This is a genomic window from Clostridium sp. AWRP (assembly GCF_004006395.2).
Classification (GTDB): Bacteria; Bacillota; Clostridia; order Clostridiales; family Clostridiaceae; genus Clostridium_B.
This window is the reverse complement of record NZ_CP029758.2, coordinates 1,268,770-1,730,142: the sequence shown is the minus strand read 5'-3', so window position 1 is coordinate 1,730,142 and position 461,373 is coordinate 1,268,770. Positions and strand designations below refer to the sequence as shown.

Genomic DNA, 461,373 nt, shown 5'->3' with positions numbered 1-461,373 from the left:
CGGTGTAAATAACATTTTAGTTCCATCTTTTGAAGTAGATGTATTTACTTCAGGTTTGTCTAATTTTAAATCCGAATTGCTAAGCAAAGGCAGTTTTGAAAGCGCATCTTTTGAATTTACCTCTGACTGCCACTCTTTTAATTCTTCTGTATCTTGAATAATCTTATCAATTTGGCTTTTAGATAATGACTTTGTGTCTATATTTTCTTTATCTTGTACAGCAGCTTTTTGTGCTTTCAGTGTAACTATAGATTTATGAGTATTATTTATTAAGTACTTCTGAATCATATCTTCAAAATATCTTCCATTAAGCTCTTTCTTTAAAATATTTACATATTTATCTGCATCAAGATAAATTGTAGGATCACCATCAAATAACCAGGACTGCATGATTTCATCATTTAAATGAATGCCATGTGCTGTATTTAAAGATTCACTATTTTTTTGGGATTCATAAGAAGAAATTAAAGCTTTTATATCTTTCTTATAGATGCCATTTGTTACAATATCTTTTAAAGTATCATCAATAATTTTTTGAAATTTTGCCTTTTGATCCTCAGAAGCATTATCACATTCAATAGTCAAAACTGGCTGAAGAAATGGACAAGGCATAACATCTATCTCATTAAGTCCATTATTGCTTGCAGCTTTATTAAGTTTGGATTGAAGAATATCATATAATACATAAAAAGAATTTACTGCTTCCGTATTTGTAATTTTATCAATTACATAATTCTCCGAAAAATAAGTACTATTTTTATCAGTGTTACTCTTCGCATTATAGTAATATGTTTTGTCTACACCTTTTACAAAAGGTTTTTGAAAACTAATTTTGCTATCAACTTGTTCATTGTCAAATTTGCTAAGGTAATTATTATCTATATATTTAAGCGTTTCATCAATATTTAAATTTCCATAAAGATAAATATAGCTATTTGATGGCTTATAGAATTTTTTATAAGTCTTTACTACATTCTCATATGTAACATTAGGAATATCCCCTAGATTACCACCTGAATTCCATTTATATATAGTATCAGGAAGTACAGATTCAGGAGACTTATAGTTCATCATTTCAGATGGATTTTCACGAGACATTTGTTCGCTATATACCACGCCAGTATATTTTGCTTTTGACTTGTCTGCACTAATTTCATAATGTCCCCCTTCCTGAAGAAATATATTGCGATTAGTAAGTAAATTTGGATAAAATACTGAATCCAAAAGTAATCCTGTAAAGTTCATGAAGTCCTTATCATTGGAACTTGTTACATAGTATTGCGTACTCTCCTCACCAGTATGTCCATTTTCAACCTTACATAAGGATTGATTATTCATTGTAAGTCCAGCATTATTTACAGGATATTTTTTTGACCCATCTAATAAGCAATGCTCAATTATGTGATTTACGCCAGTATTATCAGAAGGCGGCGTGCGAAAATTTATACAAAAGGTTTTGTTTGGATCATCATTTTTTAAATATATTAATTTTGCACCACTTTTAACATGGACATACTGCATTACAGTTGTTTTCAAACTACTAATGTAAGTTTGTTTTATTAGTTTAAATCCATTATTATTATTATTTTCTGCTGCAGCAAAAACCGAGCTTAAATCGACACTTTGAAATATAAATACAAATGTTAATAAAAAGATTAATTTATTTTTTAATAATCTCATTAAAAATCCCTCCAATTTTAATTTTCCTATTATATAAGACACATCTTATACAAAAAAGGTTCAATTAAAAATGTTATAATTAACTTAAAACTTGATTTTTATCATCCTATTAAAAAATATTATAAGCATAATACTGAGCTACTTCAGTATTATGCTTATTCTTATAAAACTCTGTTTATTTAATGGAATCTGCAATTTTTATTAATTCAGTTTTTCCAAATGCTCCTCTGCCTGATAAACTATAAAGTACCCCATTATTCTCCCAATCCATGTTTTTGTTATCAGACAATATTGCGTCTTTTCCATTAACTTTTACTTTTTCCATTTTTCCATCTGTCCCATCTTCATATTTAGTTTCTTTGCTAGCAAATCTTTGCTGCATTTGAATATACTTTCCTGTTTTTGCATTAGTAAAATATAAATCAATATATTTACTACTTACGCTTCCATCGTTATCTTTATAAAATTCTGCCCTATCAAATTTATAACCTTCTGGCAAATAGGAAGGCAGCTTAACATTAAAACAAGTATATTTATTTAAACTGCTAGCATTTTTAACTATTAGCATATTCTTCTCAATTTTTTCATCTTCAGCTTTTTCCTCAGTTACTGTTACTATCTTTCCATTTAAAATTGTAGCAATTTCTTCACCTGATTTTGTATATAATTTCCCTGTATTTTTCGTAACTACTGTTACAGGATTTTTATTTTTATCAAAGATTTTGCCTTTTAAATCGGTTGGAATTACCACTTGCGAAGGTTCTTGTATTTGTTCCGCTGTTATATGACCAAGAGATATTCTATTTATTACTTTTTCTGCTAAACCTTTAGCAAAAGAAGTCTGGGTAAATACGCCACCTACTACTAAAAATACTGCTGCTGCAGCAACTGTCTTTTTTATTCTATTTGATTTTTTCATAATATTATCTCCTTTATGCTCATTTATATTTTTTAATGTTTTATTAAAAACAGCTTCTTTATTACTATTTTCACTGAAATCTTTATTTGCTAAAGTTTTGCCGATTTCTAAAAGTTCATTGAATTCTTCACTGTTTGATTCATCAACATTCTGTATTCCATTAAGATAAGCATCCATATTCACAGAAAATTTATCCTCAATATTTTTTTTGTTCATATCTATACCTCTCTTTCCAATTCTTTTTTTAACTTTTTCATTGTCCTATAGAGTATTACCCCCACATTGCTTTCTGTAATACCAACAATTTCTGCAATTTCTTTGTTTTTTAAACTTGCTCCAAATTTAAATGCTATAATATTTCGTTCTTTTGTATTTAAAATATTTAGTGCTTTTAAAAGTTCATCATTAGTCTCTGATTTTACAAATACATCTTCCGGATTCTTTTCCGTGGATATTACCTTTTGCAATTTATCCATAGAAAACACCTTATGCTTTTTTAATCCTCTAAAATAATCATTTATTACGTTTCTTGCTATAGCGAAAAGCCATACTTCAAAAGGAGATTTATCTTCACTATACATGTTGATTTTAATCATTGCTTTTTCAAATACTTCACTCGTCAAATCTTCTGCTTCTTCATTACAATTAATCCGGTAATATATATAGTTATAAATTCTCTTATAGTAGGTTTCAAAAATATAAGTAAAATCTTTATCTCTAGATTTTTTTTCATCTAAAACATTAATTAATGTAGTTTGTTCCATATATTTTAAAACCACCCCTTTCTCTGATTTTTTTACCTAGCTAAGTAATTCATCATATGTTAATACGTATAATCCCTAATTTCATTACACACATTTGAAAAATTCTCTAAAATATCTTTCAGTATATAAGTTATTTCTCTTTCGCAGTTTTAAAATAACATGCAGTAATTAATTCACAATGCATGATGCACAATGCACAATTAAAGACGATTTTCTGTTGTCACAGAAAATCTAAAAATTTAATGTTCATACCACTTAGTTTTTGATTTTTCATAGCATTAGCGGAGAAAAATCTACCGAAATTGTACATTGTGACCTGTGAATTGTGAATTAATTTAGATCCCATTATTCTTATATTAAGTTAATTTCTTATATGCGAAAGTTGAGTAAGTTATTGTCTACGTAAAAAAAGTAAGCTCTTTCGAACTTACTTCTTTTATATATGATATATTTCAACTACTTTTGTGGATTTTCAACTTTTCCCATAAATACTATTGCTCCTGTTTTACAATCTCTTATTGCAAAAACAAAAGGTCTGTCAATAGTAAAATCAACATTCTTGTATTCTGGAGGCATACATGCTGTAGTACCCATTTCTACAGCAGTTACCGCAGCAGCTGCTGTTCCCTCTTCATCTACGTTGATAGAAGTTTTATGTGTAATTTTACTTATATACAGCGGCATTTGCTGTGAAATTCCACTAAAATCAGCTTTATTTTTATCAAAAGCTGTAGTTATGCCCAACTTCTTAAGTATATCAACCATGTTGTCTTCTTCATATTCCAGCTTGAATTTAGGTATTTTCATGGTGACTCTTGCATCATAAAAGTCCTTCATCCATTTGTCCATATTGCTTTTACTAAAGCTTGATACAAAATTGTTTATATCTACTCCCTTATCCGGCAAAAACAAATCCATTTCTAACCCATCATAGTATGGAATTTTCACAGCTGAAAAATTGTTTTCTTTTAAATAACTATTTACACGTATATCTTCCATATTGTCCGTTTTTATTTTTTGACCGTTTGATAAATTAAATTCTTCTGATTTTGTATTTGCTTTAGGAAATTCATCTAACCAGGTTCCTTTAAAGTTTACAGCGTTGATTAAAATTGCCGCATCTTCTGTATTAATATTATCTATTATCTTTTTTACTTGTCCATCTGTACTTTTATCTACCCATTTATTGACGACATCTACTGAATTATTATCTTTGAAATCTAACGTGCTTACTTCTGAATTATAATATTTTTGTGAAGTATCAATAAATTGCTGATCTAAATTCGTACTTTTATCAACCCATATGGAATCCGCTGTTTTTAGCTTTGTTGATTTTAAATTATTGTAATAATCTAATAAACTGTAGTATTGTTCATTTATTGTTTTATCGTCTGCATCACTTAACCCTATAGACTTTAATATCTCATTTTTTGTATCTCCCACCGCTCCATTTTGTGTCTCAGCTAATATGGTTCCTATGCTTAAGGGTGATATTATTATATTTTTATCCTTGTCCTTAATTGTCAATTGCCTCATTAAGTCAAATGCAAACTTATTATTTGATACACTTACTAAACTATCCTTATTTATATCTATTGTTTTAATGCCATTAACCGTAAATTTCATAGTAATTGGCTGCTTAAGATTACTTGTAGATGAACCTGTTTTACTATAAAGTTTTAAATCTTTAGAAACATTCAAATAATAGGTTTCTCCTGCTTTATATCCATCCTTTGGAGGATATATTAAAATACTGTTACCATAGTTTGCCTCATCCATTCTCACATTAATTATCTTACCCGTTGAATCTGTTATAGTAATAGCCTTGTCCAAAGACGGCCAATCAACTAACAACCCCTGCTTAAAAGTTAATTTCCACACTTTTTCTGTACTAACATCCTTTTGTTCTGTCCACTGTTTTATATTTTCCGCTGCATCACTAGCTTTTACCTTTTGCATATAATATCCAGAACCTGCGGATGCAAGTATAATTGAAATTAAAACAGGTATAAACGCTTTTGATTTAAACACATAAATTCCCCCCCAATTAAAAACCAGTTCAAGTTATCAATCTTATATAAATAATATTAAATTACACCTACTATTATATCACTTCTAACATACTGTCATCCAATTATATGATCCTTTTAGTTATAGCATAAATTCTTTATACTTTGAAATAATGCTTTATTTGAATTTATTATATTTTCATTTCCGCTTACACACAGATTATTTTGCTTCATGATGGCGTCCATCATAGGTGCATAATTTCGTATATCATCTGCTGTAGTTGAAAGAATTTCATCTCTATACTTTTGAACATCTTCCTGTGTTATACCCATAATATACATATTATCAGCTTCAGAAGCTTTACCTTCAGGATCCCTCAGCGTATCTATATACTTTAATGATGCTAAAATATATTTATTCATCTCATTTTTATCTGGATTGAAATTTTTTAAATAATCTGGTACCGTGTTAAATGTATCTATTGTGTTTTTTAGATTAGGGTCACTTGTAGAATAAAACGAAAAATCGGAATTATTTCTTTCTACACCTACACTATAAGCACCACCTTTTCTTCTAAGCTTTTGTGTTAAATAGCTTTGTACTATTGTCCCAAATACCACCATTTTTCCACTAGGTTTATATCCTAATTTTTTGTAGTTTCCTGACTTTACTATACATTGCACTTGTGCTGGAGTTATAAATGCTTCATTCTTCGATGAATAATCAAATGTATATTTTTGACTGTTTCCATTTGATCCATTTATTTTATTGAAAAAGGTATCAAAGCATTTAACAAAGTTACCATAATCCGAGTCATCTCCAGTATAACTTACAATTAAATTATTCTTATTAAATGTTAAATTTTTTACATAATTAAGATTTTTTATAACTTCATCAGATTGCTTATCAAAATTCTTATCCAAATCGCAAATAAAATTATAAAAAGGTAAGCTATATATATTATAGTATTTGCCACTATCAGAGCTGTAAGACAGTGCTTCAGGAGCAACAAAAATATAAGGGTCATTGTTTATATCATTTTGCATATCTGATTTCACTTTTTTAATCAAGCTCTTTAAACCATCCTTATCTGAAAAATTACTACTGTTAGTTATCTCCTGCAGAATGTTAAAGGAATTTTGTAAATTATTATTTAGTGTGAGCATAGAAACTTTTAATTTAGGATAATACTTATCAGAATCTTTATCACACATTGGACATTCTAAACTTGGATTATCAGGATAAAATGTAATTCCACCAGTATTAGTACCTACTGCATTTGATAACTTATCATAAGTATAATTTTGCGTACCAACATTTCCTAATATTTTTGTCAATAAAACTAAATACATTAATTTATCTTGAGGAATTTTACTTGTATCAAAATAAAGATTAATATATTGAAGTCCGGCTGTATAAATAGGATGTTTTAATATCTTCACTCCATTATAATCGCTTACTTCTGAAGGTATTTCTTCAGATTTTTTATTTACAGTATTTAAATCTACAGAATTATTTTTAGAAGTTTGCTTTGAATAATCATCCTGCCAGGATTTAAATGCTTTATTTTGATTTATTAATTCGTTTATCTGATTTAAAGATAAACTTGCTTTATATTTTGCTAGAGAATCCTTTAACTTACTTTCATTTTCATCATCCAATCCAGGCTTAGGCTTCATAACGACAAGTGATGAATGAGTGTTATTTAATATATATTTTTGGATTAAATTTTCAAAGTATCTATTGTCTTTTTTATATTTTTCTTTAATATTTTCAATTTTAGAGATGGATAATAAACTTTGTTCTATACTTTCATTTTCACACCATGCCTCAATAATATCCTTAACGTATATTTTTTCCCTGAGAGCCGATGAAGACTCCTTACGCTGGTCCATTTCATACTCGTTAAATTTAGAATTAACTAGCTCCTTATCAAAACCATTCTTAACTATGTTTTGTAAAGTACTATTAACTACAGTTTGAAATTTTTCCTTCTGAGATTCATTTGCTCCTTCAGCTGTTATGCTAAAAGGATTGTCACCTACCCAAATAGGATGTCCTAAATTATTGTCAGAAAATGCTTTTTCTAAAGGTGATGAAAGAATATTCTCAAGCATACCAAGAGTTTCTTTATTTAGATCATTTCCAAGTGCATAATTTAATGACAAGTATGTTTTATTTGTAACGCTGCTTCCTTTAGGTAGAGAATAGTATCCTTCAGAAAAAGCCATTTTGTCATTAACTTTTTCATATTTCGTACTGGTATCAATTGAAGCTGTTTTATTAAATTTACTAAAATAATTATTATTTATGGATTCTAATATTTTTGTAATATCTAAATTCCCATAAAGACAAATAAGACTATTTGAAGGAGTATAGTTCTTTTTATAAGTTTCTAAAAGTTCTTTATAAGTAAGTTTAGGTATATCTTCGGGGTTTCCTCCTGAATCAAATTGAGCTGAATTTGGAAATAAAGATGCTTCTATTTTATCTTGAAGAACTTCATAAGGTGACTTTCTACCTTTTTCTTCGTTATATACAATACCATTTACTTTAAGTTCATCACTAGGAGAAGATATATCATATCTCCATCCCTCTTGTTTCATTAAATTTTCATTAATATTTGGGAAGAATACTGAATTTAATGTACCCTTCATAGCAGTTTCAAATTTTTCTTCATTCAAATCAGCTCCATGATAATATGTGAATTTCGCATCAGTATTACTATTTCCTTGTGAAAACATGCCATTATTATGTCTTTGTTCCTCAGCGATTACATGTTCAATAATATGATTTACACCAGTGCTGTCCTTTGGTAAAGTTTTGAAAGCAACTGAAAATACTTTATAATTATCATTGTTTTTCATGTAACAAACTTTCCCTCCTGTCTTTTCATGTTCAAGCTCATAGACTGTTGAATCAATATCTTTTATATATGTCTTTGATAACACCTTAAATCCAAAGTAACTATTTCCAACAGTTAAATCAATAAAGGTATTCTCATTGGAATTTGCCGCTGCAAATACTGTATCAAAACTAGAGCATTGGAACATAAATACAAATGCTAGTAGTAAAACAATTTTCATTTTTAAAGTTCTCATTTTTAATCCCCCTTTCATTTTTTAGAACTCTATTATTTAAGAGACATCATATACAAAAAAGGTTCAAAATTTTTGCTGTTCCCTAGATTCATCGAGAATACTAATTACATTTGCAATAAATTTCCCTTTATCATATTTTCCCCATACAGATATTTTTGTACAGCATCCTTCAACATATAAGACACATGCTGTGCCCAAAAGGTTCAATTTACAAATTTTTTAGTTAAACTAAATACTGAATTCAAAAAGAGCTGTCGCATTAGCATAATTTTTTATGCTAATGCGACAGCCCCTTTTGAACCATGTTTATCTATGCAATTTTAATTTAATTTTCTCAACTTTATAGCAATCCTGTTTCCTTAATACCATTTATATAATTTAATACATACTTTCCAACATCTTCAATAATATTTTTAACATCATTGCTATATAATCCGTAGTGCATTTCAAGCCCTACCTTTTCACTCTTAACTAAACCTGCATCTTTTAAAATTCTTAAATGCTGAGACAAATTTGCCTGACTATATTCAAACTTTTCATTTAGTTTGCACACACATTTAGGTCCATCACATAAAAACTTCATTATTTTAAATCTTACAGGATGACCCAATGCCTTAAACACTTTTACTGCTAAATCGTCTTGATTCAAAATTTCTCCTCCTTATCCACCTAACATCTTCTATTGATATTTATCTTTTTTCACACTAAACTATAAAGAATAATTCCTTTTAATTAAATACTAATATACTTTATATAGTATAGGTTATTTTTATTAAAATTTCAATGTTAACTGTAAAAGCTCCTATGGAAGATCTCATTCTTTAGTTAATGAGGTCCTCTATAGGGGCTATCCTTTAAAAATATTATTTTAGTATAGACTCTTATTCTCATGTTTCGCTGCTATGCAAACTCCAATAAATCACTTAGACTTTTTAGTTTTTCTTTATATTGTTCTTCTTCTAGAAAAGCACACTGGTTTAGTGTTTTTACTCCTGTTAATAACTTTGATGCAAAAGCAATACAAGTAGTTTCTCCACATTTTTTACAATTTTTTTTAGGTAAATATGAATAAATCTTAAAAGCCGATGGTTTTTTTCTCATTTCATAATTTGGTTCTATACTATTCTTATTATCATATGTTTCATTTATTAAATCTTTTACAAAATCCATTATAGAATATGCATCGGTTTCATTAATTGCTTTTGCAACAGTCATATCATTGGCGTAAATATTTATTAGTCTACTATCTTTCTTAAATGTAAAGCTAGGCATATTACTATTGTAACTCCCACTTTTCACAACTGAATTTAGATATGGCATTATGTTGGAAACATCTGATGAAAACTCTGCTTTAAATCTTATTTTTTTACTTTCAGCTACGCAAGGTTGTATAAATAAAAGTTTTATATTATTTAGATACACATCATCACTACCCTTTTCATTTTATTTTAATCATATCCAATAAGTTATGTATAATTTGACAAACTACATATACTTATTTTGTATTTTATTTAAAGCTTCTACAAGAGTATCTATGTGTTCCTTTTCATTAAAATATCCTATGCCAATTCTAACAGTTCCGATATTTTCTGTACCCATAATTTTATGTGCTGTGGGTGCACAATGTAATCCAGATCTAACCATAATATCATACTGTTTATCAAGTTCATATGATATTTCTTCAGCCTTTACATTCTTTATATTAAATGACACTACACCTACTATTTTATCTGACTTCTTAGGTCCATATATCTCTATTTTCTTAACACTTTTAAGTCTTTCAATTGCATATTCAATAATCTCTTCTTCTTTTTTTCTTATATTTTTAATTCCAACGGAATATATGAAGTTTAATGCCTCCCCTAATCCAACAATTCCAACTACATTTGGAGTACCAGCTTCATATCTATTTGGAAAATAATCAGGCTGGTATGGATATTTAGAATCTCCACCTGTTCCACCAGATTTTAGAGGATTTATATCAATGTCACAATTCACTATAAATCCACCTGTTCCTGTTGGACCAAGAAGACCTTTATGACCTGTAAAGGCTAAAATATCTATGTTATCCTTTTCAACATCAATAGGATAGACCCCTGCAGTCTGAGCTGAATCTACTAGAAATTTTACCTTATGTTTTTTTGCTATTCTACCAATTTCTCTTATTGGTTGAATTGCTCCTAATACATTAGACGCATGAGTAAAAATTATAAGTTTTGTATTAGATTTTATAAGTTTTTCTACATCATTGTAATCAGTAATTCCTTCATCAGTACAACAAACTGTTGATATTTCTATATTTTTGTCTCTCTCTAAAGTTTTTAATGGTCTCCACACGGCATTATGCTCTAAGCTGCTTGTTATTACATGATCCCCTTCTTTTAAAAAGCCATTAATCACCACATTAAGCGCTTCTGTAATATTAGAAGTAAATATAACTTTTGCTGGATCACTACCATTAAATAGCTTACATATCATTTTTCTACAGTTATAAATAAGTCTATCTGCCTCAATAGCAGTTTTATAAGCACCTCTCCCAGATGTTGCTCCAATATTTTGCATGTATTCCATCATCTTTTTCATTACTGCATATGGTTTTGGGAAAGATGTAGCTGCATTATCTAAATATATACCCAATATAAACACTACCTCTCCTATAGTACTTATAAGTACCTCTATTTGACAAGTCGAACAATTTACAATAGCGTTTAAAAATAACTATTTTTCATTAAATAGCTTATAACTATTTTATAATTTAATTATATAGTTTACCGTATTTTTATGTCAATATATTTAATAATATTTATTTTCTTAAAATTTGATACATTCTACTTTTTTTATAAACTTTCAGGATTCTTATAGATTTTTCTAATTTCATTATTTCAAGTTTTATTGGATGTCCAATCATCTTAAATATTTTTATCATTAAATTATCCTGATTAAAATTTCAATGTTGACTACAAAAATTTATAGTAGTATTATAATTATATAACTATTTAATTAAATTATTATTATATGTAATAAGGAAGCCTAGAAATAAACCAATATTAGGGAGGATTTTATTATGGAAGAAAAGCAATTACCAGGTTTTATTATGTGTGTATGCACTGGAAAGTGCCCAGGCTTTAAGGCAATGGATATCTGGGATTTTATTAATCAAGTTAGAATAGAATTACCTGTAGAATATGGATTTATCCATCCACAACTTTGTGAAGAAGATGGTGATAGATTTCTTGCTGATTTTTTAAAATCTCATAGGAAATTAATAATTGGTGCCTGTGCTCCAAATATGCAAAGAAAAATGTTTAAACAAGCTTTTAAAGATGCAGGCCTTGATATTGAAAAGGATGCAGTTATGCTGGACATAAGAGACATGACTAATGAAAAAGCCTTTGGAATAGTTGAAAAGGCTTTAAAAGAATTAGGCATTGAGGAGGAATAAGTTATGAGTGAATCAACTTTTATGGGAGTTCCAAGGGAAAAAATAGATTGGAGTCCTAGAATAGATTATGATAAATGCAATTACTGCATGGAATGTGTAAAATTTTGTCCTCACAACGTTTATGAAGTTATAGAAAATAATGATAAAAAACTTATTGTAAAAAATCCTAATAACTGCGTTGTCTTCTGTCGTGCTTGTGGTAAAACCTGTGGTGTTGATGCACTAACTTTTCCTAATAAAGGGAAAACGACAAAAAAGATAAAAGAAATACGAAAGGAGATGGAAGGTGATGAGTAAATCTTATGCCATTCTCCCTTGTAATGGTCTTGATAAATGTGCTGGATGTATTGCAAAAGAGTTAGCTGTAAAACTTACGGAAACTACAGATAGCCAAATTATATGTCCTGTTTTATACAGGGTGGCTGATGCAAGATATAATAAGGTAGCTGAAGAAAAACCTCTTCTTGTAATTGATGGCTGCGGTACAAGGTGTGCCAGTAAACTTGCCTCCGAAAAAGGCTTAAAAATTGCTAAAAAAATTAATATAAGTGATGAAGCAAACTCAAATAACATTACTATTGCAAACAATTTAAGACTTGGAAAAGATGAACTTAAGCTTGTAGACATTATTACTGATAAACTTACAAAAGAAGAAGAAAAAGTTGAAGAAGTAAGTTCTACTGTGTTTCCTGAAATATTTGAGTATGAAATTTACAAAAAAGATAAGTTCACATTCAAGGTTCCAAAAGAAGGTTTCTTGTTTAACGAAAATGATTGTTGGGTATATGTTTTAGGTAACAAAGCAAGAATAGGTGTTGCTGATTATGTCCAGCATAGTCTATCAGACATATTATTCTTTGAACCTCCTGAAGTAGGAAGTAAACTAGAACAATTTGACGAAGCAGGTACCATAGAATCAGGAAAAGCCGTTTTTGAAATAGTATGCCCTGTATCTGGTACAATTACAGCAGTAAATAAAAAATTAATAGATGAACCTGAACTTATAAATGAAGACCCTTATGGGAAAGGCTGGATTGCAGAAATAGAATTAAATGATTTTGAAAGTGATAAAGAACTTCTTTATTATTTTGATAAATATTTTGAAATATTAAAAAGAAAGGTGGATGAATTCCATGTCTAAAGTAAAAATTATAGCATGCAGTGGTATAGGTAAAGTATTTGGCCTTATGGCAAGGGAAACAGCCCTAGAAATTACAAATGAGTTAAAGCCTAATGAAACTGAAACAGTTTGTCTTGGTCATATAGTAACAGGCGATGCTGATGCAAAACAAAAAATAGAAGGATATTCCTGCATAACCATAGATGGCTGTCCAAAACACTGTGCTTATAAAAATGCTACTCTTGCTGGCGGCATAGTAAAAGCTCGATATAAAACTGTAGATCAAATGAAAACTCACAAAGGTGTAGATGCTGGTACTGCCACAACACTCACAGACGATGGATGGAAACTAATTGATGAGTTATCCAAAAAAATTTGCACAAAAGTTGATGAAATAGTAAAGGAGGATGAATAGTATGGCTGAAACAAAAATTGGAGTATTATCCTGTAGTGGTGAAGAATGTCTGGGAGGTACAATTGCAAGATTAGCTACTAGGAAAATGCTAGAAAAACTCCGTAAGGATAAAACTGTTACTCTGTGCCTGCCTTTGTATCTTGCTGGTGGAGAAGAAGAAAGATCTTTTGCAAAGGCTTATCCTGTAATTACTGTAGATGGATGCAGCAAATGCTGTGCTAAAAGAGCAACAGAAAAGTACAGCGGAAAAGTAAGTAATACTGTAATTGTTTCTGATGTATTAGGAGAAGATGCTGCTTTAAGTAAAATTGTTTCTTCTAAAGATTTAAAAAAAGAACACTACCAAATGGTGGACAAGGTTGCAGATGAGATATGTCAGAAGTTTGATAAAATAACGCCGGAGATTGAAAAATGATTTACAGATTAAGATTTATGGACAAAGAAGGAGAATTTCAATTTAAAGATTTTCAAACCAAACAAGAAATGGATCTTTTTATTGAAAAAAATAATTTAAAAAACCTCTGGCACCAATCTGAACAACTATCCATGATTCCTTCAAAAAATGAAAGTGATTTCAACAAAGGTAACAATGTTCTTTAATTTTTAAATCTAAGACTCGTCATTATTTTAATATATTTATCGTTAAATTTGCCGTATCAACTAATCTCTTATATCAAGTTTAACGATATCTTTTTTTAATAACTTGATTTCTAATTATTATATTTTTTCATAATAATAATACCTTATTTTCATCTTTGAAAAACTTGAATGGAGGCACTCCAAACAAGCTTATCGTTGAGTCAACAAATATGACTATGTTAATTTTCTTAGTAAATGATACATATTTTTGTGGTATTGGTCTTGAGCCTAACCATGATTACAAACAAGCATTAGTCGATTTAGAGGCTTTGAGAAAAGCAATAAGATTACAATTTTAGAATAATAATTCTAATGACTAATTACAAAACAAAATAAGCTAACCAAAATAAACGACAAATTAGTTTATTTTGGTTAGCTTTTTAGTGAATTAAATCTTATTGGTCATTATCTTATATATCCCTTATTAATAAAAAACTCAAGATAAGTGTTGCCAATAGGCCCAATCCATATATTATAAATAAATTATTTAATGAGTAGGATGCTATGATTTTTCCACCAATAGCAGTTCCAATTCCTCCTCCACCCATAAAACAAAATGCCACTAACGACATTGCCGCGCCTCTTGCTTTCTGTGCAAATTCTGTGGCCCTCGTAAGTAAAGTTGAATGAGTAAAAATAAAACCTAACCCTAAAAGTGCTACTCCTAAAACCAGCAAGTAAATACTATTACCAAAAGAAAATATAATAATATCCGCAATTGCAGCAGATAAAAGGCCTGTACTTAAAACTTTCCTCTTACCTAATTTGTTCGCAAGTTTTCCACTTAATCTTCCTCCAATAACGGACATAATGCCAAAAGCAGTAAGTATCAAACCGATACTCAAATAATTATAATGATAGGTACTTGCAATATATGAGCCTGCATATGAGAAACTACCCAGTATAAATATTCCTTCAAGTATTACTATAAAATAAGTAAATAAACTTTTTGAGTTAGATATAAGTCTAAAATATGGTTTTAATATTTGACTTTTGGAATTCTTTTCATAAGGTAAACTTTTATAATTTGATATTAAAAGTATAGTTGGTATCAAAGAAAGAACAGTATATACTATAAATACACCTCTCCAATTTAGGAAGTATGCTATTGTTCCTCCTACTGCCATACTTAATCCCTGACCTAAAAATGATATTCCCATAAACATTCCTATGGCCTGCTGCCTTTCCTGAATTGGAAATATATCGCCAATTAGGGCAAGTGAAATAGGCATTACTGAAGCTGCAAAGATACCAGTTAATCCACGATATATTGCCAAATTAGTTAACGAAGAACCTAAAGCACATATCCCAGTTGCAAATGTAAACATAACCATAGAAAATGTTATTACTTTCTTTTTGCCATATCTATCTGCCAGTGGTCCAAATATTATTTGGAATATTCCAAAAGGTATCATATATGCAGTAATTAACAGCCCTGCTTTAGATATATTAATGTTTAAATTTTGTGCAATAGCAGGCAGTATAGGTGATATTACCCAGTTATCTGCCATTACAATAAATCCTGCTAACCCTAATAGCTTAACAATATTATTTTTATTTAAATTTTTATCTTTCATTTATAAAACCTTCCTTTCATCCGCAATATAAATCATGCTATTATATAATTAAACATATACCCTGTAAATATTATTCCAAGTCCAACAATTGTTATAAATACTGCAAGAAGTTTAGGTTTTAATACTCTTCTTAAAAGAATCATTTCTGGTACACTTAATGCAGTAACTGCCATCATAAACGAAAGTGATGTACCCATAGCAACACCTGCCCTCGTAAGTTCACTAACAAGTGGAATTACTCCTGCAGCATTTGAATAAAGAGGTATTCCTATTGCTACTGCAATAAATACTGCAAATGGATTATCCTTTCCAGCATATTTTGCTAATGCTCCTGCTGGAACCCATCCATGAATTACTCCTCCTATGGCAATACCTATTATTACATATATCCATATTTTCTTAATTAAATCCTTTGTAAAATTCCAAGAATCTATTAATCTTTCTTTCATTGTTGGATCTGGTAAATCTATATCAGTATTAACATTCATTTCATAAACATAGCCTTCAACATACTTCTCAAGTTTCAATTTACCAATGATCATTCCACTTATTATTGCTATAATTTCACCAGATACTACATATATGAGGGCTATTTTCCATCCAAATAATCCATATAATAATCCTAGTGCAACTTCATTTACCATTGGAGCTGCAATTAAATATGAAAAAGTTACTCCAAGTGGCACTCCTGCTTCCACAAATCCTATGAAAAGTGGAACTGCTGAACAAGAACAAAATGGTGTTACAATTCCAAGTAGTGCTGCAAGAATATGTCCTATGAAAGCACTTCCTTTATTTTTAGCAAGTATTTTTCTTGTTTTTTCAGGTGGAAAGAAACTTCTTATAAAGGTTATTGCATAAATTATTAATAAAAGAAGTATAAATATTTTTATAGTATCAAACACAAAAAAATTTAAAGAGCTGCCAAGTTTACTATCTTTAGCAATTCCAAATATATTATAAATTAACCAATCAGCAAACATTTGCACTGGTGTAAACATAAAATCACTCCCTTTTAAATCACTTATTTAATTTAGTATTGAAAATATATGTAACTTTATTCAAGTAACATAATTATATTATTAATTACTAATATATTGTATAAAAGAAATAGGACCTAACCTATTTCTCGCCCTGAATAAATTTTACTATTTCATCTGCTGATGAAACTTTTCCATACATTTTAACTTTTTCATTTATTACAATTGCTGGAGTTCTCATAACACCGTAATCCATAATATCTTTAATGTCTTGAACTTTTACTATTTCTGCATCCACTCCAATTTTTTTCACTGCTTCCTTTGCATTTGCTTCAAGCTTTTTACAATTTGAACATCCTGAACCTAAAATTTTAATTACCATAGTTATCCTCCTAATTTTTGTATTGATTCTTTATTATTATTTTATATTATTCAAATAATAATCCATAAATTTTTCCGCCGATTTTATAATATCCTTAACACAATCATTGGATATACTATATTCTATATTTAATCCAGACTTTTCGCATTTAAGTATTCCAACGTCTTTTAATATCTTTAAATGCTGAGAAAGATTTGATTGACTGAATTCTATATCTTCATTTAGCTTGCAAACACATTTTGGACCATCCATTAAATACTTTACTATCTTATATCGTACCGGGTGACCTAATGCTTTGAAAACTTTAGGGATGAACTTATTACTATACATTTATATTACCTCCTCCTTATGATTAATTATTTAACTATTTAATTATATTATAATTTAATAATATAATTATGTCAATGAAATATTTTTCTTCAAAGTGTACACCATAAATAGCTAAAAGTATGTATTAATACTCAATCCAAAAGGGCTAGTTTAATATGTATTAAACTAGCCCTTTTAAACACTAATGTATTAAATGACGTTGATAAATCTATGCTTGAAATTTGAATTCCATATTGAGAAATAATATTAACTAATTTCCAACCTTCTTTTTCATATTCTAAAATTTTACTTTTCCTGTTTTAAACCAAAGTATTTTCTTCCCCACAATAAAGCTACATTGACAAGTCCGATCATAACAGGTACTTCAATTAGTGGTCCTATAACAGCAGTAAAAGCTTCCTGAGATTGAATGCCAAAAACTGCTACTGCTACTGCAATTGCCAGTTCAAAATTATTACTTGCAGCTGTAAATGACAAACTAACTGTTTTATGATAATCTATTTTTGATTTATAACTTATAAAGAAAGACACAGAGAACATAATTATGAAGTATATAATCAAAGGAGCAGCAATTCTTACAACATCCATTGGAAGCTCAATAATGTATTTTCCTTTAAACATGAACATTATAACTATAGTAAATAATAATGCAATTAAAGCTAAGGGACTTATTTTAGGTACAAAAGTTTTAGTGTACCATTCTGTCCCTTTCTTAGGTTCCAAAAGTAGCCTTGTAAGCATACCTCCAATAAAGGGAATACCTAAATAAATTGCCACAGAAGAGGCCACCTCACCCATAGAAACATGAACCTGCATACCTTGTAATCCTATTGCCTTTGGCAGCACAGTAATAAATATATAAGCAAATATAGAATAAAATACTACCTGGAATATAGAGTTAAATGCAACTAGCGCTGCTGCATATTCGCTGTCGCCATCTGCAAGACTATTCCATACAATTACCATCGCAATACATCTTGCAAGTCCTATGAGAATTAACCCTACCATGAAATGCGGATAATTTCTAAGAAATATAACTGCTAAGGCAAACATTAATAAAGGTCCTATAACCCAATTTTGAACTAATGAAAGAGTTAATACCCTAGGATTACGAAAAACCTTTCCAAGTTCCTTATAGTTAACTTTGGCAAGTGGTGGATACATCATAACTATAAGACCTATAGCTATAGGAATAGATGTTGTTCCAACTGATAAATTTGACAGTGTATTAGACAAACCAGGCAAAGCCCATCCTAAAAATATTCCCAGGGCCATTGCTATAAAAATCCACAATGTTAAATAACGATCAAGCAATGATAATTTTGATGATTGATTACTCATAATAATACCTCCTAAATTTTCCTAATCATTAATACCATTTAGTACCTCATTGAGAATGTATATCTTTTTATCAAACTTAGTCTTTATTTAATCAGATCTAATAACTTATCACCTTTTACTTCTTCTGGTTTCCACTCGATAACTGCAAAATTTCCTTTAGAAATTTTACTTACTTTATTTATCCAAGTTATCTCGTTATTTGCTTTTACCTTGAGGATATTGTTAGTAGTATTAGCTGCAAACAGACTTAAATTTATTTACTCATTTAATATCGCTCCCTATAATTTAATTTCATTATTTTTAATTCTTCTAGCTAAATTCTTAACTTTTTCTTCAATGGTTTTTGCTGTCTTTATAAACTCTTCATCACTTTTACCTGTAGGGTCTTCAAGCCCCCAATCTTCTGTATGCTTTGCAGGAAGAAAAGGACAAACTACATTACAGCCCATTTTTACTACAACATCCATCTCAGGTAAATCCTTTAGCAGCTTTGATTTTTGAGTTTCATTCATATTAATGCTGTACAAATCTTTTATAATTCTAACTGCATCCTGATTTATATTATCTCTAAGTTCCGTACCAGCAGAATAGGATTCAAAGGCATCACTTGCAAATAACTTTCCCAATGCTTCTGCCATTTGTGATCTGCAGGAATTGTGTACACATATAAATGCCACTTTTGGTTTCATAATTTATCTCCCTTCTAATTAAAGTAATATTTTATTGTTATTTGCAGCAATTAGGTTTACTTTTTCCTTTACAAATACAATCATCTGTATCAGTAATGATATTCATTAAAAATAACATTAATCTGTTTGCATTATTGTTATTCAAACGGTAATGACTCCATAAACCTTCTTTTCTAGATTCTACAAGTCCGCATTCCATCAAAACTTTCATATGGTGAGATAAAGTAGGCTGTGTAAACTCAAAATATTCTAGTATGTCACAAGCACATTCTTCACCACAGGATAATATATCAAGAATTTTTAATCTGCTGGGATCTGATAATGCCTTAAATATTTTCGCATTAGTTTCATAATTTTTATCCATAGTATCACCTCATGTATAGACATCCATATATATATAATATAAGTCATAATCTATGTATAGTCAATAAAATATAGCTTTATCGATTAAAATTAGTATCTATATATAAATGATAATCTATACATGCATTTTATGTATTTAATTTTAAAGTATGCCTATCAATTTTCTAAATATGTTTCTATTTATTGTAATATATAAAAATACTCTTATATCATTTGTTTATACAAAAGTATCCTTTTATTAATATAAATAATAATTATTGCAAGAAAAATTTATTTAATTTAATATATGATTAGGGGGATTTATATCAAACGCTTAAAATTATATTACAGTTTTAATGCTATAAGGATGTTATAGGAGGAACTTACATTGAATAAAATCATTGACTTACATAAAATAAAAACTACAGCAGAAAATTATTACCGCAATGGGGATTTTTATTGTTCTGAATCAATAGTAAAAACAATTAAGGATGAATTTAACCTGCCGGTATCCGATGACATTATAAAAATGGCTTCGGGTTTCCCAGTAGGTATAGGTGGATCTGGATGTACCTGCGGTGCAGTAACCGGAGGTATTATGGCAATAGGTTTATTTTTTGGCAGGTGCGAACCCAAAGATGAAAGGGTTAATAAAGCTATGGCTTTATCTAAAGAACTGCATGATATTTTTAAAGATAAACATAAATGCTTATGCTGCAGAGTTTTAACAAAAGATATGACCCTTGGTTCTGAAGAACATATGAAACAATGCATTTACTTTACAGGAGAGGTTGCAGAAGAATCAGCGAAAATAATAGCCAGAGAGTTAAATTTAGAAGTGAAGTAATTAACCTTTTTAGCATAAGGCCTCCCATTACGGGAGGTTTTAACTTATAAAATATATAATTTTCCTACATCATAGTTTCCACTATATTGATCGCATCTTTAATATACTTAGGACACTTTTCTTTAAATAACCCTTTTTCTCTTGCCACCATTCTATTTTCTTTATGAGCAAAATCAACTCCCATCAGCTCTCTACATATTATGGAACCATTAATTTCTTTAAATTTCTCACAAAAATCTCTTGTAACATCATACGTTTTTTCTTTTGCCGCCTTATCATCTGCTTTAATATTTCCGTATTTAAGGCCTAAAGCCATTACAGCACCAGTTACAGCACCGCAAGTCTCACCAAAGCACATTCCTCCTCCAAAACATGAGGAAATCTTTAATGCTAACTCTTTGTCAATTCCTAATTCCTCACTGAAAGCTTCTAGGACACATTGAGAGCAGTGAAATCCTTCTTTAAAATTAACAGCAGCATTTTGTAATTTATTCACATTATAACCCCCTTATTATTTATAATAGATCTCACAAAACAGCTAATCTATTCCTACAGTATCACTTCTTCGTTCCATTAAAACTACGTCATACCATTTCTTATTGCACATCTTTCCCAGTTTCTCTCTTACACCTACTTCTCTAAAACCGCATTTTTTATGCAGTGCTATGCTTGGTAAATTTTCTTTTATAATTCCAGATTGTAAAGTCCAAAGTCCACTTTTTTCAGATAATTTAACTAGATTATCTAAAAGGGAGGTTCCTATACCTTTTCCCCTATATTCTTCTCCTATATATATACTGACTTCTGCAACACCTGCATAAACACATCTGCTTGATGTTGGACTTAAAGCTGCCCACCCCAACACTGCATTTCCTAATCTAGCTACTAACCTGCAAGATTTAAGGTGGCTGCTGTCCCAATCCTTCCATGTAGGTACCTGTGTCTGAAATGTAGCCTTTTTTGTATTAATACCTTCTAAATATATTTTCGATACTTCTTCCCAATCTTCTTTCTTCATATCTTCAATTTTATAGTCCATCTTTCTCTACCCCCCCACTTATTTATAATGTATTTTTTAAAGTTTATATGCTTTTACATGTGCTCCTGCAAAAGCACCGTCAACAAGTTCTGCATCTATTTTGCTATATACATCACCTAAATTTTTCTGCTTTGCAATGTCTTCTATAACCTCTTTGGTATATATATTTACCGGCGTTATTTCAATGTTCTTAAATCCGACTCTTTCTAATATTTCTTTGTATTTCCTAATTGGCAATGCACCTGCAATACAGCCAACCCACATTTCCACACTTTGCTTCATTTCTAATGGTATATCCTTAAGCACTACAACATCTGCTATTGCTAACCTGCCGCCATTTTTAAGCACTCTATAGGCCTCTTTTAATGCTGCTTCTTTACTTTCACACAAGTTTATTACACAATTTGATGTAATGACATCTATGGTTTCATTTTTAAGGGGAATATCTTCTATATATCCCTTTAGAAATTCTACATTCCTAACTCCCATTTTTTCTTTATTCTTATTTGCTAACTCAAGCATTTCATCAGTCATATCAAGTCCGTAGACTTTTCCACTGTCTCCAACATATTTAGATGAAATAAATACATCTATTCCTCCACCACTTCCTAAATCCAAAACAATTTCACCCTTTTGAGGATTTGCAAGTACAACAGGATTAGCACATCCAAGAGATGCATTGACAGCTTCCTCTGGCAGTCCCTCTATAAATTCTTTTGTATATAAATTTGAATTACCTGCAGCATCACCACAGCAAGATGTACCGCAACCACAGCTAGTTTCAGATTTAGCACTTACTTTTTTAGCTATACCTCCATAATATGCCTTAACTTGACCCTTAATATTTTTTCCCATAATTGATCCTCCTAACAACATTTATTTTTATTTACAGCTTCAGTTAGCAATTTCAAACTTTCAAGTACCTGTTCTCTTTTATTGTCTGGAATAGATTGAAATATGTTTTTGTAATATTCTTTCATTCTGGATTCAATATTTTTGAATGTATCCATTCCCCCATCAGTAAGTTTTATAGTTACATATCGTCTGTCTTCTGGATGCATCTCTCTAATTACCAATCCACTTTTTACAAGATTATTTATTGTTCTGCTCATTGTGCTTTTGTCTAAATTCAGTGTCTTAGCAAGTTCATTTAAGGAAATTTCTTCTGATCTTCCAATTTCTACAATAGCATGGCATTGAGAAATTGTTACACCACAGCAGCTTGTATCTGATTTTTCTAATATACCTAAATCTCTCACCAATATTCTTATTAATTCACGCAAATAGCTACTTCCTTGTTTTTTCATTTGATCACCTCAAATTAATTGTAACATAAAACTGTTGTAATATGCAACTGATTGTTTAAATTTATCCTTCTATTTTTAAGCTTAAACCGTATTGCATCTGCATTCTTTTCTCATACTTCTAACCAAATATAACTTTGATTAAAAGTATGGGAAACTTATATAACCTCTCCTATTAAACTTTTGCCAATATACCTATTATGCTTTTATTTTTTATATTCATATGGATATCTCCTAACTCCATAAAATAAACAAAGACACTACTCCTTTAACACAACTCCAAGTAGACTAATAAGTGAAACAGCCTGAGTATATGAGATTATTGCACCGCGAATATCTTCCACACCTGCAGCAATACCATCAATTCTACAGCTTGAAAAATCCATTCCTTTTAGTTTAGTATTGCAGAACTGCCCCTGCGTAATATCAGTATCTTTAAGCTCCAATTTAGAAAATTTACTCTCGTAAAAATCAACATATGGAAGCTGACAATTACTGAAGATTGTCTGCTTTAAATCTGTAAATCTAAAACATGTATATTGTCCACTACACTGATCAAACATAACATTTCTAAAAACTGCTTCCGTAAAATTACTTCCTGTGAGTTTACAGTTTATAAACTCTACTTTATGTATTGAGGATTCATTCAAATTAACATTAGATAAGTCGCAGTTTTCAAATCTTACATCTAAAAATTCTGCCTGCTCAAACGATATATTTATAAACTTTACATTTCTGAATATTACTTCATTAAAGCATACTCTTCTTGCCTTAAAATTTTCCACCAAGCATTCATTCACCAATATAGATGAAATAGAATCATAATCAGATATTCCTCCTTGTACTAAATCAAACTCTGGTAGATTGTCTTGAATCTTTGGCTTTAGTACTTTAGTAACATTCCTATTTTGAACCATTTTGTTTTTATCTCCCCCCTATATTTCTGAAATAACACACCATTTAATAAATAATTTTTTCACATCGATAATTATAAATTATGTGGATCTTTATATTAATTATAAAGCATAATTCCAAATAAGCATTCAGTTTATAACTTATTAATTATACTAGCATTATACGCCACACCAAATCCATTATCTATATTTACTACAGTCACACCACTAGCACAACTATTTAACATCGATAATAGAGGTGAGATTCCTCTAAAACTTCGATGACTTTTAACAAAGTCGCTTTAATTAAATAAAAGTGTAAATGTTCACCATCAATAATTTGATAATTAACATTTACACCTTTTATAGTACTACCACAGTTTGCCTAGAAGTATAATAATAAATCTAATAAGTGATAGTACTGTCTATATAAATTTATAATAACTTTATTAATAAATTTGTTTAAATAAAAATATCGCAATAATACTTCCAGCTATTGGTGCTACCACAGGAATCCAAGCATATGACCATTGAGAGTTCCCTTTATTTTTAAGAGGAAATAATGAATGTACTATTCGAGGTCCTAAATCTCTGGCAGGATTTAATCCAGGACCAGTTGGACCGCCTAAGGATGTAACTAAAGTACATACAAGAAAACCAAGACCAAGATAGCCTATTCCAATGGTTTGTTTTAAGTCTGTGGAATTAAGCATGAATTCTGCACCAAGAACTAATAAAAATGTACCAAAAAATTCCGTAATAAATCCATTTATATAACTTCCAGAAGCTGATATGGTAGAGCATGTACCAAGAATGCTTTCAGTATTCTCTGTTTTTTTATAAAATGGAAGATAAACAAAGTAAAGAATAACCTGACCAATTATAGCACCAATAAGTTGAGCTACTACATATGGAAAGACTTCTGACCAAGAAAAAAGTCCATTTATTGCTAAACCTATAGTCATAGCTGGATTTATATGGCTGCCACTGATTGACCCAAACATTAAAGCTGGAATCATTACACCAATTCCATAACCAACGGCAATAATAATCCAGCCATTGTGGTAGCCTTTTGTTCCTTTTAATTCTACATTGGCAACAGCTCCATTACCAAATAGCACTAAAATCGCTGTGCCAAGCATTTCACAAATCAGTTTTACAATTAAACTATAATGCATTATTTAAGACAACTCCTTTTTTATGTTACCAATCTCTATTTGACAATAACAGAAAGTCCATCTGGGATAACTGTTACTTTAGCGTTTTCTCCTTCTATTCCATAAGCACGCTTTAGTGCCTGATCAAATGTTGTGGCAAGTTCCATATGCATGTCTTTAATAAGCTTTGGCTCAACAAGATCAGAAACCATTATGACATGATGCTTTGAGAGAATACGCGCCAATATTTGAGAAGTCCACTGGTCCGGAATAGTTTTCTGACGTTCTGTATGGATAGCTTTTTCTAAGAATTCTTCAGGTGTTTTTGAATTGGCAAGACTTTTATAAAATCCTTCACCACCATGTCCATCAACACAGCCGGCAACCATTATAATAACACCATTTTCTTTATTTGTAGCTTCTGCTGCTGTCATTCCTTTTACTGCCTGATAAATATTTTGATCAAGAGGATAACCGCCATTTGTTGATACCGCAATATCACAAGGTATCTTTTTAACTTGTGCCAGATCCTTTACAAAATTGCAGCCAGTTTCATGAGCTTTTTCAAGGTCTCCAGCAAAAGATCCTATTATTTGTTTTTTACCATCAAGAACCACATTTAAGATAAACTTAAGGCCAGCTGTTTTAGCTGCATATACCATATCTTCATGAATAGGGTTACCTTTTATATTACCAGTACGTGCCTTATTTGAATCTATAAATTCACCACAATGATTTGCCATAATTGTTTTATAAGATGCTATTCCAGGTAATACAGATTTACGCCCTCCAGAAAAGCCAGCAAAAAAATGTGACTCAATAAAGCCTTCAGCAATTAATAAATCAGCTTCAGCAGCAACTTTGTTAATAATGCATGGTCCACCTGACGGAAGAGTACCTATTTTTACCATAGTAGAATCATCGGTTGAAACGTGCATTACAATATTTTCATTTTCGACAATTTCCTTACCATATTTATTTACAAGTTCTTCGTGAGTGGATGGACGATGAAAACCTGTAGCAACAAGTATTTTAATGTCTGCATTAGGTTCAACACTTCGAATACGACGAAGAAGTATAGGTGTAATAATTTTTGAAGGAACTGGACGTGTATGGTCTGAGCTTATCAAAACAATATTTTTCTTTCCTTTTACTAGTTCCTCTAATTTAGGTGAACCAATAGGGTTATCAAGGGATTTTTCAACAACTTCTTTTTCAGATAAGTTATTTTTGTAATTTTCTGATTTAGAAATTAAAATACCAGCTAAGTTTTTTTTATTTACTTTTGCAATAATTTGCTTTTTATCATAAGGCAAATTTATATTAACATACTCCATAATTAATATCATCCTCTCTTTATACTTTACAAAGCATCCTTTTAAAAAGCTTCTTCTTTTGTATGTCGAAATTAGTATAATTCAAGAAAGTATGCTTGTATAGCCAAATAAAAAGATAGCTGACATAAGAAAAATTTATAACAAAATTAGTCTTATATCAGCTATAATAGAAATAATAAATATTAGTTATTATTTTTATTTAATTTGACCACATAATCAATAAACAGCTTTATTGCACGGTATTTTGGATTTTCTTTTTTATATAATAGGAAGGCTTTCATAGTATATGATGGGTCAATATTACAGTATCCATACTTATAGCTATCACCCAGCGTATTAAGAAGACGCTCTGCAATAAGTGCTCCGGCAGTATTTTTCTTGCAATATTGAATTATAGCATAGGGAGATGGCAATTGTGCTGCCACAACCGGTACTTTACCAGCAATGTTAAAATACTGATCAATCATTTTGTTCATAAAATTATCTGGTGGATATTTTACTAAAGGAAAATTTAAAATAGCTTGTATACTGATTGTATTACATATTTCTGTAATATTAGGTGCATAATACACCATCTTATCCCTTCGAAATAGGACTTTTTCAAAGTTTTCCAGAGTTTCATCATCGGAAAGAAAACTAGATGCAATATCAATTTTACCACTATTTAAAGAGCGTATAAGTTCATTTTTCTCCATACTGTAAACAGTAATCAGTATATTCTTATTTTTTTGAAAATAAGTGACATACTGATTCATGAGTATATCACCAAGTGATGTAAGTACGCCTACTTTTAGTTCTATTGCTTTTTCACTACTTTTTTGTTGAAATTCATAGATTGTTTGAACTAATTCTGGCAATATTCCACATATTTTTTTATAAAAAATTTTACCTTCAGGTGTTAAACAACTGCCTCGATTAGAACGTAAAATAAGTTTTACTCCCAAAGTTTCTTCAAGTTTTTTCATTTGAAAGCTAAATGCAGATTGGGTTATATTTGCTTGATTAGCGGCAAGTGTAAAATTTTGCACTCTTTCGTAAATTATAAAATTCTTTAACTCTTCAATGCTAGGCAATTCTTTTATTTAAAACATCTCCTTATCTTTTGTAATATATCATATCTGCTTTTTAATTTCAAGAATAGAAGAAAATTGAATAAATATATTCTATTTATCCAATTTTCTTCTATTTATTTTTTAATTTCTACAAAAGTATCATAATAAGCTACCTGCTTACCCATATCGGCAATTTGATTTTCCGTTAGAAAATTTGGATTTGAACTCTTTTCCCACCAACCCACATTCATATGAACAAGGTTATCTGGTACTTTATCAGTTATATTTATCTTTACAGGTATTTCTCCACTAGAAGATCTTAATTTAACAATATCACCATTATGTATATCCTGCTTTTCTGCTGTATTTTCACTTATATTAGCTGCAGCCATGGTGTCTACATCTTTAAAACTTTGAGACATAAGTGATTTTTTAGGATGGGTAGTTAAAAGTCTCAATTTATCACCTTTTTCGTCATTAACATAAACTGGTATTGGATTCAATCCATCTTTCTCAGCATCTTTAGAATATATTTCTATTTTTTTTGATGGTGTTTTAAATTTTAAGTCACTCCAGGCAATAGAATTTTCTTGTATGGTTACATATCCATTTTTTATCTTTTCAAGAGTTATTCCCTTCTTTTCTAAAGGTTTTATTACTTGGGTTAAGTATTCCCTTTTAGATACATAAGGGTACTCTTTCATGCCCATGTTTTTTGCAAGTTCCATAAAAAAGTAGTATTCATCCATTAATTCATGCCTTGGTTCCACACACTTTTCATTATATATTATGTAGGGATTACTCATAGAAGAATATAACAGGTCTTCGCTTTCCAGGGTATTAGTACATGGAATAATCAAATCACAGTGTTTAGCCGTATCGGTCATAAACATATCTATGCATACCTTAAACTCTATATTTTCAAAAGCCTTTATAAAATTATTTAAATCAGGCCATTGGTTTAATGGATTAGCCTTACTTACAAATATAGCCTTAATATCTTTTGAGCATTTAAGTAATTTATCAAAATTCCAGTTTCTATCCTTTAATGCATATTTATAACTGCCATAGGGGTCCAAATTTAATACTTTAGGATACACTTTATTTGAATAATTTACTCCACCACCTTTTTTCCCTATACTTCCTGTTATAGCAGCAAGAGCATCTATGCTCCTTACAGAATTTCCCCCATTTTTATACCTTTGAAGTCCATATCCCATACATATAGTACTGTACTTTTCTTCAGCATAAATATGAGAAATTTCTCTTATAGTGTCTATGTTAATGCCGCATTCTCTAGACAGATACTCTATACTAAGAGTATCTAAATAAGTTTTATATTCCTTAAATCCTACTACATTTTTCTTTATAAATTCTGCATCCTGCAGATTTTCTTCTATTATTACCTTTGCCATAGCCATGGCCATAGCAGCATCCGATGCTGGATTTATCTTTATATGAATATCACAAAAACTTGTGCTGTCAGTAGAAATAGGATCTATAACTATTATTTTTGCCCCGTTTTGCCTTGCCCTTTTCAAAAATGGCATCAATTGAATATGAGAATTTGCTGGATTTTTGCTCCACAGTATTATATTTTTTGCATTCAATATGTCTTTTATGGAGTTTGATTTATTATCTCCAAAATCATATTTTTGTGCCTTATTACCTGCACTCCAGCATATTTGATTTTCTATTTTAGTTATGCCTCCATAAAAATTAAAAAATATATCTTCTATGCCTTTTAATACAGTTCCTGTTCCAGATGAACCATAATGAATTACAGAACTTGGAGAATATTTTTTCTTGTAATATCTCAATTTATCTGAAATTATATTTATGGCTTCTTCAAAAGTTATATTTACCCATTTACCATTTTGTTTTTTCATAGGCAAATGCAATCTATCCCTAGCATTTAACCTCTTCAAATGATTTTTTGCTTTTTCACATACTATACCCTTTGTATAAGGATGTTTTTTATCTCCCTCTATTTTAACTACTTTATTATCTTCCACATATACATTTAATTTACAGCACCCAAAGCAGTCCAGGGGACATCCATGACTTTTCATAATCTATACGCCTCACTTAAAACATCTAATTTTACACCAATTATTTTAAAATTTTCTCCATTATATCTTTTTAATTCATTAAGTACAAGCCTCAATATTTTAAAACTATATTGCTTTCTTAAAAAAATAGGATTACAATTGTAATTGACTTTTAAAATTAATTTTACTTATGATATGGAGGCGTTAAAGCATGAAAAGTAAACCTAAAAAAATTTTAATAACTATAAGCATATTTATTATCATAGTTTCTATAACACTCAATGTGCTTTTGCTATCAAAATTGCACAATCAGCCATGGAATATTCATTTTACAAATGCAAATTCAAGAGATAATTATTTTACAATACACAATGTAAAACAAGCTCAGAGCATAAGCAAAGGAAAGGGAATTAAAGTAGGCATTTTAGATCACTGTTTCGGATATGAATATCATAAAGATTTATATGCTGGTGCTGTTGATTTTATGAATAGTCCTTATGCTTTAAATAAATCAAATGAACATGGTTACTGGATGGCGAGCACTTTAAAAGAAATTGCTCCAGAATGTCAGGTATATGCATTAAATACTGCAGCAAGCATGAATGAAGATAAAAGAGTTACTGCTATGATAAAGGCAATAGATTGGGCGATAAAAAATCACATAGATATTTTAACTTATTCCCAAGCACCTGTATCAGATAAAAATCGTAAAAGATTTGATGCTGCTGTAAATAAGGCAGTAAAAAATAATATTGTAACTACTTTTATACATTATGATAATCCTAATAATATTTGGCCAGAAGTAATGTCTGATCCTAAATTTACAGAGAAAGGTCAGCGAAAACCAGATTTTAGTATATTTCCTTATGACTATGGTGATCTCCTAATAGATACTTACACTGCATATCAGAAATTAAAAAATAATGTTTCTAATGCTTCTGGAAATGATATTCCATATTATTCGGTTTCATCAACTTCACCAGTTACAGCAGGCTTTATAGCTATACTAAAAAGTATAAATAATAAACTTACTCCGGATCAATATAGGCAAATTTTGAAAAAAACAAGTTATAAAACTACTTTTAAAGATCCTTTTAGATTAAAAACTTTCGAGTGTTCTAATGTTATAGATATAGGAAAAGCTGCTGCATATATTAAAAAGAATTACTAATTTTTTATATATTGAAATTTAAAAAACATAAATTATTTTTCTATTTATACTATTGTTCTAATTTATATCAAATATAAATTAAGACATGGAAAAGCCGCTATAAGTATTAATCATAGCGGCTTAAATTGCTATTATTTTTTCATTCCAGTATAAACTAAAACTGCATCTCTTAAAAATTCTGCTGTTCCTGGTTGCTTTTTGTCATAATACGCTTTAAATCTTTCATCCTCTACATACATTTTAGCAAGACCTGCGTGAGCTTCTTTATTGTAATTTCCCCAATAAAGACTTATCCACTTTGCATGGAGGGAAGCAGCCCTTTGAGCCAGTTCACCTGCAGGATTACCTGTTTTATAGGCTTTACTTAGTGTTTCAAGTATTTCATTTTCAAGTCCAGCTACCTCCTCATATTCCTCAGGTGTCATGTTTTTAAGATTGCTATTTGTTTTATCTACAATTTCATCTCCGTATTTTTTCCTAATTTCTTCTCCATATTTTCTTTCATTGTCATCAATAAGTTTTTTCTTGAATCCTTCAAATTTTTCTGTATCACTCATTACAATTCTCCCTTCCATGGATTTAATTGTATTTTCAACATTAGAAATCAATAAATCCAGTTCCATTCTTTTTTCAAGAAGCTTTTTGCGATGTTCTCTCAGTGCTTTAACCCTGTCAAAATCAGGAGAGGTTATGATCTCTCTGATATTTTCAAGCTTTATGCCAAACTCCCTATAAAAGAGTATTAGCTGAAGCCGATCTACTTCATTTTGGCCATAAATGCGATATCCTGATGAATTGATTTTTGCCGGCTTTAAAATTCCAATTTCATCATAATATCTGAGTGTCCGTGCACTGACACCTGCTATATCAGCTAACTCATGCACTGTATATTCCATGCTCTTACCTCCTGACAATTTAACTATAAACTTATACGCTGCGTCAATGTCAATAAATAATCTCTGTAAAATACAGAGATTTTTTATTATAATCCACATCAAGATCAGCTATAAATCTTCCTTCCCCAACATTCATGCTCCTTATTTCAGAAAAGTTACTGGTAGTTCTGGTTACTGCAATATTTTGTGAATGTTCTTTTAATTAAATATTCACATATAGGTTAGATACTATTTAGAAAGACTTTTAGCTAATAAATCAGATAATAAGCAGAAACTTTCCACCATAGTCCTTCTTTGCTCTTTAGACATATTGCTGAGAGCTTCTACCTCCGATGCTTTTAACTGTTCTAATATTCCTTTTGCATATTTACTTCCCTGTTCTGTAAAGTTTACTACTTTATTTCTCCGGTCTTCAGAATCTAATTTTCTAGAAATATACCCTTTTTTCTCAAGGCGGGATAATATTAAAGAAACTGTCTGTTTGGGCAAGCATAATTTATCACAAATTTCATTTTGACTGCAGCAAGGAGAACCTTCTATTACATATAAAATAAACAAAACCGTATCCTGAATACCATGTTTTTTTGACCAGATACGATAAATTTCATTAATTTTAAACCAGGATTCATAATAAGTACTTAATAGCTCATTAACTTCATTTTTTTCATTCATATTTCATACACTCTTTTCTAATAGTAACAAAATTAGTGACTAACACCGCTAAGATTTAATCCTACAACTCCTAATATAATAAAAAATATAGACAAAACTTTTAAAATGCTTATATTTTCTTTAAAAATAAAAATTCCTATTACTGATATAATAGTAGTTCCCGCAGCTGCCCATATAGCATATGCCACACTCACAGGTATCTTTTTTAATGATATTGAAAAAAGTACAAAGCACAAGCCATACGTCAAAATTGTCCCTAAAGCTGGCAGTAATTTTGTAAATCCATCAGACATCTTCATACAAGTTGTTCCTATCGTTTCAAGTATAATAGCTCCAATTAGGTAGATCCATTCCAACAATAAAACCTTCTTTCACTGTTTATAATAATATTAGTCTATTTATGGACTAATATTATTATAAGCTAAAAGCTATTTTTGTTCAATTACAAATAATTTTACTGGAAACAAAACGAAACTATACAATAATGATCCTATGGATACATTTTGTAAAATAGCCTGTGATACAGGACATCCTATAACTGTTGGGGGTCTTCTACTCCTATGCTCTTTTCACCAAAACAAGCAGATTTTTCCCTTTTCTCAACAGCACCTATAGCATCCTTAAACATATTTAAAATATCTGAAGCCCCCTCCTGATCTGGTCACTAATCCCCTTCTTATTTAGCTACTATAACTTCAACATTATTTTCCCTATACTGCTTTAATAATTCAAATTGTCTATCCGTGAATTCTTCCATACCATCAACAATAATTTTGTTCATATCTTTATAATCACATACCTTTAATAAAGAAACATTATTAAGTTTGCTATGATCAACTAATACTATTACTTCTTTACTAACAGCCATAGCTGCTTTTTTCGTTTCTATTTCAAATATATTTATATCTGTCAATCCATATTCAAAGGACAACGCCTTAGCAGATATAAAACACTTTTTAATATTAAACTTCTTGAAACCTTTTACAGTATCTGTGCCTACTAAGGATAATGATTCATTTCTAAGTATTCCCGATACTACAATTACAGTTACATTCTGATAATTAGCAAGAGCTGTTACTACACTAATAGAATTAGTAACCACAATAATTTTTTTATTTCTTATATATTTGCATAATGCCAAAGCTGTTGTACTGGCATCTATCATAATAACATCCTCATTATCCACAAGTTCATTTGCATATTTAGCTATTATACATTTTTCTTCTCTGTTTTTCATCATTCTAGCTTTCAATGCATCATCTAAATTATTATCATTTATAGAGACTACTGGAACAGCCCCTTTATATGTTCTCAGAAGTTTACCAGAGCCTTCTAATTTTTTTAAATCTCTTCTAATAGTCATTTCCGAAACATCTAGTGCTTTACTTAATTCCAAAATGCTGACTTCTTTATTTTTTTCTATTTCTTTTAATATTACCTTTTTTCTAATAGCAGGCTTTAACTTCATATTTACCACCTATCTATTCATTGATAATGACTTTCTCAATTAAATATGCTTTACATTACCCCAACCTTTTTCTTTTTTCACTCTATTTAATTTTTCTATTTGTTCCTTGTTTAAAGTTCTCACATTTCCAATAATTTTTGTATACAATGTTATTTTTGATACCATTTCCAAATTTTCCATTTTATAATAGGCATCCATAACATCTTTTCCTACAGTTAGGGCTCCGTGATTTGCTAAAAGAAGGGCATCACTGTAAGGTATCTCCTTTTCTACTGATTGTGACACTTCGCAAGTAGAAGGAGTCCCATAATCACAATACCCTACCTTTCCCAAACTAAAAATTGCTTCAGGAAGAATTGTAGGTTCATCTAATTTTTCACCAGAAACTGCAAAAGCTGTAGCTGCTGGTGGATGCGCATGTACAACGGCTTTTATATCATTCCTCATTTTATATACAATCAAATGCATTTTTATTTCTGAAGTTACTTTCATATGACCTTCAATTACATTTCCATCTAAATCCACTTTCACAATTTGATCTGAACAAACTTCTCCTTTATTCACTCCAGTTGGCGTTATAAGTATTATATTATCTTCTAATTTCACACTGATATTACCATCATTTGATGCTACAAAAAATCTCTGCTGCAGCCTTTTTCCTGTTTCCACTATTTGTGCTCTTAAATAGGTTTCTCTGTCCATTCTCTCACCTTTCTTTACTAGTTTTTGTTTTTAAAATCAAAGTGGTTTCCCCATAAACAATTCCCTCCTACATCTATTTTCTATACTTTAAAATTTTATTTAAATTTTCTTCATAAGGAGGATAAACTACTCCCTTTTCCGTTACTATAGCTGTTATATTTTCATGTGGAGTTACATCAAAGCTAGGGTTGTAAACTTTTACACCTTTAGGTGCAGTCCAAACTCCAAATCTGCACGTAACTTCTTTAGAATCTCTTTCTTCAATAGGTATTTCCTTACCTGTTTTAGTATTTAAATCAATGCTTGGAGTAGGTGCTGCAATGTACATTGGTATTTTAAAATATTTTGCCAAAATAGATACTCCCATAGTGCCTATCTTATTGGCAGTATCTCCGTTAGCTGCAATTCTGTCACAGCCTACTATTACTGCATCTATTTTACCTTGAGACATAACTACAGCCGCCATATTATCTGTTATTGTAGTTACATCTATTCCTGCTTCATATAATTCCAATGCTGTAAGAGTTGACCCTTGAAGTCTTGGCCTTGTTTCATCAGAATATATCTTCAAATGCCACCCTTTTTCCTTGGCAAGATACATTGGGGAAGTTGCTGTACCATATTTAGAAGTAGCCAACTGACCTGCATTACAATGAGTTAGTATTCCCATACCATCCTTTAAGAAAGTAATTAAGTTTTCTCCTATCTTTCTACATATGGCTATATCCTCTTCATGTATTCTCTTTGCTTCTTCCCTTAATATATTTTTTATAACCTTTATAGGCTTATCCTTATTTTCTTCCGCTTTTTTCTCCATAACTTTTAATGCCCAGGATAAGTTAACTGCGGTAGGTCTACTGGTATTTAAATAATTGCTTTGTTCTTTCATAACTCTTTGAAAATTGGGGAAATTATCTTCAGACACATTCTTAATCCCAAAATACAATCCATATGCTGCCGTAACGCCTATAGCTGGAGCCCCCCTCACTATCATGTCATGTATTGCATTCCAAACTCCACGAACAGTATCATATTCTATATACTCTATTTCATTAGGTAATTTAGTTTGATCTAAAAGTACAAGTTTATCTCTTGAATCATCCCACTTAATTGCAAGTAATCCTTTCATTTTATTCACTCCCTATTTGTTATTTATCTGTTTTATAAGATTTGTTAAACCTTTTATATTATCAATTTCATTTCTCTTTAAAATCATTTTCTCTCCTACAGCCAAACCCAATCTCTGTGCCTTTGCTCTTTCCTTTAGGTCCCTTATAGAGTCAAGATCAGGAACATGAGCCATACCCAAAATTCTTCTCATTATTTCACAAGAAGCAAAACCAATAGTTTCGTGTAATAAATTATTTATATAATACTCCTTATATCCTGGGACTTTAGTACTTATCTCCTCAGAGTCCTTATCCCAAATTTCTTTGAAATTCTTTTGAAATTCTACCCATATTTCCTCAATAGAATCCAATAAATACTTTCTATAATCCTCTATTTCCAGTTTAGTTTTATCACCTCTTCCTTCCCAGGACACATAGTTTAATATAAAGTTTGCAAAAAGAAGTCCAATATCATATCCATAAGGTCCATAAAAAGCAAATTCCGTATCAAATATTCTCATGCTTTTTTCTGTTATAAAAATAGAACCTGTATGCAAATCTCCATGTAAAAGTGCTTCTGCCTTAGTCATAAAAATATTTTTTAATTTTGTAGTTTCTAACGCTATATCCTTTCTCTTCCATATTTTTTTTGCATCTTTCATTATATATGGATTTATATCATTTGATCTGGCATCCATATATGGATCTGTAAGTACTAACCTTTCTGTTATATCACATAATTCTGGACTAATAAATTTTGACAATTGCTCCTTCTTTTTTATTGGTCCCATTCCAAAATCTGAAGTATAAAATAAGTTTTTAGCTAAAAATTCACCAACTTGTTTAGGAAATTCAATATACCTTTTCATATTCATAAGACCTTCTCTAAACATGTCCATATCTCCTAAATCTTCTATTATGGATAATGCATAAGTATCATCATGATAATATACCTTTGGTACAGAATTAGGACACGCTTTATTCTGCTCAATCATAGCTTCCGCTTCTATTCTATTTCTATCTAAAGTTAGCTTCCACCCTTCTCCTGCTACTCTTAAATAAGGAAGAGCTTGTTTCATAATTACGGATTTTCCGCTAATACTGTCTTTTACTCTAAACACTAAGTTTAAATTTCCGTCTCCTATTTCCTTAGCTGTTAAATGAGCATCTTTGTCAAAAATCCCTAAATCTAATTTTTTTACATATGCTGCTGCAGTTTCATTAGTCATTGCTTTATATTTTGACATATGAACACACCTCCACAAACATGTCATAGCTTTAAAATTGTTAAATAATCACTTTACTTTTATGTAAGTATTTGTATGATATTTTCAATATAAATATTCCACTTGTGTAACATTTTTAATACATTTTTGTTATTAAATAACATTTTTTACATGTAAAGTTGTTTAAAATAACAAACTTGAAATATAAAATTTTCCAGGTAACACACATCTTGCTGAACTAAAACTAAATGTTACAAATTATTAATAATAATTTTCAATTATTGATATTGAAACTAATATAATAATGTGTATAATAGTTAGTATGGTTAATTATTAACTATACTAACTATTATTTATGTTAACTATTACTTATGCTAACTATTAGTATATTAAGTTAATAGTGTTAGCAGAATAATATAAAAAACTATTTTAGGAGTGTTGTTTATGAACAAAAAAGATACTGATTTGATTAAGATTAATCCAATGGAATTAACTTTTGAGGTAGCTAATGAGATAGTTAAAGTATCAGAAATAATAGATAGATTTAGTGAAGAATGTTATAAAAGATTTAAACTAACACAAGTACAATTCAAAGTTCTATATTACCTATATTTATGCGGTGATGAAGGAACTACTTCCTCTACTCTTAGTAAAAAATTAGGAGTAAAAAAGCCTAGTGTAACAACTTTAATTGATAGAATGACATCAAAAGGAATTGTTATGCGTCAGGAAAATAAAAATGATAGGAGGTATACAAAAGTAGTTATAACAGAGGAAGGTAAAGATATTTTAGTTGATATATTACCAGATAAAGAAAGTTTTATAGCTTCTTTATTTGGTGTTTTACCAGAAGAACAAATGCAAATTCTATACGAATCACTTGTAAAAATCAGACAGCGTTTAACATCTTATAAGTAAACATATTATTTGATTTAGGAGGATTCCCATGAAAAGGAGAAAAATCGCATTATTATTAGCTCTAACAATTACAACAGGTTTGTTTGCAGGTTGTACTAAGAATGTTGCTTTAACAGGAGATAAAATAGTAAAACAACAAAGCGACCACTTAATTGTTCAAGGAGACATAGAAACTAAAGAAATAAATATAAATTCTAAAGCTGCAGGAAAAATAACAGCTATAAAAGTAGCTGAGGGTGACACCATAAAAAATGGACAAGTTTTAATAACTATAGACAATAGTTCGCTAGTTGCAAAGGAAGCTCAATCAAAAGCTCAAATCGATGCAGCTACTGAACAAATGAAAGCAGCACAAGCAGCAAAATCATCAGCACAAGCACAGCTTCAGAAGGCTCAAAATGGAGCAAGACCGGAGGAAATTGATGAAGCTAAATCTCAATATGATTTAGCAAAATCTACATACGATAGGATAAATGCATTATATAGTAAAGGCTATGCAGCTAAAGAAGATTTAGATAAGGCTCAAACATCTATGGATGTAGCACAAAATCAATATAATGTTGTCAAAGATGGAGCAAGACCTGAAGATATAGCAGCATTACAGGCACAAGTAAATCAAGCAGATGCAACAATACAGGGATATCAAGCTCAAATTAAACAAGCTGAAGGTGGGCAAGATGAAGTACAAAGTTACATAGCTGATACAACAATAACAGCACCATCAGATGGAATTGTAAATCAATTAAATGTAGAGGTTGGTGAACTAGTATCTACAGGAATGCCTCTTCTAGTAATGACAAATACAACTGCACCCTGGGTTGAATGTAATATAAAAGAAACAGATCTTTCAAAAGTGAAATTAAATGAAGAAGTGCCTGTGAAAATTTCTGCTTATCCTAATCAAAAATTTAAAGGTAAAATAGTTAGAATTAATAAGGATGCTGATTTTGCAGTTAAAAGGGCAACAAATGATAACGGGGAGTTTGATATATTATCCTATGGAGTTAAAGTTGAATTAATTGATATGAATAAACCACTTCATGCTGGAATGACAACCTTTGTTGATTTTGGAAAGAAGTGATGATTATTATGAAAGAAAAAATATCAAGATTTAAGTATGTGATAACTCCTATCTTAATGCTTTTTATAATTGGCATTGGAGGGGCCATTGTTTTAGCACTTGAATTTAGTGCTCATTCGCTTAGCCAAATTCCAACTATTATTGTAAATCATGATAACTCTTTATCATCCCAATCTTTTGTTAGGGAAATACGGACAAATTCAACATTTAATATAGTTGCATATAGTCAGATTGATAATGATGTTAAAGATTTAATAGACAAACAAGACGTAGCTGTAGGATTTATTATTCCTAAAAATTTTTCAAAGGATCTAACTGACGGGAAGAATCCCAAAATTATGGTTGTTTATGATGGGACACAAATGGCCATGACTTCTTCTAGTAAAACAAAAATTGCACAAATTCTAGGCACCATTAAATCGTCATATTTAATAAATGTAGCAGAGGGAAAGCTTGGATTAATGCCAAAAGCAGCTGCAAATTATATCAATCCAATAAGTTTCAATTATAGGCTTATAGGAAATCCTACTCAAAATATGTTCAATTTTTTTATTTCAGGATTTTCAATCAATACTATTCAGGTTGGAATGATTATAGTTGTAATTTTATTAATAAACAAAGGTAATAGCTATAAAAAGATGTGGCTTAAAGGTATTATGGTTGGACTTCTAGCATCAATTTCAATTTTTATTATTCTAGAAATTTTTTGCAAATATTTTGGCTTACCTTATAGGGGTTCTGTTGAAGCAGGCGTTATGTTAACTATTCTATTTTGTATTGGAATGACATTTGTGGGAGTACTACTAAGTATCTTGTTTAATGGAAACAAGATAAATGCAGTAGGTTTAGCAGGTCCAATAGCTATAAGTTTATTTTTAGTTGGATACACATTTCCAACTGTAGCTATGCCTGATATTGCTCCTATAATAGCTAAATATATTCCATTTTACTACTATGCCATACCTCTAAGAGATTTATCACTTATAGGCATAAGTTTTCAAGATAACTTATCTAATATATTCTGGCTTACTAAATTTATGATTTTTATGTGGATGGTTACTTTCCTTTTATATAAAATAAAAGAAGCTAAAAGGCTTAGAAATATTAGAATAAATGAGAAAAATAGTATCATTAATAGTCAAAATGAAGAGGTGATAACATAATGAAGAGTCTTTTTAAAATATTAAAGGAAGAAAGAAGCTCTCTACTTAAGACTATTATACTTACTATTATAGCAACACTTATTTTTGGCTATGCCATGTCTAATCCTTATATAGAGCATCTTCCCTTCGGTGTAGTTGATAGAGACAATTCACATTTGTCAAGAACTATTGTACAACAGCTTAAAATTAGCCCAGGTTTAAATGTTAATTATTATGCAAATTCGGATACTGAACTTGAAAAAGCAATAAAAGATCGTAGGGTAAATGGAGGTATAATAATACCTAAGCATTTTGAAAAAGATGTAAGTTTAGCAAAATCACCTAATGCCTTATTGATAATAGATGGAACTGATCTTCCCATACTAGCAAATATTTTATCATATGCTAGTCAGGTTTTAGGTACGATAAATGCTGGTGCTCAAATAAACATTCTTCAAGGAAATGGTATGGTTCCATACCTATCTAAGCAAACTGCTTTAAACTTTTCTTATGTTGAACGCGTACTGTATGAGCCCCAAAGTAGTTATCTTAGATATTTAATTTATACTTTGATACCTTTAGTTAATCAAGGTTTTTTTGTACCAGTACTTTTAGTACCTGCTTTAATGAAGAAGAAAGAGCAATTTGCAAATATTAAAATGCGTTCAAAAGAAGGTGTAAAAGCTGTACTTGGTCTTACAGGAAGACTATTTCTATATTCTACTATATGTATTATAGTAATTTTCACTTGCTTATGTATTGTTGATAAATTATTCTGTGTACCTCTTCGTGGTGATATATTAATATATATTGTTTTAATGTCTCTATTCTTTATTAACCTTACAGCTATGGGATTAGTTTTAACATCATTTATGGATAACCTTGGCCATTTTGTACTATTTTTTAATTTGATAAATATAGTCATATTTCTAACCTGTGGTATTATAATGCCAGATTATCTACTGCCAAGTGGAATGCCAGAGATTCTTAATAGCCTATGGCCATTCAGACATATGACTGTAGCATTAAAAATGTTAAATCTAAAAGGATTAGGCTGGGATCTTATGCTTCCTTATTTGGGAAATGAGCTTAGGTTTGGTGCATTTTGGTTACCAGTAGGACTTGCTCTATACTCTTTCAAAATTGGTTTTATGAAATATAAAAACAGTAAACTACTACAAAAAGCTTAGAAATCATTACCCATGACGTAGCTGCTCTTTACTGCCACTTGGAGAAGTGGAAATATTAGAGCAGATAGTCATCGGATAAAATTTAAAACTAAATCCATAATTGTCCAAAGTTGCTTATACAAGTCTCGATTCAATTTATAACTTTAGCATTTAAATCAAGTTGCAATTTGGATAAATTTAATTGTAGAGTTAACTATCTATACAAGATTTCTAATTGAAATTTAAACTTATACATAAAATATAATGACAAAATTGAAATCAAATTTAAAAACTTTTCCATAAGTCTTAGCGAGGTATTTTAGAAAATCTTAGGAGCTTAGATATGTCTGAGGTACGAGTTTAGCTAAGCTTCTTAGATTTTCAAAATACCGAGCTTTAGACTTATTAAAAGTTTTTATAGTGATGAAATTTGTCATTATATGCTATTGTATATGTTAACTTTCAATTTAGAAACTCTATGTTATTTTACAAATTTAATAACTCCATCTTTTCTCTCATGTGCTTTTGATACGCTTTCAGGATATCCAATTGACGCCATTCCCCAAACAATATGATTTTCAGGTATTCCAAAACTACTCAGTACTTCCCTTACTTCTTTTTCATCACAAATAGTTCTTAATTGATTGATCCAGCAGGAACCTATCCCTAGTGAATTTGCCATTAAAAATATATTTTCAAGAGCACAAGCACAATCAGCAAGTCCATTTACATTTTCCTTCTCATTGGACAGCATAATTAAAGTTGGAGGTGCATAAAAATTATATACAGCGTCTATACCTAATGCTTTTTTAACTACTTTTGCAAGCAGCTCCATTTTCTCTCTACTTTGAACAACTGTAAACTGCCAAGTTTGTTTGTTCATACCGCTTGGTGCATACACTCCAGCTTTTAAAATCAATTCTAATTCTTCGTCTTTTATTTGTTCTTCTTTGAACTTTCTTATACTTCTTCTTGTTAAAATATTTTGTAAAACTTCATTCATAATGATATCTTCCTTTCACATATATTATAAGTTAATTTCCTATGAGAAAATCTAAAATATTCCATCCAGATGAAGACTGTGCCTTGTACAATTCTGTATACCCACATTTTTTACAGCTAATAGTAATAAATTTCTTATTCTGTACATCAAATATCTTTGAGAAATTTCCTCCTGTTGCCTGAAATTGATCTGATTCATATTCTGTGCTGCCACATTTGGGGCAGACATATTGTTTCTTTTCCATTTAAACCCTCCTCTTAACCTATATATGATTGTAAAATAATTATACTCTTTTTAATAAGTAAATTTCCACTTGCTTGAAAAAACTTTTTTCATATATTATACTGGTTATAATTTTAAAAAATATTGCTAGAGCTTGGTCCTTCTTTTTCCTAAAGAAGAAAGGAGTTCAATATATGAGGAGAAAATATATAAATTATACTTCAAATATACCTGTTTCAATAAATTTAGCAAATATAATGAATTATCCTCTCCACTGGCATAATTCAATAGAAATACTTTATGTCTTAAAGGGCACTCTTTACATCACTATAGAATCTGACAAATATGAACTCATAGAAAAAGACATAGAAATAGTAAATATAGATGAAACTCACAGTATTGTAAGCAGTGATGCACATAATAGAGTCTTAGTATTTCATATAGATCCTTATTTTTTTGAAAAGTACTACAGTGATATTGAAAACATGTTTTTCTTTACCAATACCACAGATGACAGGGCTCAAGAAAGTGAAGAATATGATATTTTAAGAACCTTTTTAGCTAAAATAGCCTGTGAATTAATTCAAAAACAGGATAACTACGATGAAGAAATAGAAACCATTCTTATAGATCTTCTCTATCATCTCATAAACAATTTTCATTATTTAATGTATGAAAATGAAGATTTAAAGGAAAAAGAAGAACAGCTTGAAAGATATCATAGAATTTCCAAATACATACTTAATAATTATAATGATAATATAACACTACAGGATATTGCAAAAAAAGAATTTTTAAGTACTGACTACTTATCCCATGGCATAAAGGATGTCACAGGATACAGCTTTACAGATTTATTGAATTCAAATAGAGTTGAAGAAGCCCTAAAGCTTCTTTTGGATACAGATAAAACTATATCTGAGATTTCAGAAGAAGTAGGATTTTCTCATACCAGGTACTTTAACAAACATTTTAAAATTCAATATAACTACACTCCCCTTCAATATAGGAAAAAATTTAAAATGAGTGATGAGACTTTTGAGGAACAAAAAATTATTGAATTTTTTAATCTAGGAGAAAGCCTTCAGTACCTAATACATTATTTGGAAGACTATGACAGATTCAATTATGAGGATAAAATAACAAAGATAAATATAAATATGGGAGATGACCTTGGAAAGTTCAGTAAAAATTTTAAAGATATATTAAATATAGGAGATGCCTTTGAACTTCTTCTGGAAGATAACAAAGATATATTAGAAGTTCTTCAGGAAGAAATAGGTTTTACCTATGCCAGACTTTTAAATATTTTCAGCGAAGATATGTGTATATTTCCAGAGTCTAAGTTCTATAATTGGAATAGAGCTCGGGATGTACTTGAATTTTTAGATACACTTAATATAAAACCTATTATAGTCTTAAATGATACGGGCTTTTCTACTTCAAGCTTTTTATTAGCTATAAAGTCTTTCTTAAACTATTTTAATGACTTAGGTAGTTTAAACTTAGATTCCTTTAAATTTCAATTTGACTCTACTCTAAAACCTGCTGTTGTAAATAAAGTAACAGAACTTTTATCTACAGAATATAAACTTGAAATAATTAAAGATGTATTTTTTGCAAAAGACAGCATAGATTTTATCTACGATACCACATATATGCTGCCCTATATTATACATAATGTAGTAAACAATACAAATTCCCTAAACTTTTTAAGAGCCTTTGATGTGTTAGATAAACAGATTAACTTAACTAATGAAGTGTTTTTTGGATACCCAGGACTTATAAACGACAAGGGAATAAAAAAGCCTTCTTATTATGCCTATTACTTGCTGAATAAACTTGGAGACACTTTAGTTGCTAAAGACAAAGGATATATAGTTACAAAATCCAATAATGAGTATCAAATTTTGCTCTACAACCACCATGACAATATAAATAAACTGATTCCTTTTGAGAATTTTTCAAAACTTAGGGCTGCCAAAAATGCTGCTGTACAAAAGCTTTCAATAAATATAGTAAACATACCTTCATCTATAAAAATGATTACTTATGAAATAAACGAAAAATCCGGTTCCTCATATAACTACTGGCTTGATATGGGGAAGCCCAAAAGACTAAGCAAAGAGGAAAAACAGATTCTTCACAAAGCCTCTTTTCCAAGTATACATTTTAAAAGCTTTAAAAAAAGTACTGTATTTAACATACGAACTAAACTTAATGGTTATGGTGCTCTATTGATTCTAATAAAAGAGGTCTAATAATACCTTAAAACAGGTGTTATTATGCTATTTCAATAATGTGACTATTTTTGCAGCATAACGACATAGTACTCTTTTATAAACCTTTAAGTGAATGTAAATTTTGCCAAAAAGCATTATAATTTAACTATAGAAAAAAGTTAAGCCTACTTTTTAATAGCTTAACTTATTGAGGTGAAATTTATGGAAATTGAAAATAATACTCTTAAACAAGGTAAAATAAGAAAATTACTTTTAAAATTTGCCATACCTTCTGTGTTCGCACTTTTGGTATCTGAGCTTTACAATATTGTAGACACGGTATATGTGGGGCACTACATAGGAGTTACTACACTAGCAGCTATTACTATAGCATTTCCAATTCAAAAATTATTAGTAGCCCTTGGGCTTTTGATAGCTGTAGGAGCTTCCACTTATGCCGCTAGAAGTTTAGGTGAAAAGAATTATTCAGAATTTAAAAAAATAGTATTTACTTCTTTTAGTTTGGTTCTAATATCACTTACAATAGTTTCATTAATTATTTTTATATTTAGAAGGCCAATCTTTTATGTATTAGGTGCAGACAATCTAACTTATCCTCTAGTTAACAAATATGTATCTATACTGCTTTTAGGAGGTGTTTTCCAGTCATTATCAGTAGTTGCCTGTTATATTATGATTTCTCTAAAAAGGACAAAAGCCCTCCTATATACTAATTTAATAGGTGTTACTTTAAATATTTTAATCAACTATATATTAATAGTTAAATTGCACTTTAAAATAGAAGGTGCTGCTATAGCTACTGTATTGTCTCAAATAACTGCCTTTACCTTTGCATTTTACAAGTTTAAAAATATCATAAAGGAATTTCATATGGAATTTTCAATAAGTTCCATTCACAATTCAGTTACAAAAGAAATTATATGGGGCATAATGACCGTTGGATTCTCCACCTTCATAATAGAAATTGAAGATGCCTTAGTTACTGTAGTTCTAAACAACCTTCTTTATACTGAGGGCGGAGAATCTGCCATTGTCATGGTAGGAGTAATAACTAAAATTTCTATGTTTCTATTTGTAACCATAATAGGCATAAGTTCTGCAATGCAGCCTATAGTTGCTTATAATTTTGGTGCTGAAAACTATGATAAAGTCAAAAAGGTTTTAAATACTTCAATTAAAGTAGTTCTAATAACCTCTTTTGCACTTTGGTCAATCTTTATGTTATTTCCAAATTATATCATAGGCTTTTTCTTAAACGATACTGCCCTTTTAAATAAAACAGTTAAAGCATTCAGATTATGCATATCTCTAATTCCTTTAACAGGAATATATTATGTAGTAATAAACTATTATCAGGCAATTGGTGAAGCTAAAAAAAGTTTCTTACTTTCAATATATAGAGAGATCATAGTGTTTATCCCTTTAGCCATACTACTTGTTCAGCTTTTTGGTATAAAAGGTGCCTGGGCTGCCTATCCTATAACTGATGCCTCCGCTGTTTTAACCTCTTTTTACTTTTTAAATAAGGCATTAAAGGAAGATTTTGATCAAGTTGGAGTGAGTGAAAAATTTTAATGGCTTACTTTACAGCCACATATATATCCACTTCGGAATTTTCACTCCCATCATATCTCTCATCATAAATCTCAAAATCTCCTGTATATGTTCTTTCAATATCAGCATTCCATATATATCCCCAGGCTTCTCCAATGCTTTCCGGCATTTTCCCCTTTGCTGTTACCACATAATATTTAGATGCCGGAATTACTTTATATGTCATACCATCAGGTATGTTACTTGGATCTTTTACTTGAAGTCCAACCATATAAGAATAATGTCCAAATTCTTTATTTTCATAATCACTATATAATCCTAGGATTTCACCATTCTTAAGCTTATTGGGTATTTTATCTTCAAGCTTTTGCTGGCTAAATTCTGTCCAAAGTTTTTCAATTACAGCCTTGCATTTGCCATTTTCATTAGTAGTCCTTATTTCTTTTCCAACCAATATAATTTGATCCTTTTTAACTGTTTTACAAGTTATTTTGCTCTTTCTCCACCTTTTCAAATTAGGAAGACAGTTTGCCATAAGGCCCCTTGCTTCACTTTCCTTCATTCCCTTTTGAACCATAAAAGGTACAGAAGCCTCAATCATCTGTTCCATAGTTAAATCCGGTTGTTTAAAATCTCCATTTTCATAACAGTAAATACAATATTCCTGATTTTTTTTATTATTCTTTTCAGTACCATAAAGTTCCTCACTCATTGGCATTCCACAACTTTGACAATATTTTTGTTTCATATAATATTCTCCTCCCTATAGGTTAATTGATAATTTTATTATACAGGGAAGCTTTGACAGCATTATGTCAGGTTTAATTTTGTTTTTGATAAATAGCATTCATTTTTTTGCACCTATTTTTTATAATCTCTCTTACATGAAGAGGTTTTATTACTTCCACATATTCCCCATAGCCAAGTATCATGGAATAGATCCATTCATCCTCCAAAAATTTAGTATTTACTATGATACTTCCATCTTCTTGAAATATGATTTCATCCTTATCAAAAGAATCTTCTACCCTATATCTAACTTTTTCTGAAAATTTAAGAGTAAGTTCTGTAGGAAGTTTCTCAACTTTATTCATGCTTAAATATTTTTCATAGGGAATTCTACCTTTATGAATATCTTCATTTAAAACACTCAAAGTATCCATTCTAGAGAGTTTAAATATCCTGTAGTCCTGTCTTATATTGCAAAAAGAAAATAAATACCACCCAAAACCTTTAAAAACAAGAGTTATAGGTTCTACCTTCCTCAAAATATACTCACTTTTTGCATTTCTATAGTTAAAAGTCATACACTTCTTGTTCTCTAAAGCCTCATATATCATATTATATTTTTTATTTTCTTCACTAGATTTTTTAAAGCCCCAGGGCAAAGTATCTATAAATATTTGTTTAAAATGCAAATTGAAATCACTCTTTTTTTCATCCGGCACTATATTTTTTACTTTTTCAATAGCTAAATCCACGTTTTTATCATTTAAAACTTCATTTATGTTTCTCAAAGCTTCTACTATGGAAATCATGTCATCCAATGTTAAAAACTGATGGTTGATTTTATAATTATCCACAATATAAAAGCCCCCATTATTTCCGGACTGAGATGCTATTGGAATCCCAGACATGTTAATTGCTTCAATATCCCTGTAGATGGTTCTTACAGAGACCTCAAATTTTTCAGCCAACTCTCCTGCAGATATTTTCTTTCTATTTAAAAGCATGACAACAATTGCAATAAGCCTATTTATTTTCAAAACTAAAATCCTCCATACATTTTAATTACAGTTCTTCTTCCGCATCAATATCCATAATTGTCTTTTCTATGACTTTTATTCTTTCTTCTTTTAGTTCTAGTAAAAAATCAATGTAATACTTCTGCCATTCATATTCCAAAGTATCATTATATAAAAGCAGCCTTTCTGTAGAGATACTAAAAGAATTACACCTCAAATCATCATAAAATACATTTTTACCAAGTACAGCAAGAGACATATCATCCAGTGATTGAAACGCCTCTTTATATTCATCACCAAATAAACACTCCAAATTCAAAATATCCATGTAATCTTCAAGAGAATGTACATTTTCACTTATAATTTCAAGCTTGTCTTTAACATTTTCGCATTTTGTAATCTCATCCACAACACAACTAAATGCATAGTTATCCATTTTCCTGCCTTTTTTAAAGGCAACATAATTTTCTTCATTATCTTCTTTATCTATAACAACCATATTATAAAGATTACCGCTACTGCAGGAAATCAAAAACCTAGTTTTAAATGAATTCTCATACTTTTTTATATAGACTATAAGTTTCAAGTTCTTAATATTAAACTTAGAAATAATTTTACTAAAAGCTCTGTTTACAATTAAAGATATCTCCTCTTTGCTTTTTCCTAAAAGCCTTTCACTTATTCTTTTAAATTCATCCATTGATATTGTAAGTTTTTCTTTACTACTTTCTGATAAAACTACAAAAACAGACTGATTAATAAGTATTTCAAAGACATTTATTGGGGCTTTTATAATATTTATTTTATACTTTTTACCATAATCTCTAAGTAATTTTCTAATATCTTTCTGCATAAAAAAATTACAAAATTCAGTTTCAATCTTCAATTTTTCAAGATATTGTTTTATATAATAAATGCCTTTTATATTCATATTATCAAATACAAGGGGATAATCCATAGTACATGTTACATCCTGTGCTGCAAAAATTATATCATAGCTTTCAAAGAAGCAAGTCAACGCAGTATCTATCGTATAGTTATATATTTCATTTGGAATATGAAGTTTGTTTTCTTTTACTTCTCCATAAAGTTCTTTGCACTCTAACACAGATTTTTTAAGGATTTCAAGTCCACTTTCATACATTTTAACTATATCATCTTGAACCATCAAAGAAAATCCTTTACTGGAATTTGTCGAACCTTTAATGTAGGCATTTATTGCATAGTAAATTGAATTCAAAATACGAACTGCTGTATCCTCTTTTATGGAACCGCTTTTACCTTTTGTGTATCTTACTATTAGATTTTGGAAAATATATAGTGCATCTGTGTTTCTACTTTTAATAAATTCTTTCACTATTCATTGCCCTCCTCTTTCTTTATGTCATCAATATCTTTACCATTTCTAAAATTATCTACAATTTTAGAAATACCTTTGCCTTTTATAAGTTCCATTGAACCCCCATAAACTGTATTGTAAAAAAACATTATAGTTTTTAATATTTCATCATCACATAAAAAATCTGACGTAGAATTTTTCACATAATGAAATACTTCATACATATCACTAATCGTTTCAACTAAATTGTCCTGATTTACATAAGAAGATTTTCCAAGCTCCTTTATAATAGATTTCATCACATCTAAATTTAACTCAATCCTTCCTTGAGCTTTTAATACACTTTTTCTGGTCTTTATTATATCTTTTGCATCTTTAGCACTAAGAGCAAGATTGTGTGTTTTAAGGTCATCATTTAATTTAGAAATTTCATTTATACTGTTTGATTCCTGTAACTTACTAAGTGAATTAAATATTTCAGGTAAATTCATCATTTTCCCTCCTAGAAATAGAAATAAAGTGCTTGACATAAAATTCATTTTATGATATAGTAATATTGGATATTTTTATTTTACTAGTCAATGATTATTATAACATATTACTATTTATTTTCAAATAAGTAATTTATACTTTATAAATTTTTATATACAGACATATTACACTATATCTTTTTCATCCTGTGCTTTTCCTGACTGCTTTATCATAAAGGTAACTATAAAAGCACTAATTGCCAAAAGCCACATACTAGCATTATAAGATTGTGTCGCTCCTTTAATATATCCTACCGCATATGGTTCAAAAATTCAGCAAAAATATCCTAGGGATAACACCAAGACGTCACGGTCACCTAATGCCTGTAAAAAAGTATATCGTTTTGTTTCCTCTTTCTTAAGCTTTTCTTCTGTTGTAACTTTTATTAGCCACTGCCATCCAGAAAGACCATGCCTAAAGCAAATCGTACTATATAAAATTGTACAGGTGTTTTAACAAAAATCATCAAGGAAGAAACAATTCCCCAGGAAAGCATTATTCTACAAATCCACCTTCTAGCACCAACCTAAGTACTTATCAATATAAATTTTAAAAATTTATAGATTTTTTTGAAAATTTATTCTAAACAGAAAACTCAAATGTGAAAATTGGGAATAAATTAAGACAGCTTCTTATTAGCTGCCTTTAAATTATATAAATATCGATTTTACTCTCTCCAATACCTATCATACAAATTCTTCATATGATTATTCATTCTCTTCATAGCTTCTTTGGCATTATGATCTCTAATCGACTCTATAATAGATTTATGCTCATTAAAATTAGCATCTCTATATTCAGGACGATTAAACGTTTTATCTTGAATAAATTTCCACAAACCCTGCTGCTGTTTTGAAACACTTATATCCATCATAAATTTTATAAATAGATCATTATGAGAAGCTCTTGCTATGTCATTATGCAATTCATCATCTGTTTCTGACAAAAATATGCCTTCAGCTGTTTCCTTTTCCATTTTACCTAAAGTCAGATCTATCTTTTTAATATCTTCATCTGTAGCTCTCATAGCAGCATATTTTGCAACAAACGGCTCTATAGACATTCTTGCTTCTACAATGTCTTCAGGTGATGCAGCTTCCACTAATGCCTTCGATTTAGAATCATCATTTAATAATTGAATACTTTTAACATAAACTCCCTCTCCCTGACGGGAATATATAATTCCATTTAATTCCAATGCACTAAGTGCTTGTCTAATAGGCGCGCGACTCACTTGGAACTGTGCACATAATTCTCTTTCAGTTGGTAATTTATCGCCCACTTTAAACGAACCTGATTGAATTTCTGAAAGAATTTGATTATAAATTTGTAAATATAGTTTTTTACTAGATACAGGTCTAAAAGAAATATCAATCACCTCCAAATAATAATTAATTATATCTCCATATCATTTATTTAACTTCATGAAATTTTTATATTTAAATATATCATAGAAGTAATTATATACTTTTATGAATTAACTTGCAATATATTTACTTTTTACTACAAATAAATCCAAATCTACCAGCAAATCTAGTATAATTTTATTCATCAACTCCTATTATATTTTGCAAGTAAATTACTATTTCCTTCAGAAGTGTATAAGTAAAGTTCGTTAAATATTTTGATTAGTCTTATCAAAATATTTAACGAGCTGAAGATTATAAAAAACATACACAATATAAATTTACTCTTTGTTTAAAAATTATGACAGTTCAAAGGCTCCTGTATACAACTGATAATATTTCCCTCTTTGCTCAATCAAATCATGGTGACTTCCTCTTTCAATGATTCTGCCTTGTTCCAGCACCATAATTACATCTGAGTTTTTAACCGTTGAAAGCCTGTGAGCAATTACAAATACCGTCCTTCCTTTCATAAGCTTATCCATTCCCTCTTGAACAATAGCTTCTGTTCTTGTATCAATGCTGGATGTAGCTTCATCAAGTATTAAAACCGGTGGATCTGCAATAGCAGCTCTAGCAATAGTTAATAGCTGCCTTTGTCCTTGTGACAGGTTTCCACCATCTCCAGTAATAACAGTATCATATCCATTTGGTAAATGTTTTATAAATCCATCTGCATTTGCAAGCTTTGATGCTGCAATTACTTCTTCCTGTGATGCATCTAATTTTCCATACCTAATGTTATCTGCAACTGTTCCTGTAAACAGATGAGGATCCTGCAGTACAATTCCAAGAGATCTTCTTAAATCATCCTTCTTGATTTTGTTAATATTAATGCCATCATATCTAATTTTCCCATCCTGAATATCATAGAAACGGTTAATTAAATTAGTAATAGTAGTCTTTCCTGCACCCGTAGCACCTACAAAGGCTACTTTTTGTCCCGGTTTTGCATAAAGCTTTATATTATGCAGTATAACTTTCTCATCAGTATATCCAAAATCCACATCATCAAATACTACCTCTCCAAGAAGTTTCGTATAAGTAAGCGTGCCGTCATGATGGGGATGTTTCCATGCCCAAATTCCTGTATGTTTTTCAGTTTCTACTAATTCTCCTTTTTCATTTTCTTTTGCATTAACCAAGGATACATAGCCTTCATCCGCTTCTGGCTTTTCATCAAGAAGTCTGAATATACGTTCAGCTCCTGCTAGTGCCATTATAACAAAATTAAACTGCTGAGACATTTGATTAATTGTAGCACTAAATGTTCTCGTCAATTGTAAAAACGCTGCAATTCCTCCAAGAGTAAATCCGCCAAATCCACTAATAGCTAAAATAGAACCAAAAATAGCAACAAATACATAATTGATATAACCAATGTTACCCATAATAGGCATTAAAATATTGGCATACTTATTTGCATTATTTGAACTGTGATAAAGCTCGTTATTCAACTTATCAAAATCAATTTTTGCATCTTCTTCATGACAAAAGACTTTAACAACCTTCTGGCCATTTATCATTTCTTCTATATATCCATTTACCATACCTAAATCTTTTTGTTGAAGTCCGAAATACTTTCCACTTTTTCCCCCAATATTTTTGATAACATAAATCATTAAAATTACAATTAAAATTTCAACTATAGCCAGTGGAAAACTTAAATATACCATTGAGATAAAAGTACTGACAACAGTAATAATTGCTGCTAATATCTGTGGAATACTCTGACTAATCATCTGCCTTAAAGTATCTGTATCGTTTGTATAAATACTCATCAAATTTCCATGAGAATGTGTATCAAAGAAACTAATAGATAGGCTTTCCATATGAGAAAATATGTCATCTCTTATTCTTTTAAGAGATCCTTCGGAAATTATAATCATCACACGACTGTATACATATGTTGACACAACTCCAACATAATAAATTACTGCCATAGTAGTTATCATTTTTAAAAGCGGTCCAAAATTAGGATTTGATCTTTGTAAAAGAGGTGTTATATAATCGTCAATTAAGTTTCTCAAAAATAATGTACCAACAACATTAGCAAGAGAACTTATGGTAATACCTACTAATACAATAAGGAATAAAAACTTATATTCCTTAATAACATAAGCTAATAATCTTTTTAATGTTTTTAAAGAATTTTTGCTAGGCTTTACATATCCACGATGTCTGCCCATTTGCCTGGGTTTAATATTATTATTTTGACCCATTGTCATCATCGTCCCCTTTCACTTGAGATTCATAAACTTCATGGTATATCTCATTTGTCTTTAGTAACTCCTCATGAGTTCCAAAGCCATCTATTTTTCCATCATTTAATACAATAATTCTATCTGCATCCTGAACTGAAGAGACACGCTGTGCAATAATAATTTTTGTAGTATCTGGTATTGCTTCTACAAATGCTTTTCTAATAAGAGCATCAGTTTTAGTATCTACTGCACTAGTAGAATCATCTAAAATTAATATTTTTGGTTTTTTTAGCAGAGCCCTTGCAATGCATAATCTTTGTTTTTGCCCACCTGATACATTCGAACCACCCTCTTCAATAAAAGTATCATACTTATCAGGAAACTTTTCTATAAATTCATCAGCTTGAGCTTGTCTACATGCAGCAACTATTTCTTCATCAGAAGCATTTTTATTTCCCCATTTCAAATTTTGATTTATTGTCCCGGAAAACAGTACATTCTTTTGCAGCACCATTGAAACTTCATCCCTAAGAGTCTCTATGTCATATTTTCTAACATCAACTCCACCAACTTCAACAGTTCCACATGTAGTATCATATAGTCTTGGAATAAGTTGAACTAAAGTAGATTTTCCACTTCCTGTTCCTCCTATAATACCTATTGTTTCACCCGAATTAATTTTCAAGTTTACATTTTCCAAAACTAGATTGTCCATATTTTTATTATAACTAAAACCAACTTTGTTAAAGAATATTGAGCCATCTTTTACTTTAAAAATTGGTTCCTCTGGATCTGCTAAATCACTTTTTTCGTTCAAAACCTCAACAATTCTTTCAGCAGATGACTTGGCCATAATTACCATTACAAATACCATTGAAATAATCATAAGACTCATTAATATATTAACAGTATAAGTAAATAGGCTCATAAGTTCTCCCGTTGTCATGGATTTTGAAACAATCATTTTTGCTCCAAGCCACGACAAAAGCAAAATACACGTATACACTGCAAACTGCATTGCAGGAGCATTAATTATTATTAATTTCTCAGCCCTTATAAAGTACTTATACAAAGTTTCAGACGCTTTATAAAACTTGCTTTTTTCATGCTCTTCTCTTACATAAGCTTTTACAGTCCTTATGGCAGTTAAATTTTCTTGTACACCAGCATTCAAATCATCGTATTTTTTAAAAACTTCCACAAAATATGGATGTACTCTAGTCATTATAATATACAATATAATTCCCAAAAAAATTATGGCACCCAAGAATACAAGTGCTAACTTTGCATTTATATAAAAACTCATTGCCATAGCAAAAATTAGCATAAACGGTGCTCTAACAAGCATTCTTATTATCATTTGAAATGCATTTTGAACGTTTGTTATGTCTGTAGTCAATCTAGTTATAAGACCAGCTGTAGAATATTTATCTATATTAGAAAAAGAAAAGTTCTGAATATTATAGTACATTGCTCTTCGCAGGTTTCTAGCAAAACCAGTAGATGCTTTAGCCGCATATTTTCCTGATAATGCACCACAGGTAAGTGACACAAATGACACCATAAGCATTATAGTCCCAACAATACATACATATTTTATATCTCCTTTTCCCACACCATTATCAATTATCAATGCCATCAACATTGGAATAATCGTCTCCATTATGGCTTCTAAAGCAACAAATATAGGTGTTATAATAGAATCTCTTTTAAATTCACCTATATAACTTGATATCTTTCTTATCATACCCTTGTTCCTCCCCTTGTTAGGTTTCTAACTACTATCAGGAATCTATATTCCATCCCCAATTTTTTCAGACAATCTGTCAAGTAAATCCACTAATATGTCTGTCTCCTCATCACTTAATTCATCCTTTAAAGATTCTTCCATTTCAAGAATGAAATCATATACCTTTTTTTGAATTTCCAAACCTTTTTCTGTTATTATTATCTTCTTAAGTCTTGCATCTTCAGAAACACTTACCCTTCTAATGTATCCGTTTTTTTCCATTAGCTGGAGTACACTGGTTACTGAGGAACGTCTAATATCAAGTTCTTCTTCTATATCCCTTTGAAATATATCTTTTTTATTGGAATTACAATATATAAAACCGAGTATTCTAGCTTGAACAGCAGTTATACCATACTGTGATGCCTCTTTATCTATTCTTCTATGAATTCTCCTAGAAAGTATACTAATCTTTCTTCCAATGTACATTTCTGTTTTATTCTTCATTTTCATACCTCCGCTATTTGTTAGATTTCTAATTGTAAGGTTTCTAACTATTATAATTTTAATTATACATTATGTCAATAATTTTTCGCAAAATATAAAAACTATGAAGTTTAGATTAAAAATCTTTCTTCATAGTCCCTATATTACTTTATAAGTTCTTTTATCCACTTTTTTATTCTGTAAGGTTCATTAGTCCAATATTCGGCAATCTGAGGTAAAATTTCATATTGAATAATACTTTTATATTCCTCTTTGCTTAATGTATTCTTCGGCGTACAAAAATAGCTGTGCCCTATACGAAAATCCCCACCTAAGGAAGGATCATTTTCAATATCTTCATTAAGTTTTATAAACTTTTCAATAATACTGTCTGCCAATTCTTCATTCTTATTTTCTATATATCTTCTAAAATTTAAATTACTAAATGCAGGTTCAATTTCAATAAAAGCAAAACGTCTTCTAAGACCACAATCAAACACTCTGCTGCTGCCTTTACGTGCACTCATAGTGCCTATAATATAAACATTTCTTGGTATATAAAATAAGTTTTCAATATAAGGTAGAGATATAGCATAATTTTCTCCCCTCTTATCAGCCTCAACAAGCATGATAGCTTCCCCAAAAATCTTACTCAGATTTCCCCTGTCTATTTCATCAATTATAAAGTAATAGGGCCGTCTGGAATCATTTTGGGCTTGCTTGCAAAAACGATAAAATATGCCGTATTTAAGACTAAACCCATTCTTTTCTGGTCTATAACCTATGACAAAATTTTCGTAAGAATATCCCTCATGAAACTGAATCATCTTAACCCTTGCATCATCTCTTTGTTCCATTATAGAATAAACAAATTTTTGGGCTATAAAAGTTTTACCAACACCAGATGGACCTTTTAGAATTATGTTCTTTTTATGCCTTAAAAGATTATATATAACATCATACTGACCTTCTTCCATAAATATTTCATTTAAGAAATCCTCTTTAGAATACGTAGATTTTGAACAAGCAGGTATTTCTAAATCTTCTTCATTAATAACATCCCTATTTGGCACAATTTCAGTATACTTGGACTTATCTATTTTCATTCTCTCTATGCTTAGTAATTTCATATCCAATACTTTGTAATTTCTAAACAGACACTCTTCATCCCTAAACTCTCTAATTTTCCTAGTATTTTCAACATAATTTGTAAGTTCTTTTGGATCTGTAAAAATTATACCTTTTTCTTCAAGCAAAACGTAATCTTCAATTGTATCCGTATTAATTATAGGGAAAATGTAAGGCTTCAAGCAATGAAGAATAACTGAAGCTTCCACTGCTTGCATACCTTTTATACTAGTTTTAAAGGTTTCCTCAGCCATATGAAGGATTTCATTTTCATCATATGATTTATGTATTTTTATACACAAAGATATAAATCTTCTAGCGCTCTCTTCATCTGATTTTGAAGTGAATGTGTAAAATCCAGTGCTAAACATTCCTACAGACCAGTCACCTACAACATTTTCATATTCATGTTTTCTAGCTCTCTCCATTACAGAATTAAATATTTTTGTTAGCCTTTTCTTTTCTTCTATAGGCAAATGACTATTTTTTATTTTTTGGATTTTATATTTTACCTTAACTTTCCAGGTACCCACAGTCATAAAATATAGCATATCCAAATCACTTACATCTATAACATCTATTGGTGTTCTTGAAAAGGACTCTACTGTTTCCCTGACAAGCTCATAGGACCCATCGTATTTATCCGGATCTATATCAGGCATATCCATTATTTCCTGAAGAAGTTTGTTTTCTTTAAACTCCTCATATAATTTCAATGAATTAAAAAGATTTTTTGAAGTTATATTTTCATCATCCTCTTTTTCAGTATAAGAAAGTTTAGAAAAAATAGACTCACACTTATCCCTTACATAAGAATCATCTAGATCTCCATAAGATTCTTCTATTATAATACAATTTGAAATTTGAGCATTACAAGTCATATCATCCAATTTTTTTATTATTTTTAGCCATTTATAAAATACGCTTTTTTTCATAGGAATTCCCCTTTTTAGTTTATAATAAACAGAGTTCTTGACATCAGATAGAGTTTTAACTCCATCTGATGCTTATTAACAGGATTCTAAGTGCTTCAGCACTTAGAAGGCGTTATCCTTTAGGAAAAATCGTTATCCAGGGACGTAACCGCTCTTTACCCTCACTTGAAAAAGTGGGAGTATTAGTGCGGGTAGTCATCGGATAAAAAGCAGCTTTATAATTTATTCTTCCATTTTAATCAAAATTATATTACATTAAATTAAATTTATATAATTTAGCCTTCTAATACCATGGAATATTTTACATTATACTTTAATATGAAATGTGTTATAATCTTATTTGTGACTTTAACCATACATAAGCAATAACTCGTATACACTCGGTAATATGGTCCGAAAGTTTCTACCTGCTAACCTTAAATAAGCAGACTACGAGGTTATTTGAAATTTTACACATTTTTCAAATATACCTCATTTTTTATGGGGTATTTTTTATATTCTTAACTTTCGCAGTTTAAAAAAATTGCGAAGCAATTAATTCACAATGCACGATGCACAGTTCACAATTAAGGATGATTTTCTTTCGTTAAAACTTTAGAAAATCTAAAATATAGCACCATTGAAGCAAAGCTTCAATAAGCTTCAAATTTAAAATTTTTCGCAGCACAGCGGAGAAAAATCTACCGAAATTGTGCATTGTGAACTGTGAATTGTGAATTCATTTAGGCCGCAAAGTTTTTAATGTGTGAAAGTTGAGTTATGTACTTAAAACTTTATATTTTCAAAAAGGAGTCTATCATGGAAGCTAAAAGACAAGAAGAACAAGCATCTGAAATAGGATTAATTTATGGAGTTTATGATAAACCTAAATTATTATCTCAAATTTTATTAGGATTTCAGCACATTTTTGCTGCTTTTGGTGGAATTATTGTAGTCCCAATAATCATTTCATCTTCACTAAAACTCGACTCCCATGCATCTACGGCACTAATAAGTGCTGCAATTCTAGTAGCTGGAATAGCTACCTTCATACAATCTAGGGGTATTGGCCCAGTTGGAGCAAGAGTAGCTTGTATTATGGGAACAGACATCACTTTTGTAGCCCCGGCTGTAGCCGTTGGAAAAAGATTTGGACTTTCCGGCGTATTTGGAGCCACTATATTAGGAGCACTTATTGTAATTATTTTAAGCTTTTCTATTAAATACATAATGAAGCTTTTCCCACCAATTGTAACTGGAATAGTTGTATGCCTAATAGGACTTACACTTCTGCCAGTTTCAATAGATTGGGCGGCAGGAGGTTCTGGAGTTCAAAATTATGGGAGTTTAAAAAATATAGGCATTGCGTTAACTGTAACCTTAATTACTTTACTTTTAAATCATTATGGCAAAGGGCTTTTAAGCAGTGCCTCAATTTTAATTGGGATGGCAGCAGGTTACATAATTTGTATTGCTCTTGGTATGGTAGATTTTTCATCTATTTCAAAAGCAAGTATAGTAACACTTCCAAAAATATTTCAACATGGTATCACCTTTAATTCAAGTGTTCTACTTCCCTTTATTCCGGCATATTTAGTTTCTGTCATAAGTACTGTAGGAAATTTAAGAGCAATAAACGAAATATCAGGTATTAAAGAAGATGATATCAGTATTTCACATGGTGTACTTTCTGATGGAATTGGAAGTGCAATTGCTGGAATATTTGGTGCTATGCCAAACACTTCTTTTAGTCAAAACGTGGGATTGATTCCCCTTACTAAAGTTGCAAGTAAATTTGTCACAATGACTGCAGGAATAATACTTATTATACTTGGATTATTTCCTAAATTTGCTGCAATAATAAACGCAATGCCTCAAGTTGTACTTGGTGGTGTTGGAATAGTAATGTTTGGAACAGTTGCTGCTGCTGGAATTCAAACCTTAAGTAAGGTAAAATTAAATAATAGGAACCTTCTCATAATAGCAACTTCTATAGGTTTGGGTCTTGGAGTTACCTTTAGGCCTGAAATTTTATCAAACCTTCCAGAAAGTTTAAAGATGATTTTTTCATCTGGTATCTCTACAGGAACTATTGCAGCACTTATATTAAATCTTATTTTGAAAGAAGAAAAATAAAAAATCGCGAGGTGTTAATTTATGAAGGAATTACGAAAAAAAATCTTAGAGGAAGGACATGCCTTAAGTGAATCAATATTAAAAGTAGATTCATTTTTAAATCATAAAGTTGATCCAAAACTCATGTATTCCATAGGAAAAAGTTTTACAGAACATTTTAAAGATATGGGAATCACAAAGATATTTACTATTGAAAGTTCAGGAATAGCCCCAGCTGTTATGACTGCTCTTCAGATGGATTTACCTATGGTAATATTAAAAAAGAAAGAATCCAAAATATTAAGTGAAGATGTATATCAAACTACAGTTCACTCATTTACCAAGGACTCTAATTATGAACTTACTTTATCAAAAAAATACATATGCCATGAGGATAATATTCTTATAATTGATGACTTTTTAGCTAATGGAGAAGCTTCAAAAGGTACTATACGCCTGGTTGAACAGTGTGGTGCAAAGGTAGCGGGAATTGGAATTGTTATTGAAAAGTCCTTTCAACCCGGCCGTAAACTCCTTGATAAACAAGGATATCATGTATATTCTCTTGCTAGAATAAAAAGGCTTGCAAAAGATACTATTGAATTTATGGATTAATTAAATTTGTTTGAGTTTCTATTGTAACCTGGATGGAAAATAGATGAAAACTTTCATTTATTTTTCATCTTTCTTTTATATCCAGATAAAAATCAACTTATTACTAGATTCCTTCCAAATTTATTATCTGACAGGAATTAAAGTTATCTACAGCTCAGAAAACATCTTAATGTATTCTTCAGAAAAAGGTGGCATATTACTAAGTAAGCTATTCACTATTTCATCAACATTCTCATCTGTAATTTTTATTCCTTCCATATCATCTTCATCTTTTTTAATAAAATTTTCGCTTTTAAATTTTTTTGCGTCTTCTTCATTGTCCTTATCTTCTAATTGCTTCACAAATTTATTATATTGGTTTTCATAAATCGACCTATAACTATCATGTTCTAATACTTCTGAATTGCTTATACATTTATTTGATAAATAAATATTATCTTCCGTAAACATAAGGTTTCCATATACATAAGCTCTCATACAAGGTTCCCCTCCACTTGTAGGTAAATTTATCTTTTTGTTTTCTTTTTGATGTATATTAAACCTATAATCAGATTCATGCCTTTGTAAATAACACTTAGAGTCCAGCTTTTCTAACTCTTTCATAACAAATTCAGATACATCTGGCTTTAATTTTTTTATTACATTTTTAACTGTAATGCCCATACTATCTCTCCTTATTCATATCTTTTTTTGGTGGTTAGTTATTAAGTACTTTTAGAATATTTAATTTAAATTAAATACTCTTATCTTCTATTATACTATTTATATTGATAATCTCAAAATTTCTAATTATTTACAATATAATTTACTATCATTATATTCAAGAGTATGACAATAAAAAACATCAAACTGTTTTTAAATATGTAAAAACTTCAGCTAATCATATAAAGAATTATGGAGAAGTACCACACAAATAGATTATCTAATCATGTTTAAATAAAGCGGATAGCTTTAACACTATCCGCCTTTTTAAAGAATTTGCTTTCTTCCTAACAAACTCTATCTACATCATATCCTTCATCATTTAATGCCTTAACTATAGATTCTATATGCTCATACCCATTTGTTTCTACTGTAACTTCTAAAACCACATGTTTCAATCTGTCAACAGCCTTGAACTGATTGTGATCCAATTTTATTACATTAGCTCCTTTTTCTGCTAATATCTGAGATATTTTAAGAAGTTGTCCTGGAGTGTCCTTAAGTTTAACTGAGAAACAGAATATCCTTCCTCTTGAAAATAACCCATTATTTAAAAGAGATGCCATTGTTACTACATCTATATTTCCTCCACTTATTAGGGAAACTACCTTTTTTCCTTTAAAGTTTAATCTTTTTAGCGCTGCTAAGGACATTACTCCTGTTGCCTCTGCTACAAGCTTATGTTTTTCTAAAACAACAAACACAGCTTCCATAAGTTCTTTATCACTTACTGTAACAATTTCATCTACATACTCCTTTATCACTTCAAAAGTAAGATCTCCAGGCTGCTTTACTGCTGCACCATCAGCGATAGTATCAACTTTCTCTGCATAAGTGAGTTTACCTGTATCAAAAGAAACTTTCATAGGATTTGCACCTTCAGCTTGAACTCCTATTACTTTTATATTAGGATTAATAGATTTAGCAGCTACTGCTATTCCACTTATTAATCCACCTCCACCTATTGGTACTAATATAGCATCTACATCCTTTAGTTCTTCTATTATCTCAAGTGCTATAGTTCCCTGGCCTGCCATTACATCTACATCATTAAAAGGATGAACAAAAGTATACCCATTTTCTTTCTCTAGTCTTTTAGCTTCTTCATAAGCCTCATCATAAACTTTTCCTTTAAGTACTACATCAGCACCATAGTTTTTAGTAGCTTGGACCTTTATAAGTGGAGTAGTTTCAGGCATAACAATTGTTGCCTTAATTCCAAGTTTTTGTGCAGAGTATGCTACACCTTGAGCATGATTTCCTGCAGAAGAAGCTATAAGTCCCTTTGCTTTTTGCTCATCACTTAGTTTAACAATTTTGTTTGATGCACCTCTTAACTTAAATGCTCCAGTAATTTGAAGGTTTTCTGGTTTTATATATACCTCATTACCACTTTCTCTGCTAAATTCCGAACTATATATTAATTTAGTTTTTACACATATTCCTTCTATTCTTTTACTAGCCTCTAATACATCCTTTAACGTTAAATTTACTTTCATAATCTTCAAATCTCCTCTCTTATACTCGATATAATAATATTATTGCTGTACTTCAACTTTGCCCCAATTCTAAAAATTTTCTAATATAAAGTAAAAGCCCCCTATTCACTCACCTTTCAAATTATTATTTTGTAATATAATAAAAAAATCTTTCGTTCTTATAAACATACTTTTAAATATGCTTATAAGGACGAAAGATTAACTTTCCGCGGTACCACCTCAATTGCAATTAGATACACTAATTACCACTCCACTCAGGTCAACTTAAATAAAACATCTATTCATCGTGAACCCTAACCATATATCGCTGGTACACGTCCTCATTTACTTGGCAAAAGCCTTTCTACTTGGAAGCTCCGGAGTGATAGTTACATATTTATGTTAACGCCAACTTACACCAACGCTGGCTCTCTTCAGTTAAACATTAAATATTTCTTTCTCCATCAAAGCTTGTATTTATTACTAACTTGTTGTTAAGTATATTATTTTTTTGCGGCATTGTCAATCCATTTTTTTAATTTTTTTCTAAAAATATTTGAATATTTAAAACTTACAGTTTACAATTTTCTCTTATTATTGCATAATAATTTGAAATACCTTTGATTCGTAGTTGTTCTGCTATGTTCAGTAGCCTTAGTAACAGCATGTGTGTCATAAAGTGCAAAGTTCCATCTTAAGCTGAATGTATTTTTATTGTCTTTTAAATGATAACATTGTAACAATTTCACAAATTCTAAATACTATATTTATTAGACAAAAGTTTATGTTTATAATAATTGAATAGGTACAACCCCATTAGCTGTTAATAATACCATTAACCTTGCAATTATCCCAAAATTAGCAACAGGTGAAATTGTAACGTTAACGAGTTATAAATCATTAAGAACTGAAATAGTTCAGTCATAATATGTAGATGGCCAAAGCATGAAAATGTTATTCTACACCTATTATATCATTTTAAATTGGAGGTGATATCTTTGGATACATTTACGATTCAAGCAAGTAAAAGTCTCACATTAACTGATAAAATCCCAAATGGGAATATTCAAGACTACAAGATGATCGTAGGATGTGATGACGAATTTGAGTATCATAGTTTACTTTATTTCAATATTTCTTCATTACCAAATAATATTATAGTAACCAACGCTGAATTAACACTATTTAAATGTGATAATTTTCATAATGATAAAAGTGTTGAGTTTATAATATATCCAATATATGACCATTTTAGCATATACACTACTTATTCTAGAATTCCATTAGCGGATAAATTTAGCGGAACTAGGTTTTATCCAATGACATCAAAATCAACAGTTGCTATAAATATAACTCATATAGTTTCTTCATGGATTAAAAATCCTTCATCAAACAAGGGTATAATGATTTCTAATATATGGAACAACGCTATAGCAAGTTTTGGATCGGTATTAGCAAAAAAACAACAGATAGTTCCTTTTATAAGCATCACTTATAAACACAATGATACTACACACACTAAAAATAACAAATTAAATTGCAATCATGATTTTCATCTATCAGTACAAATAATTAATAGTTGTAATCCTATTATTCCTCCAGTTCCTCCAAATCCTAGTCTAATCGAAGTCATAGCAACCGGAACAATTGAAGAAGATTCCATATTTGTAGTAATAATAGAATTAGTTGTAAGAAGAAGTAATGGTACCATTGATAAATATTATGTTTCAGATGAATATATCAATTCGACTGATAAACCAATGAATATTAATAAGACGTATACAATCCCTGTAGTACCCGCACTTAATGCAGGTGATTTAGTAACAGGTGCTAATATTTACGGTGCTTATAGAGATGTCGCCCCATAGAACCATCAAGCTAAGAGAATCCTAAAAAAATAAAGCCCCCCATTTGTAAAAATATTATCATTTAAAAGATAATAAAAATACATTGTTGGGGGAGCTTATAAATGATGGTAATTATTCCTTTTAACTTCACATTATGCTCATAATTAGAATATTTTTCAAAATACGATTCACCATCAAAGATCCAATTTATCAAAACTGTGAGCTGGTCTTTTATAAGCCAACAAGGTTATTGCTGTATATAGGATAACACCCGGAAGAAGTACCAGGGATCTGATTTTCGGTGCTTACACTGTCACAATAATCTCGCATATAAGGAATGATACGAAGCATGCCCTCTGCTACCACAATATAAACAACCATCATAGTGGTTGACTACACAAAAGGCACTCCGATTTTATACCCGTTCTTATAATATTGTGTAAGTAAAATAAAATTGAACAAACCAAGCATGATAAATGACAAGCCGATGAATGCAACATTTGCTTCAATCCCAACCTGATTATTCATCGGAATGAATTTATCCCGGATAAAAGCAAATGGAATGCAGACAATGACCTGTACCAGTTCAATGCAAACAACTAGATAAAATCTCGCCTTTACGATATCCCTTTTCCGAATTGGCAAGACCATCATATAATATACATCACAATTTTCACGGTTTCCTTGGAATATTTGAAGAAATGCTTCAGATGGATGCTTCTCTTCATCCTTGGTTTGGTGGAGAAAAAAGTCAGCTTCATATAGCTGTAGATGATACCTCAGGTGCTATTGCTAGTGCTAATAATTAAAACTTTTTGGGACATTTTCAAAATTAGTTGACATCTATTTTTCTAATTTTTTTCTAAAAATATTTGAATATTTAAAACTTATAGTTTACAATTTTCTCTTATTATTGCATAATAATTTGAGAAACAAGTTAACTTAAAATAAAAAAGAAAGGCAGGAAACACATTGATTAAAGTTCAATCATTAACTAAAATATTCAAAAAGATTTCAGCTGTAGATAATATTAGTTTTGAAGTTAATAACGGAGAAATAGTAGGACTTCTTGGTGAAAATGGAGCAGGTAAAACAACTACACTTAGAATGCTTGCAACTATGCTGAAACCTACATCAGGAACAGCTTTAATAAACAATTATGATGTAAATAAATATCCAGAAAAAGTAAGAGGAGAAATAGGAATACTTTTTGGTGGAGAAGTTGGTCTTTATGATAGATTAACTGGAAAAGAAAATATAAGATACTTTGCAGAACTCAACGGAATGTCAAGGGACGAAACCGAAAAGAGCATAAAATATTTAGCAAAAAACCTTGAAATGGAAGACTATTTGGATAGAAAAGTAGGTAAATTCTCAAGAGGAATGAAGCAAAAAGTTTCTATAGCTAGGTCTATCGTACATAATCCATCAGTAGTATTATTTGATGAACCAACATCAGGCCTTGATGTCAGTTCATCTAGAATAGTACATGATTTTATAAGAAAGTGTAAAATTGACAATAAAGCTGTCATATTTTCAAGTCACAGTATGGCTGAAGTAGAAAAGCTTTGTGATAGAATTATAATAATTCACAAAGGAAAAATTATAGAAACAGGAACAATCGAAAATTTAAAGTCTAAGTACAATAATGATGACATGGAAGAAATATTCATGCAGTTAGTAGGTGATGTAATTGAAAACTAATGTTGTATTAATAGTATTAAAAAAAGAACTTTTAGATATGTTTAGAGATAGAAAGACAATCCTCATGAGTATATTAATTCCCATGCTGCTTCTTCCTATACTTTCATTTGTTATAGGGAAAGCTACCAGTACCAGTCATAAAAATGTAGAAAACAATTTAAAAATATCTGTGGTTGATAAAAGAAATAGTACTTTAGGAGTATTTTTAAAATCACAAAAAAATGTAAAAATAATTAAGTCCAATAATATAAAACAAGATGTAAAAGATGGTAAAATCTTAGCAGGAATAACTATACCAGAAGATTTTGATGAAAATATAAGTAAAGATATGAATGAAAAAATCACATTAACTTATGACAATTCCAGTAATGACAGTATGGAGGCCTTTGACATATTAAATTCTTACATAGATAAATATTCAAAAAATATAGTTTCTAAAAGATTGGAAAAAAGAAATATAGATTCTAAAATATTAACTCCAATAAATATTGCCCAGGATACTATAGAAAAAAAGGAAAGTGGTATTGGAAAATTAATGCTTAACATAATGGTACCACTTTTATTGATCCTCGGGAGTGTTGGTAATACAGTAGCACCCTCCTTGGACTTAGGTGTTGGCGAAAAAGAACGAGGTACTCTAGAACCACTTTTAACCACAAAAGCAAGTAGAATGTCCTTGCTTTGGGGGAAATTTCTTGCAATTACCATAATGGGAATTATAGTATCACTGGCAAACCTTGCAGGATTATTTATTTCAATGAATCAGACAAATGGAATGTTTCAAGGTGCAAATGACATCAATATAGGACTAGAAACCATTACCTTGATAATGATTTTGCCTATACTTCTAACTATGGTTTTTGGTGCCTTAGGGCTGTCCATAAGTATTTATGCAAAATCATCAAAAGAAGCTCAAACATATTTAAGCCCTTTTACAATAATAGCTGTCATATTGGTTTATGCCACAATGATGAAGGATGGTAAAAGTATAGAAACTTATTTTTTTAGTATACCTATAGCCAATGCTTCTTGCCTTACAAAAGAGTTCTTAGTTGGAATACACAATACAGCACATATAGCTATAACCTTTGGCTGGATGATAGTGTATATAGTTGCTGCAATCTCATTTGCAAGATATATGTTCAATAAAGAAAGTGTTATTTTTAGATCATAATTTTCTAAGCAAAATTGACTCTTACTATATTATAATCATAAAATAGCTATAGAGACTAAACTATATTTTACACTTGGAGGATTAAAATTATGTGTTATGATAAAAATACTATTTTAAATATTCTAAAAACTATTCTTTCTATACCAAGTCCTACAGGATATTCTGAGTTAGTAATGCAGTATATAAAGGATGAACTTAACAAAATAAATATACCTTATAAAACTACAAATAAAGGTGCTCTTATTGTATCTTTTACTGGAATAAATGACGATTATCAAAGGACCTTTACATCCCATGTTGATACATTAGGTGCAATGGTTAAAGGCATAAAAGAAAATGGCACTCTTTCCATGGTTCCTATTGGCGGATATATGATGTCAACACTTGAAGGTGAAAATTGTACTATAAAAACTTTAGATGGCATAAGTTATTCTGGTACTATTCAAACTACAAAACCTTCTGTCCATATAAGTGGTGATGAAGCCAATCGTCTTAAGAGGATTCCTGAAAACATGGAGGTAATACTAGATGAAAAAGTATTTTCTAAAAATGATGTTGCAGCTCTTGGTATTGATGTAGGAGACTATATATGCATAGATACAAGGACAACTATCACTGAAAAACAATTTATTAAAAGTAGATATCTAGATGATAAGGCTAGTGCTTCTCTTCTTATGTATGTAATTAAATACCTTCATGAAAATAATATAAAACTTCCTTACACAACTAATTTCTATATAAGCAATTATGAAGAAGTTGGTCATGGTTCTAGTGCTGCTTTACCTGAAAAAACTAAAGAGTTCATAGCTGTTGACATGGGAGCCCCTGGCTGCGATCAAAATTCATCAGAATATAGCGTATGTATTTGTGCTAAAGATTCCTCTGGTCCTTATGATTATGATCTTAGGAAAAAATTAGTTCATACCTGCAAGGAAAATAATATTTCATATAAGCTAGACATATATCCTCACTATGGTTCAGATGCTTCTGCCGCACTACGTGCTGGTTGGGATGTTAGAACAGCCCTTATAGGTCCTGGTGTTTTTGCATCTCACGCCTATGAAAGAACACATGTAGATGCATTGTTAGCTACAGTTGACCTTATTATAAAATATATTACTGAAGCATAATCAATCTTATAAGCCGAGATCTTAACTTCCCGGCTTATAACTTATTTTAATTCATACTTAGGTGGCAAAGTACTTTTGTGTTTATTGTATTCATGCTTTAATTCAATTTCCCTGTCTATTCTTAAGCTGTCAGATATATCCTTCTGCTTAAAAACTTTCATACAATCTATTTCTTATTTCTTTTAACGAATAATCTTTTATCAATTTTCCATCCTTAAACACAACTTGTAATAAATTATCCTTACATTTTGCCTGCTCTTCTATTGTCAATTCATCCTTGTATAAAATGTCTTGTCCATTTTTATACACATAGCACATTCCCTTTTGTGATTTTTTAAAATTATCCTTATCTGTTTTAGGGTCTTTAAAAATGAACTTTTCTTTACCATCTATTACTGCATAAGTAGCCTTTAACGCAAATCCAAAAGTATCTCTGGTATTGTATTGATAAGTATATGACCCTATACCAAAGGTGCAATTATTTACTGCAAATCCTTTTTCCTCTAGTTCCTTACAAATCTGTTCACATCTTTGAACAGTTATACTATCACCATAAATCGTACCTATTTTACTGTTTAAAACTTTATAACCTTTTGAATTTACCTCACCACCAAATATATCCCATAATAATTCAACAGTTCCCTTATATTCATTACTGCCAACTAAAGCATCCTTATCTCCACAAATTATTTTTACTGGATCTCCGCTGTCTCCTCTGATAACAATCTTTCCATCTCTATTTATAATGTCATCCCTTAACTTTGGAAGTATATTTGTTATAACATTCCAGTAATCATAAGTGTCTGATACTATACTCAAAATTCCACTTGGAAATGCTTCAGTTATAAGCCTTTTATATGCTGTAAGTTCATCTTCTCCATAGCTGCACATTACACTGTGTTCTGTAGAAGGTGTTCCAATTCCAACTAATTCTTCTTCTACATTGCAATTATAATATTTCTCTAAAAAACTAATAGCAGGTATCGTTGCCGTTCCTATAAATGAGAGTAAATGTGCTGCCCCACTAACCTCTGCACTTTCTACAGAACTAAAACCTCTCATACTAAAATCTCCACAGGCATTTCTCACCTCTCCATTATCCACAGTCAGATTAAAATACTTTTCAACTATTTCTCTATATCTATAAGCAATAGTAGCACTAGTCATTGCCTGCCATATATTACAGCTCATAAGTGTTTCTAAATAGTTTACAAGCCATGCAAAGTCATCGTGAGTATTGCTAATTTCAATCATTGGAGTTTTAATATTTACCCTTATCCCTTCTTCTACAGCTTTAATTTGTATTGGCAAATACCCTAAATCATGAAGAGCTTCAATATGCTTTGTGTCAGCCGCCATATTTCCCATGGTTCTAGAAATAATTCTTTTATATTCTGAAATCACAGCTTCTTTATCCTTATTAAAGAAATTTTCATTAAAATACTCGATTAAATACTTCTTTATAAAAGGCTGAAGTCCAAACATAACAACCTTATTCATATCTTCTTTTCTAGACTTTCTTGGAGTCCAGTAACTCACTAATTTAGTCATTCCCTTTGCATAACACCTGTGATGAATTGTTTTATAAAAATCTGTTAACAAAAATGGATTTATCATTATAAATTACCCTCTCTCTTAAATTTCATATACCTTAATTTTTTCATGTTCTTTACTTAAAATACTGTTGGTTGTATATATAGCTTTTATTAAATCATTTTTTAATAATTCACCTTGAAAAACTGTATCTTCAAGATGGGTAACTACCAGGTATATTTCATCTGCTCCCATTTTCTTTAATTTAGAAGCTGTTAATACAAATGTACCTCCCTTTGAACATAAATCATCTACTATAATAGCTTTAAAATTTTTACTTTTCACACTACCGTTAATCTCTAACTTCTTTATAAATCCTGTTTTAAAATCTCGTTCTTTGTTTGCAGTTAGAATCTTTGCATAATTTATATCTTTTCCATACCTCTTTGCCGCACCTGCATCGGGATAAACTAAATATATTTCTTCCTCTTCGCTGCTCAATTCTTTTAACAAACCTTCAACTAAAATTTTTGACATATTCACTACCTTAACCCTGTCTAATAATGCAGTAGCTACATCTGAATGTGGCTCATAAATTGTAACACTTTCAAAGTTTAAACTATTGATTAGCTTGCACAAATGCTTTAAAGTAAAGATCATTATTCCTTCAGTTCTATCCATTCTACTGTAAGGCATGTATGGAAGCATTAAGTTGCATTTTGCCTTTAGCTCATCTAAGTGGCTTTTTAAAAATATTAAATGAGTTATATCTTCATCATTTTCAAATTTTACTTTAATTTCATTTATACCTGTTCTTAAATTCAAATTTTCACTATGTACCATAGACTCACCATTGGGAAATTTTTTAAATTCTACTTTGTCTCCATTAAAATAAATCATTTTCATTACCTCTTTTTCATAATTTATATAATTACTTTTCCTCGAAATTTTATACTTTTTAAATAAAACTATTTCAGCCAAATTGATATTATCATTTAATTAATATCAATTTGTTAATATGATATTACAACTTATTTCTTTATATGTCAATAGATATTTTAAATTTAGCGGAATAAAATATGCACCATATAAATTTTAATATTTATATGGTGCAAGATTTTATTCCTTATGATATTGATTTTTTATTTCTTTTTGAATCTTTTTTAAAGCCTTTTTAGATCCCCTTGTAATATCTCTTTCTAACTTTCTATCTTTATAACTTACAAATAGAGTATTTAGATCATAATCTTTAGGATACAAGTCTTCTGCTTTTAATTCTAGCCTAATTCTCTTTTCATTAATTTCTATAAAATTTTCTTTATACAATACAGTAACATTGTTAAACCTATCCTTTTCTTTGTATACAATAGCAAAATCTTCATAGTCCATAAGAAATACCCTATCTCCTATTTTATAGTAGTAATTGTTTTTGTGTTCATCAAATTCTTCCTCAACTTTTCTATTTCTAATTTTGCTCTCTTTAACTAATTTAAAGTTATAATCTTTATTTTTTATATAACTTTCTGCTTTCTCAAGTACAGAATTTTTTATACCCATTTTTTTAGATATCCAAAGTGCATTGCTCTCTCCAGATTTACCTATAACTAATTTATACAATGGTTCTAATGTTTCACTTTCAAACTGCATAGCCGCATTTTGAAAATCTTCGTGAACTTCTGAAAAATTCTTTATTTCACCATAATGAGTAGTGGCTACTGTAATACATCCTTTATGATAAAATTCCTCTAATATGGCTATAGCAAGTCCTGCTCCTTCATTAGGTTCTGTTCCACTTCCTATTTCATCGCACAATATAAGTGTAGATTTATTGCTATTGTTAATTATATCTGCTAAATTTTTTATATGAGAGGAAAAAGTACTTAGTGCATTTTCTATACTTTGGTCGTCTCCAATATCAACAAATATTTTTTCAAATACAGATATTTCTGTTCCTTCTTCCGATGAAATATGAAATCCTGATTGAACTGCTAAAGTTAAAATTCCCACTGTTTTTAATACTACTGTTTTTCCACCTGCATTAGGTCCTGTTATTATTAAAGTTCTATAATCATCACCCACCTTAAAATCTAAAGGTACTACATTACCTTTTAACAAAGGATGTTTTCCCTTTATGATATTTATATATCCATAATCATTAATTTGGGGCTTCATTCCATCAATAGCTTTACTGTATTTCGCCTTAGCAAAAATCATATCATATTCTTCAATAACTTCCATATTAAGTTTAATTTCTCTTAAATTATCAAATACTAATGCTGTTAAAGTAGATAGTATTTTATATTCTTCTATTGATTCTTCAGCTTTTAATGCTGTTAATTCTTCTGTACTTTTACTTATATTATTTGGCTCTATGAATATAGTGGAACCTTTAGAAGAAATTTCTACTATATTGCCTGGAACTTGATTCTTATATGCAACTTTTATAGGTATAGTATATCTTCCATTTCTTTTGCTTATAAAAAATTCCTGTATATAGTTTTTATTACTACTATTCTTTAAAAACTTTTCTAATTTATCTTGTATCTTACTTTCCGTATTTTCTATAAGTCTTCTTATTTTTCTTAATTCTTTGCTAGCATTAGAATCCACCAAGCTTCCCCTTATAGAAAGCTCAATCTCTTCTTCTATAAACGCAAATTCTGTAATTGAATTACCATATGAACTTAATGTTGGAGCATAAAATTCTTTATCTTTCATAAAATTCTTAATTTTTCTGCATCCTCTTAAAAAATTGCAGAGAGTAGTTAAATTTTCAGGTTCCAGTACTATACCTTTTTCAACATTATCTATAATATTATCTATATTGAATATTCCCTCTAAAGGTATATAACTGCAACTATCTAATAAGGCTCTTCCTTCACTGGTTTCATTAAGTCTTTTATCTATAACCTTTAAATTTGTACTTGGCTTAAGCTTATCTATTAACTTCTTTCCTAATCCACTTACACAATAAGATTTTACTATTTCCTTTAAGTCATTATATTGCAATTTATCAAAAGTGTTTGTATTCATTTCCTTTTCTCCTTACATAGAATTTAATATTCTATGAAGATACAAATATCTTGGATAGATTTCACTTTTGACACATCATACTTATTAAATATCATTTTCACGAAAAAAAGCTGTGGACATTTCCACAGCTTAAAATACATACCATTAAGATAGCCCTAAATAACTATCCTGTAAATATAACAACGGTATTTTATAGCTTTGTATCTCCATAGATTGCTTTAAATAAATCTATAACAAACAAAGGTATAAAACTACCTCTTTTTTCAAAGATCTATTTAAATATAAAATTTAATCTATTTAGATACTACCACGCTCATAAAATACCTCTCTATTTTTATTTTAATGAAATCTATCTTTATTGATTATATTATATGTATGTGTATATTGTCAACTAATTTATTTTTTACATATTTCTTTTTATGATTGAATTGTGATAATGTCTTAGTATACCGCATTTGATTATGTCCCAAATAAATAAGTTTATAGTATAATAAAACCTCATGACTAAGAAGTGAGGTGGACAAAATCAGAAAGGTAGTTTTAACAATGAATGAGAATGCAAAATATAACATAATCAAGAAATTAGTAGAGAGCAATGGTAACAAGCAAAGAGCTGCTGTACAGATTAACTGTACTGTTAGGCACATTAACAGAATGATTAAAGGGTATAAAGAGCAGGGAAAAGCCTTTTTTATACATGGAAATCGTGGTAAAAAACCTGTCCATGCTTTAGATAATTCTACAAAACAGACTATTGTTGACTTATATCGAACAAAATATGAAGGCACCAATTTAACTCATTTTTCAGAACTCTTAAAAGAATTTGAAGGAATCAAAGTTTCATCAAACACTATACGTTCCATCCTTTTGCAGGAATTCATCCTGTCTCCTAAGGCAAAACGTTCTTCTAAGAAGGCTCTATACACTAAACTTAAAGATATGCAAAAATCTACAAAGTCAAAAAAGCAGGCTAGTGTTATTCAAAGTTCTATTCTTGCTATCGAAGATGCTCATCCTAGGCGTCCGAGATGTGCCTACTTTGGAGAAATGCTTCAGATGGATGCTTCTCTTCATCCTTGGTTTGGTGGAGAAAAAAGTCAGCTTCATATAGCTGTAGATGATGCCACAGGTGCTATTGTAGGTGCTTATTTCGATGTTCAAGAAACGCTAAATGGATATTACCATGTACTTGAGCAAATATTGAAAACCTATGGTATTCCTTATATGTTTTACACCGATAGGCGTACAGTTTTTGAGTATAAACAAAAGAAATCCCCTTCTATCGAAGAGGACACTTTTACCCAATTCGGTTATGCCTGCAAGCAGTTAGGAATTGAGATTAAAACCAGCAGCATTCCACAAGCCAAGGGGCGTGTGGAACGAATGTTTCAAACACTGCAATCACGACTTCCTATCGAATTGCGTTTAGCTGGTATAAGCACGATTGAGCAGGCAAATGAATTTTTAAACTCCTACATAAAAAAATTCAATGCTCGATTTGCTTTACCTGTTGATAATATCAAATCTGTATTCGAAACGCAACCTGATATTGAGAAAATCAATTTAATTCTTGGTGTACTTGCTAGTAGGAAAGTAGACAATGGGAGTTGTGTAAAATACAATAAAGGATATTATCTTCCAGTAGATGCTAATGGTCACCCAGTATATTACCATAAAGGTACCTGCGGTATAGTAATAAAGGCATTTAACAATGATCTATATTTTTGTGCAAACGAAAAAGTTTATGCACTTGAATTGCTTCCGGATCATGTTCCTTCATCAAAAAATTTTGATCTTGCGAAGACCTCAAAAACTCCAAAGAAACACTATATACCGCCGATGAGTCACCCATGGAAGCAGGCTTCATTTGAACATTATTGCAATAAGCAGGCTCATAGACAAAAAGAAAACATAGCTTAAAGAACTAAAAAGCCCTTTTACTTAAAAAACTTTAAGTTGATGGATGTGTTTGCTATACCTAAAAATAATGTTATAAGCGTAACAAAGCACCAGCTATTGCTGGTGCTAATAATTAAAACTTTTTGGGACATTTTCAAAATTAGTTGACACTAATTTATTTTTTACATATTTCTTTTCCAACCTGAATTATATCTAAATAATTTTGAAGGTCTATGCCCAGCATCCTTTGTAAACTGATTCGTTTCAATAACCATATTTGCAACTTTTCTTCTAAATGCAGCTGCTAAAAGTTCTTTTCCTTGTATAACCTCATAAACCTGCTGAAGTTCAGTTAACGTAAATAATTCTGGCATAAGATTAAAGGCTAAACTTGTATATTCAATTTTATTTCTTAACCTGCTAATAGCATATTCAATAAACTTACCATGATCAAAAGCAATACCTGTAGATTCCATAATTTCTCTACTTACTTTACCGTCTGGATTTTCTATAATTTTTATCTTGGCAGACAATTCCTCATTTTCATTCCAAAGTTTTATTTGTACTATCTGTTCGTAAATATACCCTTTTTCCACTGCTTCCTTTTTCTCCTGAAGCAAATTGTAACTGACATTAAACCATGCTGCATCTTCTTCATCACTGCCAGCTTTAATGCTTAATGAACTGCTGTCCACAAGTGCCATATAAGAAGAACTTATTACCCTAGTTCTAGGATCTCTATCAACTTCTCCCCAGGTATATAACTGTTCCATATAAATATCATCAATATTAGTTTCTGCTCTTAATACACGTAAAGCTGCTTCATCTAAGCTTTCATTAATACCTACAAATCCACCAGGAAGTGCCCATTTCCCAATGCATGGATGATCTCCTCTCTTTACTAAAAGAATCTTTAAAGATTTTTCTGGAAGCTTCCTGTAATTTTCTTTTTTTTCGTTCATTACTGTAAAAATCAACATATCTACAGTAAGAGATGGTTTTTCATATATACTATCATCATATTGCTTTAAAAACTCTTCTTCAGTTAATCCTTGTTTATTTTTAATATCCACATATTTCATATTATCACTCCGAGTTTACTTTTAATTTTTATGATATTATCACCTTATTATTAACATAATATACTTAAAATTTTTTATTGTCAACGATATGCTTGACACATTTTATCAAACATGTTATTATTTCGATATCGTATTAATTCTATGACGTAATATTTCGAAAGGAAATGATTGAATTATGGATAAGATAAGTGAAGAACAATATCAAAAATTTGATACTATTATGCACAAAATATATAAACGTTTGGTACAATTACATGGCGATATAGATACAATGTTTCCTAATGGTATAACAAGCAGTGAACTAAGTGTATTAAAAGTAGCTAATAAATATCCCGATGCTGTTTTAAAAGAAATTAGTAAGTATCTAGATTTACCCGGAAGTACTCTTACTAGTATAGTTGACAGACTTGAAAAACGTAACTTAGTTAAACGAGTTATAAGCAAAAAAAATAGACGCTCTTATGTACTAGAATTAACAAAGGAAGGCATTAAAATAAGTGATCTGCACGAAACTTGTGAACAAGAATTATGGAAAAGGGTACTTGGTTCCTTAAGTGAAAATAGTGAAAGAGATACTCTAATTAATTTATTAGATAAAATCTATAAGGGAATAGAATGATTGGAGAGATGTATATGAAAAAAGCTATCGTCATAGGTGCTACATCTGGAATGGGAAAAGAAATTGCCAAAGAGCTAGCTGAAAATGGCTATATAGTTGGACTAGCCGGAAGAAGAGAAGAACGCCTTATAGAACTTCAAAAATCCATACCAACTAAAACATTTATAAAACGAATAGACGTTTGTAAAACTGATAACGCCACTGAACTTTTAAAAGAACTCATCAAGGAAATGGAAGGTTTGGATTTAATTATTATCTCATCAGGTGTTGTGAGGCCAAATTATGAACTTAATTGGGACAAGGAAAAAGAAACTATAGACACAAATATATTAGGCTTTACATCCATGGTCAATGTAGCTGCTCAATGCTTTATTCATCAAAATCATGGACATATAGTTGGTATTTCTTCTACCTCAGCACTTATATATAGTGACAGAACTAATGCATATTGTGCATCAAAAGCTTTTGTTTCAAGTTATTTAAGAGGACTAAGAATATTGTTTACTAAATCAAATAAAAATATATATGTAACAGAAGTACTGCCAGGATGGGTTTATACAGAAATGACTAAAAATGCTGATAAATCAAAAGTTTTCTGGGCAATTACTGCTGATAAAGCAGCCAATCAAATATATGATGCTATAGTAAACAAGAAGGAAAAAATATATGTTTCTAAAAGGTGGCGTATTTTAGCTTGGCTTATTAATATACTTCCTGAAAGATTTAAAGTAAAATGATATCATATTCCAGCCAGCACTGCGTTCTAGCTGGGATGTGAAATCAGCTTCTATTTTTCAATTCCTATTTGTTTTACTAATTTTAAAACCTTTTCTGATAATTGTACCTCAAATAACAGTTCACTATTATTAAAGTCAATATTCGTTAACTCTATAATACGTTTAATTCTATATTTTAAAGTATTATAATGAATGTGAAGAGCTTTTGAAGTTAAAGTAACATCCTGATTATGTTTTAAATAAGCACACAATGTTTTAAAAAAATCGCTGTTCTTTTCCTCATCAATATGAATTAGAAGTTTTACAATTGGGTGAACAAGGATTTTAAGGTGTGCTTTATCTCCAAAACTTAAAATCATATGCGTTACTATAAAGTCATTATAATTTAAAATTCGCTCAGGACTATGTATTTGATTTCCAATTGATAAACTAGTAATAGTTTGCTTATAATATTCTGCTAAATCATATAAATTATGAAAAACCTTACTGATACCAGCCCTACAATTGTGTTTCTCTAGTAATTTGCCAAATAAGTTCAGTTCATTTTCATTAAATATATTTTCTCCTTTAACATCCAGTAAAACCACAATATATTTATCATAAATGATTACTGTATCTCTGTTAAAATAATTTTGCATTTTTCTTTTCAAATAATAGATTTTATCATCATTTCTATTTATATCATTTAATTCAATGGCAATAACATATAAATTATCATAAAGTTTTAAATTGAATGCTCTTGCACGTTCACTAATGGCATCATGGTCATATAATTTTTGATTAAGCAGTGCCGTAATAAATGAATCCACTAAAGGATTAGTGGATGAAAAACTTTCATTAAATCCCTTAATCGTTAAAGAAAGAAATCTACAAAGAGTAATTAACATTTGTTCATCATATTTTGTAATTGGCTTATTGTATTCTAACATTTTCAAATATGCTAAAGGTTGTTTATTTTTTAAGACTCTTCCTACCAATTGTCTATGATTTAGTAATCCGGATTCCCATAAAATTAAATCTGGATTTTCATTGTGCTCACTTTCTATATCTCTATCAACTTTATTTTCCATAATTGAATTAACATACGCTTCAGTTACATAGCCTTTTGAAAGTGTCCATTCCCACAGTGGTTCATTTTTTATAGTATTTCCTCCAGCATGGGCCATAAAGCAAAGAGAAATATCCACTAATAATAAAGGGTTGCCTAAAGTTTCATACCCAACGTCCAAAAGCTGCTGGATAGTTGTACCCTCTTGGCAAAGTTCTAACAATTTATTTGTGAAATTAACCATTCTAATCTCCATATCAAATAAGTTCTGCAAGATGTCTATGATAAAGGTAATGTCGCTCTTGTTAGAAACTAAAATGATATTAGAAGTACTTTCTTGCTTGTATAAAGAAGATAATGGGATATCTTCATATAACATATAGTTTGCTCTAGTAGAAGAAGGCATTTCTGCCAGGTTGGACACTTTCCCTATATACAAATAATCAGAAAGATATACTGAAACATCTTTATTTAAATATCGAAATCCTATCAATTCACAATTTTCTTTAAGATGGACTTTTATGCTGAATTTATCAAGTAATCCAGTAATTGTAGAAAATTGTACAGACATAATTATCCCTTCTTTGTTGAAATATTAACTATCTTACTAATCTAATCATAGCAGAAATTAACATAGTAAACAATTGCATAAGCAATAATATCCAATTCATACTTGTAAAAAATCACAAATCATATAATTCAAATTCTCAAACCTCGACGAAGATATTGAAAATATACAGTGTTATAATTTTCTTAAGGTTGATAAAAAAATAACAATAATTGCTTGGAGGGATAAACATGATAAGAAGATATGGTCAGCTATGTACAGTCGCTTACGGCGCTGGTGCAATTAATTCAACGGGAGAAATTGCAAAAGAATTAGGGTTTACAAAAGTAATGATTGTAACAGATAAACAAGTCGAAGCTTTAGGACATTCTCAAAAATCAATAGATAGCTTAAAAAAAGCAAATATAGAAACTGTCATATTTAATGGTGTAGAGATGGATGCGCCTGATTACACAGTAGAAGCTGGTGGTAATATGGCAAAGAAAGAACACGTAGATGGTATTATCGGTGTAGGTGGAGGAAGTGTGCTGGACACAGCAAAAGGAATAGCTTGTTTTGCTGCAAACGAAATCACAGTTAGTGATATGATACATCATGCACCTATGAAAAATCCACCAGTAAAATTTATTTTAATACCAACCACACCAGGCACTGGCTCAGAATGTACCTTTGTAGCTGTCATTACAGATACTAAAAATCACGAAAAAGTTGGATGCTTTTCTGTACCATCTTTTTCAATTTTAGATCCAGAACTTACTCTCAGCTTGCCAAAGGACATAACAGTTTATACAGGCATGGATGCTTTTTCACACTGTACTGAATCCTTAACAAGCATGCAGCCAAATCCACATTCTGATTTACTTGCTTATGATGCAATTGAAAGAATTGTAAATTGGCTTCCTGTTGCATATAAAGAACCAGGTAATTATGAAGCTAGAGATAATTTGGCTTTAGCAAGCAATTTTGCAGGTAAATCCTTCAATGATTCTACAGTTCATGTTGGACATGCTATTGCACATTCCTTTGGAGCTAATTTTCACATTCCACATGGCATAGGTTGTGCATTAGTAACACCTACTGTAATAGAATTAACAGCTCCAAAATTTCCTAAAAAAATTAAAAAAGTAGGTAAAATCATGGGGATTATAGTTGAGAGTGAAGATGGTGTTGCAATTGGAAAAGCAGTTGCAGATGGTATTCGTAAATTTATGAAATCACTAAAAGTTCCTTCTTGTAAAGAGCTGGGACTTACAAAAGAAGATGTTTTAAATTGTACAGATTATGTACTTAGTGAGCCTTTACGTAATTTTGCTGGCGTTCCTGTAACAGATGAAATGGTTCCAAAGTTGCTTGAAAAAATCTATGACACATATCAATAAAAAAAATATGGGAGGATTTACTTATGAGTTATGAAAATTTATTATCTCCAATAAATATTGGAAGTTTAAAAATACGAAACCGTGTTGTAATGGGAGCCATGGGATCAGCAACTGCAAATGAAAATGCAACAATTTCTGAATGTGAATGTGCATACTACGCTGAACGAGCTAAGGGTGGAGTAGGACTTATTATCAATGAAGTCACTCGAGTAAACAACGATACTGGAATTATGATGCCCCGCCAATCTTCTGCAGCTACTGATGAATGTATTCCAGGCCTTAGAAAACTTGCAAATGCAGTACATTATTATGATGGTGCTATCTTCATTCAATTACATCATCCAGGACGTCAAACTGTATGTGAAGTAATTGGCGGAAAACCAACAATTTCTCCAAGCGGAATTAAAAGTATGCTAACTCAGGCACCTTGTCGTGAAATGACAAATGCAGAAGTAAAGAGTCTTGTACAAGATTTTATAAATGCAGCAGAAAGATGTTACAAAGCTGGTATTGATGGTGTTGAACTTCATGCAGCACATGGATATATGCTAAATCAATTTCTTTCTCCATTTACAAACAAACGAACTGATGAATACGGCGGAAGTACCGAAAATAGATCCCGTATTATTAAAGAAATTATACAGGGAATTCGCCAGCGAGTTGGCCGTGAATATCCAGTAATTATGAGAATCTCTGCAGATGAATTTTTAAGAGACTCTGTATTTCCAATTAAGGAAGATGGATTATTGTTAGACGAAGCTGTTGAAATCTGTAAATATCTTGTACCTTTTGGATTGGATGCCATAAACGTATCTGCTGGAATTTATGAAACAATGAATAAAGCTTGGGAACCTACTTCTTATCCAGAAGGATGGAAAATATATTTAGCAGAAGCTGTTAAAAAAGCAGTTGATGTACCTGTATTTGGAGTAGGTACCATCCGTAATCCTGATTTCGCTGAAAAAATTATTTCAGAAGGAAAAGTAGATTGCGTAACAATTGCCAGAGGCTTACTTGCTGATCCCGATTGGGTAAAGAAAACTGCCGAAGGCAGAGTAGATGAAATTCGAAGATGTATTTCATGTTTAAATTGCATGGATTCCATGGCAGTTAACGGTATGAAAGGTGAGCCATTTTCTTGTGCAATTAATGCAAGAGCTGCTCGTGAATGGTTTTATAATAGTTCCAGACAAGACGGAAATGGACGTATGGTAGTTGTTATAGGTGGAGGTCCATCCGGAATGGAAGCAGCACGTGTTCTAGCAGAACGTAAATTCAAAGTAATATTGTTTGAAAAAAATTCAGAACTTGGCGGACAATTATGTTTAGCAAACAAGCCACCTCACAAAGAAAAAATTAATTGGCTTATTAAATATTTTGAAATTCAATTAAAGAAATTAGGTGTTGAAGTTCATTTAAATACACCAGCAACAATAGAATCTATTAAAAAATTGAATCCATATGCAGTGTTTATAGGCACAGGCTCCACGTCTATAGTGCCTAAATCTATTCCTGGTGTACAAGGTAAAAATGTTTGTACAAGTTCTGATATTTTATCAGGAAAAGTTAAAATTTCAAATAAAAAAGTAGCAGTTATAGGTTCTGGTATGACTGGACTTGAAACAGCTGAATTATTAGGCACAATGAACAATAAAGTATACGTTATAGAAATGATGGATAAAATTGGTCCTGATGCTAGCTGGCAAAACTTAACTGATATACAAGGCAGATTAGAAAAAATGAACACCTCTTTCATGCCATCTCACAAATTAGTAGATATTACAGACGAGTCAGTTATATTAGAAGAAAAAGATGGAGAAAAAGAGAAGCTTCCAGTCGAATATGTAGTACTTTCTTTAGGAGTACATGCTGATCAAACTTTAGCAGAGAAATTAAATGCAAATTTCCACAATGTAATTAAAATTGGTGACACTGCACAAGTTGGCAGGATTGCAAATGCAGTATCTACAGCATTTGCAGAAGCTTATAAATTAAACTAATAAATGTATTAGAATTGCTACTAAATCAAGTGATTCTTAGGTTCAGATGGAGTTTGCTTATAAGGATAACTTTCTCCAGCTGAACCTTAGAAGAACTTATCCAGGTGCGTAGCAGTGCTTATCCCCCACTTTGATAGCAGATGGGAGTGTTAGCAATGGTAGCGATCGGATAAATACTATGGGACTGCTGCACTAAGTAATTTACACACAATATGTTGTAGAATTTGCTCTTAGTGCAGCACACTCTTTTTAAAATTTTAACCTAAATACTGTTTTATATTTCTTACATTTTTCAAGAGTCAAAGTTCCTCCATGCTTTTGTACTATTTTATTTGCAATAGAAAGTCCAAGTCCCGTACCACCTTTTGTATACCTTGACTTGTCTCCTCTTACAAAAGGTTCAAATATATATTTTTTTAGATTTTCATCAATACCAACTCCATCATCTGCAATTATAAGTTGTATTTTTGAATTGCCATAAGTTAACTCTATTTTTGCCTTTGTCCCAGCTTCATTATACTTTAATATATTAGATATAATATTTGAGATAGCCCTTTCCATCTCTATTTTATCAAATTCATATATAATTTCATTGTCTGGTAAATTTATTTCAAGTTCAAAATTTTTTTCTTCAAATTCATTATAGTATTCAGATACTATTTCTCGTACAAACTCACAAAAGTCGTATTTTCCCTTGCTTATTAAAAACTTGCTATTATCAAGTTTTGTAAACTCATGAAGATTTTCAATTAGAGAAACTGTTCTCTTTGATTTATTGTATATTATGTTTAAATACTGTTTAATCTTTTTATCATTTTCTACCACACCGTCATTAAGTGCCTTAGAATACCCCATAATAGAAGTTAATGGCGTTTTTAAATCATGGGATATATCTGATAAAAGCTGTTGTTTCAAATTTTCCATCCTGCTTCTTTCAAATATTGAAGCTTCAATTTTTTCAGCCATAAAATTAAAAGCATCTCTTATTTCTCCAAATTCATTTTCTGCATTAAAATTAATCCTTGTTGAATAATCTTCTTCAGTCATTCTCTTTATACCCTGCAATATTTTTTTTAATGGCATAACTACTTTTTTAGTAGTTAAATAAGCATATAAAAATACGGATACTATTAAAAACACTATAATTATAAATATGCCTACCAATATATAAATTGCAGCTTTCTTAATATACTTGTCCGGGGAAGGTGCTATGTCCACATTTAATGTCACTATTCCAGGAGGCACTTTCACAATGCAATAAAGATCTTGACCATTACTATTAAAAGCTGTAACAGAATAAAAATAAGAAGTGCCACTTTTTAAGTTATTATAGGATAGATCCATAAAATTTAAAAGTTCATTTTCAGTATAACTTGTTACCTTATCTTTTTTAGTTCCTATAACATAGATAACCTTTTTATTTGAATTAAGTATCTCAACCCAACCTTTTGATGCAACAATTTTTGATGCATCAATTTTTTTATAATCACTTTTTACTATTTTCGATGCCATAAAAAATTTCTGAGTATCTTTTACGTAGTCTTCTGATGAAACCATCTTTCCTATGCTAAAAATCATAAAACCTATAGTTCCTGATAAAACAAGCAGCATTAAAAATACAAATATAATATAATTTTTAAACATAGTAATATATAATCTCTTAAATCTTTTTCTTAGGTTTTTTAATGTTTCAAAAAACATATATGATACACTCCATACCCTGATTACTTTTTACTTTCAAATTTATATCCAAGTCCCCTTATAGTTTTTAAATACACTGGGTTTTTGGAATCTTCTTCAATTTTATCTCGCAATTTGCTAATGTGAACCATTATTGTATTGTCATCACCATAAAAGGGTTCATTCCATACAGACTCAAAGATCTGCTTTTTAGTAAAAACTTTTTTAGGATTGCCCATTAAAAGTAACAAGAGCTTGTACTCTGTGGATGTAATTGATATAGGTTTATCACCTTTATAAATGACACAAGAATTAGTATCGAGTTTTAACTCTCCAACTACTATAGTTTCCGTATGCTTTTCTTCATTACAATTAAATTCAGAGCATCTTCTAAGCTGTGCCTTTACCCTTGCCATTACTTCCAGTGGATCACAAGGTTTAGTTATATAATCATCTGCCCCAAGTTCAAGTCCTAATATCTTATCGCTTATTTCACTTTTAGCTGACATAACAATTACAGGGATTTTATATTTTTCTCTTATTTTTTTTATAAGCTGATATCCGTCCATATTTGGCATCATTATATCAATTATTGCAATATCAATTGCTCCTTCTTTTAAAATATCCAGTGCTGAAAATCCATCATAAGCTCCAAATACTTCGTAATTTTCCCTTTCAATATATAATGTCAGCAGTTCTATTATTTCTTGCTCATCATCAGCAATTAAAATTTTTTTCATATATACAAGCTTTCCTTTCCTTTAAAATGCTTTTCTACATTTTCTATAATTTCTATAAGAATATAAAACATATATAATAAATAATATAATACCTGCAATCATAAAGCTAGAATTAACATTTAATAAATTATTTCCGCTTCCACTGCTTTTCAAACCATTTATAAACGTAATAAAATTATTACACATATGTAGTATAATTGAAGGGACCAGCGACTTATACTTATATACAAGAAGAGCACAGCTTATTCCAAAAAGTAAAAGCATAGGGTTGATATTTAAATGCATAATGAAAAAAATAACTGAAGAAAACAATATTGATTTACCCATTCCATATTTATTGTACAGCCTACCCATAAGTACTCCTCTAAAAATAAATTCTTCTACTATAGGTACTATAATAACTGTTGACATGAAACTAATTCCTATAATAAAATTTGTATTTATTTTAGGAGATTTATTTACCAAATTTGACTGAACACTGCTTAACATAGTTGGGTTTATATAACTTACTAAAACCAACATTATCAAAATAAATCCTATGCCTCCCATATAAGTTATTATTAAATTCACTGGAAGCTCTAATAAAAATCCTTTTTTAGAAGGTTTCTTTACAAAATCATAGACATTTATATTATTACTTTTCATAAACTTTAAAGTAATCAGAAACCATAATACTGTTATTATAAGTGCACAAATTTCTATATAACTATCTGTCAAATGTACTTTAAAAATTTTCCCAAGTACTACAAGTATTCCTATACCTAACGCAAGTATGCAAAGCATTTTTAAAAATAAATATCTTGTCCTAGTCCCTTTAAGTAATTCAAAATCCATAAACATTCTCCTTTTATGCTGTAATTTCTTTATTCCAATTTGTCTTAACAAAATAAATACTCAAAGCTGTTCCTATAACAAAGCAAGCAATTCCAAGCGCAAGCAACAATGAATTAAAACTGTTTAAAGTAATGCTCTGTTTAGCTGTATTATTATCAATAAAAAATGATACAATTTGCAAAACAGAAACTATGAAATTATTTATAACATGGATTGATATAGTAACAAATATATTTTTTGTTTTCAAATATATAAGTGACATGCATATACCAAAAACAACTGCAGATATCATTCCCACTTCATAATGAATAGCTCCAAATAAAATGGAAGACAGTATCACTGCTTTTATAACTCCAATTTTTGTTCTTAGTCTGTTGAGTATAACCCCTCTAAATATAAGTTCTTCTACTACAGGTGCTATAAATGATGCTGCAATACCATTAATAATGATGCTGTATAAGGAACTTGTGTCAGTTTTATTTAGTTCTCCAAGCATTTCCTTCGTCATTGAAGGTGACAAACTAATTAAAGAATAAATTATAATTATAAAAAGTCCGATAGTTGTAGTAATATTTATTATAATACTAAGTGTTATATCTTTGATATTTAAATCTCTTTTCAAATCAAATATTTTATTTTTAACATCGCAGCACACTTTTCTCAATTCTAACACAAACCATACTAAAACCCCTAAATTACATAATAGTAAAAATAAATTTTCATCTAATATTCCAGTTGATTTTACAAAACTCAGCTCGGAAATTATACAGAAAAAAATTACTACAGCAGCATAAATCAGTACCACTTTTCTTATTTTCATAGTTTTAAAAAAATTATCCATATACATCCTACCTTTAAATTTAATTTTTACATATTTAAGTTTAAAGACGTATACTTTCATATCCCTTAACGAAACCTTAAAGTTCCCTTAATTTTAAAATGAAAAGATGGGGCGTTAAATAACACTTCATCTTTTCATCACCTTATTAAAAAAGAAACCATCACACTAATTCCTTAGTGTGATGGTTTCTTTTAGGATTACCTGGCAGCGACCTATTCTCCCACAGGGCCTCCCCTGCAGTACCATCGGCACTCTGAAGCTTAACCTTCCTGTTCGGTATGGAAAGGGGTGTTACCTTCACGTCATTACCACCAGATACCGATTTGTCAAAATCTTTGATTTTGGTATAAATCGGTACTCATCAGCTTTAGCTGATTGAGTCTCATTAAATTATCAAAAATTGCTATAAGCTTCTCATATTTTCGTCAAGGTCTTCCCTGCGGTGCTCATTTACACAAGTAAACTCTGCTCCTCGCTCAAACCTTTCCTCAATCTGCTCGCTTCTACCAATTTTCTTATATATTAACTTTTAAGAGTTCAAATTGCTCTGTCCTCTCAAAATTGCACAGTAAACTTTTTTCTTTCGCTTTTCATTTGGTCAAGCCCTCGACCTATTAGTATCAGTCAGCTTAACAGGTTACCCTGCTTACACCTCTGACCTATCTCCTCGTGTTCTTCGAGGGGTCTTACTAGCTTACGCTATGGGAAATCTTATCTTGAGGTGGGCTTCACACTTAGATGCTTTCAGCGTTTATCCCTTCCCAACTTGGCTACCCAGCTATGCTCCTGGCGGAACAACTGGTTCACCAGCGGTCGGTCCATCCCGGTCCTCTCGTACTAAGGACAGCTCCTCTCAAATTTCCTGCGCCCGCGACGGATAGGGACCGAACTGTCTCACGACGTTCTGAACCCAGCTCGCGTGCCGCTTTAATGGGCGAACAGCCCAACCCTTGGGACCTACTTCAGCCCCAGGATGCGACGAGCCGACATCGAGGTGCCAAACCTCCCCGTCGATGTGAACTCTTGGGGGAGATCAGCCTGTTATCCCCGAGGTAGCTTTTATCCGTTGAGCGATGGCCCTCCCACGAGGTACCACCGGATCACTAAGCCCGACTTTCGTCCCTGCTCCACTTGTTTGTGTCGCAGTCAAGCTCCCTTCTGCCTTTGCACTCTTCGAAGAATTTCTAACCCTTCTGAGGGAACCTTTGTACGCCTCCGTTACTTTTTAGGAGGCGACCGCCCCAGTCAAACTGCCCGCCTAACATTGTCCCGTCTCCAGTTTCATGGAGCCCGGTTAGAATCCCAGTACTGTCAGGGTGGTATCCCAACATCGACTCTGTAATGGCTGGCGCCACTACTTCCTAGTCTCCCACCTATCCTGTACAGACAATACCGAAATTCAGTGCTAAACTGCAGTAAAGCTCTACGGGGTCTTTCCGTCCAATCGCGGGTAGCAAGCATCTTCACTTGCACTTCAATTTCGCCGGATTTGTTGTCGAGACAGTGCTCAAATCATTACGCCATTCGTGCGGGTCGGAACTTACCCGACAAGGAATTTCGCTACCTTAGGACCGTTATAGTTACGGCCGCCGTTTACTGGGGCTTAAGTTCTGACCTTCGCTTACGCTTAGTCTTCCCCTTAACCTTCCAGCACCGGGCAGGCGTCAGCTCCTATACTTCAGCTTTCGCTTTAGCAGAAACCTGTGTTTTTGATAAACAGTTGCTTGAGTCTTTTCTCTGCGGCCACTTGCGTGGCTCCCCTTCTCCCTAAGTTACGGGGTTAATTTGCCTAGTTCCTTAACAACAATTCTTCCGATGGTCTTAGGATTCTCTCCTCACCTACCTGTGTCGGTTTGCGGTACGGGCACATAAAAACTCCATAGAGACTTTTCTTGGCAGCGTGAAATCAGGTACTTCCCCTTACGGGTTCCCCATAACACCTCATCATTGATATACCGGATTTTCCTGGTATACCTGACTCGGTGCTTAGACATACATCCAATTGTATGCACACCTTATCCTCCTGCGTCATCCCTTTTGTCAAACGCTTTTATGCGGTATCGGAATTTCAACCGATTGTCCATCACCTACGCCTTTCGGCCTCGGCTTAGGTCCCGACTTACCCTGGGCGGACGAACCTTCCCCAGGAAACCTTAGGTTTTCGACCAATAAGATTCTCACTTATTTCTCGCTACTTATGCCAGCATTCTCTCTCCTGTACAATCCACCGTTCCTTCCGGTACGACTTCTACTCATACAGGATGCTCCTCTACCACTCTTTCGAGTCCACAGCTTCGGTGGTAAGTTTTAGCCCCGGACATTTTCGGCGCATGATCTCTTGACTAGTGAGCTATTACGCACTCTTTAAATGAGTGGCTGCTTCTGAGCCAACATCCTAGTTGTCTTAGAAATCACACATCCTTTCCCACTTAACTTACACTTTGGGACCTTAGCTGGTGGTCTGGGCTGTTTCCCTTTTGACCACGGATCTTATCATTCGCAGTCTGACTGCCGGAATTCAAGTATATGGCATTCGGAGTTTGATAAGGTTCAGTAACTGTTGTCAGCCCCTACCCCATTCAGTGCTCTACCTCCATTACTCATTTCCGACGCTAGCCCTAAAGCTATTTCGAGGAGAACCAGCTATCTCCGAGTTCGATTGGAATTTCTCCGCTATCCACAGCTCATCCCATGGTTTTTCAACACCAACGTGGTTCGGTCCTCCACGGAATTTTACTTCCGCTTCAACCTGGCCATGGATAGGTCACTCGGTTTCGGGTCTACAACATACAACTTCGCGCCCTTTTCAGACTCGGTTTCCCTCCGGCTCCGTACCTTAAGTACTTAACCTTGCTGCACATCGTAACTCGCTGGCTCGTTCTACAAAAAGCACGCCGTCGTACTTTACGTACTTCGACTGTTTGTGGACACACGGTTTCAGGTTCTATTTCACTCCCCTCCCGGGGTTCTTTTCACCTTTCCCTCACGGTACTCCTTCTCTATCGGTCACCAGGTAGTATTTAGCCTTGGGAGGTGGTCCTCCCTGTTTCCCACAAGGTTTCTCGTGTCTCGTGGTACTCTGGATTAGATCTGACTGTTCTTTGCTTTCATTTACAGGGCTTTTACCTTCTCCGGCAGAGCCTTCCAGCTCTCTTCAATTAGCACTTCACAGTATTTATAATCTATCCGCAACCCCAGGAACAAGTTCCTGGTTTGGGCTCTTTCCCTTTCGCTCGCCGCTACTTAGAAAATCGATGTTTCTTTCTCTTCCTCCGGGTACTTAGATGTTTCAGTTCCCCGGGTTTGCCTCTACAAACCTATGTATTCAGTCTGCAGTACCTAGTGTTATCTAGGTGGGTTTCCCCATTCGGATATCTCTGGTTCTCTGGCTATTTGCGCCTACCCAGAGCTTTTCGCAGCTTATCGCGTCCTTCTTAGGCTCCTGGTGCCAAGGCATCCTCCATGCGCCCTTTGTAGCTTGACCTTTCATTATCGAAAATCGTCATTAACTTCGTCCAGCTTCGTCAAATACCTCATTCCGGTGCTCATTTACATAAGTAAACTCCGCTCCTCATTCGGTCTTTTCCTTGCTGTACTCGTTACTGCCAATTTTCTTTGTATCATCTACAAAGGTTATATTATAACCTTAGCTTTACTTTATTTCTTATTTACTGTGCAATTTTCAAAGGACAATTTTTCAATTTACATTGTAAATTGAAAGAAGAATCTATGATCCTTCAAAATTAAACAGAGTAGATTTTCTAACTTACTTAAACCATCAATTTATAAGATAGATTATACTCTATCTTTCGACTCCCTAGAAAGGAGGTGATCCAGCCGCAGGTTCTCCTACGGCTACCTTGTTACGACTTCACCCCAATTACTAACCCCACCTTCGGCCGCGTCCTCCTAAGTTAGACTACGGACTTCGGGTGTTGCCAGCTCTCATGGTGTGACGGGCGGTGTGTACAAGGCCCGGGAACGTATTCACCGCGACATTCTGATTCGCGATTACTAGCAACTCCAACTTCATGCAGGCGAGTTTCAGCCTGCAATCCGAACTGGGGGCAGTTTTTGAGGTTTGCTCCACCTTGCGGTCTTGCTTCTCTCTGTACTGCCCATTGTAGCACGTGTGTTGCCCTGGACATAAGGGGCATGATGATTTGACGTCATCCCCACCTTCCTCCGCGTTAACCGCGGCAGTCTTGCTAGAGTGCTCAACTAAATGTTAGCAACTAACAACAGGGGTTGCGCTCGTTGCAGGACTTAACCTAACATCTCACGACACGAGCTGACGACAACCATGCACCACCTGTATCCCTGCCCCGAAGGGCTTCTCTTATCTCTAAGATATTCAGGGTATGTCAAGTCCAGGTAAGGTTCTTCGCGTTGCTTCGAATTAAACCACATGCTCCGCTGCTTGTGCGGGCCCCCGTCAATTCCTTTGAGTTTTAATCTTGCGATCGTACTTCCCAGGCGGAGTACTTATTGTGTTTACTGCGGCACAGAAGGGGTCGATACCTCCTACACCTAGTACTCATCGTTTACGGCGTGGACTACCAGGGTATCTAATCCTGTTTGCTACCCACGCTTTCGTGCCTCAGCGTCAGTTACGGTCCAGAGAATCGCCTTCGCCACTGGTGTTCTTCCTAATCTCTACGCATTTCACCGCTACACTAGGAATTCCATTCTCCTCTCCCGCACTCCAGATACCCAGTTTGAAATGCAGTGCCCGGGTTAAGCCCGGGTATTTCACATCTCACTTAAATATCCGCCTACGCACTCTTTACGCCCAGTAATTCCGGACAACGCTCGCCACCTACGTATTACCGCGGCTGCTGGCACGTAGTTAGCCGTGGCTTCCTCCTTGGGTACCGTCATTATCGTCCCCAAAGACAGAGCTTTACAATCCGAAAACCTTCTTCACTCACGCGGCGTTGCTGCATCAGGCTTTCGCCCATTGTGCAATATTCCCCACTGCTGCCTCCCGTAGGAGTCTGGACCGTCTCTCAGTTCCAATGTGGCCGATCACCCTCTCAGGTCGGCTACGCATCGTCGCCTTGGTAGGCCGTTATCCTACCAACTAGCTAATGCGCCGCGGGTCCATCTCAAAGCGGATTACTCCTTTAAATCAGTTTCCATGTGAAAATTGATTATTATGCGGTATTAATCTCCCTTTCGGGAGGCTATCCCCCTCTTTGAGGTAGGTTACCCACGTGTTACTCACCCGTCCGCCGCTAATCCACTCCCGAAGGAGCTTCATCGCTCGACTTGCATGTGTTAAGCACGCCGCCAGCGTTCGTCCTGAGCCAGGATCAAACTCTTAATTTAAAAGTTTATATGGCTCTATAGAAAATTGATATTAACTTCGCCCAGCTTCGTCAAATACTTCACTCCGGTGCTCAATTACGTTAGTAAGTTCCGCTCCTCGTTCAGCATTTTCCTCGCTGTACTCGTTACTATCAATTTTAGTATATTACTAAATGTAATACACTAAATTACGAAATTACTTTTTTAGCTGCTCTCGCAGCTCAAAAGAATTGCTGGTTTATTCTAAATAAGTTGTACTTATATCTTCCTCTGTTTAATTTTCAAGGATCATTTTGCCGCCTCACTTCGACAGCTTTTATAGTATATCATCTTTATTTCAACCTGTCAATTAGTAACTTATTTCCAGGTTGTTCATTACATTATATATTCTTTTAGTAATATAATTAATAGCTTTTATATAGTACTATGCAAACTGAATTGCTGTAATACTCTTGGTTGCGGGAGCAGGACTTGAACCTACGACCTTTGGGTTATGAGCCCAACGAGCTACCAACTGCTCCACCCCGCGTCATTATACATTTATATTAACAACCATCCTTGGTTGTACTGGCCGCTTCTCGAAGCGACAAGTGATATCTTATCATATATGCAGATATAAGCAATTAGCAATATTCGGTGTTTACCATACAATATTGTAGAAATACCTCATTATACTTCTATATACCCAATAATTGATATAGTGACACGCCTGACATAGTTTGCTGAAAATAAGTATTACCTCTCAATTAATATTAATCAAATCTTCGGCCTACTAGTATCAGTCGTATCATTATGAAGAAGAAATTAGCAATTAACTGCTAACCCCTTTTTATAACTTTATGTTGCTAACCATACCACTTAATACACTTTTTCTAAGTACATACTGCTCCTTATATATATTTGAATTGTTGGCATTTGGACTATATTTATTGATAATTTTTAGATTGCTGACAAGTGCCTCCTTTAAGTCCCCTATATCACCTGCTGCATATGCACCAATAATACAATCTGTAAGTACAGCACCTCCCGAGACTTCTAGTGTAATTGTTTCACTTTGCATAATATCTGCTTTAATTTGATTCCATAAATCATCTCTACTTCCACCCTCGGTAATGGTAATTCTGTCTATTTTGATACCAGCATTTCTATAATCATTTGTAATTTCCATATAATCATAAGCAATGGCCTCCAAAACAGACCTCCATAAAACAAATTGATCTGTATCCAAGGTCATGTTCAAAAAACAACCTTTTATCTTTGAAAATTGACCATATCCACCAGTTAAATATGGTAAGAAAATCACACCATTACATCCTGGCACAACCTTTTCTGCTCCTCTGCTAAGCAGTTTATAATAGCTATCATCATCAGATTTTCGACAAATGTTATCCTTAAACCAACGCAGTGCCAAGCCTCCAGTTCTAACAAATCCCCAGTAAAAATATGTATTTTCTAAAGTGCCGCTGTTAAAAATCAATTCACTTCCCCTTTGACTAAGCTCTGGAATAATCCCATTTGTAGAGACACAAAACATGGCACAAGTTCCTGAAACATCTACAGCCTTATTTGCTTCAAGAATTCCGCTTCCCAACATGGACTGCATTGTATCACCTGCACCAGCACAAATTGGTATGCCATGAGGACATCCCGTTTCCTTTGCCGCACTTTCCGATAACGTACCAATAATATCCCAGGGCTTTACAATCTTAGGCATATAGCTTTTAGCTATCCCTAATATATCAAGCTGTTTATCAGACCATTTCTTTTCATATACACAATATCCAAGGCCCCATCCTGACATAGTTCCCCAATCAACAAAAGCATCCTTACTTTCTAAACCTGCAAGATTCATCAGGATATAAGGAGCATTATGGACAAACTTTTTGCCTCTTTTTTGAAATTCTTTACTATTTGCTAAGATCCACCTTGCATGCAGCGCTGGAAACATACAGCTTGGATCAGCATTTCCCGTTTCCTTTCCCCAAACATCAAGGTTCAATTTCTTAAGAGTTTCAGCATCTCTCTGTGTTCTTGAATCCAAATAGTTTATATAAGGCGTAATTGCCTTTCCACTTTCGTCTATACCCACAATTCCACAAATAATTCCATCCCCCATAATTGCTTTAATTAAGCTAGGATCAATTTCTTGTTTTTTTAACTGTTCTACGCACTGTTTCATACCAAGCTTTGTAAGTAAAAGATATTCATCTGCATCCATATCAACCCATCCTGGATGAGGATATTTCAAAGTTGTTCTATTTGACGATTTTGCTACACATTTCATATTTTTATCATATACAGCAACCTTTACGCTTTGAGTTCCTGCATCAAAAGCAAGATAATAATGTTCCATTTTATATATTTAGTGAGAGGTACATAAAAATTGCAATCTCCCCCTAAAATTCACCTCTTTTCTTTATCATACTATCTAACGTTTAATTTTAAGCAAAATAACCCCTAGGTTCTCCTAGGGGATTGTAAACATAATAAACATATACATCTTGTTTATCCACCTTCTTTCATCCAGACTATACTGTCGGCTTCGGAATCTAACCGAATCTGCCATATGGCTTGCGGGCTGTACCGCCGATAGGGAATTTCACCCAACCCCGAAGGATATTCTATATAACTTTATCATTAATATATCATTGTGCTTTTTCTCTGTCAATGTTCATATAACTTTCTTCATTAAAACTTTTTAGTAAATCGTTTATACCAAATCCTATATTACCTTTTACTCCATTTTCAATATCAAGCAGCATCTTAGTGTCATTTTCTCTATACTTTTTATAGTCCTCATTAAGTACAACTAGATATTTTTCAAACTTTCCTTGAATCGGCTTAATTATCTTACAATACTTTTTTGTAAGTTCAATACATCTAATAAAGCTGCACTTTACTTTCTCATCCTCCTTTAAAGATTTTACAAATTCAATTTGATTATTTACTGTAGTATTTTTAACACTATCGTCATAGTTCAATATCTTTTTTGCTTGACTACTCATGATTCTCTTTAGTTCATCTAAATTATCACCATCTACCTTATCTAATTCTTCTAATGGATAGTTACTCTCATCTACTTCCTCAGCAGAATCTAAAAATTCCACAAGCTTTAACCATACTTTCTTCTTTTCATCATTATCAATTGTAACTTCTAAAAATGGCTCATACATAACGGCAAACATTTTTCCAAAATTCCCCGGAAATATTCTAAGCAAACTATTTGATATAAGTTCTTTTTTATCATCTCTAGACAGTTCCAGCGTTTCCCGCAGCTTTTTAATTTGTTCTCCTGAATACTTATAATCATCTGGATTCTTTTCCATAAGACTTGATATGATCAACTTACTTTTTTCTAGATAACTTATGTTCTCATCTATTTTTTCTAAAGCATCCATTAAAGCTTCTTGCAGTCCTTTTTTACCTGCAATTACATCGTTTATGCCCTTTATTGGTATATCTAAAGTTCTAAGTGCTCCTATTAAATTTAATCTAATAATATCCTCATCTGAATATTCCCTATAATTGTTTTCAACATTTTTTAAAGGATTAATCAAACCTTCACTTTCGTAGTATTTAATAGCCTTCTTAGTAAGTCCAGTCTTCTCTGCTGCAATTTTTATATTCATATATATTTTCCTCCCACCAATATCAATAAATCTTGCTTTTATATTAATGGTATCCCTAAGGTACATGTCAATATATTTTTAGGTAAAAAAAGAATAAAGTACATCTTCTCAAATAATTAGTACTTTACTCCCTAAAATTTATCCGATTTCAAGAACTCTGTTCATATTACTCTACAAGTGCAATCATTTTCTTTCCAAATAACATATTAGTTAAGGCAATAGCACGTCCAACACCGATAACTGCCACTAAAGTTCCAATGCCAATTCCAACAACTTTTCCAGCACACACCAAACCAATAACTACAGTAATTATAACGCTTGATATATCTGTTATATTTTTTGCCAGTCCAAGTCCTTTCTTAGTTCGCTCTGCTAGTGCCTGTGTAAAACCATCTGCAGCATTTGGAACAATCTTCATTTGAACTGTAATATATGCTCCAATTCCAGTGAGCATAATTGCTACTGCAAGCAAAAGCAAATTCATTATTAAGTTATCACAATTTATGACTATCATATCATTAAAAATATTAATTATACGGCTAAATACAATACTCATGGGAACCTGTAGTAAGTCAAATGGACGAAATTCCTTTCCACGCAGGGCTGCTTGTCCAGCTACACACAGTATGTAAATACACATAGTTGCATTTCCCAAGTTTATATTCCAAATTTTTGAGATAGAATATGGTATAGAAATTATAGGTGATACTCCGAGACCTGTTTTTGTATTCAAAATAATTCCTAATGCAAGTATCACAAGTCCGATACAATACATCATTCCGCGATAAAATTTCTTCATATGCATTCCTCGATTCTTAGTTTTGTTATAAGTTTGCATTTTTAAATTTAATTACTCTATTTAGTAAAAATTATAAATTTTAGCTACTGTTTATTTACTCTTTTTACTTCCTTCGTATATTGTATATAAATAGTAACAATACTATTATATAAACTTTATAAATTAAAAATCAACTTATATCAAACACACTTTTGCAATAATTAAGTTTATCTAAATATTTTGTACATAAGTCTTATTCTTTTTCTTTAGCATATTTCCAATATTCAAACAGTATAATGTACTTTGCAAAGGACAATATATAATTTGAGACACCTCACAAATTGTACACAATTCGTGAGGTGTCTCTCTAAACAATTGGAGGACAAAATTTATGGTAAAGACAAGTAATAATATCAACAGTGCAACTCTTCAAATTAAAAAAGAACAGCTTGATATATCAAAAAAGTGTTAACAATAAAAAATGAATTAGACTACCTTTTCAATAAATATCTTTACAAGTTCTGGATCGAATTGAATACCTGCATTCTTAATAAGCTCTTTTACGGCTATCTCTTTTGATAAAGCACTTCTATAAGCCCTCTCACTTATCATAGCATCAAAAGCATCAGCTATTGCAATTATTCTTGATTTTAATGGAATTTGCTCTCCTTTAAGTCCTTTAGGATAACCCTTTCCATCCCATCTTTCATGATGTGCTAAGACATACTCTGACATTTCCGCCATATCATTAACAGAACTTAAAATGCGATAGCCTATTTCTGGATGACGTTTAATTTCTTCCCACTCTTCATCGATAAGCTTACCTGGTTTATTTAAAATATTCTCATCTATGGCAACCTTTCCTATATCATGTAACAACCCTACAGTTTTTAGTTCTTGTATTTCACCATCTGGTAGATTCATAGCCTTTCCTAAAAGATTACAATATTCAGATACTCTATGAGAATGTTGTTCCTCTCTTTTATTTTTTTCATGCAGTGTATTTATAATAGCACCAATTGTTTTTCCTCTCATGCTTGGACTCTCAAAAAGCTTCTTTTTATACATGAAATCTTCTGCTTTTTTCAGTACTTCAAATACATCCTCCTCTTCATGGTACTTTGCTGCAAATCCAAAAGAAATTGAGGGATTTATTGACTCTACCTTCTCCTTTGAAGCTAATTCAGAAATACGCTTAAGCATTTTGCCTGCTTCAAGTTCATTTGTCTTTGGAAGCAGTATTACAAACTCATCTCCTCCTACACGTGATATTATACCTTTATCACCACAGACATTAAGCATTACCGACGAAACCTTTTTCAGCAATTCGTCACCAGCAGCATGTCCAAAAGAATCATTTATTAACTTTAATCCATTAACATCAGCCATAACAATAGTAAGAGGAAAATTTTCTTTGTTATTTAATCTTTCAATCTCTTCTTCAAAAAACCTCCTATTGTATAGTCCTGTAAGTTGATCGTTGTAGCTTAGAAATTCAATTTTCTTTTGATTTTTTCTTTCATCTGTAATATCTCTGCTTATTGCAATAACCTCATTTTCTCTACATTTAACTATCCGAAGTTCATAATATTTCTTACCTGCTGATGTATCAATTTCGTATTGAAAACTTTCCAAAGAATTATTTTTAAGAGCTGCCTTAATTTTCTCAAAACAAGTTTCAGCTATTTTAGGTGGAATTACATGCCAAAGAGTTTTTCCTATGAACTCATTTTTAGGCATTATTAACATAGAAGTATCTTTTATTTGACAGTCTTTGAAAACAGCATTTTCATCTACAACAAAGATAATGTCTGGAATAGCAGTTACTATTGCTCTATTTCGTTCTTCACTTTTCTTTAAATCTTCTTCACTTTTCATTAGCCTATAATATTGACTTCGAAGTTCTTCCTCTATTGCAGCCAATTCATTATAAGAATCCTCTATTTCTTCATTTGACACCAGTAACTCCTGTTTACTCTTATTCAAAGCATCATTTGTTTCTAATAGTTCCTTGGTACGTACAGTAACTCTTTTTTTAAGAGTTATATTCCATAATAGTAATAGAAGTATACTTGCCACTGATGCAATTATTAATCCTCTATACTCTATTACTGTCTGATAGAAGTTTTTTTCTTCATAAACCCCCAACCACTTATTATTTATCTCATCATATTTTCCTGTAGCCCTAAGTACTTGCAATCCACCATTAAGAGCAAATAGTAAATCATCATTTCCCTTTTTTACAGCAATACAGTAATCATCAGGATTAATAACTAATCCATTACCTTTTATGTTTGAAATCTTATCCTTTTTCATAAAATAATGTCCTATTATAGTTGAAACTACTGCATAGTCATATTTGTTCATAGCTATAAGTTTAAGTGCTTCCTCAGATGAATGAACTTTAACAAAATTAATACCAAGATTCTGCTTTTTAAGATATTCTCCTGATATCTCATCTGCTTCGACTACTACTGTCTTCCCTCTTAACTGACTTATATTATTTATACTTTCTCCCTTTCTTGTAAATACATCAGCACCAGTTACTGCAGTTTTTGTTGTAAAAGAATAGAGTTTTTCCCTATCCTTAGAATAGAACATCCCTGCTGCGACATCTATTTTACCCCTTTCAAGTTCATCCATAGTTTCACTCCAGGTACCTAGTTTAATCTTTACCTTAAATCCCATGGCCTCTGCTGCAGCTTTAGCAAGTTCTATATCAAAGCCAGTTGGATTACCATTTTCATCTATAAAACTATATGGTGGATAATCTTTATCATCACCTATTATTATTGTTCTGTCTTCTTTTTTTTCATCATTACCTAGCACCTTATAAATAGTTTCTTTATTAGGATTCACACTTTCCTTGTTATCAGCAAACACTGCTTTTCCATAATTATTACTCAATAAGCAAGTTAATATTGCAATAAATACTATAATAAAAGCTTTACGTTTTATTCCAATCATGCCCCCTTTCCTTTACAGCCATTTACATTCTGCTGTTGCATTGAAAAGTATGTATTATTTTTTATAAGTATATCAGATTTATTAAGCTTCTACACTAATAATTTTTACCATATAAAATAAAAATTACTACAGGAACTTAATACTATAATAATTTTCATTTTATCCTATCTATTCTATTTTACATAAATCTATGGATGTTCCCTAGCTGTGATAAAAATCATTAGAAATACTATTTAAACACACACTGAAATCACTGCACATCTTTCTATCTAACAAGGTATTGGTGTCAAAATTTCAACTTGCGGAATTTGAAGCACATCATCTGCTGTTTCTATTTTGGGAACTTCTTGTATTTTATTTTGCTCTGCAGTATTACTTTGAGAAACTGCATTTTTCGAATTTGCTAATACATCTGATCTGCCTTTAGAAGATGTATTTGACTTATTGTATTTTATAAATTTCCCATTTTCCCAAATTCCTTCTTTAACATTTCCATTTTTATATGTATATTTACCTTTGCCATCTATATTATTATTTTTCCATTCTCCTACATAAGTGTCACCATTTTTAAATGTATAAGTTCCATTACCACTCATTTTATCATTGTCCCATTTTCCAGTATAACTATCTCCATTGCTCCATTTAAAACTGCCTTGGCCTTGTTTTTTATTATTTACAAAATCACCTTCATAATAATCCTTAGAAGCATATGTAATTTCACCTTGTCCATAAATTTTGTCGTCCTTCCATTGACCTTTATACGTATTTCCATTATTCCAAACAAACTGGCCCTCCCCTTGCCTCTTGCCATTTACTATATCTCCAGTATAATTACCAGTTTTAAACTTAACTTTCTGTTTCTTTGCTCCTTCTTTATTATTTTGTTTTGATGCAATCTTCTTATCATTGTTAGCTTTATCTTGGTTGCTAGATGATTGAGTGCTTTGTTCACAACCTGCTAATGCCAATACTAACATTAAAATTAGAAGTATTTTACTCATTCTTGCCATTTTATGCCTCCTATAATAAGCCGCCCTTCCAATATCATGATTTAATTTGTCCATAAACCTCTTCATATATGCTAACATTATAAAATAAATACTACAAATTGACAATAAAGTTTATATAAGGAGTAATATTAATTGTTGACAATATCAAAAGATTTACGCTAATGCTAAATCAACATAAAAATTATATTCTGTCCTTTAGTAATGCTTCTATTTCAGATAATTCTTTGCTTTCTCTTTCAGAACATCCCGAAAAGATAATTATCATTGAAAGCAGTATTGAAACGCCTACCCATTTTTTCAATATATTTTCTCCCTTCTCATATACATTTTTTATACTATTAGTATGTATTGTCTATCATAATAACAAACATTATTTTATGTTATAATTTTATTACACTTTATTTTTAGGAGAAAGTACTTATGTTTAGAAATATTATGGATTTTGCCATAACCCTATATAAATATTTGGGGAAAAAACTTATTTTAAATATTTTACTTATAACTCTTCAAAGCTTGCTAAATGGAACCGGAATCGTGCTTCTTATTCCTCTTCTTTCAGTGGCCGGTATCATGGGATCAATAAATAGTTCAAACTTTCTTCTAAAAGATATTCAAAAGTTTTTTATGTCTCTGCCAAATAGCATAAGCCTTATAATAATTCTTATGTTATTTGTACTTATTATAAGCTTTACAGCATTATTAACCAGACAAACTTCAATATTAAACACAAAAATAACGGAAGAATTTTCAAGCCACCTGAGGAAAGAACTTTTTAAAAATGTAGTTCATTCAAAATGGGACTGCATATCTAATAAAAGATTTTCCGATTTAACTAATACATTTACCATGGAAGTTTCAAGGATTTCATCAGCAACAGTTCAGCTTCTAAAAATAATTTCTCAAGTTATAACTGCTTTAGTTCAAATTATAGTTTCTTTTGCCATATCCGCTCCTATAACTATTTTTGCTTTAATAAATGGATTTATTATTTTTATCCTTACAAGTTCTTCCCTTAGAAACGCAAAAAAGCTTGGAACTTCCCTTCTTTTTATGAATAAAGAACTACAACTTCAAATTACAGAACAATTAAATGGAATTAAAGAGGTAAAAAGCTACTGTATTCAAGATTCCCAAATAAAAAAATTCTCAGATTTAGTTAAAAAAATTCAATGTAACTCTATAAACTTTTCTAAAATACAGTCAACACCAGACACTATCTATAAAATAATATCCGCTATAATAATAAGTTTATTTTTTTATAGCTCAATAATTATATTCAAAGTGGCACCCTCAAACTTGCTAATTGTATTATTTATATTTGGAAGACTATGGCCACTATTTTCATCTTTTCAAAACAGTCTTCAAAATTTATTTATTATGATACCCTCTTTTAATAATCTCATGGAAATTAATAAAGAATTTAAAGATAATTCAGAGGTAATTAATTTAATCAATGATAGAGTTTCCTTTTCCCTAAATGATTACTTAGAGTTAAGAAATATTAGTTTTAAATATTCAGGCAAAAATAATTTCTCAATAAAAAATATTTCTCTAAAAATTCCCTCTAGGAGTTTTACTGCTTTTATAGGTAAATCTGGATCTGGCAAAACCACCCTTGCAAATATAATAATGGGATTGTTAATACCTCAAAACGGCTGCATTTTATCTGACTATAAAGAAATTACTGAGGAAAATGTTTTATCCTGGCGAAAAAATTTAGCTTATGTGCCGCAAGATCCTTTTATTTTTAATGACACTATTAAAGAAAATCTAATAAAATTTTCTCCTGATGCAACAGAAAAAGAACTGTCTAACGCCCTTAAACTTGCCTGTGCAGATGAATTTATATCAAAGTTACCTAAAGGTATTGATACTATAATGGGAGATAGAGGCATCAAACTTTCTGGAGGTGAAAGACAGAGAATCGTACTTGCAAGAGCTTTACTTAGAAACCCAAATATTTTAATACTTGATGAGGCAACCAGCTCATTGGATATAGAAAATGAACTCAAAATACAGCAGGCAATTGAAGGACTTCAAGGTAAATTAACATTAATAGTAATAGCCCATAGACTTTCTACAATAAAAGCTGCAGACAATATTTTTGTTATTGAAGACGGCATTCTTAAAGATCAGGGGAATTACGAATATGTTATAAATAAAATAATACCTCAGTAAAAAGAGTCCATAAGCCTGTACTCTGCCAATGAACTCTTTTTTTAATACTTTAATTATGGTGATAATTTTTTAAAATTGTCTTATTTACAGTATTCATAACTAACTTGACACATTCATCCACTGAAAACTTCATTGTGTCTAATATCAATTCAGGATTTTGTGGAATTTCATAGGGATCTGAAATTCCTGTATAACCATCTATCTTGCCTTCCTTTGCTTTTTTGTAAAATCCTTTGGGATCTCTTCTCATGCACTCCTCTATATCTGCTTTTACATACACTTCTATAAAATTTTCACTGCCTATTTTTTCTCTGGCAAAATTTCTCATAAAAGCATAGGGTGATATAGCAGCTACCAGCGTTATCAATGCCGCATCTTTAAATAGAAATGCAACTTCTGCAATTCTTCTTATATTTTCATTTCTATCAGTCTCAGTAAAACTTAGATCACTATTTAATCCATGTCTTACATTGTCTCCATCCAGCCTATATACTGCTTTATTTCTCTTTATAAGTTCCTTTTCAACTTCCGCAGCTATTGTAGATTTTCCAGCCCCAGAAAGTCCTGTAAACCAAACTACTATTCCAGGTTGATTTAAAGTTCTGCATCTATCTTCATATGAAATATTTCCATTTTGCCACACTATATTAGTATCAGCATATTTAAAATTATATTTTTTAATAAAAGGCTTTTCTTTTATTAAATCCCAGTTTTTACCTGGGGATTTAATAATAATCCCTCCTCCTGATATTTCATAATCATCTACTATAATAAACCTGCTGGTAGATAAATTTTCACTGCATAAATCAAAAGCTATATTTCGATTTGATTCAATCTCACATTCTGCCACATCATAAGTTCCTATTTTATCCTTTTTTACTTTTTTCAAATCAGATGTATCCAATACATTTAACACATTACTTAATTTAACTCTTACTTTTGATGTTCCTATTTTTAAATAATAATCCTTGCTTTTTTCCATAGGATTTTTGCCAAGCCAAAAAATATTGGCAATTATTCTTGAAGAAACTATCGGTTTAGGATCTGAGGCTTTAACCGCAATTTCTCCTCTTTTTACATATATTTGCTCTCTTAAAGTAAAACCTATTGCCTCTTTTGCAAATACACTCTCTTTAGGCTCAGCATTAAAAACTTCTATACTATCAACTACACTTCTTTTACAAGAAGGATAAAACACTACTTCATCTCCAACACTTAACTTTCCCGTTTCCACAGTCCCAGCTATAATTCTTCTCGTGTCTCCTCTTTCAGTAAATTTATAAACATCCTGTACATGCATTCTAAATGGTTTATTTTCCGGTAAATTCTCCTTTATAAAGCCATCTAAAACCTGAATTACAGTATTTCTATTATACCATTTCATATTATTAGATAAATTTATAAGATTATCTCCACATCTTCCACTTACAGGTATAAATATAAAATTTTCAATTCCAATTTGTTTTAAAAATTCACTATAATCTTTCACAAGATTTTTATAAACTATTTCATCATAATTTATAAGGTCCATTTTATTTATAAGTACAGCTATCTGCTTTATGCCAAGCATCGAAAGCATATAGCCATGCCTTTTTGAATTTTCTCTAATACCTTCAAAAGCATCAATTACAAGGAGAGCAGCCTCTGCTCTTGAAGCTCCTGTTATCATATTTTTCAAAAATTCAATGTGTCCTGGTGCATCAATGATCATATAATTCCGTTTTTTCGTTTTAAAAAAACATCTGGCAGAATCAATGGTAATTCCCTGACTTTGTTCATCCTTTAAGGCATCAAGTAGGAATGCATATTCAAAGGGCTTTGAATTTCTCTTACATTTTTCCTTTATACTCTCTAATTTCCCTTTTGGCAGCGAATTTGTATCTGAAAGCAGCCTTCCTATTATTGTACTTTTCCCATGATCCACATGACCTACAACTACTATATTCATATCTTCTTTAATATCTTTCGCCATAACATTCACCTACATATATCCTTCTTTTCTAAGTTCTTCAAGACCTCCGCCATCTTCTTTGTCCTGTGCCCTTCCTGATCTTTCAGCAATATCTGCAAACTTTCCCGTTTTTAACTCCTCTATTATTTCATCTACATTAGATGCATTTGACTCCACTGGATTTGTACAAGGCCAACAGCCAAGTGACCTATATCTTTTCCCTTCCCCTTGATTGAAATATAAAGATACCATAGATATGTTTTCCCTTTTTATATATTCCCATATATCAAGTTCAGTCCAATCAAGCAGTGGGTGTATCCTCACATGGGTACCATATTTAAAATCTGTTTTATACTGATTCCAAAATTCAGGAGGCTGGTTTGCCACATTCCAAATATTGTTTTTATCTCTTGCAGAAAAATACCTTTCCTTTGAGCGACTGCCTTCTTCATCAGCCCTTAATCCAACTATTACACCAGTAAAAGGTTCTGGATTTTTTTCAATTTCATATTCTCCTGTTTCATGATTCATTCTATATCTAGGCCAACTGCCATTTAATGTATTAGTTAATGCTTCCGTTTTAAGATTCCGACAACACTGAAGCCTTGTAACTTTTCCATCTGGAAATGTTTTTTTCATTTTTAAAGCCTCAGCATTTTCACCGTATATCATATCCAGTTTCCATTCTCTTGATACTTTATCCCTATATTCAATCATTTCCTCTATTTTATAATGGGTGTCAATATGAATTAAAGGAATAGGTACATGCCCAAAAAAAGCTTTTCTTACAAGCCAAAGCATAACCGTACTATCTTTTCCTATAGACCAAAGCATACATAGATTTTTAAATTCACTATAGGCTTCTCTTAAAATATGAATACTTCTATTTTCCAACATATCTAAATGATCCATACAAAAACCTCCTTTTGATTCTTTTAAGCAGCAAAATCTACAATATTTGCTCTAAAATGCTGCTAGCTATTTCTTTTTCCAAATGCATTCCCTCTGGTCTCTTTATTCTATAAACTAAAACTTCATTAGCAATTTTTGTACACTGTTTAAAATGCCATTCTTTAATATCAAAACCTCTTGTCATAAATCTTCTATAAGTATTTTTTATAACAACATTCAGTCTTTCAATGCCCTTAACTTCCTCAATAATAATGTCTCTTACTGTATCTGGAATAATTTCATATATTATTTTTAATGTTGTAGGTTTCCTATAAAAAAATTCGTTATTAGGTACTGAATATTTATTTAAATCATTAGAAATTCTATTTAAAGATTTTCCTTGAACTTTTTCATCCATTCTCTCTATTGCATCTTCCCAAAGCTTTTGACTTGGATAACTTGGATATACAATAGGCTCATTTAAATCATTTAAAGTTATTGCCGCCACATCATCTGTTACCATTTTACAACCCTGGCTTAATAATGCCCTCCCTATAGTTGACTTACCTGCTCCAGAAATACCTGTTAATAATATCCCTTTCCCTCCAATATTTATACAGCTTCCATGTAAAGGTAAAATCTCTCTTTGGTACAAAAGTGCCCCCATACATGATCCTAACAAATAAACCTTAATTTCCTCAAAGAATGCATCTTTATAAGGTTCAACTATAATCTCATTTCCACTTTTTACAAAGTATTTCGCAATTCCTGCATTATCTAATCTAAAATTATTTTTCCCAATTAACCTGCTTTTTGTATTTATTATTACATTTTCAAAAGTATCTGGTACCTTTCCAAACTTTATGTTTAAGTCTGTATCCCAAGAGTTATCCTCTAAAAGTTCTAACATTTCTATATCTGAACATATTTTAAGACCAAAAGCCTTGTACTTATACGTATGCAAACCCGAATATATATTCATTTAATGATCTTTCCTCCTAATATACAAGCTTTCCACTCCCATCTATATAACCAAATCTAATCATAACTTCTCTATGATCCTCAATTAGCTTCTTAATCTGCTTCTCTGTAAGATGATTTTTCCAATCTCCAATCTCACCTCTACGAAAAAAGGATTTTACCTTAGAAGGCTTTTCCTTAAAACCATTTTTTTCTTCATCTTCTTTTAATTTTTTAAAATTCGATTTTAAAATAGCTTCATTTATTTGTTTTTCATTATAATCAAGACCAATAAATTTTACAGCTTCCTTAAATATTTTTATTGGCTCTAATTTCATATCCTCATACTTCACAATATGAACTGGAATTTGATGAGCTTTTTCAAAGCTTTCTACATGCATACTCCAGGTCAAAAGTTTTTGTTTCAATTGATTGCCTAATTTATTCCTATTGTCACAAAATGCAAAATTCTTATCCCCCATATTTCTTATCACAGTATCTAAATCCTTTGTTGAATGATTCGCAAAAGAAACAGCTACATCTAATGGATTTCTCATAATATATATTACTTTGCTGTTTATAGTTCCAATCAACGGTGTTCCATCTTCTAAATACGTATAAGCATCATGCACCTTTATATACAAATTTCTTTTTAGATTTTCTGATAAATGTTTATATACAACCGGTCTTAATCTATCTATTTCGTTAAATGTTAAATTTGAAGATTCCACCCCTATCATATTATCCAGTACTTCTCTTGAACTAAAAATTCCATCTGTTTTCAATTGATTAATAGTTACTATCTCTTCTTTTTTACTTAATAAATTGGAAATAAAAGTTCTAAACCAAGTATTTCCTGACTTTGGATAGGAAGCAAGCCATATAATATTATTCATGAACTTTCAGCTCCTTTAAAATAAAATCTGTAATCTTATCAATTTCATAAGGATAATCATTAAACATAATTTCAAACATACAAGAATTTCTACCAATGATTAGATGCTTATTAAAGATATCATGTTTTCCCAACATAAGTTCTTCTAAATCAAATCTATAGGTAGCTTTCATAAGTTTACCAAATTTTTCTACACCTTTAACCTTTTTAATTACTAATCCATCTTTATTGTGTCTTTTCAATAGGACTATATCAGATATTTCTATAGGACTTTCATAATATTTATCTTTAATATTAAATGCATATTTATTAATTTCTTTTCTTATAGGGGTATATACATTAATATTTTTTTTCTCTTTTACCAAGGTATCCTGCCAAACATTTAATTGAGGTATTCCTCCAAAGATCATAGCTTTACCATTCTCTATTTTTATTGGACAAATTTCATCACAAATTAAACCATAACCTTTATCATAAAGAGATAAGGCAATTGCTGTTTTGCCACTATTTGAAATACCTGAAAATATTACAGCTTTTCCATCCACAACTGCTGCTGAAGCATGTAAAACTAAAAATCCTCTTTGCTGTAGAACTACTGCAAAAACTGAATTTAAAAGAAATACCCTTATATCTTCTTCACAGGAATTTTCATTAGGTTCAATTATGATGTTTTTTCCTTCTTTTACGTAATACTTTGCAATACCGTCGACCTTAAGTAAATACTCATTTAAAGAAGCTTCATAGAAAATACTTTTTATTTTTGAATCTTTAATACATTCTGAAACTTGTGCAATTTTAATATTTATATCCACCGTTGTATCTACATTTTGTGCTTCTAATTGGATAAGTTCTGGCAATTTTATATCAGATTTAATTACAAGTCCAAATGCAATATATATTTTTTCCTCTTTATTCAAATACATCAACTCGTTTCACTATTTGGTAAATACACCAGTGACAGTATATTTATTTTCATTACCACCAGTAACATATATGTCACCACATCTAAGCCACGCATGAGCTATTAATCCGTCTTTTCCTTTTGCAACACCAAAGTACATAGTTGAAGGTATTTTCCTTTTACTAAGTATTTTCTGTGCTGTAATTGCCTTTGCAAGGCAATTGCTGTTCCAGGGAGTAAATTTTGAAGCAGTATTTATGGCCCATTTAACCAATTTTATAGTATTTTCATCTTCACACGAATCATAAGAAGTTTCCTCTCCATGAGTTCCAAATCTTTTAGCCAAATTTTTAAAAGGTACATTTAAAACCAATGCTCTACTTATCCCAAGAATAATAAAAGCTTGTATAAATAATACTTTTCTATTACTATCAAGTTTTATAAATTTATAAACCATTTGTATCATTATGAAAATTTCCTTCCAAATTATTTTGTAAAAAATCTATGAGCATTAATTAAAAGTACTTAAAAAATATAACAAATATATTCCCTTTGGTACCATATGCATTGCTGCAAAATCATTAGGAGTATTACAGCGATTAGTCAGCATTGTATGTTGAAGCATCTTCTCTATCTTTTCAGTGTCAACAATTTCATTTATTAAATCATTCCTTTTAACAGATGAAAGTATTTCTTTTGCTTTTTCCCTTTGATTATTGTACCTTATATTAAAATCTGGTGAAAAAGGCTCCTTTGTAGTACGAAATCTCATTTTATCTGGAAGGAATCCCTTCATTCCTGCACGAATCATATATCTCTTATAACCATTTCTAACCTTCATATCGCCTGGTATAGCAAGGCAAAATTCAATTATTCTTTTATCTGCAAAAGGATATACAGACTGAACATTCTCGTATCCTACAAATCCATTTCCAGGTTTTGGGCGTCTAATGTTGCAAGCCTGAAACTGGTTTTTTCTGTGATTTGGATAAATGGTTGCAAATTTTTTATAGTTATCTTTGTATAAATTTAGCTCTTCTCCAAGCTCTTTTTCTATAAAATCTTTTTTAATAACCGAAAGTTTTTCATTTTGTTCAACATCAAATCTTGGTTTCAAAATTGTCTGTAAATAATTTGGTATCAAAGGTTTAATAACATATCCTTTTAAAAGTTTTAACAGATCTATATTTTCAATATCTCTTTTAAGAGATAACTCTCTCCTCAATTTTAACCATTTTCCTGTTAAAAATAATTCTGCATAATATCCATCTCCATGAAAACTTGGACCCATTTCACCAAAACATCCATCAAGCATAACTCTTGCTCCAAGCTTATTTGCAGCTTCTGCAAAAGCCGTATATAAATAATGACGTGAAGTATATGTAGGTACTTCTCCTGAAAATATAAGCTTATCTAAATTGTCAAAAGGCCCTCCTAAAGGATCTGCTATATACTGAATATCTATACCAGCTCTGCCTTTTAACATATCAATATATTCTCTTTCATCTACAAGCATTTCTCTATACTCTTCTGGTAATACAGCTGAAAAAGCAGTTACTTGTTTTTCTTCTTTGCTTAACAAATATCCTGCCGCTGCAGTAACTGCTGAAGAATCCAATCCACCACTATATAAGCTTGCAACCTTAAAAGCACTTCTAGTTCTAGCTTTTACTGCTTTAAAAAATATATCTTGAAAAGCTTCTATATATTCATCTTCATCTTTAAGTTTAATTCTTTTAGATATATCAAAAGTCCAGTATCTGTAATTGTCCATGCCCTTTGAATTTATTATCATAACTTCCGCTGCTGGCATAATAAATATATTTTCAAAAAATGTATTTCTAAAATCATTTATTATTAATCCTAAATTAGACATAGCAGCAAGCTTTTTTAAATTAGGTTTTCTCTCAATTCCCGCTGCATGTATACCTTTAATTTCAGAAGAAAAAACAAATTTTTCATAGTCTTTATAATAAAAAATTGTCCTCATACCCATTGGATCTGTGGCACAAAATAACTCTTTTTTTCTACTATTCCAAATAACAAACACAAAGTCTCCTAATAAATAATTTATACATTTTCTCTCCCACTTTTCATATGCTTTTAAGATTAAAATACTATCTGGCATATTTTTTTGTAAATCCTCAGGTATTTGAAGTTTCCTAAAAAGTTCTTCACGATTATCAATGCGTGCATTAGAGGTTATGACACATTTAGAAGTATTATCATAGTAAGGTAATTCTTCCTCAAGGGATTCTGGTGTAATACACAGCATTTGGTGTCCAAAAGCTACTTTTCCTTCCTGCCATCTCCTATTTCCGTCAATTCCTCTATGTGAAAGAGAATTCATCATTCCCTTAAATTTATCATCTTCAATGTTTTTATCATTAAAATATACTATTCCACATATAGCACTCAAATGTTTCCTATCTCCCCACTACTTAAACTAATTGTTAATGTATATGGATAAAAATTTTTTATCCATATACACATACTTGTCTAATAATTAAGATTGATTAGAATAAAAAGGGCCACCATCTCCACCCATTCCAGTATTATTTTCTGTATCATTTTGTACAGACATAATAATTAATTCAGGTGTTTTCCAGCTTTTTTTATCACATTTCTTATTTAATTCCTTATTCATTATTTCACCTCCCTTCCATATTTTTATTATTTTGAATTTTCTATTTCTACTAAATTTAATTTTTTCAGCTCATTTAAAAATTTGATTACATCTTTTTCACATTCTTCTGTAGAAACATCAAACTCATCTGTAAGTTTTCTAACTAAATCCTTAACTTTTATGTTTTCTTCTATAAATGCCCATATTACTGTAGATATTTCATTAAATCCATAATAGGATCCATTTTCTATACTCATCATTACAGTCATATCATCCAGCTCCGCTGAAACTACATCTTTAACTCTTTTTATCATAGTTTGTTCATTAATCATCTCATACTCCTCTTCTTATATAAATTATCATCTTGTAAAAAATCTATATGCCCATAAAAAAGGCCTTATTATAAAATACAAGAAAAAATAATCATCTTTTAATTTGATAGTTTTGAAGTCCTCCATTGTTGGAAAGAAATATTGTAGTATATATTTTATCTTGCTATTTTTCTCACTATTTAATTCAATCATATACTTTTTCTTATGAATATATAGTTCTGATTTTGGCTCGTAAATAACTTCTTTATTATTTTTAATAATAGGGATTGCCATCTGTGCCAATTTATATGCCTTTTTATTATCTATCACCAGTTTTCCAAAAATATTGGGTATATCCAATTTAAAAATTTCTTGAAGCAAAATCATAGTTTGAAATAACATGCGTGAAATTTGGGAATTTTCAGATATTTCAATCACTTCTTTCCAATCCAACTTATTCTTTTTTACTATTTCATAAGTATCACAGAGCCATTTCAATCTAAACCATCCATGCTTTGCTCCATGAAATGTCAGATACACAAAATTATCTTCTGGAGAAAGAACATCAATTTTATTTCCTAAAATAAGCCTGCTTTTTCTCTTTTCCCAAATTTTTTCAAAATCAAAGATAAAACAGTCTGAATCATATCTCCAATGGAGCTCTACCTGAACATTTAACTTCTCATTATAATATTCGTAATGATGAAATTTTTTTATAACTATATTTTTTTGTTTTAATGTTAAAGCAAAATCTGGAGTAGTCCTTCTATACCCTATTTTCAATAAAATTTTCTCAGCCTTTTCCATGTCCACAACATGAATTAATATGTCCAAATCCTTAGATGTTCTTAAAGAAACATCTCCATATATATTTATTCCTAGTAATGGACCTTTTAAAGGTAATGCTCTAATTTTGCTTTTTTTCATTAAATCCATCAAACGAATCAGTTCTGCCGTAAATTTTAGTAAATTCAACATATTATTTTTATATTTCTCTCTCAAATTACTCAGCACATATTCTGGCTCGTTTAATTCCTTCATTTTAACTATATTTTTATATACTACAGGATATATTCTGTTATATTCAACAATATTTACAAATAACCTCCAGTTAATTTTTTCTCTCAATATTTCTCGCACAGCAGCTTTTTCTTTATCACCTATTTCTCTTATAGACAATAAAAGCATTAATTTCATTTCTGGAGAAAGCTCACTTATTTCTTCTTTTATTTGACTATTAATCACAGAATTCACCCCTTATCAGGAATATTTACCATAATAAATCAATCATACTTCTCATTTATTTCTCTCTATTTTATCAAATTTAACGATCATATAATAGTGGAAATTTTCATTATATGATCATTAAAATAAAAAAATCACTATCATATAATTTGAACTGCGCCCTGTCTACTTGACAGAGCACAGTTCATTATAAATGATAGTGCTTTTTGTATAACTTATCCGATGACTACCTGCTCTAATACTCCCACTTCTCCAAGTAGGAGTAAAGAGCAGCTACGTCCCTGGATAACGATTTCTAAGCATTAGATGGAGTCAAAACTCCATCTAATGCCAAGAACTTTGTTTATCCTAATTCAATTTTGTTTTGGTTATCATTGTCCTGCTCTAACATATCAGCTGGAACCTTTTTCTTAAGTGTAAGCATAGTAACACCTGCAATTACAAGTGATACAGCCAAACACATATATGCCACTGTATAAGATCCTGTACTAGTTTTTACAAAGCCAACAAAATAAGGTCCAGTAAATCCTCCTAAATTTCCTATAGAGTTAATTAAGCCAGTAGCACCAGCTGCTGCAGGACCGGATAAAAATGACGTAGGTACTGCCCACCATACTCCCATTCCTACATATACACCAATGGCAGTAACACAAGTGAATATAAAGCTTAATACAGGATTAGAAACTAAAGCTCCAAGTGCCATACCTACAGCACCAATAAAAAGTGGAATAGCTACATGCCATCTTCTTTCTCCTGTCTTTGAGGTAGAATTACCATTAATTATGAAACCAATAAGTGCTGCTGTCATTGGTATTATAATTAGCCAGCTGACACTAGAATTACTCAATCCTGATACTGATTTGAGTACTGTTGGCAGCCAAAATCCAAATCCCCAAAATCCTGTAACCCACATAAAATATATAAAACATAATTTGAGAACTGTCTTATCTTTTAAGGCTTCCCATAATGTATATTTCTTTATTGAATTTTTCACAGAAATTTCTCTTTCATATTCTGTTCTTATTGTCTTCTTTTCTTCTGGAGTTAACCAATTGACATCTTCAGGTGAATCCTTTAGCCAAAAAATAAGAATGATTCCATAAATAAAAGCCATAGTTCCTTCTAAAATAAATAACATCTGCCAACCTTTAAACCCAAAAGCTGCAATACCTAATATTACGCCTGCTAAAGGAGAACCAATAATACTTGAAACCAGCATTGAAGTTAAAAGTATTGAAAGTGCCTTAGGCCTTTCCTGTGCATTAAACCAACGAGGAACAATAGCTGAATAACAAACTGGATAAAAACTTGCCTCTGCAGCTCCTACTAAAAAACGAACAATATAAAATTGAAGTTCCGTATGCACAAAACCCATAAGAGCAGTAACTATACCCCAGGTAAGCATGATTCTAACAACCCATTTACTTGGACTTCGCTTCTCTGCAAATACAGTTCCAGGCACCTCAAACACTACGTACCCGAAAAATAGAATTCCTGCTCCCATTCCAAAAACCTGAGCAGTAAATCCCAGATCTTTATTCATCGTCAAAGCAGCATAAGATATATTGAGTCTATCAATATACGCCAGCATAGATGCGATAAACAATGGCAAAATAACATTTAAATATTTCCTTTTAGTAACACTACCTTTAATATTCATAAAATAAAGCCCCCTTCTCTTGTTCCTGTATAATCATATTTCTATATTGTAATTTGCCCCAATTTTTTTAATATTCTAATATTAAGTTATCCTCCTTTCCTACTTATGCATATTTTAACAAATAAAAAAAATCTTTCGTCCTTATAAACACATTTCAATATGTTCATAAGGACGAAAGATATATTTCCGTGGTACCACCTTACTTGCAATTAGATACACCAATTGCCTCTCAATTCAAGTCACTTTAAATAAAAACTTTATTTAACATAAACCCTAACCATATATCGTTGGTATACGTCCTCGTTTACTCGGCAAAAACCTTTCTACTTGGAAACTCCGGAGTGATTTGCATATTTTCATTAACACCAACTTACACCACACATTGGCTCTCTTAAGTTAATAGATTAAATATTTCTTTCTCCATCACAGTTTATGGTATTAAGTATATTATTTCTTTTTAAGATTGTCAAATATTTTTTTGGAATATTTATCTGACTCTAAGAATCACTTTATATTTTAAATTTTTGAACCATCTCATTAAGTTTTTGAGCAAGTTCTGCTTGACTTTGTGCAGTTTTGGATACCTCTATTATTGCTTTTGCCGTTTCATCAATGCTTACCTTTATTGCCTCTGAATGTTCACTAGAGTTCTGTGCATTTTCTGCCACATTCTGCACTGCATTGCTTACTTGACTCACTGTGGCTGTAAGCTCTTCAGACATAGATGCAATTTCCTCAGACATTCTGCTAACAAAATCAGAATCACTATAATATTGATTTCCCATGTTTCCAAAATCCTGAATTTGTGGATCTACATCTTCATTTATAAATTTTAATACATCATTACCGTTTTCAGATAGATTTTTAAATGCATCCTGAACCTTTATAATAGTATCTTGAATACCTGTTACTGCTTGTGAAGATTGTTCTGCAAGTTCTCTTACCTCTTCTGCAACTACTGCAAATCCTTTGCCTTGTTCTCCCGCCCTAGCTGCCTCTATAGCTGCATTTAGTGCAAGTAAGTTTGTCTGTTCTGATATATCTGCAATAGTGTCCGCCATAATCTTTATATCATCTACCACTTTTCCCTCTTCAATTGCCTGCAGCATATGATTTTTCTTCTCTTCATATAAGTTTCGTACTTCTTTTATTGCATCCTTACCCTTTTTCTCAACTTTAACAGCTCTTTCTTTAGATTGGTTTGCATTATTGCTCCCTTCTGCAGCTTTACCAGACAGTTCATTAATGCTAGAATCCACTTCTTCAATAGACGCTGTTATTTCTTCTGATGATGCACTGTTTTCCTGAATTCCAGATGTTATATTCTTTACTGCACCATCTATTTCCTCCGCTTTTGCCGATAACTCTTCTACTGTAGCAGAAAGTTCTTCACTAGACGCGCTAATCTCCTGTGAATTTGACATTATTTCCTTAATTAACTCACTTAAATCTTTCTGCATCATATATAATACGTCGGCAAGTTCTCCTATTTCATCTTTACGTCCAAGTGGTACAACTGTAGTAAAATCTCCTTTGGCTACAGTTTTTATATTTTCTACAGCTAATGTCAAAGGACCTGCTATACATGAATTTAGCAATAAAGATAAGCCTATAGCAAATACTAATCCAACTATTATTAGTATAGTCATAATCTTATTGCTGCTTAAAAATACAGCATGGTTATTAGAATTTTTGATTTTTGCATTGTCAGTGTTTACACTAATTAGCTTATCAAGACTTGAAAACATGGCATCTCTTGTCACTGCTATATGCCCGTATTGTTTAACTGCCTCATCAAAATTTCCAGCATCAATAAGCTTAATAGTATTTTCTCTTAAAGTTATGTACTTACTAGCGTAACTTTTAAATGCAGACCACATTTGTTTTTCTGTGTCATTTTTAGGGAGCTTTTCATAATTCTCAATATATTTATTATTTTCATCTTTATTTAATTGGATATCTTTTTCTAAATCACTTTTCTTTGAAGCATCTTTCACATAAACTAATTGCAGCATATCGCTTTTTATTTCCGTTAAATTTTGTTCCATATCTGTAAGCATATAAACACTCTGTAATCTATTGCTGTACATCTCTTCAGAATTTACATTCACTGTCTTTAGTGACATTATACCTATAGCACCAACTGCAGCAATTAATAAAGCCATTATGATAAAAGATAACATCAATTTTGTTCTTACTTTAATATTTTCAAAAAATTTCACCCTGATTCCTCCTACCTATTTTGATTTTTTAATAAATGCTGAATTTTATTTTCTTTAAGCGGTTTGCTAAAATAATAACCTTGAATCAAATTACAGCCCAAGCCAATAAGTACATCTAACTGTTCTCTTGTCTCCACTCCTTCAGTGATTACTTTATATTTTAAATACTTTGATAATTTCACTATACTGCCAATTACAGCTTTGTTTTTATCATTATGGATATTAGAAATAAATGACTTGTCTATTTTTAACGTATTAACTGGTAAATTAATTAAATAGTTCAAGGAAGAATATCCTGTCCCAAAATCATCTATTGCAATGCTTACGCCGCTTTCCATAAGTTCATTTAATAATTCAATCCTGTCTTCCCCAATTTCAATTAAAGTTCTTTCCGTTATTTCTATTTCAAGTAAAGAAGGTTCTACATTGTGCTTTGCACATATATTTAACACATTGATCTTAAAATCACTTTTTTCTAATTGAATTGGAGAGACATTTACAGATATCTTACTAAATTTATAACCTTTTTCTTTCCATGCACAAGCAGTCTCTAAGGCTTTATTTAGAACCCAATTTCCAATTTGTACAATGTATCCATTATCTTCAGCTATAGGAATGAATTCAGCAGGAGATACATCGCCAAGTTTATCATTATTCCACCTTAAAAGTGCTTCAAAGCCGATAATTTTATTACTTAAAGCGTCAATCTGAGGTTGATAAAAAATATCTAATTCGTTATTAATAATTGAATTCTTCAGTTCACTATCAATTAAAATTTTTCTAAAATAGGGTTGTGCCTTTTTCTTATCAAAAAAAGTGAACTCGTTTTTTCCCTTACCCTTAGATCTACATATTGCAAAATTACAAAACTTCAATAGCTCATCTGGATCAGAGCTATCATCTGGAAAAACAGTTACCCCTAAACTTGTACTAATATAAATTTCTTTACCCATTATTTGAAAAGACTTTTTTAAACATTTATGAATTTTATTACACATTTTCTCTATTTTTTTTATATCATTAAACTTATAAATTAGTATTGCAAATTCGTCCCCTTCTAACCTGAATAATTCACCTTGCTTACCAAGTAATACAGTAATTGATTTTGCAAATGATTTTAAAATCCAATCACCAATGTGGTGCCCAAAATTATGATTTATAATTTTCAAATTATCAATATCAATATATATAAGTGCACCCTTTTTATTATGAATTTCAGCAGTTTTTATTAAATTACTGAGTTTTATCAAAAAAAATTCTCTATTAGGTAACTTAGTAAGACTATCCCATCTTTCATAGAACTTCATATTTGTAATATTAAATATCAATACACCTAGTACACCAGAACTTTCTGTTTCATCTTTAAATATTTTACCCTTAAGTAAAACCCATTTAATTTCTCCACATTTAGTCTTTATTCTAAATGTACTTCGATAAAATTCTAGAGATCCATTAATATAATCATCTAAATCTTGTATTGCCATCATTTTGTCTTTTTCATAAGCTATAATATTAATAAATTCATTCATACTTTTAATAGAGTTAAATTCATATCCTGTTATTTTTTCAGAAATAGCCATTTCGCCTGTATCTATATTCCATTCACAGACTCCAAGATTACCCATATTAAGTGCATATGTATACACGCTTTCATTTTCCAAATTATATTTATCGTTTCTACACATTTTACAATCCTTATCTATGCAAATAATTTTTCTTCTAAACTATTTAACACTTATTCCTATTTGTTTATGTAACTTTTAATTTCTTACCATGTGATTAATATTTTGACTTATTTTTTTATCTACACTATTATTTATTTAGACGAAATAAATATTTTGTCCGGAAAATGAGAATTTTATGCTCATTTTCTGTTTTATTCTTCCAATATAATTCCATAAATTTTAAATTTTGATATTTATTTCTTCATTATTCTGTAAATTACAACATTATTTTAATACTGGTTCCATAATAATTGGATTTTACTCAATATTATGCTATAATTTATTATACAAAATATTTATATTGTACAATTATTTTGAAAAGAGGAACCTAAATGGAAAGAACCGGTAACAAAAAAATAAAATATTTTACTCAGGAGGAAACAAAAAGCCTTTTTAACGCTATCATAAATTTAGATAATATACATGCAGTTAGAGATTTAGCAATTTTTAGAGTTGCTTATAGATGTGGTTTAAGAGCGTCTGAAATTGCTTTGATTAAATTGGAAGATTATAATGCTTCAAAAGGTGAACTTTACTGTAAAAGACTAAAAGGCAGTTGCAATAATACCATAAGACTTGATAATAAGACAAAAGATGCATTAGATAAATATATACATGAAAGCAATTTGTCATCTAACTCTGAAGTTGTATTTAAAAGTCAAAAAAATAGACCTATTTCAAGGCAAACTCTTGATTATCTTATGAAAAAGTATTGTTCTTACTCTAATATTCATGATAAGAGTAAATACCATTTTCATGCTTTAAAACATACTACAGCAGTTCATTTAGCAGAGTCTGATATGGATATAAAAGAACTGCAATGGTGGCTCGGACATAGATCTGTTACTAATACAGAAATTTACTTTCAATTTACGACGAAGCAGCAGGAGAAAATGTATTCCAAACTTGAAGAAAAAAGTGAAATGGTCTAGTAATATCTAAATTTAAAGCTAAAGTGCAAATATAGCATTTTAGCTTTAAATTTATATTGACATAAAAAAACTAGATGATATAATTACATAAATCGAAACTTAAATCATATAAATATCTTAAAGAAAGGATTTAAAAATATGAGTATGGAATTTATTAAGAAAATACCTACAGCACAGGAAATTATACAAGAAATGCCTCTGCCAAATCATATTAAGGAAATTAAACAAAATAGAGATATTGAAATAAAAAAAGTTTTTCAAAATGAAGATGACAAATTTCTTCTTATAATAGGACCCTGTTCTGCAGATAACGAAGATTCTGTTTGCGAATACATTGGAAAGCTTGCAAAAGTTCAAGAAAAAGTAAAGGATTGTATTATCATTATACCTAGAATATATACAAATAAGCCAAGAACCACTGGTGAAGGATATAAAGGAATGGCTCATCAACCAGATCTACATAAAAAGCCAGATTTAGTTGAAGGAATAAGAGCAATTAGAAGGATGCATATAAAAGCGTTAAGTGAATATCATATGCCTGCTGCTGATGAAATGCTGTATCCTGAAAATTATAAATATCTTTCAGATATGTTAAGTTATCATGCAGTTGGAGCTCGTTCAGTAGAAGATCAACAGCATAGATTTACTGTAAGCGGTATTGATATGCCTGTAGGAATGAAAAATCCTACCAGTGGAGATATCCATGTAATGTTAAATTCTATTAAAGCGGCACAGCTTGGACATGCTTTTATTTATGATGGTTGGGAGATTAAAACAAGTGGAAACCCCCTGGCACATGCTGTTTTAAGAGGCGCAGTAGATTCTTATGGAAGAAACATTCCAAATTATCATTATGAAAACTTAACTTATCTCGCCAGCGAATATGAAAAACAAGGTTTATTAAATCCTGCTATTATTGTAGATACAAACCATGCAAATTCAATGAAGCTTTATAAAGAACAGCCCCGAATTGCAAGAGAGGTACTAATGAGTAGAAAATATAGTCCTACACTAAAAAAATTAATTAAGGGATTTATGATTGAAAGCTATCTTGTAGAAGATAGACAAGACGTAAATGATGGTATCTATGGAAAATCCATAACAGATCCATGTCTGGGCTGGGAGGATACAGAAAATTTAATTTACTATATTGCTGAAAACGTGTAAATTTACAATAGATGAATTTATTGGGACAGACGTGAAACCTAAGCTGAAACAAAAAGTACTTCACACCTTAAGTTTCATGTCTATACCCATTTTCATTTCAACTCTAGGTGATGTCATAGGGCATTTCCACAACAAATATTTGATACAAATAATCAAGTTTGTACTAACTTGCCATCGAATTATCTAACGTGATAAAAACCAAGTTATTAAAGATACTATGACAAATATCATTGTCTCTAGTATATAATATTTCATATCTCCTTGTTTAATTATTTTTTCTTCCCTTATTTCTTCTTCCACTATTCTTTCTTCCATTATTATACTCCTCTACAAAATAAGATAATATCATATCAATAAACATAATTGTTTATTTTATATATTTTTTGGACAGTTTATATTTTTATAATACTATTAGTTAAACAAAGATGCAAAGTAAGAAAATAACAAAAATATATTTAATTGGTCATCATTTTTTTAAATAAAAAGAACTATAAATAGATTAATTAAAATCCACTTATAGTTCTTATATAGTAGAGCACATAATAATCTAAGTTGCACCATTATAGATAACATATATCACCTTATTATGATGTTTCCACCATAATAAAGCAGTTCATCACCCATAATAATGGTTTCCTCGACTATATAAAATATCTACACAACTATATATAACCTCTCGGCTATATATAACCATCTCAACACCTCATATAATTTTAGCTCGACCCTATACCATAAGTTGGAACCTTAATATAATCAACTTTAATCAACTATATTAAAGCTTTTCCCCACAATATAGAATCTTCCCTCTAACTATATATAAGCTATTTATGCAATAACCTATATATAATCGTCGGCCGACTTATATATACCTCTATTCGAAGCATATATAAATCTTGACTCAACTGTTATATACCCTATGCTATTATAGTAACCTTTTTGTTTTTATTATATACTGGTAATTTCTTGCTTAAGCATATGTCTTTTATTTCAAATTTTTTACAAAAATAATATAAAGTTATTCTTGTAAAGAAGTTTTATGATTACCATGGATATTTACCTCTTTTTGCATAAGGTAGTAATTTTCCATCAAACTTTATAATTACTCTGCGATTACCATCTTCATCATCAGTAACATCAACATCAAGTCCGAAATCAATGGCACTCATGATAGCGTTTCCACCTTGTTCGTGTATAATATCTTTAATGGCCGGTCCATACGTATCAAGTACTTCATGAAGTCTGTACAATATAGGATCAGTATTCGCTTTATACGGATGATTGTTTAAAAACATGGCTTTTTCCACGCTAATACCAAGAACCTTTGCAATTTTTACACAGTATTCTTCAGGAACCCACTGCTGACCTTTAAATACAGATGCAAGCCATACCTTGTTTACTCCAACTTTCTGTGCAAGTTGTTCATAGTTTAAACCAGATGCTTTTTTGGCAGTTTCCAATTCTTTTAATTCATCAGAAAACTGTAATCTTGATAAATACTCATTATTACTCATTGGCGTCATATTTATATCCCCCTTATATTTCCCTGCTTATTTAATTTTCCAACTAATATTCAAATAAATTGTATTCAATTATTTGAATATTTATAACTTTTTGTATATATTTTATCATCTAATACAATAATTATCAACAAAACCGAATAATTACATCATGCGTACTTTTATATAAAAATTTACGAAGAATTTATTTGTACAGACATGTAACCTAAGTAAAAGTACTTTAACTTAGGTTACTAAATTATAATCAGTTTATTATTATAGTCAGTCTTTTTTAATGAATATATATATTTATTTGGTGTAGTATTGGTGAACTGTTTAAAATCCTTAATCATATGGGATTGATCATAATATCCTAATCTTATGGCTATTTCTGTAAGATCAGAATTGAACATATTCAATTCTAAATTGTTTAAATTACTTAAAAGATTCTGAAATCTCATCATCTTAGAAAATACTTTCGGCGTTAATCCAAATTCTTGAAGAAATATTTTGTTTATATATCTAACAGAATAATTTGTTTCATTTGCAAGTTCTTTAATTTTTATTTGTCCCAGATTTTTAATTATATTGCTAATAAGAAACTTATCTAAATCTTCATGTTTATTTATTACTTTAGAATTATAATATAACTTTAAATATCTATCCATAAATAACTTTATTTGATGATTAAAATTTCTGCTAGAAGTTATGTCCTCAACCAATTTTCTATCTTCTATGACATCTAAAAAAGGAATTTTTGACTCCACAAAACTTGACATATGCGCATTCTTGAATTTAATACAATTTCCAGGCAAAAATCTCACCCCAAATAAGTACTTGTTTCTTTCAGTAAATGCAACTTGCGGATGAAAAACAGTCCCACAAATATATGCATTAGGCTCTTTTTCATCACAACAAAAGTACATATCAATACACCCATCTGGTATTGCAAAAACAGAACTATCCATAGATCCATTATTATAAAAAGCATAAAAATGAGAAATTCCATAATTCATCACAACAGCTTTATAATATCGTGATGAATTCATTACAAAATAAGGCTGTTTGGGAGAAATTATTTTTTTTTGTTTTTCTAGAATCATATTTTCACCACTTTTTAATTTTAATAATATTTTATTGTGAATATAGCATATTTATAATAAAATTAAAATAATTATTTGATTATTGTTGTGGTTTTATTGATAATTTAATATTTAAAATTATATACTGCTTATACTTTTGCCTTAAATCTATCATAACAAAAAGAACTTATATCAAGAGTTGTTCCTTTACTTTCTACCATTTCCGATAAAAGCATACCAACAGTTGGAGATATTCCAAATCCATGTCCAGTAAAAGCACATGCAAGTATAAGTCCTGGAACTTCATCTACAAAACTTATTACCGGTATGTGATCTTTACACTCATCTATCCATCCAGCCCAGGTGCGAATAATTTTTGCATCCTTCAATATCGGAAAATACTTCATTATTCCTCTGCATATACATGGTGCTGTAATGCTTGAAGTTATGGGTGTTCCATTATCTTTGTTATACGCTTCATAACCTGATGAACCACCAAAGACAAATGAACCGTGTTTAGTCTGATGTCCATAAAAATCTGCTGCTGCAGTACCTAACATTTGATAAAACATTGGCGGCTGAGCTTCTGTAACAAGAACTTCCAACAAAACTTTGTTCATTGGAATATCAACGCCAACGGTAGCTGCTATTTTACGGCTTTCGTAACCTGCAGCAAGGATAATATGCTCTCCTTCATAAACATTGTTTTTAGTTACTACTTGTCTTACTTTGCCATTTATTTTTTTGATTTCAACAACTTCCTCTCCTGTTATAAAATGAGCACCTAATTGTCTTGCTTTACAATAAAAACCCAAAGTTGTTATTAATGGATTTGCATGTCCATCAGTAGGACACCAGCTTGCACTAATTACTTCTTCTGAAAGATATGGATTAATTTTTCTTGCTTCATCCCCCGAAATCATCCTTACATCAAGACCGCACTCCTCAGCACTATTTGCAAGCTTCTTCAATATCTTAATATGCTCTTCCGTTTTACCAAGCCTTAAATTACCTTTTTGATAATATTCCACGTCTACCCCTAATTCTTCTGATAAAGTTGGCCAAAGATTTTTTATACCATACATAGCTAATGGAAGTTCTCTCTTATCACGTCCTGATTGACGAACTCCTCCACCATTTCTTGATGAACCACCATTTCCAATATTGTCACCTTTATCGAGGACAATAACAGAACAACCCTTTTTTGATAAATAGTATGCTGCAGAATTACCAATTACACCACTTCCAATAATTATTACATCAGCACAATTTTTCATGCTATTTTCCTCCTTTTCTTTCATTTCCAAGAACTTTCATCTCTACAGGTCTCATAGGCGCACGTGATACAGCCGGTTCCAGTTCTAAAGGAGAAATACTTAACTCTCTTGCTACAATTCCTTTAACTAATTTACCGCAGGTCTGACCCTGACAAAGTCCCATACCTGTTCTTAGGTATCTTCTTATTTCAGTTATAGTAAACATACCATCATGTACTGCTTTTCTAATCTCACCCTTTGTAATCTCTTCACAGCGGCAGATTATCCTACTATCATCAGGCTGTACTTTAAACTCACCTATATTCCTTGATCTATCATTTACTTTACTCATAATCTTACCTCCTATGCCTGCTTAAAGAATCTTACTTTCATTCCCATTTTTTTAGGAACTTTTATTGTCAATAAATTAGTATGATCAAATGCCGGAAGCGATTTAACACCTACAACTTCCGCTTCACATGCTTCTTTACCTCTTCTATCTAAACCAATTCCCTTTATACCTTTTTCCGGTAATGGCAAAAATTCATAAGGAAGCGTTATTGATGCATATTCTTCTTCATAATCTTCATTTACAAGAAATATTGATTGTCCCGAGCAGGATGCTACACACATACCACAGCCAATGCACTTCGATTTTTCATCAACAACTGGAAGAGATGTTATTTTAGCTCCTATTTTAATACATTGCCTTGGACATGCATCTTGGCATGGGTTACATGGAATATTTTGCGAACATTCTATAACAGGATGAATTCCTTTTATAGATTTTACTCCCGGATATTTTATAACCTCTTCATCAGTCAAATATCCTTTCTTGAGTAGATTCTTTGAAACATCAAAACCTTCTTCCGTCTTCTCAATATCTTTTCCCTTATTTTCTGGTCCAAACATTCCCTGTCTTAAACTAGTCAACGCTTGTTCCAATTCTTCTATTTTTGCTTCTAATTGTTCTTTATCAATAAATCCTAATCTACAGGAAACTGCTACACCTGCAATTCTACCTTCAATCATGGCTGAACTTGCTTCTTCAATTCCTGAAACATCTCCTGCTGTAAATATTCCTTTTATAGAAGTTTCACCATACTCATCGCAAACAGGAATATATCCACCTTTTTTAGGTTTTTCCTCCATATTACATCCAGCCATTTTGGTAAGCTGTGACATAGGAGAAAGACCTACTGCCAGACATATGGTATCGACATCAAAATGCTTTTCCGTACCAGGTATTATCTGCCACTTATTATCAACCTCGCCAATAGTAACCCCTTTTACACATTGATCTCCTTCAGCTTTTATTATAGTATGAGATAAGTAAAATGGTACTCCACACCTAGCTATCTTCGCGGCATGAACACCATATCCACCTATTTTAGACGCTGCATCTACAAGTGCTACTACCTGACAGTTTGCCTGCAAAAGCTGATATCCAACAACCAACCCTACATTTCCACTTCCAAGCATAAGTATTCTTTTTCCTGGCTGTACACCGTGAAGGTTCATCATTGTCTGAGCCGCTCCCGCACCTATAACTCCAGGAAGAGTCCATCCATCAAAAGTAACCATATTTTCAGATGCTCCCGTTGCAATTATAACCGCATCTCCCTTATAGTGAACAATTTCATCTTTTATCTTTACAGTAACCTCTTTATCTAAATAAAGACCAATTACTGTAGCATTTAAGACAACTTTTACTCCAACCTCATTTGCTTCCTTTAAAAGTTCCTCCCCTATTTTAAAGCCTCTTATTTTTGCCTTATGCTCTTTTGATCCAAAGAATTTGTGTATTTGTTTAAATAATTGTCCGCCAGGTTTAGCATTTTCATCAAACACTACAACATTAAGTCCTCTTTTCGCTGCTTCTATAGCTGCTGAAAGCCCTGCAGGTCCTGCACCAACAACTATTGCATCATATCTTTTCATACGAATACCTGTCCTTTCCTAAAAAATACTCTAATATTTATACCTCTTTTTTTGCAGAGACTCCATATTGTGTTTGAACCTTCATCCCTTCAGCAAGAGGTGTAACACAAGTTCTTACATTTGGCTTGCCATCTACAACCATAACGCAGTCAGTACATCTCCCAATGGCACAAAATACTCCTCTTGGGAATCCTTTTTTTGTATACCTGTGCACCATTACCCCCGCAGCCTTCAAAGCAGTGGCTATGGGTTCTCCTTCATACCCCTCTATGGTTTTTCCATCAAAATCAAAAGTTACTAAACGTCCTTTATTAGTCTCACCTAAAATTGGGTGTTTTGTAATCCTCATTATAAAATTCTCCTTTCAAGTCAAATAAATTTTCAAAATATGTCTAAGCCATACAAGGTACATCCCATAGATTTAACTTAGTCCCAATACCTCTTTCAACAGCATTCCTATAAACTACAGTACCCCATGCAACATCTTCTACTGGCATACCTCCAATTGAATATATAATAATTTCATCCTTTTTACGATGTACTGGTATCCTTCCAATTAATACATCCCCCAAATCATCAATCTGATCTCTTGTCATCCTGCCTTCTTTAATCAAGTCCATACAATGTACTGCTGGAATTGGTACAGAATTATATGCCGGAAATTCCATTTCTTCTTCCCAAGCTTCATATAACTGAATATTATCAGTAATAGTTCTTGCTCTATTTAAAATAAAATCATCATCAAATCTAGCTGCTGCCGGACAGCATAGTACTGCACCTTTTTTAATCCACTCCTCATTTATATATGGGTATTGACTAATATCCCCAGTGGGACTTGATGTTGCAATGTGTACAATATCACTATCTCTAACAGCCTCTTCCTCTGTGTCTACAATTCTTATATCCTTAATTTGTGGATATTCTTCATTAATGTGTTTAACAAACCCATCAATTGATTTCTTACTTCTTCCTTTAATTTTAACTGTTTCAATTCCCGGTCTAACGGCAATAGTTGCTGCAAGAGCCGTCTTACTCATAACTCCAGGTCCTATAATACCAACTATCTTAGAATTTTCTTTAGCAAAATACTTTACCCCAACCCCAGGAACTGCACCTGTTCTATAAGCACTCAAAACATTAGCTGACATATGTGCAACAGGAGCACCTGTATCCTTGTCATTTAAGGTGAGCATAAGTATTGATCTTGGAAGGCCTTTCCCTTTATTCTCTACATTTGAGCCATACCATTTTACACCAGCCATATCAAATTCTCCTCCTAGATAAGCAGGCATAGCCATAAATCTTCTATCTGGACCGTCCGTAGGCATATTAGGGAATGGAGATTTTTCAGGAAAAGCCATCATTACACCGTGTGAATTTCCATTAGGCCCCCCCATACGATAGTCACCAACCTTTAACAGTTTGAACATTTTTTCCATAGTTTCCACACACCCAGTCATTTCTTTAACGCCAGCCCTAATCATATCTGTTTCACTTAAATAAATAAAATTTATTTTTGTATCCTGCATTGTTCTTATCCTCCTTTAAAATATCTTTTTATATTTGAATTTTATCCTTTGAAGAACTTAATTCTTCTATTACATTTTTTTCAATATAGGAATTGTTTTTAAACTTTGTCATAAAATATATTCCACCAACTACCAGCCATCCTAAGAAAATTATAGGTAATAAATTCATTGGATACGGTGGTACAGGATAAACACTGCCTATTATAGGAACCAAAAGAATAGCAACTGTTATAATTGCCACGACAACATGTTTAATTTTTAAAAGATTATTTCTATATAAATATATAGGTGATGAAATTACACAAAGTGTATAACAAACAAGGAATCCATAGGTTGCAATTGTTCCAAGCCAATTAAATATATCAAAGGCATTATTTCCTAATGTCAATAAAACAGCTGGAACGCTAATTAATATAAATGATGCAGCTATAATAGCTTTATATGGTGTATTATGCTTTGAATGTACAGTGTTAAGAGCATGAGGAAGTATTTTATGAAAACTCATATAAAATATAACCCTTGCACTAGCAGTAATTACTGCCACCATGCATGACCAGAAACTTATCGTTGCGCCAATATTTATCAATAATCCCATTATTGGCACACCATTAGAATTTGCAAGAATTGATATAGGAGATTGTGCATCACTTAATTTTGTAGATAACCCAGCAAAACCTGTAATTTCAATATAAGAAAATACTGTAAATAGAAATCCAACAATCAAAAGACTTACTGTCAATACCTTAGGTATAGTTTTAAGTGGATCTTTAGCTTCCTCCCCAAGAGCTGCTGAACTTTCAAAACCTGTATAAGCAAAGAAGGCAATAACTAACCCCATCCGCAAACTATCAAAGGATACTCCCTTAAGTTTTAACTGAGCATAGTCCAAACTCGAACCTTTATTAACCAATACTACTGCAAAAAGTATAACTATAAGTAATGTTGATATTATTTCAAACAAGAGCATTAGTTTTGCTGATAATTTAACATCTCGAAAAGCTATATATGCAACTGACAATCCACCAATTAAAGCCACTATAACAATAGAAGGTTTTATACCTAAAAGACCTAAAAGCATGGAAGCATAATTAGAAAAACCTGCTAAACATGCTGATCCAGTCATAATATATGCGAGTATTAATCCCCACCCGGCAATCACCCCCACTTTTGGTCCCATCACACTGCTAATGTAGGTATAGAGAGATCCCGGGGATGCTGACCTTTTAGTAAATTGATTGATATTGTATGCTACCAATAGCATTGTAATTGTAGCAAACACATATATAAGCCAGGTACCATTTCCAGAAGCAGCATAAACAACAGGAATTCCTAAAGCTGGACCTACGCTTGGTCCTACGTTAGCAACAGATTGAGCTAAAACTTGAACAAAAGAAAGGCATCCTTTGCGTAACCCTATCGTTCCTTTTTCAACTTTACCGTTTTTTAATTCATTTTCTTTAATTTCCAATTGCATAACAACTCACCCCTATGCATTTTTAATTTTTAATATATAGTCTCTGTTTTTTAAATTATTATTATATTATCATAATAATTTTTAATATAATTGTAAAAAGTAGAACTATTTATTGATAAATTAATATTTGAACATGATTTTGCATCTCAATTATTACAAAATAATTTAATGCAAAATCATGTTCAAAAAATAGCAAAAGTCGTCGATTTTATTACAAATCGACGACTTAACTACACATGCCATTGGAAAACTAAACATTAGGCGAGTGTCATATTATTTAGCATCTTATTAAATTTTTCATACTTTCCGATTGCTTAATAGCTCTTCCAGTAAAGCTCTCCTTTGAGTTAATAACATCCTCCAAAGTACCTTCTACAATAACCTTACCCCCATCTTTTCCACCTTCTGGCCCCATATCTACTATCCATCCTGCTGATTTTATAACATCCAAATTATGTTCTATAACTATAAGAGTATGTCCCGCTCTAAGAAGTTTATCAAAAATAGCAAGCAGCTGGGATACATCATGAAAATGCAGTCCATTTGTAGGCTCGTCGAAGATATATACAGTTTTTCCTTTAGCTTTTCTGCTGAGTTCCTTTGCAAGTTTTACCCTTTGTGCCTCTCCTCCACTTAAGGTTGTGGCACTTTGACCAAGCTTGATATATCCAAGTCCTACTTCTTTTAAAACTTCAAGGACTAAATGTATATCTTTGTAATCTTTAAAGAATTCTGATGCCTCATTGGCATCCATATCCAGCACATCAGCAATGTTCTTTCCATTGATCTTATTTTTAAGCACTTCTTCCTTAAATCTTCTGCCTCCACATTCATCACATTCTATCCATACATCTGGTAAAAAGTGCATTTCTATTTTTATCTGACCCTGACCTTCACAATAGGGACATCTTCCTTTTACTGAGTTAAAGCTGAAATAATCAAAGCCCATATGGTGTTCTTTAGCATATTTTGTATTTGCAAAGACTTTTCGTATTTTATCAAACACTCCTATATAAGTAGCCGGATTAGATCTTGGAGTTCTTCCTATAGGCTCCTGTGAAACATTTATGACCTTATCTAAGTCTTCATATCCTAAAATTTCACTGTAATGTTCTACTTTATTATCCGCTTTATTTAATAAATTTTCTAAGAGAGGTTTTAAAGTTCTGCTTACTAGGCTGCTTTTCCCACTGCCGCTGACTCCAGTTACAACATTTAATGTATTTAACCTGAAGTTTGCTGTAACACTTCTTAAATTATTTAAGTCTGTACCTTTTATCGTAAGGAATCTATTATTTTCTAAATTGTTATACATAGCATCATTGACTTTTAAAGTCTTACTCAAATATTTTCCCGTTAGTGAATTACTATTATTTTTAACAGCATCTAAGCTTCCCTGTGCTATTATTTTTCCACCTAAGACCCCTGCATAAGGGCCTATATCTACAATATAATCTGCATGCTTCATTATTTCTTCATCATGTTCTACAACAATTACTGTATTTCCCTTATCCCTTAACTTTAAGAGCGTGCTTACTAGATTTTCTAAATCCCGGGGATGCAGTCCTGTTGATGGCTCATCTAAAACATAAGTTATGCCTGTAATCTCACTGCTAAGCTGGGCAGCCAGCCTCACTCTCTGGCCTTCACCTCCAGATAAGGTAGGTGCACTCCTGTTTAAAGATAAATAATGGAGGCCAACATCATTTAAAAAAGATAATCTTTTATATATCTCCAAAATTATTTCCTCTGACATCTTGAATATAGAATTCGGAACATGTTCATATATATCTTTAATAAAGCTTAAAGCTTCTCTCACAGACATATTTGAAACCTCTGATATTGTTCTTTTTCCTATTCTGACGCTATTTGCTTCTTTTGATAGTTTTGTACCCTTGCAGACACTGCAAGTATTGAAGCTCATAAATTGTGCATACTTTTTTCTTGTTACCTCGGAATCTGTTTCATAATAAAGTCTAGTTAACTCCGTAACAATTCCTTTAACAGGTTTAAGTGTAGTTTTGCCTCCCATTATAGATGGATACTCTAACTTTTCTTCTCCTGATCCATACAATATTACATCTTGAAAACTCTTAGGTAAATCCCTCCAGGGTGTTTCAATATCTAAATTATAATGATCAAATACAATATCTAAAGGCCCTGTTGGCCATGTAGTTTTATTATTTTCTCTAAGATTTCCAAACCAATTAATAGCACCATCTAAAATGCTTAAGCTTTCATCACCAATTAAAAGCTTTAAATCAACTTCCTGCGTGACACCAAGTCCCTTACAATGAGGACACATTCCCTGAGGAGTATTGGAACTGAAATGTGATGACATAAGAGGTTTAATAAAGGTATGACAGTTAGGACATTCACTTTTTTTATTTTTATAAAGTAGTGTTTTTATTTCTGTTTTACAGTTTTCACAGGTTCTAATACCTATTCTGGAATATAAAAGACGCAGATAATCAGAAATTTCCGTCAAGGTTCCAACGGTAGATCGTGGATTGCTGCTTACACTTTTTTGCTCTATGGCAAGGGATGGGGTTAAGCCTGAAATATATTCAACCTTTGGCTTTTCAATTTTTCCCACACTTTTTTTTGCAAAGGTGGATAAACCTTTAATAAATCTTCGTTGTGCTTCAGCATGTATTATATCAAATACTAAAGTAGATTTTCCGCTTCCACTGACTCCAGTAAATACAATGAGTTTATTCTTTGGCAGTTTCAAAGAAACGTTTTTAAGATTATGATGCTTTGCACCTTTTATAACAATCATATTATCTTCAGATTCTTCATTAATATCTTCATTTATTATAAGTTCTCTAAGCTTAGTACTCATGGTACACCTCCAGCCTTGAATATTTCTTAAGTTCTGAGGTAATAATATACACCTCTTTCAAACTTCTACTTGAAAGAATAATGCATCCAGTAACTGGAGAGTCAATACTTATTTTAATTATTTGATTGGAACTATAAGTTCATCATAGTCCCTTATGGGATTTTTCACATCCTATATTATAAAAAACATTGTACACTTTTTTCTTTCTTACTTATTTTTGATAATGCATCAAAAACCAGGTCAGGCTGATCCATCATCAAAAAGTGTCCTGCATCAGAAATTATGAATATATCTTTACTTGGCGCTTTTATATCTTTAAAATAATCTTCAGCTACAACACGGGGCGCTTGCCAGTCTCTTTCTCCTAAAATATAATATACTGGCACTTTATATTCTTTCGATTCTCTTCGTAAATTAAAGTCCCCAAGGAAACTGTGAACCTTTGAATTTGCCTTAAAAATTTTCATAAATGCTATGATGTCAGAAAACTTAAAAATAGGGCTTTTAAACATAGCTATCCAGATGTCAATGCCTATTTCCATGCCTAATTTATATTTACCTAAAAGCTTATGAACTATATTACATTTTCCCAAAAACTCTTTGTCAAAAACAATTTTGCTGCCAGGATATTCACCTACACTCTCAAGCTTCTTCAATGATTTTTTATCACCTGCCTGATCAATAACTTCTTTAAGTTTATTATAGGCTACCTGCTCATTTTCCACCATACCAACAACCTGTCCAGCACCAATATAGTATTCTACGTCTTCCGGGTGATTTCTGATAAATATTGATCCTAAAACGCTTCCCCAGGAATGGCCAAATATAACAACCTTTTTCTTGTTATATTTTTTCTTAAGATACTGGATAACTTCAAATAAGTCCTGAAGCATCAAATCTATTGTAGGAAGCTTATCTGGATTTTTCGTGAGGGTCTTCCCAGCACCCCTCTGGTCCCAATGAACTACAGTATATATTTCTTCCCATCTATCTTGAAATAATCCTGTAAATAAGGATTCTGCCGAACCTGGCCCTCCATGCAAAAATAGCATCACAGGATTATCAAAGCTTGTTCCTAGATGATACAAGAACTGATCTATTCCATTAATCCTTACATATTCAGAAGTACATATTAACCTGTTGTTTTTATTTCTCATGATTTTTCCTTTCCTCTCTTTGATTTTTTCTTATATTTTCAAATTTCTTTAATATTCTTGCTGCGTCATCTTTCTGACTTTTATCTACTTTTAAATTACTAGCTTCTTCAAAACCATCTTGTTCTTCACCATCAAATCGATACAGTTTTTTAAGCATTCCCCAAATAGTTTCCAGCTCTTCAGTTGAAAAATCTTTAAAAAGCTCTGCCATAAAGAATATTCCTTTTTCTGAAACTTGATACAATACCTGTTTTCCAGTTTCCGTAATTATTACATTGACAGCACGTCTATCTTCATGATTAGGTACAATATCAACATATCCCTTTTTCTGCATGACAGTAACAATTTGTTTTACATTTTGTTTAGTGGAACCAAGCTTTCTTGCAATATTATTGAGGGTAGTTTTACCTTCAGATAAATGAGCAATTGCAACCATGGTCATATACTGCCTTGAAGTCAATTTCCCAAGGTATTCATCTCCTCTTACCTGAAGCTTATTTGCCAGTGAAAATAACGTTCCATAGGTTTGTTCCATTAAAAATATTTCTCTATATGTATCCATAAAAGTTTTTCCTCCAATAGACAATATATTGTCTTACTACAGTTTAATGATACTTTTTATATTTGTCAATATATTGTCTATCATATTATTTCTTAAATAATTGGATAAGACTCTGAAAACAAAGTTATAAAGCTTCAAATAAAAATGCTTCCTCCTTGATATAACAAGGAGGAAGCAAATTAATTTTAATTTCAAATATGTGATATCGTAGTTTTAGATTAACATGTACATTATTTCCTTTTCTTCACTTTTTACCACAACAATTTTTATACTTTTTCCCACTTCCACAAGGACATGGATCATTTCTCCCAGCCTTCTCTTTTTTTATCACAGTAGTAGGATTAAGCTCTTCTGGAGTATATCCTTTTAAAATCCAAAGCCTTGTATTATTGAAAAATTTTATCACCTCATTTCCAATAAGATTTACTTCTTCAATACTTGAAATATCAAAATTTGTTGTAAAAAAGTTGTAAAGTTTATTATAAGCCTTTGTCTTATCCCTGAAATCAATTTTAGCTGCTTCAAATAATTCTTCTTTTTTAAAAGGATAAAAATTCAAATCATCTCTTTTATGCTGATGACAAACTATATCAGAAACATCATCAACTAAAATATTATTTCCAAAATCCCCTTGAAACTCAAATTCATTATAGTAATCTGCTCCATTTTCTAATACAACTTCAAAATTCGTATTTGATATATCAAAATCAATATATCTTTTTATTAGTTCTTTAAAATTTTCAAGTTCAACAACACCATAGTAATTACACATTCCCCAAAAAAGCTTTATGATTTCTTCATTTTTTTCTAACTGCTTTTTTAACTTTTCACTATTTTTATGTAAAATTACTTTTTTTAATTCTTCTGGCACAATAACAACATCTTTTTTATCTATTTCTCCTGTAAATAAAAATGCTCTATTTCTAAAATAGTCAATAGCATTACTTTCTATAGCATAATCACTGACTTCACACATCTTTTCTACTGATATATTTATTAAGGTTTCAAATGCCTCAATATTCATATTTTCTATAATAAACTGTGCCCCTTCTTCATATGAGTCCAGTATTTTATTTTTTAATTCTTCTTTTTTCAATTTTGAAATCTTCTTCATATGCAGATTTTTAGCTATATTTGTCAATTTATCTTTTGTAAATCTGTTCAAATGATATTCAAGAGAAAAATTTTTTTCAATAGGCTGCCAGTTTTTAAGCTCTTTTCTCATTCCAGCATTAATTGCTCTTCTAGCTGCTTTATCAAATGCCATTGAAAAGTCATTATCAAAAGATGATTTCTCATCATCTTCATAAGTATAGGCTTCTTCAACATCATTGTTGTCTTCTTCTATTTTGCTGCCAAAACTTCCAACCGTTATTACTTTACCACTTTTAACATTCGGTAAATACTTGACTTCATCTTCCTTACTTCCATAATATCCACAAACTCCTGCTCTCGGTGAATTTACATAATCTAGTTCTTCTATCATTTCTTCATCATAAGTACAATCTTCAAAACAATCATCGCACAAATATTCTTCATTTTCATAGTCATAGTATGATGCCTTACTGCCGCAATTTGAGCATTTCAAATCTGGTTCATTATTCCTAGCTAATAACTCTATGTTTTTTACCTTATTGGAACATGTAATTTTATCTATAACTTTAATTTCTAAATATGTAGTAGATCCAAAATCATATTCGTATTCTATTTTGTCATTTAAACCTATAACATTTTTAAGCTTTATATTCATATCATTTGAAGATTCTCCAAAAATCCAATCTTCATCTATTTCACTTTCATATCTTTTTCCATATATTTCAAACATGCTCAAATGACCGCAGCATTCTACCCATATATCTCTTAAAAATTGATCTAAATTTTTTAATGTACAATTTATATCTATAGTTATATACATCCAATAATCCTTGTTATATTTAGAATACACTTCTAAAATAAACTTATTTATTTTAGATGAAGATGAGTTTTCATCTAATCCCATAGATTCTTTCATTACTTTACAGCTTTTTATATGTTTTGAAATACCCGCTTTACTAAATTCCCTATTGCAATAATAACATTTTCCTTTCAACAATAATACACCTCTTTCGACTCATACTTAAAGTATTCTAATATAAGTATACCTTATTTTTTACTTTTTAACTTGAATTTATTGGCTATAACTGCTTAACTTATAGGATTTTGTTTGACATAATAAATAGCTTTATCCCCACACTATATAATAAAAAACTTCCATACTGCCAATACTATCTTAAGAATATAAAATGAAAGATGGTGAAAAAACTGCGGCACAGCAGGAAATATTATGGATGTATGCAAACTAGATAACGAAAAACTAAAAGAACTATCTTCCTATATAGATAGTTTGGAAGAAAAAGAAGGTTCACTTATAAGTGTACTTCACAGAGCTCAGGATATATTTGGATACCTTCCTGAAGAATTACAAACATTTATTGCAAATAAACTTGACATTAGTGCGGCAAAAGTATTTGGTGTAGTTACTTTCTATTCATACTTTACAATGAAACCCAAAGGTAAACACGTAATAAGCATATGTATGGGTACAGCTTGTTTTGTTAAAGGTGCAGAAAACATTTTAGAAGAATTTAGGAACCAGCTTAAAGTAAAAGATGGATTTACCACAGAGGACGGATTGTTCACTATAGATATTTTAAGATGTGTTGGAGCTTGCGGCCTTGCACCCGTAGTTGTAGTTGACGGAACAGTCCATGGAAAAGTAAAGGTCGAAGATGTTAAAGGGATATTAAGTCAATATACCTTAAAATAAATATTAGAAATTTATGTGGAGGAAAATATATGGATAAAATAAAATCCTTTGAAGATTTAAGAACTTTAAGAGAAGAGTATAAAGCTAAGATAGCAAACCGTACTTACGGTAATACAAATAAAAATATAAAAAAGACTTTACTTGTATGCGGTGGAACAGGATGTCGTGCTTCAAGAAGCTTAGATATAGTCAATATACTTAAAGCTGAAATTAAAAACGCAGGTCTAGAAAATGCAGTTGATGTCATTTCTACAGGATGTTTTGGATTTTGTGAAAAAGGACCTATCGTCAAAGTTGTACCAGATAATGTTTTTTATGTCGAAGTTAATACCGAGAGAGCAAAGCTAATTGTGTATGAACATATGGCCAAAAATACAGTAGTTGAGGAAGCTTTATATAGAGATCCTATTACTAAAGAAAAAATATCCAAACAAACAGATATTCCATTCTATAAAAATCAAAAAAGAATTGCTCTTAGAAACTGCGGCCTTCTAAACCCTGAAGATATTACAGAATACATAGCAATGAACGGGTACGAAGCTTTAGGCAGAGTTTTAACACAAATGACACCTGACAGCACAATTGATGAAATAAAAAAAAGTGGCTTGAGAGGAAGAGGGGGCGGCGGCTTTCCTACAGGTGTAAAATGGGAAATGACCAAAAAATCCAAATCTGATACAAAGTTTATGATATGTAATGCTGATGAAGGAGATCCCGGTGCCTTTATGGATAGAAGCATACTTGAGGGAGATCCAAATTCTGTACTTGAAGCCATGGCTATTGCAGGTTACTGCATAGGTGCAAATAAAGGTTATATTTATATCAGAGCTGAATATCCTCTTGCAATTAGCAGATTAAAAATTGCTTTAAAGCAAGCTTATAATTTAGGCTTATTGGGTGATAATATTTTGGGTACTAATTTTTCCTTCCATATAGATTTAAAATATGGTGCCGGAGCTTTCATATGCGGTGAGGAAACTGCTCTCATAAATTCCATAGAGGGCGGGCGTGGAGAGCCTACAGTAAAACCTCCTTTTCCTTCCCAAATAGGCCTCTGGAAAAAGCCAACTAACATAAATAATGTAGAAACTCTAGCAAATATCCCCCCTATCATATTAAAAGGCTCCAAGTGGTTTAGTTCTATAGGAACTGAAAAGAGTAAAGGAACCAAAGTTTTTGCTTTAGCAGGCAAGATCAATAATGTTGGCCTTGTGGAGGTACCTATGGGCGTAACCTTACGGGAAATAATATATAATTTAGGCGGAGGTATTCGGGGTGGTAAAAAATTTAAAGCTGTTCAAACTGGTGGTCCTTCTGGCGGGTGCATTCCTGCAGATCATTTAGATACTGCCATTGATTACGAAAGTCTTACTAAAATAGGCTCCATGATGGGTTCCGGTGGAATGATAGTTATGGATGAAGATAATTGCATGGTAAATATAGCTAAATTTTATCTTCAATTTAGTGTAGATGAATCCTGTGGAAAGTGCACTGCCTGTAGAATTGGAAATAAGAGACTTTTAGAAATTTTAGAAAACATCACTAAAGGCAAAGGAACTATGGAAGATCTTGAAAGTTTAAAAGATTTATCCTATGTAATAAAGGATTCAGCCCTATGTGGTCTTGGTCAGACATCACCTAATCCAATTATAAGTACAATGAAATTTTTCTGGGATGAATATGTAGCCCATGTAAAAGATAAACGCTGTCCTGCTGGAGTTTGCACTTCACTTTTAAAATACAATATAAATTCTGAAAAATGTATTGGCTGCACAGCTTGTACAAAGGTATGTCCTAAAGGAGCTATTTCTGGGGAAGTGAAAAAGCCTCATGTAATAGATAAGGCAAAATGTATAAATTGTGGTGCATGTAGTAGTATTTGCAAATTTTCTGCTATTACAAAACAATAACAATTTAAAGAAAGGAGTTTGTAAAAATGGTGAATTTAACTATAAATGATGTAAAAGTTTCTGTTCCAGAAGGCACTACAATTTTAAACGCTGCAAAAAAAGTAAACATAAATATACCTACTCTCTGCTATCTTGATCTTCACGATATAAAAATGGTAAATAGAACTTCCTCCTGCAGAGTCTGTCTTGTTGAAATTGAAGGCAGACGTAACCTTGCACCTTCCTGTTCCACAGAAGCTCTTGAAGGGATGGTCGTTAAAACCAACAGTCCCAGAGCAATAAAAGCAAGGCGTACTATGGTAGAGCTTTTATTATCAGATCATCCTACCGACTGTCTTGTATGTGAAAAAAATACTCAATGTCAACTTCAATCAATTGCTGCTGAATTAGGTATAAGAAAAATTAGATATAAAGGTGATATGTCAAATTACAAAAAAGATTCCTCAAGTGGAGCTATATATAGAAATCTTGATAAATGCATAATGTGCAGACGATGTGAAACCATGTGCAATGAAGTGCAAACCTGTCAGGTTTACTCTGCAGTAGATAGAGGCTTCGAAACTGTAGTATCCCCTGCATTTGGTCGCCCTATGGTTGATACACAATGCACATTTTGTGGTCAATGTGTATCCGTATGTCCAACTGCTGCATTAACTGAAGTAAGTAATGTATCCAAAGTATGGGAAGTACTAGCTGATCCTGATAAATATGTAGTAGTTCAAACTGCCCCTGCTATAAGAGTTACTTTAGGTGAAAAATTCGGTATAGAACCTGGAACTATCGTAACCGGCAAAATGGCTGCAGCTCTTAGAAGATTGGGATTTGATAAGGTATGTGATACAGACTTTGCAGCAGATGTAACTATTTTAGAAGAGGCACATGAATTTATAGATAGACTTCAAAATGGTGGAAGACTTCCAATACTCACAAGCTGCTGTCCCAGCTGGGTTAAATTTATAGAACATCAATTTCCTGATCTTTTAGATATCCCCTCAACCTGTAAGTCTCCACACATAATGTTTGGTACTTTAGCCAAAACATATATGGCCGAAAAATTGAATATTGATCCATCTAAAATTGTAGTAGTTTCAGTTATGCCATGTATTGCAAAAAAATATGAAGTAAGCAGAAAAGAACTTCAATATGAGGGTCATAAAAATGTTGACTTCGTAATCACTACAAGGGAACTTGCAAACATGATAGAAGAAGCAGGAATAGATTTTAATAAACTCCCAGATGAAGACTTTGATAAACCTTTCGGAGAATCTACAGGTGCCTCCGTAATATTTGGAACCACCGGCGGCGTAATTGAAGCAGCTCTTAGAACTGCTTATGAATGGATTACTGGAGAGACTTTAAAAAAAGTAGAATTTCATGGTGTAAGAGGACTTGATGGACTTAAGGAAGCGAATATAAATATTGGTGGTAAAGAAATAAACATTGGCGTAGCTCACGGTCTTGGCAACGCAAGAAAACTTCTTGAGGAAATAGAATCTGGCGAATCAAAATATCATGCTATAGAAATAATGGCTTGTCCTGGAGGATGTATTGACGGAGGAGGTCAGCCATATCATTTTGGGAATTTAGATATTGTAAAGAAACGAATGGAAGCTTTATATAGAGAAGATAGAAATAAACCTCTCAGAAAATCTCATGAAAATCCCGAGGTTCAAGCTCTATATAAAGAATTTATTGGTGATGTAGGTGGAAAAAAAGCTCATGATCTCCTTCACACCCATTATACAAAAAGGCAAAAGTTGTAACTTTATCTTTAAATATTGAAGTCCTCCTGAATTATTGTATTAAAATAAATACTAATTCCAGGAGGAACTATTTTTATATGCTATAATATTATTATAAGTACAACAAAACATTTAATTCTAAGGATGTGTGGCAGTTTGGGCATATTTAGCAATATATTTTCTTCAAAATACAAGTCAATTTATAGATCCATTGAAGAAGGAAATATAAATGAAATAAAAGATTACTTAAACGAAGACAATGATTTGGATTCCGACTTTGAAATTCAGAGTATACTTCATTATGCTATCGACAATTGCGGAAACAACTATTTTGAGACAATTAAACTTTTAATAAACAGCGGTGTAGATATCAACAGCCATCAAAGTAAATTCATGGAAACTCCCCTGCACAAACTTTGTGCAAGAGCAGCCCCCCATATTGACTTGATAACTATGATATTAAAAAGAGGAGCTGAAGTTAATGCAATCAATAGTCTTGGTAAAACTCCTATATTTTACTGCAGCTTTAATTATTCCGTAGAACTTTTGAATCTCCTTGTAAAATACGGTGCAGATATAAATGCACGGGATAAATATGAAAATACTCTCCTCCATGACGACTATATCAATTGTTTTGAAGAACATTTTGAAAAATTTTTAAAAGCACTCTTAAACTTCGGTTTTGATATAAACTCGAAAAATGCTTCAGGGTTAACTCCCATGGCTCTTTGTAAAAATAAAAAAATCGAAAATATTTTATCAAAATATGGTGGAATTAAATTTTAAATTGAAATAGTTTATTTTCATATGGTGCCTTGTGGAATTATCTTCACAAGGCACTTCTTTTAATACACTTGTAGAAATTAATGCCAAGATTTAACTAAAAAGCTCCTCAATATCTTTTTCTTCCATATTGGAAAGCAAAATTTCCTCTCCAGTATTTTCTTCTATAACATCCTTTATTATTTCTTCCTTTTTCTCCTGTATTTTGTGTATTTTCTCTTCTATAGTTCCTTTAGCAATAAGTCTAATAACCTCTACCGTTTTCTTCTGTCCAATTCTATGAGCTCTGTCTGAAGCCTGATTTTCTACTGCTGGATTCCACCAGGGGTCATAATGAATTACTATATCTGCAGAAGTTAGATTTAATCCCGTTCCACCAGCTTTAAGAGATATTAAAAATATAGGAATTTCCCCTTCATTAAACTCCCTGACCATTTCTCCTCTTTTTTCTGCTTTTACGCTGCCATCAAGGTACATATACTTTATATTTTCATTTTTGAACATATCCCCAATATTTTTAAGTACAGAGGTAAATTGAGAAAATAGCAATATCTTATGCCCATCATTTACACTATTCTGTACTATATCCATAAGGGCTTCCATTTTTCCATTATCACTCTCATAGTTTTCTATAAAAGTAGATGGATCACAACATATTTGTCTAAGTCTTGTAATTACAGAAAGTATCTTTATTTTACTTTTATTAATGCCTTTATCTCTTATTTCATTATTCAATTCCTCTTTAGCTTGCCCAAGGTAAGCTGCGTATACTTTCTTTTGATCCTCTGTCATATCTATCACCATATTATGTTCAATTTTAGGAGGAAGTTCTTTTATGACATCCTTCTTAAGCCTTCTAAGAATAAAAGGTCTAATATGTTTGTTCAATTCCTCTAAAGCTTTTTTATCACCATTCTTTATAATAGGTATTTCATATTTTTGACTAAACTTTCCATGACTTAATAAATATCCCGGCATGATAAAATCAAAGATTGACCATAATTCTGTAATAGAATTTTCAATAGGGGTTCCTGTTAGTGCAAAATAGCTGCCAGCTTTAATGGATTTTACACTTTGAGCATTTAAAGAATTAGGATTCTTTATATTTTGAGCCTCATCTAAAAAGCAGTGTCTAAATTTTATAGCTTTATATTCCTCTATATCTCTTTTAATAAGTGCATAGGAAGTTATAACTATGTCCGCCTCATTCATTTCTTTTAACTGACTTTCTCTTGCATCCTTGCTGCCTGATACAACTAAACATTTTAAATCCGATTGAAATTTATTTATTTCACTTTCCCAATTGTAAACTAAAGATGTAGGACACACCACCAAAGAAGGCTGCTTTTCCTCATTTTCATCTACCTCTGATTTTATAAAAGCTATAGCCTGAAGAGTTTTTCCAAGACCCATTTCATCTGCTAAAATGCCTCCAAAACCGCAGCTTGAAAGAGTTTTAAACCACTTAAATCCAAATTTTTGATACCCTCTCATAATGTTATCCAGTTTTTCTGGAATTGTATAATCAATGTCACCTATATCCTTTATATTATTTATAAGTTCTCTAAACTTCTTATCTCTTTGAACAAAAGTTATATTGTTTTCCTTAAGACTTGTATCTATATAAATAGAATTATATTTAGAAAGAACTATTTTATCCTTTTCAAGATCTGAAGTCTTTATATTTAAGTAATCTATCATATCCGACATATTTTGAAGTTCTCCAGCTTGCAGAGGAATAAAGCCTCCATTTTTAAGCCTGTAATATTTCTTCTTTTGTTTTAATGCATCAAATACGTGCTTTAACTCTTCTCTATTTACGCCATCAATATTAAAGGTAAATTCTAAAAGATCTTCATCATTTAATCTTATGTTGGATTTATAGCTTTTAGAGTTATAAATTCTTATATCTTTAAAGGCATCTGAATAGTAAATTTCTGCGGATTCCTGAAGTTTTTCCAGTCCTTCTCCCACAAAATCTAAAATTTTATTCTCATCCTCTAAAATGAATTTAAATTTTCCCTTTTCAAATTGAAAAGCAGTCAAGATATCTACTATAGCTGCTTCTTCCTCAATATCTCTAACCAATACCTTCTCATCATATTTTCTTGCCTCATCATCCTTTAAAGGATTTATATCTATATTTCCATATTTAAATATTACATCACAAACTACAGCATCTTTATCCTTATCAAAGTAAAGACAAGGCTTTAAAGGTTCTTCATAGAATTTATCTTTAATACTGTTATTCACTGTTACCTTTGTACCTATCTTCTTTAAAGCTGGAATTATATACGACGCTATTTCTTCACTTTCACTTTGCTGAAAAGTAATTTCAGAGTTTTTTTGTTCAATAAAAGTATTGTAAAATGCTTTATACACCCTTACCTGTTCATTTGTGGGCATATATATTTTATTATTATAATAAAAATAATTTCCACTTTTGACTAAAGCTTTAGGCAACTTTGAGATTTGAGATAAAATTATATTATTCCCATTGCTGTCTAATTTAAATTCTAAGGGGAAATTTTCTTTTACTACTTTAACTTCACTGTAGTTATCATCATTTATTACTAAATCTATAGCTGTTTCTCCTATATTATCAAGAAATTTTTTTAAGTTACTTTCCGTAAGCCTTGCCTTTTTTCCGCTTAAAAATTTTGCTGTTTTGCTATAATGATAACCATACATTACCATATTCTCTGTAACTCTGTCTATTTCATATAGATCTTTAAGCATACTCAAAATAAATTTATCTTCATCCTTAAACCTGTGTAAATATGAGTTATATGTAAAGCTTTTACCAAACTCCAGCTCATTATGTTCTATAACTGCCTCTAAAAAACTCTTCATATTCTTTACTACATAAAGCTTTTCTTCTCCCACCTTTAATTCTAGAAAAGCTTCACTTTCTCTGCGGCTAATATTAAATTGGAGTTTACACTGCAGATTTAAAGTCTTAGTTTCCAGCTTTGTCTTAGGAGATATTAGACTTTTTTTTAATTGTTGAATTAATTTACTATTTTTCTTTATGCCTGATTTATTTTTTTCTCGAACATATTTTATAAGCACCGCAGCTATATGCTTACATGGAGCATTATAATTATAATATGCCTTGCAGTCACAATGACAACTTATGTTTTCATTGGTATTTGGATATATTATTCTTACATTATACTTTATAAGCATTTGTGAAGAAGACTTCACTTTTCCCTCAATAGTAGTTTTTTTCCACCCTAATTCTTCTTCAGTACTTACACTCAAATTTTCTACTTGATCGTTTTCATAACATGTAATACCTTTTTCATACGTTTCAAAATTTAAACTGTCTCTTATTATACCTTCATTTAGTTCAAACAAATTTATTCACTCCTGTTTATGCCTCTGAAAGGAAATAATTTATCCCTGTTAAACATTCTAGCACATAATAGTATTTTTAAACATGTTTCTAAATTATTTTTATTGAAATAAAACTAAAAATTTTCTATCAATATCTTTGTAAAAAATAGTAAAATCAAATATTTTTATAGCCTAACGATATACTCACTTACCAGTTCTTTAAATAAATGTAATGAAATACAATTTTATTAAAAATAATTTTTTTTACTCAAATTGTATAATAGCTATTGATATGTAAAAATTTTTATGGTAAGATTTAAAATAATAAATTTAAAAATTTTTGTACTTCTATTAAAAATGATGATGAAGAGAAAACTAATTTAAATTAATTACAGAGAACCGGGCAAGGTGAGAGCCGGACTAAAAGATTAGCAATAATCACTTCTGAATTGTATAGCTGAATATAAGTAGGTTCTATCGTAAATCTGCGTTAAAGATACGGTTTGTTAGAACCTTGAGAGGCTGTTGTCATAAGATAACAGTGAATTAGAGTGGTACAGTGTTAATTACACCTCTATATATGTGTAAACATATATAGAGGTGTTTTATATTAAAAATTATTTTATAAAAGGGGGCTTTTTTATGTATACTTTTGTAGCTGGTCTTTTAATACTTTTATTAGGCTATTTATTCTATTCAAAGTATCTAGAAAAACAATTTGATGTAAATGCAGAAAGAAAAACTCCTGCATATACTATGACAGACGGTGTAGATTATGTTGCTATGCCTACATGGAAACTGGTTTTAATTCAATTTCTAAATATTGCAGGACTTGGTCCTATATTTGGTGCTATTCAAGGAGCATTATTTGGTCCAGTAGCATTTCTTTGGGTAATGTTTGGCTGTGTACTTGGGGGCGCTGTACATGACTATTCATCTGGCATGATTTCATTAAAAAATAATGGGGCAAGTCTTTCAGAAATTCATGGAAAATATTTAGGCAAAACTGCCCAAAGTATAATGAGAATACTAACTGTATTCTTCTGTATGATAGTAGGAATTGTATTTATAACTGGACCTGCAGGGTTACTGGCCGTATTAACTCCACATGTTCTTAGCAAGACATTTTGGGTATTCGTTATTATTATATATTATTTATTGGCAACTCTTATGCCTATCGATGTAATTATAGGTAAGATTTATCCCCTATTTGGTCTTGCACTTTTATTTATGGCAGTTGGAGTAACTGGAGGACTTATATTTGAAGGTTATCATATTCCAGAGTTAACTTTTGCTAATTTACATCCTAATAATGTATCAATATGGCCAAACATGTTTGTTACAATTGCCTGTGGAGCTGTATCAGGATATCATGCTACGCAATCTCCTCTAGTTGCAAGATGCATGAAACATGAAACAGACGGAAGAAAAATATTCTATGGTTCAATGATTCTTGAAGGTGTTGTAGCAATGGTCTGGGTAGCTGCTGGACTTGCTTTTTATGGTAATACACACAGCTTGGCAGCTGTTGTCCTTGGAAAACCAGGTGCTGCAGGTGCTGTATATGATATCACAAAAACACTTTTAGGCCCACTAGGAAGCGTTCTTGCAATGCTTGGAGTAATCGCTTGTCCTATTACAACTGGAGATACATCATTTAGAGCTGCAAGAATTGGACTTGCCGAGATAATAAAATATCCTCAAGATAAAATAAAAAACAGACTCGTTATAGCTGTACCTATGTTTATTATTGCAATATTTTTATCCTTTGTAGATTTTCCTATATTATGGAGATACATGACATTCCTTACACAAGCTTTTGCTATGGTAACATTATGGGCATGTTCTATATATTTATATGAAACCAAAAAAAATTACTGGATTACTGTGATACCTGCAATTTTTATGACTGCAGTTAGTATATGCTATATATTACAGGCAAAAGAAGGCTTCAGATTAAATCCTACCGTAGCCAACGTTGCAGGAATTCTTGTTGCCATTGGCAGTTTCGTATTATTTTACTATCATGTGAAAACAAAAGACGTATCTGATAGTGCCGCAGCATAAGTAAAATAAAAAATAGATAAACAGATAATGTAAAATACTCTAATTTATCCGATGGCTACCATCCGTTATTTTCCTAAAGGATAACGTATTCTAAGTGCTAAGTACACTAATAAGACTGTTAATAAGACTCAGATGGAGAGGTATTCCTCATAAGCAAACTCCACCTGAGCCTTAGAATCACTTGATATTATGGAGTTTTAAGAATCCATTTTCAAAATTTGTATTTTCCATTGGTTTTCCATAATAATATCCTTGGAATATATCACATCCTAAGCTTTTTAAAGATTCTATTTGTTCTATTTCTTCTACTCCTTCTGCTACAACTTCATATCCAAAATAATGAGATAATGAGATAATTGTATTAACCATTACCACACTTGCTTCATTTGATGTTATATCATCAACAAAAGATTTATCAATTTTAATAACATCTATGGGCATATTTTTTAAATAATTTAATGATGAGTATCCAGTTCCAAAATCATCAAGGCTTATTTTGATTCCATTAGCTCTTATTTTATTTATATTATTTACAGCTTTATCAAAATTCTTAGCTATTGTTGTTTCTGTAACTTCAAATTCTATATACTCAAAAGGCACTTTAAACCCTTCTATTATTTCCAGTAAGTTGTCACATAGTTTACTGTCAATGAGCTGTTCTGTAGATAAATTTACAGCTATTTTAAAATTTTTATAACCTTTATCAATCCAATTTGATACATTCCTACATACCTCAACAATAACTGATTCTCCTATATATTTTATAAGACCTTCCCTTTCTGCAAAATCAATAAATTCTGAAGGAGGTATAATCTTATTGCCCTCTTTAATCCATCTTACAAGCGCTTCCGCACCTAATACCTCACCATTTTTTGAAATTTTAGGTTGATAAAAAGCTTTAAACTCACCATTTTTAATCCCATCTTCTATTGCCTTTTTCTTTATTGTGTCTTCATATATACCAACATTTATAGCGTCATTATAAAAGCTATATACATGTTTGCCTATTCTTTTAGATTCATACATAGCATCATCTGCACGCTTGTACAAAGTTTCAAAATTATTTCCGTCTTTAGGAATAACTGCCACACCCAGGCTTGCAGTCACATAATCAACATTTTTGCCATAAATATTAAAAGGCTTTTTAAATACATTTAAAATTTCTCTAAGCATTACCTCTGCTTCATCTTTATTCTTAACAGACTTTATTAAAAATAAAAATTCATCGCCTCCATTATGACAAATGTAGTCTTGAATATGCATTACCTTTTTAAATCTTCTCCCTGCCTGTTTTAAAAATTCATCACCTGAAATATGACCTAGCGTATCATTTACAGCTTTAAAATTATCCATATCCAAACTTATTAATAGCGAATAGTTATTTATTTTAGGAATTTCTTTAACTAATGTGTTTAATACATAATTCTTATTGGGAAGGTCAGTAACACAATTGTGAAATGCATAGTAATCCATTTTTTTACTTATTTTAGTAACCACAAACATCATTAAACTAAACAAAAGTATCATTGCAAAATTAATAGCAATTATTGTCCGTAAGGTGATTTCCTTTATAATTTCATTTTTATCACTCAAACTTTTTATATATTGGTCTGAATAATTTAACATTTCTTTGCTTAGTTCAATTCTTCTATCTCCTAAATTCATTATTTCTTTCTTTTCATCATTGGTAATAGCTTTAGATTCTTTTAGCTTTCCAAGCAATTCATTTAATCTATTTGAATATTTCTTATTTGATTCTTTAAATTGAACAACTAAATCTTTTTCTTCATCGGTTAAATCGTGAAGCGTGGTATATTTATTAATATTTTCTTCAACATCTTTTTCATATTCATCTACCTTATCTTTCATATCCATATAGTCATTAACTGAATACAGTGCGTATAATCGTATACTCCAAACATCTTCATTGATTTTATTTGCATAAGCAGAAGTTAAATACCCATTTTGGTACATATTAGTTTCATTGTTGTAACTATCTTTAAGTGTTTTATAAGAAATAAACGTAAATATTAGAAATATTGTCAAAGCTAACATTATAACACTATTAAATATAATTTGTAATTTTGGATTTTTTGAAATAACCTCAATAAAAAAATTTTTTCTAATTTTAATAATTATCTTTTTTATCATAATTTCTCCCGTTAAATACAATAATTCATATTTTAAACTTATCTACTACTTTTCCAAATTATTTCATCTTTTTCAACATACAATTATAACAATTCATATACAACTCAAATATATAATATTATATATTGGGGCTGTATATTTAGTCAATCTATTTATTTCTTACAGTTTTCCCATTCTTATATAGACCTTCAGTGATAGCCTGTTCAACACCCTATCTTGTTATATAGCATCATCTATATACTTTAAATTAATCTTTCTTTTGTTTTCAAGAATCTCCACAATAGTTTTTTCAGTACCAACCATCCCTGGAGATGCAATGCATCCCATATTCTTCATGGTTTCTTCAGGAGTTTTGCCATTAATGCCATGTACATCATCAATATATATACCGTTCATTGCAAAATCTACAGCTTTATAGGCAGCATCTACAGCAACAATTCCTTTCATAGTGCAGCCTTGATTTCCACCATCGCATATCATACCAGTAATACTGCTAGCCATATTGTTTAGCACATGGGCCATCATGTCTACAGTTCCCCCTCGCAAATATACCAATGCACATGCCATTCCAGAACCTGCTGCTATTGCGCAGCCACAGAAGGCTGAAAGCTTTCCAGAGTATTCTTTAATATACATGCAGACTAAATAGCTGAGTGCAGTAGCACGAAGTAGTTGTTCTTTTGTATAACCATTTACTTTATAAGCTGCATACAAAGGCATTGTAGCTATAATTCCATGGGCACCAGAGCCTGTAATACTCATTGCTGGCTTATCCAAACCAATTACACGGGCTTCAATTGCCGCATTGCAAAATAACGATGCAGTGGACTGTTCATCTTTAGAAATTTCCTTTCCTCCATTGTTTTTCAAAAGATGTCTGGCAAATGTTGTTCTAGGGTTCTTTAATCCTTCACCATATAATTTAAGATTAACTTTATAAGCTTCTTCTATAAAACTTATTTTTTTAACATCAACAGTTGTAATATAATCGTATAATTGCTGAAGAGTATATTTATGTATATCAAATACCTCTTTTGACAGCTCATTACTGTCATCTTCTTTTTTACCTTTTTGCTCCATTTCTACTTTTCCATTTACAGTAATCTTTGTAATATTTGTATGAGAATCCTCTATGGTAACAACAGCTGTATCACTTTCAGTAATAACTGCAGCTTCTATAAATATTTTACTTGTAATTTCCTTAAGTTCAACTGTGACAGCACCAGATTTTACGAGTTTATGGGCTTCTATATTGTCCTTCTCTGTTACATTTTCTAATGCTTCAAGGCCTTTTTTTACATCTCCTGCTACATAACCCAGCGCTGCAGCAAAGACATTGCCAACCTCACTGCTGTTTGGTATACCGCAGGTAAAAGCATTCTTATACATGCCGCTGTTCATTGCTACATTTATTTTTATCACATTACCTTTTGTATAGCTTCTTGCTTTTGCTACTGCAAAGGCAATTGCACCTGGCTCTGTCACCCCTAATGCAGGCTTCATATCATCTTTAATTAATTGTGTTAATTCATGCATAAACAATCCCTCCTTAAATTTATCTTATTATTTAATTATACATATTTATTATGGAAGATTTAAATTCACTTTTACAAAGTATACTATGTCTAAGATATATCCCATATTAAAAGTCTATTAAGCTATATTTAGGCACCAATTTGTTACAGGCTTAGCCTTAATTTTGTTTGCATAATAAAAGCATGATATAATTTATTTGTTATGTCAATTGAAAACAAAAATATTATTTAAATGAGGTATAATATATGATTAAAATAATGTTTGTATGTCACGGCAACATATGCCGCTCACCAATGGCTGAATTTGTATTAAAAGATATGGTCAAAAAACATGGACTTGAAGATAACTTCTTTATAGCATCCTCTGCAACAAGCACCGAAGAGATCGGCAATCCTGTTCATAGAGGCACAAGAGACAAGCTTTCTAAATTCGGTATTTCAACAGATGGAAAATATGCCGTTCAGCTAACTAAATTGGATTATCAGAAGTATGATTATATCATAGGAATGGACAGCTATAATATAAAAAATATTCTCAGAATAATTGGACAAGATTCTGAAAACAAGGTTACAAAGCTTCTTGATTTCTCAAATACTTCAGGTGACATTGCAGATCCCTGGTACACAGGTAATTTCGATGAGACCTATGATGATATAAAAATAGGCTGTGAAGCTCTTTTAAAATACATATCAGATAAAGTTTCATCCTTGATATAACAGGGGTGATCTCTTCTTTTTATCCGATGGCTACCAGCCGTAATACCCCCATCGCACACAGCGAAAGCGACTATCGCCGAATCAAAGATTTGGGATATCTGCTTTTCTTATAAAGTGTGGTGATAACGGCTGCTACGCCCCTGGATAACGATTTCTAAGTTTAAGATGGATAAAAAACTCCACCTGAAACCAAGAACTCTGTTTATATCCCTGTTAAACATTCTAGCACATAATAATACTTTTAAATATGTTACTAAGTTATTTTTATTTAAATAATTTAGTAACATATACTAAAATTGTTGTTACAACATAAGTTTTTTATTGATTTTGTATCTTCAGATATGCGAGTCAATTCATGTTTCATATTATCTTGTTCAGCTTTTATGATATCTACTTTATGTTCAAGAGCTTTAAGTACCTGAGTATTTTCATTAACTTGAGATTGCATATCCTCTAGCAACTTCAATATTTTTTCTTCATTGTTCAAACTAGATCATCCTCCCAATTAGAATTAAGAGAATTATATCATATAATACTTGCAAAATCCATTTACTCATTTAATATGTTCTAAATTAATTATTGAGATAAAGTTTCTTGGTATTTACATAGAAATTAATGGCAAATAGAAAAGCACCCATCCTCCAAAGATTAGTGCTTCACTCTCTCAAATCTCTTTGTTCTTCTCTTCGAAATTCAACATCCTGCCTTAAGTATATACCTCTTTTTACCGCAATAAGCTTTCCACTAGAATTTAAGCTAGATAATCGTTGTTTACTAATACCAAGGTATTCTATAACTTCAGAAGAGTTCATAGTATTATCCTGTATTATTTTTATAATTTATTAAAATACTTGGTGCAATTTTCTTCAGCGAATTTGTTATCAACAGATTTTAATTTTTTATAATTTTCTATAGATACAGTTAAATATAATATTTTAATATTTCCTTGTAAGTATCTTTAAACTCTTTTTTTACGAATTTCTTAAAGCATTGTGTTTCAATAAACTCTCCCTCACTATTAAATGTTCCAATTAATTTTATATACTTAGGCGGTATATATGAATTGACTAAGATTTCATCTATCCTCCAAGACTTATCTATTCGCTTAATTCTTTTAGAATATTCTCTATACTCATCAATTGTGCAGCAATTATTCCAATATAATTTACCATAATGTTTGGCCCTTTTAATGTTTTTTTCTAATTCTATATCATACATCATACAAAATCCACTTAGCCCCAATGAACCCATAATACACTTACTAAGATCATCTATAATAACTGCATAAACATCCATGTTTCTATATCCTAATTCTTCATCTTGTTCTTCACCAATCCAATTACTCAATTGAGGATGCAGGTATACTGAATTCGCTTTAGATATATCACTATTATGATTATTTAATTCATCCAATATTACACTTGCATTATAAACTTCTAAATCCATTTCTTTATTAGGAATAAGGCCATTCTTTAGAATACTTTTTCTGTTTTTAATCGATGTAATGTGATATCCTATATTTTTTTCCCTAATAGAATAAAGTACATCTTCATAGCACGGTTGAATTTCATACCCCTTTTTTAATATCTTATGTATATCTTCAGTTTGCTGCTTAAACCATTCTCTTAGATTAATTTCTGCTTTTTTATATGTATCCCCATAAAACTTAATACGTTCTACACCGATATCACCAATTTCTATATCAACTTCAGCACATATCTTATCCTGTTCTTTATATAGCGTATAATTTATTCTAAAATGATTATACGCATAAAATCTTTTCTTCAATTATCTACCTTCCAAAATTTCAATTATTTCATAATCCATTATAAACTCTACATCATATCCAAATTGTTTTGGTAGATCAGAGTAAGTAACCATTGCCCTAACCAAAATTTTATCCCTATGGTTAATTCTACGATATACTCTATATGCTTCAAGTTGATCTTTTGTACTTTTTCTTATTATCTCATTAAATTTGCTCTTATGATGCTCTATAGCCATGAATCTTTCACCTTGTTGTGGGTCAAACATTTCTTCTGTTAGCACTGTATCTGGCGGCATATTAGTTATATCCATTTTTGTCTTCCTTTCAATATAAACTTAGCAATTTCATTATGGCACCATTTGTGGACCTATTTATGTCACAAAGCTTTATTACATCAAATTTTAACTACCTCATTAGTATAATGCTTTGCACGTTCTATTATATCCTGATGACAAGTGAACAAAAGCAGTTGAAATTCATCCCCTTTTTGAACTGCATAATCAGACAAAAACTTCAAGGCTGCATCCATTCTTTCGTCGTCATACTGCATCAGCACATCATCTAAAAATAAAGGTAAATAAATGTTTTTATCAGAAATAAGATCTGCAATAGCTAATCTTAATGCCAGATAAACCTGGTCAACCGTTCCATTACTCAAATATTTCCATTCCCTATAGTGTATACCTGATTGGATAGAAATATCGTAATCTTTTGTTACAAGAATATTACCGTATTTTCCATTAGTCAGGCTTTTGAATATTTCTGAAGTCTTCCTATTTAATTCCGGTCCGAAACTCTTGCGCATCTCATCTGAAGACTCCTGCATTACTTCAAGTGCAATTTTAAGACAATCAAAGTATTGTGTCTTTTCATCCACCTCTTTTTCCTTTTCATCTATTTCTTCTTGAATCTGACTTGAATTTTTATCCGGTGTCCTGATTTTTTTCTGCAAATCAAACAATTGTTGTTCAATATCTTCAGATGCAATATCTTTTTGTTTTAACTCTTCTATGGAATAATTAATATCTCCTACAGATTCAAATCGTTTTATTGATGCTTCCAATTTATTTTTTTCCTCATTTAAATGATCAAGTGAAAGAGAATCATATCCCATTCCCTTTGCTATATTGAGAACTTCATATTTTTCCCTCTCCAATTGAGAAATCTTTGCTTGAAGCTCTTGTACTAAAGCTTTAGCAGCTTCATAATTCGGTGTAATTTCGTATTCATTTAATTTATTCAAAAAATGTTGAGATTTTTTTAAGTACTCTTCCTGAACTCTTGTAACAGCATCATGATTCTTCATGTTGGAAGCATACTCCAGATATTTATTTTCATATTCTTTTATGGATGTACACGATTTTTCATTCATTTTTTCTTTAATTTCCAGTTCTGCAGCATTATAAAGTTCCTCAATTTTATTTCTATAACTTACAGCATCTGTTTCCTTTAAATCCTCTTGCTTTAAAGCTGTAATTTTTGCTTCTGCATTTAAATTTGAATTTTCCGAATATTTTTCAAGCATATAGTTCAATTCCTGCGAAAAAATGCTTTGTCTTGTATTTAGATAATTTAAAGCTATATCTTTCTCATTTTTTAGCTTTGAACATTTATCCATTGAATTCATGTAGGCACTATTATTTTCTATTAATGATTTTAATTTTTCTTCAATTTTATCAATTTTATTTGAAATATCCGCTATTTTATCTTCATAATCTTTTGTTCTATCAGAAATCCTCTTGTCTTCTCTTTCACTTTTAACTTTGAGATTTTGCAATTCATGTTTTAGATTACTTGTTGAATCGTATTTATTGCCTTCTTCCATTTTCTCACTTTGTTTATCGGACTTGATTGCAAATACACCTATTCCGGCGGCAGCAACAACTCCAATTGCTGCAATTGGACTGATTTTTACTGCAAGTATAAGTGAAATGACGCCAAGTATAACACTGAAAATCAGTAATGAATTTTTATTCTGTCTTTCTTTACCAGATGTTTGCCGCAATTTGCCCTGCATTGACAATTTTTCACTTGTAAATTCAATATGCTGCTCCCTCAATTGTTTTTCAGAATGCCACTTTGCCCTGTCTTTTTCAAAGTCTCTTGTAATCTTCTCTTTGTCCATTATTCTGGTGCTTTTTTCTTCTTCATACTTCCTATAAGCTTCATGAAATTTTTGTAATTGTCCTGCCAGTTCAGTTTCTTTTTTTAACAGTGTTTCTGCATTTTGATAACTATTTTTTGCTTCTATAAAAGACCTGAACGCCGGTAAAAAACATTCATCAATTCTCTTTAGTAAGTCTTTAACTGTTTTTCCCTTGCTGACCAGTTCATTTAGACATTCATACTCCTTTTCACTTACTGGAATAAGCTTATTTCCATTACAATCTTCATTTTTAATTGATCCTTTCAGCTTTTCCAGGCTTCCGCTTAATTTTTCACTTTCATCCATTAGTGAATTGCATTCCGTTAAAAATGCCTTGATACTTTTAAATGGAATATTTTCTTTTTCTAATTTTTTTTCTGATTCAGTGTACCTCATTATTTTTTCAATAAGAGAATTTATTTGCTTGAGTCTGTTTCTATTTGTATTTAGCTCCAGCAAGTCTTTAATATTTTTTTGCTCATCCAACTTTGTTTTCAGGCAATGATATTCTTCCATGTTTTTTTTCTGTTCATCTTCAAGTATTCGAATATCCTCCATTTCATTATGCAAAGAGTCAAGTTCATTTTTAGCTTCAACGAGTATTCCCTTTTTTCCTCTCTTAGATTCCATATCTTCTATTGCATCATTAATACGGTTTATCACCAATTGCTGGGATACATTTTCGTCTCCTGAAAGAACTAAATTTGACATCAATTTTTCTGCAACTTCATCATTATTCCTATTGGAAGAAAAACTTCCTATATTACTTATATAAACACTGCGTTCAAACCCGTCCAAATCAAGGCCAAAAAACCTTTTTCCAATCTCTTCATTTTTACCAAGAGATACCTCCTCTCCAGTGTCCATATTGATCAGCTTTACTTTATCTGCTCCAGGAGTAGCACCCATATCTTTCTGCAGGCGGTAACATGTTCCATCGTGTTCAAATTCGATTGCCCCATTCATCATAGAACCATCCCAGGGCTGGTATTTCTTCCTCAGATTTTTATTTATGTCCTTACCCCTTTCCAGTTTGCTGTAAAACATTATTTTAATAAATGCCATCAAGGTTGATTTTCCATCCTCATTTTTTCCGTATATCAGTTGAAAACCATTTTTAAATTCTAGTTCATAGTCCTTGAATTTTCCAAAACTGCCTACCTGCAATTTATTAATCTTCACTATATTTTACCTCCCCGAAAAATGCCTTCAATCCAAGCCTGAGTGCCTTGTTTAATTTTTCTTTTTCATCAGGTCCTGCATCATTTATCCGTTCCATCATCTTCCGTATAAAAATATTTCTAAGTGTCGTTTCCGCCGGAACCGCGTCAAAATCTATCTTTACTGTAGTATTATCTTTAATCTTAACGAAGAATATCTCATATAAAATTGCCTTGATATCATTAATATCAATACTGACATTGTCTGCAATCATTCCTTCCAGAATCACCTTGTAAAGATTTTCTGAATAATTTTCTTCACATCTTGACTTCATTTTATCCAGTATAATATCCGCAGCCATTTTTGAATTCTTTGCATCGGAAATGTCTACATGAAGTTCAACATTCATACGCTGGCACAATCTATGGTATTTTAGCCTGCACAGCCCTTTTGAAACTGTCCCGATGTATACACCTTTTTCATCAAGCTCATCAAATCCCCTTCCTTCCGGGCATCCTGAATAGGCATAATATGTATTTCCAGCTTTTAATACTTCAGTCTGTTTATGAATATGTCCTAAAGCAGCATAATCAACTTTGCTATTTTTAAGCTGCGTTTCTGTAATTGGATTGTAATTGCTCTTTTGATGGGGGGCGACAAGTTCACCGTGAATTACACAAATGTTAATTAACTCATCATCTGGAATGGTAAAATTTTTCAACATGGAATCGACTTGATATGTTCCCGTAAAAGCTCCTCCCCACAGACGAACTCCCAATTTTTCAAGTTCTATTTTTTCTAATGTACCTTTAAAAATAATGACATTACGGGGCCAGAAATCCTTTAACAAATAGGGTGAATCTTCAGTAATTGGATCATGATTTCCCGGTGCAATTGCAATAGTAGTACCTTCCAGTCCTGCAAACCCATTTTTTATTTCTTCCAGCATAGTTTTCTGAACATGAACATTATCAAATAAATCTCCCGCTATCAGCAATAATTGTATTTTTTCATCCTGACATAATTTTAAAATATTCAAAAATGTTCTTTTAACTTCAGCCCTCCTTGTCACTGCTTTTCTTCCCAATGTTGATAATTCTGCGCCAAGGTGCATATCTGCACAATGCAATATCCTTATTTCTTTCACATTCATACCTCCATAGACAATTAATTCAAGCATATATCTTTATAAACACACTTTTCACATTCATGGTTTTCTGCTTTTGAAAAGTCTTCAATTTTCATGGTTTTATTCACCCCACTTTTAATATATTTTATTTATTCTCTATTTTATAATAGAATCCTCTAATATTCATTAAAATTTCCATTTCTATTTTATGGTAACTATTCAGCCGTGCTGATATCATACCTAAATTTTGGATACACCAAAAGGGGTATCCTAATAAAAAATACCCCTTACTAAAAACTTAAATCAATGGGATCAATAGCCTTCCTATGTAAAAGTCATTTAAAAATGTTTAATGAATATTATTTTTTAATTTTCATACTGATAGTGCTATTCATAAACCCTCTCCAGCACAATCCCTTCCTTAAATCCTCCACGTTCCTCTTTCTTTTCTAGTCTTTTCTTTATCAAATCCTCTTCACTATACCCCAAATTCTCAGCCAATCCAAAAATCACTTCCATAACATCAGCTAATTCTTCTAAATTTTTATCTTCTAAAAACTCATTAACTTCTTCTTGAAGTTTTGCTTCCAATAACTTATAGTGTTCTTCCTTCTCTGCCTTCCTAACATCAAATTTTTTACCAGCAGCTTCTATTACCTGTGGTATTTTATCACGAACTAATTTATTATAAGTCTTCATTATATTAACCTTCCTTTGCTCATTCTCACTTTTTCTTATTTTCTACTCTATTTTTATAATACTCTCTTGTTCTAAAATCTACTGCATCTTTAAAATGTTTCACAAAAGCTTCATTTGCTTTAAATTCCTCTAAATTTTCATTTAAACAGTAATCTTCTTTATCAAAATAGAAGAATTCATTTTCAGTTTTAGCCAAAAACTTCAATGGATTATCCTTTGCCAGCTTATACCACTGCTTTTTATCCCAGTTTTTAAAACCTTTTGTAGATTTCTGATTTAACAAATCTACTGCATTTGATCCTTTTGCATAGAAGTTTTTAAAACTATTATAAATATCTTCTTCATCTATACTTAATTTTAAGTTTCCATCATTATAAAAAGCTAAAAGTACAGGCATCTTATAGGTTTTAGACATAGATGTGCTTTCTATCATATTTATAAATTCTTCTGCCTTTGTTCCCATAAGCTCATCCTCATTTTGCTGAAGTTCCTCAATATCCTTTAAAAAGCCTAAGTAATTTCTAAAAGGATTTTTATCTGATACATTTTTTATTCTATTATATATGTCATTTTCAATATAAGTTATAAACTCCACTCTTGTAGGTCTGTGACCTAAGTCTTCTTTTATTCTGTAAAATTCCTCTTTTATTATATCCTGAAGCCTTTTACCCTGCTGTTCCATTTTTTTGAATATGTCCACAAGCCTAAAATCAAAATCTACAAAACAGTCTTCTGGATATTCTTCTTCATCTGGTATAGTTCCTGAGCCTATAGAATTCTTTGGTTCCCCAGTAAGAAATAAAGGTACGAGATTTGCCTTTTTATAGTTTCCTATAAAATCTAGTACATTTAAATAATTCTTTCCCTTATACTTACGAAGACCCCTTCCAAGCTGCTGTAAAAATACTGTTGGTGATTGTGTAGGTCTTAAGAACATAACAAGATCTATTGAAGGAATATCCAAGCCTTCATTAAACATATCCACTGAAAATATTACTTTTATTTCACCTTTGCCAAGCTTATTTACTGCTTCATTTCTATCTACGCTGCAGTCAGAGCTTCCTTCGCTTACTACTGCACAAGCTTTTATACCTTTACTGCAAAAGTATTCTGCCATAAATTCTGCATGCTTTCTTGATGAACAAAATCCTAAAGCTCTTTCACTTTTGTATTTACTATAATGTCCAATTATTAAATCCGCTCTTTTATTTATCATCAAAGCTTTTTCCAGCTGGTTATTATCATATTTACCATTTTTATAATTTATGGTTTCATAATTTACAAGTTCATCATATATTCCATAATATCTAAAAGGCACAAGCCACCCTTTATTAATTGCAGATTTCAACCTAACTTCATAAGCTACATTGTTATCGCATAATGCAAATACATCTTTATTATCCAATCTTTCTGGAGTAGCTGTTAAACCTAACATAAATTTAGGCTGAAAATAATCAATTATATTTTTATAATTTCCCGCAGCTGCATGGTGAAATTCATCTATTACAATATAATCAAAAGCGTCTTTAGTAAAATACTTATCCTTTAAATATTCAGGCTTTCCAAGAGTTTGAACTGTTGCAAATATAAAATCGCTGGTATTATCTTTGTTATTACTATAAAAAAATCCTATAGACTTATCTGGTCTTACATTCTTAAAAGATACTGCTGCTTGATTTATTATTTCTTCTCTATGAGCTACAAATAAGATTCTATTATAATCCTTTGAATCAAAAGCAGCTAAATACGTTTTTCCTATACCTGTAGCTGCTACTACCAGACCTTTATCATAACCTTCTTCTCTTTTTTTCTTTAATTCATATAGAGCTTCTATTTGTGCTCCCCTTGGTTCATAAAGCTCAATTAGATTATTTTCCTTCTCTAAAGAAACACTTTTATTGTTGTCTATATGTTTGTATACCTTAGGTCTTACCCAACTTTCTGAATACTTTCTCATTTCTTCCTCATCTATTATTTTAGAATAATTTAAAAATAGATCCTCGAAAGTACTTTTAAAGCTGTTAAAATCATCAATATTCTTATTTTTATTTAATCTATAATTCCATTCAATGCCGCTGGTTAATGCTGATCTTGATATATTGGAGGAACCTACATATAAATCCCCATCCTTTTCATACTCAAAAATATATGCTTTTGGGTGAAATGACTTGTTAGGTATATTATAGAACCTCAAATCAACCTTATCTCTCATTATATCCTTTAACATATATAAAGCTTGTGGTTGAGTTATATTTAGGTAGTTACCCGTAAGTATTCTTATAGGTATGCTTTTATTTACTACTTCCTTAAGTTCTTCTTTTAAAAGCTTTACTCCTGACTCCATTAAAAATGCAACTATTATATCAATGCTTACAGCTTTCTTAAAGGACTCCTTAAGCTTAGGAAGCAAATAATTAGTGTCACCTGTAATACAGTTGGATTTTTCTATTTCTTTAGCTACTATTGCGTCTACAGACATATAATCATAATTATTTTCTAATTTCAACTTTTTTGTCATGCTTTCACCTCTTCCAAGGTAGAATGTTTTTCTAATTTTACAATTTCACAAATTCATAAAATTTATTTACCTCAGCTATATTAATTGCTCTTTTTACATAAAATTTCAAATTATACTGTTATTTTATAATATATTCATATCTTTTTACAGTAAAAAAATGGAGACAAGTACTAACTCTTCTATAAAAGTTTATTAATATAACTTCTAAAAGCTAAAACTTGTCTCTAATTACGATTTAAATATAAATATTTTTCCCATATCTAATTATTTTCAATTTCTATTCTATTGCAACTACACCAATCTAATGCAATTTTTCTCAAAGCTTCATCTCTAAACTCATACCATTTTTCTTCTACATTAAGCCTGAAAGTCGTATCCTTAAATCTTCTAAAAGCTCCTTTTCCATTCAATACACTTAACAGTCGATTGGATACTTTATCATTATCTAAGGAATAACAAAATTCAACCATAATATCATACTCATTAATATCAAACTTTGATGGTAAAGCAATATAATAATTCCGGTTTTCTTCAACATCAATAGCCGCTCTAACATCATCCCTCTGCCAATCAGGCAAACTTTCTAAATCTTCCATGCTGCAATCCTCAGCTAATCTTCTTGTTTCATCATCCACATAAGTAATTTCACCTGTCATCTTATTATAATAATAATTGCTATCATCATTAACTAACTCCATAGCTTCTATAATATCTTCTAATTTAACTTTTTTCATCACTACAGCCCTCACTTTTAATTTATCATAAAAACTTTTCAACGTATGAATTATCCTTTACCAATCTCCGTAACTACAAAAAATTTAATTAAACCATTACTTCAAATATCTTTTTTCCATCTTCTTTAATCCACACTGCAGTATATCTTTTATTTCTATTAATTTGAAAGAGCTTCTTGTATTTCTTCACAAAGTCTTAAATCATCCTCTACTGTCATTATTTTATACATGCTTCCACCCTAACGTTACAAATATTGTATTTTACCCATCATACTCAACTAAAGCCTTCTTTAAGTTTCTAACTCCCCCTCTAGGATTTTCTACATCTCCCTTATATCTAGGAATTAGATGAACATGCAAATGCTTTATTGTCTGTCCAGCATAATAACCAATATTAACTCCCACATTGTATCCTGCCGGTTCATACTGAATATCTAACATTTCCTTAACCTCATACATAAGGCTGTATATAGCTTTTAATTCTTCCTCTGAGGCTTCAAACAAAAATGGAAAATGTCTTTTGGGTATTATCAAGGTATGGCCTTCATTTACAGGAAATTTATCCATTATAGCAAAAGCAAGCTTATTTTCTGCTATTATTTCTGATTTGTTGTAGTTACAAAATATACAATCTGTCATTTTAATCCCTTCCTTCTCTAATTTGAAGCTTAATATTCTTGATATCATTTACTCCACCTAATATAAGACTTTTAAAAGTTATATCTTCTTTTGAAGCAATAGCTAAATATTTATTTCTAAGCACTCCTAAAAAATGCCCCTTTACTTTAATTTATACTTTCAAATAATATTCTCTACTTTACTGCAATTTCAGTTCTATTATTTAAAAATCACTCATAAAAATATCTGCACTTATCTGCAAATACTCATATTCAATTTCAGTAATTATACCATACAACAGCTTTCCGCCATCCATGAGCCTTGATATAACCTCATTTTTTGTTCTTGGCACATACCCTAGCTTTCTATTTTTAGCATCATATATTTCTATAGCCAAATTATCATATTGATTTTTGGGCTCCCTTTTTAACAGTAACTTGTCTCCTACATTTAGTTCCTTCTCTATGCTGTGTCCTTCATAATAGTTTAAACCTGCAATCCATATATTTAATAAAAATATCTCATTAGCATATGGCATGGGTAAATTTCCTGTGGAAAAGGAATTTATGAGGCTTGTCCCTGAAGTATTAAATTTAGTTAAAGCCTTGTCATCCATACTTCACATCCCCTAAAACTTATTTAAATTCGCTAAGTACAACCTTTAATCTTTCCCTATAGGTTTTCAAGAACTGAATATTTATCTGAATTTCATCAATTTTGTCTTTCACCCACTGATCATTTGAAATCTCCTTTTCAATTGTGAATGGGAACATTTTCTTTATTTTATCTATCTTATCCAGGCATTTAAAGATTAAATTCTTTAACTTTTCAATTTTATCTTCTATACTTTCATCTTGTTTATATAATAAATCATCCATATTTTTGTCTTCCACTAAATACATCAAGTTCTCTAATTCTTCTAAATCTCCATTCTTATAAGCTTCACAAACCCTTTGCCACAAAAGTTTGTCCCTTTCATCACATTTATGTATGTCCGGATGCAAAAGCTTTATAAGTTTTCTATATAAGCTTTTAAATCTTTTGCTTTCTTCATCAGAAAGCTTTGGTAATTTCATAAATATTTCTGCATCTTTTATCTGCTTGGAAAAAGCATTTATCTTCTCATGCCAAACTCTCAATTCTTCTTTCATAACTTGTTGGATATATTCTTCTGACACAACTTCTCCCCTATTTAATGCTGATTGTCTAAGGGATATTTCTTTTTTCAAAGCTCTTATTTCAAAATTTAAGTTCATTCTCTCCATTTCATACTTTCCAATGGAACACATATATTTTGTTTCTATATTTACCTTTTTCACATTTAAAAGAAAATCTTTTTCCTCTATAAGTTTGGAAAGTTGCTCTATAAATGATTTAAGAAGTTTCTTTTTTCTTTCATATTCTATATTAAAGCCTACATTATTCTCTTCCATTTCATCTGCTCCTTAAGTTATCAATAAAAACAACTCACTAAAATTTTTCTATAAATTATTCTTCATTAATTGCTCTTTTTACATAAAGTTTCAAACACTACTACCATTTTATAACATATTCATCTCTTTTTACAGTAAAAAAATGGAGCTAAATAGTAACTTTTCTACAAAATCTTATAAAACTTCTGAAAGTTAAAACTTATCTCTATTATTATGTATTCCTTTAAAATATTATTTTTATTATATATTCTTTTCCATCTCCACTACTTCCCCAAAAATCTTTAAGTATTTTCTTATATTCATCTGAAACTTTTAAGCCATCGCTTCTATTTTTCATACTTACCAAAGTAACATTTACAATTTCATTATTTTCACCTGCTATAGTTACATTAATATCTTCATTCTGCTTGGTTTTTAATAATTCTAGAGCATCTGGTGCTCCATTAATTGGTTAGATCTGCTGCTCTTTTATATGAATCTTTAATTTTATCTACTGGTAAAGCAATCTGTCCTTCTACCATATCACCAACAAACGTTCCGCTTCCATTATATATTTTATATGCAGTATAAGCTGCAATTAATGCATCCAGGAAATCATCCTTATACTTCTTATTTATATTTTTAAGATAATCTCTAATTCCAGTAAAGCCCTGTCCCTCAATAACATTTATTCTCTTATTTATTCCTTTTTCAGTATTTTTATTGGATAGAAGCTTTCCTTTAAGAACTGTAAAACAAGCATGAGGAAATACTTCAATCATTCCTCTATCTTTCTTTTCATTTAAATTACTTTCATTTAGTAATTCAAATCCTTTTTCTTTTAAAATATTATATACTTTGAATCCTGTTTCCATCCAAGATAAATAGTTTTTACTTCTTACTATTTCCATAGATGATGGAGTAGAAAATGGATTTATACCTCTTCTTGATAACTCGTATTCTGAAACTTTTTTATTATAATGTCCATTAATTTTTCTACCTAGCTTATCTCTATATGCTTCATCATTCATTAAACCTTGATTTAGGTTATATGGTGCATCTATTGCTATTAAAGTTATAGGAGTATTCTTTATATATTCTTTTAGTTCATTCAAAATCATATTCTTCAATAAACTTACATTGAAATTCTCATCTATTTCTGCAATTGACAAAGTTCTTAAATGTACATCTATACCACAAAATTTCATTTTTTCTCCTTAAAATTTTCCTGTTTTGATACTGCCGATGTGGACATTTCAATAAAATTTGCCAACTGATCTGTAATCCCTTTTTCTTTTCCTAATCTATCAATGAATCTTACTTATTCCATATGTAAAGCCCCCTCAAGTACTCATCAAACACTCAAAGACTCTACTGGGGAAGATTAATAATTTTTCAAACTTCTGAATTCATTATTGTTTTTGTCCATTTAGGTAAATTTTTGTCATACCATATCATTTTCCCATTTCTTATAGATATCACCAGCTTAAATATATCTGTGTTATCATAAATATTAATTTCATCACATAATTCATTAACATTAAGTAAGTTATTTAAAGATTCACTATATCTTCTTTCTACATCTTTATCAGGTATTCCATGCCCACCCCTACTAACTCCTGCAAATATTGTATATGTTGGCATACTACTTACCTATAACCTTTTCTGCTTCTCTTTGAAGCACTAAGTTAGAAAGCATAGCATAAAAATCCTGTTCTTCTTTACATTTAGCTTTTCTAAACAAATCCATTAAATCATTGTAAGAATAATTTAAAAATATATCATATAATTTTTCATTATTATTCTTCATTTAAACATACCTCCATAAAAACACTTTAGCATTATATGAAAACATTTTTTACACCTCTATTATATCCTATTCTCATAATCTAAACATAGTATCTTCACAATATTTCTTAGCCAAATCTATTTCTCCTAAAAAGTACACACCCCAACCTAAAGATGCATTACCAATTGTATTTTTTAAACTACTCCCTTATTAGCTGCTCCCATAATCCCCGCAGGCATCTCTTCCTTCAATCTCCACACAAAGCTAATAGGCATGTTTCCTCTGTGACTTACATACTCTGCCTCTCCCAAATAAATGTAAGGTGCAGCTAAACCATCCTTCTTCTTATTTTCTCTAACAAATAAAACTATTTTATTACCTGTTTTGAAATGATTAATATACCTTTGTCCTGTTTCACTTTCTAAACTGGTTCTACTTTGACTTTGCCAGTGGAATAACCTCTCATTCATGGCGTAGTCCTCATAAAGAGTGGAAGGGGAATAGTCCTTTTCCGACTTATTTAAAGTTATAAAAAAGACATCTACTTTCATTTCTCTAAAATACTTTACTCCTTCTCTAAAGGATGGCTTTTTATTTTCATTAAAATATCCAAAGGCAGCCATAATCTGATCTATAGAATAATTGCAATGTAAATCTAATGGAACAGCTCCTCCTAAATCCACAGTTTTATCTACGAAATCAATATGTAAGTAATTATAATTACCTAAGTTTTGTACAAACAAAACTTTAGTAGTTTCCAAATTGTAGTTTCCAAAAAATAAATAGTAGGATAATACCACGCCTTAAAGTATAATTTTATTTGCAGATAAAAATTAAGAAAGGCAGGTATTATCCTATGAATAATTTTACCTTTACTCAAAATAACTGTAAAGAGGAAACTACCTCCACTTGGTTAATTGCAGTAATGCAATTTGGTTTAAAAATCAACTTATTTAAGCCATTTGAAAGTTTTAAGCTTAAAATGAAAAAAGTAACTTATTCTGTTTACCAAAAACTTATTGTTACTATGATGTCTATAGTTATTGGTTGTGAGACTACTAAAGATATCAATGAAAAGCTTGGTGTAGAAAAACTTGCTCTAAATATGTTTGATATGGATACGGCCCCAGACCAATCACAGATTAATGAGCTAATTAGACGGTTTGATTCTGACAGTATAAGCCAACTGCAAGATATTCACCACCATCTTTTTAGGGAACACAGTAATTCAATCTCCTCTCATACGCAAGTAGTTGTAGACTGTGACCAAACAGGTCTAATTGCTAATGGTAAAACTTTTGAACTAGCTGAAAAAGGCTACTTTGCTAAGAAAAAAAATCAAAGAGGATATCAACTAGCTGCCGCCTTTACTGGTGAACATTCTGAAACAGTAGCAATGTTTTTAGATTCTGGAAATACCCATTGTACTGACCACTATAATGACTTACTAAAAGCTATACTGTCTAAATATAAAGATCAACTTCATAATGGTAACTTAATCTTAAGAACTGATAGTGGCTTTGGTTCATCAGATAACGTTGAAAAGCTGCTTTCAATTTCTAAGTTAAAATTCGTTACCAAGGCATACTCCACAGTAAGTGCTAAAAATATTGCCAAAGATATAGATTACTCAGAATATACTCAGGCCGATAAGGCTGCTTGGGTTTACGAACTTCCAGAAAACAATGGAGTTAGAAACATTATAGTTCAGACGCTGTCTTCAAAAGGAAAACTAAAATATTCACTACTAATAACCAATATAAGCAGTAAGGATATGAACGCAGTAGAGATATTTCATTTTTATAACAAACATCAAACTATAGAGGCTTTCTTTAAAATGGCAAAGAATGTATACCATATAAAAAACCTAAGAACTTCAAAGTTTTACGGCATTTACGGATTTTTATGGCTAGTATTTATAACACATAATCTCATAAGTTGGTTTAAATCTACAGTTCTGTGCGGAACAGAACTTGAAAATGTAGGAGTAAGAGTTTTAGTCAAAAGTATTGGAACTATAAAAGGTTTTGTAAAAAGGACTTCTGAAGGAATTAGTGTAAATATTCCACCGATAACAAATCTAGCAAGGCTAATTGCTGACGCACTTTGTAGTCCTAAATATATACAAATGACTTTTAATATCTGAAGTTGAAAATTGACTTTTAATCAATACAAATTAATCCAAAACTAGAAATAAAATTTTAGCTATTTTTAGTGTTATCATTTTTAATATTTGTATATTATTCCAGCAGGCTTTGCCTAAAATATTGGAAGCTAAAGGAATATTATAGTTAATACTAACAGGAATTTATGTACAAATACAAGTTTTATATTTGTACGAAATTTAGGTTATTAATCATTTCACTTTTTTCAAAGCTAAGCTTTAGTTCATGAATTAAATTTTTAAATCCTTCAAAAGCCATAAGTTCAAATTTATCATCAACATCAATATTTGAATTAAACACCTTATAAATAAGCTCTGCCATATAGTCTTTCTTACTTTCCATCTGCTGGTGCAATATTTTAAACCACTCTTCCCCAGAGCAGCTGTCTTTTTCATACTCTAAAAGACCTTTAACCATTTTTCTAATAAGTTCTGAGCTGCTAAGAGCTATCTCATAATTTAAAGCCGCAGGGATATTAAACTCATTAAATATATCAACCATATATGGAGAGTAATCTTCTTTATTATTTATGTAAATAGCAATGTCTTTTGGATTCACTCCACCCATAAGCTTTTCTTTTATATCTCTTGCAGTTTCCCTGATTTCCGTCTTTATACAAGGATAAGCTTTTATATTAAGTCCTTCTACATTACAAGATAATCTTTCACCTGAATAAAATTTATTTCCTAATTCCTTAAAGTCATCTTTTATATCATAAAGTTCCCCATCTTCACTTACTATTTCAAAGCCCATTTTTTCAAAGGGACTTTTTATTTCCTCCCCTAAGAAATCCTCCATAAAAGAATTTACATAAGGACAATTTACATATATATTTACATTACTGCTCCCCGCTATTTCTTCTATAAGCTCTATACTTATGTTTTCTATATCTGTAAAACCATCTATTATAATGGAGTCATATTTATTTATTTTCTTAAAATTGCGAGCTAATCTAATGCCTTCTAATGGAATATCATTTCTATCATAAATATTATTTTCTTTTAAATTTTTATTGTAGCTTGTATATATTAAAAACAAATCTTCCATTTTAGCTTTTAAAACTTCATCTTCTATGTTTTCCTTAACTTTTAAAAACTTTTCTTCATCTATACAATTTCTTTTTAAGCTTCTAATTAGTGCTGCAATTTCACTATGAAAACCTTTTTTATTGTACAATTTCTCATAATATTTAAGTTTTTCTGTTTCCTTAAGCTTGCTGCAAATTTCAGAAATAATTACCTTCACCACAGGCTCAAATATAACTCTATCCTGTGGAATTTCTTCCTTTACTATATCCATTTCTAAATCATCGAAAACGATTACTCTAGAGCCTAAAAGTCCACATCCTTCATTTAACAGCTTTCTCCTTACTTCTTTTATAACAGCACTGGAAGGCATTATGTAAAGAAATTTTTTCCCTTGTTTTTGAATTCTAATACACATATCTATAAGTTTTTCTCTTTGCTTTGAAAAAAGCTTCTCCATGTAAATTTTTCTTTCCATGATTAAATCTCCCTATTTTTTATTAGGTTTTATTTGTAATTATATTTGTATCAATTTTAGCATACACAATATTTCTATAAAGATTTATATTTTACTGGCAGAGATTTAGCACCTAAATTCCATTCCGCCTTCAATTGATGAAAGATATTATTTTCAATATTCTATCTTTTATGCATTATATTCCACAAGATTTCTACTGATGTAAATTTATCTGTTGTTTTTATTATGCAAATTTTTTCTACATAATTTCCAATAAAAATCAGAATCTATTAATTCTACTGTAAATATTCATAAGGCTTTATAATTCAAAGGACTATCGTCCTAAAAATTTTTTAAGTGCTAAACTTCTGAAAACATAGACATCCCAACAAAAATAGTTGGTGGAGACTAAACAAATATTAGCATGAAAAGAAGACGAGGGAAAGGGAGTAATCCCTTTCCTTTAGTCGATTATGTATCAAAAGAATATAAAAAAGCTATCTCCAAATTTGCCTAAGTTAAATAATTTCGTCTTAAAATTTATTCATATCACTAATAACAATCATACTATTTACCAAAAAATTTATCATATTCTTGGTCCATCTCTTTTACTAATTCTAATTCAGAAACTGACTCCGATTTAGTTTTCATCATATCATCGATTAAATCAAATCCAGTATTCGCATATTTTTCTGCAAATTCATATACATTATCTATATTTTTTATTGCATCAAAATTCTCTTTATCTTCCATCTTGTATATAAATGCTGAATAAAAAAAGGCATCATGCTTTATTTTTATATATTCATCACGAATAAACGTTTCTTTCTGTTTTACTTCCGTTGGTGTAGTATCCATTCCTAATGCCATAGCAAATAAGAACAAATCTATTCTGCTTGTATTCGGATTATTTAATCCTAAGAATTTATTTTTATCAATCCTATCTACAATTTCTTTTTTTGCTGCACCTCTATGCAAAAATTTAATTCCATTATCTTTATTATCCATTTTTATTCCTCCACATTTAACGTAGTGACTTTTTCATCTTTAGTTACCAATTCTACAAAAGAGCTCCTAATAGGTTCAAATACATTTTGAATCTCTTTTGAATATTCAGAATTAGTGAATGTTATTATTATTTGTTTGTTCATTGATACATTCTTTAATACCTGAGCAAAATTAGCCCTATTGTCCTCGTCAATTCTACCTACAGGCGTATCTATAAACAACATAGAATCGTAACCTGAAACCTTTTGTAATGCTAATGTAAAGGATAGTGCTAATAAAGCTCTTTCTCCAGCACTACACGTACCTATTGATGGAAATTCATCGTTATCAAATAGCTCCAAATTATACATTTCATCCAATTCAATATGGCTAAATGATTCCTTTTTCCACTCTAACTCCTCAAATAACTTCATTATTTCACATCTCATTTTCTCTCTTACTTCGTCCATCATTTCTGTTTCTATTGCAGTAATAATCCCCTTTGATCTCATTGCAAAATCTATTTTTCTATTAAGATCATTAAACTCATTTATTGCCTCCATATCATCTTTTATCTTATTCTCAATATTCTTTAATTCTTTTTTCATTTCTCCAAATTGGACTTCTAATGTTACAAGTCTAGTTCTATTTACCTTCACTAAATTAGTATTATCAATTCTTTTTTGGTGCATATTTCTTATCTTTTCTTTGTTAGAAAAACGTTTTAAATAACTATCTAATTTATTAAGTTTTTCTTCAATTTTTTCAATTTGAACCTCTATAGATTTGCTTCTACCAAACAATTTGTCCCTTTTTACTATATAATCTTTAGTTTCATCTATTCTATCTTCCAATTCGCCCTTGATCTTTGTTAATATTTGAATTGGCTCCGATGATAATGATAATTTTTCTAACAAGTTTTTAACTGATTTTTCATCATGTTGACCTAAATCTCTATCACACACAAAGCACTTATGTTCCTTTAACATTCTCTTTAAATAATCTTTATCTATTGATGGTGGAAAGGCTCCTTCAATTTCTTTTTTACATATTTTATCATATACATCCTTAATCGCAGGATAGAATGAAAATAATGTTTTATATCGTATAATAAATTTACGTATTTCAGCATCTACCTCTTCTTTTTCTGCAATCTTGTTTGCTAAGTCTTCCTGTAGATCTTCAAATTCTTTTTCTTTTTCTGGAACACCATCTTTACCTTTCAAGAAATCATTACACTCTTTAATTACACTCTCAGAAACTATAATTTGCTTTTTTAATTCCTTGATAGTATCCTCCATATTCTCAGTTTTGTTTTTTAAATCATTTTTTTGTTTAACTTCAACATTTATATTTTTATTTTTTTTACCTGCCTCAGAATTTAATTCATTCACAACTTTTTCCAACCGATCCTTCATTGATGTCAAAAGTTTAACCTGTGAAATGACATGGATAGCTTGTTTAATTTCTTCGCCTTGCTCATTTAGAACGTATTTTTCTAATTGCTCTCCATCAAAGAAAAAATAATTTCTAATACCATAGGGTAAATACCTATTAACATAGTTATTTGCAGTTTCATCATCTGTAAACACATTTGCTTCACCTTGACCTTGTATGCAACTGACACTAAAAGACGGCTTATATTCAAAACCATGTCCATTAGTTCCATACTCTTGCTTTCTTTCAAAAACAATAGAATTGCTATTTTCAGATAATGCTACCCTAACTATTATTTCACATTTTTCAATTCCGTCAGCTTTAGCTTTATTTAAAACTAAAGTATTTAATCTAGGTTTGCCTGAATTTTCTTTTCCTAAATGAGGTTCTTCATTATATAAACACCACGTTATAGCATTAAGCAAGTTGGTTTTACCCATACCATTTTTTCCCTTAATTATATGTAAATCATAACCCTTCTTTTTTCCAAATTCATATCTTACATTTATATACTGTCTATAGTTTATTATTTCTATATAATCAATCCTCATTAGCTTTAGCCTCCTCAGTAGCCTTTTCTAATTGATCTCTATAAAATTTGGTATATCTTCCAATGCCTTTGTTTTCTGCTTGTAAGATATTAATTATAAATTTCTGCATCCTCTTATCATCGTTTGTTTTAGTGACAATTTTATTTAATATTTTTCTATTTAACCCCATTTATATCACTCCAATACTGAATTAATTAATTCCAATGCTTCCGCATTATTTAAGGCATTAGTTGAAATATCAACTAAACGATTTCTTTCTTTACTAATAACTAATCTTTCAAATTGAACTAATTCCTTAATTCCTATTCTATTTATACTTGGTCTTATAGAAATATCATAAATGTTTGCTCTAGTTTTCCCTGGAGCCCACCTTATTACCCTCCCTATTCTTTGAACATATTCACGTGGATTAGTACTACTTGCCATCAATATTGCTGTACTAGCACTTGGTATATCAATACCTTCATCTAAGCATTTTATTGCTACCAATACCTTATAATAACCTGTTTTAAACTTATCAATGATATCCATCCGTTCTGTTTTTCCGCCATACTTAATATCTGGAATTGTTTTTTCATTTTGTGTCAATCTATGGGCTACAATTTTTTTTCTACCTAATATTCTTAAAACTTCGTCAATTTGTTCATCTGAAACAAAAATGATAGTATCTTTAACATCATTCATTAAATTAATTATTTTTTCCAGCTCTTCATACTTAGCATTAGCATTCTTCACAATATTAGCTCTCTTATATAAAATATTTTCCAGCCTTTTCTCATATTCAATAGATTCTTTAGCATATTTTTTCATTTTAATTACATCACTAGATAACTTTTTATATTCTTCAATTTCTTGATCATCCAAATCAACAAAGCTTAATTTATAGTAATAATTAACTAAGAAAGTCTCATTAGTTAATGGATTTATCTTAGTTAAAGCATCCGCAATTGAAAATTCAAACAAATCATTTCCAAAATATTTTTCCAGCACCGTAGTTCCACTTTCATCAAACCACCTACTTGGAGTTGCACTAAGTCCAATTCTATAATTATATCTATCTAGCAATCCTCTTCTATATACTACAGACCCAAGTCCATGAGCTTCATCTCCAATAAATAATATCTTTTGCCTATCACTGCACATATTTATGCTTTCTATAAACTCACTTTTAGAACAAGTTCTATGTGTTGTATACACTATTACGCTAGTGTAATAATTAATCTCACTTTTTAAAATAAGCTCTTTTAAATTACTTTTCCATTTAGTATTGGTTCCATCAATAACATATGACTTCTCTATGCCTAAATTTAACTTATCAATTTCCTCTTTCCACTGCATAGATAAAGTTCCTTGTGGACAGGAAACAATGATCAACACCTTATCTTCATCATTTAAAACATCTGCAATACATCCTATTGCCGTTCTCGTTTTACCTGTTCCTGTCGCCATTTGAAATAATAACTTGCGATTGTTTTTTTCCCATTTTTTGATTGCTTCCTTTTGATAATTAAATAAGTTCAACTTTTCCTGACTCTCGTTATATCTCCTATTTTTGTTGTATTGTTTTGCAGTTATTTTTTCGATTTCAAAATTGTCCGCATACTCTATTAACCTTTTTTTTACTGTAATAGGTAAATTATACATTTTAACGTTTTTTCTATTTGAATTCCAAAAGTCATGAAATTTCTTAATATCAGAATTTATATATTCTTTTTGCTCTGTTTTCCACGATTTAAACACCTTAAATTCTTCTATATTTTTAAGCCATCCAGATGCAGTTTCATTTATAGATCCGCTAAAAGAAATTTCATTTCCTTCTTCATCACACAAGATTCCTACCTTTTGATGAAAAATCGCATCATTTCCCGTACATAGTTTTCCATTTTCATATACAAAGGCAATTTTAATTTCTAACAATTGCTTAGCTACTAACCATCCTAATGCATTTACATGTTGTTGCTCAAATACGTCTTCACATATTTGTAACTCATTTAATAAATTATCTTCTAAATATTTTTCAGGATTTTCAGTCGCCAAATAAATCGCATTAACATCATTTTGATTTATCTTAGGGCATGCAATTATTCTCATCTTTCCACCATTTTTGATCAAGCCCACAATTCCTTTAGCTGATATAGCTAAACATGAAGACGAAAAAAATCCAGCTATACGGTCATAACTAACTGCATTTTCTAAAACAGGCACATAGAATTCCTGAATAAGATCATCTTGGCCTGTTTCATAGCTGGACTTAATATCAATATTATTAAAGCTCAAAATATATCACACCTTCTACATTAAATCATAAAATATCTCGTATTATATATAGTGCTTCTTTCTAAGATCAATTTTACCATATTTAGGACATTAGATCTTCTTCTTTTTTGAGTTTTTTTAGATAAAATTTTAAAATCTCTGTCGATGGTATCAATTTTCTTATCTTCCACAAATCTATTTTGAACAATTGGTATTCTTAAGCACAACTTTATTGCTATATCTTCCTGCTCTTTCCTAGAAAGTTTACTATAAAGTTCTCCCATTTTAGTTATTCTTATATCTGAGCGTATTCCATTTTTAGTAATGTGAACTAGGTCTAATAAGCATGCTAGCTTAGTATGATTTTCTCCATATTTTTTTAAAGCACTATCTGATTTTTTATCTGGCCTATCCTTTCTTTCCAAATAGTATCCTATATTTTCAAACCCAATAGTTTCTTTCTTAAATTGCATTAAAATATTAACTAAGCTATAAAACGCATCCTCAATATTACTATATTGAGGAATATTATTTGCAGATACAGGCTCTCTATTTTTAGCATCAATTAGACATTCTATTATCTGATCTACTGAATTTCTTTTGATAACATCTAACACATATCTTGCAGCATCATAGCCATCAAAATTACATTCTGCATTAGGATAATCAAGACATAGAAGATCTATTTCTTTTGTAAAATACAATTTTAAAAATTCTTTATCCTTGTTGCTACCTATAAACCTTTCCCAGCAACTACCACTTGTCTTACAATACTTACATTGTGGCTTATTTGCATATTTTCTTCCATAACCATATTGTACCTTGTATATATTCTCATTTTCAAATTTTAGATCAAAATATTTACCTGCAATATCGGGAAATTCTCTTTCAAAATCGATCATTGTCTGGTATGCAGCACAATTTGAATCTTGGTTCTTTTTATACTCTTGATTAGCTATGCAAAACTCCCTAAATGATTTTTTTTTGAAGAACTGCGGTTGATTACACCATCTAGCTAATTCCACATACATACTTCTAAATTTACTTGCTTTGTAATCCTCATAACGCATAATATATGGTATGCTTCCATATTTCATTAAAATATTTATTCTTGCAAATACATTTGCTATATCCTTCTCATCTTGTGAATCATATCCACTTAGCACATACATTTTGCATACCCTTGAAGAATACCGTTTCCATAATTGTACCTTCTCGGATATCAACTCCCTATCTTCAACATGATCAAACGCAAATATAAAATCTCCCTGATAGTGCACTAAGTTAAATACTTTAGCTTTTTCGTCAGTCATGAGCCTTAAATCAATTCCCTGTCTAAATTGAAACTGCCGGCCGGTTTCTTGAAGCTCTGTAATAACCTCTCGCCACTGTGGATATGCCAAAATATTATCATCCCACAAATATATATATGGTCTAGTTTCATCTAAAAATTCACTCACTGATGAATGGCGCTCTACATGATCATATTTTTTGTTAACACAAAACGAACATTTCCTAAAGCACCCCCTAGTAGTAAATCCAATAGAATATTCTAAGTAATCCGCAAAATTAGTCCTACTTCTCCCTTTGTCTATTTCTTCTTCAACATATTCCTTATACAAATCATAATAAGGCATATGATGCTCTATCTCATCAGGCAAATTTTCACCACCATCTTCAAAAAATCCTGTACCTCCAATATGTACGTTGTCCAAGCCCAAAATCCATTCTGGTACCTTCGTAAATGTAAATACCTTTGACATATAGATTACATCGTACTCTTTTACTTCACTATAAGATTTATACACTAATTTTACTTCATTTCCTTTATCCTTATAATATCCTGCAATTTTCATTAAAGCGAGATTGGGATGTCTAGTTCCATTATCCATTAAATCTGCATCTATTATTCCTATCTTCATCTTTTTTCTCCATTATTTATTTATCGAACATTTTTTCGATCAATAAATATTATACTATTATTTCAAAATGTATTCAAGACCAGTAACTAGATACATTTACTCTTATATTTACAGTTACTGCAATCTTCACATGTATAAAAGGATATAACTGTAAAATTCCATTAGAAGAAAGAGTAAAAAGTCTTGAAACTTCAAAGCTGTTCAACATACTTCGCAAAGAGAATCTTGAAAGAATTGTAAGTGAAGAAGGCTGCGAGTTAAGAATGAATAGAAGTATCCAAGCCGAAGGTTCTTTTGCAGAGATAAAACAGGATATGGGATTTCGTAGATATCTAAGTAAAGGTAAAAAGAATATTTTGGTGGAAAATATTCTTTTAGCGATGGCACATAATATAAATAAGCTCCATAATAAAATTCAGTCAGCCAGAACAGGGACACATCTTTTTCAACTTAAAAAGAGTGCTTAATTTTAAAATTTTAAAGATTCCCTAAATAAAAAAAGTCTTAATATCGAGGGCTTATTAAACTGCATCATTTTTTAGTTATCAAGCTTATTTTGCTTTAAATCATCATATAAATTTCTATAAAATGTTAAAAAAACGCTGTCGCATTAACATAAATTTTTATGCTAATGCGACAGCCCCTTTTTTATTTCATTTTTATATAGCAGTCTTTCTCATAAAAGCTTATACCGTACCTTATAATATTTTTATAGCCTTCGCTTTTAAGTTCCATATCATAACCTTTATTTTCAATTTGATCTAATGCGTCCTCTGCTCTTTTTTCTAAATCATCAATGCTTTTGGCTATTTTAAATTCGATAACTATTGCTACTCCCCTTTTAGACACAGATTTTATAAATAAGTCACTGCGTCCCGTTCCACCTTCTCTGTTGGATTTTACAATATAATCATGCATATTAGCTAAAGCTCCTACAACAAAGCCATGATAAAAATTTTCATAAGCATCATTGAAACTTATAGTCTCCATAAGCAATCTTCCTAATTCTTCTTCAAAAATTTCAGGCTCTCCATTTATTATGCCATTATATAGTTTACTTAAATCTTTTGCTTTTACCTTATCTTCGAACCACTTTAAGACTTTAGTTCTAAAAATATATTTAACTTCTCTATTTGGTATACTCAATTCTAAATAACGTTTATCTTCATTATCCATTCTTTCGCTTACTTTTTTCAAATATCCAGTAAAAAACATGAAGTTCCATAAGTTATCCATGCTATCATAAATTTCATCATAGGTTATATCTTCATGAATAGGTTTTTCTATAGTTTTGCCCTCAACTAATAATTCTATCTCCTGCTTAGTTTTAGAGTCTGACCTTTCTATTAAGCTTTTAACTATACTGTTGGAACTGGTATTTGCCCAATAGGAGGATGGAAATGCGTTTTTATTTTTATACAAATCCTTCACAAATTTTACAACACTCCAGGGATTATATACCTCAGCATTACCAAAAATATATCCATTGTACCACTCCTTAGTTAATTCTTCCTTTTCACTAAGTCCATAGTCTTCTAGAATTTTACTCACTTCCTCTTGAGTAAATCCAAAATACTCATCATAATATTCACTCAATATGGATATAATTTCTAAATTATTTAGTCCTGTAAAAATAATCTCCTTTGAAATCCTTAGACAGCCTGTTACCACTGCAAATTCTAAGGAAACATTTGTTTTTAATGCGGATTCAAAAAGAGACCTTATAAATTTAATCATCCTATCATAAAATCCTTCAAAGAATGCATTTTCAAGAGGCACATCATATTCATCTATAAGTATTATTACTTTCTTATCATAATATTTTTCTAAACACTGTGATAAAAATTTTAGTGCTGTTATATAAAGTTCTTCACCAAACTCTTTTCTTTCTATTCTTTCATATTCTTCTTTTTCTTTGCTTAATTTATCACTTTTTAAAATGTAATCATGACGCCTAAATTCATCTACAAGTTCATCCTTAATACACTTTAGTGCTAATTCAAAGGTTGGCTGCTTTGTAGATTTTAATGAAATGTTTATTACAGGATATTTCCCCATATGTGATAAGTATTTTTCTCCTGCTTTCATTATATTTAAATTCTCAAATAAATAAGAATTGTCTTTTTCACTATTTTCAAAGAAATACTGCAGCATACTCATATTTAAAGTTTTTCCAAACCTTCTTGGCCTTGTAAACAAATTTACAGAAGCTTTGCTATCTATTAAATCTTTGATAAGTAATGTTTTATCAACATAATAATAATCTCTAGTTATTAGCATTTCAAAATTATCTATACCTATTGGTAATGGTTTAAAATTCACATTATCACTTCCATATCTACAATCATTTTCAAAAAACAAAAAACAATTTCTTACTTTATTATATCCTACAACTCAGCCTATTTAAACAAATACTCACATAAAAAGAACTATAAACAGATTTATTGCAAATCCACTTAAATATATGACTATGTCTACATCACTATTTTCTGAAGCTTCCTCTGTTGCTTGTGAAGCAAAAATATATGCAAATTTTATATTATATTTATCCTTCATATTTAATATAAAAATTGTATAGCAATTTTACATAAATCACTATACAATTTAAATATATTTATTCACCCCGTCTACCATATAAATAGTAAGCTAACTTAAATAACTTTTCTAAACTTACCCAATGTAAAAATATAAAACATCCCATAAATTACAATGAAAGTCGCAACACTTACAGCTGTAGGCAATAATAAATTGCAATCCATTAACCTGCTCAATATCACTATACCAAATGAACTGTGAATTACACCTACAAGCAAAGGCAAGATGAAATATACTGCTGTTTGTTTTGAAATAGTACTTTTTAGTTCTCTTTCCGTCATTCCAATTTTCAATAAAATTTTATATTTTTCCTTGTCCATATAGGCTTCACTTAAAATTTTAAAATGAATAATGCTTCCTGTAGCTACTACAAAAACAAGTGCTAAAAAACATCCCATAAAGAAAATAACTCCATAAGCTTCATACCCAGATCTATATTTTTGAGCATAGGAATATAAGTTATTGTCTAAAACTCTTATAGTTCTTAGCTTTGCAGATAAATCTAATGTATTTTTCTGATCATTTACTATAATCCCATAAAATTTGCTTTCCTTAAAATTGCTCTTTATTATTTCATAATCTTTATCATTTACTACTAAACAAGGATCATTTATTATTCCACCAAATAAAGGTGTTTTTAAATCCATTTTTACATTATACTTTAAATTGCTAATCTCAATGTTTTTTATTTTACTTGCTTGTACAAGGGTTTTAGGTCTTTGTACATAAATTACCTCACCACTTTTAAGTTCTGATTTTTGTAAAATTCCTTCTGCATCTTTAACCTTTAAATCTTTTGTTATCTTTTTAAAGTCAGAAGCTTTAACTACCATAAATTCATCTTCTGAAAGGTTTTTATCAATTTTGAACTTATTTACAAAAATAAAATTGACTTTTTCCTTTAATAAAATATTGTGATTTGCTGAAGTAATATACTTATTAACTTTAGGTTCAATTTCATCTCCTGTGTTGCCATCTAATATATAAGTAAAAGAATAAGGAAGATCCAATTCTATTTTTGTATTATATTTAATTGAAGCTGCTGTTCCTAAGGCTGTAATTGCTGATGCAATCAAAATAGCAATAGTTGCAAGGGTTTTGTAATTTCCTTTAATTCTAAAAACAATATTGGATATGCTTACAATGTTTGTACCATTATATAAAATTTGTTTTTTATCTAAAATATATCTCATTATCATTGAAAAGAAAGAACCAAAAAGCCAGTAAGTTGCAAAAATAATCATTATAGTTATAATAGGAACGCTGCCAATTACCGCTAATTTGGGCAAGCTTATGCACATACCATATGCTATTAAAATTATTATGATTGAAGCTGCTGCTTTAAACTTACTTAACTTAGGAAGTCCTTCCTGCCTTCTTGAAGCATTAAATAAATCTATTAATTTACTTCTTACTATATTAAAATAACCTAAAACTGAAATTATAAAAAATATAATTAAAAATGTAATAATTGTTTCAATAAGCGCATGTACTGATACAAAAAAGTTTATTTTTACATCTAAAAAAGCAACTTTGCATAAAAGCATTATAAATAGTTTTGAAAATAATATTCCAATAAAACTGCCAATGACTATAGATAGAAGTCCTTGTAAAAATCCTTCTAAGGCATAAATTAATCCTATTTTATAATTATCAATGCCCATAAAAGCATAAATTCCTATTTCTTTTTTCTTTTGCTTTAGAAAAAAGGAATTTGAATACCAAATGAAAAATACTAAAAATACAAGAAGCAGTACTGCTGTTGAAGTTGATGCAGATCTAACAATATTCATAATTTCATTAATTTGAACAATTTGTGGATTATCATTTAAAGCTATAAAATTATAATAAACTGCCACAGAAAAAATCATTGCCATAAGGTTTAAAGCATAAGTTTTTATATTATGTTTAAAATTATTGTAGGCTATACTAAAGGAGTTCATTAACTGCACCTCCCAAAGCGGCCAGCATTTCAATTATTCTTTGAAAAAATTCCTTTCTTGATTCATTTTTATCAATTCTGGCATGAATTTTTCCATCTTTTATAAATAATATTCTCTTGCAGTAACTTGCTGCAAAAACATCATGGGTTACCATTATTACTGTTTTATTGAACTTTTCATTCATGCTGCTCAAGCATTGAAGTAGTTCTGCAGAGGACTTGGAGTCTAAAGCTCCTGTAGGTTCATCTGCAAATATTACGGAAGGCTCTGTTATTAAAGCCCTTGCTGCTGCTGTTCTCTGCTTTTGCCCTCCTGAAAGCTCATATGGATAATTTTTCAAGTGCCTATCAATTCCAAAAAACTCACTTAATTGTTTAACCTTATTTTGTATTTCTTTATGATTTACCTTAGATAATGCTAAAGGCAGAGCTATATTGTCTTCTACAGTCATAGTATCCAGCAAATTAAAATCTTGAAAAATAAAACCTATCTTATCCCTTCTAAATAATGACAGCTCTTTATTTTTTAATTTGGTTATATCCTTACCATTAAATATAATATTCCCCGTAGTTGGTACATCTATAGTTGAAAGTAAATTTAACAAAGTAGTTTTACCTGCTCCAGAGGGACCCATAATCCCTAAGAATTCACCCTCCTCCACCTTAAGATTAATACCATGAAGTGCTGTAAAAGCCACTGCTTTTGAACCATATATTTTCCCTAAATCCTTAGTTTCTATTACTATACTCATTTTATCTATCCCCTTTAATTATATAATCCATTACAGGATCAACATTATTTACATAATCCTTTATAGATGTTGTTATTTCTTTATCTGGAATAAATTCAGAATCGTCTTTATCATAATTATTAAAGTGCTTTGTTGAATACTTTATAGTTAATCCCGAATTTGGAAGCTTAAATTTTTTAACTTCACCATAATGGTTAGGTTTTCCTGATGTAGGCTCTCCAACAAAAATTGCTTTAGTGTTTTTCTTTAAATCTATAACATTTAATACTGCAGATGAAAAAGTCTTTCTACCTGTAATGACATAAAGCTTTCCTTTTTGATTTAGCTTGCTCTTTGATATTTCCTTAATGAAATCATTGAGTATTGTTGAAATTCCTCCTCCATTATTTCTCAAATCTATAACAAGCTTTTGCACATCTTTTTTATTAATTACATCCATAAGTTCTTTAGAAAATTGTTTAAAGCTTTTTTCCTGCATTTCAGAACATTTATTATAGCTAAAATAAACTGTTTTACTGTCTTTTAAATATTCATACCAATAAGCTTTATCTTGATTTTTCATGTACAAAGGAGTCTTCTCTCCTTCTTTTCCTTTACCAATTACAGCATTAAATACTGTATCCCCACTTAATGGTTTTAAATTCACATCTGATGTTTTCCCATTACTATCTTCAAAAGTAAACTTACAACTATCCATATTATCTATGATACTAAGTCCATGAAGCACTGAAGGCATTGCAATATAATAACCTATCTGGCTCTTTATACCCTGTTCATTATCATGAGAAATTACTTGTGAAACACTTTTAATTACCTCTTGTATAGGTTTATCATTAATTTTTACCAGCTTATTATACTTGATTTGACTATACTCATCTGTTGTATTAATAACATAAATGCCATCATTAAACCAGTACAAATCCAATGGGAACATTTTTTCTGAACTTATGTTAGTACCTGTATGGCCATCACCAATAGATGTCATTATTTTGTTTATACCCATTTGAATTTGATCATCATTCATTTTATTTAAAGACTGCTTTAAACCTTCAATTTCACTGTTGAACTGCTCCTTACTCAATTTAAAGAATAAATTCTTATGTTTTTTAGGAAGTTCTTCCTTAAGATAATCCAAATCCTTCTGCCAGGCTTCTACCCTATTTCCACTTTTACAAACATACTTGCTGCTGTTATCACACCCTGAAAAAGCAAACATTATACTTATCATTAATACAGCTGCTATTTTTCTTTTTATTTTAAGCATAAGCTTATTTTCCTCCTTACAATATACTTTAAGAGGCCCTCTTTAATCTTATATATTAATTTTAATCTTTTTGTTTTTTCTTCTCCATCACATTACATGACATTTTAAAGTGTTATGTGACATTTTCGTAACCTTAAGTATTTTTAAGCAAGAAAAAAAGCATGAGCATTAAACTCATACCTTAAAGTAATCAGATAATTTATAAAAGGTTATAATAAATTCTGTATAGTTTCCAGCTTGTGAAACAACTTTTATATCATGATTTAGCTTTTCAGCCATTTTTTTGGAGAAGTATAATCCCATTCCTGTTGATTTTCCACTTTTTCTTCCGTTACTTCCTGTAAAGCCTTTATCAAACACCCTGGATATGTCTTTAGGCAATATTCCTATTCCATTATCTCTTACACATAAGCTTATAGATTTTTCATCTTCTTCACAATAAATTTCAACTATTCCATTTTCACCTACATATTTACAAGCATTATTTAAAACCTGCTCCAATATATAAGAAAGCCACTTTTTATCTGTTAAAACATTAAATTGTAATTCTTTTAATCTTAGATCTATCCTTTTGGAAATGAAAAAAAATGCATTCTTTTTAACTGCCTCATTTACTACTTGCTTTATATTTACTTCATTTATTAAAAGATCCTGTGAGTAACTAGATGCTCTACCTGCATAAAGTACCTGTTCAACTAAAAACTTAATTCTTGCAAGTTCACCCCTTAAACTTTCAGGAATATCACTATTTGTATCAATAGTATCTTCTAACTTGTCTGATATCAATTCACACACTGAAATAGGAATCTTTATTTCATGAACCCATTTTGTTATATATTCATTTAATTCATCAAGTTCTTTTTTTAACTCATTTACATTTTCATAAAGTTCCTTGTTTTTTAATTTTATTGTATCTTTAATAAGCTTTGCTTCAAAAACATCATCTTTAGTAATTAGTAAGTCTACACTTTTCCCCTGCATCAACCCTTCATAAAAATCTTTATAGCGTTCTTTCCACTTTTTATATCTAAATATTAAAAAGAATATAGAAACACAAAAAACTAAAATATTCATATATATAACGTCATACATAATCTTTGAAAATCCTGTGGTTCCTATTAGTACTAAATTAACTATTGTTATTATAATAATGAAATGTATAATTGCCCATATAGACTTTTTTAAATATACTTTTAAATTCATAATATTACATATCCTTGTCCTTTTTTAGTTTCTATAAAATCCTTAATGCCTATGTCTTCCAACCTTTTTCTAAGCCTATTTACATTTACAGTCAATGTATTGTCATTAATAAAAGTATCATCATCCCACAAAATTCTCATAATCCTATCTCGTGAGATTATCTTTCCTATGTTTTTCATCAAAAGAAGCAGTATTTTTAATTCATTTTTTGTTAATTCTATTTTGTTTTCATTATAGGATAAAGTGCTGTCATTTATATTTAAAATAACTCCCCTGCACTCAAGTACATCTCCTAATTTTTCTCCATAAGAATATGTTCGTCTAAGCATGGCGTGAAGCTTAGTCACCAATATATCTATAGAAAATGGTTTTGTGACGAAATCATCTCCACCCATTTGTACTGCCATTATTATATCCATATTTGTATTTCTTGAAGATAAAAATATGATTGGTACCTTTGATATTTCTCTTATTTTTTGACACCAGTAAAATCCATCAAAACAAGGCAAATTTATATCCATAATGACTAGTTCAGGTTTGTTTTGTACAAATTCATTAAGTATATCTTCAAAGTTTTTAACTTTAACAGGATTAAAGCCCCACTTTAAAAGAGCTTCTTGTATTTCTTCACAAAGTTTTAAATCATCCTCTACTGTCATTATTTTATACATGCTTTCACCTCAATTTTATAAATATTTATCCGATGGCTACCTACTCAATACCTTCATCAACAAGAAATATTTTACCCTTGTCTCCATCCACTACTATTTTCTGTCCATCTTTCAGCATACTCATTACTCCCGGTACATTCACCACTGCTGGAATTCCATATTCTCTAGCTACAATGGCTCCGTGGGATAGAAATCCTCCTGTTTCCATAACAACAGCTCCTGCTTTTAAAAACAATGGTGTCCACCCTGGGTCAGTGGACGGTGCTACCATAACCTCTCCTGGCTGAAGTCGTCCTCCATCATTTGGATTGCTTATCCTCCTAACTAATCCAGCAGCTTTTCCAGCAGCAACTGGTATTCCAGTGAGGCAATTGCTAGAATCCTCTATAACTGGTTCTGTAAACTTTGGAGTTTCTCCGTAAATTACATCTGGTGGAGCAAGCAATTCCATTTTTTTCTTCCATTCTTTCCTTGCAGCAATGAGGAACTGGAGCCCTCTGCCATCCCATTCACCGATCAGTACTGAAAAAAGTTCTGGCCATGTACAAAAAAACACATCGTCTGGTTCTTTAATTATACTCCTTTTATAAAAGCGATGGCCTAATTCTCTGGCAATTATTCGGTATGCATCCATAATTAATGCCAGCACAGATTTATTTTTCTCCCTAACTGCCGCTCCATCCTGGCATTCTTTAACAAGCTTTCTTATTTCAGAATGCTTAATAGTAGGCACTTTTTCTTTGATTTTAATCCATGCCTGTTCCAATTTTTCTTTTTGTTTCTTCTTAAGTCTCCCAATGTCAGCAGTATTTATAGTACTGCGTATAATTTTAAGCAAATAAGATGGATCTTCTCTCCACCTAGGATTTATAATATCCAGCTCATAAACTGCCCGATGACCATATTCTTCTATAAACTCATGAAAGGCTTTCTTAAAAGGAGATCTTTCAGGCAGCTTTACTTCCCATTTCATAGGATCAAAGTTAGCATCATTAAAATATTTAACAGCATCAATATCTTCACGCGCAAGCTCAGCCATTTCAATCAACTTATATCCGTGATCAGCACTGGTTATATCTGCTGTTCCTCCAACCATTAATGCATTTATCACCATTAGTGCTTTATCTGAAAAATACTCAGTGAGAATGTTTAATAAATACATAACTGGCATGCTGCCCGCTGCACTTAAAAACATGAATTCTTTAGCCATGCCTTTGACGATACTTCCTAATTCATTATACTTGTTAATAAAATCCTGATCTGTCCACTTACTAAGTTCTTCACTGGTTATTGACTTTACTGAAGCCGTAATCCGGCTCCAAATTCGAGCAGAATTTTCCGTGCCTTTTTTAACCAAATCAATGTTCTTAGCTATACGCTCTTTCCTCTTTAATCCAATTACTCCACCATAGGGATCAGAGTCATCTATTTTCATATCCTTCTGGTGGCCACCCCAAAAGACACCAAAACCATGAGGCAAGGCCCCCATTGCATCATAATTTCCCCACTGCTCAACTGACATATTGCAATAAAGCCTTCCATTAAAAAAACTAGAAAATTGCAATCCTTCAGGAAAGTCATAACCTACACCAGTAAAAAAGCCCTTATGCATAGTATCAATGATATTTTTCATTAAGCGCCGATTTAAAGGTGACTGAACCATAGGTACGGCATCTCTATAATTTCCATTAGACCAGATATCCTGCTGATTCTGCAAAGCAGGAAATGTCTTTCGCGGCAAGGTAGTTATTGGCCGTGCTTGAACCAAAACAAAATCATGTCCATCATAAACCCATTCCACATCCTGATGCTGATTGCTATTACCTAAGGCATCAAATACTCTTAGCAAAAGCCTGCCAAGCTTTTCAATTTCCTTATCTTGCAGTACCTGCTGTAAAGACATTTTCTCTGACTTAATAAATTGAGTACCACCATTTTCACTTTTGACAACCATCCCTTGCTTGTGTCCAATTTTTCTTGATATTAAATGTGGACTTGCATTTAAAGCTTCAGCTTCTAGATAATATGTATCTGGCTCTACTGTACCAGATACCACTGACTCACCCAACCCAAAATTAGCGTTAATCACTATAACATCCTGACGTCCTGATAAAAGATCGCAAGTAAAACCTACTCCAGCAGCTTTAGCTTCCACCATCTCCATGACCGCTACCGCTGCTTTTACATCATCATCACTTATATTCATCTTTTTGCGATATGCCACAGCTCTAGGAGACCACATGGAAGCATAACATCCTTTCACCGCTGACAGTATGTCATCTAAACTGCAAACATTCAAAAATGAATCATGTATACCAGCAAAGGATGCCTTTTTAGAATCTTCCGCAACTGCAGAGGATCTCACAGCCCAGGATTTTTTTAATTTCCCACAGCTATTGATATATGTAGATAACTCCTGAATAATAGATGGTGGTATTGAGCCACCTATTATTTTTTTCTTTAACTGGCTCAATTTATCTTTAACATAAACTTCACCCAAATTTTCCAGAGTAGTCGCTGAAACAACTTCATCAATTATTTTTTGTAATTCATTGTACTTGATATATTCATCATAAGCCTTCGCAGTCAATACTTTTCCTTGAGGAATGTTGAAACCATATTGATCTAACCTTCCTAAATTCCATCCTTTACCTCCAACCATTGATACCGCTGATTCAAAAGCTTCTCTCCAATTCAAAAGATACTTCATCTTAAACAGCCCCCTTTACTTATCCATATCAGATTTTTTAGAACTATCTACCTTGCTGGCCGCACCATATAGGAATAAACTTACTAATTTAAATATTTCTTCGTGAAGTTCAAACTTTGAGGGATCATTAAGCCATTCAAATGTCATTGTACTTCTAAGAAGATCTATATGTCTTACCAATAGTTCACTTGAGACATCAGACTTTATTTCACCTTCCTCTTGTCCCAAACTTATAATTTTTTTCAAGATACTCTGAGTTCCGGTTTCAGCATTTTGAAATCCTGATTCCTTACCCATGCTTCCTAGACGGTAATTAATGCATATTCCTGCAATTTCGGGATTTTTTTCAACCCAATCATAAGAATGATTAAGAGCAGCCAGCAGACGAGATTTGGTATCTTCAAGGTTCTTTATAGTTTTAAAATTTTCTTTAGCTAACTCCTGTGAAACCCCTCTTACATATTCATCAACTATAGCCTCTTTTACTGGAAAGTAGTTATATAGAGTTTTTCTCGCAATATCTGTTTTTTCTGCTATCTGCTCCATTGTTGTATTATCAAACCCCTGACTGTGGAATAAATCCATAGCAATCTTGACAATTTTCTGTCTGGTATCCCTTTTCTTTCTTTCTATTCTGCTTTCAGCCATCATTTCCCTAGTATCCATTTTGCACCTCCTAAATACGTTCTATGTCAATATATATTTATCATTTTATACATAGTATAACTTTACACAATGTATAAAAGTTGTTTTAATTCTATTCCTTATAGTTTCCTTTGTCAAGATCTAAAATAATATAAATAAGAATGAATATGATTCTTTTATAGTAAATTTGATTACTGTAAAGTGCAAATTAGTATCAGATATTCCTACAGCCAATGAATTAACAGAAGAAAAGAGAGCGAAATCAGACAATAAAAAATCTCTAAAGTCTCTTAATCCTCTCAACAGCCTCTACTGTATTTTCGTAAGTTCCAAAGGCTGTAAGCCTAAAATAGCCTTCTCCCATTGGCCCAAATCCACTTCCTGGCGTACCTACAATATTTGCTCTTTCTAATAAATAATAAAAGAAATCCCATGAAGTCATATTGTTTGGTGTCTTTAGCCATACATAGGGTGCATTTACCCCTCCATATACAGAGTAACCTGCTGCTTTTAATCCTTCCAGAATTATTTTGGCATTATTTTTATAATAATCAATTTGCTTTTTTATCTGCTCTTTTCCAGTTTCAGAATAAACGGCTTCTCCTGCCCTCTGAACTATATATGGTGTACCGTTGTATTTGGTTCCATAACGTCTTGCCCAAAGTCTATTCAAAGAAACTCCGGAACATTTTAGCTCCTTTGGAACAATCGTATATCCAAGCCTTAATCCTGTAAATCCAGCTCTTTTTGAAAAACTTTTAAGTTCAACGGCACAATTCTTTGCACCATCACATTCATAAATTGTATGACATACATTATCTTCTGAAATATATGCCTCATAAGCACCATCATATACAATAACAGCTTCCACTTTATTTGCATAGTCAACCAAAAGTTGAAGCTGATCTTTTGTAACCGTTGTCCCTGTTGGATTATTGGGAAAACATAGATATATAATATCTGGTTTTTCTTCTGGAATATCCGGCACAAAATTATTATCCGGAGTGCAGGACATATATATAACTTCACTCCACCTTTGTGCATCCTTATCATATGTTCCTGTCCTTCCAGCCATTACATTTGAATCTACATATACAGGGTATACAGGATCACAAACTGCTATCTTATTATCTACACTAAATAGCTCTTGAATATTACCAGCATCAGCATTTATTCCATCATTTATAAATACTTCATCTATTGAAATGTCCACACCACAGGAGTTATAGTCACCTTTTATAATTGCATTTTTTAAAAATCCATAACCAAATTCCGGGGCATATCCTTTAAAAGTATCCTTATGCCCCATCTCATCAACTGAACTATGCAGTGCCTCTATAATAACCGGTGCCAATGGTTGAGTTACATCACCAATACCAAGCGAAATAATTTTCTTATGCGGATTGCTTTTTTTAAAATTAGCTACCTTTTTTGCTATACTTGCAAACAAATATCTTCCCTGCAATTTTAAATAATTATCATTTAATTTACACATAATATCCTCCTTGCTGTCTTTTTCTTCTCGTTCTAAAGAAATGACTTAGGGATTTGAAAGAAAATCCCTTAAAGGTCTATTGTCTATAAGATTATTATACTCAGCTCCTCCATACTTTGGCACTTCATTTCTATATCTAAAGCTGCTATTTTTACTTTCTAATTATTTCCCCTATTTTTACATAATTCTTCCTTGTACTTTACAATTTATAGTATAATAAAAGTTAGGTCGTATTTGTAATATGTTTCATCTATAACTATATTATTAAAATAATCTTGGGGGATGATTTTATGGAACAATCAAAAACAGAAAATCTATGGAACTTTTCATTTATTCTAATGCTAATAATAAATGCTCTCGTCTTTATTGGTTTCACTATGATGACACCAATACTACCTAAGTATACAATTAGTTTAGGTGCAACAATGTCCATAGCAGGTTTAGTTGCTGGTATTTTTGCAATTACATCTATTATTATTCGTCCATTTGCTGGATTTTCAACTGACAGATTCAACAAGAAACATTTATTAATTGTTTCAACCATATTTCTGGCAGTTTCAGCATTAGGTTTAAAAATTTCATACAATATATATACTCTTTTTTTCTTTAGAATTGTTCAAGGCATATCATTTTCAGTAAGTGTTACAGTAATTAATGCTCTATCTACAACATATATGCCGAAGGAAAGAATAGGTGAAGGAATAGGCTTCATGGGGCTTGGATATATTTTGGCAACTGCAATAAGTCCAAATCTTGGATTGGAGATTTCATCACGATTTGGATTTAAATATGTATTTTATTTATCCTGTATTGTTGTTATGATTGCAGCAGCTCTTATGACCATAATTCCATATAATCCACCAAATAGAGAAAATTTAAACGTAAGTAAGCTTCATATTAAAATTAGTGATTTTTTTGCCAAGGAACTAATTGTTTTTGCTGTTCTTGCTTGCTTATTTACGTTTATGAATGGAGTTATAGGAAGCTTTTTAGCTTTGCTGGGTGATGAGAGACATATCTCAAATATCGGTTATTACTTTACAGTAAATGCCATTGTAATTCTTATTATCAGGCCACTTTCAGGTAAACTCCTTGATAATAAAGGTTTGTCAATTATAGCATTTCCTGCTTTTATCATGGCTATGGCCGCATCATTACTATTAGTAATTTCTTCATCTCTTTGGATGATATTAGTAGTGGCAGTTCTCTACGGAATAGGACAAAGTTCACTTTCACCAGCACTGCAAGCTACTTGTGTTAAAAGGCTGGGTCCTAGTAGAGTAGGTATTGCCACAAGTACTTATTTTATTGGATATGATGCTGGACAAGGACTGGGACCAATTATAGGAGGAACCATAGCCGGTAAATTTGGTTTAACTTCTGTTTTTTACATTTGTGCTTTTCTATTGTTTTCTGGAATAGTTATATACTATTTGCATACATTAAATGCAAAAAAAGCAAAGTCCAAAATTGTTAGTGAAAATTTAAATAATAATTAAAAACTTATTCTTAGTTGACATGACTTTTAGTAAGGTATAATATAAATGTTAGAAATCAAATTGTTAGATTTCTAACATATTTATATTAGAGGTGAAAGAATTTATATATGACGGAAACAAAATCAAATTTAGAAACAAAAAAAGATATGAAACTGTGGAATCTCAATTTTATTACTCTACTAGGGATTAATACTCTTACCTTTATGGCATTTTATCTTGTTTTTCCACTTTTAGCAAAGTACGCTTCAAATTTAGGTGCCTCTTTAAGCATTGCAGGAATAATTGTAGGTTTATTTTCATTTACAGCACTGCTTATTGGGCCATTTGGTGGAATACTCACAGATAGAACTAGCAAAAAATATGTACTGATAATTGGTACTTTTATAAACGGAATTGCAACATTAGGTTATGGCTTATCACCTAATATTACATTTATAATTTTTTTCCGAATAATACATGGTGCTAGTTTCAGTATCACTAGTGCAGCAAGTATTGCCTGGGCAACGGATTTCATACCCAAAAATAAAATGGGAGAAGGTATAGGTTATCTTGGAATCAGTCAAATTATTGCAACTGCCTTTGGTCCTGAAATAGGAATAGAAGCTTCTAATCGATTTGGAATGTCCAAAACCTTTATAGTATCAGCAGTGTTGATTATAATAGCTGCATTGTGTATGAATTTTTTGCCAAACAAAAATCAGATATCTATAAAAAATGCAGTAGACAAAAAAAATGGCATTCATTTAAAAGATATTATTGCATTTAAAATATTGCCACTATCTTTAATTGGCGGCTTATTTTTTATGGGAAATGGACTTGCCACTTCATTTTTAGTTTTACTGGGTGAAGAGCGTAAAATAAATGGAATTGGAATGTATTTCACAGTAAATGCATTGTTTCTTATTTTTACAAGACCCATGTCTGGAAAACTGTATGATAAAAAAGGACTTTCAACTGTTATGTATCCAGCATTATTGTTCAGCATCACAGAAGCACTGCTAATAGCTCATGCAAGTGCACTTTGGATGATACTTCTGGCAGCTATTTTTAAAGCATTTGGACAGGGAACTGCACAACCTGCTCTACAAGCAGAGTGCTTTCATAAATTGGGAAGTCAAAAAAGGGGACTAGCTTCAAGTACTTTTTTTATTGGTGCTAACCTGGGTCAGGGCCTAGGTCCTTTGCTAGGTGGAACTATTGCTTCCTCCTTGGGCTATGTATGGTTGTTTAATTTTAGTGCTTTGGCATTACTGTGTGGAATTTTTGCTTATGCAATATACAATAAAAAGACTTGCTCTTCGTATTTCTAAAGTAAAATAAAAAGCCACCAGCTGGCTCAATATATTGCCAATTGGTGGTTACATTTCATATTATTCAACAATTTTGTAGTATACCCTAGCTGTTAAAGAAAATACAATTGTATAAATTGCTGCAAAAACAACTATCGTTCCTGCAGTTGAAAGTATAAATAAATTTACATTTTTTAGTCCTAAAACAGCAAGTATCTTTGTAATCATTGGAAATGCAAAGGCAATATGAATTACTGTAAAAACAAGAGGAAGGAAAAATACCATTAATACCTGACTTCTTATGGTTTTCTTTATTTCTTTTTTATCCATTCCAACTTTCTGCATGATTTCAAAACGTTCCTTATCCTCATATCCCTCTGATATCTGCTTATAGTAAATAATAAGTACAGTTGCCATTAAGAATAATGCACCTAAAAATATACCCAAGAAGAACAAACCACCATATAGAGAAAGAAATTCTTCCCTGCCACTTACAGCGCTTTCGGCATTAGCTTTAATTTTATTCTCTGAAAAATTTTTATTTAACTTATCAGATATTGATAATATTTCTTTATTTGTACAATTAATATTAAATCCAATTGTGTATTCCTTGAATCCATTTTTTCCTACAGTATCTATATTATTTACAAATATTACATAGGTATCTACTATATCCGTCATAGCATTATTTAAACTAGATACTGGTTTATCCAATCTCTGTTTAACCTTAAAACTTTTATTATCAATATTAATTGTATCACTGGTATAATTCTTTACTTTTGAGAAAAGAATTACTTCATTATCTTGAAGAGTAATATTCTTTCCTTCTAATCTATTGTAATCTGAAACAGGAATAGCCTCTATCATAGAAATATTTGCCTTACCAAGATCTTTTTTTACAGATAAAAATTTGTCATCCTTTTTTACAGCTTCAAAGCTATTATCAAGATAATAAAGCTTATCTTTCATATTTACTTTATTATTTTTTAAACTAGAATTTAAAATTTCATCCAGCTTTTGTATCTGATTATTATTAGTTTCTTTAGTACTTATCATTATATCTCTTGGATATCTAAGTTTTAGAGAGTCTTCCATACCTACATATAAAGAAATCGTAGTTGAAAGCATCACAAGTACTGCAGTACTCAAGATGCAAATATTTGCAAGTCCTACTGCATTTTGCTTCATTCTATACATCATACCAGAAACAGATATAAAATTTCCTGTTTTATAATAAAAGTTCTTCTGCTTTCTAAGAAACTTTAATACTGCAATACTTCCTGCTGTAAAGAGTGCATAAGTTCCTATCATAACCAGAATAACTGCACCAAAGAATAAACTAAGTGCAGCAAGAGGTGATTTGACATTTAAAGCTATTCCATATCCGCCGCAAAGAGCTGCCAATCCTATAATAGTCATAATCCATTTTGTTTTTGGCTCTTTTTCCCCCTGCTCCGACCCTTTTAAAAGTTCAATAGGTTTTAATATTTTAATCTGAAATAAATTTGATAATAGTGTTACAAAGAAGATGCTGCAAAAAACAATCAAAGTTTTTATGATAGATGGCACCGAAATAGAAAATCCAAAGGATACTTTAAAATTGAGCATCTTTATAAGCAGAAGAAACATAAGCTTATTTAAAATAATTCCACCAATAAGTCCAACCGTTAAACTAATAACGGAAGTAAAAATGCATTCATAACATAGTATTTTTGCAATGTGCTTTTTTTCAAGCCCAAGCACATTATACAGTCCAATTTCTTTTTTTCGCCTTTTAATAAGAAAACTATTTGTATAAAAAAGAAATATAGCTGAAAAAATTCCTATTACTATTGTTCCTAAAAAGAGAATTGACTTTAAGGTCTGAGATCCACCCAGTCCTTTATTTATTGAAATTGCATGCATTATATAAAACATCATAATTGTACATATACAGGTGAGTATAAATGGGAAATATGTTTTACTATTCTTTTTTATGTTTATTACTGCAAGTCTCGGATAAAACAGCTTATTCATTTGACGCACCTCCAGTAGTAATCACCGTAAGTGTATTTGAAATTTTTTCAAACATCTCTTCTTTTGACATTGAACCCCTATAAAGCTGATGAAACACCTCTCCATCTTTTATAAAAAGTACTCTTCCTGCATGACTTGCTGCCTTTGTACTGTGGGTAACCATAACAATTGTCTGCCCTTCATTATTAATCTCTGAAAATAATTTTAAAAGTTGATCCGTTGATTTTGAATCAAGAGCTCCTGTTGGCTCATCTGCTAAAATAAGCTGTGGATCTGTAATTAAAGCCCTAGCAACAGCTGCCCTCTGCTTTTGTCCTCCTGATACCTCATAAGGAAACTTTTCCAGTATATCCCCTATTCCCAATTTTTCTGCAATAGGCTTCAATCTTTTTGCCATTTCTCCATAGGATTTTCTTGATAAAACAAGTGGCAAAAAAATATTATCTTTTAAAGAAAAGGTATCAAGTAAGTTAAAATCTTGAAATACAAAACCTAAATTTTCTCTGCGAAATGCAGTGATTTCACTTTCTTTAATTGCTACAATATTCTTACCCTGCAGCAAAACCTCACCGCTAGTTGGCTTATCTAAAGATGCCAGTATGTTAAGTAGTGTAGTTTTTCCCGAACCTGACTCTCCCATAATTGCTACATATTCTCCTTTTTCCACTGAAAAGGTTACGTTACTTAAGGCCTGAACTTGGTTTCCTCCAAATCTTGATGAATATATTTTCTTTAAATTATTTACTTCTAATAACTTCATTTTCTTCCTCCTCTGTTCACTTTGACTATACTATAATTATAAAAAAAAGAGAAATGCAGAGCCATAACTTTGGCTTACATTTTCTCTTCTAACCTTACATCTTCGTAAGATAGTTTTTTTACTGTATTTTTTAATATTTTCAATAGTGTACAACTTCTTTTGAAAATATCCAGTCTTTTTTTGCAAAATCTCTTCCTCTAATTAAGACTTTGTTTCCATTTACTTGTACATATAAACCTTGACTTTCATTATAAAGTCTTTTTATACCATCTTTTTCTGGCTTTATAGCATATCGAACTGCCCCTGTATGAGCTGTAGTAAAAGGCAAGTTTGTTTTTACATTATCTATACTCAATAGAATATGAGTATGGGAGGTAAACAAAATAACTTCTGGATATGATGACAAAATATCTCTAAGTTCTTTTTCCTGATCTTCTTTTAATCCCTTCCATCCTACACTACTATCCAGGTTTTGATGTAAAAATACAAAAATAGGTTTATTTTTTTTATATTTTTCGCCTAACTCTTCTTTGAGCCAATTTAACTGGTTTTCTGATAAAAAAGCATCCAACGATCCTAACTTTTTCGTATTTCCAGATTCAGAACCTAGTGATATAAAATGATATCCTTTAATCCAGGTGTCATGATATACGGACTTTTCACCTGCAAAATCTAAATACATTTTTATAAAATGTTGAACATCTTCTGGTTTATTTTTGCCTTTAGAATAATCAAAATAATCATGGTTACCGATATTTTTAATTATTTTTTTGGGAATAATATTTTTATCTTTCCACATCATAAGTTCTAACGCGTAGTATTGTATTTTTACTCCTTGATCCACATTATCGCCATTTAATATTAAAGTATCCATATTTCCATCTATACTGTGTAAGTCATTAATAGCATTTTGTAATTTTTTAACATCTCCATGTACATCGCCTAAAACAGCAAATTTTAAAGTATTATTCTCTGTTTTTTTCTTGTCCATAATCTCTTCCTGTTTAAACGTATAATTTTCTACTAAAACCCTTCTAACATATATTATTGATAAGAAAATTGATAATAATAATATTATTATCACTATTAATTTTAATTTTTTCATATACTTTAAATCACCTACCTTTAATAACTGATGAATTTGCATACCAAAAAATTACATTTCCATACATTCGATTTTAAACAAACTCTTACAAACTAGCAATCCATTTCTCAAGATTGGATTCAGGCATTACCATTTTGTCTGTGTTAAATCTAATATCAATCACATTTGTAACAGCGGCATTTTTACAAACCTTTTTAATATCCTTTAATGTATGCCCAATCCATCCTCCATTCGTTACAAATGGAATTATCGTCTTGCCTGACAAATCGTATTCAAATAAGAAAGTTGCAACTGCTGGGGCATAGGTATACCACCACACAGGAGTGCCTATAATAATCGTATCATAATCTTCCAGATTTACTGGAAGAGGTTTTATTTCCGGTTTAAATCCACGGTCTACTTCCCTTTTTCCTTGGTCAACTACTGAATTGTAATCACCTGTATAAGGTTTTACCGTTTCAATTTCACAGATATCCGCGTTAGTAGCCTTCTGAATCTTCTCTGCAATTTTTTTTGTATTATTCGTGTACGAATAATATAAAATCAATTTTTTTCCCATATACTTTATTCCTCCCAAACTTCTTTTGCTAATGTAAATGCTGCCCATGCATTTGGCCATCCTGCATAAAATGCTAAATGTGTGATAATTTCAGCAATTTCCTCTGCGGTCACACCGTTATTTTTTGCATTTGCCATATGATATTTTAAAGAGTTATCAAAAATTCCTTTTGTTATTAATGCAGTTACCGTAATTAAGCTTCGATCCCTAAGTGATAATTTATCCTCTTGTGACCAAACCTCACCAAACAAAATATCATCATTTAATTCTGCAAATTTAGGTGCAAATTTTCCAAGTGTATCTCTTCCTGCTGTCTGCTTTTTCATAACTATCTCCTTTCTATCCGATAGAATTACCATCCTGTCTGACAATGCAAGTTTATTTTAATTTTTCATATTCTTCATCTGTAACTGGTTCACACCATTCATTGGAACCACCTTCTACTGGAACAGATAAAGCTAGATGCGCAAAAGCCTCATCTACTACTGCACCATGCCAGTGTTTGATTCCCGGAGCAATATATATCACATCTCCACTCTTTAAAAGCTGTGGTTCTTTGCCCATTTCCTGACACCATCCATGACCACCGACACAGATTAATATCTGTCCGCTGCCATAATGAATGTGCCAGTTATTACGACATCCTGGTTCAAATGTAACATTGCATATAACCGCTTCTTTAGTATTTAAAACACTTAAATAGCTTTTTCCAATAAAATAAGGTGCATAATCAGTATTTTCTTCTCCTAGTAAAAAGTCAGATACCTTTTTCAATTCTTTTACGTCCATATTTTTTCCCCTTCTTCTTTGATTAAAATATATTCTAGTCTTGCATAAGCTTCATTTATATCTTATGATAGGTATATAATAATACCTAAACCTAACTTTAGGTCAATACTTGATTTAAATTTATTGGAGGGAATTTATGAATTATTCAATTGGTGATATTTCAAAAATGCTAGATATATCCATATCAACCCTGCGTTACTATGACAAAGAAGGACTTCTCCCACTTGTCAATAGAACTTCTGGTAATATAAGAATATTTGATGATACAGATGTTGAATGCTTGAAAATGATATCTTGTTTAAAAAATACAGGGATGCCACTTAAGGACATCAAACAGTTTTTTGAATGGTGTGAGGAAGGCGATTCTACCATTGATCAGCGATATGAGCTATTCCTTCATCAGAAGGAAAAAACAGAAAAGAAAATTGAGATCTTACAAAATGCGCTTGAGCGCATCAATTATAAATGCGAATTCTACAGAATATCAAAGAAAAGGAGAACTACTGAAGTTCCAGGTTTACAGGAGGAACTGGCTATGAAATTTCTGAATAAAAATAAGTAAAGAAGTGAGACTGTATATAAGTCCCACTTCTTTACTTATTTTTTTAAAATTAGTGCAACAAATTCTATATCTTCAGTTCCTGTGTTTTTAACTCCATGACCATTTCCATCTTCACAAAAAGTAACATCTCCTGCCTTAACAGGGATTTCATCTTTATTATCTTGATACATTCCCTTTCCTGACAAAAAGTAATATGTTTCAGTCTCATCGTGATGCTCATGATATCCAATTTCACAGCCTGGTTTCAAAGTAATCTTTGAAAATAATTTGCAGTGTTCTCCTAAGTATTCAGGGACTAATAAACTTTCTTTTAAAATATATCCATTTCCTCCATTGACATTGTCTTGTCTAATAATTTCTCTTTTTTCATTACTAATCATTTTTCATCCTCCATAAATTTTTTAAGAATTGGCTTTTTTAAAATCGGTATCTTGAGACATACAATTCTCATTTATATGTTTCATTTCTAAGAATATAAAAATCCCAGTTATAAGGGAAGATAAAACATCTGCGATAGGCGGAGTCATCCATACACCTTCAGTACCCCAAAAGCGCGGCAATACTAGTAATAGAGGAATTAATACCAGCAATTGTCTTGATAGTCCAAGGATAGTAGATTGAATTGGCTTTCCAACTGCTTGAAAATATTGAGAAGCAACAATTTGAAAACCCGCTACAGGAAACATAAGGAAAAAGAGTGACATTGCATGGGCAGTTATTTTATTCAATTTTACATTATTGTTAGAAAACATACCAGCAATTTGAGTTGGCCATAAGTGTACCACTGCAGTACTGAATGTGGCAATTACTATACCTACAATTATGGCTTTCTTCAAAGTTTCTTTTACTCTATCAAATTGATGGGCACCATAATTAAAACCGATAATAGGTTGAGCACCCTGACTAACACCAAGTATGGGCATAAACATTAAAGTAGCTATACTACCAACAATGCCCATAGCCGATAGTGCTATGTCTCCACCATAAGTCATTAATGATTTATTTAAAATAACATTTTGAAGACTGTTAGCCAATTGCATTGAAAAAGGTGCAAAACCAATACACATAATACTAATGACCAAGTTTTTCTGCAATTTGAGATTTTTTATTCGTATTTTGAGGAAACTAGTTTTCGATTGAAAATAGCTTAAGACCCAAATGGCTGAAAATGTTTGGCCACAAACTGTTGCCAGTGCAGATCCTTTAATTCCAATTCCTAGCTTCATAACAAAAATATAATTAAGGACTATATTAATTGCCGTTCCAATTACTTGTGTATACATGGACATTCTAGGATTACCCTCAGCTCTTATAAAATTAACCATTCCCATACTCAGAGACCCCACCCATGATGCTAACATTACAATATGTGTAAATTCTTTGGCATAAGGTAAAACCTCGGCACTAGCTCCAAAAAAAGTCAAAATGGAATTACTAAAAAGAAAATAAATAATACTGATACACAGTGGTAGTAAGACCAACAAAAATATAGCATTCCCCATAATTTTTTCAGCTTCCTCTGTCTTCTTTTCTCCCAAACGAATAGATATCAATGAGGTAGCACCAACGCCAATTAGCACAGATACTGCCATAAGAATAAGCATAATCGGGAAAGCTACAGTTGTGGCTGCAATTGCAATTGAACCAACCCCTCGTCCTACAAATATTCTGTCAATAATATTATACAGAGAATTTATAAGCATAGCAATTACTGCTGGCCATGAGAACTTCCACAACAAATTATTAATTTTTCCATTTCTAAGTTCATTTATATTGTCCATTTCTAATTCACCTTCTTAATTTTTTACATAAACAGGGTTCTTGGCATCAGATGGAGTTTTAAACTCCACCTGATGCTTAGAACGCGTTATCCATGGACGTAGCTGCTCTTTGCTCCAACTTGGAGCAGGTAGTCATCGGATAGATTATTCAATTATAGTTTTAACAGAAGAAAGATTTATCTTTACCATTGTTCCAACACCAACCTTAGAGGCAATGGTTATTGTGTGTGAAAGCTTATCTAATATCTTCTTACAAAGATAGAGTCCTATTCCAGTTGCTTTTTTATCGGCACGTCCATTATATCCAGTAAAACCTTTTTCAAATACCCTTGGCAAATCTTCCTCTGCAATGCCTACTCCTGTATCTTCAATTACAAGTACCTTTCTAGAATCATCCTCCATATATATTGATATTTTACCACTGCTTGTATACTTTAATGCATTCCATAGTATTTGTTCAATTACAAATACCAGCCACTTTTCATCTGTTAGCACAGTACAATCCATTTCTTCTAAATCAAGGGCTATATTTTTCCTAACAAATACATGTGCATACTTTCTTATAACTTGTTTTATAATCTGAAGTAAACTATAGTTTTTAAGCACCAGATCCGATGAGACACTATCAATCTTTAGGTATCCCAGCACCATTTCAACATACTGCTCAATTTTAAAGGTCTGCTCTAGTAATTCCTTGTTTTGTTCAGTATATTCGCTTTGCAGTATTAATCTCATTGCTGCAATAGGTGTTTTAATTTGATGTGCCCATAGGTTATAATAATCTATCATTTCTGACTGCTTAATATCTGTTTTTGAAATTAATTCCGTACTTTGTTTATAAAGTGTCTGCAAAACATTCTGATAGTCAGCTTCAATTAAATTATTGGCTGCTGGTAGTTTATCTAACCCTATATTTATCTTTTTTTCAATAATACACAACTCAGTATGCTTTTTATAGCACTTAATAAAATCGTAAATAATAAAAAGGAAAGCTGCAATTGACGATAAAAAGAAGGCATACAAAACTGGCTCAAGCTGCAGTGAATATAATAAAAATACTACAGCAAAGATTCCAATAAAAATGCCGTACATTATTATTGCTTTTTTATGACCTTTAACATAACATAATAAAAGCTGTGAAAAAGATTTTCCTTTCATAATTATTCCACCATATACCCAATGCCTTTTCTTGTCTTAATAAAGTCACAAATACCAGCATCTGAAAGTTTTTTTCTAAGACGGGTTATATTAACAGTTAAAGTATTATCATCTATATAGCTGTCACTTTCCCAAAGCCTTGTCATAATAACATCTCTTGGAACTACTTTTTCAACATTCTCAAGTAAAATTTGAAGTATCTTAAATTCATTCTTTGTAAGTTCAATCTTACTATTTTCATATTCAACAGCAGCACTGCTTAAATTTAACACCACACCATTATGCTCAATTACATCCATCTTTCCGCCAAAAGAATATGTCCTTCTTAATAATGCCTGTACCTTTGCCACAAGAATATTTAAATCAAAAGGCTTAGAAATAAAATCATCACCACCCATATTTACAGCCATAATGATATTCATATTATCGGACATAGAAGAGATAAAAATAATAGGAACCTTTGATATCCTGCGAATTTCGCTGCACCAATGATACCCATTGAAGAATGGCAGGAATATATCCAAAAGTACAAGATGCGGCTCAAACTTAATGAATTCTGCAGTAATGTCTTTGAAATCAGTTATAAATACAGTTTCATAATTCCATCCACTGAGACAATTTTTCATTGATTTTGCAATTGCCATATCATCTTCAACAATTAAAATTTTATACATACTTTACCTCTATTTAGTATTTTATACTTACTTTTTTATTATACAATAAATTTCTATTCTTTTCATCTATCAACATTTTTATCAGCGTTTTTTACTGGTTTGTCCATACAAAGTTTTAACTTAATATAATAAAAAAGTGTTGACCCTAACATTATGTCATAGTGTAATATATAATCAAGGGTTAAAAATATTAATAAAACTCATGCCGGCAGAGTATTTGGCAGTATTAAAGCTCTAAAATCAAAGTTTGAGGTGAAGTTATGAGAACAGTAAAACAAGTTTCGGATTTAACAGGGATAAGCGTGCGTATGCTGCACCATTACGATAAAATTGCATTATTAAAACCAACTAAATTGACAGAAGCAGGTTATAGGCTTTATGATGATGAAGCTCTTGAAACCCTGCAACAGATTTTATTTTTTAAGGAACTTGATTTACCACTAAAGGAAATTAAAGAAATCATAACAAGTCCTCACTTCGATAAGATGGAAGCACTAAAAAATCATAAGAAACTAATCATTTTAAAACGAGATAGATTAAATGGTTTGATAAAGCTTATAAATAAAACCTTAAAAGGAGCGAATACAATGAGTTTTAAAGAATTTGATATGAGTGAATATTATAATGTACTAGAAGAATTCAAAAAAGAAAATAAAGATAGAGTAATTAAAAACTGGGGAAGTATAGATAGATTTGATAAACTGCTTAAAAGAGGTACTGATAAAGAAGCAAAACTTGCCAAAATGGCTATAGAACAATATGGAAGTATAAAAAAATACGCTGAAGCTGTAAAGAAAAATTTGAATAATTCTCTGACAATGACTAAAGCTGAACAAATTGATAAGTTTAAAAAAGATTGTTTTTATGAAAGAAATCCTGAACTAAAAGAGCTATATAAAAAGCTTACAACTGACTTAAGTAAAGATCCTGCATCAGATGAAATTCAAAAAATTGCTGGTGAAATAACTAACATTGCTAAAAGAGATTATGATGCTTTTAAAAATGAACTGGGAGATTATTATTGGCTTACTATTGTACGACTTTATTCAACATTTCCTAAAGAGTTAGAAAAAGTTGATAAGGAAAACGGCGGAGTTGGTATAGCATGGATAGATGAAAGATATGGAGAAGGTGCAGCAAGGTTTATTGGAAAAGCTTTAAAAACTTATTTAGGAGATTATGAGCCTAAAATAGAAACACTATATAAGAGACTTACAGCTGACTTAAGCAAAGATCCTTTATCGAATGAAATTCAAAAAATTATTTCTGAAATAGTAGATGAAACAGAAAAACAACATAAAGCTTTAGAACTAGAAGTAGGAGAAAATTATTGGGGCTATCAGGCAAATCAGTATTTGTCAGAGTCTATTTTAATAAAAGTAATGGATAAAAAATATGGAGTTGGTGCCTCTAAATTTATTGGAGAAGCCCTAAAATTTTATTGTGAAAATAGTAAGTAAATAATTAATCAAAAGGATATGTGGGATATGCAAAAATATCTTGCATACCCCTACCCACCCAATGTCAATTCATTTTTGACACATAATATACAATTTAATACATTACTACACACCAATCTTTTCTACTTTATTATTCTGTTTAACACAATTTTTTTTACATGAAGTACGACAACTGATTTAATTGTTAATATCATAAAAATTATCATTACTTTCTTTACTTGACAATAAGAAATAGCGGGGCTATACTTAGTAAGTACTTACTAAGTACTAAGTATTTATATTACAGGAGGATAAAATTGAAAAGTAATTCAAAATCAAGGATGAGCCGTGAAGAAAGAACAGAACAAATTGTAAGCATTGGAAAAGAACTTATGTTAAAAAAGGGATATGGTTTTACCGCCAAAGATATTGCAAATGCTATTGGAATTAGTGAAACTATGATATACTGCATTTTCCCTAATAAGAAGAAAATAATTGAAGCTATATATTCTAAAATTTTTACTTCAGTAGAAATTTTAGGAATTCCCAAAGAAGCAAGTGAGAATTATCGAACTGAGCTTATAGATTATTTTATGTGCTTTTATAAAAATGTTACCGAAAGAAACATGTTGGAATTTCATTATCTCTATGCTATGGATAAATCCGGAAATAGGCCGGATATTTCTCTACTTGAAAAATCAGCTCCAAATTTGAATGGTCCTCTAGGAAACTATATCATTTCAGGCATAAATAAAGGTTACTTCAGAAAAGTTAATGCAGAATCTGCAGCAGAATTCATATATAGTGCTTTTTTCAATTTTGTTTTTTTTCATGAACTCTTTTTAAGAGAAAAACTTTCTGATGAGGAACTAAAGTGTAAAATTAGTACGTTTATAGACCTTTTCATAAATGGAATAAATAAAATTTAATTAGGAGATGTTTAATTTGAAAAAAATATTGTTTACACCAGGAATAGCCTCTATTGAAGCTTTGGGTAGTATAACCAGATTAATTGCTATAGCAGACGAAATAACAAAAAAGCAGCAAGACTGCAGCATAATATTTAGAGCTGCAGGAAGAGAAGCTGACTATGCCGCAGCTTGTGGCTATAAAGTTGTACAAGGATATAAGCCACCTATGCCAAAATTATGGCAGCAAAAAAATTGTAATACTGTTAAGGAAAGTTCACACGCACATAAATTTTCTATTAACAGCTTATATGATGTAATAAAACTTAAAGGGCTTATTTCAAAAGAATACGTACAAAATACCTTTAAAGAAGAAATGGAACTGGTGCAAAATTTTATGCCAGATTTAATATTCGGAGAATTTGAAACGGTCATGCCTATAGTTGCGAAGAAAATGGACATACCATATTTTTGTACTGGCGGTACTCCAGGTAAAAAAGATTTCTGTTATTTTGGATTTTCTAATAAAACTGATGAAGTATATGCTGAAGATTATAATGAACTTCTAAAAACTTTAAATTTAAGAACTATCAAAAATATATGTGAGCTTAATCAAGACTATAATTCCAATAAAATTTTTGTTCCAAGCATACCTGAGCTTGAAGATTTAAAAGACAGCTCAAAATATATATTTCTAGGCTCAGTAACACCTAAAAATTTTATAAAATCTGATTTCAATTTTGAAAAAAAGCGTCCATTAATATATGTGTATTTAAGTGCAGGAGCAATAACTCCGGATATGTATCAAAAAATAATTTTAGATACTTTCCTAGGCTCAGAATTCGATGTTATAGTTACAGCAGGAGGAAATCCTAGATTCAAGGGTAGTACCAACTCTAATACTGAAAATGTACACTTTATGAATATGGTTCCATCAGACAAAGTTCTAAAAATGGCAGATATTGCTATTCATCATGGTGGTCAAAATACGACAGTACAATGCATTGAAAATGAAGTACCTGCAATTATTTTTCCTGGGAAACATTTTGAACGCTACTTTAATGCTGAGAAGGCTTCTGAAATAGGTTGTGCATTAAATCCTGGTATATATAATTTCAATAAAGAATTTCTTTTAGAAACATGTACAAAAATTATTAAAGATAACACCTTTAAACAAAATCTTAAAATATATTCAGATAAAATAAAAAGCTTGGGAGGTGCAGCTAAAGCTGCAGATTTTATATTAAATTATTAAATTCACATTATCAGACGGGGCTGTTTTTTTCTCCACCTCAATAACAATGCTGAATTTATAATTACAAACACAGAACCTGCATTATGCACTAAAGCCCCGACAACAGGATTTAGTATACCTGTAATAGCAAGTGTAATAGCAATAAAATTCAGTGTCATTGAAAAAGTAAGATTACACTTTATAGTAAACATCATCCGCTTTGACAGTGCTAACAAATGAGGAAGTTCCTTAACCTCATCATCTACCAATGCTATATCTGCTGCATCTACTGCAATATCGCTGCCGACTCCGCCCATTGCAATTCCAACGTTTGCCATTTTTAAAGCAGGTGCATCATTGATTCCATCCCCAATCATACATACTTCCTGTTTCTTTTTCTGATATGCAGAAATCCAGTTGAGTTTATCCTCCGGTAAGCAATTTGCATGTACCTCTTCAATATGAAGCTTATTTGCAATCGCACTTGAAGCATTCTCATGATCACCAGTTAACAAAACAGGCTGAACACCAAGAGCAGACAAAGAATCAATCATCTTTGGACTTTCCATACGAATGGTATCAGATAATAACAAAAAACCAGTAAGCACTTTATTAACAGCAATATAAATTACCGTACATCCCTGTTTTAAAAAATCTTCTGCTTTAGCAATTGCCGAAGATGCAATTAATACATTACTTTCCTTCATAAGTTCCGCATTCCCAGCAAGTATTTCTCTTTCATTCACACTTGCTTCAACGCCGCGTCCTGGAATCATATGAAAATGTTTTGTCACCAAAACTAGATCTGAAAATTGCTGCTTATAACATCTTACTATCGCTTTTCCTAATGGATGCTCCGAAAGTGATTCTGCAGCCGCTGCATATGAATATACTTCATTCGCTGAAATATCTGAAGAGATTGACTTGACTTCCAATACCTGTGGAGTACCATATGTAAGTGTTCCTGTTTTATCAAAAGCAATTTTCGATACTGATGCAAGTCTCTCTAAAGCATCACCTTCCCGGACAAGAAAACCATGTTTCGTCACATTACCGATAGCTGCCATAATTGCAGTAGGCGTTGCAAGAACCAGTGAACAAGGGCAGAACACAACCAAAATCGTAACAGCACGTATAATTTCTCCTGATATAAGCCATGTTAATGCGGCAGCTGTCAAAGCTATTACAACAATCCATGTTGCCCATCTGTCGGCAATACCGACAATTTTTGCTTTTCCTGCATCTGCAGACTGTACAAGACGAATCATACGCTGAATAGAACTATCTTCTCCAACTTTCACAGCTTTCATTTCAAAAGCACCAAATTGATTTACAGTGCCACTGGAAACGTTATCTCCTACTGTTTTATCAACTGGGAGTGACTCTCCTGTCATAACTGCCTGATTAATAGAAGTCTGACCAGATAATATAATTCCATCTACAGGAATAGTTTCACCGGGAAATACGCGAATGATATCATTTACCTTAACTTTTTCAGAAGAAATTATTTTTTCTTTTCCATCAACTAAAACTCTTGCTGTATTCGGCGTAAGATTAACAAGCTTTTCAATACCTGCCCGTGCTCTGGCAACAGTTAAATCTTCCAGCAGTGCACCAAACTGCATAATGAAAGCTACTTCACCAGCCGCAAAATCCTGCCCTATGCATACAGACGCAATAAGGGCAATTGACACAAGCACATCTGCTCTAATGTCAAAAGCTGTAACTAGTCCAATAACCGCTTGAATTATGATAGGGATTCCACAAAGAATAATTGCTATCCACGCCATATTAAAAGGCAGTGAAATCAAATTAAAAATGCTTGCAATTAGAGCAATTCCGGAAATAATCAATAATATGATATCTTTTTTTGTGCCACCCTTTTCCAATAAATATTCCAGTTTCTCTACTAATTTTTTCATAAATACCTCCCATTTGAATCGTAATATACCTATAGGGGTATATGTATATTATACCTATGGGGGTATGGGTTGTCAATAATGCAATAAAAAAACAGCCATCTCTGACTGTTCTCAAAATTGTATTCATTAAGTCATATTTGCAAAACGTTCAACTGCTTTAGTAAAATTTTCAATGGTCTTATCCGCATCGCCATGTTCAATTCCATCTCTCACACAGTGTTTTATGTGTCCTTCCAAAACTATCTGTCCACATTTGTGTAATGCAGATTTAGCCGCATTAACCTGTGAAAGAACATCCTCACATGGAACATCTTCATCTATCATCCGATCTATAGCTTGAACCTGCCCGATAATCTTTTTTAATCTTCGATGCAGGTTATCTGAATCCATACATTGCTTCATATCTACACCTCCATACCGTTAGGGGTATATGTATATTATATTCATAATACCAAACTTGTCAAGATTGGCTTTGTTTTGTCAGTGCTCATATATGATTGAATTGTGATAATGTCTTAGTATACCGCATTTGATTATGTCCCAAATAAATAAGTTTATAGTATAATAAAACCTCATGACTAAGAAGTGAGGTGGACAAAATCAGAAAGGTAGTTTTAACAATGAATGAGAATGCAAAATATAACATAATCAAGAAATTAGTAGAGAGCAATGGTAACAAGCAAAGAGCTGCTGTACAGATTAACTGTACTGTTAGGCACATTAACAGAATGATTAAAGGGTATAAAGAGCAGGGAAAAGCCTTTTTTATACATGGAAATCGTGGTAAAAAACCTGTCCATGCTTTAGATAATTCTACAAAACAGACTATTGTTGACTTATATCGAACAAAATATGAAGGCACCAATTTAACTCATTTTTCAGAACTCTTAAAAGAATTTGAAGGAATCAAAGTTTCATCAAACACTATACGTTCCATCCTTTTGCAGGAATTCATCCTGTCTCCTAAGGCAAAACGTTCTTCTAAGAAGGCTCTATACACTAAACTTAAAGATATGCAAAAATCTACAAAGTCAAAAAAGCAGGCTAGTGTTATTCAAAGTTCTATTCTTGCTATCGAAGATGCTCATCCTAGGCGTCCGAGATGTGCCTACTTTGGAGAAATGCTTCAGATGGATGCTTCTCTTCATCCTTGGTTTGGTGGAGAAAAAAGTCAGCTTCATATAGCTGTAGATGATGCCACAGGTGCTATTGTAGGTGCTTATTTCGATGTTCAAGAAACGCTAAATGGATATTACCATGTACTTGAGCAAATATTGAAAACCTATGGTATTCCTTATATGTTTTACACCGATAGGCGTACAGTTTTTGAGTATAAACAAAAGAAATCCCCTTCTATCGAAGAGGACACTTTTACCCAATTCGGTTATGCCTGCAAGCAGTTAGGAATTGAGATTAAAACCAGCAGCATTCCACAAGCCAAGGGGCGTGTGGAACGAATGTTTCAAACACTGCAATCACGACTTCCTATCGAATTGCGTTTAGCTGGTATAAGCACGATTGAGCAGGCAAATGAATTTTTAAATTCCTACATAAAAAAATTCAATGCTCGATTTGCTTTACCTGTTGATAATATCAAATCTGTATTCGAAACGCAACCTGATATTGAGAAAATCAATTTAATTCTTGGTGTACTTGCTAGTAGGAAAGTAGACAATGGGAGTTGTGTAAAATACAATAAAGGATATTATCTTCCAGTAGATGCTAATGGTCACCCAGTATATTACCATAAAGGTACCTGCGGTATAGTAATAAAGGCATTTAACAATGATCTATATTTTTGTGCAAACGAAAAAGTTTATGCACTTGAATTGCTTCCGGATCATGTTCCTTCATCAAAAAATTTTGATCTTGCGAAGACCTCAAAAACTCCAAAGAAACACTATATACCGCCGATGAGTCACCCATGGAAGCAGGCTTCATTTGAACATTATTGCAATAAGCAGGCTCATAGACAAAAAGAAAACATAGCTTAAAGAACTAAAAAGCCCTTTTACTTAAAAAACTTTAAGTTGATGGATGTGTTTGCTATACCTAAAAATAATGTTATAAGCGTAACAAAGCACCAGCTATTGCTGGTGCTAATAATTAAAACTTTTTGGGACATTTTCAAAATTAGTTGACAGATTGGCTTTGTTTTGTCAGTGCTCATACCTACTACAATTGTACCTTCTATATTATTGTTTACAAAAACCGGTATTGCAATTGTTTCTATAGGTATTCCAAACACTTCCTTTGGTACTGTAATATGTATAACTTCCTTTTTCCTTAAGCACACATCTGCATCACAATTTTTAGGTATTTCATCGCCCGATTTAAACCTGGTTGCTAAATTTTCACCATCTTGAACTAAAAGGAACTTTTTAGTATTGGAAATTGTAAATAATAATTCCGTCCCAAAATAATATTTAAAGTACGGCATCATATTATAAAAAGATTCCATTAACTTATTTTCATGTATTTCATTTATCATTTCATTTTCTCTTTTCTATTGTCAACTTTCTGACACTAATACATTCGTCATCTCTTTTTAGTAATGTTATTTTCAAAAAAGCTATTTAGTTTCCATAATATTACTTCAATATACATAAAAAAAATCAACCACTTAATTGATTTTTTATAATTCTTAACAGTATTAATGAGTACTGTTTTCTATTAAATCATTAGAAATTTATTAAATCTTTTTTCACTGAACGAGACATAATAACTGCTGTTATTGCTGCAAGAACATCAGCTATTGATTGTGCAAAAATCACACCATTTAATCCTAAAAATATAGGTAAAATCAAAATAACTGGAAAATAATATATTCCTTGGCGTGCTATAGTTAAAATTGCACCTTTAGCTCCTTTACCAATTGCCAAAAATAAAATTGCATAAACCATAGTGAAGCCAAATACAGAAAAAGTAATTCCATTAATACGTAATATATCTACTGTAATATTTATAACATTAATATCTTTTGTTGGGAATAACGCCATGATACCCCTTGGAAATATAACAAGAATTAGTGTAAAACATATACAAAAAATTTCACTCCATTTAATTGCTGTTTTAATTCCCTCATTTAATCGATTATACTTTTTGGCTCCAAAGCAATATCCAGCAAATGGCTGAAATCCTTTAGTGAATCCAAATATTACATAAGAACCAAGAGCTATTATACGAGTTGCATTACTAAATGCGGCAAGTGCAGCCCTACCATATTTTGCTACAATTATATTGGCAACTCCCATGCTTATACTAGTTAGCAATTGAAACACCATAACTGGTATACCAACCTTAAAAATTTCTGCAGTCATCTTCTTATCTGGATGTACATACTTAATAGAAAATGAAAACAAACTTTTTTTGCTTAATATAATTATAATATATATAATTGTAGTTGCTGCTTGAGCAAGAGCAGTTGCAACTGCTGCACCTCTAATTCCCATATGTGCTCCGTAAATCATTATTGGACAAAGGATAATATTTAATATTCCGCTAAGCATCATAGCAAACATTGTAATTCCTGATGCGCCTTCACCTATCATTATGTTATTAAGTATTATATTAAAAATAGAAAAGACAGATGTTGCTATATAAATTACAGAATATTGTTTTGTATACATGAAAACTGATAGATCTATTGCTCCAAGTCCGCGCAAAATAGGATTTATAAAAATTAACATTATAATTATTATTAATATTCCTAATACCATTCCTAAATATAATGTTGTAGATGCTGTTTCATTAGCACGTTTTCTGTTACTATTACCCAGAAGTCTTGAAATGTATACACCAGCACCATTTCCTATCATCATTCCAATTCCTGATATAATTTGACTTATAGGGAACGCAATTCCTATTGCTCCTGTTTGTGCTGTTCCAAGTCCATTAGCAAAATATGCATCTGTGAAATTATACAGTGCCGTTATTATCATTCCAATAACAGTTGGTATTCCAAGTTTTAATAATGCTTCTGGAACTGGTGCTTCTCCCATAACTTTAAGTCTTTTTTCTTTACTATTTATTTTCTTTTCACTCACTTCCATAGAATAATCTCCTTTCATATCTGTACTTATTAAATATCACAAATCAACAAATATATTTTTCTTGAATTCAATTTGCTAATCTGATATATTTTAATTAGCTTAAACATTTAGCTTGCTCTGTAGCTTACTTTATAACACAAATGAATAATAGGCAATATGTTTTTATATCATTTGTTGAATCGTGATATAGAAATGTTGAATATGTATATGCGAGGTGTAATTCTATGAAAAAAGCAACAAAAAAACTGGTAGAGCCTTGTCTTACTCAATTAGGTTTCAATCAGTGTTTTTATAAAGATTCATTCAACTTAAGTGGAAGGTGCTATGAAATATCAAAAGAATTGGGTAAAGGCTATTATTGGTACTATGAGCGTGAAGAGATGTTCTCAATAGGTATTATGGACATTCGATTATATAAAGATACTCTCTTAGAATATACTCAACCGGATTATATCTCTGTAACTTACTTTGATACTGTATCTGCCGAAGAACTAAATCCATATAAGAGACTAACTGCAAACTGTATTAGAGGATACATCTCTGAAGGAAATTATTATCGTGTACGTTATCATAAAAGCGTTCCAATTCATGGTGTTGAATTAATGCTTATGCCTAAATATTACAGTGAGTATTTGAAAAAAAGATTTCCAGATGAATCATTCGATTCAAAAACAGCATTTTTAGGTATAGATGGAATTTCAGAATTTCCAGAATTGGTACTACTCATGCGACAAATTGAGTCATTTAGAGGAACAGGTGCATCTGCAGATTTGTTTTATGAGAGCAAGATTAAAGAAGCAGTATCTTTGATCATAGAAAAAACGAAAAAGTGCACAAGATTTGTTTCTACCGGGGATTTGTCAAAAAAAGATCTTGAAAATTTAGATGCAGTAAAATCTTATATAGCTGATCATTTTGCCTTTAATATTCATACAGAACAACTTATTAAAATAGCCTGTATGAGTCAAACAAAGCTTCGCTATACTTTTAAAAAAACATTTGGATATACCATTACAGAGTATATTCAAAACAAAAGAATGGCTTATGCAGAATATTTGATTCTCGAAACAGACTTTTCAATCGGTCAAATAGCAAAAGCAGTTGGATACAGCCATGCTGGAAGATTTGCAAGTTTATTCAAAAAAAATACCGGATTGCTGCCAGAAGAATATAGAAATTTACTAAAAAACATAAAGTTTGATTAATAAGCCCGGCTGCAACTATACTCTTCCATATTATTAAAAAACTAGATGTGAGCCAATTTCTACAATTCCACCAACTAACAAAGAAATCCCAACTGCAAATCCTGTTCCTTTTAAAAAACCAATCCAATGCTTTTTTGGATTTTCATATGCCTTAACCATATCTTCTGTTCCAGGGTAACGCACCTTTTTAGAGTGACAGAAATAAATTGTATCTAAAATTAATGCATCATAAAAATTTATAACCATAAAAAGTGCAAATGCATATAATGTTCCCATAACAAAGTCACGTGCTCCAGAAAACCATACAATTATTGATGAAATAATAAGAAATATTATTACAGCTGGTATCTTCTTTTTTCGATAATTATTTTCTTTTAAGGGAATTTTTCCTTTATATTGTGGCAGTGTGCGCATGCGTGCTTGTACCTCATCTGGATAATCATAAAACCAGTCCAATGGTTTCTTAAAAAGATAAGTCAAATTAAATATCGTAAATACAGCACAAAATACAATGCATTCAATGATAAAAATAGTAATCATATTGATTTCCTCCTAGTGTAAATTTATAAGTAACTATTTAATTATTGAGATTATAACAAAATAATGTTAAAATATATTTGTTATACTTAATGATAATAAATATCATTATCATTGTCAATGGATCGACAGTTACATATGAAATTTTTATCAAAAATAATTATGTAAGGAAGGAATATTCGATGAAAATATTAGTTTATGGTGCTGGTGTATTGGGCAGCTATTTAGCTTATGAATTGGTCAAAGGTGGTCATAATGTAACTATTCTGGCACGAGGAAAAAGATATAATGAACTTAAAGAAAAAGGACTTGTTATTAAGCATTACCTTCAATTAAAAACTACCATAACTAAATTAAATGTAGTGGATAAGTTTAATCAAGACGATTATTATGATACTGTTTTTGTAGTTATGCAAAGAACTCAGATTGACAGCATGCTTCCTAATATTTACTGTAATAAAAAATGCAAGTTATATGTTTTCGTTAGTAATAATCCATCAGCAGATGCGACCTATAAAAAAATACAGGAAAATTCCATAATTAAGCCTAAAATGTTGTTCGCTTTTCAAAAAACAGGTGGAAGAAGAGAATTAGGAAAAGTCATAAGCATACATATTGGTAAAACATCTTTTTCTATTGGCGATATCAGTGGAGATATCTCCTACAAAACCTTCATCAATAAAATTTTTGTTAATACCTCTTTTAAGCTTTATCACAGTCCTAACATAGATGCTTGGTTAAAATTTCATATTGCTCTAGTAGTGCCTATTGCCTATCTAACTTACTTTGCAGATGGTGATTTGAAAAAAATTGCTAGAAATAAAAAAATGCTCAACCTAACTATTGATGCTATTTCCGAAGGATGTAAAGTAGTTAAAACCTGCGGCTATGAAATAGAGCCAAAAGATTTAAAAGACTATCTAAATAGAAAACGAAGATTGTTATATTGGATATTTAAAATCATGGCTGCTACACCTCTTGGAAAACTTGCCGCAAGCGACCATGCTATGTCTGCAGTAGACGAAATGAAATATTTAAGTAATGAATTTGATAAACTTAAGAAAAGCTCTGGAATTTTAACACCTAATTGGGACAAATTAGAGAAATACATCTAACTTATCCTCAACTAATTATGCCTCAAATATTGAAATTAGTGGGACAGCTTTGACATGAATTTTAATTTTGGGGAAACTCTAAATATTGCTCATATTGACAATTCTAAATTCAATGTTATGCTATAGTTAGTTATAGCTAACTATAGTGATATATAATAAAATCTTTAATAGCAATTGGAGGAATACTGATAATGACAAAACAAAAATCAATTTGTCCGGTGTCAACGAAACTATGTTAGTACCTGTCTATGCAAGGGCATTAGAAAGCCAAAAGAAGAAACCTGCTTTTTATGATGAGACTGCGATTAATATTGTTAATTCTCTTGATTATGATTTTAAAAAACATGGTAAAAGTAAATTGAACATGTGGGGATGTTCTGCAAGAACCATCATTTTTGACAGAGAAGTTTCATCCTATATTAAAAAACATCCTAATTGCAGTGTTATTAATATGGCTTGTGGTCTTGATGCCAGATTTAATCGAGTATATAATGGTAAAATACAATGGTATAACATTGATTTTGAAAATGTAATGAATATCAGGAAAACCATATTTTCCAAAAATAATAGGGTTACCAATATATCTGGTTCTGTACTTGAAAATTCTTGGATTGAAAAAGTTAAAAACAAAGATAATGTATTAGTCGTTGCAGAGGATCTCTTAATGTATTTGGAAGAAAATGAGGTTAAAAAACTATTTGAAACAGTTTCTGCATCTTTTAAACACTGTACTCTCCTGTGTGAGATAATGTCAAAATGGATGGTTAAAAACCAGAAAATTCACGATACAATAAAAAAAACCACCGCAGTATTTCGATGGGGGGTTGATAATACAGATGATTTCATCAAGCTTTGTCCTATGTATAAAATGTTAGGAGATTTTAACCTTACTGATACAATGAAAAAATTTTCACCTATCTTTTTATCACTTATCGCACCAAAATTACGTCCAAAAAACAATAGGATTGGTTATTTTGAAAAAATTTCTTAAATATACAATTTTCAATTCCACTTATAAGAAATATTTTATTTATCACCTGAGAGTAATTCACTCTCAGGTACCTGTTTTTATGCACTTATTAATTTGTTTTTAAATATCTCTATATAATTTTTCAAATACTTCATAACTTTATCATAATTATTTTTCCAATAGCAACAACACAATAATTGGATTTCTTATATCACCAAATTAATAAATTATTATTTTTAATATTTATCATAGCTTAAAAATGGCATGTCAAAAACATTCCTTTAGAATATCTTTGACATGCCTACAATTAATTATTATATTATTCACTTCATAAGCTTTACCCTGAGTTTCAAATTTATACATCCAATATAAGTTGAGCAGGATTGCATCCTTTAAGAATAAGTCCAATCATCTTATTCTTTATTAAATCATATCTATTAAAAATCACTTTAGCATTTTCCACATCATGATAAACCTTCCAATAGCCTATCATTTTACATTTTACACTAGGGTAATCTACAAATGTTATTACATCTTCTATAGGGTACCCTAGAAATACTCCTATCTCGTGTGGACATATTTTCTGAAACCTTTTACTTAAATGGCATAAACATTGGTTAAGATCCATTTCATTTGTATATCCAAACCTATTTAGAAAATCTATATTTTTTTCACATTTTATACTTGTCTCCAACATTTTATCGTTATAGAATAATACCGTTACATTTTTTTTATTCCTGCGCAATTCAAAAAAACTAATCTTTAAGTTTTCTTTTATTCTATCCTCATATCTTTCCCATATTAAATTTAACTTTCTTCCATTATCACTAAATATAATGAGGGAGGCTATTTTTTGTTTTTTTAAAGTTGGAGCGCAGTGGCATATTATCACATATAATAGGTATTCAAAGTCATTATACTCATTAATAATATTAAAAAATTTGCTTACTTGTTCTCTACTCATAAACAACCTCCCCTATATTTAAAAATTTTTATTTCTCAGCTAATGTCTTGCCTAATTTTTTACATTTTTCTAGTCCATCATCATCTGGTTCTTCATTTATTATAAGACTTTCTTCTACGAGATTTGCTCCGTACTTCTTCATCTGGTCCTCCCAGTTAGTCATCCAATCTCCACTACCCCATCCATATGAACCAAATAAAGCAATATTTTTATCTTTAATATCCCCTAAAATGGATTCTACAAATGGTTCCATTTCGTTTTCTTCAAGCTGTTCATCACCCATTGCTGGGCATCCAAAAGCAACAACATCTGCACCTGACACGTCTTCTAAACTTGCTTCGCTCACACTCGCAAGTTTAACATCTGTATTTTCACTTTTGGCTCCTTCTTGTATTGCTTTTGCCATAGCCTCAGTATTTCCTGTACCACTCCAATAAATAATTGATATTTTTTTCATAACTTAATCCTCCTTGTAATTGATTTTATTTTTAATATGTGGCAAAGCCCGTTTAAAAACACTAACTTTATCCTCTACAACCATCAACACACTCATACGCATATTTTATTTGTTGACTATCATTCTCAATAGAGGAGTGACTTTTATTCCTACACTACTGCTTTCCCCTTCTCCGTAAGTTTCCATAAATCTATGCTTATATTGTCTTTGCCACTGCAGCAACTTTTTTTCTTCTTTGAATCACAGCACCCACAATCACAACCTGATGAAGCATTCATATTATCTCGCTTTATATATCCAAGTCTTTCAAGCTGGGATATCATTTGTTCTACCATGCTTTCATCTATTCCAAGTTCCCTGGCCATACCTTTATTCGAATACAATCCTCCTTTTGAGAGTCTCTTCAAAATTTTCATAATCACAAAAATCATCCTTTCGTATTTTTTATGATATTGATATTCATTCTCACTGAAAGCGTAATTTAAACAAATCCCATCAATCTTCCTACCTGATATACTATTACTGCACATATCCATCCAATTGCACAAGTATACCCTACTGCTGCCCATGCCCATTTACTTGAATTTGTTTCACTTTTTACTGCCCCTATAGTTGCAACACATGGTACATATAAAAGGCACATTACCATAAATGACATTGCTGTAAGTGGTGTGAAAGTATTTTGTATTGCATGGAAAAGATGTACTCCTTCCTCTACTCCATAAATTGTTCCAAAAGTACCAACAACAGCTTCTTTAGCTGCAAATCCTGTAATAAGTGCAACTCCTGCCTGCCATGTTCCAAAACCTGCCGGTTTAAATATAGGAGCTATTAGTGAACCTAATCTTGCTAATATAGTTTCATCTTGTGCTGCACCTGCTGGTAAATTAGTAAGAATCCAAACAACTATACATACAACTAAAATAACAGTTCCTGCTTTCTTTAAAAAGTGACTTGATTTTTCCCACATATGAATTAAAATTCCTTTAAGAGTTGGTATACGATATGGAGGTAATTCCATAACAAAATATGAATTTTCACCTTTAAATACTTTTGAGCTAAAGAATTTTCCCATTAATATTGCAACTGCAATACCTAGAGCATATAGTATAAATACAATAAGTCCGCCTTCACTAAATATACCTACTGTTTTGTTTGCAAAGAATGCTCCAATAAATAATCCATAAATTTCAAGTCTTGCTGGACATGAAATAAAAGGACTTATTAAAATAGCTATCATTCTGTCCTTCTTGTTTTCAAGAGTTCTTGCCGACATTATTCCTGCAACATTACACCCCGATCCAATTATAAGTGATACTGCTGTTTTACCATGGAGCCCAACTGCATGCATGAGCCTGTCCATTACATAAGCAGCTCTTGCCATATATCCGCTGTCTTCCAGAAGGGATATCAAGAAAAACATTATCAAAATCATAGGCAAAAATCCAAGTACTGAACCAACACCGCCAAAAATACCATCTCTAACAAAATCGCCCAAAAGTTCAGGTGCCCCTATATGTTGAAGTCCAAAATCCACACTAGCTCCAAGCTTACCTATCCAGTCATTTACTAAATCCGCAAGTGGGCCATTGCCAAGTCCTATTGAAATCTGATAAACACCAAACATTATAAGTGCAAATATAGGTATTCCAAGCCATTTATTAGTAATTACTTTATCTATTTTATCCGAAACAGTTTCTTTAACAACTGTATTTTTCTTTACACTATCTTTAACAACACTGCTTATCTTTTCATACCTTTTGTCAATTATAAAAGCATCCGGCTCATAGCCAATAGACTTAGTAATTTTTTCTATACTATTTTGAACCTGTTTCTTTACTGCATTTGTTTTTACTTTCTCACCCACATATTTATTTATATATTCATCATTTTCTATAAGCTTTAATGCTGTCCAGGAAGATGGATATTCAAGAGCTGCAGCTGCTTCTGAAAAAGCAAGTTCTATTTTTCCTGTTTCTCTTTCTACTTCAGCACCATAATCAATTTTATATAAATTATGCTCTTTTAAATCTCCAAGCTTAACAGCTTCACTTATTAATTGGTTTATTCCCTGACCTTTAGTTGCTACTGTTGGAACTGCTGGTATCCCGATAGCGCTAGATAATTTTTTAGCATCGATTCGTATATCTTTATTTTTAGCTTCATCCATCATATTAAGTGCTAAAACTACTTTAGCTCCAGTTTCAAGAATCTGCATCGTAAGATATAAATTTCTTTCAAGATTACAGGAATCTACTACATTAATAACCACATCAGGTTTTTCTTTAAGTATAAAATCACGAGCTACAACTTCATCCTCTGAATATGCCCCTAAACTATACGTTCCTGGCAAATCAACTACTGTTATATCTCTGCCTTGAAATTTTAATTTTCCCTCCTTTTTTTCAACTGTAACACCAGGCCAGTTCCCTACATGCTGTCTTGAACCTGTAAGTTCATTAAACAAACTAGTTTTACCACAGTTAGGATTGCCTGCTAAAGCAATAACCAAATTTTTATTCATCATCAAGCCTCCAATATATTAACTTTAAACTTCTCTAACCATAACTTTTTGTGCCATTGAACGTCCAAGTACAAGCCTGGTTTCACCAAGTTTTACTACCAAATGGCCTATGTCATTATTCATTATTTTAATTATAGTTCCCTTACTAAGCCCCATTTCCATAAGCTTTCTGCACATAATTTCACTTCCAACTACATCTTTTATTTCGGCGCTTCTCCCCATTGAGACAGCATTTAACGGCATATTGCTTTCAATCATACGAATCACCTCCCAAAAAATTTTTTATACTAGCTCTACTAAAATATCTTTTGCTTCATTTTTTCTTAAACTTAAACTGTATCCTCTAAGTTGAAGTTCTATTGGATCACCCATAGGAGCTTTTCCTGCCAGAAAAATTTCAGTTCCTCTTACAATTCCCATATCCATAATTTTTCTCCTAACTTTACTTTCAGGCAATATTTGAACTACCTTAACCCTTGATTTAATTTTAACTTCATCAAGTCTCATACTATGTGCCATAATATCACTCTCCTAAAAACAGTAAACTTTTTATAATTGATATTGATAATCATAATCAACTATATTATATATTAATACTTACTTCTAAATATGTCAATAGCAGATTTGCTTATACATTCTGTTTAAAATTTATAAAAGTTCATAAAAATAAAGATGGCAGCTATCACATAGTACCATCTTTTATAATTAATTCATTTTTTCTATATAGTGACAATTAACATTAATATGATTTAAAAATAACAACAATCTTTCATAAAGCGGATTAACTTTATCACCATACTTTGCTTCTAAATTTTCTCCAATAGCTTTTACAGTTTTCTTTCCATCTATCTGTAAAAACACATAACTTGAATATTCATCTAGAGTAATTTTTTTGTATTCTGGAATTCTAAATTTAATTTTTCTAAAAAACTTCTGAATCTTATGATCTTGCTTCTCAAGTATAGTCACAATGCTGTCTTCATCTACCTCATATTCTAAATTATCAGAGATTTTAAATATTATATTTAAGACCTCTTCGTTGTTATTGGGCATTTTTTCCCTTACTCTTCATTATAGGTATTATGGATGCTATTATTAGAACTGCTAATACTACATATCCCATGCCATTAGAAGCAGCAAATCCACTTGGTTCACCTACTTTTATAACTTTTAATACATTTATAAGTATTATACCTACAAGTCCTATTATGGAACCACCAGCAACAAGTCCAGATGATAAACTTACACCATTAGAAACTCTAGCCTCTTTTTGCTTTTCAGTTTTAGAAGTCTTTTCTACAAATAGACGAACAAATGCACCTATTAATATTATGGCATTTGTAGATATTGGCAAATAGAATCCTATGGCAATTGTCATTACAGGAAGTTTTAATAAGAATAAAGTAAGTCCCATAACAATACCAACAATTATCATAACCCAAGGTAAACTACCTGACATTATACCACCAGTTAATGTTGACATTAGATTAGCCTGAGGCAATGCAAATGGTACGTTATCACCAGTCATAGCAAGCTGGCTTGAAAGTAATAGTATAACACCAGTAACTACTGCAGCACCAACTATACCAGCTATAGCAAAGTATTTTTGCATTTCATTTTTGTCACCGCCAACTATAAAAGTAACTTTTTGTGATTGACAGTAACCACCAGCTGCAGATATAGCAGTAACTATAAATGTACCAAACAAAAGTAAAGACCTGTTATTTACAGAACTTTTCCATCCCATTGTAACAAATAATAATGTTACAATAACTATAGAAGCTATAGTCATACCAGATACGGGAAGATTCGAAGTTCCTATAGTACCAGTTAAACGACCAGCAACTATAACAAATAATAATGATAATACTAGTGATAAAATAGAAGCAGTTATTGCCATTAGTATATTACCACCAGATATCATGAAACCACCTATAAATCCTATTACTATACCACCAAATAATATTAGATTTTCAGCAGATGAACTGCTAGAACCCTTTGAAGACTTAGCACCAAGAGTTTCTTTTATAGAAGATACTATAGTTGGTATAAGTTTTATAGCTCCTATAAAGCCTCCAGAAAGCATCATACCTGCTCCGATATATTTTACATAACTGCCTGTTATATCCTTAACTTGCATGGCACTTAAAGCAACATGTGAATTATTCCATACAGTTGCACCGCCTTTACCAAGAGAAACAAAATAACCTATTAAAGGTGTAACAGCAAAGTTAGATAATATAGAACCAGCAAACATAGTTAAGGAAACATCTATGCCAACTATAAATCCTATACCTAATAATAGAGGGTTAGCTTCGACTTCAAATTTCCACTTGTAAAAGGACTCGTTTACATAGCTTATAACACTGTTAGCTACATTTAAAAATGAACTAGTAAAAACAGTTATAATACCGCCTATTCCAAAGCCTATTCCCATGTACTTCACTGATTCTTTGGCACCTTCTGAAGCAACAAGTGTCTCAGATATAGCCATTGACTCAGGGTACATTAATTTGCCATGTTCTTCAATTATTAAATAATTGTAAACAAGCGAAGCTATTCCTATCCCGAATAAAACACCTCCTACACCAACAACAAAACCTTCCCAAAAAGAAAATTTTGAACCTATTAAGATTATTGCTGGCAAAACAAATATCATACCACTAGCGATAGATTCTCCACCACTTGACATACCTTGAACCAAATTTTTGCCAAGGATACCTTTCTGTTTAGCAAATATAGCTATAAATACAGAACCTATTATAGAACCAGGTATACCAGCAGCAACTGTAAGTCCTGATTTCATACCTGAATAGGCAGTAGATGCTGCAAATAGTACTGCTAGAATAATACCAATTGCTAATACAGCAACATTTCCACCAGATTTAGAGCCACTGGAAATGTAAGGGACATAGTCTTTACCAGCTACGCCGCCATATGCATCTTTAGATAACTTTTTATTCATTATATGTACCTCCCTTTATATTTTACAATCATAATTATAGCATAATTGATGCTAAAAATGCACTTTTAAATTTTTATAAATGAAAAGATTTGTTTGTTAAATAAATTAGAATGGTTTCTAACTTGCAATACTGCTACTATTTGTGAGCAACAATAACAAATTATTCTAACTTTAGGCTTCTCATTACATACATCTTTAACATACACTTCAATTTCTGACCCACTTATGATAACATTATATAGACTTAAATATGCGAAGGAGTTACTATGTTTGAAACCACTGAAAATAAAAATGTAGTTCAATCTATTATTGAAAAAATACAAAATATGATATTACATGATGAATTGAAAATTGGCGATAAATTACCGCCTGAAAGACAACTAACAGAAATATGGAAGGTTGGACGTCCGGCTTTAAGAGAAGCTTTAAAAGCTCTCGAAATAATTGGCTTAATCGAGAGGAAGCATGGTCAGGGAAACTTTATATCCAACAATATTAATGACAGTTACTATAAGCCACTGTCCATATCTTTTAAATTGAGCAATGGGAGTATTGAAGACTTATTTGATCTTAGAGAAGTCTTGGAATCTTCCTCTGTAAGAGCTGCTGCCAAAAAAGCCTCAAAACAAGACATAAAAAAATTGTATAAAATATATAAAAGTATGATAAATGAAAATAATGAAAGTAAAAAAGCAGAGTTTGATAAAGAATTCCACTATGAAATCATCAAATTATCAGGTAATGAATTATTTATCACTACATGGAACAGTCTTTCCTACTTAATGGATATTTTTATTGACAAAACCGTAAATATTTCACTATACGAAGAAAAATCTATACATAATATATATGAAGAACACTTATACATCCTTAAAGCTATAGAAAGCCACAACCCCGATGGTGCTGAAGAGGCTCTAATAAATCATCTTAAAAAAATAGATATAGAATTGCTTAAAAAGCTTAAATGATTAGGTTACATTTTGTTTAGCTGGACCTAATAATAAAATATTGCAAAGTGATGCGAGAATGCTTATTATTAAATTGATTATGCAAACATCTTTATATATTAATATAATTAAATTGTAAGTAGGTGATTATTAGTATGTATAGAGAAAAAAATAAAATTAATTTCTATTGTAATAAAAATATTGAAATAATTAGAGGAAAAAGTTTTCATTCATTTCCACGACACAGCCATAATGCATTTTGCATTGGAATAGTTACAAATGGAATAATGCGATTAAACGTAGAACAACAAGAATACTTGTTAGAAAAAGGTGATGTATATGTTATTCCTCCACACATTGAACATACAATTTCTGCAATTAATAAAACTCAATATGAGTATATAGTGTTATGTGTGAATTCTAATGTAAAAAAATATAATAATAATTCCTTATGGAGGTATGTTTTTAAAGATAAAATAGTAGGAATGACAATTTTAAACATGATACAAAAGTATAATCATGGTAATAATACTGTTTATTTTGAAAATATACTATTGTATTTTCTGAAACAATATATAAAAATAGATCATAATTATAAAAAGTACACGAACAGCAAAATAATATCATTAACTTCAGATTTTATAAAAGATAATTTGAATAAAACTTTTAATTTGCAAGAATTATCAAATTATGTTAATATGTCAAAATATCATTTACTAAGATTATTTAAAAATCAAATGGGCGTTACTCCATATCAATTTTATATGCAAGAAAAAATAAAGCAGATCCGAAAAGGGCTGCTAAAACAGCAGCCCTTTTCCGACTTAGTATTTAATTTCAATTTTTCAGATGAAAGCCATCTATGCAATACTTTTAAAAAGCATATTGGTATAACACCAATGCAATTTAAAAGCAGCTGCAGAAATTTTGATTAAAGAGCAGGTGAAAATTTGGCAAGAATATATATTCCGTTTTTCCCTGCTTCTACTTTATGAGAAACATTTTCAGGAATAACGCCAACAGTACCTACTGTATAATTAATTTTATTTTCACCAATATAGCAGGTTGCGTCACCAGAAATAACTTCATGTATTTCTAAGCTATTTTCATGTACATGAGTATCTAATGTGCAGAATGGCTCAACCCTAACTAAAACGCAGCTAATTTTATTATTTGTCATATCTCCTGTTACAAGATTTTTTAGACAAACGCCTTTAAACTTTGGGTGAGGATTAAAAGTCCTATCTTTTGATTTAATAATTTCAGATATAGTACCAATTTGTCCATTTTCAAAACAATTACCAATATTCACATTCATTACCTCCAATAATTTTATACGACTATAATATCAAATTGTTATATTTATGTATTGTAAGATATTGCGGTATTTGTAATAAACCCTTAGTAATTCGTTTTGAAACTTTATATAGTTACATTTCCAGCACTGTACCTGGATTAAGAATATTATTGGGGTCAAATGCCCTTTTTATGCTCTTCATAAGCTCAATTTCCGCTTTCGACTTCTGAAGAGTTAAATCCTTTATTCTCAGCTTTCCTATACCGTGCTCCCCGGTTAAAGTACCACCATATTTAAAGCAGAGCTTATACATTTTCATTTTAAGTTCTTCCAAATACTCAGGATTTTTACCATCCACCATATAAATATCGTTATGTACATTTCCATCAGCCAAATGTGCTGTTATATAAGACTTTGTACCGTAGGAATCCACAAGTTTCCACAAATCATTTAAAAAGTCAGGCATATATCCTGCCGGAACTGCCATATCAAAGGAATAAGCAATATTCTCCTTTATTACTTCATAACTGCCGCTTCTTATGGCAAGCATTTCAGCCTGCTCTTTTTTAGTTCCTGCAAATACAGCTTTACTTGCATTATATTTCTTGCACACATTATAAATTATTTGGCAGGAGGCATATAATGCTTCCTCACTTTTCTCTGATAAAATAATAAGAAGATCCGCCATGCCCTTATCAAGAGGCCAGTGAAGTCCAAGTATTTCAGCAGATTTTACATTTAAATATCTGTCCTGATATTCTACTGCAAGTGGAGCAACTCCATTTTTCATAATTTCTAGAACTGCATTTGAGGCATCACTTATATTTTCAAAAGCTAGCACTATGGAGGCCGTAAATTTATCTTCAGGATACAATCTAAAAGTAATCTTTGTTATAATGGCAAGAGTTCCTTCACTTCCCATAATCAACTGCAAAAGGTTATATCCTGTATTGTCCTTAAGTAATTTCCCGCCAAAGTTTAGTATTTCACCATTTGGTAGAACTACTTCAATACCTTTTATATGATTTCTCATAATACCATGTTTTACAGCTCTTGCTCCGCCTGCATTGGTTGCAACCATACCTCCCATTTGTGCTCCCTCATCTCCAGGATGCACAGGAAAACATATTCCACTGTGCTTTTCCAATTCTTCAATCAGCTGAGCCAGTGTAACACCTGCTTCAGCTACTGCCATCATATTTTTCTCATCTATTTCAATGATTTTATTCATTCTCTCCATTGAAATTACAATACTTTCTTTTATCGGGCTAGCGCCTCCGCAGAGTCCTGTCCCACCACCATGTACTACAATAGGGATTTTGTTTTCACCTGCATACTTTACAATTTCAGATATTTCCTTTGAATTGAGCGGCTTCACAACTACCGAGTCCATATTTACCTTAGGTCTTACATTATGTTCTATTTCATCATACATATAAGATAACTTTTGCTCCGGATTTGTTATTACAAAGTCGCTGCCAACAGTATTTATTAAATAATCAATTGTTCCTCGTTCCATCACCAAGCCTCCATTATTTACTTGAATTTATTTCTTCAATCATTTTTGGAATAACTTCATATAAATCTCCTACATATCCGTAGTCTGCAATATTAAATATGGGCGCAGAAGGATCACTATTAATGGCAACAATAATTTCTGATTCCTTCATACCTGCTATATGCTGTGGAGCACCGGATATACCACAGGCGATGTAAAGCTTTGGCTTTACCCTGTTTCCGCTGTAACCTATTTGATGGGCACTTCCAATCATTCCCGCATCTACAAGAGCCCTTGATGCTCCAATTTTGCCACCAAGTAATGAAGCTAATTCTTCAAGCATATGTAAATCTTCTGCTTTTTTAATTCCCCTGCCAGCAGCAACTACAACTTCTGCTTCTGTAATATCAAAATTTTCTTCACTAAATTCCTGTATCCAACTTATTTTGTCATATGACCTAACATAAGGTTCTATTACTGAAACATTTATATCCATTTTTTCATTTCCCTCTGCCTCATTAAATTCTTTATACCTCACTGTAGCCATTTGGGGAAAACCTTTTGATTTTATATGAGCAAAGATATTATTACTAAAAGCTGGCCTAACCTGTATAAGTTTTCCATCTTCATCCACTTTTAAATCCGTACAATCTGCCGTAAGCCCTATTTTCAAAGCTGCTGCAATTCTAGGTGCAAGAGAACGTCCAAAATTAGTAGCACCTATCAATATAGTTTCTGGTTTGTATTCTTTCACAAATTTAACTATGTTATCCTTAAACAGACATTCTTCCGGTTTTTCAAAACATCCATCTTTCATATAAAATACTTTATCTGCTCCGCAGTAATTCAGCTCTTTAACATCTATGCCTTCATCTCCAAGAACCAAACAGTATAGTGGTGCATTACTCTGTTTGCAGAGCTCCTTTGCTTTATTAATGAGTTCATAACTCACTTTGTGTATAATGCCTTCATTTTGTTCCACATAAATGAGAATACCCTTATAATCTTTCATGTTGTCACCACCTCATATTATATTTTTGTCCTTCATCATATGAATTACATCTTTTATATAACAATTTAAATTGCCTTTATAAATTTTACTTTCACGCTTTACTTCCTTTGGCACCACTATTTTAACAACTTTAGTCTTAGAACCATTAAAGCCTGCTTCTTCCTCTTTTATATATCCACTAAGGTTTTCTAAAGAACATTTTTCCATTTCAATTTTTAATGATTCAAGCTTTCTTTCTAACAAAGGCAACTCAGGATAATTGATGTTCTTAGTTACACTTATTAGTGCTGGCATTTTCATTTTTCTATTTTGTTTCTTTCCACAAATATTTTCAATGGTTACTTCAATTTCATTCCTCAAAACAGCATTAACTTTTTCAACATAATAAGCATGGGGTATATTTAAAAATTCAGCTACTTCTGCTCCAACTTGAGCTGTATCTCCATCAACAGACTTCTCACCACAAATAATAAGATCATAATCCTTTATCTTTTTTATTTTAGCCGCAAGGGTATTGGCTGTTGCCCATGTATCAGCTCCACCAAATTTTCTATCTGTTAAAAGGATTCCCCTATCTGCACCTCTAGCATAGGCATCCTTTAGTGATTTTTCTGATCTTGGAAGCCCCATGGTAATGGCAGTTATCTCTCCCCCAAATTTGTTTTTTAAGTTAACTGCCTCCTGCAGAGCATTTAGATCAAAGGGGTTGATTTCTGCTTCAGCAGATGACCTGTCCACAACACCTTTTTCACTGTCAAATCTTACTTTTTCCATATCTGGGACTTCTTTTATAAGTACAATTATATTCATAAATATTCCTCCTAGTGGTCTTACCACGTAGATTATCATTAATACAATGACAAGTCAATATAAAATATGAATTATTATGCAAAAAAAATAATAAAAATTTGTATATTTGTATTGATTTTAATTTTATAAGTGATACTATTATATCAAGAAACATCGTTTCAAGTAATATTATCTTATATTGGGAATAGCGTCATCTTCCCATTTACCATTAATATTAAATGGATTATGTGCATAAAAAATTTAATACTAACAGATTATAAATTTTTTAATAAATATTCAAAAAATTTATATTTAAAAATCTATCAAGTATAGACAAATTTAAAGGAGGTTATTAAATGTTAACTACATTTGATTACGGTATTATTATTTTATACTTTATTGTAATGATAAGCATTGGTATTTTCTCAACAAAATTTACAAAAACAAAGGAAGATTATCTAGTAGCTGGTAGAAGACTAGGATTCCCAATGTTTTTTGGATGCATGGCTGCCCTTGCAATAGGCGGTGCGGCAACAGTAGGTGGTGCAAAATTAGGATATACGTTTGGTATATCTGGTATTTGGCTGGCAGGAAGTTTAGGCTTAGGATTAATAGCACTTGGATTTTTAGTTTCCTCCAAGCTTTCAAAAATGAAAGCACTTAGTATTAATGAAGTTATAGAAAACAACTATGGTAAATCTGCAAGAATATTTAGTTCATTACTTACCTTCGTATATACAATGATGATGAGTGTTGTACAAGTTGTATCTGTTGGAGCAATAATAAGCGGTATAATGGGATGGAATACACAAGTTTCTATGCTAGTTGGCGGTGGAATTGTAATATTTTATACCTTTATAGGAGGAATGTGGTCTGTTTCCTTAACAGATATCATTCAATTTGTTATAAAAACTCTTGGTATTGTTATATTAATTCCTATATTTGCTATAGTAAAAATGGGCGGCATTCACCACATCTTGGCATCAGTACCTCAATCACACCTTAGTATAACAGGTATAGGATATGATAGTATTGTAATGTATCTTCTAATGTATATCCCTGGTTTAATAATTGGACAGGATATATGGCAGCGTATTTTTACTGCAAAAAATGGAAAGATTGCTAAAAGAGGAACTATTCTAGCTGGATTTTACAGCATGATATATGGAGCTGCTGCTATTTTACTAGGTATGTGTGTATACATAGCTTTACCATCATTAAAAGATCCTCAAAATGCCTTTGTTTCAGGAGTTTCTTTATTCCTGCCAATTGGAGTTAAGGGTTTTGTTATAGCTGCTGCTATGGCTGCTACAATGTCAGTTGCTAGCGGTTCTATCCTTGCATCTTCTACTATACTTTACAATGATGTGTATGCTCGTTTTATCAATAAAAATCCTGATGAAAAGAAATCAATTGTAATTAATAGACTATTTGCTTGTTTAATTGGAATTGGAGTTATGGTAATAGCATTTTTGATTCAAGATGTACTTACAGCACTGGATATGGCCTATGCTTATCTGTCAGGATGTGTATTTGTACCTGTACTTGCTGCATTTGTACTTAAAAAATTCAGTCCAAAAGCAGGTCTTGTATCATTATTTTTAAGTACTATAGTAGTTTCTGGAACATTTTTTAAATATGGAGTTGATTCTAATTATCCAATAATCTTTGGTATAATTGTAGGATTACTTTCATATATAATTGTTAATTCAATAGATAAAAATAAAGTTGAATCTGCTATCGACAAAGAAGAAAACATTGCTTAATAAATATTGATTTTTTATCTATAGTGGTTCTAAATGAAAAATCAACTTATACTGCGTATAAGTTGATTTTTTAGTTAGAAACTATATAAATGTAATACCATTAGTTCGTCTTAAAGTTTTTTATCTCATCCATTAGAGCAAATACTTTTTTTGAACACATATCCATTCTTTCAAGGCATTCTTCTGACAGCTTTATATCATTTTTCTCATATGCCAGAGCAGCTTCTTTTGCAACTTCATGTAATTCTATATGTGATTTTTCTAACTCTACAAAGGCCTTGCTATTTTTTAACTTACCAATATCTATATTATAATACCACTTTCCAAGTCTGCATCCCTTATAATCTCCTACAGCATCAATATTTACTTTTTCGTTACCAAGAAGCATATTATATATTCTCCATCTCCAAAGTAAATGGTCAGTTTTATAGATTTCTACCATATCACAATCTGTGAGACATCCTTTATTTTCAAGCATTTCAACTCTCATAGAATCTATTCTTTTACTTAAATCATATATAAATTTCCCAATACCTTTACAATTACTGTCTATATGATCAGCATGCTGCGATAGCTCCATAATACTACTAGCAAAGGACTGGGTTGCTGCAGTTTGTTCCTCTGTATCTGCTGCAACTTGATTAATTGTTTCGTTAACACCGTCTATTGAATTACCAATTAAATTAATTGAATTTAGTGAACTGTTAACTAGGTCTTTACCTGACTCTAATTGCTTAGCTGTCTGATTGATTTTATCAACTGATGAGTCAATATCTTTTTGCAAATTCGAAACATTTTTTTGTATATCTAAAACTGAACTTGTAGTATTTTCAGCAAGTTTTCTTACTTCATCTGCAACAACAGCAAATCCTTTACCTTGTTCCCCTGCTCTTGCTGCCTCAATTGAAGCATTTAGTGACAGTAAACTTGTTTGATCTGCAATACCTTTTACAATATCAACTATTTCATTTATCTTATGGGTTTTTTCCTTAACACCTTTCATTTGCTTGTCTATTATGTCAATATCATTAAATGATTTTTTTACAAATTCAACTGAATCATGTATATTTTTTATTCCTTTTTCAGATACTTTTTTTACGTCACTTGAATTGTTTGACATTTTTTGAGATATATTAGAAACATCCTCAATAGATGCCTCTAGCTCTTCACTATTTTGAGACATGGAATGTAAGTGCTCTGTTTGTGTATCCACACTTTTGATAATATTTCTAATTGAATCCATTTTAATTACCATTTGTAATACATCATTTGTTTCAAGAATGCTTTTTTTTCTGGATTCACACATCACATCTATAACTTCATTCCACTTTTCTACTACTTCACTGCACCTTACATCTCTTAAACTTAGTTTTGTCATTTTACCTTGTGTTACATCAGAAAAAAGTTTTACAAGTATATCCTTATGTATATAATTTGAACTCACATATTGAGCTTCTCTTGTATCTGTTTTTTTTAATAGCTTATCAAACAAAATTATTCCTCCCAGTTACCATATACTAATTATTTCAATTTGAATACTTTTATTCATTTGTTCCATGGCAATTATAGCATTGTGGTCTAATTAATACCATACGCTTATCATAATTCTCCATAAAAAAACATGTTTTGCAAATAAAATTTTTAAGTAGATTTTAACTATTCATAGGAAAATTAACCATATAATTTATCTATTCTAATTTTTGTGTTAAAATGTAATTAGTTACATCTTAAAAATATTTTATAGTAAAAGGAGATACTAATTATGGATGAAGTTTTAAAGTTCTTAACTGACAACAAAGTTTTTTATCTTGCTACTGTAAATGGTGATGCACCTGCATTACGTCCTTTTGGATTTGCAATGAAATACGACAACAAATTATATTTTTGCACTGCCAATACAAAAAATGTATATAAGCAATTAAAGGCCAATTCTAAGATGCAAATCAGTGCAACTTCTCCAGAAGGAAAATGGCTCAGATTAAATGGAAAGGCAGTTTTTAATACCTCTAAAGAGTCACAAGAGGCTGTTTTAAATACTATGCCTATGCTTAAAAATATGTATAAAGTAGGCGATCCTACTTTTGAGACATTCTACATAGACCAGGCTGATGCAACCTTCTATGATATGCAAGGTAATTCTCACAACGTTAAATTTTAAAGATTTAAAAAGCTAAAGTGCAGATACACTTTAGCTTTTTTTAATTTACATTGATACTACCAACCTAACTGTTATAGGCATAAACTTGTCTTTGTCCCATCTTAAAATAGACTCCACATATCCCAAAGTATCTGAATTTTTTAAGTAATATGGTCCTATTAACGCTTACCTAGTACTCATTATATAAATCTGATAGAAAATGTGGAAATCTAAATGTAACTATAATTCCATAAGTTGCAAATAATGTATTGAAAATATATAATTAATCATGTAATATAGAAATTTTATACTTTATGAATTATTTATAATGGAGGGATAAAGTTGACAAAACGAATAAAAATTCAAATCTTTGAGGATGGGACTGTACAAGGAGAAGTTCAAGGTATAAAAGGCAAAAGATGTACTAATTATATTAAAATATTAGAGGATATGTTGTCAGCTAAAACAATAGATTCTGATTACACAAAAGAGTATTATAAAACAGAGAAAGTAATATTACAAGATCATGATTATGAAAACTTAGAAGTTAGTGACCAAAATGTATGTAACAAATAGAAGTAAGTCTTGGGAAATAGTTAACTCTGCCTTTGTAATATTTACTTTCTTTTTAGGATTTGCAAACTGGTTTGCTTTTTTATATTGTGGTTATTTGGTAAAATGTAAGAAATGGATATATTACAGCTTTTTATATGCAATACCTTTAATTTTAACTCTAATAATGAGGAAATTTACTGATATTACGTTCTATGGAATAATAATGTCAGGGATAATAAGTATAGTTCATATATTCAAAATAAGAGAAGATTTCCTTATTAAATATGATAAGAAATTAAGTGAATCAAGGCTAAGTAATACTGATATAGATAAACTGATTAATGCTGAAAGCAACAATACAAATTTGAGTCAAAATATTGAGAATGTAAATTTAAAAAAGGATACATTTAATGAAGATACTGAAGAAAAGCCAAAAATTCAAGGACGTAAAATAGACTTTTAATGTTTTATGAAAGCTGGTGTCAAAATGAGCATTACATCTCGAGCCAAAAAGTGGGAGATTTTGAATTCCTTATGGATACTTTTTACTTTTACATTATGTTTCTTTAATTGGATAGGATTTTTTTATATTTCTTATAAAGTAAGATATATAAAATGGTCACTTTGTGGACTAATATATTCAATACCTTTTATAATAGTTATGATAATTGGTAAAGCAAATAATTTAGTTGGAATATTAACTTTGATTTTAGGTATAATTGGAATAGTACATGCTTTTTTAATAAGAAACGAATACCTCATTAGATTAGATGCCATACAGCATGGGAAAATTTTATCAAAATCTGAAATAGATAAAATTATACTTAAACATAATTTATCAAAATCATCCTTAAAAGATTACGAAACTATGGAAACAATTAAAAGTGATATTGACGTAAAACATAATTTAAGTAAAGAAGAATTTGTAAAAAATGAATATAATAATTCACACGAAAAAATGACTGATGAAGAAAATACTAAAAATAAAATTGTAGATATAAATATAGCTTCTGAAAATGAAATAGCTAATTTACCGGGCATAGGATTAATACTTGCTAAAAAGGCAATAAATCACAGACAAACTAAAGGATACTTTAATTCAATAGATGAATTTGCAGAACTCTTATTACTAAAACCTCATATATTTGAAAGAATTAAACCCTTAATTGTAGTAAGTAAAATTGAAACCAAGCATGAGAATAATTCTGAAAATGATAAAACTTCTACTAAAAGCGGAAGAATTGTTGACTTTTAACAATATGATACTAAGGAGCGATACTAATGGAAAAAAATAACACTTTCAAATTTAAAAGAGATTTGAGTAGTTTATTAAAGGCTAGATTTCCTTATATATATATTCCTACCTGGGAGGAAGATAGAATTTTATCGGTAATAAGAGATGTAGTTAAAGATAAAGAAATTATAAGAACTACCAGACAAATATTTACTTGGAGTTTAACATCAGGAATAATTGGAGAAAATGAAAAAGGTTCAGAAGACACGAAAGCACCAATTAAAGCTTTGGAATTTATAGAAAAGTATTCCGAAGCCTCAGTGTTTGTTTTAAAGGACTTTCACGTTTTTTTTGGAGTTAATGGAAGGAATCAAGATAATGAAATAGTTCGAAAAATAAGAGACATATCTTCTTCTATAAAACAAAATCCAAAGCCTAAAAATGTGCTATTTGTTTGTCCAAGTTTAGTTTTGCCTACAGATTTACAAAAAGATATAAGTATATTAGAGTTTAACCTTCCAAATGCAGATGAGATAAAGTCACTATTAAATGAAATGATAGAAGTTAATGGATCTGGAAGGATTAAAATAAACCTTAATGAAGATGAAAAGGAAAGATTATCAAAAGCAGCACTAGGATTAACCCTTCAAGAAGCTGAAAATTCTTTTGCACGTGCAATGGCTCAAGATGGTACCTTAGATTCTAATGATATAGATCTAATTTTAGACGAGAAGTGTCAGGTTATTAAAAAAACTGGCATACTAGAATTTGTAAAAAGTAACTTAAAAATTGAAGATGTAGGTGGATTACAAAATTTAAAAAAATGGCTTATGAAACGTAATAAATCTTGGCTTGATTCTGCAAAAAAATATGGACTACCTGCTCCTAAAGGAGTTTTGATAACTGGAGTTCCTGGATGTGGTAAAAGCTTAATTGCAAAATCAATAAGTGCCATGTGGCAACTTCCTCTTTTACGTCTTGATATGGGAAGAATATTTAGTGGAATAGTTGGCAGTAGTGAAGAAAATATGAGGAAAGCTATAAGAACTGCTGAAGCAGTTTCTCCTTCAATACTCTGGATAGATGAAATTGAAAAGGGTATGCGTGGACAAAATTCTGGAGACAGTGGAACTACTACAAGAATATTTGGCACTTTCTTAACTTGGATGCAAGAAAAAACAGAACCAGTATTTGTAGTAGCAACTGCAAACAATATAAGCCAACTTCCTGCAGAATTACTTCGTAAAGGGCGTTTTGATGAAATATTTTTTGTAGACTTGCCAACTTTTAATGAGAGGAAAGATATATTTAAAGTTCATATAAATAAGAGATTAAGAGATGATTTTGTAAGGGGAAACTTTCAATTAAATGATGATGTTTTAAATAAATTTTCTAATATGACTGAAGGTTTTGTAGGATCAGAAATTGAACAAGTCGTAATATCTGCTTTATATGAAGCCTATTTTGAAGATAGGAGCATTAAGCTTGAAGACTTCGAAAAAAGTATAACTAATACAGTTCCTCTTGTTGTAACACAAGCTGAACAAATTAGAGCTATACGTGAATGGGCCAATATAAGAGCTGTAGCAGCAACTCCTAAAGAAGATCGTGCAGATTATAAATCTAGAGAATCTAATATTTATCCTGATTTTAAAGAAAAGCGTACTAGTCCGGAAGACATTAAATCCTCTAGAGGGGGAAGAGCCATAGATTTTTAAATTACTGTATTGTAGGAGGAATTTAGTATGTCAGTATCTTTAGTATTAATACCTGTAGCATTAGCTATACGCGGTATCATGGGAAAAGATAAATTTAATAAAATGGTTGAATCATCTCAAATTAAAATTGAAACAAATTTTGAAAACAAAGAAGCTTTAATTAGCACAGTAATTAAAGCTGGTTTTGATGCCAAAGAATTTGGGTATAACGTTATAAAAACTCATTTAAATGGTAAAAAGGAATTTTTTTTCTGGGAAAAAATCAATGGAAAATGGATTGCAGAATTCTCTATATATGATTCAAAAGAAAGAGTAATTAACTTTATAAAAAAATTGGAAATAAGTTCAGGAAGAAAGATATTTATTCGCAATCTTTCAGAAAATCAAAGCAGTACTTTTTCAAAATCCTATGCAACAAATTTCAAAGATGAAAACATATTAATAAAAACTCTAGAGGACTATGGAGTTAATTATTCAAAACAAAGTAATGGAGATATCCTTTGCAAAATTGATCATTTTGAATTTGAATTTAAGCTTGATGGGAACTCACCCTATCTAATTGAGTTTAAAGATGAAAATAATTCAAAAGAAATGTTTCAAAATTTAACTGAATTGGATGAAGGTTATAAACGTAATGTACAAAATAAGACATATGAAAATTTGAAAGTTAAAATTAAGGAAAAAGGATATAATGTTGAGAGTGAAGAAATCATGGAAGATAACTCTATTGTTATAACTGTTAATGTTTAAAAATTATTAATAATTTCACACATATAGCCGTTTAACAAACATTCTATTTTAAACAGCTGATTAAGAAAGGATAGATGCTCTTAAATGAAGCTTAAAATTCACAGATTTTTGCCTATTACTAATGTAGAAGGTCCGGGCAAAAGAGCCTGTATTTGGGTACAAGGATGTTCTAGACATTGCCCTAAATGTGCCGCACCTTCTACGTGGGATAAAAATAAAGGTTATGAAGTAAAAATAGAAGAATTAGCTCATAAAATACTAAAAGGTCCTAAAATAGAAGGAGTAACTTTTGTTGGTGGTGAACCTTTTGAACAGGCTGATGCTTTAAGTAAGCTTGCATTGCTGCTAAAAGCAAAAAACTTATCTGTTGTCACCTTTACAGGATATTTATTAGAAGAACTACAAAAATCTACATATAGTAGCATTAAAAATTTATTAAGTTTAACTGATATTTTAATAGATGGGCCTTATATATATGAAAAAAAAGATTTAAGCAGACCGTGGGTAGGTTCATCCAACCAAAGATATCACTTTTTAACACATAGATATGATTATCTAAAAGATAATTTATACAAAATAGAAAATCAAGTTGAAATACGAGTCGACTCTCAAGGTAAAATATTAATAAACGGTATGGGTGACTTTGAATCTATAAAACAGTTATTTGAAATATAAAAGGAATAAATAGGTATAGATTTGTTTTTTTCACAAATCTATACCTATTCCCTAACTTAATGTAATTTCAAATGAACAGCCTTTACCTTAGACTGTTCACTTCAAGCTTTACATTGATACTACCAGCCTAACTGTTATAGGCATAAACTTATCTTTGTCCCATCTTAAAATAGACTCCACATATCCCAAAGTATCTGAATTGTAAAGTCCTATTATCCTCTGACCTGCTAAAAGTTCAAAAATTCCAGACCCATTTATACTTAAGGGTGAAAGATTGGAAAGTGACAGCACTCCTGCTGCTTCAGGCTCTTTAAGGGTTCCATCTTTATTGTAAATCTTTGATAAGTATTCTTCATCTCTTATAGATTTGAGATCTATTACACCCTTCAAATTTTTATTTTGTGATTTTACACCTACCTTATAGAAATTTTCATATGAAGCATCATACACATTTTCATCATTAAATTTATCATAATCAAAAACAAGATTTGTCACATTGTTTTTAAAAGAATAAATATAGTCAAAATAATATCTGCCACTGCCACCTGAATCTATAGATAAAAATACAAAAGGTATACTGCTCTTTTCATCAAATTTTCCTATAAACAATTTAAGATCATAACCAGAATTTTCTTTTGGTTTTACCTTTATATTTAACCCTGTCTTTCTATTTCTTACAACAAGAGCTATGTCATCTATAAAACCATTTTCTCCATAAGGTTTCTTTCCTATAATCATTAAGGTTTCAACACGTCCATCCCCATTTACGTCTGCAAATTTTTTGTCTATAATGTATACCTTATCTTTGTTTTTCATAAACTCCTTAGGAAATCTAAAAAACATATATATCCTCTCTCAATTATTAATATACTACTATTCTATTAATAATTGAAAAAAGTGCTCTTTCCCAATTTATTTTAATATTTTCTAATTCTAAACAAAATGATAAAAAATTTTTTATATTCTTACTGATATCTTTTCACCATACTTAATCAATTGCTTCATTCCTGCACACTGACTTATATTCTCAAAAATAAAATTTTTGTTTGATGTAAGCCACCTTGTTCCTGAAAGAACAGTTACTCCCGATGCAGTAAATGCCTCAGGATATAAAGGTGTAGTTGAACCTACCATAACTACTTCTCGAGCATTGCTGCAATAATTCAAAACATTTTCCAGCGTCCCATTTATAAGTGTTGAACTAGTAATAAAAACCACCTGACATTGTGGCAATAATTTTCCTTCCTCGCTTTCCGGATAAACTTGACCATTAACATTATCACCACGTTCAAAAACAAACATGTGGTCTTTTTTATCACGCAGCCTATTAATTATAGGTCCGATATGACCTATAACTCCAATATTATCCGTATCTCTAATTTCCACAGAAAAAGCTGCATCAACCCCTTGAGAATTATCAACTTGTTTCAATTTATTAAATTCAGCAGCAGAATTCAAGACTGCTAGTCCCAAAGAAGTACTAATAACATTTTTTCTTTCTAAAGACCACTCAGCTACTTCTCTTGCAGACATTCCTACAAGACTGCCAACCTGGCGAAAAGGTATACAAATATCTCCAAGTTCTTTTCTTAATACGTAAGTAACACCTATTTCACCAGTATCAAGTTCAACTGACATCAAGTGTAACCCAACCCTGACATCTTTTATCTTTCTTTCTTTAAGCCTAGGCTCCGCTAAATCATAAATACGTTCTAAAATCATATTAACATACCCCTTTTTCTATTATTATAATAACAGTACACATAAAAATTTGCTTTACTTTATTGTATCACTAATTTTTTACAGTAAGAACTCCTGTTTACAATAGAAAACTGCTGTATACAATTTTATTAAGTTCTAATTTATCTTAAACTTGGAAATCTCTCCTGATAATGCTGCTGAAAGTTCATCTAAATGTTCTGATGCCCCTTTAAGATTTAAAAATATATTTTCCTGTTTACTTACCATGTCTTGAAAAGACAATGCACTTGCAAATGCTTCTTCACTCATCACAGACGTATTTGAAACTGACTCAAATATTTTGCTATTATTCTTTAATACTATTTTTGCTATTTCGGACACATTGAAACTCATAGTTTTAATTCTATCGATTTCTTTTTCAATCTCTGAGAATATAACTAATATATTATCTGTAGATTTAATACCTAGTCCTACGTAATTAATACTTTCATCCATTGATACTACAGCCTTTGTTATTTTACCTTGAATTTCTTGTATTTCCTTTGAAATTTCTTGTGCAGCCACTTCAGACTGTTCAGCTAACTTTCTAACTTCTTCTGCAACAACCTCAAATTCTTTACCCTGTTCCCCTGCTCTAGCTGCTTCAATGCTAGCATTCAAAGCTAATAGATTTGTCTGTTCAGATATACCCGTTATAGTCGTTGTTATATTTTCTATTGTCTTAGACTTCTCTGAAAGTTCTGTTACAACACTTGATGAAGCATTTACTTTTTGTTCCATTTTGTTTAACAATTCTACTGTGGTATGCAAATTTTTAGAACCGTCTGAAGTTTTATCTTTTGCTTCAGCTATCATTTCATCAATTTTAGTACTTATTTCCGCAAGTTCTCTGGATTTATCTTCAACATCATTTACCGATACAGTAATGTTTTGTATTTCCTGTGCTATATTTTTTGACCCTGAAGTCAAGTTATCTATTGATTGTTTAATATTTTTCCCCTCTTGTACCACTTCTAAACTAACTTCTTTATAACTATTTGAAGATTCAGCAACAACTTCTGAAACATTTTTTATCTTGATTATTATATTCTTTAAATTATTTATCATCTTATTAAGAGTAATATTAATTTTACCAAGTTCATCTGAAGATTCCGGCAAAGAATTCATTAAATTTCCCTCTGCTACCTCATCTGCAATCAGAGATATCTTTAAAAGTCTGTTAAAAAACTTTTTCAGTAAAATAATCAATACTACTATTAAAAATATTATTGCAAGAACACTAACTGCTAATATTAAATATAATAATGAATTTAAACTAGAAGTATACTCTTTTGTAGGAACTTGAAGAAGCATATACCAATTTGTTCCATCTACATGAGCAGAAAACAGCATCTTCGTACCATCCTTGTCTTTAAACTTCCCAAAAAAACTATCTTTAGAAAGTGCTTCTTTAACTAACCTATTAAGTTCAATGTTAGCGGTCTTCAATAAGTTAGTTTCATTAATTGGATCATTACTTTGTTTATATAAAACATCCCCTTTATTACTCAATATGTACACATTATCAGTTTTTCCTATATGAAAATTAGTATTTTCCTTGAAAACGGTAGAAACAAGGCATGCACCACTCACAAGTCCAATTGCTTTTCCACTTTTTATGTCTTTTACAGGACATTCCATAGATATTATTAAATCTGAAGGATTTTGCTTGTCTTTAAAAGGATCTGATATAATTTCTTTTCCTTGAATAACCTTCAGGAATGTATCTTCCGAGCTTATATCAATTGTAACATCATTTTGCATAACTAATTTCCCAGATGTATCAGATATTCCAATGCTATTAAAAACTCCATTATAATTTTTTTGTTCTCTTTTAAAATAAGGTATTATTTCGTTATAATTCATGCTTGACACCAATTGAGTATTTGCAATTACCTCCACCTGTGATAATCTAGCTTTAATCCATGAAGATAAATTTTGAGCATGAATTGTAACTGTTTGCTTTCCTGATTTCTCCATAGAAGATAGTATCAACTTTTTTGAATTCATGTATTCTATATATGTAACTAACGTAATAAGTGCAATAAAAATAGCCGAAATTGTAACAATTGCTATAGTTTGCAATGATTTTCCCTTCTTCAACACAATCCCCCCTATAATGACACTCTACTATTTTTATAAAAATATATATAAATTCTTATATAAAATCAAGTAATATTTCGTAAAATATCATTTTATTTCGCAAATTCTTCCTAAAAACAAAATTTGATGATAAAATTATGCTTAAGAATTTAACGTTTTCAGGTTTCATCGAAATCAATAAATTCTATTCATAATGTTATATAAATTGGGGGAATTAAATTTTGAATATTGCAATATGTGATAGTTTAGAATCTGACATACAAGTGCTAATTCATATGATTAAAAAATATTGTACTAATTATAATTTTGAAATTGAAATTTTCACTTATAAAAGTGGAGATAAATTGCTCTCGGATTTTACATTGATAAATTTTCAACTGATATTTTTAGATATTTATATAGATGATAAAATCTACTCTAACGGTATTGAAATTGCAAAACAAATTAGAGTGCATGATGAAAAGTGCATAATAGTTTTTGTTACAAGAAGTAAAAATCATGCTCTTGATGCCTTTGAAGTAGATGCAATGCAATACCTTATAAAACCAGTAAGTTATGATAAAATTAAATGTTTACTGGACAAGTGTCAAAATATGTTTTCAGACAATATTCGATTTATTGAAGTTTACAGTAAAAGTATTTCCATGAAAATCCTCCTAAAGGATATCTATTATATTGAAGTATATAACAAAATTTGTCTTATTCACACAAATACTCATGTTATAAAAACCTATTCTTCTTTAAAAAAACTATGTGATCTCCTAAGTGGGGCATCCTTTTTAAGATGTCATAGAAGCTATATCATAAATATGTTTTATATAACTTCTATGCTGGAAATTGACTTTCTTTTAAAAAATGGTGATAAAGTTCCTATCCGTAAAGATAGAGCTAATATTATTAAACAAATTTATTCTGATTATTGCTTTGAACAAATAAAAAGTGGGAAAGTTGAGTAAGTTAAATGTCTCTATTGTTAAATTCACACACTCCAACTAATATAACTACTATAAATAAAATAACTGATACTGCATACATATATGGTGGAAAATTGAAACTTACATTTGAACCACCTAGTAATACCCTTCCTGGATAATCCCAGGGAAAGAACATCCAGTACCTGGTATTGTCAATAAGAACTGCAGGAAAAGAAAAAACTAGTCCTACTCCCAGCGGTACTGCAATATTTTTAAATTTCATGCTCAGATAATATTGAACTGCTATAACAGGCAGTGAGGCTATAATGGCAAGCAGCGGAGCATATATCATTTCTCTTGGCATACTTTGACCATGAGGTGCTATAACTGCACCTGCTAAGATTGTAAGGAGCATAAATAGTATAAGGTTTAAAAATACTATACCGCAGCCTATAACAAGCTTTGCTATATATAATTCACTTCTTTTTACAGGCAGTGTCAGCATCCTTTTAAAATTATCTTCACTATTTTCTATTCTAACCAAAACAGCAATTGCAATTGTAATAAACAACCCCATAATAAATAGTCCATAAAATATTGAACTTTGAGTATATACCTGGCTCCATACATTTTGTCCTTGCTCTGTAAAAAGCTTTTTGTATCTTAAGAAATTTGTAAATCCCAATATTACAAAAAACAGTGGAAGAAACATCACTATGTTAAGTATTCTTGAATGTCTTAATTTTAGTAATTCTACTTTATATATATTTTTCACGCTATTCACTCCCTACTTAATATCCCTTTTATTAAATTCCAAAATTCCAACTGCAAGCCATAGGATTCCAGACACTATTCCAAAGAAAGCTGCAATATATGCATCTTTACTGTCTCCTGATGGTAATGCCAGTAGAACATTTGCATATGGGACTACATATGAAAGTAATTTGCTCTGTGCAAACATATAGGCTCCTATGCTTCCTGCAAATCCTACAGCTGCTGATGCTAGAGAATTTTTCATATAACAGCTTATAAATTGCTGAAAACTCACTACCCCTAAGGTCGTACACAGCTCTAGCCCCGCATATTTAAAAATCACTGCACAGCTGCCATCTATATGAAACAAACTTTTTATAATCATTAAAAATATTCCATTTAAAATTACCAATATAACTGCAGCTATAAGCACTACAATCCATTTTGACAAATAAATTTTTCCTCTTTCAACTGGTCTTGCTACTATTTGCTTCCAGGTATTTTCACTGTACTCTGTATAATTTACAATAACCGCTACTACAACAATGGATAAATTTAAAAGAATGAACCACAAAGCAGCAAGATGACTTTCATAGAGCAGAACACCTACCTTACCGTAAATTCCAATTTGAGCTAAATACTTTATATGGCTATCTGACATTAAAAAACTGCATCTAAAATGCATATCCATAAATATAAGTACAAATGAAAGAATGGGAATAAAAAATACACCTTTCCACATCACTGATCTTTTATATTTCATTAGTTCAGACTTTAAAATTGACATAAACCTCATATATTTTCTCCTCCCTCAGTAAGGTCAAGGAATATTTCTTCAAGAGATTTTTGTACTTCTACAAATTTAAATATTCTATTGCCCTTTAATATGAGTTGCTTTAAAATCTCATCCGGCTCTCTTCCTTCAGGTTTTAAGAAAATTTCTTTTTCCTTTACTTTATACTTATATCCCCAATCATTTAGCGTATCTTCTATCTTATTTAAATCCTTAGATTCTATGCAAATTTGTCCTTTACTCTTTGAATGAAGTTCTTCAAGTGTTCCTTGAAATAACATCTTACCTCTATTTATAATTCCAATATCATCTGCTATAAGTTCAATTTCACTCAAATTATGACTTGATATAATGACTGTCATGTTATAAAGTTTGGGAAGTTCTTTGATAAGTCCTCTTATTTCATGAATTCCAGACGGATCAAGCCCATTAGTAGGTTCATCCAGTATTAAAAGTTGTGGTTTTGATATAAGTGCCTGGGCAATACCAAGTCTTTGCTTCATACCAAGTGAAAACTTACTGGCCTGTCTATCTTTCCATTCAGTTAGTTTTACAACTTCCAAAACTTCATCAATATATTTATGGTCAAGCTCTAAAAGTTCTGCTGTTACCTGTAAATTTTCATAAGCTGTTAGATTGCCATAATAAGATGGTGCTTCAACCATAGATCCTATTTTTTTCAAAATGCTCATTCTATTTTTTCTTAAGTCTTTACCAAAGATTTTAACTTGTCCCCTCGTTGGTTTTATAAGCCCCAAGAGCATTCTTATAGTTGTGGATTTTCCTGCACCGTTGGGACCTAAAAATCCATATACCCTACCTTTTTTTATTGATAAATCTATTCCTTTTACTGCCTTAAAGTCCTTAAAATTTTTTGCTAAATTTTTTGTTTGTAAAACTTCTTGTGACATAAAATTTCCTCCCTAAATTAACTTATAGCCCTATAATAAAGCTACAAACTTAAATTTCATTTACCTAAACCTTAACGGAACCTTAAAATTCTTCTACTTAATTAAACAATATATAAATAGTGTTATAATAAACAGAGTTCTTGGCATCAGATGGAGTTTTGACTCAACCTGATGCTTAGAAATCGTTATCCAGGGACGTAGCTACTCTTTACTCCAACTTGGAGAAGTGGGAGTATTAGAGTAGGTAGTCATCGGATAAAATTGACAATTGATAGTTAAAGGAGATAACCATGTACGATAATATTCTAGATAGGAAAATACTTTTAATAGATGATGAAGTGGAGCTGTTAAAGCTCCTGGAAACAGTGCTTAAAAAAGAAGGGTTTAGGCGAATATTTAAGGCCGAAAATGGCACAGAGGGTATAAATTTATGTAAATCTGAAAAACCTGACATAGTAGTTTTGGACATAATGATGCCGGATATGGACGGATTTGAGGTATGCAAAAATATAAGAAACTTTTCTTTTGTTCCAGTCATCTTCTTATCTGCAAAATCTGATGATGTAGATAAAATACTTGCCCTTGGTCTAGGTGCAGATGACTATGTAACTAAGCCCTTTAGCCCTAAGGAAGTTGCCTTTAGAATTAAAGCTCATTTGAGAAGAAACATATATATTAAAAATGAAATGTCCATGAAAAAGGAAAAGATAAGTTTTGGAGATATAGTAATTGACCTAGAAAAGGGAGAAGTATTAAAGGCCGACAAAAATATAGTGCTCACTCCAAAGGAATACCATCTTTTATGTTATATGGCTCAAAACGGCAATCAAATACTAACCAAGCAAATGATATGCGATGAAGTTTGGAATGACAGCTATGAGGGATATGACAACACAATAATGGTTCATATTAGGAAGCTAAGACAAAAGCTAGAAGATAACCCTTCCAGTCCAAAATACATAGTCACTGCTAAAGGACTGGGATACAAGCTTATTATTTCTAAATAACAAATTAGCAAATAGTAAATAACAAAGGCAGCTATCATCAGTACTTGTCATTTAATATTTCAACTTTTATAATCTTAATTTTGAGGTAACTACAAATGAAAATTATAAGTAAAATTAAAACCAACTGGACCCTGACTACAAAATTTCTAGTAACATTAATATTTATAGTCATAATTGAGTTATTCATAAATTTAATTGTTTGGAATAAGGTAATTGTATATACTAATGAAAATTTAACTAGCTTATCCCCTGAAAGGATTACCTTAAACTTTTATGAATACATAGACTTTAAAAATGGAGTGCCATTTATAAAAGAAGATGGTAAAAACAAAATTTTAAAAAATAATGCGTGGGTTCAAATAATAGATGAAAATTTTAAAGAAGTGTATTCTTTTAATAAACCAAAAGCAGTCCCTACTAAATACTCCCCAATAGAATATACCCATATTTATAAATATGACATAGCAAACTCCTCCGTATTTGTAAGTGAAAAGAAATACAATAACAGAAGTTTTGCCTACATGATAGGTTTTCCACTTAATCGTGTGGCAAAACATACTCTTACATTTAATCCTTCTGCCTTAAAAAGTTTCTTTTGGAATGGTGTTATTTTGTTACTGTGCATAAATATACTGGCAGCAATAATTATAGCTTATTTTCTATTTGGGAAGAGAATGGCTAAACCACTTCAGAACATAATAAGCGGCATAAATAATCTTGCGAAAGGCAATTATGAAATAAATTATCCAGAAAAAGGTGTTTATAAAAGTGTCTTTTCTAACTTAAATAATTTAAGCAAAACACTTAAAGAAAACAAAATAAAAAGAGAAGATCTTGAAAAAATGAGAAACACTTGGATTTCTTCTATATCCCACGATGTTAAGACGCCCCTATCTTCTATAAAAGGATATGCTGAAATAATGAAGGAACCGGATTATACTTTTTCTGAAGACGAAATTCACGAGTATTCAGAAATAATCTACAATAAATCCTCCTATATTCAATCATTGGTGGAAGATTTAAATTTAACCTATAAGTTAAAAAATAAAGCTGTTCCTCTAAAAAAAGAAGAGGTAAATGTAACCTCTCTTTTGCAAAATATAATTGTAGGAATTCTAAATCATCCAATGTACTCAAATAGGAATGTGAATTTTTATCCCGAAAATCAAAAAATAAAAGCCCTCATCGATAAAAAATTTTTTAAAAGAGCCCTTAGTAATTTAATTTTTAACGCTATAACTCACAATAAGGAGGATGTCCAAGTTGATATTTCAATTTATGAAAAAGATAAAATTCATATTGTAATAAAAGATAATGGAAAAGGCATACCTAAAAAGGATTTAAACTACATCTTCGAGAGATATTATAGAGGGACAAATACCAGTGCTTCAACAGAAGGTTCAGGCCTTGGTATGGCAATATCCAAACAAATAATAGATGCCCATGGAGGATGTATACATATAGAAAGCACTTTAGGGGAAGGTACAATCATAACCATAATTTTTTAGTTTAATATCAAAAAAGCTGAACTTTTAAGTCCAGCTTTTTTGACAAATTTAAAATTTAAATTGAGATATAATTTCTTGCAACTTATCAGCACTTTGTTTATTGTTTTCAGTGGTCGTCTTTACCGTACCCAACTTTTCATCTATATTAGTTATTTTACCAGCAATTTCAGTAACACCTTTTGCCCCATCAGTCACAGTATTTGCCACTTCACCCATAGCATTGTTTATTTCACTAATTGATGAACTCAATTTTTCTGATAAACTACTAAAATCGTTCATAAAATTGTTTACTGTTTTAGCATCTTGACTATACTCTTCACCTGTCTCAACTAACTTATCATAGTCTTTTAAAACAATTTGATTTATAAATTCAAGAAGCTTTACTGAATTACTTGATAAATTCTTTACTGTTTCTGTAACCTCATTAACTACATTTTGAATGTTTCCAGCTGTTTTTGCAGATTCCTCTGACAATTGTCTGACTTCATCAGCTACAACAGAAAATCCCTTTCCTGCTTCACCAGCTCTAGCTGCTTCTATTGAAGCATTGAGAGCAAGCAAGCCTGTTTGATCAGTAATAGAAATTATGTCCGTAGACAACAGCTTTATTTTTTCAATAGCCTTAGAATTTTCAATAGCTCTTTCAAGATTATCTTTTACAGAAGAATATATTTCATTGGCCTTTTCATTTGACTCAACTGCAGCTCTTTTTAATTTTTCTGCTCTATTTTCAATGCTGTTAGCTTTATTTAAACCCTCTACAGATTTTTGGGTCATGGAATTTACAGCATTTCCAATTTCATCAGATGAAGCTGAGACTTCCTCTACCGAAGCTGCATTTTCTTCCATACCAGCTGAAAGATTTTGACTTTCTGCTGATGCACCTTCTAAATTAACCTTTAAATCACCAGTTAATTTTTCCACTAACACAGCATTTGAATTTATTGTATCCGAAGACATTTTCATGTCTTTAACCATTGTTTTTAATGCTTTTCTCATATTTTCTATAGAATTAGCCATTGTCCCTATTTCATCATTATATTTACACAGTTCGTCAAGATCTTTTACTTGATTTAAATCTAAATTTGCTGTTTTATTTATAAGATTAACTATTTTAGTAATAGGATTGGTAATCCTCGTTGAAAACATATATCCTGCTGCTATAGCTAAAATTGACGCTATTATTGCTATAAGTATTATAATATTTCTCATATATTTAACATCTTTTAACACTTCTACTTTATCAGAAGTTACTACTATAATCCAATTTGTTTCAGGTATAACCTTATATCCTGCTATTTTATCTACATTTTCAAAATTGTATGTAAGAATATCCTCTTTTACATTTTCACCCTTATTTAATTTATCAGCTACAGCTTTTATTTGAGGCGTTTCAACTGGTTTACCTATTTTGCTCTTAGTTGGATGGTAAATAGTATTGCCTTTATAATCTAATAAAAATCCATAACTAGATGAAAAATTACTTACTTTAGAACCAGCTAGATACTTTGAAAAACTGCTTCCATATACTGCTGTACCCACATATCCTAAAATCTCACCATTTCCTACTACAGGATTCGTAACCACTATTATTGGATTTTTAGTTACTTTCGACATCATAACTTCACTTACTGAAGCTTTACCTTCCAAACTAGGTTTATTATAGGATCTGTCATTTAAGTTTTTGCCAAGATAGTTCTTATCACTGTCTGCAATTATATTTCCATTTGTGTCAACCAAAAATATGTGTTCAATATTTTTATTCTCTTTAACATAGTTTTGTAAAGTTAAATTCATATCTTGTTTTTGCTTATTTAAATCATCAATATTACTAGAATCCTTATTTGTCTTAAGTAAATTTACAACCACATTTTTTTCTGAAAATATTCTAATCCCCAACTTTTCTTTTTCAATTATTGCACTTATAGTTTGAGCTGAATGATTACATATTTCTTCTATTTCTCTTTCCGTTTTAGTTTCTATTAAGCTGCTAGACTTATTATCAATAAATATAGTAGTTAAAGTCATTAAAATAGTAACAATTATTGCTACTAAAAGTGGAATTTTTCTTTTTATTGACATATAAGCATCTCCTCCATATGCTGAATAAAACACATTCTTTTATTTAACTTTATTTTCGTATACTCTGTCAAAATATTTAATAAAATATTAATTTATAGAATATTTTGTTATATTTAAGTACATCTGCATTCCATCACTTTCTGCCTTTTCAACTAAATAGGATTCATTGATGCTTTTACAATCAATAATAGTTTTAAAATATATAGATTATTGCCAATTAAATTCCACCTCATAATAATACTTTTTTATAAATGACGTTTTGTTCTTATGTTTAGCATATTTTAATGCCTCATCATATACTTTATCTTTAGACTTTTTATCAAATTCAAATGACCTTATTGTGCTAATGTACATACCAGTTTTAGTTTGCCTTTTTACTACCTCCCATTTCATTTATATACCTCCAATTTAAATTTTTTTACATACGAAGAATTCCATCAACTAAAAAAATTCCCCATATAACTATAATTGTATAGAAAAAATTTTTTGAAAATACTCCATATGGAGTATTTTTCAAGACGCAATCTTCTCCATATGAGAATCATACCATTTACCCAATAGTATTTTTAGTGAAGCAACAGTAGGTACAGCTACAAGCATTCCTATAAGTCCTCCCACATTTCCACCTACAAGTATCGCAATCATAGTAAATACAGGATGCAATCCTACACTATCTCCTACAATTTTAGGTGCCAATAAGTTATTATCCACCTGCTGAACTGCAAGCATTCCAATAATTGCCCACAATGCTGTGATAGGTTGTCCACTTAGCAGCGCCATCACTACTGCCAAAACAGTTCCAACAACAGGTCCTATATATGGTATCATATTACAAATACCTGCAATAATTCCTATAACCAAAGCATAGTCTATTCCAATAAAATACAGTACAATAGCTGATAAAACTCCCACTATAGATGCCTCTAGCAATTGTCCTCTTATATATTTATAAAATGTAATATCCATAACATGTAATATTTCTTTTAATTTGATCCCTGTTTTACTTTTCCCAAATACAAGGTTAAAGATTTTATTCCATAACCCTACGAAATACTCGGAATCTTGTATTAAATAAATACTTAATACTACAGCTATAAAAAATAAAGCTATATTGCTTACTATAGCTACAATAGAATTTGTCATTGCTCCTATACTTGCTGAAAAGTAAGATTGCACATAACTTACTATTTGAGCAATCTTATCATTTAAACTTGTAGGTATTGAAATATTTAAGCTTTTTAATTTTTCACTAACAGAACTAACTGACAATGTTGGGTTATTTAAATATTCATTTAAATATGATGCCATATTTGCTATACTTGCATTGTGAGAGAGTTTTCCACCAATCATAACATATATTCCACTTACAACAACTGCAAAAATAGCTACTACTAATGTATACACTCCTATAATTCCCACTACTCTTCTGTGTGATGCTTTCTTTAGTATCTTTTTCTTTTCTAAGAACTTTTCAATGCTTTCCACTCCTGGCTTCAATAAGTACACAATTACTAGTGCCATAAAAAAAGGTTTTGCAAGGTTAATGGTTTTTTTTAATAGATCCCACAACAGAGCAAATATATTACCTACATTATTTAAAAATACTATACCAATATAAATTAGAATCACTGTTGCTCCTGCATATATACAATATTTTAGTAATTTTTTATCTATTTTCATTTGATCACTCCCATTTATTCCAAATTGAAGGCTCATATCCAACTGTAGCTTGTTTCCCATTTCTAACAATTGGAGTTTTATAAAGCTTTGGATTCTTTAAAAGTATCTCTTCTTTTATATCACTGCTCCTTATCAGTCCAATATTTAATTTATCATATTCTTTTGCCTTATTATTTATCAAATTATCAATGCCTACTGCTGCCTTTAAACTCTGTAATTCCCTTTTACTTATTTCTTTAATATTTAAATCTATAAACTGATATTTAATTCTTCTTTCCTTAAAGTAACGTTCAGCTTTCTTTGTATCAAAACACTTTTTCACTCCAAATATTTGAATATTCATTTCCAACTCTCCTCAAAATTATTGCTTCACATAAATTTTACAATGGATTAATATTTATTATACAGTAACTTTTTATTTTTTCATAATACTTTATTGTATTACTTCAGCACCATCAAAACCTATAGTAAGTGTTAATAGTGCTAACTTGTAATCACATATTTGCTTTCCTGCAGTCTAACCTTTATTAGCGTATTAATCTCTCAACATAAGCAAAATATTATCCAATGTAATAGCTAAAGGCAGCATTTGAGGTTTCAAATTATCTAAATCATCCCAGGAAATTACTTTGTCCTTCATTCTTACATTTTTGAAATGCTCAATGTCCGTTAAACTTATCTCCTTTTATCTTATTTTAGATCTAAATATAATATAATTGAAGATAAAAAAATTTCTCCATACAACTACAATTGTATAGAGAAAAAAATTTTTAATATACTCCATATGGCGTATTTTTTGTACAGTTTTAAAAAACAATATTTACAATTATGGGACTAAACGTAATCTATCTAAGTTTTCTAATTTCCTTCAAATCTTTTAAAATAGCCTTAAAATCATTACTTTTCCTAATAGGGTCAAATACCGGATCTTCTAACACCTTCATCATATTTTCATACAAATCCAAAGTAAAGGCACGTTCTCCTTCTGAAAGTTCGTTGAAACACCAGCTAGATGAAAAATCTTTAGGTGCATTTATATCATTATTTTTAATGTATTGTATCCACTTGTGCAGCATTTCTACAGCCTTTTTATTTTCACCAAACTGAAGGTAAATTTGTGCAAAATTCATATATTCTACATGCATACCAATAACTTTATCACATTCTGGAGAAAATAACTTTTTAACACTTACAGCCAAATTGCAATATTTATCTATAACATCTGAGTTTTTATCTTTAATATAAGATTTAGCCAATGCTAAACAGGTAAAACTAATTCCAAATATATTTTTCCACAGCTGACTTTGAAGTATCTTTCTCGCTTCTTTCATCCTATTTTTGCTTAAGTATATGTTTGCAAGCATAAAATCAACATTAAATTGATTTTTATGAATTTTATTTAAAGCTTCTATTCCCTTGTCATTTTCTCCAATGGAAGAATAAATACCACCAAGCTGAAATAGTGATTGTTCAACTAATTTTGTATAATCACAATTTTGCACTACATTTTCAAGCAATTCAACAGAATTTTTAAGCATTATATTTTCTATTTTTTCTTCTCCCTTTTTCCATGAATACATATTAAACAGACATCCAATCATATATTTCAAATAGTAACTTGATTCATATTTTGATATGTATTCCATGGATTTATCAATTCCTTCGTCAACCCTATCACTACTAAACAGTACTTCACATTTTTTAAATATCTCCATAACTTCTTTTTCAGAAATCTCAACTTTATAATTCAAAAGTTCATCCATAGAAACGTTAAAAAATGATGCAAGTACAGGAAGAAGAGTTATATCTGGATAGGAATTGCCACTTTCCCACTTTGACACTGCTGCTGTGGATACTCCAATAAATCCTCCTAATTGATCCTGTGTAATTCCCTTTTCTTTTCTAAATTTAAATATTACTTCACCTATCTGCAATTTATCCATGTCATATTCACTCCATAATTTGATTATAAGTACTTACAACACTTAGTATACCTTATGGAAGCTCTTATACCAATGGATGTATAGTTGAATTTGTATAAAGAACTTAACCGCTAGTTAAAAACCTCCATCTAATCTTCTATTTCAACATATATTCTTTTATTGATTTTTCCCTTGCTCTTAAACTTTACTATCTTAATTTTTCCTACTTCAGAAGTATTTCTTACATGTGTTCCTCCATCTGCTTGAAGATCAAGTCCTTCAATTTCAACTGTTCTTATCTCATTAATTCCTTTGGGAAGAAGATTTATTTTTGTTCTTATTAAATCTGGAATTTTAAATGCTTCTTCTCTTTTAAGAATATTTACCTTGATGTTTCTCTTAGCTTCTACTTCCTTATTGATTTTCTCTTGAATTTCATTTATCAATTCCTTATCAAAGTTTTCAAATTCAAAGTCCATTCTTGCACTTAGGCAATCCATATCTCCACCAGTAACCTGTGCTTTATAGTCTCTCCACACAACACCACACAAAATATGCATTGCAGTATGAGTTCTCATCAATTTATACCTATGTTCCCAATCTATTTTTCCAATACAACCTTCATTAACTTCAGGTAACTCTCCATCAATATAATGATATATATTATTGCCTATCTTTTTAACTTTCTTCACAGTATACAAACTTTGGCCGTTCTCAAGTGTTCCAGTATCACAAGGTTGGCCACCTCCTCCTATGTAAAAAGCTGTTTTATCCAAAATTACAGCGTTTTGCTCCTCATCTACACTAACAATGCTGCATTTGAACTCCTTTAAATAACTATCTTTTTGAAATAATAATTCAGTCATTTTTAAATCCTCCTCATAAATATTTATTAATTTTTAGATTAAAATATCATTCTTAACACTGCTATAGATATTACTCCTACTATTACAGTTAAAAGCAGATTGTTCTTTTTAACAGCTGCTACTGCAGTTATAATTGATGCAAGTACAGTAGATATATCTACACAAAATTTATTATTTAAAATAAACAGTGATGACACTACAAGAGCTGTCAAAATAGAAATAGGAATATATTTTAAAAATTCAGCTGTCCTATCATTTATATTAATTCTTGAAATCAACATTATAGGAAGTGTCCTAGGAAGTATTGTTACTATACAGCCCCCTATAATTATATACCAGATATACATATTCATTTTCTTATTACACCCCCTATGATTACTCCAAGTATGGCTGCAATCATAATTCCCGTGTGTGCAGATAAAAATTTAATAGAACCAAGTAAAATTACAGCAGAGGAAATTATAATTACACAGGATTTTCTTAAATTAGAATTTTCCTTTACACTAAAAATCAATAAACCTATGAACATAGCTGGAAGTGCAAAATCAAGTCCAAATTTTTTATAATCATATATCAAGCTGCTAAAGCATGCCCCGATAAAAGTTGCAAAGATCCAGTTTATATAGGCTGTAAAGTTTATTCCCATCATCCACTTATAATCTATTTTATCTTCACTATTTGCCTTTGATGAAGCAAGTGCAAAAGTTTCATCCGTTAAAAGCGCCCCTACTGTAAAATTTTTAAAAAGTGAGTTTTTACTAAAATAAGGTGCTATAGATGCACTCATCAAAAGATGTCTTAAATTTACTAAAAACACAGTCAAGACTACACCTGGAACTGATACCGATGACAGTATCATTCCTGCAGCAGCAAATTGAGATGAACCTGCATATATGAAAGTACTCATAGCCACTGTTTCTAAAATAGTCATGCCGCAGGATTTACTCACTACCCCACAGGCAAATCCTATACTTAAATATCCAAACAAAGTTGGAATGCAATCTATTGCCCCATTTATAAAAGAATTCTTGTTTGAGTAAGTTGTATTTTGTTCAGCCATTTTTGCCCCCTAATATTTAATAGTTCTATTTTGTATGTTATAATATAACTATCGTACGTTATAATTTAATTTAGTATATTATATTTATACAACTGTACGTTATATTTGTCAAGAGGTGAAATAAAATGAATTTAAATAATATAATTGCTTCAAATCTCAAGAAACTTAGAAGTGATAAAAAGCTCAGCTTAAGCAATCTTTCTGAACTCTCAGGTGTTAGCAAGGTTATGATAGGTCAAATAGAAAGAGGTCAATCAAACCCAACTATAAACACAATATGGAAACTGGCAAATGGGCTTAAAGTTCCCTATACAGCACTTATAGATGAACCTAAAAGTAAAACTACTTTAGTAAAAAAAGAGGATACTATAAATCAATGCAGTGAAGATGGAAAATACAGAGTTTACTGCCACTTTTCTACTCAAAATGAAAGAAATTTTGAATTGTTTAGGGTTGAATTAGATACAGCAAGTTCATATACTTCAAATTCTCACGGTGAGGATGAGTATGAGTACATTCTGGTTTTTGATGGAAAGCTTACTCTTGAAACAGACAATAAAACCTATGTTTTAAGTCCAGGAGATTCGATTTCATTTGATGCCTCTAAAACCCATACATATATAAATAATTCAAAGGAAATGATTAGAATGGCCATTTTAAACTATTACCCAATGAATCTTAAATACTATTTGCCATAATTTAAAGCAGGTAACCTTAACAAAGTACCTGCTTTAGATTTTAAAATACTATATTTATAGGGTATCCACACTTAGGGCATTTATTGCTATCCATACGAACCTCAGTAAAATACCCACTTCTCTCTACTAAAAGCTCTCTGCATTTAGGGCAATATGTAGAACTGTCAACACCTTGAACATTTCCAAGGTAGACGTAATTTAAATATTTTTTTGCAATTTTTCTTGATTGTACCATTACATCTATATCTGTAGCTGGTCTATCCATCTTATAAGTTGGAAAATATCTTGACAGATGAAGTGGAATGTCTCTATTTAAATTTCCAAGATAGGAAGCAATACTTTCCACTTCCAAAGCAGAATCATTTAAGTTATTTACAAGCAGTGTGGTTACCTCTACATGAGTCTTCTTGACTGATTCACTTATAATTTTAAGTACGGATTCAACATCTCCTCCACATACCTTTTCATAGTATTTTGGATTAAATGACTTTAAATCTATATTCATGGCATCTACATAAGGTAAAAGCTTTTGAAGTGGTTCTACTTCAATATATCCATTTGTAACAAGTACTATACTAAATTTCGGATGACTTTCTTTCAGCTTTTTCGAGGTTTCATATACATATTCATACCATATACTAGGCTCATTATAAGTAAAAGCTATTCCAACATTATCTTTTATGTTCAAACATGCTTCTATTAATTCTTCAGGAGGCACATACTGACTTTTAGGCCTATACTGAGCTATGGTATAATTTTGGCAAAAGCTGCAGGAAAAATTACATCCAAAACTTCCTACAGACAGAATGTTCCTGCCTGGTTTAAAATGATAGAGGGGCTTTTTTTCTATCGGATCAACTGCCATGGATGTTATTTCACCATAATTTATAGATTGAAGTACACCATTTTCATTAGTTCTAACAGAACATCTTCCCTGCTTTTTATCACCTATAATGCAGTTATGGGGACATAACATACATTTTACACTATCATTCTGTTTTTCATAGAACAGTCCTTCATGTAACAAAAATTATCTTCCTCCAATACTCAAAAACTTTACTTATGCCTTATAACCTCAAACTTCTCAATAGTATAGTCTTCATTAGGAGATATGTTTCCCTTTTCAAGTGCAATTTGAAGCTGCTTATCTACAGTATCCACTCCTTCCAAATCTGGAAGTAAAAGACCGCATCTAGAACCTTTTTGAACTATTACACCATATCTTTCAGGGTCAAGTTCCCCTTTTGAAGCTTCTTCTGGCTTTGTAAGCACATCTACGGAAAAATCTATATCTTCAAGCTCATCTTTTCTAACTGGCATAAATCTAGGATCATTTATTCCTGATGAAACAGCATTTTTGATAATTTCTTCAGCCGTATTCTTTGTTGTTGGGAAAATAGTTCCAATACATCCCCTCAGCTGACCTTCCTTCTTCATGGACACAAAAACTCCCCTTTTGTTATTTTTCATTTCATCAGTTATATAATCGGGGTTTTCTAAATATTTATGATAAACCAAATATGAAGTTAAACTTTCACGAGCAAGCCTTACATAAGGATCTTCAGTTTTTCTTTTTACTTCAATTATTTTCTGTCTTTCTTCTGTTAATTTACTATAAGTGTCCCTACCATCATCTTTAAGTGAAAAACTCATTACACCATATCCAACACCAAAAGGCCCTTCATAAGATAGGATTTTACCTTTAATATCACATCCATCCATGGCCCCCAACATTATATAGTAAGATTTGAGTCCACATTCTCCTGCTTCATTTACAGTTTCTTTATCCATATTAAATATTTTCAAAACATCACCTTTTTCAAGAAGTGAAGTTATTTCTCTATCAAATTTTTCTCCATATGGACTATATTCATAAGGTCCATCTTTAGTAAGCCTGTGAGATAAATCTCCACTTGCAATAAATACTGCCTTGGTATTGACCTCATTTACAGCTTTTTTAATACACATTCCAAATTTATAGAGTTCCATTTTAGAAAGCATTCCATAAGTTATGTGAACCAACTTGTAATTTGGATATTTTTTATTTACAAAATATAACGGCACCAAGGCACCGTGATCTAATTCATATTCCATACCATATTCCTGGGCAGACCTTGTTGTTATCTTTCCTATTAAAATATTTTGTTCTTTTGAATACTCTATTATTTTTTCTGTTAAAGGCAGATTTATATTTGAACTTTGACTTACCTCAGGAGCTCCAAATTTTTCTAAATCACCATGTATATTATTCTCATAAGACACTGCAACTGCATCACTAAACATTGGGCCGTGAGGAGTAATTATTATTATTGTATCCGGTTTTATAGATGCTATTTCTTCCCCAACTTTATAACATGCATTTAATGTATTTTTTATTTTCGTCTCCTGACCACGTCCTACTTCAGGAACTGCAATAGGCGGATGCGGCATTGTATAAAATCCATATATTTTTCCCATAATACCACCTTACTTTAATAATTTAATATTTTACGTTTATTATCTGCTATTTTTATATAAAATATGATTTAGCAATTCTTTTTTATTTTAGGTTATCTTTACCATTTAGTTAATTATAACATTTTTTATTAATTATTTGTAATAATTTTATAATATACTCTTATGGAAATAAGACCTTAAGATACATATCATAAAAAAACATCTTGGAGTAAAACTATAAAAGGAGGTGTTTTCTATGATAAAAAAACTAGGAGATAAAACTGATAATAAAAAAGTAGGAAAATCAAAAAATGATGAAGAGCCTACAAATATAAATAACAATGACTTTGGTTCAAAAACACAGTGGAAGGTTTACAGCAGTGAAAAAGGTTACCAAGTTTGCGGAAAAGACACTCACAGCAGATATTAGCTTGTACACTAAAAAATAACAAAAGTGGTTTCTCCAAATAAAATTGGAGAAACCGCTTTCATGGCTTTTCAAATCTATAAGATATAATATGAAATCAATTATAACTTAAACCTTTTAACTTGATTTCTCATTTCTTTTGTACTAGAAGTAAGATTATTAGCTGCGTTTGAAACTTCTACAGAAGAACTATTCATTTCCTCAGAAGAAGCAGATATTTCCTCTGTAGCACCTGAGGTTTCCTCTGCAACAGCAGCCGCAGATTCTACTTTAGTAAGGATTTCATTTTTTCTTTCATTTATACCTGATGTAGCATTTGTTATTTCTTCAATTTTAGGAATAATTTCATTTACAGCTTTAATAATGCTATTATATGCATTTAATGTATTATCAATAACTGAAGTTTGTTTATTTAAATCATTACCAACTTCAGCAGCCGTATTTACCATTACCTTATTTTGACTATAAATATCAGCAATTAGTTTTGATATATTATTAGAGGAATCGCTTGACTGTTCCGCAAGCTGTCTAATTTCATCTGCAACTACGGAAAAACCTTTTCCTGCTTCTCCTGCTCTAGCAGCTTCGATAGCAGCATTAAGTGCCAATAAATTTGTTTGTTCTGATATTGAATTAATTAAACCAGTTATTTCATTTATTTTGCTTATATTTTTACCAGATTCTGTAATCTTCGTTTCAAAATTTTTAAATGTATTTGTTGTATCACTTATGGACTGTGAAAGCTTGTGAATCTGTCCGCTGCTTTCTCCAGCTAGTGTCATAATTCCTTTAGATTTTTTATCAATATCCTTAATTTTATAGATACTTTTTTCTAGACTCTGACTAAAAGTATTTAAAATTTCAGTTATGGATACTAAATCTTGAGCCTGGGAGGTTGTCCCTTTAGTAACTTCCTGAATTGCAAGTGATACAGACTCTGAGGATGAACTCATCTCCTCAGAAATAGATGATAATTTTTGTGAATCTTCGTCTATTTTATTTGAATTATCTGTTACTAACAGTAACATATTCTTTATGGAATTCTGCATAGTATTTAGTGACTGTACCATTGTACCTATTTCATCTTCCATTTTCAAATCACCTTCCAGCACTGTGTTTGTAAAATCACCAGATGCCATTGTGGTAATATAGTTAGTTGCAATTTTTATCCTTTTAGCAAAGTTATTTGAAATAAAATATACGATAACAAAAGCTAAAATTAGAAATAAAACGGCAAGAATTATTATAACCTTTGTTAAAATATTAAGTTGTGAATTTACTTCATTTTTATTAATAACAACAGCAAGAGACCATGTTGTATTTGGAACCGGTGCAAATGCTACAAACTTATGTTCTCCATTATAAGAATATGTATCATAACCTTCTTCACGATTAATCATTTTCTTCTGTATATCCGCAAGTCCCTTTAGTCCGGGATTTTTTTTCGAAGCTTCAATAGCGTTATTCATTTTAATTACTGAATCTTTATTAGTATTTGCTATTGTAACTCCAGTATTTGATATCATATATGACTTTCCTGTTTTACCAAACTTTATATTATCTGATATAGCACTGATACTATTTCCATCTCTTGCAGCAGCCATCACACCAATTATCTTATCATTTTCCTTTATTGGTACAGCATATACCACAACTAAATTTTTATCTACCTTATTTATAATTGGATCAGAAACATTAGGCTTACCTGACAACGCTTTTTTATAAAAATCTCTGTCAGAAATATTTGCAGATTTTCCATCAGTGTATTTAGCATTTCCTTTTAAGTCGATAATTGCCATGCTAATGTAATTATTTCTTTTAACATCATCCTTTAGATACACAAGCTTATCATCTACAGATTTCGTACTATCTGTTATAGAATTGCTTAATGCAATCCGTCCAAGTATACCTAATTGTTCTGAAACTTTAGCTGAAACAATATCTGCTCCTTCTTCTGCAATCTTTGGCATAGTATTAACATTATTATTTGTAATTGCATTAGATGACATTTTGAGCGAAATAGCACTTAATCCAATTATGACTATTAGAATTAACATCTCAATAGGTATTAATAATTTCATTTTTATACTTTTCATAATAAAATCCCCCCTGCTTATTAGTAAAATATATGTTAAATTTTTAAAACAATTTAACCTATACTAGAAATATCGACCATATTATGTATATATTTACCTCATTATGCATAATTCAATGAATTACTATAATATTTTGTATACATATGGCTTAGGTTTTACAGGTTAAAAAATAAGCCTGCTTTACAGCAGACTCACATAAATAAATATAAACAAATTACTTGTTATCCAATAAATATAATATAAAAAATCAAACATTATTTAATATGTTGTATTATTTTGAAACAAATACAATATATTTCAGTATTACCTTTATTTTATAAATTCTGTTACTTTATCTATAAAGAGTATTCCATCTAAATGCTCTATTTCATGACATAAACACTTAGCTAAATCTCCTTCTCCTGTTATTGTAAATTCCTCACCTTTTTCATTTAATGCTTTTACTTTTACCTTCGCAGGCCTAATTAATTTTCCCCACTTATTAGGAATACTTAAACATCCTTCTATAACTTCCTGGCTTCCTTCTTCTTCAATTATTTCTGGATTTACTAGGTATATTATACCTTCACCCATGTCTATAACAACTGCTCTTCTTAAGACACCAACTTGTGGTGCTGCTATTGCTGCGCCATTTTCTGTGTTATGCAGCGTATCCGCCATATCCTTAAGTAAAGTTAAAATTCTATCGTCAACTTTTTCTACAGCCCGACACTTCTTCCTTAATATTTCATCACCTAAAGTACGTATATTTCTTAATGCCATTTCAAAAACCTCCGTCACAAAATATTCTTTCACTATATATTATGCAGTTTTTTTTGTCAATAAACAATACTTCACCACTTCCAATTAAATGTGGTAACTTTTTACATATGCTATAAGAATTTTAAAATTGATACGTTTTAGGATAACTAGATAATAGAATAATGGGCATAGATTTGTTTTTCAAACAACTCTATACCCATTTCTGGCATTGCTAATAAAATCCTATTAACAATTTTCTTCTATTATTTTAAATAAATTATTTGTGTCAATCTCTTCGCTACTATTATCAAATTCCTTTATCTTAACATTTTTCCATTGACACTGTTTGGATTTTAAACTATCTATAAAAATATCCCAGTTTTTAAGCTTCCATTCATCCCTTTTAAAATTACGTTCTTTAATTCTCTTAAGTAATACTTCAGATGATACTACTACTTTTAAAACCAAGGGAACATAGTTTTCAAGGCTATATTTTTCTTTTAACTTATTTATATAGTTTTGGTCTGTAAAATATCCTACAAATGGAGCATCCAATACTACTGATATACCACTTTTTATATTGTCTGCCGCTATTTGAAGCAAAGTCTCGTATTCTATCGGCATAATCCGCTTTTGATAAAATTCACAACCATCACGAGCATTAGGAGAAATTCCTTGAGTTTCTAGCAATTTACCCGTAAATTTATTACACACTACATCTTTATCTAAATATGCAAATTGAAAATGTGATGCAATAAGTTTTCCAACTGTTGATTTTCCAGAACCAGCAGGTCCAACTAAAAATACAGCTCTCGGAGTCATTAATTTGCGCCTCCCTTATTTACCGGCTTTAAAAATATTCCGTATGAAATAGCTCCAAGGATAAGGAGTCCTGCCCCTATTAAGAATACCCCACCTATAGTTCCTGTTTTGTCCAGTATAATTCCTGTTGCTATTGGTGCTATCGCAGCTCCTAAAAATCCACCAAAATTTTGGATTGCTCCTAGTGATGCAACTTGATTACTTGGTGCAACATCAGCTGCAAGAGTCCATATCACTCCTGAAGGCAATTGTGATGCAAAGTATCCAACACAAAGAAGTACAATAATTACACTAGTACTCTTTATAAATGGAAGTGGAGCTGTAGATACTGCTGCAATAAGTGCTCCTCCAACTATAGGAAATTTACGTGAAGTTATAGCCTGAACACCCTTTTTAATTAAGTAATCTGATATAGTTCCACCTAAAAGTACTCCTACAATACCACATATATATGGAAGAGAAGCTATAAAACCACTTTGAGTTAAACTAAAGCCACGCTCTTTTTGTAAATAAGACGGAAGCCATGTTAAATATACCCATATAGTAAACATTATTCCAAAATTTCCTATTATCATAAACCATGTGTTTCTATGTTTAAATAATTCTCCCCATGAAGCTTGTTTCCCTGATTTTCTAACTTCTTGAGCAGCTTCTAGAGAACCTTTTATTGCAATTGTTTCTTCAGATGTAGGATCTCTATATAGCTTTTGCCATACTAACAAAACCAAAATACCAAGTACACCTATTATAATAAACATACTTCTCCATCCAAAAGCAACTAGCAAAAGTGTTAAAATCGGTGGAGCAATTGCATTAGAAATTTGTGAGCCTGTATTTATAATTGCAACCGGCAATCCTCTTTCTTCATCTGAAAACCACCTCTGATTTACTTTAAGTCCAGCTGTAAAAAATGGTGACTCAGCTACTCCCAAAATCATACGCATTAAATAAAATAGTGGATATGAACTTATAAAAGAACATATGATAGTTGCTGTAGACCAAAATCCTGATGCAAATGAAAACATCTTCTTAGGTCCAAATTTATCTACTAACCATCCAGATGGCAAATTTGCAATTGCATAGGGCCATAAAAATGCAGATAACAAAAGCCCCATTTGAGTTGATGATAAATGAAATTCCCTTGCAATAGTTGTATTGGCAACACTAAGATTTGCCCTATCTAAATAATTGACAATTGCCCCAATTAGTAGTAAAATAACAAAAGCCCAGCGAATGTTTAATTTACTTTTAGAATTATCCGTAGATTGTGTATTAGACGTGTTTTCTTCTTGTTTCATTATTAATCCTCCAATCATATTTAATTAACCGTTTTCATGATTTGTAATCGTTATTTATGTGTGATTTCAGGTACTGCACTTACTTTTGCAAAGTTACACCGTCAAATGCCTTTGCAAAGGTATCCATGCAATACGAGACAAATTGAAATTTTAATTATTTTAGCGGCTTTCTTTAATTACTTTTAAAAATAGTTCAGCTGCTTTAGTTACTTTTGTGTAATCGCCATCTTTTTGAGCCGCTTTAGTTATACCACTGCCAACTCCAAGGCATGTTGCCCCTGCTTGAAGCCATTCTCCGGCATTTTCTAGGGTTACTCCGCCGCTTGGCATAATAGCTGCTTGAACCAATGGACCTTTAACTGTTTTGACATAAGCTGGGCCAATGAACTCTGTTGGAAATAATTTTACAATATCTGCACCTGCTTCTAGGGTATTTACAATTTCCGTTGGTGTAAATGCACCACTAATAATAACTGTTTGATAGCGTTTTCCCACTTTAATCATTTCTGGATTTAAATTAGGACTTACAAGCATATTTGCACCTGCAAGGATAGCTGCCCGTGCGGTTTCTGGATCAAGAACAGTTCCTACTCCAATAACAAGTCCCTTTTCTTTATATTTTTTAGATAGCTTTTTAACAATTCCAAGTGCATTCGGTACGCTCATAGTAATTTCTAGTGCCAAAATTCCACCCTTTATAGCTGCTTCAGCTACCTTCATAGCTTCATCTTCACTATCTAAACGAATCATCAGAAGAATTCCAGTTTCTTCAATCTTTTTTAGGTTTTCTAGTTTTTCCCACATTCAAAAAACTCCTCCTTTTACTAAATTAAGTACTCAATAACATTTTATCCGATGGCTACCAGCCATAATACCCCCCATCGCACACAGCGAAAGCGACTATCTCCAAATCAAAGATTTGGGATATCTGCTTTTCTCATAAAGTGGGGGATAACGGCTGCTACGCCCCTGGATAACGATTTCTAAGTTTCAGATGGAGAAAGAAACTCCACCTGAAACCAAGAACTCTGTTTATTAAAATAAATTTATACACATGGCATAAGCTTATTTGTCCATGTATAATTTATTGCCCATATAACCAAGTCTTCTAGAAATCTGCATAGCAGTATCTGTTACTGCATTAGAAACAAATATCTTTTTTTCATCATTCATTGAATTGTATAAGCTTGCAACACTTATAGAAGCAACTGGTTTGCCAAACTGATCATAAATTGCAGCACCCATACAATACATCTCTATGTTGTCTTCACGGTCATCTATTGAATATCCACGTTTTTTTATTTCATGCATATCTCTTAGTATCTCATCTATTGACGTATGTGAAAATTTAGTTTTGCCTAACAAAGGTTTTTTCTGAAGTATTTCTACAATTTTATCATCAGTATATGCAGCAAGTAATGCTTTTCCAACCCCTGTTGTATATATAAGACGCCTTGATCCCAGTTTTGCTGTAGGTTTCATAATAGAGTGATTCTCAGCTTTATCAAGATACACAATATCTCCATTGTCTTCTATTCCTAGAAATACTGTACTACCTGTCTTTTTATTAAGTTCCTGGATATATGCTCTTGCTACATCAGTAACACCTAAATTTGAAAGATACGCACTTCCTATTTCAAATGCTAGTAAGCTTAATCTATAGGTTTTAAGCCTCTTGTCATCCATTTCAAGAATACCTTTACTTACTAGAGTTTGAATCAATTCAAAGGTACTACTTTTAGGCCAATCCTTACTACTACAGATTTCATTTAACGCTAAAGACCTCTCACTATGAGCCAATAGTACCAATATATCTACTACTCGTGCTGCTGATTTATTTTCTTTATAATTAGACATACTATCACCTTAGTTAATTATTGTTCGCATGTGTGAACTGCGTTCACACATGCTACAATTGTACTATAAACACTTTTTCCTTACTTGTCAACATTTTTTTGAAAGTCCCTTTTTTATAAATTATAGGTTTAAATTAACTGAATCCACAAACAATAGCTTTTAGATAAACTACTTGTTTAAAGAAAAGCTCTATAACTTATAAATATAAAAATTCCAGATAATTCAATCAAATTACCTGGAATTTTTATCCGATTGCTACCATTGCTAACACCCCCATCTTCTCCAAAGTTGGGTATAAGCACTGATACGCACCTGGATAAGTTCTTCTAAGGTTCAGATGGAGAAAATGTATTCCTTATAAGCAAACTCCACCTGAACCTAAGAATCACTTGATATTATTTACTTAAATTAATTGTAAACTTCAAGTCCTCCCTGAACTCCACATTGCTAAAATCATCGGTAACTATAGTATATTTCTTGTTTGGATCGAGTTTTTTAAACTGCCTTACAAATTCATTTGGATTACTGTTGTCCTTTTTTATATCATAACTTTTGTAATCAACTTCTTTTCCACTAGAATCTTTTATCCAAAGATCTTGTGCCTGAAAATACGGTGCTTTACCTTCTGCCCTGTATTTAACTGTGGTACTATCCTTATTTGTTTCTATATTTTCTATTACAATTTTTCCCATTTTCCCTTGAGAAAGTTCTATAGGATACACTCCATCAATTGTCTTGCTTATTTCTACTTGTTTTTTACTTTTAATGGTGTAATGTACTTTTTTACCATTCTTGTCCATACCCTCACCGCCTCCAGCTGAAGGAGTAATTTTACATGGAACAATAGTTAAATATTTAGGAATCTTATTAAGTTTGTTATACTGCATTTCAATATTGAATATTCCCGTATTAGAATCACCCCTTCCACCGCCTAACCCTTTAGGTATAAGTTCAACTCCCTTGTCATCATAAGCGACCCAATAATCATAATCCATTAAGCTATCATCATGATTTACCTCCATATTCTTTTTAACCTTTTCCTTATCTTTATAATTTCCACTTACAAAGATAGAAGTATCTATAGGAGAAAAAACAATCTTATCTACCTTTGCAATGCTATTTGGAAAATCCAGCTTAATATTTGGCTTAAATACAACACTATTTTTAACTAACTGATCCTTTGATGCACTAAAAGCAAAGTTCCACTTTCCTTTTATATTTGATATCTCATCCACATTTAAAGCTATGTTAATCTTCTTTGAAGCATTCTTTATTAAATCAGTATGAATTTCTTCACTTTTAACATATGTGTGATCATCAATATAATTTCCTGCAGAACTTCCAGTAGAACCAGACATTTTTCCATCAACTTTCAAAAACATGCTCAAACTAAATGTCTCTAAATTTTGAATTTTTTTATTACTTTTTATCGTATAGCCTATCACAAGCTTTGAATCATCTGCTATTACTTCATTTATAGTAAGAGTTATCCCATTGCTCGTAACAGGTTTATTTACAATTTGAGAATACTCGGCATAAGATCCATGAGAACCAAATTCATCATTTAGTTTTTGTGTTATAGAATTTAAAATTGGGATATTTTCTGCAAAGGCTGGAGAAATAGTACCTATACCTATAGTACATATCAAACCTAATGCTGCTGCTATAGAAGAATATTTTAATATTTTAAATTTTCTCTGACCTTTTATTCTTTTCTTTAAATTTTTCTTTATCTTCTGTTTTTCTATATCAGTAACTTCTTCATCCATAGGCTCAAACTCGCTTTCTTCAATCTTTACATCGTTAAACAATTTATATATATCTTTTTCTTCCATATTAAAATCATTCATATTCATAATATTTCTCCCTTCAAGACTATAAGTTTTTCTTTCAAAAATTTACGTCCCCTTGAAAGTCTCTTGTCAATTAAGCTCCTATCAACTCCAAAGCTCTTTGCTATGTTTTCTATTCCTTCATATAGAAAATACCTTCTCACAAATATCTCCTTGTCCTGAGGTTTCATAATATCTAAAGCTTTTAAAAGTTCCTCCTTATTTTCCCTTGATATCAATTCATTTTCTACATTAAATTCATCCTCAAGTCTGTAATCATATATACTTTTATCTGTACCTTTGCTAAAAAGTTTTCTTTTACAATCTATGGATTTATACTTTGCTATAGCAGTAATCCAATATTTAAAGTTTCCCTTTTCGCTGTCAAAGCTTTCAATATTGTTCCACACAGCCCAAAACACATCATTTACACATTCTTCCGAATGCTGTGCTTCAAACTTAGAATTCAACACTGTGCGCACTACTTTAAATACCAAATTACTATATTTATCCACTGCAAATTCAATAGATTTTGGATTTTTCTTTTTTATCTGTTCTATAAAATTATTTTCATCTATCTTCACATTTTTTCCTCCTTAAGAAGCTTCTCACATATTAATACGAAGATACAATATATTTTCTGACATCAATTTTTACTAGATTTAAATAACTTAAGAACTATTATAACTAAAAAAGATGGTTCCTATAAATATAGAAATCATCTTTTAATATAATTTACTTAGCTATAGAGTTTATAAATTTCTCTGGATCAATTATATTTCTACCTTCTGATGTAGTGGTCTTTGTTTCTATAAGTTTATCTAATATTTGATCAAAGGTTAAATTCGGATTTACCTGCCATGCCAAAGCTGCAAGTCCTGTAACATAAGGAATGGCCCAGCTAACTCCTCCTTCGCCCCAATAAACATAGGCGGCATCAGAACGATTATCAGCAGTAGTTCTAAAATCCGATGGAACCATTATGTTAGACTTATCTATCTTCTTTTCATCCCAATAAAATTTACTTAGCTTATAATTTAGAGGATTATTTCTATTCTTTGAAACATCACATCCACCCAATCTAAACTTTTCCTTGTTAAATAAATCTGCATGTACTACTGTAAGTCCTTCAGAATTGGCTTTCTTTAAAGTTTCCTGCCATTTGCTATAGTTTTTATTATCCTTATCTACATCATCTGATACAGATACAATTCTTATTTTTTCATTCTTAGGAAGTGATTTATTGATTTCAATGATTTTATTCACAGCCTTAATATAATCTGCTGATTTAATCCATAAATCAGGTGTTGCAAAATAATACAATTTTGATTCACTTGCTACTCCACATGTTTTTCCTGTTAGAATAGAAGCACAAGCTAATCCGTGAAAATGAGGCTTTGTTTGAGGTATTCCTATTTTATAGTAATTCATCCTGCCCTTAAATTCATCATGAGTTGACCTTATCGGCTTATCTATAACTGCTACACTAATTCCCTTCCCTGTAATTCCTCTTTCATGAATTTTGCTCAAATTAAGTCCTGGATCTTTACCCATATCAAACCATTTATTTGGATCATATCCTTGTGGAAGTTTGACATTTTCAGGCCACTTTGTAGACTTATCAAAACTTATGTTTGAAATGGCTTCTAAAGATAACTTTGACAAATCCTTTTGTGATAAATCCTGCCCTATAAACCCATATATTCTCTCGAGATCTGAATGATGTTTCTTAAGTTCTTCATTCGTTACCACATTTGAAAGTTTTTTAGCATCTATTGCATAATCTTTAATGTTATCCTGTTTCGTAATATTTCTTAAATAAATACCTCCCAAATAAATACCTACCAAAACTGCAAATATAATTACAATTGTAATCGTAATAGTTAAAATTTTTTTCTTCATTATCATTTAAATCTCCTTTATATATAACTTCAAACTCAGTCACATATTAAAAATATTGCGAAGCAAAGCTTCGCAAGTTAAGAATTAATAATTAAAAATTAATAGTAAAAGATGATTTTTAGCTATCGCAAAAAATCTTTAAATCTATATAAATCAGCAATGTTTTGCTTTAGCAAAACGAGTAGTAAAAAGCTTAATCAAAGATTTTTTGTAGTGTAACGGAAAAAAATCCACATTAACTATTAATTCTTCATTCTTAACTATTAATTAAAAAAATTGCTTCGCAAATTTTGCATATTACATTTAAACCTTTTTCAAAACATAGTAAACTGGTTTTCTGCATCCAAATGCATAGTCGCCATTTTTCCACCTAAAAAACATATAAATTTCTCCATCTATATTTTTTATTACATATTCACTAGAAAGTTTATCACTTTTATCAATTACAATTCCTTTTGTCCACGTTAACCAGCTTTTATCTGTAGTACCTCCATTAAAAAATTTAATTTCTTTTATATACATGTTGCCTTCCCACTGTCTTTTATTTTTTTTGAAATCAGATATATTATCAACAATATCTACAGATTTCCAGTTTCCCAAAGCATCATGATCACATTTGTAAAGATAACTTGTATTATCCTCTATTCTATTTACTCCAAGTTCATCTACTACATATTTGGATGTTATTTGTTTATTTAACGCATCTTGTGAAAACACATTGTTTATTTTTGCTTCAGTAAGCATAATTAATATACAAAAGCAGAATACAATTATGGAGCTTACAATAGCCTTAGGTGAAATTCTTTCAAATTTCTTTATCATGCTAATTCTTTTGGCCATATATTTAGCATCTACAGATATGCCAACTGCCATACTTACTCTAGATTTTTTAACAAACTTTGAGTATTTTATGAGGTCTATCATAGTATATCCATATTCCTTGGTCTTCTCAGATTCTATATAATTAAGAGCTATAGAATCACAAGACAATTCCATATCCTTTTTCATTTCATTTGTAAAATACCATATAATAGGATTAAACCAATAAATTACTCTAGTTATCCTGATAACATAATTTACAAAAATATCTCTTTTCTTATAGTGCGAAAGTTCATGTAAAAATATATTTTTAATATCATTGTCATTCATATATTTAATCACAGTTAAGGGCATCAATATCTTAGGTGCGATCATACCAAAAATTGCTGGGCTTTTTATATCTATGCCTTGTACAACATTTATATTCTTCTTTATATTCATATTGTTTTTGCACTTTTGCAAAATATCAATAATTCTTTTATCCCTTATTGATTCATACTTGCTTACTTTTCTCAAACATGTCATATATGATATAAGCATATAAATCATGCCTAAAATAAAACCTACATACCATATTTCAAATGTAACTTGCATACATGATTCGGGTATGTTAAATGTATCCCTAATAATACTTGGATTTAAGTAAGCATAATCAGCATCACCTTTAGCACTACCTACACTTTTTTCATTTACACTCTCAGTAAGATACTGATCATAATCAAATTTATCTATTGCCGATGTAACAGGTGGTCTATTAAAGTAAAACGGCATTATGTTGAATATGCTAAGTGAACTCTTAGGTAAAGCCGGTACAATAAGTCTTACCAAAATCAGAATTCCTATAATATATTGAACTTCTATTCTCAATCTTTGTTTTAAAATTTTTTTAGCAGCTAGAAAAAATATTATTAAAAAACTAGCTAGAAGTGATAAATATAACACCCATTTATATAAAATAATAAATTTAAACATAAGCTCCTAATCCCTATCATTTAATATTTTTTTTAAATCGTCTAAATCCTCTTCTGTCAATTTATTGTCTTCTATAAAATTCAATAACATATTTTTAGCAGCTCCATTGTATACTCTTTTAATAAAAGAACTGCTCTCCTGTCTTGCACATTCTTTTTCATCAAATAGAGGATAATAATAATAAGTTCTGCCTTCTTCATTAAATCCAATTACCTTTTTCTTTAAAAGTCTGCTTATAAGTGATTTAACTGTCTTAGGTTTCCAACTTGTACTATCTTCCAACTGCTTTATTATTTCATTTGCCGAACATGGATTTTTGTTCCATATAACTTTCATTACTTCCCACTCTGATTCAGATATTTTTGGTATATTTGCCATGATAACTCCTCCTAAAGGCATAATTACGATTGTAATCTACAATATATATATTATTCACTTTCTCAATAATTATCAATAGTATTTTATATATTATGAATTTTAAAATTGTATCATTTTGCTATATTTTCTAAATTGTTTTTATTTAAAAAATTTATTAAATTATGTTGATTTTTGTTAATATGTACTTTATTATTTTATTATATTACATATTAATTAAAGTTAGCACTAAATTTTTAAGTGATTAGTATAAAATAACAAAGGGGGATTAAAATGACTTTTAAGGATTTCAAACTAAACAGAATTAGAACTAAATTAATTACTAGCTTAATAGTAATTTGTGTAATTCCACTAGCCATAGGAGGTCTTTGTTCCTATATGCAATCAAAATCAATTCTCACCAATAAGTTAATACTTACAAGTACTCAAACTCTCTCAGAAATAGACAGCGGATTAACTAATTACTTTAATGGATTTTCAGATATAATTAATCTTACTGCAAATAATCCCGGTATTATAAACATTGATACAGACAATAATACTGCAATGATATCAGATATGCTAAAAGGTATAAAAGAAAGTGACAAGGATATATTTGATGTATATTACGGAACTGCCTCCAAAAAGTTTACTATGTATCCTATTTCAACAATGCCTGAAGGATATGATCCAACCACAAGACCTTGGTATAAACAAGCTTTAGCAAACAAAGGTAAAGTCGTAATAACTCCTCCTTACAAAGACATTGTAACTGGTAAAACTCTTGTTGGAGTTGTACAAACAGTAGAAAAAAACGGGCAAGTAGTTGGTGTTATTGGATTGGATTGTTCTCTAACTACACTTACAGAAAGAATGTCTACAAAAAAAGTAGGTACTACAGGATATGTATTTCTTTCTGATTCATCAGGTAATACCTTAGCACATCCCCAAAAAGAACTTATCAATACAAATATAATCTCTAAGCTGTCTTTTTGGGATAAGGCAAAATCAGGAAACAGTGGATTTGTTAATTATACCTATAATGGTACTAATAAATTTGGTGTATACCAGACAAATAAATTAACAGGTTGGAAGCTAGTTGCTACTTTAGATAAAAGCGAACTCACTAGGGATACAAATTCTATATTAGCCACAACTTTCTTAATAATAATAATAATGGGACTAATTGCAACATTTCTTTCATTGTTTTTAAGCAAAGGATTATCTAATAATATTAAAAACCTAAAAGAGGTATTTGCCAAGGCCTCAAATGGAGATTTAACAGTATCCATAACTGCTTCCACAAAAGATGAATTTGAAGATTTGGCTGCATCATTTAATTTGATGATGAAAAATATATCCAAGCTAATGAATAATGTTTTAAAATCATCTGAAACAGTGCTACAAACGTCAACAAGTCTTGCAAGTATGTCTGAAGAAGTAACAGCTTCCGTAGGCGAAGTAGCAAAAGCTGTTGAAGAAGTTTCCTTAGGTGCAACTGAACAAGCTAAAGGTGCCCAAAATGGTGCTTCTGAAATGGAAGATCTATCAAATAGATTGGAGGAAGTTAGTATTAATTCTAATGAAATGGATAAAATTTCAAATGCCACTAAAAGATTAGGTACAAAAGGACTCTCTGTAGTAGATACTTTAACTGAAAAATCGAATAAAGCTAAAACAGTTACTACCTCTGTCAATGATATAGTTCGTGACATGAACGAAAGTGCTAAACAGATAAATAGTATATCTGAAACAATATCTGAAATAACAGAACAAACTAATCTTTTAGCATTAAATGCAAGTATAGAATCTGCACGGGCAGGCGAAGCTGGCAAAGGATTTGCCGTAGTAGCAGAAGAAATAAGAATACTGGCTGAAGAATCTCAAAATTCAACCAATGAGATAAAGAAAATTATAGAAAGTATACAAAATAAATCAGAGACAGCAGTAAATGCTATTAAATCCGCTGAAAATGCCGTAGATGAGCAATATTTAGCCGTAGATCAAACTCATAAAATATTTAAAGTAATTCTAAAATCAATTGAATCAATGATTGCTAAAGTTGATGAGGTAAAAACATCTATTTCCGATATAAATGAGAAAAAGCAAGCTACAATATCTGAAATTGATAATATTTCATCTATATCACAGGAAACAGCTGCAGCTTCACAAGAAACTACAGCTTCCACAGAAGAAATATCAGCCACTATGGAAGAACTTACAAAGCATTCAAGTAATCTTCAAATATTAGCAGAACAATTAGCAGCTGAAATAAATAAATTTAAAATTAGCTAAGAGACAAAATTAAGCTACTATATTTTATATAGCAGCTTAATCTTAAATTAATTACTCAACTCTCACAAATTAAGAATTAATAATGAAGAATTAATAGTGAAGGATGATTTTTAGCTATCGCAAAAAATCTTTAAATTTTATATAAATCAACTCGGCTATGTTTTGCTTTAGCAAAACGAGCTTTCAAAAATTAACTAAAGATTTTTTGTAGTGTAACGGAAAAAAATCCACATTAACTATTAATTCTTCACTCTTAACTCTTAACTATTAACTAAAAAAATTGTTTCATAAGAATCACTTGATAAATATCCTATTTACTAATTCTATAAGTTCATCCTTTACCCAATCCTTTTTAAAAAAGTAAGTAGCTCCAAGATCTTCACATATTCCATTTTCATCTGAAAAATCTTTTTCCCCTCCATCGGAAAGAATAATTATTTTTAAATCTTTATACTCCCTTTTTAATTCTATAAGAACTTCTATTCCACTTTTTTTAGGCATATATATATCCGTGATTACTAGATCAATATTACCACTTTCTTTAAATACTTTAATTCCTTCTTCACCATCTCCTGCTTCATATACTTTATAATTTGCTTCCTCTAGAATTTTCCTTATAAATTGTCTCACACTTAAAGAATCATCAATTATTAATATATTTTTTTTACCCATAATTCTTTAAAACTCCCCTCATAAAGTTTATCTAATTTAATACTTTTTATATGATATCTACCATACGTAATACTCCCATTAATTTTGTAAATCAACCATAAAGTTACCTAAGCATACAAATAATCACAAATTCATATTCTAATTATACAAAATATTAGAATAATTTTCTATAGTTTATGCCATTTTATTACAAACAATATTCTAAATCATTTACATATATAAGACTAAGTAGTATTATATACCTATAAATCAATAAATTGTTGTGGGGGAACCAGTTTGGTTGAGAAGGTAAAACCTGACCCTTTGAACTTGATGTAGTTAACACTACCGTAGGGATGCAAATTAATAAAGATATATTTCAAGGAGTGTTTACAATATAAACACTCTTTTTTATTTTTAGAAATAAAAGAAAAGATTGGGAGTCCATGATACTATGAACAAAAAATTATATATAGTAACAAACAGAAAGCTTGTAAAAAATAAGAACATGATTGATATCTTAAAGGGTTCCATATTAGGTGGCGCAGACGCCATAATTTTACGTGAAAAAGATCTTACTTACAGTCAATTGGTTCCAATTGCTGAGAAAATAAAGAGAATTACAGATTCTAACAATATACCCTTAATAATAAACAACAATATAGAAACAGCTTTAAAAATAGACTCCAAAGGATTTCACACAAGTTATAAAGATTATATGAATAGCAATTTAAAATTGAAATGCACTGTAGGTGTATCTGTGCACAATACTTTGGAAGCTATAAACGCACAAAAAAAAGGCGCAGATTATCTCCTTGCGGGACATATTTTTGAAACAAACTGTAAAAAAGGACTAAAAGGCAGGGGTATTTCATTTTTAAAAGAAATCATAAATAACGTTTCAATTCCAGTTATTGCAATAGGTGGAATAACTGAGACTAATATAGATATAGTACTAAGAACCAAAGTTCATGGTGCAGCTGTAATGTCTCTTGTAATGGCTTCAGATGACCCTTTTACTACAACTTATAATCTAAAAAAACATTTTAAAAGATGAAGGTATGATAAAATTTAGAGATAAAATCATGAATTACATTCTTCAATAAAGTTCAGAATTCTGTAAATGTGCAACCTTGTAATATGATAATTTAAGTATTACAATGTATACATATGTATATTTTTTTATCATAATAAAAACATAGATAAGAGGAGATTTTCATTATGGAAAGCACAAAGAACTTTAATGTGAGAAACGAGAGAAACCTCACAATGCTAGTAGATTTCTATGAATTTACTATGGGTAACGGGTATTTGAAAACCAATATGGGTAATAGAATAGCCTATTTTGATATGTTTTTCAGAAAGATTCCAGATGAAGGTGGTTATTGCATAATGGCAGGTGTTCAACAAGTTATAGAATACCTGTCAAATTTAAGTTTTACAGATGAAGATATAGAGTATCTAAGGGGTAAGAAACAATTTTCAGAAGACTTTTTAAATTACCTAAAAGATTTTAGATTTTGCTGTGATGTATGGGCAGTACCCGAGGGAACCCCTATATTTCCAAATGAACCGCTAATAACTGTAAGAGGCCCCGCTATTCAAGCTCAGTTTGTTGAAACCATGATACTTCTAACTATAAATCACCAGACTCTAATTGCAACAAAAGCAAGTAGGATTTGTAGATCAGCAGGCACTAGACCTGTAATGGAATTTGGTTCTAGGCGTGCTCAAGCTCCTGATGCAGCTATATATGGTGCCAGGGCTGCAGTTATAGGTGGATGTAATTCCACTGCTTGTACTATATCTGAACAAATGTTTGGTATGCCTGCAGTTGGTACAATGGCTCACAGTTGGATACAACTTTTTCCATCAGAATATGAATCTTTTAAGGCCTGGGCTGAAGTATACCCTGATAATTGTGTACTACTTATTGATACATACAATGTACTGAAATCCGGCCTACCCAATGCTATAAAGGTTTTCAAAGAAATCTTAATTCCAAATGGCCATAAACCTAAGGGAGTAAGAATTGATAGCGGAGATATAACTTACTTAACAAAAGAATGTAGAAAAATACTTGATAGCGCTGATCTTGAAGATGTTAACATAGTTATTTCAAACTCATTAGATGAATTTATCATAACTGACGTACTTAGAGAAGGTGCCTGCATTGATTCTTTTGGTGTAGGAGAAAGGCTTATAACTGCAAGATCAGAACCAGTATTTGGTGGAGTATATAAGCTATCTGCCATAGAGGATAAGGAAGGTAAAATAATACCTAAAATTAAAATAAGTGAAAATGAAGAGAAAATAACTAACCCTGGATTTAAAAAAGTATATAGAATTTATAGTAAAAAAGAAAATAAAGCAATTGCAGATTTAATAACCTTAGAAGATGAAGAAATCAATAAGGATGAGCCCATAGAAATATTTGATCCAGTTTTTACGTGGAAAAGGAAAAAAATAAGAGATTATTATATAAAAGATTTAAGAGTAAAAATATTTGATAAGGGAAAACTTGTATACACCTGCCCTGATGTGCTAGACATAAGAGATAGAGCAAAAGAAGAATTGTCCAGATTGTGGCCTGAAGTGCTGAGATTTGAAAATCCTCATCATTACTATGTAGATTTATCTGAAAAACTCTGGGATTTAAAACGTGATCTTCTCAGTAAGTATTCTTCAACTTATGTAGAATAATATTAATGCTATTTGTAGATGGACAGGTAATAAATTTATTACCTGTCCATCTATCCTATGGCTGCAACCTCTTAACAATTCCTTCTAAGTGTTAAATATATTAAGAATACTGTCAATAAGTTATATCTCATTTCCAATTATATCTGTAAATTTCTTTATTATTAGTGCTGTAAATCCCCATATAGTATAATCTTCATATGAATAAAAATATACTGGCATTTTTCCGTTCCTAAATTTGTAATTTTTTCCACCTATTAAGAGATTATAGGGAAAATCATCTTCTGGGTGTGGAACTATCTCAATTTCATGTACTACAGGTTCTTTATCCATAAAAAAATTTAAAGGAACCGTAAATACATGATCTACTTCCTCCTTACTTGGACTTATATCTTCCCTATTTAGCTTACATACAAAGGGATACATTATAAAATTATAGGGAGTGACAATGTAATCCATCTCTCCTATAAATTCTATATCCTCCCTATTTAAATTCAGCTCTTCCATAGTCTCTCTAATAGCTGTATCTTTTGGACTTTCCCCTTTCTCCATTTTTCCTCCAGGAAAACATACATCCCCAGGTTGATGTTTTAAATTTAAAGACCTTACTTCAAATAGCAAATTTAATTCCCCGTCCCTGCTGTATAAGGGAATCATAACTGAATTTTTATTATAATGTCCAATCATATTTGCTTTTCTAGATTTAAATATATTATTTATTTTATCTATCATTGTTTACCTCCTAAAATCAAATAATTCTCAATTGTAAAATGAATTTTATAATGTTATACTTTAAAATGTCATGATTAATTATATAATGTTTTTAATAAAACATATACATAAATATTAAATAAGTGGAGTGATGTACTTTGAAATTTAAAAATACTAGTTTATTACTTACATTTATTTTCATATTTTGTTTATCTTTTAATGTACTTGCTGATAATTCAACTGCTCTACCTGAAATATACGGTAAAGCAGCCATAACAGTGGACATGCAGACAAATGAAATAATATATGAAAAAAATGCAGATATTAGAATGTACCCTGCTAGTACTACAAAACTTTTAACAGCTATTCTTCTTGAAAAAAATAAAAAACCAGGGGATATGTTAACATACACAGCTGATGCTAAAGCTCAACCACCGTCCTCTTTAAATAGAGATCTACACGCTATAGAGGTAGGTGATACCATGTCTGCTGAAGATGTAATGGATGGACTTTTAATGTATTCTGCCAATGACTTAGCATACGTCGTCGCAGAAAATGTATCTAAGGACGCACCTACGTTTTCTGACAAGATGAATGAAGAATTAAAAAAACTAAATTTAAAAAACACTCACTTTATAACACCAAATGGTCTCCATAATCCAAATCACTATACTACACCCTACGATATGAGTGTTATAGCGAGACAAGCCTTTAAAATTCCACGTATACAAAAGGCCATGGAAAGACCTGCAAATACTATAAAAACTAAAAAAGGACTTGCTTTTCCCATTAAAAACACAAATAAGCTTTTAGGAAAAGATGGCTGCATTGCAGGTAAAACTGGATATACCGATGCAGCTGGAAGATGCCTAGTTGCAATTTACAACAGAAATGGAAGAGAAATAATAGGAGTCGTAATGGGCTCAGTTTATGATCCTGCAGACAGTTATGTATTTAATGATATGGAAAAAATAATAAATTGGAGTTACTCAAAAGAGCCTGTTGTTTTACATAAAAAGGATTCTATAATAGGGAGAAAAGAAATTAACTACAATCCTATTTCTTTTATAGGTATTAAAAAGAGCCTAGAAGTACCTATTAAAATTAAAGATGATGTAACATATTATGATAATGATTTGAATAAAAAGGACTTGAAAGAAACGATAAACATCAAAAATACTTCTGTACAAGCTTTAAAAGGTGAAGTTCCCCTGGGAACACTTACTGTAAGCCAGCGTGAGCTCTCCAAGAATTATAATATTTATTCGGATCTGCCAAAACAGACCTTAGATAAAAATGTTATTTCCTTTTATGCTGCAATTTTTATATTGGCATTGATATTTATTTTTATCATGGCACGTATAAAGAGAAGACGTAATAAAAGGCGTCGTTATTTATAATAGTTTAGGCATTTTCAAAGAAATATCTAGTCAGTATGCTAGCCTATTTTTTATCATACTGCGTCGGTAGAACCCTTAGATAGGATTCACTATCTGCGGAACCTGCCTCCTTGTCTGATAAAAAATATTCGTCGCACCTTTGACCTGTTATTTTCTTTCAAATGCCTTATACAAAAAACTAACCAAGTTAACTTAAAATAAAAAATTGTTCCCATGAAATTTCATAGGAACAATTTTTTTATTGTATTTCATCTTGATGAAAATTTGATTGATATTTTAAACTCCTTCTGCAACCATATCCATAGGTTTTTCGCTAGCCTTCTCCATCTTACCTGCAATATAGTTTGCCAAGTCTACAGTTCTACAGGAATAAGCCCATTCATTATCATACCAGGATACTACTTTAATCATATTATCCTTTAATACCATAGTTGAAAGACCATCTACTATAGAAGACCTGTCGTCTCCCTTATAATCTATAGATACCAGTGGTTCTTCAGAATATCCCAGTATTCCTTTCATAGATCCCTCAGAAGCTCTTTTAAAAGCTTCATTTACCTCTTCTACCGTAACAGATTTTGAAAGTTCACAGACCAAGTCTGTAATAGAAACTGTAGGTGTAGGTATTCTAAGTGCAAAACCACTTAATTTTCCTTTCAAATTAGGCAATACTTTTGCCACTGCCTTAGCTGCTCCAGTAGTAGTTGGAATTATAGATTCTCCTGCAGCTCTAGCTCTTCTCAAATCCTTGTGAGTTTTATCAAGCAATTGTTGGTCATTTGTATAAGAGTGAACTGTAGTCATAAGACCTCTTATAATTCCAAACTTGTTATCTAATACTTTAGCAAAAGGTGCCAAACAATTAGTTGTACAAGATGCATTTGAAATAATATTGTGAGACTCAACATCAAATTTTTCTTCATTTACTCCCATAACTATAGTTATGTCTTCATCCTTTGCAGGAGCTGTAATAATAACTTTTTTTGCTCCAGCTTTTATATGCTTGTATGCACTTTCTCTATCTTTAAACTTCCCTGTGGATTCTATAACTATATCTACGTCCAATTTACCCCAAGGTAAATTTTCAGGATCATTTTCCCTAAACACTTTTATTTTAGAACCATTTACAATAATTGAATCTTCTGCTGCCTTTACATTTCCATTAAATCTTCCGTAGCAGGAGTCGTATTTTAGAAGATGTGCCAGAGTTTCATTATCTGCTCTTGCATTAATTGCTACAATTTCAATATTGTCCTTCAATCTTTCTTGGGCAATTCTCAAAACCAACCTTCCTATTCTTCCAAAACCATTAATTCCAACTTTTATGGACATTATCTTTTCCCCCTATAAAAAATTTATGTACTTTTACTTTATTATTACATAACATTTATCCTTATATTTAAAAATATATGCTGTATAAATAATATATGTGCTATATTATTTATATCAATAGACAACATATATGTCAAATTTATTTTCCTGCCCATTTATTATGATATACTTATTTTCCTTTCATATATTAATATTATCTACATTTAATATCCATTTTCTCTATTTTACAAATAAGTTCATAATAAACCTGCTTGACACAAAATCTCTATTATTATATTATTTAAGGGTAGTAGAAAACTTACAACCTTTCGTCTAAAATAGATGAAAGGTTTTTACTTTAAAATAATGGGAGTGAAAAAAATGGCTAAAGTTAGAACGAGATTTGCGCCAAGTCCAACAGGATATATGCACGTTGGAAACTTAAGAACTGCGCTGTATACATATTTAATTGCAAAACATGCAGATGGGGATTTCATACTCCGAATTGAAGATACAGATCAGGAAAGATTTGTAGAAGGAGCCCTAAATGTAATTTACGATACTCTAAAAGCTACAGGTCTTAAACATGATGAGGGACCTGATATAGGAGGCCCTGTTGGTCCTTACGTACAGAGTCAGAGAACTGATATTTACCTAAAATACGCAAAAGAACTTATAGAAAAAGGGGAAGCATACTATTGTTTCTGCACAAAAGAAAGACTAGACTCGCTCAGAAATAATTCAGATACTTATAAATATGATAAGCACTGCTTACACCTCTCAAAGGAAGAAATAGAAAAAAATTTAGCATCGGGAATCCCATATGTTATAAGACAAAACAACCCTGAAGTAGGTGTCACTTCATTTAACGATGAAATTTATGGTAACATATCTGTAGACAATTCTGAATTAGATGACATGATACTTATAAAATCAGATGGATATCCTACTTATAACTTTGCAAACGTAATAGACGATCATCTTATGGGAATAACTCATGTAGTAAGAGGAAGCGAGTATCTATCTTCTGCTCCTAAATACAATAGATTGTATGAAGCTTTCGGATGGGAAATTCCAATATACGTTCACTGTCCCCCAATAATGAAAGATGAACACAATAAACTCAGCAAAAGAAACGGTGATGCATCTTTTGAGGACTTAATAGAAAAAGGTTATTTAAAAGAAGCTGTGCTTAATTATATAGCACTTTTAGGATGGAACCCAAGAAGTGAACAGGAAATCTTTAATTTGGAGGAACTTGTAAAAGAATTTGACTATAGAAATATCAATAAATCACCTGCCATATTTGATAATGTAAAACTGAAGTGGATGAATGGGGAATATATAAAGAAGCTGTCTTTAGAAGAATTCAACTCTCTTGCCCTTCCTTATTATAAAAAAGTAATTTCAAAGGACTTAGATTTTTTAAAGATAAGTAGTTTACTTCAAACAAGAGTTGAAATATTAAGCGAAATACCTGCCTTTCTGGATTTCTTTGAGGAACTTCCAGAGTACACTGAAGACCTATATGTGCACAAAAGAATGAAATCAAATTTAGAAAGCTCACTTACAGTGCTTGAAAAAATTCTTCCAAAGTTTAAACGACTATCACCCTGGACTTTTGAAAATATAGAAAAATGCTGCATGGACTTAATATCAGAAATGGGCGTTAAAAATGGAGTAGTACTGTGGCCTGTACGAATTGGCCTTTCCGGTAAAAAATCCACCCCTGGTGGAGCTTTTGAAATAGCTGATATTATAGGCAAAGAAGAGTCTATAAAGAGAACAGAAATTGGTATTGAAAAGTTAAAAAATGCTCAATAATAAAAACGTACCTATACTTTAGGTACGTTTTTATTATTAGTTTTTTACTCTGGTGTCCCCTGTGTTTTCTTTAATTCTTTCACAAATAGTATATTATAAAATGTCACCATTGTATTGTTATCTACTATAACAAATCCTTTACCTACATTTGTAACAGTTCTATTTTTTAAATGCTTAAAACTTTCTTCACCCTTTGTACAAAGCTCTATAACTTTTCCCTTTAAAGAACTAAAATACTCTCTCATAGTTTTTTCAAGGGGACAGCTAATTTTATAGTTGTCTTCCTCTGATAGCTTTTCCATAGAGGACAGTTTAGTAGAATATAATCCTACTATATTTTTTATAGGTACCACAATATCAGAATCTCCACCATTAAATCTAACAAGTTCCCCATCTGAATGCACTACATTTACCTGTTTAAAAATATCACTTGTATCATTTTTAACATACAAGTCTAATTTTTCATTGCCAAATTTATTCAGCAAACCCATTACTCCTGAATTACAGTTTAAAAGGCACTTATTTTTAAACGTTATAGTACCATCTTTTTTTATTTCTCCATTTAACTTTTTCAAATTTTTTTCTTTCCTATGGGAACTATGTTTTTTTGATGATTCCTTTTTATTGTCCTCCTTCTTTTCCTCTGATTTATCTTTTTCCTTTTTTACATCTTTGTCTTTCATATCAGTTTTATCAACAATCTTTTTAGTCTTATCTTCTGATCCACTTTTTAATAGATCCATATTTTTTTCTATAATATTTTTCTGTATAAAATCAAATATTTCTTTATTGTCAGCATATTCCTGCTCATAGTACTCTTTTTCATTATCAGAATCAGCATACATCTTATTATATTTTTGTATTCTTTTCATATATTTTGGCAACATATATAAAGCTAATTGCATTAAATCATCTGCATTATTTCTTTTGGACAATTAAAACACCTCCATAACTAATGCTGTAGGGTAATCCTATAGTATTAGAATATGAAGGCTCTAATTTAAGTTGCAGATTTAATTTTTATTTTTATATATTTATTCTATAGCTTAAGGCATTTGAAAGAAAATGCCTAAACATCTATTTCAGCTTCTTCTCCTAAGATGTCTTTGTTTTTATCAAGAAGAGGTTTTATTTGCTGCTGGATAAAGTCAACTACCTGACCAGGTGCTCTGCCTATAAACTTCTTAGAATCCACTAGTGAAAGTATCTCTTCTTCACTCATCTTAAAGAAAGAATCTGCTATTATTCTTTCCAATAAGTCGTTCTTCTTTCCCTCAACTTTTACCATTTTAGCTGCTTCCATAGAATGAACTCTAATTCTCTCATGAAGTTCCTGTCTGTCTCCACCTTTTTTAACAGCTTCCATTATTATGTTTTCTGTAGCCATAAAAGGGAGTTCAGAAGCTACATGAGATTCAATTACCTTAGGATACACTACCATATTTTCCGATACATTCATATATAAGTTTAGTACTCCATCAAGAGCTAGAAAGGCTTCTGGTATAGATATTCTCTTATTTGCTGAATCATCAAGAGTTCTTTCAAACCATTGGGTTGAAGCCGTTATAGCAGGATTTAAAGCTGTTACTATTATATATCTTGCAAGAGAACCTATTCTCTCACATCTCATAGGATTTCGCTTGTACGCCATAGCAGAAGATCCTATTTGATTTTTTTCAAAAGGTTCTTCCATCTCTTTCATATTCTGTAATATTCTTAAATCATTGCTGAACTTATATGCACTTTGAGCAATTTCTGATAGGGTATTTAATATTATGGAATCAAGTTTTCTAGTATAGGTCTGGCCTGTAACCATAAACTCCTTTTCAAATCCCATTTTCTTAGTTACCATTGTATCTAATCTTTTTACTTTTTCTTCATCTCCATTAAAAAGTTCCATAAAGCTAGCTTGAGTTCCGGTAGTTCCCTTTACACCTCTAAATCTCATATTTTGTATGACAAATTCTATATTTTCAATATCTAAATAAAGGTCTTGAAGCCATAAAGTTGCCCTTTTTCCTACAGTAGTAAGCTGTGCAGGTTGAAGATGAGTAAATCCCAAAGTTGGCATATCTTTATATTTCAAAGCAAACTTAGTAAGATAGCTTATTACATTTATAACTTTTCTCTTTATTATATGAAGGGCTTCTCTCATTATTATAAGGTCGGTATTATCCCCCACATAACAGCTAGTTGCACCTAAATGTATTATTCCCTTAGCTTTAGGGCATTGTAGTCCATACGCATATACATGGCTCATTACATCATGTCTTACTTCCTTTTCTCTTTTTTTTGCATCTTCATAATTTATATTTTCCATATTAGCTTTCAGTTCATCTATTTGCTCAGAAGTTATATTAAGTCCAAGCTCCTTTTCACACTCTGCAAGAGCTACCCAGAGTTTTCTCCAAGTTTTAAATTTCTTTTCATCAGAAAATATATAGCTCATCTCTTTAGATGCATATCTTGTGTTTAAAGGAGTTGTGTATGTGTCTCTCATTTTAAAAATACCTCCGTACGTATGTAATATAATTGTTTTTATTATTCATATTATAACATATATTTTTGCTATATTACACGTTTATATTCACTAAAATAATATATTGAACAAATTTTATCCAATAAATAGGGTGTACAAACTGTTCTATTTTATTATATAGCTAATATACTTTAATTAAGAACTAATAAAAAAAGAAAGAGGTGAACTTTATTGGGTTTGGGAATATTTACCCACCTAGTAAGCAAAATATGTATAAACTTAGTATCATAGATAAAGTTTCTTTAATTTTAGTAGTTATCGGCGCAATAAACTGGGGACTAATAGGTTTATTAGATTTTAACATAGTGGAGGTTTTATTTGGTGACCCTGTTAATTTAATTGGAAGAATACTATATATACTTATAGGAACTGCAGGAATAGATATGATTATACTATTTTTTAAAGCCAAAAAAGGCTATCAATAAATATAAGACCTATACTTTTATATAGGTCTTATATTTATTATCTTACTCTTCTAATGAATTTATTAATTTAATAATCTCTTCTACTGCTAGTGATTCATCATTACCTGATGCGCTAATCTTGACTGTAGAATCTTTTGTTACGCCTAATGAAAGAACTCCAATTAAACTCTTTATGTTAGCTTTTTTTCCATCAAATTCTATGGATAAATCTGATTTAAATGAAGAAGCTTTTTTTACTAATAGAGTTGCAGGTCTTGCATGTAATCCTGTGGAACTTTTAACTATAACTTCTTTAGAAATCATCTATTTCACCTCTATGCTTTAATATTATATACCACAATGTGACAAATCTTTCTCTACTTATTATACCATTTTTTGTTTACGTTTCAATACAATTTTTTTGTTCTATGACAAAAACTGCCACAGGCTATTTTAATTGAGATATAAACTTAGCTATTCTATCCATTCCATTTTGTATGTTTTCCATGGACGTAGCATAGGACAACCTTATGTATCCATCTAGTCCAAAACCAAGACCTGGAATTACTGCTACTTTTTCTTTCTCCAATAATTTCTGCGAAAATTCTAAAGAATTATTTATTACTACACCATCTATAGTTTTTCCAAAAAGCTTTGATATATTTAACATTACATAAAAAGCACCTTCTGGATTCAAGCAAGAAACATTTTTCATTTTATCTATCTTACTTACCATACAATCTCTTCTATTTTTGAATTCACTTACCATACTTTTAATCTGAGTATCTTTTCCATTTAAAGCAGCCACAGCTGCATATTGTGCTATAGAATTAGGGTTTCCAGTAGTATGGCTCTGTATATTTGACATTACCTTAATTATATCTTTATTTGCTGCAGCATAGCCTATTCTCCATCCTGTCATGGCATATGTTTTTGAAACTCCATTTATAACTATTGTTCTGTCGTAAGCGTCTTCTGACAAACTTGCTATACTTATGTGTCCATTAGTACCATATATTAATTTTTCATATATTTCATCAGATAAAATGAGCAAATCCTTTTCCTTTGCAAAATTAGCTATTACTTCAAGTTCTTCTTTTGAATAAATAGTTCCTGTTGGATTATTAGGACTATTTAATAAAATCATTTTAGTATTTTTAGTATATGCTTTTTCTAAAGTTTCTAAAGTATATTTAAATCCGTCTTTTTCTTTTGTATCTGCAAATACAGGCACACCATCTGCAAGTTTAACTAGTTCAGGATAGCTTACCCAATATGGTGTAGGTATTATAACCTCATCTCCAGGGTTCAATGCAGCCAAAAATGTATTTGAAAGGCACTGTTTTGCCCCTGTAGATATTATAATCTGATTTGTATTATAGCTTAGTCCATTATCTTTTTTAAATTTTTTAACAATAGCCTCTTTCAGCTCTGAAATACCAGACGCTGGAGTATATTTTGTGCACCCATTTTTCATAGACTCTATTGCAGCTTCCTGAATATTTTCTGGTGTATTAAAATCAGGTTCTCCTGCTCCAAAACCTATTACATCAATTCCCTCTGATTTCATTCTTTTGGCTTCAGCTGTTATAGCTAAAGTTATAGAGGGTTGAATTTTTTCAGCTTTTTTTGACAATATCATTTTCATTCCTCCATTACAATTTAATTTACAACATTCTTTATTTATAATAAGATAAGTCAGAGTTTTTTATTCTAACTTCTTGAAACAAGTATTACCCCAAACATTATAAAAGCTACTCCTAATATTCTTATAAAAGATATGTTTTCCTTAAACATAAAATAAGAAAACACCATAGTTATTATATATCCTAAACTAACCATAGGATAAGCATAACTTAATTCCACCTTGCTTAGGACTTTTATCCATATCAAAAAGCTTAATCCATAGGATACAATTCCTAGCATAACAGGTAAATTTTTTAATATGCTTAAAATACTTGGAATCAAATATTTTATAGTAAAATCTAAATTAAGATTTACTGCCCCATACTTTACAAGTACCTGTCCAATGGCTCCCAAAAAAACCGATATTAATATCAATACAATCATGCCCTTATCCCCTTAACTTTTAATAGTAAATGCAATAAGTATTTTAAAGAAAAATAACAGAAATAAACAGCTATAAATATTTCTGGGAAGGAATACCTTCCTTGTCCTTCTGTTACAAAATAAACAGAGGTAAACATAAAAAATACCATTATTAAATAAAGTTTAAACTTATCTAATTCATCACTTCTGCCGTTAAAGATACTATAAAGTGTTCTTAATGAATATATCAAAACATATATAATAGTAGATAAAAACACAATTACCCTTATAATATTATCAATTGTAAATAGAGTGTGAACATAACTCTTATTAACTCCACTGCCATAAGTACTATACATTACATCATCACTCCAAAAATATGTATTAAGCAATCTTTTAAATCCCAATTTTATAAAATCAACAGGATGGCTTTTTATCCATTTCTTCGCAGCAGCACTTAACATCTTATTTTGTTCTGTTCTATTTGCCTTTTTATATTCAGGTTTATTTACAATAGAATCTTCCACATCTGCTGCAGGCATCCATCTTCCCAAATGATTTTGTGAGTTATTATTTATATAAAGTACTATTCCACCATTATTAGATACAAAAGTACGCTGTCCCATTAATTTTGTATTTCTATATATCCAGGGAGAAATAACAATTATACTCATTATAAGAACAATAAGAGAATTTTTCAAAGCCCAAATCAACTTTTTATGCTTTATTACATCTACTAAAAATATAGCAAAGAAAAATACTATAAAAAAAGGCTTCACTATTGTATTAAGTCCTGTAAGTATTCCTATAAAAAAATACTTGAGTTTCAAATCACTAAAATAAAGACAAGTGGCTGCAAGCATTATACTTGTAAAAATAAGTTCTGTACCTAAAATGCTGTTAAAAAGTATGTTATTAGGGAACAGCACAAATAATCCAAATATTATTTTCCTATCTATCTCCTTTAAGTTCACCTTAGATAAGATAAACTTAAAACACAAATAATTTATAAAAGTAATACACAAATTAAATACTTTAGCCGTTAGTACACTAGCTCCAAATAGCTTAAATATTCCTCCTAAAACTATAGGATATCCTACAGAGGTGTATGTATCTCCCCAAGGAAGACCTCTTGATATTTCCTTTGCTAAATTGTAATAGTAATCAAAATCTGAAAATGGCTTGGCATTCACAAAAATTACCCACAGTATGGATAAAACCATACCTAAAGCCATCATAATATAATAATATCCATTGTTATTATTATAGGTATTATTTCTTGATTGGTAGTAATTGTATTCAAAAACATTATATTTCATTTAAAACTGGTTTCCCTTCTATAATTTAAAGTATATTATAACTATAACAACTATAATCCATATTAATATATCCACAAGAAAAGGTATGTCCTTTTGAAATACATCCTCTGGTTTTCCACCTATGTTCTCCTTATCCATTAGATATTCGTATCTAAGTATGCCATACAACACAAAGGGTATGGTAAACATCATAGTTCTACTTTGTGTGGAACTAAAAGTATACAGGCAATAAGCCATAAGTACAGATGGATTTACTATAGTTAACATTTTATCGATATTCTTAATTGAGTATTTTTCTAATATCTTTCTAGACGAACTTCTCTTGTCCTTCAAAGTTACAATCTCACTTTTTCTTTTGTTTAAACCTAAAAACAGTGCTAGAAGTATGGTACATAAAAACAACCAAGGTGAAACCTGAACCCCTGTAGCTATACTTCCACTTTCAACTCTTAATACAAATCCAAAAGCAATAGTCATAACATCTATTATAACTAAATTTTTAAGTTTAAAGGAATAGAATATATTCACTATAATATACAACAAAAAAATAAGTAAAATTTCTATATTTAGGAATATGTAACTAAGGCATATTACTAAAATAAGTAATACTATATCTAATGTAATAGCTCTATTTTTAGATACACGTCCACTTGCAATAGGTCTGTTCTTCTTATCAGGATGGCACTTGTCCTTCTCAACATCTACAATATCATTTAATACATAAATAGTAGAAGATGTCATACAAAATAAAATAAAAGTTAATATATTATTCTCTAATATACTGGTGTGTAAAAAATTTCCTGAAAAAATAATTGCAGCGAAAACAAAAAAATTTTTACTCCACTGTTTAGGTCTCATTAGTTCAATTATTGCTCCCATAACTTTCCTCCCCAGCTGTATATATGTTAAAGTTGAATTATGCGTCTTTTTACATTTTAACATAGTCTATGTTATAGTCAATATGTCATTTTAACCGTATTATAATAAAGGACTTGAGATAAATCACAAGTCCTTTGATAAAAATTAATTTTTATGTTATCTTGGCTGTATTATTAATTTAATTGCAGTCCTCTCTTCCCCATCTATTTCAATGTCCGTAAATGCCGGAATACATATTAAATCGATTCCACTAGGTGCTACAAACCCTCTAGCAATAGCTACAGCTTTAACAGCTTGATTTAACGCTCCTGCTCCTATAGCTTGTATCTCTGCTGCTCCTCTTTCCCTTAAAACTCCTGCTAATGCTCCTGCCACCGAATTTGGACTTGATTTTGTTGAAACTTTTAATACTTCCATAATTAAACCTCCTATATATTATAATAACTCTTTACATTAACTTTAATTATTACTACTACATATATATAGTATTCTACAAAAAATCAAAAATTCCTTTTAGGTTATAAAACCTAAAAGGAATATTTTTCTATGTTATAACAATACTATTTATTATTTTGCATATTCAATTGCACGAGTCTCTCTAATGACATTTACTTTAATCTGACCAGGATACTCTAGCTCTTCTTCAATTTTCTTTACTATGTTCCTTGCCATTTCAATAGCACCTGCATCATCAATATTTTCTGGTTTAACCATTATTCTAAGTTCTCTTCCCGCTTGAATGGCATATGACTTTTCTACACCTTCACATGTATTTGCTATTTCTTCAAGTTTTTCTAGACGCTTAATATAAGCTTCCAGTGTTTCTCTTCTAGCACCAGGCCTTGCAGCAGAAATAGCATCCGCCGCTTGAACGAGTACAGCTTCTAAGGATTGAAATTCTACATCTCCATGATGAGCTGCAATAGCATTTACAATTATTGGTGATTCTCTGTATTTTTTAGCAACCTCTGAACCTATAACGGCATGAGGACCTTCAACTTCATGATCCACTGCTTTACCTATATCATGAAGCAATCCTGCTCTTTTAGCTATAGTTGGATCTATGCCAATTTCTGATGCCATAAGTCCAGCCAAATAGGCAACTTCCACAGAGTGTTTTAAAACATTTTGACCATAGCTGGTTCTATACTTTAATCTTCCTAATAATTTTACTAATTCCATATGAAGGCCGTGCACGCCAGTTTCAAAAGTGGCCTGTTCTCCTTCTTCTTTAACATTATTTTCAACTTCTTTTTCAGCTTTTTGAACCATTTCTTCGATTCTTGCTGGGTGTATTCTTCCATCAATTATAAGTTTCTCCAGTGCTATTCTTGCAACCTCTCTCCTTATAGGATCAAAGCCCGACAATATTACAGCTTCAGGTGTATCATCTATTATAAGATCTACACCAGTTAACGTTTCAAGAGTCCTTATATTTCTACCCTCTCTACCTATTATCCTTCCCTTCATTTCGTCATTAGGTAAAGGTACAACATGTACTGTAGTCTCTGCTACATGATCAGCAGCACATCTCTGGATAGCACAAGTTATAATTTCTCTTGCTTTTTTATCAGCTTCTTCTTTAGCTTTTGCTTCAATTTCTTTAATCATCATCGCAGATTCATGTTTTATTTCCTTATTAACTTGTTCTAGTAAAATATTCTTAGCTTCTTCAGAACTTAGTCCTGATAACTTTTCTAGCTTTTCTCTTTGTTTCTTATATAATTCCTCTACACTTATCTGTAATTTATCTATGTCCTGCTGTTTTTTATCTAGGCCACTATCTCTCTTTTCAAGAGCATCACTTTTCTTATCTAATAACTCTTCTCTCTGGATTAACCTTCTTTCAAGTCTTTGATTTTCATTTCTTCTATCTCTAGACTCTTTATCAAAATCATTTCTTAATTTATGAATTTCCTCTTTAGCTTCTAGTATAGCCTCTTTTTTTTGAGTTTCAGCTTGTTTTTTTGCCTCTTCCTTCAATCTATTAGACTCTTCTAAAGCCTGTGATTTTATAACAACTGCTTTCTTTTTGATCATATTGAATTGAACTATCAAGGCAGCTGCTACTAGTATACCAGCAATAACCTCATATATTATTATGGAATTCACATGAACACCTCCTTTGCTCTTATTATGTAAATCTATAATTCAGTTAAATATGCAAGCATAGAAAAGGTGCCATATTTATTCAATTGGTAATTCCTAAATACATGATAAACCAGAATTTGTCTTAATTTTATATTATATTTTAATTATTGTCAAGTTATATGCATTTTATTCTCTTAAACAAAATTTGGAACTTATTTTTACTTATAAAAGGGAGTAAATTACTCCCTTTTATAAGCTATTTATCAGAATGTTTTAAATTATCTTTTTTTGAATCAGTTTTACTATTAACATTGTTTTTATCTTTGCCTTCAAGAGAATTCTTTTTTAAAGAAGGTAATTTATATTTTTCCCTTATCTTGCTTTCTATCTCAACTAATATATCATTATTTTCTTTCAAAAATTGTTTTGCATTTTCCCTGCCTTGTCCAAGCCGCGTTTCTTTATAGGAAAACCATGCACCACTTTTCTGTACCAATTCTTCTCTAACCCCTACATCCAACACATTTCCTTCTCTTGAAATACCCTGATTGTACATTATATCAAACTCTGCCTGTTTAAAAGGTGGAGCTACTTTATTTTTAATAACCTTTACTCTTGTTCTATTACCTACTATGGTATCTCCTTGCTTTATAGAATCTATTCTTCTTACATCCATTCTAACTGAAGAATAAAACTTTAAAGCTCTTCCGCCAGGCGTAACCTCTGGATTACCGAACATAACTCCTACTTTTTCTCTTAATTGATTTATAAATACTGTTACACACTTTGATTTATTTATAGAAGATGTAAGTTTTCTAAGAGCTTGAGACATAAGCCTAGCTTGAAGTCCCACATGTGAGTCTCCCATTTCTCCTTCTATTTCAGCCTTTGGCACAAGTGCTGCTACTGAATCCACTACCAAAACATCTATAGCATTGGATCTCACAAGTGCTTCTGTTATCTCCATAGCCTGCTCTCCAGTATCTGGTTGGGATACAATAAGATTATTTATATCTACTCCTAGATTTTGGGCATATGAAGGATCTAATGCATGCTCTGCATCTATAAAAGCTGCAGCACCTCCATTTTTCTGAGCTTCTGCAATTATATGAAGTGCCACCGTAGTTTTACCTGAAGATTCAGGGCCAAATATTTCTATTACCCTTCCTCTTGGAACACCACCTATACCTAATGCTATATCTAAGTCAAGGCAACCTGTTGAAATGGCATCCACATTTAATACACTGTGTTCTCCTAGTTTCATTATGGCACCTTTCCCAAATTGTTTTTCTATTTGTCCCATAGCTGATTCTATAGCCTGCAATTTTTCATTACTTAAATTTGCCAAGAAGTTCACTTCCTCTCTAATACGAACGCATGTTCTATATAAATTATATACTATTCACACTATACAGTCAACAGTTTTTTTCATAATTCTGTATTTAGCTTTAATTATAAACACTTAAAAACATTTTAATCAATATGATTTAATTATCTGTCTGTCCTTATAACTTCTTTATTTTTTAGAAAGTAATCTATACCTGAAATTAAAGTCATTATTATAGCTATACCCATAGCAATATCTGTAACTAAATTTAAAACTTTGTGAGGACGGCTTAAAAATCCTCTAAGTAAACTTAATGATACATGATTATAAGTTAAATTTAAAAGAGCAAGAATTATAGCAATTATTTGTGTTGCAGTTTTAGCTTTTCCCCAAGGACTTGCAGCTATTACCATTCCTTCTGCTGCCGCAATTGTTCTCAGTCCTGTAACTGCAAATTCTCTAGCTACTATTATTACCGCAACCCAAGATGGTATTATATGATACTCTACAAGACATATAAGTGCAGTAGTAACCAAAAGCTTATCCGCTAGGGGATCCATAAATTTCCCAAAATTTGTTATTTGGTTTCTACTTCTAGCTATATACCCATCTAATTTATCTGTAATAGATGCTAATATAAAAATAGCTATTGCAATAAGTTTACCATAGGGCATATTCTTTACCGTTATAAATATTAAAAAAAACGGAATCAATATCATTCTAAGCATCGTAAGCTTGTTTGCTAGATTCATTTCATACAACTCCTACCAAATCATATTCAAGGCTATGAGTAATTTTCACATTAACCATAGTACCTATTTTTAAAGTTTTTTTACACTTTATATATATAACTCCGTCTATATCTGGAGCCATTTCATAACTTCTTCCATACCACAGTTCTCCCTTTTTTCCCTCTACAATTACTTTGTAAGTTCTCCCAACTTTACTTTTATTTATAGAACTCATTACCTTCTTTTGAAGTACCATAAGTTCTCCTTCCCTTGCAGATTTAATATCCTCAGGAACCTGATCTTTCATTTCTGCAGCTGCAGTTCCTTCCTCTCTGGAATACTTAAATACACCTAAGTTATCAAATTTCATAGTGCTTACAAAGTCCTTTAGTTCTTCAAAATTTTCTTCTGTCTCTCCAGGAAAGCCAACTATTATTGTAGTCCTAATTGCAATACCCTTTGCTCTAACTCTAAGCTTATGTATATTTTCTATTATGTCTAATTTTCTTCCTCTTCTTCCCATAAGCTTCAGTATAGAATCACTTATATGTTGAATAGGTATATCTATATACTTACATACCTTCTCATTTACTGAAATTTCATTTATAATTTCATCCGTTAATTCCTCAGGATAGCAATATAAAAGCCTTATCCACTCTATTCCATTAATTTTAGATATTTTTTGAATTAGTTCAGGAAGCATTTTTTTACCATATATGTCTATTCCATATCTTGTAGTGTCCTGTGCAATAAGTATTATTTCCTTAACACCTTGATTAGCTAAATCATTACATTCATTTATTATGTTTTCAATGGTTCTACTTCTATACTTTCCCCTAATTTTAGGAATTATACAATAGGTACAATGATTGTCACATCCTTCTGCAATTCTCAAATAAGCAGTGTGTGTTGACGTAGTAAGTATTCTTTTTCCTTCATTTATATTAGAATCACTGTAATCACAATTATAAATCCTACTGTTGTTAGTTTCAATACATTTCTTTATAGTTTCATTTAACTTATCATAATCATTCACTCCAAGCATTATATCTACTTCAGGCAATAACTGCATAAGTTCCTTACCATACCTCTGAGCCAGGCATCCTGTTACCACAATTAATTTGCAATTAAATTTTTCTTTATACTGTGACATTTCAAGTATTGTATCTATGGATTCCTGCTTAGCTGATTCTATAAATCCACATGTATTTATAATTATTACATCTGCTAATTTAGGATCATTAACTAAACTGTATTCTTGATTTAAATTACTTAACATTATTTCAGAATCCAATCTATTTTTATCACAGCCTAAACTTATTAGTCCAACTCTTAGTTTATCCACCAAACTTCCTCCTACTTAGTTATTTTTAATCTTAGGTAAAATACTACCATCGCATTAATTTACGTATTTTCATAATGATTTCTGTCAATTAAAATTTGTCTTGGCTTTGTTCCATCCTTTTTTGATATTATTTCTCTGTCTTCCATTTCTTCTATTATTCTAGCCGCTCTATTATATCCTATTCTAAGCCTTCTTTGAAGTAAAGATGTAGATGCTTGTCCTGCATCTACTACAATTCTAATTGCCTCATCTAAAAGTTCATCGCTATCACTACTAGTTTTCACTACATTTGTATCTATTTGCTCAATTATTTTATCCTCATAATTAGGTCCACCTTGTTCATCTTTTATATAATTTACTACTTTTTCAACTTCACCTTCGGATATAAAGGCTCCCTGTATTCTTATAGGTTTTGCTTCACCTACAGGATAAAATAGCATATCTCCCTTTCCAAGTAATTTCTCAGCTCCAGCACTATCCAGTATAGTTCTAGAATCAATTTGACTGGATACTGCAAAAGATATTCTTGAAGGTATATTTGCCTTAATTACTCCAGTAATTACATCTACAGAAGGTCTCTGGGTAGCTATAACCAAATGCATTCCAGCTGCCCTTGCCATTTGAGCAAGACGTCCTATATAATCTTCAATTTCATTTGGACATACCATCATTAAATCAGAAAGTTCATCAATTATTATAACTACAAAAGGTAGCTTACTATCTGTTTTTCCTTCTTGAAACAATTGATTATATCCCTCTATATTTCTTACATTATTTTCTGCAAAGAGCTTATATCTCCTCGTCATTTCTTGTACAGCCCAATTTAATGCACCTGATGCCTTTTTAGGGTCTACAACTACGGGTATAAGAAGATGTGGTATACCATTATATACATTTAATTCTACCACTTTAGGATCTACCATCAAAAGTTTAACATCATCAGGAGAATACTTATAGATCAAGCTTATTATAAGAGCATTTATGCACACACTTTTACCTGACCCCGTTGCACCTGCAATAAGCATATGTGGCATTTTAGTGAGATCTGATACTATACAATTTCCTCCTATATCCTTTCCAAGACAGTAAGCTAGTTTACACTTTGAATTTATAAATTCCTCTGATTCTACAACTTCCCTTAAATAAACTGGTGTCAAATCCTTATTTGGCACTTCTATACCTATGGCAGATTTTCCTGGTATGGGAGCTTCTATTCTCACTCCTGAAGCTGCAAGCCCAAGGGCTATGTCATCTGATAAATTTACAATTTTACTTACCTTAACTCCAGGACTTGGCTGAAGTTCAAATCTAGTTACAGATGGTCCCTTGCTTACTTGAAGCACCTTTGCATCTACGCCAAAATTTCCAAGAGTTTCTTCTAGTTTATTGGCACTACTTATTAATTCCTTTTTATCATGCTTATTTAACTTTGACTGTACATTTTGTCTCAATAAATCCACTGAAGGAAAATTATATACTGAAACTAAGTTTTTTTCACTTTCTGTCATATTTTTTTCAAGCTCTTCATTTATTAATTCACAATTTTTTTTGTAAGTGTCATTTTCAAGTTCAGCAGGATACGTTAAATTTTCACTGTTTTCCTTAGGCTTTTCTGATCTATAATTATCCTTTATATCTGATGATTTCATAAAATCTAATATCTTTATTCTATTGTTTATATTTTTAATGAAATCATCTTTGTTTACTTCTTCATTTTCAATTTTACCTTGATTTAAAATTTTGTCTTCTATTTTAGTGTCATTGTTTGTATTTTTTTCAAGGAAAAAAGCTTTCATATTATGTAATACATCGTATATAGTAACCTTACTCATTATTATAAAAGATATTATATAAATTGATATAAATATAACATAGCAGCCTGTTTTTCCAAACAATTTAAAAAGTGGAACATCTATTAGAAAACTTATTATTCCTCCATGAAATACAGTATTTGATTCATATAATCGTTCCATACCTGAAATCAAACTGTCTTCTACATAATAGTCAGACATAACTATTAGTTGTATGAATAGCAATGTATTTATAATAAAGAGTAAAATTCCATAAAATTTTTTGTTGAAATTTATTTTATTTTTCTTTACTATACAGCAGCATCCTATAAATATTATTAAAAATGGTAATATATAAGATCCTATTCCGAATACTGCTATTAAGATTTTTTTTATAAACCTACCGATGATACCAGAGGAAGACGGTGAAAATACACTTATTATCATAAGCACGCCTACTGTAAATAGCACTATGCCTTTTATTTCTTTGTCAAGTACATGAGTTTCTTTTTTTCTGCTTTTAGCCATATCTATATCGCCTCCAGTAAATTACAGACACACTTTAATTTAAAAATAGACATTTCTAAATTAAATATTCTACATAGCTTTTCTTTTTCCTTTAATGTTTTTAATAGATAAGACTTTAAATATTTATATTAAAATATAAATTACCATAGGATAAATCCTATGGCTAATTTAATAAAAGTAAATTTATTTTGCCATCATTTCATTTAGTTTGTTAATAGCCTGACTTATTCCACCTACTTCATCAATTAATCCCTGCTCCACTGCCTGTTTTCCAATCAATATAGTACCCATATCATTTAGAAGTTCATCTGTCTGAAGCATCAACTCAGTTAACTTTTCTCCAGTTATTTTAGATGTTCGAACTATAAATTCATTTATTCTCTCCTGCATTTTATTGAAATATTCAAAAGTCTGAGGTACTCCAATAACCATACCATTCATTCTTATTGGATGTATAATCATAGTTGCACTAGGAGATATAAAGGAATAATCAGAGGCTGTAGCAAGTGGCACACCTATAGAATGCCCCCCTCCTACCACAAGAGATACCGTCGGTTTGCTTAAGCTTCTTATCATCTCTGCTATAGCAAGACCTGCTTCTACATCTCCTCCTACGGTATTTAAAACTACAAGCAACCCTTCTACCCTTTTATCATTTTCAATTTCTATTAAATTTGGTATCACATGTTCATATTTAGTAGTTTTAGTTTCAGATGAAAGATTTACATGACCTTCTATTTGGCCTATTATTGGAAGTATTTGTATGTTGTCTCTTCCTTCAGCTACATTTACGGACCCTAGTTCTTTAATATTTTCCAATTTTCTATTCTTAGTTTCATCTTCTGGCATTTTAATCTCCTCCTTGAACAAGTTTAGCTTATGCATTTTAGGAAATTCATATACCTTTGTGAGTGAAGCTCATAAGTTGATCTTTTATATTAAAATCATATTTATTTTAATGAACTCTTTTTAAAGATTTCTCTTCTACATCTATTATAATAGTCTTAGCCCCTATTTTTTTTACATATTCCCAGGGTACTTCTATAAATTCACTTTTACCAAAAATTGAAAATTTTGATTTACTTTCACTTAAAATAAGTATTTTTAAGTTTCCAGAAGAATCCACTATTATGTCATTATTTCCCAAGCAATTGTATTTATTTCCATCATTTACATTTATAATTTCATATCTTTCCATTTCACTATAAAACTTTATATTTTCATCCATACTACATCCCCCTATTCAATGGTATATTAAATATTATGAGGGATATTTTATCTTTATTACCAACTAATTTTTTAATAATTAAATGCTTTACAATAAATTGTGTTCTGATTTTGGAAATAAATCTGTATCTTTCTCTAATAAGTTTTCCATAAGATCTATATCTACTTTTTCTCCTACAAAAGCAGAATTTACTATTCCCTTACAAAAAGTATTTTTCATAACTCTTTTAATAGTATCTTGATCTATTTTATTTATTTTGTCTATTATATCCGAGGGAGTACTCACCTTATTTAAAAACAAGACTGATTTCCCATTACTAAACATTTTACTACTCATACTCTCAAGTCCTAGTACGTAATTTCCTTTTAATTGTTCCTTTGCTTTTTTCAATCTGTTAGACTCTATGCCTTCTTTTACGAATTTTTGAAGTTCATCCTTTATTCTGCATATCACATCATAAGAATACTTCACATTTAATCCAGTATAAATATTAACTACTCCTATGTTATTAAAGGAAGCTGGATAAGAATAAATTGAATAACAAATTCCCATTTCCTCTCTTATTTTTTGAAATAGTATGGAAGAAGTTCCTCCCCCATACACATTATTTAAAAGCAAAAGTGCATAAATATCATCATTGCCACTTTCAACTCCAGGTACACCAAGACTTATGTGTAACTGTTCTATACTTTTTCTTTTAAAAAGATGATTTTTTAAAAATTGGGGGCTAGAATAATTTATTAAGCTCTTTCCATTGGAATTCCACTTTCCAAAATACTTTTCCATCAATTTTTCAACTGTATTCATGTCAATTTTGCCTGCTATAGACACTACAGAATTTTCAGGTATATAATGAGACCTTATATATTCTATCAGTTCTTCTCTTGTAAAAGATTTTACAGTATCAGCATTTCCCAGTATTGGTAATGATATCGAATCATCTCCCCACATAGCTTTGCTATGGAGATCCGACAGTACATCTTCTGGAGAATCATCATTCATATTTATCTCTTCAATTATAACTCCCTTTTCCTTTTCTATGTCTTCAGTGGAAAATTTGCTGTTAAATAGCATATCAGATATAACATCTATTGCCAGTTCGAAATGTGAATCCAGTGCTTTTACATAAAAGCATGTAGCTTCTTTACCTGTAAAAGCATTTATCTGTCCTCCTACATCTTCTATGCATTCAGCTATTTCAAGAGATGTTCTATTTGATGTTCCTTTAAAAAACATATGTTCTATAAAGTGAGATATACCATTATTCTCTTCATTTTCATTTCTAGATCCATTTTTTACCCATAGACCTACACTTATAGAATTTACATAATCTATATTCTCTACAATTACCTTAAGTCCATTATCCAATTGAAACAGATTATACATTGGCTTTTACTGCCCTATAGTGATATTAAACCCACACACTATACTGCAAGAGTTTTCACCCCTTTCATCTTTAAAAAATAAAAAGGCATATAAGCCCTTCTATTTATTACTTATTTTGCTTTAAGTTATTTTCTTTAGTACTATTTTCCTTAGAGTTATTTTCTTCAGAATCCTTTATTGCATCTTTTCTGGATAGATTTATTCTACCCTGATTGTCTATATCAGTTACCTTTACTAATATCTTATCTCCTACTGAAACTACATCTTCTACCTTATTAACTCTGGTAAAATCTAATTTTGATATGTGTACTAATCCTTCTTTCCCTGGAAGTATTTCTACAAAAGCACCAAAATTAGTTGTTTTAGTTACTTTACCTAAGTATATTTCTCCTGCTTTTACCTCTCTAGTAAGGTTCTCTATAATCTTCAATGCTTTCTTAGCACTACTGCTGTCCTCTGACATTACAAATATTTTTCCGTCTTCCTTTATGTCTATCTTTACACCAGTTTCTGCTATTATCTTATTGATAACTTTTCCACCAGCTCCTATTACATCTCTTATTTTATCTGGAGATATGGACATCGTATATGTCTTTGGAGCATACTCTGATAATTCTTCTCTAGCTTCTGGAATACACTCATGAATTTTATCTAATATAAATAACCTAGCTGTCCTTGCCCTGTTAAGAGTTTCTCTTATACAGTTTTCAGATAATCCATGAATCTTTGTATCAAATTGAATGGCAGTAATGCCTTTTTCTGTTCCACCAACTTTAAAATCCATGTCTCCAAAGAAGTCCTCAATTCCTTGTATGTCAGTAACTATTTCTTCCTTAGACAAATCTTCACTAGTTATAAGTCCCATTGCTATTCCAGCTGCTGGTCTCTTTATAGGAACTCCTGCATCTAAAAGTGCTAGTGTACTTCCACATATACTTGCCTGGGAAGTAGATCCATTGGAACTCAATACCTCTGATACAAGTCTTATGGTATATGGAAATTGATCCTCACTTGGTATAAGTGGTTCTAAAGCTTTCTCAGCTAACGCACCGTGTCCTATTTCTCTTCTTCCAGGTCCCCTTAAAGGTCTAGTCTCACCTGTACTGTAAGATGGGAAATTATAATGATGTATATATCTCTTTGATTCTTCAGTGCCTACTCCATCAAGTATTTGTACATCACCTAAAGAACCAAGGGTGGCAACAGTCATTACCTGTGTCAAGCCTCTTGTAAACAATCCAGTTCCATGAGTTCTTGGAAGAATACCAACTTCACAACTTATTGGCCTTATTTCATCAAAAGCCCTTCCATCAACTCTCCTGTGTTCGTTTAACATCATATTTCTTACTATTTCTTTCTTAATCTTATATACTACCTCTGCTATATCTGATCCATTATCTGGATACTTCTCTGAAAATTGCTCATTTAATTCTTTATCCACATCTTCTAAAGCTGCATTTCTCTCGTCTCTATCCATTATGTACATGGCATCTTTTATTTTTTGAAATGCAAATTTTCTAACTTCTTCTTCTATGGATTCCTCTACTTTATAGAGTTCTGGTTCTTCCTTTTGTTTTCCATATTTATTCATAATCTCTTTTTGAAATGCAACTATCTTCTTACATTCTTCAAATCCAAACATTATAGCATCATACATGGTATCTTCTGGTATTTCATCTCCACCAGCCTCTACCATCATAACTCTCTCATCCGTAGCACATACTGTAAGATTTAAACTACTTTTACTTCTTTCCTCTAGACCAGGATTTATTACAAATTTACCATCTACAAGTCCTACAGATACTGCTCCTACTGGAGTGGTAAAAGGAATGCTTGACATACAAAGAGCCAGTGATGCGCCATTTATAGCTAATATATCTGGTGCATTATCTTGATCTACAGATACCACCGTACAAACGACCTGAACATCATTTCTATATCCTTTTGGGAACAATGGCCTAAGCGGTCTATCTATTGCCCTTGCGTGTAATATAGCCTTTTCAGAAGGCTTTCCTTCCCTCTTTATAAAACCTCCAGGTATTTTTCCAACAGAATACAACCTTTCCTCATATTCTATACTTAAAGGAAAAAAGTCCACTCCTTCTCTAGGTTTATCTGAAGCATTAGCATTGATTAAAACTACCGTATCACCATAACTTATAAAAAAAGCACAATTAGAAAGTCTTCCTATTTTACCATAATCAACTTTCAAAGTTCTTCCAGCAATAGTAGTTTGAATAATTTCACTCATAAAAAACATACCTCCTCTCAATAGGTTACAATTTTGTTAAAATAATAGAGCGGTTACAGCCGCTCTAAAGATTATTTTCTTAAATTCAATGCTTTAATAATAGCACGGTATCTTTCAATATCTTGCTTAATTAAATAGTTAAGAAGACCTCTTCTTTTACCAACCATCATTAAAAGACCTCTTCTTGAATGATGATCTTTCTTATGAATCTTTAAATGATCATTTAAATGATTAATTCTCTCAGTAAGTAATGCTATCTGAACTTCTGGTGAGCCTGTGTCTCCTTCATGTCTTGCATATTTCTTCATTATTTCTTCTTTTAATGCCTTTTCCATTTTGTTACACCTCCAATTGTTAATCCCCTATATTCCAAGAATGTCGTCGGCAATTCGGAATTCTTAGCATACGGATCACGACTGTAATTATAGCAAATAAAGTTGTTATTGTAAATTAATTTTTTAAATTAATTTCTATTCTTTTCTTACTTGCATACATCTTATCTTTTTTTAATTGATCTGCCAGTTCTGTTAAACTGCCAAATTTTGATTCATCCCTAATTCTCTCAATGAAATATATCTTTATATTCTTATCATACATGTTTTCATTAAAATTAAGTATATGCGTTTCAATGCTCAATTTGTTGTCACAGGTAGTCGGATTATAACCTACATTTGTTATACCTTTAAACAAATCATTATTACATTCAACTATAGTATAATATACACCACCTTTAGGTATAACAAATCTCTTGTCATAGTCAAGGTTTACGGTTGGAAATCCTAATTTTCTTCCTAGTTGTTTACCGTGTATTACCTCGCCCTGCAGCATAAAAGGTCTTGTCAAAAGTTTATTCGCTTTTTTTATATCTCCTTCATCGGATATAATAGTTCTTATTATTGAACTGCTAACTACCTGACCTTTATATTTTACTGAATCTATAACATTTAAAGAAAACTTATGTACCTTGCTCATTTTTTTGAGTAAACTTACATCTCCCAAGTTCTTATATCCAAATCTATAGTTAAAACCAACTATGAGTCCTTTAGCTCTATAATTGTTTAAAAGATGAATAACAAAATCCTCAGGACATATTTTCATAAATTCTTCATTAAAGTTCGCCATATTTATTATGTCTAAACCAGCATCTTTCAATACACTTATTTTGGATTCATTATTCATTAAAATTTTAGGAGATACCTCAGGGTTTATTGTAAAAAGTGGATGATTTTTAAAAGTAAACACCATGCTATTTGCCTTGTTATTTCTTGCGAGTTTAACAGTTTTATTTATAAGGTTTATATGTCCTAAATGAAGTCCGTCAAAACTTCCTAAAGCAATATATGTACTTTTCGTAAAATGCTTTTTAAAATTATCTTCCATTATTATCATAATTAATTACCTCTAACGAATAATTTTACCATTCTAAATCCAAAAGTTTTCCTACTTCCAATACCTATAAATTTACTTTCATGTATATATACCCTATAGATTTTTCCTTCTTGAATTTTATCTAAAAATTCTTCATCTTTTATAGTGATACCATTTAAAACGTGTTTTAAATATTCATCTTCAACTATAACCTTAGGATATTCTTCTAACGCTTTATCTACTGGAATAATGTATTTTGATATGCTGTCTTTCTGCAGGTCTTCTAGTAAAATAGAATTTGAAATATTAAAATTTCCCGTAGCCATTCTTTTTAGGTTCCACATTATGCCACCGCAATTCAATTTTTCACCAATATCATGGCACAAACTTCTTATATAAGTTCCTTTGGAACACTTAACTTGAAACACTACATAAGGTAATTCCATATTAATAATTTCTATAGAATATATGCTGATTTTTCTTTTATTTCGCTCTATTTCTATTCCTTGTCTTGCTAAATCATAAAGCTTTTTTCCATTAATCTTGATTGCTGAATACATAGGTGGAAGTTGTTCCAGTTCCCCCTGAAAACTTAAAATTGTATCTCTTACACTTTTTTCATCAAGCTTAACCTCTGAAGTATCTATTATAGTTCCTTCCCTATCATAGGTATCCGTATTAACTCCAAGCTTCAACTCAGCTAGATAAACTTTTTGGCTTTTCATTATATAATCTGCAAATTTTGTAGCACCACCTATACAAATAGGAAGTACTCCTGATGCAATAGGGTCAAGAGTACCTGTATGGCCAACTTTTTTATTACCTGATATTGATCTAATTTTCCTAACTACATCAAAAGAAGTCATTCCAACAGGTTTATTTATATTTAAAATTCCATCAATCATATCAGTTCTTCCTCAACTTCTTTTACTATCATGTCCTTCACTTCATTTATAGATTTATCATTAACTGCAAGACCACTTGCTCTTACGTGTCCCCCACCATTGAATTTTTCTGCTATCTTTCTTACGTCTACCTTTGATTTAGACCTCAAACTGACTTTTATCTTATCTTCTACTTCCTTTAACAAAATTCCAACTTCTACAGTATTAACCTTCATGCCTATATTTACAATATCTGAAGTATCTATGTCTCCTTCTATACCAACCCCAGATAGCATATCTTTTGTAATACTTATTACACAAATACTATCTTTTATAAGCTCCATACTATCAATTGCTTTTCCATAAAGTTTTATTCTATTAAACTTCTTGTTCTCAAAAATTATCCTGTGAATTTCACTAAAATCTATACCTGTATTTATCAAGTCTCCTGCTATAGTGTGAGTTACACAAGTAGTTGAAGGATATCTAAAGGATCCACTGTCTGTTATTATTGAAGTATAAAGACACTGTGCTATATTTTTATCCAGCTCGACATCCATAAGTTTTAATAACTGGTATACTATTTCAGATACAGCCGCTGAATTAGTATCTACATAGTTTAAATTTCCATATAATTCATTTGTTAGATGATGGTCTATGTTTATTACAGTATAGCTTCCATGCTCAAATTTCAAATCTGCATTTATTCTTTTTACATCTCCACAATCAAGTACTATAACACATTCTACTTCAGGGTCCACCTCAAACTTTTTGCCATTTATATTTTCACTACAGGGTAAAAAGCTGAAACTCTCCGGGATTTTTTCCTTTGAGAGTATTTCAACTTCCTTTCCCAATTTTTTCATGCCTTGAAATAGTGCTAAAGCACTTCCTATAGAGTCACCATCTGGAGAAGAATGAAAAGTAATTGCAATTTTATTACTTCTTCTTATCTCACTTATAATATCATTCATTATCATTTTTCTCATTCTCCTTTATCTCTTGGAGAATTTTATCTATATGCATGCCGTATTCTATAGTATTGTCAAGTTCTATAATTATTTCTGGAGTATTTCTAAGTTTTACTCTATGCCCAACTTCTCTCCTTATAAAACCTGCTGAATTTTTAAGTGCCTCAAAAGTATCTTCCTTTGATTTGCCTTTACCATAAACGCTCACATATACTTTTGCATATTTTTGATCCTTTGTAACATCAACCTTAGTAACACTTACCATAGCAGTAACTCTAGGATCCTTTATATCATTTCTAATTATATTGCTTATTTCCTTTTTCATTTCTTCATTTATTCTTCCACTTCTGTAGTTAGTCACAAACTACCACCTCACTATTTATAACTCTTTTTTCTTAACTTCTTCCATGGTATAAGCTTCAACTATATCTCCATCTTTTATATCATTGAACTTATCAATAGAAAGTCCGCATTCATATCCTTCTGCTACTTCCTTTACATCATCTTTAAATCTCTTTAAGGAGGCAAGCTCAGATTCAAATATAACTATACCATCTCTTATTATCCTTACCTGGGAGTTTCTAACTATTTTTCCTTCCTGTACATAACATCCTGCAATAGTTCCTACATTGGATATTTTATAAGTCTGCCTGATTTGAGCTTTTCCAAGCACAACTTCTTTATAATCAGGTTCAAGCATACCAACCATAGCAGCCTTTATATCTTCTATTGCATTATATATAACTCTATAAGTTTTTATATCAACTGATTCTTTTTCTGCCGCTGCCTGGGCATTGCTATCAGGTCTAACATTAAATCCTATTATTATGGCGTTTGATGCAGATGCTAATGTGACATCTGTTTCTGTTATAGCACCAACTGCTCCATGAAGTACCCTTACCTTAACCTCTTCATTTGATAACTTTTGAAGGGATTGTTTTAATGCTTCTATAGACCCCTGTACATCTGCCTTAACTATTATGTTAAGTTCCTTTACCTTTCCCTCTTTTATTTGATTATAAAGATCTTCTAGAGAAACTTTATGAGCAGACTGCAGATATTCCTCTCTTACCTTTTGTTTTCTCTTTGCTGCTATATCCCTTGCCGTCTTTTCATCTTTAACTTGATGAAACCTGTCTCCTGCTGCAGGCACTTCTGATAATCCGAGTATCTCTACTGGTATGGAAGGTCCTGCAATTTTAATTTTCTTTCCCTTATCATCAAACATAGCTCTAATTCTACCATAAGTACTTCCAACTATTATAGAATCTCCAACATGAAGAGTTCCATTTTGAACAAGAAGTGTAGCAACTGCTCCTCTTCCCTTATCCAGTTTTGCTTCTATTACTGTTCCCTTTGCATTTCTATGAGGATTTGCCTTAATTTCCTGCATTTCAGCAGTTAAAAGTACCATTTCAAGTAAACTATCAATACCTTCTTTAGTATGAGCAGACACTGGTACACATATAGTATCTCCACCCCAGTCCTCTGGTACTAGCCCATAATCAGATAATTCCTGTTTAACTTTATCTACATTGGCTCCTGGTCTATCTATTTTATTTATAGCTACTACTATAGGTACATTTGCAGCTTTACAGTGATTTATTGCTTCTGCAGTTTGCGGCATTATTCCATCATCTGCAGCTACAACTAAAATAACTATATCTGTAATTTGAGCTCCTCTTGCTCTCATGGCAGTAAAAGCTTCGTGTCCTGGAGTATCTAAGAAAGTTATCTTTTCTCCATTTATATTAACAGTATAAGCACCTATGTGCTGGGTTATACCTCCAGCTTCCGTCTCAGTTACTTTTGATTTCCTTATAGCATCTAAAAGAGAAGTCTTACCATGGTCAACGTGTCCCATAACAGTTATAACTGGCGGTCTTTTTTCTGAATTAGGATCATCATCTTCAGCATCTTCTTGTTCTGCTTCTTGTTCCACTGCTTCCTTATTAATGTCTTCTTCTTTTCGAAGTACAGTTACATCAAATTTTTCTCCTAATTTTTCAGCCGTACTAAAATCTATTTCTTGATTTATAGCAGCCATTACTCCCATAAATATAAGTTGTTTAATAACTTCTGTAGATGGTTTACCTATTTTTTCAGAAAACTCTTTTACAGTTATAGTGTCTTCCATTTCTATTTCAGCTCTATCAGTTTCTTGTAACTCGCCATCTTTTGATTCTTTCTTTCCTTGAGTGTTTTTACTTTTAGTATTATTTTTAACACCTATAGTTTTCTTTTTAACTTTTGGAGAATTCTCCTGCACTAAATTTTTGTATTTATCCTCTACGCCCTCTTCTTCGTCTTCACTGCTTTCATTTTCTTCCATAAACTCTTTAATTAGTTCTGCATCTTCCTCTTCTATTACACTCATATGGTTTTTTACTTTTACTCCAAACTCATCTAGAAGTATGGATATTAATGTTTTACTGGATATATTTAACTCTTTGGCTAATTCATATATTCTTATTTTTGACAAATTATACACCCCCGAAACTAAAGTTTCTCATTTTTCTTCAATAAATTCATTAGTGCCTTACTCATGTTTTTATCTGTAACCCCTACAACTTTTATTTCACTTGATCCAATTGCACTTCCAATTTCTTCTCCAGTATATATTGTCTTTACAACTGGTACTTTATATTTATCATTGTAGTTTAAAAATTTTTCCCATGTGTTTTTAGAAACATCTTGAGACATTATCACAAAATAGACTCTATTCCTCCTAATTGCTTCTTCACATTTATTATATCCCTCTAAAAGTTTTCCTGCACGCTTTATTAATCCCATAAACTGAAGAAATTTATCTACCATTTTCTATCTGTTCCTTTAAACTTTGGTATAAGGTTTCGTCTATCTGAATTTCAAGATTCTTCTGGAGCCTTTTGTTCTTAAAAGCTTTCTCCAAACATTCCACACTTTTGCATACATAGGCTCCCCTACCATTTTTCTTTCCTGTAGGGTCTACAGAAACTTCTCCCTCTTTGCTTTTCACTATTCGTATGAGTTCTTTTTTTGGCTTCATTTCCATGCATCCTGTACACATTCTCTGTGGTACTTTTTTTTGTTTCATTCTAAACACCACCTTAATTAATTTTCTTCATCTTGCGTCTCAGCCTGTGATTTGCTTTTTATGTCTATTTTCCATCCTGTAAGCTTTGCTGCCAGTCTTACATTTTGACCTTCTTTACCTATAGCCAGAGATAACTGATTATCATCTACTACAATTTGTGCAAATTTAATGTCTTCATTTAAATCTACATCCAATACCTTAGCAGGGCTTAGGGAATTAGCTATATACTCTTCTGGAAGTTTGCTCCACTTTATTATATCTATCTTTTCATTTTTTAGCTCGTTTACTATATTTTGAACTCTTACTCCTTTAGGTCCTACACAAGCTCCCATAGGATCTACATTTTCATCGTTAGAATGTACTGCAATTTTTGTTCTAGAGCCGGCTTCCCTTGCTATGGACTTTATATCAACCGTTCCATCAAATATTTCAGGTACTTCCAGTTCAAACAATCTCTTTATAAGTCCAGGATGAGTTCTTGATATCACAATTTGAGCTCCCTTTGTAGTGTTCTTTACTTCAATAATATATAATTTCAGTTTATCATTGAAGTTATACTTTTCTCCAGGTATCTGCTCATTTGGTCCAAGTACTGCTTCTGTCTTTCCTAAGTCTATAAGTACATTGTTTTTATCCTTTCTTATGACTGTACCTGTTATTATATCGTCTTCCTTTTCCGCAAAATCACTGTATATAATTCTTCTTTCTTCTTCCTTTATCCTCTGTATAACTACTTGTTTTGCAGCCTGTGCAGCTACCCTTCCAAATTTTCTAGGTGTAACTTCTATGTTTGCTATATCACCTACCTCATAGCTTGAATCCATGTCTTTAGCATCTTCTACACTTATCTCACTAAATTTATCACAAACTTCCTCTACTACATTTTTTTGTGAATACACATGAATTTCTCCATTTTCTCTATTCATAGTAACCTTAACATTTTGGCTACCTGCTCCATAACCCATATAATTCTTCTTATACGCAGCCACTAATGCATCCTCTATGGTAGTAAATAGTAAATCCTCACTTATTCCCTTTTCCTTAACTATTTCTCTTAAGGCCTCTATAAACTCCTGATTCATTTTAAAATATACCTCCCCTAAAAATCACCTTTTAAATTTACGTTTAAAATTTTGTCCCTTGGAATAGCGATATCTTCTTCTTCACATTCTATTTTCAACTCATCTGAATTAAAATCTAGAAGCTCCCCCTCATATTTTTTCTTTCCCTTTAAAAGTCCTGATATATTAACCTCTACATTATATCCAATATATCTTTTTAAGTGTTCTTCCGTATATAGCTTTCTCTCTACACCTGGTGATGAAACTTCTAGGTAATAAGAATCTTTTATAGGATCTTCTTTATCCAACATATCACTAACTGCTCTACTTACACTTTCACAATCTTCTAACGATATGTTTCCTTCTTTTTTATCTATGTATATTCTTAAATAATTATTGTTGCCTTCTTTTTTAAACTCTAAATAATATAATTCATAATTTAAATTATTAACTATAGGCTGTATTAATGCTGACATTCTTTCCATAAAAGTATTTTTTGTCATTTAAATCCTCCTCTATTTACAGGTTATACGTTTATGTTATACAATCTTGCTAAAAAAAATGTTAAATAGCTAATTAAATTTAAAAACGCAACTTTCGCTGCGTTTTTCACAAATAGAAAGAGCGGGTTAAAACCCACTCCTACATTCTAAATAAACTTCTGTAGATTTACCATTTATATTTTAACACACCATAATTTTTATTTCAAGAAAAATTATTCACAAGGTTACCCAAAATATAAGTAATTTGAATTAATCATACAAAAATTAAATGTTTTTTATCTCTTCTATAAGTGATTCTACTAAACTTTCCTCACTTACCTTTTTTACTATTTTCCCTTTTTTAAATATGATGCCTTCACCTTTGCCACCTGCTATACCAATATCCGCTTCCCGAGCCTCACCCGGTCCATTTACTACACATCCCATAACTGCAACCTTTATGTTTTTATGCATATTTAAAAGCCTTTTTTCCACTTGCTCAGCTATTTTAATTAAATCAATTTCAGTTCTGCCACAGGTAGGACATGATATAAATTCCACACCTTCTTTTATAAGTCCACAGGATTTTAATATTTCTTTTCCCACTCTTACTTCTTCCACTGGATTTCCTGTAAGGGATACTCTTATAGTGTCTCCTATACCTTCCATCAAAAGAGTACCTATACCTATGCTCGATTTTATAGTTCCTCGCCAAATGGTTCCCGCTTCTGTTACTCCAAGGTGAAGTGGATAATCTACAATTTCAGATATTTTTCTGTAACTTTCTACCATTTGATTTACATTTGAAGATTTTATGGATATGACTATATCATAAAATCCTACATCTTCTAATATTTTTACATGTTCTAGAGCACTATCTACTAGTGCATCGGAACAAACTCTACCATATTTATTTAAAATATCCTTTTTTAAAGATCCAGAGTTTACTCCTATTCTAATTGGAATATTAGCTTCTTTTGCTGCTCTTGCCACTTCTCGTACTCTTTCTATGTTTCCAATATTTCCAGGATTTATTCTAAGTGCGGATATTCCGTTTTCTATAGATTTAAGTGCCAACTTATAATCAAAATGTATATCTGCTACAAGTGGAATATCTACTCTTTCTATGATTTTTTTCATAGAATTGCAAGCTATATCGTCAGGCACTGCACATCTGACAATATCACAGCCTGCTTCTTTTAGCTCAAATATCTGAGCTGTAGTAGCTTCTACATTCCTAGTATCTGTATTTGTCATAGACTGTACGGCTACTGGAAAATCTCCACCCAAAAATATATTGCCCACTTTTACTGTTTTCTTTTTTGCTCTATTCAAAATTTCACCACCAATTTATTCAATTCACAATTCACAATTCACAATTTCGGTAGTTTTTTCATTAATACTATGAAAAATCTAAAAACTAAGTAGTATGAACATTAAATTTTTAGATTTTCTGTTACCACAGAAAATCATCCTTAATTGTGAATTGAGCATAGTACATTGTGAATTAATTATTTAATGTTACTTAAAATTTTATAGGATAGAATATGTCCTTTACTGTAACTAGTACCATAAGTGCCATAAGTATTGCAAATCCAACATAATTTATCATTCCAACTCTGTTTTCATCTACCTTTTTGCCTGTTATTATTTCAAACAAAAATAAAAATATATATCCTCCGTCCAAAGCTGGAAAAGGTATTATGTTAAATATAGCAAGCTGTATACTTATATAAGCTGAAAATGCCATCAGACTCAATATGCCTGCTTTTGCTGCTGCACCTGATATCTTTATTATAGTAACAGGTCCACCTACATCATTCATAGATGCTTTTCCTCTAAATAGTGTTTTAAAAAAGCTAAATGTCTGTTTGATTAAGGATTTAGTTTCTATAAATCCATAGGATACTGACTGACTTAAAGTAGGTTTAGTCACTTGAGTTGCTTCAATTCCTACAATATATCTATTCTCCTTTTTATCTTTTACAGGAGTTACTCTAACTTGATTTGTACTTCCACCACGTTCATAAGTTATATTAATGGGATTTCCACTTGTAGTATAAACTTCTGTTACAAAATCCTCCCAGGTAGATATCTTTGAATTATTCACCCTGGTTATTTTATCCCCTAATTTAATACCTGCTAAAGCTGCAGGTTGATTTGGAGTTACTTTATTTACTACAGGGGATAAATACCCCCTTGCAGAAGCTATTATTGCAAATAGTATAACTCCAAGTACAAAATTCATTATAGGTCCAGCTATTACTACACTTAGTTTTCTAAGAGGGCTTTTATTATTAAAAGCCCTAGGGTCATCACTTTCTCCCTCATCACCCAGCATTTTTACATATCCACCAATAGGAAGAAGTCTTATATGATATTCCGTTTCCTTGCCCTTTATTCCAAAGAGTTTAGGTCCCATTCCTATAGAAAATTCTTCAACTTTTACTCCATTTAATTTTGCCATAGTAAAATGTCCCAGTTCATGAATTATAATCAATACGCCAAAGGCTATTATCGCTGCTATTATATACAAATGGTATTCCTCCCAATCTTATTTGATAAATTTATCTTTTACATATTTCCTAACTTTTATTTCTAGATCAAGTAAGTCTTCCAAAGTGTATTTATTTTGTGAAGTAAATTTATTCATACATTCTTCTAGTATATTACCTATATCCAAAAAATTTATTTTATTTGCAAGGAATAAACTTACTGCTTCCTCATTAGCACAATTTAGTATAGCTGGCATCGTACCTCCTGTTTTTCCTGCTTCATAAGCTAATTTAAGTGGTTTGAACGTATCTGTATCAGGCTTTTCAAAACTTAAATTTCCTACACTATAGAAGTCCAATTTATCTATTACAGCTTCCTTTCTTTTTGGATAATTCAATGCATATTGTATAGGCAGCCTCATATCTGCAGTAGCAAGCTGTGCCATAACACTTCCATCCCTATATTCAACCATAGAATGTACTATACTTTGTGGATGAACTACAACTTTTATGTTTTCATAAGGTAAATTAAATAAGAAGTGAGCTTCTATAACCTCAAGCCCCTTATTCATAAGAGTAGCAGAATCTATGGTAAGTTTTTTTCCCATACTCCAATTTGGATGATTCAGCGCTTCTTTTACAGTTACTTGTGAGAGTTGATCTTTTGTTTTTCCCCTAAAAGGTCCACCTGAAGCAGTTAAAATCAAATTAGCAACTTCGTCAAAATTATTTCCCTGAAGACATTGAAAAACAGCACTATGTTCTGAATCTACAGGAAATATTTTTACATTATTTTCCTGTGATAATTTTGTAACCAGCTCTCCACCTACAACTAATGTCTCCTTATTAGCTAAAGCTATGTCTTTCTTCGCCTTAATTGCTTTTATAGTTGGTACAAGTCCTATCATTCCAACTACAGATGTTACCACCATATCAACTTCAGGAAGACTAGCTATAGTATTTAATCCATCTACTCCAAATAATATTTTTGTATTTGACTTTTTATTACTAAAAATATCTTTAAGCTTTAAATAAGATTCTTTTTCAGTTAGCACCGCATATTTAGGGTTAAATTCATCTATTATATGTAAAAGTTTATCCATACTACTATTGGCAGATACGCCTATAAGCTGAAAATCTCCTTTTTGTTTTCTAAGTACATCAAGAGTTTGGGTTCCTATAGAACCTGTGGCTCCAATTATTGAAATTTTTTTCATTCATAACAACTCCTTACTTCCCTCTAGTCCTTATAACACATTAAATAAGATTTTTAACATGATTAACTATACCATATTTATGCTATAAAATAAATACGCACATCGTCTATATTAAACTTACAGCTAATACATAAAATAAAATAATAGAGAAATATATCCCTTTTATAGAATACATTTCTCTATTATTAACTCAACTTTCGCACATATAAAATTTTGACTTAATATAAAAAAATTACGAGGCGATTTTTTTAAAGGACAAAGTTCAAAGTTCAAATATCAAATAAGGATAATTTTCTTCCTAACATCAGAAAATATTAAAATTATAGATTTCCTGAGGTACGATGGAAATCATCTTTATCTGTTCTTTGTTATTCGAACTTTGTTATTTTCAAAAGCTTTGCTTTCCAATATTTTTAAGCTGCAAAAATTGAGCTATTAATAACTACCGTTCACATAGTGATTCACACCAAATCAAAGATTTGGGTTTTCTGCTTAAATTACAGCTACAAAAGTTAAATAGTAATAAACTATAACTCCTGAAAAAAGTATGCTGTCAAATCTATCTAAAATTCCACCATGACCTGGTATAAGATTACTATAGTCCTTTACCCCTACATATCTTTTTATAGAAGAAGCTGCCAGATCCCCGAACTGACAAAATGCTCCGCAAATTATTCCCATTACTATATAATGATAAAATGATATGGGAACACCTCTTTGAATTGAAAAAAATCCAAAAACTCCACAAGCCACTGCACTGCCAATTATTCCACCTATAGAACCTTCCACTGTCTTTTTAGGACTCACCTTGGGACACAATTTTCTCTTTCCTAAAAACTTACCCGTATAGTAAGCTGCTGTATCACAGCACCAGGAAGATATAACTATAATCCACACTAAATAGTTACCATAACTACTGCTATTTACTAAAACTATAGTGCTAAAAAATACTGCCACATACAGAAAACCAAACAGCGTAGTTGCTACATCTAAAAAATTATATTCCACATCTAAAACTGGAATACAAAGTGTCATAAAAATTGACACTATAATAGCAAAAAATACAAACTTATAATTTACCTCTACCCTTAAGGTTATATAGTAGGATATACAAAGTAAATAACCTACTATATTTATAGGATTTATATTTTTTTGTTTTATTACTTTATAAAATTCATACATTCCCATAAGTGAAATGATCATAATTCCATATTTTAAATAAATTCCGCCCAAAAATAATATCAAAATAAATGGTATAAGTGCAAATGCTCCCAAATACCTATTATTCAAAGCTCCACCTCCATATAATAAAGTATCCCTGGGGATTTTAAGTAAAAGTCCAACTTATATCCCCAAAATACAGTTATTTTAATCCTCCAAATCTTCTATCTCTATTTTGATAATCAGAAATAGCTTTATAAAGATGTTCTTTTTTAAAATCAGGCCACTTTACGTTGGAAGTCCAAAATTCAGAGTATGCACACTGCCATAATAAGAAATTGCTTAAACGCTGTTCTCCACTTGGCCTTATTATAATATCAGGATCTGGCATACCTCTAGTATACAAATACTTTGATATAGTGTCCTCATTTATGTCTCCTTCTTTTATTTTTTTAGATTTTATATCTTCATACATAAGTTTAAAAGCCCTTACAATTTCATTTCTTCCACCATAATTTACCGCCAAATTTAGAACAAGTCCGGTATTAGTTTTAGTTTCCTTATGAGATATGATTAATTGCTCTTGACAAGGCACAGGCAGCTTACTTATATCTCCAATATAGTTTATAATAACATTATTTTCATTTAACTCATTTAATTCCTTTTTTAAATATTGAACTAAAAGCTTCATAAGAACACTTACTTCATCCTTAGGTCTTTTCCAATTTTCTGTAGAAAAAACATATAGCGTTAAATACTTTATATTTAACTTGCTGCACTCTTTTACAATATCTCTTACAGCTTCTACTCCTGCTTTATGTCCCATAGATCTAGGCAGGTTTCTTTCTTTAGCCCATCTACCATTTCCATCCATTATAATAGCTATATGTTTTGGAACATTGTTTAAATCAATATGTAATTGTCTATCATCTTTGTCTTCGTTTTTATTCAAGTTAAAAAATTTTACCATAGTACACCTCATTTCAATACAAACTTTTAATTTTAATAAACAGATTGCATAGGAGTATTAGAGCAGATAGTCATTGAATAATACCATATTTAACAAAAACCTGCGGGTTTGCGCAGGTTTTAAAATCTAAATATATTTTTGATAAAATAACTGCTTGCTTTATAGTGACATAATTTCATTTTCTTTCTTTTTAATTATTTCATCTATCTTTTTTATAAAGTCATCAGTTTTTTTCTGAACATCTGCCTCAGCCTTTTTTATTTCATCTTCAGAAATATCATTTTCTTTTTTAAGAGCTTTAATATTATCATTGCACTCTCTTCTTATTGCTCTTACAGCAACCTTTGAATCTTCTCCTGCTTTCTTTACATTCTTTACTATATCTTTTCTAGTTTCTTCTGTAAGTTCAGGTATAACCAATCTGATAACTTCTCCGTCATTAGATGGATTTATACCCAGGTCAGATTTCAATATTGCCTTTTCTATTGCCTTTAAGGCCGTTTTATCCCAAGGTTGTATACAAAGTACCCTTGGTTCTGGAATAGATATGTTTCCCAATTGATTTATAGCAGTCATTGAGCCATAGTATTCTGCTTCTATTCTATCAAGCAGTGCTGCACTAGCCCTTCCTGCTTTCATAGAAGCTAATTCACTTTTTAAAGCATCTATGGTCTTACCCATTTTTCCATCTGCTTTATTTAAAGTATCCTTGATCATAAGAAAATACCTCCTCATTTTTATTCTTTACAAACAAGTGTACCAATTCTTTCTCCAAGAACAATCTTTTTTATATTTTCTGGATTATCCAATCCAAACACTAATATAGGTATATCATTATCCATACAAAGTGATGTAGCTGTAGAATCCATAACTTGAAGTCCCTTATCTAACACTTCAATATAAGTTAACTTATCAAATTTTTGAGCGTCTTTATACTTATGAGGATCTTTGTCATATACACCATCTACTTTTTTAGCCAAAAGTATAACATCTGCCTCTATTTCTGCTGCCCTGAGAGCTGCAGTTGTATCTGTTGAAAAATACGGATTTCCAGTGCCTGCGGCAAATATAACTACTCTATTTTTTTCTAAATGTCTCATTGCCCTTCTTCTTATAAATGGTTCTGCTACTTCTCTCATCTCAATAGCTGTCTGAACTCTAGTATTTACGCCTAGGTTTTCCAATGAATCCTGAAGTGCCAGAGCATTTATACATGTAGCAAGCATTCCCATATAATCTGCAGTGGTTCTGTCCATACCCTCTCCGCTTCTTCCTCTCCAGATATTACCACCACCTACAACAACTCCTACTGATATTCCCATAGATGTGAGTTCTTTTATTTCAATTGCTATACTTTTTGCTACATCAAAATCCAGCCCATATCCTTTTTCTCCTGCTAAAGCTTCCCCTGAAAGTTTAAGCATTACCCTTTTGTATTTAAGATTGCCCATCTATATTATACCTCCAAATTATAATAAAATGAAATATAAAACTTAAAAAGTTCATACCCTAAAAAAAGAGAACACGGCGTGTTCTCTTTTCAGTTACTATTTACCTTCCATCTGCTTACGAACCTCTTCGGCAAAGTTTTCTTCCTTCTTCTCTATTCCTTCACCTTTTTCAAATCTAACAAAATCAGAGATTTTTATTTCAGCTCCAACTTCCTTTGATTTATCTTTAAGGTATTTATCTATAGTAAAATCTGAATCCTTAACCCATACTTGATTTACTAAGCAGTTTTCTTTATAATATTTTTGAACTTTTCCCATAACTATCTTATCAACGATTTTTTCTGGTTTTCCTTCATTTAAAGCTTGAACTTTATATATTTCCTTTTCTTTTTCTAAAGCATCAGTATCAACTGTATTCTTATCTAAGAATAGTGGATTAGCAGCAGCTACCTGCATAGCTACATCTTTTGCAACTTCCTTTAGAACAGGGCTCTCATTTTCACATTCAAGTTTAACCAAAACTCCTATTCTTCCGCCACCATGAACATAGCTTTCGATTAAGCCCTTTGAAACAGCAAATTTCTTAAATCTTCTAAGTGTCATATTTTCACCTAATTTTGCAATTAAAGCTACTAATGCATCTTTTACAGTCTTAGTATCATCTGCTATATATTTTTCTTTCTCCAACTCTTCTACAGTAGTTGCACTTGTTAAAGCTGCCTGTTTTGCTATATTATTTACAAGACCTACAAAATCTTCATTTACAGATACAAAATCTGTTTCACAGTTTACTTCTACTATTGAAGCAATTTTTCCATCCTCTGAAATATATGTTTTAACTAGTCCCTCAGAAGCTACTCTGCCGGATTTTTTAGCTGCAGCTGATAACCCCTTTTCTCTTAATATTTCAATGGCTTTTTCAGTATCACCATTTGCTTCATTTAAAGCTTTTTTGCAGTTCATCATTCCTGCTCCGGTTCTTTCTCTAAGTTCTTTTACCATCTGTGCAGTTATCATAATTATATTCCGTCATCTAAAAGCTATAGATTATTCAAAAATACAATAAAACCTTATAGCTTACTTCTCTGATCACAGTGTCTGAAGCTTTGTCTTCTCTTGGTCTGACACTCCCAGAGCGTAAATTCGGATGTATTACACCCTACTTATATAGCAATCATAATTTTTAATCAATTGCCAATCAACGGTTTTTCAGCTCCTCTCCTACTCGTATTTGACCTATATATAAACATTCTCTGATTTTCATATATTATTCTTCTTCAGCTAATTGTTCTCCCTGTCTTCCTTCCATTACTGCATCTGCAACTTTAGATGTAATTAATTTTACAGCTCTTATTGCATCATCATTTCCAGGTATAACATAATCTATTTCATCAGGATCACAATTTGTATCAACTATAGCTACTACTGGAATACCTAAAATTTTAGCTTCAGATATAGCATTCCTTTCTTTTCTTGGATCGACAATGAAAAGTGCTCCTACATTTTCAGCATTCATTGTCTTTATTCCACCTAAATTTTTCTCTAACTTTTCTTTTTCATTATTTAACTTTATAACTTCCTTTTTAGGAAGAACTTCAAATGTTCCGTCTTCTTCCATTTTTTCTAATTCTTCTAATTTAGCTATTCTTGTCTTTATAGTTGCAAAGTTTGTAAGCATACCTCCAAGCCATCTATTGTTTACATAATGCATATTGCTTCTTTTTGCTTCTTCTTTAATAGCTTCCTGAGCTTGCTTTTTAGTTCCAATAAATAATATATCTTTTCCTTCTGCTGCAACTTCTCTTATAAAATTATAAGCTTCTTCTACTTTTTTTACTGTTTTCTGCAAATCTATTATGTAGATTCCATTTCTCTCTGTAAAAATATAAGGAGCCATTTTAGGGTTCCATCTTCTTGTTTGATGTCCAAAATGAACACCTGCTTCTAATAATTGTTTCATTGAAATGACTGACATTAATTTTTCCCTCCTAGGTTTTTCCTCCATCATCTTCATATTCACAAAACACCTTTTGGCACCTTTTTGTGAATTAGATAATGTGTGTATTAATTACCTTATGTAGTATACCACAAGGCTTAAATGTATTCAACAAAAAATTAGTATTTTTTATTTTATCTTCTTTAACTCATCCATTAATTTTTCATTTAATATCTTAATATGAGTTCCCTTCATTCCAAGTGACCTAGATTCTATAACTCCTGCACTTTCAAATTTTCTAAGCGCATTTACAATAACAGATCTGGTTATTCCTACCTTATCAGCTATTTTTGATGCTACGAGTAATCCTTCATTTCCATCCAACTCACTAAATATATGTTCCACTGCTTCTAATTCTGAGTACGACAAAGTTCCAATAGCTAATTGAACTACTGCTTTCTTTCTGGCTTCCTCTTCTATTTCTTCATTTTTAGATCTTAATATCTCAAGTCCAATTATAGTTGCACTATATTCCCCTAATACTAAATCATCATCTGTAAATTTTTCTCCAAAACTTGCTAACAATAAAGTTCCCAATCTTTCTCTATTACCTACTATAGGAACTATAGTTGTAAGCTTATTATCTATATCACAGGAAGTTCCATCTTCAAAAACACAAATCCCATTATTACTTAAATTGGCCAAAGTCTCATGTACATTTGAAAGCTTATTGTTATACTGTTCAGGAAATTTCATTTCATTTATTACCTTCTCCTTAAGCATATAACATTCAAAACCATCTGGGAAATTATATCCTAATATTTTCCCTCTTCTACTTATAATATAAACGTTACATTCCAAAACTTCACTTAACAATTTACATATATCTTCAAAAGCTACTGGTTCTGTTCCTGATTTCTGTAATATCTTGTTCAATTTTCTTGTTTTGTCTAATAGTGTTGACATTTATAACCCTCCTTGTTACCACTGCATTATCTCTTACACATAAACATTGCATATACACTCCTACCTATTAATAAAAAAGATATATCTTTTGCAAATATCCGTATAAAAAATTTTCTTTAATTACATTATTAATAATTTAGACTTTTTCAAATATTTAGAATTATTCTTTATTCAATAATTATGATAACATAATACTGATTTTAATTCAATATAATCATTTCAATTCGACTAGATTTTACCTTTATTTACACTCGAAGATTATACTTTTAGCTAGTTTCTATTTTAAATGTTTACTAAAATGTAAAATATATAACTTTTGCTCAGCTGTTTTTTTCATCTCCATCTTCCACTGCTTTATATTCTCTGTGTTTACATTCTGAATTGGAACATTCCAAATAATTTCCTTTAGATTTATTGTATTTCTTTACCATATAACTTCCACATTCTTTGCACTTTTCGTTTGTAGGTTCAAACCAACTTACAAAATCGCAGTCAGGGTAATTACTGCACCCATAAAATTTTCTACCTTTTCTACTTCTTTTTACCAAAACTTTTCCCTGGCATTTAGGACATTTTACATCCAACTCTTCCACTATTGGTTTTGTATTCTTACATTCCGGATATCCTGGGCATGCCAGAAAATCTCCAAATCTTCCATGCTTTATAACCATATTTCTACCACATTTATCGCACTTTATATCTGTAACCTTGTCTTCTATAGTAATTCTAGCAACTTCCTTTTCTGCTATTTCAATGGATTTTTTTAAAGGTTCATAAAATTCACCTACTACTTTTCTCCAATCATCCTTTCCATCTTCAATACTATCCAACTTGGACTCCATTGCAGCAGTAAATTCCACATCTACTACCTGCTTAAAATACTGACTTACTATATTATTAACTATATCTCCTAATTCAGTTGGAATCAAAGTTTTCTTTTCTCTCTGTATATATTTTCTATCCAAAAGAGTTGATAAAATTGGAGCATAAGTACTAGGTCTGCCTATTCCATTTTCTTCTAAGGTTTTTACAAGAGATGCCTCAGAAAACCTAGCTGGAGGTTGTGTAAAATGCTGTTTTCCATCTATAGACTTTCTTAATAATTTCTCTCCTTCTTCAAGCTTAGGAAGGGATATATCGGATTTTTCTTCTTCCGAGGAATATTTGTAGACTTTCATAAATCCATCAAATTTTATTCGTGATCCACTGACTTTTAATCCATAATTGCTATTCACTATGTCTATAGATTTAACATCGATCTGGCAAGATGACATTTGGCTCGCTACAAATCTATTCCATATTAAATTATAAAGTTTATACTGTTCTGGTTTTAAATTTTCCTTTGCAATTTCAGGCGTTATTTCTACATTAGTAGGTCTTATAGCTTCATGTGCATCCTGTATATTTTTTTTGCTTTTAAAGTTTCTAGGTTTTTCTTCAATATACTCCTTCCCAAATTTATTTACTACAAAGTCTCTACAAACTTCCTGAGCTTCTTGTGCTATTCTGACTGAATCGGTTCTCATATATGTGATAAGACCTATAGTTCCATACCCTTTTATGTCCACTCCTTCATATATCTGTTGGGCTATGGACATAGTTCGTTTAGTAGAAAAATTTAATTTTTTATAGGCATCTTGTTGTAATGTACTTGTAGTAAATGGAGGAAGAGGAGTTCTATTTTTATTAGTATTTTTTATTGATTTTACAATAAATTGTCCTTCTTTTAACTCTTTTATAATTTTATCCACTTCATCTTTACTACCAATTTCAATTTTTTTCTTATTAAATGTAGTAAGCTTTACATTAAAACATTTACTTTCATTTTCTTTATTGAGCTCACATTCTATAGTCCAGTATTCTTGTGGCACAAAATCTACTATTTTCTTTTCTCTCTCACATATCATTTTGAGAGCTACTGATTGTACTCTTCCTGCACTTAAACCCCATTTAATTTTTCTCCAAAGTATAGGGCTTATCTTGTATCCAACTAACCTGTCAAGTACTCTTCTAGCCTGCTGTGCATTAACTAAATTTATATTTATTAATCTAGCAGATTTTATTGAACTTTTAACAGCATTTTTTGTAATTTCGTGAAATTCTATTCTACATTTTTCATTTTCATCTAATTTTAACGCATGAGATAGATGCCAAGAAATAGCTTCCCCTTCTCTATCAGGGTCAGTAGCCAAATAGACTTTTTCACTTTTTTTTGCTTCTTTTCTCAGCTTATCTAAAAGCTCACCCTTTCCTCTTATAGTTATATATTTAGGAGTATATTCATTATCTATATCAACTCCTAGTTGACTTTTGGGAAGATCCCTAACATGGCCCATTGAAGCCTTGACTACATAATTTTTACCTAAATATTTTCCTATGGTTTTAGCCTTTGCTGGTGATTCAACTATAACTAATTTTTGTCCCATTTATATATACTCTGGTATATTTAATCTCACCCCAGAGTGTACACCCCCTTAGATTTTAGCCATCATATTTAAACCCTTGACTAAATATTATTTTTAATTAAATTATATGTACTATGTTGTAATACTCTCGCTGCCTTCAACTTTTACATAATAATTACCTGCAAGACACATTATTTCACCTTTTAACTGCAATTCAAATAATAACTCATATAATCGTTTTATGTCAACATTAGTTGTTCTACTTATTTCATCTATATGCATAGGAATATGTCCTATTACATTACATATTTTTTCTTCTTTACAGCTTAATTTATTCTTTTTTTCACAAGTTTTATTAATATACTCTACAGGTAATATATCAAATAGATCCTCTAAACATGTAAATACATAAGCTCCGTCTTTTATAAGTTTATTCGTTCCCCTACTCTTAGGAGAAAATATAGATCCCGGTACTGCCATAACATCTTTGCCCTGTTCCAAAGCACAGCTTGCTGTTATTAGTGATCCACTTTTATCCCCTGCCTCAATTACAATCACCACATCACTCAATCCACTTATAATTCTATTTCTGAGTGGAAAATTATAAGGATAAGGTTTTGTCTTAGGAACGAATTCTGACAACACACATCCTCCCTTCAGAATACTTTCATATAATTTTCTATTTTGTCTGGGATATATGACATCTACCCCAGATCCAAGCACAGCACAGGTATATCCATTTTTTTCAACAGCTGCACTCTGTGCATAACTATCAACTCCTCTTGCCATACCACTTATTATACTTATATTATTCACAGTAACTTCCCTACTTATTAATGTGGCTAAATTTTTACCATACAAGCTACAATCCCTAGCACCTACAATAGACACACTAAAATTGTCGTTGAGTTTTTTTATATTCCCTTTATAAAATAGAACTGCTGGAGAATCTTCATAATTTTTTAATCTCGCAGGATATTCTTTATCACAAAAGTTTACAGCATTAATTCCATTCATACTGCAATATTGCAGCATATTCTGCAATTCATAGCCATTCCAAGCCTTCTTAAATTCATCGTATATTTTAGGATAACTTTTACGTAAAAATGTAAAACCATCATTGTAAATACTGTGAATATATACTTCCCTTGTACTTTTAAATTTTTTTAAGATAGAAATTTTCAACTTATTTGATATTTTAACACAAGCAAACCATAAATCATATATATTCATATATTATTCACATCCCATATCTATAATTATGTAAGAATTATGCTCATAATCCATGGATTTTATTCAAATCAAAATTAGTATTAATTTCATAATTTGATTTATTCTTACCTACCTTTAAAAGTTTAAAATACAAGTTTTTTGTCAAGAATTAAGCAGAGGTGATAATAATCATGGCAGTTAAACTAAATACAGCTTCATTTTTAGGTGTAGAAGGAAATATAGTATCCGTAGAAGTGGATATAGAAAGAGGTCTTCCCTGCTTTAATATAGTAGGTCTTGCGGATACTTCTGTAAAAGAATCTAAAGAAAGAGTGAAAGCTTCTATCATAAATTCAGGTTTTGAATTTCCTGTAAAAAAAATAATAGTAAACTTAGCTCCTGCTGATATGCGAAAAGTTGGATCCTTATTTGACTTACCTATAGCCCTTGGCATATTAATGGCCACAAATCAAATAAACTTTATCAATTGTAAAAATTTTTTAATCATGGGCGAATTGTCTTTATCTGGAGAACTTAACAAGGTAAGAGGTATCCTTCCTATAACAATAGAAGGTATGAAAAACAACATTAATAATTTTATAGTTCCTATAGGAAATGCGGAAGAATGCTCTGCCATAAATAAAATTAATTGCTATGCATTCAATAATTTAAAGGAAGTTGTATATTTTATAAAATATAGAAATTTACTACCATTTAGTCATAAAACAATAAATGTTGAAAGTAAAAATGCATTAGATTTTTCAGACATATTAGGGCAAGAGAGCTGTAAAAGGGCTTTAGAAGTTGCTGCTGCAGGAAATCATAATATACTTATGATAGGTCCTCCCGGATCTGGTAAAACTATGATGGCAAAGAGGATTCCATCTATTCTACCAAATCTGAGTTATGAGGATGCGCTAGAAGTAACTAAAATATACAGTGTAACTGGAAGTTTAATCGAGTAGGAGCTGAATAATTATTTTATTCAGCGACCTCTCACACCACCGAGCATACTGTTCAGTACACGGCGGTTCAATAGGAATTAACGCACTAATGAATAAATTTCAGAAATAGAGATTAATCCTTTTCCTTTTAGATAACTATTGGTTAAAGTTTTAGCTAATATTGGGCTGTTGGATGTTCTCCAATAGCTTTTTCTTGTGTTAGCAAATTCCCATGCTTTATTATTTTGTGTTCCTAATTTTACAAGATTATCGTGTTTTGTTTTAATCTTTTTCCATTGTTTCCAAAAACACATTCTTACCCTTCGCCTTAACCATTCATCAAGCTTCTTAAGAATACTTTTCATATCCGCGATAGCAAAATAGTTTACCCATCCAACTATTGCTTGTTTTAATTTTAAAAACCTATATTCCATATTCATTGCATTACTTCTTGAAGTTAATTTCTTAAGTTTCGCTTTAAATTTGTTCAAAGGTTTCTCATGAATTCTTATTCTATACTCACCTTTACCCCTATAAAAGGAAAATCCTAAAAACTTAAGTTTCCAAGGTCTATCTACTGTGCTTTTCTCTCTATTTACTTTGAGTTTTAACTCTTCTTCAATAAACTTTGTAATGCTCTCCATTACTCTATTTGCTGCTTTCTTGCTTTTTAAGTATATATTACAGTCATCAGCATATCTGCAAAAACAAAGCTTTCGCTTTGTTAGTTCTACATCAAGTTCATGTAACATTATGTTGCTTAATAGTGGAGATAGTGGTCCACCTTGCGGTGCACCTTCTTCTGTATTCATAACTACTCCATTTATCATTACACCACTTTGCAGGTATTTTCGTATTAGAGAAATTACTCTACCATCTTCTATATCTTTAGATAGTAGTCTTATTAGTTTATCGTGATTTATCGTATCAAAGTATTTAGCAAGGTCTATATCTACAGTCCATGTATGACCTGCATTTATATATTGTCTGCATTTCTCAACAGCTTGCTTCGCACTTCTTTGCGGTCTAAAACCATAACTATTTTCTGAAAACTTCTTTTCATATATTGGTATTAGCACTTGAGCAATAGCTTGTTGAATAACTCTGTCTACTACAGTAGGTATTCCTAATAATCTCTTCCCTCCGTCAGGCTTTGGAATTTCCACCCTCCTGACAGGTTGTGGTTTATATTTTCCTTCATGTAGTGATTGCCTTAATTCCTGCCCATGTTCTTTTAAGTATTGTAAAAGTTCGTCTAATGTCATGCCATCAATACCATGACTTCCTTTATTGGCTTTTACTCTTTTATAAGCAATATTCAAGTTATCTCTTGATAATATTCGCTCCAGTAAATCACTACTGTATTCATTGACGTTGTTTCTTCCTTTATTGGACATAGAAGAATTACTATGCACTTCTACATTGCTTTTGAGTTCCACTCTCTTTCCATGTAGATAGCCTTTCTTATGAAGTTGTCTGCTTTTATCATAATTCTTCGTATCTTTCAAAATTCTAAAACCTCCTATTGTTCAGTCCTTCCCACGCCGACGCATACTGCGTGGTACTATGACCTCTGCTGACTTCTGATAGTTCAACTACACATCACTGCGTAGGTTATTATTTCTAATTTCATATCCATAACATGCCTATCAGACCTCCCCAGGTAAGAACCCAATCTTTCACTCCATCTATCTGCTACATTTACACCGTCTGTCTTGAATAGCTTAGGGCTTCAGTTTGTGTTGCAACCTCACCCACAGACATATGCCTTATATGTAATTTCTGTCCGTCAGACCGGAGTTTTGCCGCCGACTTCCTTCAGATTCCACGTCACCATGGACACCCTTGTCTTAAGCTATGCACTTGGTACTATCAACCCGTGCTAGGGACTTTCACCCTTTAGATTGCATTCATGCTGGGCGCACAACAAAAATGAAGGTCTAATAACAAGACCTCCCTTTAGAAATCCACACCATACAAGTACAACCGCTTCTCTAATAGGAGGTGGTAAAAATTTAATGCCTGGTGAAATATCTTTAGCCCATAATGGAGTACTTTTTTTAGATGAAATTTTAGAATTTAGGAAAAATGTCCTTGAAACTTTAAGGCAGCCTTTAGAAGAAAAAAAGATAACTATAAATAGAACATATGGTAGGGTAACTTTTCCCTGCAATTTTATGACTGTATTAGCCACTAATCCATGCCCCTGTGGAAACTTTGCCTCTAAAAAAGAGTGCAATTGTACTGAATTTCAAAGAAAAAGATATATATCAAAACTATCTGGACCTATTCTAGATAGAATAGATTTATTTACTTTCGTAAATTCACTAGACTTCAAAGATATTGAAAACTACTCTAGAGGTGAACCTTCTAAAAATATAAAAAGCCGGGTAGAAAAGGCAAGAAAAATTCAAAAGCAAAGATTTAAAAATGAAGGAATACACTACAATTCAGAAATGAGCAGCAAATTAATAAGAAAATACTGCAATCTAGATGAAAGGTCTTTGTTACTTATAAAATCAATTTATGTTAAGTACAACTTAACAACAAGATCTTACAGTAGAATACTAAAAGTAGCTAGAACTATAGCTGATTTAAGCAATAGCAAAAAAATACAAGAGTCTCACCTAGCAGAAGCTCTTCACTATAGAAAATTTTTAGACGATAAATTTTTATAATTTCCATAAAATTCCTGTAAAAGCTTTATTTTAAGCTTTATAAATTGTATAATAGAATTAAGTTATTTTTTTACATAAAATCAATTTAATAGGAGTGATATATATGTACTTTTTACTTGTTATACTTGGTATGCTTTTTAGTTTCACATTACTTTTTACTGGAATGCAAAACAAAAATTCTGATATCATAAGTATTGGAAGCGTACTTTCTATATTCTTTTTATTGATTTTCATAAATATATATATACCTGATGTTGTACATAGTTTAAAAACAGGCTTAATAAGTATATCTAGCCTATGGTAATCGTATTCATAGTTTAAAAAATAAAAGGAGATTTTTATGCATTCTTTTAATAAAGATATAGGTTCTCTAGGAGAGGATATATCAGAAATTTACCTAAAGCAAATTGGATATACTCTGCTAGAAAGAAATTTTCATTGTAAACTTGGGGAAATAGATATAATAGGAAAAGACGGCAATTATATTTGTTTTATAGAAGTAAAAACACGATGTAATACTCTATATGGCAATCCTGGTGAAGCCGTAAATTTCACAAAACGTATGAGAATATGTAATACTGCTAAAATGTATATAACTAAAAAAAATCTATTTAGATTCAACTTTAGGTTTGATGTAATAGAAGTTATGGTTAATCCTCATGATGGCATTTCATCTATAAGGTTAATTAAAGATGCCTTTGAAATATGAACTTATCTACAATATGTTTTTTAAAAAGCTTACTCTATGTATTTTACAAATGCCATATTTTTTTATAGATTCTATATGATCTTTAGTTCCATATCCAGAATTTTGCTCAAACTTATAATTTGTATACAAATGAGAGTATTCTTCCATGAGACTATCCCTGTATACCTTGGCAATAATTGAAGCTGCAGCTATACTAGCACTCTTTGCATCACCTTTTATTACAAACTCATTATTAGTGGACAAATTTTTTACAGCATATCCGTCAGACAATGCCATAGTTACAGGTAATTTGAGGCCTTCTACTGCTCTTTTTAATACTTCATTATTACACCAGGATATTCCCCTCTTATCTATTTCAATATTGTTTATAACTGCAATATTATAGGCAAGTGCCCTTTCTTTTATAACTTTTGCAAGCTCACATCTACGTTTTGGCGTAAGCTTTTTAGAGTCCTTTATACCTAAAATCAATTCTCTATCTTCATTATAATTCAAATTGAGTACCACTGCCCCAGCAGCTATTGGACCTGCCAAAGGTCCCCTTCCAACTTCATCTACACCCGCTGTATATATATGATTTCCAAAAGATTTATCGAATTCATACATTTTTCTTACTCTGGAAATCTCTGAATTTTTATTCAAAATAAATTTGTAAAAACTTGAGGCTAGCGACCTTACATTTTTTCTTTTGTCTAACTTTAAATTTTCTATGACTTTTTTGATTTCATCCTTTTTTAAGTCAAAATAGCCTTCTTCCAAATTTTTTATTGCATACTTTATTTTGTCAAATTTGAAATTTTCTAGCTCATTCCATGAAAAATTTTCTTTGTTTATGCTTAAATCTACACTTTCGCTATCTTCCATTATTTAAAATACACCTTTCAGAAGTTTAATTCAATTAAAATCTAATGGATCTTCAAGAGAAATAGTTCCTAGCTTTCCTCCCCTAAATTCATCCAAAATCATAACAGAAACTCTATTGTAATCTATTTTTCCCCCAGATACTATAGCTCCTCTTTTTCTTGCTATATTATCCATATTTACTAAAGGATCTTCACTTAATTCAGGTAACTTATATCTGTCTATTAGCCTTTTAGGATATCTTTCACATAAGTCCTTCAAGAGGCTTAATGCAAGTTCCTCAATATCCATGATTTCATCCTTTATAGCTCCTGTAAAGGCTAAATGAAGCTTAGTTTCCTGGCTTTCCAACTTAGGCCACAATATTCCAGGTGTGTCCATTAGTTCTATTCCAAGCTTAGTTTTAATCCACTGCTTGCTCCTTGTGACTCCCGGTTTATCTCCTGTTTTTGCTATGCTGTTCTTAGCCATTTTATTTATAAATGAAGATTTACCTACATTAGGTATACCTACTACCATTACTCTATCAGTTATACCTGAAATGCCCTTATTTTTCATTCTATCATGCTTTTCTTTTAAGAGTTCGTTTAATAATGGTTTTATACCTCTAATACCCTGTCCTGTATTTGAATTTACAGCAAGAGCCTTGATATTTTTATTTGACAAATATTTAATCCACTTTTTAGTTACACTATCCTCACTTAAATCATTCTTATTTAGAAGTATTATTCTAGGTTTTGATCCACAAATATCATCTACCTCTGGATTTTTGCTGGACCTTATTATCCTAGCATCTCTTATCTCTATAACTGCATCTACCAACTTAAGATTTTGTTTCATCTCTCTTTTTGTCTTGGCCATATGCCCTGGAAACCAATTTATATCCATACAATTTCTTCCTTTCTACTTACTAGCTGACTTCAACGTTCCAAATCTGTTAAATGGATATATCCTAAAAGCAGCTCTTCCCACTACTAGTTTATAGCTTACAAAACCTACATCAGAAAATCTACTGTCCCTGCTGTTATTTCTATTATCTCCGAGTACGAACACCGTATCTTTAGGTACAGTAACTTCATTAAAGTCTCCTGTAACCATAGGTTCTAATATATAAGGCTCATTTTTAGCCACACCATTTATATAAAGTTTTCCATTTTCGATCTTAACTTTGTCTCCACCTACCGCAACTACTCTTTTAATGAATTTCTCTTTAGGATTTGCAGGGTACTTTATTACAACTATATCACCTGGTTTTGGAGCCCTAAAATAATAGCTAACTTTTTCTACAATCAATCTATCCTTATTATTTAAAGTTGGATCCATAGAATGCCCATCTACACTTACAGTTTCAAATACAAAAGTTATAATTAAAAATGCTGCTATTATAGCTACTAGTATGGATTTACCTAGGTCTAGCAATTCCTTCATAAAAACTTTACACCACCTTAAATGCAAAAAAAGGACTTTATAAAGCCCCTTTTCTTATTTTAATATTTCTTTAACTTTAGCTGCTTTACCTACTCTATCTCTTAAATAGTATAATTTAGCTCTTCTAACTTTACCTCTTCTAATTACGTCTATCTTATCTATTATAGGAGCATTTACTGGAAAAGTTCTTTCAACACCTACGCCATAAGCAACTCTTCTAACAGTAAAGGTTTCTCTTATTCCACCGTTTTGTCTTTTTAAAACTACACCTTCGAAAACCTGTATTCTTTCTCTATTTCCTTCCTTAATCTTTACATGAACTTTTACTGTATCACCTACATTGAATTTTGGAAGATCTGTTCTTATCTGTTCACTTTCTATCTGTTTTATTATATCTAACACTGTGCATTACCTCCTAATAATTATTCAACGTTCTTACCCAGCTCATAGCAGATAGAGGAACGTCTGTATAGCACACAAAATACATTCTAGCATATTTACACATCAAATTCAATATATAATTAAAAATTTACATTATATGTTCTTTTTATATAAGTCCATGATTTTTTTGTCTTCTGTGGATAATTTCAGTTTTTCAAATAAATCTGGTCTCTTGCTTTTGGTTATTACAAGTGATTTCATTCGTCTCCATTTTTTTATATTTTCGTGGTGACCAGATAAAAGAACCTCTGGCACATTATCCCCTTCAAAACATTCCGGTCTAGTGTACTGTGGATATTCTAATGATCCATTATAAAAAGATTCTTCCATATAGCTTTCGCTTTTGGCAAGTACACCAGGAATCATTCTACATATACTATCTACAATTGGGATACATGCCATTTCTCCCCCTGTTATTACGAAATCTCCTATAGATATTTCAGTGTCTACATATTTATAAACCCTTTCATCTATTCCCTCGTAATGTCCACATAGAAATATCATTTCACTCTCTTTTGAAAGTTCTTTAGCCATAGACTGGTTAAAAGTTTTTCCTCTAGGTCCTAGATAAATCACTTTTCCATTATTTTGACACCTAACTTTTCTTATACAATCTACAATTGGCTGGGCAGCCATCACCATTCCTGCTCCTCCACCATAGGGATAATCATCTACTTTTCTATGTTTATCCATAGTAAATTCTCTTATATCAAAAGTATTTATTTGCAAAATACCTTTGCTAATTGCTCTTCCAATTATACTATAATTAAATATGTCAAACATTTCAGGAAAAAGTGTTAATATATCTATTTTTACATCCATGTTTTCACCGGCTTTATAACTATTTCTTCTTTTTCTATGTCTATGTTGACTACAACATTTTCTATAGCAGGAATTAAAAGCTCATTTTCTCCTTTTATCCAGTAAACATCATTATTATGGGTATGAATTACATCCCCAACCTTGCCGTAAAAAGTTCCATCCTCATCCACTACACTGCATCCTATTATGTCTGTAATAAAATATCTTCCTTCTTCTAATTTAACTGCATCATTTCGTGGAATTTCTATATATTTTTGTTTATAAGCCATAGCTTCTTCTATAGAATCTATACCCTCAATTTTAAGTATAACCTTCTTTGACTGGAGTTTGCATTCTATTATATTTTTTTGTGTACCATCTATATATACAGATTTCAATTCCTTAAATCTCCCAATATCGTCAGTTAAAGGATACACCTTTAATTCTCCCTTTATTCCATGGGTATTTATTATCTGTCCTACAGTTATAAAATCTTTCATAGAATAATATCCCGAATATCAAAAATTAAGGTTTCAAGCTTAATTTCTAAAAAAGGACAATTTCACTCCCTTCGCTTAATTTTAAAATTATATATATAAATATAAGAGTTAGAATATCTAACTCTTATATTATCTCTACAACAACTCTTTTATTCTCTTTTATAGCCGCTGCTTTTACAACAGTTCTTATAGCCTTGGCTATTCTTCCCTGTTTCCCTATTACTTTTCCCATATCATCTGGTGCAACTTTTAATTCAAGAATTATAGATTGCTCACCTGCAATTTCATTTACTTGAACCATATCTGGGTTATCCACTAATGACTTAGCAATAATTTCCACTAACTCTTTCACTCAATACACCCCCAGTTATTACTTATCAAGTTTATCTTTTAGCCCAGCTTTATCGAAAAGCTTTTTTATAACATCAGTTGGTTGAGCACCATTTTTTATCCATTTGACAGCTTTTTCTTCGTCAAATTTAACAGTGGTTGGATCAGTTGTAGGATTATAATATCCTATTTCTTCTATAAATCTTCCATCTCTTGGAGATCTAGAATCTGCTACAACTATTCTATAAAATGGAGCTTTTTTAGCACCCATTCTTCTCAATCTTATCTTTACAGCCATTAATAATCACCTCCTTAAAATATTCAAGCATATGGCTTTCATATCAATAAATCTCTATTTTAAAAAGGCATTTTTCCAAATGGTCCCTTTTTAAACCCTTTTTTCATTCCATTTAACTGTTTCATAGTCTTCTTAATTTTTTCAAAGTCCTTCAAAAGTTTATTTACCATCTGTATAGTAGTACCAGAACCCAATGCTATTCTCTTTTTTCTTGAAGACGATCCACTTATAATAGAAGGATTTTTTCTTTCCCTTACTGTCATGGAATTAATTATGCATTCGATTTTTGCAAGTTCCTGTTCTCCCTTGGAAAAATCTACTCCCTTTAATTCCTTCATGTTAACTCCTGGTACCATCTCCATAAGCTTACTTATAGGTCCCATTTTTTTAGTCTGCTGCATTATAGCCAAAAAATCTTCAAAGTTAAATTCCTTGTTCAGCATTCTATTTCCTAATTTTTCAGCTTCTTCTTTATCTATAGACTGCTGTGCTTTTTCTATAAGTGAAAGCACATCTCCCATGCCAAGTATTCTCGAGGCCATTCTATCTGGATAGAATACTTGAAGGTCATTCATTTTTTCTCCCATACCTACAAATTTTATAGGTTTATCAGTCATAGATCTTATGGACAATGCTGCTCCGCCCCTCGTATCTCCATCTAATTTTGTAAGTATCACTCCACTTATATTTAACTGTTCGTTAAAGCTGGAAGCCACATTAACTGCATCTTGACCTGTCATTGCATCTACTACAAGCATAATTTCATCAGGGGTTATATTTTCCTTAATTTGCTTCAATTCACCCATAAGTTCTTCATCTATTTGAAGTCTACCTGCTGTATCTATTATAACTACATTTAAATTGTTGTTTTTTGCATATTCTAAAGCCCCTTTACATATATCTACTGCTGTTACCTTATCTCCCATTGAAAATACTGGAACATCTATTTCTTTTCCAACTACTTGAAGTTGTTTTATTGCAGCAGGTCTATATATATCACAAGCTGCTAGAAGGGGTTTCTTATTCTTTTTTCTAAGTTGAAGTGCCAATTTACCACACATGGTAGTTTTTCCTGCACCTTGAAGTCCCACAAGCATTATTACAGTCAATCCATTGGAATTATACTCAATTCCACTCTCATTTTTACCCATTAATAACGTAAGTTCTTCATTTACTATTTTTATAACTTGCTGTGCTGGAGTCAAACTTTTTAGTACTTCTTCTCCCATACATTTTTCACTGACACTTTTAATAAAATTTTTCACAACTTTGTAATTAACATCTGCCTCTAAAAGTGCCAATTTCACTTCTCTCATAGCATCTTTTATATCTTTTTCAGAAAGTTTGCCTTTACCTCTAAGCTTTTTTAAAGTTTCCTGAAGTTTAGATGCCAATCCTTCAAAAGCCATGATAATCCTCCTAAATTCAAATATTATCTATTATGTAATTCTTTATTTTACTAAGCATTTCTTTATTTTCATTACAGCATAATGAATCTATAAATTTTAAAAGAGATTGCTTACTTTTTTTCAGCTTTTCATTCTTCTCTAACAAATGAAGCTTTTCCTCATACTGCAATAAAAGTTTGTGGCATCTCTTTATTATATCATATACTGCCTGCCTACTAGTACTAGTATGTTCCGATATTTCTGCTAAAGAAAGATCCTCATTATAGTACAAATCCATCACATCTTGCTGTTTCTCAGTTAAAAGCTTACCATATATATCAAGTAATATGGAAAGCTGTACTCTCTCTTCCATAATACCATCTCAACTTAAATTAATTTATTAGAAATAGAATTGCCTAAATTAAAAGCGCTTCATCCAACGAAATATATGATATCAAAATTTGCGAATGGTGTCAAGTACTTTTACTTAACAGATTTTAAAATAATGCCTCTACAAAATCTCTGCTGCAAAATTCCTGGAGATCATCTATACCTTCTCCAACTCCTATTAATTTTACAGGTATATCTAAACTGTGTTTAATAGATATTACAATTCCACCCTTAGCGGTACCATCTAGTTTGGTAAGTATTATACCATCTATAGAACATACTTCAGTAAATTGTTTTGCCTGCTGTACTGCATTTTGTCCCGTGGTTGCATCTAATACAAGTAAAGTTTGCTTAAATGCTTCTTTGTATTCCCTGTCTATTACCCTATTTATCTTACTCAATTCGTCCATTAAGTTTTTCTTGTTATGCAATCTACCTGCAGTATCACATATGAGCACATCAGCTTTTCGTGCTTTTGCTGCCTGAATAGCATCAAATATAACTGCTGCAGGATCAGAACCTTCCTGATGTTTTATTATATCAACACCGGCTCTCCTGCTCCACACCTCTAATTGATCTATAGCTGCTGCTCTAAAAGTATCTGCAGCTGCCATAATTACTTTATTACCACTATCTTTAAGTTTTGAAGACATTTTCCCTATTGAAGTAGTCTTTCCAACGCCATTTACTCCTATTACAAGGATTATTTCAGGAGTTTTTTCAGGTTCAATATTATTTTTTTCATCCCCCAATATGTCTATAATAACTTCCTTTAAACACTGGTTTATAAGTGAAGGATCTTTTATCTTTTGCTCTTTTATCTTTTCTTTCAATTTATCTATAATATAAGTAGTGGTTTCAACACCTATATCTGCTGTTATAAGTATCTCTTCCAATTCTTCATACAAGTCATCATCTATACTGACAGCACTAGTTAACATGTCACTTATTTTTCCAGTTAAATTATTTTTGGTTTTCTCAAGTCCGTTTTTTAATTTATCAAAAAATCCTTTTAGCATATTTGGCACATCCTTTCATTTTATTAGGTATATTGACTCAACTTTCGTACGTAAGAAATTAACTTAATAAAAAAATTACAACCTAAATGAATTCACAATTCACAATTTCGGTAGATTTTTCTCCGCTGTGCTGCGAAAAATTTTAAATTTAAAACTTATTGAAGCTTTGCTTCAATGGTACTATATTTTAGATTTTCTGAAGTTTTAACGGAAGAAAATCATCCTTAATTGTGAACTGTGCATCGTGCATTGTGAATTGATTTAATATTCATCTTTTAGACTTACAGAAACAATTTTTGAAACACCTTTTTCCTGCATAGTAACTCCATAAAGCACATCACTTGCCTCCATAGTTCCTCTTCTATGAGTTATAACAATAAACTGAGTCTCATTTGAAAATTTCTTTAGGAAGCTTGCATATCGCGCTACATTTGCATCGTCAAGGGCAGCTTCTATTTCATCCAATATACAAAAAGGGGTAGGTTTTATCTTAAGTATTGCAAATAGAAGTGCTATAGCAGACAATCCTTTTTCCCCTCCAGACATTAGATTTATGTTCTGAAGCCTTTTTCCTGGTGGCTGAACTGTTATATCTATATTTCCACTAAGTTCATCTCCACCTGTAATTATTAAATCTGCACTTCCCCCTTTAAACAGCTCTTTAAACGTTTCATTAAAACTTTCTTTTAATCTATCAAAATTTTTCTTAAATACGGTTCTCATTTTTTCTGTCATAGCATCTATTACATTATTTAACTCTTCCTTTGATTTTACCAAATCTTCTCTTTGAGTACTTAAGAATGTTACTTTTTCTCTCAAATCACTGTATTCCTGTATAGCACCCAAATTCACTATTCCTAATTTGGAAATACTATTTTTCAAATTTACTACATCTGAATTATATTTATCTAAATTTTCTATGTCCTTTTTATACTTTAAGGCTTCTTCGTAAGTAATTTTAATTTCATTTTTTAGTTTTAAACACATATTTTCTTTTTCGGAATTAAGCCTAGCTAAAACTACCTGCACTTTATGAAGCTTTTCTTCTTTCTTATTTATTAAAAGAGTTAAACTTTCTAACTTTTCATTATATTTTTTTACGCTATCCTTTAATTTTATAAGTTCTTTATCATTTTCCTCTATACTATTTTTCAAAATTTCTATATTTTTATTTAGAACTTGTATTTTTTCTTTATTTTCATTTACCTTCAACTCTTGATTATGTATATTATTTTCACAATCTTTATTTTGCTCAACTATCCTGGATTTTTTCACGCTTAATTCTTGTATTTCATCTGTCAATCTCTTAAGCTCTCTGTTTTTATTTAAGATACTTTCATCTAATTGAGCCTTTTTTACTTTGAAATCTAAAAGTTTTTCCTTCATTTTCTCTATATTACTTTTATTCTCTTCCAATTCCTCTTCTATTTTTGAAATAGAACTGTCATTTCTATTTTGTTGTCCTAAAGAATTTTCTAATTCTTTCTTTTTATCCTCTAGATTTTTTTCCTTTAACTCTTTATTTTTAGTCAAAATATCTATCTCTCTATTTGATATTTCCATATTTTCTATTAATTTAGAGCTTTCATTATCTATATTATTTATTTTTCCCTGAATCTTAGTCAATTCTATATTTTCAGAATAACCTTTTTCCTTTAAATCTAAAATTTCTTCATCCAATTCTTTTATACGTTTTTTATATTCTTGTACTTTTCCATTTAAATCTTTTAGGGATTCACTTGTTTTTTTTATTTTAATTGCACTTTCTTCTATTTCACGCTTTCGCCCTATTATATTGCTGCTCTTTTTTTGAAAACTTCCACCAGTAAGGGATCCTCCTGAATTTACTACATCTCCAGCTAAAGTAACTATTCTAAAACTATATCCACTTAATTTAGCTATTTTAAGTGCACTATCCATGTCTTCACATATAACTGTTCTTCCAAGTACATATTCAAGTGCATTTCTAAATTTATTTTTATAATTTACGATCTCGCTAGCAATGCCTATATATCCACTTATACCCTTAAACCTTTCACTATTAGAAATCTTTTTTCCATTTATTATATTGAGGGGCAAAAAAGTAGCTCTTCCCATATTCTTATTTTTCAAATGCTTTATGAGAGCTTTGGCCGTAATTTCGTCTTCAGTTATTATATTGGATATAGCACCGCCAAGTGCAACTTCTATACAAGTTTCATACTCTTTAGGTAACTCTATAACCTCTCCAAGCAAAAAACAGCTGTTTTCAGGTACTCTTACCGCCTTATCTTTTATATCCTTCATAAGTGATTTTACGGACCTATTGTATCCTTCATAGTGCTGCTGTAAATTCAAAAGCACGGCATAATTTGCCTCTAATTTGTTATAAGTTCTATTTAATTCTTTAAGATTTTTTTCTTCTAAAACAAGATTAGTATTAGATTTTGAAATTTTCTTTTTATTCTCTTTAACTTTATTTTGATAATCCGATATTAGCCTTTTTATACTAGATATTTTTGAAACTAGCATATCTTTAGTACTAGCATTTATTTTTATGGAATGGACATAACTTTCACAGGAACTTTTCATATTGCTAATTTTATCTAGTGTGTCCTCTATTTCCTTTTGAGCAGAAAATATATTATTTTTTAAGTTAGATATATTGCTTAAATATTCTATCTGATCATCCTTTAATTTCTTATATAATTCTTCTCTTTCTACTGCATTTTTTTGTACATTTCCTATATTATCGTTATACTCAGATATACTATTCTCCAATTCATCCTTATCCGCTTTCAATACAGAGATACTATTTTTTTGAAGTTCCACCTGCTTCAGCTTTTTCTTCTTAGATTCTTCAATTTGTTTTAACTCTAAAAAATTTTTTTCTATAGTTTCCTTTAAATTTTCTATTCTTTGTTTTAAAAGCTTTATTTCACCCTCTGTTTGTTGAACACGTTCTCGGTCTCCGTAGTAATTTGTTTTACAATCAGAACTTTTATTGTTAAAATCCTCAATTTGTTCATTTCCATTTGTTATCTTACATTTTAAATCCACAAATTCTAAATTCAATTCTTTAACTTCTTTATCCATAAAATCTGTAGATTTTTGATTTTCTCCAATTTTACTTTCTACTTTTTCCATAGAATGAACTAATAAATTTATTTCCTTTTCCTTCAGATTCTTTGATAGTTTCAAAAATTCATTAGCCTTGTCATTTTCCTCTTTAAGTGATTCTAGCCTTTCAGTATGAGTTTCTAAAATGTCTTCTATTCTTACCAAATTGGCATCAGTATTTGATAGTTTTTTTTCTGCTTCTTCTTTTCTCCACTTAAACTTAACAATACCTGCAGCTTCTTCCAGTACACTCCTTCTATCTTCAGGTTTTCCACTCAATAAAGCATCTATCTTGCCTTGTCCTATTATTGAATAACCTTCTCTTCCTATACCTGTGTCCATAAATAGTTCATTTACATCTTTTAACCTACACTGAGTATTATTTATGTAATATTCACTTTCTCCGGATCTATAAAGTCTTCTTGAAACAGTTACATCAGAATAATCAATAGGAAGCTTCTTATCCTCATTATTTAAGGTAAGGGAAACCTGACATAGTCCAACTGGTTTTCTATATTGAGTACCAGCAAAAATTACATCTTCCATCTTTCCACCTCTAAGGCTTTTCACGCTTTGTTCCCCCAGCACCCACTTAATTGCATCAGAAATATTGCTCTTTCCACTTCCATTTGGCCCTACTATAGAGGTAACTCCTCCTTTAAATATAAGTTCCGTCTTGTCTGCAAAGGATTTAAATCCTCTTATCTCTATATTCTTTAAAAACATCGAAAAGCAGCCCCTTATCTAAAAAGCATTGGAAGAAGCGTAACTAAAAACATAAGCACTACAAAAACTATCATTACCTTCATCATTTTATCTCTAGTATTCTTTTTCATAATACACACACTCCTTTAAAAAACTCTACCTTTCCTTACACTTATCTTCTATATATTCATCTATAGATACGGATTTAGTTACTCCCTCTTCAATTATAACTACGTTTTCCCTACTAATTGAAGGATCTTGAATAACTTTTACAAAACATTTACCAAATTTCTTTTTCATCTCATTGAAATATTTTCTTTTATTTGCATACAACTTTGAAATATCCCTGTTGTTTATCTTTATAATTACATTTCCCTCATAATACTCTGATATGCTGTCCTTTATCATATTATTGTAAATACTTCCTTCTACCAGTTCCCTAAAGGCAGGATGAAAAGGACCTGCTATTACATCTTTACCTACATTTATTTCTTCTGTAGGTTGGAGTCCCATTCTTATTACGTTTATTTTATTTTTTCGCAAAATATAATATAAATTTCTGCATATATCCACTGCTTCATCTAATGTATAAGGTTTATATACACCTTTTTTGTACATGGTCTCCATGAAAGTTCCCTTTATTACAAGAGCAGGGTATAATCTGTATATATCCGGATTCATAAGTACGGATTTTTTTACAGTTTCCATATCTTTTTTGAAAGTATCTGAAGGTAGACCCAGCATAATCTGGTGTCCTAACGTAAATCCATACTCCTTTATAAGAGAAGATGCTTTAACAACATCCTCCGCAGAATGTCCTCTTCCTGATTTTATAAGCACTTCTTCATCTAATGACTGTACACCAAGTTCTATAACATCTACAGAATAGCTTTTTAAGTTATCCAGTATACTCTTGTCTATATAGTCTGGTCTTGTTGACATATGTATAAGATCTATATCTCCTCTATCTTTATACTCTTTAGCCACACTTAAAAGTTCATTTTGCCTTTCCATAGGAATTGCAGTAAAAGTACCTCCAAAAAAAGATACTTCCACTATAGAATTTTCTCGTTTTATAGTCTTTAAATACTGATTTATAGTATTTTTAGTAAAACAGGCATCAACTTTTTCCTCATTTCCTGTAATTGCAGTCTGGTCACAAAATACACAATTATGAGGGCATCCTTCATTAGGTACAAATATAGGTATTATATAATGTTTCATTTTGACTTATCCTCATTCCTAAAGCATACTTACTTTTACATTTAATTTCATCAAAGCATCCTGAGCTGCATTCTGCTCTGACTCCTTTTTGCTGTATCCTACACCACTGCCCAAAGCATTTTTTTCCGTACACACTTCAGTATAAAACTTTCTTCTATGAGGAGGTCCTTCATATTTTACGAGGTTATATTCTATAGATACATCCCCGTCTTTTTGTAAAGTTTCTTGGAGTTTAGTTTTATAATCCATTATTATTCTATTTTTAATAGCATTTTCTATAATATCTTGAAAGTTTTCAATTATAAATTTTCCTGTCTTCTCATATCCAAAATTTAAATAAATTGCAGCAATAATGGCTTCAACACAATCTGCCAATATGGAAGTTCTTTTTCTTCCCCCTGTAATTTCTTCTCCCTTACTCATTTTTATGTATTTACCAAGATTCCACTTTTTAGCTACATGATAAAGGGAATTTTCACAAACTATAAGAGACCTTTTTTTTGTAAGCTCTCCTTCAGGTTTACTTTTATATTTTAAAAATAAGTATTCTGATATACAAAGCTGCAATACAGAATCTCCTAAAAATTCTAATCTTTCATTGAATTTTATATTTTTTCTACCATTAGCATATGAACTATGAGTTAAAGCTACTTCTATAATTTCCTTGTTGCTAAAACTCATATTGAATTTCTTTTCTAGTAATTCAATAAAGCCTATCTCTTCCATTTTCCAATTCTCCTTTTGAAGTTTATTCTTCAGTTTGCCATAGACCAACTATATAAAAAACAAACTCAAGAATAAATTCATTACTTAATCAAAGATTTAAATTAAAAGTCCCGATTTAACGGGACTTTTAAGCATATACTCTGTTTATCCGATGACTATCTGCTCTAATACTCCTTGGAGTAAAGAGCAGATACGTCCCTGGATAACGATTTCTAAGCATCAGGTGGAGTTAAAAACTCCACCTGATGCCAAGAACTCTGTTTATTCTTCAGTATGAGCTTTTATGTACTCAACTACATCTCCCACTGTTTTTACCTTTTCAGCTTCTTCGTCTGGTATTTCAATATCAAACTCTGTTTCAAGAGCCATTATTAACTCAACGATATCAAGGGAATCTGCACCTAAATCGTCAATAAAAGATGATTCCATTTTTATTTCATCAGAGCCAATTCCAAGTTGTTCAGATATTATTTTTTGTATTTTTTCAAAAATCATAATTTCGCCTCCAAAAATTTTTCATACATAAATAATATTACATAAGTTATATACCGTCAATAATAAATATATTTATTACACTAACTTATATTATATCAATACATTTATATTATATACTTTATATATTATTACTTTCTACATTATGTATTTTTTCTATTTCAGATTTTATTTTACCAACAACATTATTTTCATAACAGCTTATGGCTTGCATTACTGCATTTTTAAAAGCTTTTCCATTAGAACTTCCATGAGCCTTTACACATATACCCTTACATCCTAAAAAAGGAGAACCACCATATTCTGTATAATCTAATTTACCTTTTAAACTTTTAAAGGCAGGTTTTAAAATAAAAGCTGCTAACTTACTGCTAAAAGATTTCATAACCTCTTCTCTTAACATGGAAAATAAATTTAACGCTACACCTTCATACATCTTTAAAACTGTGTTTCCTACTACTCCATCACAAACTAATACGTTCACATCTCCATTAGTAACATCTCTTGGTTCTACATTTCCTACAAAGTTAAAATCCATACTTTTCAAAAGTTTATATGCGTTTTTAGCCAGTTCATTTCCCTTTTCTTCTTCTTCACCTATATTTATAAGACCTATAGATGGGTTATTTACTTTTAGTATGCTTTCAAAATATATCCTGCCCATAAGAGAAAATTGCTGCAAATACTGAGGCTTACAGTCAACATTTGCTCCTGCATCTATTACCATAAAGTTTCCATTTTTTCCTGGCATTATAGGAGCTAATGCTACTCTATCTACCCCCCTAATTCGCCCTACGATTAAAGTGGAACCTGCCATAAATGCCCCTGTACTTCCTGCTGATATAACAGCATCTGCTTTACCTTCTTTTACAAGATTAAGCGCTTTAACTAAGCTAGAGTCCTTTTTTTTTCTTAAAGCCATAACCGGGGATTCACCTGTAGTTATAACCTCTTTAGTGTTTAAAATATCTATTTTGTCCTTAGGATAATTATATTTAGCTAATTCATTTTCAATTTGCTCTTTTTGGCCGGTTATTATTATATTTACGTCTTGCTTTTTAACTGCTTCTACCACACCTTCCACTACAGCACAAGGTGCAAAATCTCCTCCCATACCATCCACAGCAATTATCATATTTTCACATCCTATCCTATAATCTGGACCTTTGTTACTTAATATGGTCTAACTTTTATCCGATGACTACCTGTTCTAATACTCCCACGCACTCTGTGAAAGCAACTACCACCAAATCGAAGATTTGGGATATCTGCTTTCCTCAAAGTAGGATTAAAGAACAGCTACGTCCCTGGATAACGATTTCTAAGCATCATGTGGAGTCAAAACTCCATCTGATGCCAAGAACTCTGTTTATAGACCCCATGAACAAAAAAAGAAAGTCAAATGACTTTCTTTTATTTATTTTCAGTTGAAATGATTTCCTTACCTTTATAATATCCACAATTCTTACAAACTCTATGTGCAAGTTTCATTTCATGGCACTGAGGACACTCAACTAAGCCTGGTAAACCTAATTTAAAAGTCTGTGCTCTTCTTGAGTCTCTTTTTGCTTTTGATATTCTGCTGGCTGGATTTCCCACAGTAAACACCTCCTTAATCAGTGAAAAACATATCTTTTAGCTTTGCCAATCTCGGATCAATATCATCGCTTTTGCACTGACATTTAGAATTATTTAAGTTAGTGCCGCACTGTTGGCATAACCCTTTACAATTCTCGCTGCAAAGCCTCTTAATTGGTAAAATTAATATAATGTTATTTTCTATTATTTCCGTAATATCAATGATATTACTATCTATAAAGATGGCTTCATCATCCTTATTTTCCTTGTTATTATTTGTAAATCTTTCAGTAATATCAATATTCACAGCATAAGAGAATTTACTTAGACATCGTGAACAAGTGAGCTCTAGTAAAGTATTAATTTTTCCTTCCAACAGAAGAATATCTCCTTCTTTACTTAAAGTTCCGCTAAACTTTAGAGGCTCTAATAATTTTATGTATTCACTTCCATCATAGAATCCCTTTTCTTTTACTGTAACATTTATATTCTTTGTAACAACTTCTTCACTTAGTAAATCTGATACACTTAATTTCATATCACTCACCTCTATATATTAGCCACAACCTATTATATAGAGATGAGCATTAAAAGTCAAGTTTTATTTATTTTCAACTATTTCTTTTGTATCCCTAGCTATCATAAGTTCTTCATTTGTAGGAATTACTAATACTTTTATCTTTGAATCAGGTGTGCTTATTTCTAGTGCCTCTCCCCTTTTCTTATTCTTTTCTTCATCTATTTTAATTCCAAAATAGCTTAATCCCTTACATATAGCGGATCTGCTAGTTGCTGAATTTTCTCCAAGTCCTGCTGTAAATATTATAGCATCTGCTCCATTTAAAACTGCAACATAAGCGCCTATGAAAGATTTAACTTTGTGATAATACATATTTAATGCAAGTTTTGCTCTATCATTTCCTGAATTTGCAGCTTCTTCTACATCTCTAAAATCACTGCTTACTCCTGATACTCCAAGTATTCCTGACTTTTTGTTCATTAAAGTATCCATTTCATCTACAGACATACCTGTTCTTTTCATTACAAATGGTATTATAGCTGGATCTATATCACCGCATCTAGTTCCCATTACCAGTCCTGCAAGAGGAGTTAGTCCCATAGTTGTATCTACTGCTTTTCCTTGGTTTACTGCACATATGCTAGCTCCATTTCCCAAATGACAAGTTATTAACTTAAGATCTTTTGGATCTTTCTTTAATAATTTAGCTGCTTCAATTGAAACGAATCTATGAGAAGTTCCATGGAAACCATATTTTCTGATATCATATTTTTCAGATATATCATAAGGTATTGCATACATATAAGCATAATCTGGCATTGTCTGATGAAATGCTGTATCAAATACTGCTACCATTGGAGTATTTGGCATTAATTTTTTACAAGCGTCTATTCCCATTATATTAGCTGGATTATGTAGTGGTCCTAATGGAATACATTCTTCTATTGCTTTCATTACGTTTTGGTCAATAAGAATGGATGCCGCATATTTTTTTCCACCATGCAAAACTCTATGTCCTACAGCAGATATTTCTGACATATCTTTTATTACACCATGTTTTTTATCTACAAGAGCATTTAATACTAATTGTATAGCAACTTTATGGTCTTCCATTGGCTGCTCTGTAACAAACTTTTCTCCGTTAACTTTATGTGTTAAAACTGAACCTTCTGCTCCTATTCTTTCTACAAGTCCTTTTGCCACAACGCTTTCATCTTGCATATCAATAAGTTGATATTTTAAAGATGAACTTCCACAGTTTACTACTAATATTTTCATGTTTAATATTCCTCCTAAAAATGAATCATTTATGCTTTTTGTTATTACTTTTGAGCTTGTGCCTGAACTGCTGTTACAGCTACTACATTTACTATATCATCGGAGTTACATCCTCTTGACAAATCATTTATAGGTTTTGCAAATCCCTGGCATACAGGTCCTATAGCCTCAGCTTTTGCAAATCTTTGAACAAGTTTATAACCTATATTTCCTGCTTGGAGATCTGGAAATACAAGTACATTAGCTTTTCCTGCTACTTCACTTCCAGGAGCCTTTAAACTTGCAACCTTTTCTACGATAGAGGCATCTAATTGTAATTCTCCGTCTAAACTTAAATCTGGTTTAGCTTTTTTGGCAATTTCTACAGCATTTCTAACTTTATCTACTAATTCGTGTTTTGCACTTCCCTTAGTAGAAAATGAAAGCATTGCTACTTTTGGATCCATTCCACATAAGTTCTTTGCAGTTTCTGCTGTACTTATTGCAATTGAAGCCAGCTGATCACTATCTGGGCATGGATTTACAGCACAATCAGCAAATAGAAGTACACCATTGTCACCATATTCACAATTTGGTACTTCCATTATAAATGTACTGGAAACTACTGATGTACCTGGAGCTGTCTTTACTATTTGAAGTCCTGGCCTCAAAAGATCACCTGTAGTATGCACTGCACCTGAAACCAATCCATCTGCATCTTCAAGTTTAACCATCATTGTAGCAAAGTATATTGGATCTCTTACTATTTTATCCGCTTTTTCTGGCGTTATTCCCTTCTTCTTTCTCAATTCATAAAATGCATCTGCATATTTTTTTAGTTTATCCGAGGTTTCTGGATCTACTATTTCTGCTCCATTTAAACTTACGCCTAATTTTGATGCTTTGTCCTCTATTACCTTTTCATTCCCTACAAGGATTATATTTGCAATACCTTCTTTAATTATTTTTTCACAAGCTTGAAGAGTTCTTTCTTCTTCTCCTTCAGCTAAGACAATCTTTTTTTTGTCTTCCTTTGCCTTATTCCAAATTTTTTCCATCAATTTCATGCTTATTTCCTCCCTTTAAATTTAACACAAAATTACACACACTTATACTATAATCCTTTTTAGTTGTATTTTTCAATAAAAATTATTCAAAAATATAACTTTAGCTAAGAAATTTCACAAATTAAAGTGTCACAAAATTTTACTAGTCAATACTTTACTAAATATTATACAATTTAAATCAAATAATTAAAAATTTAATCTGAAAATAGATACTCTATTTAAAAATCCTACACTAATACTTATTTTATTGTTATAATATTTATATACTTCACTTAGGCATTTTCAAATAAATAATCAATCAGTATGCTATCTTATTTTTACAAATTCCTTATGCTTTCCAATTCTTATAGTTCTCTATTATGAAACAAAATTAGAATATTTTAGAAAGGAAAATTTCTATGAATGTAACTGGAATAATAGTTGAGTATAATCCATTTCACAATGGACATAAATATCATATTGAAAGTGCTCGTTCTGCCACAAAATGCGATGCTATAATAGCAGTTATGAGTGGTAATTTCGTGCAAAGAGGTGCACCATCTATAGTTGACAAATGGACTAAAACCAAAATGGCACTTCTAAATGGAGTAGACCTAGTATTTGAACTTCCTGTTATCTACAGTCTATCTTCTGCTGAATTTTTTGCCTATGGTTCTGTAAGTCTCTTAGAAAATTTAGGTGTAGTAAAAAATCTTTGCTTCGGAAGTGAATGCAATAATATAAACTTGCTAAAATCTATTGCAAAAATTCTTGCAATAGAACCTAGCCAATTCAAGTTATTTTTGAAGGAAAAACTATCAAATGGTATGTCTTATCCCTCGGCGCGAAATAGTGCCTTAAATAATTTTCTATTAAACACTAAAAGTTCTCTTACAAAGTACAATATAGATGAAATACTCCAATCTCCAAACAATATTTTAGGTATAGAGTATTTAAAAAATCTAATAAGGATAAAAAGCAATATTGCCCCTATATCAATCAAGAGAATCGGAAGTTCATATAATAGCTTAAATGTAGAGCAATCTTTTTCCAGCGCATCATCTATCCGTAATTTTTTAAAATTAAATGAGAACATAAATGACTTAAGTTCTAATATCCCAGAAAATGTGCTTTCTATTTTGAAAAAATTTCAATCTGAAGGATGTGATTTTATTTTTGAAGATTGTATGGTACCTTACTTAAGATATAAATCCTTTCTATATGAAAATAAAATTAAAAATTTACCTGACATATCCGAAGGAATTGAAAATAGAATACTTAGATCACTACAAAATAATTGTTCCTACAACGATATAATAATTAAATCCAAAACAAAAAGATATACTTACAGCAGAATAAGTAGAATATTATGCCAGTTCTTTTTAGGATTTGAAAATTTAAATTCTGAAATATTGAGAAGAAGTATATGCCCCTATGGAAGAGTCTTAGGATTTAATTCTACCGGTATAAAAGTACTTAAGGAAATAAAAAATAGCTCTTCCATTCCAATTTACGTAAAGATGCCAAAAAAAACAAGTGAAATGCTGCAATTAGACATACAGTCCACAAAAGCCTATAGTCTATTAAATAAAAATATACCTTTTAACAGTGATTACCTTCAAAGTCCTATCATGGCAGATCAAATTTAGAATAAGTTTCCTACTTTTTAAATATAATTTAATAAACTGTTTTTCCATTCAGTAAATTTTTTTAAAAAGTAGGTGACATTCTTGGAAGTTTTATTTTATCTATTAATATTTGCAATATTAATACTTCTTTTTATTTTACTAAAAGATAAAAATTTACTTATAACTATAGTATGTTCAATTTTTATAATTGAAATTATACTTGCACCAAAGCTATGTATAGATGGGGTAATTTCAGGCAGCCTGCTATTTTTTTACAAAGTATTTCCATCCTTATTTTCATTTTTAGTTGTATCCAACATAATACTCTCTTGTGACGGAGTGTACATATACTCAAAATTAATAGGCAAAGCCCTGTGCAAGCCCTTAAGGCTCCCAACTAGCTGCAGCTTCGTGTTAATCATAAGCACACTTTGTGGGTATCCCCTTGGAGCAAAATATGCTTGTCAGCTTTATGAAAAAAGAATAATAGACCTTTTCACCTGCGAGAGGCTTTTAAATATAGCCTCTAATGCAAGCCCTCTCTTTATGCTAGGTTCTGTTGGAGTTTCCATGCTAAAGAGTCCCTTTATAGGATATATACTATTACTTTCTAACTTACTATCTTGTATATTCATGAGCTTTTTGATACCTTCTAAAAAAGTATGCTACAAACCTATTGCTCATAGAAATCATACTCATGTTAATGAAAATATTGGAAAAGTATTTAAAAACAGCATTGAAGATTCTTTAAAAAACTGCATATCAATAGGTGGATTTGTCATATTGTTTTCTGTTGTAAATAGTATTTTAAAAAATAATGCTCTATTTAACTTACTAATTAGTAGCATTTCAAGTATAACTCATATTTCGGGTAGCATAATGGAAGGAATCTTCCTTGGAATGATAGAAATGACTAATGGATGCAGCTTAATATCATCTTCTACTGCCTCCCTTAATTTAAAAATTATACTAGTAAGTTTTTTATTCACCTTTAGCGGACTATCAATTATATCCCAAGTGTACTCTTTTACCTATAAATTTAAAATATCTTTAAAAAAATATTCTCTTAGGAAAATACTACAGGGAATAATATGTTCTATATTTAGCTTATCTCTTTATAACCTATTCTCACTAAAATTATCACAAGAAACTTTTCTACCTTATTATAAATTAACTACATACTTCAGCTACTTGTTTATACTTACTATACTTTTACTTATTACTCCCTGGATTTTATATAAATTAAAGCATTTATTTCATGTCTCTTAGTTCTTTTATATTTGCTCTTATATCTTCAGTCTTTAGATCCATACTGTTTACTAAATTGTTTAACATCTTTTGAAGCTCTACTTTCAGCGTTGCTAGCATCTCATCATTTTTCCTTGATAACTCATTGTCCAGCTGACTTAGTAATTCATCTGCATAGTCTCGAGCGCCTAGTCTTATTGCCTTGGCGTTTTTCTTCGCAGATGATATAATTTCCTCTGCCCTCATATTAGCCTCTTTGGTAATATCATGATTTTCTATTTGACGTCTTAACAAACTCAAATTTTCTTTTTTCATAGTTTCAGATTCTTGTACAGCTTCACTTAAAATTCTCTCTTTTTCGTTTACTATCCATTGTGCCTTTTTAAGCTCACTAGGAAGGTAATCAACTATTTTTTGCAGCACATCTAAAATTTCCTTTTTATTTACCATAACCTTCCCTGTCATAGGAACTTTTGCAGATGTATCTATAATTTCTTCAAGATATTCTATTAATTTAATAGCATCCATAATTTTTCCCCCTAAGATACTTTAGCACTTTTTATAAACTCTGTTAATCTTGTTTATAATGTCAAATCTTATTTCTTCAGGTACTAAACCTTTAATACATCCCCCAAACATAGCAACTTGCTTTACCGAGGATGAACTCAAATAGGAATTCATGGCACTAGTCATCATAAATACTGTCTCTTTATCAGAATCTAGCTTTTTATTCATAAGAGACATCTGAAATTCATATTCAAAATCTGATACTGCTCTCAATCCCTTTACTATAACTTGAATGTCATTTTTTTTCATAAAATCTATTAATAGACCGCTAAAGCTCTCAACTTTTACATTAGGTATATCTTTCACTACCTTTTGAATCAATTTTACTCTTTCTTCAATATTAAATAGGCCCTGTTTTTCAGGATTAATTAGTACTCCAACTATTAAATGATCAAATACTTTAGACGCCCTATTTATTATGTCCAAATGTCCATTGGTTATTGGATCAAAACTTCCGGGGTATACCGCAGTCTTCATAATAATTAATCCTCCTTATATTTATAAAAACATACCGTAGTTTTTCCATATTTTCTATGATCCATTAAAACTATATTAATATTTCCTTGATATATTTCTTCACTGGTATCAATTTTAGTAACTATAATTCCATCTTTTTTCAATAAATTCTTATTTTCAATTATCTCTACAGCTGGTGGAATCATATTCTTTTTATAAGGTGGATCAATAAATATTATGTCGAACATCAAATTTTTTCTTGAAAGCTCCTGTAAGGCTTCATAAGAATCCTTATTAATAGTCTTACATATATCAGAGAATCCTAAATTTTTCACATTTTTGTCCAAAAAGTAAAAAGTGTCACTACTTCTGTCAACTAAATAACATTTTTCTGCACCACGACTTGCAGCTTCAAGTCCTAAGCTTCCTGTACCTGCAAATACGTCTAATACTTTTGAACCATAGACTCTATTCTGAATTATATTAAACATAGCTTCCTTAACTCTATCTAAAGTAGGTCTTGTAATATCATATCCATTAGGAGACATTAATTTTCTTCCTCTAGCAAGACCTGCAATTATTCTCATAAATTTTCCTCCTATTTTATGTTGTTTACATACTATAGTCATTCTATAATATTTTAGCATATATTTTTATATTATTCAAAAATTATTTAAAATTCAAATGCACCCTGCACAATTCACAATTAATATGAATTGTACATTAATTCATATTTCATTATTTCCATATTAAGTTAATTTATCCGATCACTACCATTGCTAATACTCCCATCTTCTTCAAAGTGTGGGATAAGCACTGCTACGCGCCTGGATAAGTTCTTCTAAGGTTCAGATGGAGAAAAGGTATTCCTTATAAGCAAACTCCACCTGAACCTAAGAATCACTTGATTATGCGGCCGAGTTAAAAACTAATTAAAGCTTATAAATTTTGAAGTTCTTTCTAAGTTATTTAATATTTCTTCTTTTATTCTTACATCTTCCTCATCTTTACTTGCTAAAAGTCTTTTAGCTTCCCCATTAGCTTCCTTAAATACATTTATGTCCTCTACCAGATTAGAGAAAACAAGTCCATCCTCCCCGTGCTGCCTAAATCCAAAAATTTCTCCTGAACCCCTTATCTTCAGATCTTGCTCTGCAATAAAAAATCCATCATTACTGCTTCTCATTATCTCCATTCTTTTTCTTATTATGTCATTTTTAATATCTGCAATCAAAATGCAATATGATTTATAAGATCCTCTTCCTACTCTTCCCCTCAACTGGTGCAGCTGTGCAAGTCCAAATCGCTCTGCATTTTCTATTATCATAACCGTAGCATTTGGAACATTTATTCCTACTTCTATAACCGTAGTTGAAATTATAACCTTTATCTCACCATTTTTAAATTTATTCATCTTCTCTTCTTTAAGTTTCGGCTGCATTTTTCCATACAGTATATCTATCTGTATATTTTTAAAATATTTCTCTTTTAATTCTTCATATATATCTTCTACAGAACTTAAATCCAACTCCTCGTTTTCCTCTACAAGAGGACATACTACATATACTTGTCTTCCTCTCTTTATTTCCTCCAAAGCAAATTTATAAACTTTGTCTCTTGAATTTTTATCTCTATAATAAGTATCTATCTTCTGCCTTCCTGGCGGAAGTTCATCTATAGTCGATACATTCAAATCACCATATAAATACAAACTCAAAGTTCTTGGAATAGGCGTAGCTGTCATAATAAGAGTATCTACATGATCTCCCTTGTTTACAATTTTACTTCTCTGCATCACTCCAAATCTATGCTGCTCATCTGTAACTACTATTCCTATATTCTTAAACTCCACATTATCTTCAATTAAGGCATGGGTTCCTATTATAATATCTATTTCACCCATTTTTAATTTTTCTTTTATTTCATCTTTATTTTTTTGGGTAACACTTCCACACAATAATTCTATACGCACATCAAATCCCTCTAAAAGTTTCGTAGCTTCTTCATAGTGCTGCTGTGCCAATATTTCTGTTGGAGCCATTAGAACTGCTTGATAACCGTTTTTTACTACATTAAAAATAGATATTAAAGCCACTACAGTCTTCCCACTTCCTACATCTCCTTGCAGCAGCCTATTCATAGGAACATTTCTTTTTTCATCTATAAGTATTTCCCTTATAACTTTATTTTGAGCTTTTGTAAGTTTATATGGTAATTTATTCTTTAATTCTATTAACTCTGGAGCTATTTTAAAGGCTACTCCCTTTTTATTTTTTCCAAAGCACTCTTTTAACATCAAAATTTTTAGGGAATAAGTAAAAAGTTCCTGAAATTTGAGTCTCTTTTTTCCTTCTCTCAATTCTCTAAAATTAACTGGCTTATGTATTATTCTTATAGCTCTATCCAAACTACAGAGCTTATATTTTGTAATTATCCATTTAGGTAAATTTTCATCTATACTTACTTTAGTAAGTGCATACGATATAAGTTTTATGAATGTATTGTTAGTTATTCCTGACTTTAAAGGATATATAGGAAGTATTTTTTCTTCCATTTTGCTATTTGAATTTACACTTACCACTTTAGGATTTGTTATAACGCTGCTTCCTCTGTAATGCTGGATTTTACCCGCTATTCTATATTGAGCATCTATCTTAAACTTCTTTTTCACATAAGGTTGATTAAACCATTTTGCTTTAAAAAGTCCATTTTTATTTTCAAAAACAATTGTAGAGATTATTTTACCCGTCTTAGTCCTTATATCTCTTTCTATTGAATTAACCTTACAATCTATCATGACCTTTCCTTCTGTGTCCCCTTTTAAATCACTGCAGCTAGAAACAATGTCATAATCTCTTGGAAAATATAACAGCAAGTCAAGTATGTTGAATATACAGCACCTGTTTAAGTTTTTACAAGTTACCTCACCTACTCCTTTTAATGATCCGATATCCTCCCTTAGATTCACAAACTCTCACCTGCCTTCTTATTAAATACCAAAAATAAAAAAAGCTTTACGCTTTTTTTATTCAACAGAAACTATAAAATAGTATAAAGGCTGTTTTCCACTATAACATTGTACATCCATTTCTGTATACTTCTTCTCAACCTCTTCTACAAAATGCTTTACTTTTTCTTCTTCACTTTCTATACCATAATATATACTTATAAGTTCGCTATCCTCTTTTATCATATGCTTTAAAAGCTTGTCACAAACTTCAAACATATCCTTTCCAACTTGCACTATCTTTCCATCAATAAGTCCTAATATATCTCCTTTTTTTATGCTTATATCATCTATTTCTGTATCCCTAACTGCATAGGTCACAGAACCAGTAGTCACTGTAGTTATTGCCCTTTCCATAGTACTTATATTTTTATCTATATCCATATCTGAATTAAAAGATGTTATTGCCGTAATACCTTGTGGTATTGTCTTACTAGGCACAACTTTTACATTTTTACTAGATATCTCTTTTGCCTGATTAGCAGACATAATTATATTTTTATTATTGGGCAATATAATTATATTTTCAGCATTTACTTTATTTATACAATTTAATATATCTTCAGTACTGGGATTCATGGTCTGTCCGCCTTCTATTACGTAATCTACTCCCAAGTCCTCAAATATACTTTTAATTCCATCTCCCATAGCTACTGAAATAAGTGCATACTTTTGTGACTCAGTTTTTTCTTCATAACTAAGTTTCTCACTATCATAAGCATTATCTTTATGGGAATTTTCTCCAAAATTTTCTATACTTAAAAGATGTCTGTGCTGCTCTCTCATATTATCTACTTTTATTTTTGACAATTCCCCTAGTTTAATTGCCTCTGAAAGAATCCAACCCGGGTCATTTGTGTGAATGTGTACTTTAATTATATCTTCATCATCCACAACTACCATAGAATCTCCCATAGTCTCTAATTTTTTCTTAAATTCATTTATACAAGTTCCTTGAGAATGGATAAAGAATTCTGTGCAATATCCATATTTTATATCCTGCTGTCCCAAATCCTTAACTCCAGATTTAACTTCTTTATCATGAGCTTCTTCTATGACTACATTTTCCTTGCCATCTCTTAAAGCTTCCTGCATTCCTTGAAGTATTATTAGAAGGCCCATTCCACCTGCATCTACTACTTTTGCTTTTTTTAGAACAGGGAGCATGTCAGGCGTTTTATTCAATACAGTTCTACTATAACTACATATATCTTGAAGTAACTCAGTTATATCCTTTTTACCGGACTTAACAGCACTTTCACCAGCAGCCCTTATAACAGTTAATATGGTCCCTTCTGTAGGACGCATAACAGCTTTATAAGCAGATTTTGCCCCTTCTTGTAGGCTATTTGCAAACTCTTCTGAATTTACCTGTTTTTTTCCCTGAAGACCTTTTGCTATTCCTCTAAATATCTGAGACAATATCACTCCTGAATTTCCTCTTGCCCCCATAAGTGCACCTCTAGCTAATTGTTTAGAGATACTTTCTATAGAACTATCTTTAGAATTACCTACCTCAAGTACTGCACTTTTAAAGGTCATAGACATATTAGTTCCCGTATCACCATCAGGAACAGGAAAGACATTTAATGAGTTAACAAAATCTTTTTGGTTCTCCAGCTTATTGCTAGCATTTACAACCATGTTGTAAAAGTGATGTCCATCTATATTTAAGTATTCCATTTTTACGAATTACCTCCCTAGACTCTAACACCTTGAACATTTACTGTAATAGTTGATACTTTGAGTCCTGTGTAGTTTTCTACATTATATTTTATCCTCTGTATTATACTATTTGAAATCACTGATATTTTTGTTCCATATTCCACTATTATATATAGTTCTATTATAAGTTCGTTATTTTGAGAACGAACCCTTACTCCTTTATTAAAACTTCCACCTTTTATTAATTCCCAAAAACCATCTTTTGCGTTTTTGGAAGCCATACCTACTACTCCATAGCATTCCATAGTTGATAACCCAACTATGTTTGCAACTACTTCTTCCGAATAGTCAATATACCCATTTTCTTCGGCAATACTAGCTATCATACAAAAACCTCCTTACTAAAGTATTGTATTCTATAATACCATAAACATATTTTATATTAAATAAAACATTTATTCAAGAAAATATTAAATCTATGAAAAAGGACATTTACTTAAATTTTACTATTTACTTGCGCTTATTATGCCTTCTGTGATAAAATAAGTGGTGTTTGAATTTTAGAGGACTCATAAGGAGGTGTTTTTAATGTCAAAGAAGTGTGAAATATGTGGAAAAGGTGTAGTATTTGGAGTACAATACAGCCACTCCCACCGTCAATCCAAAAGGACTTGGACTCCAAACGTAAGAAAAGTTAAAGCTATAGTTAATGGAACACCAAAAACTATACATGTTTGTTCAAGATGTCTTCGTTCAGGAAAGGTTCAACGTGCTATATAAAAAATAAAAATGCAGTTGTTTATATACAATTGCATTTTTGTCTTTAAGTACTTATTTTTTTTTAGTAAAAAACTTTATAATCGCAGATAGAACTCCTGGAAGCTTAAATGTAATAATTTTCATTAAACTACCCCCTTATTTATGATAACTTATTAAATACCATCCACAATAAATTAGCCCCATACCTGCAGCTATTATCCAGCCCCATATTGGGATAATAACTGTCATTAAAAATCCAACACCTATAGATAAAGCTATCAATCCTATTTTTTTCTTTGTCCTTCTTCTAATACAGCTTTTCTTTTTCACGCTATTATCCCTTATAAATTGCTTTATACTATTATATGCATAACGTCTTCATATCGTTACTACTTTTTATAATTACAAGCTTTAAATCTATACTATTAAAAGTTTGTCTTATTATCTATTCAATCCTTGCTGTGCATGCACAAAAGCATACCACTGTCAAACACTATACGGGCTTCCTCTTGAATAAATTCATTAGATACCGTCCTTGCATCACCTAAAGCCAAATCATAATTACTTAACTTATATCTAGCACCTATTATATTTAGATTTTTGACTATATTACAGTAGGCATGAAGGGAAAAGGTTTCTCCAGGATATCCTTTTATTGTCGTTGTCTTGCATAATAACTCAATAGTATTATGTTCATCCTTTATATATGCCTTCACTCCACTGCGGCTGCATTTTAAAAGCATACCTAAGTTAGCTAAAACATGATCTATCCTGGTTCCAGTACACCCAAGCATTACTATCTGGTCTGCTTTTAACGCCAGGGACTTTTCTACTGCAATTTCAGTATCCGTAAAATCCTTAGCCCTAGGATATGTATCTATAGAACATTTTTTACTTTTGAAAAACGTTAGAACATCCTTGTCTATAGAATCAAAATCTCCAATTAAATAATCCGGTATAATTTTATACTCGTAGAGGCAATTCGCCCCTCCATCTGCACAAATCAAAATAGAATCTTCATCAATTTCCTCTTCAATTAATTTTCTAGATGGAGCACTGCCTCCAGATACTATAATTGCTTTCATTTTAAATTTCCCCTCTTAATAATCTTATGTTTTCTTCTATATTTCCACCATTAAATACAGCAGAACCCGCTACTATTACATTAGCACCGCTATCTACTATTTTTGCTATATTGCCCTTTGAAACACCACCGTCTACCTCTATCATTAAATTTTTATTACATTTATTGCTTAATTCTTTTATGTACTTGAGTTTATCAGAACAATACTCTATATATTTTTGTCCTCCAAATCCTGGATTTACAGACATTATGAGAACCATGTCTAAATAAGGTATTAAGTACCTTATATTATCTACTAAGGTAGCCGGATTCAATGCTACTGCGGCTTTTACCCCAAAACTTTTTATATAATTTATAGTCCTATCTATATGCCTATCCGCTTCGAAATGAACTGTTATAATATCTGCTCCTGCTTTTACAAAATCCTCCACATATTTTGAAGGTTCCTCTATCATTAAATGCACATCAAAAGGCAACTTTGTAAGAGGCCTTATGCTTTTAATAATAGGTACTCCAAAAGATATATTCGGTACAAAATTTCCATCCATTACGTCTATATGAATTAAATCCGCCCCATATTTGTCCAAGCTTTTTATATCTTCCCCTAATTTTGAAAAATCTGCAGATAATATTGAAGGTGCTATTCTTATCATATGTTTATCTCTCCTTAATTTACACTGCTATATGAGCAGCTCAATACTTTTTTTTACTTGTAATTTCATTTAAGACCTTAATATAAAACTCATATCTTTTTCTATCTATTTTTCCATCTTCGACAGAAGCTTTAATAGCACAATTCGGTTCTTTATAATGAAAACAACCTGTAAATTTACATTTTCCTATAAGGTCAGTAAACTCTGGAAAACAATACTGAAGTTTTTCCTCTGATATATCAAATATATCCAGAGAGGAAAATCCCGGAGTATCCACTATAAGCCCTTCTTCCAATTCTATTAACTCACTATGTCTTGTAGTATGTTTTCCTCTCTTCAATTTTCGACTTATCTCACCCGTTTCCATAATCTCTTTTCCTGAAATGGCATTTAAAATAGTAGATTTTCCAACTCCCGATGGACCACACAGTACCGTAATATTTCCTTTAAGCTTTTCTTTAATTTTATTAATTCCATAGTTTTCTTTTGCCGTCAAAAATATTACATCATAGCCTATTTTTTTCATAGCATTGGCTATATCGGATTTTTCCTTTTCTTCTGCTAAATCCAGCTTATTAAAACAAACTACTATTTTCAAGTTATTCAATTCACAGCTTATAAGAAATCTATTCAATAAATCTTCATTTATTTCAGGACGTGTAAATGCAAAAACCACCATTGCCTGGGTTACATTAGCTACAGCAGGTCTCTTCAATTTAGTTCTTCTAGGATAGATTTTATTAATAACTCCCTGCTCTTTTTCTAGTGCAATATCCACTTTATCTCCTACCATAGGGGAAAGTGAATTATGCCTAAACTTTCCCCTTGCCTTACATTCAATTACCCCATTATCTGTTTTTATATAATAAAATCCTCCTATACCCTTAACTATAGTTCCCTGCATAAATTCCTCCTAATTTGTTTTATCTGAATTTACTGTACCACCCGTACTTGTATTTCCGCTGCTTCCTGTATCTCCATCAGAAGAACTGCCTGTGACACTTCCACTATCAGATTTACCTCCGCTGGACCCACTTCTGCTTCCGCTGCTTGTGCCGCTTCCATCCTTACTTGGTCCGCTGCTTCCAGTGTCTTTTCCTTTATGTTGAGTTCCTAAATTACTGCTTTGATCATTTTGAGTTTCTTTATATTCATAATAAGTTAAGCTTACCGTAGTACCTTCTTTAACTTGCTGTGATCCTCCTATGCTTTGACTTGTTACAACTCCACTCTGAGATTTATCTGAAGTAGCTACTGGATTTTTAGAAACTTTAAGTCCTGAACTTGCCATTATAGAAGCTGCTTCTTCTATATTTTTACCTGAAACATCCGGTACTGTTACATATTTTGCATCTGCTCCCTTGCTTACCACAAGATTTACTTTTGTACCATTTTGAGCTTTACTATCTGCTGTAGGATCCTGACTTATAACGTCACCTTCTGCCACATCATCACTGTGTCTGTAAGATACATTTCCCAAGGTGAGCCCACTGTTTGATATAATATCCTTTGCAGTAGCAAAATCTACCCCAACCAAGTTTGGAACAGTCAATGAGTCAGATCCACTGCTTATAATTACCCTTACATCTGAGTTTGATTTTACCTTTGTTCCTGATTTAGGAAAACATTCTATTACACTTCCTTCTGGTTTGTCACTTTTTTCTTTGCCACCTACTACAAAATTAAGCTTTTTACTTTCTACTAACTGTTTAGCATCATCCTGTTTCATGCCTACTATATTCGGTACAGTTATATCTCCACTGCTATACACCTTGTTATACCAAATATATCCTGAAATTATACCTATTACAACTACAAGAACACCTATTGCCGTTGTCAATATCCTCTTTTTCTTTTTAGGATCTAAATTTAATTTAACTGGTTTTCTTGCTGGCTCTACTTCATCATCATAATCGTCCTCATTTTTATAAGCATTGTTTACATCCACAGGATCCATTATCCTAGTCATATCACTACTTAAATCATCATCTGCTAAATTGATTTTTTGATTGTTTTCTATCTTTTTTAAGTCCACTAGCATATCTTCCATTGTCTGATATCTTCTTATAGGCTCTTTTTCCACAGCTTTCAAAATAAGTCTATTTAAACTATCCGGTATATTTTCATTTAACTGATTTGGTGGAACTACAGGTTCTTGTATATGTTTTAGTGCTATTGACACAGGACTTTCTGCATCATAGGGAACACGTCCTGTAACCATTTCATACATAACTATGCCAAGGGAGTAAATATCTGTTCTAAAATCTACAAAGCTTCCTTTTGCTTGTTCTGGGGAAAAGTAGTGTGCAGAACCCATTATCTTATTAGAATTAGTTATTGTAACTGAATCTGAGGCTTTGGCTATACCAAAGTCCGTTACTTTTACTATACCATCTTCTGTAACAAGAATATTATGAGGTTTTATATCTCTATGTATAATGTTATTCTTATGGGCGCATTTCAAAGCTTTAGCTATTTGAATAGCTACTTCCACTGCCCTTGCAGGAGGTATTTTCTTCTCTTCTTTTATTACTTGTTTTAAAGTCTTTCCAATAACACATTCCATTACTATGTAGTTTATATCCTTCTGTGTACCTACATCATATATGTTTACTATGTTATTATCTGAAAGACTTGCTGCTGCTGCTGCTTCCCTTTTAAATTTCTCTACAAATTCTCCATCACTTGAAAATTCTTCTTTGAGAATTTTAACAGCTACGTTTCTGCTCAAGAGGTGGTCTTTCGCTCTATAAACAATAGCCATACCTCCTTCTCCTATTTTTTCAAGCAACTCATATCTATTCCCTAGCATAGTCCCTATCATTTTTTACACTCTCCTTCAAATACAATAACTGATATATTATCCTTTCCACCCCTAAGTTTACTTAGTTCTATTAGCTGCTTGCAAGCATCTTCGTTATTGTTATTCATTATTATATCATACATTTCATTCATATTTACTCCATTAGATAGCCCGTCAGTGCACATTATTACCCTATTTACATCTTCTAAATTTACTTTAAATATATCCACTTTTACAGACTTATTAGTTCCAAGAGCTCTTGTTATTATATTTTTATTAGGATGAATTGCCGCTTCTTCTTCAGTTATACTACCTTCATCCACCAGTTGTTGTACTAAAGAGTGATCTTTAGTCACTTTTGTTATACCATCATATTTTGCAACATAGCAGCTACTATCCCCTACATTTGCTACTATCATATCTTTATCTTTCACAAGGCAGACTGTTATAGTTGTCCCCATTCCTCCAAATTGACTGTTGCTAATAGAAAGTTCATAAATTTTATCATTTGCTACACTTACAGCTTTTAATAAGTCTTCCTCCATATTTGATGTTTCATTTGATTTCATGTAAGAAATGGTTGTTTCCACAGCAATTCTGCTGGCTACCTCTCCTGCATTGTGTCCACCCATTCCATCTGCTATTACATATAAGTTAAAATTTTTGCCATTATAGAAATCTACAAAATCTTCATTTAGCTTTCTTACCTTACCTACATCTGATAAGATCCCCACCATTTTCTACACCCTCTCTATAACTTTTTCGATTCTAAATAACTTCTCCTCAATTGTCCGCAAGCAGCGTCTATGTCTGAACCCATTTCTCTTCTTATAGTAGTCTCTATTTTATTCTTAATCAACCTATTGTAAAATTTCTTCACATCATCAGAAGAAGATTTTTTTAAGTTATTTTCCTTAACTTCATTAACTGGTATTAAATTAACATGGCACGATAACCCACTTATAAGTTCACTTAATTCATCACAACATTTTAAACTGTCATTTACTCCACTTACCAAAGCGTATTCAAAAGATACCCTTCTACCCGTCTTCTTTATGTAATACTTACATGCATCTATTATATCTTTTATGGAATATTTATTTGCAATAGGCATTATTTTTTTTCTCATAACGTCATTTGGAGCATGCAGTGATATAGCCAAAGTTATTTGAAGATTCCTATCTGCTAAATTCCTTATTTTAGGTACTATACCACAGGTTGACAAAGTTATATGTCTCTGGCCTATGTTGAAACTGTATTCAGAATTTACTATTTTTAAAAATTTTAGCACATTTTCATAATTATCTAGAGGTTCCCCACTTCCCATAAGAACTATATTGGATATCCTCTCTCCTACTTCATTCTGGGATTTTAGAATTTGGCCTAACATTTCTCCTGCTGTCAAGTTTCTAACCATTCCATCTATTGTAGATGCACAAAACTTACATCCCATTCTACATCCTACTTGAGTTGAAATACATATGGAATTGCCATGTTTATATTTCATAACTACAGTTTCTACCATATTTCCATCTTTATATTCATATAAAAATTTAAAAGTATCTTTAAATTTTGACTCACATTTTTTTACTAATTCAGTAGTACCTATGTAAAAATTTGTTTTTAACTTTTCTAGTAATTTCTTAGGTATATTGGTCATATTGTCAAAATCACATTGACCATTTTTATATATCCAGTCTATTATCTGTTTTGCTCTGAATTCACTTTCACAATTGTCTCTCATCCAACTTTTCAATTCTTCCATATCAAAGTCAAGAATATTATCCATATATTGCACCTACCTATGTTTTATCATTTTTGCAATAAAAAATCCATCCATATTATCATCGGGCAATATAGTTATATATCCCTTTTTATGATAAATTATGTTGTCAAAATCACCACAATAAATTTTTTCTAGTTTATACTGGGGATTTTCTCTAATAAACCAATTTATGTTATCTTCATTTTCACTTTTATTTAGGGTACAAGTAGAATATATAAGTTTTCCACCATCTTTTACATATCTTGAAGCATTTAACATGATTTTTCTCTGCACATTTACAAGGCTATTTAAAGACTTCATACTTTTATTCCATTTAATTTCAGGTTTTTTTCTTACTATTCCTAATCCTGAACATGGCACATCTATTAGCACTCTATCTGCTGTATTTTCAAACTGTTCTACATATTTTTCCGCATCTAACTTATTACATCTTATGTTTTTAATATCCATTCTATTTGCATTTTCTTCTACAAATCTTAATTTATTCTCATGTAAATCATAGGCATATATTACTCCAGTATTTTTCATAAGTTCTGCCATATGGCATGATTTCCCGCCAGGTGCACTGCACATATCAATTACAGTCATATTTTCTTTCGGGTCTACAATATGTGCTACGAGCATGGCACTTTCATCCTGTGCTGTTATATATCCTTTTTTAAAAAGTGGATTTTCCTCTACATTGCTGCCTCTATTTATTACTACAGCTTCCTTACATATTTCACCTTTTTCTATATCATATCCATTTTTTAAAAGTTCATCCCAAACACTTTCATAGTCAGTTTTTAATCCATTAACCCTAACTGTAACTTTGGGTATATAATTAAGTGATTGTAATATACTCTCACCTACAGCTTCTCCATATTGATGAATAAAAAGTAAAGTCATCCATCTTGGAAAGGAATATTTAAAACACAGGTTATCTATTTTATTGTCCTTATGTTCACAGTGCAAATTATCTTTATTTCTTAAGTAATTTCTTAGGACTCCATTTACTAATTTTGAGAGCCCCTTTGACTTTTTTTTCGAAAGTTCTACAGCTTCATTCACTACTGCAAATTCAGGTATTTTATCTAAATATCTGAGTTGATATATAGAAATTCTCAGTATATTTACTATATCTATATTCATCTTCTTTAAATTACTTTTTATAAAATCACCTAGTATAGTGTCAATAGTATACATATATTTTAAAGTACCATATACTATTTCAGTAACTAAAGCCCTATCCTTTTTGTTTAAATTATTCTTATTTAAATGCGTATTTAAAATTTTATTAGAATATGCATTATTTCCCAATACCTCATTAAGTATTTCTACAGCTGTACTTCTTGCTCCATTCATCTTTTTACCTCTAACTTAAGGCATTTTAAAAGAAATAACCAGTCAGTATGCTAGCCTATTTTCTTCAAAATGCCTAAAATATATATTTTTAATCTCTGTCCCTACTTATATATATAAGTCTTAATAAGTTAGCTATAGCCGTTAATGCTGCAGCTACATAAGTCATTGCGGCAGCACTTAAAACAGATCTAGCTCCAACTAACTCATTGGAATATAATATATTTCTTCTTTCTAATATTTTCAATGCTCTACTTGACGCATTGAATTCTACTGGAAGAGTTATTATCTGAAACAAAACTACTAAAGTAAATAAAATTATACCTATATTCACAAGTCCCTTAATTCCTAAAATAATTCCTGCTAAAAATAGTATCCAGGATGCACTAGAACCAAAGTTAACTGCCGGTACAATAGAATTTCTTATAATAAGTGGTGCATACCCGTTTTTGTGCTGAATTGCGTGCCCTGTTTCATGAGCTGCAACTCCTATTGACGCCACAGAATTTCCATAATAAACTTCTTCTGAAAGTCTCATAACTCTTTTTGAAGGATCATAGTGATCACTGAGTTTTCCTGGTATTAATTCTACTGGTACATCATATAAACCACTACCATCTAATAGCATTCTGGCCACCTGAGCACCTGTATATCCATTTTGACTTCTATATCTTGAATATTTATTAAAAGTGGCCGATACTTTATACTGCGCCCAAACTGCTACTAAAATCGCAGGAATAAGTATAATAAAACTGCTGTCAAAGAAAAACATAGGTTAAACACCTCCACAAATTACTTTTTTAATACAATGTTTTTTTCTATAGAATGTCCCTTTATATATTCACTTACATTCATAGGTTTTCTCCCAGGAAATTGTATCTTCTTTATGAGTATAGTGCCACTACCACAGGCAACTTTAATACCCTCTTTAGACACACCTATTATACATCCTGGTTCTTTATCATAACTTTCATTCAAGCATTCTGCCTCATATATCTTCATATTATCATTCTTATATTGAGTATATGCAATAGGCCATGGATTTAAACCTCTCACAATGTTTTTTATACTTTTGCAGTTTAAATTCCAATCTATCTTTGCCATACTCTTGCTCAACATTCCAGCATATTCAGTTGTAGTTTCTCCCTGCTTTTTTCTTATAATATCGCCTTTTTCCAGTCCTTTTAGTGTTTTGACCAATAGTTCTGCTCCATCTTCCATAAGCACATCGTGGAGTTCACCAGCTGTCATATTATCTGTAATTTTAACATTGCTGTTTAAAAGCATATCTCCTGTATCAAGTCCTGTATCCATAAACATAGTAGTATTTCCACTTTCGCTTTCTCCATTTATAATGCACCAATTTATAGGTGCTGCCCCCCTATATTTAGGTAAAAGTGAAGCATGAAGATTTATGCATCCATACTTAGGTATATCCAGCACTTGTTTTGTAAGTATCTGTCCGTAGGCAACCACCACTATGAAATCTGGCCTTATCTTTGTTAAAGTAGAAATTGCCTCTGCATCATCTTTTAACTTAAGCGGTTGATATATTGGAATACCGTGTTTAAGAGCCTCTTCTTTAACTTCGGAAAAAGATAACTTTTTACCTCTCCCTTTTGGCTTATCCGGTTGAGTAAATACCGCTTCAACATTAAATTCCTCTATTAATCTTTTTAAAGATGGCACCGAAAATTCAGGTGTTCCCATAAAAACTATATTCATTACTTCGTTACCTCACCTTTTTTTATGATTTTATCTATAAATAGTATGCCATTTAAATGGTCTATTTCATGGCAAAGTGCTCTTGCAAGCAAATCCTCACCTTCTATTACAATCTCTTCACCTTTCTCATTTAATGCTTTTACCTTTACTTTCTCTGGTCTTTCAACCTCCCCTTCACTCCCGGGTATACTCAGACATCCTTCTATATCTACGGCTTTACCCTCAGAATATATAATTTCTGGATTCACTAGCTTTAAAATTCCTTCTCCAACATCTATAACTATAACTCTTTTTAAAACACCAACTTGAGGTGCTGCAAGTCCTACACCATCTTCTTCATAAAGGGTTTCCTCCATGTCATCTAACAGTACATGGATTCTTTCATTTATTTCCTCTACTTTCCTACTTTTTTTTCTTAATATACTATCTCCATATTTTCTTACATTTCTCAAAGCCATATTATTTGCCGTTTCAATTAAATCTAATATAATTCATAGATTTTTACGGCTTATTCAACTCCTCCCTGTTTCATATTGATAATTACATCTAAATTAATATATCTTACAACATACTGTTAGGATTTCTATCTATACTAACTCTTATATCATTATAAACATCTTTCAATAAATCATAAACTACTTTTTTAACATTTTGTGCAATATTTATGGTTATTTTTCCTTTTAATATTATCTGCCACCTGTACAATTCCTTTATCTTAGATATTTGACAGGGGCATGGTCCTAATATTTTAATTTTATCATCTTTTTCAAGAAGTTTTTTTAAGAATATACCAACATTTTGTATATTTTTTATTAATACATTTTCATTTTTACTATTCATATTTATAAGAAGTATATCTGCAAATGGGGGATAACTCATATTTTCCCTTATTCCAATTTCTTCCCTATAAAAACTACTGTAATCATTTTTAGCTGCATATCTTATGCTGTAATTTTCAGGATTATAAGTTTGAATAATTACTTTTCCAGACTTTTCTCCTCTACCTGCCCTTCCTGAGACTTGAGTTATAAGTTCATAGGTCCTCTCTGTAGATTTAAAATCCGGCAAATTAAGTGACAAATCTGCAGCCACTACACCTACTAAAGTTACATTTTTAAAATCCAAACCCTTCGCTACCATTTGAGTTCCTATAAGTATATCTGCTTTTCCCTCTTTGAATGTATTATAGATATTTTCATAAGAATTTTTACTTCTTGTAGTATCAAAATCCATTCTAAGTGTTCTTGCTTTAGGGAAATAAGCTTTTATCTGGTTCTCAACCTTTTCTGTTCCCACACCAAAATATTTAACATATTTACTACCACATTTAGGACAAACTTTAGGTACTTCTATCCTACTTCCACAATAATGACAAACAAGTTTTCTTTGATTCTGGTGATAGGTATAGGATATATCGCAATTATTGCATTTAAATACATAACCACACTTTCTGCAAGAAACAAAGGTGGAATAGCCTCTCCTATTTAAAAACAATATTATCTGTTCACCCTTTGAAAGTCTATTACAAATACATTGATAAAGTTCCCTGCTGAATATAGATTTATTGTTATTTATAAGTTCCTGCCTCATATCTACAATTTCAACTTCTGGCATAAGTGCCCCATCTGCTCTGTTTTTTATATCTATAAGTTCAATTTCACCAGTCTTACATTTATAATACGTTTCTATAGAAGGTGTTGCTGAACCAAGTATCATTTTACAATTGTATTGTTTACATTTCATCTGTCCAATTTCTCTAGCATTATACTTTGGATTACTATCTGATTTGTAGCTCCACTCATGTTCTTCATCTATTATTATAAATCCTAAGTTATTAAATGGAAGAAATACCGCAGATCTTGCACCAATTGCAACTTTCACCTGGCCAAGCTTTACCCTCATCCATTCATCATATCTTTCCCCATCTGATAATTTGCTATGAAATACACTTATATTTTTTCCGAATCTTCCTTTAAATCTTTCAACCATTTGTGGAGTAAGTGCGATTTCCGGCACCAGTATTATAGATTCTTTACCCTTATCCATAGCCTTTTCAACAAGATGCATGTAAATTTCAGTTTTACCACTACCTGTAACTCCATGAATCAAAAATATGTTTTTATCTGAGTTTATTATATTGTCTACTGCATGCTGCTGCTCACTATTCAGTACCTTTTTAGAATACGTTCTATACTGTCTTACATCATACCTATCTACAGTTTTCTCACTAATCACAAGAAATCCATGTTTTATCATAGTATTTATAGATGACAAGGACAATTTATAATTTTTACTTATAAAATTCTTAGTGTATATTCCATTGTTTTCTTTTACTACCTTATATATATCTATGTAGGGTTTCTTATTAAAGTTTCCTTCTAAATCTTTACCAATATAAATTAAGCTTTCCTTTTTCTTTTTCATTCCTTTAAGTATTCCCCTTGGAATAAATACCTTTATACATTCTAGATATGTACACAAGTATATTTCTCTCATTTTTTCTATAAGAGTCAAATCTTCTTTTGTAAAAAGTGGAATTTTTTCACATATATCACTTATTTCTTTAATTTTCCTATTTTCTATATCATCTTCATACAACCTAACAACAAATCCATCTAATTTATTGTTTCCCATACCAAAAGGTATTTTTACTCTAGAACCTATGTTAACTTTTCCACCCAATTTGTCTGGTATTTTATAGGTAAAAATTTTATCTAATTTTACAGAACTATTGTTTACAATTATACCTGCATATGTATACACTAAATCACCCTTTATATAAACATTAAATAAGAGAGGTATTTTAAATTTAAACCCCTCTCAAACATTTAAACCCATATTTTAGATAAATCAACTTACCTTTGGGATAGTATATTGAACAAATTTCGAGCAACTTCTCTCTTATTCATCCTATTTAAATCTACTTTTTTTCCATCCCTTGATAATATTGTTACCTTGTTGTCATCTGAAGCAAATCCAGAATCAGATGCCGTTATATTATTGGCAACTATATAGTCAAGATTCTTTTTCTTTAGCTTCTTTGAAGCATTCTCCAAAAGATCATTACTTTCAGCAGCAAATCCAACTAGAATTTGATTCTTCTTTAATTTTCCAAGCTCTTTCAATATATCCACATCACTAATAAAATCTAATGAAAATTCCTCTTCACTTTTCTTTATCTTCCTTTTGGAATAATTTTTTGCTCTATAATCAGATACCGCAGCAGCTTTTATTACTATATCTTGTCCCTGAAAATTATCAAGCACAGCCTTTAACATCTGTGCATTTGTCCTTACATTTATAAAATTAATTCCAAATGGAATACTTAACTTTGTAGGTCCAGATATCAAAGTTACATCTGCACCTCTGTCCCTAGCCTCTTCAGCTATGGAATAACCCATTTTTCCTGAAGACCTATTCGTTATATATCTTACTGGGTCTATATCTGCTATAGTAGGCCCTGCAGTTACAAGAATCTTTTTTCCACGTAAGTCCTTAATGCCATAAAGCATACTTTCAATTACATCTGCTATAAAATCAGCATCTGGTAGCTTTCCTTCACCACTATCGCCACATGCCAACCTTCCTACAGCTGGCTTTATGAATTCATATCCAAACTTCATAAGTTTGTTTATATTATCCTGCATAATTGGATTAGAATACATATTTGTATTCATAGCAGGGGCAAAAATTACAGGAGCCTTAGTCGCCATGATAGTTGTAGTTAGAAGATCATCTGCTACTCCACTTGAAACCTTTCCTATTATATTAGCCGTAGCAGGAACTATTGCTATCAAATCTGCTTTTTTTGCAAGAGAAATATGTTGTATTTCAAAAGCTCGTGGTTCTTCAAACATATCAGTGTGCACTATATTTTGACTTAAAGTCTGAAAAGTAAGGGGCGTAACAAATTTTGCAGCAGACTTTGTCATTATTACGTTTATATCAAAGTCTTTTTTTTTCAATTTACTTATAACGTCCAGTGCTTTATACGCTGCTATTCCACCAGTTACCCCTATGACAACTGTTTTCTTGCCATTTACCATTATTTAATTCCCTCTTTTACAGTTTCATAAGTAATTAAACCTTGATCTATTTCATTAATAGCTATAGTAACTGGTTTAGTTGAATCTATATCTACAAGTGGTTCTGAATCCTGGATTAGTTGTCTTGCCCTTTTAGCTGTTATAGTAACTAAAGTATACCTATTATCTACCTTTTTAAGTAAATCCACAACAGATGGATTTATCATTGAATTATTCATACAAAATACCCTCCTTAGAATTTAATATTTCATCTTTAATCCTGTCTACTCTACATTTTTCAGCTGTAATTATGCTCTCTATATTTTCCACTGCATTGTCTACAGTATCATTTATAACCGCATAATTATATTTTGAAACATAATTTATTTCCTTATAAGCTGACTTAAATCTTAGATTCAAGGACTCAGGTGTTTCACTTCCCCTACCTATAATCCTGTTTTTAAGTTCTTTCATTGAAGGTGGAAGTATAAATATAAACACCCCTTCCGGATAGCTTTCTTTTACCTTTAAGGCTCCCTGAATGTCAATTTCAAGCACTACGTCTTTTCCTTCATCTATAGCTTTCAAAACTTGAGACTTAGGTGTACCATAATAGTTTTCATAAACTTTAGCATACTCTAAAAAATCCTTATTTTTTATTTTATCCTTAAAAGTCTCCTCAGTCAAAAAATAATAATTTACTCCATCTACCTCCCCTTTTCTTGGAGACCTAGTAGTAGCTGAAGTAGAAATCCAAAAATCATTTTTTTTCAGTAATGCCTTACAAACTGTACCTTTTCCAGTTCCAGAAGGTCCTGATATAACAATTAGCAATCCTTTTCTCGACATTATTCCTCAACCTCACCAATATCATCTTCACCATCTTTAGAAGACAATCTATGTGCTACAGTTTCAGGTTGAACTGCTGAAAGTATCACATGATCACTATCTGTTATTATAACAGCTCTTGTTCTTCTTCCATAAGTAGCATCTATAAGCATTCCCCTATCTCTTGCTTCCTGAATTATTCTCTTTATGGGAGCGGATTCTGGACTTACTATAGCCACCAATCTATTTGCTGAAACAATATTTCCAAATCCTATGTTTATTAATTTTATACCCATACATTTCCTCCTATCTTACTCCACGTTTTGTATTTGCTCTCTTATTTTTTCTATTTCGTTTTTTATATTCAATGTAACTTTAGTTATATCCAGATTTGTTGACTTAGAAGCAATTGTATTTGCCTCTCTATTCATTTCCTGTAGTATAAAATCAAGTTTTCTTCCTACAGGCTCCTTCAATGTTAAAGTTTCTTTAAATTGTACTACGTGGCTATTTAGCCTTACAATTTCTTCATCAATACAAGATTTATCTGCAAATAGTGCTATTTCCATTGCAACTCTATTTTCATCTACTGGATATTTATCCAGCAAATCCTTCAATCTCTCTGAAAGCTTTTCTTTATATTCTTTTACTAATTGAAAAGATTTATTTTCTATAGTATTTAATAAAGCTTGTATAGAGCTGCATTTTTCAAGTATATTTTTTTCTAGTTTCTCCCCTTCTTTTTCTCTCATACCCACTAACATTTCTAATGCATCATTAAAAGCAGTCAATAAATACTTCCATATATTTTCAAGATCAGCATCGTCTTTTTTTACAGTTATAATTTCTGGAAATTTAGCAATAAGTGAAAGAGATATATTGTCTTTTATATTGTATTTTTCCTTAATAGCATTTAAACATTCTACATAACTATTAGCTAAACCTTCATTTAGTACAGCCTTTGTAGCCTGATCTTCAAAATTCATTTGAGTTATAAAAACATCTACTTTACCCCTGTTTATTTTTTGCTGAATAATTTTTCTCATTCTGTCTTCCAGAGGCATAAGACTTTTTGGCATTTTAATATTTAAATCACAGTATCTATGATTTACACTTTTTATTTCCACTATAAAACTTTGTTTTTCACTTTCTATAGTGCCTCTTCCAAAACCAGTCATACTTTTAATCATTATAATTTCATCCTTCCATGAAGCCTCATCAATCCACATTTTATTATACATATATATTAATAACAATTTCAAGAAAAATTTACGAGTACTTTAATTTCAATTGATATATCGTAAACCTAAGTTTAAAAGCAAGATTTAAAATGATTATACCATAAAATATCTCCAACAAACAAACCTGCAAGAATGTTCAATAAAATTTATTTTGAACTATATATGCCAGTATAAATCATACTAAAAAATTTAGGGTCCTAGACAATATCAAAATCATCTAAAGCCCTAAATTTTAAAAGCACAGATGTTAAAATTTACGCCATTATAGATACTTTTAAGTAAAGTAAAATACATGATGAAACATTAAAGTAAAATGCATATTAACCCGCCGTTACCTTCATTTATGATTTTCTGAAGTGTTTTTTGTATTTTAATTTGAATATCTTCTGGCATTTTATAAAGCTTATTTTGTAATCCCTCTTTCACTAATATCTCTAGGGATTTTCCAAACATATTGCTCTGCCATATTTTAGATGGATCGCTTTCAAATTGCTCCAAAAGAGATTTAACCATCTCTTCGCTTTCTCTTTCTGTACCCATAATAGGAGAAATCTCGGTTTCAATATCTGCTCTAATAAAGTGAAGTGAAGGTGCACTTGCCTTTAATTTTACTCCAAATCTATTTCCCTGTTTTACAATTTCAGGCTCTTCTAATTTCATTTCAGAAAGTTGCGGAGCAACTAGTCCATAACCTGTTTCCTTTACTTCCTTTAACGCACCTGCTATCTTATCATATTCTACTTTTGCACTGTGCATTTCTTTTACTATGTTTAATAAGTCACTTTCACCTTCGATTTTTTTCTCACAGACCTCACTTAATATTTTATAATAAAGGTCCTTTCTAGGTGTTAAATCAATTCTAGCAGTACCTTCTCCCATATTTATTTCTTTTACCGTAGATTCTCCAATAAATTCTACATCTTTAAAACTTTCTAATGACTTTGTTATATCTCTAACCTTGTATATATTACTACACATATCTTTTACTAGTCCTATAAAATCTAACTTCAACCAATGTGACGGATCCATTTTTTCTATCCATTCCGGCATATCAATATTTATTTCTTTAACAGGGAATTCTTTAAGTACTCTTTGAAATACATTTGTTATGTCGTCTTCTTTCATATTAAGTACATCCATAGTTTGGACAGGCACATCATATTTACCTTCTAACTCTTTTTTTAAAGCTACCGTATCAGGATCAAAGGGATGCTGAGAATTTAACACCATTATAAATGGTTTATTGATGGATTTTAGTTCATTAACCACTCTTTCCTCTGCTTCAACATAATCTCCTCTCTCTATATCCGTTATAGAACCATCTGTAGTAATCAAAAGTCCTATAGTAGAATGTTCGTTTATTACTTTTTTCGTTCCTATTTCAGCTGCTTCTTCAAAAGGAATTTCATAGTCATACCATGGAGTAGTAACCATTTTAGCCTCTTCACCTTCCATATATCCAGCTGCACTTTTAACTATATACCCAACACAATCTACCATTCTAACTTTAAATTTAGTTCCTTCATTTAAATTTATTTCTATAGCCTCATTTGGTACAAATTTAGGTTCTGTAGTATGAATAGATTTTCCTGAGGAGCTTTGTGGAAGCTCATCTTTAGCTCTCTGTTTTTTATAAGAATTATCTATGTTAGGGAGAACCATTATTTCCATAAACCTCTTTATAAAGGTTGATTTTCCAGTTCTTACAGGTCCTACAACACCTACATATATATCCCCCTGAGTTCTATCTGCAATATCTTTGTATATATCAAAATTTTCCAAAATATACCCTCCAATAATCTAATATTATCAGTATATATATATTTTTATAGGGCATATTTTATTACTAATATTATTGATTAATGCACTTCATCCTTTTTTGCTCTAGTCATAAGCTCATATACAGTATACTTAGGCTCTTTTCCTTGAAACAATATACTGTAAAGTGCCTCCGTTATAGGCATCTGCACATTTAATTTTTCTTTTAATTCATAAAAAGCCCTGCAAGCTTTTATACCTTCTACTACCATTCCTACTTCCTCTACTGCTTTATTTACAGGAATTCCCTGTCCTATAAGTATACCTGCCCTTCGATTTCTACTATGAATGCTTGTGCAAGTGACTATAAGATCGCCTATACCTGTAAGTCCCGAGAAGGTTTCCCTTCTGCCTCCTAACTTTTCACCAATCCTTACTATCTCAGCAATTCCTCTAGTCATGAGAGCTGCCTTTGAATTATCTCCGTAACCTATACCATCTGAAATTCCACAGGCAAGTGCAATTACATTTTTAACTGCTCCTCCAATTTCCACTCCTATAATATCTTCATTTGTATATATTCTAAACTTATTTGTCATAAACAAATCTTGAATTTTTTTGGCATATTCCATATTTTCTGAAGACACAGCTACTGTAGTTGGTATATCCCTTGCAACTTCTTCCGCATGGCTTGGTCCTGAAAGTACCACTACCTTATTTAAAGGTAGTTCTTCCTGTATAACTTTAGAAAGTCTCTTCCCACTTTTTTCTTCTATACCTTTAGCTATGTTTACAATTATTTGATCTTTCCTTATAAAGTTTTTAAAATTTGTCAAAACCTCTCTTACTGCCTGAGATGGCACTGACAGCACCAGAACTTCTCCTTTTTCAATTACATCCTTTGCATCACTAGAGGCTTTTACATCTTGTGGAATAACTACGCCGTGCAAATACCTTATATTTTCTTTCTTTACATTTATATCCTCAACTATGCTTTTATTCCTATCCCACAAGTTTACCTTTACACCTTTTTTTGCAAGTATAACTGAGAGGGCCGTTCCAAAACTTCCCCCTCCCAAAAAAGATACAGATGAATACACAATTATTCCTTCCTTTCCCTAAACTCTAACTTTATCCCTGTTCCTGTAAAGTCAAAGTTATCTCTCAATTGATTTTCAATATACCTTCTATAAGAAAAATGAACACAGCTAGGGTCATTTACGAAAAATACAAAAGTAGGAGGTTTATTTCCTATTTGAGTTACATAGTAAATCTTTAATCTCTTACCCAATATAACAGGAGGTTCTTTCATCATAACTGCTTTACTTATTATGTCATTTAACACTCCTGTTTTTATCTTCTTACAATAATTGTTATAGCATTCTTTTATAAGTTGTAAAACCTTATTTACTCTCTGTCCTGTTTTTGCAGATATAAACAAATAGGGCGCATATGGCATAAAAGAAAGACTTGTTCCTATTTCCGTCTTATATTTGTTAACTGTTTTTGTATCCTTATCTATTAAGTCCCATTTGTTAATTATAACCATAATAGATTTACTTAATTCATGAGCATAGCCTATTATCTTTTCATCCTGCTCACTTATACTGTGAACTGCATCCAATATAAGCACACACACATCTGCCCTCTCTATTGCAGTGTAAGTTCTTATTACACTATATTTCTCTATTTCCTGTTTAACTTTACTCTTTTTTCTAAGACCTGCAGTATCTATAAGTAAAAACTTTCCATAGTCCGTTTCTAGGTAACTGTCTACAGCATCCCTTGTGGTCCCGGGAATATCACTTACAATAACTCTTTCTTCCCCTAACAATTTATTTATAAGAGATGATTTTCCTACATTTGGCTTTCCTATAAAAGCTATTTTTATATACTCACTGTCTATATCATCATCTTCATCACCTTTAAAGTTTTCCACTACTTTATCCAGCATATCTCCAAGTCCTAATGCCTGTGATGCAGATATAGCCATAGGTTCTCCTATACCTAAGTTATAAAATTCGTAAACATAATCATTTTGATTTATATTATCTATTTTATTCACCACAAGTACAACTGGTTTTTTACTTTTTCTAAGCATTTGGGCTACTTCCCTATCTGCTGCAGTAACCCCTTCTTTTCCATCTACTATAAATATTATTACATCTGCTGTTTCCACTGCCACCTGAGCTTGCCTTCTCATTTGAGAAATTATTACATCAGTGCTCTCAGGTTCAATTCCACCTGTATCAATTATGGTAAAATTATATTTTAACCATTCTGCTTCAGCATACACTCTGTCTCTTGTAACTCCAGGTGTATCTTCCACTATAGATATTCTCTTTCCTGCTAATTTGTTAAATAATGTAGACTTACCTACATTAGGCCTTCCTACTATAGCAACTATTGGTTTTCCCATTAGTTATTCCACCTCACTGTTTTCATTTATAATCTGTATTAAATCATTTCCAGTATAATCACATACCAGTATGTTTCTACTTAAACTTTTTTCCAATTCATCTAAAGTTATATCATCTAGAAATACCCTTTTATCTGAATTAGAAAGTTCATATCCTTTTCTAAGCATACATTCCGGTATTACTATGTTTTTCCCTAAGGTCTTATATTTTAATTGTTCTATTATATCTCTTGCCGTAATAAGCCCTGCCACAGTTATAGTATGGCCAAAAAAATTATTTATTATTTTTTTTACATCAATTATTATATCTGGACTATTTTCCATTATTTTTTCTGCTGCATCTTTTATTTCATTATAGGCTAATTCCCCGGTTAAAAATGTAAACGACCCTCGTGCACCTTTATTTAAACTTTCAAGCTGACTTGCGATATTATCCCTAAATATTCTTACCATTCCCACACCATCTTCTAACTGGCTGTAATTTTCATAAAAATTACAGTTTGGGATCTTGGTTTCAGAGACAAGATAAAATTCATCAGATAATCTCACAAAAGGAGTCCCTATTTCACCTATATATTTACGCTGCAATTCTTCTGCAATCTTTAATTGTTTAGATGCAGAATTTTTATCGTATCTAGATAATTCAGAAAGGTTCTGTCTGTACTTTGTAATTCCAACAGGAACTACTGACACATTTGTCACTCCATTATATAATCTATACAAATCCTCTACAGTTCTTTTGAATTCTGCTCCATCATTTATACCCGGACATAATACTATCTGACAATTTATTTTTATGCCGTTTTGGGTAAGTCTTTTTAATAACGTATATATATTGCCAGCAAATTTGTTATTTATCATTTTAATTCTAAGTTCAGGATTAGTAGTATGTACAGATACATTTATAGGACTTATCCTATATTTAATTATTCTATCTATGTCCTCATCATTCATATTAGTAAGTGTAACAAAGTTTCCTTGAAGAAATGCCAATCTTGAGTCATCATCTTTAAAATAAAGGGTATCTCTCATTCCTTTTGGCATCTGATCTATAAAGCAAAATATGCATTTATTATGGCAACTTTTAGGTTTATCAATAATAGGTTCCTCAAATTCCAATCCCAGTTCTTCATCATATTCCTTTTCTATCTCTAAATCCCACACTTCTCCACTTTGCTTTTCTATTTCAACTTTAATATACTCATCGCTTATCAAAAATTTATAATCTATAATATCCTTGACTTTCTCTCCATTAATGGATAAAAGACAATCTCCCTTTTCTATTCCCATTTCCTCAGCAATGCTTTCAGATTTAATTGCTTTTATTTTATTTTCCATTTATACAACTCCCGGCTAAAATCTATGATATGACACTTTTAATCTATTAAGTTACAACATTGAACTCTAGATACTTTAACATACATTTAGAATATAACCTAATATGCATATTTAGTCAATTATTAAACTTTTTAAATAAAAAATCTCCCTAAATTAATAGAAGAGATTTTATCAAAATCATAGTAAATTTATTAAAAACAATATAATTCCTGAAATAACAGCACAGCTTGGTATAGTAAATACCCAGGTTATAACTATATCTTTAACTACGGACCATCTAACTGCTGAAAGCCTTTTAGCTGAGCCAACTCCCATTATAGCTGAATTTATTATATGAGTTGTGCTAACAGGTGCCTGAAACATAGTAGCTGTTAATATTACCGCAGAAGATCCCATTTCCGCTGCAAAACCATTTACTGGCACTATTTTAGCCATTTTAGAACCCATGGTTTTAATTATCCTTTTTCCTCCCATTGCAGTTCCACATGCCATAGCAAGTGCGCAGGTTATTTTTACCCATGTAGGTACTGAAAATTCTTTTATAAACCCAGCACTCACAAGAGTCATAGTTATAACTCCCATAGTTTTTTGAGCATCATTTTCACCATGATTTAAAGCTAAAAACATGGTAGAAAAAATTTCAGCTTTTGAAAATATTTTTGTTACAGTAGAAGGTCTCGTATTTACTAGAAATGCTTTTATTATATTCATAATAATAAATCCCACTATAAATCCTATTACTGGCGACAATATGAGCCACAAAATAACTTTCCAAAAAAGAGTTGACCAATTTACAATTAGAAATGTACCCTTATATATAATTGCTGATCCTACTATTCCTCCTACAAGGGCATGGGAAGAACTACTAGGTATTCCAAAATACCAAGTTATTAAGTTCCATATTATAGCTCCAACGAGGGCTGCTATAATTACTTCCTGGGTTATGTTATTAGGATCAACTATACCTTTCCCCACAGTTTCCGCGACTGAAACGCTTAAAAAAGCACCTGCAAAATTTAAAACTGCAGAAATTACAACGGCCTGTCTTAAAGTTAAAGACCTTGTAGATACAGCACAGGCTATAGCATTAGCACTATCATGAAAACCATTAATAACATCAAATATAACTGCAATTACAACTATTAAAATAGTTACTACTAAAGTACTAGGCATTTTTCATTACTACTCCTTCAATAACATTAGCTAAATCCTCACAGGCATCTAAAGTATCCTCAAGATATTGATATATTTCTCTCCATTTTATGACATCTATAACTTCTATGTCTTTTCTAAATATATCACCAATAGCTTTCCTTGAAACTACATCTCCATCTTCTTCTATCCTATTTACTTCTATTATTTTCTTTGATAACTGTTTGCTTGTTTTCATATTTTTTAATTCTTCCATTATAATGATAAGTTCCTTGCAGCACTGAACTATCATTTTGCTTAATGAAATAGCGTCTTCCGTACATTCATTTACATTAAACATAACAAATCTACTAGCTGTAGATTCCATATAATCAATAATATTATCCATGTCGTTTGCTATTGCATATATATCTTCCCTATCAATTGGGGTAATAAATGTCTTATTTAGCTGTTCCAATATCTCATGCTGTTTTTTATCTCCTTCATGTTCCACCTCTTTTAATTTTTTTAAATTTTCTTCTGAATTTTCCAGGTTATTTAAAAAATCTAACAACAATTTTGCTTCTGTATAGGCAATATTTGCAGTTTGCACAAAGAACTCATAGAATTTGTCTTCTTTTGGAGTAAAAGCAAACATTATATCCCTCCCTATTATTGAAAATATATATTTTCGACCTTATAAAGTATAACATATAATTAACTAAAATTAAATACAAAATTAACCTCTATATTATATGCAAATATACGATTAATATGCTAACTAAATGCATGAACTATACCATTTTAATATATTACATGACATTAAAAATTAAAAACAATTAAAAATTCTACAAGAATTTGCCGATAACTTAATTTACAGCAAAGGCTAATATTTTGCAAAATAAATGCACCTAGTTTCCTAAGTGCATTGTTTAATATATTTATTCATTTAAATCTTTTTGTTCTCCTGTAACTAAATATATGGCCTCTTCACATATATTAGTTACGTGATCTGCTATTCTTTCTAAATATTTGCATACAAACAACAATTGGGCAAATTGATTTATCTTGCTTTTATCTTTATTCATCAATTCCAACATTTCTTTAAATACACTTTTATATAATTTATCTACCTCATCATCCATTTTGCAAACTTTATACGCTTCTTCCACGTTTCTGTCCACATAAGCATCTAATGCCCTCTTTATCATCTTATTTATTATCTCAGCCATTTGAGGTATATATATAAGCTTTCTTTCATACTTTTCACTTTCCAATCTCAATGTAACTTTCGCTATGTCTACAGCATGATCAGCTATTCTTTCCAGGTCAGTTACTAATTTAGATGTAGTAAATATTATCCTCAAATCCGTAGCAATAGGCTGTTCTCTTGCAGTCAATCTTATACATTTATTTTCTATTTCTTTCTGCAAATTATCTACTAAATCGTCATTTTTTATAGTTTCCCTTGCAATTTTTATATCCTGATTAACTAAAGCTTCTATACATTGATGAATTTGCTTTTCAACTACACTTCCCATCCTAAGTACATCATTATGCATTTCCGATAATTCATAATCAAACTTACTTCTCGGCACAATATCACCTCTCTTAAATATAATATATACTTTTATTTTAAAATTATAGTTTAGCCAAATCTTCCTGTAATATAATCCTCTGTTCTTTTATCTTTAGGTTTATAAAAAATATTTTCTGTTTTTTGTGCTTCTATAACTTCTCCATTTAGGAAAAAAGCAGTATAATCTGATATTCTACCAGCCTGCTGCATATTATGAGTAACTATTATTATAGTATATTTTTTCTTTAATACATCCATTAATTCTTCTATTTTTAATGTAGATATAGGATCTAATGCAGAAGTAGGTTCATCCATAAGCAGCACCTCTGGTTCTACTGCAAGAGTTCTTGCTATACACAATCTTTGCTGCTGACCACCAGAAAGCCCTAGTGCACTTCTATTCAATCTATCTTTAATTTCATCCCAAATAGCTGCCCCTTTTAAACTATTTTCAACTAATTCATCTAATTTACTTTTGTCCTTTATACCATGTATTCTAGGTCCATATGCTACATTATCATATATTGACATAGGAAATGGATTAGGGCTTTGAAATACCATTCCAATTCTTTTCCTTAAATCTATTACATCATAATCTTGATATATGTCCTTGCCTTCAAAAAACACTTTTCCTTCTATTCTAACTGACTCTATCAAGTCATTCATTCTATTTAAAGTTCTCAAAAATGTAGATTTTCCACACCCAGAAGGTCCTATTAATGCTGTAACTGAATTTTTTTCTACATTTAAACTTACTTTTTTAAGAGCCTGGGTAGATCCATAATATAGATCAAGATCTTTAGTATATATTATATCCATCAACTTTCCTCCTCATTTTTTACCAGTATAGGCTTCATATATTTTTTTCCCGAGAATTCTGGCTAAAAAATTAAACAATAATACCATAATTACCAAAACTGCAGAAGCTTTATTAGCTATTTGTGACGCATCTGGTACCATTCCCTCAGAATTTAGTTTCCATATATATACTGCTATCGTTTCCGCAGGTCTCATCAAACTGAAAGCAGAGCCATTATTAGTCAAACTTATGTAGGAGAAATTTAATTTAGGTGCACTCATTCCTGCTGTATATAAAAGTGCTGCTGCTTCTCCAAATATTCTCCCTGCTGCAAGTATTATGCCTGTCAATATCTGTGGTATTGCCGACGGAATAACTACCTTCGATATAGTTTGCCACCTTGTTGCACCAAGTCCAAGACTAGCCTCTTTTACAGGAATTGATGCTATCCTTATAGCATTTTCGCTCACCCTAGTTAAAGCCGGCAAATTCAATATAGATATGGCTAGCGCCCCTGATAATAGCGTAAATCCCCAACCGGTCATATTTACAAATATGAGAAGTCCAAACAATCCTACTACAATAGAAGGCAAAGAAGACATAGTCTCTATGCACAATCTTATCATATTTAAAAGTTTCCCTTCTCTAGCATACTCTGCTAAGTATATTCCCCCTCCTATACCAAAGGGAACACTTATAATAAGTGCAACTATTAACATATAAAAGGAGTTAAAAAGCTGAGGTCCTATACCTCCTCCTGCTTCTCCAAATTTTGCGTTTCCAAATAAAAATGATGGTTTAAAAAATCCTATACCCTTAAATAATATATATCCTATCAAAGCTACTAAAAGAGCTACTACAAAAACAGTTACTGCATAAAAGACTCCAGTCCAAATTCTATCTTTAACTTTAGCATCCATTATTTTATTTCACTCCTTTTTTCAATAGCTCTTATTATTATAATAAATATAAAAGAAATTATTAAAAGAAATAGTGCTAGAGACCATAATGCGTCATTCCATGCAGTTCCAGATACCGTATTTCCCATATCCATAGTTAAAACGCTAGTAAGTGTGGACGTAGGACTCAATAAACCTTTAGGAAATTTCACTGTATTTCCTATTACCATTTGCACTGCCAGAGCTTCCCCAAAAGCCCTGGCAAGGCCTAATACTACTCCCGTCAATATACCACTTTTAGCAGATGGAATTATGACTCTTCTTATAGTCTGCCATCTAGTTGCACCAAGTCCATAAGATGCCTCCATATAACTTTTGGGAATAGTTTTTACAGCATCTGCGGATATGCTTGCTATAGTAGGTAAAATCATTATACTCAAAACTAATATACCTGCAATTAGGCTAAAACCAATACCTCCAAAACCTCTCTTTAAAAATGGAAGAAGTACACTAAATCCTACCCAGCCATATACAACTGAAGGTATGCCTACAAATAATTCTAAAGAAGGTTGTAATATCTTAGAACCTATCTTAGGAGATATATAATGCATAAATACAGCAAGTGCTATACCTATAGGCGCACTTATTATAACTGCCCCTACAGAAACAAGTATAGATCCTACAAAAAATATAGCTGCCCCAAGTTTGGGATTGCTGCTGTCAGGAACCCAATTAGAAGTAAATAAAAATTCAGTTATAGGATATCTCCATTTTACAAATGTATTTATTCCTTTTGAAAATATAAAAACTATTATACTCAATGTAAGAACTATAATAATTAATCCACAAAGTGTTGCAAATCCTCTTCCTATATACTCATTTTTTAGTTTATTCCAAAATGACTTTTTCTCCATATTCACCGACCTCAAATTTATATTTTTAATGGCCAGCTGTTTTTGCAGCCAGCCATTAAAACCTTCCAAATTATTTTTCATTCATATCACTCATTGGTATATATCCAAGTTTCTTTATAGTATCTTTATTTTCATTGCTGAGTACATAATCTATATAAGTTTTTGCCAGTCCTTTTGCTTCCCCGTTTGTATACATATGTTCAAAAGACCAGAAAGGATATTTTTTAGAAACTATATTTTCTGTTGAAGCTTCAACACCTTCTATTTTTAAAGCTTTAACATTACTTTTTACTGAGCCTGTTAAATATGAAAGAGCTAGATAGCTTATGGAACCTTGAGTAGTTTTGATTGCACTTTCTACATTTCCATTAGAATCCTGGGTTGTTCCAAGTCCTTCCTTTTCATCCTTTCCACCCATTACCGTATCTTTAAATGTAGCTCTTGTGCCAGATGACTTTGTTCTATTTACCACATTTATCTTCATGTCATCTCCCCCTACATCCTTCCAATTAGTAATTTGGCCTGTAAATATTTTTTGTATTTGATCTTTTGTTAAAGAATCAACCTTAACATTAGGATTTACTACTACTGCAAATCCTATTGCACATACCTTATGGTCTACTAACTGCTTTGCCTTATTTGCGTCTAATTTTGATTCTGCTGTTACGTCAGAATTTCCTATATCTGCGGTATGCTGCAATGCTAAATTCAAACCAGTACCGCTTCCTCCACCTTGAACATTTATAGTTGCCTTCGGGTTCTTCCCGGAAAACGTCTTTCCGATCTGTTCTGCTAAAGGCTGAAGTGCAGTAGAGCCTGCTAATGTTATAGATCCTGTTACTTCCTGTTTAGATCCTTCTGATGTACCTCCAGAACTACTTTGATTTTTGCTTCCACCACATCCAACAAATGCTCCTGCAACTACAGTAATAGTCATAGCTGCTATAAGAACTCTTAAGCCTTTTTTCTTCATAATATTAGACCTCCTTAAAATTTGATCCCTAATAATGTGTTTTTATTAACTATGTATTACTACAATGTTTATAATATCCCTCAAAGGTTACTCCTTTATTACATCCATGTTAATTAAAATTAACATCCATACTTATTTTTTAAGTACAGATGTTAATTCATTGCTTAACTATATATTTTCATTTTTACTATTATCATCTAGAGGAATTTTAACTGTAAATTTACTCCCCTTTCCAACTTCACTTTGGAGGTCTATAGTTCCACTAAGTCCTAAAACTATGTGTTTTACTATAGCAAGTCCTAGTCCTGTTCCACCCTGACTTCTGGATCTAGCTTTATCCACTCTATAAAATCTTTCAAAAAGTCTGTGTTGATGTTCTTCTGAAATTCCTACACCGTTGTCCTCTACCCATAGAACGCAATTGTTGTCTTGAAGCATTGTTCCAACTTTTATCGTACCACCATTGTTAGTATATTTTATTGAATTGTCCATGAGGTTTATTACCATTTGCTTAAATCTATCTGCATCAGCCCATATGCTAGGTACTTTATCCCCTATTTTTTCTATCTTAATATTCTTTTTATCCGCTGCAGTTTTCATCATATAACATACATCTCTTACTATATCGTCTATTTTTACTTCCCCTAATTTATCTATACTATTGCTTTCTATATGAGAAAGAGTTAATATATCATTTATTAACCTGGTAAGCCTATCTGCTTCATCGTTTATTATATTTAAAAATCTATTTTTATTTTCAGAATCATCTACATATTTTAAAGTTTCTGCAAATCCTTTTATGGAAGTAAGTGGAGTTTTTAATTCATGAGAAACATTAGCCACAAATTGAGACCTCATGTTTTCCAACTTTTTTATATCCGTTATATCTTGAATTACTGCCACTTTACCTATTTTTTTACTGCTATTTATGATATATGCTGTTTTTATCCTTAATTCTCTCTCTCTTGGCCACAGTATTTTGATTTCCCTGTAGTCATCTTCCATACTTTTAAATATTTCTTCTAACTCAAAATCCCTTATATTATCTATCAAACTTTCACCTATTATATCTTTCTTTATTCCAAATATCTTTTTTGCATAGGGATTTATCATTATAATATTGTACTTGGTATCAACAGCTATTACACCACTGTCCATACTTTTAAGTATTGCCTCTAGTTTATTTTGCTTATCTAGAGAATCCTTTAGGGTACTCTGGAGAGCATCTGCCATACAATTAAATGTATTACCTAACTCCTCTATTTCATCCTTAGAATTAATTCTCACTCTTTTATCCAACTCTCCACTTGCTATACTAGCTGTAGTATATTGAAGCTTTTTTATAGGGTCTACTATGGACTTTGAAAGCTTTAAGGCAAATACTATAGAAACAAGTATGGAAAAAAGGGTTATAATTATATAATATTTAAAATAATTATCCTCAAATCCCTTAATTGTCTGCATGGTAAATGCACTTCTTACTACATATCCATCTTTAAATATAGTGGCAAAATAAAGTGTTTTTTTACCCGTAGTATCACTGACTCTTATATCATAACCAGTCCCACTTTTTCTTGCTTCTTGAATTTCCTTTCTGTGATTGTGATTATTCATATCCTTTTCTACTGCCACAGAATCACTTATTACTTTGCCATTCCTGTCTATTAAAGTTTCTCTTATAAGTTTATTTTCAAATTGTTTTTTAAAAAAACTTCCCCCATTATCTATCTTTTCATTTTTCAGTACATTTATTATAATCTGGTTATTCACTTTTAAAGTTTGTTTCATGTTCTCAATGTATTCGTGATTTTCAATTACTATAAATAATACAGTTGTTATAACCATACTAAATATGAGAGTACAGAGCATTGAAAGCGTTAATCTTTTTTTCATTTTTTTCACCAACTACTCTTCTGAATTAAATCTATAACCAATACCACGAATAGTTTCAATATACTTAGGTTTTTTGTCGAAATCCTCTATTTTTTGTCTTAAATGTCTTATATGAACATCAACTGTCCTAGTTTCTCCAACATACTCATATCCCCATATTTTATCTAGTAAAAAATCTCTAGTCATTACTCTTCCTCTATTTTTTATAAGCATTTTTAAGAGTTCAAATTCTTTTAAGGTTAATTCTACCTTTTCTCCATTTTTAATCACTTCATGTTTATCAAAATCTATGCTTACCTGTCCAAATACATAGCATTTATCTATAGGTTTTACTGAAGTTCTCCTGAGTACAGCTTTAACCCTAGCAATCAATTCCCTTATGGAAAAAGGCTTTGTCATGTAATCATCTGCTCCAAGTTCTAGTCCTAGTACCTTGTCAAATTCCTCTCCTCTGGCAGTTATCATTATTACAGGAATAAAAGATATGGCATTGTCCTTTCTTATTTCTTTACATACATCATATCCATCCATTCCAGGCAACATTACATCCAGTAAAATTAACTGAGGCATCTCTTCCCTTACAATTTTCAGTGCATCTATCCCATTTCCTGCCACAATAGCCTTATATCCATTTTTCTCAAGATTAAATTTAATAAGTTCACAAATATGTTCTTCATCATCTACTATCAATATCTTTTCTTGTAACATAATAATCCCCCATTTTTATTTTAGATAAATAAACGAAAACATTCTTCCATAGTCTTTGTTTTTTCTATAAGAATGCATTTCATATTCAGTATTACAATAGGTACATATATCTAAATATTTTATATTTTCACTTTCTATACCTCTGTCCTGGAGTTGATACAATATACATTTTTTTAGGTCAAGATTTCTATCTCTAAATACATCTTTAAATCTATAAAAATCAGAGTTTTTAAATTTATCCTTTAATTCTTCCCCAACTTCATAACAGCAGCTGTGAATATGCGGTCCTACACATACTATTATATCCTTAGATTCACTTTTGAAATCCCTTTCAAGTTTTTCAATGGTTTTAGAAAGGATACAAGCTAAAGTGCCTTTCCATCCACTGTGGACTGCTGCTATAACCTTATTTTTCTTATCATATAAAAGTATTGGTATACAATCTGCGTTAAAAACTCCCACAGCTGTGTTAATCTCATTTGTAATTATTCCATCTGCGTCCTCTTCATCTTGGCCTGTATAAACTATACTCTGGCACCCATGGACTTGATTCAAATATCCCACAGTTTTTAAATTAAACCAACTTTTTAAATTTTTAATATTTTTCTTTCCAGAATCTGTGGATTTATTAAAGCTCAAATCATTTTTAGCTGTTGAAAATATTGCTTCTGCACCTGGCAAATCTATTTTTATAAATTCATAACCTTCTACTGTAACCTTTTCCATATTAATCCTCCATCTAGAATTTACTTCAAAACCAAAAACATATTTAAAATTATCTTAAATATATTTTAACATTGTTTTTTTAATTGATGGGACTATAAATATCTTTTAACTTTAATTTAACATAAAATAAATGGTATGCCTTTAAGCACACCATTTATTTATTTGAAATAAGATTTTTTATTTCCTGCATAAAAGTATTTATATCTTTAAACTGCCTGTAAACAGACGCGAACCTGACATAAGACACTTCATCCACCTTTTTTAAATTCTCCATAATAATTTCCCCTATCTCCGAGGAACTTATTTCTGTAATCATGTTATTATTTATCTTTTTCTCTACTTCATCGGTTATATTTTCAATTTGTTTTCTTGAAACAGGACGTTTTTCACAAGCTTTTATCAATCCATTTAATATTTTTGTCCTGTCGAAATATTCTCTATTCATATTTTTCTTTACAACTAAAATGGGTACATTTTCAATTTTTTCATAAGTGGTATATCTTCTATTACACCTTAAACATTCTCTTCTTCTTCTTATGGCCATATTGTCATCTGTAGATCTGGAGTCCACTACTTTAGTTTCATTGTATCCACAATAAGGGCATTTCACTTTAATTCACGTCCTTCATATAAGATAGTATACATATTATAATTATATACTTATCTTGTGGAAACTTCTACTCCTCTACAAGATTTTTTCCATCGACCAAAATTACATCTACACCTATTTTTTTTACATTATCCCAGGGTATTTCTATATCTTCATTTTTTCCAAATAAAGATATTTTAAAAGTTTGAGATGGTAAAATAATTGACATTATCTTGTGGTCTTCACAATTTATCTTTAAATCTTTTATAAAACCTAATTTTGCACCCGTATTTATATCTATTATTTCCATATTTCTTAGATTAGTTAAAGAAAATAAATCTCCTTCTAACTCCATTTATGTACATCCCCCATTTTTATTATTTCTTAACTTAACTTTAGCAAGTTAAGAATTTATAATGAAGAATTAATAGTGAAGGATGATTTTTAGCTATCGCAAAAATCTTTAAATTTATATAAGTCAGTACCTAGTAATGTTTTGCTTTAGCAAAACAAGCCTTCAAAAATTTAATTAAAGATTTTTTGTAGTGTAACGAAAAAATCCACATTAACTATTAATTTTTAATTCTTAACTATTAACTAAAAAGTTGAGTTTCTAATTATTATAAATTAAACATTATACCTATTCATATATATTTTCGCATATGCCTTAAGGCAGTTTTCTCTAACCTAGATACCTGTGCTTGTGATATACCTATTTCATCTGCCACTTCCATCTGAGTCCTTCCATCAAAAAATCTTAAATTAAGTATTAATTTCTCCCTGTCATTTAATTTTTTCATGGCTTCTTTTATCGATATGTTTTCCAACCAATTTTCATCCAAATTTTTAGTATCACTTATTTGATCCATTACATAAATTGCATCACCACCATCATGATATATGGGTTCAAACAGTGAAACTGGATCCTGAATGGCATCCAATGCAAATACCACTTCCTCTCTTGGTATATTTAATTCCTCTGCTATCTGTGATATAGTTGGCTCTTTATTATTTTCCCTTATTAATTTATCTCTAACTTGAAGTGCTTTATAAGCAATATCTCTAAGAGATCTACTTACCCTTATGGAATTATTATCCCTTAAGTATCTTCTTATCTCTCCTATAATCATAGGTACAGCATAAGTTGAAAATTTAACATTTTGACTTAAATCAAAGTTGTCAATGGCTTTTATAAGCCCTATACATCCTACTTGAAATAGATCATCTACATTTTCTCCCCTGTTATTAAACCTCTGTATTACACTTAACACCAATCGTAAATTACCCTTTATAAACTTTTCTCTGCATTCATTATCTCCCTGCTGCATTTTTATTAAAAGTTCTTTCATTTCCTTTCCCTTGAGAACTGGCAATTTTGATGTATTTACGCCACAAATTTCTACTTTATTAATTATCATGTAATCAGCCCCTTTAGAATATATAGCATTTTAAGTATTTACTAAGAAGCTGAGTTTTATACTAAAGACAACCCTATAACATTTTATTTATTTCTTTTCTAAGTCTCTTTATTATTCTCTTTTCAAGCCTTGATATATAAGATTGTGATATTCCAAGTAAGTCTGCAACTTCTTTCTGAGTTTTTTCACTTTTGCCATTTAATCCAAACCTTAGATTAACTATCTCCTTTTCTCTGTCACTTAATTTTTTCATGGCTAGCATTAGAAGCTGCTTATCCACTTCATCTTCTATAAAATTGTAAACTACGTCATTGTCCGTTCCTAAAATATCAGAAAGCAATAATTCATTTCCATCCCAATCTATGTTGAGTGGTTCATAAAAAGAAATTTCTGCCTTTGTTTTACTATTTCTTCTCAGATACATGAGTATTTCATTTTCTATACATCTAGAAGCATAAGTAGCTAATTTTATTTTTTTCTCAGGATTAAATGTATTTACTGCTTTTATAAGTCCTATGGTACCTACTGATACTAAATCTTCCACATTTACCCCTGTATTTTCAAACTTTCTAGCTATATAAACTACCAAACGTAAATTTCTTTCTATAAGAGTAGATCTTACCTTCTCATCTCCAGAAACTAACTTCAAAACCAAATCTTCTTCTTCTTTTTTGCTAAGTGGAGGTGGTAGTACATCATTTCCCCCTATATAATATATATTTTTTATTGCAAATTTAAATTTTGTAAGTATTCTGTTCAACAATATTTTTAACCTAAGCATAATCATAGCCTCCATCATTTAATTTCCTTTTACACAAGCACATGCCGCCTATATCACTCCCCTAGAAAGAAGTGCATGATAATCATCAAATTTACTCAATTTATCCTTACAAATAGCAATTATAACTTCTCTATATTTAGTCTCTTGTCCAAAATCTATTTTTACTACATCTGGTTTAAATCCCTGAAGCTTGCCACACTTGCCGTTTATAACTCTATAGGGTATGTAGAACTTATCCATTCCCTCCAGATTTATATTTTCAAATACAGATTTCTCAACTATCACTACTGGCAAATTGGTAGCTGGCTCCCTAAGCTCGTTCCCGGTATCTAAAAATGCCTTTACAGTCTTGCTTTTGTTTTTGAATACAATATCTACATCATAAATTAGTTTAAACATCTTGTTCCTATCCTTAACATAAATTACTAACCTATCAATTGTTATGTACAACACCATGATAGAAATAAAAAGCCATTCATAAGGGAAATTAATTATCACATAATCTCCTGTATAAGAGCAATTACTATATTCCACAAACATACAAATACCTGCTAGCAGCATAGAATATAAAATAAATACAGCTGAAATTTTGAAATTACATATAAATCCCCTATTACCAAAAGAAATATAAATTAGCATAGCTGCTACCAAAATTTTAAAATAGAAAGCAGAAAATACATTTAAGGCTGGATAAATTAATGTAACCGTATAACCACTTCCTATAACTGCAGCTAAAATTATAAATTTAAGTTTTATCTTTAACTTAAGAGTTCTTCCTGTAATATACAACAGAAAAAAGTTTACTATAAAGTTTATTAACATTAGCAAGTCTGCATATACTACCAATTATAAACTCACCTCCACCTTTGTTTTCCTGTATTTACCTTTATTATATACTTATATATTTCAAAATTTTGTCATTTCTTAATCATATACAATATTTTTATTTTCTATATTATGCCATGAAATCTTTTTTTAGTACTATTTAAAATCATTTCAATTAAAATGATTTACGTAAAATTAGATAATAAAAAATCCGTGTATAGCTTTAAACTATACACGGATTTTTTCTACTTTCTCTGTCTCCTTAGGAAAGCCGGTACTTCCAAATTATTTTCATCAATTTTCTCATATTCCACAGAAGCTGCTGCTTCATCTTCATTATTCATCATACTTCGCCTTGAAGATTTGATATCGGATTTTGTCTCCCTCTTAACTTCATCTTTTCCCGTTTCAAAACCTGTAGCTATTACAGTAATTCTTATTTCATCTTTTATTTCCTCATCTATAACAGCTCCAAATATTATGTTTGCATCAGGATCTGCTGCATCTTGAACTATCTCTGCAGCTTCATTTATTTCTAAAAGCCCTAGATCCTGTCCACCTGTTATATTCAAAAGTACACCAGTAGCCCCTACTATGGAAGTTTCAAGAAGTGGACTTGATATTGCCTGTTTTGCTGCATCCTGTGCCCTATTATCACCATTTCCCTTACCTACACCCATATGTGCAAGACCCTTGTCTATCATAATTGTTCTAACATCTGCAAAATCCAAATTTACAAGTCCAGGTATAGTAATTAAATCGGATATACCCTGAACACCTTGCCTTAATACATCATCTGCAAGTCTAAAAGATTCCATTAAAGTTGTCTTTTTATCCACCACAGAAAGCAATCTTTCATTTGGTATTGTAACCAAAGTATCAACTTTATCCTTCAAATCCTTTATTCCCATTTCTGCATGAAGCATCCTCTTTCTTCCTTCAAAAGGAAAAGGTTTAGTAACCACTCCTACAGTAAGTATGCCCATTGATTTTGCAATTTCTGCAATTATAGGAGCTGCCCCTGTACCAGTTCCACCACCCATACCTGCTGTAATAAATACCATGTCCGCACCTTTTATAGCTTGAGATATTTCATCCTTATTTTCCTCTGCAGCTTTTTTTCCTATTTCAGGATTTGCCCCTGCACCAAGTCCTTTGGTAAGCTTATCACCTATTTGTATTTTTTGCGATGCTTGTGAAAGCATTAATGCTTGCTTATCTGTATTTATAGCTATAAATTCAACATTTTTTAATCCTTCTTTTATCATTCTGTTTACGGCATTGTTTCCTCCACCACCGCATCCTATTACTTTTATCTGAGCAAATTGTTGAACATCAACATCAAAATCTAACACAATACCCTGCCTCCTTTATTAAAAAAAATCTGTAAAGAATTGTTTTATTCTTGATACAAAACTACTATCTTTATTTTTTTTACTTGTTTTTTCTTCTTGATCTGTTTCCTCATAATCACATATATCTTTATTTTTAATTGGATCTGTAAATGCCGCATTTTTAACTTTTATTGAATTTGAAACATCTTTTACTACTCCAACTGCTGTAGCATACATAGGACTAGCTGCTCCTATATATTTGGGGACTCCAATTCTTACAAGCTTCTTCAACACACTTTCACCAAATTTTTCTATTCCATTTATAGCAGCCATTCCGCCTCCTACCATAACTACTCCCGAAAGTTTATCATAATACTCTGAATTTCTTATTTCCCTATCTATTATAGAAAATAATTCTTCTACCCTAGCTTGTATAATTTGAACTAAAATATTATAGTCAACCTTTACTTTGTTATTATAATCAGCGTCGACTTCTATCTTAAAGTTTTCTTCATCATGGTTTATTTCAAGACTTCCATATTTTATTTTGAGTTTTTCTGCCTCTGAAGCAGAAAGTTTTAAACAAACTCCAATATCATTTGTTATTATATTTCCACCTAAGCCTATAGTACTTATACTCCTCAAATTTCCACCCTCATAAATATAAATATTTATAGACTCCGCTCCTGCATCAACCAGAGCTACTCCACGTTGAATTTCATCCTCTTTTAGTACTACTTCAGATATAGCTATGGGTTGAAATACTACCCCTAAAACCTTTATTCCTGCTTTATTTACACTTTTAAAAATATTATTTACTATTGCTGACTGAGCCATTATTATTTGTGAGTCTACTTCTAATCTTAATCCGCTCATACCTATGGGATCCTTTATTTTGTCATAACCATCAATTATGTATTGCTCAGGTATTACCCCTATTATTTCTTTATCATTTGGAACTGTAATAATTTTAGATGCTTTTAAAACTCTTTTTACATCATTTTGTTTTATTTCACGATCTTCTGAAGATACGGCAACTACACCTTTATTCCAAATAATCTCACTTATTCCTCCTGGTAAAGATATATACGCTTCTGATATTTTAGTATCAAGCATTCTTTCTAGAGAATTTATACATTTTTTTATAGATTCTGAAGTATTATCTATATCTACAACTATTCCTCTTTTCACTCCCGTACAATTTGAAGAAGTTATACCCATTATCTGTACTCCAGCATGTTTGTCCACTTTTCCAGCAGCAGCACATATATTGGACGAACCTATATCTATGCCAATTATATACTCATTCATTAAAGTATTTTTTCCCTCCTTTGCATAAACATAATTCCTAGATTCAACTTTTTGAATCTTAGAAGACGTTATCCATGTACGTAACCGCTCCCCAATTTCATAAAGTAAAGATCTTTTTACATTCATACATTTTTTATTATAAACATAAAATATTATCACATATTAGAGCACGAGCAGGTAGTCATCGGATAAAGAAAACTATAGGAAATACACATCCAAAATATATATTCAACAAAAAATCTAATTTTCCTCTTATATTTTATCACATTTTAATAAAAACTCAAATTAAGTTAAACAATATTAAATTAATTTGGGAATAAATCCTGTTCAAATACACCCCAATAGGGGAAAAGACTTGCAGCCTTTTCCCCCTATAAAAATTTATTTAATTAGCTTTTTCTAAATCTTTTATCTTTACACTTCTACTGTGAATAGTATGATTCCATTCTTTATCGTTTTTGTATATAATTCCTTGAAGAGAAATTGGAAACCATGTTATAACATATAGAGGATAAATTATGTAATACCCAAATATCCTAAGATCTAATTTTTTTTCTAAAATAAGTACAAAAGGAGTATATACAAATTGTAATATAGAAAATAGTACCGCTATAATCGTAAACAAATCAAAATTTATAGAGTATACAACTGTATTGAAATTAGATATTAAATTATATGTCTTCATAAAATATTGAATTACACCACTTATAGCAGAAATTCCTATAAGAACAGTTACTATAGGTTGAATACTATAAAATGCACAATCAAGAAGTACAAAATTGCAACTTTTTATTGATTTTATCAAAAGTTTAAAAAAATATCTGCTGGATACATCTGCAAATCCCTGCATCCATCTTTTTCTCTGTTTCCAAGACTGGAAAAGCGTAAGTGGCTTTTCATCATATATTATGGCATCATGAGCCCATCCTACCTTATAACCATTCAATATCAATTTACATGTAAACTCCAAATCTTCCGTAAGACACGTGGCACCCCAACCTAATTTTTTTAAAACAGTTATGTCTATGCAAAAACCAGTTCCACCAAGTTGAGTTGACAGACCTAAATTACTTCTAGCTAGTTGAAACATCCTGTTACAGGTCCAAAATGCTATAGAATAACTTCCTGTAATCCACGTATCACAAGGGTTCTTACTATCCAAATAACCCTGAACAACTTTATAGCCTTTGCAAAGCTGCTTATTCATCTCCTTCAAGAAATTTCTATTAACCAAATTATCAGCATCAAATATAGCAACAGCATCATATTTTTTTTTCATCTTAAAGATCTTATCAAACATCCACTCCAGTGCATAACCTTTACCTCTTTTTCCTTCGGTAAATCTTTCATACACAATGGCTCCTTTTTTTCTAGCCTTTAATGCAGTTTTATCTGTACAGTTATCTGCAATTACAAAAATGTCATATAATGCCTTAGGATAATCAAGTTTTTTTAAACTTTCTATAATATCATCAATTACAACTTCTTCATTGTGAGCTGCAACAACTAATGCAAAACTTTTTTCTGGTTTTACCTCTACAGTATCTTTCTTTCTTCGTATGCCAAAAATTGATATAAACAAATAATAAATAGATATTATATAAACTGTATAAGTTAAAACACGAGAGGCATTATGAATTAATTCCTTAAAAATGCTCAATTTAATCCCCCCTAATTCAAAGTTATTTTAGCACAAATAAAATTTAATTACTATAGTAATTATAATAATTAATTAAAATATTTTAGTTATGTAAAAAAGCAGCACTTGAAAGTTCTACTTTTTTACATAAATCTCTATAAAGAAATTATTTTAGTTATTATATTTGCATCACAAGCATAAGCAATGGCAGATTCATAAGATATTAATCCTTTTTTATAAAGTTCTGCCAGTGCTATATCCATAGTCTTCATGCCATACTTTGATCCTGTTTGCATTGAAGATTCTATTTGATAGGTTTTTCCTTCTCTTATCATATTTTTAATGGCAGGAGTGGCGATCATAGTCTCAACTGCTGCCACTCTTCCCTTACCATCTTCTCTATGTATAAGCTGCTGAGATACTATTCCCCTTAAAACTGCTGCTAATTGTATTTTTATCTGCTGTTGTTGATAAGGTGGAAATACATCTACAACTCTATCTATAGTTTTAGCTGCTCCTATAGTATGTAACGTTGAAAATACCAGATGTCCAGTTTCAGAAGCAGTAAGCACAACAGATATAGTTTCAAGGTCTCTCATTTCTCCCACTAAAATTACATCTGGATCTTCTCTAAGCACTGCCTTTAAGGCATTAGCATAGCTAATAGAATCTTTCCCTATTTCCCTCTGATTTATTATAGACTTGTTGTGCTTATGTAAATATTCTATAGGATCTTCTAGAGTTATTATATGTGAAGCTCTTGTACAATTTATTTCATTTATCATAGCTGCTAAAGTTGTACTTTTTCCACAACCTGTAGGACCTGTTACCAAAATCAGTCCTTTTTTATAAGATAAAAGATTTTTTATTACCTGTGGAAATTTAAGTTCATTTAAAGTAGGTATTTTCAATCCTACAACTCTCACTGCAATAGCATTACTCCCCCTTTGCTTAAAAACATTTACTCTAAATCTACCAAGCCCAGCTACAGAAAATGATATATCGATTTCTCCAATTTTCATATATTTATCATAATCTTTATCTAATATTTCTTTACTAAATCTTTCTGTATCTGCTGGCTGTAATTTTTCCTTTCCAAGTACTTCAAGTTCTCCATTTACTCTTATTACAGGAGGTATACCTACAGTAAGGTGCAAATCTGATGCCTCTTCTTTAATAGTTATTTCTAATAAGTCTTTTAGTGATAGCAATTTAAGCTCCCCTCTCTAATCCATCTATATTTTCAATAATTATTTTATAGAATAAAATTTTAATTACAAAATTTAAAAGTTATTTATAAAATTATATTATACCTTATTATATTCGTCATTTATGTCTACTTTTTTATAAATAATTTTACTTTTATCCAAAGTTATTTATAATTATTAAAAAATAAAATAAATTCCATATGCATTTACATAAAATTGTTCAAAAATACATAATGGAATTTATTAAAACCTTTACTCTCTAAGTTTCATCCAAAATTATCCTGTACCGTAATTTAATTCTTTGTACAACTTTTTTAAAGCTTTTTTTTCAATTCTTGATACATAAGATCTTGATATTCCTAGAAGCTTAGCTATCTCTCTTTGAGTCCTTGGTTTTCCCTCCAACAGACCATATCTCATTTCCACAACACTTTTTTCTCTTTCAGATAAACAAGTGTTTATTTTAGAATATAATTTTTTTACCTGTAATTTTTGTTCTACAATCTCAATTATAGAACTTTCATCACTACTGAGAACATCCATAAGAGATATTTCATTTCCTTCTTTATCAACACCTATAGGATCTTCCAAGTATACTTCATTTCTAATTTTCTTATTATTTCTTATAAGCATCAATATCTCATTTTCTATACACTTTGCTGCATATGTTGCGAGTCTAGTTCCCTTAGACCTGTCAAAAGAATCTATTGCTTTAATAAGCCCAACTGTTCCAATGGAAATTAGCTCATCTACTTCTTTACTAGGATATGAATATTTTTTTACAATATGTGCTACTAATCTTAAATTTCTCTCCACTAAAATACTTTTAGCAAGCAAATCTCCCTGTTCTAATTTTTTGAGATAATATTCTTCCTCTTCATCACTTAAGGGTTGTGGAAATGAACTACTATTTGTAACGTAAGCCGTCATAAATACTACATTTCCCAGGATATCTAATAAGCAATTTGTTAAAAACACTTGTTGCTCCTCCTAACAGTGCTTATTAATATACTATGAATATATTTTAAAAAAGTGCACACATAAATAAATTTAATTTCACTTTAAATACTGCTGTACTTTCAAAATTATATTTTTAAAAATAGGGGCTGCGGTATTTCCACCACTTTGGCTGTCTTTATTTATATCTTTAACAAAAACTACCATTGAATAATATCTTCCATTTGCTTTAAAAAAGCCTGAAAACCATCCATCTGAGTGTTCCTGTGCAGTTTTGCTGCTCCCAGTAAGTTCCATCCTCTGTGTGCTTCCAGTTTTTCCTCCTACTTCCATGCCATTTATATACGCTGATTTTGCTGTACCCATGTCAACTACATTTATCATCTGCTTCTTCATTTCCTCTGCTGTAGATTTCTCAATTACAGCATTACTTGTAGTATTAACTTCTCCTATAATATTATTTTTATCATCTACATAACTATCTACTATGTACGGTCTAACATATACTCCATCATTTATAACTGTATTAGGTATGCTTATAGCTTCTAGTGGAGTTATTCTGACATTTTGACCTATAGCCGCAAGTCCGAGACTTCCATCACTATAACTTGGGTTTTTCACCTCAAATCGGCCCTCTTTTTCACTATCCAAATTTAATACTTTCTCAAACAATCCTTGAGATTTTGCATTGTCATAAAAATTATTAAATCCAACTTTATTACCTATTTGAGAAAATATATCATTACACGATAGTGTAAGTGCTCCTTCTGGAGTCAAAGTTCCATGATGTGATTCATCTTTTTCTTCATAAAGTCCTCTGCATGTAAACTTATCATTTACATTTATAATATTCTTATCAAGTCCTGCTTCCTCCACTAAAACTTTAAATATAGATCCAGGGAAAAATCCATGATTAGTAGAAACCCCTAAATTTACATTTGGCTTATTATCATCTTTTTGCACTAGAGCCTTTATTTTTCCTGTATTTGCCTCCATTAAAACTACACCAATCTGACCATAGTTTTTATTTTCGCTGCTATTTAACACTGCTTTTATTTTATCTTCTATATCTTTATCTACAGTCAACCTAACATTTACATTATTTTTAGGTGAATTGGTCTTTTTTCCTATTATATTTCCATTTACATCCCTTTCAAATACTACCTGGGGTTTTTCGTTATTCTTAGTTTTATTGTATATCTGCATTTCTAAAGAACTTTCAGATTTCATTTTATTATCCTGGGTTCTTCTAGGATTTTCAAGTAAATTTTCTATACTCCACACTCCACTCCTATTTAATGGGGAGTATATATAGGTATAAAATCCATTTACACCCTTTACATCTTTTAGTTTATTATACGTGCTTGCGTCAATTTCATAATATACTTTTTGACTGCTATTTAGTGCAGCTATCTTAGACAAATCATAGCTACTATTATAATTTCTAAGGGTGTATACAAGTGTCAAAACTTTCTCTGAATCTGCATTTTGATTATCTTTTAAAAACACTTGCGGCAATATTACCACATAATATTTTTTATTGTAACTCATAAGCTGCCTTCCATAAGAATCAAACAATTTGTAATTGGCATCTGTTAGATCTTCTTTGTAAGAATACTGAGAGTCTGCCATTACACTTAATTTGTTCCATCTAAAATATTGGACCTCTAATATTTTAAAATATAATACTGAAAATATTAAAATAATTACTATAAATAAAAAATACTGTCTTTTTTTAATTACATTTCTATTAATCTCGAACATAAAAAAACACCTCATCTAGACTAAAATTTTGTCCAAAATAAGGTGTTTTATTCATAATATTATTATTTTACCACATTTATTTATCGTTTTTTGCTTTTAGAAGCATATCTCCCTTTTCCATTTTACTACTTACTTTAGCTGTAAATATCATTTGAGCTACGGGTGCCGATTCTATTTTTTCTCCCTCTTCATTCCTCATATCACAAAGGCGTATACAAAAGCCATCACCTTTAGGCCTAAGCACTTCTACTTCATCTTCATCAAAAACCTTATTTCTCTGCTCTATAACAGCCCTTTCTTTAAGGGTATCATACTCTTTCACTATTCCTACTATGTCATAATTTCTTATATATGAAGAGGTTTCATATATCTGTCTGCCTGGGTCTCCAAAATAGAATCCAGTATAATACACTCTATGGCTTGCTTTCATTAAATCATCCAACCATACTTTTTTAAATTTATAGGAATCTGGATTTTGAAAATAGGCATCTATTGCCCTTCTATAAGCTTTTACTACAGTAGCCACATAATATGAACTCTTCATTCTTCCTTCTATTTTTAACGAATTTATACCACTGTTAACTAGTTCAGGAATATGCTCTATCATACATAAATCTTTAGAATTTAATATATAAGCTCCTCTATCATCTTCAAATACCGGAAAGTATTCCCCTTGTCTTTTTTCTTCCATCAAATAATATTTATATCTGCACGGCTGGGCACATTGACCTCTATTGGCATCTCTTCCTGTCATGTAATTTGAAAGTACACATCTACCAGAATAGGACATACACATTGCGCCATGGACAAAAGCCTCTATTTCACAACTCTCCGGTAAATGGCATCGTATCTCATTTATTTCTTTAAGCGATAATTCTCTTGCAAGTACTATTCTCTTTACTCCTTGGTTGTGCCAAAACATAGCTGATTTCCAATTCACATTATTGGCCTGTGTACTTAAATGAAGTTCTAAATTTGGGACAACTTCTTTCGCAGTCATTATTATCCCTGGATCAGATACAAGTATTGCATCTGCTTTTAATTCATACAATTTTTTTAAGTAATCTTCCATTCCCACTAAATCTTCATTATGAGGAAAGACATTTACAGTTACAAATACCTTTTTACCCCTTTTATGGGCATACTCTATTCCTTCATTTAATTCATTATCTGCAAAATTATCTGCAAAAGCTCTTAAATTAAGTTTGCTGCCTCCAAGATAAACTGCATCAGCACCAAAGTTTATAGCTGTCTTCAGCTTTTCAAGATTACCAGCTGGTGCTAGAAGTTCTGGTTTTTTCATCTTAATTCCTCCTCACTGTAACAGCTATACCATCTCCCATAGGTATAATTGATGTTATAAATTTATCATGATCAGATATGGTATTTAAGTACTCTCTCATTCTTTTTACTATAGTTATCTTTCTTCTCTTCACCAATTCATCTGAGGCAATCATTCCCCTAAATAATGCATTATCTGCTACTATCATGCCTTCTTCATTTAAAAGTTTTAAACAATAAGGTAAAAAATGATTATAGTGTGCTTTGCCTGCATCCATAAATATAAAATCATATTGTTCCTGCATACTTTTAAGTACTTCCAGGCAGTCTCCTTCTATAATATCAATGTGCTGCTTAAATTTATATTTTTCTACATTTTCCCTGGCGATTTCTATCATGTGCTTATCTCTTTCAACTGTTGTTATATGACTTTTTTTGTGAGAACTTAAGCTCATGAGAATAGCAGAGTAACCAATTGCAGTTCCAAGCTCTAAAATTTTTAAGGGCTTTTTCACAGTTATCATAAGTTCTAAAAATCTTGCCACTTCCTTATGGACTATTGGAACAGAATTTAATCTAGCGTACTCTTCCATCTCATTTAATATTCCATCATGTTCTCCTATCAATGATCTTATATAATTTTCCATGTATTCATATGCAACACCGCTCATTTTTTCCTCCAAAATAACTTCAAATTAAATAGTTATTCTTATTTGTAAAAACTTTTACTATTTTCTCCTTGCAGCCTTTTTTCTAAGATCTGTATTTAATATCCTCTTTCTCATTCTTATGCTCTTAGGAGTAATCTCCACTAATTCATCCGATGCTATAAACTCTAGTGATTTTTCAAGACTCATTTTGTTTACAGGAACTAACTTTAATGCATCATCTGCACTTGAAGTTCTTGTATTTGTCAAATGCTTCTTTTTGCATACATTTACCTCTATATCCTCAGCTCTTGAACATTCACCAGCTATCATTCCCTCGTATACATCTGTTCCTGGTTCTATAAAAAGCATTCCTCTTTCCTGAGCATTAAAAAGTCCATAAGTTATAGCTGTACCTGGTTCAAATACTACAAGTGAGCCCCTTGTTCTTTCCGGTATATCTCCTTTGTATTCTTCATAACTATCCAATACATGGTTCATTATTCCATTTCCCTTGGTATCTGTCATAAACTCATTTCTAAATCCAATAAGTCCCCTTGCTGGTATTTTAAATTCCAATCTTGTATATCCATTAACTGCTGAAGTCATATTTACCATTTCAGCTTTTCTAGGTCCAAGTTTCTCCATAACAATTCCCATAAACTCTTCAGGTACATCTATAGTCAAATATTCAATAGGTTCTAATTTTTTCCCATTTTCTTCTTTATATATAACCGTTGGTTTTGAAACCTGGAACTCATAACCTTCTCTTCTCATAGTTTCTATTAAAACTGAAAGATGTAGTTCTCCTCTGCCGCTTACTATAAAGCAATCTGGTGAATCAGTTTCTTCAACTTTAAGAGCAACATTTGTTTCAAGTTCTTTCATAAGTCTGTCTCTCAAATGTCTTGAAGTTACATAATCACCTTCTTTTCCAGCAAATGGTGAGTCATTTACCATAAAGTTCATACTCAACGTAGGTTCATCTATATCTACAAAAGGAAGAGCTTCTGGTTCTGAAGCATCTGCTATAGTTTCACCTATGTTTATATCAGGAATACCTGATACCGCAACTATATCACCAAGTTTTGCTTCATCTACCTCTTTCTTTTTAAGGCCATCATAAACGTAAAGGTTAGACACTTTTACATTCTCTATTTTATTTCCTTTTCTTATAAGTGCAACCTGCTCATTTTTCTTTATACTTCCTCTTGTTATTTTTCCTACACCTATTCTACCTACATATTCATTGTGATCTATAGTTGTAATTAACATTTGAAGTGGCATATCTAAATATCCCTGAGGTGGAGCCACATTCTTTATTATTGCATCAAATAAAGGTTCCATATTGTCTGATTCGTCTTCCATCTCTTTTTTAGCAAAACCTGCTTTTGAAGAACAATAAACTACAGGGAAGTCAAGCTGTTCATCATTAGCACCTAACTCTACAAATAAATCAAAAATTTCATCCAATACCTCAGAAGGTCTTGCATCCGACTTATCTATTTTATTTATAACAACTATTGGTTTTAGTTTTAATTCCAATGCTTTTTTCAAAACAAATTTTGTCTGAGGCATAGGTCCTTCATAAGCATCTACTAATAATAAGACACTATCTACCATTTCAAGTACACGTTCTACTTCTCCTCCAAAATCTGCATGTCCTGGTGTATCTACTATATTTATTTTAATTCCTTTATGCATTACAGAAGTATTCTTTGATAGTATAGTAATACCTCTTTCCTTTTCAAGATCATTTGAGTCCATGACTCTCTCTTCAACTTTTTCATTTGATCTAAATATATTGCTTTGTCTTAATAATGCATCTACCAATGTGGTCTTACCATGATCGACATGGGCTATTATTGCCACATTTCTTATATCATTTCTTGTAAACAAATTCATTATTACTCCTCCAATTTTACACTTAAACTGACTAAACATATTAAAATTCTGAATAAATACTCAAAAAAATTGGATACTTTCCTGTATCCAATTTAAAGTAACATATTTATTTTAATATCATAGTGTTAAAAAGTCAACTTTCTAAACGTCATTCTAATGGTTTTCACGTAAAAACTATTTTTTATTTTTACCTGTTCCAAAAGAAAAGTCTATTCCTATGGCATCATTTAGCATCTTTAATACATTCTGCCACATAATGCTGAATCTCTGTTCTGTCTGTATATACTTGTTTACAGAAGGATTCATAGATACTACAGAACCTATATTTTTAAATTTTTGTTTAGTTTTCTCAGAGACCTCTCCGTTTTGCATTTGCTCTGAATAAGCCTCCATTTGTATTTTTCTAAAATCATCTAACATTTTTATATTTGCTTCACTTTTTTCTATTTCTTTACTTGCCTCTCTTAATAACGTCACTTCTTCACAGTTTTTAAGTTCTGCTGCAAGCTCACTTGCTTTACCAGATATACTCATTTTAACCATCCTTCCTAGACAATATTTTCAAACACTATATTTCCATAATTATAGGTAATATCATTGGTTTTCTCTTTGTCTTTTCGTATAAGAATGATCTGAGGACTTCTTTTACATTTGACTTTATACTTGCCCATTCAGTAATGTGTTTCTCCTCACATTCATTTAATGCACCTCGTACAAGTTCCTTTGCTTCTTCCATTAAATCTTCTGATTCCCTTACGTATACAAACCCTCTGGATATTATATCAGGACCAGCAATAACAGTACCCGTTTGTTTTTCAATGGTAATTACTACTGTAAGTATACCATCTTGTGAAAGATGTCTTCTGTCTCTTAAAACTATATTTCCAACATCTCCTACTCCAAGTCCATCTACAAATATCTGTCCAGATACTACTGTACCCGTTTTCTTTATAGAGTCTCTGGAAACTTCTATTACATCTCCATTATCTGCTATAATTACATTGTTTGAAGGCATTCCTAGGCTTATGGCAAGGTCTTTATGCTGCTTCAAATGCCTGTATTCTCCATGCACTGGCATAAAAAATTTAGGTTTTACAAGAGTATGAATTAATTTTAACTCTTCCTGACAAGCATGACCTGAAACATGCACATCTGCCAATGCTTCATATATTACTTCTGCTCCCTTTTTAAACAGTTGGTTTATAACTCCAGAAACTAATTTTTCATTTCCAGGTATAGGATTTGCTGAAATTATTATCGTATCTCCTGGAATAATATTTACTTTCTTATGTTCGGAAGCTGCCATTCTTGAAAGAGCCGACATAGGTTCGCCTTGACTTCCAGTAGTTATTATAACTATTCTATTACCCGGATATCTATTTATATTATCTATATTAATAAGAGTATTCTTTTTAATATCTATATATCCTAAATTGGTAGCTACCTCCATTATATTTTCCATACTTCTTCCAGAAATTGCAACTTTCCTGTCATATTTTTCAGCAGCAGTAATTACCTGCTGTATTCTATGAATATTAGAGGCAAATGTAGCCACTATTATTCTATTTTTTGCAAGTGAAAAAAACCTTTGAAAAGTTTTTCCTACAGTCCTTTCAGACATAGTGTACCCCGGTCTTTCTACATTAGTACTATCTGCTAACATAAGGATTACACCCTTTTTACCCAGTTCTGCAAGCCTGGCAAAATCAATTACACTTCCATCAATAGGTGTATAATCTACCTTAAAATCGCCAGTATGAAATATAATGCCTATTGGTGTGTGTATTGCAAGGGCAGTTGAATCAGCTATACTATGGCTAGTTCTTATAAATTCCACAGACATACTATCCAATTTAATTACGTCCTTTGCCTTTACACACTTTAATTTTACTACATCATTTAAGTTATGTTCTCTTAACTTACTCTCAACAATACCCAGGGTTAACTTCGTACCGTACACAGGAACATTGATTTCTTTTAGCACATAAGGTAACGCTCCTATATGGTCTTCATGTCCATGAGTTAAAAATATTCCTCTCACCCTGTCAATATTCTTTTTCAAATAAGTAATATCGGGTATAACTATATCTATGCCCAGCATATCTGCATCTGGGAAACTCATGCCACAATCAATTACTATTATGTCATTTTTATACTCTATTACTGTAAGATTCTTTCCTATTTCACCTAGACCACCTAATGGAATGACTTTTACTTTATCTTTTTCTTTACGCAAAAAAATCTTCCCTCCTTTTTATATTTTAGTTTCTTATACTTATTTTGATTTTTTTGTACATTTATTACATATGCCATAAAATTTCAAACTATGGTTTAAAATTTTAAAATCATACTTTTCTTCTATCTTTTTTTCTAAAGGTTCCAACAAATCATCCGTTACTTCAATTATCTTAGAACATTTAGTACATATTAAATGATGATGCTGATGGTTTTCTTCTTCATGTACTATTTCGTATCTATTGCATCCATCCTCTAAATCCAATTTACATATAACACCTATATCCTCTAAAAGCTGTACTGTCCTGTAAACTGTAGCCAAACCAATTTCAGGGCATTCACTCTTAACCTGATCATATATTTCTTCTGTAGTAAGGTGTTTTCCTTCATTTCTTATTATAATATCAACCACAGCACGCCTCTGTGGCGTAAGTTTATATCCCTTTTCTTTTAAGCTATTTTTTAATCTCTCTATTTCTGAAGAGGAAAGTTTTGGCATTACTATACCCCATTTCAACCTAAATTTGTCCCATGACCACCTTTTCTGCTGTTAAACTGTGTGTGATAGTAGTATTTCAGATGATAGCCATCGGATAAAAACACTGTTTAAAAATTACAATACTATAAGTTTAATATAGTATAAAGTTATTGTCAATTGAAAATCAATTAATATAAAAGCTAAAGGCTAAAAGTTATCTAAGCCACAGCTTTTAGCCTCTAGCTTTTATATTAACTAAGCTTCATTTCCAAATAAACCTTCGTAAACTTCTAAAACCCTATCAAATTCATCCTCATCTTCTACTGTTACAAGAACTTCTTCTCCATTATCATCTTTTACTATTTTAAGTGCTATAGCGGTATCTTCATCAGCACATTCTTCAGGCACCGCAATTATATACTCTTCTTCCTCTATATCAAATTTAGTAACCACCTGGAACTTAACATTTTTCCCATTTTCATCTTCTAATATTAAATCTGCTGCGTTATTATCCATATTGAGTTTTCCTTTCTTCCAAATCCAAATTTATTCAATAACTACTCTCTTTAACGCTTAACGATACTTTGTAAAAACTCTTCACAAAAATTATAGATTTTAGTTTTCTCATTTTCTTCAAGGATATGATAAATAAAGGCTGTATCCCTTAATAAATTCAAATAAATTTCACTTGATACTATTTTGAAATGCTATCCAAATATCCTTGAAGTATATAAATGGCCGCCATCTTATCTACTATTTTTTTTCTCTTTGCCCTAGATAAATCTCCCTCTATCATAGCTCTATGAGCCGCTACAGTAGTTAATCTTTCATCCCACATCTCTATGGGTACTTTTATACTTTGCCCTATAACCTTGCAAAAACTTAACACTTTTTCACTCTGAGGACCTAACGTACCATTCATATTTTTAGGAAGCCCAGAAACAATAAGTTCCACACCATATTTTTCACATATAGACTTTAATTCCTCAATGTCCTTTTCCTGATTCTTTCTTCTCACAGTAGTGATTCCTTGTGCCGTTATCCCAAGTGGGTCACTTAGTGCCACTCCTATAGTTCTGTCCCCTATATCTAATCCGAGTATTCTCAAACTTTCACTCTCCTACTTTTTATTATTCTCATATTTAAAATAAAAATGTCCAAAAGGACATTTTTATTTTATGTCTAAGTATGCTTTTAAGACTTCTTCAAGTATTTCATCTCTCTCAAGCTTCCTAACCAATGACCTTGCTCCGTTATAATTTGTTATATACGTTGGATCACCAGAAATCAAGTATCCCACTAATTGATTTACTGGATTATAGCCTTTTTTAATTAGCGAATCATAAACCTCAGTCAATATTTCCTTTGTCAATGCTTTTTTACTTTCAGAAATGTCAAACTGAATAGTATTATCGTTGCTCATATATATCACCCCGCTAACATTCTAATAAATATATTATAAAACATATTTCATAAAATGTATACTACTTAACTAATTTTGTAATAATTGTGTTGCTTTTTCCTATAGCTTCTTGTAACTTATCCGGAAGTTTTCCTCCTGCTTGAGCCATATCAGGTCTTCCGCCACCGCCTCCACCTGTAATTGCTGCAACTTCCTTTATGATTTTTCCACAATGTATTCCATTTTTTACTGCTTCTTTAGTTGCCATAGCTACAAGCTGCACTTTTTCTCCTGTGCTGCTTCCAAGCAAAACTACACAATTTTCAGATTTGCTCCTGATTTTATCAGCTAGCTCCCTAAGAGAATTTCCATCTACATCTTTCAATATACCTGTAAATAGATCTATTCCTCCTATTTTATTTACTGACTTTAAAATATCATCTTCTGCACTTCCTGCAACTTTCAATTTTAATTCTTCAATTTCCTTTTCCAATTCTTTCAGTTCACTAGATTGCAAATCCAATTTATGAACAATTTCTTTTTCAGAACATTTTAGTTTGCTTGATATTTCTCTTAGTATATCACTTTTTGAATTAACATATTCAATCGCCATCTTACCTGTAACTGCTTCTATTCTCCTTATACCAGCTGCTATCCCGGTTTCAGAAGTTATTTTAAACAAGCCTATCTCTCCAGAATTACTCACATGAGTACCTCCACAAAGTTCCTTACTGAAATTTCCTACAGAAACTACTCTTACTTCATCTTTATATTTGTTGTCAAAAAGTGCTATTGCACCACTTTCTTTGGCTTCATCTAAGGACATTATAGTTGTTTTTACAGGATAAACTTTCATTATACTTTCATTTACCAAGTTTTCAATATACCTTAATTTTTCATAGCTTACAGCTTCAAAATGATTGAAATCAAACCTTAGCCTAGCTTCATCTACATAAGAACCAGACTGATGTACCTGTTCTCCTAAAACTTGTTTTAAAGCAGAATCTAATAGATGAGTTGCAGTATGATTTTTTCTTATATTATTTCTTCTATCCTCGTCTACACTCAGTTCAATTGTATCCTCCAAATTTATACTTCCTGAAATAACCTTAACAAAATGTAGTACCTTTCCTGCTAGGTTTTTCTTACAATCTAAAACTTCTCCTTTGAAGTTTTCACTAAATACAGTTCCCTTATCTCCTACCTGGCCTCCCATTTCAGCATAAAAAGGCGTATTGGAAGTTATAATAACTCCCTCTTCTCCTTCATTTAAAACAGATACAAATTCTTCATCTTTTACAATTAATTTAACTTTGGAACTGGATTTTAATCTATCATACCCTTCAAATACCGTATTTATTTCAAAAGGGATTTTATTTAATACAGTATTTTCTGCTCCCATATAATTGGTCTCTGCTCTAGCAGATCTTGCTCTTTCCCTCTGATCTTTCATATTATGATTGAATTCATCTAAATCTACAGTCATTCCTTTTTCTTCTAATATTTCTTGAGTAAGTTCTATAGGGAAACCATACGTATCATATAATTTAAATGCCTTTTCACCCTCCAGTACAGTATTTTTATTTGACTTTAAGTCAGATATAAAGTCATTTAAAATTTGCATTCCACTGTCTATAGTTTCATCAAATCTTTCCTCTTCTAGCTTTATAATCTTTTTTATATACTCTTCTTTTTCCTTCAATGCAGAATAATTTCCACAAGAATTATTTATGACAACTTCTGTAAGTTTATACAAAAATCCTTCCTTAATGCCAAGGGACTTTCCATGCTTTGCAGCCCTTCTTAAAAGTCTTCTAAGCACATACCCACGGCCTTCATTAGATGGAAGTATTCCATCACTTATCATAAATGTAACACTTCTCACATGATCTGTTATTATTCTCATGGACATATCACTTTTTTCATTTTTACCGTATTCTATACCAGCCATATTGCTTACTGCTTTTAATATAGAATTTATAGTGTCTACTTCAAATATACTGTTTTTACCCTGCATTATAGTTGCCATTCTCTCAAGACCCATACCCGTATCTATATTTGGATGAGAAAGCTTATTGTAGTTTCCTTCTTCATCTTTATCAAATTGTGTAAATACCAAGTTCCAAAATTCAACTACCCTGTCACTATCACCTGCTTTTACAAATTCATCTACTGTAGTTATCTTTCCTTCGCCTCTGTCATAGTGAATCTCCGAACAAGGTCCACAGGGTCCTGCTCCATGTTCCCAAAAATTATCTTCTTTTCCTAGCCTGAATATTCTAGATGGATCTATGTCCGTCTTTTTCACCCATATATCATAAGCTTCATCGTCATCTAAATATATGGTAACATATAATTTATCTTTAGGAATTTTTAAAACATCAGTAGTAAATTCCCAAGCCCAGGGAATTACTTCTTCCTTGAAATAGTCTCCAAAAGAAAAATTTCCAAGCATTTCAAAAAAAGTACCATGTCTGGATGTCTTCCCAACGTTTTCAATATCTCCTGTCCTTATACATTTCTGACAGGTAGTCACCCTTTTTCTAGGTGGAACCTTCAATCCTGTAAAATAGGGTTTAAGAGGTGCCATTCCTGCATTTATAAGAAGTAAGCTCTTATCATTATTGGGGACTAAAGAAAAACTTGACATCCTTAAATGACCCTTCTTTTCAAAAAAACTTAAATACATCTCTCTAATTTGATTTAATCCTAATTTCTCCATATGTATCTCTCCTCTTCACTCATATGTAATCAAATTTTGTCATTTTATTATGTAAAAAATAATTTTAATTAAAAAGCTCCCATCCCTGAAAAGGGACGAAAGCTGAATCCGCGGTACCACCCTAATTAAACAGATATGTAAAATAAAAAACCTGTATCTCTTAAATTATATGTTATGACTCATAGATAGCTTCAATATATATTATAAGAAGTTTACACCATCCACTTCCTCTCTTTGTATAATAAAATATTTACTTTTTCTATTCATTGCCTATATTCCATTACGATACAAATTATAATTTAAATACACTTTTATGTCAATATTGCAGGCTTTTCTAATCTGAAATTCTAACTAAAACATATAGTAATTCAGATCATCATATATAACTTTAATTACAACTCCAAAAGGTACTGCTAATACCATTCCAATAAATCCTGATACTTTACCTCCAACTATTAATAGAAGAATGACTATAAGAGGATGCATATCTATGCTATCTCCTGTGACCTTAGGTGATAGTATGTTTCCTTCTATCTGCTGCAGGAGATAAAGCCATATAACTGTCCATAAAGCTGTTTCTGGAGATTTTATAAGGGCTATAACTATAGCCGGAAGAGCACCAAATATAGGACCAAAATAAGGTATTATATTAAAGAATGCATTTAATATGGATAATATTATAGGAAATTCTACCTTTAAAAATATAAGTATAAAAAAAGTAGCTATTCCCACAAGGGCACTCAATATGAGCTGACTTGCTATATATCGTCCTAATATCTTATCTGCATGGCAGCATATTTTTTTAATAGGTTTTCTACTATTTACTGGGAATGCGGAAAGTAGAGTTTCATTTATACATTTATCATCTGCTAAAAAATAATAAGTTATTATTGGTATAACTACTAAATACAATATATTTTCTCCCATATTCATTAAGAAATCAAATATTTTAACAAATACAGAAGCAATTTCACTGTCAATCCTTCTATTTAAATTATTTACTAATAAGTGCATTGTCCTATTGCCTTGAATTAACTTTAGTTTTGCATAAAATCTGTCTATTAACGTCTGAATACTTGCAGCAGTGGCATTTAACTTTAAACTTTCCTTAAATAAAGATGGTATAAGAAGGGCAAATGTAGAAACAACTAGTAAAATCAGTATACCTATTATAATAATAGCACTAACTTTTTTGTTTATTCCAGCATTAACCATTTTTATTTCTATAGGTTTTAGGGTATAGGCTATTAAAAAAGATATAAAAATCAAATATAACATTTCCCTTAATACAGAACTTTTAGCAACAAGCAAAGCAGCAGCTGCAAATATAGCTATTATAAGTACATATTTGACAAGAGAATTTTTACTAATATTCATCCGCATCATCTTCCACAATCCTAATTATATTTAGGTATTTTCCCTTCTTAGTAATTTTCAAAAAAATAACCAATCAGTATGCTAACCTATTTTCTTTCAGATGCCTTATCTGAGTTAAATAGTACATGAGGAGAATTAAAAAACTTTAAATTTTCTTTTTTTCCTCTGTAAAATAAGTTCTCTTCACCTAAAGTCAAATCATCTATAAGCAATATTTTTTTCCCTTTTATAAAATTATTTATAAATCCAGTGGAAAGTATAACTGCTTTTATGCAAAAACTTTCTTCATCAAATAATATATCTTCCACCATTCCTATCAAACATCCTTTTTCATCCACTACATTCATTTTCTTTACATCATTAAATTGAAAATACTTATCCCTATTTGCATTAGTAACAACTATTACAGATGTTAAACTCACTATATCCTTTATAAATACGTTTAAACTTTTTTTAAATATGTTGTTAGGGGTTATAACAAATCCCTTTACTTGTTTTTTATTAAAGTCTAAAAATATATCACTTATAAACCCCAGTAAATTTCCTGAAAGATTTACTGCATCCATAAATATAAAATCTCTTATTCTATACAAAGATATCACCTTAATTTAAAAATATATACTTGTAGTTTATCCAAAAAATAAAAATATAACCTCATAAAGAGGTTATATTTTTATATATTATAGAAAACTTACTTATACATTATCTAAATTATTATTAATTTCCATGAACATGTTCGTGGATAGTTTCAGAATGATTTTTAGTTGCCCATGGTTCAAGTCCCTGTGACTCTCTATAATCATTTATTGCCTTATGGATAGCTTCTTCTGCTAAAACAGAACAATGCATCTTTACTGGTGGAAGTCCATCTAGTGCCTCTGCAACTGCCTTATTAGTAAGCTCCCATGCATCTTCTACTTTTTTTCCTTTTATAAGTTCAGTTGCCATACTGGAAGATGCTATAGCAGAACCGCATCCAAAAGTCTTAAATTTTATATCTTTTATCACATCATCTTCAACTTTTATATATATCTTCATTATATCTCCACATTGTGGATTTCCAACTTCTCCAACACCATTTGCATCTGGAATTTCACCTACATTTCTAGGGTGTCTAAAGTGATCCATAACCTTTTCACTGTACATCATAATTGTTCTACCTTCTCTCCTTTATTTTGTGTTTTAAGAAAGTCTTCCCAAAGCGGTGACATTGCCCTTCTTCTAGCTACTACTTTTGGAATTACCTGCAGCGCATAATCTACATCCTCTTCCGTAGTACCAGCACCTAAAGTTAATCTAAGGGAACCATGTGCCACTTCGTGAGGTAACCCTAAAGCTAAAAGTACATGTGACGGATCCAATGAAGCTGATGCACAAGCACTTCCTGTAGAAACAAATATACCTGCATCATTTAGATCTAAAAGCAAAGTTTCTCCTTCTATTCCTATAAAGCTCAAATTAACATTTCCAGGAAGTCTCTTATCTCCACTAGGTCCATTTACTTTAGCATAAGGTATTTCTTCAACTAATCCTTTTATAAGTTTATCCCTTAATTGGCTAAGTCTTTTACTTTCTGTCTTCATTTCAGAAGTTGCTAGTTCTATCGCTTTTCCTATTCCAACTATTCCTGGAACATTTTCAGTAGAAGCTCTCTTTCCTCTTTCCTGGGCACCACCGTGTATCAGATTTTCAATCTTTATTCCCTTTCTCAAGTACATTGCTCCTATTCCCTTAGGTCCATAAAACTTATGCCCTGCCATAGAAAGAGCATCTATGTTCATGTCCTTTACATCTATGTTAACGTGTCCTACAGCTTGAACTGCATCTGTGTGAAAATATATCTTCTTTTCTTTACATATCTCACCTATTTCCTTTATAGGTTGAATGGTTCCCACTTCATTATTTGCAAACATTACAGATACAAGTATTGTAGTATCCTTAATTGCTTTTTTTAAATCTTCTAAATTTATAAATCCATACTCATCTACAGGTAAATAGGTAACTTCAAATCCATTTTTTTCAAGAAACTTGCATGCATGTAAAATAGCATGATGTTCTATCTTAGTAGTTATTATATGATTTCCTTTATTTTTATTTGCAAAAGCTATTCCTTTTAATATCCAGTTATCACTTTCTGACCCGCCTGCTGTAAAAAATATTTCATTTTTATCTGCATTTATTGCCTTAGACACTCTTTGTCTAGCTGTATTAATTGCCTCTCTTGGAACATCTGACATTGAATACAGTGAAGATGGATTTCCAAAATTTTCAGTAAAATAAGGAATCATTTCTTGTAATACCTCGGGTTTTGTATAAGTAGTAGCTGAATAGTCCATGTAAACCTTCTTATTCATTTATATATCCCCTTTCGTTTTTTCTTGTTTCATTTGAATATAATCATCTACCATGTCTTGTAAAGTTGTAGACTTCATAACATCCTCTATACTTTCTTTAATTCTACTCCATAAAAGTCTGGTAGCACAGCAATCCATATTACTGCAGGAACTTTCATTATTTTCATCTACACAATCTGAGATTTCTATAGGTCCTTCTAAAACTTTCATTATATCAGCTACAGTTATATCTTTGGGTTCTCTGTTCAAAATATATCCACCTTGTGCTCCCCTAATACTTTTTACTAAATTAGATTTTCTAAGGTTCGAAAATAACTGTTCTAAATAATATTCTGATATATTTTGTCTTTCCGATATACTTTTTATAGATGACGGCTCATCACTATAGTGAATAGCTAAATCTACCATAGCTTTTACCCCATATCTTCCTTTTGTGGATAGCTTCAATTCATCACTTCCTTAAATCAATGTGACTTAATACTTTAATTAATATTATAGTATCAAATCCGAGTAAAGTTGTCAACAATAAAACGTGCATTTTTTGCCTCTGATTTTAATCATTTTTGTTTTAAAATAGAACTATTCTATTAAATAAAAAACTAGTATAAAAAAGGACTGTTCGTAGCTATTCGAAAAATAGCTAATGCAACAACCCCCTGCCATTATACCAGTATATCTCTCACTATACGCTCCATATTTTTAAAAGCTATTTTTTCTAATTCATTATTTTTATATCCTCGCCTTTTTAAAATATTTAATAAATTAGGTATTTTTGAAGCATCTTCAATACCTTGCGTTTTTATATATTCTTCATCCTGAAGTGATTTAAGTGTTTTAGAATCTAAATAATTTCCAAAATCAAATCCAAATCCTACATGATCTATACCAATTTTATCTACTATATAATCCACATGATCTGCCAATTTTTCTGCACATGGATTTTCATTGTCTACAAAATCCACCCAGGAGTTAACTCCTATAACTCCATTTCTTTCACCTATAGCTTTAATTTGATCATCTTTTAAATTTCTAATACTATTGCACAAATTATATACATTAGAATGTGAAGCTATAAATGGTTTTGTAGTATTTTTATATATATCCCAAAAAGTACTTTCATTTCCATGGGACACATCAATTATTATTCCTAATTTCTCCATTCTCTTTACTAATTCTACACCTTTTTTCGTAAGTCCCCTATCTTTATTTGAGCTTTTAACCCCTGTGGCAAATTCATTTTCCTCATTCCAAGTAAGCATAGCATGTCTAACTCCAAACCTATACATTGCATTTATAAGACTTATATCATTTCTAAATCCACTTACACCTTCCATCCCCATTATTATTCCAATCCTATTCTCTTGATTTAATTTAATTAAATCACTATATTTATATACAATACCAGCATATTCTTTCATATCTTCTATTTCTTCAGAAACAGCACCCATTATTTGAAGCGTTCTCCATGTACGATCTTTATTAACATAAAGGGGTTCAATCCATATTCCTAAAATTGAAGCTGCTACACCTCCTTTTTTTAATTCATCTATATGATAATTTTGTATAATATTTCTCTCACCTTTTAATCGTCTTATAGTAATATCCGTAAACATATCAGAATGTGCATCAAAAGCTTTCATTGCAATTTACCTCCAAGTTAGCTGTAATAATTTTTACTCCAATATACTAGAAATTAATCTTTTTGTATAATCATGTTTAGGACACTCAAATACTTCTTGTGAGTTTCCCATTTCAACAAATTGTCCTTTATACAAAACTCCTATCCTGCTGCTTATATACTTAACAACAGCCATATTATGCGAAATAAACAAATAAGTTATATTTTTTTCTTTTTGAATGTCCTTTAATAAATTTAAAATTTGTGCTTGAACAGATACATCTAGTGCAGAAGTAGGTTCATCTAAAATTATAACTTCTGGGTCTGTAATTATGGCTCTGGCAACAGCTATTCTCTGTCTTTGTCCTCCAGAAAATTCATGTGGATATCTATCTAAATGCTGTTCTTGAAGTCCAACACTTTTTATAAGTTTTGCAAGATTTTGCCTAGATCCTTTTTCCTGTCTAATTAATTTCGGCAGCGCTAAAAGCGGTTCTGAAATTATACTTTTTATAGTCATCCTAGGATCAAGTGAAGAGCGTGGATCTTGAAATACAATTTGAATCTTTCCATACTCACCACAATTATATTTATTGTTTTTCCATAGTTCTCTATCTTTAAAGATCACATTACCTGATGAAGGCGAATGTATTCCTACTATTATATTGGCAATAGTTGACTTGCCAGATCCCGATTCACCAACCAGTCCAAAAGTTTCACCTTTATTTAATTTAAAAGAAACTCCTTTCAATGCAGAAAACTTGCCAAACACCTTTTTCAAATTTTTAATCTCTAAAATAGTTTCCATCACTTATCAACCTCCCAGCAATAAAAAACATGATCCTCTGAAGCTTTTTTTTGGGCCGGAGCCTCTTTCACGCATCTATCGGTTTTAAAAAGGCACCGGGAAGCAAATATACATCCCTTAGGTCTGCATCTAAGATCAGGTACTTCTCCCTTTATTTCTTGAAGCCTTGTATCCGGATCAACTTTATCTGGAAGTGCATTTAGAAGTGCTTGTGTATATGGATGCTTTGGCTTTTCTAATACATCTTTTGTATATCCTCTTTCAAGTACTTTACCTCCATACATTACACAAACTTTATCACTTACAGCTCTTACTACACTAAAGTCATGTGTAATTAATAAAACAGCAGTATTTCTTTTTTTTACAAGTTCTTTCATTAAATTTAATATTTCAGCTTGTATAGTTACATCCAATGCAGTAGTAGGTTCATCTGCAATTAAAAGTTTAGGTTCATTACACATGGCAAGAGAAATAACTATTCTCTGTCTCATCCCCCCTGAAAGTTCAAATGGGTATTTGTTAGCTATATATTCAGGGTTTTCAAAATGAACATCCCTTAAATTTTTAAGCATTATTTCTGCCGCCTTTTCCTTTGATATTCCTGAATTTTGTATTATTACATTTAAAATTTGTTTTCCAACCTTCATTGTAGGATGAAGGGCAGTCATAGGTTCTTGAAAAACCATACCTATTTTTTTACCTCTATATTCCTGTATTTCTTTTCCTTTTAATTTTAAAAGATCAGTATTTTCAAACAACACTTGTCCATTTTCTATATTGGAATTTTTATCCAAAAGTCCTAGTACAGAATAAGCTGAAACGGATTTACCTGATCCAGATTCTCCTACTATAGCAAGTATCTCACCTTCATTTACAGAAAAAGATACGTTGTCAAGTACATGGATTCTACCTTCAAAAGTATCAAAAGATATAGATAAGTTTTCTACATTTAACAAAACATTTTCCTCCTATCTCAAAGATTTAGGGTCAAGTACATCTCTTAGACCATCTCCTATTAGATTAAAACCAGTTGAAGCTAAAAAAACTGCAAGTCCAGGAAATGTAGGATACCACCATTGTTCGAGCATGTACTTAAATCCTGTACTTATCATAGTTCCCCATTCTGGAGTTGGAGGCTTTGCTCCAAGTCCCAAAAATCCTAGTGTTGCTACAAGTAAAATAGTATCTCCTAAATCCAAAGTAATCTGAATAATTATAGGAGTTATTGCATTTGGAATAATATGCCTAAATATTATATATATATTAGATAATCCAAAGGTATTAGCTGCTTTTACATATAGGTTGTTTTTTAAAATAAGCGCTTCTCCTCTAGCTAATCTAACATACACAGGAATTTTTACTATAGCTATGGCAAGCATAACATTAAATAAACTAGATCCTAATATTGCAGCTATAACCATTGCAAGTATAAGAGTTGGAAATGCTAAAACCATATCCATCAGTCTCATTATTATTTGGTCTACATATCCACCAAAATATCCGCATACAGATCCTATAAAAGCACCTATAAATCCTGCAGTAACAACTACACTTATTCCAGTTGTAAGAGATATTCGAGTTCCATAAATAATTCTCGTCAAAATATCACGCCCGACTTCATCTGTTCCAAATAAATGTTTTATACTTGGTGCTTGAAATCTATCTAGTATATTCATTTTTGTAGGATCATAACTTGTTACATAAGGTGCCAAAATAGCTAGCAATGCCATTATTATTATTATAGAAAATCCCAATATGGTCATTGGATTCTTTTTTATCTTATAAAGAATAATACTATTATTTTTAGTTTTTTTATTTGATGTATCACTAACCCCTAGCTCTAAATTCATAAGTATTCCTCCTATCCCCTAGTCTGTGGATTCAAAAGCATATATAAAATATCAACTACCAAATTTATAAGAACATATCCTATTACAACTACAATAGTAAATCCCATTATAGATTGAAAGTCTAAAAATGCTATTGAATCAACTACATATTTACCCATTCCAGGCCAGTTAAATACAGTTTCTGTTACTACTGCTCCACCTAAAAGTCCTCCAAGTGATAATCCAACTACAGTTATTGTAGGAACTAATGCATTTCTAAGTGCATAAGATACAATTAAAAATTTTTCTTTTATACCATTTGCTCTAGCCGTTTTTATATATTCTTCATTTAAAACTTCAATCATGCTTGATCTAACTTGCCTTGTAATTGTTGCAAGTTGTGCATAAGATAAAACAATTGCTGGCAGTATAATATGCCTTAAGGCGTCTTTAAATACTGCAAAGTTTCCAGTAAGCAAACTATCTATTGTTATAAGACCAGTTATTTTAGTATTAAAAACTACACCAAGGGATAACCGTCCTGAAGAAGGAAGTAAATTTAATTTTGAATAAAATATGAGTATTAAAATTATTCCTCCCCAAAATGCTGGAATAGAAACTCCTCCTATGCAGAAAATTCTTCCTAAATAATCAGTTAATGTGTTTTGTTTTAGACTTGTTAAAACACCTAATGGAATTCCCACTATAAGTGCTATTAAAAATGCATATAAAACTAATTCTAAAGTAGCTGGGAAATATGTTACAAGATCTGATACAACTGGCTGTTGTGTTCTTATTGATATTCCTAAATTTCCTGATAAAAGACCTTTCATATAAATGAAATACTGAACTATTAAAGGTTTATCTAATCCAAGCTGTTTTCTAATACTTATAAGTGTATCCTGTGAAGCTCTCTGTCCAGCCATCATTCTGGCTGGATCTCCTGGAATTACATGAGATAGGAAAAACACTATTATTGTAACTCCAAAAATAACTAATATCATTGCTAGAAGTCTTTTTATAATAATCTTTTTCATATATTTCCTCCTAAACATCATGCAGTATATGTGTAATAAATTAAAAGTGACAAGTTTGCAAATGCAGTTTTTATAAACCTGTCACTTTTAATTTATTATTTGCAATTTATTATACTGTTAACTATTTGCTCATATCTGCTAAGTTATATATTCCCTCTAACATTGGATTATAAACAAATCCTTTTACATTTTTGCTGATAGGTATAACAAAATCTTTTTGATATAGGTAAACATAAGGTGCATCTTCTATAACTACCTTTTGTGCTTGATTGTATAAATCCTCACGTTGTGATTGATCAGTTATAGATGCTGCTTTTCTAACTAAGGTGTCTACTGTAGGATTAACATAAAAAGCTCTGTTGCCTGCAAGTCCTTGATCATTTGAATCAAACCAATAATTCATGAACATAAACGGATCTGCATAATCTGGACTCCAAACACCAAGTGAGAGATCAAATTTTCCTGAATCAAGCATATCTCTCATAGTTGCATAAGCTACTTTTCTTAAATTTACTGTTATACCAATATCTTTCAGATTGCTTTGTATAATCAATGCTTCTTGTTCCCAGTTAGGGAATCTGTCTGAGTAAAGTAGAGTGAGTTGTAAGTTGCTTACTCCTGCTTCTTTTAACAGTGATTTTGCTTTTTCAACATTTTTAGTGTATTTAAAAGCAGATGCATTGTATCCCCACAATCCTTTTGGTACAGGACTTGCTATCGGTGAAGCATAACCATGCATAACTTTACTTATTATCGAATTATAATCAACAGCATAGCTTATAGCTTGTCTTACCTTTGTGTCTTGAAGTGCAGGATTACCTTTTGTACAATTTAAATATACATAATCAACTAGTAAGCTTGACTTTTTCACAATTGAAACATTTTGATTACTTTTAAGTTTATCAATTTGATCGATATCTACTCCTTCTGCAATGTCTACATCACCTTTTTCAAGTTCAAGTCTTGCTGATGAAGCATCTGCAACTAGTTTAAAATAAACGTCTTTTAAAGCTGGTTTTTTAGAATAGTTAGGATTCAAAGTAAGATGTATATAAGCTCCCTTTTTCCATTCAGTAAGTTCATAAGCACCACTTCCATCTGTATGGGTAGCCAAATAATTTTGAGCTTTATCACCATTTTGTTCATGACTCATAACTTTAGGATTTACTATACTACTATAGTTGGTAGCAAGCGTAGCTAAAAATTGAGGGAAAGCACTGTTTAAAACAAACTGAACAGTGTACTTATCTGGTGTATTTATAGTCTTTATTACTTTGAATGTATCAGCTGGTCCTTTCTTTAAAGCAAGTATTCTTTCAAAGGAAAATTTTACAGCATTTGATGTAACTTCTGTTCCATCTGTAAATTTATGTCCCTTGTCTAAATGAAAAGTCCATATAAGTCCATCACTGCTTGTCTCCCATTTAGTTGCTAACGCTGGTTTTATGTCTGTAGATTCACCATTAAATTGTACAAGTCTTTCGTAAGCAGGATATGTTATTTTCCATGCCATATTATCCATCGTAACACCTGGATCCAAAGTTCCCATGTCTCCATTAATAGCAATAGTTAATTTACTTTTGTCTGATGAACTAGAACCATTTGAATTGCTTGATGACGTTGTATTTCCACATCCTACTGAAAATGCAGCTAAACAAACTCCCATTAAAATTGCACACAATCTTTTTTTGTACATCTTTGTCTTCTCCATTTTGTCCCCTCCACAAACTTATTTTTAAGTACTTATACATTCTTGTTAGATTCTATTTATCAAATACCATCTCCCCATTTTCAATATATTGAATTAAAAAGTTATAAGAATCCTGTTTGCTTATAATATTGTGTTTAATAATATCACTGTTTAATAATAATTTCAATATTTTTTTGATAATTTTTATATTTTATTCTTATTTTTTTGCTAATATGCTAACAAATGTAGTGATAATTTGTTATATAGATATAAATATAATGAAACTAGCTAGACTATTATTTCATTATAGTGAAAATTATCTTAAATACTTTTAAAAACTAGGCGGGGTCATGGCCCATATAGATATAACTTTTTCATTTCCAGCATTTATATATCTATGTGGTACATTACTATTAAAATATATGCTATCGCCTTCTTCTAAAATATATTCTTTATTACCTAATTTAACTTTTAGCGTTCCTTTAATTATATAACCACATTCTTCTCCCTCATGGCATATAAGATCTTTTGTATTACACTCTCCTGCATCTATTTCTACTAATAGATATTCTATTTTTCCCTTAATATTAGGTGACAATAGCTCATATGTTATTTTAGAATTAGGAAGAATTATCATTTTTCTTTTATCTTTTCTTACTACATTATCTTTTTCTTCACATTCATCTTCATCGAAAAAATAATTCATTGATACATTTAATGCCTTAGCTATTTTCCACAATGTAGTTACAGAAGGTCCTGTTATGTTTCTTTCTACTTGACTTATGAGCCCTGTACTAAGTTTTGCCATTTCAGCTAGTTGCTCTATACTTATACTCTTTTCCTGCCTCAATTTTCTAATTTTAAATCCAAATTTCATAAAATTCACCCTTTATCCATTTAATTTTATTAGGTTGTGTAAAATTCTGTACTCTATGTTAAAAAATAATAACTCTATTTTACTAGATTTCTTATATTTTAACTACTACCTAATATAAAATAAATCATTACTAAATTTAAGATGTTTTATACAAATCTGAATAAATTTATATAGCTTTTAGCTGATATATATATCAAATTATGACGTTTTATCCGATTACAAAGATATGCCAGCTATTCAATATGCCAAAGAGTAGATTATTCAAGAACAACAGTTTGAAATAAACTAAGTGCTTAAATTGCTAAAGTCTCAACGTTCTTTTTTCATAATATTTTCTTTCTTTAAACAAATATTTATTATTCAATAAACCATTATTTTATAAATAATTTTTCACTTTTATAACTTGCCCATTTTTTATATATACCCTTGGGATTCTCTTATTTACCATACAAAGTACTTCATAGCTTATTGTACCTAAAAGTTTTGCTATATCCTCAGCATCAAATTTTACATTTCCATCACTGCCCATGAGTATCACCTCATCTCCAATTTTAACATCTTCTATATCTGTGACATCAATCATACATTGATCCATACAAATATTGCCTATAACTGGTGCAAGCTTACCATTTATTATTATTTTTAATTTTCCAGATAAAATTCTAGTATATCCATCTGCATACCCAACTGGCAAAGTAGCTATAACAGTTCTTCGTTCAGTTTTAAACCTTCTTCCATATCCTACATACTGACCTTCATTTAAAGTTTTTAAGTATACAACGCTTGCCTTTAGTGTCATAACAGGCTTAATATCCAGCCTACTCTTGTCTACTTCATCTGAAGGATAATATCCATAGAGTATTATTCCAGGTCTTACTCCATCACAATAAGTCTCTGGCAAGTCTACTATTGCTGCACTATTAGAAATATCTCTAATCTTAATATTTAAACCTTTTTCCTTTAGCTCATTGACAAACCACCTATATTTATCAAATTGAAACTTAGAATATTTCTTATCTTTCTCATCTGCTGTAGAAAAATGTGAAAAAACACCTTCAATTTGAATATTGAAAATCTTACTTATTTTTACCGCCTCTTCTATACTATGCTCTGTTGGAAGAAACCCTATTCTTCCCATTCCACTATCTACGGCAAGATGTACTTTTACTTGTTTGTTTTTGCTTTTTGCATATTCAGATAAACTTTTTGCATATTCATATGAAAATACCACTGGTTCCAAACTGTATTCAATAAGGTCAGGAAACAACGTAGATGGGGTAACACCTAAAATATTAATTGGACAAGTTATTCCTCCCTTTCTCAGCTCTATACCTTCACTTAAAACTGCTACGGATAATCTTGTTGCTCCATTTTCCAATAATACTTTTGAAACTTCTAAAGCACCATGTCCATACGCATCTGCTTTAACTACTCCAAAAATTTCTTTTGTCATTGTTTTGGCTTTTATGCTTCTCATATTATATGCGAGGTTGTCTAAATTTACTTCTGCCCATACAGGTCTGTAATTTCTAAACATATTAAATTTCTCCTTTTTTAAGTTTATGATTTTGACATGTAGTATTTAAAAAATATTAATTTAATAAGCCTGCTAGGTCTTCAAGTACTGTATACCATTTTCTTTAAAAATCATATAACTCTAATTTTTGAAAAGATCTATCATACTGGACTTATCTATTCGGTATCAATTTGTAAATTCATTAAAAAAATGTACAATTATTGGATTTTTCTATGATTTATAAATTGTCATAATTATAGCACATAAAATATGATTAGTTTAAAAAATATTTAATTTTTTTGATATTTTTTTAAAATGTCATTGTAAATTTTACATTATCGTCAGAAACTTAGTTTGAATTACTCTTATTTATTAATACATTTTTATTTTTATTTAAAATATAGAATATTTAGACAATAGTTACTCCAACTAAAACATTTAAATGTATGAAATTTTGAATAAGATACTAACAAAAATATGCTTAAAATTATCATATATCCATTTCTGATTCAAAAGACTTCTTGAGTACATCTTTAAATAAATCAACATATGTAATAGAATACTTGAATATTGCTTTTATCATTAAAAACTATCAGTTTTGCAGTATAATAATATAGAATAATTTTAAAAGGATGGTGAAATTATGGATCTATTCGATTTTGCTAATAACAAAAATAATAAAGAATTAAAACCTTTAGCCGAAAGAATGAGACCAGAGACCTTGGAAGAATTTATAGGCCAAGAGCATATTCTAAGTAAAGGCAAAATGCTATATAGAGCAATAGTTACAGATAATATTTCCTCAGCTATTTTTTACGGACCACCTGGTGTAGGTAAGACTACATTGGCAAGAATTATAGCTAATACAACAAAGGCAAATTTTTATGAATTGAGTGCTGTAAATTCTGGTACATCAGATGTAAAGAAGATTATAAAGGAAGCAGATGATAACCAAAAATTTTATTCTAAAAAAACAATATTATTTATTGATGAGATACATAGATTCAACAAAGCCCAACAGGATAGTGTTTTAAATGCAGTTGAAAAGGGTATTATTATATTGATAGGTGCTACTACAGAAAATCCCTATTTTGAAATTAATAATGCCCTTCTTTCTCGTTCTATGATTTTTCAGTTTAAAAATCTTTCCGAGAATAACGTTAAAGAAGCATTGAATAATGCCATCAAAAGTCCAAAAGGTTTTGGATATCTCAACATAGAAGTAGCTCCTGAGGTGTTTGATTATTTTGCTATACATAGTAATGGTGATATAAGAAAGGCTTTAAATGCTTTAGATATGGCAGTTAGAACTTCATCAAGAAAGGGAGATAAAATTTTTATAACTGCTGCCGATGCAAAAGAATGCATCCAGAGGAAAATTGCATTGTACGATAAACAAGGTACATCCCACTATGATACTATAAGTGCTTTCATAAAATCACTTAGGGGAAGTTCTCCTGACGCAGCAGTATACTATCTCGCAAAAATGTTAGATGCTGGTGAAGATCCAATGTTTATAGCAAGAAGAATCACTATTCAAGCCTCAGAGGATGTAGGAAATGCTGACCCTATGGCTTTAGTCGTAGCTACAAATGCTATGAATGCTGTACATATGATAGGTATGCCTGAGTGTAGATATGCACTATCTCAAGCAGCAATATACGTAGCATCAGCACCAAAATCAAATGCTTGCTGTGTTGCAATTGATTCTGCTCTCACAGATGTTAGAAAACGCAGAGATTCTGGAATACCTATTTATTTAAGAGATGCCCATTACAAAGGTTCAGAGAAGTTAGGCCATGGAACTGGATATTTGTATCCACACTCGTATGGAGGATTTGTAAATCAACAGTATTTGCCCGATTCTCATAAAAATACTATGTACTATAATCCAACGTCTAATGGATTTGAAGCTAAAATTAAAAATAGACTAATTAGACTTTGGGGTAAAAAAAAATAACTTGCCTAAAACAAAATCCCCTTAAATCATCAATAAGGGGATTTACACATTCTTTACTACTCATTTATATCTTACTAAATAAATATTAAACTGTAATCTATTTTTCATCTTCCTTTAAATTAGTTTTAGGAAGGATAGTTTCAACTTCAACGTGTGGACGAGGAATAACATGAACAGAAACTAATTCTCCAACACGTTGTGCTGCAGCAGCACCAGCATCAGTAGCTGCCTTTACTGCTCCTACGTCTCCTCTTACCATTACTGTTACAAGACCGCCGCCAACATGTTCTTTTCCTATTAGATAAACATTTGCTGCCTTTACCATTGCATCTGCAGCTTCAATTGAACCTACTAAACCTTTTGTTTCAATCATTCCTAATGCATCATATTTCATTTTTATTTCCTCCTAATTTTTAATTTATTTTTTATTTTGTACTTTGTATCTTATATCCTATATTTTCTAATATTAGTCTTCCTTTAAACCAGTTTTAGGAAGGATAGTTTCAACTTCAACGTGTGGACGAGGAATAACATGAACAGAAATTAATTCTCCAACACGTTGTGCTGCAGCAGCACCAGCATCAGTAGCTGCCTTTACTGCTCCTACGTCTCCTCTTACCATTACTGTTACAAGACCGCCGCCAACATGTTCTTTTCCTATTAAGTTAACGTTAGCTGCCTTTACCATTGCATCTGCAGCCTCTATAGAACCTACTAACCCCTTTGTTTCAATCATTCCTAATGCATCAGATTTCATTTTTATTTCTCCTCTCCAAATACTGTTATTTTATGATTTATAATTTTACTATTTTACTATTGTAATTTTTGATGAATTGCCAACACACATAGCATTTGCTTCTTCTGTGTCAATATGGCACTCTAAAGCTGAAGTATCATTTGCTCTGATAGCAACATTATTATAAATTCCACCACGTGGTCCATCAACTTTAATGCTTACTGTCTGTCCATCATGCACACCAAAATGTTGTGCATTTGCAGGAGTCATGTGAATGTGTCTCTGTGCAACAATCACACCTTCCTTTATTTGAACAGATCCCTTTGGTCCTATTATGGCAATTCCAGGTGTTCCGTGTAAATCACCTGACATCCTTACTTCTGGAGCTACTCCTAATTTGAAAGAATCTCCTCTTAAGATTTCTACCTGTGTCTTACTACGTAATGGTCCAAGGATTCTAATTTTTTCAATAGCTCCCTTTGGTCCGCATACTGTTACTGTTTCTTTACAAGCATACTGTCCTGGTTGTGCTAAATCCTTTATCTTTGTTACCTGGTATCCTTCTCCAAACAAGATGTTAAAATCTGCTTGTGAAAGATGGATATGACGGTTTGAAACTCCGACCGGGATTTCATTCGTATCTTGCTTTGTCTCTTTAGAAGACTGATTACCTTGAACAGCTTCCAATAAAAGCTTTATAACAGCTTCGTACTTGTCCATTTTAGTTAGCTCCCTTCATTGCAGCTACTAATTCACTTACAAGTCTAGCAAGTTTATCATTATCAGTAGTATCTGCAGCAGTGCTAGCACAATTGCTCTTTGCTGCAAATTCTGCAGGGCTTGTAGCACAATGATTGAAAGTTGTATCGTCTGCAGCTAATGTAGTACAGTCTTTAAGACCATATGCTACTCTCTTTATATTGATTAAATGTAATGGAGTAACATTTTCGGAAACAGAACTTCCTCCCCATGTACCACAACCTAATGTAAATGCAGGTGCTAATCCTGTGCTTGCACCAGTACCTCCCTGGCTTCCTCCAGTATTAACTAAGATACGGGATGCTGGTTTTTTAGCAAACTTCATTACTAAGTCTCTGTCATTTGTATGAATGTTCATAGTATGTCCAAGACCATTTTGAAGTAATCTTATACTAAGCTCACATGCTTCATGCCAATCCTTAACTGTATAGAAAGCAAGTACTGTTGTAAGTTTCTCGTAAGATAGAGGGTAACCATTACCAACTCCGCCTTGTTCTCCTACTAAAACTTTTGTTCCTTCTGGAACTGAGAAACCTGCAGCTTCTGCTATAACCTGAGGAGCTCTTCCTACAAACTTAGCACTCATGCTGTGTGTACCAGGCTTAAAAAGTATACTGCAAACTTTTGCAGTTTCTTCAGCTGTCATGAAATATCCGCCTTGTTTCTTCAACTCAGCTATTACTTCATCATGATTGCATTCTTCAACAATTATTGATTGCTCGGATGCACAAATAGTACCATAGTCAAAACTCTTACTAGCTATTATATCTTTAACTGATTGATGAACATCAGCAGTTCTTTCAATATAGGATGGAGAGTTACCAGCACCAACGCCTATTGCAGGTGTTCCTGAACTATATGCAGCCTTTACCATTCCAGGGCCTCCAGTTGCAATTATCATAGCAACTTCTTTAGCTTTCATAAGTTCATTTGTAGCTTGTATAGATGGTGTAACAATACCACCAATTACATTTGCAGGAGCTCCTGCTGCTACTGCTGCATCACGCATAAGCTCTATTGCTTTTGTTGAACATTTTAATGCAGCTGGGTGTGGTGAGAATACAATTGCATTTCTTGATTTAATTGCAATGATTGATTTATAAATAACAGTAGATGTTGGATTTGTAGATGGTACAATACCCATTAATAAACCAACTGGTTCTGCAAATTCAATTACACCCTGACTTTTATCTTCTTTTATAACACCAATAGTCTTCATATCCTTGATGTAATTATATACTGTAGTAGCAGCCATATGGTTCTTATAAGCCTTATCTTCAGCTTTTCCAAAACCAGTTTCTTCTGCAGCCATTTTACCAAGGCAAACTGCATTTTCTTCTGCTACCCTAACCATATTACATAGGATTTTATCAATTTGTTCTTCAGTATAATCAGCAATTTGGTCTGCTGCAATTTTTCCTAAACGTGCAAGATCTCTTGCTTCTTGTATAGAACATAAGTCTTTGTAAAAATTTCCCAATTGTGATCCCTCCAATGATTTTTCATATATGTTCAAATTTTATAACTTATTAATTATGCCCATAATATTTTCTGAATTCTACAAGCAGCAGCATCTTATCTGCTTTAGAAATGGACCTCCCTTTGATACCAAAGTTCTTATATTTGCGAGCAAGATTTCGAAGCTCTATTACCTTAAACTTACTCAAAATCTCAATAGCTTTTTCTAAGCCATAGTCAAGCACCATCTTATCTACAGCTTTCCTATTTAGTTTAGTCAAATCCATTTTAAAAGGATCAGTTATTTTTTCTGGCAAAAGCTCCTCATTCTCTGAATTTTCTACTGTTGAATTCTCTTCTATTGAGTCCTCTACTATTGAATCTTCTATCTTAACGGGAACCTCTACAGTATCTTCTTCAATTACTTCAACTGTTGTTTCATCTTCTGGTTGGTTTTTCGCTGGAGCGACAGTTGGAATATTTCTATCTTTCAGTGGTACTGCTGATACAATTATATTATCTAATTCCTCATGTGGACGGGGAATAACATGTTGTGAAACAAGCAATATGTCATTTATGTTTCTAACTGCCGCTCCACCAGCGTCTACAGCTGCTTTCACAGCCCCCACATCACCAGTTACAGCAATCGAAACAAGCCCCCCTCCTACATATGTCTTTTCTAAGAGATTCACATCTGCCGCCTTAAGCATAGCATCTGCGCTCTCAATAGCTGCAATAAGTCCTATTGTTTCGATTAACCCAAGTGCCTGCATTATTTAACCCTCCTCAACCTTGATCAGCCATTCTAATATGTAGCATAGAATGCTTTCATCTTGTCAGGTGAACCAAATGCTATCTTGGCTCCCTTAGGGAAGAATACTGAATCACCAGGATGTGCAGTATAAACTTTATTATCTACTGTTACTGTCAATGTACCCTCTATAACATAGTAAAGTTCCTGACATTCTGTTTCCCAATCAAATTTACAATTTTCAATTGTAATAAATCCGGCATTCATTGAAGAACTATCGTCTGCATTGATTATTTCCTGATAAAATACTTTATCATCAGGATTTCCTGTATCTAGTGCTTCATACTTTACTGAACTTCCACGAACGATCTTCAAACCGATAGTGTCAGTCTCAGCAAGATAAGGCTTCTTATTAGTAATCAAATCAATCACTCCATTCAAAAGTCCTTTATCCATCATTACCTTGAATACTTTATAAATCACTTCACTATCAATTCCACTTTCAAAAACTTTTTCAAGCTCAGAAGTTTTTGTTTCACAAGGAGTTTCCTCTTCACAAGAACTTTTTGCTTCAAGGACTTGCTTTTCAGTAGAAAATTCTATGCCATAATTTTTTGCTATATCTTTGGCTGATGGAGTAATAATTGCTTCACAGCCAATGTACACTACTTTTTGGCCCTGCCTTTCTGCAGTCTCAACATCTTTTGCACAAATTAATCTTTTCATTCTTGTACCTCCTGAGTCTATTCTACATTGCAGTCTTCATCAATAATTCCAACAACAACTGCATCAACCGGGATATCTTCACATTCATCTAACATTTTTCGAGCTGATGACCCCGTTGAAACAATAACTCTATCTCCAATTCCAGCACTGATTATATCTGCTACAATTAAATGTTGGCCAGCACCAGTTCCACCAATTACTTCCGCTAACATAAGCTTCAATCCATTAAGTGATTCTGCTTTTCTTGTTGCCCATACATTGTCAATTAATCTTGCTATTAACATATATCTTTCTCCTTAGCATATCTATAGTATCCTTTGAAGGTGATTTAATAATTCGAAATCCCACATTATGCCATCTCCAACTATATACTTTCCTGTGTACAACTAAGTGCTATACCTAAAGGGGTTACAAACATCGGATTCTTTGGCTTATGAGTAAATATTCCTGTCTTTTTTTCTATAATTGTCTCAATACCTGTCAGGCAGCAAGTTCCTCCTACCAAAGATATTTCCTGAACATCATACCCTTTAATATGCTGGTTAATAATAGATGCAATTTTCTCAACTACTGGCTTTAATACAGGTAAAAGATCCTTATGGTTTCCCGGATTACGTTTATACAATTCTGCTTCTGCAAAAGGCATTTTATATGCACCAGAAACTACTAATGAAAATTGAGTACCTCCTGTTGGTTCATCTGCAATATAAACAACTTTTCCATCTTTTAAAATTGAAATTCCAGTCGTTCCACCACCGATATCTACAACTGCACCATTCTTAATTCTAAGAACTTTATTAGCAGCCGTTGGTTCATCAAGTACACTTGTAAGTTCAAAACCAGCTGCCTGAACTACATTTTTTACTGCCCCTGAATCCAACTCATCTGTTCCAGGTGGAATAGCTGCAGCTCCATAAATCAACTCTGTACCTAACTTTTCTTCAATTTCATGCTTCATCTCTCTAACAATATTAATTGCACCAATATAATCAACAACCATACCATCTCGAACTACGTCTGCATATTTATAAGCACCTGCTACTGGTTTATAGTTTTCATCTACAACTGCTAGGACAACACATGCTGTACCTAAGTCAACTCCTGTATAATAGGCAGAATATTTACCAACAATTGGATGTTTCACTACATGTTCAAAATCTTTCACAAGTTGGTCGCAGAATTTAAAAGTCAAATTTTTCTCTGACATTTTGTACCTCCAAAAATAGAACAAATCATTTGGGACAAAGCATTAATAATTTGATTGATCTTTCCAATAATATCACTGCACAATGCATCTTCATCTTCACTATCTTCATATGCTTCTAAAATAAACGGTTCAATTTCTCTAAGAGCACAGCGCAGTCTATGCAAAATTATGATATCTCTGCCCTTTTTAAGCTGCATATGAAATTCTGTAATTTCAAAGCAATCATCTAAATCAAGTGAATAATTGCTAAAATTTATTGCTGTACATTCCTTAATACAAAGATTTTCAACGGACCCTTTATCCTGAATGGCGTTTTTAATTTTAGTAAACTGCTTACCTAAACTAATAACATTCTGTGCCCAAAGGATATCCTTATTCAAAAGTTCTTCTTCTGTAATAAGGAACAATGCTTCCGTTGATTTCATCTTACTGTAAAGTTTTTTCTTCTTCCAATTATTCTTCTTTTTGGGCTGTGCAGGTATTTGATTTTCATTTATAGTCTGCACCTTTTCCACAGTTTCCTTTTTCTCTACAGCTTGTTTTTTATCTACATCCTGCTTCTTCTCCACAGGTTGTCCTTTATTTACAACATTTTTATTTTTGTAATAAGACTCATCATCAAACATATTTATACCTTTGTCTGACAGAAACTGACTTGCTTCAGGTGTAAGTCTTGTCCCAAGTTTTAACTCATAATCTGTAAAAGGTTCTTTTCTATATAAATCCCGCAAATCAATTTCGGTAATAAATTTCATTTTGAACCCCCTTTACCCTCTCTAGCTCTCAACCTGATTCTTTTCAATACTAGATTTCATTTTAGCAGGTAAATAAAGTGAAATTAATTTTTCATATATACCTCCACCTAAAATTCCTCCTACAATAGGAGCAAATATAGGTACAATAAGTCCATAGTTATTAGGTCCAAAAGCATTTGTTCCCCATCCTGCCAGTACACATAATAATCTTGGACCAAAATCACGAGCTGGATTCATAGCAAAACCAGTTAAAGTTCCAAATGATGCTCCTAATAACGCTACTACTAAACCTATAGCCAAAGCTGGCATACCATTTTTAGGACAACTTTTATTGCATCCATCTGTTACTGCAAAAATAACTAATACCAAAATGGCTGTTATACACATTTCTACCATAAAAGCATTAAACATTGACAACCCTGTTTTAGGGAATGTACTAAATATTCCTGCTGAACTCCACCCAGCTTGTGAGTTTCTAATAATATTTTTGCTGCTTTCAAATTGTCTTATAGAACTACCATATAATCCATAAACTATTGCTGCTGCTGTAAAAGCTCCTAAAATTTGTGAAATAATATAAGGAATTACTTTCTTTTTGTCAAATTTCTTCCATACTGCTAGAGCTATTGTAACCGCAGGATTTATATGAGCTCCGGAAGTATCGCCAACAACAAATATAGCTATTGTTATAGCTAATCCCCAACACATAGATAATCCCCAAAATGTAACGTTTGCATTTACTGCAACTAGAGCTGCTACTACCCCAATTCCAATAAATAATAAGATAAATGTACCTATAAATTCAGCAAAACATTCACCTAATAATTTATTTTTCATATTCATATTACCCTCCTTATTGTTAACATTTTCGCTAATTTATAAAAACGCTATTTACCATAAACTTCTTGAAACAATTGAGCTATTTCTTCTTTGCTAGCTTTCCTTGGATTAGTAGCTGTGCATTTATCATTTAAAGCATCATTTACCATATTTTCTAGTTCTTTTAAAAAATCAAGTTTATCTATGTTTACTTCCTGTAAGTTCATAGGTGTATTAGTTGCATTCATTAATATTTTTATTGCAGCAATAATACTTTTTACTCCCTCATTTGTAGAAGCACAAGGTAACCCTAAGATTCTAGACAAATTAGCATACTTTTTTCCTGATTCTGTTTCATTTTCTGATTTCAAATTAGCATTATACTCAATAACATAAGGTAATAAAATTGCATTTGCCCTACCATGTGGTATATGAAATTTCCCCCCTAATGTATGTGCCATACTGTGATTAATTCCTAGAGATGCATTTGTAAATGCCATACCAGCAATACAAGATGCATTATGCAATTTTTCTCTTGCAAACACATCGTTTCCATCTCTATAAGCCCTTAGTAAATAGTCAAATACTAATTTTACAACCTTTTCAGCCAGCGCATCTGTATAATCAGAGCTTTTTGTCGAAACATACGCCTCAATAGCATGAGTCAAAACATCCATTCCAGTATCTGCTGTTATTTGTTGAGGCACTGTTTTAACAAGATTTGCATCTATTATAGCTATATCTGGAACTAATTCATCATTAATCAAAGGAAATTTTGTACTTCCCATAGTAATTACTGAAAAAGAAGTAACTTCTGATCCTGTACCACTAGTAGTTGGAATAGCTATAAATAATGGTTTTTTATAATTGCCTCCATTAGTATTTAATATTTTAATAGTAAAAAATATAATGCTTTTTGTAGCATCAATTGATGAACCGCCACCTAATGCAATTACTACATCTGGTTTAAATATTCTCATTTTATTTACTCCCATAGCAACGATTTCAATCGGCGGATCAGGTTTTATCTCTGAAAAAATTTCATACTTAACTTTATTATCTTTTAATATGTCAATTATTTTATCTGCAGTACCTGATTTAAGCATAAATGGGTCCGTAACTATACATACTTTTTTATTCTTTATGCTTTTCAAATACTCTATCGACCCTCTATCAAAACAAATTGTAGGTTTAATGTTAAATGTATTCATATTATCCCTTCTTTTACGTTTATAACATATATTTATATAAACTTCGCATATATCTTAAATATAAGGCTTTGTAGTTGAAATAGGATTTTGTCCCATAGATTTTAATATTCCTATTCCTACTTCTCTAGCCGCTATTACAGATTGCTTAACAGCTCCAGAATCTCCTGTTATTGATATAATTACCTCATTGGAATGTGCTGTACCATCATTTGGACTTGCATAAGTAACTAATTCCACATTAGCAGTTTTCATTGCAGTATCTGCCATAACTAATCCTACCCCTGCTGGTGCTCCTACAACTATTCCAAAAGATTTTCCAAGTGGAGCCCCATAAGCCTTTTCGAGTGCAAGACTTGCTCTTGCAGTATAATGAAGTTCTGCATGTCCTGCATCACATCCATATACATCTCCAAATGTTCTTTCTACATCTTTTAATGCAACTTCAACAGCTCTTCTAGCATCTGATACATCTTCAGAAGCAAAAATTATGAGTGATCCATGTCCTGCACCACCTTTTGTATCCCTTGGAAGCTCTATTGCCGCAATTACAGTATTTGTTGCTTTTACGGCTTCATCTGCAGCCATAATATGAGGTCCAGCACCTGTTCTTGCACTTATAATTCCTAAAGAACGGTACTTAGGATCCAAGTTCATTTTTTCTTGAATACTTCCATCAATGTTAGCAATAACCAAACCAACCGTATCTCCAATAGCACATCCTACATATTCTGTTATTACAGGCGTATCATTTATCATAAAAGCTTCCCTCTTTTCTTCCTTTTCTATTATTTTTTCTTCCTTTAATTCTGGTTTAGAATTTTGTGTATTTTGTGTTTTATCTGTTGTTGTACCACTTGAATTTTCACAATTTGTTTTCTTTCTAAGCTCTTCCAAAACCTTATTGATTATCTCTTGATCCATTTTTCCACCTCGAAACATTTAATATTTTGACAATGAAGGTAAATTTATTTAACATTTGCTACCTTAGCTACTAAACCTTGCAGCCTTCTTATTAGCTGATAATTTATTAAATTACTGTATCTAGCAATGTTTTTTTCCTATAAGATCTCACCCCCAAAAGTTTCTAATATTTTTTATAATCAAATTTGTGGTTTAATTTTATTACAAAAGCAAATAAAATTTTTTAATAAATTCGACTCCATTTTGTACAATATATATTTTTATATGTTGTACTATTTTGACATCTTAGAAATTTGTTATATTTTTATATTCATTAGTTAATTTTCTTGTAAATCGACACATTAAATATTATAATTCTATTAAGCGACAAATTTTGTTTGAGTATTATATTTGAGTATTATATAAGTTAAATATCTATTTTTCATTTAACTTATTTTATTTTCACAGTTTTAATTGTTAAAAAATAAACTCAATAAGTTTTAATTTTATTTTCTGTGACTTTCAAATCGTGTACCCCTTAAAATATTCTTAAATTTTACAAATATACATAAGCTATATTTCTAAAGTAATTTACTATTTACAAGATTTTTTTTTACGGAGGATATACAAATGAATTCATTAAAAGATCTTAAATTCAGTGACATTATTGATATAAACACTTTAAAAGATATCCAAGACAAACTCGCTAAAATAGTTATTTTTTCTGCAGTTACAACAGATATTCACGGGGTTCCTGTTTGTAATGAAAACAATTTTACACCATTTTGTAAACTTATTCGTTCCTCCCCAAAAGGATGTAAAAACTGTATATCCTGTGATTCTCAAGCAGGCTTTATGGCCATGAAGGATAAAAAATCAAGAGTATATAAATGTCACACAGGGCTAATGGATTGTGCTGCACCTATAATAGTAAACGATATCTACGTAGGTGCCGTATTGGGCGGACAAGTATTACTAAAAGGACAACAAACAAGAGATTCCATAGACTTAAATTGGATTTCTAAGAATTATGAAATTCCCCTAAAAAAACTAAAGGAAGCTGCTGAACGCATAGAAATTGTTGAAAGCGACTACCTACGAAATTGTGTTTCATTTTATACATTTCTTGCAAATTATATAGCTGAAATGGGTCTTCATACTCTTACGCAGGAAAAATTATTAAAAGAAAGTGAAGAAAAAATTAAGCTTGAACAGTATGCCAAAAAAATGCAGTTAAAAACTATACAAGCCCAAATTAATCCTCACTTTTTGTTTAACACTTTAAATACAATAGCAAGTATGGCTCTAATTGAAAATGCTCCTACAACAGAAGAACTAATATATAATCTCTCTGATTTATTAAGATATAGCTTACGGAACTTAGAGGAGTTTCCCAAGCTTAAAGATGAAATTACTAATATAAAACGATATCTTTTTATCCAAGCTTTAAGGTACAGTGATAGAATTTCCTATGAAATTAATATAGATGAATCTCTTAATGAATATAGAATTCCAACCATGATTCTTCAACCACTTGTTGAAAACTCCCTCGTTCATGGACTTGAAACAAAAAAAGAAGGTGGAAAAATAACTATAAATAGCACCTCCAATTCAAAAAAAGATATAATAATTGAAATAAGTGATAATGGCAGAGGAATTAATAGCAGCATACTTAACCTATTAAATAACTCAAAAGACCTCTCTGATAGTGGTTTAGGTATAGGACTGCAAAATACTGATAATAGGCTAAAACATTATTTTGGTAGAGATTACGGTCTGAAAATAAAAAGTACTCTTGATGTTGGAACAAAAGTATATATACGTATTCCAAAATTGAAATAATACCTTAACAGGAGGATGATTAAGATGTATAAACTTATGATAGTCGATGATGAACCTCTTGAGAGAAGATCATTAAGAATATTATTACAAAGAGAATTCTTTAATATTGATATTAAAGGAGATTCCAAAAACGGAGAAGAAGCAATATTAAATGCTAAGATAAATAAACCTGATATAATTCTTATGGATATAAAAATGCCTGAAAAAACTGGTTTAGATGCTCAAAAAGAAATAATTAGCTTTCTGCCAAACACTAAAACAATTATAATAACAGCCTATGGAGAATTTGACTACGCACAAACAGCAATAAAATATGGAGTAATAGATTATTTATTAAAACCTGTTCGGCCATCTAATCTAAAGGCTTCTATAAATAAAGCTCTTAAATCTATAGATAACTTTGATTCTAGAAAAATAGCTAATTTAAAGTCTAAGGAAATTTCTGAAAGTACTATAAAAACTGCAATAAAATATATTGATAATAACTATACACAAGATATAAAATTAAATACTGTAGCAAATTTTGTACACTTAAATCCTCAGTACTTAAGTAGATATTTTAAACAAAAAATGGGAGTGACATTTACTCAGTATATTACAAATCTTAGACTTGAAAATGCTAAAAAATTATTAGTTAATACAGATAAATCTATAACACAAATTGCCATGGAAGTAGGTTATACTGATATTGCATATTTCAGCAAAGTATTTTTTAAGAACGAGAATAAGTCACCTTACAAATTTAAAATGAGTTATTGCACTAATCCCTAAAAATTACTGACGAATTAATAAGAGAAGCATATTAAAGCTGGATGTTTAATACGCTTCTCTCTATTTATCATTTAGAACTAGTCAATTCCACCAACTTTACATATTAGTCCATACTCTTCCACTAGTTCTTTAAGATTATTTATTTCTTCTTTAGTAGGTGGTTGTAAACCCTTCATTATATAATCATGTCCTAAGTACTCATACTTATTTTCACCAAGACGATGGTATGGTAGAAGATGCAATTCTTTAACACTTTTAAGGCTAACTGCAAAATTAGCTGTAGCTCTTACATTATTTTCATCGTTATTAACTCCCGGAATAACAGGTACTCTTATTATTAACTGAGTTCCAAACTGAGCTATTAATTTTGCATTCTGTAAAATTACCCCATTAGGCTTTCCTGTATACTCTAAATGTTTATTTGCATCCATGTGCTTAATATCAAGCATAACTAAATCAATCCAGGGTAACATCCTTTCTAAAACCTTTGGAGATGTAAATGCTGCGGTTTCAATGGCTGTGTGCCAACCATTTTGTTTGCATCCTTTTAATAATTCTTCAGCAAACTCAGGTTGAGCTGTTACTTCTCCTCCTGATAAAGTAATTCCACCACCAGATCGTCTATAATATATATTATCCTTTTTCAATTCTAGTAACAATTCCTTTACAGTTCTCGTGTTTCCTGCTAAATTCAAAGCTCCAGCATAACAATTTTCAACACACTTACCACACTTAACACATTTATTCTGATCAACTCTAGAAGGAAGGTTGAAGTCTATTGCTCCATTGCTGCAAACTTCATAGCACTTTTTACATCCTATACATTTGCTTGGAATAAACATTACTTGTGGCTCCATACACTGAGATTCTGGGTTACTACACCAACGACAAGATAATGGGCAGCCTTTAAAAAAGACTATTGTACGAATTCCCGGTCCATCATGAACAGAAAATCTCTGTATATCAAAAATAACTCCTTTTTTATCTAAATTCACTTGATAATTCAACATAACTTTTCCTCCTATAAAAAGCTGCTCTATAAAAAACTTTACAACTAACTCTCTTTTACTAATTTAAAAATGAGGAAGTAGTAAAAACCCTTCCTCAACATATATGGAACCAAACTGACTAAAAAGTATGTTCTGTTCTTTTTATAATATCATCCTGAATTGACTTATCTAAAGAAGTAAAGTGAGCACTATATCCAGCTACACGTACTACTAGATTTCTATAATTTTCAGGATTCTTTTGAGCATCTAAAAGCGTTTCTCTACTTACTACATTAAATTGTACATGTAATCCTTTTTCATCGAAAAAGGTTCTTACTAGAGAAGATAAATTCTGTAAGCCAGTCTGACCTTCTAAAGCAGATGGATGAAACTTTTGATTAAATAATGTACCATTTGAAGCTTTACAATGGTCTATTTTCGCAACAGAATTAGCAGCTGCAGTTGGTCCCATTGCATCTCTTCCTGAAACTGGTGATACACCATCTGCTAGTGGTTCCCCAGCTTTTCTTCCATCTGGTGTTGCTCCTGTCTGTGATCCCATTGGAACATTTGCAGAAACAGGATAAAGTCCTGGTTGGAATTGACCATTACGTGGATTAGTGTATTTTTCAACTTCATTACAGTAAATTAATGCAGCTTCTCGTGCTAAATCATCAACCTCATCTATGTCATTACCAAACTTAGGTGCTCTATTTAATAGCATTTGGCGAATACTCTCTTTATTTCCATAACTACCTAAGTTAATATCTTTACCCGGTTCCAAGCCTTCTAATGAGGTTTTCTTTTCTTCTGATAATAATTTCTCAATAACTTTCAATATAGTTTCAGGTGTTAATCCTTTCATATCACCCACTTCATTTATGCTCTTAGCAAGTTCAGACATTGGACTTTTCTTACATTCACCAAAATTAGTATCTAACGCATTCTTTAAATCCTGTAAACTTATTTTTTTGTCTTCAAAAACAAGTTTTTTAATAGCTTCTAATGAGTCTGCTGCATTTGCAACTCCTACTCCTTGTGGTCCTGTAAAGTTGTAATGCGCTCCTCCTTCTTGTAATGATTTTCCTCTAGCTATACAATCGTCTGCCATTGAAGATAAGAATGGTAATGGTGCTCTCTCTCCGTGTGCTAGATCTACGCTGTTATCTGCATTAACTAAAAGTTTAACAAAATATTCCATTTGCAATTTGTATGCATCAAATAGTTTCTCAAATGATGTAAAAGAAGCGAAGTCTCCAGTTCTTAATCCTATCTGTTTTCCATTATCCATACCATTATTTATAGTTATCTCTAATACCTTTACAATATTAAAGAATGCAGCATCATGCCACCCTTCAGTCTTTCCACCTTTTTGAGGTTCTACGCACCCAATAATACCATAATCTCTAGCATCTTCTAATGTAAGACCTCGACTTGTCAAAGAAGGGATGATAACTTCATCATTATAGTAAGCTGGCATACCTAAACCTAAACGAGTTACTTCAGCAGCTTTTAATAATAACTCATCTGGAGTTTTGTTCCAAGCTCTTATTGAAATTGACGGTTGTGGTAACTTGGTATGTGCAGTAGCTTCAAGACACATAAATGAAAGCTCATTTGTAGCATCTCTTCCATCAATAGTTTGTCCACCTACAATTAAGTTCTGGAACATTGGATATCCACCAAATGCTTTTGTTGATCCTTCATCACGAACTTTATTAACATCATTAAATTTAACCCATAGACAATCTAAAAGTTCTTGAGCTTTTTCTTGTGTAATAAGTCCGTTTGATATATCCTTCTTAAAATAAGGATACATATATTGGTCAAAACGCATAGGTGAAATTGAATGTCCATTAGATTCTATCTGAATAATAGATTGTACAAACCAAAATGATTGTAGAGCCTCATAAAATGTTCTAGCTGGTCTTTCAGGTACCCACTGACAATTTTCAGCTATTTGCATTAACTCTTCACGTCTTCGTGAATCCAATGATTGACTTGCTAAATTTCTAGCTAATTCTGCAAAACGTCTAGCAAATTTAATAACAGCTTTTGAAGTTATGATTACAGCTGTTAAAAACTGATCCTTCTTTATGTAATCTGGATCTTGTTTATCTGCTTTAGCCTTTTCACTTTCCGCATCTTCAATTATACCGTTAAATCCTTTAGATAATACTTTTGCATAATCTACAGAAATATGACCTATACCATTGAAGTAATAATTTCCAACAGTAAATACCCCTGCTTCCATTGCTTCCTTCGTTTCTGAAAACATATACTCTGTTGCAAGCTCATTTGTTGTTTTTCCATCCCAATATTTAAATACTTCTCTAAGTTGTGATTTTACATCTTCACTAATAAGGAATACATCACCAGTTCTTTTTGCAAGAGTATCAAATTCCTCTAAAAGCCACTTGTTTGAAAATTCCGGAAATATTGAAGCCGCCCTAGGTTTTTTAGTTAAATTTCCTACAATAAGTTCTTCATCACGAATAACTATATCCATTTCATTTAGTATTTTTTCTAAAGCTTTAGCTCTTCTAATAATCATAGGATAAGCTTCAGTTTCCTTAAAAGATTCCGTTATTAAAACTGCTCTTTGCGCTTCGATTTCAGGAGTTACCGAGTATAAATCGTTAGTTAATTTTTCTATTCTTTTACTTTGATTTGCAGTATAAAGTTTGTTTAAAACATCATTCAATTAAACAACCCCCTTAATTAATTTTATATAACTTTTATTAATCATTTTCATAATTACATTTTATTCTTAAAGTTCCTATCTTTTTTTGATTATTTCGACCTGTTTTTGTATTATATAGATTTGAATATGATGTATTATTTTGATATATAAAAAATTTACACAACAATATTCCTCTACTTATAATAGAAGAGTTTTAAGTTAATAACTTTAATTCTGTAAAATAGAAATCTAACTTATATAGTTTCTAACTAAAAAAATAAAACACATACTGTATAAATACTATGTATGAACTCATAGTACTTATACAACATATGTTTTACCTATAAAAATTAAATATCTTTACAATGAGAACTTTATTTTTCATAGCAATTTACTATTTCTCCATAATAAACTGTATGATAATCTCCATCAAGATAACAATTTAAATCTACTTCCTTTGTCAAAAGTTCTTTTTTCATATCCTGTTTATATATAATCTTACATTCATAATACATGTCACATCCTGCTATTACCGGGCTATCTACACTTCTACCTGAATTAAGCTGCAAATTACACACCTTGAATTTATCTATATTCCTACCAGATTTAGTTCCACATATTGCAAGGGCCTTCTTCATATCACTTCTAAAAGGAACACTTACTGTAAAATTACCGCTATTTTCTATAAACTCCTTAGTATATCTGGATTGTCTCACAAGCACAGTGAACACAGGTTTCCTCCATACAAAACCTATGCTTCCCCATCCTATTGTCATAGTATTTACTTTCCCATTATATTTACTTGTAAGGAAAGCTCCTTCTTTATCTAATTGCTTGATTACTTCAGCCGAATTATTTGTAAAATCCATAATCTACACCTCTTTATCATACTCTTCTTTTCTATTTTTAAAATATACTATTTTTAAATTACACCTTCTGGCAATTTCTACTGCTTCCCTAAAGTTACTTCCCATGGAATCTAAATTATGGGCATCAGACCCTACTGTTATATATTTTCCTCCTAATTCATTAAATCTTTTATATATTTCCAACATATTTTTTATTGAATTTTTATTTTTAATTCTCCTGGTATTTAACTCCAAACATTTTTCTTTATCTATGACCACTTTGAATATCTCATCTATTACATCTGGAAAATCACTGTAGTATAATTCTTTATCCTCAAATTTAGCATACCTAGCTATATAATCAATGTGACCCAGACTATCTATAAACTCAAATTGTTTTAAATTCTTTAGCATATCCTCCAAATATTTAAAATAAGCTTCTTTTTTACTTTTGCCTTCATAATAATCTGAATAATAGAGATCTAAGTTCTCCACTAAATGTATAGATCCAATTACATAGTCAAAAGAATTATCCTTTATTAACTTTCTGCTTTGTTCTAAACAATCCTCCTTCATTCCAAGCTCTATGCCGAGAAGTAGGTTGTCATTTCTATATTTTAAATACTTGTTTAAATATTCATCTACGTTAAAACAAAACAGACCTTCTTTTGGAAAATTGATATCCATATGTTCTGTTGTTATAAAAGATATACCTTTTTCTTTTGCAGATTTTATAGCTTCTTCTATTTTCATATCAGAATCCGTAGAAAAATTAGTATGTACGTGTGTATCAAACAATATGTAACCCTCCTTCAAACTTTAGTTAGAAATTGTATAAATATAACTACAATAGGGATAGTAATCATTGAAATTATAGTAGTTATAAAAACGCTTCTAGCTGCCAATTTATTATCTGCTCCATACTGCTGTGCAAGCACAGAAGCTAGAACAGCTGATGGCATTGCTTCAATTACAGCACACATTTGAATCATAAAACTATCTGCCTTCATAAGTTTCAAGAGTAAAACAGTAACTAGAGGCACTAATATCAATCTCATAAATGAAGTATAATATACCTGGAATCCCGAAAAAATATCTTTCAGTTTCACTCCTGCCAGCATAGTTCCTACTATAATCATAGAAAGCGGTGTGGTCATAGAACCTACACTACTCAATGTGGTATCTATAACATATGGAAGTTTTATAGAAAATACAAACATTAAAAATCCAACAACAGTTGAAATTATAACTGGATTAGAAATTACATTCTTTATATTTCTAATATCATTTTTACCTGTATATATGGCAATTCCTACACTAAACATAAATATGTTAAGAGGTATATTAAAAATTGCTCCATAAAAGATTCCCACTTTTCCAAAAAGTCCCTCCAGCACTGGATATCCCATAAATCCACTGTTAGAAAATATAATAATAAATCTCATTACTTTCTTTACTTTATCTTCATATTTATAAGCACAAACTTTACTCAACAATATAATCACTATGTGAATAATAATTGAATACAAAAATATACTTTCTGCATTAGCAATCATCTTTTCTGAATACCTATAGTTAAAGGAGGTGATGAGAAGTGACGGAAGAGTGATATTGACTAAAAAACTCGACAGACTTTTTTCTCCTTCTTCAGTTATTATATTTTTCTTTTTTGCAAATACTCCTATAAGCATCATAAGTGATAAAATTATTACTTGGTTTATTACCCTGACGATCAAAATTTTCCCCCTAATTAGGCATTTGAAAGAAACCTACCTATGCAGCATGATAAAAAATAGACAAACATACTGACTAGCTAGTTATTTCTTTAAAAATGCCTTTTGCTGCCCCTAGATTTAAGTACATTAATATTAATCTTCCTCCATGTCAGCATACATTCCCCGATCTGCATACTTTGAAATTAAGTCCGACATTTTTTTTATAACTTCATCAGTGTCATCTTTTAATATATTAATTGCAAATTCCCCGTTTTGAGATAAAAATTGATATATATTCAATACTATATAATCCCTTATACGACAATATAGATAATCTTCTTCCATATAGGTCAATCTTTCGTTTATGTTTTTTATGGAACTATATCTCTCTAGAAATTGTAAATCATCTTTATCTGGTTCATCTCCATTTTTAAAAACCGCTTTTCCATTTAATACTTCTGTTTCACATTTGCTTTCCATATTTGAAATTGTTTCACTTATTTCCGATGTAGAAGGCATATCTTGTTTTTTACCCCAAGAATGTAGAGTATCTAGTTCTTCCTTCCAAAGCCTTTTTATACTCAAAATATCAGCCTTTAATTCTAAAAAATATTTGTTGTCATCGTTTATAGAGTCCTTCTTTGCCTTCAAAACATTGTACACACTAGCATGCCAATAATTTCTGACTTGAAGTACAGGTTTTGCAGCTACTTCTACCAGTTCATCTAATAAGGTAATTTTATCCATTTATATTCCTCCTTTAAAACCCATATTTATATTATAATCCATTATAATATAAATTTGAATGTAATTCATGTAAGATATTGTTTCTATGACCTACTATTTGCCAAATTAAAAATTACATCAAATATCATATAACCAGAAGAATATTCTGCCTTTATTTTTCCACCTTGAATTTCCACTATACTTTTAGCAATAGCAAGTCCAAGCCCACTTCCTCCTGTATTAGAAGATCTTGATTTATCCACTCTATAAAACCTATCAAATAACTTATCAACTTCTTCTTTACTTACAGGCTCACACTTGTTTTTTATAGAGATTACTGCACCACCTTTTTGTTCTTTCAATGAAACTTCTACATCTCCTGGTTTTATGCTATATCTTATAGCATTTATAAATAAATTTTCAAACACTCTTGCAGTTTTATTCGGATCTAAATAAACAAGAAATTTGTGTTTTGGAAAATTTCTTGTAATAGTTACCCCTGTCTCTTCACAAATCGGAACCAATTCTTCTATAAGTTGTTCTAGTAATCCATTTAAGGATATACTCTGCCTATTTAAATTAACTGCATTATTGGTAAGTTTAGTGTATTCAAACAGATCATTTATTAATTCTTCTAACTTTTCAGATTTATTGTAAGCAATATTAATATATTGTTTCATTTGTGTTTCATCCTCATATCTTTTATCTTTAATAAGAGCTAAATACCCTTTAATAGAAGTAAGTGGTGTTCTTAAATCATGAGATACATTAGTTATGAGTTCATTTTTTATTCTCTCCTCTTCCCTTTCAACTTTCATTTTATTATTTAGCTCTTCTGCCATAAAATTTATATTATTTGACAGCAAAGCCAATTCATCTCTTCCCTGACTCTTTATTCTATAATCTAAATTTCCCCTTGATATTTCTATAAGTCCAGAAGATATATTTTCTATATATTTCATTTTTTTATTAGTTATAAAATAAAACATTGTTAGAAATGATATAAAAGATACAATTGTCCCAGGAATGGGATTGTATCTTTTTTCATAAATTATTTCATATTGGGGCATACCCTTAATGACTAAATAAGCTTTTCCATCACTAAAATTTATAGGATAAAAACTGATATATTCTCTATTTTTACTTATTTCATTACCCTTACTAGTTCCATATATATTTTGAATATTTTTCATCATTTCAAGAGAGTTTTTTATAGAATTCTTTATAGTGGTATATACATCTATTTGTGTTTCGTCTGCATTATTTGATTTGTACAAAACTTTTCCATTTAAATCCGTAATCATTATCTTTTCCAAATCTGAGGTATCATTACAACTATCTATAATTTTTTGTATTTTATCCTTATCATCTATACTTATACTTTTACTCTTTATTTCATCCCCTATTAAGTTGCCGTTTACAGACATCCTATCTATCCCTTTACTATAATCTACTCTAGCAGTGATATTCCTATTTTGCAAAAAAACGCCTGCTCCTTTTCCAAGTGCAGCAGACGTGACAAAACAGAGGGCAAATACAAATATAAGCTCCAGCCTTATACTGTTTTTCATTTTACTCAAGCTAGATTCTAAAGATATTTTAAAATCATTTTTCAACTTTATATCCCACCCCCCAAATGGTCTTTATAAAACGAGGTCTTCTCGGATTTTCCTCTATCTTTTCCCTTATTTTTCTTATATGTACCATTACAGTATTATCAGATTCAAAAAAATCCTGTTTCCATACAGATTCATAAATCTTTTCTATACTAAACACTACACCCCTATTTGAAGATAAAAGTTCTAAAATTTCAAATTCTCTTGGAGTGAGTTTTACATCCTTGTTACCAACTTTTACTTGGTGATTTTTAGTGTTTATAACTAAGTCATCTACTTCAATTATCTCCTGGTCAACCTTTTTAGGTATATTTAGCCTTTTATACCTTCTCAGTTGAGATTTTACCCTGGCTACAAGCTCAAGAGGATTAAAAGGTTTTACTACATAATCATCGGCTCCCGTAGTAAGACCTAATATTTTGTCCAAATCCTGGCTTTTAGCTGACAACATTATTATAGGCATATTTTTGCTTTTTCTCATTCTCATGCAAACTTCAATTCCATCCATTTTAGGCATCATTACATCTAAAATTACTAAATCAACTTCAGTATCATTTGAAATCTGTATAGCTTCTAAACCGTTGGAAGCTTTTAATACTCTGTATCCTTCATTTACTAAATATATCTCAACTAAGTCTCTAATTTCTTTTTCATCGTCAACCACCAACACAATTTCTTTTTCCATATTAGTCCCCTTTCCAAAATGAAACCAGCAACAAACCTATAGATTATCTCTGCCAATAGTATAGCAAAAATCAAATCTAAAATCACATGCTGTTTTACAAACTGGGTAGACACTATTACAGATATGCCCATAAAATTCATAGCAAATTTTATAAAAGGTTTTTTATCCAATTTTCTTGATGCTATCATTATTATATAACTTGCAAGCACATGTATGCTTGGAAAACAATTAAAAGGTTTATCCCAGCTATAAGTAAACCTTACAGCACGGGAAAAAATATCATTTTCACTAACAACAGGCCTTGGCACCGTGGTCTGAAAGAAAAAATAGATTATATAACATGTAATCATACCTATAACCATGGTTATCACACATTTATAATAACTATTCCTATAATTAAAACACAGATATACTAGCGATATAAACATAAATGGAAACCACATCCAATATGCAATTATAAATTGTTTTATAAATGGAATGGCTATATCTAAACTAGTAACTAAACTATGACATCCTCTAATTGTATTATTTAGCAGACCATAGGACACATTTATCGCAGGTATAATTAGTAGTAAACTCAATGGTAGTAAATTTAATTTTAAACGCTTCAATGCAACACCAACTCTCAAATTTAAATACCTAACTTTCTAAAATCATTATATAACATTCTATACTTATTATTATAGAAAAAATTTCTTAATATTTGTTAATTAAATTCTTAAAATTTTCTTAAATTATAAAATTACTCATAAAATTTATAAACAAAAAACCAACTTATGCTGCAAATATTCGCAGCATAAGTTGATTTTTCGTCTAGAACCTCTATACTAGTGTATTCCTTCTATAATTTTTCTTTCAGGTTTTTTATTACATATTTTTTGTCTTCTCTTACCAAGTTCTTCTGATAAGTCATCTAAAGTTATATTTTGATTTGACATTAAAACTAAAAGGTGATATATCAAATCACATATTTCATAAACTTCCTCTTTTTTATCATTATTTTTGCTTGCAATTATAACTTCTGAACTTTCTTCCCCTACTTTTTTTAGTATCTTATCCAAACCTTCCTTAAATAAATAGCTCGTATAAGAACCTTCTATAGGATCTAACTTTCTATCCTCTATAACTTTACTCAATTGCTCCAGTATACTTTGAAATTCCATAAAAATACTCCCCTTTCAAATTTAATATAATTTTCTATAAAAACAGCTCCTGTTCCCTGTGTGACAAGCTGCTCCTATTTGCTCAACCTTTATTAAAATTGTGTCATAATCACAGTCTACACTTATACTTTTCACATTTTGATAATGTCCCGAAGTAGCTCCCTTATTCCAAAGTTCATTTCTAGATCTACTAAAAAACCAAGTCTTTCCTGTTTCCATCGTTCTTTTTAATGATTCCTCATTCATATATGCCATCATAAGTACTTCTCCATTTTGAAAGTCCTGAACAATTGTAGGTACAAGTCCCTTTCCCTTTTTAAAATCTATGTTTTTTAAAATTTCTTTCTCCATATTTTCACCTTTGTACATATTTTTTACAACCTCACTGGTATATCCTTAGTTTTCAAATATTGTTTAACTTCACCTACAGTAAGCTCTCCATAGTGGAAAAGTGAAGCTGCAAGGGCTGCATCTGCTCCTGCATCATTAAATACATCATAGAAGTCATTTAAAGAGCCGCATCCTCCTGAAGCTATTACTGGAATATTTACTAGATTAGTTACAGTTGTTGTAAGTTCTATATCATATCCATTTTTAGTACCATCCGCATCCATGCTAGTTAAAAGTATTTCACCTGCTCCCAAACTTTCTGCCTTTTTAATCCACCTTAGTGCATCTATTCCTGTATTTTTTCTTCCGCCTTCTATAAATACATCCCAACCATTTCCTGAATCCCTTTTTTTAGCATCCACTGCAACTACTACACACTGTGATCCAAATTTGTCTGCTGCCTCATATATTAAGTTAGGATTTCTTATAGCAGAAGAATTTATTGATATTTTATCTGCACCTGCTCTAAGTATATTTTTAAAATCATCTATCTGAGATATTCCACCACCTACTGTAAGAGGTATGAACACTTTTTCTGCAGTTCTTTCTACTAAATCAATTATGGTTTTTCTCTTTTCATGAGTAGCTGTAATATCCAAAAATACTATTTCATCTGCTCCCTGTCTATTATAATGTTCAGCTATTTCAACAGGATCTCCTACATCTTGCAGATCAACAAAGTTTATTCCCTTAACAACCTTTCCCATATTCACATCTAAACATGGAACTATTCTTTTTGTAAGCAAAATCTTAGCTCCTCTCTATATCATCTATTATTTCTTTAATTTTATCTATAAAAAACTTCATATCTTCATCTGATCCTATACTTACCCTTAAGTAATTGTCTATTCTATCCTTGTTAAAATATCTTACAAGAACTCCTTTTTCCCTTAACTTTGTAAAAAGTTCTTTTGCAGCATATTTGACATGGCTTACAAAAATGAAATTTGATTTTGAAGGTATGATATTAAAGCCCATTTTTCCCAATTTATTTACAGTTGTTTCTCTCGTGTTTATTACTTTATTAACACATTTTTCAAAATAATCCTGGTCTTTAAAAGCTGCTATTGCTGCTGCATTTGAAACTCTATCTACAGTATAGGAATTAAAAGAATTCTTTATTCTATTTAGTCCATTTATGAGATCTTCTTGTCCAAGTGCAAATCCCACACGAATTCCAGCTAAAGAACGTGATTTAGACAATGTCTGTACTACCAAAAGATTAGGGTAGTTTTTTATAAGACCAACTACAGAGTTTCCTCCAAAATCCACATAAGCTTCATCAATTATGACTACTTTATTTTGATTATATTCTAAAATTTCTTCAATTTTTTTAGTTTCAAGACACCTTCCTGTAGGTGCATTGGGATTTGGGATTATTATTCCTCCATTTTCAGTTAGAAATTCTTGAAATGGAATTGAAAAATCTTCATTTAATTTTGCAAGCTTATAATTTAAATTATATAAATTAGCATAAACAGGATAAAAACTGTAACTTATATCTGGAAAAATTATAGTTTCATCCTTATTAAAAAATGTTAAAAAAGACATAGCCAGAACCTCGTCAGACCCATTTCCTATAAAAACTTGATTTTTATTTAAACTATAGTATTTAGAAATAACGTCCCTTAACTGATCACAATCTGGATCTGGGTACAACCTCAAATCTTCATCTGCAGCATTTTTTATTGCCTCAATTACCTTAGGGGATGGTGGGTAAGGACTTTCATTGGTATTTAACTTAACATATTTTTTATCCTTAGGTTGTTCACCACACACATAAGGTTCTACACTTTTTGTAATTTCACTCCAATACTTACTCATAATTCATTCCACCTTCTACCGTAATTTTTATTTGCAAATTTCTATGGCTTTTTTTAAATCTATATTTCCAGAATATATAGCTTTGCCTGTAATAGCACCGTAAATGCCCATTTTACTTATATCTTTCAAATCACCTATGTTTTTTATTCCTCCAGAAGCTATTATCCTGCAGCTTACACTGTTTTGAATTTTAAAGAGTTGGTCTAAATTAGGTCCCTTTAAAGTTCCGTCTTTACTTATATCCGTAAAAATAATAGTTTTAACTCCTATGTCCTCCATTTGTTTTGCAAAATCTATGTAATTGACACTGCTTACATTAAGCCATCCATTCACTGCAACTTTCTCATTTTTTGCATCTATTCCAACTGCTATTTTTTCTCCATATTTTTTTAGTGCTTTTTTTACAAAATCAGGATCTTTTAAAGCTGCAGTTCCAAGTATTACTCTTGATATTCCTATTTCTATAAGCATATCTATGGTTTTTATGTCCCTTATACCTCCACCAAGTTCTACTGGAATCTTACTTGTGTCTATTACTTTTGATATGGCTTCTATATTTTTTATTTTTCCATCAAGTGCCCCATCTAAATCCACCATATGAATATATTCCGCACCGCTTTCTTTAAAACCCAGTGCTACCTTTATTGGATCTTCGCCTACTATCTCTGATTTTTCAAATTTTCCTTGATACAATCTAACACATTTTCCATTTCTTAAATCTATAGCTGGAAGTATCAACATATAAAAGCCCCCTTAAATTATCCAATTAAGCTGTTATCCTTACAAAATTTTTGAGCATTTCAATACCTACGTCACCACTTTTTTCTGGATGGAACTGAGCTCCATAAACATTATCTTTACTTACAACAGCTGGTATATTTATTCCCCCATAAGTGCTATAGGCATTTAAATTTTCTTTAGATTTTAATTCTCCATAAAATGAATGTACAAAGTATACATAGCTATTTTGAGATACATCTTCTAAAATTTTACACTGTTTATCTATTATTAAGTTATTCCATCCCATATGTGGTATCTTTATATCTCCATATAACTTTGTTATTTTCCCTGGTATCAGGCCTAATCCTTCACACTCTTCTATTTCTTCTCCTACATCAAATAAGAGCTGCATTCCAAGACATATTCCCATAAAAGGCTTTCCACTTCCTGCTTCCTTTTTTAACACTTTATCTAAATTTCTCTTTTTCAAATTCTTCATAGCCTCGGGAAAGGCACCCACCCCAGGAAGTATAATTGCTTCACTTTTTTCTATTTCACACTGATCTGACGTTATCTTGCTATCTGTTCCTATATATTTTAGTGCTTTTTGAACACTCTTTAAATTTCCCATACCATAATCTACAATAGAAATCAATTTTACACACCCCTTTCTTCAATTCACAATGCACAATGCATAGTTCACAATTATGGATAATTTTCTTCATCGACTTTCCACTCACTATTAATTATTAACTATTAATTATTAACTATTTATATAGTTCCTTTCGTAGACATTATTCCGTTTATACTGCTGTCTATAGATACTGCTTCTTTAAGTGCATGACCAAATGCCTTAAATATTCCTTCTATCATATGGTGTGTATTTTTTCCGTAGATCACCTTTATATGAAGTGTCATTTCTGCATTAAAAGCAACTGCCCTAAAAAATTCTTCTACCAATTCCGTATCCATTTCTCCTACTTTTTCAGTTTTAAAATCAGCATCAAATACTAAATAAGGTCTACCACTCAAATCTATAGATACCATTGAAAGACTTTCATCCATTGGTATAAAAAATGTGCCGTATCTTTTTATATTTTTTTTATCCCCTAGAGAATCTTTTATACATTTGCCCATGACAATTCCTACGTCCTCCATGGTGTGGTGAAAATCCACATCAAAATCACCTTTAGCAGCTATATCAAGGTCTGTCATCCCATGTTTTGCTATCATGCACAACATATGATTAAAAAAGCCTATTCCCGTATCTATATTGTACTTTCCACTGCCATCTAAATCTATTTTTACATTTACATCAGTTTCATAGGTCTTTCTAGAAAGTTCTCCTATCCTCAAACAAAACACCTTCTTTTTATGAAATATTACTACTTAATTCTAACTTTTATTGAATTGGCATGAGCTGTAAGTCCTTCTGTTTCTGCTAGCTTTATAATTTTATCTCCTATTTTTGAAAGAGCTTCCCTTGAATAACGAGTAAAACTTGATTTTTTTATAAAGTCATCTACAGAAAGGGGAGAAAAAAACCTAGCTGTTCCGCTTGTCGGAAGCACGTGATTTGGTCCTGCCATATAATCTCCAAGAGGTTCCGGTGCAAAATCCCCCATAAATATGGAACCTGCATTTTTTATATCTCCAAGTATGGAAAAAGGATCCTGAACACATAATTCCAGATGTTCTGGAGCTATTTTATTTGCGGCATCTATGCCTTCTTCTATGCTGTCTACTATAATTATAGCTCCGCGATCTTTCAGAGATTTTAGTATTATATCCTTTCTTTCCAAGGATTGTACTTGTCTTTCAAGCTCCAGTTTTACTTCTCCTGCCAATTCTTTAGAAGTTGTAACAAGCACTGCAGACGCAAGTACATCATGTTCTGCTTGTGACATCAAATCTGCTGCTACATATTTTGCTTTTGCCCTTTCATCTGCAATTATAAGTATTTCACTTGGCCCTGCTATCATATCTATATCTACCTGACCATATACGCTCTTTTTTGCCATAGCTACAAATATATTTCCAGGTCCCACTATTTTATCCACTTTAGAAATACTTTCTGTTCCAAAAGCCAGTGCTCCTACAGCTTGCGCTCCTCCTGCCTTATATATCTCATCTACTCCAGCTATATCAGCAGCTACTAAAATATTGGGATTTATACTTCCATCTTCTGAAGGTGGAGTTACCATTTGCAAATTTTTAACTCCTGCTACTTTTGCAGGAATTGCATTCATTAAAACTGAGGATGGATATGCAGCTGTTCCCCCTGGTACATATATCCCTACATTCTCCAGTGCTCTAATTTGCTGCCCAAGTACTACTCCTTCTTCTTTTGTAATTATCCAGGACGTTTTCTTCTGCTTTTCATGGAAAAATTTTATGTTTTCCGATGCAGTTTTTAATGCGTCTATAAACTCATCTTCTACAAACTCATAAGCTTTTTCTATTTCTTTTTGCGTTACTTTTATATTACTTTTAGTAACTTCTTTACTATCAAATAAATTTGTATATTTTAGAAGAGCCTCGTCTCCATTTTTCTTTATATCTTCAAGTATTTTAGAAACTTTTAAAGTTACATCTTCCTGTATACTCTCTTCTATATTTCTAAAATTTTTTAAATATTTGCTTCCTTCTTCTGTATCTAAATATACTGTCTTTACAATTTTATCTTCCATGAATTTTCCTCCTAATTTGTCAATATGTCTCCTACCTTTATCTGCATTTGAACTCTATTTATTATGTCCTCTATTTCATTTTTCTTCATCTTCATACTAGCTACATTTACTACCATCCTGGCACTTATGTCACATATATTTTCATAAACCACAAGTCCGTTTTCCTTTAATGTAGTTCCAGTTTCTACTATATCAACTATGGCATCTGCTAGTCCCAGTATAGGAGCCAATTCCACAGAACCTTCTATTTTTATAATTTCCACATCCTGTCCCAATTTTCTAAAATAATTTCTAGCTACGTTGGGGTATTTCGTAGCAATCTTTTTTCTATTATACCCGGAATAGAAATTAGAATTTTTAGGTCCTGCTACAGAAAATTTACACTTTCCAAAACCCAAATCCAGTATCTCATAAAAATCTCTATTTTGTTCCAGTAAAGTATCTTTTCCAACTATGCCCACATCAACTACTCCATGTTCCACATAAGTGAGCACGTCAGGTGCCTTCACAAGTACAAAATCTATATTGTCTTCTTCATTGTGAAATATAAGTTTCCTGCCTTTATTTATAACTTCACTGCAATCTATACCTGCCCTTTGAAATATATTTACAGCTTCTTTTTCAATTCTACCCTTAGTTAAAGCTATTTTTACCCTCTTCATGTTTGACATATCAATTCTACTCTCCTATATTTTTGTAAATTCCATATTCTTTTTATCCGCATATTTTCTTGCTTTATTTTCATCTCTAAAAGGACTTAACTCTGCAACTATCCCCTGATTCCTTAAACCTTCAGCTTTTTCATAAGCTTTTCCAAAGTCTTCTCCCACATAATATACAAGAACCTTAGTATTTTTTTCGCAGCATAACTGTCCATTTTCTTCAAGTGAAGTGATTATTCCATCTACATCCATTGCAAATCCTGTAGCAGGCTGACTATCTCCAAATTGAGCTATCAAATTATCATATCTTCCTCCACTTAATATATTTCCTCCAAACCCATGAGTATAACCTCTAAATATTATGCCAGTATAATAATCTATGTTGTGTACCATTCCTAAATCAAGAGCTAAGTATTTTTCAAAACCAATACTTTTTACAATCTCATACACCTTTTTTATACTTTCTAAAGCCTTCAATGCTCTCTTGTTATCTTCCATAAGATGAGAGGCTCTTTCAATTACCTCCATTCCTCCAAATAACTTAGGAAGTTCTTCCAAAGACTTTAAAGAACTTTCTTCAAATTTATCTTTGTTTTCAAGAAGTACGTTATTTAAAGCAGTAAAATTTTTATTATTTATACTCTTTCTAAGTTTCTCTCTTTCTTCATAATCCAAATTTACTCCATCTACTAGTGCTTTAAATAATTCTGCATGTCCAAGTTCCACTTTAAAATTCTCAAGTCCGCAGCTTAAAAGTGATTTTATTCCTGTTACTATAACTTCAGCATCTCCTCCGATACCTTCTATGCCTATTATTTCAATACCAGATTGAGTTATCTCACTATTTTTTCCATTTAAACTTTCGCTTACTCTATACACATTGGAAGTATAACAAAGTCTTAGAGGATGAACTACTTCTTTCAATTTTGTACCTGCAATTCTAGCAATAGGGGTAGTCATATCTGCCCTCAAAGCTAAAATTCTTCCCTGGTTATCAATCAATTTATATATCTTTTCCTGCGGCAAAGTTGCATTTTCTCCATTAAACACATCATAGAATTCTAATGTTGGTGACTTTACTTCCATAAATCCACTTTGTATATAGATTTTTTTTAATATATTTTCTATCTTCACTTTTTCCGCGCATTCATTAAACAAGATATCCTTTGTTCCCTCAGGTATATATTTTTTCCAATTAGTCACAAGTATCACTTCCTTATTTTATTGCAGTATCACTTTAATTCGATGTAGTGATAAATTAAACGTTATTGATATAATAACAGTTAATTTATAAAATTTCAATATGTTTTGCAAAAAAAATTTACTACTGAATTTAAATACAGTAGTAATTTCTTATATTTGCAATATTTATTTAGATATTTGAAAGGAACTAACAAGTGAAAAATGCCTTAATCAATACAATCATCTTTTATTCCCCAAAAAACAAAGTGAAAGCATTCCACTACCGCAGTGAGCAGCCATACCCATACCCAATATGTTTATGATAAATTTATTGTTTGGAAACTCTCTCTCTATTATATTTTTTAAAAGCATTGCATCTTCCATACAATTTCCATGAGATATGCCTATAACCTGGTTTTCAGTGTCTACAGCTATTTCTCTAAATCTTTCTACCAGATATTTTATAGCTTTTTTTCTTCCCCTAACATTAGTTATATTTTTAAGTTTTCCTTGATTTTCAATGTATATAATAGGTTTTACATCCAAAAGAGTACCTATAACAGCTTTAGATGAAGATATTCTACCGCCTCTCTTTAAATGCTTTAAATCCTCTACTACAAACCAATGATTCATCTTTAGCCTATTATTGTTCACCCAATTTACAATATCATCTTTACTTAAACCTTGCTGTGCCATTTTACAGGCGTAGTATACTAAAATTCCAAGCCCAATAGAAGAACCTTTGCTGTCTATCAAGGTTATATCTGCATCTTCAAATTCGCTTAAAATTGCATCCTTTGCTAGCTTTGAGCTGTTAAAAGTTCCACTTATTCCAGATGACATTCCTATGTATATGATAGGTCTCTTCTGTTTCAGCAATTCTTTAAATTTTTCAGTAAACCTGTATTCATTTATCTGTGATGTATATGGCATTTCTCCATTTTCAAGACCTTTATAAAATTCCTCATAGCTTAAGGATTTACCAAAATCATCCTCATAATCTTTGTTTTTAAAGTGACACATCAACCCCAAAAATGGTATATTATTTTTTTCCATAAAGTTTCCTGGCAAATCACAGGATGCATCCGTCATAATTATAGGTACTGCCACCAATATCTCCCCCAATATAATGTATTTTACATATGTTTCCATATAATATTATACCAAAAATATAGTATATTGACCACACTAGCATATGTCAATTTGACAGTTATAGGGTTTCTTTAAAGTTAAGTCCATGTTTTAATATAGTGTTGAAGTATAGTCTAAAAATTATAGGTGAGATTGTCTAATACTCAATATAAGAAATTTGTAATATAAATGGGCATTTGAAAGACAAGCCACTTCTGCATAAGCATTTTTAAAATTGATATTTAGCATACTACCAATATAATTAGTAATATTTTTGCTCTTCCTTAGAGGGAGTTCAATACCAGACTACTAGTATATTCATCGTGAAATGCAGAAAAGTACTATAGTTTACATTATGTTATTAAGCATTAATTAAATAAGTTAAAAAACTCTCGTATTGCAGGGGTAATCCATTGGTTATTTTTATGAATTACGTTTATATATGTGGTTGGAATACTATTTATAATATTTAACTTATATAGTTTGTGAGCAGCCAGTTCTTCCCTAACAGCTATTTCAGGTAAAAAGGAAATTCCTAAATCTGATTGAACAAAGCGTTTTATGACCTCTGTATTTTCAGATTCAAATATGATAGAAGGCATAATATTATTTTTAGTAAATAATTTCGTTAATAATCCACGGTAGCTGCATTGGGGTTCGGTGGCAATAAACGGAATTCCTTCTAATTCTTTTACAGAAAGAAGGTTTTTGCTACATAACACATTTTTAGCAGAACAGATAAAGTAAATTGGATTTTCTATATGGACTGCTGTATAAGTATCTTTTGGCGGAATTTCAAAATCCATATAAAGCCCAATATCAGCTGATCCGTCATTCACCATTTCAAGTACTTGTAATTTGGATGCTGTTGTTGCTGAAATAGTGACACTAGGAAATGCTTCATTATATTGTTTTATCAATCGAGGTAGCATATTGGCACAGAGAGAACTGATTCCAGCAATTCGGAGCATTCCAGAAGGAGAAGAATTTTGAACGATTGCATGCTTTGCCTCATCAGACAAAGACAATATTCTGTGTGTATATTCTAATAAAATATGACCGGAATTAGTAAGCCGAATATTATTGCCAATCCTGTCAAAAAGAGAAACACCTAATTCTGTTTCTAACTGTTTTATGTGAAAGGTAATAGTGGATTGCGCATATCCAAGGACAAGAGCTGCTTTGCTAAAACTTTTTAACTCTGCAATTATCTTAAAACTAATTAAATTTTTAAATTCCATAAATCTCCCTTTATAACATATCAATATTTTTAATGAGTTAAATTCAAAACATCAATTTAACAAATAACATAACTTATGTTACATTAGATTTATATAAAAAGCAACAGTAAAGGAGAAAGTATAATGAGAAAGATATTGATATTGTTAGGAAGCCCGCGTAAAAACGGAAATACTGCAGCATTGGCAGAAGCTTTTTCAAATGGAACAAAAGAGAGCGGTCATGAAGTAACAACTTATTGGTTAGGTGATGCTACAATAAATCCATGTAAGGCATGTGATTACTGCCAAAGGAACAATGGAAAATGTATTCAAAAAGACAGCATGACAGAACTATATAAACTTTTACAGAACCACGATACAATAGTAATTGCATCTCCGGTTTATTATTTAGGATTTCCGGGGAGCATAAAAAATGTAATAGACAGAACCTATGCAGAAAGTGTACGAGGCAGAAAAATTAAGTACTCCATTTTACTTACAGCAGCCTGTAAGGAGGATAGCTGGGTTACAAATATTTTAACTGATTATTATAAGGAACTGACTAAATATATTGGAGTAGAAAATTTGGGAATAGTAAGTGGGCGTGGAGTAGAAAAACCAGCTGAAGTAAAAGATACTAAGTGGATTGAAGAAGCTTTTCAATTAGGAAAGAGGATTTAAAACCTTGAAAACTTTCCATTAGATTGCATACATATAAATTAGAATTGGATTTCTATATTATAATATTTCTAATAAAAGGGAGGAAAATAGTTATGAAAAAAGCTATCATATTATATTGTTCTTTTACCGGAAATACCAAGAAGGTAGCTAAAGCTATTGAAGTCGGGTTGACCGAAGGAGGAATGCAGACATCAATCATGAAATTTCAGGATGCTGAGCAAATAGATTATTTTGATTATGATCTTGTTTGCGTCGGTTCACCATCCTATAACTGGAGCGTTCCCCAGCCCGTTAACGAATTCCTAAAGAAAAAATTCACGTATTACAAAAGTATCGGAAAGGTTAAACCAAGCAGTCCCCGTGTTGGAAAAAACACACTCGTCTTCTGTACATATTCGGGACCTCATACCGGGATAGATGAAGCAATACCGACTGGACTTTATATGGGTCAGTTTTTTGACCATATTGGTTTTGACGTTTTGGACAAATGGTATATCCTCAGTGAGTTTATCACTTCTCTTGAGAACAGTACACTGGGACGCATGGGAGATATAAGAGGACTGCCGACGGAAGAAAAACTGAAAGAAATTCAGGAAAATGCGAGGAAATTAGCTCAGAGGCTTGCCGGATAAAGCAATAAAAACCTGCTAACTCAAATCGAACTGAATCATCCTCATGTATTAACATTTCTAAATTCAATGGTAAAACCAATTCATAATATATCCATTAAATTTTGTATAATTTTTATATTGATAATTTGTTACTAACATAACTAAATTATACAACACTTGAGAGGCCTTCAGGGTTCCCATTTACTATATTTATACAAAAATAGGACTGCTGCAAAACTAACTTTTAATTAGTTTTGCAGCAGTCCTTGATTCGTTTTTGAGAAAAATGCTAGTTAATAAATCTATTGTACATTAATGTCCCATTTTTCCTAGTATTCTTCCATCAGGACTTGTTATACCTTCTACAGCAAAACATGATCCATTTGGATTAAACTTTATATCATAACTTGGATTTCCTTGAAAATCTACATACTGTGTAGCTATTTGACCCTTATCTTTTAAATTTTTAATTACGGAATCACTTGCTATAAATCTTCCTTCTCCATGGGAAACAGGTATTGAATGTACATCCCCTACAGATACATTGCTAAACCATGGCGACAAATTTGAAACAATTCTAGTATTTACTATACACGATACATGTCTTCCTATTTTATTATACGTAAGTGTAGGACATGACTCATCTATATTCCTTATTTCTCCAAAAGGTAACAGTCCCAATTTTATAAGCACCTGAAAGCCATTGCATATTCCAAGTATAAGTCCGTCTCTCTTATTCAAAAGTTCCATTACAGCTTCTGCTATTTTAGGATTTCTAAAGAAAGTAGCAATAAAGTTTCCTGATCCATCTGGTTCATCTCCTGCACTAAATCCACCTAGAAGCATTATAATCTGAGACAAATTTATTCCGCTCACTATTCTATCCACTGACTCTTCTATCTGATTTCCAGTTAAATTTTTAATTACAACAGTATCAACTTCTGCTCCTGCATTTTTAAAAGCCCTTCCCAAATCATACTCACAATTAGTTCCAGGAAATACAGGTATAATAACCTTAGGTACAGAAATTTTTACAATATGTAAATTTGAAACAAATTTTTCATAATTGAGATTTAAAAATATAAAGTTAATAACTCCTATGTGTTAAAGGCTTTATAGAATAATAAAAACAGTATATCATTATAAATATTTCCGGGAAAGCATATCTTCCCTGTCCTTCTGTTATAAAATATACACATGTAAACATATAAAACAATATTACATTGTATACAGTATATTTATTTAAAAGATGGGTTTTTCTTTTCCATATAGCTCTTAAAATTACCATACTATAAATTAATATATATATTATAGCTGGCACAAAAATCACGTTTCTAATACTATTAGTAAAAGCAAATAAATTAGCTTCGTCAGCACCGCTTATATAGCTTCCATGAGTACTGTAAAGTATGTCATCTCCCAGAAAATATACATTACATAATCTTTTGAAGCCTAATTCTATAAATCTCATTGGATGAGACTTTATCCATTTTTTAGCCGCATTTGTGAGCATCTTATTTTTCTGCGTCATATTAGCCTTCTTGTATTCCTCTGTTTTCACAATAGAATTTTCTACTTTATCTGCAGGCATCCATCTCCCCATCTTATTTTGAGAATTATTATTTATATATAGAACAATTCCCTTATTATTAGATATATAAGTATATTGACCTATAATCTTTGTGTTTCTGTATATCCATGGTGCTATAGTGATAGCACAAACTATCAAAACTATTAATGAATTTTTTATAGAAGCAATAATTCTTTTCTCTATTAATAATTCCAATAAAAATATAACAAAGAAATAGGCAATAAAAAAAGGTTTTACCAATGCATTTAATCCCACAAGCAAACCTATGTAAAAATACTTATGTTTAATATCTCTAAAGTATATAAACGTAATAAAAATAAGTATAGTAGTAAATAAAGGCTCCGTCGCCACCAAACTATTATAAAATATGTTGTTAGGCATAAAAACAAATAATGCAAATATTATCTTTCTATGTCTTTCTTTTAAACTTATTTTTCTTATAACACCATAAAACAATGCATAGCTTGCAAAAGTTAAAAATAAATTAAGAAGCTTTGCCTTAAATAAACTTGCCCCTAAAAGCTTAAAAACTCCACCAAGAAGCATACAATATCCAACTGATGTATAAGTGTCCCCCCATGGAAGACCATTTGCTATATCTACTGATAGTCTATAATAATAGTCAAAATCCGAATATGGTTTTGTGTCCACAAGCAATATCCATAATATGCATAATACCATTCCTAAGATCATTACAATTTTATAATAATTTTCATTTTTAAAAATAAATTTTTTTATATTCAATTATTTTACCATCTCCCTAACTTTAATATAAGTAATCCAAAAATTTGTTTTAAAGTGTTTATATATATATTAGCTTTTTTTATAATTCTAAACCATTGAATAACATAACAGAAAGCTAACAGTTTTGTTACAATTAACAATGAATGGATTAAGGATACATGTTTCAAATGTATCTTTAAGAAAGTGGAAAAGAGTAAGATGGTATACGCCATTAGATTCCATGAAAATGTCAGTTTTCATGTTAAACTCTTTCTCCGCTTTTTTTATTTGATCTACTAGGTAATCAAAACCATTTCTATCAGTAATTTTGTAACCTTGTTTGTGACAATTAAATGTTATGACTACATTATACAAAGGCAAATTGCTGCTTCTACTACTATTGCATCTAAATCATAATATTAGCTATATCTTTCTCACGATTAAAGTTATTGCATTATTTTTTAATAATAATCTGAAACAATATAATCCGCCTAATAATCTAGAATATACAGCATTAGGATATATATTATAATCAACTGAATCTCAGAAATTTTTGAAGTCAAACAAAATAATATGCAGTATGAGCCACAAGGGTAACTGTTATGATAATGCATGTGCCGAAACATTTTTCAGTACTATAAAATGTGAATTGCTTTACCAGAAGGAATATAGGATACGCGAAGAGGCAAGGCGAGATATATTCTGGTACATAGAAATATATTATAACAATCAGAGAAAGAATCAGGCAATTGGTTATAATGTACCATCTCAATTTAGAAAAGAATTTAGGATTTTAATGGTATCATAATTAATTTTATATAGAAAATTTTGTTAAATCAGATAGGATAGTAAATATGCGATATTAGGAGAATACTTAACTCTCGAGTGTCCACTTTTTCGAGAAAAGCTCAAGAGCCCCTGTAAGAGCTCTTTCAAACATACTAGAAATAGAAGGAGAAAAACTTTAGGATAAAAGACTACCTCCCTATTAAATATTTCTGTAATTCCTCAATTTTTATCTGTAGGGGGTAGCCTCTTATAAACTCTATAATTTACACCTGCTTCAAATAACTTTTGGTCTTTTACTCCTGCAACATTTTTTATAGCGTTTTTTTTAATTATTTCCAAATGTCTCATTTTGCCAAGTATTATTCCGTCTGGACTCGTTATACCTTCCACAGCAAAACAAGATCCATTTGGATTAAATTTTATATCATAACTTGGATTTCCTTAAAAATCTACATACTGTGTAGCTATTTGACCTTTATCTTTTAATGTGAATTTGTCAGTTATAGGGTTTCTTTAAATTTAATGCTATGTTTTAATATAGTATTGACGTATAGTCTAAAAATTAATAGAAGTTATTTGCTATATTCCTTCAACTTTTTTAATTTGATCAAATAGCTCTTTTACTAATTCTTTACCGATTTCATTTTTGTATTTATCAACAACAGGTTTGACAGCATCCTTAATTTTAAGCATTTCATCCGGACTTATAGAATCAACTTTCATTCCTCTGGATTTTAATTCCGATAAACATCTGTCAACTCTCTTTCTATTAACCTCTGTAGTATAAAGTGCTCCTTCTTTGGCACATTCTATAATGATTTTTCTATCGTCTTCCGGAACCGTATCCCACAATTTTTTTGAATACATAAGTACGAATGGTGAATATACATGGTGGGTCAATGTCAAGTATTTTTGAACCTCATCAAATCTATCACCGTAAATTGCCGTAACAGGATTCTCTTGGCCATCTATTTCCTTTTTACGCATTGCATTATATAATTTTGCATAGGGAAGTGGTACAGGTTCTGCGCCTAAATACTTCCAAGTATCAATATGCAAATCATTTTCCATTGTCCTGATTCTTAAACCTTTAATATCTTCTAATTTTGTTATGGGACGTACAGAATTGGTAGTATCCCTAAAACCATTTTCAGCAAATGCAAGTCCATAAAATCCATATTCCTCAAGCATATCCAATAGCTTTCTTCCAAAAGTACCATTAAGTACTTTGTCTGCTATATACTCATTTTTGAATATAAAAGGAAAATCAAATATCATAAATCTCTTGTCAAAGCAAGCCAATGTTGAAAACGACGGATATGTCATTTCAAGAGTACCTTTACCCAGCATCTCTATCATATCCATACCTGTTCCAAGTTGTGCACTATGGTAAATCTTAAGTTTATACCGGCCATTGGTACGTTTTTCCAATGCCTGTCCAAATCTCTCCATACCGGCATAACATATAGAATTATTCGTCATTTCAAAGCCGACTCTGAGAGTTCTCACATTTGAAAACTTAAATTTGAAAAGTGCCTGCTCCAAATTGCCAGCCATATTTGAAAGCTTCTTTGCATTTCCAGCTATTGAAGCGACTGATTTAGAAATTTGTTCACTATTTTCAGATACAGTTTGCGTGGAAGCTGAAGATTCTTCAGCAATAGCAGCTACATTATGCACTGTAGACATCAAATCGTTGGTAGCTTTTGATTGATTATTTGCATGAGTAACCACTTGCTGTAGCTTTTCCCTTGATTTTTCAATGCTGTTTACAATACTTTCAAAATTACACTTTGCTTTATTTATAGTATCTACACCCGAGACAGTACTTTTACTCATAATTTCAAATGCCTTAACTACTTGTGACGTATCTAAAAGCATACCTTCTATTATTTTACTTATTCTTTTTGCTGCCTGCTGTGACTGATTGGATAATTGGCGAACTTCCTCAGCTACAACTGCAAATCCCTTGCCGTGTTCACCCGCTCTTGCTGCTTCAATCGCAGCATTTAACGCCAACAAATTAGTTTGATCTGAAATGCTATTTATTAGATCAACAATTCCATTTACCTCAGTTGATTTATCTTTTAATTCATTACCAAGTTTCGTATTATTGTCAGTAACATTAGATATATCATTTATTACCAATACCGATTCCTCAATTAACATTTGTCCTTCTTTTGCCGATTGAAGAACATTTCGCGTACTTTCAAGTACTTTTTTTGACTCTTCTGCAGTATTCTCGGCCAATTCAAAAACTTGACTATTCTTATTTGCAGCTTCAACTGCCATGCCACCAGTTTCTTGAGACCCTGCAGCAATTTCAGATATTGTTGCTGAAATTACTTTTATACCACGGTTTGTTTCATCAGACACTGAGGCAAATTCCACACTTTTTTTAGACATTTCTTCTGCCTCATCGTTGATCAAACTCAACAGGTTACGTAAATTTTCAAGCATAATATTAATTGAATTTCCTATCATACTAAGCTCATCGTTTGACCTGGACTCAATCGTAACCGTCAAATCTCCTCCTTTTATATTTGAAACTTGTTTACAGACAGTTTTTAGAGATTTAGCAGCACGATTCAATGTAATGAAGCTGATAAGGTACAAAACCAAAACCAAAAATGCAATAATTATATTACACAAATTAGAATTAAATATAATCATGCGAATCAACAATACAATTAGTAATACAACTGATACTGCCAAAAAAACTTTTAAGTAATTTTTTTGCATAAGACATCAACACCCCGAATCATTTATATATAATTATTAACTATTATTTTAAACTTTGTTTGTCAAAAGTCACTTTATGTCTTAACATGTACTGTCAGCAACACCCCTAACATTTATATTTATAAAATAAACATGTTAGGGGTGATAAATACCTATAATTTATTATAGTAAATTATTATTCTATTTACCTTCCTTTGCTTCTTTCACTGCCTGTACAAATTTTTTTGCAGTTTCAGTTACCAATTCATAATCACCTGTCTTGGCACCCTTGGTCAAATCTCCACCTGTCCCTACAGCTATGGCACCTGCTTTGATCCATTCTTTTACATTACCCAAATTCACTCCACCTGTAGGCATGAAATTACCCTGTGGAATAGGTCCTTTAAAAGCTTTAATTATTTGAGGACCGAAAACACTTCCCGGGAAAATCTTTATTATTTCTGCCCCTGCTTCCAGGCCTTCAACTGCCTCTTTTACAGTCATGGCACCAGGCATTACTAAAATACGATATCTGTTGCATAACTTAATGACATCTGCATTAAAGCTTGGACTCACTATATACTTTGCTCCTGCAAGTATGCAAGCCCTTGCAGTTTCTGCATCAAGTACGGTTCCAGCACCTATCACTACATCTTCATTTTTATAATGCTCGGCAAGTTCTTTTATTATGTCTATTACACCCGGCACAGTCATTGTAATTTCAAGCATCTTGATGCCGCCTTTTTTTACAGCACCAACTATTTTAAGTCCTTGTTCTTTCGAATCTGCTCTTATTACTGCTACAACTCCTTCCTGCGCCAGTTTCATTATTGCCCTAACCCTATTCATTGTCTAATTCCCCTTTATAATTTTTATTTTATATTTTCAATAATATTGTTTGCTGCCATAATTCCCATATTGTCAACTGCCTCAAACGTTGATGCCGCACAATGTGAACCTACAACTATATTGTTCAAATCAAGTAGTTCTTTATTTTTAGGTGGCTCCTGTTCAAAAACATCTATACCTGCACCCCAAATTTTATTATTTTTCAATGCATCATATAGTGCATTTTCATCTATTAATCCACCTCTCGCAGTATTTACTATTACCGCATTTTCTTTCATTATGCTTAACTCTTTTTCTCCAATTATATATTTGGTTTCTTTAGTCAGTGGAAGATGAATACTAATAAAATCAGCTTCCTTTAATATTTTTTCAATAGTTACGTAC

The 461,373-nt window shown here is 31.1% G+C and carries 427 protein-coding genes, 1 tRNA gene, 3 rRNA genes, 6 pseudogenes, 3 riboswitches and 3 other annotated features (2 of these 443 cut by a window edge); of the genes and pseudogenes, 81 read left to right on the top strand and 356 right to left on the bottom strand.

Annotated elements, in window-relative coordinates; all coding sequences use genetic code 11:
- From DMR38_RS08030 to DMR38_RS07990, 8 genes are all read right to left on the bottom strand, one after another.
- Positions 1-1,680: the 5' portion of an insulinase family protein gene (locus DMR38_RS08030; protein WP_127720789.1), read on the bottom strand. 1,254 nt of this gene lie to the left of the window's left edge; only the first 1,680 of its 2,934 coding nucleotides appear in the window; the start codon lies at positions 1,678-1,680; the stop codon falls past the left edge of the window.
- Positions 1,681-1,855: 175 nt separating this feature from the next.
- Complete coding sequence (locus DMR38_RS08025; protein WP_127720788.1) at positions 1,856-2,815, bottom strand: DUF4367 domain-containing protein; 960 nt, start codon at positions 2,813-2,815, stop codon at positions 1,856-1,858.
- 2 nt (positions 2,816-2,817) lie between these two features.
- Entirely contained in the window at positions 2,818-3,363 is a 546-nt protein-coding gene (locus tag DMR38_RS08020; RefSeq protein WP_127720787.1) for a sigma-70 family RNA polymerase sigma factor, read from the bottom strand.
- Between the two features lie 456 nt (positions 3,364-3,819).
- Complete coding sequence (locus tag DMR38_RS08015; protein WP_127720786.1) at positions 3,820-5,394, bottom strand: serpin family protein; 1,575 nt, start codon at positions 5,392-5,394, stop codon at positions 3,820-3,822.
- 116 nt (positions 5,395-5,510) lie between these two features.
- Positions 5,511-8,474, bottom strand: coding sequence for an insulinase family protein (locus DMR38_RS08010; protein WP_127720785.1), 2,964 nt, complete (start codon positions 8,472-8,474; stop codon positions 5,511-5,513).
- 340 nt (positions 8,475-8,814) lie between these two features.
- The gene (locus tag DMR38_RS08000; RefSeq protein ID WP_127720784.1) at positions 8,815-9,123 is read right to left on the bottom strand and encodes a metalloregulator ArsR/SmtB family transcription factor; all 309 of its coding nucleotides are present in this window, start codon (positions 9,121-9,123) and stop codon (positions 8,815-8,817) included.
- Between the two features lie 251 nt (positions 9,124-9,374).
- Positions 9,375-9,896 (bottom strand): (Fe-S)-binding protein, encoded by a 522-nt coding sequence (locus tag DMR38_RS07995; RefSeq protein ID WP_127720783.1) that lies wholly within the window; start codon positions 9,894-9,896, stop codon positions 9,375-9,377.
- A gap of 63 nt (positions 9,897-9,959) precedes the next feature.
- The gene (locus DMR38_RS07990; RefSeq protein WP_127720782.1) at positions 9,960-11,111 is read right to left on the bottom strand and encodes an aminotransferase class V-fold PLP-dependent enzyme; all 1,152 of its coding nucleotides are present in this window, start codon (positions 11,109-11,111) and stop codon (positions 9,960-9,962) included.
- A gap of 427 nt (positions 11,112-11,538) precedes the next feature.
- On the opposite strand from DMR38_RS07990, the gene DMR38_RS07985 reads away from it, so the two are divergent.
- From DMR38_RS07985 to DMR38_RS07960, 6 genes are read left to right on the top strand one after another with little or no spacing between them, the layout of a single operon-like run.
- Positions 11,539-11,916 carry a hypothetical protein gene (locus tag DMR38_RS07985; protein ID WP_127720781.1) on the top strand — a complete coding sequence of 126 codons (378 nt, stop codon included), beginning with the start codon at positions 11,539-11,541 and terminating at the stop codon, positions 11,914-11,916.
- Between the two features lie 3 nt (positions 11,917-11,919).
- Entirely contained in the window at positions 11,920-12,213 is a 294-nt protein-coding gene (locus DMR38_RS07980) for a ferredoxin family protein (RefSeq protein ID WP_127720780.1), read from the top strand.
- A complete protein-coding gene (locus tag DMR38_RS07975; protein ID WP_127720779.1) occupies positions 12,206-13,057 on the top strand; it encodes a putative zinc-binding protein in 852 nt (283 codons plus the stop codon). The genes DMR38_RS07980 and DMR38_RS07975 overlap by 8 nt, the downstream gene beginning before the upstream one ends.
- Positions 13,050-13,451: a putative zinc-binding protein gene (locus tag DMR38_RS07970; protein WP_127720778.1), complete on the top strand. Its 402-nt coding sequence runs from the start codon at positions 13,050-13,052 to the stop codon at positions 13,449-13,451. Before DMR38_RS07975 ends, DMR38_RS07970 begins: the two co-directional genes overlap by 8 nt.
- A 1-nt stretch (position 13,452) precedes the next feature.
- A complete protein-coding gene (locus tag DMR38_RS07965; protein ID WP_127720777.1) occupies positions 13,453-13,866 on the top strand; it encodes a putative zinc-binding protein in 414 nt (137 codons plus the stop codon).
- Positions 13,863-14,051: a hypothetical protein gene (locus DMR38_RS07960; RefSeq protein ID WP_065079358.1), complete on the top strand. Its 189-nt coding sequence runs from the start codon at positions 13,863-13,865 to the stop codon at positions 14,049-14,051. Before DMR38_RS07965 ends, DMR38_RS07960 begins: the two co-directional genes overlap by 4 nt.
- Positions 14,052-14,500: 449 nt before the next feature.
- On the opposite strand, the gene DMR38_RS07955 is transcribed toward DMR38_RS07960, so the two are convergent.
- The 7 genes from DMR38_RS07955 to DMR38_RS07925 form a co-directional block, all read right to left on the bottom strand.
- Entirely contained in the window at positions 14,501-15,667 is a 1,167-nt protein-coding gene (locus DMR38_RS07955; RefSeq protein ID WP_127720776.1) for an MFS transporter, read from the bottom strand.
- Positions 15,668-15,699: 32 nt separating this feature from the next.
- Positions 15,700-16,668 carry a permease gene (locus DMR38_RS07950; protein WP_127720775.1) on the bottom strand — a complete coding sequence of 323 codons (969 nt, stop codon included), beginning with the start codon at positions 16,666-16,668 and terminating at the stop codon, positions 15,700-15,702.
- Positions 16,669-16,789: 121 nt separating this feature from the next.
- Positions 16,790-17,029 (bottom strand): thioredoxin family protein, encoded by a 240-nt coding sequence (locus DMR38_RS07945; protein WP_127720774.1) that lies wholly within the window; start codon positions 17,027-17,029, stop codon positions 16,790-16,792.
- A gap of 36 nt (positions 17,030-17,065) precedes the next feature.
- Positions 17,066-17,359: a metalloregulator ArsR/SmtB family transcription factor gene (locus tag DMR38_RS07940; RefSeq protein ID WP_127720773.1), complete on the bottom strand. Its 294-nt coding sequence runs from the start codon at positions 17,357-17,359 to the stop codon at positions 17,066-17,068.
- Positions 17,360-17,644: 285 nt separating this feature from the next.
- Entirely contained in the window at positions 17,645-18,700 is a 1,056-nt protein-coding gene (gene arsB / locus DMR38_RS07935; protein ID WP_127720772.1) for an ACR3 family arsenite efflux transporter, read from the bottom strand.
- Positions 18,701-18,978: 278 nt separating this feature from the next.
- Entirely contained in the window at positions 18,979-19,389 is a 411-nt protein-coding gene (locus tag DMR38_RS07930) for an arsenate reductase ArsC (RefSeq protein WP_127720771.1), read from the bottom strand.
- A gap of 37 nt (positions 19,390-19,426) precedes the next feature.
- Positions 19,427-19,753: a metalloregulator ArsR/SmtB family transcription factor gene (locus DMR38_RS07925; RefSeq protein WP_127720770.1), complete on the bottom strand. Its 327-nt coding sequence runs from the start codon at positions 19,751-19,753 to the stop codon at positions 19,427-19,429.
- 366 nt (positions 19,754-20,119) lie between these two features.
- Here DMR38_RS07925 and DMR38_RS07920 point away from each other — a divergent pair, with 366 nt between their 5' ends.
- A complete protein-coding gene (locus DMR38_RS07920) occupies positions 20,120-20,578 on the top strand; it encodes a C-GCAxxG-C-C family protein (protein ID WP_127720769.1) in 459 nt (152 codons plus the stop codon).
- Positions 20,579-20,642: 64 nt separating this feature from the next.
- Here the strand turns inward: DMR38_RS07920 and DMR38_RS07915 are convergent, their stop codons facing one another.
- The 10 genes and pseudogenes from DMR38_RS07915 to DMR38_RS07870 form a co-directional block, all read right to left on the bottom strand.
- A complete protein-coding gene (locus DMR38_RS07915) occupies positions 20,643-21,074 on the bottom strand; it encodes a C-GCAxxG-C-C family protein (RefSeq protein WP_127720768.1) in 432 nt (143 codons plus the stop codon).
- A 42-nt stretch (positions 21,075-21,116) separates the two neighbouring features.
- On the bottom strand, positions 21,117-21,617 hold the full coding sequence (locus DMR38_RS07910) for a GNAT family N-acetyltransferase (RefSeq protein ID WP_065079351.1): 501 nt from the start codon (positions 21,615-21,617) through the stop codon (positions 21,117-21,119).
- A 36-nt stretch (positions 21,618-21,653) separates the two neighbouring features.
- Positions 21,654-22,472, bottom strand: coding sequence for an arsenite methyltransferase (gene arsM / locus DMR38_RS07905; protein WP_065079350.1), 819 nt, complete (start codon positions 22,470-22,472; stop codon positions 21,654-21,656).
- Between the two features lie 11 nt (positions 22,473-22,483).
- Positions 22,484-22,924, bottom strand: coding sequence for a MarR family transcriptional regulator (locus DMR38_RS07900; protein ID WP_127720767.1), 441 nt, complete (start codon positions 22,922-22,924; stop codon positions 22,484-22,486).
- 257 nt (positions 22,925-23,181) lie between these two features.
- Positions 23,182-23,838 carry a pentapeptide repeat-containing protein gene (locus DMR38_RS07895; RefSeq protein ID WP_127720766.1) on the bottom strand — a complete coding sequence of 219 codons (657 nt, stop codon included), beginning with the start codon at positions 23,836-23,838 and terminating at the stop codon, positions 23,182-23,184.
- Positions 23,839-23,969: 131 nt separating this feature from the next.
- Positions 23,970-24,092, bottom strand: a pseudogene (locus DMR38_RS22240) (1-(5-phosphoribosyl)-5-amino-4-imidazole-carboxylate carboxylase); the annotation flags it as partial.
- Between the two features lie 171 nt (positions 24,093-24,263).
- Positions 24,264-24,992, bottom strand: coding sequence for an MIP/aquaporin family protein (locus DMR38_RS07885; protein ID WP_127720765.1), 729 nt, complete (start codon positions 24,990-24,992; stop codon positions 24,264-24,266).
- A 35-nt stretch (positions 24,993-25,027) separates the two neighbouring features.
- The gene (gene larA, locus DMR38_RS07880) at positions 25,028-26,308 is read right to left on the bottom strand and encodes a nickel-dependent lactate racemase (protein WP_127720764.1); all 1,281 of its coding nucleotides are present in this window, start codon (positions 26,306-26,308) and stop codon (positions 25,028-25,030) included.
- A gap of 182 nt (positions 26,309-26,490) precedes the next feature.
- A complete protein-coding gene (locus DMR38_RS07875) occupies positions 26,491-27,381 on the bottom strand; it encodes a LysR family transcriptional regulator (protein WP_127720763.1) in 891 nt (296 codons plus the stop codon).
- A gap of 113 nt (positions 27,382-27,494) precedes the next feature.
- The gene (locus DMR38_RS07870; protein WP_127720762.1) at positions 27,495-29,432 is read right to left on the bottom strand and encodes a molybdopterin-dependent oxidoreductase; all 1,938 of its coding nucleotides are present in this window, start codon (positions 29,430-29,432) and stop codon (positions 27,495-27,497) included.
- Between the two features lie 190 nt (positions 29,433-29,622).
- Between DMR38_RS07870 and DMR38_RS07865 the strand changes: the two genes are divergently transcribed.
- The gene (locus tag DMR38_RS07865) at positions 29,623-30,582 is read left to right on the top strand and encodes a S8 family serine peptidase (RefSeq protein ID WP_127720761.1); all 960 of its coding nucleotides are present in this window, start codon (positions 29,623-29,625) and stop codon (positions 30,580-30,582) included.
- A 131-nt stretch (positions 30,583-30,713) separates the two neighbouring features.
- Here the strand turns inward: DMR38_RS07865 and DMR38_RS07860 are convergent, their stop codons facing one another.
- From DMR38_RS07860 to mtnK, 7 genes are all read right to left on the bottom strand, one after another.
- Positions 30,714-31,478: a MerR family transcriptional regulator gene (locus tag DMR38_RS07860; RefSeq protein WP_127720760.1), complete on the bottom strand. Its 765-nt coding sequence runs from the start codon at positions 31,476-31,478 to the stop codon at positions 30,714-30,716.
- 228 nt (positions 31,479-31,706) lie between these two features.
- A complete protein-coding gene (locus DMR38_RS07855; RefSeq protein WP_127720759.1) occupies positions 31,707-32,150 on the bottom strand; it encodes a MarR family transcriptional regulator in 444 nt (147 codons plus the stop codon).
- A gap of 32 nt (positions 32,151-32,182) precedes the next feature.
- A complete protein-coding gene (locus DMR38_RS07850; protein ID WP_065079342.1) occupies positions 32,183-32,506 on the bottom strand; it encodes a multidrug efflux SMR transporter in 324 nt (107 codons plus the stop codon).
- A 320-nt stretch (positions 32,507-32,826) separates the two neighbouring features.
- The gene (locus DMR38_RS07845; protein ID WP_127720758.1) at positions 32,827-33,618 is read right to left on the bottom strand and encodes a DeoR/GlpR family DNA-binding transcription regulator; all 792 of its coding nucleotides are present in this window, start codon (positions 33,616-33,618) and stop codon (positions 32,827-32,829) included.
- Between the two features lie 39 nt (positions 33,619-33,657).
- Positions 33,658-34,320 (bottom strand): class II aldolase/adducin family protein, encoded by a 663-nt coding sequence (locus tag DMR38_RS07840; protein WP_127720757.1) that lies wholly within the window; start codon positions 34,318-34,320, stop codon positions 33,658-33,660.
- 73 nt (positions 34,321-34,393) lie between these two features.
- The gene (gene mtnA / locus DMR38_RS07835; protein WP_127720756.1) at positions 34,394-35,449 is read right to left on the bottom strand and encodes an S-methyl-5-thioribose-1-phosphate isomerase; all 1,056 of its coding nucleotides are present in this window, start codon (positions 35,447-35,449) and stop codon (positions 34,394-34,396) included.
- 12 nt (positions 35,450-35,461) lie between these two features.
- Entirely contained in the window at positions 35,462-36,676 is a 1,215-nt protein-coding gene (mtnK, locus tag DMR38_RS07830) for an S-methyl-5-thioribose kinase (protein WP_127720755.1), read from the bottom strand.
- A 423-nt stretch (positions 36,677-37,099) separates the two neighbouring features.
- Here mtnK and DMR38_RS07825 point away from each other — a divergent pair, with 423 nt between their 5' ends.
- From DMR38_RS07825 to DMR38_RS07810, 4 genes are read left to right on the top strand one after another with little or no spacing between them, the layout of a single operon-like run.
- Positions 37,100-37,573 carry a MarR family transcriptional regulator gene (locus DMR38_RS07825; RefSeq protein WP_127720754.1) on the top strand — a complete coding sequence of 158 codons (474 nt, stop codon included), beginning with the start codon at positions 37,100-37,102 and terminating at the stop codon, positions 37,571-37,573.
- A gap of 28 nt (positions 37,574-37,601) precedes the next feature.
- Positions 37,602-38,654, top strand: coding sequence for an efflux RND transporter periplasmic adaptor subunit (locus DMR38_RS07820; RefSeq protein WP_127720753.1), 1,053 nt, complete (start codon positions 37,602-37,604; stop codon positions 38,652-38,654).
- An 8-nt stretch (positions 38,655-38,662) separates the two neighbouring features.
- On the top strand, positions 38,663-39,817 hold the full coding sequence (locus tag DMR38_RS07815) for an ABC transporter permease (protein ID WP_243124486.1): 1,155 nt from the start codon (positions 38,663-38,665) through the stop codon (positions 39,815-39,817).
- Positions 39,817-40,986 carry an ABC transporter permease gene (locus DMR38_RS07810; RefSeq protein ID WP_127720751.1) on the top strand — a complete coding sequence of 390 codons (1,170 nt, stop codon included), beginning with the start codon at positions 39,817-39,819 and terminating at the stop codon, positions 40,984-40,986. The genes DMR38_RS07815 and DMR38_RS07810 overlap by 1 nt, the downstream gene beginning before the upstream one ends.
- A 460-nt stretch (positions 40,987-41,446) precedes the next feature.
- On the opposite strand, the gene DMR38_RS07805 is transcribed toward DMR38_RS07810, so the two are convergent.
- Positions 41,447-41,968 carry a nitroreductase gene (locus DMR38_RS07805; RefSeq protein WP_127720750.1) on the bottom strand — a complete coding sequence of 174 codons (522 nt, stop codon included), beginning with the start codon at positions 41,966-41,968 and terminating at the stop codon, positions 41,447-41,449.
- A gap of 31 nt (positions 41,969-41,999) precedes the next feature.
- Positions 42,000-42,212 (bottom strand): zinc ribbon domain-containing protein, encoded by a 213-nt coding sequence (locus tag DMR38_RS07800; RefSeq protein ID WP_063554707.1) that lies wholly within the window; start codon positions 42,210-42,212, stop codon positions 42,000-42,002.
- Positions 42,213-42,384: 172 nt separating this feature from the next.
- Here DMR38_RS07800 and DMR38_RS07795 point away from each other — a divergent pair, with 172 nt between their 5' ends.
- Entirely contained in the window at positions 42,385-44,451 is a 2,067-nt protein-coding gene (locus DMR38_RS07795; RefSeq protein ID WP_127720749.1) for a helix-turn-helix domain-containing protein, read from the top strand.
- 183 nt (positions 44,452-44,634) lie between these two features.
- On the top strand, positions 44,635-46,008 hold the full coding sequence (locus tag DMR38_RS07790; RefSeq protein ID WP_127720748.1) for an MATE family efflux transporter: 1,374 nt from the start codon (positions 44,635-44,637) through the stop codon (positions 46,006-46,008).
- A 4-nt stretch (positions 46,009-46,012) separates the two neighbouring features.
- Here the strand turns inward: DMR38_RS07790 and DMR38_RS07785 are convergent, their stop codons facing one another.
- From DMR38_RS07785 to DMR38_RS07745, 9 genes are all read right to left on the bottom strand, one after another.
- Positions 46,013-46,735, bottom strand: coding sequence for an effector binding domain-containing protein (locus tag DMR38_RS07785; RefSeq protein ID WP_127720747.1), 723 nt, complete (start codon positions 46,733-46,735; stop codon positions 46,013-46,015).
- A gap of 73 nt (positions 46,736-46,808) precedes the next feature.
- Positions 46,809-47,753, bottom strand: coding sequence for a YafY family protein (locus tag DMR38_RS07780; protein WP_127720746.1), 945 nt, complete (start codon positions 47,751-47,753; stop codon positions 46,809-46,811).
- A 25-nt stretch (positions 47,754-47,778) separates the two neighbouring features.
- Positions 47,779-49,089: a DUF6179 domain-containing protein gene (locus tag DMR38_RS07775; RefSeq protein WP_127720745.1), complete on the bottom strand. Its 1,311-nt coding sequence runs from the start codon at positions 49,087-49,089 to the stop codon at positions 47,779-47,781.
- The gene (locus DMR38_RS07770; protein WP_243124485.1) at positions 49,089-49,565 is read right to left on the bottom strand and encodes a DUF6323 family protein; all 477 of its coding nucleotides are present in this window, start codon (positions 49,563-49,565) and stop codon (positions 49,089-49,091) included. Before DMR38_RS07770 ends, DMR38_RS07775 begins: the two co-directional genes overlap by 1 nt.
- Before the next feature lie 704 nt (positions 49,566-50,269).
- Positions 50,270-50,980, bottom strand: coding sequence for a FadR/GntR family transcriptional regulator (locus DMR38_RS07765; RefSeq protein ID WP_127723963.1), 711 nt, complete (start codon positions 50,978-50,980; stop codon positions 50,270-50,272).
- A 327-nt stretch (positions 50,981-51,307) separates the two neighbouring features.
- Positions 51,308-53,230, bottom strand: a complete 1,923-nt coding sequence (locus DMR38_RS07760; protein ID WP_175412945.1) for an ABC transporter ATP-binding protein — start codon at positions 53,228-53,230, stop codon at positions 51,308-51,310.
- On the bottom strand, positions 53,217-54,959 hold the full coding sequence (locus DMR38_RS07755) for an ABC transporter ATP-binding protein (RefSeq protein ID WP_127720744.1): 1,743 nt from the start codon (positions 54,957-54,959) through the stop codon (positions 53,217-53,219). The genes DMR38_RS07760 and DMR38_RS07755 overlap by 14 nt, the downstream gene beginning before the upstream one ends.
- A gap of 45 nt (positions 54,960-55,004) precedes the next feature.
- Entirely contained in the window at positions 55,005-55,448 is a 444-nt protein-coding gene (locus DMR38_RS07750; protein WP_127720743.1) for a MarR family transcriptional regulator, read from the bottom strand.
- 143 nt (positions 55,449-55,591) lie between these two features.
- On the bottom strand, positions 55,592-57,490 hold the full coding sequence (locus tag DMR38_RS07745; protein WP_127720742.1) for an AAA family ATPase: 1,899 nt from the start codon (positions 57,488-57,490) through the stop codon (positions 55,592-55,594).
- Positions 57,491-57,840: 350 nt separating this feature from the next.
- A riboswitch (purine riboswitch) is annotated at positions 57,841-57,942 on the top strand.
- A gap of 346 nt (positions 57,943-58,288) precedes the next feature.
- Here DMR38_RS07745 and DMR38_RS07735 point away from each other — a divergent pair.
- Together DMR38_RS07735 and DMR38_RS07730 are read left to right on the top strand one after the other, a co-directional pair.
- Entirely contained in the window at positions 58,289-59,605 is a 1,317-nt protein-coding gene (locus DMR38_RS07735; RefSeq protein WP_127720741.1) for a nucleobase:cation symporter-2 family protein, read from the top strand.
- Between the two features lie 21 nt (positions 59,606-59,626).
- Positions 59,627-60,199, top strand: coding sequence for a xanthine phosphoribosyltransferase (locus DMR38_RS07730; protein WP_127720740.1), 573 nt, complete (start codon positions 59,627-59,629; stop codon positions 60,197-60,199).
- A 147-nt stretch (positions 60,200-60,346) separates the two neighbouring features.
- Here the strand turns inward: DMR38_RS07730 and DMR38_RS07725 are convergent, their stop codons facing one another.
- Together DMR38_RS07725 and ilvA are read right to left on the bottom strand one after the other, a co-directional pair.
- Positions 60,347-60,862: a hypothetical protein gene (locus DMR38_RS07725; RefSeq protein WP_127720739.1), complete on the bottom strand. Its 516-nt coding sequence runs from the start codon at positions 60,860-60,862 to the stop codon at positions 60,347-60,349.
- Positions 60,863-61,188: 326 nt separating this feature from the next.
- Positions 61,189-62,400, bottom strand: coding sequence for a threonine ammonia-lyase (ilvA, locus tag DMR38_RS07720; RefSeq protein WP_127720738.1), 1,212 nt, complete (start codon positions 62,398-62,400; stop codon positions 61,189-61,191).
- Between the two features lie 183 nt (positions 62,401-62,583).
- Positions 62,584-62,856: a binding site (T-box leader), on the bottom strand.
- Positions 62,857-63,368: 512 nt separating this feature from the next.
- Here ilvA and DMR38_RS07715 point away from each other — a divergent pair.
- Positions 63,369-64,247: a DNRLRE domain-containing protein gene (locus DMR38_RS07715; protein WP_243124581.1), complete on the top strand. Its 879-nt coding sequence runs from the start codon at positions 63,369-63,371 to the stop codon at positions 64,245-64,247.
- 372 nt (positions 64,248-64,619) lie between these two features.
- Here the strand turns inward: DMR38_RS07715 and DMR38_RS22235 are convergent, their stop codons facing one another.
- Positions 64,620-64,877 carry an ABC-2 transporter permease gene (locus DMR38_RS22235; RefSeq protein WP_243124579.1) on the bottom strand — a complete coding sequence of 86 codons (258 nt, stop codon included), beginning with the start codon at positions 64,875-64,877 and terminating at the stop codon, positions 64,620-64,622.
- Here DMR38_RS22235 and DMR38_RS21750 point away from each other — a divergent pair.
- The 4 genes from DMR38_RS21750 (at position 64,865) to DMR38_RS07695 (ending at position 68,234) form a co-directional block, all read left to right on the top strand.
- Positions 64,865-65,035 (top strand): hypothetical protein, encoded by a 171-nt coding sequence (locus tag DMR38_RS21750; RefSeq protein ID WP_175412944.1) that lies wholly within the window; start codon positions 64,865-64,867, stop codon positions 65,033-65,035. The genes DMR38_RS22235 and DMR38_RS21750 overlap by 13 nt on opposite strands.
- Before the next feature lie 163 nt (positions 65,036-65,198).
- On the top strand, positions 65,199-65,930 hold the full coding sequence (locus tag DMR38_RS07705; RefSeq protein WP_127720737.1) for an ATP-binding cassette domain-containing protein: 732 nt from the start codon (positions 65,199-65,201) through the stop codon (positions 65,928-65,930).
- Positions 65,920-67,104 carry an ABC transporter permease gene (locus DMR38_RS07700; protein WP_127720736.1) on the top strand — a complete coding sequence of 395 codons (1,185 nt, stop codon included), beginning with the start codon at positions 65,920-65,922 and terminating at the stop codon, positions 67,102-67,104. The genes DMR38_RS07705 and DMR38_RS07700 overlap by 11 nt, the downstream gene beginning before the upstream one ends.
- Positions 67,105-67,193: 89 nt before the next feature.
- The gene (locus DMR38_RS07695) at positions 67,194-68,234 is read left to right on the top strand and encodes a M42 family metallopeptidase (protein ID WP_127720735.1); all 1,041 of its coding nucleotides are present in this window, start codon (positions 67,194-67,196) and stop codon (positions 68,232-68,234) included.
- Between the two features lie 147 nt (positions 68,235-68,381).
- On the opposite strand, the gene DMR38_RS07690 is transcribed toward DMR38_RS07695, so the two are convergent.
- The 3 genes from DMR38_RS07690 to DMR38_RS07680 all read right to left on the bottom strand — a co-directional run bounded on the left by DMR38_RS07690 (position 68,382) and on the right by DMR38_RS07680 (position 72,800).
- Entirely contained in the window at positions 68,382-69,851 is a 1,470-nt protein-coding gene (locus DMR38_RS07690; RefSeq protein ID WP_127720734.1) for a nicotinate phosphoribosyltransferase, read from the bottom strand.
- An 18-nt stretch (positions 69,852-69,869) separates the two neighbouring features.
- Positions 69,870-70,667, bottom strand: a complete 798-nt coding sequence (locus DMR38_RS07685; protein WP_127720733.1) for a ribose-phosphate pyrophosphokinase — start codon at positions 70,665-70,667, stop codon at positions 69,870-69,872.
- Positions 70,668-70,886: 219 nt separating this feature from the next.
- Positions 70,887-72,800 (bottom strand): endonuclease MutS2, encoded by a 1,914-nt coding sequence (locus tag DMR38_RS07680; RefSeq protein ID WP_127720732.1) that lies wholly within the window; start codon positions 72,798-72,800, stop codon positions 70,887-70,889.
- A 546-nt stretch (positions 72,801-73,346) separates the two neighbouring features.
- Here DMR38_RS07680 and DMR38_RS07675 point away from each other — a divergent pair.
- A complete protein-coding gene (locus tag DMR38_RS07675; protein WP_127720638.1) occupies positions 73,347-74,720 on the top strand; it encodes an ISNCY family transposase in 1,374 nt (457 codons plus the stop codon).
- A 161-nt stretch (positions 74,721-74,881) separates the two neighbouring features.
- Here DMR38_RS07675 and DMR38_RS07670 read toward each other — a convergent pair whose 3' ends face one another.
- Entirely contained in the window at positions 74,882-75,781 is a 900-nt protein-coding gene (locus tag DMR38_RS07670) for an NUDIX domain-containing protein (protein ID WP_127720731.1), read from the bottom strand.
- Between the two features lie 175 nt (positions 75,782-75,956).
- Here DMR38_RS07670 and DMR38_RS07665 point away from each other — a divergent pair, with 175 nt between their 5' ends.
- Both DMR38_RS07665 and DMR38_RS07660 read left to right on the top strand, forming a co-directional pair.
- The gene (locus DMR38_RS07665) at positions 75,957-76,400 is read left to right on the top strand and encodes a MarR family winged helix-turn-helix transcriptional regulator (RefSeq protein WP_127720730.1); all 444 of its coding nucleotides are present in this window, start codon (positions 75,957-75,959) and stop codon (positions 76,398-76,400) included.
- A gap of 14 nt (positions 76,401-76,414) precedes the next feature.
- Positions 76,415-77,137, top strand: coding sequence for an SDR family NAD(P)-dependent oxidoreductase (locus DMR38_RS07660; protein WP_127720729.1), 723 nt, complete (start codon positions 76,415-76,417; stop codon positions 77,135-77,137).
- A gap of 50 nt (positions 77,138-77,187) precedes the next feature.
- Here DMR38_RS07660 and DMR38_RS07655 read toward each other — a convergent pair whose 3' ends face one another.
- Positions 77,188-78,756 (bottom strand): helix-turn-helix domain-containing protein, encoded by a 1,569-nt coding sequence (locus DMR38_RS07655; RefSeq protein ID WP_127720728.1) that lies wholly within the window; start codon positions 78,754-78,756, stop codon positions 77,188-77,190.
- 227 nt (positions 78,757-78,983) lie between these two features.
- Here DMR38_RS07655 and DMR38_RS07650 point away from each other — a divergent pair, with 227 nt between their 5' ends.
- Both DMR38_RS07650 and DMR38_RS07645 read left to right on the top strand, forming a co-directional pair.
- Positions 78,984-80,132: an iron-containing alcohol dehydrogenase gene (locus DMR38_RS07650; RefSeq protein ID WP_127720727.1), complete on the top strand. Its 1,149-nt coding sequence runs from the start codon at positions 78,984-78,986 to the stop codon at positions 80,130-80,132.
- 23 nt (positions 80,133-80,155) lie between these two features.
- Positions 80,156-82,132 carry an NAD(P)/FAD-dependent oxidoreductase gene (locus tag DMR38_RS07645; protein WP_127720726.1) on the top strand — a complete coding sequence of 659 codons (1,977 nt, stop codon included), beginning with the start codon at positions 80,156-80,158 and terminating at the stop codon, positions 82,130-82,132.
- A 249-nt stretch (positions 82,133-82,381) separates the two neighbouring features.
- Here DMR38_RS07645 and DMR38_RS07640 read toward each other — a convergent pair whose 3' ends face one another.
- The 13 genes from DMR38_RS07640 to DMR38_RS07580 form a co-directional block, all read right to left on the bottom strand.
- Complete coding sequence (locus DMR38_RS07640; RefSeq protein WP_127720725.1) at positions 82,382-83,833, bottom strand: HAMP domain-containing sensor histidine kinase; 1,452 nt, start codon at positions 83,831-83,833, stop codon at positions 82,382-82,384.
- Positions 83,834-83,856: 23 nt separating this feature from the next.
- Entirely contained in the window at positions 83,857-84,552 is a 696-nt protein-coding gene (locus DMR38_RS07635) for a response regulator transcription factor (RefSeq protein ID WP_127720724.1), read from the bottom strand.
- A 21-nt stretch (positions 84,553-84,573) separates the two neighbouring features.
- Positions 84,574-85,386, bottom strand: coding sequence for a CPBP family intramembrane glutamic endopeptidase (locus DMR38_RS07630; RefSeq protein WP_127720723.1), 813 nt, complete (start codon positions 85,384-85,386; stop codon positions 84,574-84,576).
- Positions 85,387-85,399: 13 nt separating this feature from the next.
- The gene (locus DMR38_RS07625) at positions 85,400-86,227 is read right to left on the bottom strand and encodes a CPBP family intramembrane glutamic endopeptidase (protein ID WP_127720722.1); all 828 of its coding nucleotides are present in this window, start codon (positions 86,225-86,227) and stop codon (positions 85,400-85,402) included.
- 199 nt (positions 86,228-86,426) lie between these two features.
- A 5S ribosomal RNA gene (rrf, locus tag DMR38_RS07620) occupies positions 86,427-86,543 on the bottom strand.
- A gap of 278 nt (positions 86,544-86,821) precedes the next feature.
- Positions 86,822-89,711: ribosomal RNA gene (locus tag DMR38_RS07615) — 23S ribosomal RNA — on the bottom strand.
- Positions 89,712-90,048: 337 nt separating this feature from the next.
- Positions 90,049-91,558: ribosomal RNA gene (locus DMR38_RS07610) — 16S ribosomal RNA — on the bottom strand.
- The 16S, 23S and 5S rRNA genes sit together here with 1 tRNA gene alongside, the layout of an rRNA operon.
- 432 nt (positions 91,559-91,990) lie before the next feature.
- Positions 91,991-92,066: transfer RNA gene (locus DMR38_RS07605), tRNA-Met, on the bottom strand.
- Positions 92,067-92,366: 300 nt separating this feature from the next.
- Positions 92,367-93,890 carry an FGGY family carbohydrate kinase gene (locus tag DMR38_RS07600; protein ID WP_127720721.1) on the bottom strand — a complete coding sequence of 508 codons (1,524 nt, stop codon included), beginning with the start codon at positions 93,888-93,890 and terminating at the stop codon, positions 92,367-92,369.
- Between the two features lie 154 nt (positions 93,891-94,044).
- Positions 94,045-94,158, bottom strand: a riboswitch (FMN riboswitch).
- A gap of 24 nt (positions 94,159-94,182) precedes the next feature.
- Positions 94,183-95,166: a MerR family transcriptional regulator gene (locus tag DMR38_RS07595; protein ID WP_127720720.1), complete on the bottom strand. Its 984-nt coding sequence runs from the start codon at positions 95,164-95,166 to the stop codon at positions 94,183-94,185.
- Positions 95,167-95,332: 166 nt separating this feature from the next.
- Entirely contained in the window at positions 95,333-95,965 is a 633-nt protein-coding gene (locus tag DMR38_RS07590; protein WP_127720719.1) for a DUF6198 family protein, read from the bottom strand.
- A 465-nt stretch (positions 95,966-96,430) separates the two neighbouring features.
- Positions 96,431-98,911, bottom strand: a complete 2,481-nt coding sequence (locus DMR38_RS07585) for a transporter substrate-binding domain-containing protein (protein ID WP_127720718.1) — start codon at positions 98,909-98,911, stop codon at positions 96,431-96,433.
- Positions 98,912-99,180: 269 nt separating this feature from the next.
- Entirely contained in the window at positions 99,181-99,921 is a 741-nt protein-coding gene (locus DMR38_RS07580) for a hypothetical protein (protein ID WP_175412943.1), read from the bottom strand.
- Positions 99,922-100,341: 420 nt separating this feature from the next.
- Here DMR38_RS07580 and DMR38_RS07575 point away from each other — a divergent pair, with 420 nt between their 5' ends.
- Positions 100,342-102,099: an ABC transporter ATP-binding protein gene (locus DMR38_RS07575; RefSeq protein ID WP_127720716.1), complete on the top strand. Its 1,758-nt coding sequence runs from the start codon at positions 100,342-100,344 to the stop codon at positions 102,097-102,099.
- 49 nt (positions 102,100-102,148) lie between these two features.
- Here the strand turns inward: DMR38_RS07575 and cysC are convergent, their stop codons facing one another.
- The 13 genes from cysC to DMR38_RS07510 all read right to left on the bottom strand — a co-directional run bounded on the left by cysC (position 102,149) and on the right by DMR38_RS07510 (position 117,446).
- Complete coding sequence (gene cysC, locus DMR38_RS07570) at positions 102,149-104,071, bottom strand: adenylyl-sulfate kinase (protein WP_127720715.1); 1,923 nt, start codon at positions 104,069-104,071, stop codon at positions 102,149-102,151.
- A gap of 9 nt (positions 104,072-104,080) precedes the next feature.
- The gene (cysD, locus tag DMR38_RS07565; RefSeq protein ID WP_127720714.1) at positions 104,081-104,962 is read right to left on the bottom strand and encodes a sulfate adenylyltransferase subunit CysD; all 882 of its coding nucleotides are present in this window, start codon (positions 104,960-104,962) and stop codon (positions 104,081-104,083) included.
- Positions 104,963-104,999: 37 nt separating this feature from the next.
- Positions 105,000-105,923: a hypothetical protein gene (locus DMR38_RS07560; RefSeq protein ID WP_127720713.1), complete on the bottom strand. Its 924-nt coding sequence runs from the start codon at positions 105,921-105,923 to the stop codon at positions 105,000-105,002.
- A 16-nt stretch (positions 105,924-105,939) separates the two neighbouring features.
- The gene (locus tag DMR38_RS07555) at positions 105,940-106,797 is read right to left on the bottom strand and encodes a sulfotransferase domain-containing protein (RefSeq protein WP_127720712.1); all 858 of its coding nucleotides are present in this window, start codon (positions 106,795-106,797) and stop codon (positions 105,940-105,942) included.
- Positions 106,790-107,713 (bottom strand): hypothetical protein, encoded by a 924-nt coding sequence (locus tag DMR38_RS07550; protein ID WP_127720711.1) that lies wholly within the window; start codon positions 107,711-107,713, stop codon positions 106,790-106,792. Before DMR38_RS07550 ends, DMR38_RS07555 begins: the two co-directional genes overlap by 8 nt.
- 18 nt (positions 107,714-107,731) lie before the next feature.
- Complete coding sequence (locus DMR38_RS07545) at positions 107,732-108,163, bottom strand: lasso peptide biosynthesis B2 protein (protein WP_127720710.1); 432 nt, start codon at positions 108,161-108,163, stop codon at positions 107,732-107,734.
- Between the two features lie 45 nt (positions 108,164-108,208).
- Positions 108,209-110,116, bottom strand: a complete 1,908-nt coding sequence (locus DMR38_RS07540; protein ID WP_127720709.1) for an asparagine synthase-related protein — start codon at positions 110,114-110,116, stop codon at positions 108,209-108,211.
- A gap of 87 nt (positions 110,117-110,203) precedes the next feature.
- On the bottom strand, positions 110,204-110,344 hold the full coding sequence (locus DMR38_RS21745; protein ID WP_175412942.1) for a hypothetical protein: 141 nt from the start codon (positions 110,342-110,344) through the stop codon (positions 110,204-110,206).
- A 26-nt stretch (positions 110,345-110,370) separates the two neighbouring features.
- Positions 110,371-110,655 carry a lasso peptide biosynthesis PqqD family chaperone gene (locus DMR38_RS07535; protein WP_127720708.1) on the bottom strand — a complete coding sequence of 95 codons (285 nt, stop codon included), beginning with the start codon at positions 110,653-110,655 and terminating at the stop codon, positions 110,371-110,373.
- 27 nt (positions 110,656-110,682) lie between these two features.
- Positions 110,683-111,879: a nucleotidyltransferase family protein gene (locus tag DMR38_RS07530; RefSeq protein ID WP_127720707.1), complete on the bottom strand. Its 1,197-nt coding sequence runs from the start codon at positions 111,877-111,879 to the stop codon at positions 110,683-110,685.
- A 343-nt stretch (positions 111,880-112,222) separates the two neighbouring features.
- Positions 112,223-113,539 carry an MFS transporter gene (locus DMR38_RS07520; RefSeq protein WP_127720706.1) on the bottom strand — a complete coding sequence of 439 codons (1,317 nt, stop codon included), beginning with the start codon at positions 113,537-113,539 and terminating at the stop codon, positions 112,223-112,225.
- Positions 113,540-113,703: 164 nt separating this feature from the next.
- Positions 113,704-113,975, bottom strand: a binding site (T-box leader).
- A 73-nt stretch (positions 113,976-114,048) separates the two neighbouring features.
- Positions 114,049-115,761, bottom strand: coding sequence for a methyl-accepting chemotaxis protein (locus DMR38_RS07515; protein WP_127720705.1), 1,713 nt, complete (start codon positions 115,759-115,761; stop codon positions 114,049-114,051).
- An 11-nt stretch (positions 115,762-115,772) separates the two neighbouring features.
- Positions 115,773-117,446, bottom strand: coding sequence for a GGDEF and EAL domain-containing protein (locus DMR38_RS07510; RefSeq protein ID WP_127720704.1), 1,674 nt, complete (start codon positions 117,444-117,446; stop codon positions 115,773-115,775).
- A gap of 371 nt (positions 117,447-117,817) precedes the next feature.
- Here DMR38_RS07510 and DMR38_RS07505 point away from each other — a divergent pair, with 371 nt between their 5' ends.
- On the top strand, positions 117,818-118,417 hold the full coding sequence (locus tag DMR38_RS07505; protein ID WP_127720703.1) for a tyrosine-type recombinase/integrase: 600 nt from the start codon (positions 117,818-117,820) through the stop codon (positions 118,415-118,417).
- A gap of 138 nt (positions 118,418-118,555) precedes the next feature.
- Entirely contained in the window at positions 118,556-119,584 is a 1,029-nt protein-coding gene (locus tag DMR38_RS07500) for a 3-deoxy-7-phosphoheptulonate synthase (protein ID WP_127720702.1), read from the top strand.
- A gap of 183 nt (positions 119,585-119,767) precedes the next feature.
- On the opposite strand, the gene DMR38_RS22505 is transcribed toward DMR38_RS07500, so the two are convergent.
- The 13 genes from DMR38_RS22505 to DMR38_RS22500 all read right to left on the bottom strand — a co-directional run bounded on the left by DMR38_RS22505 (position 119,768) and on the right by DMR38_RS22500 (position 135,018).
- On the bottom strand, positions 119,768-119,899 hold the full coding sequence (locus DMR38_RS22505) for a hypothetical protein (protein ID WP_279230805.1): 132 nt from the start codon (positions 119,897-119,899) through the stop codon (positions 119,768-119,770).
- Between the two features lie 725 nt (positions 119,900-120,624).
- Entirely contained in the window at positions 120,625-121,104 is a 480-nt protein-coding gene (locus DMR38_RS07495; protein ID WP_127720701.1) for a helix-turn-helix domain-containing protein, read from the bottom strand.
- 230 nt (positions 121,105-121,334) lie between these two features.
- Positions 121,335-122,183 (bottom strand): helix-turn-helix domain-containing protein, encoded by an 849-nt coding sequence (locus tag DMR38_RS07490; protein ID WP_127720700.1) that lies wholly within the window; start codon positions 122,181-122,183, stop codon positions 121,335-121,337.
- A gap of 128 nt (positions 122,184-122,311) precedes the next feature.
- On the bottom strand, positions 122,312-123,439 hold the full coding sequence (locus DMR38_RS07485; protein WP_127720699.1) for an FAD-binding oxidoreductase: 1,128 nt from the start codon (positions 123,437-123,439) through the stop codon (positions 122,312-122,314).
- Position 123,440: 1 nt separating this feature from the next.
- On the bottom strand, positions 123,441-123,770 hold the full coding sequence (locus tag DMR38_RS07480) for a (2Fe-2S)-binding protein (RefSeq protein ID WP_127720698.1): 330 nt from the start codon (positions 123,768-123,770) through the stop codon (positions 123,441-123,443).
- A gap of 11 nt (positions 123,771-123,781) precedes the next feature.
- A complete protein-coding gene (locus DMR38_RS07475) occupies positions 123,782-125,359 on the bottom strand; it encodes an FAD-dependent oxidoreductase (protein WP_127720697.1) in 1,578 nt (525 codons plus the stop codon).
- 37 nt (positions 125,360-125,396) lie between these two features.
- Entirely contained in the window at positions 125,397-125,708 is a 312-nt protein-coding gene (locus DMR38_RS07470; protein WP_127720696.1) for a (2Fe-2S)-binding protein, read from the bottom strand.
- 43 nt (positions 125,709-125,751) lie between these two features.
- Positions 125,752-126,888 carry a tyramine oxidase subunit B gene (locus DMR38_RS07465; RefSeq protein WP_127720695.1) on the bottom strand — a complete coding sequence of 379 codons (1,137 nt, stop codon included), beginning with the start codon at positions 126,886-126,888 and terminating at the stop codon, positions 125,752-125,754.
- A 28-nt stretch (positions 126,889-126,916) separates the two neighbouring features.
- Positions 126,917-128,362, bottom strand: a complete 1,446-nt coding sequence (locus tag DMR38_RS07460; RefSeq protein WP_127720694.1) for an APC family permease — start codon at positions 128,360-128,362, stop codon at positions 126,917-126,919.
- 277 nt (positions 128,363-128,639) lie between these two features.
- Positions 128,640-131,207: an excinuclease ABC subunit UvrA gene (gene uvrA / locus DMR38_RS07455; RefSeq protein WP_127720693.1), complete on the bottom strand. Its 2,568-nt coding sequence runs from the start codon at positions 131,205-131,207 to the stop codon at positions 128,640-128,642.
- A 176-nt stretch (positions 131,208-131,383) separates the two neighbouring features.
- On the bottom strand, positions 131,384-132,364 hold the full coding sequence (locus DMR38_RS07450) for an alpha/beta hydrolase (protein WP_127720692.1): 981 nt from the start codon (positions 132,362-132,364) through the stop codon (positions 131,384-131,386).
- Positions 132,354-132,926, bottom strand: a complete 573-nt coding sequence (locus DMR38_RS07445) for a MarR family transcriptional regulator (RefSeq protein WP_127720691.1) — start codon at positions 132,924-132,926, stop codon at positions 132,354-132,356. Before DMR38_RS07445 ends, DMR38_RS07450 begins: the two co-directional genes overlap by 11 nt.
- A 244-nt stretch (positions 132,927-133,170) precedes the next feature.
- Positions 133,171-135,018 carry an SEC-C metal-binding domain-containing protein gene (locus tag DMR38_RS22500; protein WP_207670777.1) on the bottom strand — a complete coding sequence of 616 codons (1,848 nt, stop codon included), beginning with the start codon at positions 135,016-135,018 and terminating at the stop codon, positions 133,171-133,173.
- 231 nt (positions 135,019-135,249) lie between these two features.
- On the opposite strand from DMR38_RS22500, the gene DMR38_RS07435 reads away from it, so the two are divergent.
- The 4 genes from DMR38_RS07435 (at position 135,250) to DMR38_RS07420 (ending at position 140,170) form a co-directional block, all read left to right on the top strand.
- Entirely contained in the window at positions 135,250-135,732 is a 483-nt protein-coding gene (locus tag DMR38_RS07435; protein ID WP_013238137.1) for an NAD(P)H-dependent oxidoreductase subunit E, read from the top strand.
- Positions 135,733-135,761: 29 nt separating this feature from the next.
- Positions 135,762-137,642 (top strand): NADH-quinone oxidoreductase subunit NuoF, encoded by a 1,881-nt coding sequence (locus DMR38_RS07430; RefSeq protein WP_127720690.1) that lies wholly within the window; start codon positions 135,762-135,764, stop codon positions 137,640-137,642.
- Between the two features lie 26 nt (positions 137,643-137,668).
- Positions 137,669-139,405, top strand: a complete 1,737-nt coding sequence (locus DMR38_RS07425; protein ID WP_127720689.1) for an NADH-dependent [FeFe] hydrogenase, group A6 — start codon at positions 137,669-137,671, stop codon at positions 139,403-139,405.
- A gap of 135 nt (positions 139,406-139,540) precedes the next feature.
- Positions 139,541-140,170 carry an ankyrin repeat domain-containing protein gene (locus DMR38_RS07420; protein ID WP_243124483.1) on the top strand — a complete coding sequence of 210 codons (630 nt, stop codon included), beginning with the start codon at positions 139,541-139,543 and terminating at the stop codon, positions 140,168-140,170.
- A gap of 90 nt (positions 140,171-140,260) precedes the next feature.
- On the opposite strand, the gene DMR38_RS07415 is transcribed toward DMR38_RS07420, so the two are convergent.
- Positions 140,261-143,533: a DEAD/DEAH box helicase gene (locus tag DMR38_RS07415; RefSeq protein ID WP_175413121.1), complete on the bottom strand. Its 3,273-nt coding sequence runs from the start codon at positions 143,531-143,533 to the stop codon at positions 140,261-140,263.
- 615 nt (positions 143,534-144,148) lie between these two features.
- Here DMR38_RS07415 and DMR38_RS07410 point away from each other — a divergent pair.
- A complete protein-coding gene (locus tag DMR38_RS07410; protein WP_127720687.1) occupies positions 144,149-145,573 on the top strand; it encodes a carbon starvation CstA family protein in 1,425 nt (474 codons plus the stop codon).
- Between the two features lie 177 nt (positions 145,574-145,750).
- On the opposite strand, the gene DMR38_RS07405 is transcribed toward DMR38_RS07410, so the two are convergent.
- Together DMR38_RS07405 and DMR38_RS07400 are read right to left on the bottom strand one after the other, a co-directional pair.
- Positions 145,751-147,724, bottom strand: coding sequence for an EAL domain-containing protein (locus DMR38_RS07405; protein ID WP_127720686.1), 1,974 nt, complete (start codon positions 147,722-147,724; stop codon positions 145,751-145,753).
- Positions 147,725-147,943: 219 nt separating this feature from the next.
- Positions 147,944-149,260, bottom strand: a complete 1,317-nt coding sequence (locus DMR38_RS07400) for an L-serine ammonia-lyase, iron-sulfur-dependent, subunit alpha (RefSeq protein ID WP_127720685.1) — start codon at positions 149,258-149,260, stop codon at positions 147,944-147,946.
- 245 nt (positions 149,261-149,505) lie between these two features.
- On the opposite strand from DMR38_RS07400, the gene DMR38_RS07395 reads away from it, so the two are divergent.
- Positions 149,506-149,976 carry a low molecular weight protein-tyrosine-phosphatase gene (locus tag DMR38_RS07395; RefSeq protein ID WP_127720684.1) on the top strand — a complete coding sequence of 157 codons (471 nt, stop codon included), beginning with the start codon at positions 149,506-149,508 and terminating at the stop codon, positions 149,974-149,976.
- 277 nt (positions 149,977-150,253) lie between these two features.
- On the opposite strand, the gene DMR38_RS07390 is transcribed toward DMR38_RS07395, so the two are convergent.
- The 18 genes and pseudogenes from DMR38_RS07390 to DMR38_RS07320 all read right to left on the bottom strand — a co-directional run.
- Positions 150,254-150,463, bottom strand: coding sequence for a hypothetical protein (locus DMR38_RS07390; RefSeq protein ID WP_127720683.1), 210 nt, complete (start codon positions 150,461-150,463; stop codon positions 150,254-150,256).
- Positions 150,464-150,632: 169 nt separating this feature from the next.
- Positions 150,633-150,788 (bottom strand): DNA-binding protein, encoded by a 156-nt coding sequence (locus tag DMR38_RS07385; RefSeq protein ID WP_127720682.1) that lies wholly within the window; start codon positions 150,786-150,788, stop codon positions 150,633-150,635.
- A gap of 109 nt (positions 150,789-150,897) precedes the next feature.
- Complete coding sequence (locus tag DMR38_RS07380; protein ID WP_127720681.1) at positions 150,898-151,764, bottom strand: DUF4433 domain-containing protein; 867 nt, start codon at positions 151,762-151,764, stop codon at positions 150,898-150,900.
- Entirely contained in the window at positions 151,765-152,055 is a 291-nt protein-coding gene (locus tag DMR38_RS07375) for a hypothetical protein (protein WP_127720680.1), read from the bottom strand.
- An 83-nt stretch (positions 152,056-152,138) separates the two neighbouring features.
- The gene (locus DMR38_RS07370; RefSeq protein WP_175412941.1) at positions 152,139-155,072 is read right to left on the bottom strand and encodes an AAA family ATPase; all 2,934 of its coding nucleotides are present in this window, start codon (positions 155,070-155,072) and stop codon (positions 152,139-152,141) included.
- On the bottom strand, positions 155,062-156,198 hold the full coding sequence (locus DMR38_RS07365) for a DNA repair exonuclease (RefSeq protein ID WP_175412940.1): 1,137 nt from the start codon (positions 156,196-156,198) through the stop codon (positions 155,062-155,064). The genes DMR38_RS07370 and DMR38_RS07365 overlap by 11 nt, the downstream gene beginning before the upstream one ends.
- Positions 156,199-156,567: 369 nt before the next feature.
- Positions 156,568-156,879, bottom strand: a complete 312-nt coding sequence (locus DMR38_RS07360; protein WP_127720677.1) for a nucleoside triphosphate pyrophosphohydrolase — start codon at positions 156,877-156,879, stop codon at positions 156,568-156,570.
- A 25-nt stretch (positions 156,880-156,904) separates the two neighbouring features.
- On the bottom strand, positions 156,905-159,358 hold the full coding sequence (locus DMR38_RS07355) for a DEAD/DEAH box helicase family protein (RefSeq protein ID WP_243124576.1): 2,454 nt from the start codon (positions 159,356-159,358) through the stop codon (positions 156,905-156,907).
- Between the two features lie 299 nt (positions 159,359-159,657).
- Positions 159,658-160,131 carry a UPF0158 family protein gene (locus tag DMR38_RS07350; RefSeq protein WP_127720675.1) on the bottom strand — a complete coding sequence of 158 codons (474 nt, stop codon included), beginning with the start codon at positions 160,129-160,131 and terminating at the stop codon, positions 159,658-159,660.
- Positions 160,132-160,392: 261 nt separating this feature from the next.
- Complete coding sequence (locus tag DMR38_RS07345; RefSeq protein ID WP_127720674.1) at positions 160,393-160,770, bottom strand: HIT family protein; 378 nt, start codon at positions 160,768-160,770, stop codon at positions 160,393-160,395.
- Between the two features lies 1 nt (position 160,771).
- Entirely contained in the window at positions 160,772-160,894 is a 123-nt protein-coding gene (locus tag DMR38_RS22495) for a hypothetical protein (RefSeq protein ID WP_275935553.1), read from the bottom strand.
- Between the two features lie 78 nt (positions 160,895-160,972).
- Positions 160,973-161,365, bottom strand: coding sequence for an HIRAN domain-containing protein (locus tag DMR38_RS07340; protein ID WP_127720673.1), 393 nt, complete (start codon positions 161,363-161,365; stop codon positions 160,973-160,975).
- 19 nt (positions 161,366-161,384) lie between these two features.
- On the bottom strand, positions 161,385-162,182 hold the full coding sequence (locus DMR38_RS07335; protein WP_127720672.1) for a J domain-containing protein: 798 nt from the start codon (positions 162,180-162,182) through the stop codon (positions 161,385-161,387).
- 223 nt (positions 162,183-162,405) lie between these two features.
- Entirely contained in the window at positions 162,406-162,528 is a 123-nt protein-coding gene (locus DMR38_RS22490) for a hypothetical protein (protein WP_279230804.1), read from the bottom strand.
- 97 nt (positions 162,529-162,625) lie between these two features.
- Positions 162,626-163,369 (bottom strand): DUF429 domain-containing protein, encoded by a 744-nt coding sequence (locus DMR38_RS07330; protein WP_243124481.1) that lies wholly within the window; start codon positions 163,367-163,369, stop codon positions 162,626-162,628.
- A 187-nt stretch (positions 163,370-163,556) separates the two neighbouring features.
- Positions 163,557-163,805: a hypothetical protein gene (locus DMR38_RS07325; RefSeq protein ID WP_127720671.1), complete on the bottom strand. Its 249-nt coding sequence runs from the start codon at positions 163,803-163,805 to the stop codon at positions 163,557-163,559.
- Position 163,806: 1 nt separating this feature from the next.
- The gene (locus tag DMR38_RS21740) at positions 163,807-163,971 is read right to left on the bottom strand and encodes a hypothetical protein (protein WP_023163223.1); all 165 of its coding nucleotides are present in this window, start codon (positions 163,969-163,971) and stop codon (positions 163,807-163,809) included.
- A gap of 173 nt (positions 163,972-164,144) precedes the next feature.
- Positions 164,145-164,681 (bottom strand): annotated as a pseudogene (locus DMR38_RS07320) (DUF3427 domain-containing protein); the annotation flags it as partial.
- Positions 164,682-164,806: 125 nt separating this feature from the next.
- Between DMR38_RS07320 and DMR38_RS07315 the strand changes: the two are divergent.
- Entirely contained in the window at positions 164,807-166,096 is a 1,290-nt protein-coding gene (locus DMR38_RS07315) for a transposase (RefSeq protein WP_127720670.1), read from the top strand.
- A gap of 181 nt (positions 166,097-166,277) precedes the next feature.
- On the opposite strand, the gene DMR38_RS07310 is transcribed toward DMR38_RS07315, so the two are convergent.
- The 6 genes from DMR38_RS07310 to DMR38_RS21735 form a co-directional block, all read right to left on the bottom strand.
- Entirely contained in the window at positions 166,278-167,618 is a 1,341-nt protein-coding gene (locus DMR38_RS07310) for a UvrD-helicase domain-containing protein (RefSeq protein ID WP_127720669.1), read from the bottom strand.
- Positions 167,619-168,164: 546 nt separating this feature from the next.
- Positions 168,165-168,605, bottom strand: a complete 441-nt coding sequence (locus tag DMR38_RS07305) for a hypothetical protein (protein WP_127720668.1) — start codon at positions 168,603-168,605, stop codon at positions 168,165-168,167.
- A 2-nt stretch (positions 168,606-168,607) separates the two neighbouring features.
- Positions 168,608-170,572 carry a hypothetical protein gene (locus DMR38_RS07300; protein ID WP_127720667.1) on the bottom strand — a complete coding sequence of 655 codons (1,965 nt, stop codon included), beginning with the start codon at positions 170,570-170,572 and terminating at the stop codon, positions 168,608-168,610.
- Positions 170,562-170,741, bottom strand: coding sequence for a hypothetical protein (locus DMR38_RS07295; RefSeq protein ID WP_127720666.1), 180 nt, complete (start codon positions 170,739-170,741; stop codon positions 170,562-170,564). Before DMR38_RS07295 ends, DMR38_RS07300 begins: the two co-directional genes overlap by 11 nt.
- A gap of 5 nt (positions 170,742-170,746) precedes the next feature.
- Entirely contained in the window at positions 170,747-172,849 is a 2,103-nt protein-coding gene (locus DMR38_RS07290; protein WP_127720665.1) for a DEAD/DEAH box helicase family protein, read from the bottom strand.
- A 20-nt stretch (positions 172,850-172,869) separates the two neighbouring features.
- Positions 172,870-174,750 (bottom strand): hypothetical protein, encoded by a 1,881-nt coding sequence (locus DMR38_RS21735; RefSeq protein WP_175412939.1) that lies wholly within the window; start codon positions 174,748-174,750, stop codon positions 172,870-172,872.
- A gap of 104 nt (positions 174,751-174,854) precedes the next feature.
- Here DMR38_RS21735 and DMR38_RS07280 point away from each other — a divergent pair, with 104 nt between their 5' ends.
- Positions 174,855-175,217: a transposase gene (locus DMR38_RS07280; protein WP_347562548.1), complete on the top strand. Its 363-nt coding sequence runs from the start codon at positions 174,855-174,857 to the stop codon at positions 175,215-175,217.
- A 181-nt stretch (positions 175,218-175,398) separates the two neighbouring features.
- On the opposite strand, the gene DMR38_RS07275 is transcribed toward DMR38_RS07280, so the two are convergent.
- The 10 genes from DMR38_RS07275 to DMR38_RS07225 all read right to left on the bottom strand — a co-directional run bounded on the left by DMR38_RS07275 (position 175,399) and on the right by DMR38_RS07225 (position 188,027).
- Entirely contained in the window at positions 175,399-177,072 is a 1,674-nt protein-coding gene (locus DMR38_RS07275) for an AAA family ATPase (RefSeq protein ID WP_127720664.1), read from the bottom strand.
- A gap of 93 nt (positions 177,073-177,165) precedes the next feature.
- On the bottom strand, positions 177,166-177,306 hold the full coding sequence (locus tag DMR38_RS07270) for a nucleotidyltransferase domain-containing protein (RefSeq protein WP_243124477.1): 141 nt from the start codon (positions 177,304-177,306) through the stop codon (positions 177,166-177,168).
- Positions 177,307-177,401: 95 nt separating this feature from the next.
- On the bottom strand, positions 177,402-179,288 hold the full coding sequence (locus tag DMR38_RS07265; protein ID WP_137440567.1) for an FtsX-like permease family protein: 1,887 nt from the start codon (positions 179,286-179,288) through the stop codon (positions 177,402-177,404).
- Positions 179,275-180,039, bottom strand: coding sequence for an ABC transporter ATP-binding protein (locus DMR38_RS07260; protein WP_127720663.1), 765 nt, complete (start codon positions 180,037-180,039; stop codon positions 179,275-179,277). The genes DMR38_RS07265 and DMR38_RS07260 overlap by 14 nt, the downstream gene beginning before the upstream one ends.
- 1 nt (position 180,040) lies before the next feature.
- Entirely contained in the window at positions 180,041-181,303 is a 1,263-nt protein-coding gene (locus DMR38_RS07255; RefSeq protein WP_127720662.1) for a S41 family peptidase, read from the bottom strand.
- Between the two features lie 174 nt (positions 181,304-181,477).
- Entirely contained in the window at positions 181,478-182,506 is a 1,029-nt protein-coding gene (locus tag DMR38_RS07250) for a sensor histidine kinase (RefSeq protein WP_127720661.1), read from the bottom strand.
- The gene (locus tag DMR38_RS07245) at positions 182,503-183,177 is read right to left on the bottom strand and encodes a response regulator transcription factor (protein WP_127720660.1); all 675 of its coding nucleotides are present in this window, start codon (positions 183,175-183,177) and stop codon (positions 182,503-182,505) included. Before DMR38_RS07245 ends, DMR38_RS07250 begins: the two co-directional genes overlap by 4 nt.
- A 40-nt stretch (positions 183,178-183,217) precedes the next feature.
- Positions 183,218-185,887, bottom strand: coding sequence for a PEP/pyruvate-binding domain-containing protein (locus DMR38_RS07240; protein ID WP_127720659.1), 2,670 nt, complete (start codon positions 185,885-185,887; stop codon positions 183,218-183,220).
- 15 nt (positions 185,888-185,902) lie between these two features.
- Positions 185,903-186,553, bottom strand: coding sequence for a TetR/AcrR family transcriptional regulator (locus DMR38_RS07235; protein WP_127720658.1), 651 nt, complete (start codon positions 186,551-186,553; stop codon positions 185,903-185,905).
- Between the two features lie 259 nt (positions 186,554-186,812).
- Complete coding sequence (locus DMR38_RS07225; protein ID WP_127720657.1) at positions 186,813-188,027, bottom strand: LL-diaminopimelate aminotransferase; 1,215 nt, start codon at positions 188,025-188,027, stop codon at positions 186,813-186,815.
- A 290-nt stretch (positions 188,028-188,317) separates the two neighbouring features.
- Between DMR38_RS07225 and DMR38_RS07220 the strand changes: the two genes are divergently transcribed.
- Both DMR38_RS07220 and DMR38_RS07215 read left to right on the top strand, forming a co-directional pair.
- A complete protein-coding gene (locus DMR38_RS07220) occupies positions 188,318-189,526 on the top strand; it encodes an MFS transporter (RefSeq protein ID WP_127720656.1) in 1,209 nt (402 codons plus the stop codon).
- Positions 189,527-189,633: 107 nt separating this feature from the next.
- A complete protein-coding gene (locus DMR38_RS07215; RefSeq protein ID WP_127720655.1) occupies positions 189,634-190,836 on the top strand; it encodes an MFS transporter in 1,203 nt (400 codons plus the stop codon).
- Positions 190,837-190,896: 60 nt separating this feature from the next.
- Here the strand turns inward: DMR38_RS07215 and DMR38_RS07210 are convergent, their stop codons facing one another.
- From DMR38_RS07210 to DMR38_RS07185, 6 genes are all read right to left on the bottom strand, one after another.
- The gene (locus DMR38_RS07210) at positions 190,897-192,831 is read right to left on the bottom strand and encodes an ABC transporter permease (protein ID WP_127720654.1); all 1,935 of its coding nucleotides are present in this window, start codon (positions 192,829-192,831) and stop codon (positions 190,897-190,899) included.
- Positions 192,824-193,591 (bottom strand): ABC transporter ATP-binding protein, encoded by a 768-nt coding sequence (locus tag DMR38_RS07205; RefSeq protein WP_127720653.1) that lies wholly within the window; start codon positions 193,589-193,591, stop codon positions 192,824-192,826. Before DMR38_RS07205 ends, DMR38_RS07210 begins: the two co-directional genes overlap by 8 nt.
- Positions 193,592-193,730: 139 nt before the next feature.
- Positions 193,731-194,582, bottom strand: a complete 852-nt coding sequence (locus DMR38_RS07200) for a metallophosphoesterase (protein WP_243124475.1) — start codon at positions 194,580-194,582, stop codon at positions 193,731-193,733.
- Positions 194,583-194,781: 199 nt separating this feature from the next.
- The gene (locus DMR38_RS07195; protein WP_127720651.1) at positions 194,782-195,255 is read right to left on the bottom strand and encodes a flavodoxin; all 474 of its coding nucleotides are present in this window, start codon (positions 195,253-195,255) and stop codon (positions 194,782-194,784) included.
- A 5-nt stretch (positions 195,256-195,260) separates the two neighbouring features.
- Positions 195,261-195,581 (bottom strand): carboxymuconolactone decarboxylase family protein, encoded by a 321-nt coding sequence (locus DMR38_RS07190; protein WP_127720650.1) that lies wholly within the window; start codon positions 195,579-195,581, stop codon positions 195,261-195,263.
- A gap of 52 nt (positions 195,582-195,633) precedes the next feature.
- Positions 195,634-196,044 carry a cupin domain-containing protein gene (locus DMR38_RS07185; RefSeq protein WP_127720649.1) on the bottom strand — a complete coding sequence of 137 codons (411 nt, stop codon included), beginning with the start codon at positions 196,042-196,044 and terminating at the stop codon, positions 195,634-195,636.
- Positions 196,045-196,180: 136 nt separating this feature from the next.
- Here DMR38_RS07185 and DMR38_RS07180 point away from each other — a divergent pair, with 136 nt between their 5' ends.
- Positions 196,181-196,606: a MerR family transcriptional regulator gene (locus DMR38_RS07180; RefSeq protein ID WP_127720648.1), complete on the top strand. Its 426-nt coding sequence runs from the start codon at positions 196,181-196,183 to the stop codon at positions 196,604-196,606.
- A gap of 35 nt (positions 196,607-196,641) precedes the next feature.
- On the opposite strand, the gene DMR38_RS07175 is transcribed toward DMR38_RS07180, so the two are convergent.
- The 4 genes from DMR38_RS07175 to DMR38_RS07155 all read right to left on the bottom strand — a co-directional run bounded on the left by DMR38_RS07175 (position 196,642) and on the right by DMR38_RS07155 (position 200,219).
- Entirely contained in the window at positions 196,642-196,986 is a 345-nt protein-coding gene (locus DMR38_RS07175; protein WP_127720647.1) for a cupin domain-containing protein, read from the bottom strand.
- A 21-nt stretch (positions 196,987-197,007) separates the two neighbouring features.
- The gene (locus DMR38_RS07170; RefSeq protein WP_127720646.1) at positions 197,008-198,387 is read right to left on the bottom strand and encodes an MATE family efflux transporter; all 1,380 of its coding nucleotides are present in this window, start codon (positions 198,385-198,387) and stop codon (positions 197,008-197,010) included.
- Positions 198,388-198,531: 144 nt separating this feature from the next.
- A complete protein-coding gene (locus tag DMR38_RS07160; protein WP_127720645.1) occupies positions 198,532-199,545 on the bottom strand; it encodes a sensor histidine kinase in 1,014 nt (337 codons plus the stop codon).
- Positions 199,546-199,547: 2 nt separating this feature from the next.
- Positions 199,548-200,219, bottom strand: coding sequence for a response regulator transcription factor (locus tag DMR38_RS07155; protein ID WP_127720644.1), 672 nt, complete (start codon positions 200,217-200,219; stop codon positions 199,548-199,550).
- A 260-nt stretch (positions 200,220-200,479) separates the two neighbouring features.
- Here DMR38_RS07155 and DMR38_RS07150 point away from each other — a divergent pair, with 260 nt between their 5' ends.
- From DMR38_RS07150 to DMR38_RS07140, 3 genes are all read left to right on the top strand, one after another.
- The gene (locus DMR38_RS07150) at positions 200,480-201,679 is read left to right on the top strand and encodes a MerR family transcriptional regulator (RefSeq protein ID WP_127720643.1); all 1,200 of its coding nucleotides are present in this window, start codon (positions 200,480-200,482) and stop codon (positions 201,677-201,679) included.
- A gap of 296 nt (positions 201,680-201,975) precedes the next feature.
- Positions 201,976-202,587, top strand: a complete 612-nt coding sequence (locus DMR38_RS07145; RefSeq protein ID WP_127720642.1) for a TetR/AcrR family transcriptional regulator — start codon at positions 201,976-201,978, stop codon at positions 202,585-202,587.
- Positions 202,588-202,603: 16 nt separating this feature from the next.
- Entirely contained in the window at positions 202,604-203,821 is a 1,218-nt protein-coding gene (locus DMR38_RS07140) for a nucleotide disphospho-sugar-binding domain-containing protein (RefSeq protein ID WP_127720641.1), read from the top strand.
- Between the two features lie 2 nt (positions 203,822-203,823).
- Here DMR38_RS07140 and DMR38_RS07135 read toward each other — a convergent pair whose 3' ends face one another.
- Positions 203,824-205,722, bottom strand: coding sequence for a cation-translocating P-type ATPase (locus DMR38_RS07135; RefSeq protein WP_127720640.1), 1,899 nt, complete (start codon positions 205,720-205,722; stop codon positions 203,824-203,826).
- Between the two features lie 126 nt (positions 205,723-205,848).
- Positions 205,849-206,124: a metal-sensing transcriptional repressor gene (locus DMR38_RS07130; protein WP_127720639.1), complete on the bottom strand. Its 276-nt coding sequence runs from the start codon at positions 206,122-206,124 to the stop codon at positions 205,849-205,851.
- A 218-nt stretch (positions 206,125-206,342) separates the two neighbouring features.
- Here DMR38_RS07130 and DMR38_RS07125 point away from each other — a divergent pair, with 218 nt between their 5' ends.
- Positions 206,343-207,716 (top strand): ISNCY family transposase, encoded by a 1,374-nt coding sequence (locus tag DMR38_RS07125; protein WP_127720638.1) that lies wholly within the window; start codon positions 206,343-206,345, stop codon positions 207,714-207,716.
- Between the two features lie 17 nt (positions 207,717-207,733).
- On the opposite strand, the gene DMR38_RS07120 is transcribed toward DMR38_RS07125, so the two are convergent.
- Together DMR38_RS07120 and DMR38_RS07115 are read right to left on the bottom strand one after the other, a co-directional pair.
- Positions 207,734-208,213, bottom strand: coding sequence for a hypothetical protein (locus DMR38_RS07120; RefSeq protein WP_175412938.1), 480 nt, complete (start codon positions 208,211-208,213; stop codon positions 207,734-207,736).
- Between the two features lie 190 nt (positions 208,214-208,403).
- On the bottom strand, positions 208,404-209,774 hold the full coding sequence (locus DMR38_RS07115) for an MATE family efflux transporter (protein WP_127720637.1): 1,371 nt from the start codon (positions 209,772-209,774) through the stop codon (positions 208,404-208,406).
- A gap of 224 nt (positions 209,775-209,998) precedes the next feature.
- Between DMR38_RS07115 and DMR38_RS07110 the strand changes: the two genes are divergently transcribed.
- Positions 209,999-210,979, top strand: coding sequence for an AraC family transcriptional regulator (locus DMR38_RS07110; RefSeq protein ID WP_127720636.1), 981 nt, complete (start codon positions 209,999-210,001; stop codon positions 210,977-210,979).
- Between the two features lie 33 nt (positions 210,980-211,012).
- Here the strand turns inward: DMR38_RS07110 and DMR38_RS07105 are convergent, their stop codons facing one another.
- On the bottom strand, positions 211,013-211,519 hold the full coding sequence (locus tag DMR38_RS07105; protein ID WP_127720635.1) for a hypothetical protein: 507 nt from the start codon (positions 211,517-211,519) through the stop codon (positions 211,013-211,015).
- 179 nt (positions 211,520-211,698) lie between these two features.
- Between DMR38_RS07105 and DMR38_RS07100 the strand changes: the two genes are divergently transcribed.
- Both DMR38_RS07100 and DMR38_RS07095 read left to right on the top strand, forming a co-directional pair.
- Positions 211,699-212,631, top strand: coding sequence for a 2-dehydropantoate 2-reductase N-terminal domain-containing protein (locus DMR38_RS07100; protein ID WP_127720634.1), 933 nt, complete (start codon positions 211,699-211,701; stop codon positions 212,629-212,631).
- A gap of 232 nt (positions 212,632-212,863) precedes the next feature.
- Entirely contained in the window at positions 212,864-213,622 is a 759-nt protein-coding gene (locus tag DMR38_RS07095) for a class I SAM-dependent methyltransferase (RefSeq protein ID WP_127720633.1), read from the top strand.
- A 334-nt stretch (positions 213,623-213,956) separates the two neighbouring features.
- Here the strand turns inward: DMR38_RS07095 and DMR38_RS07090 are convergent, their stop codons facing one another.
- From DMR38_RS07090 to DMR38_RS07055, 8 genes are all read right to left on the bottom strand, one after another.
- Positions 213,957-214,565, bottom strand: a complete 609-nt coding sequence (locus tag DMR38_RS07090; protein ID WP_127720632.1) for a DUF3793 family protein — start codon at positions 214,563-214,565, stop codon at positions 213,957-213,959.
- Between the two features lie 28 nt (positions 214,566-214,593).
- Positions 214,594-215,022 (bottom strand): flavodoxin, encoded by a 429-nt coding sequence (locus DMR38_RS07085; RefSeq protein ID WP_127720631.1) that lies wholly within the window; start codon positions 215,020-215,022, stop codon positions 214,594-214,596.
- A 149-nt stretch (positions 215,023-215,171) separates the two neighbouring features.
- Positions 215,172-215,438, bottom strand: a complete 267-nt coding sequence (locus DMR38_RS07080) for a FeoC-like transcriptional regulator (RefSeq protein WP_243124474.1) — start codon at positions 215,436-215,438, stop codon at positions 215,172-215,174.
- Between the two features lie 65 nt (positions 215,439-215,503).
- Positions 215,504-217,549, bottom strand: a complete 2,046-nt coding sequence (gene feoB / locus DMR38_RS07075; RefSeq protein ID WP_127720629.1) for a ferrous iron transport protein B — start codon at positions 217,547-217,549, stop codon at positions 215,504-215,506.
- 21 nt (positions 217,550-217,570) lie between these two features.
- The gene (locus DMR38_RS07070; protein WP_127720628.1) at positions 217,571-217,804 is read right to left on the bottom strand and encodes a FeoA domain-containing protein; all 234 of its coding nucleotides are present in this window, start codon (positions 217,802-217,804) and stop codon (positions 217,571-217,573) included.
- A gap of 24 nt (positions 217,805-217,828) precedes the next feature.
- Positions 217,829-218,065: a ferrous iron transport protein A gene (locus tag DMR38_RS07065; protein WP_127720627.1), complete on the bottom strand. Its 237-nt coding sequence runs from the start codon at positions 218,063-218,065 to the stop codon at positions 217,829-217,831.
- A 186-nt stretch (positions 218,066-218,251) separates the two neighbouring features.
- On the bottom strand, positions 218,252-218,599 hold the full coding sequence (locus tag DMR38_RS07060) for a PqqD family protein (protein ID WP_127720626.1): 348 nt from the start codon (positions 218,597-218,599) through the stop codon (positions 218,252-218,254).
- Entirely contained in the window at positions 218,589-220,511 is a 1,923-nt protein-coding gene (locus tag DMR38_RS07055) for an oligopeptide transporter, OPT family (protein WP_127720625.1), read from the bottom strand. The genes DMR38_RS07060 and DMR38_RS07055 overlap by 11 nt, the downstream gene beginning before the upstream one ends.
- 266 nt (positions 220,512-220,777) lie before the next feature.
- Between DMR38_RS07055 and DMR38_RS07050 the strand changes: the two genes are divergently transcribed.
- Both DMR38_RS07050 and DMR38_RS07045 read left to right on the top strand, forming a co-directional pair.
- Complete coding sequence (locus DMR38_RS07050) at positions 220,778-221,479, top strand: FadR/GntR family transcriptional regulator (protein ID WP_127720624.1); 702 nt, start codon at positions 220,778-220,780, stop codon at positions 221,477-221,479.
- Between the two features lie 134 nt (positions 221,480-221,613).
- Positions 221,614-222,393, top strand: coding sequence for an AraC family transcriptional regulator (locus tag DMR38_RS07045; protein ID WP_127720623.1), 780 nt, complete (start codon positions 221,614-221,616; stop codon positions 222,391-222,393).
- Here the strand turns inward: DMR38_RS07045 and DMR38_RS07040 are convergent.
- From DMR38_RS07040 to DMR38_RS07025, 4 genes are all read right to left on the bottom strand, one after another.
- Entirely contained in the window at positions 222,390-222,770 is a 381-nt protein-coding gene (locus DMR38_RS07040; protein ID WP_127720622.1) for a cupin, read from the bottom strand. The two genes, DMR38_RS07045 and DMR38_RS07040, sit on opposite strands and share 4 nt — an antisense overlap.
- 118 nt (positions 222,771-222,888) lie before the next feature.
- Positions 222,889-224,274: an FAD-binding oxidoreductase gene (locus tag DMR38_RS07035; protein ID WP_127720621.1), complete on the bottom strand. Its 1,386-nt coding sequence runs from the start codon at positions 224,272-224,274 to the stop codon at positions 222,889-222,891.
- Between the two features lie 13 nt (positions 224,275-224,287).
- Positions 224,288-225,265 (bottom strand): electron transfer flavoprotein subunit alpha/FixB family protein, encoded by a 978-nt coding sequence (locus DMR38_RS07030; protein ID WP_127720620.1) that lies wholly within the window; start codon positions 225,263-225,265, stop codon positions 224,288-224,290.
- Positions 225,266-225,277: 12 nt separating this feature from the next.
- Positions 225,278-226,075, bottom strand: a complete 798-nt coding sequence (locus DMR38_RS07025; RefSeq protein ID WP_127720619.1) for an electron transfer flavoprotein subunit beta/FixA family protein — start codon at positions 226,073-226,075, stop codon at positions 225,278-225,280.
- Between the two features lie 335 nt (positions 226,076-226,410).
- Here DMR38_RS07025 and DMR38_RS07020 point away from each other — a divergent pair, with 335 nt between their 5' ends.
- Positions 226,411-227,820, top strand: a complete 1,410-nt coding sequence (locus DMR38_RS07020) for a sodium:solute symporter (RefSeq protein ID WP_127720618.1) — start codon at positions 226,411-226,413, stop codon at positions 227,818-227,820.
- Positions 227,821-227,920: 100 nt separating this feature from the next.
- Here the strand turns inward: DMR38_RS07020 and DMR38_RS07015 are convergent, their stop codons facing one another.
- The gene (locus DMR38_RS07015; RefSeq protein WP_127720617.1) at positions 227,921-229,312 is read right to left on the bottom strand and encodes a methyl-accepting chemotaxis protein; all 1,392 of its coding nucleotides are present in this window, start codon (positions 229,310-229,312) and stop codon (positions 227,921-227,923) included.
- A gap of 270 nt (positions 229,313-229,582) precedes the next feature.
- On the opposite strand from DMR38_RS07015, the gene DMR38_RS07010 reads away from it, so the two are divergent.
- The 7 genes from DMR38_RS07010 (at position 229,583) to DMR38_RS06980 (ending at position 234,889) form a co-directional block, all read left to right on the top strand.
- Positions 229,583-229,978: a pyridoxamine 5'-phosphate oxidase family protein gene (locus DMR38_RS07010; RefSeq protein ID WP_127720616.1), complete on the top strand. Its 396-nt coding sequence runs from the start codon at positions 229,583-229,585 to the stop codon at positions 229,976-229,978.
- 321 nt (positions 229,979-230,299) lie between these two features.
- Positions 230,300-230,533, top strand: a complete 234-nt coding sequence (locus DMR38_RS07005) for a DUF2997 domain-containing protein (RefSeq protein WP_127720615.1) — start codon at positions 230,300-230,302, stop codon at positions 230,531-230,533.
- Positions 230,517-230,975 carry a hypothetical protein gene (locus DMR38_RS07000; protein ID WP_127720614.1) on the top strand — a complete coding sequence of 153 codons (459 nt, stop codon included), beginning with the start codon at positions 230,517-230,519 and terminating at the stop codon, positions 230,973-230,975. The genes DMR38_RS07005 and DMR38_RS07000 overlap by 17 nt, the downstream gene beginning before the upstream one ends.
- Before the next feature lie 198 nt (positions 230,976-231,173).
- Positions 231,174-231,767 (top strand): helix-hairpin-helix domain-containing protein, encoded by a 594-nt coding sequence (locus tag DMR38_RS06995; protein ID WP_175412937.1) that lies wholly within the window; start codon positions 231,174-231,176, stop codon positions 231,765-231,767.
- A gap of 26 nt (positions 231,768-231,793) precedes the next feature.
- Positions 231,794-233,464 (top strand): AAA family ATPase, encoded by a 1,671-nt coding sequence (locus tag DMR38_RS06990; protein ID WP_127720612.1) that lies wholly within the window; start codon positions 231,794-231,796, stop codon positions 233,462-233,464.
- Positions 233,465-233,491: 27 nt separating this feature from the next.
- Positions 233,492-234,214 carry a hypothetical protein gene (locus DMR38_RS06985; protein ID WP_127720611.1) on the top strand — a complete coding sequence of 241 codons (723 nt, stop codon included), beginning with the start codon at positions 233,492-233,494 and terminating at the stop codon, positions 234,212-234,214.
- An 84-nt stretch (positions 234,215-234,298) separates the two neighbouring features.
- Positions 234,299-234,889, top strand: a complete 591-nt coding sequence (locus DMR38_RS06980) for a 4Fe-4S single cluster domain-containing protein (protein ID WP_127720610.1) — start codon at positions 234,299-234,301, stop codon at positions 234,887-234,889.
- Positions 234,890-234,997: 108 nt separating this feature from the next.
- Here DMR38_RS06980 and DMR38_RS06975 read toward each other — a convergent pair whose 3' ends face one another.
- From DMR38_RS06975 to DMR38_RS06965, 3 genes are all read right to left on the bottom strand, one after another.
- On the bottom strand, positions 234,998-235,732 hold the full coding sequence (locus tag DMR38_RS06975) for a hypothetical protein (protein WP_127720609.1): 735 nt from the start codon (positions 235,730-235,732) through the stop codon (positions 234,998-235,000).
- 114 nt (positions 235,733-235,846) lie between these two features.
- Entirely contained in the window at positions 235,847-236,611 is a 765-nt protein-coding gene (locus DMR38_RS06970) for a DUF364 domain-containing protein (protein WP_127720608.1), read from the bottom strand.
- Positions 236,612-236,746: 135 nt separating this feature from the next.
- Positions 236,747-238,735 (bottom strand): methyl-accepting chemotaxis protein, encoded by a 1,989-nt coding sequence (locus DMR38_RS06965; RefSeq protein ID WP_127720607.1) that lies wholly within the window; start codon positions 238,733-238,735, stop codon positions 236,747-236,749.
- Positions 238,736-238,953: 218 nt separating this feature from the next.
- Here DMR38_RS06965 and DMR38_RS06960 point away from each other — a divergent pair, with 218 nt between their 5' ends.
- Positions 238,954-239,688, top strand: coding sequence for a LytTR family DNA-binding domain-containing protein (locus DMR38_RS06960; protein ID WP_127720606.1), 735 nt, complete (start codon positions 238,954-238,956; stop codon positions 239,686-239,688).
- Position 239,689: 1 nt separating this feature from the next.
- Here the strand turns inward: DMR38_RS06960 and DMR38_RS06955 are convergent, their stop codons facing one another.
- Genes DMR38_RS06955 through DMR38_RS06945 form a run of 3 tightly spaced genes read right to left on the bottom strand, consistent with a single transcriptional unit; the run spans position 239,690 to position 242,103 of the window.
- Positions 239,690-240,421, bottom strand: a complete 732-nt coding sequence (locus tag DMR38_RS06955) for an ABC transporter permease (RefSeq protein ID WP_127720605.1) — start codon at positions 240,419-240,421, stop codon at positions 239,690-239,692.
- Between the two features lie 12 nt (positions 240,422-240,433).
- The gene (locus DMR38_RS06950) at positions 240,434-241,195 is read right to left on the bottom strand and encodes an ABC transporter permease (protein ID WP_127720604.1); all 762 of its coding nucleotides are present in this window, start codon (positions 241,193-241,195) and stop codon (positions 240,434-240,436) included.
- Positions 241,192-242,103, bottom strand: coding sequence for an ABC transporter ATP-binding protein (locus DMR38_RS06945; RefSeq protein ID WP_127720603.1), 912 nt, complete (start codon positions 242,101-242,103; stop codon positions 241,192-241,194). The genes DMR38_RS06950 and DMR38_RS06945 overlap by 4 nt, the downstream gene beginning before the upstream one ends.
- A gap of 290 nt (positions 242,104-242,393) precedes the next feature.
- On the opposite strand from DMR38_RS06945, the gene DMR38_RS06935 reads away from it, so the two are divergent.
- Both DMR38_RS06935 and DMR38_RS06930 read left to right on the top strand, forming a co-directional pair.
- Entirely contained in the window at positions 242,394-243,110 is a 717-nt protein-coding gene (locus DMR38_RS06935) for a response regulator transcription factor (protein WP_127720602.1), read from the top strand.
- A gap of 95 nt (positions 243,111-243,205) precedes the next feature.
- Entirely contained in the window at positions 243,206-244,618 is a 1,413-nt protein-coding gene (locus tag DMR38_RS06930) for a HAMP domain-containing sensor histidine kinase (RefSeq protein ID WP_127720601.1), read from the top strand.
- 48 nt (positions 244,619-244,666) lie between these two features.
- Here the strand turns inward: DMR38_RS06930 and DMR38_RS06925 are convergent, their stop codons facing one another.
- From DMR38_RS06925 to DMR38_RS06885, 8 genes are all read right to left on the bottom strand, one after another.
- Entirely contained in the window at positions 244,667-246,700 is a 2,034-nt protein-coding gene (locus DMR38_RS06925) for a methyl-accepting chemotaxis protein (protein ID WP_127720600.1), read from the bottom strand.
- A gap of 207 nt (positions 246,701-246,907) precedes the next feature.
- Positions 246,908-247,093 carry a hypothetical protein gene (locus tag DMR38_RS06920; RefSeq protein ID WP_127720599.1) on the bottom strand — a complete coding sequence of 62 codons (186 nt, stop codon included), beginning with the start codon at positions 247,091-247,093 and terminating at the stop codon, positions 246,908-246,910.
- Between the two features lie 120 nt (positions 247,094-247,213).
- Positions 247,214-248,380, bottom strand: a complete 1,167-nt coding sequence (locus DMR38_RS06915) for an AI-2E family transporter (RefSeq protein WP_127720598.1) — start codon at positions 248,378-248,380, stop codon at positions 247,214-247,216.
- A 4-nt stretch (positions 248,381-248,384) separates the two neighbouring features.
- Positions 248,385-248,723, bottom strand: a complete 339-nt coding sequence (locus DMR38_RS06910; protein ID WP_127720597.1) for an arsenate reductase family protein — start codon at positions 248,721-248,723, stop codon at positions 248,385-248,387.
- A 502-nt stretch (positions 248,724-249,225) separates the two neighbouring features.
- On the bottom strand, positions 249,226-250,323 hold the full coding sequence (locus tag DMR38_RS06900) for a helix-turn-helix transcriptional regulator (RefSeq protein ID WP_127720596.1): 1,098 nt from the start codon (positions 250,321-250,323) through the stop codon (positions 249,226-249,228).
- 128 nt (positions 250,324-250,451) lie between these two features.
- A complete protein-coding gene (locus DMR38_RS06895) occupies positions 250,452-251,168 on the bottom strand; it encodes an alanyl-tRNA editing protein (protein WP_127720595.1) in 717 nt (238 codons plus the stop codon).
- Between the two features lie 38 nt (positions 251,169-251,206).
- Entirely contained in the window at positions 251,207-251,521 is a 315-nt protein-coding gene (locus DMR38_RS06890; protein ID WP_127720594.1) for an AzlD domain-containing protein, read from the bottom strand.
- The gene (locus tag DMR38_RS06885; protein ID WP_127720593.1) at positions 251,518-252,228 is read right to left on the bottom strand and encodes an AzlC family ABC transporter permease; all 711 of its coding nucleotides are present in this window, start codon (positions 252,226-252,228) and stop codon (positions 251,518-251,520) included. Before DMR38_RS06885 ends, DMR38_RS06890 begins: the two co-directional genes overlap by 4 nt.
- 125 nt (positions 252,229-252,353) lie before the next feature.
- Here DMR38_RS06885 and DMR38_RS06880 point away from each other — a divergent pair, with 125 nt between their 5' ends.
- Positions 252,354-252,926: an XRE family transcriptional regulator gene (locus DMR38_RS06880; RefSeq protein ID WP_127720592.1), complete on the top strand. Its 573-nt coding sequence runs from the start codon at positions 252,354-252,356 to the stop codon at positions 252,924-252,926.
- Positions 252,927-252,966: 40 nt separating this feature from the next.
- On the opposite strand, the gene amrS is transcribed toward DMR38_RS06880, so the two are convergent.
- Complete coding sequence (amrS, locus tag DMR38_RS06875; RefSeq protein WP_127720591.1) at positions 252,967-253,953, bottom strand: AmmeMemoRadiSam system radical SAM enzyme; 987 nt, start codon at positions 253,951-253,953, stop codon at positions 252,967-252,969.
- Positions 253,954-253,982: 29 nt separating this feature from the next.
- Positions 253,983-255,383 carry an AmmeMemoRadiSam system protein A gene (gene amrA, locus DMR38_RS06870; protein WP_127720590.1) on the bottom strand — a complete coding sequence of 467 codons (1,401 nt, stop codon included), beginning with the start codon at positions 255,381-255,383 and terminating at the stop codon, positions 253,983-253,985.
- Between the two features lie 235 nt (positions 255,384-255,618).
- Here amrA and DMR38_RS21730 point away from each other — a divergent pair, with 235 nt between their 5' ends.
- On the top strand, positions 255,619-255,792 hold the full coding sequence (locus DMR38_RS21730; protein WP_175412936.1) for a hypothetical protein: 174 nt from the start codon (positions 255,619-255,621) through the stop codon (positions 255,790-255,792).
- A gap of 98 nt (positions 255,793-255,890) precedes the next feature.
- Here the strand turns inward: DMR38_RS21730 and DMR38_RS06865 are convergent, their stop codons facing one another.
- The 11 genes from DMR38_RS06865 to DMR38_RS06815 form a co-directional block, all read right to left on the bottom strand.
- Positions 255,891-257,885, bottom strand: a complete 1,995-nt coding sequence (locus tag DMR38_RS06865; protein ID WP_127720589.1) for a methyl-accepting chemotaxis protein — start codon at positions 257,883-257,885, stop codon at positions 255,891-255,893.
- Between the two features lie 309 nt (positions 257,886-258,194).
- Positions 258,195-258,647 carry a peptide deformylase gene (def, locus tag DMR38_RS06860; RefSeq protein ID WP_127720588.1) on the bottom strand — a complete coding sequence of 151 codons (453 nt, stop codon included), beginning with the start codon at positions 258,645-258,647 and terminating at the stop codon, positions 258,195-258,197.
- A gap of 225 nt (positions 258,648-258,872) precedes the next feature.
- On the bottom strand, positions 258,873-259,448 hold the full coding sequence (locus DMR38_RS06855; RefSeq protein WP_127720587.1) for an AAA family ATPase: 576 nt from the start codon (positions 259,446-259,448) through the stop codon (positions 258,873-258,875).
- The gene (locus DMR38_RS06850) at positions 259,448-260,746 is read right to left on the bottom strand and encodes an MFS transporter (protein WP_127720586.1); all 1,299 of its coding nucleotides are present in this window, start codon (positions 260,744-260,746) and stop codon (positions 259,448-259,450) included. Before DMR38_RS06850 ends, DMR38_RS06855 begins: the two co-directional genes overlap by 1 nt.
- 159 nt (positions 260,747-260,905) lie before the next feature.
- A complete protein-coding gene (locus DMR38_RS06845; RefSeq protein ID WP_127720585.1) occupies positions 260,906-261,550 on the bottom strand; it encodes a bifunctional 2-keto-4-hydroxyglutarate aldolase/2-keto-3-deoxy-6-phosphogluconate aldolase in 645 nt (214 codons plus the stop codon).
- Positions 261,551-261,811: 261 nt separating this feature from the next.
- Entirely contained in the window at positions 261,812-262,603 is a 792-nt protein-coding gene (locus DMR38_RS06840; RefSeq protein ID WP_127720584.1) for an IclR family transcriptional regulator, read from the bottom strand.
- 395 nt (positions 262,604-262,998) lie between these two features.
- Positions 262,999-264,459, bottom strand: a complete 1,461-nt coding sequence (locus tag DMR38_RS06835; RefSeq protein ID WP_127720583.1) for a DUF4179 domain-containing protein — start codon at positions 264,457-264,459, stop codon at positions 262,999-263,001.
- Positions 264,456-265,019 (bottom strand): sigma-70 family RNA polymerase sigma factor, encoded by a 564-nt coding sequence (locus DMR38_RS06830; protein ID WP_127720582.1) that lies wholly within the window; start codon positions 265,017-265,019, stop codon positions 264,456-264,458. Before DMR38_RS06830 ends, DMR38_RS06835 begins: the two co-directional genes overlap by 4 nt.
- A gap of 151 nt (positions 265,020-265,170) precedes the next feature.
- On the bottom strand, positions 265,171-266,337 hold the full coding sequence (locus DMR38_RS06825; RefSeq protein ID WP_127720581.1) for a S8 family serine peptidase: 1,167 nt from the start codon (positions 266,335-266,337) through the stop codon (positions 265,171-265,173).
- A 303-nt stretch (positions 266,338-266,640) separates the two neighbouring features.
- Positions 266,641-268,128: a M56 family metallopeptidase gene (locus tag DMR38_RS06820; RefSeq protein WP_127720580.1), complete on the bottom strand. Its 1,488-nt coding sequence runs from the start codon at positions 268,126-268,128 to the stop codon at positions 266,641-266,643.
- 6 nt (positions 268,129-268,134) lie between these two features.
- Positions 268,135-268,506 (bottom strand): BlaI/MecI/CopY family transcriptional regulator, encoded by a 372-nt coding sequence (locus DMR38_RS06815; protein ID WP_127720579.1) that lies wholly within the window; start codon positions 268,504-268,506, stop codon positions 268,135-268,137.
- A 270-nt stretch (positions 268,507-268,776) separates the two neighbouring features.
- On the opposite strand from DMR38_RS06815, the gene DMR38_RS06810 reads away from it, so the two are divergent.
- Positions 268,777-270,777, top strand: a complete 2,001-nt coding sequence (locus DMR38_RS06810; protein WP_127720578.1) for a methyl-accepting chemotaxis protein — start codon at positions 268,777-268,779, stop codon at positions 270,775-270,777.
- A 294-nt stretch (positions 270,778-271,071) separates the two neighbouring features.
- On the opposite strand, the gene DMR38_RS06805 is transcribed toward DMR38_RS06810, so the two are convergent.
- Positions 271,072-271,449, bottom strand: a complete 378-nt coding sequence (locus tag DMR38_RS06805; RefSeq protein ID WP_127720577.1) for a response regulator — start codon at positions 271,447-271,449, stop codon at positions 271,072-271,074.
- A gap of 254 nt (positions 271,450-271,703) precedes the next feature.
- A riboswitch (TPP riboswitch) is annotated at positions 271,704-271,803 on the top strand.
- A gap of 79 nt (positions 271,804-271,882) precedes the next feature.
- Between DMR38_RS06805 and DMR38_RS06800 the strand changes: the two genes are divergently transcribed.
- Together DMR38_RS06800 and DMR38_RS06795 are read left to right on the top strand one after the other, a co-directional pair.
- Positions 271,883-272,485, top strand: coding sequence for a thiamine phosphate synthase (locus DMR38_RS06800; protein WP_127720576.1), 603 nt, complete (start codon positions 271,883-271,885; stop codon positions 272,483-272,485).
- Positions 272,486-272,649: 164 nt separating this feature from the next.
- Positions 272,650-274,131 carry a nicotinate phosphoribosyltransferase gene (locus DMR38_RS06795; protein ID WP_127720575.1) on the top strand — a complete coding sequence of 494 codons (1,482 nt, stop codon included), beginning with the start codon at positions 272,650-272,652 and terminating at the stop codon, positions 274,129-274,131.
- 120 nt (positions 274,132-274,251) lie between these two features.
- On the opposite strand, the gene DMR38_RS06790 is transcribed toward DMR38_RS06795, so the two are convergent.
- The gene (locus DMR38_RS06790) at positions 274,252-274,860 is read right to left on the bottom strand and encodes a CoA pyrophosphatase (RefSeq protein ID WP_127720574.1); all 609 of its coding nucleotides are present in this window, start codon (positions 274,858-274,860) and stop codon (positions 274,252-274,254) included.
- A gap of 137 nt (positions 274,861-274,997) precedes the next feature.
- Here DMR38_RS06790 and DMR38_RS06785 point away from each other — a divergent pair, with 137 nt between their 5' ends.
- Entirely contained in the window at positions 274,998-276,239 is a 1,242-nt protein-coding gene (locus DMR38_RS06785) for a D-alanyl-D-alanine carboxypeptidase family protein (protein ID WP_127720573.1), read from the top strand.
- A gap of 276 nt (positions 276,240-276,515) precedes the next feature.
- Here the strand turns inward: DMR38_RS06785 and DMR38_RS06780 are convergent, their stop codons facing one another.
- Positions 276,516-277,571, bottom strand: coding sequence for a glyceraldehyde-3-phosphate dehydrogenase (locus tag DMR38_RS06780; protein ID WP_127720572.1), 1,056 nt, complete (start codon positions 277,569-277,571; stop codon positions 276,516-276,518).
- Positions 277,572-277,931: 360 nt separating this feature from the next.
- On the opposite strand from DMR38_RS06780, the gene gltX reads away from it, so the two are divergent.
- Positions 277,932-279,374: a glutamate--tRNA ligase gene (gltX, locus tag DMR38_RS06775; protein WP_127720571.1), complete on the top strand. Its 1,443-nt coding sequence runs from the start codon at positions 277,932-277,934 to the stop codon at positions 279,372-279,374.
- Positions 279,375-279,418: 44 nt separating this feature from the next.
- Here gltX and DMR38_RS06770 read toward each other — a convergent pair whose 3' ends face one another.
- The gene (locus DMR38_RS06770; protein ID WP_127720570.1) at positions 279,419-280,309 is read right to left on the bottom strand and encodes a hypothetical protein; all 891 of its coding nucleotides are present in this window, start codon (positions 280,307-280,309) and stop codon (positions 279,419-279,421) included.
- Positions 280,310-280,443: 134 nt separating this feature from the next.
- Positions 280,444-281,874 carry an adenylosuccinate lyase gene (gene purB / locus DMR38_RS06765; RefSeq protein WP_127720569.1) on the bottom strand — a complete coding sequence of 477 codons (1,431 nt, stop codon included), beginning with the start codon at positions 281,872-281,874 and terminating at the stop codon, positions 280,444-280,446.
- 248 nt (positions 281,875-282,122) lie between these two features.
- Here purB and DMR38_RS06760 point away from each other — a divergent pair, with 248 nt between their 5' ends.
- Entirely contained in the window at positions 282,123-282,338 is a 216-nt protein-coding gene (locus tag DMR38_RS06760) for a DUF378 domain-containing protein (protein ID WP_127720568.1), read from the top strand.
- 42 nt (positions 282,339-282,380) lie between these two features.
- On the opposite strand, the gene DMR38_RS06755 is transcribed toward DMR38_RS06760, so the two are convergent.
- The 37 genes from DMR38_RS06755 to dprA all read right to left on the bottom strand — a co-directional run bounded on the left by DMR38_RS06755 (position 282,381) and on the right by dprA (position 320,917).
- Positions 282,381-282,641 carry an HPr family phosphocarrier protein gene (locus DMR38_RS06755; protein ID WP_127720567.1) on the bottom strand — a complete coding sequence of 87 codons (261 nt, stop codon included), beginning with the start codon at positions 282,639-282,641 and terminating at the stop codon, positions 282,381-282,383.
- 124 nt (positions 282,642-282,765) lie between these two features.
- Positions 282,766-283,959 carry a pyridoxal phosphate-dependent aminotransferase gene (locus DMR38_RS06750; RefSeq protein WP_127720566.1) on the bottom strand — a complete coding sequence of 398 codons (1,194 nt, stop codon included), beginning with the start codon at positions 283,957-283,959 and terminating at the stop codon, positions 282,766-282,768.
- Positions 283,960-284,030: 71 nt separating this feature from the next.
- Positions 284,031-284,387: an SMR family transporter gene (locus DMR38_RS06745; RefSeq protein WP_127720565.1), complete on the bottom strand. Its 357-nt coding sequence runs from the start codon at positions 284,385-284,387 to the stop codon at positions 284,031-284,033.
- A complete protein-coding gene (locus tag DMR38_RS06740; protein ID WP_127720564.1) occupies positions 284,384-285,685 on the bottom strand; it encodes a hypothetical protein in 1,302 nt (433 codons plus the stop codon). Before DMR38_RS06740 ends, DMR38_RS06745 begins: the two co-directional genes overlap by 4 nt.
- Positions 285,686-285,703: 18 nt before the next feature.
- Positions 285,704-286,579, bottom strand: a complete 876-nt coding sequence (locus DMR38_RS06735) for a decaprenyl-phosphate phosphoribosyltransferase (RefSeq protein ID WP_175413120.1) — start codon at positions 286,577-286,579, stop codon at positions 285,704-285,706.
- A gap of 141 nt (positions 286,580-286,720) precedes the next feature.
- Positions 286,721-286,981 (bottom strand): stage V sporulation protein S, encoded by a 261-nt coding sequence (locus DMR38_RS06730; RefSeq protein ID WP_023163135.1) that lies wholly within the window; start codon positions 286,979-286,981, stop codon positions 286,721-286,723.
- Between the two features lie 150 nt (positions 286,982-287,131).
- Positions 287,132-288,676 (bottom strand): ribonuclease Y, encoded by a 1,545-nt coding sequence (rny, locus tag DMR38_RS06725; protein WP_127720562.1) that lies wholly within the window; start codon positions 288,674-288,676, stop codon positions 287,132-287,134.
- Between the two features lie 235 nt (positions 288,677-288,911).
- Positions 288,912-290,003 carry a recombinase RecA gene (gene recA / locus DMR38_RS06720; protein WP_127720561.1) on the bottom strand — a complete coding sequence of 364 codons (1,092 nt, stop codon included), beginning with the start codon at positions 290,001-290,003 and terminating at the stop codon, positions 288,912-288,914.
- A 143-nt stretch (positions 290,004-290,146) separates the two neighbouring features.
- Complete coding sequence (pgsA, locus tag DMR38_RS06715; RefSeq protein ID WP_127720560.1) at positions 290,147-290,734, bottom strand: CDP-diacylglycerol--glycerol-3-phosphate 3-phosphatidyltransferase; 588 nt, start codon at positions 290,732-290,734, stop codon at positions 290,147-290,149.
- 1 nt (position 290,735) lies between these two features.
- Positions 290,736-292,058, bottom strand: coding sequence for a 30S ribosomal protein S12 methylthiotransferase RimO (gene rimO, locus DMR38_RS06710; protein ID WP_127720559.1), 1,323 nt, complete (start codon positions 292,056-292,058; stop codon positions 290,736-290,738).
- Between the two features lie 59 nt (positions 292,059-292,117).
- The gene (locus DMR38_RS06705) at positions 292,118-294,376 is read right to left on the bottom strand and encodes a DNA translocase FtsK (protein ID WP_127720558.1); all 2,259 of its coding nucleotides are present in this window, start codon (positions 294,374-294,376) and stop codon (positions 292,118-292,120) included.
- A gap of 183 nt (positions 294,377-294,559) precedes the next feature.
- Positions 294,560-295,225, bottom strand: coding sequence for an ATP-dependent Clp protease proteolytic subunit (locus DMR38_RS06700; protein ID WP_127720557.1), 666 nt, complete (start codon positions 295,223-295,225; stop codon positions 294,560-294,562).
- Positions 295,226-295,331: 106 nt separating this feature from the next.
- On the bottom strand, positions 295,332-295,604 hold the full coding sequence (locus DMR38_RS06695) for a YlmC/YmxH family sporulation protein (RefSeq protein ID WP_065077422.1): 273 nt from the start codon (positions 295,602-295,604) through the stop codon (positions 295,332-295,334).
- Between the two features lie 87 nt (positions 295,605-295,691).
- Entirely contained in the window at positions 295,692-296,990 is a 1,299-nt protein-coding gene (locus DMR38_RS06690) for a pitrilysin family protein (RefSeq protein WP_127720556.1), read from the bottom strand.
- Between the two features lie 106 nt (positions 296,991-297,096).
- Complete coding sequence (locus tag DMR38_RS06685; protein ID WP_127720555.1) at positions 297,097-299,241, bottom strand: polyribonucleotide nucleotidyltransferase; 2,145 nt, start codon at positions 299,239-299,241, stop codon at positions 297,097-297,099.
- 71 nt (positions 299,242-299,312) lie between these two features.
- Positions 299,313-299,576: a 30S ribosomal protein S15 gene (gene rpsO / locus DMR38_RS06680; RefSeq protein ID WP_013237985.1), complete on the bottom strand. Its 264-nt coding sequence runs from the start codon at positions 299,574-299,576 to the stop codon at positions 299,313-299,315.
- Between the two features lie 115 nt (positions 299,577-299,691).
- A complete protein-coding gene (locus tag DMR38_RS06675) occupies positions 299,692-300,630 on the bottom strand; it encodes a bifunctional riboflavin kinase/FAD synthetase (RefSeq protein WP_127720554.1) in 939 nt (312 codons plus the stop codon).
- Between the two features lie 2 nt (positions 300,631-300,632).
- Positions 300,633-301,511 (bottom strand): tRNA pseudouridine(55) synthase TruB, encoded by an 879-nt coding sequence (gene truB / locus DMR38_RS06670; RefSeq protein WP_175413119.1) that lies wholly within the window; start codon positions 301,509-301,511, stop codon positions 300,633-300,635.
- Positions 301,511-302,473 (bottom strand): bifunctional oligoribonuclease/PAP phosphatase NrnA, encoded by a 963-nt coding sequence (locus DMR38_RS06665; protein WP_175412935.1) that lies wholly within the window; start codon positions 302,471-302,473, stop codon positions 301,511-301,513. The genes truB and DMR38_RS06665 overlap by 1 nt, the downstream gene beginning before the upstream one ends.
- The gene (gene rbfA / locus DMR38_RS06660) at positions 302,460-302,825 is read right to left on the bottom strand and encodes a 30S ribosome-binding factor RbfA (protein WP_127720552.1); all 366 of its coding nucleotides are present in this window, start codon (positions 302,823-302,825) and stop codon (positions 302,460-302,462) included. Before rbfA ends, DMR38_RS06665 begins: the two co-directional genes overlap by 14 nt.
- Before the next feature lie 18 nt (positions 302,826-302,843).
- Entirely contained in the window at positions 302,844-304,946 is a 2,103-nt protein-coding gene (infB, locus tag DMR38_RS06655) for a translation initiation factor IF-2 (RefSeq protein WP_127720551.1), read from the bottom strand.
- A 17-nt stretch (positions 304,947-304,963) separates the two neighbouring features.
- Positions 304,964-305,281, bottom strand: coding sequence for a ribosomal L7Ae/L30e/S12e/Gadd45 family protein (locus DMR38_RS06650; RefSeq protein WP_127720550.1), 318 nt, complete (start codon positions 305,279-305,281; stop codon positions 304,964-304,966).
- Positions 305,271-305,540 carry a YlxR family protein gene (locus tag DMR38_RS06645; protein WP_127720549.1) on the bottom strand — a complete coding sequence of 90 codons (270 nt, stop codon included), beginning with the start codon at positions 305,538-305,540 and terminating at the stop codon, positions 305,271-305,273. The genes DMR38_RS06650 and DMR38_RS06645 overlap by 11 nt, the downstream gene beginning before the upstream one ends.
- Before the next feature lie 17 nt (positions 305,541-305,557).
- The gene (gene nusA / locus DMR38_RS06640) at positions 305,558-306,622 is read right to left on the bottom strand and encodes a transcription termination factor NusA (protein WP_127720548.1); all 1,065 of its coding nucleotides are present in this window, start codon (positions 306,620-306,622) and stop codon (positions 305,558-305,560) included.
- 17 nt (positions 306,623-306,639) lie between these two features.
- A complete protein-coding gene (gene rimP / locus DMR38_RS06635; protein ID WP_127720547.1) occupies positions 306,640-307,104 on the bottom strand; it encodes a ribosome maturation factor RimP in 465 nt (154 codons plus the stop codon).
- 264 nt (positions 307,105-307,368) lie between these two features.
- Positions 307,369-308,418 carry a flavodoxin-dependent (E)-4-hydroxy-3-methylbut-2-enyl-diphosphate synthase gene (gene ispG, locus DMR38_RS06630; RefSeq protein ID WP_127720546.1) on the bottom strand — a complete coding sequence of 350 codons (1,050 nt, stop codon included), beginning with the start codon at positions 308,416-308,418 and terminating at the stop codon, positions 307,369-307,371.
- A 190-nt stretch (positions 308,419-308,608) separates the two neighbouring features.
- Positions 308,609-309,619, bottom strand: a complete 1,011-nt coding sequence (gene rseP / locus DMR38_RS06625) for an RIP metalloprotease RseP (protein ID WP_127720545.1) — start codon at positions 309,617-309,619, stop codon at positions 308,609-308,611.
- Between the two features lie 18 nt (positions 309,620-309,637).
- Entirely contained in the window at positions 309,638-310,795 is a 1,158-nt protein-coding gene (locus tag DMR38_RS06620; protein WP_127720544.1) for a 1-deoxy-D-xylulose-5-phosphate reductoisomerase, read from the bottom strand.
- Positions 310,796-311,287: 492 nt separating this feature from the next.
- Positions 311,288-312,085: a phosphatidate cytidylyltransferase gene (locus DMR38_RS06615; RefSeq protein WP_127720543.1), complete on the bottom strand. Its 798-nt coding sequence runs from the start codon at positions 312,083-312,085 to the stop codon at positions 311,288-311,290.
- 73 nt (positions 312,086-312,158) lie between these two features.
- Positions 312,159-312,926, bottom strand: a complete 768-nt coding sequence (locus DMR38_RS06610) for an isoprenyl transferase (RefSeq protein WP_127720542.1) — start codon at positions 312,924-312,926, stop codon at positions 312,159-312,161.
- A 159-nt stretch (positions 312,927-313,085) separates the two neighbouring features.
- Positions 313,086-313,643, bottom strand: a complete 558-nt coding sequence (gene frr, locus DMR38_RS06605) for a ribosome recycling factor (protein ID WP_127720541.1) — start codon at positions 313,641-313,643, stop codon at positions 313,086-313,088.
- Between the two features lie 20 nt (positions 313,644-313,663).
- Positions 313,664-314,377, bottom strand: coding sequence for a UMP kinase (gene pyrH, locus DMR38_RS06600; protein ID WP_013237969.1), 714 nt, complete (start codon positions 314,375-314,377; stop codon positions 313,664-313,666).
- 96 nt (positions 314,378-314,473) lie between these two features.
- Positions 314,474-315,394, bottom strand: coding sequence for a translation elongation factor Ts (gene tsf, locus DMR38_RS06595; protein WP_127720540.1), 921 nt, complete (start codon positions 315,392-315,394; stop codon positions 314,474-314,476).
- A 250-nt stretch (positions 315,395-315,644) separates the two neighbouring features.
- Positions 315,645-316,352, bottom strand: a complete 708-nt coding sequence (gene rpsB / locus DMR38_RS06590; protein ID WP_127720539.1) for a 30S ribosomal protein S2 — start codon at positions 316,350-316,352, stop codon at positions 315,645-315,647.
- Between the two features lie 150 nt (positions 316,353-316,502).
- Entirely contained in the window at positions 316,503-317,279 is a 777-nt protein-coding gene (gene codY / locus DMR38_RS06585; RefSeq protein ID WP_127720538.1) for a GTP-sensing pleiotropic transcriptional regulator CodY, read from the bottom strand.
- Positions 317,280-317,599: 320 nt separating this feature from the next.
- Positions 317,600-319,705, bottom strand: a complete 2,106-nt coding sequence (gene topA / locus DMR38_RS06580; protein ID WP_127720537.1) for a type I DNA topoisomerase — start codon at positions 319,703-319,705, stop codon at positions 317,600-317,602.
- A 111-nt stretch (positions 319,706-319,816) separates the two neighbouring features.
- Positions 319,817-320,917 carry a DNA-processing protein DprA gene (gene dprA / locus DMR38_RS06575; protein WP_127720536.1) on the bottom strand — a complete coding sequence of 367 codons (1,101 nt, stop codon included), beginning with the start codon at positions 320,915-320,917 and terminating at the stop codon, positions 319,817-319,819.
- A 170-nt stretch (positions 320,918-321,087) separates the two neighbouring features.
- Between dprA and DMR38_RS06570 the strand changes: the two are divergent.
- A pseudogene (locus tag DMR38_RS06570) lies at positions 321,088-321,840 on the top strand (magnesium chelatase domain-containing protein); the annotation flags it as partial.
- Between the two features lie 98 nt (positions 321,841-321,938).
- Here the strand turns inward: DMR38_RS06570 and ltrA are convergent.
- Positions 321,939-323,348, bottom strand: coding sequence for a group II intron reverse transcriptase/maturase (gene ltrA / locus DMR38_RS06565; protein WP_127720535.1), 1,410 nt, complete (start codon positions 323,346-323,348; stop codon positions 321,939-321,941).
- A 396-nt stretch (positions 323,349-323,744) separates the two neighbouring features.
- On the opposite strand from ltrA, the gene DMR38_RS06560 reads away from it, so the two are divergent.
- The 3 genes from DMR38_RS06560 (at position 323,745) to DMR38_RS06550 (ending at position 325,227) form a co-directional block, all read left to right on the top strand.
- Positions 323,745-324,518: an ATP-binding protein gene (locus tag DMR38_RS06560; protein WP_243124468.1), complete on the top strand. Its 774-nt coding sequence runs from the start codon at positions 323,745-323,747 to the stop codon at positions 324,516-324,518.
- 103 nt (positions 324,519-324,621) lie between these two features.
- The gene (locus DMR38_RS06555) at positions 324,622-324,822 is read left to right on the top strand and encodes a hypothetical protein (protein WP_127720534.1); all 201 of its coding nucleotides are present in this window, start codon (positions 324,622-324,624) and stop codon (positions 324,820-324,822) included.
- 36 nt (positions 324,823-324,858) lie between these two features.
- Positions 324,859-325,227 (top strand): YraN family protein, encoded by a 369-nt coding sequence (locus tag DMR38_RS06550; protein WP_127720533.1) that lies wholly within the window; start codon positions 324,859-324,861, stop codon positions 325,225-325,227.
- Between the two features lie 6 nt (positions 325,228-325,233).
- On the opposite strand, the gene DMR38_RS06545 is transcribed toward DMR38_RS06550, so the two are convergent.
- From DMR38_RS06545 to pta, 21 genes are all read right to left on the bottom strand, one after another.
- On the bottom strand, positions 325,234-326,091 hold the full coding sequence (locus DMR38_RS06545; RefSeq protein WP_127720532.1) for a ribonuclease HII: 858 nt from the start codon (positions 326,089-326,091) through the stop codon (positions 325,234-325,236).
- Between the two features lie 30 nt (positions 326,092-326,121).
- A complete protein-coding gene (ylqF, locus tag DMR38_RS06540; RefSeq protein ID WP_127720531.1) occupies positions 326,122-326,976 on the bottom strand; it encodes a ribosome biogenesis GTPase YlqF in 855 nt (284 codons plus the stop codon).
- 15 nt (positions 326,977-326,991) lie between these two features.
- Positions 326,992-327,516, bottom strand: a complete 525-nt coding sequence (gene lepB, locus DMR38_RS06535) for a signal peptidase I (RefSeq protein ID WP_127720530.1) — start codon at positions 327,514-327,516, stop codon at positions 326,992-326,994.
- A 54-nt stretch (positions 327,517-327,570) separates the two neighbouring features.
- On the bottom strand, positions 327,571-327,918 hold the full coding sequence (rplS, locus tag DMR38_RS06530) for a 50S ribosomal protein L19 (RefSeq protein ID WP_127720529.1): 348 nt from the start codon (positions 327,916-327,918) through the stop codon (positions 327,571-327,573).
- A gap of 132 nt (positions 327,919-328,050) precedes the next feature.
- On the bottom strand, positions 328,051-328,779 hold the full coding sequence (gene trmD / locus DMR38_RS06525; RefSeq protein ID WP_127720528.1) for a tRNA (guanosine(37)-N1)-methyltransferase TrmD: 729 nt from the start codon (positions 328,777-328,779) through the stop codon (positions 328,051-328,053).
- Positions 328,770-329,258: a ribosome maturation factor RimM gene (rimM, locus tag DMR38_RS06520; protein WP_127720527.1), complete on the bottom strand. Its 489-nt coding sequence runs from the start codon at positions 329,256-329,258 to the stop codon at positions 328,770-328,772. The genes trmD and rimM overlap by 10 nt, the downstream gene beginning before the upstream one ends.
- 124 nt (positions 329,259-329,382) lie before the next feature.
- Positions 329,383-329,610 carry a KH domain-containing protein gene (locus DMR38_RS06515; RefSeq protein WP_013237955.1) on the bottom strand — a complete coding sequence of 76 codons (228 nt, stop codon included), beginning with the start codon at positions 329,608-329,610 and terminating at the stop codon, positions 329,383-329,385.
- A gap of 18 nt (positions 329,611-329,628) precedes the next feature.
- Positions 329,629-329,886, bottom strand: coding sequence for a 30S ribosomal protein S16 (gene rpsP / locus DMR38_RS06510; protein WP_065077451.1), 258 nt, complete (start codon positions 329,884-329,886; stop codon positions 329,629-329,631).
- Positions 329,887-329,945: 59 nt separating this feature from the next.
- Positions 329,946-331,295 carry a signal recognition particle protein gene (ffh, locus tag DMR38_RS06505; RefSeq protein WP_127720526.1) on the bottom strand — a complete coding sequence of 450 codons (1,350 nt, stop codon included), beginning with the start codon at positions 331,293-331,295 and terminating at the stop codon, positions 329,946-329,948.
- Between the two features lie 16 nt (positions 331,296-331,311).
- A complete protein-coding gene (locus DMR38_RS06500; protein ID WP_127720525.1) occupies positions 331,312-331,647 on the bottom strand; it encodes a putative DNA-binding protein in 336 nt (111 codons plus the stop codon).
- A gap of 124 nt (positions 331,648-331,771) precedes the next feature.
- Entirely contained in the window at positions 331,772-332,683 is a 912-nt protein-coding gene (ftsY, locus tag DMR38_RS06495; protein WP_127720524.1) for a signal recognition particle-docking protein FtsY, read from the bottom strand.
- A 261-nt stretch (positions 332,684-332,944) separates the two neighbouring features.
- Entirely contained in the window at positions 332,945-336,508 is a 3,564-nt protein-coding gene (gene smc, locus DMR38_RS06490) for a chromosome segregation protein SMC (RefSeq protein ID WP_127720523.1), read from the bottom strand.
- A gap of 14 nt (positions 336,509-336,522) precedes the next feature.
- A complete protein-coding gene (locus tag DMR38_RS06485) occupies positions 336,523-336,618 on the bottom strand; it encodes a hypothetical protein (RefSeq protein WP_023163115.1) in 96 nt (31 codons plus the stop codon).
- Between the two features lie 25 nt (positions 336,619-336,643).
- Positions 336,644-337,711, bottom strand: a complete 1,068-nt coding sequence (locus DMR38_RS06480) for a radical SAM protein (RefSeq protein ID WP_127720522.1) — start codon at positions 337,709-337,711, stop codon at positions 336,644-336,646.
- Between the two features lie 18 nt (positions 337,712-337,729).
- The gene (gene rnc / locus DMR38_RS06475) at positions 337,730-338,437 is read right to left on the bottom strand and encodes a ribonuclease III (RefSeq protein WP_127720521.1); all 708 of its coding nucleotides are present in this window, start codon (positions 338,435-338,437) and stop codon (positions 337,730-337,732) included.
- Positions 338,438-338,698: 261 nt separating this feature from the next.
- Positions 338,699-338,932 (bottom strand): acyl carrier protein, encoded by a 234-nt coding sequence (gene acpP, locus DMR38_RS06470; RefSeq protein ID WP_013237947.1) that lies wholly within the window; start codon positions 338,930-338,932, stop codon positions 338,699-338,701.
- A gap of 118 nt (positions 338,933-339,050) precedes the next feature.
- Positions 339,051-340,064 carry a phosphate acyltransferase PlsX gene (gene plsX, locus DMR38_RS06465; protein WP_127720520.1) on the bottom strand — a complete coding sequence of 338 codons (1,014 nt, stop codon included), beginning with the start codon at positions 340,062-340,064 and terminating at the stop codon, positions 339,051-339,053.
- Positions 340,065-340,342: 278 nt separating this feature from the next.
- A complete protein-coding gene (gene rpmF, locus DMR38_RS06455) occupies positions 340,343-340,528 on the bottom strand; it encodes a 50S ribosomal protein L32 (RefSeq protein WP_013237945.1) in 186 nt (61 codons plus the stop codon).
- 13 nt (positions 340,529-340,541) lie between these two features.
- Complete coding sequence (locus DMR38_RS06450; RefSeq protein ID WP_127720518.1) at positions 340,542-341,045, bottom strand: DUF177 domain-containing protein; 504 nt, start codon at positions 341,043-341,045, stop codon at positions 340,542-340,544.
- A gap of 63 nt (positions 341,046-341,108) precedes the next feature.
- Positions 341,109-342,305: an acetate kinase gene (locus tag DMR38_RS06445; RefSeq protein WP_127720517.1), complete on the bottom strand. Its 1,197-nt coding sequence runs from the start codon at positions 342,303-342,305 to the stop codon at positions 341,109-341,111.
- A 44-nt stretch (positions 342,306-342,349) separates the two neighbouring features.
- A complete protein-coding gene (pta, locus tag DMR38_RS06440) occupies positions 342,350-343,351 on the bottom strand; it encodes a phosphate acetyltransferase (protein WP_127720516.1) in 1,002 nt (333 codons plus the stop codon).
- A gap of 398 nt (positions 343,352-343,749) precedes the next feature.
- Between pta and DMR38_RS06435 the strand changes: the two genes are divergently transcribed.
- Together DMR38_RS06435 and ylbJ are read left to right on the top strand one after the other, a co-directional pair.
- Complete coding sequence (locus DMR38_RS06435) at positions 343,750-344,979, top strand: nucleotidyltransferase (protein WP_127720515.1); 1,230 nt, start codon at positions 343,750-343,752, stop codon at positions 344,977-344,979.
- An 81-nt stretch (positions 344,980-345,060) separates the two neighbouring features.
- Positions 345,061-346,227: a sporulation integral membrane protein YlbJ gene (gene ylbJ, locus DMR38_RS06430; RefSeq protein ID WP_127720514.1), complete on the top strand. Its 1,167-nt coding sequence runs from the start codon at positions 345,061-345,063 to the stop codon at positions 346,225-346,227.
- On the opposite strand, the gene DMR38_RS06425 is transcribed toward ylbJ, so the two are convergent.
- From DMR38_RS06425 to DMR38_RS06400, 6 genes are all read right to left on the bottom strand, one after another.
- A complete protein-coding gene (locus tag DMR38_RS06425; RefSeq protein ID WP_023163109.1) occupies positions 346,210-346,734 on the bottom strand; it encodes a hypothetical protein in 525 nt (174 codons plus the stop codon). The two genes, ylbJ and DMR38_RS06425, sit on opposite strands and share 18 nt — an antisense overlap.
- A gap of 21 nt (positions 346,735-346,755) precedes the next feature.
- Positions 346,756-347,250: a pantetheine-phosphate adenylyltransferase gene (gene coaD / locus DMR38_RS06420; protein ID WP_013237937.1), complete on the bottom strand. Its 495-nt coding sequence runs from the start codon at positions 347,248-347,250 to the stop codon at positions 346,756-346,758.
- A 5-nt stretch (positions 347,251-347,255) separates the two neighbouring features.
- Positions 347,256-347,816 (bottom strand): 16S rRNA (guanine(966)-N(2))-methyltransferase RsmD, encoded by a 561-nt coding sequence (gene rsmD / locus DMR38_RS06415; RefSeq protein ID WP_127720513.1) that lies wholly within the window; start codon positions 347,814-347,816, stop codon positions 347,256-347,258.
- A 341-nt stretch (positions 347,817-348,157) separates the two neighbouring features.
- Positions 348,158-350,197 (bottom strand): ATP-dependent DNA helicase RecG, encoded by a 2,040-nt coding sequence (gene recG, locus DMR38_RS06410; RefSeq protein ID WP_127720512.1) that lies wholly within the window; start codon positions 350,195-350,197, stop codon positions 348,158-348,160.
- A gap of 57 nt (positions 350,198-350,254) precedes the next feature.
- A complete protein-coding gene (locus DMR38_RS06405) occupies positions 350,255-351,919 on the bottom strand; it encodes a DAK2 domain-containing protein (protein WP_127720511.1) in 1,665 nt (554 codons plus the stop codon).
- A 17-nt stretch (positions 351,920-351,936) separates the two neighbouring features.
- Positions 351,937-352,287: an Asp23/Gls24 family envelope stress response protein gene (locus DMR38_RS06400; protein ID WP_065077468.1), complete on the bottom strand. Its 351-nt coding sequence runs from the start codon at positions 352,285-352,287 to the stop codon at positions 351,937-351,939.
- A gap of 202 nt (positions 352,288-352,489) precedes the next feature.
- On the opposite strand from DMR38_RS06400, the gene rpmB reads away from it, so the two are divergent.
- Entirely contained in the window at positions 352,490-352,681 is a 192-nt protein-coding gene (rpmB, locus tag DMR38_RS06395) for a 50S ribosomal protein L28 (protein WP_013237932.1), read from the top strand.
- 135 nt (positions 352,682-352,816) lie between these two features.
- On the opposite strand, the gene DMR38_RS21725 is transcribed toward rpmB, so the two are convergent.
- From DMR38_RS21725 to alr, 65 genes are all read right to left on the bottom strand, one after another.
- On the bottom strand, positions 352,817-352,990 hold the full coding sequence (locus DMR38_RS21725; protein ID WP_154104942.1) for a hypothetical protein: 174 nt from the start codon (positions 352,988-352,990) through the stop codon (positions 352,817-352,819).
- 119 nt (positions 352,991-353,109) lie between these two features.
- Complete coding sequence (locus DMR38_RS06390; RefSeq protein WP_127720510.1) at positions 353,110-353,745, bottom strand: thiamine diphosphokinase; 636 nt, start codon at positions 353,743-353,745, stop codon at positions 353,110-353,112.
- Between the two features lies 1 nt (position 353,746).
- A complete protein-coding gene (gene rpe, locus DMR38_RS06385; RefSeq protein ID WP_127720509.1) occupies positions 353,747-354,397 on the bottom strand; it encodes a ribulose-phosphate 3-epimerase in 651 nt (216 codons plus the stop codon).
- 40 nt (positions 354,398-354,437) lie between these two features.
- Positions 354,438-355,301 (bottom strand): ribosome small subunit-dependent GTPase A, encoded by an 864-nt coding sequence (rsgA, locus tag DMR38_RS06380; RefSeq protein ID WP_127720508.1) that lies wholly within the window; start codon positions 355,299-355,301, stop codon positions 354,438-354,440.
- 9 nt (positions 355,302-355,310) lie between these two features.
- Positions 355,311-357,221 (bottom strand): Stk1 family PASTA domain-containing Ser/Thr kinase, encoded by a 1,911-nt coding sequence (gene pknB, locus DMR38_RS06375; RefSeq protein ID WP_127720507.1) that lies wholly within the window; start codon positions 357,219-357,221, stop codon positions 355,311-355,313.
- Positions 357,218-357,937: a Stp1/IreP family PP2C-type Ser/Thr phosphatase gene (locus DMR38_RS06370; RefSeq protein ID WP_127720506.1), complete on the bottom strand. Its 720-nt coding sequence runs from the start codon at positions 357,935-357,937 to the stop codon at positions 357,218-357,220. Before DMR38_RS06370 ends, pknB begins: the two co-directional genes overlap by 4 nt.
- Positions 357,938-357,951: 14 nt before the next feature.
- Entirely contained in the window at positions 357,952-358,989 is a 1,038-nt protein-coding gene (gene rlmN / locus DMR38_RS06365) for a 23S rRNA (adenine(2503)-C(2))-methyltransferase RlmN (RefSeq protein ID WP_127720505.1), read from the bottom strand.
- Positions 358,990-358,998: 9 nt separating this feature from the next.
- Positions 358,999-360,330 (bottom strand): 16S rRNA (cytosine(967)-C(5))-methyltransferase RsmB, encoded by a 1,332-nt coding sequence (rsmB, locus tag DMR38_RS06360; protein ID WP_127720504.1) that lies wholly within the window; start codon positions 360,328-360,330, stop codon positions 358,999-359,001.
- Between the two features lie 88 nt (positions 360,331-360,418).
- Positions 360,419-361,099 (bottom strand): zinc metallopeptidase, encoded by a 681-nt coding sequence (locus tag DMR38_RS06355; RefSeq protein ID WP_127720503.1) that lies wholly within the window; start codon positions 361,097-361,099, stop codon positions 360,419-360,421.
- Between the two features lie 20 nt (positions 361,100-361,119).
- Complete coding sequence (gene fmt, locus DMR38_RS06350; protein WP_127720502.1) at positions 361,120-362,052, bottom strand: methionyl-tRNA formyltransferase; 933 nt, start codon at positions 362,050-362,052, stop codon at positions 361,120-361,122.
- Positions 362,052-362,510: a peptide deformylase gene (gene def, locus DMR38_RS06345; protein WP_127720501.1), complete on the bottom strand. Its 459-nt coding sequence runs from the start codon at positions 362,508-362,510 to the stop codon at positions 362,052-362,054. Before def (DMR38_RS06345) ends, fmt begins: the two co-directional genes overlap by 1 nt.
- Positions 362,511-362,613: 103 nt before the next feature.
- Positions 362,614-364,815 (bottom strand): primosomal protein N', encoded by a 2,202-nt coding sequence (priA, locus tag DMR38_RS06340; RefSeq protein WP_127720500.1) that lies wholly within the window; start codon positions 364,813-364,815, stop codon positions 362,614-362,616.
- Positions 364,816-364,907: 92 nt separating this feature from the next.
- Positions 364,908-366,098: a bifunctional phosphopantothenoylcysteine decarboxylase/phosphopantothenate--cysteine ligase CoaBC gene (coaBC, locus tag DMR38_RS06335; RefSeq protein ID WP_127720499.1), complete on the bottom strand. Its 1,191-nt coding sequence runs from the start codon at positions 366,096-366,098 to the stop codon at positions 364,908-364,910.
- Entirely contained in the window at positions 366,098-366,316 is a 219-nt protein-coding gene (gene rpoZ / locus DMR38_RS06330; RefSeq protein WP_127720498.1) for a DNA-directed RNA polymerase subunit omega, read from the bottom strand. Before rpoZ ends, coaBC begins: the two co-directional genes overlap by 1 nt.
- Positions 366,309-366,926: a guanylate kinase gene (gene gmk, locus DMR38_RS06325; protein ID WP_013237917.1), complete on the bottom strand. Its 618-nt coding sequence runs from the start codon at positions 366,924-366,926 to the stop codon at positions 366,309-366,311. Before gmk ends, rpoZ begins: the two co-directional genes overlap by 8 nt.
- Positions 366,926-367,201, bottom strand: coding sequence for a DUF370 domain-containing protein (locus DMR38_RS06320; protein ID WP_013237916.1), 276 nt, complete (start codon positions 367,199-367,201; stop codon positions 366,926-366,928). Before DMR38_RS06320 ends, gmk begins: the two co-directional genes overlap by 1 nt.
- Before the next feature lie 15 nt (positions 367,202-367,216).
- Positions 367,217-368,095, bottom strand: a complete 879-nt coding sequence (locus DMR38_RS06315; RefSeq protein ID WP_127723949.1) for a YicC/YloC family endoribonuclease — start codon at positions 368,093-368,095, stop codon at positions 367,217-367,219.
- Between the two features lie 354 nt (positions 368,096-368,449).
- Entirely contained in the window at positions 368,450-369,928 is a 1,479-nt protein-coding gene (gene spoIVA, locus DMR38_RS06310; RefSeq protein WP_127720497.1) for a stage IV sporulation protein A, read from the bottom strand.
- 77 nt (positions 369,929-370,005) lie between these two features.
- Entirely contained in the window at positions 370,006-371,004 is a 999-nt protein-coding gene (locus DMR38_RS06305; protein ID WP_127720496.1) for an NAD(P)H-dependent glycerol-3-phosphate dehydrogenase, read from the bottom strand.
- A gap of 2 nt (positions 371,005-371,006) precedes the next feature.
- Complete coding sequence (der, locus tag DMR38_RS06300) at positions 371,007-372,323, bottom strand: ribosome biogenesis GTPase Der (protein WP_127720495.1); 1,317 nt, start codon at positions 372,321-372,323, stop codon at positions 371,007-371,009.
- A gap of 3 nt (positions 372,324-372,326) precedes the next feature.
- Positions 372,327-373,661 carry a DUF512 domain-containing protein gene (locus DMR38_RS06295; RefSeq protein WP_127720494.1) on the bottom strand — a complete coding sequence of 445 codons (1,335 nt, stop codon included), beginning with the start codon at positions 373,659-373,661 and terminating at the stop codon, positions 372,327-372,329.
- 177 nt (positions 373,662-373,838) lie between these two features.
- A complete protein-coding gene (locus DMR38_RS06290; protein WP_127720493.1) occupies positions 373,839-374,834 on the bottom strand; it encodes an inorganic phosphate transporter in 996 nt (331 codons plus the stop codon).
- Complete coding sequence (locus tag DMR38_RS06285) at positions 374,827-375,450, bottom strand: DUF47 family protein (RefSeq protein ID WP_127720492.1); 624 nt, start codon at positions 375,448-375,450, stop codon at positions 374,827-374,829. The genes DMR38_RS06290 and DMR38_RS06285 overlap by 8 nt, the downstream gene beginning before the upstream one ends.
- Positions 375,451-375,733: 283 nt before the next feature.
- The gene (gene phoU / locus DMR38_RS06280; RefSeq protein WP_127720491.1) at positions 375,734-376,390 is read right to left on the bottom strand and encodes a phosphate signaling complex protein PhoU; all 657 of its coding nucleotides are present in this window, start codon (positions 376,388-376,390) and stop codon (positions 375,734-375,736) included.
- A gap of 50 nt (positions 376,391-376,440) precedes the next feature.
- The gene (gene pstB / locus DMR38_RS06275) at positions 376,441-377,190 is read right to left on the bottom strand and encodes a phosphate ABC transporter ATP-binding protein PstB (protein ID WP_063557262.1); all 750 of its coding nucleotides are present in this window, start codon (positions 377,188-377,190) and stop codon (positions 376,441-376,443) included.
- Between the two features lie 12 nt (positions 377,191-377,202).
- Positions 377,203-378,090, bottom strand: coding sequence for a phosphate ABC transporter permease PstA (gene pstA, locus DMR38_RS06270; RefSeq protein ID WP_127720490.1), 888 nt, complete (start codon positions 378,088-378,090; stop codon positions 377,203-377,205).
- Positions 378,090-378,983 carry a phosphate ABC transporter permease subunit PstC gene (gene pstC, locus DMR38_RS06265; RefSeq protein WP_127723947.1) on the bottom strand — a complete coding sequence of 298 codons (894 nt, stop codon included), beginning with the start codon at positions 378,981-378,983 and terminating at the stop codon, positions 378,090-378,092. Before pstC ends, pstA begins: the two co-directional genes overlap by 1 nt.
- Positions 378,984-379,053: 70 nt before the next feature.
- Positions 379,054-379,956: a phosphate ABC transporter substrate-binding protein gene (locus tag DMR38_RS06260; RefSeq protein WP_127720489.1), complete on the bottom strand. Its 903-nt coding sequence runs from the start codon at positions 379,954-379,956 to the stop codon at positions 379,054-379,056.
- Between the two features lie 168 nt (positions 379,957-380,124).
- Positions 380,125-381,849 (bottom strand): ATP-binding protein, encoded by a 1,725-nt coding sequence (locus DMR38_RS06255; protein WP_127720488.1) that lies wholly within the window; start codon positions 381,847-381,849, stop codon positions 380,125-380,127.
- Between the two features lie 12 nt (positions 381,850-381,861).
- On the bottom strand, positions 381,862-382,557 hold the full coding sequence (locus DMR38_RS06250) for a response regulator transcription factor (protein WP_127720487.1): 696 nt from the start codon (positions 382,555-382,557) through the stop codon (positions 381,862-381,864).
- Positions 382,558-382,572: 15 nt separating this feature from the next.
- Positions 382,573-383,283: a peptidoglycan editing factor PgeF gene (gene pgeF / locus DMR38_RS06245; RefSeq protein ID WP_127720486.1), complete on the bottom strand. Its 711-nt coding sequence runs from the start codon at positions 383,281-383,283 to the stop codon at positions 382,573-382,575.
- A gap of 154 nt (positions 383,284-383,437) precedes the next feature.
- Positions 383,438-383,893, bottom strand: a complete 456-nt coding sequence (gene nrdR, locus DMR38_RS06240; protein ID WP_127720485.1) for a transcriptional regulator NrdR — start codon at positions 383,891-383,893, stop codon at positions 383,438-383,440.
- A gap of 67 nt (positions 383,894-383,960) precedes the next feature.
- Entirely contained in the window at positions 383,961-384,227 is a 267-nt protein-coding gene (locus tag DMR38_RS06235) for a YlmC/YmxH family sporulation protein (protein WP_127720484.1), read from the bottom strand.
- Positions 384,228-384,516: 289 nt separating this feature from the next.
- Positions 384,517-385,290, bottom strand: coding sequence for an RNA polymerase sporulation sigma factor SigG (gene sigG / locus DMR38_RS06230; protein WP_065077497.1), 774 nt, complete (start codon positions 385,288-385,290; stop codon positions 384,517-384,519).
- Positions 385,291-385,363: 73 nt separating this feature from the next.
- Positions 385,364-386,071 carry an RNA polymerase sporulation sigma factor SigE gene (gene sigE / locus DMR38_RS06225; RefSeq protein WP_023163094.1) on the bottom strand — a complete coding sequence of 236 codons (708 nt, stop codon included), beginning with the start codon at positions 386,069-386,071 and terminating at the stop codon, positions 385,364-385,366.
- 48 nt (positions 386,072-386,119) lie between these two features.
- A complete protein-coding gene (gene spoIIGA / locus DMR38_RS06220; protein ID WP_127720483.1) occupies positions 386,120-386,917 on the bottom strand; it encodes a sigma-E processing peptidase SpoIIGA in 798 nt (265 codons plus the stop codon).
- A 224-nt stretch (positions 386,918-387,141) separates the two neighbouring features.
- Positions 387,142-388,251, bottom strand: a complete 1,110-nt coding sequence (ftsZ, locus tag DMR38_RS06215; protein WP_013237895.1) for a cell division protein FtsZ — start codon at positions 388,249-388,251, stop codon at positions 387,142-387,144.
- A gap of 18 nt (positions 388,252-388,269) precedes the next feature.
- Complete coding sequence (gene ftsA, locus DMR38_RS06210) at positions 388,270-389,541, bottom strand: cell division protein FtsA (RefSeq protein ID WP_127720482.1); 1,272 nt, start codon at positions 389,539-389,541, stop codon at positions 388,270-388,272.
- Positions 389,542-389,926: 385 nt separating this feature from the next.
- On the bottom strand, positions 389,927-391,201 hold the full coding sequence (locus DMR38_RS06205) for a glycosyltransferase family 2 protein (RefSeq protein ID WP_127720481.1): 1,275 nt from the start codon (positions 391,199-391,201) through the stop codon (positions 389,927-389,929).
- 134 nt (positions 391,202-391,335) lie between these two features.
- Positions 391,336-392,391, bottom strand: coding sequence for a type IV pilus twitching motility protein PilT (locus DMR38_RS06200; protein WP_127720480.1), 1,056 nt, complete (start codon positions 392,389-392,391; stop codon positions 391,336-391,338).
- 273 nt (positions 392,392-392,664) lie between these two features.
- Positions 392,665-393,366: an RNA polymerase sporulation sigma factor SigK gene (sigK, locus tag DMR38_RS06195; protein WP_127720479.1), complete on the bottom strand. Its 702-nt coding sequence runs from the start codon at positions 393,364-393,366 to the stop codon at positions 392,665-392,667.
- 78 nt (positions 393,367-393,444) lie between these two features.
- Entirely contained in the window at positions 393,445-395,109 is a 1,665-nt protein-coding gene (locus tag DMR38_RS06190) for a penicillin-binding transpeptidase domain-containing protein (RefSeq protein WP_127720478.1), read from the bottom strand.
- Positions 395,110-395,185: 76 nt separating this feature from the next.
- Entirely contained in the window at positions 395,186-396,412 is a 1,227-nt protein-coding gene (locus DMR38_RS06185; RefSeq protein WP_127720477.1) for a U32 family peptidase, read from the bottom strand.
- A 1-nt stretch (position 396,413) separates the two neighbouring features.
- Complete coding sequence (locus DMR38_RS06180) at positions 396,414-397,061, bottom strand: O-methyltransferase (protein ID WP_127720476.1); 648 nt, start codon at positions 397,059-397,061, stop codon at positions 396,414-396,416.
- A gap of 57 nt (positions 397,062-397,118) precedes the next feature.
- Entirely contained in the window at positions 397,119-398,942 is a 1,824-nt protein-coding gene (gene typA / locus DMR38_RS06175; protein WP_127720475.1) for a translational GTPase TypA, read from the bottom strand.
- Positions 398,943-399,116: 174 nt separating this feature from the next.
- Positions 399,117-399,476 (bottom strand): YlbF family regulator, encoded by a 360-nt coding sequence (locus DMR38_RS06170; RefSeq protein ID WP_127720474.1) that lies wholly within the window; start codon positions 399,474-399,476, stop codon positions 399,117-399,119.
- A gap of 34 nt (positions 399,477-399,510) precedes the next feature.
- Complete coding sequence (locus DMR38_RS06165; RefSeq protein ID WP_127720473.1) at positions 399,511-401,178, bottom strand: ribonuclease J; 1,668 nt, start codon at positions 401,176-401,178, stop codon at positions 399,511-399,513.
- A gap of 39 nt (positions 401,179-401,217) precedes the next feature.
- Positions 401,218-401,676 (bottom strand): Fur family transcriptional regulator, encoded by a 459-nt coding sequence (locus DMR38_RS06160; RefSeq protein ID WP_013237884.1) that lies wholly within the window; start codon positions 401,674-401,676, stop codon positions 401,218-401,220.
- A 234-nt stretch (positions 401,677-401,910) separates the two neighbouring features.
- The gene (locus DMR38_RS06155) at positions 401,911-402,171 is read right to left on the bottom strand and encodes a DUF1292 domain-containing protein (RefSeq protein WP_127720472.1); all 261 of its coding nucleotides are present in this window, start codon (positions 402,169-402,171) and stop codon (positions 401,911-401,913) included.
- Positions 402,172-402,349: 178 nt separating this feature from the next.
- Positions 402,350-402,763, bottom strand: a complete 414-nt coding sequence (gene ruvX / locus DMR38_RS06150; protein ID WP_127720471.1) for a Holliday junction resolvase RuvX — start codon at positions 402,761-402,763, stop codon at positions 402,350-402,352.
- Positions 402,764-402,826: 63 nt separating this feature from the next.
- Positions 402,827-403,078, bottom strand: a complete 252-nt coding sequence (locus tag DMR38_RS06145; RefSeq protein WP_013237881.1) for an IreB family regulatory phosphoprotein — start codon at positions 403,076-403,078, stop codon at positions 402,827-402,829.
- 61 nt (positions 403,079-403,139) lie between these two features.
- Entirely contained in the window at positions 403,140-405,779 is a 2,640-nt protein-coding gene (alaS, locus tag DMR38_RS06140; protein ID WP_127720470.1) for an alanine--tRNA ligase, read from the bottom strand.
- Positions 405,780-405,867: 88 nt separating this feature from the next.
- Positions 405,868-406,055: a binding site (T-box leader), on the bottom strand.
- 75 nt (positions 406,056-406,130) lie between these two features.
- Complete coding sequence (locus DMR38_RS06135) at positions 406,131-407,156, bottom strand: AI-2E family transporter (RefSeq protein WP_127720469.1); 1,026 nt, start codon at positions 407,154-407,156, stop codon at positions 406,131-406,133.
- Positions 407,157-407,242: 86 nt separating this feature from the next.
- Entirely contained in the window at positions 407,243-407,758 is a 516-nt protein-coding gene (locus DMR38_RS06130; protein WP_243124466.1) for a PRC-barrel domain-containing protein, read from the bottom strand.
- A gap of 115 nt (positions 407,759-407,873) precedes the next feature.
- Positions 407,874-408,302 carry a Fe-S cluster assembly scaffold protein NifU gene (gene nifU, locus DMR38_RS06125; RefSeq protein ID WP_127723946.1) on the bottom strand — a complete coding sequence of 143 codons (429 nt, stop codon included), beginning with the start codon at positions 408,300-408,302 and terminating at the stop codon, positions 407,874-407,876.
- A complete protein-coding gene (nifS, locus tag DMR38_RS06120; RefSeq protein WP_127720467.1) occupies positions 408,302-409,510 on the bottom strand; it encodes a cysteine desulfurase NifS in 1,209 nt (402 codons plus the stop codon). The genes nifU and nifS overlap by 1 nt, the downstream gene beginning before the upstream one ends.
- A complete protein-coding gene (locus DMR38_RS06115; RefSeq protein ID WP_127720466.1) occupies positions 409,511-409,957 on the bottom strand; it encodes an Rrf2 family transcriptional regulator in 447 nt (148 codons plus the stop codon).
- Between the two features lie 215 nt (positions 409,958-410,172).
- Positions 410,173-411,150, bottom strand: a complete 978-nt coding sequence (locus DMR38_RS06110) for a membrane dipeptidase (RefSeq protein ID WP_127720465.1) — start codon at positions 411,148-411,150, stop codon at positions 410,173-410,175.
- A 33-nt stretch (positions 411,151-411,183) separates the two neighbouring features.
- Positions 411,184-411,936, bottom strand: coding sequence for an ATP-binding cassette domain-containing protein (locus DMR38_RS06105; protein ID WP_127720464.1), 753 nt, complete (start codon positions 411,934-411,936; stop codon positions 411,184-411,186).
- On the bottom strand, positions 411,936-412,892 hold the full coding sequence (locus tag DMR38_RS06100; protein ID WP_127720463.1) for an ABC transporter ATP-binding protein: 957 nt from the start codon (positions 412,890-412,892) through the stop codon (positions 411,936-411,938). The genes DMR38_RS06105 and DMR38_RS06100 overlap by 1 nt, the downstream gene beginning before the upstream one ends.
- A gap of 12 nt (positions 412,893-412,904) precedes the next feature.
- On the bottom strand, positions 412,905-413,786 hold the full coding sequence (locus DMR38_RS06095; protein ID WP_127720462.1) for an ABC transporter permease subunit: 882 nt from the start codon (positions 413,784-413,786) through the stop codon (positions 412,905-412,907).
- Between the two features lie 11 nt (positions 413,787-413,797).
- Complete coding sequence (locus DMR38_RS06090) at positions 413,798-414,802, bottom strand: ABC transporter permease (protein ID WP_127720461.1); 1,005 nt, start codon at positions 414,800-414,802, stop codon at positions 413,798-413,800.
- A 121-nt stretch (positions 414,803-414,923) separates the two neighbouring features.
- Positions 414,924-416,513, bottom strand: coding sequence for an ABC transporter substrate-binding protein (locus DMR38_RS06085; protein WP_175412934.1), 1,590 nt, complete (start codon positions 416,511-416,513; stop codon positions 414,924-414,926).
- Between the two features lie 310 nt (positions 416,514-416,823).
- The gene (locus DMR38_RS06080; protein ID WP_127720460.1) at positions 416,824-417,369 is read right to left on the bottom strand and encodes an XRE family transcriptional regulator; all 546 of its coding nucleotides are present in this window, start codon (positions 417,367-417,369) and stop codon (positions 416,824-416,826) included.
- 376 nt (positions 417,370-417,745) lie between these two features.
- The gene (gene alr, locus DMR38_RS06075) at positions 417,746-418,906 is read right to left on the bottom strand and encodes an alanine racemase (RefSeq protein WP_127720459.1); all 1,161 of its coding nucleotides are present in this window, start codon (positions 418,904-418,906) and stop codon (positions 417,746-417,748) included.
- 622 nt (positions 418,907-419,528) lie between these two features.
- Here alr and DMR38_RS06070 point away from each other — a divergent pair.
- Positions 419,529-420,845 (top strand): replication-associated recombination protein A, encoded by a 1,317-nt coding sequence (locus tag DMR38_RS06070; protein WP_127720458.1) that lies wholly within the window; start codon positions 419,529-419,531, stop codon positions 420,843-420,845.
- 97 nt (positions 420,846-420,942) lie between these two features.
- Here the strand turns inward: DMR38_RS06070 and eutM (DMR38_RS06065) are convergent, their stop codons facing one another.
- From eutM (DMR38_RS06065) to pduB, 12 genes are all read right to left on the bottom strand, one after another.
- Entirely contained in the window at positions 420,943-421,239 is a 297-nt protein-coding gene (gene eutM / locus DMR38_RS06065; RefSeq protein WP_013237864.1) for an ethanolamine utilization microcompartment protein EutM, read from the bottom strand.
- Between the two features lie 72 nt (positions 421,240-421,311).
- Entirely contained in the window at positions 421,312-421,602 is a 291-nt protein-coding gene (gene eutM, locus DMR38_RS06060) for an ethanolamine utilization microcompartment protein EutM (RefSeq protein ID WP_023163089.1), read from the bottom strand.
- 48 nt (positions 421,603-421,650) lie between these two features.
- Positions 421,651-422,301, bottom strand: coding sequence for a phosphate propanoyltransferase (locus DMR38_RS06055; protein ID WP_127720457.1), 651 nt, complete (start codon positions 422,299-422,301; stop codon positions 421,651-421,653).
- Position 422,302: 1 nt separating this feature from the next.
- Complete coding sequence (locus DMR38_RS06050) at positions 422,303-423,820, bottom strand: acetaldehyde dehydrogenase (acetylating) (protein ID WP_127720456.1); 1,518 nt, start codon at positions 423,818-423,820, stop codon at positions 422,303-422,305.
- 49 nt (positions 423,821-423,869) lie between these two features.
- Positions 423,870-424,571, bottom strand: a complete 702-nt coding sequence (locus DMR38_RS06045) for a BMC domain-containing protein (protein WP_127720455.1) — start codon at positions 424,569-424,571, stop codon at positions 423,870-423,872.
- Positions 424,572-424,603: 32 nt separating this feature from the next.
- On the bottom strand, positions 424,604-425,275 hold the full coding sequence (locus DMR38_RS06040) for a cupin domain-containing protein (RefSeq protein ID WP_127720454.1): 672 nt from the start codon (positions 425,273-425,275) through the stop codon (positions 424,604-424,606).
- Positions 425,276-425,292: 17 nt separating this feature from the next.
- Entirely contained in the window at positions 425,293-425,559 is a 267-nt protein-coding gene (locus DMR38_RS06035; RefSeq protein WP_127720453.1) for a EutN/CcmL family microcompartment protein, read from the bottom strand.
- A gap of 80 nt (positions 425,560-425,639) precedes the next feature.
- On the bottom strand, positions 425,640-426,482 hold the full coding sequence (gene eutJ / locus DMR38_RS06030) for an ethanolamine utilization protein EutJ (RefSeq protein WP_127720452.1): 843 nt from the start codon (positions 426,480-426,482) through the stop codon (positions 425,640-425,642).
- Entirely contained in the window at positions 426,464-427,237 is a 774-nt protein-coding gene (locus DMR38_RS06025) for an ethanolamine utilization protein (RefSeq protein ID WP_127720451.1), read from the bottom strand. The genes eutJ and DMR38_RS06025 overlap by 19 nt, the downstream gene beginning before the upstream one ends.
- A 21-nt stretch (positions 427,238-427,258) precedes the next feature.
- Positions 427,259-428,074 carry an MIP/aquaporin family protein gene (locus DMR38_RS06020; RefSeq protein WP_127720450.1) on the bottom strand — a complete coding sequence of 272 codons (816 nt, stop codon included), beginning with the start codon at positions 428,072-428,074 and terminating at the stop codon, positions 427,259-427,261.
- 50 nt (positions 428,075-428,124) lie between these two features.
- Positions 428,125-429,267, bottom strand: coding sequence for a 1-propanol dehydrogenase PduQ (locus tag DMR38_RS06015; protein ID WP_127720449.1), 1,143 nt, complete (start codon positions 429,265-429,267; stop codon positions 428,125-428,127).
- A 54-nt stretch (positions 429,268-429,321) separates the two neighbouring features.
- Positions 429,322-430,188: a propanediol utilization microcompartment protein PduB gene (gene pduB, locus DMR38_RS06010; RefSeq protein ID WP_127720448.1), complete on the bottom strand. Its 867-nt coding sequence runs from the start codon at positions 430,186-430,188 to the stop codon at positions 429,322-429,324.
- A 609-nt stretch (positions 430,189-430,797) separates the two neighbouring features.
- Here pduB and DMR38_RS06005 point away from each other — a divergent pair.
- The gene (locus tag DMR38_RS06005; protein WP_127720447.1) at positions 430,798-432,009 is read left to right on the top strand and encodes a PocR ligand-binding domain-containing protein; all 1,212 of its coding nucleotides are present in this window, start codon (positions 430,798-430,800) and stop codon (positions 432,007-432,009) included.
- A gap of 24 nt (positions 432,010-432,033) precedes the next feature.
- Positions 432,034-432,780 carry a response regulator gene (locus tag DMR38_RS06000; RefSeq protein WP_127720446.1) on the top strand — a complete coding sequence of 249 codons (747 nt, stop codon included), beginning with the start codon at positions 432,034-432,036 and terminating at the stop codon, positions 432,778-432,780.
- A 77-nt stretch (positions 432,781-432,857) separates the two neighbouring features.
- Here the strand turns inward: DMR38_RS06000 and DMR38_RS05995 are convergent, their stop codons facing one another.
- The 21 genes from DMR38_RS05995 to DMR38_RS05895 all read right to left on the bottom strand — a co-directional run bounded on the left by DMR38_RS05995 (position 432,858) and on the right by DMR38_RS05895 (position 453,045).
- The gene (locus tag DMR38_RS05995) at positions 432,858-433,790 is read right to left on the bottom strand and encodes a glycyl-radical enzyme activating protein (protein ID WP_127720445.1); all 933 of its coding nucleotides are present in this window, start codon (positions 433,788-433,790) and stop codon (positions 432,858-432,860) included.
- Positions 433,791-433,908: 118 nt separating this feature from the next.
- The gene (locus DMR38_RS05990) at positions 433,909-436,473 is read right to left on the bottom strand and encodes a glycyl radical protein (protein ID WP_127720444.1); all 2,565 of its coding nucleotides are present in this window, start codon (positions 436,471-436,473) and stop codon (positions 433,909-433,911) included.
- Between the two features lie 353 nt (positions 436,474-436,826).
- Positions 436,827-437,321, bottom strand: a complete 495-nt coding sequence (locus DMR38_RS05985; protein ID WP_127720443.1) for a flavin reductase family protein — start codon at positions 437,319-437,321, stop codon at positions 436,827-436,829.
- 3 nt (positions 437,322-437,324) lie between these two features.
- A complete protein-coding gene (locus tag DMR38_RS05980) occupies positions 437,325-438,098 on the bottom strand; it encodes a histidinol phosphate phosphatase (protein WP_127720442.1) in 774 nt (257 codons plus the stop codon).
- 14 nt (positions 438,099-438,112) lie between these two features.
- On the bottom strand, positions 438,113-439,036 hold the full coding sequence (locus DMR38_RS05975; RefSeq protein ID WP_127720441.1) for an AEC family transporter: 924 nt from the start codon (positions 439,034-439,036) through the stop codon (positions 438,113-438,115).
- Positions 439,037-439,168: 132 nt separating this feature from the next.
- Positions 439,169-439,762, bottom strand: coding sequence for a hypothetical protein (locus DMR38_RS05970; RefSeq protein WP_127720440.1), 594 nt, complete (start codon positions 439,760-439,762; stop codon positions 439,169-439,171).
- Positions 439,763-439,845: 83 nt separating this feature from the next.
- Positions 439,846-441,357, bottom strand: coding sequence for a HAMP domain-containing sensor histidine kinase (locus DMR38_RS05965; protein ID WP_127720439.1), 1,512 nt, complete (start codon positions 441,355-441,357; stop codon positions 439,846-439,848).
- Complete coding sequence (locus DMR38_RS05960; protein WP_127720438.1) at positions 441,347-442,042, bottom strand: response regulator transcription factor; 696 nt, start codon at positions 442,040-442,042, stop codon at positions 441,347-441,349. The genes DMR38_RS05965 and DMR38_RS05960 overlap by 11 nt, the downstream gene beginning before the upstream one ends.
- Entirely contained in the window at positions 441,988-442,623 is a 636-nt protein-coding gene (locus DMR38_RS05955; RefSeq protein ID WP_243124464.1) for a phosphatase PAP2 family protein, read from the bottom strand. Before DMR38_RS05955 ends, DMR38_RS05960 begins: the two co-directional genes overlap by 55 nt.
- A 246-nt stretch (positions 442,624-442,869) precedes the next feature.
- Positions 442,870-443,205: a phosphoribosyl-ATP diphosphatase gene (gene hisE, locus DMR38_RS05950; RefSeq protein WP_127720436.1), complete on the bottom strand. Its 336-nt coding sequence runs from the start codon at positions 443,203-443,205 to the stop codon at positions 442,870-442,872.
- 21 nt (positions 443,206-443,226) lie between these two features.
- Positions 443,227-443,556, bottom strand: a complete 330-nt coding sequence (hisI, locus tag DMR38_RS05945; RefSeq protein WP_175412933.1) for a phosphoribosyl-AMP cyclohydrolase — start codon at positions 443,554-443,556, stop codon at positions 443,227-443,229.
- Between the two features lie 23 nt (positions 443,557-443,579).
- Positions 443,580-444,341 (bottom strand): imidazole glycerol phosphate synthase subunit HisF, encoded by a 762-nt coding sequence (hisF, locus tag DMR38_RS05940; protein WP_127720434.1) that lies wholly within the window; start codon positions 444,339-444,341, stop codon positions 443,580-443,582.
- A gap of 4 nt (positions 444,342-444,345) precedes the next feature.
- Entirely contained in the window at positions 444,346-445,419 is a 1,074-nt protein-coding gene (hisC, locus tag DMR38_RS05935; RefSeq protein ID WP_127720433.1) for a histidinol-phosphate transaminase, read from the bottom strand.
- 27 nt (positions 445,420-445,446) lie between these two features.
- The gene (hisA, locus tag DMR38_RS05930) at positions 445,447-446,160 is read right to left on the bottom strand and encodes a 1-(5-phosphoribosyl)-5-[(5-phosphoribosylamino)methylideneamino]imidazole-4-carboxamide isomerase (RefSeq protein ID WP_127720432.1); all 714 of its coding nucleotides are present in this window, start codon (positions 446,158-446,160) and stop codon (positions 445,447-445,449) included.
- A gap of 25 nt (positions 446,161-446,185) precedes the next feature.
- The gene (hisH, locus tag DMR38_RS05925) at positions 446,186-446,794 is read right to left on the bottom strand and encodes an imidazole glycerol phosphate synthase subunit HisH (protein WP_127720431.1); all 609 of its coding nucleotides are present in this window, start codon (positions 446,792-446,794) and stop codon (positions 446,186-446,188) included.
- Between the two features lie 116 nt (positions 446,795-446,910).
- Complete coding sequence (hisB, locus tag DMR38_RS05920; RefSeq protein WP_127720430.1) at positions 446,911-447,495, bottom strand: imidazoleglycerol-phosphate dehydratase HisB; 585 nt, start codon at positions 447,493-447,495, stop codon at positions 446,911-446,913.
- A gap of 29 nt (positions 447,496-447,524) precedes the next feature.
- Positions 447,525-448,829 carry a histidinol dehydrogenase gene (gene hisD / locus DMR38_RS05915; RefSeq protein ID WP_127720429.1) on the bottom strand — a complete coding sequence of 435 codons (1,305 nt, stop codon included), beginning with the start codon at positions 448,827-448,829 and terminating at the stop codon, positions 447,525-447,527.
- 11 nt (positions 448,830-448,840) lie between these two features.
- Entirely contained in the window at positions 448,841-449,500 is a 660-nt protein-coding gene (hisG, locus tag DMR38_RS05910) for an ATP phosphoribosyltransferase (RefSeq protein WP_127720428.1), read from the bottom strand.
- Between the two features lie 15 nt (positions 449,501-449,515).
- On the bottom strand, positions 449,516-450,694 hold the full coding sequence (locus tag DMR38_RS05905; RefSeq protein WP_127720427.1) for an ATP phosphoribosyltransferase regulatory subunit: 1,179 nt from the start codon (positions 450,692-450,694) through the stop codon (positions 449,516-449,518).
- 219 nt (positions 450,695-450,913) lie between these two features.
- Positions 450,914-451,825 (bottom strand): DegV family protein, encoded by a 912-nt coding sequence (locus DMR38_RS05900; RefSeq protein WP_127720426.1) that lies wholly within the window; start codon positions 451,823-451,825, stop codon positions 450,914-450,916.
- A 347-nt stretch (positions 451,826-452,172) separates the two neighbouring features.
- A complete protein-coding gene (locus DMR38_RS05895) occupies positions 452,173-453,045 on the bottom strand; it encodes a LysR family transcriptional regulator (protein WP_127720425.1) in 873 nt (290 codons plus the stop codon).
- A gap of 123 nt (positions 453,046-453,168) precedes the next feature.
- On the opposite strand from DMR38_RS05895, the gene DMR38_RS05890 reads away from it, so the two are divergent.
- Entirely contained in the window at positions 453,169-453,705 is a 537-nt protein-coding gene (locus DMR38_RS05890; protein WP_127720424.1) for a flavodoxin family protein, read from the top strand.
- 92 nt (positions 453,706-453,797) lie between these two features.
- On the top strand, positions 453,798-454,337 hold the full coding sequence (locus DMR38_RS05885) for a flavodoxin domain-containing protein (protein WP_127720423.1): 540 nt from the start codon (positions 453,798-453,800) through the stop codon (positions 454,335-454,337).
- A gap of 294 nt (positions 454,338-454,631) precedes the next feature.
- On the opposite strand, the pseudogene DMR38_RS05880 reads toward DMR38_RS05885, so the two are convergent.
- Both DMR38_RS05880 and DMR38_RS05875 read right to left on the bottom strand, forming a co-directional pair.
- Positions 454,632-455,351, bottom strand: a pseudogene (locus DMR38_RS05880) (phosphoribosylformylglycinamidine synthase subunit PurQ); the annotation flags it as partial.
- A gap of 52 nt (positions 455,352-455,403) precedes the next feature.
- Positions 455,404-456,600, bottom strand: a complete 1,197-nt coding sequence (locus DMR38_RS05875) for a hypothetical protein (protein WP_243124570.1) — start codon at positions 456,598-456,600, stop codon at positions 455,404-455,406.
- A gap of 598 nt (positions 456,601-457,198) precedes the next feature.
- Here DMR38_RS05875 and DMR38_RS05865 point away from each other — a divergent pair.
- A pseudogene (locus tag DMR38_RS05865) lies at positions 457,199-457,438 on the top strand (integrase core domain-containing protein); the annotation flags it as partial.
- 200 nt (positions 457,439-457,638) lie between these two features.
- Here the strand turns inward: DMR38_RS05865 and DMR38_RS22220 are convergent.
- The 4 genes and pseudogenes from DMR38_RS22220 to DMR38_RS05845 all read right to left on the bottom strand — a co-directional run.
- A pseudogene (locus DMR38_RS22220) lies at positions 457,639-457,848 on the bottom strand (phosphoribosylformylglycinamidine synthase subunit PurQ); the annotation flags it as partial.
- 150 nt (positions 457,849-457,998) lie between these two features.
- Positions 457,999-460,161, bottom strand: a complete 2,163-nt coding sequence (locus DMR38_RS05855) for a DctP family TRAP transporter solute-binding subunit (RefSeq protein WP_127720421.1) — start codon at positions 460,159-460,161, stop codon at positions 457,999-458,001.
- 180 nt (positions 460,162-460,341) lie between these two features.
- Complete coding sequence (locus DMR38_RS05850) at positions 460,342-460,989, bottom strand: bifunctional 4-hydroxy-2-oxoglutarate aldolase/2-dehydro-3-deoxy-phosphogluconate aldolase (protein ID WP_127720420.1); 648 nt, start codon at positions 460,987-460,989, stop codon at positions 460,342-460,344.
- Positions 460,990-461,012: 23 nt separating this feature from the next.
- On the bottom strand, positions 461,013-461,373 hold the end of the coding sequence (locus DMR38_RS05845; RefSeq protein WP_127720419.1) for a phosphoglycerate dehydrogenase. Its footprint extends 563 nt past the window's final position; 361 of the gene's 924 nt are visible here — the last part of the coding sequence; its start codon lies beyond the right edge, outside the window; it ends in the stop codon at positions 461,013-461,015.

Bases quoted from the DNA above. Each gene is read 5' to 3' on its own strand.
- DMR38_RS07100 (WP_127720634.1), top strand. From the start codon at position 211,699: ATGAAAATATTAGTTTATGGTGCTGGTGTATTGGGCAGCTATTTAGCT.
- pgeF (WP_127720486.1), bottom strand. From the start codon at position 383,283: ATGGAAAAGGTTACAGTAGAAGGTTATGAATTTATAAAAATAGATTTG.
- DMR38_RS06445 (WP_127720517.1), bottom strand. From the start codon at position 342,305: ATGAAAATATTAGTAGTAAACTGTGGAAGTTCATCTTTAAAATATCAA.
- DMR38_RS06235 (WP_127720484.1), bottom strand. From the start codon at position 384,227: ATGGAGTTAGAAGGAGATTTATTTTCTTTAACTAATCTAAGAAATATG.
- nusA (WP_127720548.1), bottom strand. From the start codon at position 306,622: ATGAATCAGGAGTTTATAGAGGCCTTAAGAGAAATAGTTAAGGAAAAG.
- arsB (WP_127720772.1), bottom strand. From the start codon at position 18,700: ATGAGTAATCAATCATCAAAATTATCATTGCTTGATCGTTATTTAACA.
- DMR38_RS06985 (WP_127720611.1), top strand. From the start codon at position 233,492: ATGTCAGTATCTTTAGTATTAATACCTGTAGCATTAGCTATACGCGGT.
- DMR38_RS07510 (WP_127720704.1), bottom strand. From the start codon at position 117,446: ATGTGTAGAAACGATAAATATAATTTGGAAAATGAAAGCGTGTATACA.
- rnc (WP_127720521.1), bottom strand. From the start codon at position 338,437: ATGGAAGAGATAGGCTTTATTGAATTACTAGAAAAGAAATTCAATATG.
- DMR38_RS06805 (WP_127720577.1), bottom strand. From the start codon at position 271,449: ATGGGTAAAAAAAATATATTAATAATTGATGATTCTTTAAGTGTGAGA.
- DMR38_RS06945 (WP_127720603.1), bottom strand. From the start codon at position 242,103: ATGTCACAAGAAGTTTTACAAACAAAAAATTTAGCAAAAAATTTTAAG.
- DMR38_RS06255 (WP_127720488.1), bottom strand. From the start codon at position 381,849: ATGAAAAAAAGATTAACGCTTTCAATGCTCTGTACTCTCATATTTAGT.
- trmD (WP_127720528.1), bottom strand. From the start codon at position 328,779: ATGGATGTAAAAATAGATATATTAACACTTTTTCCTGAAATGTTTGAC.
- DMR38_RS06915 (WP_127720598.1), bottom strand. From the start codon at position 248,380: ATGAAAATAGATAAAAAATTACTAAAATATTGTATATATGCAGGAGCA.
- DMR38_RS06790 (WP_127720574.1), bottom strand. From the start codon at position 274,860: ATGATAGATAAAATAAATAATATATTTAAATCTAGAAAAGCAAATATG.
- DMR38_RS07080 (WP_243124474.1), bottom strand. From the start codon at position 215,438: ATGAAAATTTTGAAGAGACTCTCAAAAGGAGGATTGTATTCGAATAAA.
- def (WP_127720501.1), bottom strand. From the start codon at position 362,510: ATGGCTTTGAGAAATGTAAGAAAATATGGAGATAGTATATTAAGAAAA.
- hisA (WP_127720432.1), bottom strand. From the start codon at position 446,160: ATGTTGATACTTCCAGCTATAGATTTAAGAAATGGAAAATGTGTTAGA.
- DMR38_RS06700 (WP_127720557.1), bottom strand. From the start codon at position 295,225: ATGCCAGAAGATGAAACTAAGAATAGAAAATTGGAAAATATTAAAGAA.
- rsmD (WP_127720513.1), bottom strand. From the start codon at position 347,816: ATGAGAATAATTGCAGGTCTTGCTAGAGGAAGAAAATTAATGTCTCCT.
- DMR38_RS06780 (WP_127720572.1), bottom strand. From the start codon at position 277,571: ATGTCCATAAAAGTTGGAATTAATGGTTTTGGAAGAATAGGAAGGTTG.
- DMR38_RS07060 (WP_127720626.1), bottom strand. From the start codon at position 218,599: ATGCCCAATAACAACGAAGAGGTCTTAAATATAATATTTAAAATCTCT.
- pstC (WP_127723947.1), bottom strand. From the start codon at position 378,983: ATGGAGAAAAAGTCATTTTGGAATAAACTAAAAAATGAGTATATAGGA.
- ffh (WP_127720526.1), bottom strand. From the start codon at position 331,295: ATGGCTTTTGAAGGATTGGCATCTAAACTTCAGGAAACTTTAAAAAAG.
- gltX (WP_127720571.1), top strand. From the start codon at position 277,932: ATGGCTAAAGTTAGAACGAGATTTGCGCCAAGTCCAACAGGATATATG.
- DMR38_RS06845 (WP_127720585.1), bottom strand. From the start codon at position 261,550: ATGTGGGAAAAACTAGAAAACCTAAAAAAGATTGAAGAAACTGGAATT.
- DMR38_RS07900 (WP_127720767.1), bottom strand. From the start codon at position 22,924: ATGAAAAAACAAGGAAGTAGCTATTTGCGTGAATTAATAAGAATATTG.
- DMR38_RS07825 (WP_127720754.1), top strand. From the start codon at position 37,100: ATGAACAAAAAAGATACTGATTTGATTAAGATTAATCCAATGGAATTA.
- mtnA (WP_127720756.1), bottom strand. From the start codon at position 35,449: ATGAAAGGATTACTTGCAATTAAGTGGGATGATTCAAGAGATAAACTT.
- DMR38_RS05970 (WP_127720440.1), bottom strand. From the start codon at position 439,762: ATGGATAAAATTACCTTATTAGATGAACTGGTAGAAGTAGCTGCAAAA.
- DMR38_RS06900 (WP_127720596.1), bottom strand. From the start codon at position 250,323: ATGGATAAATTGCAGATAGGTGAAGTAATATTTAAATTTAGAAAAGAA.
- DMR38_RS06795 (WP_127720575.1), top strand. From the start codon at position 272,650: ATGGAAAGCACAAAGAACTTTAATGTGAGAAACGAGAGAAACCTCACA.
- rpsO (WP_013237985.1), bottom strand. From the start codon at position 299,576: ATGGAAAAGGCATTAAAAGAAGAAATAATGAAGAAATATGCAAGACAT.
- DMR38_RS06880 (WP_127720592.1), top strand. From the start codon at position 252,354: ATGAATTTAAATAATATAATTGCTTCAAATCTCAAGAAACTTAGAAGT.
- DMR38_RS05985 (WP_127720443.1), bottom strand. From the start codon at position 437,321: ATGGATTTTACAAATAATTCGGCTGAAGTAATCAAGCAATTAGATAAA.
- DMR38_RS07500 (WP_127720702.1), top strand. From the start codon at position 118,556: ATGAGTATGGAATTTATTAAGAAAATACCTACAGCACAGGAAATTATA.
- DMR38_RS06825 (WP_127720581.1), bottom strand. From the start codon at position 266,337: ATGAAGAAAAAAATTTTAACTATTACGATTACAATTGTAATTATATTT.
- DMR38_RS06545 (WP_127720532.1), bottom strand. From the start codon at position 326,091: ATGGAAGATAGCGAAAGTGTAGATTTAAGCATAAACAAAGAAAATTTT.
- DMR38_RS07840 (WP_127720757.1), bottom strand. From the start codon at position 34,320: ATGGACAGAGAAACCTATTTAAGAGCACAAATAGTGGAAACAGGAAAA.
- rpsB (WP_127720539.1), bottom strand. From the start codon at position 316,352: ATGTCAGTCATTTCAATGAAACAATTATTAGAAGCAGGTGTTCATTTT.
- ftsA (WP_127720482.1), bottom strand. From the start codon at position 389,541: ATGAATGAGTATATAATTGGCATAGATATAGGTTCGTCCAATATATGT.
- DMR38_RS07655 (WP_127720728.1), bottom strand. From the start codon at position 78,756: ATGTCTGTACAATTTTCTACAATTACTGGATTACTTGATAAATTCAGC.
- DMR38_RS07070 (WP_127720628.1), bottom strand. From the start codon at position 217,804: ATGATTGAAAGCAATATGCCGTTAAATGCTGTCTCAATGGGGAGAAGC.
- DMR38_RS06480 (WP_127720522.1), bottom strand. From the start codon at position 337,711: ATGAAACATTATATAATACCTATATTTGTACCTAATGAAGGATGCCCT.
- DMR38_RS07660 (WP_127720729.1), top strand. From the start codon at position 76,415: ATGAAAAAAGCTATCGTCATAGGTGCTACATCTGGAATGGGAAAAGAA.
- DMR38_RS07000 (WP_127720614.1), top strand. From the start codon at position 230,517: ATGTATGTAACAAATAGAAGTAAGTCTTGGGAAATAGTTAACTCTGCC.
- DMR38_RS05890 (WP_127720424.1), top strand. From the start codon at position 453,169: ATGAGAAAGATATTGATATTGTTAGGAAGCCCGCGTAAAAACGGAAAT.
- DMR38_RS05960 (WP_127720438.1), bottom strand. From the start codon at position 442,042: ATGGAAAAAGAAATTGTGTTGGTGGTTGACGATGAAAAAGAAATTAGA.
- DMR38_RS06890 (WP_127720594.1), bottom strand. From the start codon at position 251,521: ATGAATATGTATATCTGGTATATAATTATAGGGGGCTGTATAGTAACA.
- DMR38_RS07270 (WP_243124477.1), bottom strand. From the start codon at position 177,306: ATGAAGGATAAATATAATATAAAATTTGCATATATTTTTGCTTCACAA.
- DMR38_RS06110 (WP_127720465.1), bottom strand. From the start codon at position 411,150: ATGAAAGCTTTTGATGCACATTCTGATATGTTTACGGATATTACTATA.
- DMR38_RS07495 (WP_127720701.1), bottom strand. From the start codon at position 121,104: ATGACGCCAATGAGTAATAATGAGTATTTATCAAGATTACAGTTTTCT.
- DMR38_RS05895 (WP_127720425.1), bottom strand. From the start codon at position 453,045: ATGGAATTTAAAAATTTAATTAGTTTTAAGATAATTGCAGAGTTAAAA.
- DMR38_RS07120 (WP_175412938.1), bottom strand. From the start codon at position 208,213: ATGATAAATGAAATACATGAAAATAAGTTAATGGAATCTTTTTATAAT.
- DMR38_RS07460 (WP_127720694.1), bottom strand. From the start codon at position 128,362: ATGCAATTGGAAATTAAAGAAAATGAATTAAAAAACGGTAAAGTTGAA.
- DMR38_RS06390 (WP_127720510.1), bottom strand. From the start codon at position 353,745: ATGAAAGCAATTATAGTATCTGGAGGCAGTGCTCCATCTAGAAAATTA.
- DMR38_RS07260 (WP_127720663.1), bottom strand. From the start codon at position 180,039: ATGAGTATAGTAATAGAAACTAAGGATTTAGGGAAAATATATGGTTCA.
- DMR38_RS06850 (WP_127720586.1), bottom strand. From the start codon at position 260,746: ATGAAACAAGAAGAAAACACGTCTAATACACAATCTACGGATAATTCT.
- DMR38_RS07130 (WP_127720639.1), bottom strand. From the start codon at position 206,124: ATGAAGCAATGTATGGATTCAGATAACCTGCATCGAAGATTAAAAAAG.
- sigE (WP_023163094.1), bottom strand. From the start codon at position 386,071: ATGCTTAGGTTAAAAATATTGTTGAACAGAATACTTACAAAATTTAAA.
- rsmB (WP_127720504.1), bottom strand. From the start codon at position 360,330: ATGAATGGAGCAAGAAGTACAGCTGTAGAAATACTTAATGAGGTATTG.
- DMR38_RS06355 (WP_127720503.1), bottom strand. From the start codon at position 361,099: ATGTTTTTCTTTGACAGCAGTTTTATTATACTTATTCCTGCGATTTTA.
- DMR38_RS07760 (WP_175412945.1), bottom strand. From the start codon at position 53,230: ATGGGTCAAAATAATAATATTAAACCCAGGCAAATGGGCAGACATCGT.
- ylqF (WP_127720531.1), bottom strand. From the start codon at position 326,976: ATGGATATAAATTGGTTTCCAGGGCATATGGCCAAGACAAAAAGAGAG.
- pduB (WP_127720448.1), bottom strand. From the start codon at position 430,188: ATGGATCAAGAGATAATCAATAAGGTTTTGGAAGAGCTTAGAAAGAAA.
- cysC (WP_127720715.1), bottom strand. From the start codon at position 104,071: ATGGCGAAAGATATTAAAGAAGATATGAATATAGTAGTTGTAGGTCAT.
- DMR38_RS07465 (WP_127720695.1), bottom strand. From the start codon at position 126,888: ATGCAGGATACAAAAATAAATTTTATTTATTTAAGTGAAACAGATATG.
- DMR38_RS21730 (WP_175412936.1), top strand. From the start codon at position 255,619: ATGATAAAAAAACTAGGAGATAAAACTGATAATAAAAAAGTAGGAAAA.
- DMR38_RS07635 (WP_127720724.1), bottom strand. From the start codon at position 84,552: ATGAAAAAAATTTTAATTGCTGATGATGAGCAAGAAATAATAGAACTG.
- DMR38_RS06885 (WP_127720593.1), bottom strand. From the start codon at position 252,228: ATGGCTGAACAAAATACAACTTACTCAAACAAGAATTCTTTTATAAAT.
- DMR38_RS07590 (WP_127720719.1), bottom strand. From the start codon at position 95,965: ATGAAGAAATTTTATCGCGGAATGATGTATTGTATCGGACTTGTGATA.
- DMR38_RS08025 (WP_127720788.1), bottom strand. From the start codon at position 2,815: ATGAACAAAAAAAATATTGAGGATAAATTTTCTGTGAATATGGATGCT.
- DMR38_RS07975 (WP_127720779.1), top strand. From the start codon at position 12,206: ATGAGTAAATCTTATGCCATTCTCCCTTGTAATGGTCTTGATAAATGT.
- nifS (WP_127720467.1), bottom strand. From the start codon at position 409,510: ATGAATAAGAAGGTTTACATGGACTATTCAGCTACTACTTATACAAAA.
- def (WP_127720588.1), bottom strand. From the start codon at position 258,647: ATGGCATTAAGAAATATACGTACTTTAGGTGATGAAATATTAAGGAAG.
- DMR38_RS07600 (WP_127720721.1), bottom strand. From the start codon at position 93,890: ATGGAACATTATTATCTTGCTTTTGATGCAGGAACTCAAAGCGTAAAG.
- ilvA (WP_127720738.1), bottom strand. From the start codon at position 62,400: ATGAAAGTAAATTTAACGTTAAAGGATGTATTAGAGGCTAGTAAAAGA.
- rpe (WP_127720509.1), bottom strand. From the start codon at position 354,397: ATGATAAGAATAGCACCTTCAATATTATCTGCAGATTTTTCAAAATTA.
- DMR38_RS07650 (WP_127720727.1), top strand. From the start codon at position 78,984: ATGATAAGAAGATATGGTCAGCTATGTACAGTCGCTTACGGCGCTGGT.
- DMR38_RS07595 (WP_127720720.1), bottom strand. From the start codon at position 95,166: ATGAATATAAAAATTGCAGCAGAGAAGACTGGACTTACTAAGAAGGCT.
- dprA (WP_127720536.1), bottom strand. From the start codon at position 320,917: ATGAATATATATGATTTATGGTTTGCTTGTGTTAAAATATCAAATAAG.
- DMR38_RS07250 (WP_127720661.1), bottom strand. From the start codon at position 182,506: ATGAATTTAAAAGTATATTTAAAAAAGTCTATATGGGCAATTATACAT.
- DMR38_RS07480 (WP_127720698.1), bottom strand. From the start codon at position 123,770: ATGAGTAAAGTAAATGATAGATCAAGGAATATAGGTGAGTTTAAAGTA.
- DMR38_RS07985 (WP_127720781.1), top strand. From the start codon at position 11,539: ATGGAAGAAAAGCAATTACCAGGTTTTATTATGTGTGTATGCACTGGA.
- DMR38_RS06190 (WP_127720478.1), bottom strand. From the start codon at position 395,109: ATGTTCGAGATTAATAGAAATGTAATTAAAAAAAGACAGTATTTTTTA.
- alaS (WP_127720470.1), bottom strand. From the start codon at position 405,779: ATGGAGAAATTAGGATTAAATCAAATTAGAGAGATGTATTTAAGTTTT.
- DMR38_RS07800 (WP_063554707.1), bottom strand. From the start codon at position 42,212: ATGGAAAAGAAACAATATGTCTGCCCCAAATGTGGCAGCACAGAATAT.
- DMR38_RS05885 (WP_127720423.1), top strand. From the start codon at position 453,798: ATGAAAAAAGCTATCATATTATATTGTTCTTTTACCGGAAATACCAAG.
- DMR38_RS07375 (WP_127720680.1), bottom strand. From the start codon at position 152,055: ATGGATATAACTAATATGCCGCCAGATACAGTGCTAACAGAAGAAATG.
- DMR38_RS07210 (WP_127720654.1), bottom strand. From the start codon at position 192,831: ATGAATAAGCTGTTTTATCCGAGACTTGCAGTAATAAACATAAAAAAG.
- DMR38_RS07245 (WP_127720660.1), bottom strand. From the start codon at position 183,177: ATGTATAAAATAATGACAGTAGAGGATGATTTAAAACTTTGTGAAGAA.
- rpmB (WP_013237932.1), top strand. From the start codon at position 352,490: ATGTCAAAGAAGTGTGAAATATGTGGAAAAGGTGTAGTATTTGGAGTA.
- DMR38_RS06295 (WP_127720494.1), bottom strand. From the start codon at position 373,661: ATGGAAAATAAAATAAAAGCAATTAAATCTGAAAGCATTGCTGAGGAA.
- DMR38_RS07085 (WP_127720631.1), bottom strand. From the start codon at position 215,022: ATGAAAAAAATATCAATTATTTATTGGAGTGGTACAGGAAATACTGAG.
- DMR38_RS07535 (WP_127720708.1), bottom strand. From the start codon at position 110,655: ATGATTAATGAACAAACTATGATAAAAAGAGTTAAAGATGTAGTTTCA.
- DMR38_RS06250 (WP_127720487.1), bottom strand. From the start codon at position 382,557: ATGTTACAAGAAAAGATATTGATAGTAGATGATGAAGAACATATTTGT.
- rlmN (WP_127720505.1), bottom strand. From the start codon at position 358,989: ATGGATAATATTCTTGACTTTGATATGGAAGAATTGAAAAGTTGGATG.
- DMR38_RS06990 (WP_127720612.1), top strand. From the start codon at position 231,794: ATGGAAAAAAATAACACTTTCAAATTTAAAAGAGATTTGAGTAGTTTA.
- DMR38_RS07730 (WP_127720740.1), top strand. From the start codon at position 59,627: ATGAAGGAATTACGAAAAAAAATCTTAGAGGAAGGACATGCCTTAAGT.
- DMR38_RS07940 (WP_127720773.1), bottom strand. From the start codon at position 17,359: ATGTATAGTAATAAGTTCATCCCTAAAGTTTTCAAAGCATTAGGTCAC.
- DMR38_RS06855 (WP_127720587.1), bottom strand. From the start codon at position 259,448: ATGACTCCGAGAGCTGTATTTTTAGTTGGACCTGCTGGTTCTGGAAAA.
- DMR38_RS07450 (WP_127720692.1), bottom strand. From the start codon at position 132,364: ATGAGAAATAAAAACAACAGGTTAATATGTACTTCTGAATATGTAAGG.
- DMR38_RS07745 (WP_127720742.1), bottom strand. From the start codon at position 57,490: ATGAAAAAAAGCGTATTTTATAAATGGCTAAAAATAATAAAAAAATTG.
- frr (WP_127720541.1), bottom strand. From the start codon at position 313,643: ATGATCAAGGATACTTTAAATAAAGCAGATGGAAAAATGGGTAAGACC.
- DMR38_RS06665 (WP_175412935.1), bottom strand. From the start codon at position 302,473: ATGATAATGAATGATATTATAAGTGAGATAAGAAGAAGTAATAAAATT.
- DMR38_RS07030 (WP_127720620.1), bottom strand. From the start codon at position 225,265: ATGAAAGATTATAAGGGTATTCTCATTTATGTGGAACAAAATGAAGGC.
- DMR38_RS07560 (WP_127720713.1), bottom strand. From the start codon at position 105,923: ATGAATATATATTCGGGTTTGCATACGTATAAGTACAAGGCTTTTGGT.
- DMR38_RS07065 (WP_127720627.1), bottom strand. From the start codon at position 218,065: ATGGCACATAGTATGAGACTTGATGAAGTTAAAATTAAATCAAGGGTT.
- DMR38_RS07110 (WP_127720636.1), top strand. From the start codon at position 209,999: ATGAAAAAAGCAACAAAAAAACTGGTAGAGCCTTGTCTTACTCAATTA.
- DMR38_RS07240 (WP_127720659.1), bottom strand. From the start codon at position 185,887: ATGAAGTATCTTTTGAATTGGAGAGAAGCTTTTGAATCAGCGGTATCA.
- DMR38_RS07770 (WP_243124485.1), bottom strand. From the start codon at position 49,565: ATGATGAATTTACCTGAAATATTTAATTCACTTAGTAAGTTACAGGAA.
- DMR38_RS07785 (WP_127720747.1), bottom strand. From the start codon at position 46,735: ATGAAACAAAAATATTGTCAAAGTTGTGGAATGCCAATGAGTGAGGAA.
- DMR38_RS06185 (WP_127720477.1), bottom strand. From the start codon at position 396,412: ATGAAAAAACCAGAACTTCTAGCACCAGCTGGTAATCTTGAAAAGCTG.
- DMR38_RS08020 (WP_127720787.1), bottom strand. From the start codon at position 3,363: ATGGAACAAACTACATTAATTAATGTTTTAGATGAAAAAAAATCTAGA.
- DMR38_RS07670 (WP_127720731.1), bottom strand. From the start codon at position 75,781: ATGAAATATGTGGATATTAAAAATAAACAAGGATTAACTGAAGAAGAG.
- DMR38_RS07625 (WP_127720722.1), bottom strand. From the start codon at position 86,227: ATGGATAATTTTTTTAAAACTATGAAAATAAGAAAAGTGGTACTGATT.
- gmk (WP_013237917.1), bottom strand. From the start codon at position 366,926: ATGTCGAGAAAAGGATTGCTAATTGTTATATCAGGACCTTCTGGAACT.
- DMR38_RS07190 (WP_127720650.1), bottom strand. From the start codon at position 195,581: ATGAAAAAGCAGACAGCAGGAAGAGATACACTTGGAAAATTTGCACCT.
- DMR38_RS06320 (WP_013237916.1), bottom strand. From the start codon at position 367,201: ATGGGTATAAAATTAATAAACATAGGATTTGGAAATATTGTTTCAGCA.
- DMR38_RS06690 (WP_127720556.1), bottom strand. From the start codon at position 296,990: ATGTATAATCTGTTTCAATTGGATAATGGACTTAAGGTAATTGTAGAG.
- DMR38_RS07255 (WP_127720662.1), bottom strand. From the start codon at position 181,303: ATGCTTAAAATAAAAAGAAAAATAGCAGCTGTATTAATGATAAGTATA.
- DMR38_RS07845 (WP_127720758.1), bottom strand. From the start codon at position 33,618: ATGAAGTTAAAGCCTGCTATTAGAAAAAAGGTAATATTAAAAGAAATA.
- DMR38_RS06550 (WP_127720533.1), top strand. From the start codon at position 324,859: ATGCATTCTTTTAATAAAGATATAGGTTCTCTAGGAGAGGATATATCA.
- DMR38_RS06290 (WP_127720493.1), bottom strand. From the start codon at position 374,834: ATGCCTAGTACTTTAGTAGTAACTATTTTAATAGTTGTAATTGCAGTT.
- DMR38_RS06285 (WP_127720492.1), bottom strand. From the start codon at position 375,450: ATGTTTGCTTTTACTCCAAAAGAAGACAAATTCTATGAGTTCTTTGTG.
- DMR38_RS07805 (WP_127720750.1), bottom strand. From the start codon at position 41,968: ATGAATGAAGTTTTACAAAATATTTTAACAAGAAGAAGTATAAGAAAG.
- DMR38_RS07235 (WP_127720658.1), bottom strand. From the start codon at position 186,553: ATGGATACTAGGGAAATGATGGCTGAAAGCAGAATAGAAAGAAAGAAA.
- lepB (WP_127720530.1), bottom strand. From the start codon at position 327,516: ATGAAGGAATTGCTAGACCTAGGTAAATCCATACTAGTAGCTATAATA.
- DMR38_RS07790 (WP_127720748.1), top strand. From the start codon at position 44,635: ATGGAAATTGAAAATAATACTCTTAAACAAGGTAAAATAAGAAAATTA.
- hisC (WP_127720433.1), bottom strand. From the start codon at position 445,419: ATGAGTAAGTATTGGAGTGAAATTACAAAAAGTGTAGAACCTTATGTG.
- pyrH (WP_013237969.1), bottom strand. From the start codon at position 314,377: ATGGGCAATCTTAAATACAAAAGGGTAATGCTTAAACTTTCAGGGGAA.
- DMR38_RS07135 (WP_127720640.1), bottom strand. From the start codon at position 205,722: ATGAAAAAATTAGTAGAGAAACTGGAATATTTATTGGAAAAGGGTGGC.
- DMR38_RS07265 (WP_137440567.1), bottom strand. From the start codon at position 179,288: ATGAACTCCTTTAGTATAGCCTACAATAATTTTAAACATAATATAAAA.
- DMR38_RS07490 (WP_127720700.1), bottom strand. From the start codon at position 122,183: ATGATTCTAGAAAAACAAAAAAAAATAATTTCTCCCAAACAGCCTTAT.
- DMR38_RS07430 (WP_127720690.1), top strand. From the start codon at position 135,762: ATGGATAAAATAAAATCCTTTGAAGATTTAAGAACTTTAAGAGAAGAG.
- eutM (WP_023163089.1), bottom strand. From the start codon at position 421,602: ATGAAATCTGATGCATTAGGAATGATTGAAACAAAGGGGTTAGTAGGT.
- DMR38_RS08010 (WP_127720785.1), bottom strand. From the start codon at position 8,474: ATGAGAACTTTAAAAATGAAAATTGTTTTACTACTAGCATTTGTATTT.
- DMR38_RS21735 (WP_175412939.1), bottom strand. From the start codon at position 174,750: ATGAAGATAGGAATAATAGATGCAGATTTAATGGATAATGGAACTAGA.
- DMR38_RS06895 (WP_127720595.1), bottom strand. From the start codon at position 251,168: ATGACTGAATTATTATTTCAAAAAGATAGTTATTTAAAGGAGTTCAAA.
- DMR38_RS07950 (WP_127720775.1), bottom strand. From the start codon at position 16,668: ATGTTTACACCAGTGCAAATGTTTGCTGATTGGTTAATTTATAATATA.
- DMR38_RS07095 (WP_127720633.1), top strand. From the start codon at position 212,864: ATGTTAGTACCTGTCTATGCAAGGGCATTAGAAAGCCAAAAGAAGAAA.
- DMR38_RS06435 (WP_127720515.1), top strand. From the start codon at position 343,750: ATGAATGTAACTGGAATAATAGTTGAGTATAATCCATTTCACAATGGA.
- DMR38_RS07225 (WP_127720657.1), bottom strand. From the start codon at position 188,027: ATGTGTAAATTAAATGATAATTATTTAAAATTGCAGGGAAGATATTTG.
- DMR38_RS05855 (WP_127720421.1), bottom strand. From the start codon at position 460,161: ATGCAAAAAAATTACTTAAAAGTTTTTTTGGCAGTATCAGTTGTATTA.
- fmt (WP_127720502.1), bottom strand. From the start codon at position 362,052: ATGAATATAGTTTTTATGGGAACACCTGAATTTTCGGTGCCATCTTTA.
- DMR38_RS07865 (WP_127720761.1), top strand. From the start codon at position 29,623: ATGAAAAGTAAACCTAAAAAAATTTTAATAACTATAAGCATATTTATT.
- DMR38_RS07445 (WP_127720691.1), bottom strand. From the start codon at position 132,926: ATGGATACATATAGAGAAATATTTTTAATGGAACAAACCTATGGAACG.
- DMR38_RS06980 (WP_127720610.1), top strand. From the start codon at position 234,299: ATGAAGCTTAAAATTCACAGATTTTTGCCTATTACTAATGTAGAAGGT.
- DMR38_RS07855 (WP_127720759.1), bottom strand. From the start codon at position 32,150: ATGAATGAAAAAAATGAAGTTAATGAGCTATTAAGTACTTATTATGAA.
- DMR38_RS07115 (WP_127720637.1), bottom strand. From the start codon at position 209,774: ATGGAAGTGAGTGAAAAGAAAATAAATAGTAAAGAAAAAAGACTTAAA.
- DMR38_RS06950 (WP_127720604.1), bottom strand. From the start codon at position 241,195: ATGAGGTTTATGTCAATTTTAAAGTCTGAACTAATGAAATATAAAAGA.
- DMR38_RS06610 (WP_127720542.1), bottom strand. From the start codon at position 312,926: ATGGTAAAATTTTTTAACTTGAATAAAAACGAAGACAAAGATGATAGA.
- DMR38_RS06160 (WP_013237884.1), bottom strand. From the start codon at position 401,676: ATGCCAAAACTTTCCTCTTCAGAAATAGAGAGATTAAAAAATAGCTTA.
- uvrA (WP_127720693.1), bottom strand. From the start codon at position 131,207: ATGAGTACTAAGCTTAGAGAACTTATAATAAATGAAGATATTAATGAA.
- DMR38_RS06865 (WP_127720589.1), bottom strand. From the start codon at position 257,885: ATGAAAAGTATAAAAATGAAATTATTAATACCTATTGAGATGTTAATT.
- DMR38_RS06705 (WP_127720558.1), bottom strand. From the start codon at position 294,376: ATGGCTAAAAGCAGAAAAAAAGAAACTCATGTACTTGACAAAGAAATA.
- DMR38_RS07355 (WP_243124576.1), bottom strand. From the start codon at position 159,358: ATGTCTGTAGACGCAATAGTAGCTAAAGAAATAGAAAAATCCAACTGT.
- rpsP (WP_065077451.1), bottom strand. From the start codon at position 329,886: ATGGCTGTAAAGATAAGATTGAGAAGAATGGGTGCTAAAAAAGCTCCA.
- DMR38_RS07175 (WP_127720647.1), bottom strand. From the start codon at position 196,986: ATGATTAGTAATGAAAAAAGAGAAATTATTAGACAAGACAATGTCAAT.
- DMR38_RS07090 (WP_127720632.1), bottom strand. From the start codon at position 214,565: ATGAGTAGAGAACAAGTAAGCAAATTTTTTAATATTATTAATGAGTAT.
- DMR38_RS07980 (WP_127720780.1), top strand. From the start codon at position 11,920: ATGAGTGAATCAACTTTTATGGGAGTTCCAAGGGAAAAAATAGATTGG.
- DMR38_RS07545 (WP_127720710.1), bottom strand. From the start codon at position 108,163: ATGATACAAATGGTTTATAAATTTATAAAACTTGATAGTAATAGAAAA.
- hisD (WP_127720429.1), bottom strand. From the start codon at position 448,829: ATGGAAGATAAAATTGTAAAGACAGTATATTTAGATACAGAAGAAGGA.
- DMR38_RS06450 (WP_127720518.1), bottom strand. From the start codon at position 341,045: ATGAAATTAAGTGTATCAGATTTACTAAGTGAAGAAGTTGTTACAAAG.
- DMR38_RS06645 (WP_127720549.1), bottom strand. From the start codon at position 305,540: ATGAAACAAAAAAAAGTACCACAGAGAATGTGTACAGGATGCATGGAA.
- DMR38_RS07055 (WP_127720625.1), bottom strand. From the start codon at position 220,511: ATGAATAAAAAGTTATCTAAAGATGCATATGGCGGCGTAGCTGGTAAA.
- DMR38_RS07485 (WP_127720699.1), bottom strand. From the start codon at position 123,439: ATGAAAAATTGTGCTGATGTAATAATTATTGGAAGTGGTGTAATTGGT.
- DMR38_RS07360 (WP_127720677.1), bottom strand. From the start codon at position 156,879: ATGAAGACTTATAATAAATTAGTTCGTGATAAAATACCACAGGTAATA.
- DMR38_RS07885 (WP_127720765.1), bottom strand. From the start codon at position 24,992: ATGCATTATAGTTTAATTGTAAAACTGATTTGTGAAATGCTTGGCACA.
- DMR38_RS07050 (WP_127720624.1), top strand. From the start codon at position 220,778: ATGTTTGAAACCACTGAAAATAAAAATGTAGTTCAATCTATTATTGAA.
- rimP (WP_127720547.1), bottom strand. From the start codon at position 307,104: ATGACAAAAAATACTTTTATGGAAAGAATGTCAGCATTAATACAGCCT.
- DMR38_RS07330 (WP_243124481.1), bottom strand. From the start codon at position 163,369: ATGAAATTTTGTGGTATAGATGTACATTTAAGAACTTTGTCAATTGCA.
- DMR38_RS21745 (WP_175412942.1), bottom strand. From the start codon at position 110,344: ATGAATAAGGAATTAAATAAGAAATGTGATAAAAAAAGCTGGAAAACA.
- DMR38_RS22235 (WP_243124579.1), bottom strand. From the start codon at position 64,877: ATGGTCTTGCCAATTCGGAAAAGGGATATCGTAAAGGCGAGATTTTAT.
- eutM (WP_013237864.1), bottom strand. From the start codon at position 421,239: ATGAAATATGATGCATTAGGAATGATTGAAACAAAAGGTTTAGTAGGT.
- DMR38_RS07195 (WP_127720651.1), bottom strand. From the start codon at position 195,255: ATGGGAAAAAAATTGATTTTATATTATTCGTACACGAATAATACAAAA.
- DMR38_RS07345 (WP_127720674.1), bottom strand. From the start codon at position 160,770: ATGACAGATTGTATATTTTGTAACTACAACAAATCAGAAATAATAGCA.
- typA (WP_127720475.1), bottom strand. From the start codon at position 398,942: ATGAATTTGTTTACAAGAAATGATATAAGAAATGTGGCAATAATAGCC.
- DMR38_RS06800 (WP_127720576.1), top strand. From the start codon at position 271,883: ATGAACAAAAAATTATATATAGTAACAAACAGAAAGCTTGTAAAAAAT.
- DMR38_RS06135 (WP_127720469.1), bottom strand. From the start codon at position 407,156: ATGAATATTAGTAAAAATTCTCTTGTCAAATATGTACTTATAATAGCT.
- tsf (WP_127720540.1), bottom strand. From the start codon at position 315,394: ATGATAACTGCACAGATGGTAAAAGAACTTAGAGAAAGAACCGGAGCA.
- pknB (WP_127720507.1), bottom strand. From the start codon at position 357,221: ATGATAGGGACTATGCTAGGGAATAGATATGAGTTGCTTGAAAAAATA.
- DMR38_RS07520 (WP_127720706.1), bottom strand. From the start codon at position 113,539: ATGAATATTAAAGGTAGTGTTACTAAAAGGAAATATTTAAATGTTATT.
- codY (WP_127720538.1), bottom strand. From the start codon at position 317,279: ATGTCAACACTATTAGACAAAACAAGAAAATTGAACAAGATATTACAG.
- DMR38_RS07180 (WP_127720648.1), top strand. From the start codon at position 196,181: ATGAATTATTCAATTGGTGATATTTCAAAAATGCTAGATATATCCATA.
- DMR38_RS07150 (WP_127720643.1), top strand. From the start codon at position 200,480: ATGAGAACAGTAAAACAAGTTTCGGATTTAACAGGGATAAGCGTGCGT.
- DMR38_RS07300 (WP_127720667.1), bottom strand. From the start codon at position 170,572: ATGAGGATTGATTATATAGAAATAATAAACTATAGACAGTATATAAAT.
- purB (WP_127720569.1), bottom strand. From the start codon at position 281,874: ATGAGAGACACATACACAACTCCTTTAAACACAAGATATGCATCTAAA.
- DMR38_RS07925 (WP_127720770.1), bottom strand. From the start codon at position 19,753: ATGGATAAAAATTATGAAACTAATGCGAAAATATTTAAGGCATTATCA.
- DMR38_RS07160 (WP_127720645.1), bottom strand. From the start codon at position 199,545: ATGAAAGGAAAATCTTTTTCACAGCTTTTATTATGTTATGTTAAAGGT.
- ftsY (WP_127720524.1), bottom strand. From the start codon at position 332,683: ATGCTAAAAGGATTTTTTGATAAATTAAAAAACGGACTTGAGAAAACC.
- DMR38_RS07690 (WP_127720734.1), bottom strand. From the start codon at position 69,851: ATGATAAATCCATTTTTGTTAACAGATTTTTATAAAACAATTCATCAC.
- DMR38_RS06975 (WP_127720609.1), bottom strand. From the start codon at position 235,732: ATGTTTTTTAGATTTCCTAAGGAGTTTATGAAAAACAAAGATAAGGTA.
- DMR38_RS06930 (WP_127720601.1), top strand. From the start codon at position 243,206: ATGAAAATTATAAGTAAAATTAAAACCAACTGGACCCTGACTACAAAA.
- rpoZ (WP_127720498.1), bottom strand. From the start codon at position 366,316: ATGAATAATTCAATGATAAATCCATCTGTTGTGGATTTACTTAAAAAG.
- DMR38_RS07585 (WP_127720718.1), bottom strand. From the start codon at position 98,911: ATGATTGGAATAAAACGTAAAGCTTTTATTATAGTATTTATTGCAATA.
- DMR38_RS07955 (WP_127720776.1), bottom strand. From the start codon at position 15,667: ATGAAAGATAAAAATTTAAATAAAAATAATATTGTTAAGCTATTAGGG.
- DMR38_RS05995 (WP_127720445.1), bottom strand. From the start codon at position 433,790: ATGTTGAATTATCAAGTGAATTTAGATAAAAAAGGAGTTATTTTTGAT.
- DMR38_RS05875 (WP_243124570.1), bottom strand. From the start codon at position 456,600: ATGATCTTAGGAATGGTATTATGCATATTATGGATATTGCTTGTGGAC.
- DMR38_RS07820 (WP_127720753.1), top strand. From the start codon at position 37,602: ATGAAAAGGAGAAAAATCGCATTATTATTAGCTCTAACAATTACAACA.
- DMR38_RS07105 (WP_127720635.1), bottom strand. From the start codon at position 211,519: ATGATTACTATTTTTATCATTGAATGCATTGTATTTTGTGCTGTATTT.
- DMR38_RS06970 (WP_127720608.1), bottom strand. From the start codon at position 236,611: ATGATTTTAGAACGTATTTATGATTTAGCGGAGCCTAGGCTTAAAGAA.
- sigG (WP_065077497.1), bottom strand. From the start codon at position 385,290: ATGATAATTAATAAAGTAGAAATTTGTGGCGTAAATACATCAAAATTG.
- DMR38_RS07680 (WP_127720732.1), bottom strand. From the start codon at position 72,800: ATGAATACAAACACTTTTGATAAATTGCAATATAATGACTTAAAGGAA.
- mtnK (WP_127720755.1), bottom strand. From the start codon at position 36,676: ATGTCAAAATATAAAGCAATGACTAATGAAACTGCAGCAGCATATGTA.
- DMR38_RS06755 (WP_127720567.1), bottom strand. From the start codon at position 282,641: ATGATTTCTAAAGAAGTTATAGTTAAAAGTTCCACAGGATTACATGCA.
- DMR38_RS07170 (WP_127720646.1), bottom strand. From the start codon at position 198,387: ATGGACAATATAAATGAACTTAGAAATGGAAAAATTAATAATTTGTTG.
- cysD (WP_127720714.1), bottom strand. From the start codon at position 104,962: ATGGATCATTTAGATATGTTGGAAAATAGAAGTATTCATATTTTAAGA.
- DMR38_RS06315 (WP_127723949.1), bottom strand. From the start codon at position 368,095: ATGATTAAAAGTATGACTGGTTTTGGAAGAGGCACTATAGAAAGTGAA.
- feoB (WP_127720629.1), bottom strand. From the start codon at position 217,549: ATGATGAATAAAAATTTGGTTATTGCTTTAGCAGGCAATCCTAACTGT.
- amrA (WP_127720590.1), bottom strand. From the start codon at position 255,383: ATGGGAAAAATATATGGATTTTATACAATGCCGCATCCGCCTATTGCA.
- pstB (WP_063557262.1), bottom strand. From the start codon at position 377,190: ATGGATATAATATATACTAAAGATCTTGATCTATATTATGGATCTACC.
- DMR38_RS07640 (WP_127720725.1), bottom strand. From the start codon at position 83,833: ATGTTTTTTGAAACATTAAAAAACCTAAGAAAAAGATTTAAGAGATTA.
- DMR38_RS07945 (WP_127720774.1), bottom strand. From the start codon at position 17,029: ATGGTAATTAAAATTTTAGGTTCAGGATGTTCAAATTGTAAAAAGCTT.
- DMR38_RS07295 (WP_127720666.1), bottom strand. From the start codon at position 170,741: ATGGGGTTAAATAGAAAAATATTAAATAAAATTGTCACTAAAACAAAC.
- DMR38_RS06500 (WP_127720525.1), bottom strand. From the start codon at position 331,647: ATGGAAGAGAGAGTACAGCTTTCCATATTACTTGATATATATGGTAAG.
- DMR38_RS07645 (WP_127720726.1), top strand. From the start codon at position 80,156: ATGAGTTATGAAAATTTATTATCTCCAATAAATATTGGAAGTTTAAAA.
- DMR38_RS06815 (WP_127720579.1), bottom strand. From the start codon at position 268,506: ATGGCAAATATACCAAAAATATCTGAATCAGAGTGGGAAGTAATGAAA.
- topA (WP_127720537.1), bottom strand. From the start codon at position 319,705: ATGGGACAAAAATTAGTTATAGTTGAATCACCAGCAAAGGCTAAAACC.
- DMR38_RS06080 (WP_127720460.1), bottom strand. From the start codon at position 417,369: ATGAAATTTGGATTTAAAATTAGAAAATTGAGGCAGGAAAAGAGTATA.
- DMR38_RS06015 (WP_127720449.1), bottom strand. From the start codon at position 429,267: ATGAATACATTTAACATTAAACCTACAATTTGTTTTGATAGAGGGTCG.
- DMR38_RS06740 (WP_127720564.1), bottom strand. From the start codon at position 285,685: ATGAAATATAATGTTTTTGAATACAATTACTACCAATCAAGAAATAAT.
- DMR38_RS07035 (WP_127720621.1), bottom strand. From the start codon at position 224,274: ATGGAACGAGGAACAATTGATTATTTAATAAATACTGTTGGCAGCGAC.
- DMR38_RS05850 (WP_127720420.1), bottom strand. From the start codon at position 460,989: ATGAATAGGGTTAGGGCAATAATGAAACTGGCGCAGGAAGGAGTTGTA.
- DMR38_RS07045 (WP_127720623.1), top strand. From the start codon at position 221,614: ATGTATAGAGAAAAAAATAAAATTAATTTCTATTGTAATAAAAATATT.
- DMR38_RS06090 (WP_127720461.1), bottom strand. From the start codon at position 414,802: ATGAAAAAGATTATTATAAAAAGACTTCTAGCAATGATATTAGTTATT.
- DMR38_RS06485 (WP_023163115.1), bottom strand. From the start codon at position 336,618: ATGAAAAAGAATACTAGAGATAAAATGATGAAGGTAATGATAGTTTTT.
- DMR38_RS07125 (WP_127720638.1), top strand. From the start codon at position 206,343: ATGAATGAGAATGCAAAATATAACATAATCAAGAAATTAGTAGAGAGC.
- DMR38_RS07685 (WP_127720733.1), bottom strand. From the start codon at position 70,667: ATGATTTATTTTAATGGAGACAAAGTAGAATTTAAAAAATTTCCCAAT.
- DMR38_RS07010 (WP_127720616.1), top strand. From the start codon at position 229,583: ATGGATGAAGTTTTAAAGTTCTTAACTGACAACAAAGTTTTTTATCTT.
- arsM (WP_065079350.1), bottom strand. From the start codon at position 22,472: ATGGGAAAAAATATTAAGGGTCAAGTTAAGGCATATTATGGAGGTATA.
- DMR38_RS07475 (WP_127720697.1), bottom strand. From the start codon at position 125,359: ATGAAAAGATATGATGCAATAGTTGTTGGTGCAGGACCTGCAGGGCTT.
- pta (WP_127720516.1), bottom strand. From the start codon at position 343,351: ATGAAATTGATGGAAAAAATTTGGAATAAGGCAAAGGAAGACAAAAAA.
- DMR38_RS07340 (WP_127720673.1), bottom strand. From the start codon at position 161,365: ATGGATGACAAGGCTTTAACTAAATTTAATACTTCAGGGACAAGCCTC.
- DMR38_RS07580 (WP_175412943.1), bottom strand. From the start codon at position 99,921: ATGGCAAGAATGAGTAAAATACTTCTAATTTTAATGTTAGTATTGGCA.
- DMR38_RS06425 (WP_023163109.1), bottom strand. From the start codon at position 346,734: ATGGATGCTATTAAATTAATAGAATATCTTGAAGAAATTATAGATACA.
- DMR38_RS07435 (WP_013238137.1), top strand. From the start codon at position 135,250: ATGGATGTATGCAAACTAGATAACGAAAAACTAAAAGAACTATCTTCC.
- DMR38_RS06685 (WP_127720555.1), bottom strand. From the start codon at position 299,241: ATGAGTGAAATTATTCAAACTACTATTGCTGGAAGAACTTTGAAAGTT.
- DMR38_RS06995 (WP_175412937.1), top strand. From the start codon at position 231,174: ATGATAATTGGTAAAGCAAATAATTTAGTTGGAATATTAACTTTGATT.
- DMR38_RS06105 (WP_127720464.1), bottom strand. From the start codon at position 411,936: ATGGAAACTATTTTAGAGATTAAAAATTTGAAAAAGGTGTTTGGCAAG.
- hisI (WP_175412933.1), bottom strand. From the start codon at position 443,556: ATGGAGAAAGAAATTTTAAAAAACATAGATTTTAAAAAGGGAAAGGGA.
- DMR38_RS06820 (WP_127720580.1), bottom strand. From the start codon at position 268,128: ATGTTTAAATTTATTATTTTATATAAATGGGTGTTATATTTATCACTT.
- DMR38_RS06035 (WP_127720453.1), bottom strand. From the start codon at position 425,559: ATGTTAATAGCAAGATTAATTGACAATGTATGGGCAACAAGAAAAGCA.
- DMR38_RS06155 (WP_127720472.1), bottom strand. From the start codon at position 402,171: ATGGATAATAACGCAGCAGATTTAATATTAGAAGATGAAAATGGGAAA.
- DMR38_RS07555 (WP_127720712.1), bottom strand. From the start codon at position 106,797: ATGAATAATATTATATGGCTTGCTTCCTATCCAAAGTCAGGAAATACT.
- DMR38_RS07410 (WP_127720687.1), top strand. From the start codon at position 144,149: ATGTATACTTTTGTAGCTGGTCTTTTAATACTTTTATTAGGCTATTTA.
- DMR38_RS06620 (WP_127720544.1), bottom strand. From the start codon at position 310,795: ATGAAAAAAATTTCAATAATTGGAGCCACAGGTTCTATAGGAACCCAA.
- DMR38_RS07020 (WP_127720618.1), top strand. From the start codon at position 226,411: ATGTTAACTACATTTGATTACGGTATTATTATTTTATACTTTATTGTA.
- DMR38_RS07185 (WP_127720649.1), bottom strand. From the start codon at position 196,044: ATGGACGTAAAAGAATTGAAAAAGGTATCTGACTTTTTACTAGGAGAA.
- coaBC (WP_127720499.1), bottom strand. From the start codon at position 366,098: ATGGTAAATGGCAAGAAAACAGTTGTCATAGGGGTAACTGGTGGAATA.
- smc (WP_127720523.1), bottom strand. From the start codon at position 336,508: ATGTTTTTAAAGAATATAGAGATAAGAGGATTTAAATCCTTTGCAGAC.
- hisG (WP_127720428.1), bottom strand. From the start codon at position 449,500: ATGTCAAACATGAAGAGGGTAAAAATAGCTTTAACTAAGGGTAGAATT.
- DMR38_RS07395 (WP_127720684.1), top strand. From the start codon at position 149,506: ATGATTAAAATAATGTTTGTATGTCACGGCAACATATGCCGCTCACCA.
- DMR38_RS07310 (WP_127720669.1), bottom strand. From the start codon at position 167,618: ATGGAAAGAAAAATTTACATGGAGAAGCTTTTTTCAAAGCAAAGAGAA.
- DMR38_RS06005 (WP_127720447.1), top strand. From the start codon at position 430,798: ATGAATTCATTAAAAGATCTTAAATTCAGTGACATTATTGATATAAAC.
- DMR38_RS07960 (WP_065079358.1), top strand. From the start codon at position 13,863: ATGATTTACAGATTAAGATTTATGGACAAAGAAGGAGAATTTCAATTT.
- alr (WP_127720459.1), bottom strand. From the start codon at position 418,906: ATGTTTAGAAATTACAGACCTGTATGGGCAGAAGTAAATTTAGACAAC.
- DMR38_RS07470 (WP_127720696.1), bottom strand. From the start codon at position 125,708: ATGAGGATTACAAAACACCCAATTTTAGGTGAGACTAATAAAGGACGT.
- DMR38_RS07405 (WP_127720686.1), bottom strand. From the start codon at position 147,724: ATGATAAAAAAGATAATTATTAAAATTAGAAAAAATTTTTTTATTGAG.
- DMR38_RS06085 (WP_175412934.1), bottom strand. From the start codon at position 416,513: ATGGAGAAGACAAAGATGTACAAAAAAAGATTGTGTGCAATTTTAATG.
- DMR38_RS06055 (WP_127720457.1), bottom strand. From the start codon at position 422,301: ATGGACAAGTACGAAGCTGTTATAAAGCTTTTATTGGAAGCTGTTCAA.
- plsX (WP_127720520.1), bottom strand. From the start codon at position 340,064: ATGATAATTGCTGTGGATGGTATGGGAGGAGATTTTGCACCTTGTGCT.
- DMR38_RS06400 (WP_065077468.1), bottom strand. From the start codon at position 352,287: ATGATAGCTAGTATTGCCGAAGAAAATGGGTATATTGACTATTCGGAA.
- DMR38_RS06675 (WP_127720554.1), bottom strand. From the start codon at position 300,630: ATGATAATAATGGAAGATAATTTTAAAAAGCATTTTACGAAAAGTACA.
- larA (WP_127720764.1), bottom strand. From the start codon at position 26,308: ATGGAGTATGTTAATATAAATTTGCCTTATGATAAAAAGCAAATTATT.
- DMR38_RS06745 (WP_127720565.1), bottom strand. From the start codon at position 284,387: ATGATTGTATTGATATTAATATCGGTTTTTTTGGGAGCCATTGGACAG.
- pgsA (WP_127720560.1), bottom strand. From the start codon at position 290,734: ATGAATCTAGCAAACAAGCTTACGATGCTTAGAATGATATTGATTCCG.
- DMR38_RS22505 (WP_279230805.1), bottom strand. From the start codon at position 119,899: ATGGAAGAAAGAATAGTGGAAGAAGAAATAAGGGAAGAAAAAATAATT.
- DMR38_RS06835 (WP_127720583.1), bottom strand. From the start codon at position 264,459: ATGAATATGAATGATTTTAATATGGAAGAAAAAGATATATATAAATTG.
- DMR38_RS06935 (WP_127720602.1), top strand. From the start codon at position 242,394: ATGTACGATAATATTCTAGATAGGAAAATACTTTTAATAGATGATGAA.
- DMR38_RS06260 (WP_127720489.1), bottom strand. From the start codon at position 379,956: ATGAAGAAAAAAGGCTTAAGAGTTCTTATAGCAGCTATGACTATTACT.
- DMR38_RS07215 (WP_127720655.1), top strand. From the start codon at position 189,634: ATGACGGAAACAAAATCAAATTTAGAAACAAAAAAAGATATGAAACTG.
- DMR38_RS07205 (WP_127720653.1), bottom strand. From the start codon at position 193,591: ATGAAGTTATTAGAAGTAAATAATTTAAAGAAAATATATTCATCAAGA.
- DMR38_RS06025 (WP_127720451.1), bottom strand. From the start codon at position 427,237: ATGAAATTTATTACCGAAATTGATTTGCGGGATTTATATAGAAAAGAA.
- DMR38_RS07335 (WP_127720672.1), bottom strand. From the start codon at position 162,182: ATGGAAGAGAATAATGTAGGCTTTAATATAGAATATGAAAGAAAAAAG.
- DMR38_RS06070 (WP_127720458.1), top strand. From the start codon at position 419,529: ATGGATCTATTCGATTTTGCTAATAACAAAAATAATAAAGAATTAAAA.
- DMR38_RS07795 (WP_127720749.1), top strand. From the start codon at position 42,385: ATGAGGAGAAAATATATAAATTATACTTCAAATATACCTGTTTCAATA.
- DMR38_RS06750 (WP_127720566.1), bottom strand. From the start codon at position 283,959: ATGATATTGTCAAAAAAAGCTGAAAAAATTCAACCCTCTATAACTTTA.
- DMR38_RS07735 (WP_127720741.1), top strand. From the start codon at position 58,289: ATGGAAGCTAAAAGACAAGAAGAACAAGCATCTGAAATAGGATTAATT.
- DMR38_RS21740 (WP_023163223.1), bottom strand. From the start codon at position 163,971: ATGAAGAATAATAATGAAAAATTATATGATATATTTTTAAATTATTCT.
- eutJ (WP_127720452.1), bottom strand. From the start codon at position 426,482: ATGTCAGAGAAAAATTTGACTTTTAAATTCTGCGACCAACTTGTGAAA.
- DMR38_RS07505 (WP_127720703.1), top strand. From the start codon at position 117,818: ATGGAAAGAACCGGTAACAAAAAAATAAAATATTTTACTCAGGAGGAA.
- DMR38_RS06145 (WP_013237881.1), bottom strand. From the start codon at position 403,078: ATGAGCAACGATAATACTATTCAGTTTGACATTTCTGAAAGTAAAAAA.
- rsgA (WP_127720508.1), bottom strand. From the start codon at position 355,301: ATGCAGGGAACTATAGTTAAGGGTATAGGAGGATTTTATTATATAAAA.
- DMR38_RS06000 (WP_127720446.1), top strand. From the start codon at position 432,034: ATGTATAAACTTATGATAGTCGATGATGAACCTCTTGAGAGAAGATCA.
- DMR38_RS07870 (WP_127720762.1), bottom strand. From the start codon at position 29,432: ATGAAAAGTCATGGATGTCCCCTGGACTGCTTTGGGTGCTGTAAATTA.
- DMR38_RS07400 (WP_127720685.1), bottom strand. From the start codon at position 149,260: ATGCATGAATTAACACAATTAATTAAAGATGATATGAAGCCTGCATTA.
- DMR38_RS07325 (WP_127720671.1), bottom strand. From the start codon at position 163,805: ATGCCAACATATACAATATTTGCAGGAGTTAGTAGGGGTGGGCATGGA.
- DMR38_RS07725 (WP_127720739.1), bottom strand. From the start codon at position 60,862: ATGGGCATTACAGTTAAAAATGTAATAAAAAAATTAAAGCCAGATGTA.
- DMR38_RS06180 (WP_127720476.1), bottom strand. From the start codon at position 397,061: ATGAGCGGTGTTGCATATGAATACATGGAAAATTATATAAGATCATTG.
- DMR38_RS07220 (WP_127720656.1), top strand. From the start codon at position 188,318: ATGGAACAATCAAAAACAGAAAATCTATGGAACTTTTCATTTATTCTA.
- DMR38_RS07810 (WP_127720751.1), top strand. From the start codon at position 39,817: ATGAAGAGTCTTTTTAAAATATTAAAGGAAGAAAGAAGCTCTCTACTT.
- DMR38_RS07155 (WP_127720644.1), bottom strand. From the start codon at position 200,219: ATGTATAAAATTTTAATTGTTGAAGATGATATGGCAATTGCAAAATCA.
- DMR38_RS07575 (WP_127720716.1), top strand. From the start codon at position 100,342: ATGTTTAGAAATATTATGGATTTTGCCATAACCCTATATAAATATTTG.
- coaD (WP_013237937.1), bottom strand. From the start codon at position 347,250: ATGAAGACTGCGGTATACCCCGGAAGTTTTGATCCAATAACCAATGGA.
- DMR38_RS06045 (WP_127720455.1), bottom strand. From the start codon at position 424,571: ATGCAGGCACTTGGGTTAATCGAAACAATAGGACTTATTGCAGCTATT.
- DMR38_RS07385 (WP_127720682.1), bottom strand. From the start codon at position 150,788: ATGAACTCTTCTGAAGTTATAGAATACCTTGGTATTAGTAAACAACGA.
- DMR38_RS06920 (WP_127720599.1), bottom strand. From the start codon at position 247,093: ATGAAATGGGAGGTAGTAAAAAGGCAAACTAAAACTGGTATGTACATT.
- DMR38_RS06910 (WP_127720597.1), bottom strand. From the start codon at position 248,723: ATGAATATTCAAATATTTGGAGTGAAAAAGTGTTTTGATACAAAGAAA.
- DMR38_RS07755 (WP_127720744.1), bottom strand. From the start codon at position 54,959: ATGATAAGAAAGATATCAAGTTATATAGGTGAATTTAAAAGAGATTCT.
- DMR38_RS07630 (WP_127720723.1), bottom strand. From the start codon at position 85,386: ATGGATTTTGAATTACTTAAAGGGACTAGGACAAGATATTTATTTTTA.
- DMR38_RS06695 (WP_065077422.1), bottom strand. From the start codon at position 295,604: ATGGATGAAAATATAAAGTTTTATAGTGAAATGGAAAGATATGAAATT.
- DMR38_RS07860 (WP_127720760.1), bottom strand. From the start codon at position 31,478: ATGGAATATACAGTGCATGAGTTAGCTGATATAGCAGGTGTCAGTGCA.
- DMR38_RS06730 (WP_023163135.1), bottom strand. From the start codon at position 286,981: ATGGAAGTATTAAAAGTTTCAACAAAATCAAGTCCAAATTCGGTGGCA.
- DMR38_RS05900 (WP_127720426.1), bottom strand. From the start codon at position 451,825: ATGGAAACATATGTAAAATACATTATATTGGGGGAGATATTGGTGGCA.
- DMR38_RS06760 (WP_127720568.1), top strand. From the start codon at position 282,123: ATGTATAAACTTAGTATCATAGATAAAGTTTCTTTAATTTTAGTAGTT.
- DMR38_RS07970 (WP_127720778.1), top strand. From the start codon at position 13,050: ATGTCTAAAGTAAAAATTATAGCATGCAGTGGTATAGGTAAAGTATTT.
- DMR38_RS07025 (WP_127720619.1), bottom strand. From the start codon at position 226,075: ATGAATATAATTGTACTTATAAAAGAAGTCCCAGATATGGAAAAAGTA.
- pstA (WP_127720490.1), bottom strand. From the start codon at position 378,090: ATGGATGCTAAAGTTAAAGATAGAATTTGGACTGGAGTCTTTTATGCA.
- DMR38_RS07200 (WP_243124475.1), bottom strand. From the start codon at position 194,582: ATGGACAAGAAAAAAACAGAGAATAATACTTTAAAATTTGCTGTTTTA.
- hisE (WP_127720436.1), bottom strand. From the start codon at position 443,205: ATGGAATTTCAAAGTATACTGGAGCAATTGAGTAAAGTTATAGAGGAT.
- DMR38_RS06925 (WP_127720600.1), bottom strand. From the start codon at position 246,700: ATGTCAATAAAAAGAAAAATTCCACTTTTAGTAGCAATAATTGTTACT.
- DMR38_RS06810 (WP_127720578.1), top strand. From the start codon at position 268,777: ATGACTTTTAAGGATTTCAAACTAAACAGAATTAGAACTAAATTAATT.
- DMR38_RS06040 (WP_127720454.1), bottom strand. From the start codon at position 425,275: ATGAAAAGATTAATTTGTGCAAAAGATGTTGAGACTGCAGAAAGGCAG.
- DMR38_RS07910 (WP_065079351.1), bottom strand. From the start codon at position 21,617: ATGGACTATAAAATTGAAGATATGAAGAAAGAAGATTGGGAAGAAGTA.
- DMR38_RS07815 (WP_243124486.1), top strand. From the start codon at position 38,663: ATGAAAGAAAAAATATCAAGATTTAAGTATGTGATAACTCCTATCTTA.
- DMR38_RS06650 (WP_127720550.1), bottom strand. From the start codon at position 305,281: ATGGTAGATAAATTTCTTCAGTTTATGGGATTAATAAAGCGTGCAGGA.
- der (WP_127720495.1), bottom strand. From the start codon at position 372,323: ATGGGAAAACCAATAGTTGCTATAGTAGGAAGGCCTAATGTAGGTAAG.
- DMR38_RS07930 (WP_127720771.1), bottom strand. From the start codon at position 19,389: ATGAAACCAAAAGTGGCATTTATATGTGTACACAATTCCTGCAGATCA.
- DMR38_RS07305 (WP_127720668.1), bottom strand. From the start codon at position 168,605: ATGGATAATAAAGATAATGGAATTAAATTTTTGCATAGAGGTGCAGCA.
- DMR38_RS07675 (WP_127720638.1), top strand. From the start codon at position 73,347: ATGAATGAGAATGCAAAATATAACATAATCAAGAAATTAGTAGAGAGC.
- DMR38_RS06555 (WP_127720534.1), top strand. From the start codon at position 324,622: ATGTACTTTTTACTTGTTATACTTGGTATGCTTTTTAGTTTCACATTA.
- DMR38_RS07315 (WP_127720670.1), top strand. From the start codon at position 164,807: ATGAATAATTTTACCTTTACTCAAAATAACTGTAAAGAGGAAACTACC.
- DMR38_RS07695 (WP_127720735.1), top strand. From the start codon at position 67,194: ATGTGTTATGATAAAAATACTATTTTAAATATTCTAAAAACTATTCTT.
- DMR38_RS06095 (WP_127720462.1), bottom strand. From the start codon at position 413,786: ATGAATTTAGAGCTAGGGGTTAGTGATACATCAAATAAAAAAACTAAA.
- DMR38_RS06405 (WP_127720511.1), bottom strand. From the start codon at position 351,919: ATGGAATACTTAAATATAGATGGACATCACTTTTACAACATGGTTGTA.
- DMR38_RS07965 (WP_127720777.1), top strand. From the start codon at position 13,453: ATGGCTGAAACAAAAATTGGAGTATTATCCTGTAGTGGTGAAGAATGT.
- DMR38_RS07425 (WP_127720689.1), top strand. From the start codon at position 137,669: ATGGTGAATTTAACTATAAATGATGTAAAAGTTTCTGTTCCAGAAGGC.
- DMR38_RS07750 (WP_127720743.1), bottom strand. From the start codon at position 55,448: ATGAAGAATAAAACAGAAATGTACATTGGAAGAAAGATTAGTATACTT.
- DMR38_RS07665 (WP_127720730.1), top strand. From the start codon at position 75,957: ATGGATAAGATAAGTGAAGAACAATATCAAAAATTTGATACTATTATG.
- rimM (WP_127720527.1), bottom strand. From the start codon at position 329,258: ATGAAAGATTTTATAACTGTAGGACAGATAATAAATACCCATGGAATA.
- DMR38_RS06170 (WP_127720474.1), bottom strand. From the start codon at position 399,476: ATGAGTATATCTGGTAAAGCAAGTGAGCTTGCAGCAGAACTTAAAAAC.
- DMR38_RS06840 (WP_127720584.1), bottom strand. From the start codon at position 262,603: ATGTCTAATTATAAAGAAAATAAATCAGCAGCACGAGTAGTAGATATA.
- acpP (WP_013237947.1), bottom strand. From the start codon at position 338,932: ATGATTTTTGAAAAAATACAAAAAATAATATCTGAACAACTTGGAATT.
- nifU (WP_127723946.1), bottom strand. From the start codon at position 408,302: ATGTACAGTGAAAAGGTTATGGATCACTTTAGACACCCTAGAAATGTA.
- DMR38_RS07350 (WP_127720675.1), bottom strand. From the start codon at position 160,131: ATGAAAAAAGTTAAATTAGAAGATATTATAGAAGCTATGGAGTTAGTT.
- DMR38_RS06370 (WP_127720506.1), bottom strand. From the start codon at position 357,937: ATGGTGGGGATCTTATCAGATGTAGGTAAGGTAAGAAAGCTAAATGAA.
- DMR38_RS07895 (WP_127720766.1), bottom strand. From the start codon at position 23,838: ATGGTTCAAAATAGGAATGTTACTAAAGTACTAAAGCCAAAGATTCAA.
- DMR38_RS06020 (WP_127720450.1), bottom strand. From the start codon at position 428,074: ATGAAAAATAAATTATTAGGTGAATGTTTTGCTGAATTTATAGGTACA.